Annotated in this window: 425 protein-coding genes, 7 tRNA genes, 3 rRNA genes, 5 pseudogenes, 1 CRISPR repeat array, 1 riboswitch and 2 other annotated features (2 of these 444 running past the window's edge); of the genes and pseudogenes, 369 read left to right on the forward strand and 71 right to left on the reverse strand. The window is 52.1% G+C overall.

The annotated features are described in order from the left end of the window. Positions 1-693 carry the 5' portion of a sodium:solute symporter family protein gene (locus ACRTGH_RS08550; RefSeq protein ID WP_368846311.1) on the reverse strand. 663 nt of this gene lie to the left of the window's left edge, so only the first 693 of its 1356 coding nucleotides appear in the window; it begins with the start codon at positions 691-693; its stop codon lies beyond the left edge, outside the window. Positions 694-889: 196 nt separating this feature from the next. Here ACRTGH_RS08550 and ACRTGH_RS08555 point away from each other — a divergent pair, with 196 nt between their 5' ends. From ACRTGH_RS08555 to ACRTGH_RS08570, 4 genes are read left to right on the forward strand one after another with little or no spacing between them, the layout of a single operon-like run. After that, positions 890-1537, forward strand: a complete 648-nt coding sequence (locus ACRTGH_RS08555) for an NfeD family protein (protein WP_368846310.1) — start codon at positions 890-892, stop codon at positions 1535-1537. Positions 1538-1583: 46 nt separating this feature from the next. Continuing rightward, entirely contained in the window at positions 1584-2579 is a 996-nt protein-coding gene (floA, locus tag ACRTGH_RS08560; RefSeq protein ID WP_368846309.1) for a flotillin-like protein FloA, read from the forward strand. A gap of 27 nt (positions 2580-2606) precedes the next feature. Beyond that, positions 2607-3152, forward strand: a complete 546-nt coding sequence (locus ACRTGH_RS08565) for a hypothetical protein (RefSeq protein ID WP_368846308.1) — start codon at positions 2607-2609, stop codon at positions 3150-3152. Positions 3153-3197: 45 nt separating this feature from the next. Then, positions 3198-4097, forward strand: a complete 900-nt coding sequence (locus ACRTGH_RS08570) for an NAD(P)-dependent oxidoreductase (protein WP_368846307.1) — start codon at positions 3198-3200, stop codon at positions 4095-4097. A 53-nt stretch (positions 4098-4150) separates the two neighbouring features. Here the strand turns inward: ACRTGH_RS08570 and ACRTGH_RS08575 are convergent, their stop codons facing one another. After that, positions 4151-4552 carry a GtrA family protein gene (locus ACRTGH_RS08575; protein WP_368846306.1) on the reverse strand — a complete coding sequence of 134 codons (402 nt, stop codon included), beginning with the start codon at positions 4550-4552 and terminating at the stop codon, positions 4151-4153. A 99-nt stretch (positions 4553-4651) separates the two neighbouring features. On the opposite strand from ACRTGH_RS08575, the pseudogene ACRTGH_RS08580 reads away from it, so the two are divergent. The 5 genes and pseudogenes from ACRTGH_RS08580 to ACRTGH_RS08600 form a co-directional block, all read left to right on the forward strand. Beyond that, positions 4652-5119: pseudogene (locus ACRTGH_RS08580) on the forward strand (heme NO-binding domain-containing protein); the annotation flags it as partial. A 711-nt stretch (positions 5120-5830) separates the two neighbouring features. Then, positions 5831-6448, forward strand: coding sequence for a methyl-accepting chemotaxis protein (locus tag ACRTGH_RS08585; RefSeq protein WP_438474863.1), 618 nt, complete (start codon positions 5831-5833; stop codon positions 6446-6448). A 246-nt stretch (positions 6449-6694) separates the two neighbouring features. Beyond that, positions 6695-6856 carry a rubredoxin gene (locus ACRTGH_RS08590; protein ID WP_368846304.1) on the forward strand — a complete coding sequence of 54 codons (162 nt, stop codon included), beginning with the start codon at positions 6695-6697 and terminating at the stop codon, positions 6854-6856. 195 nt (positions 6857-7051) lie between these two features. Continuing rightward, positions 7052-8020 (forward strand): malate dehydrogenase, encoded by a 969-nt coding sequence (locus ACRTGH_RS08595; protein WP_368846303.1) that lies wholly within the window; start codon positions 7052-7054, stop codon positions 8018-8020. Positions 8021-8395: 375 nt separating this feature from the next. After that, on the forward strand, positions 8396-9067 hold the full coding sequence (locus ACRTGH_RS08600) for a DUF4352 domain-containing protein (RefSeq protein ID WP_368846302.1): 672 nt from the start codon (positions 8396-8398) through the stop codon (positions 9065-9067). Between the two features lie 25 nt (positions 9068-9092). Here ACRTGH_RS08600 and ACRTGH_RS08605 read toward each other — a convergent pair whose 3' ends face one another. Further along, positions 9093-9785 carry a nuclease-related domain-containing protein gene (locus tag ACRTGH_RS08605; RefSeq protein WP_368846301.1) on the reverse strand — a complete coding sequence of 231 codons (693 nt, stop codon included), beginning with the start codon at positions 9783-9785 and terminating at the stop codon, positions 9093-9095. A 163-nt stretch (positions 9786-9948) separates the two neighbouring features. On the opposite strand from ACRTGH_RS08605, the gene ACRTGH_RS08610 reads away from it, so the two are divergent. After that, entirely contained in the window at positions 9949-10233 is a 285-nt protein-coding gene (locus ACRTGH_RS08610) for a rubrerythrin (RefSeq protein ID WP_368846300.1), read from the forward strand. Further along, positions 10226-10690, forward strand: a complete 465-nt coding sequence (tadA, locus tag ACRTGH_RS08615; protein WP_368846299.1) for a tRNA adenosine(34) deaminase TadA — start codon at positions 10226-10228, stop codon at positions 10688-10690. The genes ACRTGH_RS08610 and tadA overlap by 8 nt, the downstream gene beginning before the upstream one ends. Positions 10691-10717: 27 nt before the next feature. On the opposite strand, the gene ACRTGH_RS08620 is transcribed toward tadA, so the two are convergent. Continuing rightward, positions 10718-11422, reverse strand: a complete 705-nt coding sequence (locus ACRTGH_RS08620; RefSeq protein WP_368846298.1) for a tetratricopeptide repeat protein — start codon at positions 11420-11422, stop codon at positions 10718-10720. 185 nt (positions 11423-11607) lie between these two features. On the opposite strand from ACRTGH_RS08620, the gene ACRTGH_RS08625 reads away from it, so the two are divergent. After that, on the forward strand, positions 11608-12456 hold the full coding sequence (locus ACRTGH_RS08625; RefSeq protein ID WP_368846297.1) for a ChbG/HpnK family deacetylase: 849 nt from the start codon (positions 11608-11610) through the stop codon (positions 12454-12456). 131 nt (positions 12457-12587) lie between these two features. Here ACRTGH_RS08625 and sstT read toward each other — a convergent pair whose 3' ends face one another. The 5 genes from sstT to ACRTGH_RS08650 form a co-directional block, all read right to left on the reverse strand. Next, positions 12588-13880, reverse strand: a complete 1293-nt coding sequence (sstT, locus tag ACRTGH_RS08630; RefSeq protein WP_368846296.1) for a serine/threonine transporter SstT — start codon at positions 13878-13880, stop codon at positions 12588-12590. Positions 13881-14017: 137 nt separating this feature from the next. After that, the gene (locus ACRTGH_RS08635) at positions 14018-15781 is read right to left on the reverse strand and encodes an ATP-binding cassette domain-containing protein (RefSeq protein WP_368846295.1); all 1764 of its coding nucleotides are present in this window, start codon (positions 15779-15781) and stop codon (positions 14018-14020) included. Then, positions 15778-17430, reverse strand: coding sequence for a thiol reductant ABC exporter subunit CydD (cydD, locus tag ACRTGH_RS08640; RefSeq protein WP_368846294.1), 1653 nt, complete (start codon positions 17428-17430; stop codon positions 15778-15780). Before cydD ends, ACRTGH_RS08635 begins: the two co-directional genes overlap by 4 nt. Positions 17431-17432: 2 nt before the next feature. Beyond that, a complete protein-coding gene (gene cydB, locus ACRTGH_RS08645) occupies positions 17433-18443 on the reverse strand; it encodes a cytochrome d ubiquinol oxidase subunit II (RefSeq protein ID WP_368846293.1) in 1011 nt (336 codons plus the stop codon). Continuing rightward, on the reverse strand, positions 18443-19807 hold the full coding sequence (locus ACRTGH_RS08650; protein ID WP_368846292.1) for a cytochrome ubiquinol oxidase subunit I: 1365 nt from the start codon (positions 19805-19807) through the stop codon (positions 18443-18445). The genes cydB and ACRTGH_RS08650 overlap by 1 nt, the downstream gene beginning before the upstream one ends. A 547-nt stretch (positions 19808-20354) precedes the next feature. Here ACRTGH_RS08650 and ACRTGH_RS08655 point away from each other — a divergent pair. Together ACRTGH_RS08655 and ACRTGH_RS08660 are read left to right on the forward strand one after the other, a co-directional pair. After that, entirely contained in the window at positions 20355-20924 is a 570-nt protein-coding gene (locus tag ACRTGH_RS08655) for a hypothetical protein (RefSeq protein WP_368846291.1), read from the forward strand. Next, entirely contained in the window at positions 20911-21522 is a 612-nt protein-coding gene (locus ACRTGH_RS08660; RefSeq protein ID WP_368846290.1) for a hypothetical protein, read from the forward strand. The genes ACRTGH_RS08655 and ACRTGH_RS08660 overlap by 14 nt, the downstream gene beginning before the upstream one ends. A gap of 283 nt (positions 21523-21805) precedes the next feature. Here ACRTGH_RS08660 and ACRTGH_RS08665 read toward each other — a convergent pair whose 3' ends face one another. Further along, a complete protein-coding gene (locus ACRTGH_RS08665) occupies positions 21806-23782 on the reverse strand; it encodes an HAD-IC family P-type ATPase (protein WP_368846289.1) in 1977 nt (658 codons plus the stop codon). A gap of 208 nt (positions 23783-23990) precedes the next feature. Here ACRTGH_RS08665 and ispE point away from each other — a divergent pair, with 208 nt between their 5' ends. The 15 genes from ispE (at position 23991) to sdhB (ending at position 36939) form a co-directional block, all read left to right on the forward strand. Next, positions 23991-24869, forward strand: coding sequence for a 4-(cytidine 5'-diphospho)-2-C-methyl-D-erythritol kinase (gene ispE / locus ACRTGH_RS08670; protein ID WP_368846698.1), 879 nt, complete (start codon positions 23991-23993; stop codon positions 24867-24869). Positions 24870-24878: 9 nt separating this feature from the next. Next, on the forward strand, positions 24879-25643 hold the full coding sequence (locus tag ACRTGH_RS08675) for a GntR family transcriptional regulator (RefSeq protein ID WP_368846288.1): 765 nt from the start codon (positions 24879-24881) through the stop codon (positions 25641-25643). Positions 25644-25671: 28 nt separating this feature from the next. After that, positions 25672-27042 (forward strand): bifunctional UDP-N-acetylglucosamine diphosphorylase/glucosamine-1-phosphate N-acetyltransferase GlmU, encoded by a 1371-nt coding sequence (gene glmU, locus ACRTGH_RS08680; RefSeq protein ID WP_368846287.1) that lies wholly within the window; start codon positions 25672-25674, stop codon positions 27040-27042. 158 nt (positions 27043-27200) lie between these two features. Then, positions 27201-28142, forward strand: coding sequence for a ribose-phosphate diphosphokinase (locus tag ACRTGH_RS08685; protein ID WP_368846286.1), 942 nt, complete (start codon positions 27201-27203; stop codon positions 28140-28142). A gap of 14 nt (positions 28143-28156) precedes the next feature. Continuing rightward, complete coding sequence (locus ACRTGH_RS08690; RefSeq protein ID WP_368846285.1) at positions 28157-28564, forward strand: acyl-CoA thioesterase; 408 nt, start codon at positions 28157-28159, stop codon at positions 28562-28564. A 113-nt stretch (positions 28565-28677) separates the two neighbouring features. Beyond that, positions 28678-29217 carry a hypothetical protein gene (locus ACRTGH_RS08695; RefSeq protein WP_368846284.1) on the forward strand — a complete coding sequence of 180 codons (540 nt, stop codon included), beginning with the start codon at positions 28678-28680 and terminating at the stop codon, positions 29215-29217. A 13-nt stretch (positions 29218-29230) separates the two neighbouring features. After that, positions 29231-29890, forward strand: a complete 660-nt coding sequence (locus tag ACRTGH_RS08700) for a coenzyme F420-0:L-glutamate ligase (RefSeq protein ID WP_368846283.1) — start codon at positions 29231-29233, stop codon at positions 29888-29890. 77 nt (positions 29891-29967) lie between these two features. Further along, a complete protein-coding gene (gene rph / locus ACRTGH_RS08705; protein WP_368846282.1) occupies positions 29968-30714 on the forward strand; it encodes a ribonuclease PH in 747 nt (248 codons plus the stop codon). Further along, positions 30711-31301 (forward strand): RdgB/HAM1 family non-canonical purine NTP pyrophosphatase, encoded by a 591-nt coding sequence (gene rdgB / locus ACRTGH_RS08710; protein WP_368846281.1) that lies wholly within the window; start codon positions 30711-30713, stop codon positions 31299-31301. The genes rph and rdgB overlap by 4 nt, the downstream gene beginning before the upstream one ends. Next, positions 31298-31780, forward strand: a complete 483-nt coding sequence (locus ACRTGH_RS08715) for a metallophosphoesterase (protein WP_368846280.1) — start codon at positions 31298-31300, stop codon at positions 31778-31780. The genes rdgB and ACRTGH_RS08715 overlap by 4 nt, the downstream gene beginning before the upstream one ends. A 234-nt stretch (positions 31781-32014) precedes the next feature. Beyond that, positions 32015-32857, forward strand: a complete 843-nt coding sequence (locus ACRTGH_RS08720) for a fumarate hydratase (RefSeq protein WP_368846279.1) — start codon at positions 32015-32017, stop codon at positions 32855-32857. Positions 32858-32888: 31 nt separating this feature from the next. Continuing rightward, positions 32889-33446, forward strand: a complete 558-nt coding sequence (locus ACRTGH_RS08725; RefSeq protein ID WP_368846278.1) for a Fe-S-containing hydro-lyase — start codon at positions 32889-32891, stop codon at positions 33444-33446. Positions 33447-33690: 244 nt separating this feature from the next. Beyond that, entirely contained in the window at positions 33691-34323 is a 633-nt protein-coding gene (locus ACRTGH_RS08730) for a succinate dehydrogenase/fumarate reductase transmembrane subunit (RefSeq protein WP_368846277.1), read from the forward strand. A gap of 44 nt (positions 34324-34367) precedes the next feature. Continuing rightward, a complete protein-coding gene (gene sdhA / locus ACRTGH_RS08735; protein WP_368846276.1) occupies positions 34368-36170 on the forward strand; it encodes a succinate dehydrogenase flavoprotein subunit in 1803 nt (600 codons plus the stop codon). Positions 36171-36186: 16 nt separating this feature from the next. Next, positions 36187-36939 (forward strand): succinate dehydrogenase iron-sulfur subunit, encoded by a 753-nt coding sequence (sdhB, locus tag ACRTGH_RS08740; protein WP_368846275.1) that lies wholly within the window; start codon positions 36187-36189, stop codon positions 36937-36939. 114 nt (positions 36940-37053) lie between these two features. On the opposite strand, the gene ACRTGH_RS08745 is transcribed toward sdhB, so the two are convergent. Beyond that, positions 37054-38382 carry an MFS transporter gene (locus tag ACRTGH_RS08745; protein ID WP_368846274.1) on the reverse strand — a complete coding sequence of 443 codons (1329 nt, stop codon included), beginning with the start codon at positions 38380-38382 and terminating at the stop codon, positions 37054-37056. Positions 38383-38431: 49 nt separating this feature from the next. Further along, positions 38432-38679: a binding site (T-box leader), on the reverse strand. Between the two features lie 195 nt (positions 38680-38874). Here ACRTGH_RS08745 and ACRTGH_RS08750 point away from each other — a divergent pair. The 19 genes from ACRTGH_RS08750 to thiC all read left to right on the forward strand — a co-directional run bounded on the left by ACRTGH_RS08750 (position 38875) and on the right by thiC (position 55009). Then, complete coding sequence (locus tag ACRTGH_RS08750; RefSeq protein WP_368846273.1) at positions 38875-39087, forward strand: hypothetical protein; 213 nt, start codon at positions 38875-38877, stop codon at positions 39085-39087. 168 nt (positions 39088-39255) lie between these two features. Next, on the forward strand, positions 39256-39747 hold the full coding sequence (locus ACRTGH_RS08755) for a CarD family transcriptional regulator (RefSeq protein ID WP_368846272.1): 492 nt from the start codon (positions 39256-39258) through the stop codon (positions 39745-39747). Positions 39748-39901: 154 nt separating this feature from the next. Next, complete coding sequence (locus tag ACRTGH_RS08760; protein WP_368846271.1) at positions 39902-41071, forward strand: PIN/TRAM domain-containing protein; 1170 nt, start codon at positions 39902-39904, stop codon at positions 41069-41071. Positions 41072-41157: 86 nt separating this feature from the next. After that, positions 41158-41916: a 2-C-methyl-D-erythritol 4-phosphate cytidylyltransferase gene (gene ispD / locus ACRTGH_RS08765; RefSeq protein WP_368846270.1), complete on the forward strand. Its 759-nt coding sequence runs from the start codon at positions 41158-41160 to the stop codon at positions 41914-41916. 103 nt (positions 41917-42019) lie between these two features. Continuing rightward, the gene (ispF, locus tag ACRTGH_RS08770; protein ID WP_368846269.1) at positions 42020-42505 is read left to right on the forward strand and encodes a 2-C-methyl-D-erythritol 2,4-cyclodiphosphate synthase; all 486 of its coding nucleotides are present in this window, start codon (positions 42020-42022) and stop codon (positions 42503-42505) included. Between the two features lies 1 nt (position 42506). Continuing rightward, positions 42507-43937, forward strand: a complete 1431-nt coding sequence (gene cysS / locus ACRTGH_RS08775) for a cysteine--tRNA ligase (RefSeq protein WP_368846268.1) — start codon at positions 42507-42509, stop codon at positions 43935-43937. Next, positions 43934-44458: a Mini-ribonuclease 3 gene (locus ACRTGH_RS08780; RefSeq protein WP_368846267.1), complete on the forward strand. Its 525-nt coding sequence runs from the start codon at positions 43934-43936 to the stop codon at positions 44456-44458. Before cysS ends, ACRTGH_RS08780 begins: the two co-directional genes overlap by 4 nt. Positions 44459-44497: 39 nt before the next feature. Continuing rightward, complete coding sequence (gene thyX / locus ACRTGH_RS08785) at positions 44498-45142, forward strand: FAD-dependent thymidylate synthase (protein WP_368846266.1); 645 nt, start codon at positions 44498-44500, stop codon at positions 45140-45142. A gap of 56 nt (positions 45143-45198) precedes the next feature. Next, on the forward strand, positions 45199-46074 hold the full coding sequence (rlmB, locus tag ACRTGH_RS08790) for a 23S rRNA (guanosine(2251)-2'-O)-methyltransferase RlmB (protein WP_438474865.1): 876 nt from the start codon (positions 45199-45201) through the stop codon (positions 46072-46074). A gap of 4 nt (positions 46075-46078) precedes the next feature. Further along, the gene (locus ACRTGH_RS08795) at positions 46079-46609 is read left to right on the forward strand and encodes an NYN domain-containing protein (RefSeq protein ID WP_368846264.1); all 531 of its coding nucleotides are present in this window, start codon (positions 46079-46081) and stop codon (positions 46607-46609) included. A 186-nt stretch (positions 46610-46795) separates the two neighbouring features. Continuing rightward, positions 46796-47542, forward strand: coding sequence for an RNA polymerase sporulation sigma factor SigH (gene sigH, locus ACRTGH_RS08800; RefSeq protein ID WP_368846263.1), 747 nt, complete (start codon positions 46796-46798; stop codon positions 47540-47542). A gap of 234 nt (positions 47543-47776) precedes the next feature. Beyond that, complete coding sequence (locus ACRTGH_RS08805) at positions 47777-47983, forward strand: hypothetical protein (protein ID WP_368846262.1); 207 nt, start codon at positions 47777-47779, stop codon at positions 47981-47983. Beyond that, positions 47980-48768, forward strand: a complete 789-nt coding sequence (locus tag ACRTGH_RS08810) for an HAD family hydrolase (protein ID WP_368846261.1) — start codon at positions 47980-47982, stop codon at positions 48766-48768. Before ACRTGH_RS08805 ends, ACRTGH_RS08810 begins: the two co-directional genes overlap by 4 nt. 94 nt (positions 48769-48862) lie before the next feature. After that, a complete protein-coding gene (locus ACRTGH_RS08815) occupies positions 48863-49762 on the forward strand; it encodes a ComEC/Rec2 family competence protein (RefSeq protein WP_368846260.1) in 900 nt (299 codons plus the stop codon). Then, complete coding sequence (locus tag ACRTGH_RS08820) at positions 49763-49975, forward strand: DUF3006 domain-containing protein (protein WP_368846259.1); 213 nt, start codon at positions 49763-49765, stop codon at positions 49973-49975. A gap of 121 nt (positions 49976-50096) precedes the next feature. Further along, complete coding sequence (locus tag ACRTGH_RS08825; RefSeq protein WP_368846697.1) at positions 50097-51173, forward strand: N-acetylmuramoyl-L-alanine amidase family protein; 1077 nt, start codon at positions 50097-50099, stop codon at positions 51171-51173. A gap of 36 nt (positions 51174-51209) precedes the next feature. After that, a complete protein-coding gene (locus ACRTGH_RS08830; protein WP_368846258.1) occupies positions 51210-51785 on the forward strand; it encodes a GerMN domain-containing protein in 576 nt (191 codons plus the stop codon). A 245-nt stretch (positions 51786-52030) separates the two neighbouring features. Continuing rightward, positions 52031-53308 carry a tetratricopeptide repeat protein gene (locus ACRTGH_RS08835; protein WP_368846257.1) on the forward strand — a complete coding sequence of 426 codons (1278 nt, stop codon included), beginning with the start codon at positions 52031-52033 and terminating at the stop codon, positions 53306-53308. A gap of 161 nt (positions 53309-53469) precedes the next feature. After that, positions 53470-53570: riboswitch (TPP riboswitch) on the forward strand. Between the two features lie 128 nt (positions 53571-53698). After that, the gene (gene thiC, locus ACRTGH_RS08840; RefSeq protein WP_368846256.1) at positions 53699-55009 is read left to right on the forward strand and encodes a phosphomethylpyrimidine synthase ThiC; all 1311 of its coding nucleotides are present in this window, start codon (positions 53699-53701) and stop codon (positions 55007-55009) included. A 250-nt stretch (positions 55010-55259) separates the two neighbouring features. On the opposite strand, the gene ACRTGH_RS08845 is transcribed toward thiC, so the two are convergent. Continuing rightward, the gene (locus tag ACRTGH_RS08845) at positions 55260-56291 is read right to left on the reverse strand and encodes an AI-2E family transporter (RefSeq protein WP_368846255.1); all 1032 of its coding nucleotides are present in this window, start codon (positions 56289-56291) and stop codon (positions 55260-55262) included. Positions 56292-56471: 180 nt separating this feature from the next. Here ACRTGH_RS08845 and ACRTGH_RS08850 point away from each other — a divergent pair, with 180 nt between their 5' ends. From ACRTGH_RS08850 to ACRTGH_RS08885, 8 genes are all read left to right on the forward strand, one after another. Then, positions 56472-56621 carry a hypothetical protein gene (locus ACRTGH_RS08850; protein ID WP_368846254.1) on the forward strand — a complete coding sequence of 50 codons (150 nt, stop codon included), beginning with the start codon at positions 56472-56474 and terminating at the stop codon, positions 56619-56621. A gap of 16 nt (positions 56622-56637) precedes the next feature. Next, positions 56638-57081, forward strand: a complete 444-nt coding sequence (locus tag ACRTGH_RS08855) for a CBS domain-containing protein (RefSeq protein ID WP_368846253.1) — start codon at positions 56638-56640, stop codon at positions 57079-57081. 144 nt (positions 57082-57225) lie between these two features. Then, a complete protein-coding gene (rny, locus tag ACRTGH_RS08860) occupies positions 57226-58770 on the forward strand; it encodes a ribonuclease Y (protein WP_368846252.1) in 1545 nt (514 codons plus the stop codon). Positions 58771-59046: 276 nt separating this feature from the next. After that, on the forward strand, positions 59047-59568 hold the full coding sequence (locus ACRTGH_RS08865; RefSeq protein WP_368846251.1) for a hypothetical protein: 522 nt from the start codon (positions 59047-59049) through the stop codon (positions 59566-59568). A gap of 148 nt (positions 59569-59716) precedes the next feature. Beyond that, on the forward strand, positions 59717-60499 hold the full coding sequence (locus ACRTGH_RS08870; RefSeq protein WP_368846250.1) for a TIGR00282 family metallophosphoesterase: 783 nt from the start codon (positions 59717-59719) through the stop codon (positions 60497-60499). Positions 60500-60639: 140 nt separating this feature from the next. Beyond that, positions 60640-60900, forward strand: coding sequence for a stage V sporulation protein S (locus ACRTGH_RS08875; protein WP_368846249.1), 261 nt, complete (start codon positions 60640-60642; stop codon positions 60898-60900). 58 nt (positions 60901-60958) lie between these two features. Beyond that, a complete protein-coding gene (locus ACRTGH_RS08880) occupies positions 60959-61792 on the forward strand; it encodes a PHP domain-containing protein (protein WP_368846248.1) in 834 nt (277 codons plus the stop codon). Between the two features lie 124 nt (positions 61793-61916). Continuing rightward, the gene (locus ACRTGH_RS08885; RefSeq protein ID WP_368846247.1) at positions 61917-62750 is read left to right on the forward strand and encodes an Asp23/Gls24 family envelope stress response protein; all 834 of its coding nucleotides are present in this window, start codon (positions 61917-61919) and stop codon (positions 62748-62750) included. 95 nt (positions 62751-62845) lie between these two features. Here the strand turns inward: ACRTGH_RS08885 and ACRTGH_RS08890 are convergent, their stop codons facing one another. Next, on the reverse strand, positions 62846-63361 hold the full coding sequence (locus ACRTGH_RS08890; protein ID WP_368846246.1) for a DNA-deoxyinosine glycosylase: 516 nt from the start codon (positions 63359-63361) through the stop codon (positions 62846-62848). Positions 63362-63495: 134 nt separating this feature from the next. Beyond that, complete coding sequence (locus ACRTGH_RS08895; protein ID WP_368846245.1) at positions 63496-63888, reverse strand: hypothetical protein; 393 nt, start codon at positions 63886-63888, stop codon at positions 63496-63498. 486 nt (positions 63889-64374) lie between these two features. On the opposite strand from ACRTGH_RS08895, the gene clpB reads away from it, so the two are divergent. The 48 genes from clpB (at position 64375) to ACRTGH_RS09130 (ending at position 100287) form a co-directional block, all read left to right on the forward strand. Then, on the forward strand, positions 64375-66948 hold the full coding sequence (clpB, locus tag ACRTGH_RS08900) for an ATP-dependent chaperone ClpB (RefSeq protein WP_368846244.1): 2574 nt from the start codon (positions 64375-64377) through the stop codon (positions 66946-66948). Positions 66949-67208: 260 nt separating this feature from the next. Further along, positions 67209-67439 carry a transposase gene (locus ACRTGH_RS12255; protein ID WP_488657300.1) on the forward strand — a complete coding sequence of 77 codons (231 nt, stop codon included), beginning with the start codon at positions 67209-67211 and terminating at the stop codon, positions 67437-67439. Positions 67440-67442: 3 nt separating this feature from the next. Continuing rightward, positions 67443-68450, forward strand: a complete 1008-nt coding sequence (locus ACRTGH_RS08905; RefSeq protein ID WP_438474225.1) for a transposase — start codon at positions 67443-67445, stop codon at positions 68448-68450. 307 nt (positions 68451-68757) lie between these two features. After that, a complete protein-coding gene (locus tag ACRTGH_RS08910) occupies positions 68758-70488 on the forward strand; it encodes a hypothetical protein (protein ID WP_368847330.1) in 1731 nt (576 codons plus the stop codon). After that, positions 70481-71434, forward strand: a complete 954-nt coding sequence (locus tag ACRTGH_RS08915; RefSeq protein WP_368847331.1) for an RAMP superfamily CRISPR-associated protein — start codon at positions 70481-70483, stop codon at positions 71432-71434. Before ACRTGH_RS08910 ends, ACRTGH_RS08915 begins: the two co-directional genes overlap by 8 nt. A 1-nt stretch (position 71435) precedes the next feature. Further along, the gene (locus ACRTGH_RS08920) at positions 71436-73085 is read left to right on the forward strand and encodes a hypothetical protein (protein ID WP_368847332.1); all 1650 of its coding nucleotides are present in this window, start codon (positions 71436-71438) and stop codon (positions 73083-73085) included. Next, positions 73085-74509 (forward strand): RAMP superfamily CRISPR-associated protein, encoded by a 1425-nt coding sequence (locus tag ACRTGH_RS08925; protein ID WP_368847333.1) that lies wholly within the window; start codon positions 73085-73087, stop codon positions 74507-74509. The genes ACRTGH_RS08920 and ACRTGH_RS08925 overlap by 1 nt, the downstream gene beginning before the upstream one ends. Continuing rightward, complete coding sequence (csx19, locus tag ACRTGH_RS08930; RefSeq protein ID WP_368847334.1) at positions 74506-75102, forward strand: type III-D CRISPR-associated protein Csx19; 597 nt, start codon at positions 74506-74508, stop codon at positions 75100-75102. The genes ACRTGH_RS08925 and csx19 overlap by 4 nt, the downstream gene beginning before the upstream one ends. Then, a complete protein-coding gene (locus ACRTGH_RS08935; protein WP_368847335.1) occupies positions 75086-76849 on the forward strand; it encodes a TIGR03986 family type III CRISPR-associated RAMP protein in 1764 nt (587 codons plus the stop codon). Before csx19 ends, ACRTGH_RS08935 begins: the two co-directional genes overlap by 17 nt. 437 nt (positions 76850-77286) lie before the next feature. Continuing rightward, positions 77287-77900: direct repeats of the CRISPR family, unit length 37 nt; unit sequence CTTACATGTACATACATACCGCTTGCGGTATTGAAAC. Positions 77901-78049: 149 nt separating this feature from the next. After that, a complete protein-coding gene (locus ACRTGH_RS08940; RefSeq protein ID WP_368847336.1) occupies positions 78050-78313 on the forward strand; it encodes a CRISPR-associated endonuclease Cas1 in 264 nt (87 codons plus the stop codon). Positions 78314-78526: 213 nt separating this feature from the next. Further along, positions 78527-78775, forward strand: coding sequence for a L7Ae/L30e/S12e/Gadd45 family ribosomal protein (locus ACRTGH_RS08945; protein ID WP_368847337.1), 249 nt, complete (start codon positions 78527-78529; stop codon positions 78773-78775). A gap of 109 nt (positions 78776-78884) precedes the next feature. Then, a complete protein-coding gene (rpsL, locus tag ACRTGH_RS08950) occupies positions 78885-79262 on the forward strand; it encodes a 30S ribosomal protein S12 (RefSeq protein ID WP_368847338.1) in 378 nt (125 codons plus the stop codon). A gap of 41 nt (positions 79263-79303) precedes the next feature. Then, complete coding sequence (rpsG, locus tag ACRTGH_RS08955; protein ID WP_368847339.1) at positions 79304-79774, forward strand: 30S ribosomal protein S7; 471 nt, start codon at positions 79304-79306, stop codon at positions 79772-79774. Between the two features lie 39 nt (positions 79775-79813). After that, complete coding sequence (gene fusA, locus ACRTGH_RS08960) at positions 79814-81892, forward strand: elongation factor G (RefSeq protein WP_368847340.1); 2079 nt, start codon at positions 79814-79816, stop codon at positions 81890-81892. Positions 81893-81909: 17 nt separating this feature from the next. After that, positions 81910-83097: an elongation factor Tu gene (gene tuf / locus ACRTGH_RS08965; protein ID WP_368847341.1), complete on the forward strand. Its 1188-nt coding sequence runs from the start codon at positions 81910-81912 to the stop codon at positions 83095-83097. Positions 83098-83282: 185 nt separating this feature from the next. Then, on the forward strand, positions 83283-83594 hold the full coding sequence (gene rpsJ, locus ACRTGH_RS08970; RefSeq protein WP_438474231.1) for a 30S ribosomal protein S10: 312 nt from the start codon (positions 83283-83285) through the stop codon (positions 83592-83594). A 15-nt stretch (positions 83595-83609) separates the two neighbouring features. Next, complete coding sequence (rplC, locus tag ACRTGH_RS08975; protein WP_368847343.1) at positions 83610-84269, forward strand: 50S ribosomal protein L3; 660 nt, start codon at positions 83610-83612, stop codon at positions 84267-84269. Positions 84270-84292: 23 nt separating this feature from the next. Then, complete coding sequence (gene rplD / locus ACRTGH_RS08980) at positions 84293-84916, forward strand: 50S ribosomal protein L4 (RefSeq protein ID WP_368847344.1); 624 nt, start codon at positions 84293-84295, stop codon at positions 84914-84916. Continuing rightward, positions 84916-85197, forward strand: coding sequence for a 50S ribosomal protein L23 (rplW, locus tag ACRTGH_RS08985; RefSeq protein WP_368847345.1), 282 nt, complete (start codon positions 84916-84918; stop codon positions 85195-85197). The genes rplD and rplW overlap by 1 nt, the downstream gene beginning before the upstream one ends. 24 nt (positions 85198-85221) lie before the next feature. Beyond that, entirely contained in the window at positions 85222-86046 is an 825-nt protein-coding gene (rplB, locus tag ACRTGH_RS08990; protein ID WP_368847346.1) for a 50S ribosomal protein L2, read from the forward strand. 55 nt (positions 86047-86101) lie between these two features. Continuing rightward, entirely contained in the window at positions 86102-86383 is a 282-nt protein-coding gene (gene rpsS / locus ACRTGH_RS08995; RefSeq protein WP_009645084.1) for a 30S ribosomal protein S19, read from the forward strand. 23 nt (positions 86384-86406) lie between these two features. Then, a complete protein-coding gene (gene rplV / locus ACRTGH_RS09000) occupies positions 86407-86739 on the forward strand; it encodes a 50S ribosomal protein L22 (RefSeq protein WP_368847347.1) in 333 nt (110 codons plus the stop codon). A gap of 16 nt (positions 86740-86755) precedes the next feature. Next, positions 86756-87427: a 30S ribosomal protein S3 gene (gene rpsC, locus ACRTGH_RS09005; RefSeq protein ID WP_368847348.1), complete on the forward strand. Its 672-nt coding sequence runs from the start codon at positions 86756-86758 to the stop codon at positions 87425-87427. Beyond that, positions 87427-87876, forward strand: a complete 450-nt coding sequence (gene rplP, locus ACRTGH_RS09010) for a 50S ribosomal protein L16 (protein ID WP_368847349.1) — start codon at positions 87427-87429, stop codon at positions 87874-87876. The genes rpsC and rplP overlap by 1 nt, the downstream gene beginning before the upstream one ends. Continuing rightward, a complete protein-coding gene (gene rpmC / locus ACRTGH_RS09015; RefSeq protein ID WP_368847350.1) occupies positions 87866-88075 on the forward strand; it encodes a 50S ribosomal protein L29 in 210 nt (69 codons plus the stop codon). The genes rplP and rpmC overlap by 11 nt, the downstream gene beginning before the upstream one ends. 30 nt (positions 88076-88105) lie before the next feature. Beyond that, positions 88106-88363, forward strand: coding sequence for a 30S ribosomal protein S17 (rpsQ, locus tag ACRTGH_RS09020; protein WP_368847351.1), 258 nt, complete (start codon positions 88106-88108; stop codon positions 88361-88363). Between the two features lie 32 nt (positions 88364-88395). Continuing rightward, on the forward strand, positions 88396-88764 hold the full coding sequence (rplN, locus tag ACRTGH_RS09025; protein ID WP_368847352.1) for a 50S ribosomal protein L14: 369 nt from the start codon (positions 88396-88398) through the stop codon (positions 88762-88764). 14 nt (positions 88765-88778) lie between these two features. Beyond that, entirely contained in the window at positions 88779-89111 is a 333-nt protein-coding gene (gene rplX / locus ACRTGH_RS09030) for a 50S ribosomal protein L24 (RefSeq protein ID WP_368847353.1), read from the forward strand. Between the two features lie 21 nt (positions 89112-89132). After that, complete coding sequence (rplE, locus tag ACRTGH_RS09035) at positions 89133-89672, forward strand: 50S ribosomal protein L5 (RefSeq protein ID WP_368847354.1); 540 nt, start codon at positions 89133-89135, stop codon at positions 89670-89672. A gap of 17 nt (positions 89673-89689) precedes the next feature. After that, positions 89690-89875, forward strand: a complete 186-nt coding sequence (locus ACRTGH_RS09040; RefSeq protein ID WP_368847355.1) for a type Z 30S ribosomal protein S14 — start codon at positions 89690-89692, stop codon at positions 89873-89875. Between the two features lie 93 nt (positions 89876-89968). Further along, positions 89969-90367, forward strand: a complete 399-nt coding sequence (rpsH, locus tag ACRTGH_RS09045; RefSeq protein ID WP_368847356.1) for a 30S ribosomal protein S8 — start codon at positions 89969-89971, stop codon at positions 90365-90367. Positions 90368-90386: 19 nt separating this feature from the next. Then, positions 90387-90938: a 50S ribosomal protein L6 gene (rplF, locus tag ACRTGH_RS09050; protein WP_368847357.1), complete on the forward strand. Its 552-nt coding sequence runs from the start codon at positions 90387-90389 to the stop codon at positions 90936-90938. A 28-nt stretch (positions 90939-90966) separates the two neighbouring features. Then, complete coding sequence (rplR, locus tag ACRTGH_RS09055; protein ID WP_368847358.1) at positions 90967-91326, forward strand: 50S ribosomal protein L18; 360 nt, start codon at positions 90967-90969, stop codon at positions 91324-91326. Positions 91327-91345: 19 nt separating this feature from the next. Continuing rightward, positions 91346-91876, forward strand: a complete 531-nt coding sequence (gene rpsE, locus ACRTGH_RS09060; protein ID WP_438474238.1) for a 30S ribosomal protein S5 — start codon at positions 91346-91348, stop codon at positions 91874-91876. 12 nt (positions 91877-91888) lie between these two features. Then, positions 91889-92068 carry a 50S ribosomal protein L30 gene (gene rpmD / locus ACRTGH_RS09065; RefSeq protein WP_006191760.1) on the forward strand — a complete coding sequence of 60 codons (180 nt, stop codon included), beginning with the start codon at positions 91889-91891 and terminating at the stop codon, positions 92066-92068. A gap of 23 nt (positions 92069-92091) precedes the next feature. Then, positions 92092-92532 carry a 50S ribosomal protein L15 gene (gene rplO / locus ACRTGH_RS09070; RefSeq protein WP_368847359.1) on the forward strand — a complete coding sequence of 147 codons (441 nt, stop codon included), beginning with the start codon at positions 92092-92094 and terminating at the stop codon, positions 92530-92532. After that, positions 92533-93789: a preprotein translocase subunit SecY gene (gene secY, locus ACRTGH_RS09075; protein ID WP_368847360.1), complete on the forward strand. Its 1257-nt coding sequence runs from the start codon at positions 92533-92535 to the stop codon at positions 93787-93789. A 12-nt stretch (positions 93790-93801) separates the two neighbouring features. Next, on the forward strand, positions 93802-94446 hold the full coding sequence (locus ACRTGH_RS09080) for an adenylate kinase (RefSeq protein ID WP_368847361.1): 645 nt from the start codon (positions 93802-93804) through the stop codon (positions 94444-94446). A 180-nt stretch (positions 94447-94626) separates the two neighbouring features. Beyond that, positions 94627-94845, forward strand: coding sequence for a translation initiation factor IF-1 (infA, locus tag ACRTGH_RS09085; protein ID WP_009645081.1), 219 nt, complete (start codon positions 94627-94629; stop codon positions 94843-94845). Positions 94846-94890: 45 nt separating this feature from the next. Beyond that, positions 94891-95004: a 50S ribosomal protein L36 gene (gene rpmJ, locus ACRTGH_RS09090; RefSeq protein WP_005842139.1), complete on the forward strand. Its 114-nt coding sequence runs from the start codon at positions 94891-94893 to the stop codon at positions 95002-95004. Positions 95005-95018: 14 nt separating this feature from the next. Continuing rightward, positions 95019-95393: a 30S ribosomal protein S13 gene (gene rpsM / locus ACRTGH_RS09095; RefSeq protein ID WP_368847362.1), complete on the forward strand. Its 375-nt coding sequence runs from the start codon at positions 95019-95021 to the stop codon at positions 95391-95393. Positions 95394-95409: 16 nt separating this feature from the next. Then, positions 95410-95802: a 30S ribosomal protein S11 gene (rpsK, locus tag ACRTGH_RS09100; RefSeq protein ID WP_368847363.1), complete on the forward strand. Its 393-nt coding sequence runs from the start codon at positions 95410-95412 to the stop codon at positions 95800-95802. Between the two features lie 18 nt (positions 95803-95820). After that, the gene (gene rpsD, locus ACRTGH_RS09105) at positions 95821-96414 is read left to right on the forward strand and encodes a 30S ribosomal protein S4 (protein ID WP_368847364.1); all 594 of its coding nucleotides are present in this window, start codon (positions 95821-95823) and stop codon (positions 96412-96414) included. 53 nt (positions 96415-96467) lie between these two features. Continuing rightward, the gene (locus ACRTGH_RS09110) at positions 96468-97427 is read left to right on the forward strand and encodes a DNA-directed RNA polymerase subunit alpha (protein WP_368847365.1); all 960 of its coding nucleotides are present in this window, start codon (positions 96468-96470) and stop codon (positions 97425-97427) included. 14 nt (positions 97428-97441) lie between these two features. Beyond that, a complete protein-coding gene (gene rplQ, locus ACRTGH_RS09115; RefSeq protein WP_368847366.1) occupies positions 97442-97780 on the forward strand; it encodes a 50S ribosomal protein L17 in 339 nt (112 codons plus the stop codon). A gap of 208 nt (positions 97781-97988) precedes the next feature. Beyond that, positions 97989-98399 (forward strand): DUF4418 family protein, encoded by a 411-nt coding sequence (locus tag ACRTGH_RS09120; RefSeq protein WP_368847367.1) that lies wholly within the window; start codon positions 97989-97991, stop codon positions 98397-98399. A gap of 2 nt (positions 98400-98401) precedes the next feature. After that, positions 98402-99607, forward strand: coding sequence for an ABC transporter permease (locus ACRTGH_RS09125; RefSeq protein ID WP_368847368.1), 1206 nt, complete (start codon positions 98402-98404; stop codon positions 99605-99607). Further along, positions 99604-100287: an ABC transporter ATP-binding protein gene (locus tag ACRTGH_RS09130; RefSeq protein ID WP_368847369.1), complete on the forward strand. Its 684-nt coding sequence runs from the start codon at positions 99604-99606 to the stop codon at positions 100285-100287. Before ACRTGH_RS09125 ends, ACRTGH_RS09130 begins: the two co-directional genes overlap by 4 nt. Before the next feature lie 91 nt (positions 100288-100378). On the opposite strand, the gene purF is transcribed toward ACRTGH_RS09130, so the two are convergent. Further along, the gene (gene purF / locus ACRTGH_RS09135) at positions 100379-101848 is read right to left on the reverse strand and encodes an amidophosphoribosyltransferase (protein WP_368847370.1); all 1470 of its coding nucleotides are present in this window, start codon (positions 101846-101848) and stop codon (positions 100379-100381) included. A 233-nt stretch (positions 101849-102081) separates the two neighbouring features. On the opposite strand from purF, the gene ACRTGH_RS09140 reads away from it, so the two are divergent. Beyond that, a complete protein-coding gene (locus tag ACRTGH_RS09140) occupies positions 102082-103722 on the forward strand; it encodes a ShlB/FhaC/HecB family hemolysin secretion/activation protein (RefSeq protein ID WP_368847371.1) in 1641 nt (546 codons plus the stop codon). Positions 103723-103983: 261 nt separating this feature from the next. Here the strand turns inward: ACRTGH_RS09140 and ACRTGH_RS09145 are convergent, their stop codons facing one another. Further along, positions 103984-105615 (reverse strand): IS1182 family transposase, encoded by a 1632-nt coding sequence (locus ACRTGH_RS09145; RefSeq protein WP_368847372.1) that lies wholly within the window; start codon positions 105613-105615, stop codon positions 103984-103986. Between the two features lie 106 nt (positions 105616-105721). After that, positions 105722-107470 (reverse strand): malolactic enzyme, encoded by a 1749-nt coding sequence (locus tag ACRTGH_RS09150; protein WP_368847373.1) that lies wholly within the window; start codon positions 107468-107470, stop codon positions 105722-105724. A gap of 31 nt (positions 107471-107501) precedes the next feature. On the opposite strand from ACRTGH_RS09150, the gene ACRTGH_RS09155 reads away from it, so the two are divergent. Beyond that, positions 107502-107777, forward strand: a complete 276-nt coding sequence (locus ACRTGH_RS09155; protein WP_265071432.1) for a GNAT family N-acetyltransferase — start codon at positions 107502-107504, stop codon at positions 107775-107777. 100 nt (positions 107778-107877) lie between these two features. On the opposite strand, the gene ACRTGH_RS09160 is transcribed toward ACRTGH_RS09155, so the two are convergent. Next, a tRNA-Ser gene (locus ACRTGH_RS09160) sits at positions 107878-107966 on the reverse strand. 60 nt (positions 107967-108026) lie between these two features. Beyond that, positions 108027-108599 carry a TetR/AcrR family transcriptional regulator gene (locus tag ACRTGH_RS09165; RefSeq protein ID WP_368847374.1) on the reverse strand — a complete coding sequence of 191 codons (573 nt, stop codon included), beginning with the start codon at positions 108597-108599 and terminating at the stop codon, positions 108027-108029. Between the two features lie 220 nt (positions 108600-108819). Here ACRTGH_RS09165 and ACRTGH_RS09170 point away from each other — a divergent pair, with 220 nt between their 5' ends. Further along, positions 108820-110787: a heavy metal translocating P-type ATPase gene (locus tag ACRTGH_RS09170; protein WP_368847375.1), complete on the forward strand. Its 1968-nt coding sequence runs from the start codon at positions 108820-108822 to the stop codon at positions 110785-110787. An 86-nt stretch (positions 110788-110873) separates the two neighbouring features. On the opposite strand, the gene ACRTGH_RS09175 is transcribed toward ACRTGH_RS09170, so the two are convergent. From ACRTGH_RS09175 to ACRTGH_RS09190, 4 genes are all read right to left on the reverse strand, one after another. Next, complete coding sequence (locus ACRTGH_RS09175) at positions 110874-111446, reverse strand: chromate transporter (protein ID WP_368847376.1); 573 nt, start codon at positions 111444-111446, stop codon at positions 110874-110876. A 12-nt stretch (positions 111447-111458) separates the two neighbouring features. Next, complete coding sequence (locus tag ACRTGH_RS09180; RefSeq protein ID WP_368847377.1) at positions 111459-112049, reverse strand: chromate transporter; 591 nt, start codon at positions 112047-112049, stop codon at positions 111459-111461. Between the two features lie 241 nt (positions 112050-112290). Further along, positions 112291-112644, reverse strand: a complete 354-nt coding sequence (locus ACRTGH_RS09185) for a hypothetical protein (RefSeq protein WP_368847378.1) — start codon at positions 112642-112644, stop codon at positions 112291-112293. 21 nt (positions 112645-112665) lie between these two features. Continuing rightward, the gene (locus ACRTGH_RS09190; RefSeq protein ID WP_368847379.1) at positions 112666-113004 is read right to left on the reverse strand and encodes a hypothetical protein; all 339 of its coding nucleotides are present in this window, start codon (positions 113002-113004) and stop codon (positions 112666-112668) included. A gap of 246 nt (positions 113005-113250) precedes the next feature. Here ACRTGH_RS09190 and ACRTGH_RS09195 point away from each other — a divergent pair, with 246 nt between their 5' ends. After that, positions 113251-114408: an MFS transporter gene (locus ACRTGH_RS09195; RefSeq protein WP_368847380.1), complete on the forward strand. Its 1158-nt coding sequence runs from the start codon at positions 113251-113253 to the stop codon at positions 114406-114408. A 58-nt stretch (positions 114409-114466) separates the two neighbouring features. On the opposite strand, the gene recQ is transcribed toward ACRTGH_RS09195, so the two are convergent. Next, positions 114467-116248, reverse strand: coding sequence for a DNA helicase RecQ (gene recQ / locus ACRTGH_RS09200; protein WP_368847381.1), 1782 nt, complete (start codon positions 116246-116248; stop codon positions 114467-114469). A 446-nt stretch (positions 116249-116694) separates the two neighbouring features. On the opposite strand from recQ, the gene ACRTGH_RS09205 reads away from it, so the two are divergent. The 6 genes and pseudogenes from ACRTGH_RS09205 (at position 116695) to ACRTGH_RS09230 (ending at position 124517) form a co-directional block, all read left to right on the forward strand. Then, on the forward strand, positions 116695-118440 hold the full coding sequence (locus tag ACRTGH_RS09205) for a TolC family protein (RefSeq protein WP_368847382.1): 1746 nt from the start codon (positions 116695-116697) through the stop codon (positions 118438-118440). Then, on the forward strand, positions 118437-119591 hold the full coding sequence (locus ACRTGH_RS09210) for an efflux RND transporter periplasmic adaptor subunit (protein WP_368847383.1): 1155 nt from the start codon (positions 118437-118439) through the stop codon (positions 119589-119591). The genes ACRTGH_RS09205 and ACRTGH_RS09210 overlap by 4 nt, the downstream gene beginning before the upstream one ends. Before the next feature lie 62 nt (positions 119592-119653). Further along, positions 119654-120409, forward strand: coding sequence for an ABC transporter ATP-binding protein (locus ACRTGH_RS09215; RefSeq protein WP_368847491.1), 756 nt, complete (start codon positions 119654-119656; stop codon positions 120407-120409). Between the two features lie 12 nt (positions 120410-120421). Further along, on the forward strand, positions 120422-121639 hold the full coding sequence (locus ACRTGH_RS09220) for an ABC transporter permease (protein ID WP_438474249.1): 1218 nt from the start codon (positions 120422-120424) through the stop codon (positions 121637-121639). Between the two features lie 173 nt (positions 121640-121812). Then, positions 121813-123844: pseudogene (locus ACRTGH_RS09225) on the forward strand (OPT family oligopeptide transporter). 370 nt (positions 123845-124214) lie between these two features. Beyond that, positions 124215-124517 carry a cell division protein ZipA gene (locus tag ACRTGH_RS09230; RefSeq protein WP_368847384.1) on the forward strand — a complete coding sequence of 101 codons (303 nt, stop codon included), beginning with the start codon at positions 124215-124217 and terminating at the stop codon, positions 124515-124517. A 109-nt stretch (positions 124518-124626) separates the two neighbouring features. Here the strand turns inward: ACRTGH_RS09230 and ACRTGH_RS09235 are convergent, their stop codons facing one another. Next, the gene (locus ACRTGH_RS09235) at positions 124627-125802 is read right to left on the reverse strand and encodes an aminotransferase class I/II-fold pyridoxal phosphate-dependent enzyme (protein ID WP_368847385.1); all 1176 of its coding nucleotides are present in this window, start codon (positions 125800-125802) and stop codon (positions 124627-124629) included. Beyond that, a complete protein-coding gene (locus ACRTGH_RS09240; RefSeq protein ID WP_368847386.1) occupies positions 125799-126278 on the reverse strand; it encodes an Lrp/AsnC family transcriptional regulator in 480 nt (159 codons plus the stop codon). Before ACRTGH_RS09240 ends, ACRTGH_RS09235 begins: the two co-directional genes overlap by 4 nt. Before the next feature lie 160 nt (positions 126279-126438). Here ACRTGH_RS09240 and ACRTGH_RS09245 point away from each other — a divergent pair, with 160 nt between their 5' ends. The 13 genes from ACRTGH_RS09245 to ACRTGH_RS09305 all read left to right on the forward strand — a co-directional run bounded on the left by ACRTGH_RS09245 (position 126439) and on the right by ACRTGH_RS09305 (position 143959). Further along, complete coding sequence (locus ACRTGH_RS09245) at positions 126439-126921, forward strand: NanQ anomerase/TabA/YiaL family protein (protein ID WP_368847387.1); 483 nt, start codon at positions 126439-126441, stop codon at positions 126919-126921. 37 nt (positions 126922-126958) lie between these two features. Further along, positions 126959-130744, forward strand: coding sequence for a phosphoribosylformylglycinamidine synthase (locus ACRTGH_RS09250; protein WP_368847388.1), 3786 nt, complete (start codon positions 126959-126961; stop codon positions 130742-130744). Positions 130745-131165: 421 nt separating this feature from the next. Next, complete coding sequence (locus tag ACRTGH_RS09255) at positions 131166-132071, forward strand: DUF2156 domain-containing protein (protein WP_368847389.1); 906 nt, start codon at positions 131166-131168, stop codon at positions 132069-132071. A gap of 17 nt (positions 132072-132088) precedes the next feature. After that, a complete protein-coding gene (locus ACRTGH_RS09260) occupies positions 132089-132988 on the forward strand; it encodes a DMT family transporter (RefSeq protein WP_368847390.1) in 900 nt (299 codons plus the stop codon). A 141-nt stretch (positions 132989-133129) separates the two neighbouring features. Continuing rightward, positions 133130-134278 (forward strand): cell division protein FtsZ, encoded by a 1149-nt coding sequence (ftsZ, locus tag ACRTGH_RS09265; RefSeq protein WP_368847391.1) that lies wholly within the window; start codon positions 133130-133132, stop codon positions 134276-134278. 27 nt (positions 134279-134305) lie between these two features. Then, positions 134306-135031, forward strand: coding sequence for a tRNA threonylcarbamoyladenosine dehydratase (locus tag ACRTGH_RS09270; RefSeq protein ID WP_368847392.1), 726 nt, complete (start codon positions 134306-134308; stop codon positions 135029-135031). Positions 135032-135150: 119 nt separating this feature from the next. Then, positions 135151-136110 carry a TAXI family TRAP transporter solute-binding subunit gene (locus tag ACRTGH_RS09275; RefSeq protein ID WP_368847393.1) on the forward strand — a complete coding sequence of 320 codons (960 nt, stop codon included), beginning with the start codon at positions 135151-135153 and terminating at the stop codon, positions 136108-136110. 14 nt (positions 136111-136124) lie between these two features. Continuing rightward, positions 136125-136655, forward strand: coding sequence for a DUF1850 domain-containing protein (locus tag ACRTGH_RS09280; protein WP_438474868.1), 531 nt, complete (start codon positions 136125-136127; stop codon positions 136653-136655). Between the two features lie 9 nt (positions 136656-136664). After that, positions 136665-138599 carry a TRAP transporter permease gene (locus ACRTGH_RS09285; RefSeq protein ID WP_368847395.1) on the forward strand — a complete coding sequence of 645 codons (1935 nt, stop codon included), beginning with the start codon at positions 136665-136667 and terminating at the stop codon, positions 138597-138599. A 327-nt stretch (positions 138600-138926) separates the two neighbouring features. After that, the gene (locus tag ACRTGH_RS09290) at positions 138927-140657 is read left to right on the forward strand and encodes a bifunctional diguanylate cyclase/phosphodiesterase (protein WP_368847396.1); all 1731 of its coding nucleotides are present in this window, start codon (positions 138927-138929) and stop codon (positions 140655-140657) included. Next, positions 140593-141090, forward strand: a complete 498-nt coding sequence (gene queF, locus ACRTGH_RS09295; RefSeq protein ID WP_368847397.1) for a preQ(1) synthase — start codon at positions 140593-140595, stop codon at positions 141088-141090. Before ACRTGH_RS09290 ends, queF begins: the two co-directional genes overlap by 65 nt. Beyond that, on the forward strand, positions 141087-141659 hold the full coding sequence (locus ACRTGH_RS09300) for a cob(I)yrinic acid a,c-diamide adenosyltransferase (RefSeq protein WP_368847398.1): 573 nt from the start codon (positions 141087-141089) through the stop codon (positions 141657-141659). Before queF ends, ACRTGH_RS09300 begins: the two co-directional genes overlap by 4 nt. A gap of 389 nt (positions 141660-142048) precedes the next feature. Further along, entirely contained in the window at positions 142049-143959 is a 1911-nt protein-coding gene (locus tag ACRTGH_RS09305) for an RNA-binding domain-containing protein (RefSeq protein ID WP_368847399.1), read from the forward strand. 244 nt (positions 143960-144203) lie between these two features. Here the strand turns inward: ACRTGH_RS09305 and ACRTGH_RS09310 are convergent, their stop codons facing one another. Further along, entirely contained in the window at positions 144204-144527 is a 324-nt protein-coding gene (locus tag ACRTGH_RS09310; RefSeq protein ID WP_368847400.1) for a hypothetical protein, read from the reverse strand. A 268-nt stretch (positions 144528-144795) separates the two neighbouring features. Between ACRTGH_RS09310 and ACRTGH_RS09315 the strand changes: the two genes are divergently transcribed. The 8 genes and pseudogenes from ACRTGH_RS09315 (at position 144796) to ACRTGH_RS09350 (ending at position 153355) form a co-directional block, all read left to right on the forward strand. Further along, a complete protein-coding gene (locus tag ACRTGH_RS09315) occupies positions 144796-146709 on the forward strand; it encodes a sigma 54-interacting transcriptional regulator (protein WP_368847401.1) in 1914 nt (637 codons plus the stop codon). Positions 146710-146723: 14 nt separating this feature from the next. Beyond that, positions 146724-147374: a tRNA (guanosine(46)-N7)-methyltransferase TrmB gene (gene trmB, locus ACRTGH_RS09320; protein ID WP_368847402.1), complete on the forward strand. Its 651-nt coding sequence runs from the start codon at positions 146724-146726 to the stop codon at positions 147372-147374. Between the two features lie 11 nt (positions 147375-147385). Then, positions 147386-148597, forward strand: a complete 1212-nt coding sequence (locus tag ACRTGH_RS09325; protein ID WP_368847403.1) for an FtsW/RodA/SpoVE family cell cycle protein — start codon at positions 147386-147388, stop codon at positions 148595-148597. 143 nt (positions 148598-148740) lie between these two features. Continuing rightward, positions 148741-149367 carry a GTP pyrophosphokinase gene (locus ACRTGH_RS09330; protein WP_368847404.1) on the forward strand — a complete coding sequence of 209 codons (627 nt, stop codon included), beginning with the start codon at positions 148741-148743 and terminating at the stop codon, positions 149365-149367. A gap of 4 nt (positions 149368-149371) precedes the next feature. After that, complete coding sequence (locus ACRTGH_RS09335; RefSeq protein WP_368847405.1) at positions 149372-150040, forward strand: response regulator transcription factor; 669 nt, start codon at positions 149372-149374, stop codon at positions 150038-150040. Then, positions 150041-151282, forward strand: coding sequence for a sensor histidine kinase (locus tag ACRTGH_RS09340; protein WP_368847406.1), 1242 nt, complete (start codon positions 150041-150043; stop codon positions 151280-151282). A gap of 34 nt (positions 151283-151316) precedes the next feature. Beyond that, positions 151317-152267, forward strand: a pseudogene (locus tag ACRTGH_RS09345) (glycosyltransferase family 2 protein); the annotation flags it as partial. A 161-nt stretch (positions 152268-152428) separates the two neighbouring features. Then, positions 152429-153355, forward strand: coding sequence for a YitT family protein (locus tag ACRTGH_RS09350; protein ID WP_368847407.1), 927 nt, complete (start codon positions 152429-152431; stop codon positions 153353-153355). 177 nt (positions 153356-153532) lie between these two features. Here the strand turns inward: ACRTGH_RS09350 and ACRTGH_RS09355 are convergent. Further along, positions 153533-153609: transfer RNA gene (locus ACRTGH_RS09355), tRNA-Pro, on the reverse strand. A 263-nt stretch (positions 153610-153872) separates the two neighbouring features. Here ACRTGH_RS09355 and ACRTGH_RS09360 point away from each other — a divergent pair. The 12 genes from ACRTGH_RS09360 (at position 153873) to ACRTGH_RS09415 (ending at position 166248) form a co-directional block, all read left to right on the forward strand. After that, a complete protein-coding gene (locus ACRTGH_RS09360; RefSeq protein ID WP_368847408.1) occupies positions 153873-154880 on the forward strand; it encodes a 5-bromo-4-chloroindolyl phosphate hydrolysis family protein in 1008 nt (335 codons plus the stop codon). A gap of 21 nt (positions 154881-154901) precedes the next feature. Continuing rightward, a complete protein-coding gene (locus ACRTGH_RS09365) occupies positions 154902-156065 on the forward strand; it encodes a toxic anion resistance protein (RefSeq protein ID WP_368847409.1) in 1164 nt (387 codons plus the stop codon). Between the two features lie 95 nt (positions 156066-156160). Continuing rightward, complete coding sequence (purE, locus tag ACRTGH_RS09370; RefSeq protein ID WP_368847410.1) at positions 156161-156652, forward strand: 5-(carboxyamino)imidazole ribonucleotide mutase; 492 nt, start codon at positions 156161-156163, stop codon at positions 156650-156652. A 91-nt stretch (positions 156653-156743) separates the two neighbouring features. Further along, positions 156744-157457: a phosphoribosylaminoimidazolesuccinocarboxamide synthase gene (gene purC, locus ACRTGH_RS09375; protein ID WP_368847411.1), complete on the forward strand. Its 714-nt coding sequence runs from the start codon at positions 156744-156746 to the stop codon at positions 157455-157457. A 93-nt stretch (positions 157458-157550) separates the two neighbouring features. Continuing rightward, positions 157551-158603: a phosphoribosylformylglycinamidine cyclo-ligase gene (gene purM / locus ACRTGH_RS09380; RefSeq protein ID WP_368847412.1), complete on the forward strand. Its 1053-nt coding sequence runs from the start codon at positions 157551-157553 to the stop codon at positions 158601-158603. After that, complete coding sequence (gene purN / locus ACRTGH_RS09385; RefSeq protein WP_368847413.1) at positions 158596-159204, forward strand: phosphoribosylglycinamide formyltransferase; 609 nt, start codon at positions 158596-158598, stop codon at positions 159202-159204. The genes purM and purN overlap by 8 nt, the downstream gene beginning before the upstream one ends. 51 nt (positions 159205-159255) lie before the next feature. Further along, on the forward strand, positions 159256-159849 hold the full coding sequence (locus ACRTGH_RS09390; protein WP_368847414.1) for an IMP cyclohydrolase: 594 nt from the start codon (positions 159256-159258) through the stop codon (positions 159847-159849). Positions 159850-159859: 10 nt separating this feature from the next. After that, complete coding sequence (gene purD, locus ACRTGH_RS09395) at positions 159860-161137, forward strand: phosphoribosylamine--glycine ligase (RefSeq protein WP_368847415.1); 1278 nt, start codon at positions 159860-159862, stop codon at positions 161135-161137. Between the two features lie 6 nt (positions 161138-161143). After that, positions 161144-164086 carry an insulinase family protein gene (locus ACRTGH_RS09400; protein WP_368847416.1) on the forward strand — a complete coding sequence of 981 codons (2943 nt, stop codon included), beginning with the start codon at positions 161144-161146 and terminating at the stop codon, positions 164084-164086. A gap of 148 nt (positions 164087-164234) precedes the next feature. Next, complete coding sequence (gene dapA, locus ACRTGH_RS09405; protein ID WP_368847417.1) at positions 164235-165122, forward strand: 4-hydroxy-tetrahydrodipicolinate synthase; 888 nt, start codon at positions 164235-164237, stop codon at positions 165120-165122. Positions 165123-165168: 46 nt separating this feature from the next. After that, the gene (locus tag ACRTGH_RS09410; RefSeq protein WP_368847418.1) at positions 165169-165723 is read left to right on the forward strand and encodes a coenzyme F(420) biosynthesis enzyme; all 555 of its coding nucleotides are present in this window, start codon (positions 165169-165171) and stop codon (positions 165721-165723) included. 138 nt (positions 165724-165861) lie between these two features. Further along, positions 165862-166248 (forward strand): YbaN family protein, encoded by a 387-nt coding sequence (locus ACRTGH_RS09415; RefSeq protein WP_368847419.1) that lies wholly within the window; start codon positions 165862-165864, stop codon positions 166246-166248. 1 nt (position 166249) lies between these two features. Here the strand turns inward: ACRTGH_RS09415 and ACRTGH_RS09420 are convergent, their stop codons facing one another. Beyond that, on the reverse strand, positions 166250-166999 hold the full coding sequence (locus tag ACRTGH_RS09420; protein ID WP_368847420.1) for a transglycosylase domain-containing protein: 750 nt from the start codon (positions 166997-166999) through the stop codon (positions 166250-166252). Between the two features lie 252 nt (positions 167000-167251). On the opposite strand from ACRTGH_RS09420, the gene argC reads away from it, so the two are divergent. From argC to ACRTGH_RS09490, 14 genes are all read left to right on the forward strand, one after another. Then, on the forward strand, positions 167252-168286 hold the full coding sequence (gene argC / locus ACRTGH_RS09425; RefSeq protein WP_368847421.1) for an N-acetyl-gamma-glutamyl-phosphate reductase: 1035 nt from the start codon (positions 167252-167254) through the stop codon (positions 168284-168286). 18 nt (positions 168287-168304) lie between these two features. Further along, the gene (gene argJ, locus ACRTGH_RS09430; protein ID WP_368847422.1) at positions 168305-169516 is read left to right on the forward strand and encodes a bifunctional glutamate N-acetyltransferase/amino-acid acetyltransferase ArgJ; all 1212 of its coding nucleotides are present in this window, start codon (positions 168305-168307) and stop codon (positions 169514-169516) included. A 14-nt stretch (positions 169517-169530) separates the two neighbouring features. Further along, positions 169531-170415 carry an acetylglutamate kinase gene (argB, locus tag ACRTGH_RS09435; protein ID WP_368847423.1) on the forward strand — a complete coding sequence of 295 codons (885 nt, stop codon included), beginning with the start codon at positions 169531-169533 and terminating at the stop codon, positions 170413-170415. A 21-nt stretch (positions 170416-170436) separates the two neighbouring features. Next, positions 170437-171645: an acetylornithine transaminase gene (locus ACRTGH_RS09440; protein ID WP_368847424.1), complete on the forward strand. Its 1209-nt coding sequence runs from the start codon at positions 170437-170439 to the stop codon at positions 171643-171645. A gap of 21 nt (positions 171646-171666) precedes the next feature. After that, a complete protein-coding gene (argF, locus tag ACRTGH_RS09445) occupies positions 171667-172599 on the forward strand; it encodes an ornithine carbamoyltransferase (RefSeq protein WP_368847425.1) in 933 nt (310 codons plus the stop codon). Between the two features lie 86 nt (positions 172600-172685). Continuing rightward, entirely contained in the window at positions 172686-173906 is a 1221-nt protein-coding gene (locus tag ACRTGH_RS09450) for an argininosuccinate synthase (RefSeq protein ID WP_368847426.1), read from the forward strand. After that, positions 173903-175330, forward strand: coding sequence for an argininosuccinate lyase (argH, locus tag ACRTGH_RS09455; protein WP_368847427.1), 1428 nt, complete (start codon positions 173903-173905; stop codon positions 175328-175330). Before ACRTGH_RS09450 ends, argH begins: the two co-directional genes overlap by 4 nt. A gap of 615 nt (positions 175331-175945) precedes the next feature. Beyond that, positions 175946-177388 carry a hypothetical protein gene (locus ACRTGH_RS09460; protein WP_368847428.1) on the forward strand — a complete coding sequence of 481 codons (1443 nt, stop codon included), beginning with the start codon at positions 175946-175948 and terminating at the stop codon, positions 177386-177388. Between the two features lie 109 nt (positions 177389-177497). Continuing rightward, complete coding sequence (locus ACRTGH_RS09465) at positions 177498-179720, forward strand: phosphoadenosine phosphosulfate reductase domain-containing protein (protein WP_368847429.1); 2223 nt, start codon at positions 177498-177500, stop codon at positions 179718-179720. Between the two features lie 4 nt (positions 179721-179724). Further along, positions 179725-183864, forward strand: coding sequence for a hypothetical protein (locus ACRTGH_RS09470; protein ID WP_368847430.1), 4140 nt, complete (start codon positions 179725-179727; stop codon positions 183862-183864). Positions 183865-183879: 15 nt separating this feature from the next. Next, entirely contained in the window at positions 183880-186183 is a 2304-nt protein-coding gene (gene pglZ / locus ACRTGH_RS09475; RefSeq protein WP_368847431.1) for a BREX-4 system phosphatase PglZ, read from the forward strand. A 39-nt stretch (positions 186184-186222) separates the two neighbouring features. Further along, complete coding sequence (gene brxL, locus ACRTGH_RS09480) at positions 186223-187665, forward strand: BREX system Lon protease-like protein BrxL (protein ID WP_368847432.1); 1443 nt, start codon at positions 186223-186225, stop codon at positions 187663-187665. A 2-nt stretch (positions 187666-187667) separates the two neighbouring features. Continuing rightward, positions 187668-187865, forward strand: coding sequence for a hypothetical protein (locus tag ACRTGH_RS09485; RefSeq protein ID WP_368847433.1), 198 nt, complete (start codon positions 187668-187670; stop codon positions 187863-187865). Between the two features lie 120 nt (positions 187866-187985). Further along, positions 187986-189134, forward strand: a complete 1149-nt coding sequence (locus ACRTGH_RS09490; RefSeq protein ID WP_368847434.1) for a cysteine desulfurase family protein — start codon at positions 187986-187988, stop codon at positions 189132-189134. A gap of 252 nt (positions 189135-189386) precedes the next feature. Here the strand turns inward: ACRTGH_RS09490 and ACRTGH_RS09495 are convergent, their stop codons facing one another. Continuing rightward, the gene (locus ACRTGH_RS09495; RefSeq protein WP_368847435.1) at positions 189387-189770 is read right to left on the reverse strand and encodes a C-GCAxxG-C-C family protein; all 384 of its coding nucleotides are present in this window, start codon (positions 189768-189770) and stop codon (positions 189387-189389) included. A 15-nt stretch (positions 189771-189785) separates the two neighbouring features. Here ACRTGH_RS09495 and ACRTGH_RS09500 point away from each other — a divergent pair, with 15 nt between their 5' ends. The 8 genes from ACRTGH_RS09500 to addA all read left to right on the forward strand — a co-directional run bounded on the left by ACRTGH_RS09500 (position 189786) and on the right by addA (position 202048). Next, complete coding sequence (locus ACRTGH_RS09500) at positions 189786-190058, forward strand: hypothetical protein (RefSeq protein ID WP_368847436.1); 273 nt, start codon at positions 189786-189788, stop codon at positions 190056-190058. 211 nt (positions 190059-190269) lie between these two features. Next, positions 190270-190950 (forward strand): aminoacyl-tRNA hydrolase, encoded by a 681-nt coding sequence (pth, locus tag ACRTGH_RS09505; RefSeq protein WP_368847437.1) that lies wholly within the window; start codon positions 190270-190272, stop codon positions 190948-190950. After that, on the forward strand, positions 190940-192178 hold the full coding sequence (locus tag ACRTGH_RS09510) for a radical SAM family protein (protein WP_368847438.1): 1239 nt from the start codon (positions 190940-190942) through the stop codon (positions 192176-192178). The genes pth and ACRTGH_RS09510 overlap by 11 nt, the downstream gene beginning before the upstream one ends. 96 nt (positions 192179-192274) lie before the next feature. Beyond that, positions 192275-192718, forward strand: coding sequence for an Hsp20 family protein (locus ACRTGH_RS09515; protein ID WP_368847439.1), 444 nt, complete (start codon positions 192275-192277; stop codon positions 192716-192718). Between the two features lie 204 nt (positions 192719-192922). Further along, complete coding sequence (locus ACRTGH_RS09520; protein ID WP_368847440.1) at positions 192923-193711, forward strand: CheR family methyltransferase; 789 nt, start codon at positions 192923-192925, stop codon at positions 193709-193711. A gap of 39 nt (positions 193712-193750) precedes the next feature. Continuing rightward, positions 193751-194719, forward strand: a complete 969-nt coding sequence (locus tag ACRTGH_RS09525) for a phenylacetate--CoA ligase family protein (RefSeq protein WP_368847441.1) — start codon at positions 193751-193753, stop codon at positions 194717-194719. Positions 194720-194876: 157 nt separating this feature from the next. Continuing rightward, the gene (gene addB, locus ACRTGH_RS09530) at positions 194877-198350 is read left to right on the forward strand and encodes a helicase-exonuclease AddAB subunit AddB (protein WP_368847442.1); all 3474 of its coding nucleotides are present in this window, start codon (positions 194877-194879) and stop codon (positions 198348-198350) included. Then, the gene (addA, locus tag ACRTGH_RS09535; RefSeq protein ID WP_368847443.1) at positions 198305-202048 is read left to right on the forward strand and encodes a helicase-exonuclease AddAB subunit AddA; all 3744 of its coding nucleotides are present in this window, start codon (positions 198305-198307) and stop codon (positions 202046-202048) included. The genes addB and addA overlap by 46 nt, the downstream gene beginning before the upstream one ends. A 51-nt stretch (positions 202049-202099) precedes the next feature. On the opposite strand, the gene ACRTGH_RS09540 is transcribed toward addA, so the two are convergent. Then, positions 202100-203548, reverse strand: coding sequence for a ShlB/FhaC/HecB family hemolysin secretion/activation protein (locus tag ACRTGH_RS09540; protein ID WP_368847444.1), 1449 nt, complete (start codon positions 203546-203548; stop codon positions 202100-202102). 15 nt (positions 203549-203563) lie between these two features. Between ACRTGH_RS09540 and ACRTGH_RS09545 the strand changes: the two genes are divergently transcribed. Then, entirely contained in the window at positions 203564-203962 is a 399-nt protein-coding gene (locus ACRTGH_RS09545) for a hypothetical protein (RefSeq protein WP_368847445.1), read from the forward strand. A 159-nt stretch (positions 203963-204121) separates the two neighbouring features. Here the strand turns inward: ACRTGH_RS09545 and ACRTGH_RS09550 are convergent, their stop codons facing one another. The 7 genes and pseudogenes from ACRTGH_RS09550 to ACRTGH_RS09580 form a co-directional block, all read right to left on the reverse strand. Further along, positions 204122-204637 carry a hypothetical protein gene (locus ACRTGH_RS09550; protein ID WP_368847446.1) on the reverse strand — a complete coding sequence of 172 codons (516 nt, stop codon included), beginning with the start codon at positions 204635-204637 and terminating at the stop codon, positions 204122-204124. Next, the gene (locus tag ACRTGH_RS09555) at positions 204618-204890 is read right to left on the reverse strand and encodes a hypothetical protein (protein ID WP_368847447.1); all 273 of its coding nucleotides are present in this window, start codon (positions 204888-204890) and stop codon (positions 204618-204620) included. Before ACRTGH_RS09555 ends, ACRTGH_RS09550 begins: the two co-directional genes overlap by 20 nt. 54 nt (positions 204891-204944) lie before the next feature. Beyond that, on the reverse strand, positions 204945-205871 hold the full coding sequence (locus ACRTGH_RS09560; RefSeq protein ID WP_368847448.1) for a hypothetical protein: 927 nt from the start codon (positions 205869-205871) through the stop codon (positions 204945-204947). Then, positions 205861-206298, reverse strand: a complete 438-nt coding sequence (locus tag ACRTGH_RS09565) for a hypothetical protein (RefSeq protein ID WP_368847449.1) — start codon at positions 206296-206298, stop codon at positions 205861-205863. Before ACRTGH_RS09565 ends, ACRTGH_RS09560 begins: the two co-directional genes overlap by 11 nt. Then, positions 206279-207544, reverse strand: a pseudogene (locus tag ACRTGH_RS09570) (filamentous hemagglutinin N-terminal domain-containing protein). Before ACRTGH_RS09570 ends, ACRTGH_RS09565 begins: the two are co-directional and overlap by 20 nt. Positions 207545-207826: 282 nt before the next feature. Next, the gene (locus tag ACRTGH_RS09575) at positions 207827-208057 is read right to left on the reverse strand and encodes a hypothetical protein (protein ID WP_368847450.1); all 231 of its coding nucleotides are present in this window, start codon (positions 208055-208057) and stop codon (positions 207827-207829) included. 11 nt (positions 208058-208068) lie between these two features. Continuing rightward, positions 208069-209022, reverse strand: a complete 954-nt coding sequence (locus ACRTGH_RS09580; RefSeq protein ID WP_368847451.1) for a magnesium transporter CorA family protein — start codon at positions 209020-209022, stop codon at positions 208069-208071. 485 nt (positions 209023-209507) lie between these two features. Here ACRTGH_RS09580 and ACRTGH_RS09585 point away from each other — a divergent pair, with 485 nt between their 5' ends. From ACRTGH_RS09585 to ACRTGH_RS09600, 4 genes are all read left to right on the forward strand, one after another. Then, positions 209508-213767, forward strand: coding sequence for an acyl-CoA dehydratase activase-related protein (locus tag ACRTGH_RS09585; RefSeq protein ID WP_368847452.1), 4260 nt, complete (start codon positions 209508-209510; stop codon positions 213765-213767). 15 nt (positions 213768-213782) lie between these two features. After that, on the forward strand, positions 213783-215024 hold the full coding sequence (locus tag ACRTGH_RS09590; RefSeq protein WP_368847453.1) for a DUF445 family protein: 1242 nt from the start codon (positions 213783-213785) through the stop codon (positions 215022-215024). Continuing rightward, positions 215024-216319, forward strand: a complete 1296-nt coding sequence (locus ACRTGH_RS09595; RefSeq protein ID WP_368847454.1) for a DUF445 family protein — start codon at positions 215024-215026, stop codon at positions 216317-216319. The genes ACRTGH_RS09590 and ACRTGH_RS09595 overlap by 1 nt, the downstream gene beginning before the upstream one ends. A gap of 93 nt (positions 216320-216412) precedes the next feature. Beyond that, a complete protein-coding gene (locus tag ACRTGH_RS09600) occupies positions 216413-218131 on the forward strand; it encodes a tetratricopeptide repeat protein (RefSeq protein WP_368847455.1) in 1719 nt (572 codons plus the stop codon). A gap of 87 nt (positions 218132-218218) precedes the next feature. On the opposite strand, the gene speD is transcribed toward ACRTGH_RS09600, so the two are convergent. After that, complete coding sequence (speD, locus tag ACRTGH_RS09605) at positions 218219-218686, reverse strand: adenosylmethionine decarboxylase (RefSeq protein WP_368847456.1); 468 nt, start codon at positions 218684-218686, stop codon at positions 218219-218221. Positions 218687-219068: 382 nt separating this feature from the next. Between speD and ACRTGH_RS09610 the strand changes: the two genes are divergently transcribed. The 64 genes from ACRTGH_RS09610 (at position 219069) to gatB (ending at position 283363) form a co-directional block, all read left to right on the forward strand. Then, on the forward strand, positions 219069-219863 hold the full coding sequence (locus tag ACRTGH_RS09610; RefSeq protein WP_368847457.1) for a 5'-methylthioadenosine/S-adenosylhomocysteine nucleosidase: 795 nt from the start codon (positions 219069-219071) through the stop codon (positions 219861-219863). 125 nt (positions 219864-219988) lie between these two features. Beyond that, the gene (locus tag ACRTGH_RS09615) at positions 219989-223375 is read left to right on the forward strand and encodes a DNA polymerase III subunit alpha (RefSeq protein ID WP_368847493.1); all 3387 of its coding nucleotides are present in this window, start codon (positions 219989-219991) and stop codon (positions 223373-223375) included. 23 nt (positions 223376-223398) lie between these two features. Further along, complete coding sequence (locus tag ACRTGH_RS09620) at positions 223399-223590, forward strand: hypothetical protein (RefSeq protein WP_368847458.1); 192 nt, start codon at positions 223399-223401, stop codon at positions 223588-223590. Positions 223591-223621: 31 nt separating this feature from the next. After that, positions 223622-224350, forward strand: a complete 729-nt coding sequence (locus ACRTGH_RS09625) for a pseudouridine synthase (protein ID WP_368847459.1) — start codon at positions 223622-223624, stop codon at positions 224348-224350. Then, positions 224347-225594 (forward strand): BaiN/RdsA family NAD(P)/FAD-dependent oxidoreductase, encoded by a 1248-nt coding sequence (locus ACRTGH_RS09630; RefSeq protein ID WP_368847460.1) that lies wholly within the window; start codon positions 224347-224349, stop codon positions 225592-225594. The genes ACRTGH_RS09625 and ACRTGH_RS09630 overlap by 4 nt, the downstream gene beginning before the upstream one ends. Before the next feature lie 109 nt (positions 225595-225703). Then, entirely contained in the window at positions 225704-227008 is a 1305-nt protein-coding gene (gene aroA, locus ACRTGH_RS09635; protein ID WP_368847461.1) for a 3-phosphoshikimate 1-carboxyvinyltransferase, read from the forward strand. A gap of 36 nt (positions 227009-227044) precedes the next feature. Further along, positions 227045-227707, forward strand: coding sequence for a (d)CMP kinase (gene cmk, locus ACRTGH_RS09640; RefSeq protein ID WP_368847462.1), 663 nt, complete (start codon positions 227045-227047; stop codon positions 227705-227707). Beyond that, positions 227704-228309 carry a lysophospholipid acyltransferase family protein gene (locus ACRTGH_RS09645; RefSeq protein ID WP_368847463.1) on the forward strand — a complete coding sequence of 202 codons (606 nt, stop codon included), beginning with the start codon at positions 227704-227706 and terminating at the stop codon, positions 228307-228309. Before cmk ends, ACRTGH_RS09645 begins: the two co-directional genes overlap by 4 nt. Before the next feature lie 132 nt (positions 228310-228441). Next, positions 228442-230520 (forward strand): elongation factor G, encoded by a 2079-nt coding sequence (fusA, locus tag ACRTGH_RS09650; RefSeq protein ID WP_368847464.1) that lies wholly within the window; start codon positions 228442-228444, stop codon positions 230518-230520. A gap of 150 nt (positions 230521-230670) precedes the next feature. Further along, positions 230671-230928, forward strand: a binding site (T-box leader). A gap of 47 nt (positions 230929-230975) precedes the next feature. Next, on the forward strand, positions 230976-232646 hold the full coding sequence (locus tag ACRTGH_RS09655; RefSeq protein ID WP_368847465.1) for a 2-isopropylmalate synthase: 1671 nt from the start codon (positions 230976-230978) through the stop codon (positions 232644-232646). Continuing rightward, positions 232643-233599, forward strand: a complete 957-nt coding sequence (locus ACRTGH_RS09660; protein ID WP_368847466.1) for an alpha/beta hydrolase — start codon at positions 232643-232645, stop codon at positions 233597-233599. The genes ACRTGH_RS09655 and ACRTGH_RS09660 overlap by 4 nt, the downstream gene beginning before the upstream one ends. Positions 233600-233625: 26 nt before the next feature. After that, the gene (dtd, locus tag ACRTGH_RS09665; protein ID WP_368847494.1) at positions 233626-234063 is read left to right on the forward strand and encodes a D-aminoacyl-tRNA deacylase; all 438 of its coding nucleotides are present in this window, start codon (positions 233626-233628) and stop codon (positions 234061-234063) included. Positions 234064-234200: 137 nt separating this feature from the next. Continuing rightward, on the forward strand, positions 234201-234965 hold the full coding sequence (locus tag ACRTGH_RS09670) for a dihydroorotate dehydrogenase electron transfer subunit (RefSeq protein ID WP_368847467.1): 765 nt from the start codon (positions 234201-234203) through the stop codon (positions 234963-234965). After that, entirely contained in the window at positions 234962-235876 is a 915-nt protein-coding gene (locus ACRTGH_RS09675; protein ID WP_368847468.1) for a dihydroorotate dehydrogenase, read from the forward strand. Before ACRTGH_RS09670 ends, ACRTGH_RS09675 begins: the two co-directional genes overlap by 4 nt. A gap of 78 nt (positions 235877-235954) precedes the next feature. Beyond that, a complete protein-coding gene (locus ACRTGH_RS09680) occupies positions 235955-236800 on the forward strand; it encodes a hypothetical protein (RefSeq protein ID WP_368847469.1) in 846 nt (281 codons plus the stop codon). Between the two features lie 22 nt (positions 236801-236822). Then, positions 236823-238064 carry an aminopeptidase gene (locus ACRTGH_RS09685; RefSeq protein ID WP_368847470.1) on the forward strand — a complete coding sequence of 414 codons (1242 nt, stop codon included), beginning with the start codon at positions 236823-236825 and terminating at the stop codon, positions 238062-238064. 246 nt (positions 238065-238310) lie between these two features. Next, the gene (locus ACRTGH_RS09690) at positions 238311-239969 is read left to right on the forward strand and encodes a DUF4153 domain-containing protein (protein WP_368847471.1); all 1659 of its coding nucleotides are present in this window, start codon (positions 238311-238313) and stop codon (positions 239967-239969) included. 268 nt (positions 239970-240237) lie between these two features. Then, entirely contained in the window at positions 240238-241662 is a 1425-nt protein-coding gene (locus ACRTGH_RS09695; RefSeq protein WP_368847472.1) for a carbon starvation CstA family protein, read from the forward strand. 459 nt (positions 241663-242121) lie between these two features. Beyond that, complete coding sequence (locus tag ACRTGH_RS09700; RefSeq protein ID WP_368847473.1) at positions 242122-242784, forward strand: hypothetical protein; 663 nt, start codon at positions 242122-242124, stop codon at positions 242782-242784. Next, a complete protein-coding gene (locus tag ACRTGH_RS09705) occupies positions 242784-243692 on the forward strand; it encodes a YitT family protein (protein WP_368847474.1) in 909 nt (302 codons plus the stop codon). Before ACRTGH_RS09700 ends, ACRTGH_RS09705 begins: the two co-directional genes overlap by 1 nt. 214 nt (positions 243693-243906) lie before the next feature. Beyond that, positions 243907-244629 (forward strand): MBL fold metallo-hydrolase, encoded by a 723-nt coding sequence (locus tag ACRTGH_RS09710; RefSeq protein ID WP_368847475.1) that lies wholly within the window; start codon positions 243907-243909, stop codon positions 244627-244629. Next, on the forward strand, positions 244626-245213 hold the full coding sequence (locus ACRTGH_RS09715; RefSeq protein WP_368847476.1) for a peptidylprolyl isomerase: 588 nt from the start codon (positions 244626-244628) through the stop codon (positions 245211-245213). Before ACRTGH_RS09710 ends, ACRTGH_RS09715 begins: the two co-directional genes overlap by 4 nt. Before the next feature lies 1 nt (position 245214). Continuing rightward, on the forward strand, positions 245215-245496 hold the full coding sequence (locus ACRTGH_RS09720) for a GIY-YIG nuclease family protein (RefSeq protein WP_368847477.1): 282 nt from the start codon (positions 245215-245217) through the stop codon (positions 245494-245496). Positions 245497-245619: 123 nt separating this feature from the next. Next, positions 245620-246093 carry a transcription elongation factor GreA gene (gene greA / locus ACRTGH_RS09725; RefSeq protein WP_368847478.1) on the forward strand — a complete coding sequence of 158 codons (474 nt, stop codon included), beginning with the start codon at positions 245620-245622 and terminating at the stop codon, positions 246091-246093. 15 nt (positions 246094-246108) lie between these two features. Continuing rightward, complete coding sequence (lysS, locus tag ACRTGH_RS09730; RefSeq protein ID WP_368847479.1) at positions 246109-247653, forward strand: lysine--tRNA ligase; 1545 nt, start codon at positions 246109-246111, stop codon at positions 247651-247653. A 161-nt stretch (positions 247654-247814) separates the two neighbouring features. After that, positions 247815-248054: a hypothetical protein gene (locus tag ACRTGH_RS09735; RefSeq protein WP_368847480.1), complete on the forward strand. Its 240-nt coding sequence runs from the start codon at positions 247815-247817 to the stop codon at positions 248052-248054. Positions 248055-248266: 212 nt separating this feature from the next. After that, entirely contained in the window at positions 248267-249112 is an 846-nt protein-coding gene (locus ACRTGH_RS09740; RefSeq protein ID WP_368847481.1) for an undecaprenyl-diphosphate phosphatase, read from the forward strand. 12 nt (positions 249113-249124) lie between these two features. Then, positions 249125-249877 (forward strand): exodeoxyribonuclease III, encoded by a 753-nt coding sequence (locus ACRTGH_RS09745; RefSeq protein WP_368847482.1) that lies wholly within the window; start codon positions 249125-249127, stop codon positions 249875-249877. Positions 249878-250072: 195 nt separating this feature from the next. Beyond that, positions 250073-250354: a co-chaperone GroES gene (gene groES / locus ACRTGH_RS09750; protein WP_368847483.1), complete on the forward strand. Its 282-nt coding sequence runs from the start codon at positions 250073-250075 to the stop codon at positions 250352-250354. A gap of 60 nt (positions 250355-250414) precedes the next feature. Then, positions 250415-252046 (forward strand): chaperonin GroEL, encoded by a 1632-nt coding sequence (groL, locus tag ACRTGH_RS09755; protein WP_368847484.1) that lies wholly within the window; start codon positions 250415-250417, stop codon positions 252044-252046. Between the two features lie 195 nt (positions 252047-252241). Next, the gene (locus ACRTGH_RS09760) at positions 252242-252676 is read left to right on the forward strand and encodes a hypothetical protein (protein WP_368847485.1); all 435 of its coding nucleotides are present in this window, start codon (positions 252242-252244) and stop codon (positions 252674-252676) included. A gap of 62 nt (positions 252677-252738) precedes the next feature. Next, positions 252739-253611 (forward strand): glucose-1-phosphate thymidylyltransferase RfbA, encoded by an 873-nt coding sequence (gene rfbA, locus ACRTGH_RS09765; RefSeq protein ID WP_368847486.1) that lies wholly within the window; start codon positions 252739-252741, stop codon positions 253609-253611. Positions 253612-253621: 10 nt separating this feature from the next. Further along, the gene (gene rfbC, locus ACRTGH_RS09770) at positions 253622-254194 is read left to right on the forward strand and encodes a dTDP-4-dehydrorhamnose 3,5-epimerase (RefSeq protein ID WP_368847487.1); all 573 of its coding nucleotides are present in this window, start codon (positions 253622-253624) and stop codon (positions 254192-254194) included. Next, positions 254191-255198: a dTDP-glucose 4,6-dehydratase gene (gene rfbB, locus ACRTGH_RS09775; protein WP_368847488.1), complete on the forward strand. Its 1008-nt coding sequence runs from the start codon at positions 254191-254193 to the stop codon at positions 255196-255198. The genes rfbC and rfbB overlap by 4 nt, the downstream gene beginning before the upstream one ends. Positions 255199-255293: 95 nt before the next feature. Then, positions 255294-255369 (forward strand) — tRNA-Ala (locus tag ACRTGH_RS09780). A 128-nt stretch (positions 255370-255497) separates the two neighbouring features. Beyond that, positions 255498-256376 carry a LysR family transcriptional regulator gene (locus ACRTGH_RS09785; protein ID WP_368847495.1) on the forward strand — a complete coding sequence of 293 codons (879 nt, stop codon included), beginning with the start codon at positions 255498-255500 and terminating at the stop codon, positions 256374-256376. A gap of 185 nt (positions 256377-256561) precedes the next feature. After that, positions 256562-257770 (forward strand): MFS transporter, encoded by a 1209-nt coding sequence (locus ACRTGH_RS09790; protein ID WP_368847489.1) that lies wholly within the window; start codon positions 256562-256564, stop codon positions 257768-257770. Positions 257771-258564: 794 nt separating this feature from the next. Further along, positions 258565-260119 (forward strand): 16S ribosomal RNA (locus tag ACRTGH_RS09795). Positions 260120-260417: 298 nt separating this feature from the next. Further along, a 23S ribosomal RNA gene (locus ACRTGH_RS09800) occupies positions 260418-263335 on the forward strand. Positions 263336-263522: 187 nt separating this feature from the next. Further along, positions 263523-263639: ribosomal RNA gene (gene rrf, locus ACRTGH_RS09805) — 5S ribosomal RNA — on the forward strand. Together the 16S, 23S and 5S rRNA genes with 3 tRNA genes alongside form the textbook arrangement of a ribosomal RNA operon. A 38-nt stretch (positions 263640-263677) precedes the next feature. Continuing rightward, a tRNA-His gene (locus ACRTGH_RS09810) sits at positions 263678-263753 on the forward strand. Between the two features lie 2 nt (positions 263754-263755). Further along, positions 263756-263831 (forward strand) — tRNA-Trp (locus ACRTGH_RS09815). A gap of 29 nt (positions 263832-263860) precedes the next feature. Beyond that, positions 263861-263951: transfer RNA gene (locus tag ACRTGH_RS09820), tRNA-Ser, on the forward strand. A gap of 204 nt (positions 263952-264155) precedes the next feature. Next, the gene (rplU, locus tag ACRTGH_RS09825) at positions 264156-264467 is read left to right on the forward strand and encodes a 50S ribosomal protein L21 (RefSeq protein WP_368846209.1); all 312 of its coding nucleotides are present in this window, start codon (positions 264156-264158) and stop codon (positions 264465-264467) included. Further along, positions 264467-264784: a ribosomal-processing cysteine protease Prp gene (locus ACRTGH_RS09830; RefSeq protein ID WP_368846208.1), complete on the forward strand. Its 318-nt coding sequence runs from the start codon at positions 264467-264469 to the stop codon at positions 264782-264784. Before rplU ends, ACRTGH_RS09830 begins: the two co-directional genes overlap by 1 nt. Positions 264785-264789: 5 nt before the next feature. Next, complete coding sequence (gene rpmA / locus ACRTGH_RS09835; protein WP_368846243.1) at positions 264790-265071, forward strand: 50S ribosomal protein L27; 282 nt, start codon at positions 264790-264792, stop codon at positions 265069-265071. A 161-nt stretch (positions 265072-265232) separates the two neighbouring features. After that, complete coding sequence (obgE, locus tag ACRTGH_RS09840; RefSeq protein WP_368846207.1) at positions 265233-266525, forward strand: GTPase ObgE; 1293 nt, start codon at positions 265233-265235, stop codon at positions 266523-266525. A gap of 26 nt (positions 266526-266551) precedes the next feature. Further along, a complete protein-coding gene (proB, locus tag ACRTGH_RS09845; protein WP_368846206.1) occupies positions 266552-267679 on the forward strand; it encodes a glutamate 5-kinase in 1128 nt (375 codons plus the stop codon). Positions 267680-267734: 55 nt separating this feature from the next. Continuing rightward, the gene (locus ACRTGH_RS09850; RefSeq protein ID WP_438474872.1) at positions 267735-268979 is read left to right on the forward strand and encodes a glutamate-5-semialdehyde dehydrogenase; all 1245 of its coding nucleotides are present in this window, start codon (positions 267735-267737) and stop codon (positions 268977-268979) included. Next, on the forward strand, positions 268973-269128 hold the full coding sequence (locus tag ACRTGH_RS09855) for a hypothetical protein (RefSeq protein WP_368846204.1): 156 nt from the start codon (positions 268973-268975) through the stop codon (positions 269126-269128). Before ACRTGH_RS09850 ends, ACRTGH_RS09855 begins: the two co-directional genes overlap by 7 nt. A 74-nt stretch (positions 269129-269202) precedes the next feature. After that, on the forward strand, positions 269203-269817 hold the full coding sequence (gene nadD, locus ACRTGH_RS09860; protein ID WP_368846203.1) for a nicotinate-nucleotide adenylyltransferase: 615 nt from the start codon (positions 269203-269205) through the stop codon (positions 269815-269817). Continuing rightward, on the forward strand, positions 269814-270404 hold the full coding sequence (gene yqeK, locus ACRTGH_RS09865) for a bis(5'-nucleosyl)-tetraphosphatase (symmetrical) YqeK (protein WP_368846202.1): 591 nt from the start codon (positions 269814-269816) through the stop codon (positions 270402-270404). Before nadD ends, yqeK begins: the two co-directional genes overlap by 4 nt. Next, positions 270401-271396 (forward strand): LCP family protein, encoded by a 996-nt coding sequence (locus ACRTGH_RS09870; protein ID WP_368846201.1) that lies wholly within the window; start codon positions 270401-270403, stop codon positions 271394-271396. The genes yqeK and ACRTGH_RS09870 overlap by 4 nt, the downstream gene beginning before the upstream one ends. A 100-nt stretch (positions 271397-271496) precedes the next feature. Beyond that, positions 271497-271826 carry a ribosome silencing factor gene (rsfS, locus tag ACRTGH_RS09875; protein ID WP_368846242.1) on the forward strand — a complete coding sequence of 110 codons (330 nt, stop codon included), beginning with the start codon at positions 271497-271499 and terminating at the stop codon, positions 271824-271826. A gap of 3 nt (positions 271827-271829) precedes the next feature. Continuing rightward, positions 271830-272717, forward strand: a complete 888-nt coding sequence (locus ACRTGH_RS09880) for a CvfB family protein (RefSeq protein WP_368846200.1) — start codon at positions 271830-271832, stop codon at positions 272715-272717. Between the two features lie 183 nt (positions 272718-272900). Continuing rightward, positions 272901-273869, forward strand: a complete 969-nt coding sequence (locus tag ACRTGH_RS09885) for a chemotaxis protein (RefSeq protein ID WP_368846199.1) — start codon at positions 272901-272903, stop codon at positions 273867-273869. 212 nt (positions 273870-274081) lie between these two features. Next, complete coding sequence (locus tag ACRTGH_RS09890; RefSeq protein ID WP_368846198.1) at positions 274082-275119, forward strand: ABC transporter substrate-binding protein; 1038 nt, start codon at positions 274082-274084, stop codon at positions 275117-275119. A gap of 59 nt (positions 275120-275178) precedes the next feature. Beyond that, entirely contained in the window at positions 275179-276513 is a 1335-nt protein-coding gene (gene rimO, locus ACRTGH_RS09895; protein ID WP_368846197.1) for a 30S ribosomal protein S12 methylthiotransferase RimO, read from the forward strand. A gap of 83 nt (positions 276514-276596) precedes the next feature. Further along, positions 276597-277091: a CinA family protein gene (locus tag ACRTGH_RS09900; RefSeq protein ID WP_368846196.1), complete on the forward strand. Its 495-nt coding sequence runs from the start codon at positions 276597-276599 to the stop codon at positions 277089-277091. 196 nt (positions 277092-277287) lie between these two features. Further along, a complete protein-coding gene (locus ACRTGH_RS09905; protein WP_368846195.1) occupies positions 277288-277890 on the forward strand; it encodes a hypothetical protein in 603 nt (200 codons plus the stop codon). A gap of 122 nt (positions 277891-278012) precedes the next feature. Continuing rightward, a complete protein-coding gene (htpG, locus tag ACRTGH_RS09910) occupies positions 278013-279968 on the forward strand; it encodes a molecular chaperone HtpG (RefSeq protein WP_368846194.1) in 1956 nt (651 codons plus the stop codon). Positions 279969-280151: 183 nt separating this feature from the next. After that, positions 280152-280442, forward strand: a complete 291-nt coding sequence (gatC, locus tag ACRTGH_RS09915; RefSeq protein WP_368846193.1) for an Asp-tRNA(Asn)/Glu-tRNA(Gln) amidotransferase subunit GatC — start codon at positions 280152-280154, stop codon at positions 280440-280442. Positions 280443-280454: 12 nt separating this feature from the next. Next, positions 280455-281927, forward strand: coding sequence for an Asp-tRNA(Asn)/Glu-tRNA(Gln) amidotransferase subunit GatA (gene gatA / locus ACRTGH_RS09920; protein ID WP_368846192.1), 1473 nt, complete (start codon positions 280455-280457; stop codon positions 281925-281927). After that, positions 281924-283363 carry an Asp-tRNA(Asn)/Glu-tRNA(Gln) amidotransferase subunit GatB gene (gene gatB, locus ACRTGH_RS09925; RefSeq protein ID WP_368846191.1) on the forward strand — a complete coding sequence of 480 codons (1440 nt, stop codon included), beginning with the start codon at positions 281924-281926 and terminating at the stop codon, positions 283361-283363. Before gatA ends, gatB begins: the two co-directional genes overlap by 4 nt. An 80-nt stretch (positions 283364-283443) precedes the next feature. Here the strand turns inward: gatB and ACRTGH_RS09930 are convergent, their stop codons facing one another. The 3 genes from ACRTGH_RS09930 to ACRTGH_RS09940 form a co-directional block, all read right to left on the reverse strand. After that, the gene (locus ACRTGH_RS09930; RefSeq protein ID WP_368846190.1) at positions 283444-284319 is read right to left on the reverse strand and encodes a hypothetical protein; all 876 of its coding nucleotides are present in this window, start codon (positions 284317-284319) and stop codon (positions 283444-283446) included. Positions 284320-284544: 225 nt separating this feature from the next. Next, positions 284545-285783 (reverse strand): aspartate aminotransferase family protein, encoded by a 1239-nt coding sequence (locus tag ACRTGH_RS09935; RefSeq protein ID WP_368846241.1) that lies wholly within the window; start codon positions 285781-285783, stop codon positions 284545-284547. 75 nt (positions 285784-285858) lie between these two features. Next, positions 285859-287808 (reverse strand): peptidase U32 family protein, encoded by a 1950-nt coding sequence (locus ACRTGH_RS09940; RefSeq protein WP_368846189.1) that lies wholly within the window; start codon positions 287806-287808, stop codon positions 285859-285861. Positions 287809-288076: 268 nt separating this feature from the next. Between ACRTGH_RS09940 and pheS the strand changes: the two genes are divergently transcribed. The 3 genes from pheS to ACRTGH_RS09955 are packed head-to-tail and all read left to right on the forward strand — an operon-like array spanning position 288077 to position 291828. Further along, positions 288077-289105, forward strand: a complete 1029-nt coding sequence (gene pheS, locus ACRTGH_RS09945; RefSeq protein WP_368846188.1) for a phenylalanine--tRNA ligase subunit alpha — start codon at positions 288077-288079, stop codon at positions 289103-289105. Positions 289106-289116: 11 nt separating this feature from the next. After that, positions 289117-291549, forward strand: a complete 2433-nt coding sequence (gene pheT / locus ACRTGH_RS09950) for a phenylalanine--tRNA ligase subunit beta (RefSeq protein ID WP_368846187.1) — start codon at positions 289117-289119, stop codon at positions 291547-291549. Positions 291550-291576: 27 nt separating this feature from the next. Then, the gene (locus ACRTGH_RS09955; protein WP_368846186.1) at positions 291577-291828 is read left to right on the forward strand and encodes a cell division protein ZapA; all 252 of its coding nucleotides are present in this window, start codon (positions 291577-291579) and stop codon (positions 291826-291828) included. A gap of 115 nt (positions 291829-291943) precedes the next feature. Here ACRTGH_RS09955 and nadE read toward each other — a convergent pair whose 3' ends face one another. Next, a complete protein-coding gene (gene nadE, locus ACRTGH_RS09960) occupies positions 291944-293848 on the reverse strand; it encodes an NAD(+) synthase (protein ID WP_368846185.1) in 1905 nt (634 codons plus the stop codon). A gap of 81 nt (positions 293849-293929) precedes the next feature. Between nadE and ybaK the strand changes: the two genes are divergently transcribed. The 17 genes from ybaK (at position 293930) to ACRTGH_RS10045 (ending at position 311959) form a co-directional block, all read left to right on the forward strand. Continuing rightward, complete coding sequence (ybaK, locus tag ACRTGH_RS09965) at positions 293930-294460, forward strand: Cys-tRNA(Pro) deacylase (protein ID WP_438474291.1); 531 nt, start codon at positions 293930-293932, stop codon at positions 294458-294460. Positions 294461-294972: 512 nt separating this feature from the next. Beyond that, positions 294973-296460, forward strand: coding sequence for a threonine synthase (gene thrC, locus ACRTGH_RS09970; protein WP_438474875.1), 1488 nt, complete (start codon positions 294973-294975; stop codon positions 296458-296460). Between the two features lie 129 nt (positions 296461-296589). Then, positions 296590-298194, forward strand: a complete 1605-nt coding sequence (gene pckA, locus ACRTGH_RS09975; RefSeq protein ID WP_368846183.1) for a phosphoenolpyruvate carboxykinase (ATP) — start codon at positions 296590-296592, stop codon at positions 298192-298194. A gap of 86 nt (positions 298195-298280) precedes the next feature. Continuing rightward, positions 298281-300344, forward strand: a complete 2064-nt coding sequence (gene recG / locus ACRTGH_RS09980; RefSeq protein WP_368846182.1) for an ATP-dependent DNA helicase RecG — start codon at positions 298281-298283, stop codon at positions 300342-300344. Positions 300345-300729: 385 nt separating this feature from the next. Next, positions 300730-301521, forward strand: a complete 792-nt coding sequence (gene dapB / locus ACRTGH_RS09985; protein WP_368846181.1) for a 4-hydroxy-tetrahydrodipicolinate reductase — start codon at positions 300730-300732, stop codon at positions 301519-301521. A gap of 51 nt (positions 301522-301572) precedes the next feature. Next, positions 301573-302607: an aspartate-semialdehyde dehydrogenase gene (locus tag ACRTGH_RS09990; RefSeq protein WP_368846180.1), complete on the forward strand. Its 1035-nt coding sequence runs from the start codon at positions 301573-301575 to the stop codon at positions 302605-302607. 36 nt (positions 302608-302643) lie between these two features. Then, complete coding sequence (locus ACRTGH_RS09995) at positions 302644-302907, forward strand: IreB family regulatory phosphoprotein (protein ID WP_368846179.1); 264 nt, start codon at positions 302644-302646, stop codon at positions 302905-302907. Then, on the forward strand, positions 302904-303332 hold the full coding sequence (gene ruvX / locus ACRTGH_RS10000) for a Holliday junction resolvase RuvX (RefSeq protein WP_368846178.1): 429 nt from the start codon (positions 302904-302906) through the stop codon (positions 303330-303332). The genes ACRTGH_RS09995 and ruvX overlap by 4 nt, the downstream gene beginning before the upstream one ends. 40 nt (positions 303333-303372) lie before the next feature. Next, positions 303373-303699 carry a DUF1292 domain-containing protein gene (locus ACRTGH_RS10005; protein ID WP_368846177.1) on the forward strand — a complete coding sequence of 109 codons (327 nt, stop codon included), beginning with the start codon at positions 303373-303375 and terminating at the stop codon, positions 303697-303699. Positions 303700-303854: 155 nt separating this feature from the next. Then, positions 303855-303939, forward strand: a tRNA-Leu gene (locus ACRTGH_RS10010). 283 nt (positions 303940-304222) lie between these two features. Beyond that, a complete protein-coding gene (locus ACRTGH_RS10015; protein WP_368846176.1) occupies positions 304223-304822 on the forward strand; it encodes a helix-hairpin-helix domain-containing protein in 600 nt (199 codons plus the stop codon). Continuing rightward, positions 304812-305231 (forward strand): hypothetical protein, encoded by a 420-nt coding sequence (locus tag ACRTGH_RS10020; protein ID WP_368846175.1) that lies wholly within the window; start codon positions 304812-304814, stop codon positions 305229-305231. Before ACRTGH_RS10015 ends, ACRTGH_RS10020 begins: the two co-directional genes overlap by 11 nt. Before the next feature lie 91 nt (positions 305232-305322). Continuing rightward, positions 305323-305769, forward strand: a complete 447-nt coding sequence (locus tag ACRTGH_RS10025) for a hypothetical protein (RefSeq protein ID WP_368846174.1) — start codon at positions 305323-305325, stop codon at positions 305767-305769. Then, positions 305769-306338: a hypothetical protein gene (locus ACRTGH_RS10030; RefSeq protein ID WP_368846173.1), complete on the forward strand. Its 570-nt coding sequence runs from the start codon at positions 305769-305771 to the stop codon at positions 306336-306338. Before ACRTGH_RS10025 ends, ACRTGH_RS10030 begins: the two co-directional genes overlap by 1 nt. A 39-nt stretch (positions 306339-306377) precedes the next feature. After that, a complete protein-coding gene (locus ACRTGH_RS10035) occupies positions 306378-308780 on the forward strand; it encodes a DNA internalization-related competence protein ComEC/Rec2 (RefSeq protein ID WP_368846172.1) in 2403 nt (800 codons plus the stop codon). A gap of 113 nt (positions 308781-308893) precedes the next feature. After that, a complete protein-coding gene (locus ACRTGH_RS10040) occupies positions 308894-310567 on the forward strand; it encodes a DUF4153 domain-containing protein (protein WP_368846171.1) in 1674 nt (557 codons plus the stop codon). Positions 310568-310600: 33 nt separating this feature from the next. Then, positions 310601-311959 carry an MATE family efflux transporter gene (locus ACRTGH_RS10045; RefSeq protein ID WP_368846170.1) on the forward strand — a complete coding sequence of 453 codons (1359 nt, stop codon included), beginning with the start codon at positions 310601-310603 and terminating at the stop codon, positions 311957-311959. A 76-nt stretch (positions 311960-312035) separates the two neighbouring features. Here ACRTGH_RS10045 and ACRTGH_RS10050 read toward each other — a convergent pair whose 3' ends face one another. The 3 genes from ACRTGH_RS10050 to ACRTGH_RS10060 form a co-directional block, all read right to left on the reverse strand. After that, complete coding sequence (locus ACRTGH_RS10050; protein WP_438474877.1) at positions 312036-313988, reverse strand: methyl-accepting chemotaxis protein; 1953 nt, start codon at positions 313986-313988, stop codon at positions 312036-312038. A 332-nt stretch (positions 313989-314320) separates the two neighbouring features. Further along, positions 314321-315229, reverse strand: coding sequence for a metal ABC transporter substrate-binding protein (locus ACRTGH_RS10055; RefSeq protein WP_368846168.1), 909 nt, complete (start codon positions 315227-315229; stop codon positions 314321-314323). A gap of 83 nt (positions 315230-315312) precedes the next feature. Then, a complete protein-coding gene (locus ACRTGH_RS10060) occupies positions 315313-315759 on the reverse strand; it encodes a Fur family transcriptional regulator (RefSeq protein WP_368846167.1) in 447 nt (148 codons plus the stop codon). A gap of 160 nt (positions 315760-315919) precedes the next feature. Between ACRTGH_RS10060 and ACRTGH_RS10065 the strand changes: the two genes are divergently transcribed. From ACRTGH_RS10065 to ACRTGH_RS10080, 4 genes are all read left to right on the forward strand, one after another. Beyond that, complete coding sequence (locus ACRTGH_RS10065; RefSeq protein ID WP_368846166.1) at positions 315920-316432, forward strand: nitroreductase family protein; 513 nt, start codon at positions 315920-315922, stop codon at positions 316430-316432. Positions 316433-316520: 88 nt separating this feature from the next. Next, positions 316521-316991, forward strand: a complete 471-nt coding sequence (locus ACRTGH_RS10070; protein ID WP_368846165.1) for a MazG nucleotide pyrophosphohydrolase domain-containing protein — start codon at positions 316521-316523, stop codon at positions 316989-316991. Positions 316992-317075: 84 nt separating this feature from the next. Next, positions 317076-318524, forward strand: coding sequence for a hypothetical protein (locus ACRTGH_RS10075; protein ID WP_368846164.1), 1449 nt, complete (start codon positions 317076-317078; stop codon positions 318522-318524). A 64-nt stretch (positions 318525-318588) separates the two neighbouring features. Next, on the forward strand, positions 318589-319170 hold the full coding sequence (locus ACRTGH_RS10080) for a DUF2284 domain-containing protein (protein WP_438474879.1): 582 nt from the start codon (positions 318589-318591) through the stop codon (positions 319168-319170). On the opposite strand, the gene ACRTGH_RS10085 is transcribed toward ACRTGH_RS10080, so the two are convergent. Beyond that, a complete protein-coding gene (locus ACRTGH_RS10085) occupies positions 319104-319976 on the reverse strand; it encodes a deoxyribonuclease IV (RefSeq protein ID WP_368846162.1) in 873 nt (290 codons plus the stop codon). The genes ACRTGH_RS10080 and ACRTGH_RS10085 overlap by 67 nt on opposite strands. Before the next feature lie 13 nt (positions 319977-319989). Beyond that, positions 319990-320817: a prolipoprotein diacylglyceryl transferase gene (gene lgt / locus ACRTGH_RS10090; protein WP_368846161.1), complete on the reverse strand. Its 828-nt coding sequence runs from the start codon at positions 320815-320817 to the stop codon at positions 319990-319992. Between the two features lie 301 nt (positions 320818-321118). Here lgt and ileS point away from each other — a divergent pair, with 301 nt between their 5' ends. The 3 genes and pseudogenes from ileS (at position 321119) to ACRTGH_RS10105 (ending at position 325155) form a co-directional block, all read left to right on the forward strand. Further along, positions 321119-324235 (forward strand): isoleucine--tRNA ligase, encoded by a 3117-nt coding sequence (gene ileS / locus ACRTGH_RS10095; protein WP_368846239.1) that lies wholly within the window; start codon positions 321119-321121, stop codon positions 324233-324235. Positions 324236-324256: 21 nt separating this feature from the next. Beyond that, positions 324257-324678, forward strand: a pseudogene (gene tsaA, locus ACRTGH_RS10100) (tRNA (N6-threonylcarbamoyladenosine(37)-N6)-methyltransferase TrmO). A 78-nt stretch (positions 324679-324756) separates the two neighbouring features. Beyond that, positions 324757-325155, forward strand: coding sequence for an Hpt domain-containing protein (locus tag ACRTGH_RS10105; protein WP_368846160.1), 399 nt, complete (start codon positions 324757-324759; stop codon positions 325153-325155). Between the two features lie 94 nt (positions 325156-325249). Here the strand turns inward: ACRTGH_RS10105 and ACRTGH_RS10110 are convergent, their stop codons facing one another. Next, entirely contained in the window at positions 325250-325588 is a 339-nt protein-coding gene (locus ACRTGH_RS10110; RefSeq protein ID WP_368846159.1) for a YqfO family protein, read from the reverse strand. Between the two features lie 17 nt (positions 325589-325605). Beyond that, a complete protein-coding gene (locus ACRTGH_RS10115) occupies positions 325606-326427 on the reverse strand; it encodes a polysaccharide deacetylase family protein (protein WP_368846158.1) in 822 nt (273 codons plus the stop codon). Between the two features lie 344 nt (positions 326428-326771). Between ACRTGH_RS10115 and map the strand changes: the two genes are divergently transcribed. The 3 genes from map to pfp all read left to right on the forward strand — a co-directional run bounded on the left by map (position 326772) and on the right by pfp (position 330458). Then, a complete protein-coding gene (gene map / locus ACRTGH_RS10120) occupies positions 326772-327647 on the forward strand; it encodes a type I methionyl aminopeptidase (RefSeq protein WP_368846238.1) in 876 nt (291 codons plus the stop codon). Then, positions 327644-328996 (forward strand): DEAD/DEAH box helicase, encoded by a 1353-nt coding sequence (locus ACRTGH_RS10125; RefSeq protein ID WP_368846157.1) that lies wholly within the window; start codon positions 327644-327646, stop codon positions 328994-328996. Before map ends, ACRTGH_RS10125 begins: the two co-directional genes overlap by 4 nt. A 214-nt stretch (positions 328997-329210) precedes the next feature. After that, positions 329211-330458 (forward strand): diphosphate--fructose-6-phosphate 1-phosphotransferase, encoded by a 1248-nt coding sequence (pfp, locus tag ACRTGH_RS10130; RefSeq protein WP_368846156.1) that lies wholly within the window; start codon positions 329211-329213, stop codon positions 330456-330458. Between the two features lie 231 nt (positions 330459-330689). Here the strand turns inward: pfp and ACRTGH_RS10135 are convergent, their stop codons facing one another. Both ACRTGH_RS10135 and ACRTGH_RS10140 read right to left on the reverse strand, forming a co-directional pair. Further along, positions 330690-331010 carry a TfoX/Sxy family protein gene (locus ACRTGH_RS10135; RefSeq protein WP_368846155.1) on the reverse strand — a complete coding sequence of 107 codons (321 nt, stop codon included), beginning with the start codon at positions 331008-331010 and terminating at the stop codon, positions 330690-330692. Positions 331011-331065: 55 nt separating this feature from the next. Continuing rightward, positions 331066-332595 carry a YifB family Mg chelatase-like AAA ATPase gene (locus ACRTGH_RS10140; RefSeq protein WP_368846154.1) on the reverse strand — a complete coding sequence of 510 codons (1530 nt, stop codon included), beginning with the start codon at positions 332593-332595 and terminating at the stop codon, positions 331066-331068. A gap of 254 nt (positions 332596-332849) precedes the next feature. Between ACRTGH_RS10140 and ACRTGH_RS10145 the strand changes: the two genes are divergently transcribed. The 17 genes from ACRTGH_RS10145 (at position 332850) to pyrR (ending at position 353278) form a co-directional block, all read left to right on the forward strand. After that, positions 332850-334046: a L,D-transpeptidase gene (locus ACRTGH_RS10145; protein ID WP_368846153.1), complete on the forward strand. Its 1197-nt coding sequence runs from the start codon at positions 332850-332852 to the stop codon at positions 334044-334046. Positions 334047-334073: 27 nt separating this feature from the next. Beyond that, on the forward strand, positions 334074-336689 hold the full coding sequence (gene polA, locus ACRTGH_RS10150) for a DNA polymerase I (protein WP_368846237.1): 2616 nt from the start codon (positions 334074-334076) through the stop codon (positions 336687-336689). 13 nt (positions 336690-336702) lie between these two features. Continuing rightward, the gene (gene mutM, locus ACRTGH_RS10155; RefSeq protein ID WP_368846152.1) at positions 336703-338172 is read left to right on the forward strand and encodes a DNA-formamidopyrimidine glycosylase; all 1470 of its coding nucleotides are present in this window, start codon (positions 336703-336705) and stop codon (positions 338170-338172) included. Between the two features lie 38 nt (positions 338173-338210). Next, positions 338211-338837 carry a transglycosylase SLT domain-containing protein gene (locus tag ACRTGH_RS10160; RefSeq protein ID WP_368846151.1) on the forward strand — a complete coding sequence of 209 codons (627 nt, stop codon included), beginning with the start codon at positions 338211-338213 and terminating at the stop codon, positions 338835-338837. A 10-nt stretch (positions 338838-338847) separates the two neighbouring features. Then, entirely contained in the window at positions 338848-342609 is a 3762-nt protein-coding gene (locus tag ACRTGH_RS10165; RefSeq protein ID WP_368846150.1) for a PolC-type DNA polymerase III, read from the forward strand. A gap of 127 nt (positions 342610-342736) precedes the next feature. Next, positions 342737-343543 carry a helix-turn-helix domain-containing protein gene (locus tag ACRTGH_RS10170; RefSeq protein WP_368846149.1) on the forward strand — a complete coding sequence of 269 codons (807 nt, stop codon included), beginning with the start codon at positions 342737-342739 and terminating at the stop codon, positions 343541-343543. A gap of 11 nt (positions 343544-343554) precedes the next feature. Further along, the gene (locus ACRTGH_RS10175) at positions 343555-345399 is read left to right on the forward strand and encodes a YgiQ family radical SAM protein (protein WP_368846236.1); all 1845 of its coding nucleotides are present in this window, start codon (positions 343555-343557) and stop codon (positions 345397-345399) included. A gap of 6 nt (positions 345400-345405) precedes the next feature. After that, entirely contained in the window at positions 345406-345870 is a 465-nt protein-coding gene (gene nrdR / locus ACRTGH_RS10180; RefSeq protein ID WP_368846148.1) for a transcriptional regulator NrdR, read from the forward strand. Then, complete coding sequence (locus ACRTGH_RS10185) at positions 345867-347627, forward strand: radical SAM protein (protein ID WP_368846147.1); 1761 nt, start codon at positions 345867-345869, stop codon at positions 347625-347627. The genes nrdR and ACRTGH_RS10185 overlap by 4 nt, the downstream gene beginning before the upstream one ends. After that, positions 347608-348441, forward strand: a complete 834-nt coding sequence (pgeF, locus tag ACRTGH_RS10190; RefSeq protein ID WP_368846146.1) for a peptidoglycan editing factor PgeF — start codon at positions 347608-347610, stop codon at positions 348439-348441. Before ACRTGH_RS10185 ends, pgeF begins: the two co-directional genes overlap by 20 nt. A 24-nt stretch (positions 348442-348465) precedes the next feature. Then, a complete protein-coding gene (locus tag ACRTGH_RS10195; RefSeq protein ID WP_368846145.1) occupies positions 348466-349158 on the forward strand; it encodes a YggS family pyridoxal phosphate-dependent enzyme in 693 nt (230 codons plus the stop codon). A 15-nt stretch (positions 349159-349173) separates the two neighbouring features. Beyond that, positions 349174-349653: a cell division protein SepF gene (locus ACRTGH_RS10200; RefSeq protein ID WP_368846144.1), complete on the forward strand. Its 480-nt coding sequence runs from the start codon at positions 349174-349176 to the stop codon at positions 349651-349653. A gap of 12 nt (positions 349654-349665) precedes the next feature. After that, positions 349666-350460, forward strand: a complete 795-nt coding sequence (gene proC / locus ACRTGH_RS10205) for a pyrroline-5-carboxylate reductase (protein WP_368846143.1) — start codon at positions 349666-349668, stop codon at positions 350458-350460. Position 350461: 1 nt separating this feature from the next. After that, on the forward strand, positions 350462-351247 hold the full coding sequence (locus tag ACRTGH_RS10210) for a YlmH family RNA-binding protein (protein WP_368846142.1): 786 nt from the start codon (positions 350462-350464) through the stop codon (positions 351245-351247). Positions 351248-351288: 41 nt separating this feature from the next. Continuing rightward, positions 351289-351735, forward strand: a complete 447-nt coding sequence (lspA, locus tag ACRTGH_RS10215) for a signal peptidase II (protein ID WP_368846235.1) — start codon at positions 351289-351291, stop codon at positions 351733-351735. Positions 351736-351737: 2 nt separating this feature from the next. After that, complete coding sequence (locus ACRTGH_RS10220) at positions 351738-352664, forward strand: RluA family pseudouridine synthase (protein ID WP_368846141.1); 927 nt, start codon at positions 351738-351740, stop codon at positions 352662-352664. A 59-nt stretch (positions 352665-352723) separates the two neighbouring features. Then, a complete protein-coding gene (gene pyrR, locus ACRTGH_RS10225; protein ID WP_368846140.1) occupies positions 352724-353278 on the forward strand; it encodes a bifunctional pyr operon transcriptional regulator/uracil phosphoribosyltransferase PyrR in 555 nt (184 codons plus the stop codon). 110 nt (positions 353279-353388) lie between these two features. On the opposite strand, the gene ACRTGH_RS10230 is transcribed toward pyrR, so the two are convergent. Further along, positions 353389-354369: a site-specific integrase gene (locus ACRTGH_RS10230; protein ID WP_368846139.1), complete on the reverse strand. Its 981-nt coding sequence runs from the start codon at positions 354367-354369 to the stop codon at positions 353389-353391. Between the two features lie 205 nt (positions 354370-354574). Here ACRTGH_RS10230 and ACRTGH_RS10235 point away from each other — a divergent pair, with 205 nt between their 5' ends. The 43 genes from ACRTGH_RS10235 (at position 354575) to ACRTGH_RS10445 (ending at position 393800) form a co-directional block, all read left to right on the forward strand. Continuing rightward, entirely contained in the window at positions 354575-354916 is a 342-nt protein-coding gene (locus ACRTGH_RS10235) for a YerC/YecD family TrpR-related protein (RefSeq protein WP_368846138.1), read from the forward strand. Then, a complete protein-coding gene (gene hisZ / locus ACRTGH_RS10240; RefSeq protein ID WP_438474306.1) occupies positions 354897-356087 on the forward strand; it encodes an ATP phosphoribosyltransferase regulatory subunit in 1191 nt (396 codons plus the stop codon). Before ACRTGH_RS10235 ends, hisZ begins: the two co-directional genes overlap by 20 nt. A gap of 98 nt (positions 356088-356185) precedes the next feature. After that, entirely contained in the window at positions 356186-356608 is a 423-nt protein-coding gene (locus ACRTGH_RS10245; protein ID WP_368846136.1) for an HDIG domain-containing metalloprotein, read from the forward strand. Between the two features lie 139 nt (positions 356609-356747). After that, entirely contained in the window at positions 356748-357428 is a 681-nt protein-coding gene (gene hisG, locus ACRTGH_RS10250) for an ATP phosphoribosyltransferase (RefSeq protein WP_368846135.1), read from the forward strand. Then, positions 357425-358774: a histidinol dehydrogenase gene (gene hisD, locus ACRTGH_RS10255; RefSeq protein WP_368846134.1), complete on the forward strand. Its 1350-nt coding sequence runs from the start codon at positions 357425-357427 to the stop codon at positions 358772-358774. Before hisG ends, hisD begins: the two co-directional genes overlap by 4 nt. A 1-nt stretch (position 358775) precedes the next feature. Beyond that, positions 358776-359360 (forward strand): imidazoleglycerol-phosphate dehydratase HisB, encoded by a 585-nt coding sequence (gene hisB / locus ACRTGH_RS10260; RefSeq protein WP_368846133.1) that lies wholly within the window; start codon positions 358776-358778, stop codon positions 359358-359360. Between the two features lie 11 nt (positions 359361-359371). Continuing rightward, positions 359372-359983 carry an imidazole glycerol phosphate synthase subunit HisH gene (gene hisH, locus ACRTGH_RS10265; protein WP_368846132.1) on the forward strand — a complete coding sequence of 204 codons (612 nt, stop codon included), beginning with the start codon at positions 359372-359374 and terminating at the stop codon, positions 359981-359983. Positions 359984-359994: 11 nt separating this feature from the next. Continuing rightward, positions 359995-360726, forward strand: coding sequence for a 1-(5-phosphoribosyl)-5-[(5-phosphoribosylamino)methylideneamino]imidazole-4-carboxamide isomerase (hisA, locus tag ACRTGH_RS10270; protein ID WP_368846131.1), 732 nt, complete (start codon positions 359995-359997; stop codon positions 360724-360726). A gap of 1 nt (position 360727) precedes the next feature. Next, positions 360728-361486: an imidazole glycerol phosphate synthase subunit HisF gene (gene hisF / locus ACRTGH_RS10275; RefSeq protein ID WP_368846130.1), complete on the forward strand. Its 759-nt coding sequence runs from the start codon at positions 360728-360730 to the stop codon at positions 361484-361486. Further along, a complete protein-coding gene (gene hisIE, locus ACRTGH_RS10280; RefSeq protein ID WP_368846129.1) occupies positions 361483-362193 on the forward strand; it encodes a bifunctional phosphoribosyl-AMP cyclohydrolase/phosphoribosyl-ATP diphosphatase HisIE in 711 nt (236 codons plus the stop codon). Before hisF ends, hisIE begins: the two co-directional genes overlap by 4 nt. After that, positions 362186-362827: a SagB/ThcOx family dehydrogenase gene (locus ACRTGH_RS10285; protein ID WP_368846128.1), complete on the forward strand. Its 642-nt coding sequence runs from the start codon at positions 362186-362188 to the stop codon at positions 362825-362827. The genes hisIE and ACRTGH_RS10285 overlap by 8 nt, the downstream gene beginning before the upstream one ends. A gap of 38 nt (positions 362828-362865) precedes the next feature. Next, positions 362866-363081, forward strand: coding sequence for a hypothetical protein (locus ACRTGH_RS10290; protein WP_368846127.1), 216 nt, complete (start codon positions 362866-362868; stop codon positions 363079-363081). Positions 363082-363299: 218 nt separating this feature from the next. Then, positions 363300-364532 (forward strand): endolytic transglycosylase MltG, encoded by a 1233-nt coding sequence (mltG, locus tag ACRTGH_RS10295; protein ID WP_368846126.1) that lies wholly within the window; start codon positions 363300-363302, stop codon positions 364530-364532. 158 nt (positions 364533-364690) lie between these two features. Beyond that, a complete protein-coding gene (locus tag ACRTGH_RS10300; protein WP_368846125.1) occupies positions 364691-365911 on the forward strand; it encodes a peptidase U32 family protein in 1221 nt (406 codons plus the stop codon). Positions 365912-365925: 14 nt separating this feature from the next. After that, the gene (locus ACRTGH_RS10305) at positions 365926-366210 is read left to right on the forward strand and encodes an acylphosphatase (RefSeq protein WP_368846124.1); all 285 of its coding nucleotides are present in this window, start codon (positions 365926-365928) and stop codon (positions 366208-366210) included. A gap of 26 nt (positions 366211-366236) precedes the next feature. Then, complete coding sequence (gene aroQ, locus ACRTGH_RS10310) at positions 366237-366686, forward strand: type II 3-dehydroquinate dehydratase (RefSeq protein WP_368846123.1); 450 nt, start codon at positions 366237-366239, stop codon at positions 366684-366686. Then, the gene (locus ACRTGH_RS10315; protein WP_368846122.1) at positions 366683-367762 is read left to right on the forward strand and encodes a M24 family metallopeptidase; all 1080 of its coding nucleotides are present in this window, start codon (positions 366683-366685) and stop codon (positions 367760-367762) included. The genes aroQ and ACRTGH_RS10315 overlap by 4 nt, the downstream gene beginning before the upstream one ends. Positions 367763-367790: 28 nt before the next feature. After that, positions 367791-368348, forward strand: a complete 558-nt coding sequence (efp, locus tag ACRTGH_RS10320) for an elongation factor P (protein WP_368846121.1) — start codon at positions 367791-367793, stop codon at positions 368346-368348. Between the two features lie 182 nt (positions 368349-368530). Continuing rightward, on the forward strand, positions 368531-368926 hold the full coding sequence (locus ACRTGH_RS10325) for an Asp23/Gls24 family envelope stress response protein (protein WP_368846120.1): 396 nt from the start codon (positions 368531-368533) through the stop codon (positions 368924-368926). A 19-nt stretch (positions 368927-368945) separates the two neighbouring features. Next, positions 368946-369530 carry an alkaline shock response membrane anchor protein AmaP gene (amaP, locus tag ACRTGH_RS10330; RefSeq protein WP_368846119.1) on the forward strand — a complete coding sequence of 195 codons (585 nt, stop codon included), beginning with the start codon at positions 368946-368948 and terminating at the stop codon, positions 369528-369530. A gap of 18 nt (positions 369531-369548) precedes the next feature. Next, positions 369549-369821 (forward strand): DUF2273 domain-containing protein, encoded by a 273-nt coding sequence (locus ACRTGH_RS10335; RefSeq protein ID WP_368846118.1) that lies wholly within the window; start codon positions 369549-369551, stop codon positions 369819-369821. Between the two features lie 139 nt (positions 369822-369960). Beyond that, entirely contained in the window at positions 369961-370389 is a 429-nt protein-coding gene (nusB, locus tag ACRTGH_RS10340; protein ID WP_368846117.1) for a transcription antitermination factor NusB, read from the forward strand. 75 nt (positions 370390-370464) lie between these two features. After that, complete coding sequence (gene xseA / locus ACRTGH_RS10345) at positions 370465-371694, forward strand: exodeoxyribonuclease VII large subunit (protein ID WP_368846116.1); 1230 nt, start codon at positions 370465-370467, stop codon at positions 371692-371694. Further along, positions 371666-371917, forward strand: coding sequence for an exodeoxyribonuclease VII small subunit (gene xseB / locus ACRTGH_RS10350; protein ID WP_368846115.1), 252 nt, complete (start codon positions 371666-371668; stop codon positions 371915-371917). The genes xseA and xseB overlap by 29 nt, the downstream gene beginning before the upstream one ends. After that, positions 371907-372788, forward strand: a complete 882-nt coding sequence (locus tag ACRTGH_RS10355) for a polyprenyl synthetase family protein (RefSeq protein ID WP_368846114.1) — start codon at positions 371907-371909, stop codon at positions 372786-372788. Before xseB ends, ACRTGH_RS10355 begins: the two co-directional genes overlap by 11 nt. A gap of 11 nt (positions 372789-372799) precedes the next feature. Further along, on the forward strand, positions 372800-374680 hold the full coding sequence (gene dxs / locus ACRTGH_RS10360) for a 1-deoxy-D-xylulose-5-phosphate synthase (RefSeq protein ID WP_368846113.1): 1881 nt from the start codon (positions 372800-372802) through the stop codon (positions 374678-374680). Next, positions 374681-375526 carry a TlyA family RNA methyltransferase gene (locus ACRTGH_RS10365; RefSeq protein WP_368846112.1) on the forward strand — a complete coding sequence of 282 codons (846 nt, stop codon included), beginning with the start codon at positions 374681-374683 and terminating at the stop codon, positions 375524-375526. After that, a complete protein-coding gene (locus ACRTGH_RS10370) occupies positions 375514-376365 on the forward strand; it encodes an NAD(+)/NADH kinase (RefSeq protein WP_368846111.1) in 852 nt (283 codons plus the stop codon). The genes ACRTGH_RS10365 and ACRTGH_RS10370 overlap by 13 nt, the downstream gene beginning before the upstream one ends. A 44-nt stretch (positions 376366-376409) precedes the next feature. Continuing rightward, positions 376410-376865 carry an arginine repressor gene (gene argR, locus ACRTGH_RS10375; RefSeq protein ID WP_368846234.1) on the forward strand — a complete coding sequence of 152 codons (456 nt, stop codon included), beginning with the start codon at positions 376410-376412 and terminating at the stop codon, positions 376863-376865. 18 nt (positions 376866-376883) lie between these two features. After that, complete coding sequence (gene recN, locus ACRTGH_RS10380) at positions 376884-378602, forward strand: DNA repair protein RecN (protein ID WP_368846110.1); 1719 nt, start codon at positions 376884-376886, stop codon at positions 378600-378602. 10 nt (positions 378603-378612) lie between these two features. Then, a complete protein-coding gene (locus ACRTGH_RS10385) occupies positions 378613-379161 on the forward strand; it encodes an NUDIX domain-containing protein (protein WP_368846109.1) in 549 nt (182 codons plus the stop codon). A gap of 12 nt (positions 379162-379173) precedes the next feature. Next, complete coding sequence (locus tag ACRTGH_RS10390) at positions 379174-379800, forward strand: site-2 protease family protein (RefSeq protein WP_368846108.1); 627 nt, start codon at positions 379174-379176, stop codon at positions 379798-379800. 5 nt (positions 379801-379805) lie between these two features. Then, positions 379806-380525 (forward strand): segregation and condensation protein A, encoded by a 720-nt coding sequence (locus ACRTGH_RS10395; protein WP_368846233.1) that lies wholly within the window; start codon positions 379806-379808, stop codon positions 380523-380525. Positions 380526-380590: 65 nt separating this feature from the next. Then, complete coding sequence (gene scpB, locus ACRTGH_RS10400; RefSeq protein WP_438474883.1) at positions 380591-381244, forward strand: SMC-Scp complex subunit ScpB; 654 nt, start codon at positions 380591-380593, stop codon at positions 381242-381244. 179 nt (positions 381245-381423) lie between these two features. Continuing rightward, complete coding sequence (locus ACRTGH_RS10405) at positions 381424-383907, forward strand: U32 family peptidase (protein WP_368846107.1); 2484 nt, start codon at positions 381424-381426, stop codon at positions 383905-383907. Positions 383908-383949: 42 nt separating this feature from the next. After that, entirely contained in the window at positions 383950-386334 is a 2385-nt protein-coding gene (locus ACRTGH_RS10410) for an endonuclease MutS2 (protein ID WP_368846106.1), read from the forward strand. Between the two features lie 89 nt (positions 386335-386423). Continuing rightward, positions 386424-388589, forward strand: a complete 2166-nt coding sequence (locus ACRTGH_RS10415; protein ID WP_368846104.1) for a transglycosylase domain-containing protein — start codon at positions 386424-386426, stop codon at positions 388587-388589. Between the two features lie 45 nt (positions 388590-388634). After that, positions 388635-389858 carry a tyrosine--tRNA ligase gene (tyrS, locus tag ACRTGH_RS10420; RefSeq protein ID WP_368846103.1) on the forward strand — a complete coding sequence of 408 codons (1224 nt, stop codon included), beginning with the start codon at positions 388635-388637 and terminating at the stop codon, positions 389856-389858. Between the two features lie 69 nt (positions 389859-389927). Next, complete coding sequence (locus ACRTGH_RS10425) at positions 389928-390662, forward strand: YebC/PmpR family DNA-binding transcriptional regulator (RefSeq protein WP_368846102.1); 735 nt, start codon at positions 389928-389930, stop codon at positions 390660-390662. Positions 390663-390710: 48 nt separating this feature from the next. Then, positions 390711-391202, forward strand: a complete 492-nt coding sequence (gene ruvC, locus ACRTGH_RS10430; protein WP_368846101.1) for a crossover junction endodeoxyribonuclease RuvC — start codon at positions 390711-390713, stop codon at positions 391200-391202. 333 nt (positions 391203-391535) lie between these two features. Beyond that, a complete protein-coding gene (gene ruvA / locus ACRTGH_RS10435) occupies positions 391536-392141 on the forward strand; it encodes a Holliday junction branch migration protein RuvA (protein ID WP_368846100.1) in 606 nt (201 codons plus the stop codon). Positions 392142-392157: 16 nt separating this feature from the next. Then, positions 392158-393171: a Holliday junction branch migration DNA helicase RuvB gene (gene ruvB, locus ACRTGH_RS10440; protein ID WP_368846099.1), complete on the forward strand. Its 1014-nt coding sequence runs from the start codon at positions 392158-392160 to the stop codon at positions 393169-393171. Between the two features lie 2 nt (positions 393172-393173). After that, positions 393174-393800 (forward strand): epoxyqueuosine reductase QueH, encoded by a 627-nt coding sequence (locus tag ACRTGH_RS10445; protein WP_368846231.1) that lies wholly within the window; start codon positions 393174-393176, stop codon positions 393798-393800. Between the two features lie 86 nt (positions 393801-393886). Here ACRTGH_RS10445 and ACRTGH_RS10450 read toward each other — a convergent pair whose 3' ends face one another. Genes ACRTGH_RS10450 through murQ form a run of 3 tightly spaced genes read right to left on the reverse strand, consistent with a single transcriptional unit; the run spans position 393887 to position 397310 of the window. Further along, entirely contained in the window at positions 393887-394972 is a 1086-nt protein-coding gene (locus ACRTGH_RS10450) for a DUF871 domain-containing protein (RefSeq protein WP_368846098.1), read from the reverse strand. Positions 394973-394989: 17 nt separating this feature from the next. Continuing rightward, entirely contained in the window at positions 394990-396405 is a 1416-nt protein-coding gene (locus ACRTGH_RS10455) for a PTS transporter subunit EIIC (RefSeq protein ID WP_368846097.1), read from the reverse strand. Continuing rightward, positions 396402-397310, reverse strand: a complete 909-nt coding sequence (gene murQ, locus ACRTGH_RS10460) for an N-acetylmuramic acid 6-phosphate etherase (RefSeq protein ID WP_368846096.1) — start codon at positions 397308-397310, stop codon at positions 396402-396404. The genes ACRTGH_RS10455 and murQ overlap by 4 nt, the downstream gene beginning before the upstream one ends. 447 nt (positions 397311-397757) lie before the next feature. Here murQ and ACRTGH_RS10465 point away from each other — a divergent pair, with 447 nt between their 5' ends. The 18 genes from ACRTGH_RS10465 (at position 397758) to ACRTGH_RS10550 (ending at position 418930) form a co-directional block, all read left to right on the forward strand. After that, complete coding sequence (locus ACRTGH_RS10465) at positions 397758-400367, forward strand: heavy metal translocating P-type ATPase (RefSeq protein ID WP_368846095.1); 2610 nt, start codon at positions 397758-397760, stop codon at positions 400365-400367. Between the two features lie 95 nt (positions 400368-400462). After that, the gene (locus tag ACRTGH_RS10470; protein ID WP_368846094.1) at positions 400463-401740 is read left to right on the forward strand and encodes a SpoIID/LytB domain-containing protein; all 1278 of its coding nucleotides are present in this window, start codon (positions 400463-400465) and stop codon (positions 401738-401740) included. A 15-nt stretch (positions 401741-401755) separates the two neighbouring features. Continuing rightward, the gene (gene queA / locus ACRTGH_RS10475; RefSeq protein ID WP_368846093.1) at positions 401756-402796 is read left to right on the forward strand and encodes a tRNA preQ1(34) S-adenosylmethionine ribosyltransferase-isomerase QueA; all 1041 of its coding nucleotides are present in this window, start codon (positions 401756-401758) and stop codon (positions 402794-402796) included. Between the two features lie 21 nt (positions 402797-402817). After that, the gene (gene tgt, locus ACRTGH_RS10480; RefSeq protein ID WP_368846092.1) at positions 402818-403933 is read left to right on the forward strand and encodes a tRNA guanosine(34) transglycosylase Tgt; all 1116 of its coding nucleotides are present in this window, start codon (positions 402818-402820) and stop codon (positions 403931-403933) included. Positions 403934-404026: 93 nt separating this feature from the next. Then, entirely contained in the window at positions 404027-404323 is a 297-nt protein-coding gene (yajC, locus tag ACRTGH_RS10485; protein ID WP_368846090.1) for a preprotein translocase subunit YajC, read from the forward strand. Positions 404324-404326: 3 nt separating this feature from the next. Beyond that, the gene (locus ACRTGH_RS10490; protein ID WP_368846089.1) at positions 404327-404914 is read left to right on the forward strand and encodes a 5-formyltetrahydrofolate cyclo-ligase; all 588 of its coding nucleotides are present in this window, start codon (positions 404327-404329) and stop codon (positions 404912-404914) included. 9 nt (positions 404915-404923) lie between these two features. Continuing rightward, positions 404924-405634 carry a SpoIIE family protein phosphatase gene (locus ACRTGH_RS10495; protein ID WP_368846088.1) on the forward strand — a complete coding sequence of 237 codons (711 nt, stop codon included), beginning with the start codon at positions 404924-404926 and terminating at the stop codon, positions 405632-405634. A 10-nt stretch (positions 405635-405644) separates the two neighbouring features. After that, positions 405645-405986: a hypothetical protein gene (locus tag ACRTGH_RS10500; RefSeq protein WP_368846087.1), complete on the forward strand. Its 342-nt coding sequence runs from the start codon at positions 405645-405647 to the stop codon at positions 405984-405986. Positions 405987-406057: 71 nt separating this feature from the next. Continuing rightward, on the forward strand, positions 406058-407305 hold the full coding sequence (gene secD, locus ACRTGH_RS10505) for a protein translocase subunit SecD (RefSeq protein ID WP_368846086.1): 1248 nt from the start codon (positions 406058-406060) through the stop codon (positions 407303-407305). After that, positions 407295-408209 carry a protein translocase subunit SecF gene (gene secF, locus ACRTGH_RS10510; protein WP_368846085.1) on the forward strand — a complete coding sequence of 305 codons (915 nt, stop codon included), beginning with the start codon at positions 407295-407297 and terminating at the stop codon, positions 408207-408209. Before secD ends, secF begins: the two co-directional genes overlap by 11 nt. 142 nt (positions 408210-408351) lie before the next feature. After that, entirely contained in the window at positions 408352-410331 is a 1980-nt protein-coding gene (gene recJ / locus ACRTGH_RS10515) for a single-stranded-DNA-specific exonuclease RecJ (RefSeq protein WP_368846084.1), read from the forward strand. 126 nt (positions 410332-410457) lie between these two features. Beyond that, positions 410458-412680 carry a RelA/SpoT family protein gene (locus tag ACRTGH_RS10520; RefSeq protein WP_368846083.1) on the forward strand — a complete coding sequence of 741 codons (2223 nt, stop codon included), beginning with the start codon at positions 410458-410460 and terminating at the stop codon, positions 412678-412680. Then, positions 412677-413309 (forward strand): MBL fold metallo-hydrolase, encoded by a 633-nt coding sequence (locus ACRTGH_RS10525; protein WP_368846082.1) that lies wholly within the window; start codon positions 412677-412679, stop codon positions 413307-413309. The genes ACRTGH_RS10520 and ACRTGH_RS10525 overlap by 4 nt, the downstream gene beginning before the upstream one ends. Positions 413310-413531: 222 nt before the next feature. Then, positions 413532-413978, forward strand: coding sequence for a Fur family transcriptional regulator (locus tag ACRTGH_RS10530; RefSeq protein WP_368846081.1), 447 nt, complete (start codon positions 413532-413534; stop codon positions 413976-413978). Next, on the forward strand, positions 413975-415504 hold the full coding sequence (gene hemZ, locus ACRTGH_RS10535; protein ID WP_368846080.1) for a coproporphyrinogen dehydrogenase HemZ: 1530 nt from the start codon (positions 413975-413977) through the stop codon (positions 415502-415504). The genes ACRTGH_RS10530 and hemZ overlap by 4 nt, the downstream gene beginning before the upstream one ends. Further along, positions 415494-416759 (forward strand): histidine--tRNA ligase, encoded by a 1266-nt coding sequence (hisS, locus tag ACRTGH_RS10540; protein WP_368846079.1) that lies wholly within the window; start codon positions 415494-415496, stop codon positions 416757-416759. Before hemZ ends, hisS begins: the two co-directional genes overlap by 11 nt. Next, positions 416759-418564 (forward strand): aspartate--tRNA ligase, encoded by a 1806-nt coding sequence (gene aspS / locus ACRTGH_RS10545; protein WP_368846078.1) that lies wholly within the window; start codon positions 416759-416761, stop codon positions 418562-418564. The genes hisS and aspS overlap by 1 nt, the downstream gene beginning before the upstream one ends. 120 nt (positions 418565-418684) lie before the next feature. After that, positions 418685-418930, forward strand: coding sequence for a conotoxin LiCr95 (locus tag ACRTGH_RS10550; RefSeq protein ID WP_368846077.1), 246 nt, complete (start codon positions 418685-418687; stop codon positions 418928-418930). Between the two features lie 76 nt (positions 418931-419006). Here ACRTGH_RS10550 and ACRTGH_RS10555 read toward each other — a convergent pair whose 3' ends face one another. From ACRTGH_RS10555 to ACRTGH_RS10565, 3 genes are all read right to left on the reverse strand, one after another. Further along, the gene (locus tag ACRTGH_RS10555) at positions 419007-420263 is read right to left on the reverse strand and encodes an ATP-binding protein (RefSeq protein WP_368846076.1); all 1257 of its coding nucleotides are present in this window, start codon (positions 420261-420263) and stop codon (positions 419007-419009) included. An 11-nt stretch (positions 420264-420274) separates the two neighbouring features. Then, a complete protein-coding gene (locus tag ACRTGH_RS10560) occupies positions 420275-421504 on the reverse strand; it encodes an LL-diaminopimelate aminotransferase (protein ID WP_368846075.1) in 1230 nt (409 codons plus the stop codon). A gap of 168 nt (positions 421505-421672) precedes the next feature. Continuing rightward, a complete protein-coding gene (locus ACRTGH_RS10565; RefSeq protein ID WP_368846074.1) occupies positions 421673-422563 on the reverse strand; it encodes a LysR family transcriptional regulator in 891 nt (296 codons plus the stop codon). A gap of 523 nt (positions 422564-423086) precedes the next feature. On the opposite strand from ACRTGH_RS10565, the gene motA reads away from it, so the two are divergent. From motA to ACRTGH_RS10620, 11 genes are all read left to right on the forward strand, one after another. After that, positions 423087-423863, forward strand: a complete 777-nt coding sequence (motA, locus tag ACRTGH_RS10570) for a flagellar motor stator protein MotA (RefSeq protein WP_368846073.1) — start codon at positions 423087-423089, stop codon at positions 423861-423863. A 3-nt stretch (positions 423864-423866) separates the two neighbouring features. Continuing rightward, positions 423867-424775: a flagellar motor protein MotB gene (locus ACRTGH_RS10575; RefSeq protein WP_368846072.1), complete on the forward strand. Its 909-nt coding sequence runs from the start codon at positions 423867-423869 to the stop codon at positions 424773-424775. A gap of 185 nt (positions 424776-424960) precedes the next feature. Then, positions 424961-425341, forward strand: coding sequence for a holo-ACP synthase (acpS, locus tag ACRTGH_RS10580; protein WP_368846071.1), 381 nt, complete (start codon positions 424961-424963; stop codon positions 425339-425341). Further along, positions 425338-426879 carry an NAD(P)H-hydrate dehydratase gene (locus ACRTGH_RS10585; RefSeq protein WP_368846070.1) on the forward strand — a complete coding sequence of 514 codons (1542 nt, stop codon included), beginning with the start codon at positions 425338-425340 and terminating at the stop codon, positions 426877-426879. The genes acpS and ACRTGH_RS10585 overlap by 4 nt, the downstream gene beginning before the upstream one ends. 125 nt (positions 426880-427004) lie before the next feature. After that, a complete protein-coding gene (gene cdaA, locus ACRTGH_RS10590) occupies positions 427005-427838 on the forward strand; it encodes a diadenylate cyclase CdaA (protein WP_368846069.1) in 834 nt (277 codons plus the stop codon). Next, positions 427835-428791 (forward strand): CdaR family protein, encoded by a 957-nt coding sequence (locus tag ACRTGH_RS10595; RefSeq protein WP_368846068.1) that lies wholly within the window; start codon positions 427835-427837, stop codon positions 428789-428791. The genes cdaA and ACRTGH_RS10595 overlap by 4 nt, the downstream gene beginning before the upstream one ends. Continuing rightward, positions 428788-430413, forward strand: coding sequence for an NAD(P)/FAD-dependent oxidoreductase (locus ACRTGH_RS10600; protein WP_368846067.1), 1626 nt, complete (start codon positions 428788-428790; stop codon positions 430411-430413). Before ACRTGH_RS10595 ends, ACRTGH_RS10600 begins: the two co-directional genes overlap by 4 nt. Before the next feature lie 29 nt (positions 430414-430442). After that, positions 430443-431792, forward strand: coding sequence for a phosphoglucosamine mutase (glmM, locus tag ACRTGH_RS10605; RefSeq protein ID WP_368846066.1), 1350 nt, complete (start codon positions 430443-430445; stop codon positions 431790-431792). After that, complete coding sequence (locus tag ACRTGH_RS10610) at positions 431789-432592, forward strand: sirohydrochlorin cobaltochelatase (protein WP_368846065.1); 804 nt, start codon at positions 431789-431791, stop codon at positions 432590-432592. The genes glmM and ACRTGH_RS10610 overlap by 4 nt, the downstream gene beginning before the upstream one ends. A gap of 123 nt (positions 432593-432715) precedes the next feature. Continuing rightward, positions 432716-433057 (forward strand): OadG family protein, encoded by a 342-nt coding sequence (locus ACRTGH_RS10615; RefSeq protein ID WP_368846064.1) that lies wholly within the window; start codon positions 432716-432718, stop codon positions 433055-433057. 27 nt (positions 433058-433084) lie between these two features. Further along, positions 433085-434221 carry a sodium ion-translocating decarboxylase subunit beta gene (locus ACRTGH_RS10620; protein WP_368846063.1) on the forward strand — a complete coding sequence of 379 codons (1137 nt, stop codon included), beginning with the start codon at positions 433085-433087 and terminating at the stop codon, positions 434219-434221. A 107-nt stretch (positions 434222-434328) separates the two neighbouring features. On the opposite strand, the gene ACRTGH_RS10625 is transcribed toward ACRTGH_RS10620, so the two are convergent. Both ACRTGH_RS10625 and ACRTGH_RS10630 read right to left on the reverse strand, forming a co-directional pair. Then, positions 434329-435498 (reverse strand): FprA family A-type flavoprotein, encoded by a 1170-nt coding sequence (locus ACRTGH_RS10625; RefSeq protein WP_368846062.1) that lies wholly within the window; start codon positions 435496-435498, stop codon positions 434329-434331. Positions 435499-435611: 113 nt separating this feature from the next. Continuing rightward, positions 435612-436952, reverse strand: coding sequence for an SGNH/GDSL hydrolase family protein (locus ACRTGH_RS10630; protein ID WP_368846061.1), 1341 nt, complete (start codon positions 436950-436952; stop codon positions 435612-435614). Between the two features lie 237 nt (positions 436953-437189). On the opposite strand from ACRTGH_RS10630, the gene nifJ reads away from it, so the two are divergent. The 12 genes from nifJ to ACRTGH_RS10690 all read left to right on the forward strand — a co-directional run bounded on the left by nifJ (position 437190) and on the right by ACRTGH_RS10690 (position 451684). After that, positions 437190-440714 carry a pyruvate:ferredoxin (flavodoxin) oxidoreductase gene (gene nifJ, locus ACRTGH_RS10635; RefSeq protein ID WP_368846060.1) on the forward strand — a complete coding sequence of 1175 codons (3525 nt, stop codon included), beginning with the start codon at positions 437190-437192 and terminating at the stop codon, positions 440712-440714. 210 nt (positions 440715-440924) lie between these two features. Next, positions 440925-442214, forward strand: a complete 1290-nt coding sequence (gene tig, locus ACRTGH_RS10640) for a trigger factor (RefSeq protein WP_368846059.1) — start codon at positions 440925-440927, stop codon at positions 442212-442214. A 47-nt stretch (positions 442215-442261) separates the two neighbouring features. After that, positions 442262-442870, forward strand: coding sequence for an ATP-dependent Clp endopeptidase proteolytic subunit ClpP (gene clpP / locus ACRTGH_RS10645; protein WP_368846230.1), 609 nt, complete (start codon positions 442262-442264; stop codon positions 442868-442870). 11 nt (positions 442871-442881) lie between these two features. Beyond that, on the forward strand, positions 442882-444153 hold the full coding sequence (gene clpX, locus ACRTGH_RS10650) for an ATP-dependent Clp protease ATP-binding subunit ClpX (RefSeq protein ID WP_368846058.1): 1272 nt from the start codon (positions 442882-442884) through the stop codon (positions 444151-444153). 222 nt (positions 444154-444375) lie between these two features. Further along, the gene (gene lon / locus ACRTGH_RS10655; RefSeq protein ID WP_368846057.1) at positions 444376-446700 is read left to right on the forward strand and encodes an endopeptidase La; all 2325 of its coding nucleotides are present in this window, start codon (positions 444376-444378) and stop codon (positions 446698-446700) included. Beyond that, complete coding sequence (gene yihA / locus ACRTGH_RS10660) at positions 446654-447322, forward strand: ribosome biogenesis GTP-binding protein YihA/YsxC (protein WP_368846229.1); 669 nt, start codon at positions 446654-446656, stop codon at positions 447320-447322. Before lon ends, yihA begins: the two co-directional genes overlap by 47 nt. Before the next feature lie 33 nt (positions 447323-447355). Further along, positions 447356-447808, forward strand: coding sequence for a siroheme decarboxylase subunit alpha (gene ahbA, locus ACRTGH_RS10665; protein ID WP_368846056.1), 453 nt, complete (start codon positions 447356-447358; stop codon positions 447806-447808). A 12-nt stretch (positions 447809-447820) separates the two neighbouring features. Further along, positions 447821-448297: a siroheme decarboxylase subunit beta gene (gene ahbB, locus ACRTGH_RS10670; protein WP_368846055.1), complete on the forward strand. Its 477-nt coding sequence runs from the start codon at positions 447821-447823 to the stop codon at positions 448295-448297. 26 nt (positions 448298-448323) lie between these two features. After that, complete coding sequence (locus tag ACRTGH_RS10675) at positions 448324-449508, forward strand: pyridoxal phosphate-dependent aminotransferase (RefSeq protein ID WP_368846054.1); 1185 nt, start codon at positions 448324-448326, stop codon at positions 449506-449508. Between the two features lie 232 nt (positions 449509-449740). Continuing rightward, entirely contained in the window at positions 449741-450181 is a 441-nt protein-coding gene (gene rplM, locus ACRTGH_RS10680) for a 50S ribosomal protein L13 (RefSeq protein WP_368846053.1), read from the forward strand. Between the two features lie 25 nt (positions 450182-450206). After that, positions 450207-450599, forward strand: a complete 393-nt coding sequence (gene rpsI / locus ACRTGH_RS10685; protein WP_368846052.1) for a 30S ribosomal protein S9 — start codon at positions 450207-450209, stop codon at positions 450597-450599. 236 nt (positions 450600-450835) lie between these two features. Next, entirely contained in the window at positions 450836-451684 is an 849-nt protein-coding gene (locus tag ACRTGH_RS10690) for a hypothetical protein (RefSeq protein WP_368846051.1), read from the forward strand. A 66-nt stretch (positions 451685-451750) separates the two neighbouring features. Here ACRTGH_RS10690 and ACRTGH_RS10695 read toward each other — a convergent pair whose 3' ends face one another. From ACRTGH_RS10695 to ACRTGH_RS10740, 10 genes are all read right to left on the reverse strand, one after another. Further along, positions 451751-452701, reverse strand: coding sequence for a patatin-like phospholipase family protein (locus ACRTGH_RS10695; protein WP_368846050.1), 951 nt, complete (start codon positions 452699-452701; stop codon positions 451751-451753). An 18-nt stretch (positions 452702-452719) separates the two neighbouring features. Continuing rightward, entirely contained in the window at positions 452720-452938 is a 219-nt protein-coding gene (locus tag ACRTGH_RS10700) for a DUF5348 domain-containing protein (RefSeq protein WP_368846049.1), read from the reverse strand. A gap of 19 nt (positions 452939-452957) precedes the next feature. Next, positions 452958-453644: a hypothetical protein gene (locus ACRTGH_RS10705; protein WP_368846048.1), complete on the reverse strand. Its 687-nt coding sequence runs from the start codon at positions 453642-453644 to the stop codon at positions 452958-452960. 119 nt (positions 453645-453763) lie between these two features. Continuing rightward, a complete protein-coding gene (locus ACRTGH_RS10710; protein WP_368846047.1) occupies positions 453764-455470 on the reverse strand; it encodes a proline--tRNA ligase in 1707 nt (568 codons plus the stop codon). A 70-nt stretch (positions 455471-455540) separates the two neighbouring features. After that, positions 455541-456608: a flavodoxin-dependent (E)-4-hydroxy-3-methylbut-2-enyl-diphosphate synthase gene (gene ispG, locus ACRTGH_RS10715; RefSeq protein ID WP_368846046.1), complete on the reverse strand. Its 1068-nt coding sequence runs from the start codon at positions 456606-456608 to the stop codon at positions 455541-455543. Positions 456609-456668: 60 nt separating this feature from the next. Next, positions 456669-457706 carry an RIP metalloprotease RseP gene (gene rseP, locus ACRTGH_RS10720; RefSeq protein ID WP_368846045.1) on the reverse strand — a complete coding sequence of 346 codons (1038 nt, stop codon included), beginning with the start codon at positions 457704-457706 and terminating at the stop codon, positions 456669-456671. A 1-nt stretch (position 457707) separates the two neighbouring features. Further along, entirely contained in the window at positions 457708-458865 is a 1158-nt protein-coding gene (locus ACRTGH_RS10725) for a 1-deoxy-D-xylulose-5-phosphate reductoisomerase (protein ID WP_368846044.1), read from the reverse strand. Position 458866: 1 nt separating this feature from the next. Next, positions 458867-459697: a phosphatidate cytidylyltransferase gene (locus ACRTGH_RS10730; protein ID WP_368846043.1), complete on the reverse strand. Its 831-nt coding sequence runs from the start codon at positions 459695-459697 to the stop codon at positions 458867-458869. Positions 459698-459727: 30 nt separating this feature from the next. After that, positions 459728-460504 (reverse strand): undecaprenyl pyrophosphate synthase, encoded by a 777-nt coding sequence (gene uppS / locus ACRTGH_RS10735; protein WP_368846042.1) that lies wholly within the window; start codon positions 460502-460504, stop codon positions 459728-459730. Positions 460505-460955: 451 nt separating this feature from the next. Continuing rightward, on the reverse strand, positions 460956-461373 hold the 3' portion of the coding sequence (locus tag ACRTGH_RS10740) for a gamma carbonic anhydrase family protein (protein WP_368846041.1). Its footprint extends 140 nt past the window's final position; only the last 418 of its 558 coding nucleotides appear in the window; its start codon lies off the right edge, out of view — the gene reads right to left on this strand; it ends in the stop codon at positions 460956-460958.

The raw sequence follows: 461373 nt of genomic DNA on the forward strand, positions 1-461373 counted from the left end.
GATGAGAGAAACAAGGCCGACCATGATATTCTCTGTCCCTGCGCTCCAAAGATCCAGCATAGCCGGCGGCAGAGAGGCTGCTATGTCGGGAAGTCCCTGCCAGGCCTCGAAGCCGGCGAGGAAGAGGCTGAACCAGAGGATGAGCATTTTCAGTATGCCGCCGATGCCGGCGCTTTTCATGCCGCCGAAGAATACGTAGCAGGCAACGAGGGCGACGAGTACAAGGGCGGCCTCGCCGTAGCCGATGCCGAAGAGTGCGGCGATGAGGTGGAAGCCGGGCAGGCAGCTCGCAACGGCGCTGAAAAATATGCCGAGGGAAGATACGATGCTGGAAAAAATACCGGCGGGCCTGCCGTAGTTGAGCCCGAGGTACTGCGGCACCGTTTCAAGCGAGGTGCGTCTGAGCGGCCGCGCATAGAAAAAGCCCATGAGGACGAGTGAGAGGCCGATGCCGATGGTGAACCACCAGGCCGAGAGCCCGAGAGAATAGGCGAGCTGCGCCGTGCCGACCGTGGCGCCGCCGCCGACGCATGTGCCTGCGATCGTGCCGGCGACGAGGGGCACTCCGGCATGACGCCCGTTGAGGCTGAAGCCTTCCGCCGAATGGATGGAGCGCGCCGCATAAAGCCCGCTGGCGAGGACGACGCCGATCGTCAGGAGCAGGACGGCAAGCTGCAGGGATGAAATTTCCATGAAAGAGTCCTCCCGTCGATTTGAAGTTCCTCGCTTGCGGGGAGCCTTTCTGCAATTATACTGCCGCAGGGGCAGCAAGGCAAATGTTTCCTGCAAACAAAGCAAATGCTAATGCTATATTTTAGAGGGAACGGCAGGGTTTGGGGGATTTCCATGGAATAGATGTAAGAAGAGGAAGCGGAAAGGATGTGATTGCATGGATGTTATCGGTGGCTTGCCCGTCTTGCAGGTGCTCCTCGTAGCCGTAATCTTTCTTGCCCTACTCATGGAAATCAAGACGGGCGGCATGGGGCTCGGCGTGCTTCTCGGCCTCGCTGCTGCAGGCGTCTTTTTCGGCAGCCAGTATGTCAAGGGACTTGTGAGCCTCTATCACGTCGCCATCTTTCTCGTGGGCATACTCTGCATTGCAGCGGAGGCGCTGCTGCCCACGATGGGCCTTCTGGGCGGCCTCGGCGTTGCGGCGCTGCTCTACAGCGTCATCCTGGCGCTGGGCGGCGATTTCAACGCCGTCTATGCCCTTTTGGCCGCCGCTGTGCTGGCTCTCGCCGTCTTTGCGCTGATCGTCAAGCGGCTGCCTTCGAGCCGCCTCTGGAAAAAGGTCGTGCTGCAGGATGAGTCGACGAGTGCGCGCGGCTATGTGAGCGCCGAGGAAAGACTGGGGCTTTTGGGGCGTGAGGCTCGTGTGCTCACGGATGTGCGTCCTGCCGGCTCAATCCTCGTTGACGGCGTGCCCGTCGATGTCGTGTCGGAGGGCGCCTATATCGAGAAGGGCGAGCGCGTGCGCGTGGTAGCGGTGCATGGCAGCCGCGTCGTCGTGCGCAAGGCCGATGCGCCGGAAGAATAGCTGCGGCGCTTTCTTGTATGTTTGTCCGTGAATGGGAGGTATATTTATGAGTGGAATCATCAGTGCGGCGTTTCTTTTTGTCATCATCGTCGTGGCCGCCATGCTCTTTTTTCATTTCGTGCCCGTGGGTCTTTGGATCTCGGCCATCGCGGCCAATGTGCCCGTGAGCATTGTCACGCTGATCGGCATGAGGATGCGCCGCGTGCCGCCCGGCAAGATCGTCATGCCGCTCATCAAGGCGAATAAGGCAGGGCTTGATGTGCAGGTCAATCAGCTCGAAGCGCATTACCTTGCCGGCGGCAATGTGGACAAGGTCGTCGATGCCTTGATTGCGGCGCATCGGGCGCAGATTCCCTTGCCCTTCGAGCGCTCCGCTGCCATCGATCTCGCGGGACGCGACGTGCTCGACGCGGTGCAGATGAGCGTCAATCCGAAGGTCATAGAGACGCCGATTGTCTCGGCTGTGGCGATGAACGGCATTGAATTGAAGATCAAGGCGCGTGTGACCGTCCGAGCCAATATCGACAGGCTTGTCGGCGGTGCGGGCGAACCGACGATCATCGCGCGCGTCGGTGAGGGCATTGTCACGACGGTAGGCTCTTCGGCGAGCCACGGCGAAGTTCTCGCGAACCCGGACGTCATCTCCAAGACGGTGCTGGGCAAGGGGCTTGATGCGGGAACCGCCTTCGAGATCCTTTCCATAGATATCGCCGATGTCGATGTCGGGCGCAATATCGGCGCGGAGCTTCAGACCGACCAGGCGGAAGCCGACAAGCGAATTGCTCAGGCAAAGGCGGAGGAACGCCGCGCCATGGCGGTCGCAAAGGAGCAGGAGATGAAGGCCTACACGCAGGAGATGGAAGCGAAGGTCGTCGAAGCGCAGGCGGAGGTTCCCCATGCCATGGCGGAGGCTCTGAAGAGCGGCAATCTCGGCGTCATGGATTACTACAACCTGCGCAATGTGCAGGCGGATACTGATATGCGTACGGCCATCAGCGAGGCCGGCAGCAAGAAGACGACGCCGCCGGCGCCGGTGAAGTGAGGCGGCGGGCAGAACGGGGGAACGCATATGAGCGTCACGGGCATTATCGCGTTTATTGTCTTTCTTCTCATCGCGAATGTTTTGGATAAGAAAAAGAAAAAGGCGGGGCGCCAGAAGCTTCCGCCGCACAGGAGGCAGATGCCGCCGGCGGGCGGCGCGGACTGCGAAATTCCCCTGCCGGTCCGGCAGGAGGGGCAGGGCGCGTACGGCGCCGACTGGCAGGGTGAGACGGCCTGGCGGCTTGCTATTCCTCTGCCGGATGATACGTCGCCCGGAGCAGAGGACCGCATCTATCGCGAGCTGCAGGCGCAGCTGCAGGAAGATGCGGCGTTTCGGCGTGGGATGCCGGAAGCGTTTGGCTTAGAGGAAATGCGCCAGGAGGCCGGACGGGGGCGGCGGGAAAGCGTTCGCGCAAGATCCGGCAGTGCGGCGCAGGAACAGGAGGCGGCAGAGCCGTCTGTTCTTGAGGCTTTTGGGCTTGCCCTGAAAGATTTGCCCCATGCTGTCGTGCTGGCCGAAATCATCGGCCGCCCCAAGTCTCAGCGGAGGAGGAATCCTTATTTCCGGCCATGAAGCTTAGGGTGGGAGACGTGCTCTTGCCGCGGCGGCAGGCGGTTTTTGCAGGCGGACAATGCAAAGGAGGCAAAGGAATTGGCAAAGGAAAGAATTGGTTTCATCGGTACAGGGGTCATGGGGAGCAGCATGGTGCGAAACCTCATGAAAGCCGGCTATCCCGTCACTGTTTACACGCGCACGAAGGAGAAGGCGAAAGCGCTCTGCGCCGAGGGGGCGGCCTGGGCGGCTTCGCCTGCGGCGCTTGCGAAGGATGCGGCGGTCGTCATCTCCATGGTAGGCTATCCGAAGGATGTCGAGGAGATTTATCTCGGCCCGGACGGCGTCCTCAGCGCCAAGCAAGGCGGTATGGTCATCGACATGACTACGTCGAGCCCTGCACTCGCGAAAAAGATCTTTGCTGCAGCCAAGGAGCGGGGCATTGCCTCTCTCGACGCGCCCGTGTCGGGCGGCGATATCGGTGCGAAGGAAGCGCGTCTCGCCATCATGGCAGGCGGCGAGAGTGAAGCCTTTGCTGAGGCGCTGCCTGTTTTTGAGGCCATGGGCAAGACCATCCGGTATTTCGGTCCGGCGGGAAGCGGCCAGTATGCGAAGATGTGCAACCAGATCGCTATTGCCTCCAATATGATGGGCGTTGCCGAAGCCATGGCCTATGCGAAAAAGAGCGGTCTTGATGCAAAAGCCGTACAGGAGACGATCGCGACGGGGGCGGCGGGATCGTGGTCGCTGTCGAATCTCGCACCGAAGATGCTGTCGGACGATCGCGCTCCGGGCTTTTTTATCAAGCATTTTCTCAAGGACATGCGCATAGCTTTGTCTTCTGCCGAGGAAATGGGACTCGACCTGCCGGGGCTGAAGCTAGCCAAAAAACTTTACGAGGAGCTTTCAGCGCGCGGCTTTGAGGACTGCGGCACGCAGGCGCTGTTCCTATGGTATGACGTCTGAAGGAAAGACGCCGCCCGGTCGGCCGCCTTTTCCGCTGTTCGTCCCGGGCGGCTCTATTTTCTGCCGAAAGCGAAGAGCTTCACGGCGAGGAAGGTGATGGGCACGCCGAGGACGGCGGCGATGATGAAGGCGGCGAGGCTTGGGAAGCCGAGCTGATTGTAGAAGAGGAAGACGATGACATTCTGGATCAGGTAGTTCGGAATGTAGGAAATCGCGAACTTCGCGCATTTTTCAAGCGAGAGCGGCTCGTGGAAGATCAAGCGGCTGTTGAGTGCGTAGGCGATGACGTTCGCGAGGATGTAGCCGATGTTGAACGCCAGATTCGTGTCGAAAAAAAGCTCGAAAATACTGGCGAGCAGACTGCCGTTGAATGTGTTGAAGCAGCCGATGGCGAGAAACAGCAAAAATTCGCGCGTGAAGAAGTGACGGCGCAGAGTTTTAGAAAGTGCGGGCATGGAGAGCCTCCCCCTTCCGGTGTTTGTTGTCAGTATAGCATAAGAGGGGGCGAAGAGGAAAGAAATGTGCTGCAGGAGATGATGGAAGAGGAGCAAATCATGAAGGGAACTGTTGTGGCGACGTGGATGGACACGGCGCAGAAGCTTTGGGGCGGATCGGCTGTCGGCGAGGCATGCAGGGCGGCAGGATGGACGGAAGGCCGCATGTTCACCCCGTTGGAAGATGTGGCGGATGGTGAGGTTCAAGCCTTTGTCGATGCGCTGGCGAAGTATATGGGACAGACGTCGGAAACCCTTTGGTACGAGATAGGGCGCGACAACATCCTGACCTTCGCCTCTGTCTATCCGTCTTTTTTTGAAGGCAAGAACATCTACACGTTCCTTGCCTCCATCTACAATGTGCATGTGGAAATCGTCAAGAAGATTCCGGGCGCGAATCCGCCGCTCCTGAAGATGACGCCGCTTTCCGAACACGAGGCGGAGCTTCTTTACAAGTCGAAGCGCAGCCTCATTCCGTATTTCCGCGGACTGTTGAAGGGGGCGATCGACTACTTCAAGGAGCCGGTCGAGGTGAAGGTCGTCGAGGAAGGAAACGGCGTGGCGAGGCTGCGGCTGCATTTCAAGGAGCGCATCTTGGAAAAGCGGAGCTTTGCGCTCAACTGTATGATGGGCGTGCTCTCGCGCTCGCTGCCCGTCAAATTCGCTCTTGCGTCTTTCGCTGCGTCGCTTGTCCTCAGCGCACTCTTTTGGGCTTTCGGCGTTTCCGCTGTGGTGTTTGCCTTCCCCGTCCTCATGGGCATTGTGAGCGGCGGTGCCGCCTTTTTGCTGCTCGCTCCGCTTCGCCTGCTGCGCCGCGAACTTACCGATATAGCCGAGCATCGTTTCTCCGCGGATCTCGTGCTCACTTCGCGCGATGAATTCGAGGAGATGGGCGCTTTGATCGACGCCTACAAGAAATCGATGCGAGCCGACTTCACGGGCTTCCGCGGCATGGGGGATGAGCTCATCTCCTACGGCGGCAAGTTCAACGAGCTCGCGAGCAATATGAGTCATGCGTCCGCTCATATCGCTGAGGTCGTCGACAGCGTGGCGGAAGCGACGACGGAGAGTGCCTCTTCGACGGGGCAGGTGGCCGAGGTGCTGCGCCGGAACGTCGAGGCTTTGCAGCAGGTCGTTTCTTCGCAGGAGAAGAACAACCGAAGCCTCGCGGAAGCCGTGGACAATGTGGCGCGCGGCTTCGACGGTGTGCGCTCCTCAAGCGATGCTCTCGGCAAGAGCATGGAAAATTTCGCCGCCGTGCGCGATGCCGCCGATTCCTTGAAGCAGGAGACGGAGAAGATCATCTCCATTGCCAACATGGTGACGGAAATCGCTTCGCAGACGAACCTCCTCGCCTTGAACGCCTCGGTCGAGGCGGCGCGTGCGGGCGAGCAGGGCAGAGGCTTTGCCGTCGTCGCGCAGGAAATCGGCAAGCTCGCCGCCGAATCGCGCGAGCAGGCGGAAACGATCACTTCTGACGTGCGCAACATCACGCGCATCATCAACGATGTCGTCGCGAGCATCGATGCGGAATACAAAGCGCTCGGCAAGGAGAGCGGTGAACTCGTGGAGGTCGTCGAGAGCAACAACGCTTTCGTTGCAAATATCCGCGAGGTGTCGACGAGCATCGGCAGCATCATCGCGCGGCTCAACGATGAGATGGGACGCATGAACGACGCTATCGGACAGGTGCGGAACGTCGCGGGCCTTTCGGAAGAGAATTCCGCCTCGGCAAAAGCCGTCAACGAAACGGTGGCCGACCATCACGGAAAGCTGCAGGATATGATGGAAAAAATTCAAGACTTCCAGAAGATTGCCGTATCGTTCTCGGATGACCTCAAGAATTTCAAAATATGATTTTCCAAACGCTTGCTTTGTCCCAAAAGTCATAGTATCATAAGAGCGTACGCCGAGAGAGGAGAATGCCGCAGGATGCGGACGGCTCCTGCTTTCGGCAGGGGCGGCGCCCCGAGTGTTTTGCTGTGAAATCCCAAAAAGTCAAGCCGAAGGCGCAGACCGATTGGTTGGTTTCATTAAGGACGGCGCACAATGTCTGCAAAGTGAATATTGTGCGTTTATTTTTACAATAAGGAGGAATTTTTTATGAAGATTTGGACTTGCACGGTTTGCGGTTGGATTTACGATGAGGCGAAGGGCGATCCCGACTACGATCTCGCACCGGGTGTCCCGTTTGCGGATTTGCCGGAGGATTTCGTGTGTCCTCTCTGCGGCGTCGGCAAGGATATGTTTGAGGAACAGGGATAACCGTTGGGCATTTTTGATAAATGGGGTTAATGATTTCATCAAAATTTACCTGAAACAAATTGATTCTTCCTGTAATTTTTGGTATAATCAGACTGTAATCAGCTTGGATTCCCATTTGTCATTCAAGCAATAGAAGATGCGTCCCAGCTAGTCCAGGGGGATGTCTCGTCGAATTTCAAAGGAGGCAGATTTTACATGAAAGTAACAGTTGTTGGTGCAGGTAATGTCGGAGCTACCGTTGCGAACGTCCTTGCGACGAAGGCGTTCTGCAGCGAGGTCGTCCTCGTTGACATCAAGGAAGGCGTACCTGAAGGCAAGGCCATCGACATCATGCAGACGGCTCACATGCTGAACTTTGACACGACGGTGAAGGGCGTCACGGCTCTGCCGGACGATCCGAACGGTTATGCCCCGACGGCAGGCTCCGAGGTCGTCGTCATCACGTCCGGCATGCCGCGCAAGCCGGGCATGAGCCGCGAGGATCTGATCGGCGTCAATGCGAAAATCGTTAAGAGCGTCGTCGATCAGGCTTTGAAGTTCTCTCCCGATGCGTACTTCATCATCATTTCCAACCCGATGGACGCTATGACGTATTTGGCCCTGAAGGATTCCGGCCTGCCGCGCAACCGCATCCTCGGGCAGGGCGGCATGCTTGACAGCAGCCGTTTCCGCTACTATCTGTCCGTTGCCCTGACGGAAGCAGGCTATCCTGCGACGCCGACGGACATCGACGGCATGGTCTTGGGTGGCCACAGCGACAAGACGATGGTTCCGCTCGTCAGCCACGCTACGCTGCGCGGCGTTCCCGTGACGCAGCTCCTCTCGAAGGAAGCTCTGACGGACGTCGTTGAGAAGACGAAGGTCGGCGGCGCGACGCTCACGAAGCTCCTCGGCACGTCCGCCTGGATGGCTCCGGGCGCTGCGGCGGCCATGATGGTCGAGGCGATCGCTCTCGATGCGAAGAAGCTCATCCCGTGCTGCGTCGGCTTGGACGGCGAGTACGGCGAGAAGGATCTCGCGATCGGCGTTCCCGTCATTCTCGGCAAGGGCGGCTGCGAGAAGATCATCGAGGTTCAGTTCTCCGACGAGGAGAAGGCGAAGTTCGAGGAGAGCGTCGCTGCTGCACGCAACACGAACTCGAAGCTCGGCGATGCGCTGAAGTAAGAGATGAGGCAAGGGCGTCAGACCATGCGGTCGGCTCTTTGTCCGATAGTAAAACCCCCGCTCGGTCATATCCGGTCGGGGGTTTTCTCTGTCCGTTCAGCGCATTCTTGTCACTTCGTTCACCGATGTATCTTCTTTAAATGGTGCAGAATAAAAGAAAGGTGTGGTTTTTCCCATCCCATGTGTTCCGGCATTTGCCAAGCAATGCCGGAACGCATGGGAGAAATGCTCTTATGCCAGGAACCCGTTGATGATCTCTCTTTGCTTAGTTCGTTCATTTCCCGTGCTTTCGCAGGTTTTTCTTTTGGAAAAAGACGTTTTTGACGATAAAGATAAAGAATATGAGAAAATTGCTGGGATAAAGGAAGTGGCTTTATGAAAACACAGGCGGGAAAATGTTTGTTGATTGCGCTCGCTGCAGTATTCTTCTGCGTGGGTGGCTATTGGTTCTTCTTTGCCGGCGGCAGTTCCGGATGGGGAACGGGAGGCTCCGGGCAGGGGGCGCAGCAGGCGGCGAGCCAGAGCGCAGAGCAGGAAGCCAAGGAGAGCAAGGCGAAGGAAGACAAGGCTGCGGAGGGCAGTGAGGCCGCTGCTGCCGATGCGAAAGAGGCGCAGGAGGCGAAGCCCGAGGATGAGGCGAAGAAAAAGGACGGCAAGAGCGTTTATCCGCTGCAGGTCATGATTATGGAAGCGAAGCGTGCCGAGGAAATCGAAGGCGCAGCGAAAGGAGCGCAGGGCCCGTTCCTCATTGTCAAGGCTACGCTCGCGAATGTCGGCCAAAAAAGCGTGAGCATCATCCCGCAGGGCATGTCCCTTGTCGATACGGACGAATCGCGCCACAGCGTATCGAAGGAGGGCATGGAGGCGCTTGCTCGGAAGAATGAGCCTGTATTCACGTCGTTTGACATCAAGCCGGGTACGGCGGCTACGGCAAGCGTCGTCTTCTCCTTGGCGGAGGATGACAAGCCTGCTGTTTTCGTAATCCAGCCGGCAGGAGGCGGCGATGCGATGCGCTTCCATCTGCCGGAGAGCGTGAAGAAGCTCTGATGCGGCCGCGCGCTGCTTTTACGAATCAAAGCTTTGCGGTCAAGGCCTCGATGGCTTTTTCCTGCGTTTCGGGGGGCAGCGGTTCGTCTTTCGTGAAGTTTTGGATATGATGCAGCACGTCGTCGCCTGATGTATAGCAGCCTTCAACCTGCTCTTCGAATTCAGCGCGTGTGAAGTAGACGCAGCCTTCGATCCAGGGGCGTATGCCGTAGGAAGCCAGATAGGACTGCAGTTCGCGAATGCTGCGGTTCATTTGCTGCACGGGATTTTTCATCGGTACGCGGTAGGGCGTGCCCTTGCTGCCGACTTTATGGCGAATCCAGTCGCTGCCGCCCATCGGCTCGATTTTGCCCGTGCGCGTCTTTACATCGACGACAAAGAGGCCGTTGGGGCCGACGATGACGGCGTCAAGAGTGCTGCGCACACTGATGTTTACATTCATGAAAATCTGGAAGGATTCGGGCAGAGCGCTGAGGAAATCGACATCTTCCGTGCTTCCCTTCACCGCCGCTTTGGGGCCTCGGGCGCTGTTTCCCGCGCCGAGCGCGGTGATGGCGACGGCGATGCCCACGAAGATGTAGAGGGAATAGGGATTCGGCTCGAGGAAGATGAGGCCGGCGAGCCAGAGCAGGAAGACGATGAGGCAGACGACGGCCAGGAAGAGCTGCGTTGTCTTGTTCTCGGCAGCCACAGCTTTTGTGTAATGGAGGTTTGCCATAGAGAGGATCCTTTCTTGGGAAAAATTAATAAAAAATAAGGACGAAAAACCTAATCGGAATAGGATTTTCTATTAAGGAAAGCGCGAATTTATACGATATAAGAAAAACAAAGGAGAAATGGAAAATAATTATTTGTTAGAAAGATATTAGGAGGTGGCGGACATGATTGACAAGGTTGAAAAAGTCACTCGTATAAAGGGCGCTGTATATGATGTGCGTCGCCGTGACGCAAAGGACGGAGAAGGCAAGGGCAAGAAGGAAACGTTCAAGCGCATGCTCGAATCCGCTATGGACAAGAAGAAGGGAAGCCGTGAGGCTGAGGAGGAAGACGCTGCGCAGAAAGCCTACGCGCTTGATTTGAGCCTGAACCGCGCCACGCAGTCGCTTTTTTACGCGGACAGGCAGCCGTTGGATCTGGGCGGTCTGGTGGAGAGAATCCATGCTTGATGATATTGCCTGTATGAGGGAAGCGCTGCGCGAGGCGGAAGCGGCCTTTGCGGCAGGGGAGGTTCCGATCGGCGCCGTGCTTGTCGATGCGGCGGGCAGGATCGTTTCCCGCGGCCATAATATGCGGGAAGTCTGGCGCGATGGTACGGCGCATGCTGAGATCATTGCTTTGCAGAAGGCTTCTCGGGAGCTGGGGCGCTGGCGCCTTGGCGGGCTTACGCTCTACGTTACGGTGGAGCCGTGTCCGATGTGCGCCGGCGCTCTTGTCATGTGCCGCGTCGACCGTGTTGTCTACGGTGCGCCTGACGCGAAGGCGGGAGCCTGTGAATCGCTTTTCAATATCGTGCAGCATCCCGCACTCAATCATCGACTGGAGGTTACCGCCGGAATTCTTGAGGACGATTGCCGTGCCATTATGCAGCGTTTTTTTCGCGAGCGGCGGCGCAGGAAGGACTGAAACGTTTCGGCACGCCGGCGTTCTTTCCTAGATATCCCAAGAGAGGAGAGCAGGCGCCGGGGTGGCATGGTCGATTTCATTCAGGATCCAGGAGGCGTTCTCGTGCTGGGCAGAGAACGCCTTTTCCAATGCGGCCTCGTATTCCTTGGGAACGGCCATTGCATGAAGCGCCATATGCATGTAATCCTTGGCGACGAGGACGGAATCGCGTTCGGCCGCGAGCTGGGCTTTGAAGCGATAGCCGTAGTAGAGGTAGCTGTTATGCTCGATGGGGACGTCCTGATAGGCTTCGATGCGTTCATCGCATTCGGCCTCGGCCGCCTGTCCCTGCCCCATGGCATGCAGGATGTTCCAGCGTGCGGCCCAGAGTTCGCCGCGAAGGATGAACTTGTAGAGATAATCGGTGTTCTCGGCAAGCTCGATTGCGGCATTGATATGCTCCAGCGCTTCTTCGTATCTTTTTTCCGCCCGCTCGATCTCGCTGAGGCGCTGCAGGGCAAAGATCTTTTCCTCCACGTCCTCGCGGTTTTCCTCGTCGGTTTCCGCGTCAATGACGGAATGAAAGAGTTCGCTCGCTTCTTCCGGCCTGCCGATTTCCGGCATCGCGAGAAAATGGGCGAGCCGGGCGCGCGCGTGCCAGTCATCAAAGCCTTGGGCAAAAAGCGCCTCCGGCGGCTTTCTTCTGCTTTCCAGCACGAGCTGTACGAGATTTCGAAAATCCTCGTTTGTCACAAAAAATCCTCCCTTTGCTATTATCGGGTAAATCATCGAATCGGATAAATATCAATCATATAGATATAGGTATTCGCCCCGATTGTCCATTCCCCTGCAAGCGGATGTCTTCCGGCTTCTGTTTGCCATCGCTTCGCCCCTGCGCTATAATGGGGACAGGTTTACTGCGTTTGGAATGGATGTGAATGTTTTTGAAGCGGCTTATTGTAAACGCCGATGATTTCGGACGCCATGTGCATATTAACGAAGCGGTGGAAAAAGGCGCCGCAGAGGGGATTTTGCGCTCCGCGACGCTGATGGCGGGCGGCAGAGCCTTTGAGGATGCAGTTTCAAGGGTGCGCCGTCTGCTGCAGCTCGGTCTTGGCGTCCACTTCACGCTGGTCGACGGTTTTCCCATCCTGCCGCCGGAAGAGATTCCGTCTCTGATCGATCAAAACGGCGTGTTTTTTCCGGACTACCATACGTTTTCCAAGCATTATGCGAGGGGCGGCGTGCGTCTGGAGGAAGTCCGTGCGGAGCTTGCGGCACAGCTCGGGAAGCTCAAGGCGGCAGGACTTGCCGTCGACCATGCGGACAGCCACCAGCACATGCATGTTCTGCCGGGCATCGTGGAGGTCGTCATAGGGCTTTGCCGTGAGGCCGGTATTCCTGCGCTGCGCGCGCCTTTTGCGCCGCTTTTTGCAGGCTCCTTTGGCGGCGTCAGGCAGTTCGTGGGGCGCGTCGGGCTCTCGCTCCTCGCCCGCAATGCCGCGCGACTGGCACGCCAGGCGGGACTCTTTGTGCCCGGGCATTTTGCAGGCATCGTTGCCGGGGAAGCCGTCGGCGAAGCGGAGCTTGCTGCGGTTCTCGAGAATCTGCGCGAGGGCACGACGGAAATCATGATGCATCCGGGAACGATGAACGAAGCGATTGCACGCGACTGCGGCTGGCAGCACGATTTCGAGGCGGAGCTTGCCGCCATCGTGTCACCGCGCGTCGCCGCAGCAATGGAGCACGGAAGAATCGAAGCTGTAAATTTCGGCTCCGTATCCTAAAAAACGTGGTCACCAGCCGATACAAGGCCAGTGACCACGTTTTTTGTGTTGGAGGAAACGTCGCTTTGCGTTCTCGTGGCTTTGAAGGGCGTGCCCTTTTAAGCCTTCAATCTGACGTCCGACATCCGGGGTCAACGAGAAACAGGAGGCATTTGCTTTTCTGCAGTTTCTACAACTTCAGCCGGAGCAAGAACCAGGGAATCGGACAGCGTGCCTTCCCTGGCGCGCTCGGCGAATTCGGCGGTTGCCGTGAAGAGGACGTCGCTCGAGCTGTTCAGCGCCGTCTCGCAGGAATCCTGCAATACGCCGATGATGAAGCCGACGCCGACAACCTGCATGGCGATATCGTTGTTGATGCCGAAGCTGGCGCAGGCCACGGGAATGAGCAGGAGCGAGCCGCCGGCAACGCCCGAGGCGCCGCAGGCGCCGACCGTTGAGATGATGCAGAGGAGAAGCGCCGTCGGCATATCGACCTCGATGCCGAGCGTATGGGCTGCGGCAAGCGAGAGGACGGCAATCGTGATGGCCGCACCCGACATGTTGATGGTAGCGCCGAGCGGAATCGAGATGGAATAGGTATCCGCCGAGAGACCGAGACGCTTGCAGAGAGAGAGGTTCACGGGGATGTTGGCAGCGGAACTGCGCGTGAAGAAGGCATAGATGCCGCTTTCCCGGAGCGTCGTCCAGACGAGCGGGTACGGATTGCGGCGGATGTGCAGGAAGACGATGAGCGGGTTCATGATGAGCGCGACGGAGAAGAAGGCGGCCAGGAGTACGGCGAGGAGCTGGGCATAGCCGATGAGCGCCTCGATGCCGCTTTCTCCGATAGCGTTGGCGACGAGGCCGAAGATGCCGAAGGGAGCAAAGCGGATGACCCACTGCACGATCTTTGTCACGGCTTTCGCGAGATCGGCAAGCATTTCCTTTGTGGCATCGTTGGCCGAGTGAAGCGCGACGCCGGCGAGCACCGCCCAGGCCAGGATGCCGATGTAGTTTGCCGTTACGATGGCGTGCAGCGGATTGTCGACGACGCTCAAAATCAGATTGTGCAGCACTTCGACGATGCCGCTCGGCGGCGATACCTCAGACGACGCGACGGCGAGATGAAGCTGCGTCGGAAAGAGGAAGGAGTAGCTGACGGCGACCATGGACGCGAAGAATGTACTGATGACATAAAGGCGTACAATCGGCCGCATGGAGGTGCTGGCGTCGGCGTTCTTCTGCGCCATGGCGTTCATGACGAGCACGAAGACAAGAATCGGTGCGACGCCCTTCAGAGCCTTGACGAAGAGATCGCCGAGGATGGAAATGGCCGGGACGACCTGCGGCATGGTGACAGCGACGATGATGCCGAGCACGAGGCCGATGGCGATGAGCTTGATGAGGGCAGTTTCCTGATATTTTCTGCCAATGGAACCAAACAAGGAAATTCCTCCTTAATAAATGATTGAAAAATAAGCACTTTTGTAAGTATAGTATAAAGAAAAGAAATCTGCAAGTCTTTTCTGTCTAGATGTACGCGAGGGATGGACAAGATGGGATTGCCTGCGGGTTTCCTCGCTTATGTCGGGCATTCTTGCGGGGAAAGTCCTTCACAAGAAAGCTCTGTTGGGACTGTACCGAGACGCAGCTCGCGCATGCCCCGGCAGATGCGCCTGTCATGCGTGATGAGGAGCAGGCTTCGGCCGCGGAGCGCACGGCGGACGGCCTGCATGACTTTATCTGCCGTGTGCACATCGAGGCCGGCTGTAGGCTCGTCGAGGAGCACGAGGGGGGCGGGAGCAGCCAGCGCCAGGGCGAGGAGCAGTCGCTGGCGCTGGCCGCCCGAGAGGTTTGCACCGTCTGCACCAATCGATGTGTCGAGCCCCCATTCGCGGATCTCGGCAGCAAGACAGGCCGTTTCGAGCGCCTGCCAGATGGAAGCCTCGTCGGCTTCGGGGAGAAAATGTGCGAAGTTTTCGCGAACCGAGGCGGCAAAGAGGCGGATTCCCTGTGTCGAGGCGGCAAAATGAGCACGCGTTTCCTCGGGCGAGAGGGAGGCGTAGGGGCGTCCCCGGAGGAAAAAGCTGCCGCTGTCCGTTTCCCAGAGGCGCAGCAGCAGATGGAAAAGCGTGGTCTTGCCGCAGCCGCTTTCGCCGATGATGGCAAGGTGCTCGCCTTCTTCAAGAGTGAAGGAAAGATGCGAAAAAAGAGGCGGCTGTCCCTCGTAGGAAAAGGCGATGTCCTTGGCTGCAAGCAGAGAGACATTTTCTCGCCGCAAAGCAGCTGCATCCGGGGCGCTTGGCAAAGAACGCTTTTTTTCCTGTCTTGCTTTGGCATTCAGGTCCGTTTTTTCTGCTGCCATGGACCCTTTTCCGACGATGGCGCCGACTTCGGCGGGAGAGGCGAGCAGGAATCGCGCAGCTTTTCGTGTACGCGCGAGGGTGCGCATGGCTTCGGGCAGGACGTAGAATTCGGCGAAGACCGTTTGCAGTGCGAGAAGGCAGACAGCAAGGCCTATGCCTGTAAGCAGGTTTTTTTGCACGAGAGGGATGAGGAGGGCGAATAGGAGAACGAAAAGTACGGCGAGAGCGGCGCGCACGATGAGATCCTCGATCTGGCCGAGACGGGCGCGTCGTTTCCACTCCTGCATCAGGTGTGAGCCGCAGGCGGAGAGCCGCAGGCGGAAGGAACGACAACTGAGATCCGGTGCGTCCTTTTTCGCTGCGCCCTGCAAGTCTTGAAGCCCTGCAAGGCCGTCGAGCATCGTGCTGCGGCACTCGGCGGCAGCGGCTCCTTCGTCCGCATTGCCCCGGATGGTGCGGACGGAGAGCGGCAGGAGCAGGGCGAGCAGCCAGGCGAGGAGAACGAGTCCGGCTGCTGCCGGTGAAAGCGGCCAAAGAATGAGGCAGGCGAGCGCAGCGAGTGAAAGTGTGAGAAGAGGCGGAGCCAGGACGCGCAGATAGAAGTCGCGCAGGATGGAAACGCCTTCGGTGAGGTGCGCGAGGAGAGCGCCCTCGCTTGTGCCGGGCGCTTTTAGGGGCAGGAGGGTTTCAGCGAGGCGGTAGACGACGAGGCGGAGACGCGTCAGGAGACGGAATGTCGCGCGGTGCGAGAGCCAGCGGTCGAGGTAACGGAAGGCCGCGCGGAAGAGCCCCGCCGCGCGCACGAGTGTGATGGCGAGCGCGAGCGAGGACAAAGGCGGCAGAAGAGCGGCCGAGGAGATGATGTAGGCAGACGCCCCCATGAGTACGATGGCGCAGAGCGAGGAAATGAGGCTCATGGCTGCCGCCGACAGAAACGACGCCAAGGGAGCGAGGCGCAGCAAGGGGATCAGGGATTTCATTCGGCATCAGCTCCTTCCAGATCGATGATTTTATCGGCGACAGCAAATACAGCGGGACGGTGTGCCGCCATCAGGATGGTGCGGCGTCGGCGCAGCGGTTCGAGTGCAGCGAGGATTTCCTGCTCGTTTTCCTCGTCAAGTCCTGCCGTAATTTCGTCGAGAAGGAAGACGGGCGCATCCTGCCATATGGCACGGGCGAGACCGAGGCGGCGCAGCTGACCGAAGGAGAGGGAGCGACAGCCTTCCCCGAGCATGGTGTCAAGTCCTTCGGGCAGGGAGGCGGCCAGCCCTGTCAAGGCGGCGGCAGCAAGGGCGGCGCGGACGGAAGCATCGTCCGTGTCGGCGGCATCGAAATGCAGGGTGACGTTTTCCCGCAGCGTTGCACGGAAGAGATGCGGCTGCTGCGGCACATAGGAAATGCGCGTGCGCCAGGCGACCGGCTCGATGCCGTGCAGAGGCAGGCCGCCGACTTCGATCCGGCCTGCACTCGGTTCGCCGTGGCGGGCGATGAGGGCGAGCGCTGTTGATTTGCCGCAGCCGCTCGTGCCTTTGAGCACGGTCAGTTTCCCCGCCGGTGCAGAGAAAGAAATTCCCTTGAGGGCGAGAGCCTTGCGCCCGGGATAGGAAAACGAGACGTTGTCAAACCGAATGGCAGGTGGTACCTGCAGCTTTTCGAGGCGTTTGCCGCGGGAGGGGGGAGGCTCTGCCTCGAGGAAAGCGGCGATGTTTTCCGCAGCCGCCGAGGCGCTGACGCCTGCATGGAAGGCAAGGCCGCTTTCGCGAAGCGGCTGATAGAATTCCGGCGCCAGGAGCAGCACGAAAAAGGCCGTGAAAAAATCAAGCTCGCCGTGGAGGAGGCGCAGGCCGACGGAGACCGCAACGATAGCGATGGAAAGCGTCGTGATGAGCTCCAGCATGAAAGCCGAGACGAAGGCCAGGCGCAGCACGGACAGGGAGGCCGCGGAAAAGCGCTCGCTGAGTTCTGCAAGGCGTGCGTACTGTGCGGCGCTCTGGCGGAAAATCTTCAGGCCTGCTATGGTGTGCAGCAGTTCGGCGAAGGCTGCGGAAAGGTGCGAGAGTTCCTGCCATTCCCTTTCGCTCGCGCTTTTTGTGGCACGCCCGATCAAGGAGAGCAGGAAGGGGGCGATGGGGAGCGTGAGGAGGAAAAGCAGCGCCGTCCATGCATCGAAACCGAGAGCGACGGCGATGAGAAGGGGGAAGGTGACAGCGCCCTCGATGACCAGGGGCAAAAGCTTGCGGCAGAAGTCGTCGATGCCGTCGACGGTCTCGAAGGCGAGTGTCAGAAGATCACCGGAGGAAGAAAGGCTGGGTGAAAGCGGTGAACGCGAGAGCATCGTTTCCCAAATGCGCTCGCGCATCTTTTGGCGCAGGGCGGCAGAAATCCCGTCGGCTTCGAGCCCCGCGAGAAAAGAGGAACCATGGCGTGCGAGCAGAAGAAAAAGCAGCGCCGCAAGAGGCGGCACTGCTTTTTCCACTTTCATGCCATGGAGAAAGACCTGATCGACAACAACGGCCATCTGCCAGGCAGCTCCGCAGGCGGCGAGTGCGCCGAGCAGCTTGCAGCCTGTAAGTCGGAGGAGCGGCCTTTTAAAAAAGCGCAGCTCTTTCAGAAAATCTTTTTTTTCCATGCTCAATAATGCCCCAAATCATCCGTTGTTACGCGCTTGCGGAAGATGTAGTAGCTCCAGATCTGATAGCCCAGGATGATGGGCACGAGGCAGCCGGCTGCAATCGTCATGATGGAGAGCGTGTAGGGGGTAGAAGAGGCATTGTAGATGGTCAGGCTGTACTCGGGCGAAAGGCTCGAGACCATGAGACGCGGGAAAAGGCCGAGGAAAAAGGCGACGACCGTCAGGGCGACGGCGAGTCCGCTGCAGACGAAACCTGCAGTCGTGGCCTTCTTGACGACGTTCGCATAGCTCGCGAGAAAAACGACGGCAGCGAGCACAAGTGCGCCGGCAGCGAAAGGATTCGCATAGAGATCCGTGTAGACATAGGTCAGAGCCATGCAGAGGACGAAGAAGATGACGGCAAGTGCGCCGGCCTTCTTGGCCACGTCCTGTACGCGCAGGATGAGGCTCTTGTCCGCAAGGCGCATCGTCAAAAAGGCTGCGCCGTGGAAGGCGAAAACAAAAACGAAAGCGAGACCGCCGACGATGGAGTAGGGAGAGAGCAGGCCGAAGAAGCCGTTCGTGTACGTCATATTCGCGTCGATGGGAAGACCGGCGATGAGGTCGGTCACGGCCACACCCCAGAGGAAGGCCGGCACGACGCTGCCGAAGGTGATACATTTATCCCAGCCGCTGCGCCATACCGCTGAATCCCTGCGTCCGCGCAGTTCGAAGGCCACGCCGCGCAGAATCAGGGCGACGAGCATCAAAAAGAGCGCGAGATAAAAGGTGCTGAACATCGTTGCGTAGAGGTGCGGGAAAGCGGCAAAGCTTGCGCCGCCCGCCGTGATCATCCAGACCTCATTGCCGTCCCAGACGGGCAGGATCGTGCGCAGAACCAACTGGCGCTCCTTGTCCGTCTTGCCGACGAAGTGGAGCAGCATACCGACGCCGTAGTCGAAGCCCTCGAGGAAGAAAAAGCCCGTGAAGAGGACAACGATCAGCGCGAACCATAAGATGTTCAAATCCATTATGCCTTACTCCTTTCCGGTGCAGGATTGTCCTTGATGTAGCGGATTGCAACCTTCAAGGCGAGAACGATGAGGATGAGATAAATCAGCGTGAACCCGAGAATCGTGAGCCAGATATCGGTCTGTGTGAGGTTAGGGGAAACAGCGTCCACCGTCTTCTGCAGGCCGACGACAATCCAGGGCTGACGTCCGGATTCCGTGACGAACCAGCCGACGGAATTCGCGATAAAGGGAAGCGGCAGGCTGAAGAGCAGCGTCCGAAGCATCCAACGGTTATCGGCAATCTTGCCCCTCAAGGCGAGCAGCCCTGCGACGGCGACGATGAGAATCATCAGGCCGCCTGCGCCGACCATGATGCGGAATGCCCAGAAAAGAGCCGTGACATTCGGCACATAGTTATCGGAGCCGTACAGCTGCACGGCTTCTTCCTGCAGCTCGCGGATGCCCTTGATCTCGCCCTCGGGCGCGTTGTAGACCATGAAGGAGAACATGGCGGGAATCGTGATCTCGAAGTCGTTCTTCATCGCGTTCTCGTTGATGACGGCAAAGACGGCAAAAGGTGCGGGATCTTCCGTTTCCCAAAGAGCCTCCATAGAAGAAAGCTTCATGGGCTGTGCATCCTTCAGGTACTGTGCGTGCATATGGCCTGCTATAGCTACGCCGAGCAGGCCGACGAGCGTATAGGCGAGGATATCCTTCATGACCCTCGAGAAGAGCGTCGCCGCAGCGCCGCCCTGGAGAATCTTGTAGGCGGAGATGGCGGCGAGCAGGATGCCTGCAGTCGACATGCCGGCGAAGAACGTATGCGTGATTTCGCCGATGACATAGTGGTTCGTGACGAGAGCGCCGAAGTCCGTCATGACAGCGCGGCCGTTCTCGATGGAGTAGCCGACCGGGTGCTGCATGAAGGAATTGGCCACGATGATCCAAAGCGCGGAGAGGTTGCCGCCGATGGCGACGAGCCACATCGTCAGACAGTGCGCCTTTTCGGAAAGCTTGTCCCAACCAAAAATCCAGATGCCGAGGAATGTGGACTCTAAGAAAAACGCCGACAGAGCCTCAAGGGCGAGCGGTGCGCCGAAGATGTCGCCCATAAAGCGCGCGTATTCCGACCAGTTCATGCCGAAGTGGAACTCCTGCACGATGCCGGTGACAACGCCCATGGCGAAGTTGATGAGGAAGACCGTGCCGAAGAAATGCAGCAGCTTGCGGCTGTCGCGCTTCCACTCCTCGTTTTTCGTCCGGACATGACAGGTTTCGAGGAGAGCCAGGAAAAATGTCAGGCCGAGTGTCAGCGGCACGAAGAGAAAATGATACGTCGAGGTAATGGCGAACTGCAACTGGGATAAGACGGCAGTGCTCATGGAATAATACCCCTTCCTTTCAAATAAGTATTTTATGTGGCCATTATAGCTTGTCGGATCTATGTCCAGCAAGCCTATATGAAATTAGCCAATCAGCCTGCGCCTTCGGCTTGGCTTCTTGGAATTTCATTATAAGCTACACGCACAAACGTCTACTTCGTAGACATTGTGCGCCGCCCTTATATGAAATTGGCCAATCAGCCTGCGCCTTTGGCTTGGCTTCTTGGAATTTCATTATAGAACATGAGAAAGCAAAAGACAAGACACATACTGTCTATCGGCAAAACGAGGCCTTTGTATAAGGGAATCCAAATTTCGCAGGATCAAGAATCCTCTGCAAACCATGAAAAATCATCTTTGACAAAATAAAACGGCAGGAGCGACGTCCATTTGGTATAATTTTAAGAAATCATACAAAAAAGCCAAGGGAGGCTTATCCTAGAGCAGCATAACGCGAAAAACTTGTAAGGGGAACGGCTTTTCAAAACGGCTGCAAAAACTTCCTGCACGGTTGTCGCCAAAACTTATGAAGGAAGGGTTGAAAGGATTGCGAAAAGACGTAGCACAATGTATAGAAGAATTCTATGGAAAACTAAATCATGGGCGGTTTATGCAGCTATGCAGAAAGAATTTGAGATTCAAAAAAGAATTTTATGATCTCTTGAACAGCAGTACTGCATATTCGGACTTGCTGGAAGACGGGACGCCTTCTGTCGTAAGAGCTTTTTGTGTAACCTTTCATGAAAAAAAGAGGGGAGATTTTCATATCCAATATGATGCGCAATTATTCATATGTAAACTCATTCCTGTTGTTGCCATTCGATATGGTTTTAATGTTATGGTACCCAAGGAAGGAAAAAAATATGCTTGTTATGAGTTGAGCGGCGTTTCATTTAAGCCATATTGCAGGGAACAACAAAATTTCCATGAAAGGGCAATAAAATATTTTTCCAAGGAAGGCTACCGTATGATTTATGATGCAGAGGCAGGGGAATATGCCGTTGGCGTCGGATGGTTCAACAGCATCGTATCAAATAAGAAATACGGTTGCGTGGGGGAGTTCCTATTTACAGATTTTCTCTATGATTGGGAGGCGCATGAAGATGCCGATGAGTGAGCCGCACCTTATGGACAACTTTGAGCGTGCGGAATTCCTGGAAAAATTGTCTGCGCACCTCATGAGGGTCTATACTGAAAGGGATGATATGCTGTATAGGCAGTTATGCAGCAGGGACTTAAATGTTGACGATACATTGCTGGCCATATTCTCGAAATGGGGCAGTTGGCAGGAAGATGTTCACGAAAGCGACTACCCATCTAAAAGTTGGCAGATCCGTTATCCTGCTGTTGAAACGAGCAGCTTCTACGCTTCGTTCCAATCCAGTCTCAGTATTTCAAAAATTTGTCCGGTATTTCGCATAGCGCATAAGTTTTCCATAAAAAATTATGATGAGAATGGTTTCGAGGATGTGATAGAGGGGCGCTGCGGCTTGGATTATGACACTGCCGAGCATATACACGCGATTTCTCTGCATATAGACGCAGAATTGTATTTGAATCAAAGAGGCTATACCAAAATACCGTCCGGGCAGGAATATATAGCTGCCTATACAGCGGAGAGCAATGAAGTCCAGTTTACAATCAAAGATCTTTTATTTACAGACAAATATCACCTTTGGAAAAAACATGTTCTACAGCACAATAAAAGCACTTAATACAGGTTTTGCACTAAACCGCTCCGTGCTCGCCGGGGTGGGGGAAACAGCACGACGAAAGCTGCCGCCGCGCAAGGTGCAAAACAGTATAAGCCGGACGCACAGCAAAATGCTGTGCGTCCGGCTTATTTTTCCTGTCGGGCTGAAAATCTGTGCCAATCTGGGGCAGGCTTCACGGAAAAGGCGCTTCTTCCTCTCTTTTGGCGAGACGGTTATTTGCCCGGCGGCAGCCGCCTGGCGATGAGGGGCAGGGAGGGCGTCGGCTTCCGTATGGCAGATCGCCTCAATAATCGAGCGTATGCGGCGTGAAGGAAAAGCTTTTGATACGCCACGGTGTGAGCCCCATGGCGATAGCGCCGAGGAGCATGGGCAGGATGGAGAGCAGGGGCAGGAAGCGCAGGTCGCCGAGATAGAAAAGCGAGGCATGCGAGAGCGCTATGGCGAGAAGGGAGCAGACGAAGGCGAGAGCCAGGCCGAGGCGTGCGCTCTTTGCCGTGCGTCTGGCGAGTGTGAGGAGCTGGGGAATGTATGCCGAATCGCCCGAGGTGATGATGATGTCGCTGTCCGAAGCTTCCTCGGTCATGGAAATCACGACATCGGCCTTGGAAAAGACTTCTTTGTCCTGGGGATCGGAGACGAGCAGAGCCACGGTATGTCCGTGCGCCTGCAGGAGCTGTACTTCCTTTGCTTTATCGGCGGGCGTCAGGTCGGAGCGCCAGACGGATACGCCAGCTTCCTTTGCGATGCGCTTCGCCGTGCTGCGGCTGTCGCCTGTCAGCATTACGACCTGCACGTTGAGCGCTTCCAGGAGGCGTATGGTGCGGCGCACATCGCGGCGGATTTCGTCGGAAAAGACGAGGATGCCCTTGCCGCTGTTTCCGGTGGCAAGGTAGACTGTGATCTTGCCTTTTGTTGCGAATTGGTCGCCTTTCGTGATGAGGGAATTGCTCACCTCGACGCCTTCCTCCTGCAGCCATTCGCGTTTGCCGATGCGCACGGGGCGGCCGTAGCTCAGGGCTTCGACCCCTTGCCCGGGAATGCTGTTTGCGGCGGAAACGCGCGCAAAACGCGCGCCGCGGCTCATCGCCGTGGAGACGAGAACGCGTGCCAGCGGGTGCGGGAGCCCGTTTTCTATGCTCGCCGCCAGTCCCAGCAGTGCGCCGTCCGAAAGCCCTTCGCCGACGATGGTCGCGAGGAAGGGACGTCCCTCGGTTATGCCGCCGCTCTTGGTGATGGCGATGGCGCTGACATGGGTGAGCGTGTCGAAAATGCCGGCGTCGGAAATGATGATTTTTTGTGCACGGCATTTGCGAAGAGCCGAGGGCAGTGTGAGAGGCGCCGCGAAAAAGAGTGCGGCGGGGCAGGCGAGAAAGAGCGTGGCAAAGAAGAGGGCAGCCAGGCTGAGGATATCAAGTTCCATGGACTGCCAGAAGGCAGCTCCGGCGATGGCGAGCAAAAAGCCGAACACGAGAAAGCGCAGGGCGGCGTTGTTCGTGACAGCGAGGAGAGGGGCGCTTGCCGCAGGTGCGGCTTTTTTTTCAGACGCGTCGATTTTCTGCGTCGGTTCGTCGTTTTCTTCATCGAGAGGGGGTTCGCCGCGCTCCTTCCGTGCCTCGGCGTCTGCCCGTCGGCGTTCTTCGGCGCGCAGCGCTTCAAGCTCCTGGTAGCGGGCTTCCGATTCCTTTTGCCTCTGTGCCTCCTCCTCGCGTTTTTGCCGTGCGGCTTCCTGCTCGAGGCGCATTTCTTCTGTTCCCTGCGGCTCTGCGCCCTCTTTTTCCAAGGGGCGCGGCTCCCGTGTGGCGAGACGCGCTTCAAGGTATTTTCCGCCGAGCGTGAACGTCAGGAGTATGCCGAGCGGTGTGAAAAGGAGCTGGTGAAAGAGGTTTACGTCTTCAAGATACATTTTTGCCATCAGGAGCAGGCTGGCTGCGACAGCCGAAAGCGCGCTGACGAGCACGAGCGAGTCGGCTGAGGGTGCGCGCAGCAGACGCCTGAGTCCGTTTTCGAGGACATTCTTGCTGGCCAGGAGCATGGCGAGCGCGAGTGCAAGCTCTGCTCCGGCGAAGGGCAGGGGCATGGAGCGCGGCGTGAGCGGCCCGAGTTCGATATTGAAGTATCCGGCGATGAGAAGGCCCGGTGAAAATGCGAATTCCAAAAGCGTGAGCAAGAGGACGATCTGCAGCGAGGCGCCCAGCGCCTTTTTTTCCTGCAGCCGCTTCTCCCTGGCGGCTGCCCGTGCTTCCCCTGTTTTTTCTTCCATAGATAAGCTCCTTCTTTCCGCAATGATTTGGGACGGTCTTTTGCTACTCTTTTGATTCGCCCCGAATGTGGTTAATTCCTACCAAATTTTGCAGAAGGCTTGCTGTAAGGTGCAAAAATTGATAGAATTTGGTGTACGAATGCTGTTTTGCAGCAGCGTGTATGCGGAATTGTTTGCGTTGGAAATGGGAAAGGACAGTGTATTTCACTTGCTGAAGCTTTTGGCGCGGGCGAAGATCAATCTGACATTGGATATCCTGGGCAAGCGTCCCGACGGCTACCATGAAGTGGAGATGGTCATGCAGTCCATCGGCCTTGCGGATGAAATCTTTTTGGAAAAAAGGGCGGCGGGCATCGCCCTGGAAACGGATCATGCGGCTCTTGCATCTGACAGGAGCAACCTCGCGTGGCGTGCAGCCGATCTCATCCTGCGTCGGACGGGATGCGCGGGCGGCGCTGCGATCCGTCTTCTGAAGCATATCCCTTTGGCTGCCGGCTTGGCGGGCGGCTCGGCCGACGCTGCCGCGGTGCTTCACGGCATCAACGAGCTTTACTCGCTGCGGCTTTCCCTGGAGGAGCTTTCTTCCCTTGCGGCCGAGATTGGCTCGGATGTGCCGTTCTGCCTTACGGGGGGCACGATGCTCGCGCGCGGCAGGGGAGAGATCCTGCAGCGGCTTGCGCCTTTGCCGGATTTCCCCGTCGTTCTGGCAAAGCCGCCGCTTTCCGTTTCAACGGCTTGGGCTTATGGCCGCTATGATGAAAAGGACGAGCCGGAGCGCCCGCGGACGCAGGAGATGCTCGCGGCTATTGCCGCAGGAAATCGCCCGGAAATTTGCCGGGAGTTGTGCAACGTGCTTGAAAGTGTTACCATAGAGGAGTACAAAGAGATTCGATGCTTGAAGGAGAGGATGCTGGCGGGCGGGGCGCTTGCGGCCATGATGTCCGGCTCGGGTCCTACGGTCTTTGCTCTCATGGGGAGCGAAGCGGCGGCACGGAATCTGGCGGCGGCCTTGCAGGAGGAAACCACGGCCGAGATTTTCTGCACGGGAACGCAGGATGCTTTCGACATCCGTGCAGGCGGAAAATAGGGAGAAGTCATGGGACAAGAAATGAAGCTGGCGCCGATTCGGCTCGACAGCTACCAGCCCTTGCGCGAGGTTGTGGCGGAGGCCTTGCGCGAAGCGATCAAGGAGGGGCTTTTGGCGCCGGGGCAGCGCCTCATGGAAATCCAGCTGGCCGAAGAACTCGGCGTGAGCCGCACGCCTGTGCGCGAGGCGATCCGAAAGCTGGAGCTCGAGGGATACGTCGTCATGATGCCGCGCCGCGGCACGTATGTCGCCAATCTTTCCATTCGCGACGTCAATGATGTGTTTGAGATCCGCACGGCACTCGATTCGCTCGCCTGCGGGCTGGCGGCGGAGCGCATCACGGAGGATGAGCTGGAGCGACTGCAGCGCCTGCTCGTCACGATTGGCGAACATATTGAAAAGGGCGATATGGAAAAAATCGTGGAAACGGACACGCGCTTTCACGATCTTTTATATCAGGCAAGCCGCAATACGCGCCTTGTCGGCATCATATCGAATCTGCGCGAGCAGCTCACGCGCTTTCGCGCGGCTTCGATGTCCTTCCCCGGAAGGCTCAAGGAAACGCTCGAGGAGCATAAGGAGCTTGTCGACGCCATTGCACAGGGAGATGTGCAGGCCGCGAAACATGCGGCCGAGGCGCATATGGAGAAGGCGGAGCAGACGCTCCTGGAGAGCATGGAAGCTGCCGGGAACGCCCGAGAAAAAGGAGAGAGGAAGGCATCTGACCCGATGAGGAGGGAGAGTGCAGGAAGGAAGCGGGATGGAAGGATTTAAAAAAGAAAGAGCAGCGGAGGAAAAGAGAATGTCGGATTTGGTAGCGGTCGTATTGGCCGCAGGCAAGGGAACGCGCATGAAGTCCGCCTTGCCGAAGGTGCTGCACAAGGTCGCCGGGAAATCCATGCTCGGACATGTGCTTGATGCGGCAAGGGAAGCCGGAGCGAAGCGCAGCATTGTCGTCGTGGGATTTGGCAGCGAGGCCGTGGAAGAGGCGATCGGCCCGGCGGCGGAATTCGTCGTACAGGAGAAGCAGCTTGGCACGGGACATGCCGTGCTGCAGACGGCGGACCTCCTGCAGGCGGAAAAGGGGACGGTTCTCGTTCTCTGCGGCGATACGCCGCTTTTGACGGGGAAGCTTCTGGAAAAGCTTGTGGATGGGCACAGGAAAGCGGCGGCAAAGGCGACGGTCCTGACGGCGGTGATGCCGGATGCGACGGGATATGGCCGCGTGATCCGCACGCCGGAGGGCGCGGTCGAGAAGATCGTCGAGCACAAGGATGCGACGGAAGAGGAACGCGCCGTAAAGGAAGTGAATTCCGGTATTTACTGCTTCGAGGCGCCCGATCTTTTTGCCGCGCTCAGGGACGTGGGCAACGATAACGCGCAAGGCGAGTATTATCTGCCCGACGTCCTCGAGATCCTGCGCGGCAAGGGCGAGAAAGTCTGGGCTGTGGCAGCGGATGATTACGAGGAGACGCTGGGCGTCAATTCGCGCACGCAGATGGCCGGGGCGGAGAAAATTCTGCGCCGCCGCAAGAACGAGGCCTTGATGGAAGCGGGCGTCACGCTGATGGATCCCGCCAGCACCTTTGTTGACGCCGATGTCGTCGTGGGACGCGACACGGTCATCTATCCTTTTACCTGGCTGGAAGGAAAGACCTCTGTCGGGGAAGGCTCCGAGATAGGCCCTTCCTCGCGGTTTCAGGATGTAAAGATCGGGGCGGGCGTCACGGCGCATTTCTGCTATGCGCATGAATGTGAGATCGCGGACGGCGTGGTCTTGGGGCCGTATGTCCACATTCGCCCTGGGACGAAGCTTTCTGCGGGCGTCAAGATCGGCAATTTCGTTGAGGTCAAGAACTCTGAAATCGGCGAAGGAACGAAGCTGCCGCACCTCTCCTATATCGGTGATGCGGACATCGGGGCGCGCGTCAACATGGGCTGCGGTACGATTACGGTCAATTACGACGGTAAGAAGAAGTTTCGCACGAAGGTGGGCGACGACGCCTTTGTCGGCTGCAACTCCAACCTCGTTGCGCCCGTGTCTGTCGGCGACGGCGTCTATATCGGCGCAGGATCGACCATCACGAAGGATGTTCCGAAGGGCGACCTGGCTATTGCACGTGCACACCAAAAGAATATTTCGGGCTGGGCCGACAAGCGCAGGCAGGACTGACGGGAGCAGCACGGATTGAAAGACGTCCTGCGCGAAGCATTTTCGGCAGTGCCGGAAATGCTTCGCGCTGGGCACCGGAGAAACAAGAATAATGGGCAATGAGCAGAAGGCCGCCGGGAAAAGGCGGTGCACTGCATGACAATGGAGGAAACCGAAAAATGACGAATCTCGATAACTTATGCATCATGACGGGCAACGCCAATCCGGAACTTGCAAAGAAGATCGCCGCCCATATCGGGGTGCCGCTTTGCGATGCATATGTTGGCCATTTCAACAACGGGGAAACGCAGGTGATGATCAGTGAGAGCATTCGCGGCAAGGATATCTTCATTATCCAGCCGACCTCTCAGCCGGTCAACGACAACCTCATGGAACTGCTCATTATGACGGATGCCTGCAAGCGGGCTTCCGCGAACAGCATTACGGCGGTTGTGCCGTACTATGCCTATGCGCGTCAGGACCGCAAGACACGCGGACGTGAGCCGATTTCCGCAAAGCTGGTGGCAAACCTTATGGAAACGGCGGGCGTCACGCGTGTCGTGACCGTTGATCTCCATGCAGGCCAGATTCAAGGTTTTTTTGATATTCCTGTCGATCATCTCGGAGCCGTTCCTGTGCTCGGAGCCTATTTGACGAAGTGCGAGCTTGAGAATGTCGTCGTCGTATCGCCTGACCTCGGCGGCGTCACGCGTGCACGCGCCCTAGCCGACCGCATGCACGCGCCGATCGCCATCATCGAGAAGCGCCGTCCGCAGCCCGGTGTGGCGGAGGTCATGAATCTCATCGGCGATGTCAAGGACAGGACGGCGGTTCTTATCGATGATATTGTCGATTCGGCAGGTTCCCTTTGCGAAGGGGCGAAGGCACTGAAATCGTTTGGTGCAAAGGATGTTTACGCCGCCTGTTCTCACGCTGTCCTGAGCGATCCGGCGATCGAGCGCATTGACGCTTCCGCCATCAAGCAGCTGATCGTGACGGATACGATCCCTCTGGGTGACAAGAAGTCGGACAAGATTGTCGTGCTCACGATGGCGGACGCCATCGGCGACGTGCTCATGACCATTCAGGAACGTCGCTCGGTCAGCCATCTGTTCTGCTGAAACGGGGTGAGGGTATGGAAGTGAGGGCGCAGCATCGCGTGAATTTCTATGATACGGACGCGATGGAGGTCGTGCACCATGCCAATTACATCCGTTGGTTCGAGATCGGCCGCGTCGAGTTCCTGCGCGCGGTCGGCATTACGCTGAACGATTTGATGGAAGCGGGCTATGTCTTTCCCATCACCGACGTCAGCGCGAAATTTGTCGCGCCCGGCCGCTTCGATGATGAGCTCGTCATCGTCACGCGCCCCACGGCGCTGACGCAGGTAAAAATGGCATTTGACTATGAGGTGCGCCGGGTGGCGGACGATGTGCTGCTCGTCCTCGGACATACGCAGAATGTCTTTACGAATCGAGAGACGGGGCGCATTGCGAAGCTGCCTGCGAAATTTTACGAGAAGCTTCAGGGAGCGCTCGCTTAGGATATGCCACAGAAAGTGTATCTCTTGAAAACTGCGCGGGGCGCAGGAAAGGCCTGTGGATAGCTGCAGGCTTTGGGGGATGCCGCAGGGGAAGCTTGGGGAGGTTCTGGAATTTGAATATAGCAGTTGGCGTTGTTTTGGCCGCACTTGTTTTTTGCGCGGCGGTAAGGCTCTATTTGTCTCATCTGGGCACGGAAGAGATCGTCGTAAAGCTCAGCGAGAGAGCGCCGTTTCAGGTAGTTCACCAGGATGAGCAGTCCTTGACGCTCGTCACGAAGCTTGAGTTTGCCAATGTCGGCAAGCAGGTCGGCACGATCATGGATTGTTTCGTGCGGCCGCTGCTGCCTTACGAGCAGTACGACGGGATCGAGGCGAAAGGACGGGCCGAACTTGAAGGGGCGCCGCGTGAGGACGATTACTTCGAGGCGGTTCTCATCGAGCATGGCGAGAGCAAGTTCATCAAGGCTTTTGTGACGCTCAGGGCGCGTAAGGGCCTGGATTTGAAGACAGCGCTTTCCCATATGGTTGATTTCCCGGCAGAGCTTATCTACCAGGAGACGGGACGTCGTCCGTGGAGCTATTCGAAGGTGACGATTCCCGTGCGTGCCGATGAAGTTGCGAAGCTTGCCGGAACGACGCTGGCGGATGATTGAGGGGGGCGGGATCATGAAGGAGAATACACCGCAGATCGTGCCTGTCCCGACACGTATCCTGACGGACAAGGACGACATCATCGACAGTGTGGAGAAGTATACGCGCGGCAAGATCGGTGAAAACGATGTGATTTCGGTTGCGGAAAGTGTCGTCGCCATTACGCAGGGGCGTATCGTGCGTCCTGAGGATTTGCAGATTTCGCGTGTCGCGCAGTTCTGCTGCCGCTTCATTCCCGACTACGGCAGTCTGGCAAGTCCGCACGGCATGCAGTCGCTGATGAACGTCGAGGGCAAGTGGCGTGTCGCCGCCGCGCTTTTCGCCGGTTTCCTCGGCAAGCTCGTGGGGCAGGGCGGTCTTTTTTACAAGTGGGGCGGCGAGCAGACGGCTTTGATTGACGACGTGACGGGAACGATGCCGCCCTTTGACAAGCATATCGTCTATGGCCCGCGCGATCCGCAGGATGTCGTCGCACGGCTCAAGGAGCGCCTCGGCTGCTTCGGAGCCGTTATCGCAGATGTCAACGATCTCAAGCGTTCGCGTATCGTTGGTGTGACGGACGGCACGAAGGGAGAGCTCGTTGCAAAGCTTCTCATTGACAATCCGTTCGGCAACGCCTCGCAAAAGACGCCGATCTGCATTATCAAGAATTTCCGGCAGTACCAGGAAGGCTGAGGGAAAAGCTGCCACGGCAAGTCCGTGGCAGCTTTTTGATGATAGATGACAATATCTTATGGAAGGGAAGGAACGGTATGCAGAGGTTTCGGGGACGCGCTGCCGATGCGCTGCGCCCGTTGAAGATCACGCGCCGTTTCCAGCGCGGCCCGGCAGGCTCCGTTCTCATCGAGATGGGGCGCACGCGCGTGATATGCGCTGCATCTGTGGAAGATCGGGTGCCGTTTTTTTTGCGCGGCTCGGGAACGGGATGGGTCAAGGCTGAGTATGCGCTTCTGCCGAGTGCGACATCGACGCGCACGCAGCGCGAGGCATGTCAGGGACGCCAATCGGGACGCACGCAGGAAATACAGCGGCTCATCGGACGCTCCCTGCGCTCTGTTATGGACCTCAGTGCGCTCGGTGAACGCACGATTTCCATCGACTGCGATGTTATTGAGGCGGACGGCGGCACGCGCACGGCATCCATTACGGGAGCCTTCGTGGCGCTTGTCGAGGCCTGCGCGAGCTTCTACGAACGCGGCAAGGTCTTTCCTGTGACGGATTTTCTCGCTGCTGTGAGCGTGGGGATTGCCCAGGATGGGGAACCGCTGCTCGACCTTTGCTATGAAGAGGACAGCCAGGCTCTCGTCGATATGAATGTCGTGATGACGGGAAGCTATGATTTCGTCGAGCTGCAGGGCACGGGGGAGGGACGCCCTTTTGCCAGAAGGGAGCTTGACACGTTGCTGGCATTGGCGGAAAAAGGCGTCGATGAATTGATTTCGCGGCAAAAGGACGTGCTCGGGGGCGAGCTTGTCTGGAAAGTGGGGCGCATAGGATGAAAAAAATCGTGGTTGCCACAAAAAACGAGGGCAAGGTGCGGGAAATTCTCGCGGCATTTCAAAAACTTCCCGTCGAGCTTCTGACGCTCAAGGATTTCGGCGATTTGCCCGAGGCGGCGGAAGATGCCGATACGTTCGAGGGAAATGCGCGCAGCAAGGCCGCTTTTTATGCGGCAAAGACAGGCATGGCCTGCTTGGCGGACGACTCGGGACTTGAGGTCGAAGTCTTGGATGGTGCGCCGGGCGTTCGGTCGGCTCGGTTTTCCGGTCGGCACGACGATGCGGCGAACAATGAAAAACTCGCGGCGGAACTGCAGGCGAAGGGGGCGGCCGAATCGGCAGCGTCTTTCCGCTGTGTGCTCGTCTTTCGTGATGCGGACGGCGAGGAACTCGTTGCGGAGGGCGCCTGCATCGGCTGTGTGCGCACGAAGCCGCGCGGTACAGGCGGCTTTGGCTACGATCCGTATTTTTATCTGGCAAGCGGCAAGACGATGGCAGAATTGACACTGGCGGAAAAGCAGGCTGTGAGCCATCGCGGTGCGGCGCTTCGCCTTATGGCGAAGGAACTTCGGGGGTATCTCACATGAAAATCGGCATAATGAGCGACAGCCATGGCGACCGGCGCGCGATTGACCGCGCCCTGGAGCGTGCAGGCAAGGTTGATTTCTGGCTCCATGCGGGCGACTGTGTGCCGGATGCGGCCTACCTCGGCCTTGTGTCGGCTAAACGCGTCGAGAATGTCGCGGGCAATACCGATTGGCCGGACGGCACGCCCGATGAAGTCGTCGTCGAGGCGGGCGGGCATCGGATCTTTTTGACGCATGGACATATCTATGGCGTGCGCTCCACCTTGGAAATGCTCGTCAAGGCGGCGAAAGAAGCGGGCGCTGATCTCGCCGTTTACGGCCACACGCATGTGGCGCAGCATGTGCCGGGCGAGGTGACCGTTCTGAACCCCGGCAGCGTCGCGCGGCCGCGCGATGAGGCACGGCCGTCTTTCATGCTCGTGGAACTCGCGGAGGGGGAAGCGGCAAAAGTGGAAATCATCCGCATGGGGAAATCCTGAAGGGTCATTTGCAGGGGAAAAGAGGCAGAGATGAATCGATGGAGGATTGTCCGCACGGAAAGGAGGATAAGCGGGAATTTTCCTAGGCCTTTTCGCTCAATTTATAAGTGAAAAAAACGAATAAGATTCATCTTTTCCCTTGAAATACAAGGGGTTTCAGGTGTTGAATGTGTGATGAAAATATGATATTATGAAGCTATGTGAGCATTACAATTTCTTATGGGAGGGTTTACGTTGCGTACAATCGAAGCGAAGCAAATAACGGAAACGATTGCCGAGATGTGCAAGGAAGCGGCCTACTATCTGCCGGACGATGTTTATGAGGCATTGAAGCGCGGCCGCGAGGCGGAAGAGTCCCCGGTCGGGCGCGATGTGCTGGATCAGATCATCCGCAATGCGGAGATCGCCAAGGCGGAGGATCGTCCGATCTGTCAGGACACGGGCATGACGATCGTTTTCCTCGAGGTGGGACAGGATCTGCGCATCGAGGGCGGCTATCTTGAGGATGCCGTAAATGACGGCGTCGCCAAGGGGTATACGGAAGGATATCTGAGGAAATCCGTTGTCGCCGAGCCGCTTTTCAACCGCAAGAACACCCAGAACAATACGCCTGCAGTCATCTACACGCGCATCGTACCGGGCGACAAGCTGAAGATTACGGTCGGCCCCAAGGGTTTCGGCAGTGAGAACAAGTCGGGCATCAAGATGCTCGTTCCGGCGGACGGCGTCGAGGGCGTGAAGAAGGCCGTCCTGGATATCATCCTTCATGCGAGCTGCAATCCCTGTCCTCCGATGGTCGTCGGTGTCGGCATCGGCGGCACGATGGACCGTGCGGCCTACTACTCGAAGAAGGCTCTCGTCCGTTCCGTCAACGAACGCAATCCCATGCCCGAGTATGCAAAGCTTGAAGGCGAGCTCCTCGAGATGATTAACAAGACGGGCATCGGACCGCAGCTCGGCGGCTCCGTTTCGGCTTTGGCCGTCAATGTCGAGTGGGGGCCGACGCATATTGCAGGGCTTCCCGTCGCCGTCACGATCTGCTGTCATGCAATGCGTCATAAAGAGCGCGTCCTTTAATTGCACGGGATAGATGGGAGGAAAATGCAAAATGGCTGAAAAAATTCGCATAGAGACACCGTTCACGGTGGAGATGTCCAAAAAACTCAAGGCGGGCGACAGCGTTCTCATTTCGGGAACGATCATCAGCGCGCGCGATGCGGCGCACAAGGTCATGTGCGAGGCTCTGGCGCGCGGCGAGAAGCTCCCCGTGGACTGGAAGAATGAAATCGTCTACTACCTCGGCCCGACGCCTGCGAAACCGGGCGACCCCATCGGCTCGTGCGGCCCGACGACGTCCGGCCGTATGGACGCCTATACGCCGACAATGCTTGAGCAGGGGATCACAGGCATGATCGGCAAGGGTTCGCGCGACCCGAAGGTCATCGAGTCCATGAAGAAGAACGGCGTCACCTACTTTGTCGCCGTCGGCGGTGCGGCTGCCCTCATCGCGAAGTCCGTAAAGAAGTACGAGGTGCTGGCTTATCCGGAGCTTGGTCCGGAAGCGGTGGCGCGTCTTACCGTGGTCGACTTTCCGGCAATCGTTGGCATAGACTGCGAAGGAAATAACTTCTACGAAATCGGCCAGGCGCCGTATCGTAAGTTATAGGAAGCACTGCTGGAATGAAGCCTTTCGTATTGCTGCGGATTTTGGCACCGCCAGGGAGAATAAGCCGTACGCGCGGCAGCGCCGTGCAAAGGCTGTTCGTCATGGGGCGTGCGAAAGGATCTGCCGTACGCAGGCTGCATCAGCAGGATGCTTCCATAAATAAGCCCCGGCTCAGAAAAGCGCGGAATATTTCATGTTCTTCGCGCTTTCCGGCGGGGCGGAAAGAATTCATAGGAGGTATAGAATGATTAACACAACTTTTTACGCCCGCCGCCTGCACTCATTGGTCGGCCTTCTGGCGCTCGGGGGATTCCTGGCCGAGCACATCCTTACGAACGCTTCGGCTCTGGGCGGCCCTGAGGCATTGAACAGCAAGCTGGCGATGATGGAGCTGATCCCGAAGCCGATCTTCCTCGGACTTGAAGTCGGCGCCGTTGCCATCCCGTTCCTCTTCCACGCCATCTACGGCATTTACATCTGCCTGCAGGCGAAGAACAACCCGACGAACTACGGCTATCTCAATAACTGGAACTTTGCTTTCCAGCGCTGGACGGCATGGTTCCTCATTCCGTTCCTGATCTGGCATGTTGGCTACCTGCGCTTCTATCTGAAAGGGATTCAGGGCGTACATATCAATTACCAACTCATCCAGAGCTATATCACGAGCAACCCGATCGTCTTTGTTCTTTATCTCATCGGTATGCTTGCAGCTATTTTCCATTTTACGAACGGCATCACGACCTTCCTCATGACTTGGGGCGTTCTCAAGGGACCCCGTGCGCAGAAGGTTTCAGGGCTTCTCTCGCTGCTGCTCTGCATCGGTCTGAGCCTTGTGACGATCGCGTTCATGGTGAGCTACTACATCCCTATGAATTGATTTGATTGGTTGTTGATGAAGTATAGATAAGGAGAGAAACCTACATGGCTGAAAAGAAAAAAATTATTATTGTAGGCGGCGGTCTCTCGGGTCTCATGGCGGCCATCAAGGTCTGTGAGCTCGGCGGCGAAGTCGACCTGTTTTCCTACTGCCCCGTTAAGCGCTCCCATTCGCTGTGTGCGCAGGGCGGCATCAACGCCTGTATGGACACGAAGGGCGAGCATGACAGCGTATACGAGCATTTCGATGATACGGTCTACGGCGGCGACTTCCTCGCCGACCAGGTCGCAGTCAAGGGCATGGTCGAGGCGGCGCCGAAGCTGATCAAGATGTTCGACCGCATGGGCGTTCCCTTTACGCGCACGCCGGAAGGAAACCTCGACCTCCGCAACTTCGGCGGACAGAAGAACAAGCGTACCTGTTTCGCAGGCTCGACGACGGGCCAGCAGCTTCTCTACGCGCTTGATGAGCAGGTTCGCCGCTGGGAAGTCAAGGGCGGCGTGAAGAAGTATGAGTTCTGGGAATTCATCCGCATCATCAAGAACAAGGACGGTATCTGCCGCGGCATCGTTGCGCAGAACATGAACTCGATGGAGATCAAGTCCTTCCCGGCGGACGTCGTCATCCTTGCGACGGGCGGCCCTGGCCAGGTGTTCGGACGCTGCACGGCTTCGACGATCTGCAACGGCTCGGCTGTTTCCGCTGTCTATCAGCAGGGCGCGCACATTGGCAATCCTGAGTTCATCCAGATTCATCCGACGGCGATTCCGGGTTCCGACAAGAACCGCCTGATGAGTGAGGCTTGCCGCGGTGAAGGCGGACGCGTCTGGGTCTATCGTGACGGAAAGCCCTGGTACTTCCTGGAGGATATGTACCCGGCATACGGCAACCTCGTGCCGCGTGACGTCGCTTCGCGCGCCATCTTCAAGGTCTGCGTGCACATGGGTCTCGGCATCGACGGCGAGAACCGCGTCTACCTCGACCTTTCCCATATTGATCCGCATTACTTGGAGCGCAAGCTCGGCGGCATCCTCGAAATCTACATGGACTTCGTCGGCAAGGATCCGCGCAAGGTGCCGATGGAGATCTTCCCCTCCGTCCACTACTCGATGGGCGGCATCTGGGTCGATCGCCTGCACCATACGAACATCAAGGGGCTCATGGCCTCGGGCGAGTGCGACTACCAGTACCATGGCGCGAACCGCCTCGGTGCGAACTCGCTCCTTTCCGCCGCTTACTCCGGTACGGTTTCGGGTCCGGAGGCCATGCGCATGGCGAAGGCCGGCGAGCTCGGCGATGCCCTCACGCAGGCAGAGCTTGACAAGGCTCGTCAGGAAGTCGTCGACCAGTTCGAGGGCATCCTCAAGATGGACGGCCCCGAGAATGCGCACAAACTCCACCACGAGCTTGGCGACATCATGTACAAGTACGTTTCCATCGAGCGCGACAACAACGGCCTTGATCAGTGCCTCGTGGAACTCAAGGACATCCTCAAGCGTTGGGACAACATCGGTCTGACGGACCGCAGCCATTGGGCGAACCAGGAAGCCATGTTCGTGCGCCAGCTGCGCAACATGATCCTCTACGCGATGTGCATCACGAAAGCGGCGCGCTGCCGCGATGAGAGCCGCGGAGCTCATGCCAAGATCGCTCTTGATGCGAACGGCAAGCGCATGATGGACGGCGACGAGCTCGTGTTCATGCCGCGTGATGACAAGAACTTCATGCGCATCTCCATCGTCGATTACGATCCGAAGACGGAAGAGCCGATCGTCAGCTACGACGAGTTCGACCATTCGCTGATCAAGCCGCGTGCCCGTAACTATGCGGTAGCGAAGAAAGAGTAAGAGGAGGAGATAGCAAATGGCAGAACAGAAAAAAGTAAGATTCATTATAGAGCGTCAGGACGGCCCTGATGCCAGCCCTTACAAGCAGGAGTTTGACGTCGACTATCGCCCCGGACTCAACGTCGTTGCGGCATTGATGGAAATTCAGAAGAATCCCGTGACGGTTGACGGCAAGACGGTTGCCCCGGTCACTTGGGAGTGCAACTGCCTGGAGAAGGTCTGCGGCGCCTGCATGATGGTCATCAACGGCAAGGCACGTCAGGCTTGCTGCTCGCTCATCGACGAGCTTGAGCAGCCGATCCGTCTCGCTCCGGCGCGCACCTTCCCGGTCATCCGCGATCTCCTCATCGACCGTTCCGTCATGTTTGAGAGCCTCAAGCGCATCCATGGCTGGATCGAGATCGACGGCTCGTGGGACAACCCCGACGCCCCGATTCAGAATCCGTATACGGCGGAGACGACGTACGAGATCTCGCACTGCATGACCTGCGGCTGCTGCCTCGAGGCATGCCCAAACGTTGGCCCGCAGTCCGACTTCATCGGTCCTGCGCCGACGGTGCAGACACTGCTCTTCAACCTCCATCCGCTCGGAAAGTTCGACGAGCCGAATCGCCTCGAAGCCCTCATGGGCAAGGGCGGTATCACGAGCTGCGGCAACAGCCAGAACTGCGAGCAGGCATGCCCGAAGGACATCAAGCTCACGAAGCACATCGCGCAGCTCAACCGCGACGTCAACAAGCAGGCGTTGAGGAATATCTTCAACAACTAAATCGAAACCGGACAAGAGTTCCGCAAAAAGGAGCCGCCCGCCATTTTGGCGGGCGGCTCCTTTTTGCGGTAAGACAGGGAGCATTCTCCTTGCCTTGCAGTTTATGGATACCGTTTACCCCTCTTGCTGGGGGATGGCCGCTTCTTCCAGCGGACGATCTTTTCTTGCGCCGTTCCAGTTGTATTGGATTGTCAGCACTGTGAGGGCGGCGATGAGCATGAAGAGCGCCATGAGGAAGTAGCCCGTGCTGAAGGATCCTGTTTCCGTCTTGAGCCAGCCCATCATGTAAGGGCCAACCCAGCCGCCGAGATTGCCGCAGGAATTGATGAGGGCGACGCTGCCGGCTGCTGCGGCGCCGGAGAGGAAACTCGTCGGTATCGTCCACCAGACGCCCATGGCGGCGTAGATGCCGATGGCCGAGAGGCAGACGAGGAAAAGAGCGGCGTACATATTGTCGGCAAAGGGGCTGAGGCCAAGGCCGATGGCGCCGACGAAGAGTGCGCCCGATACATGCCAGACCTTGTCACCTGTCCTGGTCGAGCTTTTGCCGATGATGACCTGCACGATGAGCGCGGCAATCATGGGGATGGCGATGGCGCCGCCGAGGAATTGCGTTGACCAGCCGGACAGTCCTTTGAGGACGGTCGGCATCCAGAAATTGAAGCCCCAGAAACCGATGACCCACATGAAGTAGATGAAGCATAGCTTCAGGACTTTGGGGTCGGAGAAAGCCTGCAGGATGGTATACTTCTTCGTCTGCTGCATGAGCGCCTGCTCTTCTTCGTACTGCTTGTTGAGGCAGGCTTTTTCGGCGTCCGTCAGCCAGGAAACCTCATCGGGCGTGTCCTTGACGAAGTAAAAGAAGAAGACGGCAAAGGCGAGCGCCGGAATGGCCTCGATGATGAAGAGTTCCTGCCAGCCGTGCATGCCGAAAAACGAAGTTTGCAGGAGGAAGCCTGCGAGCGGTGCGCCGATGATGGTCGAGAGGAGCAGCGAGGTCAGCATCAGGGAATTGGCGCGTGCGCGTTCCCTGCCCGAGAACCAGCGCGCGAAGAGGACGGAGTAGATGACGGGGTAAAGGCTCGCTTCCGAGGCGCCGAGAAGAAAACGGCAGAGGTAGAATTCGAACTGTGTCTGCATGAACGCCATAAAGATGCAGACGAGCCCCCAGGAGAACATGATGCGTGCAATCCATTTAGCGGCGGAGAAACGCGCGGCGATCAATGCGCCGGGAATCTCGAAGAGAAGATAACCCATGAAGAAAATGCCTGCCCCGGCGCCGAAAATTTCGGGCGTGATCCAGTTGAGATCCTGCGTCATGGTCAAGGCTGCATAGGCGATGTTCACGCGGTCGATACAGGCAATGATGGAGACGAGAAAGACGGGCAGGATGATGTGAAGATCCCGCTTGCGCTTGAGGCGGGAAAGGTCGATGGCTTCCATGATGATTCCTCCTACATAAACTTTGATGAATATAAAAACTCCGCCCCTGAAAAGGGACGGAGAATTATCCGTGGTACCACCCAGATTCCCGGCGGAGCCGGGCACTTGCCGCGTACAGGCATACGCGCTTCCTTTAACGCGGAAGGGGCGGCTTGGCTTACTCGTTTCCACAGCGTTGTTTCAGCCTTGCTTCTCGGGGAGGATTTTCCTTGCAGGACAGGCTGCCGCTTTTCAGCACAGGAGCGGCTCTCTGGAAGTCTGTATCCGGCAATTACTTGTTCCCGTCATAGAATTTTGAGATTTTATGCGGTTTTGCAAAGAAATCAACGGACGATTCGTACCATGATTTCCCAACGGACAACAATATACTCCTTGAAAAAGAAACTGTCAAGAGAAAGGCTGCAAAAAATTTTTACCCGACATTTATCTTGCTTTGTTATAATATTGAAGAGCAGGAAAGAACTGCAGCTTTTTCAGGAGAGGGGAATTTTTATGTACTTTCGCGCCCAGCAGTATTATCGCATCAACCGACATTTGAAGAAGGCGTACCACAGGCTTAGGCGAAACGGCGGCAGCGAGGAGGAGGCCCGGCCGATTCGTGAGACGAATACCCATATTGTCGAGCTTTTTGCTCACGGCGGCCTCATCAGCAGCGAATGGGCGGCAGCCTTGGGGCATAGGCATGAAGGGGAAGGGCAGGCATAGGAACTTCCGGAAGCCTTCCCGTGGGTCTCCGGAATCTTTCGTTTGACACAAGATAACGGATATGATAGACTAGTACTTTTTCAAAATGGAAAACTGTGCTATAATGTATAAGGGATGGTTTTTGATATCCATGTGCACAGCATGGAGAAAGGAGCAGGAGGTGCAAAATTGCTTCAAGTTGGTGATACGGTTGTCTACCCGATGCATGGCGCGGGCGTGATTTCCGGCATAGAGGATTGCGAGGTTCTCGGCGAGGGCAAATCCTACTATGTACTCAAGATGCCGTTGGGAAATATGAAGGTCATGATACCGACGGACAATGTTGACAATATGGGGCTTCGGGACGTGATTCCGGAAGCGCAGGTCGAAGATGTCAAGGATGTGCTGCAGATGGCGCCGGAGCGTGCGACAGGAAGCTGGAACAAACGGTTCCATGCGAATCTCGCGCGTATGAAGTCCGGCGATATATGCGATGTGGCAGCCGTCACGCGGAATCTCGTTCTGCAAGACCGCTTGCGCAAGATCTCGAGCGGCGAACGCCGTCTTCTTGATTTAGCGAAGCAAATTCTCGTCAGCGAGCTTGTTTATGCCTGCAGCAAATCCCCCGAGGAAGTCAAGTCGTGGATGGATGACATTCTCGCGGAAAACGGTTTTGCCTGATGTGACGGGAGAAATCTTTTTGACAAAGCCAAGGAGATTTAGTATGATGAATCTGTTTGGCTTTGTCATTTCTATTTTTAGGAAATGAGGGTTTATAAGGCTGCGACATGCTGGGCGACAGCCTTGGGGCGTCTATTTTGGGGAGGGATGTTTATTGCTCGAAAAAGTTTTGCGCTTCTTCATTACGCTGCTCTTCGCCATTGCCGGAGGGGCGCTCATGCAGCTTGCGAGCCCGCTTTTGACGCTTTTTATCAGCACGGAGATTCTAAAGATGGATCTCGGCGTATTTCGTCTGACGCTTGCTTCGCTCGTCTGTATTCTCATCGGTGCTGTTTTGGGCGGTGGGATTGGCTTCGTTACGACTCCTTTTTTTGCGGCCACGCTCAAGCGCTTTACCTTTTGGGTGGAAACCCAGTTGAACAAGATGCCGATCCACGACGTTGTCGCTGGGGCTTCGGGTCTTGCGATCGGACTTATTATCGCGAATCTATTGGGAGCGGCTTTTTCTAAAATCCCTCTTGTCGGCGCTTATTTTCCTGTTGTTTTCAGCATCGTGTTCGGTTATTTGGGCATTCATATCACGATCAAGAAGCGCAAGGAGATCGGGGGGCTTTTCGACTTCATCCCGAATTTCATGCGGGAGCTCAACAAGAGCCGCGAGGCTAGGGCGCAGGCCAAGGCCAAAGAGGCCTCGGGGCCCTTGCAGGAACCGGGAAAGAACCCGCCGGCGAAGCTCTACAAGCTGCTCGATACGAGCGTCATCATCGACGGACGCATTGCGGATATCTGTGAAACGGGCTTTATCGACGGCGTGATTCTGATTCCGGAGTTTGTGCTCGAGGAGCTGCAGCATATCGCTGATTCTTCGGATGCACTGAAGCGTGTGCGCGGCCGTCGTGGACTCGATATCCTGCAGCGCATCCGTACGGGGTCGAAGATGGAAGTTGAGATCACCGGACAGGATTTCGAGGACATTGCCGAGGTGGATTCCAAACTCGTGCGTTTGGCTCAGGTCGTGGACGGCAAGCTCATCACGAATGATTTCAATCTGAACAAGGTTGCGGAGCTTCGCGGCGTGCCTGTGCTGAATATCAACGAGCTGTCGAATGCCGTGAAGCCTGTCGTGATTCCCGGCGAATCGATGCGCGTTTCGGTTGTGAAGGAAGGCAAGGAAGCCGGGCAGGGGGTCGCTTATCTCGACGACGGCACGATGATTGTCATCGAGAATGGCCGCCGCCATATCAACAACACGATTGAGGTGGAGGTCACGTCGGCTTTGCAGACGGCTGCAGGACGCATGATTTTCGCAAAGCCGAGGCATTAAAACACGCCGCCGACAGGGAGACTTGTCGGCGGCGTGTTTATAGGCGGATATAGAGGCTTTCCGGGCCGGAATGGAGATGAAGGTCAATGGTTTCTGTGATTTTTCCGGCGGCGGGCGCAGGGCGGCGCATGAAGGCGGGGAAGAACAAGGTGTTTCTCGAACTTGCCGGTGCGCCCATCCTGCTGCACAGCTTGCTGAAATTTTCTTCGCTGCCTGCTGTGGGGGAGCTTATCGTCGTCGTGGCAGAAGCGGAGGTCGACTATATCGGGCGCCTGCTCGCTGAGGTGCGCGGGTTGAAGCCGTATCAGGTCACTGCAGGCGGAGCGGAGCGGCAGGATTCGATAACGAACGGCCTGAAGCTCCTGAACCCGGAGGCGGATGTCGTGCTCGTGCATGATGCGGCTCGTCCTCTCGTGAGCTTGGAGACGATCGAGGCGGTTGTTCGTGCAGCTGAGGAAAAAGGCGCGGCAATCGCTGCCGTGCGTGAGAAGAATACGATCAAGGCCGTCGATGCAGCGGGGTTCGTGCGGGAAACGCCGCCGCGTGAAAATCTCTGGGAAGTGCAGACGCCCCAGGGGTTTCGCCGCGAGCTTTTGCTTCGCGCCTATGAAAAGGCAGCGGAGGATGGTTTTCTCGGCACGGATGATGCGAGCCTTGTCGAACGGCTGGGCGAGCATGTCTTTGTCGTCGAGAGCGAGTACCGCAATGTGAAAATCACGACGCCGGAGGATCTGTTGATCGCCGAAGCGCTTCTGGCCTGTCCGGGAGAACGTCTCAAGCGGACGGCGAGTACAGCGCTGAAAGCGGCTGTTGCCGGGCTCAAGGCGCATTGGAAGAAACACTGAAGCATAACTTGCTCCTTGTGCCTTGGTGAGCGGCATGGAAGGACAAGGGACGGCCGAAAGGCCGCAAAAGTGGAAGAAAGCTGCATCCATCGAGGTGAAAGATATGACAAGATTTGGTATGGGATATGACGTACATCGCTTGGTTGCAGGCCGCAGACTTATCGTGGGCGGCGTCGATATCCCGCATGAATATGGGCTTTTAGGCCATTCGGATGCCGACGTTCTGCTGCATGCTGTCGAGGACGCTCTCTTGGGCGCAGCGGCGCTTGGCGATCTCGGCAGGCATTTCCCCGACAGCGATGAGCGCTGGAAGGGCGTGTCGAGCATGAAGCTCCTGGAACACGTCGCAGAAATGATTCGGGAGAAAGGGTACCGCGTCGGCAATATTGACGCAACGATTGTGGCGCAGCGTCCGAAGTTCGCTCCCTACATCGAAGAAATGCGCTGCAATATCGCCGAAAAACTCGGCCTGGAACTCGATCGAGTGAACGTGAAGGCGACGACGGAGGAAAAACTTGGCTTCACCGGCGAGGAGAAGGGGATATCCGCTTATGCTGTCGCCGGTCTGGAGCGAATGGAGGAAAAATAATATGCTGAGGGTTTACAATACACTGACGCGCGAGAAAGAGGAGTTCAAGCCGCTTGTACCGGGCAAAGTGAGCATTTACTGCTGCGGTGTGACGCCGTACAACGACCCGCATATCGGCAACGCGCGTCCTTTTGTTACATGGGACGTCGTGCGCCGCTATCTGGAGAAAAAAGGCTATGCTGTGCGCTATGTGCAGAATTTCACGGACATTGATGACAAGATCATCCGCCGTGCCAAGGAAGCGGGCGAGACGTGGAAGGAGCTTGCCGATCACTGCATCGAGGCATATTTCAAAGTGATGGACGCGCTCAACGTGCGCCGCGCCGACATCTATCCGCGCGTTTCGGAGCACATCGCGGACGTGATCGCCGTGGTTGAGAAGCTGATCGAGAAGGGATACGCCTATGCGCTTGAGGGCGACGTCTACTACAGCGTAGAGCGTTTCGCGGGCTACGGCAAGCTCAGCGGCCGCTCCTTGGACGACATGCAGGCGGGCGCGCGCGTCGGCGTCGACGAGCGCAAGCATCATCCGATGGACTTCGCTTTGTGGAAGGCGGCGAAGCCCGGCGAACCTTTCTGGGAAAGCCCGTGGGGCAAGGGGCGTCCGGGCTGGCACATCGAGTGCTCGACGATGTCGATGAAGTATCTCGGCGAGACGTTCGATTTTCACGGCGGCGGCAGCGATCTCATCTTCCCGCATCATGAGAACGAAATCGCGCAGGCGCAGGCATGTACGGGAGACGACAGCAGCTTTGCTCGCTACTGGCTGCACAACGGCTTCATCACGATTCATGACGAGAAGATGTCGAAGTCGAAGAACAATTTCTTCACGGTCAAGGATATTCTGGAAAAATACGCGGGCGAGGTCGTGCGCTTCTTCATTGTGCAGACACATTACCGCAGCCCGCTCGATTTTACTGACGAGCGCTTGGCGGAGGCAAAGACGAGCCTCGCGCGTCTGAAGAACTCTTGGGACAATGCCGCGGAGCTTTTGGGGCGCAAAGATGAGGGTTCGGACAGCGCGAAAGCGCTTCTGGCGGCGGCGTTGGAAGCCAAGGCGGCGTTTGATGAGGCGATGGACGATGATTTCAACACGGCGCTTGCCGTCAGCCACCTCTTCTCGCTGTCGAAGGAAATCAACAGCTACTACAATGACGTCACAACAGGCAGCGTTGCCTTCGATGCGGCGAATTTCGCCAAGGCGCGCGCTGTCTACGCCGAAATGGCGGAAATCATCGGCATCTTCGAGGCGAAGGAAGAGAAGGCGGACGACGGGCTCGTGGAAAGCCTCATGGAGCTTCTGCTCGCCCTGCGCCAAAAGGCGCGTGAGGAAAAGAACTGGGCGCTCGCCGATCACTTGCGCGATGAGCTCAAGGCGCGCGGCGTCATCATCGAGGATACGCCGCAGGGCGCGAGGTGGAAGCGCGCATGAGGTTCGATCGGTTTCGTGCCATCGTCGGTTCGATGTTTACGCCGGATGGAGAGGGCGGCATCGCCGAGCACTATGATGGCCTCGACGTGCGCCTTGCCGGTCCGCTCGTGCTCGCCTACATCGGCGACGCCTACTTCCACCTCTTCGTGCGCACGCGGCTCCTCTCTTTTGAGCAGTCGCAGGTGCATGTCCTCAGTGATTTCGCCGCGCAGATCGTTTCAGCCGTCTGGCAGGCGAAGGCGTACCATGCGATTGAAGACCGCCTGACGGAGCGCGAGCGCGCCATATTCCGCCGCGGCAGGAATGCGAAGAGCCATGCGCCGCGCCGTGCGAGCGTCGCGGAGTACCATGCGAGCACGGGCTTTGAAGCGCTCTTGGGCACGCTGTTCCTGGAAAAGGATATGGAGCGCCTGGACGAAATCGCCGAATGGGCTTTTCAAGCTATCGCGCACGGCATGATGCAGGAAATCGCCGGAAAGCGCGAGCGGCGCCAAAGAGGACGCCGGCAGGAAAAATTGTGAAAATGCAGGGTACGAAAACACGCGAAAGGAATAGATTCCATGGAAATACAGCTGATTGCAAAGACGCCGAATTACCTCAAGACCTGCTGGACAGCGGCGCGGACATGCTACAGCGCGGATTCGCCCATAGAACTTCTGGCGGAGGAAAAGAGCGAGGTGGAGATGCTTCGTCTATTGGATCGCATCATGACGAGCAAACATCTTTCGGTTGTAGAACACTGCTCGATGACCTTTGCCGTCAAGGACGTTTCCCGTACGCTCTTGGCGCAGTATTCGCGCCATAGGATCGGGGTTTCGCTGAGCGTCCAGAGCCAACGCTATGTTTCAGAGCAGTCCGCCAAGCAGCAGAACGGGCTCTTTGCCCATGTAATTCCCAAGACGATCGAAGAGAATGAAGAGGCGCGCAAGTGCTACCGGGAGGCGATGCAGGGCATCCAAGAGGCATACGACAAGCTTCTTTCCCTTGGCGTGGCCAAGCAGGATGCCCGTTTTGTCCTGCCCGGCGGCGCGTGCACGAACTTTGTCACGACGCTCAACCTGCGCTCTTTCATGGATGTCTATGAAAAGCGAGTGACAACGCCGGGCGCTCAGTGGGAGATCCGTGATATGATGCTCAGGATGCGCGATCTTCTTGTCGATGCCGAGCCGTGGATCGCGAAATATATCGTAAAACCGGAAAAGTAAGAAGGGTCTGGCCGCAAGGCGGGGCGCTGCGACTGCAGGGAGGAAGGATGAAAGCGATGGAAAAGGGGCAGAGGGGCGAGAAAACCCAAAGAACCGCCAAAAGGGAAAAGAAACCTGCTGCCGCAAAGCAGGAAAAACACGTTCCGCGCCCTTCCGTAAGAGATATGGGGCGGTCTCCCGCGCCGGAGCGGGAGGATGTACTCGGCGGGCGCAACGCTGTCCTGGAGGCGCTGAAAGCAGGACGCGGCATAAACCGCATCCTGACGGTTCCGGGCGGGCGGGAAAAGGATATGGCGCCGCTTCTTTCGCTGGCGGCGGAACGCGGGGTTCCGGTACGGCCCGCCTCGCGGCAAAAGCTCGACGAGATTGCGCCCGGACTGCGGCATCAGGGCGTGCTCGCTTACGTTGCTCCGGTCGCCTATGCCTCGCTTGAGGATATTCTTGCGCGTGCCGAAGCGCAGGGAGAGCCGCCGCTCCTCCTGCTGCTCGATGGAATCGAGGACCCGCACAATGTCGGGGCGCTCCTTCGGACAGCGGATGCCGCCGGCGTGCACGGCGTGCTGCTGCCGGAAAGGCGCAGCTGTGCGCTCACGGCGACGGTCGCCAAGACTTCGGCCGGCGCTGTCGAATATGTGCCTGTTGCCCGCATCGGCAATACCGTGCAGGAGATGAAGCGATTGAAGGAGCGGGGGCTCTGGCTCGTCGGCGCTGATATGGCCGGTGAGATGGAGTCCTTTGCTGCCGACATGACCGGCCCTTTGGTCATCGTCATCGGCAGCGAAGGCCGCGGACTTGGCCGCCTTGTCAAAGAAACCTGCGATTTCCTCGTGCGCATACCGATGCAGGGGCGGATCAATTCTCTCAATGCTTCCGTGGCGGGGGCGCTGCTGATGTATGAAGCGCGCCGCCAGCGATGTATGGGGAAAGGCTGAGGCAATGGCGAAGAAAAGGGAACATTACATCATCGACGGCTATAATTTTCTCCATGCCGCGCGTGAAACGGATGTGCGCCGGGGCGATTTCTCTGAGGCGCGCGACAGCCTCGTCCATATCCTCCAGGAATACGGCGCTTATGAGAAGTACGATATGACGGTTGTTTTTGATGCGCCCTTCACGAGTGACGAGGGACACAGGGAGCAGTTGACGCCTCATTTTGATATCGTCTATACAGGCGAAGGGGAAACAGCGGACAGCTACATCGAGCGGCTGGCCTATGCCTCCGTGCGGGAGTCCCGCGAAGTGCATGTCGTGACATCGGACGGCGCGGAGCAGTCCACGATCCTTGGCGCAGGCGCCTACCGCATTTCCTCGGCAGAGCTGTGGCGGCGCGTGAGACGCACGAAAAAGAAAATTGCCGACGAGTATCTGGGAGAAGTCACACTGCCGCTTCTGCGCAACGAGGTCGGTTCGCGCCTGGACAGCCGGACGGCTGCAAAGCTCGACGAATTGCGCCGAAAAGACCGCTGAAACAGCGTGAAATGGGTATTCGCCGGCTTTCGAAAAACAAGAAAAAGAGGCGCAAAAGCGCGGCTGAGGCGGAAAAAGCCGCGCCGTGCTTGACGTTTCAGGCTTGACTGGGGTATAATCAGGGGTGTTGGGAAACAAATATCGTTTCCAGGGGATGATGAGAACAATACGAATGGGGTCGGCGCTATGGAAGCAGAAATGAAGGACAGCAGCAACGATACACTGTTTGAAGGCTTTGAGGGATTGACGGACGAGGAAGTCATTTCCAGAATCAAGGAGAACTGCAGCAGCATCGCTCTGGACTATCTGATCAATAAGTATCGCAACTTCGTTCGAGCGAAGGCGCGCTCCTATTTTCTCATTGGTGCGGACAGGGAAGATATTGTACAGGAAGGCATGATCGGTCTCTACAAGGCGATTCGTGACTTCCGCAACGACAGGCTCTCCTCTTTTCGCGCGTTTGCCGAACTCTGTGTGACGCGTCAGATCATCACCGCCATCAAGACGGCGACGCGTCAGAAGCACATCCCCCTCAACTCCTACATCTCGCTGAACAAGCCCATCTATGACGAGGATTCCGACAGAACGCTGCTCGACATTTTGCCGGGCGCGCGCGTATCGAATCCCGAGGAGCTTGTCATCAGCCAGGAGGAATTTATCGATATTGAGGAAAAAATGGAGGAAATCCTCAGCGACTTGGAGTGGCGGGTTCTCATGAGCTACCTCGACGGCAAGTCGTACCAGGAAATCGCCCTTGACCTCGACCGCCATGTGAAATCCATCGACAACGCATTGCAGCGTGTGAAGCGCAAACTCGAGCGCTATATGGAAAACCGAGGCGATGAAGTGGACATAACGACAGTCTACCGCGGACTGAGCACAATAAACCATCGTATGCACGATGCCCTCGACGCCCCGGTGCAGCGGAAATAAGGCGGAATACAAGAAGCGACCGCTTCCTGCCAAGGCGATTGGCGTGGAAGCGGCTTTTTTAGGAAGCGCTGATAAAATGAAGTCCGTCAGATGGCGGTGCTGAATTTATCAGTGCTTCCTTTATCGAAAAAGTTTACAAGGACGGTGCACGATGCCCGCGAAGCGGACGTTTGTGCCTGCCGCTTCCGCCCGAAAAAAGACAGGATTCTCACGGTACAGGAAAGGGGTGGATCAATGGAAAAACTCAAACGCATCAAGAAGCTCGACTGGTTCATCATCGTCGTGGCGATCTGGCTGCTTTCTACCTTGGATTATGCCAACCTCCAAACCATCGATATCGTTTATCTCGTATCCATGGCCATTTGGAGTGTGCTCCTCCTCGTGCGCGTCATCTTTGACTTGCCGCATGAGAGAGGAAGGGGGAGTAGTGAGAGAAAATGAAAAAGGCTGTTTTCTTCGATCTCGACGGCACGATCATCGATGTGGTGAATGACAGGCCGCAGCCGTCTGCAGCCGTGCGGGAAGCCATCCGTCGCCTGCAGGCGGCAGGACATTATGCGTTCATCGCTACGGGCCGTCCCTACGGCTTCATCGACAGGCGGATCCTGGCCCTTGGCTTTGACGGGCTCGTGCTCATGAACGGCGCTCTCGTCATCGTGGGGGACAGGATCGTTTACCAGAAACCGCTGGACGCCTCTGTCGTCACCCGGATTGTGCGCGTCGCCGTGGAAAATGGCATCGATTTCTGCCAGGAAGGCGTCGATTTCATTTACATGGGGCAGGAATGCAGGGCGCTTGAGGCATTTTTTAAAAAACTCCATATCCCGTTTGAATTCTTTCGGCGTGAGTTTTCGCCGCGTGATGTGGCGACATACAAGATGGAGTTTCTTGCACCGCAGGGGCAGGAATGTTTCCGGGAACTCCTGCGGCTGCCCGGCATTACGGGCATCGAGGATCGGGCGCACGGCAAGAATTTCGAACTCTACTCTTCCGAGGAGTCGAAAGGAACCGGCATCCTGCACGCCTTGGAGCATCTCGGCGTTCCTTTGGAGGAAAGCTATGCTCTTGGCGACGGCGAAAACGATATCGAGATGATGCAGACAGTCGCTCATGCGCTCGTCATGGGAAATGCGAACAAAAAGCTCCTGCCCTATGCCGAGACGGTCCTGCCCGGGGTACAGGAGGACGGCGCGGCCTGGGGCATAGAACATTGCATACTGGGCTGAGCGGAAGGATCGGCAGGGGAAAGACTGCGGGCAGATCGGGGGATGGCGCTGTCTTGAGCCCGCCATGCCAACGCCATATAAAAGGAGGCATTCCATGAAGAAGATTCTTCCCGTGTTCCTTGTGCTCTTGTTTGCCGCGCTTCTGGCAGCGGGATGCACAGCGTCGCCGGGCGGCGCACCGAAGCAAAATATGGCGCAGGCGGGAGCGCTTACCGTCAAGGTGCTCGATGTCGGGCAGGGCGATGCAATCCTCATCCGCACGCCGGAACAGACCATTTTCATTGACACAGGCGACCTCGACGAGCATCCGAAGCTCGAGGCGGCTTTGAAAAAGGAAAACATTAAAACGGTCGACAAACTCATCATCACGCATCCCCATGCCGATCATCTGGGTGGTGCGTCCGTCATCTTCAAGAATTGCGAGGTCAAGGCCGTCTACGACAACGGCGAGCCGGCGACGGCAAAGTTCTACCGCGAATACCTCAAGACCATCAAGGCAAAGAACATTCCCTACAAGGCGCTTGTCGACGGCGACGTTCTCGACTTTGGCGGCGGCGTTTCCTTCCGCGTCCTGAGTCCGACGGCACAGATGGTCAAAGATGGCGGCAAGAAAAACGGCAAGCCGAACCTGAACATCAATTCCATCGTCGGCCGTCTCGTTTTCGGTGATTTTTCCATGCTCTTTACGGGCGATGCGGAAAAAGAAACGGAAAACGGTATTCTCTCCCGCCACAGTGCGCCGGATCTGAAGAGCCTCGTGCTGAAGTCGCCGCATCACGGCAGCAAGACATCCTCGACGGCGGCGTTCATCAAGGCCGTTGCTCCGGAAGCCGCTGCGATCTCTTGCGGTGCAGGCAACGACTATGGGCATCCGCATAAGGAAATTCTCGACCGTTATGGGAAATTCAACATCAAGGTCTATCGCACCGATGAAATGGGGACGATTGCATTGACATCGGACGGGAAGACATATTCCATCAAGGGGGAAAAATAAATGGCCTTTGCTGTAATCGACCGCTTCGAAGAAGGGAAAGCCGTCCTTCTCGTAGGGGAAGAGGAAAAGAAAGCGATCTTTCCGGCGGATGAATTGCCGGAAGGTCTTGCAGAAGGCGATTACATACGCCTCGAGATTGCATTGGACGAGGCGCGGACGAAGGAGGCGCGCGAGGAGGCGGCGGCGCTCCTGCGAGATTTGCAGGGAAGCTGAACCTCTGCCGGAAGCGGTTCGCGCTTTGCCGGGGATCGGGGCGGTTTTCCTGCCCCGCGGCATTCCTTTTGCCGCAATGCCGCGATGGGAGCTTGACGCTCTTATGTGTTTTACGATAGGAGTGAGTTTTTTGTTCAAAAAGTTTTTCCTGTTCACCGGTTTCCTGCTGCTGGCAGCCATGCTTTTTGCACCGGCAGCTTTTGCCGCAGACGGCAGGATGCACGAGCTCAACTATTTTCATACCGATGTGCTGGAAGAGAACGGGCGGGATGTCCTGCGCATTGAGATCGGCATGAATCGTACGGATCTCGCCTATACCGTGCAGAAGAATGAGGCGAAGCCCAAACAGCTTATCATCGATATGCAGAATTCCCTGCTCGGCTCCGTGCGCCCCGACGCCACGCTCGACGGCAGCCTCGGCCGTTACCTGACAATCCGCGAAACGGGGCGTCATCAGCTGCGCGTCATGGTCGCCTTTGCCTCCGAGGTGGAGGAGCAGAACTACAAGGTCTATACGCTTCCTGCCGACCGTCAGGCAAATAAGCCGTACCGGCTCGTCATCGATGTCATGACGCCCGTTGAGGCGCCCATGCCGAAGATTCCCTCCGGCGGGGCAGAAGGCGTCGCCGGGCAAGTCATCGTACTCGACCCCGGCCATGGCGGCAGCGACTCCGGCGCAGTAGGGCCGAATGGTGTGCGGGAGAAGGATATAGCGCTGCAGGTCGCACAAAAGGTTCGCGCCATACTGGAAGGCGCGGGCGCCCGCGTCGTCATGACGCGCACAACGGACCGCGACGTCTATGGCCCGAACGCCTCGGCAGGTGAGGAGCTGCAGGCGCGCTCCGATGTTGCCAACCGCCTGCCGGATGCGTCTGTGTTCCTGAGCATCCACTGCAACGCTTTCGGCAGCCCCACGGCAAACGGCACGGAAACGTATTCCGCCCCGGGCTCCTACCAGGGCAGGCGTTTGGCCGGCCTCCTGCAGGAAGAGCTTGTCAGTGCGGGCGGTCTTGTGAACCGGGGAGCGAAAGAGGCGAACCTCTATGTGCTCACGCATACGAATATGCCGGCGGCTCTCGTCGAGCTCGCCTTCATCTCGAACTATCGGGAAGAAGAACTCCTGACATCGGACGATTTCCAGAACAAGATGGCCCATGCCATCGCGAAGGGGCTTTCCCGCTTCTTCGGGAGCAAATAAGCGCAGGATTATCGAAAAGAAAGGCGGTTTTTTAGAATGAAGATCACAAAGTCCCTGCTCGCCCTCTTTATGCTCCTCGCGCTGCTCCTTGCGGCAGGCTGCGACGGCAACACGAATACATCCAAGGGCGAATCGCCCGCTGCCGACAAGCCGGCAGCTACGGATAAGGCGAACAATTCCGGTGCGAAGGACAGCGCGGAAAAGACCATATCCCTCAAAGTCTACTATCCGGACGACAACGGCATGAAACTTCTCGCCGAAAAGCGCAGCATCGAAACGAAAGGCGACAAGTATAAGGCCGCCATGGAATCCCTGCTCGAAGGACCGAAAGTGAAGGGCGAGGTGCGCGTCATCCCCGCTAAGACGAAGCTTAAAAGCATCAAGGTCAAAGACGGCGTCGCAACCGTCGACTTTTCCGAAGATCTGTCAAAACGCTTCACCGGCGGCTCAACCGGAGAGGAAATGCTCGTTGGTTCCATCGTCAACACCCTGACTGAGTTCTCCGAAGTCAAATCGGTGCAGCTCCTCGTCGAAGGCAAAAAAGTCGATTCCCTTTCCGGCCACATGGACCTCTCGAAGCCCGTGGGAAGAATGAAGGAATTGCTGAAATAACAACCGTATAATGAGTTCCAAAAGCCTGTTTGTGCCATGAAGATTGGCATAAGCAGGCTTTTTGTGTAAAGAAAGCATGTTTCCTTTGCCGCTGCAGCGTTGTATAATAAGCTGTACGCACAAACATCCATTTTGTGGACATTGTGCGCCGCCTTTACAGAAACCGGGCCAATCGGTCTGCGCCTTTGGCGTAGCCTCTTTGGGGGATGGAAAAATAGGATTTTGAAGGGGAGGTGCTCCGAACGATGCCGCAAGAGAAACTGCAGGAAGCGGAGCGCCTGTATATCGCTTATCAACTGGATGAAGCCGAGGCGCTTTTTGAAGAATTGGCGAAAGCAGGCAATGCCCGTGCAATGTATGTTCTTGCCCGATATTATGATGCGTCGGATTGGGGCAGGAAAGGCGCAGATGCCGGGGATGTACTGGCAAAGCTGTATGTCGCAGAATCCCAAGAGGATGATGAGCAAAAGACGGCAACGTTGGAAGAGCTGTTTCCTCGCGTATATGCGCTTGCAGAGCAAGGAGATGTATTTGCATGTCATGAAGTGGCGGGCATGTTTTTGCATGGCCGCGGGACAAGGTGTGATGAGCAAAAAGCGATAAATTATTGGAGAACGGCTGCAGAAGCGGGCTTTTGGGATTCGATGCGCGAGTTGGGCGATCGGTTCGAGGAGCAAGGCAATTATAAAAAAGCCGCTGAATGGTTTAAAAACCTTGCTGAAGCGGGAAGCGATGAGGGGTGGTTTGGGTTAGGCTGGATTTATAAAGAGGGTGAAGGCGGCATCGTGTGTGAGAAAGAGGCGATACATTGTTGCCAAAAAGCATACGAAATGCAGGGGATTTGGGCAGGCGAAGCTGCAAATATGATAGGATGCATCTTGGCTGAGCGCGAGAACTATAAAGAGGCAAACGCGTGGTTCAGAAAATCCGGTGAAGTCGGTAGCGATCGGGGATGGTATAATTTAGCTGTTAGTTATAATCAGGGAAAAGGCATTAGGAGTGATAAAGAAAGGGCAAAAGAATATTTCTTGAAAGCATACGAAATGCAGGGAATTTGTGCAGGGGATGCGGCAGATCATATAGGACGTATTTGGGCTGGGCGTGAGAACTACAAAGAGGCAAATATATGGTTCAGAAAATCCGGTGAGGCTGGCAGCGATTGGGGCTGGTACCATCTGGCAGTCAGTTATGATCATGGAAATGGCCTTAGGAGTGATAAAGAAAAGGCAAAGGAATATTACTTGAAAGCATACGAGATGCAGGGTGATTGTGCAGGGGATGCAGCTTTGGCTATAGGGATGGTTTTTGATGAGAATGAGGAATATACGAAAGCTTATGAATGGTTCCAAAAAGCGGCAGAAGCAGGCAGTGATTGGGGATACTATGATTTAGGCATTTATTATCTGGAAGGCAAAGGGATTACTCAAAATGCAGCAAAAGCGGTGGAATGTTTTACAAAAGCATACGAGATGCAAGGCGATGCTGCTGATCGTGCAAAAGAAATGTTGGATGAGTTGAGCTGAAGCTTTTTAAGGCAATAGCTGCGCTTAACGGGACAGCGTTTTGCTCGCAGGTGTTTGAGTACATCGTAAAACGACATGCGAGCAAAGGTTTGCTGAATTTTCGTTGAAAATGGCGGCGACTTCTGCTAAAATAAGCGTGTAGCTTACATGAAAAGTGAATATGAATCCACTGGGGGAGCGTTTGCTGAGAGGCTCATGGAATGGGCCGACCCTTGGAACCTGTTTGGTTAATACCTGCGTAGGGAAGTGGTGGTTTTCTGAGGTTTTGAGGAGCCGCCGGCTATGCTGGACGGCTCTTTTTGATTTGTGGAACGCCGGACGGGGATTTGTATTCTCTTGTGTGCTTTTGCACGGCGGCAGGATTGCGCCGGCTGTATGGAGGGATATAAAATGGCGACACAGATGCAGTATGCAAGGGATGGAAAAATCACCGATGCCATGAGGTCGGTGGCGGAGGCGGAAGGGGTGGATGCCGAGACGATTCGCGAGCGTGTGGCGCGGGGAACGATTGCCGTCTGTGCGAATGTGAACCATGCGGGGCTTCGCCCGGCGGGCGTCGGCGAGGGGCTGCGCACGAAGGTCAATGCGAATATCGGTACGTCGAGCACGTTTCCCGAGATCGAGCCGGAGCTTGGGAAGCTCGATGAGGCAGTGCGCTCGGGCGCGGATTCGGTGATGGATCTTTCGACGGGCAACAACATCGACGAGTCGAGGCGGCGCATCATCGAACACTCGCCCGTCATGGTGGGGACGGTGCCGCTCTATGAGGCGACGGTGCGTGCCATACGGGAGCATGGCGCTGTCGTCGATATGACGGCGGAGGATATCCTGCAGACGATCGAGCAGCAGGCAAGGGACGGGGCGGACTTCATGACGCTCCACTGCGGCCTGACCTTGGCGGCTGTGCGCAATCTGCGCGAAGAGGGGCGCGTCATGGATATCGTGAGCCGCGGCGGCTCTTTCATCACGGGCTGGATGCTTCATAATGAGAAGGAAAATCCGCTCTATACGCATTTTGACGATATTCTCGATATCTGCGAGAAGTACGATTCGACGATCAGTTTGGGCGACGGCCTGCGGCCTGGCTGCCTTGCCGATGCGACGGACCGCGCCCAGATCACGGAGCTTGTCAACCTCGGCGCTCTCGTCGATCGTGCCTGGAAGCGCGGCGTGCAGGTCATGGTGGAAGGCCCGGGGCATATGCCGTTTGATCAGATTGCAGCGAATATGAAACTGCAGAAGCGGCTTTGCCACAATGCGCCGTTCTATGTTCTGGGGCCTTTGGTGACGGATGTCGCGCCGGGCTATGACCATATCACCTCGGCTATCGGCGGTACGCTTGCGGCTGTGAACGGCGCGGATTTCCTCTGCTATGTGACGCCCGCCGAGCATCTTTGCCTGCCGACTTTGGAAGATGTGCATGAAGGCGTCGTTGCGAGCCGTATTGCCGCTCATGCCGCCGATATCGTAAAGGGGGTGCCGGGCGCAGCTGAGTGGGACAGGAAGATGGCGGAAGCGAGGAAGATTCTCGACTGGGAGGCGCAGCTTTCGCTCGCCATCGATCCGGAACGGGCCAGGTCACGCCGCAAGGCCAGAAACGACAAGGGCGAGGGCGCCTGCTCCATGTGCGGCGATTACTGCGCTGTGGAGATTATCCAAAAGTATTTTGATAGGCCGGTCGCGTCTCTTTGCGACGAATGACGAGGGAAGCACAGATAAATCCAGTGCCGCCGTCTTGACGCATCTTTTTTGCTGACGCAGGATAAAAACTCTGCGCTCATCGGCCGGCTTCATTTTGTCATCATGCCCGAAAAAAACTGCCTGCCGCAGGAAATGCGGCAGGCAGTTTTTTGGCATGATTTATGGGGCTTCCGCTCGATCTTGGCGGTCACGGCACATTACATGCACAAACGTTCGGGATGTGGACATTGTGCGCCGCCCTTACAGGAACCTAGTCGATCGGTCGGCATCTTTCGGCTTGCTCCCTTGAGGTTTCGTGGTAGATGTCGATGATCACAAGCTTCACGATGACGATGAAGGGGACGGCGAGGAACATGCCGGCGGGGCCGAGAATTTCGCCGCCGAAGATGACGCCGAGGATGATGGCGACGGGATGGAGGTTCAGCGATTTGCCGACGAGCGTCGGATAAACGAAATTGTGGTTGATCTGTGTGAGTGCGATGTAGAAGACAAGCGTCTGCAGCATGAGTTCGCGCGACTGGGTCGCGGTCAGGATGGTGCCGAAAGCCGAAGCGGCGGTCGGTCCCAGGACGGGGATGAATTCGCTGATGCCGGAGAGAAAGGCAAAGACGGAGGAATAGGGCAGGCCTCGAAGCTCAAAGTAGCAGAAGACGATGACGCCCGTGATGAGGCACATGACCAGCTGGCTGCAGATATAGGCGCGGAGCCCTTTCAGAAGTTCGTCGAAGAGATGGAGCACACGTCCGCGTGAGGTGTGCGGAAACAGATTCGCGAGCCATAGTTTTATATCTTCGCCGTCTTTCAGCAGGTAGAAGGTCACGAAGATGATGATGACGAGATCCATGAACTTGCTGAAGGCTTCCAGCAGGAAGGTCAGCGAGGTCTTGAGAATGTCGGCGCTGATGCTGCGCAGATAGGCGAGCAGCTCCGCAAATTCCGTTCGAAGAAACTCGGAGTTTGAAATGAAGGGGATGTTCTGCAGACTCAGCGTGATGTTGGGCAAATCGGCGACAAAGCGCGAGAACGTAGGAAGGAAGGAGCGCGAAAGGAGGCCGAGAAGCCCGATCAAAATGGTGATAAAGACAAGGATGGCAAGCCCGGCGGAAAGAACACGGGGCAGACCCTTTTTGTGCAGAAAATCGACGATGGGCTGCAGAAGAAGCTGCAGGAGAAGCGAAAGAAAAATGATGAAGGCGAGGTCGGGAAAAAACCAAAAGGCCGAAAGCAGCAGGGTGCAGGCGACGGCGAGGATGATGGATGTGCGGTAGTTCGTTAGGTTCATGGGAACCTCCTTTGTCCTTGGCGTAAACTGTACGCACAAACGTCCGGGAAGCGGATGCTTGTACGCCGCCCTTGCAGAAAACGACCGATCGATCTGCGCCCGTTGGGCTTGTTTCCCGGGATTTCATGCTAAACGTGCCGGGTATGCTCCGAAAGAATCTATTTTATGAAAATATTATGCATGAAGAAGGAAAATCCTGCCGGCGAAGGCGATCTTGCCGGATTTTTTCTCAGACAATCGGATGGGCTGCTTTGTGGGGCGGCAGGATTTGGGATGAGAAAACGCGAAATAAAGAAAGAAATAGGAAGATATTTGAAGAAGGGCAGATAAAAAGGAGGGAAACATCATGCAGGCAAGAGATATCATGACGAAGGATCCCATCACGGCAAAGCCCGGGGCAACGATTCGGGAAGTGGCGGAGATCCTCGTGGAGAATAAGATTTCGGGTTTGCCCGTCGTGGATGAAAACGGTGTGATGCTCGGCATTGTCAGCGAGGGGGATCTGATGCGCAAGAAAATTGCGCCGAAAGCGCCGGAGATTTTGAGCGTCCTCGGCGCCATCATTTATTACGATGGGCTGAAAGAGTATCGCGAGGCATTTCGCAAGCTTTCGGCAGTGACGGCGCAGGAGATTATGACGAAGGATGTGATTTCCGTGCAGCCGGAGGAGGATGTGAGCAAGGTGGGCCAGCTCATGCTCGACCATCATGTAAAAAGGGTGCCGGTGCTCAATGGCCGCCGTCTTGTCGGCATTATCAGCCGTTCGGATATGGTGAAGATGCTCCTTTGAGCGATAAAAAGAAAAGGCTCCCTTAGGACTTTAAGGGAGGTTTGTTGTGATGATTCTTGACATGGCATGAGAAACATCATACAATAGTTAGGTATAGTTTTCAGCCACTTGCTATCACATACGATAAAAATCAAAAATCAGGAGGTGTTAACCATCGTTGAAATAATATTGGCGGTCATTCTTTCGGTGATCGCCGGCGCCGGCGGCGGATATCTGCTGCGCAAAAGGGCTGCGGAGGCGCAGATCGGCTCGGCTGAGGAAGAGGCGAGGCGGATTGTGTCCGAGGCAGAGGCCAAGGGGGAAAGCCGCAAAAAGGAGGCTTTGCTCGAGGCAAAGGAAGACATCCATCGGCTCCGGCAGGAGCTCGATCGCGATACAAAGGATCGCCGCAATGAACTGCAGCGGCAGGAACGCCGTATTGTACAAAAAGAGGAAAATCTTGACCGCAAGCTTGATTCCCTTGAAAAGAAGGAAGAAGCTTTGCTGGGCAAGGAAGCCAAGATTGACCGCGTAAGGGCTTCCGTCAACGAGTTAAGGGACAAGCAGAAGGAAGAACTTGAGCGCATATCAGGCCTGACGGCTGAGGAAGCGCGCACGATGCTCATGGCGGAAGCGGAAGATGCCTTGAAGCATGAAAAGGCGATGCTTATCAAGGATTATGAGCAGCAGGCGAAGGATGAGGCCGACAAGAGGGCGCGCGACATCGTTTCGCTCGCCATCCAGCGCTGCGCTGCCGATCAGGTGGCGGAAACGACGGTGTCCGTCGTTTCCTTGCCGAACGATGAGATGAAGGGGCGGATCATTGGCCGTGAAGGGCGCAATATCCGTGCACTCGAAACCTTGACGGGCATTGACTTCATCATCGATGATACGCCGGAAGCTGTCATTCTTTCGGGGTTTGACCCAGTGCGGCGCGAAGTGGCTCGCATAGCGCTGGAAAAACTCATTGTTGATGGCCGGATCCATCCCGCCCGCATCGAGGAAATGGTCGAGAAGGCGAAGCGTGAGGTTGAGCAACGCATCAAGGAAGCGGGCGAACAGGCGACGTTTGAGACGGGCGTGCATGGGCTTCATCCCGAGTTTGTGCGGCTCCTCGGCCGCCTGCGCTATCGTACGAGCTATGGGCAGAATGTCCTTAATCATTCCATCGAGGTCTCCCATCTCGCCGGCGTCATGGCGTCGGAGCTTGGCGCTGACGTAATGCTTGCGAAGCGCAGCGGACTTCTGCACGATGTCGGCAAGGCCGTCGATCATGAGGTCGAGGGCTCGCATGTGACGATCGGTGCGGATCTGGCGAAAAAGTACCGTGAGTCCAAAGAGGTTATCAACGCCATCAGCGCCCATCATGGCGATGTGGAGCCGATGACCGTCGAGGCCGTGCTTGTCGCAGCGGCGGATGCCGTTTCAGCGGCAAGGCCGGGGGCGCGCCGCGAGAGCCTCGAGGCATATCTGAAGCGTTTGACGCGCCTTGAGGAGATTGCCGAGTCGTTCGATGGCGTCGACAGCTGTTTTGCCATACAGGCAGGACGCGAGGTGCGCGTGATGGTGAAGCCGGAACGCGTCGACGATGTGGCTTCGGTGACGCTCGCGCATGATATTGTCAAGAAGATCGAAACGGAGCTTGAATACCCGGGACAGATCAAGGCGACAATCATTCGTGAGACGCGCGTTGTTGATTACGCGAAATAGTTGTATAATGGGGGTGTTGGGAGGATGCTTTCCAGCACCCTTGATTTTTAAGGACGGAATCACGGATAAAGTGAAGTCTGTCAGCTTGGTGCAAATTTTCGTCTTGTTAAGGAAAGGGGCGGCAGAGAGGACGCATAGCGGGGCTGTGCGGAGGATCTGCCGGCGCAGAGAAGGGCGGAGAAGATGCGCTGAGATGGCGGCGCTGAATTTTATCCGTGCTTGCGAAAGCACAGCGGTGCATATTTTGGCTGGCAGCAGGGAAACGAGGTGTTTGCTGTGGGTAAATTCGCGAGGAGCGCGAAAAAACCGAACAAGGATGGCATCAATCTTCTGGTCTCCATTCTTGTCTGTTATCCGGAGATCGGCATGGTCAGCTATGAACCGGAAAAAGAGGCCTTGGATTTTTCTTTCACCTTGCAGAAAATCCCTCCGCGGAAGGAATTCGAGGAAATTGCGGCTTTTTTGGAAGAGAGCATTCTCACGTACCATGACCTTGAGGGGCTTGTCCCGGGAGAGATTGATTTCTCCTTGGAGGGGCAGGGGAATACGGCGTTTTTCCGGGTGCTGCGCGATGTGCGCACGCTTTCGCGCGGCGAGATTGCCCTTCTGGCAGACCTCATGCGCGACCGCTTCGGCAAGTCGCTCGTTTCCGATCAGATGCGCGACGTCTATGAAGAGGATAATTTTTTGCGTGAGGAGGCCATCGACCATATGATCGGCAGCCTCAAGGCGAGCCGTATGTCCGACCGTATGATCGGCATACGCGAAGAAGGCCGTGTCATGGTGTTCAACAAGTAAAGGGTTCGCCGGAATAGAAAAATAATCGGCTGCAAGTCGCGGGGCGGGATGCCCGGCGGCTTGCTCTTTTTGCAGAAGGAGGCGCGGGCAGGAGAGCGTCCGTAGGGCAGGCGTCGGAAGATGTTCTGCCGGAGAGGTGGTTTATGTTTTGCGGGTCATGCTTGTGGGAGATGTTTGCGGCAGAGTGGGGCGGGAGGCTTTTCGTCACTTTACGCCCATCCTGCGCCGGGAGAAGTCCGTGGATGTTGTTGTCGTCAATGGGGAGAATTCCGCAGGCGGCAAGGGATTTACGCGCAAGTCGCTCGATGAGCTTTATCATGGGGGCGCGGACATCGTGACCTCGGGCAACCATGTCTGGGATAAGAAGGACGTCCTGGAATTTATCGACGAAGAGCCGTTTCTTGTGCGGCCGGCGAATTATCCCGAGGGCGCGCCGGGGCGCGGCTATTGCATTTTTCCCTATCGGGCGAAAAATATCGCTGTCATCAATATGTCTGGACGCGTCTTCATGCCGGAAATGGATTGCCCCTTCCAGAAGATCGAGGGAATCCTGCGGGAAATCCGAGATGAGGCCGATGTCATATTTCTTGATTTCCATGCGGAGGCGACGTCGGAAAAGGCGGCCATGGGCTGGTATCTCGACGGGCGAGTAAACGCTGTCGTCGGCACGCATACGCACATACAGACGGCGGATGAACGCATCTTGCCGCAGGGGACGGCCTATATCACGGATCTGGGTATGACGGGGCCGTGGGATTCCGTCCTTGGCGTCCGCGTGGATCGCGTGCTCGAGAAATTCACGACGTGCCGCCCCGTGCGCTTTGAAGTAGCCGAGGGAGCGGCCGTATATTGCGCTGTCATTGTCGAGGTGGACGATGCGACGAACCGCACGGTATCCGTCGAACGCGTGATGAAAAAGACGGAAGAATGAAACAAGCAGGATTTTTCCCTTTTGTATAGAATAAGCAAAAATTAGGGTAGGAATTTTTATTGGTCTTTTGGATGCTGCATGAAAAATCTGAATCGACAGATAGAAGCGGAAAATCCGATATCCATGGGAGGGAAGGCAGAATGGAAGTCTTGAAAGTTTCGGCGCGGTCCAATCCTAACGCAGTGGCGGGGGCTTTGGCAGGCGTCCTGCGCGAATCCGGCGCGGCTGAGATGCAGGCTGTCGGAGCCGGTGCGCTGAATCAGGCGGTCAAGGCGATAGCCATAGCCCGCGGCTTTGTCGCACCGCATGGCATTGATCTTGTCTGCGTCCCGGCCTTTACGGATATTGAAATCGATGGCGAGGAACGCACGGCCATCAAGCTCATCGTTGAGCCGCGCTGAAAGAGCAGGGCGGCGGATCCCTACGCACAGATGGGCTTATTGAGGGAGTGAGGTTCTAGTGGCTAGCGATTTGCATACGCATACGTCGTATTCCGATGGGAGATTGACGCCGGAAGAATTGGTGGCGGCCGCCAAGGAGGCGGGGCTTCATTATATTGCCATTACCGACCACGATACGGTTGAAGGCATTACGCATCTTTATGAGCAGGGTCTTTTACCGAAAAAAGGCATCGGCATTATTCCCGGCATTGAATTCAGTGCACATCACGAAACACACGAAGTGCATATACTCGGCTACAATGTCGATATTTACCAAAGCGAGCTGATCAATCGCCTGACCGATGTAGGAGAGGCGCGTTGGGCGCGTTTTTCCGAGATGGTGGGAAAGCTGCGCGAACTTGGCTATGCTGTCACGGAAACAGAAGTGCTCAAGATTGCAGGAGCGAGCAAGTCCATCAGCCGCTCGCATATCGGGCGGGCGCTTGTGAACAAGGGGTTCTTTCCGACGGTTCGCGAGGCCTTTGATGCGGTGCTGTCGAAGGGCCGCCCCGCCTATGTCTCGCATTACCGCCTGGAGCCGGAGGAGATTGTCGCGCTCATCAAAGGGGCGGGCGGTACGCCGATTCTCGCACATCCCAAGCTTGTCGGCGATGACGATCTCGTGGAGCGTTTGCTCAATCTGGGCATGGAGGGCATAGAGGCTTTTTATCCGCAGCATGATCCTGTGGATACGCAGCGCTATATTGATATGGCGGAACGCCGCGGCCTCCTCGTGACGGGCGGTTCGGATTTCCACGGTTTTGCGACGCGCCATCCGCAGGAGCTGGGACTTTTCACCATTGATGACGGTTACGCCGAGAAGCTTTACAAGCCGAGGCGCAGCCTTTCATGAGAAAATAGAAGCGAGAATTCGCTGCGGGCAGAGGAGACTTGGCGCTTCTGTTTGACAGGGAGTGTGGAAAAGATGGGACAAGCACCTCTTTCGTGCCCGGCAAGGAAGAAGCAGGAGAGAAGAAATGGACGTCATAGCATTCGTTGGCCCGAGCGGTACGGGAAAAAGTCATCGCGCCTTGCTCGTGGCACATCAACATCAGGCGGATGCCATCATTGACGATGGTATATTGATCAAGGACGGCAAGATTGTCGCCGGCAGTTCCGCGAAAATGGAGAAGAGCAAGATCATGGCGGTGCGCCGTGCGATCTTTGTCCTGCCCGGCCACGCGGAAGAGGTGAAAGCAGCCATTGCAGAATGCAGGCCGCATCGCATCCTGATCCTTGGCACATCGGAAAACATGGCGTACAAGATTGCGCGCATACTCGGGCTGCCGTCGATCGAACAAATCATTCATATCGAGGATATCGCGACGCAGCGCGAGATGAAGAAGGCGCGCGACAGTCGGCTGAAGCAGGGGAAACACATCATTCCCGTGCCGACGATCGAGCTCAAGCCTCATGCTTCCGGTTTCCTCATCGACCCGATTCAGTCGTTTTTCCGCCGCAACCGCACGCATCGCCGCAAGTTGGGGGAGAAATCGATCGTGCGCCCCATTTTCAGTTACTACGGCAAACTCATTATCGACGATCTGGCAATTCGGGAGATTGTCAAGCGAGTTGTCACGGAGAAGGAGTATGTTTCGAAGGTCAGTGGGATCCGCGTGCGCCACCTGTGGAAAGGGGACGAGGATCGCGGCCTTGAGATTTCCTGTTCCGTCGTGCTCACCTACGGCAGCCATATCCCGACGCTGATTAAGGAGACGCAGCAGCGCGTGCAGAGCAATGTCGAGTATATGACGGGGCTTTTTGTGCGCGAAGTCGATATCACGGTGCAGACGCTCTATGTCGAGGCGTAAGAGCAGCGGCGCGGATTCTCTTCACGGCGAACATGAACGCCGGGAAAGCGGCGCGCTTTCTGCGCCTTGTTCTTGCACTGAAAAGGCGCTTCCTCTCATTTTTCGAGGGGAAGCGCCTTTTTCCATGCTTCGGCGAGCTTTGTAAAATTCCAACGCGCATTGGCTGCACTCGTCGAGGGCAGCGCGTGAAAGGTCAGATCCCTGCGTGCCATGAGCTCCCGGTTGGCACGGCGGAAGATCGCGGCGGATTTGCCGCCGTTGAGGCAGAAGGTATGGAGGCGCGGATATCGTTCGAGCAGGTCGGAGAAATCGTTGGCGCGGACGTTGCGTATGGCGGAATCGAGGCTGCCTTCGCGCTCGCAGGAATCAATGGAATCCCAAAGTGCGATGCGATGCCGAAGTAGCATGGAAAGGCGAGCCGCATACTCGTCCGGGGGAGGAGTTCCTTCCAGAAGATGCGCCATGAGCCGCCAGAAACGGTTTTGCGGGTGGGCGTAGTATTGCTGCTCGCGCAGGGAAACAACGCCGGGCATCGAGCCGAGGATGATGTGCGTGCAGTTTTCGTCAATGCTTGGCTCCAGACCGAGGCAGAGGGGGGATTCGTTGGACAAGGTTGTTGCTCCTTTCCTTAAATTCGTCAGAGCTGCCGGCGCAGAGGAAGACGGGCGGTGCGATTCCTGCGGGCGGCGGAAAAGATGAGGAAACGCCCCTCTTTCGCTTTTTGAGGGCACGGCATTTCCTTCCACTATATGTGGAAGATGTTCATCATGCGCATGGCAAGTTTCTTGGCGTCCTCGTCCTTGTGGCGCAGAAGGTAGGAGAGCGAGCCGACGAAGAAGAAGGAGGAAATGGGAACGAAGCGCCGTCCCTTTTTGAAATTGGCCCAGACGAGAAGCTTCCGGTAAAGCATCTCGATATCCTCGCGCGTCGCGCCGTGCTTTTCAAGCAGGCGGGCCAGCCGCCGGTCGGCGAGACAGTGGGCGTAAATGACGTCGATCAGTGCCGGATCCTCCGGACGATCAATGTATTCGTTGATCAGGTTGTTGACAAGCGTGGAACGCTTGAGCGAACGGCGCATCTGCAGGACGAAGAGGAGGCAGAGTGCGGCGAATAGAAAGAAAAGAAGCGTTTTCAGCATGGAAACCTCCAGACGATTTTGCAGGATACATCTTTGCCGGCGGTGCGCGATTCGGCGCTTCCCCGTGCGGGCGTTCCTGCACGGCGGCGGGGAGAATACGGCTTGCCTGCAATTTTGCGGTTTGCTGCAACTACTATACCATAGAATACGCGCGATAGAAAACCGTCTTTTGCAGGAAGTGGAAGGGCTGCGCCAAAACTACACGCACAAGCGTCCACATTTTGAACATTGTGCGCCGCCCGTGCCTGAAATTCAGTCAATCGGTCTTCGCCTACGGCTTGCCCCATGGGGAAGTCATGGTGAAAAAATAATTGGTCAAAAGGTCAAAAATATATTTGACTTTTTGACTTTTTGCGTTATAATAGAAAACGTAAAGGGCGGGAGGAAAGGAATCCTAGGGTGCGATGGCGCCGCAAGCTCTTTGCCTGGAAGATTTCGAAAAGTATATGGAGAGGAACGTCTTTTTGATATATGGGAGGGAGCATTATGGGAGAAGAAAAATATACGGAGAAGGCTCTGTCGGCGATGCAGGCGGCGCAGCAGGCGGCGGCGATGCGATATCATCAGGAGATCACGTCGGCGCATCTGCTTTATGCGTTGGTGCAGGAGCCGGAAGGGCTGCTGGAAACAATTTTTGAGGACTGCGGCACGGATCAGGCAATGATTCGGGCACGGCTGGAGCAGGAGCTCAACAAACTGCCGAGCGTCAAGGGACAGGATCGCCTCTCGATGGGCATGGATATGGTGCGCGTCATCGGCCGGGCGCAGGAATATGCGAAGAGCATGAAGGATGACTATATCAGCACGGAGCATCTTCTGCTTGGCATTGCGGCGGACGGCAGCAGTGAAGTGCAGGAAATCTGCCGCCAATTCGGTTTGACAAAGAGCAGCGTCATGGGAGCCATCAAGAAGAACCGCAAGCAGAACGTGCGCAGCGGCAATCCCGAGGAGGGCTACAAGTCCCTGGAAAAATACGGGCGCGATCTCACGGATGCGGCGCGAAAGGGAAAGATCGACCCTGTGATCGGGCGCGATGAGGAGATTCGCCGTACGATTGAGATTCTGACGCGCCGCACGAAGAACAACCCGGTGCTCATCGGCGAACCGGGCGTCGGCAAAACGGCGATCGTCGAGGGACTTGCCCGCCGCATCGTGGCGGGCGATGTGCCGGAGTCGCTGAAGAACAAGACGCTCTACTCGCTCGACATGGGCTCGCTCGTGGCGGGCGCGAAGTTCCGCGGCGAGTTCGAGGAACGGCTGAAGGCTGTTCTGAATGAGATTGCGAAGTCGGATGGGCAGATCCTGCTCTTCATCGACGAGGTGCATACGGTCGTCGGTGCAGGTGCAGCCGAGGGCGCGATGGATGCGGGCAATCTCCTGAAGCCGATGCTTGCACGCGGCGAGCTGCGCTGCATTGGTGCGACGACCCTGAACGAGTATCGGAAGTATATCGAGAAGGATGCGGCTTTGGAGCGCCGCTTCCAGCCCGTCATGGTCAGCGAGCCGACGGTGGAGGACACGATTTCCATCCTGCGCGGCATCAAGGAGCGCTACGAGGTGCATCACGGCGTGCGCATCCGCGACAATGCGCTCTTGGCGGCAGCGACGCTCTCCGACCGCTATATTTCCGACAGGTTCCTGCCGGACAAGGCGATCGACCTTGTGGATGAGGCTGCCGCAAAGCTGCGCACGGAGATTGAGTCCATGCCGCAGCCCCTGGATGAGGCGCGCCGCAAGATCATGCAGCTGGAGATTGCCGAGCAGGCGCTGAAAAAGGAAACGGACGAGGCCTCGAAGGAAAAACTCGTGCATGTGACGGAGGAAAAGGAAGAACTCCAGAAGAAGGAGAAGGAGCTCAAGGACAAGTGGGAGGGCGAGAAACAGGCCATCCTGCGCGTGCGCGCCGTCAAGAAGGAGATCGACCAGGTCAAGAACGAGATGGAGATTGCCGAGCGCGATTACGATCTCAATCGCCTTTCCGAGCTGCGTTACGGCAAGCTGCCGTCTTTGCAGAAGCAGCTGGCGGATGAGGAAGCCGCTTTGGCGGAGAAGGCTAAGGACGACCATCTCTTGAAGGAAGAGGTCAGCGAAGAGGATATCGCCGAGGTCGTGAGCCGCTGGACGGGCATTCCCGTATCGAAGATGCTCACGGGTGAACGCGAGAAGCTGCTGCGCCTTGAAGATGTGCTGCACGAGCGTGTCGTGGGGCAGGATGAGGCTGTGCGTGTCGTGAGCGAGGCGATCCTTCGCGCCCGCGCCGGCATCAAGGATCCGAACAGGCCGATTGGCTCCTTTATCTTCCTCGGGCCGACGGGCGTCGGCAAGACGGAGCTTGCCAAGACACTGGCGGAATCCCTCTTTGATGATGAGCGAAGCATGATCCGCATCGATATGTCGGAGTATATGGAAAAGCATTCCGTCGCTCGGCTCATCGGCGCGCCTCCGGGCTATGTCGGCTACGACGAGGGCGGACAACTCACCGAGGCGGTGCGCCGCCGCCCCTACAGCGTCATTCTGCTCGATGAGATTGAAAAAGCGCACCGCGATGTTTTCAACGTGCTCCTGCAGATTTTGGACGACGGGCGGCTCACGGACGGCAAGGGACGTGTCGTGAACTTCAAGAACACGGTCATCATCATGACGAGCAACCTTGGCTCGCATGAAATCCTGAACAAGGATTTTGACGAAGCGCAGGCGGCCGTCAAGGATTTGCTCAAGGAGTACTTCCGGCCCGAGTTCCTGAACCGCGTCGATGATATCGTCGTGTTCAAGGGTCTCAAAAGGGAGCAGGTCAAGCGGATTGCCGTACTCCTGCTCGAAAGCCTCAGCAAGCGTCTGGAGCACCAGGTGGGCATCACGCTCACATGGACGGAGGAAGCGCTTGAGCTTCTGGCGAACCAGGGCTTTGACCCGAATTTTGGCGCAAGGCCGCTGCGCCGCCTGATTTCTCATAAGGTGGAGACGGCTTTGTCGAAAGAGATCATCAAGGGCGAGGCAAAGGATGGCGACTCTGTGGAAATCGGCGCGGCAAACGGCGACTTTACATTCAAGACGCTGTGATTTGCGCACGGGGACTTGCATAAACGTGCCCCTGCATGAGAGCGCATGTCGTTCTGCACCGTTCGGCTTGACCGTTTGGGCGTTTAAAAAAATATAAAACAAGGGGCTGTCGCACATAAATCATGTGCGACAGCTTTTTCGTGCACAAAAAGTGCCTCCGCCCTAGCAAAAGGGCGGAGGCGGGTGTAAAATAGACTTATGCAAAAAACCTAATTTTACAACCAGATTATACCGCATGGGGCGAAACTTATCAACCCTGCTTGCCCCTGAATTTTGAAATACAGATTCCCAAGAATGACCCGGTTCGCCTGCTCCGCCAATGTATCGGAGGGATGGATCTAACCGCGCTCTATCGCACCTATGGACGTATCGACAAAAATCTGGCGTCCCCCAGGCAACTGCTCGCCATTCTCATCTATTCTGGCATGAACCATCTCTTCAGCTCTCGAAGAATTGAGACGGCTTGCCGACGCGATGTGAACTTTCTTTAGAAGATGCGCAAGCAACTGAAACGTCTGCAGAAGGAGCAAGGCCTCGTCTTCGTTCATGGGAGCGGACGGCGCAAAAGCATGCTGCAAAAGACGCTGGAGAAACTGGACGAGTTCATCGCACGCTGGAAAGATTACCAGAAAAAGCTCCGCATCATGGGAACGCGCAACAGCTTCGCCAAGACGGATCCCGATGCGACCTTTATGCGGATGAAAGAAGATGCGATGCGAAACGGACAACTGAAGCCGGCCTACAATATCCACTGCGGCGTCGATGCAGAATTCATCACATGGGCAACGGTTGGACCGCAACCGACAGATACGACGACGCTCATCCCGTTCCTAGAAGATTTTCATGCGCATACGAAGGAGCGCTATGCCAAGGTCATCGCCGACGCTGGTTATGAAAGCGAAGAGAACTACGTCTATCTCAAAGCGAATGGGCAGGCGGCCTACATCAAGCCGAACAACTACGAACGAGCAAAGACCCGGGCTTGGAAGAATGACATCGGGCGTTTCGAGAACATGACATATCTCAGCGACGAAGACGCCTATCTCTGTGCCGACGGCAGGAAACTTACGGTTACGGGCACGAAGACGGTAAAGAGCAAGACCGGCTATGCGAGCGTCAAGACCTGCTACAAGGCAGAAGATTGCAGCGGTTGCAAAAGGAAGGCCGAGTGCATACGCGGCAGATCGAAACTGCCCTTGGAAGAGCGGACGAAATGCTTGGAAGTGGCAAAAACATTCCATGAGGAACGAGCCGCGTCGAAGGCGCGACTGACATCGGAGGAAGGCATACAGTTAAGGGTCAATCGAAGCATCCAAGCGGAAGGAGTTTTCGCCAACATCAAGGCGGACATGGGATTCCGGCGTTTCCTTAGTCGAGGCAATGCCAATGTACTTGTGGAAACGATGCTTTTGGCAATGGCGCACAACTTCGGGAAGCTGCATCAGAAGATTCAGCGGGGGTATGGAAAGCAATATCTCTTCCCTATAGAAGTTGCAGCATAAAAATACGCAGGAAAAAGCTGGCATGGTACAGCGTTCTTTCCTGCGCATTTTTTCGAGAGATTTCTTATAGAAATGAATATTTGATTCACGCGATAAAAATGAGGGGCTGTTGCATAAGTCGAATTCGACTCATGCAACAGCCCCTTTTCCGTATCGGAGGCATTGTGATTCAGGCCTTTTCCTCTTGCCGGAACGCAGCCGGGCTTCTTAAAATAATTTTGTCGAGAGAAGAATGGACAGAAGGAAGTCTTCTCCCTAAAGTCGAATTATTAAAATATCATGACAAAAGGGCAGGGAGGAATGACGGATGGAAAGTACGATGAAGGCGATTTTGTTTGATACGCGCTCCATACAGAAGTACATATTTTCAAGCAACCAGCTGAAAACAAACATCGGGGCGTCTTTTCTCGTGGAGAAAGCATTTGCCCACGAGCTTGTGGATGTCCTGCGCGGACTTTTCGGCGAGGAGGAGGTCGATGCGGCGACATGGCGGAACGTGGATTCGCCCAACTGGACGGAGATGAAGGGGAAATGCCGCATTGGCTATATCGGCGGCGGCAACGCCTTGGTGCTTTTTCGTGAGGGAACGTCGGATGAGGAACTGGTCCGGGTGGTTCAAGACTTTACCCGGCGGCTGCTCTGGAAATGCCCCGGACTTCGCATCGGGGCGGCGCGCGGTGAGCTCGTGCTGGACGAAAGCGGCGCGTATCGCGTGAGCCGTGTGGCTCGTGAGGACGGGAAAACGGAAGAGGTCGACGACCTGACGCATCTCGTGCACAAGCTCAAAGCGCAGCAGAATCTCTTCTTCCCCGCAGTATCGCTGCCCTATACCGGCCTGACGCTCTCCTGCGAGGCGAGTGCGGAGACGGCGAACGCCTACGACGTGGACGATGTGAAGAAGGAAAGCCGTTTCCTCTCGTGGGAAGTGAAGATGAAGCTGCAGGCGGCGAGAAAGAAAGGCCGGCTGATTGCTCCCGCGGAGGAAGAGCTTTTGGACAAGCTGCGCAGCGTTCTGACGCCGGAAGTCATAGCGGGCCGTCCGCTTCCCCCGCTGCGCCCGTACGCCATCGGGATGGAGCAGCTGGCAGGGGAGCTGCAAAAGTATGCGTTCCCTGTTGATTTTGACAAACTGGGGCAGCGGGAGACCGAGGATTACATGGCCATCGTCCATATCGACGGCAACAATATGGGGGAAAAGTTCCGCGACTGCAGCACGCTGACGAAGCGCAAGAATCTGTCGTTTGCGGTGCGGCAGAAGTCGATTCAAGCGTTCTGTGCGCTTCTGACCTGCATCGTCGGCAATTATGAAACGCTGCAAAAAAATCTTCTGCTGGGGAAAGCTGACGACGGCAAAAACTATCTGCCGGTTCGCCCCATCGTGCTCGGCGGCGATGATATGACGTTCGTCTGCCCGGCAAAATACGCGGTCGCTTTTACAAACATCGTTCTCGAAGCGCTGAACCGTCTTGGCCTCGACAGCTGCGGCGGCGTCAGCATCCTGCCGACGGCGTATCCCTTCTTTCGCGGCTATGAGATTGCCGAGCAGCTCTGCGGTGCGGCAAAAGGAAAAATGCGCCAGCTGCAAAGAGCGGGGAACGCTGAAGGCTCCTGCTGGCTCGACTTCGCCATCCTGCACGGGGAGCAGCCGCCGACGTTGGAGCAGATTCGCGCCCAGCAATACAAGGGAAAATGCGGTGCGATGCACTTCGGCCCCTATCGCGTTGACGGTGCGGCGGCGGAACCGGAATACATTGGGAACCTTCTGGAGGCTGCAGCGCAGCTCGTACAGGGCAAAAGCCGCATGCCGATGAACAAGATCAAAGAGCTGCGCGCGGTATTGGCGGCAGGTGAGCATGAGCAGCAGCAATTCATGGCGCAGTACCGCCGCTTGGCTGCAAGCGGCGCAGCGATGCGGCTGCCGGACATCGCTGCGTGGGAGCCGTACCGTGAAACCTTGTGGCAGGCGGGCAGAACCCCCTATGTTGACGCCATCGAGATGATCGACTTCTACGTGCCGGAGGAGGTGCAGCATGGCTAAGAAGATGAATGCGAAAATGATGTGCGAAAGCCAGAAAAAACAGCAGCAGCTAAAACATGCCGAAAGCCGCCGCCGTCAGGTGCAGATCAATCAGCAGAAGCAGCAGGAGAAGCAGAAGCCGCAAGAGTCGATGAAAGCGCCTGCTGCGGGCGGATGGACAGCGGCGGGCGAATGCCGGAGCGTGGAAGAGCAGCTGAAACGTCTGAATCACAAGCCGAGGGACTTTTCTTCGCTGCAGCCTCCTGACCCGGAGCTGGCAAAAGAGGGGGAAATCCGCTTCGATGAATTTGCGCTGGAAATCAGGGCGGAATCGCCGCTGCATCTCGGCTCGGGGCGTGCCGACGTCAATGTCGACGCCGAGATCGTGCATGACAGGGCAGGCCTGCCTTATTTTCCCGGCAAGAGGCTCAAGGGGCTCATCTACGAGAGTGCGCTGGAAGTCCTTGAGATGTCCGAGGCTTCCGGGCTGCAGCTCTTCACGGAAGAAGAGCTCAGGGAACTCTTCCAGCATGGGATGGAAACAGCGACCCAGATCATCCTGCCCAACCTCTACATCGAGCAGGGGAGCGCCTATCGAAAGATGGAAAAAGACTGGCTTTATCTGGAAGACCGCTACCCCGATCTCGTTTCCGCAGAGGACGTGCTCTCCCTCTACACCTCGCTTCGCTACCAGACGAAGATCGATTCGGAGACGGGAACCGCAGCTGAGACCTCCCTGCGCAACATTCGCGTCGCCGATGAAGGCCTTGTCTTTCGCGGCACGGTGCGACTGAAGGAAGGGACGAAGAAGAAGCTCACGATCCTTGCCCTGGCGCTGCGCAACCTCTCACATGCAGGGATGAAGCGCAATCGAGGTTTCGGCCGCATATCCTGCATGATGCTGCAGGAAGGGAAAAATATCCGGGACGTTTTGATCGCTGAGGCATGGAAAGGGGGCAGGGCTTGAGATGAAAAAGATCCGCGTAAAAATAGAAGCCCTTTCGCCGCTCGTATTGTCCACGCGCGGCAATACGACGGTGATGACGGCGTCGCACGATTTTCTCAGCGGCACGCTCGTGCGCGGCATTCTCGCCGAGCGCTATATTGAGAAGAAGCAGCTGGGCGCGAAGGCGCATGAAGATGAAGGCTTCCTTGCCTGCTTCTTTGGCAAACTGCGCTTTGCTGCAGCCTATCCCGTGCGTGCCGCCGACAAGCGGCGTGCGATGCCGACGCCTCTCTCGATCCAGAAGCTCAAGGACGGCGATGAGATCCGGGATCTGCTCGTGGACGATCCCGACGCCGGTTTCAAGACGTTCCGGGGCTTTGCGGCGATCGAGGGAGATGGGATTGAAAAAGTGGAGGCGGCGAGGAACATATCGCTGCACATGAGCCGCAGCAACATCAAGGAGCAGCAGGGAAAGGAAGCGGGCGAATCCTCCTTGGAGCGCCTGGCAGGCCGCTCACGCGACGGCGCGATCTACAACTATGAGGCGGTTGAAGCCGGCGTGAGGTTTGAAGGGGAAGTCTTCGGCGAGGAGGCGGCACTGGAAGGCTTTCTGGACGCGCTGGGTGAGAAGGCTTGGACGGCGCAGGCAGGGCGTTCGCGCTATGCACAGTACGGCGCTTGCCGTGTGGAGCTTGAAATGGCGGAGCTCCTGCCGGAGACGGTCGAGCCGGATGAGAAAAATCGGCTCTATATCCGCCTGGAGACGCCGCTGCTCGCAGCGGACGATCTCACATCGAATGCCGAGGCGGCGCTGCATCAGCTTGTGGATTGGCTCGATGAGGACGGCGCGGGAGAATTCTTCCTGCCCGAGTATGACCCGGCGCAGACCGTGCAGAAAGGGGACGTGAAGAACGCCGTCTTCGCCGACTTTACGCAAGTGGACAACTTCGTCGGCATCTGGGGCATGAAGCGCCCGCGTGCGGTCGCCGTCGCAGCCGGCAGCGTCTTTGTCCTGGGAAAGAAAAGCGCCTGGACGGAAAGCGACAAGGAGCGCCTGCAAAAAGCGCTGTACGAAGGCGTCGGCGCACGGACAGAAGAAGGCTTCGGCCAGCTGCGCCTCTGGCGGCCGCATGCGCTCTCCCTGGTGAAGAAAGCGCGGCAGAGCGAGCGGCGCACGATCCAGTCGGGCACGGTGTGCGAAAAGGCGAAAGAGCTTCTCCTGCGTGCGGCGCAGCAGAAAATGATCGTCTATGCAGCGGAAGATGCCCACTCGAAGCTTAGCGGAGGAAAAGGCGCATCGCACTTCTTCGCGCGCCTTGACTCCCTGTGGAGCCTTGGATGGAGCAATATGAGGGGAGCCTTGGGTGAGGCGATCAAGGAGCAGAAAAGCAATGCAGCGACGCCGTTTGTCCAAAACCTCAGAGAGATCAAAGTCGATGGAAAATCGTTGGAGAAGCTTCTGCTGGAAGCAAATATCGCTGATATGCCGTACAACAAAGAGCGCCGTTGGGAGAAAGAGCTGGGGGAAAAGATCGCCGAATTTCTGGAAGATATCGGGGCGACGGACATCTGGAAAGACGCGAAAGTGCAGGACGCGCTCTTCTACGCATACTGGCATAATCTCTTCCGCTTCGCGAGGAAAGCTGCGGCAGGAAAAGGAGGCGAGAGCTGATGGCGATGAATGAGGAAAGCGTAAGGAAAAGGGTGATCCTGAGCGGCACGCTCGTCCTCGATGCGCCGCTTCTCATCGGTGCAGGCGGCAGCGGCGCCGGAGGCGATATCGACATCGAGGTGCTGAAGACGAAGGAAGGGCAGCCGTTCATTCCCGGCACATCCCTTGCCGGCGTGCTGCGCGCCTTCATGACGGAAGAGGACGCGCTTGGCGCGCGGCTGCTCTTCGGCACGGATCCCGCTTACGAAAGAAATCATGCGGCGGCATGGCAAAGCTCCCTGAGCCTTGACGACATCAAGCTGACTGCCGTGACAATCATCGTGCGCGACGGTGTGAGCCTCGACGAGGTCACGGGAACGGCGATCGAGCATCATAAATTTGACTATGAAGCGGTGGGCAGCGGGGCGCATGGCAGATTTTATGCGGAAATCACAGAGCGCGGCATCCATGACACATACAGCGAAGAAACACGAAATGCCATCCAACTTCTGGCAGGCAGGCTTGCGACAGGCTTCTCCCTGGGGGCGCATACGGCGAAAGGCTTCGGGGAAGTGCATGTGAAGGACTTGCAGCTTCGTCGCTATGACTTCAGCAAGGCGGAGCATGTCAAGGCATGGCTCGGCCCGGAGAAAGAGCGGGAAAGCGCTGTGGAAGCGGAAACCTATGCAGCGCAGGAAAAAACCTATGCCAAGGACGACTGCGTGCTCGAAGCGCAGTTTGCCTTGAAAGGCCCGCTTCTGGTGCGCGATTACGAACGCGCCATGAAGGTGAAGGCTGCGGAGCAGGCAGACGAGGAAACGTCTGTGCATGCGCTCATGATGCGTGAGAACGACCATTGGATCGTACCCGGCGCGAGCATCAAAGGCGCCCTGCGCCATCGGGCGGCGGAAATCCTGCGCAAGCTCGGCATCGCGGGAGAGCTGCTCGATACGATGATGGGACCTTCGCTCGAGCGCATCAAGGCCGCGCCGCAGGAGAAGTGGAAGAGCCGCCTCGTCGTTTCGGAAGCGCGGCTGAAAGACGGCGTCGACATCAAGCTGCAGACGCGCGTGCGCATCGACCGCTTTACGGGCGGCAAGATCGAGACAGGCCTTTTCACCACGGCGCCCATCTGGCAGACCGATGGAAAACGCGCGGCGCTTTTCCTGCGCCTCGTCCTGCATGAGCCGCGGGAAGAAGAGCGCGGTTGGGAGATCGGCCTGCTCCTGCTGCTGCTCAAGGACCTGTGGCTCGGCAGGCTGCCGCTCGGCGGGGAGAAGGGCATCGGGCGCGGCGTGCTTGAAGGCAGAGGGGCTGCCCTGCACTATCGCGGCGAGACGATTGCCTGGGGCGAAACGCCCGACAGCCTGATGGAGGAGGAACGGCAGAAATTGCAGGGATTCGTTCAGGCCCTGCTGGAAAAAAGGGAGGGAAAAGCGCTATGAGCATCGAACTGGCTCTTGCGGACTGCTTGTGCCTGCAAACGGGAAAGACAGCGAAGTTCCCTGCCATAAAACTTGCAAGAACGGAGGCCGCTCTGGGCGAGAAACTGCACGAGCTTGGCATTGCCGAGGCGACCGTTGTGCTTTGGCAGGTGCAGGGCGTCGTCTGGGGGCGCTGGAAGAACGGCGCATTGGAACTGGCGGGCGGGGCGGAGAAGAAGCCTCTCCTGTGGCTGGAAATGCGCGTTTTCAACGAAGAAGCGGAACTTCATCTGAAAAAGCAGGGCGACATGTGGCTTGGGCGCTGCCTCAAGGACGGCGAAGGCGAGCCGGTCGAATACGTCGACAGCATCGCGCGCTTCTGGGGCAGGAAGACGAAGGACGAGCCCGGCGGCTGCATGCGGCTCGAGGATACGGCGCGCAAGCTCCAGCTGGTGTTGCCGCAGGTCGAGGAAAGCGCGGCGTATTACGGACTGGTGACGCGCAGCTATATCGGCTATGAAACGACGGGACAGGCCGGGTACAAGGACTGCCGCTATATGCGCATAGCGGCGGCGGATGTGGAGGGAGGCATGGAAGATGGCACTGCGAGATAGGAAAGCCACGGCATCGTACAACTTTGTGCCGCTGCCTGCGGCCGTCATCAAATCCCCGATCGACAGAAAAGGCGCGAGCGATGAGGAGCTGCAGGAATCCTACCGGAAGTATGTGACAGAGCAGGGCGCCCTCAGCGGCTATATCGAGCTTCGCTGCCGCACGATGACGCCCGTCTTCATCGGCACAGGCGACAAGGAAGGCACCTTCTTCGCGCCTGCCGGCAAGCCCGTCCTGCCGGGCAGCACGCTTCGCGGCATGGTCAAGAACATCTTCAAGATCGTCACCTGCGGCGCGATGCGCACGGACAAGGACGGCGCCGATGTGGCAGATCGTGCGCTTTACTATCGCTCCTTTACGAACAAGTCATACAAAGCGGAATTGGTGGACAGCAAGAAGATTAACGGAAAGCACCAGAGCTTTACGAAAGCAGAACCGGGTTTTCTCATCCGCGACAGGTTGGAAAATCAGTACTATATCTGCCCCGCCGAATTTGAGCGCAAAAAAGACACTTGGCTTGTTGGGAAGCATAAAAAAGTCATTCTTTGGGATGAGTATGAAAAAAGGGGCGGCGAACTGGCGTGCTTCACAGGGCCGATGACGGGCGGCAAGACGGCGAAGACGCATTATACGGTTCACTATGATCCCGATTGGTCTCGGAACAGCCGCATTCCCGTGCCGGACGAAATCATTGCGCGCTACAAGGGCGATCTGACGCGCGATGAAGATCTCGATCTCTTCAAGTTGGCGAAGCGGAACGAGGCGGCGGCACGCTTTGTCGGTGATGATGGCTGCGATTTCGTTGTGCCGTGCTTCTATAAGGAAAAGAAGGGGGAAGTCGCTCATTTCGGCTTCGGACAGTACTACCGCATTCCCTATCCGCATACGATTGGGGAGCATCTGCCGGAGGCCATAAAAAAAGACGCTGCTGTCGTCGACTATGCAGATGCGATTTTCGGGCGCAAGGAGCTTTGGGGCAGCCGCCTGGCTTTTGAGGACGCCGTACTCAAGGAGAGCACAGGCTTTGAAGGAGCGCATTACTCGAAAACCCTGGGGGAGCCGAAACCCACATCATACCAGCTCTATATGGAGCAAAAAGACGAGGAGAACCTCAAGCATTGGGGAACGGAAAACGTTCCCATACGCGGCTACAAGCTCTATTGGCATCAGGCGCCGAACTTTCCGTGGCGCAAAGAGGGCGACATGAAGGACAATGTCGACCGCAAGCTGCGCCCGCTGAAAGCAGGCAGCGTATTCGAGGGCAGGATTCGCTTCAAGAACCTCAGCGAAGTGGAACTGGGTGCGCTCCTCAAGGTCTTTTCGCTGCCGGCGGAGGATCGGGAGCTCTGCTTCAAGATCGGGCAGGGCAAGGGCATCGGCCTTGGCAGCATCCGCGTCGACGCAAAGCTCGTCCTCGTGGACGAGGTGCGTGGCTGCGAGCAGCTTTTCACGGCGGACGGCGGCTGGAACAAAGCGGAAAAGGAAGCCTCCATGGAAGCGTATCTGAAAGCCTTTGACGCTGTTATCGCGCAGCTCGGCGAACGGGAGCGGGCGCGCTATGAGACGTCCCAGATGGCGCTGCTCGATCTTCTCGACTGGAAGGTTACGGAGCAGAAGAATTGGGCGGCAAGGACACGGCAAATGACCCTGGGCGATAAGAATGGAGATCCCTTTGATGAGAAAAGGAAGCAATTCCGCAATCGCTGGGTCTTGCCTACGGCGAAGGAAGTGTATGAAGAAAGAACATAAAGAAGGAGCCTGCTGTATGCCATAAGCAGAACGGCCGGGGCAGGGAAAGACGCGGCGGCTGAAGCTGCAAAAGATACGGCTGCAGTCAGAAAACGACAAATGAAACGACGGGGACGCCTCTCTCGGGAAGCATTCCCGTCGTTTCATTTGGGGCGGCAGGGCTTGAAACTGCTGAAAAAATTGTCCGAGGTTATTGACAGCGTGCCGCCGGCATGATATACTTTGTCCCGTGAGGTTGAGGAATTTGTGAAAAACAGCGTCACCGTCAGGTTTTTGACGTGGACAAATGTTTCCTTGCTATCACTGGGGTGAGAGGCCTTTTCGAGCTGTTTTTGGGACAAAAAAATCCCCGTCACTTGACGTAAAACGCCGAAAAGTGCCGAGGCTGCAGAAATCCCGTTTTGAGCCCACTGTTTTCAAGGGCTGCGGGACACAGTCTTACATGTACATACATACCGCTTGCGGTATTGAAACCATTTTTGAGGAGGGCGGGTCTTTATAAGTTTGACCTCTTACATGTACATACATACCGCTTGCGGTATTGAAACTCACGAAGAGAAGCCGTTGAATTATGACTCTTCAACTTACATGTACATACATACCGCTTGCGGTATTGAAACCACATATATGAGCCTATGTGGCTCCCGATACCTACTTACATGTACATACATACCGCTTGCGGTATTGAAACCTCGGAAGCGAAGACCTCAAGTTGGGTGGTTGGCCAGACTTACATGTACATACATACCGCTTGCGGTATTGAAACCCGGAGAGGACATCCTTTGCCAAAGCATTGAACGTCTTACATGTACATACATACCGCTTGCGGTATTGAAACTGAATAGCGGCGGGGATGACTATGAGGATGATCTTACATGTACATACATACCGCTTGCGGTATTGAAACAAACCTCTTTCTTTCCACCCGTCTACCCCTCGAACTTCTTACATGTACATACATACCGCTTGCGGTATTGAAACTTCATCCGAAACTCCGGCAAAGAAATCGCCGTCCTTACATGTACATACATACCGCTTGCGGTATTGAAAAAACTGAATATGAGCCTTGCTCTTGCATACATCCTTATAAATGCATACATTTGCCTGCAGTGTGCTTTTGAACCCTCCTGCAATTTTGATTGCGTATCTTTTTCCAATGTATGATGGAATTGCCGTGAAGGCGTTTTGGGAGGGATTGAAATGTGTGTTATTTATATGATGTCGGCGGAGACAAGGGCGACGAGGGACCATGGCAGGCTTTTGCTCTACTGCAAGGGGGAGAAGATTGCGAGTGAACCGATTCGCTGCCTTTCGGGCGTCGTGGTGACGAAGCAGGCGCATCTGACGATGCCGCTTCTTTATGCCTTGCTGGAAGCCGGCGTTCCTGTTTCGTATATGGATTTTCGCGGCCGCGTCCTGGATGTTTTGGATGGGAAGCGGGCTTTTTATGGCGCCTTTGTGTGAGGCGTGCGCGGCTCGGATTTGGCAGGTGGGTCGCATGAGGGAAGAGGAGCGGCCCTGCATCGTGGCGTGATTCGCACCGCAGAAGGACACACGGGGCTGCGTGTATTTGAAAACGTTGATGAAATAAAGTGTTGACTTTGTTTTTGTGTTTTGTTAATATATATAGGTGCCTGAGCACTGAGCAGAAATTAGCGCGTGGGGAGTGAGAGCTGCATGACACTTGATACGCTGAAGGGCGAGGCCAAGGTCATTGGAATCAAGCAGGTCACGAAGGCTGTGAGCAAGGGTCGGGCAGCGTACGTCTTTACGGCGGACGATGCCGATGACCGCGTGATGGAGCCTCTTCTTCGTCTTTGCGAGGAAAAAGAGGTGGCCGTTGTTCGCGCTTCCACGATGCAGGAGCTCGGCAAGGCTTGCTCTATCGAGGTCGGCGCCGCTGCGGCGGCCGTTCTGAGACAGTGAGCGCGTCAGGTCGGTAAAAGCCTCGTCAAGCCGCAAGGCGGTGGTCGAAAGACTGCGGCGGGGTGATTATAAATAATAAATTCTCAATATGAAGGAAGGAGGTGCATCAATGCCTACAATCAATCAGTTGGTTCGCAAGAGCCGCAAGAGCATGGAGGAGAAATCGAATGCACCGGCACTGAAGAATTGCCCGCAGAAGCGCGGCGTTTGCACGAGGGTTTACACGACGACCCCGAAGAAGCCGAATTCGGCTCTCCGCAAAGTCGCCCGTGTTCGTTTGACGAACAGCATCGAGGTGACGGCATACATTCCCGGTATTGGCCATAATCTGCAGGAGCATAGCGTTGTCTTGATCCGCGGCGGCCGTGTCAAGGATCTGCCTGGTGTCCGCTACCACATCATCCGTGGTTCGCTGGATACGGCAGGCGTCCAGGATCGCGGTCAGGCGAGGTCCAAGTACGGCGCGAAGCGCGCGAAGAAAAAGTAAGTTTTCTTCATTAAATAAGGTTATGACTAGGAGGGGTAACAATGCCAAGAAAAGGTTCCGTACCCAGACGTGACGTGTTGCCGGATCCGGTATACAAGTCCAAGACGGTGACGAAGTTTATCAACAAGGTGATGCTCTCGGGAAAGAAGAGCGTTGCTGAACGTGTCGTTTACGATGCTTTCGAGACGATCCGCGCCAAGACGGGCAAGGATCCCCTGGAGGTTTTCGAGACGGCGCTGAAGAATGTCATGCCGGTCCTCGAGGTGCGTGCCCGCCGTGTCGGCGGCGCGAATTACCAGGTGCCGGTCGAGGTTCGTCCGGAGCGTCGCATGACGCTCGGTATTCGCTGGCTTGTGAATTACGCAAGGCTTCGCGGTGAGAAGACCATGGACGAAAGGCTTTCGGGCGAGCTCATGGATGCTGCGAACAATACGGGCGCGGCAATCAAGAAAAAAGAAGATACGCATAAGATGGCTGAGGCTAATAAGGCATTCGCTCATTATCGTTGGTAATCCCAAGCAGTATCTCATCTAGTTAAGGAGCGATAGTAAGTGGCAAGAGAGTTTTCTCTAGAAAAAACTCGCAATATCGGCATCATGGCCCACATCGATGCCGGAAAAACAACGACAACAGAGCGCATCCTTTTTTACACGGGTATTACCCATAAGATCGGCGAGGTTCATGACGGCGCTGCCACGATGGACTGGATGGCCCAGGAGCAGGAACGCGGCATTACGATTACGTCGGCTGCGACGACCTGCCATTGGAAGAATCATCGTATCAATATCATTGATACGCCCGGTCACGTTGACTTCACAGTCGAGGTGGAGCGTTCGCTGCGCGTGCTTGACGGCGCTGTCGCTGTCCTGACGGCGAGAGGCGGCGTCGAGCCTCAGACGGAGACGGTCTGGCGGCAGGCGGAGAAGTACAATGTCCCGCGCATGGCCTATGTCAATAAGATGGACATCACGGGTGCGGATTTCTTCAATGTCATGGATATGATGCGTGAACGCCTGCACGCGAATCCGGTGGCAATCCAGCTGCCGATTGGTTCGGAGGATACGTTTGAGGGCATCGTGGATCTGATCAAGATGGAAGCTATCATCTATGAGGATGATCTCGGAAAGGTCGCCGACGAGGTGGCGATTCCCGATGATATGAAGGATCTCGCCGACGAGTACCGTGAAAAGCTTCTGGAGGCGGTCGCCGAAGAGGACGACGACCTCATGGAGAAGTACCTCGGCGGCGAGGAGATCTCGGAGGATGAGATCCGGAAGGCCATCCGCAAGGCGACGATCGCCTGCAAGATGACGCCGGTGACGTGCGGTTCTTCGTACCGCAACCGCGGCGTGCAGCCGATGCTCGATGCGATTGTCGATTTCATGCCCGCGCCGATCGACATCCCGGCGATCAAGGGCGTCGATCCCGATACGGGTGAAGAGGATCATCGCGATTCGACGGACGACGGCCCTTTTGCGGCGCTTGCGTTCAAGATCATGGCGGATCCGTATGTCGGCAAGCTCGCGTTCTTCCGTGTCTACTCGGGCACGCTTTCTTCCGGCTCCTATGTATTCAATTCGACAAAGGGCAAAAAGGAACGCATTGGCCGCATCCTGCAGATGCATGCGAATCACCGTGCGGAGCTTGACACGGTTTACAGCGGCGATATCGCTGCTGCGGTCGGCCTCAAGGATACGACGACGGGCGATACGCTCTGCGACGAGTCGAAGCCGATCGTTCTGGAGTCGATGGAGTTCCCCGATCCGGTTATCTCGGTCGCGGTGGAGCCCAAGACGAAGAACGATCAGGAGAAGATGGGCATCGCCCTGCAGAAGCTGGCGGAAGAGGATCCGACGTTCCGTGTGCGCACGGATCAGGAGACGGGCCAGACGATCATCTCGGGCATGGGCGAGCTTCATCTGGAGATCATTGTTGACCGTATGCTGCGCGAGTTCAAGGTCGACTGCAATGTCGGCAACCCGCAGGTCGCATACCGCGAGACGATTAGAAAGTCCGCGAAGGCGGAGGGCAAGTTCGTGCGTCAGTCGGGCGGCCATGGCCAGTACGGCCATTGCTGGCTGGAGCTTACGCCGCAGGAGCCGGGCGAGGGATTCACGTTCGAGAACAAGATTGTCGGCGGCGTGATTCCGAAGGAGTTCATCAATCCGATCGAGAACGGCGTGCGCGAGGCTATGGACAATGGCGTTATCGCGGGCTATCCGATGGTCGACGTCAAGGTCACGGTCTACGACGGATCGTTCCATGAGGTCGATTCCTCGGAAATGGCGTTCAAGATTGCCGGCTCGATGGCGTTCAGGAATGGCGCCGAGAAGGCGAATCCGGTGCTTCTCGAACCTTATGTGAAGGTCGAGGTCATCGTGCCGGAGGAATATATGGGCGATGTCATGGGCGACATCAACTCGCGCCGCGGCCGCATCGACGGCATGGAAGCGAGAAATGGCGCGCAGGTCATCAATGCGTTTGTCCCGCTGTCCGAGATGTTCGGATATTCGACGGATTTGCGCTCTAAGACACAGGGTCGAGGGAACTACTCCATGGAAGTTTCTTACTATGATGAAGTTCCTAAGAATATAGCCGAGGCTATCATCGCCAAGAACAAGGGCGAGTAAAGGGAGGAAAAAACAATATGGCAAAGCAGAAGTTTGAGAGGAACAAGCCGCACGTCAACATCGGTACGATCGGTCACGTCGACCACGGCAAGACGACACTGACGGCAGCCATCACGAAGGTCCTGTCCAAGAAGGGCATGGCGCAGTTCGAGGACTACGCGGACATCGATAAGGCTCCGGAAGAGAGGGAGCGCGGCATCACGATCAACACGGCGCACGTTGAGTACGAGACGGAGAAGCGTCATTATGCGCACGTTGATTGCCCGGGCCACGCCGACTATGTCAAGAACATGATCACGGGCGCTGCCCAGATGGACGGTGCGATCCTCGTCGTCAGCGCTGCCGACGGCCCGATGCCGCAGACGCGTGAGCACATCCTGCTCGCCCGCCAGGTCGGCGTTCCCGCGATCGTTGTTTTCCTCAACAAGGTCGACCAGGTCGACGATCCCGAGCTTCTCGAGCTCGTCGAGATGGAAGTCCGCGACCTCCTCACGCAGTACGAGTTCCCCGGCGATGACATCCCGGTGATTGCAGGTTCGGCTCTGAAGGCTCTCGAGGACGATGCAGAGATGGAGAAGAAGATTCTCGAGCTCATGGATGCTGTCGATGAGTACATCCCGACGCCGACGCGCGACACGGAGAAGCCTTTCCTCATGCCGGTCGAGGACGTCTTCACGATCACGGGCCGCGGTACGGTCGCGACGGGTCGTGTGGAGCGCGGTGAGCTCAAGCTCAACGACACGGTTGAGATCGTCGGTCTCGAAGACAAGACGAAGTCGACGGTTGTCACGGGCATCGAGATGTTCCGCAAGATGCTCGACACGGCGGTTGCCGGCGACAACATCGGCGCTCTCTTGCGCGGCGTGGACCGCAAGGACATCGTCCGCGGCCAGGTTCTCGCGAAGCCCGGTTCGATCAACCCGCACACGAAGTTCAAGGCTCAGGTCTACGTTCTCAAGAAGGAAGAGGGCGGCCGCCATACGCCGTTCTTCACGAACTATCGTCCGCAGTTCTACTTCCGTACGACGGACGTCACGGGTGTTGTCCGCCTGCCTGAGGGCACGGAGATGGTCATGCCCGGCGACAACGTCGAGATGCAGGTCGAGCTCATCACGCCGATCGCCATTGAGAAGGGTCTGCGCTTCGCTATCCGCGAGGGCGGCCATACGGTTGGCGCCGGCCGCGTGACGGAAATCGAAGGCTGATTCCAATTCTATAAAGTCTTTTCTAAGGGCTGCGGTCTCGCAGCCCTTTATAAAGGCTTTTCATGGTTTTCATATTTTACAGCTCCCATGCGATGACGCGGCAGATGGCTCGGCGAAGAGGCCGAGGGAACTGTTGCGGAGAAATGTTTGGGCCATGGAGCCCGGACGACAAGGAGGAAAAAACATTGTCGAAACAGCAGAAAATCCGAATTCGTTTGAAGGCCTATGATCACAAGGCTCTCGATCAGAGCGCGGTCAGGATTGTTGATACCGCGAAGAAGACGGGCGCCATGGTGTCGGGTCCGATTCCGCTCCCCACGGAGAAGAATATTTACACGATCCTGCGCTCCCCACATGTCAACAAGGATTCGCGCGAGCAGTTCGAGATGCGCACGCACAAGCGCCTCATCGACATCCTCGAGCCTTCCAACAAGACGGTGGACGCACTGATGCGCCTCGACCTGCCGGCTGGGGTGGACATCGAGATCAAGCTGTAAGGGGAGGTGGAATTTATGGCTAAAGCTATTTTGGGAAGAAAACTTGGCATGACGCAGATCTTCACGGAAGAGGGCAAGGTCGTTCCTGTCACGGTCGTCGAGTCGGGCAACAATGTTGTCATCATGAACAAAACCGTGGAGAATGACGGCTACAATGCGGTTCAGATCGGCTTCGGTGATATCAAGGAGAAGAAGGTCACGAAACCTTTGAAGGGCCACTTCGCGAAAGCAGGAGTTGCTCCGGTCCGCTTCATCCGCGAAATGCGTCTGACTGATGCTTCGGAATATAATGTCGGTGATACCATCGGCGTTGACATATTTGCTGCCGGCGATCTCGTCGATGTGACGGGCACCTCGAAGGGCAAGGGGTTTGCCGGTACGATCAAGCGCCACAATTTCGCGCGCGGTCCTATGGGACACGGTTCGAAGTCGCATCGTGAACCCGGTTCGACGGGCGCGATGATCAGCGGCCACGGCGGCCGCGTTTTGAAGGGCAAGAAGCTTCCTGGCCAGATGGGTCATGAGAGGGTTACGGTGCAGCGGCTGAGCATCGTCCGTGTTGATGCGGAGCGCAATCTGCTTCTCATCAAGGGCGCCATCCCGGGCCCGAAGAAGGGGCTTGTCGTGGTTCGTGCCACGGTCAAGCCGAACAAGCCGAAAAAGGCGGAAAAATAATCTGGAAGGAGGATTGCTGACTTATGCCAAAAGTAGCAGTTTATAATAGCGCGAACCAGCAGGTTGGCGATATCGAATTGAGTGACAGCGTCTTTGGCGTGGAGATGAATGCAGGTCTTCTGCATCAGGCTGTCGTAATGCAGCTTGCCTCGCGCCGTCTCGGTACGCATTCCACGAAGACGCGCGGCCTTGTCCGCGGCGGTGGCAGGAAGCCTTGGAGACAGAAGGGCACGGGCCGTGCGAGAAGCGGCTCGACGCGTTCCCCGCTGTGGGTCGGCGGCGGCACGGTTTTCGGACCGCATCCGCGCTCGTATGCTTTCCGCATGCCGAAGAAGCAGCGTCGCCTTGCCATCAAGTGCGCGCTTTCGGACAAGGTGGCGAGCGGCGATTTCATCGTCCTGGACGATCTGGGCTTTGACGTGCCGAAGACGAAGAGCGTCGTCAAGATGCTCGGTGATTTCGGCGTCGATGCGAAGAGCCTCATCATCACGCTCGACGAGAACGAGAATGTGGAGCGCTCGGCGCGCAACATCCCGGGGGTCAAGGCGATCAATACGACGGGTCTCAACGTCTATGATATCCTGAACCACACGAAGCTTTTCATCACGAAGGCTGCCATAGAACGTATCGAGGAGGTGCTCGCATAATGGATGCACGTGATATCCTTATTCGTCCGCTGATTACGGAGAAGAGCACGCAGCTCATGGAGGAAGGCAAGTATGTCTTCGTCGTCGCCAAGAAGGCGAACAAGATCGAGATTGCCAAGGCCGTCGCCGCTATTTTCAAGGTGAAGGTTGCGGATGTCAATACGGTCAATGTTTCTGGCAAGGTAAAGCGCATGGGCCGTTTCGTCGGCAAGCGCTCGGATTATAAAAAGGCCATCGTGAAGCTCGCTCCGGGCGAGACGATCGAGTTCTTCCAGGCCTGAAACTGAGCAAAGGAGGTATAAAGAGTGGCAATCAAAAGTTTTAAACCATATTCTGCCGGCCGCAGGTTCATGACGGTTTCCTCGTTCGAGGAGATCACGACGGACAAGCCGGAGAAGTCCCTTGTCGAGAGCCTCAAGAATCATGGCGGCCGCAATCAGCAGGGACGTCTGACGGTGCGCCATCAGGGCGGCGGACATAAGCGCCGTTACCGCATCATCGACTTCAAGCGCACGAAGGACGGCATTCCGGCCCGCGTCGCGACGATCGAGTACGATCCGAACCGCAGCGCGCGCATCGCGCTTTTGAACTATGCGGACGGCGAGAAGCGCTATATCCTTGCGCCGAACGGCCTCAAGGTCGGGGACAAGGTGGAGTCGGGTCCCGAGGCGGACATCAAGACGGGCAACGCGCTTCCGCTCAAGAATATCCCGGTCGGTACGATGATCCACAATATCGAGATGAAGATCGGTAAGGGCGCACAGCTTGCGAGAAGTGCGGGCAGCGCTGTCCAGCTGATGGCTAAGGAAGGCGACTATGCGCTGCTGCGCCTGCCTTCGGGAGAAATCCGCAAGGTCCACGTGAACTGCCGTGCCACGATCGGCCAGGTCGGCAATCTTGAGCACGAAAACCTCACGATTGGCAAGGCGGGCCGCAATCGCTGGCTCGGCAAGCGTCCGGAGAACCGCGGCGTAGCGATGAACCCGAACGATCATCCGCATGGCGGCGGCGAGGGAAGAAGCCCGGTCGGCCGCAAGCATCCTGTTACGAAGTGGGGCAAGTGCGCGATGGGCGCAAAGACGCGCCGCAAGAAGGCGTCGGACAAGTTCATCGTGCGTGGCCGCAAGTAATTCGTGGATTGCAGGGCAGCCATTACAGGCTGCCTGAGCGGAAGGAGGATATATTTTGTCGAGATCAGTCAAGAAGGGACCTTTTGTACAAGAAAGTCTCGTGAAGAAAATTGACGCGCTCAATGCGGCGAACGACAAGAAGGTCGTGAAGACGTGGTCGAGGAGCTCTACGATCCTGCCGGATTTCGTAGGCCATACGATCGCCGTGCACGACGGCCGCAAGCACGTTCCTGTATATGTGACGGAAGATATGGTTGGCCATAAGCTCGGGGAATTCGCTCCGACGCGTACGTTCAAGGGCCATGCCGGCGAGGAGAGGAAGACTTCGCTGAGATAAGAGCGAAAGGAGGCATTTTCCCTTTGGAAGCAAAAGCTACAGCCAAGTATGTACGGATTGCGCCGCGCAAGGTGCGTGTCGTCATGGATCTCATCCGTGGCAAGAACATCGCCGACGCTTTCGCAATTCTGAAGTTCACGCCGAAGGTCGGCGCGGACGTAATAGAGAAGGTATTGAAATCCGCTGTTTCCAATGCCGAGAACAATTTCGACATGAACGTCGACAATCTCTATGTCAAGACGGCGTTCGTCGACCAGGGCCCGACGCTCAAGCGCATCCACCCGCGCTCCCGTGGGCAGGCGTTCAAGATCTTGAAGCGCACGTCCCATGTAACTGTCGCCGTGGAAGAAAGATGAGGAGGAGGGAAACGGTTTGGGCCAGAAAGTAAATCCGAACGGCATCCGCATCGGCATTGTCAAGACCTGGGATGCAAAATGGTATGCAGACAAGGATTTTTCAGACAACCTGCATGAAGATATCAAGATTCGTAAGTATTTGAAGGACAGCCTCGGCGCTGCGGGCGTCTCGAAGATTGAGACGGAGCGCTCGAAGAACCGCCTGAAGCTCACGATCCATACGGCGAAGCCGGGCATGGTCATCGGCCGCGGCGGCTCGGGCATCGAGCAGATCAAGGAAGGTCTCAAGGGCAAGACGGACAAGACGATCGACATCAATATTTCTGAGATCGGCAAGCCGGATCTCGATGCGACGCTTGTGGCAGAGAACATCGCCCAGCAGCTTGAGCGCCGCATTGCTTTCCGCCGCGCGATGAAGCAGGCGGTCGGCCGCACGATGCGTCTCGGGGCAAAGGGAATCAAGGTCAAGGTTTCCGGTCGTCTTGGCGGCGCGGAAATCGCCAGGAGCGAGGCATATCGCGAGGGCAGCATTCCGCTGCACACGCTGCGTGCCGATATCGACTACGGTACGGCGGAGGCCCGCACGACGTACGGGCGCATCGGCGTCAAGGTCTGGATATTCAAGGGCGAAATCCTTCCAGATAAGAAGCAGTCGCAGAGGGCTGCCGCTGAAGGGAGCGAAGCTTAATGTTATTACCGAAGAGAGTCAAATACCGCAAGCAGTTTCGCGGCCGTATGAAGGGCAAGGCGCATCGCGGCAACACGGTCAGCCATGGCGAGTTCGGCCTGGTGGCGCTGGAGCCGGCTTGGATCACGAACCGCCAGATCGAGGCTGCACGTATTGCAATGACGCGCTACATCAAGCGCGGCGGCAAGGTCTGGATCAAGATTTTTCCGGACAAGCCGGTTACGGCCAAGCCGGCCGAGACCCGCATGGGCAGCGGCAAGGGTTCGCCGGAGTACTGGGTCTGCGTCGTGAAGCCCGGCCGCGTCCTCTTCGAGATGAACGGCGTTTCTAAGGAAGTGGCGATGGAGGCCATGCGCCTTGCAGGCCATAAGCTGCCGATTCGTACGAAGTTCGTCACGCGCGAGGAGTCACTGAAAGCAGCAGAGGGCGGTGAAGCAAATGAAGGTTAATGAGATACGCGGCTTGAATGCCGGGGAACTCGGCGAGAAGCTCGCTTCCTTAAAGGAGGAACTGTTTAACCTCCGTTTCCAGCACGCTACTGGCCAGTTGGAGAATCCGATGCGTATCAAGGAAGTCAAGAAGTCGATCGCCCGCATCAAGACGGTGCAGCGCGAGATGGAAGGCCAGGCCGTGTATTCGGCGAAGTAATGTTGATATGCAGAGGAAGGAGGCTCCGCAATGAGCGATAGAAATGAACGCAAGACGAGAGTCGGCAAGGTCGTGAGCGACAAGATGGACAAGACGGTCGTCGTTGCCGTTGTCGACATTGAGCAGCATAAGCTCTATAAGAAGGCCGTCAAGAAGACGGTGAAGTTCCAGGCGCACGACGAGAACAACGAGGCGCATGTCGGCGACACGGTGGCCCTGATGGAAACCCGCCCGCTCTCGAAGCATAAGCACTGGAGAGTCGTGAAGATCGTCGAGAGGGCGAAGTAAGCTTCGGCTGTCTCGAAAAGGAGGTCCATACATTGATTCAACAGCAGACCATGCTGAATGTTGGCGACAATACGGGCGCGAAAGAGATCATGTGCATCCGCGTGCTCGGCGGCTCGTACCGCAAGTATGCCAACATCGGTGATGTTATCGTGGCTGCCGTGAAGGCAGCAGCCCCGGGCGGCACGGTCAAGAAGGGCGATGTCGTGAAGGCTGTCGTTGTTCGCAGCGTCAAGGGCATTCGCCGTCAGGACGGCTCGTACATCCGCTTTGACGAGAACGCCGCCGTGCTCATCAAGGAAGACAAGACGCCGAGAGGCACCCGTATTTTTGGCCCTGTGGCCAGGGAGCTGCGCGAGAAGGATTTCATGAAGATTGTTTCCTTGGCTCCTGAAGTTCTTTGATAGGAGGCGCTATTTTGTCACAGGTGAAACTGCATGTAAAGAAAGGCGACACGGTCGTCGTCCTCGCAGGCAAGGATAAAGGCAAGCAGGGCAAGATCGTCGAGGCTCTGCCGAAAAAGGGCAAGGTCATCGTCGAGGGCGTGAACAAGGTGAAGCGTCATACGAAGCCGAGCCAAAAGTATCCGCAGGGCGGCATCATCCAGAAGGAAAGCCCGCTGAACTCCTGCAAGGTTATGCTCGTCTGCCCGGCTTGCCAGAAGGCTACGCGCACGGGCAAGAAGGAAGTCAACGGCAAGATGGTTCGCGCCTGCAAGAAGTGCGGCGAAGTCATCGACCAGACGAAATAAGCGAGGAAGGAGGAGCACGGTTTGGAAAGATTAAAGGAAAAGTACCAGAAGGAAGTTGTGCCTGAGCTTACGAAGAAGTTCGGCTACAAGAACATCATGCAGCTTCCGAAGATCGAGAAGGTCATCATCAACATGGGTGTCGGCGAGGCTGTCGCGAACCCCAAGGCGCTCGACGCTGCTGTCAACGATCTGACGATCATCGCAGGCCAGAAGCCCATCCTGACGCGCGCGAAGAAGTCGCTTGCGGCATGGAAGCTCAGGGAAGGCATGCCGATCGGCACGAAGGTCACGCTGCGCGGCACGCGCATGTACCAGTTCCTCGATAAGTTCATGAACGTCGCACTGCCGCGCGTCCGCGACTTCCGCGGCGTGAGCAGCAAGGCTTTTGACGGCCGCGGCAATTATGCAGTCGGTCTCAAGGAGCAGCTCATCTTCCCGGAGATTGAGTATGATAAGATCGATAAGCTGCGCGGCATGAACATCGTCATTGTCACGACAGCGGAAAAGGACGAAGAGGCGCGCGAGCTCCTGAGGCTCATGGGCATGCCTTTCAACGCTTGAAGAAGGAGGTATGAGCTATGGCGAAGAAATCGATGATCGAGAAGTGGAGCAAACAGCCGAAGTTCAAGGTACGCCAGCACAACCGCTGCAAGATCTGCGGCCGTCCGCATGGCTACATGAGGAAGTTCGACATGTGCCGTATCTGCTTCCGTGAGCAGAGCTACAACGGCGCGATTCCCGGCGTGACGAAAGCCAGCTGGTGATGAGGCTGCCCCCGAGAGGGCAGGACATAGGGAAGGCGTTTTCCTGAAAAAGCGCATTTCCCCTGAAAGTATGAAAGGGAGGATATCGGTTCCATGGTAATGACTGATCCTATTGCAGATATGCTGACACGTTTGCGCAATGCAAACTCTGTTTACCACTCCAAGGTGAACATCCCGGCTTCCAAGATCAAGAAGGCGATTGCCGAGGTCTTGAAGGAAGAGGGCTTCATCAAGGATTACACCTTCAGCGAGGACCAGAAGCAGGGCGTTTTGACGCTTTTCCTCAAGTACGGTCCCGAGCGTGAGAAGGTCATCACGGGCATCAAGCGCATCTCGAAGCCTGGTCTTCGCGCCTACGCGAAGCGCGACGAGCTGCCGCGGGTTCTCGGCGGCCTCGGCATCGCCATCATCTCCACCTCGAAGGGGATCATGAGCGACAAGGAAGCACGCAAGGCAGGCCTTGGCGGCGAAGTTGTCGCCTACGTCTGGTAAATCGTCTGGAGGTGAAAAGATGTCAAGAATTGGCAGAGCACCGATTGATATCCCGTCCGGCGTAACCGTCAAGATCGAGGATGTCAACAAGGTGACAGTAAAGGGTCCGAAAGGCGAGCTTTTCCGCGAGCTTCATCCGGACATGAAGATCAAGGTCGAGGGCAATGTTCTCACTGTGGAACGCCCGTCGGATGATAAGGAGCACCGCTCTCTGCACGGCCTCACGCGCACGCTCATCCATAACATGGTCGTCGGTGTGACGGACGGTTTCAAGAAGACGCTCGAGATCAACGGCGTCGGCTACCGTGCCGCGAAGCAGGGCAAGAACCTCAATCTTTCGCTTGGTTTCTCCCATCCCGTCATTGTCGAGCCGCCCGAGGGCATCACGCTCGAGGCGCCGAGTGCGACGAGCATCATTGTTTCGGGAATTGACAAGGAAGCTGTCGGCGCAGTCGCCGCGAAGATTCGCAGCTATCGTCTGCCTGAACCGTACAAGGGCAAGGGCATCAAGTACGAGGGCGAGCACATCCGCCGCAAGGTCGGTAAGGCTGGCGCCAAGGCCAAGAAATAAGGCAGCTTGAAGGAAAGGAGTGACCATAGTGCTGATCAAGGCAGATAAGAACAAGGCCAGGCAGAAGCGCCACCTGAGGGTCAGGAACCACGTTTCCGGCACGGCAGAGCGTCCGCGCCTGAACGTATACAGAAGCCTCGCGAACATCTATGCACAGGTGATCGATGATGAAAAGGGCGTAACGCTCGTTGCGGCAAGTTCCAAGGACAAGGATTTTTCGGGCTATGGCGGAAACGTCGAGGCAGCGAAGGCCGTCGGCGCCGCTGTTGCAAAGCGTGCCATCGAGAAGGGCATCACCGAGGTTGTCTTTGACCGCGGAGGCTACATCTACCATGGCCGCGTCGCGGCGCTCGCAGAGGCAGCGCGCGAAGCAGGCCTTAAATTCTGACTTGCAAGGAGGTAAATGAATGGCTAGAATGGACAGGGACCGTGACAGGGACCGGGACAGGAACAATGAGACTCCCGAGTTCGAGGAGAAGGTCGTCTATATCAACCGCGTCGCCAAGGTCGTCAAGGGCGGACGCCGTTTCTCCTTCAGTGCCCTCGTAGTCGTGGGCAACAAGAAGGGCAAGGTCGGCGCAGGCCTCGGCAAGGCAAGCGAGGTGCCGGAGGCAATCCGTAAGGGCATCGAGGACGCGAAGAAGAATCTCATCGAGGTTTCCCTGAAGGATACGACAATCCCGCATGAGATGATCGGTATTTTCGGTGCAGGCCGCGTGCTCTTGAAGCCCGCTGCGAAAGGTACCGGCGTCATCGCCGGAGGTCCTGCGCGCGCCGTCTTGGAGCTTGCAGGCATCCGTGACATCCTCACGAAATCCTTGGGATCGTCGAACCCGAACAACATGGTTCGTGCAACGGTCAAGGGGCTCGAACAGCTCAAACGTGCCGAGGCTGTGGCTGAACTGCGCGGCAAGACGGTGCAGGAACTTTTGGGTTAAGGAGGAACTTCCATGGCAAAGGTTAAGATTACCCTTACGAGAAGCCTCATCGGCCGTCCCGAGACACAGAGAGCTACGGTTCGTTCGCTCGGGCTCAGGAAGCTCAATTCGTCGGTGGAGCGTGAGATGAACGATGCGCTCAAGGGACAGATCCATAAGGTGGAACATCTCGTAAAGGTCGAGAATATCTGAGAAGAACAAGGAGGTGCAAGCACATGAAGTTACATGAATTGTCCCCCGCGGAGGGCTCGAAGAAGACGCGCAACCGCGTGGGCCGCGGCATCGGCAGCGGCAACGGCAAGACCGCAGGACGCGGCCACAAGGGCCAGAAGTCGAGGAGCGGCGGCGGCGTCCGCACGGGTTTTGAAGGCGGGCAGATGCCTCTTTACCGCAGGCTTCCGAAACGCGGCTTCAAGAACGTGTTCCGCAAGATTTACGCAGAGGTCAATGTCGAGACGCTGAACCGTTTCGATGACGGCGCTGTCGTCGATCCCGTCGCGCTCGTCGAACTGGGCATCCTGAAGAATGTCCGCGACGGCATTCGCATCCTCGGCAAGGGCGAGCTTACGAAGAAACTCACGGTTCGCGCCAACGGCTTCACGAAGTCGGCAGAGGAGAAGATTGCGGCAGCAGGCGGAAAAATCGAGGTGATCTGATTGTTTGCAGCTCTTGCGAACATCTACAAGATTCCGGAACTGAGGCAGAAGATCATCTTCACGCTCGTCATGTTCGCCGTGTTCCGCCTCGGAACGCATATCCCTGTTCCGGGCGTCGATCCTTCGGCCATCGAGCAGCTTTTTGCTACGGGCAACTTGTTCGGCCTGCTGGATCTCTTTTCCGGCGGTGCATTCAGCAAGTTTTCCATCTTTGCGATGAGCATCACGCCTTACATCAACGCATCGATCATCATGCAGCTTCTCACGGTTGTCATCCCGACTTTGGAGCAATGGTCCAAAGAGGGGCAGGAAGGGCATAAGAAAACGACGAAGGTCACCCGCTACCTGACAGTGGCACTCGCATTTTTTCAGGCGATCGGCATGTCGATCGGTCTGAAACAAGCTATTCTCAACCCCAATCCCGTCTCAATCCTGATCGTTGCGATCACCTTGACGGCGGGCACCATTTTCCTGATGTGGCTCGGTGAACAGATTACGACGAACGGCGTCGGCAACGGCATATCGCTCATTATCTTCGCCGGTATCGTGGCGGCTTTGCCGAAGAACCTCGGGACGATCTACAGTTATTTGCAGGCAGGGACGATCAGCTATTTTAATGCGCTCGTCTTTGGCGTCATCGCCCTGGCGATGATTGTGTTTGTCATCTATATCCAAGAAGGCAATCGCAGAATCCCTATTTCCTATGCGAAAAGGGTTGTCGGAAAGAAAACCTATGGCGGAAGTTCCAGCCATATCCCGCTGAAGGTCAACCATGCGGGAGTTATTCCAATTATCTTTGCGTCATCCGTGCTGATGTTTCCAGTAACCGTTGCCCAGTTTATAGAAGTTCCCTGGGTGACCACACTTGCCGGTTATTTTGCGTGGGGCACACCGCTGCAGACGACGATCTACGCGCTGCTCATTCTTTTCTTCACGTATTTTTATACCGCGGTTACTGTAAAGATATCGGATATGGCAGAGAATCTGAAAAAATACGGTGGCTTCATCCCCGGCATACGCCCGGGCAAGCCAACGGAAGAATATCTCGATAATGTCATGACGCGCATCACGCTGGCCGGTGCTTTCTTCCTGGCCTTTATCGCTATACTGCCGAACCTCGTTGCGGGGGCGACCCACATCGAGGGTGTGTACTTCGGCGGTACGGCATTGCTCATCGTCGTCGGAGTTGCGCTGAACACGATGAAGCAGATTGAGTCCATGGTGGTTATGCGCCATTACCAAGGTTTCATGAAATAGGAGGATCCGTCGATGCATATCCTGTTAATGGGGCCGCCGGGTGCCGGCAAAGGCACGCAGGCAGCCAACCTCGTGAAAGAGTTCGATATTCCCCATATCTCGACGGGCGACATGTTCCGCGCCGCCGTGAAGGAGGGAACGGAGCTGGGCAAGCAGGCAAAGGCCTGCATGGATGCCGGAAAGCTCGTTCCGGACGAGGTCACGATCGGTATTGTGAAGGAACGTCTCGCGAAGCCCGACTGCAAAAAGGGCTTCATCCTCGACGGCTTTCCGCGCACGGTGGAGCAGGCCGACGCCCTCACGGGCATCCTGAAGGATCTCGGTCTATCCCTCTCTTGTGTTCTCAACATCAACGTGCCGGCAGCTGACCTCATCGAGCGCGCCGTGGGGCGCCGCATCTGCAAGACCTGCGGCGCGACCTACCATGTGAAGTTCAATCCGCCCCGCAGGGAAGCGGTTTGCGACACATGCAGCGGCGACCTTTTCCAGCGCGCGGACGACAGCGAGGAGACGATGAAGAACCGTCTCTCCGTTTACGAGGCACAGACGAAACCCTTGATCGACTACTACGAGAAGGCCGGTGTTTACCGGGAAATCGACGGCCGCCAGGCCATCGACAAGGTGAAGGCCGACATGATCAAAGTCCTTAAGGGCTGAGGCTTCGTCAACAGCCACCGAACGATAAAGACGCCGGGCTCGTCTGCGGCGTCAAAGAGGGAGCCGCGGGCTCCCCGAAGACAATACGATGTTGGGCATGGGCAATTTCACCAGCGGAACGCTCCTTTGATGGATCATGGATAGCTTTCGCCCAACCCAATTTCAGAGAGGGAGAAGCTCATGTCAAAACAAGATGTAATCGAAGTGGAAGGCAAGGTGCTGGAAGCGCTGCCTAACGCGATGTTTCAAGTCGAGCTGGAAAACGGTCACGTCGTCCTGGCGCATGTCTCGGGAAAGATTCGCATGAATTTCATCCGCATCCTCCCCGGGGACAAAGTCACGATCGAGCTTACGCCTTACGATTTGACGCGCGGCCGCATCACCTATCGTTTTAAGTAGACGCAGCCGCTTTTCGGCAGGCAGCGCAGAAGGAGGCAAAGTGCAATGAAAGTCAAGCCGTCCGTCAAACGGATTTGCGAGAAATGCAAGATCATCAAGCGCAAGGGCCGTGTCATGGTCATTTGCGAAAACCCGAAGCATAAGCAGAGACAAGGTTAAGGAGGTGCTTTTCTATGGCACGTATCGCCGGTGTGGATTTACCGCGTGACAAAAGAATCGAGATTGCTTTGACATATATTTATGGGATCGGTCTGACGACGTCCCAGAAACTCTTGAAGGTGGCGGGCGTCAACCCCGACACGCGCACGCGCGACCTGACGGAGGACGAGGTCGTGAAGCTGCGCGACGTCATCGACAAGGAAGCGATCGTCGAGGGCGACCTGCGCCGTGAGCGCCAGATGGCAATCAAGCGTCTCGTCGATATCGGCTGCTACCGCGGCCGCCGTCACCGCTTGGGACTTCCCGTGCGCGGACAGAACACGAAGAACAACGCCCGCACGCGCAAAGGCCCCCGCAAGGCCATCGCAGGCAAGAAGAAGGATAAATAAAAGGGAGGGTCATTGAGTGGCAGTAAAGAAAACGACGCGGACGAAGAAAAGAGACCGCAAGAACATCGAATATGGCGTTGCACATATCAGCTCCACTTTCAACAACACGATCGTCACGCTGACGGACAAGAGCGGCAATGCCCTCTCTTGGGCGAGCGCGGGCGGCCTCGGCTTCCGCGGCTCCCGTAAGAGCACGCCTTTTGCAGCGCAGATGGCGGCAGAGGTTGCGGCGAAGGCCGCGATGGAACACGGCCTGAAGCAGGTCGAGGTCTATGTCAAGGGTCCGGGCGCCGGCCGCGAGGCTGCGATTCGTTCCTTGCAGGCAACGGGCCTCGAGGTCAACATGATCAAGGACGTTACCCCGATTCCGCACAACGGCTGCCGTCCGCCGAAGCGCAGAAGAGTTTAATGGAGGTGCAGAAGAAATATGGCAATTGATAGAGTCGCTTCCCTCAAAAGGTGCCGCGCTCTCGGCATCGAGCCGGGCATGGTCGGCATCAGCCGCCAGTCCAAGCGTCAGCCGCGCCGCCAGGCTCGCAAGGTCAGCGAGTACGGCATGCAGCTCAAGGAAAAGCAAAAGGCGAAGTTCATCTACGGTGTTCTTGAGAAGCAGTTCCGCAAGTATTATGAGAAGGCGAAGACGATGCCCGGTGTTACGGGTGAAAACCTTCTCGGCCTTTTGGAGCGCCGCATCGACAACGTCGTGTATCGCCTCGGCCTTGCCCAGACGCGCAAGCAGGCGCGCCAGCTCGTGACGCATGGACATATTCTCGTGAACGGCAAGCGCCTCGACATCCCATCCGCGCTGATCAAGGCGGAGGACGAGATCACGATTGACGAGAAGAGCCGTTCCAATGCTTTCTTCAAGTCCTTGGCGGAGAATTACAACTCCCTGAGCGTCCCCGCATGGCTTTCGGCCGACGGCGCAAAGCTCAGCGGCACGGTCACGCGCTTCCCGAACCGCGATGAGATCGACGTTCCCGTGAATGAGCAGGCTATCGTCGAGCTGTACTCCAGATAATCTCTTGATGAATATTGTCATTGCATGAGAATTATGGAGGAGGGTTATCCCAGATGATCGAGATCGAGAAGCCAAAGATCGAGATAGTAGAAATCAGCGAAGATAATCGTTATGGGAAGTTCGTCTGCGAGCCTTTGGAGCGTGGCTACGGCACGACCCTCGGCAACAGCCTGCGGCGCATCCTCTTGTCGTCCTTGCCGGGCGCCGCGATCACTTCAATCCGTATCGACGGCGTTCTGCATGAGTTTTCCACGATTCCGGGCGTCCGGGACGATGTGACGAACATCGTGCTGAACCTCAAGTCGCTCTGCCTCAAGATGCACAGTGAGGAGCCGCATGCTCTGCGCCTTGACATCACAGGCGAGAAAGAGGTCACAGCGGCGGACATCGTCACTGACCCCGATGTGGAGATCTTGAATCCCGAGCTTCATATCGCGACGCTCAACGAGGACGGCGAACTGCATATGGAGATGATGGTCGAGCGCGGCAAGGGCTATGTGGCCGCTGAGAAGAACAAAAAAGCCGATCATGTCATCGGTGTCATTCCCATCGATTCCATTTTTTCACCGATTCAGCGTGTGAACTACACGGTGCAGGACACCCGCGTGGGAAATGTCACGGACTATGACAAGCTGATCCTCGAGGTCTGGACGGATGGCTCCATCCGCCCGGAGGAGGGTGTAAGCCGTGCGGCGGGCATCCTCATCTCCCATTTCAAGCTTTTCCAGAACATGGCAGGCATTCCTGAAATCGAGGAGGAGGAGGAGATTTCTTCCCCTGAGCCTGAAGAGCCGGACGCCTCGAAGGTGTTGGAGATGACGATCGAGGATCTCGACCTTTCCGTCCGTTCCTTCAACTGCTTGAAGCGCGCGAACATCAATACGGTAGAGGATCTCGTCTCCAAGACGGAAGAGGATATGATGAAGGTCAGGAACCTTGGCAGGAAATCCCTGGAAGAGGTCAAGAAGAAGCTTGAGGAACTTGACTTGTCATTGAAGAAAGAAGAAGAATAAGTGAGGGAAAAACCATGAGCTACAGAAAATTAGGGCGTAACTCGAGTGCCCGCAAGGCACTCTTCCGCAGCATCCTGGCCTCCTTCTTCAAGCATGAGCGCATCGAGACGACGGAAGCGAAGGCGAAGGAAATTCGCGGCCTCGCTGAAAAGCTCATCACGCTGGCAAAGCGTGGTGACCTTTCCGCTCGACGTCAGGCGATTGCCGATCTTGGCGATGAAGAAGCAGTAAGGAAGCTCTTTAGCGATATTGCAGGCAAGTATACGGACCGTCAGGGTGGCTACACGCGCATCCTGAAGCTCGGCCCCCGTCGCGGCGATGCCGCGCCGATGGCGCTTTTGGAGCTGGTCTGAGACTGGACTGAAAAAGAATAGGAAAAGAGGCCGCAGCGCGGGAAGACAAACGTCTTTTGCGCGGCGGCCTCTTTTTTTTGCACGTATTGCTTTTTTCTGTAAAAAAACATAAAATAAAGAGAATGAATATCAAATACGGAAAGAGCAAAAAAGCACTTTCTGTCGCGATGAGAATTAAGGAAGCGCGATGGGAAAAGGAGGCGCCCATATGAAACTGGGGAAATTGAGGGTTGGCGTTACGGATATTTTGCTGCTGGCGCTGAATGCGTCATTTTTCATTGGAATCCAGACCGTGTTTTCGCCGTGCGAACCGCGTCCGGACGGCACGTGGATGACGTGCCACTGGGCAGGTGAAGCGCTTGCGGGGATTGCTGCGGTGCTCGTGGGGATCGCTGTGCTGCATCTGCTGATTCCGTCTGCGAAAATCAAACAGGGGCTGGCATTGGCTTCTATTCCCGTTTCCCTGCTGGCGATGTATTTGCCGGGGCATCTCGTCGATCTTTGCATGAAGGAGACGATGCGCTGCCATACCCTGATGCAGCCGGCTGTCATGGCGATTTCTGCTTTGACCGTTCTGCTGGCTGTCGTGGATATCTATGTATATGGAAGGAGGGACTGACCATGCGGTTTCCCCGCTTTCTGGCTGTAAGGAACTGCCGAAAGCGTTCTTCACGCTCTTTTGCTCTGGGGCTTGTGGCGGGCGTCCTCTCCTTGGTTCTTTTTGGCGGTTCGCTTATGATCATCAGCCTGCAGAACGGTCTGGCCCAATTCAAGGAAAGACTGGGGGCGGATGTCATTGTCCTTCCCCGGGAAGCGCAGCAGCAGGGAAGACTGGAAGGGGTGCTCGTACAGGGAATCCCTGCCAATTTCTATATGGAGGATTCCTGCCTGGCCGTACTGCGCCGGATGCCGGGCGTGGAGCGTGCCACGCCGCAGTTTTTTCTGGCTTCGGCCAATTCGGAATGCTGCTCCGTGCCCGTCCAGATCATCGGTTTTGATCCTGCAACGGACTTCACGATCCAGCCATGGATTCATGAGAGCTTCAGCGGGTCTGTCGGACAGGGAGATATCCTCGTCGGCAGCGGCATTTCCGTACACCATGACCGGATGATAAAATTCTACAATATTCCCTGCCGGGTCGTGGGACGTCTGAATCCCACAGGTACGGGTATGGATACTGCCGTCTACACCGATATGGATACGATTCGCACGATGATGAAGAACGCGACGGATCTGAACTTTGATTATTTCAAGGATGTGCCGGCGGAACGGGCGATTTCCGCCGTGCTGCTCAAAACGGCGGAAGGATTCAGTCCGGAAGCTATGGCGGAGGCGATCAACCAGGAGTATCCGCAGCTTACGGCAAAACCGGCGCATGGCATGATCAGCAGCGTTGGCCAGGGACTCGGCGCTATAACGGGAACCATCGGCGTCCTTCTTTTCATGGTCTGGCTCTTGTCTGCCATCATTCTTGTCGTCGCATTTCGCATGGTTGTGAACGAGAGGCGCAGGGAATTTGCTATTCTTCTGGTGGCAGGTGCAACTCGGGGGATGCTCGTTCGGATTGTCCTGCTGGAATCGCTCTTGGTATGCGCCATCGGCGCTGCCATTGGAATTTTTGCAGGCAGTGCTGTCATTTTGCCGTTTGCCGGGATGATCAAGACAAGCCTGGCGCGTCCGTACCTTTTGCCGGATGCCGTGAGCATTCTGCTGCTGGCCGCCGGCGCCTTTTTCGTCACAGTCGTTTCAGGTGCGCTTTCAGCGGCGTGGACAGTACGGCTCGTCGCCGATTCCGATGTGGGCATGATTTTGCGGGAGGATGGATGATGGAGCTTCGGGCAGAAAAAATCAGCCGCGATTTTTTGCGGCAAAGTGCGGCTGAAGGTTTTTTCATGGCGCTGCAGGAAACGGATTTCCGCCTGTCCGCAGGCTCCCTGGTCGAGGTCACAGGACGCTCGGGCAGCGGCAAGAGCACGCTGCTCAGTATTCTCTCCGGCCTTATGAAGCCGGGGACAGGGCAGGTGTTCCTTGATGATAGGGAACTGTACCAACTCGATGAGGCCGAGCTTGCGCGTTTGCGAAACCGCCACATCGGTTTGGCGCCGCAGCGGCTTATGGCGCTTTCCAGCCTGACAGTATGGGAAAATATCCTGCTCCCTCGGCTTCTCTACGAAGAAGAGGAAAGCGTCCTTCCCTATGCGGCAGAACTTATGGAGCGGTTGGGAATCAAAGGGCTGAAGGGGGCGTATCCGCAGGAGTTGTCCGGCGGGGAGCTCAGGCGTGTGACGATTGCCCGCGCGATGGCATGCCGTCCGGAAATCCTTCTGATGGATGAGCCGACCGGCGATTTGGATGACGAGAGCACGCATCATGTTCTGTCCCTTCTGCGCGAGGCAGCGGACAACGGGCACGCCGTTCTCCTGGTGACGCATGAGCAGGAAGCGGCAAGGTATGCGGATCGGCTTTACAAAATGACGGCAGGGAAATTGACACTGCAGGAAGGATGAAATCTTCGTTTTGCTTTTGGACGGAAGATGCTTTTGAATTATGGGATACAAAAAAGAGGGCTGCAGGGGAGCAGTCCTCTTTTTGCGAGAGTCAGGCTTCGCGCACCTTGGATTCTTCCGGTTCGGCGTCGCCCTCGGCTTCGCTTTCGCTTTCCGAGAGTTTGCGCTCGAAACGATCCTTGTGCGTGTTTTGAGGGATGTTCGTCGGGTATTCGCCGCTGAAGCAGGCGTGGCAGCATGGTATGCCGCCTGCGAGGGCGGGGAGCGATTCAAGCGGCAGATAGCCGAGGGTATCCGCGCCGACGATTTTCGTGATCTCCGCAAGCGTGTGGTGCGAGGCGACGAGGTTTTCGGAGGAATCGATGTCCGTGCCGTAGTAGCAGGGGTAGAGGAAGGGCGGCGCAGAGATGCGCAGGTGGACTTCCTTTGCACCGGCCTTGCGGACGAGATCCGTGATGCGTTTACTCGTTGTGCCGCGCACGATGGAATCGTCGATGAGCACGACCCTCTTTCCGTGGATGGTTTCGGCGATGGGACTGAGCTTTATGCGCACCTTGTCCATGCGGTTTTCCTGCCCGGGGGCGATGAAGGTGCGGCCGATGTATTTGTTCTTGATCAGACCGATGCCGTAGGGGATGCCCGAGGCACGGCTGTAGCCAAGCGCCGCGTCAAGTCCGGAATCCGGCACGCCGATGACGACGTCGGCTTCGACCGGGTGCTTGGCTGCAAGGATTTCACCGGCACGCGTCCTGGCGGCATGAATGGAAACGCCGTCGAGGATGGAATCGGGGCGCGCGAAGTAGATGTATTCGAATACACAGGATTTTCTGGGCTTCGTATGACAGTGTTCAAGACGGCTCTCCATGCCGCGCTGTGTAAAGACGAGGATTTCGCCGGGCAGCAAATCGCGCTCGAAGGTCGCGCCGACAGCGCCGAGGGCGCAGCTTTCCGAGGCGATCACCCATGCGCCATCGGGCATTTTGCCGTAACACAGGGGGCGGAAGCCCTGCGGGTCGCGCACGGCGATGAGCTTCTTGCTCGACATCAGACACAGCGAATAAGCGCCCTCAAGAAGGCGCATGGCCTGGCTTACGGCCTCCTCGATCGAGGGGCTTTTGAGACGTGCCTGGGTGATGAGATAGGCGATGATTTCTGTGTCGATCGTTGTATGAAAGATGGCGCCGGAGAGCTCGAGCCTGTCGCGCAGGATATCGGCATTGCTGAGATTGCCGTTGTGCGCGAGCGCCATTTTGCCTTTCTGGTGGTTGATCGCGAGCGGCTGGCAGTTGCGGCGGCTCGTTGCGCCCGTTGTGCCGTAGCGCACATGGCCGATTGCCATCTGCCCCTCGGGAAAACGTCCGAGGATTTCCTGCGAGAAGACGTCGCTGACAAGTCCGAGATCTTTGTGCGAGGAAAAGATGCCGTCGTCGTTCACCGTGATGCCGCAGCTCTCCTGGCCGCGGTGCTGCAGCGCGTAAAGGCCGTAATACGTCATCGCGGCGACGTTCGTGGCATGGGGCGAAAACACGCCGAAGACGCCACATTCTTCATGTATGCTCATTCCAAAAATCCTCCTGCTTGAGGGATGCGCAAATGGCGCGGTAATTCTTCTCTTACATCCTACACCACGAGAAAAATCATGTCAATCATTCTGTATACAAAAAACTTGGCAGGAATTTCGATGGGTGGTGTCGAAAAGGAATTGTGTTGGACTATGTATGGGCTCTTTTTATATTTGCCCGGCCCAGTGAAATCGAATTTTGCATATTTTTAATTAAAAGGGAGATTTTTTGTATGAAAAACAGGCTATATCATACGTTGACGAGGGCGGTGCTCATGGGTGTTGTCGCGAGCACGGCAGCCGTGCCGGCTTATGCTGCATCCTCGCTCTCGAAGCCTGGCCAGGACATCGAGACAACACGGCCTGAGGCCCAGGCGGATGTGGAAAACAAGACGAAGCAGCCGAAGGTATCGGGCGAGGCGAAGTTCATGGTCAAGAATATCCAGCTCGATGCGGAGGAACTGGAGCTTGACAAGAATGATTTGAAGGAAATCCTGATCGGCTATGTCGGCAAGGAGGCTTCGCTCAACGACCTAGAAGGTCTGCAGAGGAAGCTTACCTCGTACTGTCGTTCGCACGGGTATCCCGCTGCGGCGGCATATCTCCCGGAACAGGAATCCAAAGACGGCAATGTTCTGCTCAAGATCATTCCCGGGCGCTATGGAGAAGTGCATCTTGACAACAAGGGCAAGATGAAGAATGAGACGGCGGAGAGCTTCCTGCATGGGCTGAAACAAGGCGAAATCATCACGAGCAAGAGTCTTGAGACGGCGCTTTATTCCATCAGTGATGTCAGCGGCGCGAGAGCCGTCGGTACGCTGAGCGCGGGCAAGGGCTTCGGCACGAGCGATGTGACGGTGCACATCGAGCCGGGCAAGCCGTCCACGACGGTTCTCTATGTCGAGAATTACGGCAGTGAGAATACGGGACGCTACCGCTACGGCCTGCAGCATACGGCGTATGATATCGACGGCTCCGGTGCGAAGGCGAATGTCGGTGTTTTGATTTCCAACCAGAGTTTGCACAACTATTACGCAAACTATGAAATGCTCGTCGGCCATGGCGGCACGACGCTCGGCATTGGCTACAGCCGTATGGACTACACGGTTGGCGGCAGCCTGCGCGCCCTTGGATCGCATGGTACGGCGGATACGATCAGCGTATTCGGCAGCAGCCCGATTTATCATACATCAAATGAACAGCTCAAGTTCACCTATGGCTATGACTACCGCAAGCTCAAGGATGATCTCGATGCTTTCGCGGGCTTGGCGGACAGCGAGAAGCACTCGCACAGCGTCCACGTCGGGCTGGAGGGATCGTGGCTCAACCGCGATTCAGGGACAAATCTGAATTACTCCTTGACGCTCACGGGCGGCACGCTCGGCGCAGATTCGGAATATGCGGAGCGACTGACCGAGCTTTCGGGCACGGACGGCAGCTATGCCAAGGCAGAGGCGAAGCTTACGATGGTACAGACGCTCGGGCATCAGGCCGATGTGATGGTAAAGCTTTCCGGACAGAAGGCCTCGAAGCACCTCGACAGCTCCGAGCAGATGTATCTTGGCGGCGCGAATGCTGTACGCGCCTATGGGCAAGGTGCGGGAACCGGCGATGACGGTGTGCTCGGTACGGTCGAGTTCCGCCTCTATACGGATGTTCCGGGACTTGTTGTGAGCACGTATTTCGATATAGGGCATGTTTCCTCGAGCGCTTATAGCGACACGCTCAAGGGCTGGGGCATCGGGCTTGCCTACAATGCCCCCGGCGATTGGTTTGCACGAATCGATTACGCGCGCCGCATCGGCCTGGGCGATTACGAGAGCCTCCTGACCGACCGTGCGCGCCTCTGGTTCCTCGTAGGAAAGATCTGGTAATTTTATACGTTCCGTTCTGTACTGTTCCCCTCTCTTGCCGGCAAGCGTCGTGTAGGGGCCGGGAGCAGGGCATAAAAAAGGGACTGTTGCACGAAGGTAAATTTATCTTTGTACAACAGTCCTTCTTTTCGTATAGGGGCAGATCGGCGAAACAACGGTAACGAAAACTTGCACCTCTACAGAAATAGGGCACACGAATAAGGACGATTGCAATGCTCGCCCTTATTCGTGTGCCCTTATTTGTTTCTTTCCGACGTCTTCTTATGCCGCTTCTCTCAATGATACCAGATGCCGCGCCAACGTGCCGCTTTGTATCTTTTGGTGCAGTTTGAAGACGTTGTGTGCCAGTGCCAGCAGAATGGTCTCACCCAAGACATTCGCCCGCCCCCTCGTAAGAAAGCGGCGAAAGCCAAAGGCTCCCTTGATCTGTGTAAAGACACCCTCTGCCTGGATGCTGCGGTTCATCCGCAGGACGATGCCTTCCGTACTCTTGATCCGTGCAAGGTTCTTTGCACGCTCTCGTTGAAAGACCTTGGCAACCTCCAATCTCTTAGTTCGTTCCTCCATTGGTATCTTGCTGTGGTTGCCATGGATGCACTGCTTCTTTCTTTCGCAGCCGTTGCAGTCTGTACACGTGTAGATGGTCTTTTCGCTCACATACCCGCTCGCACTCTTTGTTCTGCGCGTCCCCGTCACAACGAGTCGCCGCCCCTCGGCGCACTGGTAGACATCCTCCGCTGCAAGGTAGGTCATGTTCTCCCGCCGCCCGATCTCCTGCTTCCATTTGCGCTTCTTGCTCACTTCGTAGTTGTTCGGCTTGATGTAGGAGGCCTGTCCCTTTTCCCTCAAATACAGGTAGTTCTCCTCACTCTCATATCCTGCATCGGCGACAAGCTTCCGGCTCCTTTTTCCGATGTGTGCATGAAAATCCTCCAAAAACGGGATGAGTGTCCGTGTATCTGTCGGGTTCGGGTAAACACCCGCCCATACGATAAAGGATGCCTCCACGCCATATTGCAGATTATATGCCGGCTTTAACTGACCGTTCTTCATTGCATCTTCTTTCATTCGCATGAAGGTTGCCTCATAATCTGTCTTGGAAAAGCTGTTGCGATCCCCACAGATCTGCAGCTTCTTTGTGTAGTCCTTCAGACGACTGATGTAAGAGTCCAGTATCTCCATGGTACGATGAAGCACGGTCTTTCGTTTTCCGCTCCCGTAAACGAAGATGATGTTTTGCTCTCTTTGGATGCGTTTCAAACGTCGGCGCAGACGTTTCAGATGGTGCAGGCGAATCTCAGAGCCACGGCGCAGGTGGATACCGAACTCTTTTTCTACGCCGGCAAGAAAGGCGTAGAGTTTCTCCATGAGTTTGGTACGGTTCTTTGCAACACCTTTTTTCCAAACGAAGGTGTACTTGCCCGCAACTGCTTCGATCTTTGTGCCGTCGACAAAGAGGTTCTCAAACGAGATGGCTCCAACGGATGCAAGAAATTGTGCCATTTGTGCCAGAATCTCCTTGGCGCAGGGGGCAAAGTGATCCCTGCGAAAACGGGCAATAGTTGTGTGATCCAGTGCGGGTCGCCCTTCGAGCAGATACATGAAGTGGATGTTCCTTAGGCATACCTCCTCAATGCGGCGGGAACTGTAGATTTGATTCATGTATGCGTAGATGAGGATGGCAAGCAGCTGATGCGGTGATACGAGATTCCGCTCGGCACGCCGAAAGTTCCTGTAAAGAGGCGTAAGATCCATTTGATGGATGCAGTGGAGCAGGAGACGAACGGGATCGTCCTTCTTGATTTGAAATTCAAAGTTGAGGGGGAGACTGGGTTGAAATGTGCCTCCGTAGGATGTATAATCCTTATGTAAAATTTGGTTTTGTATACTCATATTTTACACCAGAAGCCGGTGTTTGAAAACACCGGCTTCTGTGTTTTTTCCACAAAATTGAGGCTGCTACACGTTGGTTTCGTGCAACAGCCCCTTTCTCAATGCGTCAGTATTCCGCCTTCCAGACCATTTCCTCGACAGCGGCCTTTACATCCGCGACCGCGCGTCGGTTCAGTCCCTGCTTCACGGCACACTCCGCAACGGCAACAGCGACGGCGGCAGAGAACTCAATGAGGCGCGTAACGGGCGGAATGACGGCAGCGCCCTTTGCCTCGGGCGTAAGGAATGCGCCGAGTGAATGCGCCGCGGCCGAGATCATCTCATCGGTCACGAGTTTCGCATCGACCGCCATGCTGCCGAGGCCGAGTCCCGGATAGATAAGTGCGTTGTTCGCTTGTCCGATCTCGTAGGTCGTTCCTCGGTAGGAGACCGGATCACGCGGAACGCCGGTCGCAACCAACGCACGCCCGTCCGACCAGCGAATGAGGTCCTCCGCTGTCGCCTCGGCAAGCTCCGTCGGATTGCTCAGCGGAAAAATGATCGGACGATCACACCACGATGCCATCGCTCGCACGATCGTCTCCGTGAACGCGCCCGGCATTGTCGACGTGCCGACAAGGATGGTCGGCTTTACCGCCATCACGGCGGCCGTAAGCGTCGTGAGCGAATCCGCATGGTCGAACTCGCTGCGTTTTCGCGCGAATGGCTTTTGCTCCGGCGTCAGGTCGCCCATGTCGTCAAAGAGGAGGCCCTGCTTGTCCACGAGGTAGAAATGCCCGCGCGCCTCCTCCTCGCTGAGCCCCTGCTCGACCATCTCGCGGCAAATACGGCTCGTGATGCCCGCGCCCGCCGTCCCCGCGCCGAAGCACATGTATCTCTGCTCCGTGAGCTTCTGCCCCGTGATCTTCATCGCGCCAAGGAGTCCTGCGAGCGTGATGATGCCCGTCCCCTGACAGTCGTCGTTGAAGACGGGATAGGTCTTCTGGTACCGGCGCAGAATCGGCGCGGCGTTCGGCCGTCCAAAGTCCTCGAAGTGGAGATAGAGGCGTGGGAAAAGCCGCTCCGCCGTCTGCACAAAGGCATCGATGAAGTCGTCGTATGCCTTGCCCCGCACGCGTTCGTGACGATTGCCGAGGTAGAGCGGATCCTGCAGGAGGCTCTCGCGGTTCGTCCCGCAGTCGAGCATGACCGGCAGCACCGACGTGGGGTCAATTCCCGCTGCTGCGGTATAGACCATCAGCTTCCCGACGGCGATATCGGCACCGTCCGTCCCCCAGTCGCCGATGCCGAGAATGCCCTCTGCGTCCGTTGCAACGATGAGACGGATCTCCCGGTCGCCCGCCGCCTGCCGCAGCGTCGTCTCGACCGCCTCCGGGTGATCGATCGAGAGATATGCCGTCTCCTGCGGGTTGATAAACTGCTCGCTGTACTGTTCAATGCTCTCGGCGATCACGGGATCGTAGACAATCGGCATGAGCTCTGCGATATGCTGACGAAACACATAGTAGAACAGGCGGCGGTTGCGGTTGAACACGTCCATCAGGAAGCGGCGCTTCTCGAGCCCCGAGCTCTTGCGCTCCATCTGCTGATAGATGCGCTGCGCCTGCTCCGCAATCGTGTCAACATGCGGCGGCAGGAGGCCCGTAAGTCCAAACTGTGCGCGCTCGTCAGCACTGAACGCCGTCCCCTTGTTTTGAAACGGATCGCTCAACAGAGCATACCCTTTCTTGTCCATAATTTCTTCCTTTTCGTCAGTGAAACACTCTTGCACTCGGTATTCGAGAAAAGCCCTCCGATTTCCTGCTGTGCACAATTTATAATCTGCTGCCGCATACTGGACAGGCACATTCCTCATGCGTTACAATACGGGCAAAGGAGGAATCACCATGCAGATCGTATTTGAACCCGAACATTTCCGCAGCGCGGCCTATGACGGCGAAACACGCGTCGGCGTCGCAGAGCTTGAGGAGGCGCGCGGATGCTGGGTCATCACACATACCGAGGTTGACCCCGCCTACGGAGGGCAGGGCATCGCCCGCCGCCTCATCGAGGAGATCATCGCCGAGGCGCGCCATACAGGGAAGAAGATCGTCCCCGTCTGCTCCTATGCAGAGAAGATGATGCGCGGCAGGGAAGAATACACCGACGTGCTTGCAGACTGAGTGGAATCCGTTCGACAAAAAGGGACTGTTGCACGAAGTTTTCTAACTTCGTGCAACAGTCCCTTTTTATGGTACGGCACTTTTGGCCGCAGGTTTCATCTGGCGGAGAGGGTGGGATTCGAACCCACGGTGCATTGCTGCATCACCGGTTTTCAAGACCGGCTCCTTAAACCGCTCGGACACCTCTCCGGGAAATGCTTCAGCACTTCGCGATTGCTGTATCATTTTAGCAAATGCAGGCGCTTGCTGTCAATAGGAAGGCTTGAGAATGGGTTCAATCACGCGGCAGAAGCAGCGGTCCAGTTCTGCGGGCGACATCCTGCGACCGCCCTTGATCCACCAGAGGACCATTTCCACGAAGCTGCCGGAGATGTGGTTGACAAGGAAGTCCTGCGGCACGTCCGGATGGGGAAGTTTCTGTGCAGCGACGTGCAGGCGCACAAGGTCGTTCAGGCTGTCTTTAAAAAAGCGCAGAAAAATATCGCTGCTCTCGGAGGAGAGGAGTCCCAAGATGTTGCTGTCGTTTTCCTCGAGGTGCTGCAGAAGATGGAGAAAGACGGACTCGGGAACACTGCCGTCTGAATAGAGGCCGTGCGTATGGCTGCTGTTCATAGCGCTGCCGACGATGTGGCCGAAGAGTTTTTCGCAGAGTGCTCTCAGCAGCTCGTCTTTCGTTTCAAAATGCCTGTAGAACGTCGTACGGCCTACATTCGCGGCGTCGATAATTTCTTGTACCGTTATTTTATTGTAGCTTTTTCGTGCAGCGAGGACGCTGAAGGCGGAAAAAACAGCGTCTCTCGTTTTCTTTTGTCGTCTGTCCATCGGTATGCCCCCTAAACCGTACAAATTATGAAAAATATTCCGTAGGAAACAGGCAGTGGGAATCGTCCATTGTTTTTCCGGTTGGGTTTCCATAAAATAAAAAGAACAAAGTGTTCGCTAACAAACTCATTCTATGGAGGAAACAGCCTGTTTGTCAAGCGGATTCTTATGCCTGTCCCGTGAGGGACGGCTTGCGGAAAGTTGAAATGGGGGAATCTTTATGGCAGATGCAGCAAATACGGTACAGACGCAGAAACCTTTGCAGACGGGAGGTTTGTCTTGGGCAGGTTCCCTGCTCAAGCGGCTCAATGATTTTCTTTCCGGGCTGCCCATGACGCTTGTTGCGGCACTTTTTTTGCTTATGGATCTCGTTCCGCATGTCATGGAGGAGTTTGGCGCAGAGCCGGTGCGCTTGGATTTTCTCTTTTTTGATCCTTCCTGGGCAGCGGTCATTATTTGTGGCATTCCTTTGCTTTATCTGGCGATCTGGCGCATCCTGTACAATCCCGGCATCAGCAAGATTTCCTCAGCACTGCTGATTTCGCTGGCCATGCTGGCAGCCATCGCTATCGGCGATTTGTTCGCGGCGGGTGAAGTTGCCTTTATCATGGCGCTTGGCGCACTTTTGGAAGAAGCGATAACGAAGAGGGCGAAAAAAGGACTGAGGAAACTGATTTCCCTTGCGCCGACACAGGGACGCAGACTGGCAGGCGGCAGGGAAGAAATGATTGCAGCGGAGGAAATCGCACGGGGCGATATTCTCCGCATCCTGCCCGGTGAGACGATTCCCGTGGACGGCAGGATCGTCGTCGGCGAAACTTCCGTCGACCAGTCTGTGATGACCGGGGAATCGCTGCCGGTCGACAAGGGACAGGGGGATGAGGTGTTCTGCGGTACGCTTAACTGCTTTGGTTCGATTGACATAGAAGCGACGAAGGTCGGTGAGGACAGTTCCCTGCAGAGGCTGATCCGTATGGTGCAGGAAGCGGAAGAGAAGCAGGCCCCCATGCAGCGCATTGCAGACCGCTGGGCGAGCTGGCTTGTGCCCATCGTACTCATTCTTGCTGTCGGTGCTTATATTGGTACGGGAAATATTGTCATCGCCGTCACGTTGATGGTTGTTTTTTGCCCCTGTGCGCTCGTGCTGGCAACGCCGACCGCCATCATGGCGGCTATCGGGCAGGCCACGAAGCGCGGCGTGATCATCAAGTCGGGCGAGGCTCTGGAGAAGATGGGAAAGGTCGATGCGATTGCCTTTGACAAGACGGGCACTTTGACGTATGGCCGTCTGGCTGTCAGCGATATCATTCCCTTTGCCGGCGCCATAAGCGAGAAAGAGCTGCTTCGCCTTGCAGCCTCTGCCGAGATGAAAAGCGAGCATCCACTGGGAAAAGCCATCGTCGCCCAAGCAAAGAAGGAAGGGCTTTCCCTCGATGTGCCGGATGTTTTTCGCATGACGGCAGGTCGGGGGATCTATGCCGAGTCGGGCGGGCAGAAGATGCTCTGCGGCAGCAAGCGTTTCCTGGCGGACAATGGGGTGCATTTGGAGAAGGAAGCGACGCAGGCTTTGGAAAGGTTTCGCGGAGAGGGCAAGGCTTCCGTGCTTGTGGCAAGGGAAGGAACGTGCCTCGGAATCGTCGCGTTGGCCGACGTTCTGCGTCCTGAGGCAAAGGCGACGGCAGACCGTCTGGCCGCCATGGCGATGCAGACCGTTCTTTTGACGGGCGACAGTGAAAAGGCAGCGGGCTACTTTGCTCATCAGGCCGGCATAGCTGCGGTGAAGGCGGAGCTGCTGCCGGAAGAAAAGGTGCGGGGCATACGGGAGATTCAGAAAGAAGACCGTACGGTCTGCATGATCGGTGACGGTGTAAACGATGCGCCTGCCCTGAAAACGGCCGATGTCAGCGTGGCCATGGGGAACATGGGCAGCGATATCGCCGTCGAGGCCGCCGATATCGCCCTGATGCGCGATGATATTTCCCAAATCCCTTATTTGAAGAGGCTGGCGAACGCTACGGTCATGACAATCAAGATCAGCATCACGCTTTCCATGTGCATCAATTTCGCCGCGATCGTGTTGTCCCTGCTGGGCAAGCTGAATCCTACGACGGGGGCGCTTGTGCATAATGCAGGTTCCTGCTTTGTGGTGCTCATAGCGGCGCTGCTTTACGACAGGAAGTTTGAGTAGCAGAGCTGTCCGGCGGAAAACAAAAGGGCTGCACCAATTTTGAGCGGTGCAGCCCTTTTGTTTGCGTAATATCAGCAGGCATATTTTTAGAAGCCGCTTCCCTTCATCATGCCGAAGAAAACCCCGAGTACACCGGAAGAGACGAGGATGGTGATGACGCCGTACTTGTAGTGGAGCGCTAAAAGCGCGAGCAGCATGATGACGATGCTGCTCCACTCCGTTGCGGACAAGTCGACAGGGAAGGATTCTGTGTTCCAGACGGCGAGCAGGATGAAGTCGATGGCCGCGCCGCAGATGAGGGCGATGACTGCGGGGCGCAGCCCGTTCAGCGCACCGCGGATGGGTCCGATATCGCCGTACTTGAGGAAAAGCTTGGCGAGCACGATGCCGAAGATCAAGGAGGGAAAGGCAAAGCCCGCCGTTGCGGAGACGGAGCCGGGAACCCCGGCGACCTTCATGCCCGCAAAGGTTGCCGCATTGATGCCGATGGGGCCCGGCGTCATCTGTGAGATGGTGAAGATATCGATGAACTGCGCCAGCGTGAGCCAGCCGTAGCCGTCGACGACAGCCGCCTGTATGAGCGGCATGGACGCATAGCCGCCGCCGACGCAGAAGATGCTGACCTTGGCGAATTCCCAGAAGAGAGTCAAAAGAAGCATGATGCACACCCCTTAATTGTATTTCTTGTCCTGCATGAGGACGAGACCGATGAGGCCGTCAATGATGACGAGAAGCATGATATTGACATCAAAGACGATGTTGGCGATAAATGTTGCGAGGACGATCACTATGGGCAGGAGATGACGCGTTTTCATCTGCTTGAGGAAGAGGTCAAGGGCAACCTTGACGATGAGAGCCGTCGCACCGCACTGCATGCCTTTCAAGGCGAACTGCACGATGGGATTGCTGGCGAAGATCTCGTAGCAGCGTGCGATGACGGACAACGTGATCAAGGGGGGCAGAACCGTGGCGAGAAGTGCTGTGAGAGAGCCGCTGAGCCCTGCCATGCGGTAGCCGAGGATGATGCACGCGTTGACGGCGACGATGCCGGGCATGGACTGTGCGATGGCCACCATGTCGAGCGCTTCCTTGTCGTCAATCCAGCCGTACTCGTCGACGTATTTCGCTTTCAGAAGCGGGATGATGACGAAGCCGCCGCCGACAGTGAAGGCACTGATGAGGAAGGTGGAATAGAAGAGCTTCCAGTAAAAGTGCTTTGTCTCGCGCGGCGAGAGCGCTGCAGTGGATTGCTTCTTGGGCATTTCGTTTGCTCCTTTTATTTGAGACTATTTATGGAAGTGAAAAATATTGCATGCCTTTGATTATAACACGATGTGCAAGACGGGAAAAGGTATTCAGAGCATTGCTCGGAGCGCGGCTGAGGGAAGCGATGTCCTGCATGGGCTTGCCGCAAATTCCGCAGGCTGCCGGGACAATGGCGGCTTCTGTCGTGCGATTTTTCTCGCTCCCGGAAGCCGCCCCTATGATGCTTGGAAAAACGGCTTAGTTGGGAAACTTGAAGGTTAGCTGGAAATATAAACCTGTATGATCTTCATCGAATGTCAGGAATTCACCGTAATAATCTTCCGGTCTAGCCATAAAAAAATATCTTCCCCCGGCCTTGTAAGACATGAGGGAAACGAGGCCGGAAAGAACATTTCCTGCATGTCCATATTGAAATATGGTATCCGTCATTTCAATCGTTATTTTATAGATTTTTTCCTCAACGGCACATACATACCGCTTAATTTCGTTATTTGATGAGAGAAAGGCACGCAGTTTTTCTTCTACGCCGTCCGCTGTATCATAGACGATGGTTATTTCATCGAAAAGTTTATGGTCAGTCATAAGAATCATCGCTCCAATCTTCCTGTAAAATCATTTGAAAGTCACTTGAAAATAAAACCCTTCACGTTCCTCACGATAAGTCAAATACTCACAAAAAACTTCCTTTTCCTTTTCCGTGATGGAGTATCTCGCTCCTGCAAGATATCCTATAGTGGAAATCAGATAAAAAAAGAGTTCCCGCGCCAAGTCGCATTTCGGCTGCTCGCTTTCTTTCATTTCGATCGTTATTTTATAAATCTTATCCTCAATGCACCATGTATGATTTTTTATCCTCGAATCACAAAAGAACAAATCTCTTAGTTCCAAATCCACACCGTCCACGACGTCATAAGAAATCGGCGGGGTATCAAAAATCATATGTTTATCCATAATGAATGGCTCCTCTCTGTTATCTCTGTGTGTTTCAAAGGGCATGTTGTGGGTAAGGCGGAAGGGGGCAAGGGAGTTTCTTTGACAGGCAGGTTTGTGCTATACTGTCGATGGTATGGATGCTCATGGATCTTTTGGCTGTTGTCAAGGAAGCTCGGATAAATTCCGCATCGTCGTCTTGGCGCATCGCTTTATTTATGCAATTTGCGCGGCTTTGCAAAATGAAATTGGGATTGGATGGTAGGAATGGAAAACAATGATCTGCCGGTGGAACGTTCGCGCAGTTTGCTGCACCGTGCCAATCAGGCTTTTTTCTTTGTCGGGGGCTTCGGTACGGCTTCTTGGGCGCCGCTGGTGCCGCTCTTGAAAGAGCGGTTGGCGGTGGAGGAGGATATGCTCGGGCTTTTGCTTCTCTGTATCGGTGTAGGTTCTTTGCTGACCATGCCGCTTGCCGGTTCTCTGGCGGGACGCTTTGGCTGCCGGCGGGTGATCGCGGTCGATTCCCTTGTCTTTGCAGGGCTGCTTCTCCTGCTCGCCTGGGTGGACCGTATTTATCTTGCTGTGCCGGCGCTTCTGGCCTTTGGCGCTTCGATGGGCATCATTGACGTCACGGTCAATATCCATGCCGTGCGCGTGGAACTGCTTTTGAAAAAACGCGTGATGAGCGGTATGCACGCGCTTTGGAGCGTGGGCGGCTTCTTGGGAGCAGGTCTTTTCGGCGTTTGGATGATGCTGGGGTTCACGCCGTTGGGCGCGACGGCATGCTCGTCCGCTTTCATCGCGCTGCTGGTTCTCGCCTTTGCGCGCTTTTTGCTCGCGGGCAGAAGCGATTCCAGCGGCTCCGTGCTGGCCGTGCCGAGCGGCGTCGTGGTCTTTGTCGCAGCTGTAGCGTTCGTTTCTTTTTTGGTCGAGGGAGCCGTCATGGATTGGTCCGGCGTGTTCCTCACGATGGTGCGCGGCATGGATCTTTCGCTTGCGGGTACGGGCTTCGCCGTCTTTTCTGCAGCGATGCTCCTCATGCGTCTTTTGGGGGACAGGCTTGTAAATTTCCTCGGGGCGCGCCGTGTTGTTTTTTTCGGTTCCATCATCGCCATCGCAGGCTTTTTGCTCGTGATTTTCACGCCTTTTGCACCGCTTGTTTTTCTTGGCTTTTTTGCTGTCGGTTTCGGCTGCTCCAACATTGTGCCGATTTTCTTTTCGCTCATGGGCAGGCAGAAAGATATGCCGCTCCATACGGCTGTCGCTGCCGTATCGACCTGTGGTTACATCGGCATACTCATGGGGCCGGCCATCATCGGTTTTATTGCCCACAGCACGAGCCTTATGGCTTCTTTCGGACTGCTTGCTTTTTTGCTCTTTTGGCAGCTTATGGTCGGTCTTCATGTGTTTCGCAGGGTGGCATAAAATTTCCTGCCGGGTGTTTGTCGGCATCTGCGCTTAGGCTGAGGGCAGATGCCGGCTTTTATTTTCCATGCGCCCGGATGCAGGCGAGAAATTCCTGGCCGTATCGTTCGCGCTTCCTTTCGCCAACGCCTTTGATATGCAGGAGATCGTCCAGGGTTTGGGGAAGCTGACGGCACATGTCGCGCAGCGTCGCGTCGGAAAAAATGACGTAGGGCGGCACCTGGTCGCGTATGGCAAGCTCTTTTCGGAGCGCCCGGAGGTAATCGAAAAGCGACAGGTCGACCGGCTGCTCCTTCTGCTTTTTGGGGAATTTCTGCAGAACTTGTTTTTTGCCGCGCAGAACGTCGTAGGCGGGCGGTAGGAGACGCAGCACGGGATAGCCGCTTTCCGTCAGCATGAGGTAGCCTGTGGCGATGAAGCGTTGGATCAGCAGCCTGATTTCGGCGAGGCTTTTATCTTTCATGATGCCGTAGGTCGATAATTCGTCGAGATGCAAGGCGAGGATGCGCTGCTCGGAAGAGCCTTTGAGCACCTGCGCTGTCAGCGTCATGCCGTAGCGCTCCCTCATGCGGTAGACGCAGGAAAAGACTTTCTGCGCGTCGATGGTCACATCGCGCTGCTCGAAATCCCCCCTGCAATTGCTGCAGGCGCTGCAGGTCTCGGGGACATCCGTTTCCCCGAAGTAGCGCAGGATGAAGGCGCGCAGGCATTCGGGGGTATGGCAGAAGTCCGACATCTTTTGCAGGCAGCCGAGTTCATGCGCCTTGCGCCCGTCATCCTCGGTGGAGATGTCGATCAGATATTTCTGAGTCATCACGTCCTGCGGCGCATAGAGCAGGATGCATTCGCCTGCTTCGCCGTCGCGTCCGGCGCGTCCTGCTTCCTGATAGTAAGATTCGATGTTCTTCGGCATGTTGTAATGGAGGACGAAGCGCACGTTTGATTTGTCGATGCCCATGCCGAAAGCGTTTGTGGCGATGATGGCCTGCACGTTGTCGTAGAGAAAGTCGTCCTGCGCCTTTATGCGCGCTTCATCGGAAAGTCCTGCATGGTAATGGCCGACGGAAAATTTTTTCTTTTGCAGGAACTGGAAAAGCGCGTCGGTTTCCTTGCGTGTCGCGCAGTAGATGATGCCGGCATCCTTGGGGTGCGCGTGCAGATAGGAAGCGACGAAGTCACGGCGGTCGACGCCTGTGAGCACGGAAAAAAAGAGGTTCGGGCGATCGAAGCCCGCTACGTGTACGGCGGGGCGGCGCAGTCCGAGCAAGGCGACGATGTCTTCCTGCACGCGGGGCGTTGCTGTTGCCGTAAAAGCGCCGATGAGCGGACGCCGGGGCAGGCGGTCGATCAGGGGCGCTATGCTCCGGTAGCTGGGGCGGAAGTCGTGTCCCCATTGGGACAGGCAGTGCGCTTCGTCGACGGCGAGGAAGGATATTTCCTGCTGCTCCGTAAGAGACTGGAAAAAGTCTGTTTCGAGCCTTTCCGGCGCGGCATAGATGATCTTGTATCGGCCGCGGGCTATGGCGGAGAAACGATCCCGCGCTTCTGCGGCCGTGAGCGAACTGTTGATGAATGTCGCGGGGACGCCTTGCTCCCTCAGGGCGTCGACCTGGTCCTTCATCAGAGAAATCAGGGGAGAAATCACGAGGGTGAGGCCGGGCAGCAGCAGTGCCGGCACTTGGAAGCAAATGGATTTGCCTGCGCCGGTCGGCATGATGGCGACGGTTTCCTTTCCGGCGAGCAGGCTTTTGACAATCAGCTCCTGTGCGGGACGGAAGGACTTGTAGCCGAAATATTGCTGCAGCGCCTCGAGGGCGCGGGAAAAGACGGGATCGGTCATGGGAATTCTCCTTATGTCCTGAAAGTTTATTATGAAACCCCAAGAGGTCAAGCCGAAGGCGCAGAGCGATTGGTGAGGTTTCATTAAGGGCGGCGCACAATGTCCACGAAGTGGGCGTTTGTGCGTGTAGTTTATTATGAAAGCCCAAGAGGTCAAGCGGAAGGCGCAGGGCGATTGGCAGCTTTCATGTAAGGGCGGGGCACAATGTCCACGAAGTGGACGTTTGTGCGTGTAGTTTACAATGAAAGCCCAAGAGGTCAAGCGGAAGGCGCAGAGCGATTGGCAGCTTTCTTTGTACTTGTAGTTTACTCTGATCCAATTAAGCTTTCGCGGCGATTCGTTAAATCCCTCTAAAAGTAAGATTTTTCATATTGTGACGAAAAAGCAAGGGGGGTATAATAAACAACAATGGGCGGGATGTCCGCTTGGGAAGGAGAGGACAGATGATGAAGAGATGGCGGAAAGAGCCGTTGGCGATTCTCCTGGCGGGAGCGTTTTTCTGCAGCTCAGCGTCCGTGGGCGCGGCGGCAGACCTTTCGTTGGCAAAGGCGATCGAGCTTGCATTGGCGCAGAATACGGAGCTCAAGCTCACGAGAAAAGCGGAGGAAACCGCAGAAGCGGCCCTGAGACAGGCCAGAGGCGCAAGAGGTGTTTCCGTCGATGCTTCCGGCGGCTATTCCTACGGGCGTACTTGGGGCGACAGGGGCGACGCCACGAACTCGGGGGTCAACGCCGCCTTGAAGGGCGGTTTGAGCCTTTGGGACGGCGGCAAGGCGAGCGGTAATATCGATATGTCGAAAATCGATATCTTGAAAGCCCACCTCAGAACGGCGCGTCAGCAGGAGGAGCTGCGCCTCTCCGTCGTGCAGGCGTATTACAACGCTCTGCAGGCGAGAAAGACCGTCGGGGTCAACCAGGAATCCGTCAACAACTATCAGGCGCATCTGACGAATGTCGAGCAGCTTTTTTCTGCCGGCAGCAAGGCGCGCATGGATGTGCTGCGCGCCTCGGTTGAGCTTTCGAATGCACGGCAAACCCTGATCAAGTCTGAAAATGAATATGAAGTGATGCTTGCCAAGCTGCGCAATATCATAAATATGGACCGCACGGAGCCGCTGAACCTTACGGACGACGCCGTTTATGCACCTTTTGGGCGCGATCTGGCGGGCTGTCTGCTCTTCGGTGCGGGGAACCGCAAGGATATCCTTGCCGATATCTACGATATCGCAAAGAAGGAAATCGATATCGATGTTGTCAAGGCGGATTACGAGCCGCAGCTCGATCTCAATATCAGCGCTTCGGCGAGCAAGGATTTTGAACCGTCGTCTTCGGACAGCCGGGGTGTGACGGCCGGGCTGAATTTGAACTGGAATATTTTTGACAGCGGACGCAAGGATGCGCGCATCGAGGCGGCGCAGACGGCGCTCGACACGGCGCGGCTGCAGCTGGAAAAGGACAAGGATGATGTGGACTATGCCATCCGCGAAGCATATTTCAGCATGAAGGAAGCGGAAAAGCGTCTGGACTCCACGCAGGATGCCGTCAACAAGGCGAAGGAGGACTATTATATTGCGCGTGAGAAGTATCGTGCGGGCGAGGGCATCATGCTCGACATCATCGACGCGCAGCTCGCGCTTTCGACGGCGGAACTGAACCATATCAGCGCCCAATACGACTATGCGCGCTATCAGGCGCAGCTGGAAAACGCCATGGGCGTCGAACTGACGGAGAGCGAGCAGCGTGCGGCGGACGATATGGATGTGACGCCGCTCACTATTGCGGGAGTGGGGCGCAAGGCTGCTGTGCGCGCCTATGAGGCGGAAATGGCCGCTGTGAAGAGGAAGGAAGCGGAACGTGCCGACGAGGTGATCCCCTACGCAGGCAATCAGGAGGAGCGCGGCAAGAAAGCGGAACGCATGAATGAGGAAAACCGCGTGGCGGTCGAGAAGCAGGAAGCGTCGCAGACCGGCGCGAAACCGCATCAGGCTGCCGACACGGCAGGAACGGCTTCTGCAAAGACAGAAGCCGTTTCCGGGACAGGGAGTGCATCTGCCAAAAACGGCAGCGCCTCTTCGAGGAAAGGTTCAGATGAGGCGAGCCGCGCTGCCGCTGAAGCTGGGAAGGCCTCCGGCAAGACTGCAGGAGGTGCGGCAGGCTCTGCCGGATCCGGTGTGGAAGGAGGAGCGGAATGAAGATTTTCGGGAAAGATATTCCTTTCGGCGCAAAAGCGAAAGCAGCTCTCGCCGTTCTCGTTTTTGCAGGCTGCGCTTTTTTCGCCTACCAGTATTACGAGGAAGGCCAGGAGGAGCAGGCAAAGCAGGCGGCGGCTACGGAGACGGCTGTCGCGACGCGCATGAATCTCAAGTCCAAGGTTTCGGCGACGGGCACGATCATACCAATCGATTCCGTCGAGGTCAGTTCCAAGATTACTGCACGCATCAAGAGCGTGCTCGTTAAGGAAAACGATGTTGTGACGGCGGGGGAGACGGTTGCGACGCTCGATGCCAAGACCCTTGCGACGAAGCGCGACCAGGCGCAGTACAAGGTGACGAATGCGAAGGCGAAGTACAATCGCGAGTCATATCTCTTCGGCATCGGCGCCAATCCGCAGACCACCTACGAGGATGCGCAGTACAACTACGAGGCGGCGCAGAGCGAGCTTGAGGAAACGGAGTCCGATCTGGCGGAGACGATCATACAGGCGCCGATTAGCGGCGTCGTCGTCGGCAAGCCCAAGACGGCGGGAACGATGGCGACTGCAGGCACGGACTATCCGACGGTCATCATGCGCATTGCCGATCTTTCCAAAAAGCAGATCATGGCAAAAGTGGACGAGACGGATATCGGCAATATCAAGGTCGGGCAGGAGGCGACATTCACCGTCGACTCTTATTCGGGCAAGACGTTCACGGCACGCGTCACGAAAATCAGCCAGACGGACACGGCGAATACATGGCAGACCGTCGCCGCATCGTCGAGCTCGTCGTCCGCCTCCTCTACGGCCAGCGTCATCTACTACTATGTGACGCTCGATGTGGACGATCCGGAAAATCTTCTTCTGCCTGCGATGACGGCACGCGTCGAGATTGAAACGGCAGATAAGCTCAGTGCGCTTGCCGTGCCGATCGCCGCCTTGAAAACGGAAGCTGCAGGCTCTTATGTCATCGTCAAGATGCCGGATGGGACGGAGGAAAAGCGTACCGTTACAACGGGCATCTACAGCGATGAGTATGTGGAAATCCTCGACGGTCTTGTGGAAGGTGAAAATGTCTCGATTTCCTATACGACGTCGCAAAATGCCAAGAAGGGAAATCATGGGCCTGGCGGAGGACCGCCGTTCTGATGACCGCTGAAAAGGATGCGGCGGTTGGGATTATGGCGGAAAAAGGCGCGAAAGGAGCGGAAATGGAGCAGAAGGCAAAGGAAAACGGCAGTGTGCCGCAGCGGCAGGATGCAATTCCTGCGACCATTGAGCTCAAGGGCATAAAGAAGCTCTATCCGATGGGCGATCAGATTGTTGCGGCTCTCGCAGGCATCGATCTGACCATCCGAAAAGGCGAATTTGCTGCGCTGATGGGGCCATCCGGCTCGGGCAAGTCGACGCTGATGAATATTCTTGGCTGTCTCGATCGCCCGACGGAAGGCTCTTACAAGCTTGACGGCGAAGAGGTCGCACATCTGTCCGACGATGCGCTTGCCCTTACGCGCAACAAGAAAATCGGCTTTGTTTTCCAGAATTTCAACTTGCTCGCCAAGAGCAGCGCGGCGGACAATGTAGCTTTGCCGCTGATTTATGCGGGGGTGGGACGGCATGAGCGCCGTGAGCGCGCCATGCACTTCCTGGAAGCCGTCGGGCTTGCCGACCGCGCCGATCATCAGCCCAACGAGCTTTCCGGCGGACAGCGTCAGCGCGTCGCGATTGCGCGGGCGCTCGTAAACGATCCGCATATCGTCATGGCAGACGAACCGACGGGAAATCTTGATACGAAGTCGACCCATGAGATCATGGAGATTTTCGAGAAGCTTCACGCGGCGGACAGAACCATCATCCTTGTCACGCATGAGCCGGAAATCGCGGCCTGCGCGAGCCGCCAACTGCTTGTGCGCGATGGGCTGATTACGCGCGATGAGGGCAAGGGCGTCAAAATGGACATCGTATAAGGAGGGAGAATTGTGCTGATTTGGGAAAGCATAAGGATCGCCCTGCATGAACTCTTTGCCAATAAGATGCGCTCCGTCCTGACGATGCTAGGCATCATCATCGGCGTTGCAGCGGTCATCGCCATGGTCTCCATCGGCATGGGCGTCAAGAGCAATGTGCAGGACTCCATGGCGAGCCTTGGCAGCAATATGCTCATCATCACGCCGGGGGCGGAAAACTCGGGCGGCGTTCGCGGCGCGAAGGGATCGCGAACCTCGCTGAAGTATGATGACGCCGAAGAAATCAAGAAGAAGATCAAGAACATCGACTATGTGTCGCCGACCGTGATGAGTTCCTATCAGGTCGTCAATGGGAACCTGAACTGGAATACATCCGTCATCGGCGTGACGCCGGAATACATGGCGATCCGTTCGCTGACCGTCACGGCGGGAACCTTCATCACACAGAGCGATATCGAAAAACGCCAGCGCGTTGCCGTCATCGGCTCGACGGTGGCGGAAAATCTCTTCGGCGTACAGAATCCCATCGGACAGAATATCCGCATCAACAACCAACCGTTCAAGGTGGTCGGCATTCTTGCAAGCAAGGGGCAGTCCTCCATGGGGCAGGACCAGGACGATATGGTCGTCATACCGCTGACGACAGGGCAGGAACGCCTCATGGGCATCACCCATGTGCAGTCCGTCAACCTCCAGGTCAGCGACCCCGCGAAGATGGAACAGGTGCAGAGCGAAGTTGAGACGCTCCTGCGCCAGCGTCATCATATCGTGGGCGACAAGGAGGATGATTTCACAGTCAGCAACCTTACGAGCATCATGGAGACAATGAACCAGACGACGACGATGCTCACGTTGTTTCTCAGCAGCATTGCAGGCATATCGCTTCTCGTCGGCGGCATCGGAATCATGAACATCATGATGGTTTCCGTCACGGAACGGACGCGTGAGATCGGCATAAGAAAGGCGTTGGGTGCGACATTCAGCAATATCATGCTGCAGTTCTTGATTGAATCTGTCGTCATGGGCGTTGTCGGAGGCCTCATAGGCATCGCGATCGGTTGTGCGATTTCCATCGCGATTGCACAGATCGGGGATTTCAAGACTGTCATTACGGCGGCGCCGATCCTTCTGTCGTTTTCTTTCGCCGTCGGCGTGGGGCTTTTCTTCGGCATTTATCCTGCGAGGAAAGCTGCCAAACTCGACCCGATTGACGCGCTGCGGTATGAGTGAACGCAAAGCGTCGGTTGTCGGGGTGAGAGAATGGATGAATATGTAGGTTTTGAGGGGCGGAAGCCCCTCTTTTTTTGAATTTTATATGAAACTTGAACTATGTGGTATAATAACAATGGATTGTGTCCGAATACTTAGAAGGAGTGAGTTGTTATGGGGAGAGATTTCGTATCATGAAAAATGAACACAACGAATTTATGCAGCATGAGCTGCGCCTGCCGGAGCTTACTGTCCGCGGCATGCTTCTGGGGGCTGTGCTGACGGTGATCTTCACGGCGTCCAATGTGTATCTGGGGCTCAAGGTCGGCCTGACGTTTTCCTCGGCTATTCCGGCAGCGGTCATTTCCATGGCGGTGCTCAAGATGGCGAAGGATGCGAATATCCTGGAAAACAATATGGTGCAGACGCAGGCCTCGGCGGCCGGTACGTTGTCCGCCATCATCTTCATCATCCCGGGTATGCTTATGATTGGCTACTGGAACGGTTTCGAGTTTTCCCAGACGCTTCTGGTCGCTGCCTGCGGCGGCTGCCTGGGCGTTCTTTTCACGATTCCTTTGCGCCGCGCCATGGTCGTGCACAGTGACCTCGCCTATCCCGAGGGTGTGGCAGCGGCGGAAATCCTCAAGGTCAACAGCCATGCCGAGGATGGCAAGGGCGAGGGAACCGGCCTCAAGGAAATCCTTTCGGGCAGCTTTGTCGCAGGGATCATCGCTCTTTGCACGAGCGGTTTTCAGGTGCTGTCGAGCGCACTTTCTGTCTGGTTTCCTGTCGGACGAGGCATGACGCAGTTTCCCATCGGGTATTCTTCTGCACTTGTCGGAGCGGGATATCTTATCGGCATAGCGAGCGGTCTTTCCATGCTCGTCGGCATCTTGATTGCCTGGGCCGGCTTCGTGCCCTTTTATACGATGACGGGGACGCCGCCGGAAGGCATGGCCATGCAGAAATTTGCCGCAGCCGTTTATCAGGAACGCGTTCGTCTCATCGGTGCAGGCGCCATGGGCGTCGCTGCTATTTGGACGCTGCTCACCTTGGTGCGTCCCGTCATCGACGGCATGAAGGAGTCCTTGTCCAGTATGCGTATGCCGGAAGCCGTGAAGGACAGGCACCGTATGGATATCGACATGTCGGCGAAGAGCATCGGTCTGGTTTTTCTCGTTACAGTCATCGGGCTTCTGGCCGTTTTTTATGCTTTCGTGAGCCCTGAGGGGCTGCCGGCGGGCCAGACCATGGTTTTTGTGCTTGTCGGCGTCGGCGTTGCCGTGTTCATGGGCTTCTTTGTCGCAGCGGCTTGTGCCTATATGGCAGGGCTTGTCGGCACATCTTCGAGTCCGATTTCCGGGATCGGCATTCTCGGCATCATCGTCGCGTCGCTCGTCATGTACGCGCTTTGCTCTTCTTTCGGGATTTTCGCTTTGCCGGGCGGTGAGAAATTCGCGACGGCGACGGCCATCTTCACGACATCCATCATTCTCGCCATTGCCTGCATTTCGAATGACAACATGCAGGATCTCAAGACGGGATGGCTCGTCGGTGCAACGCCGTGGCGCCAGCAGGTGGCGCTCCTCCTCGGCTGCATCGTCGGCGCTCTCGTCATCGCACCGGTCTTGAACCTCCTCTATGAGGCCTATGGCTTTGTGGGAGCAATGCCGCGCGAAGGCATGGATCCTTCCCAAGCGCTTGCCGCACCGCAGGCAGTGCTCATGAAGACGATCGCAGAGGGAATTTTTTCTAATAATCTTGCCTGGGAATACATCTACATTGGCTTGGGACTCGGCGTTGTCATCGTGCTCATCGACGTAGTGCTGCGGCGCAGGACGAGCCGCTTCTCCCTGCCCCCCCCTTGCCGTCGGGATGGGCATCTACCTGCCGCCGAGCATTCAGACGCCGCTTGTCATAGGCGCGGTTCTTGGCTACTTCCTCGACAAACGGCTTCATGCGAGCCGCAGCAAGGAGGAAGGCAAGGCGGCAAGACGGCGCGGCACACTTTTTGCTTCGGGGCTCATCGTCGGGGAATCCATCGTCGGCGTCGCTCTGGCCGGTCTTATTGCCATTTCCGTTTCGAGCGGCGGCAGTGAAAGCCCGCTTGCGCTCGTCGACAGCAGCTTTGCCGGAACAGCGGAGCAACTGGGCTTCGTCGTCTTCTGCGTCGTCGTCTTCCTGCTGGCGCGCGTGGTTCTGACCGATAGAAAGGATACGATCTAAACGTAAACGGAAAGGGACAGGAAAAAATCTTTTCTGTCTGTCTGCTGCTCCCTGTCGGGCAATTTGTGATATGGGGCTGCAAATAAGAAAAAATTTGTCTTTCGCTTATGTACCGCTCCCAAAAGTCAGACTTATGGAAGCGCTAATAAATCCAGCCGCTCATCTTCGTACATCCGCGCTCTTTTCCCGTCGCCGAGGATTTCTCGACGAGGGGAGAAAAGCGCAGATGCGCAAATCCGGGCGATTTCATTTTAGCAGCGCTTTCATATAAAATCCGGCTTTTGGGAGTTTTTAATTTCCCTTCTGCCCTGCGTGTGCTATAATAAGAATAGAAAGAGTATTCAAAATGATCGGGAAGGAGGTTTTCCAGATGGAGGTTCAGGTTGATCGTCTGCATCGCATAAGGCCTCTTCCGCCTGTTTCGATTTTTGAGGATTCGGCGAAGCGCGCGGCGCAGAAGGACGTACGGGAGGAAAGAAAACCGCTCAGGGGCACGGAGTCTGCACCTTACAGCGTGGAGATTTCTGCTGCGGGCAGGAGCGCGGCGAATGCCGCTGCAGATGGTGCAAATCCGACGGAGGGCAGGATGGAGGCGCTGAGAGCCGCCATGCGGGAAAACCAGCCGTATATGCTCTACTCTGCAGGAGATGCAAGGCAAGGCTTCTCGCTTTGAGATGGGAAACACAGGGATTCTGAAGCCTTGCAGCAAGACAGAAAATACAAAAAGAAATCGCCGTGCGGAAACCCATCTTCCGTGCGGCGATTCCTTTTTGTGCCTTGCTTTATTTCCGATGATTTTTGAGGAAGTTTCCTATGCGTGCCAGGGCTTCTGATATCTTATCGATGGAAGTTGCATAGGAACAGCGGATATGGCCGCGCCCGCTTTCGCCGAAGGCACTGCCCGGCACGAGAGCTACATGTTCCTTGAGGAGGAGGTTTTCGGCGAATTCCTCGTCCGAATAGCCCGAGGACTCGATGTTCGGGAAGATGTAGAAGGCGCCTTTGGGCTCGAAGCTCGGCAGGCCGAGCTTCAGGAAGCCGTCGTAGATCAGACGGCGGCGACGGTCGTATTCGGCAACCATTTTCTGCATGTACTTTCTGCCGTGGCGCAGCGCTTCGACGGCGGCAATTTGCGCCGTGATGGGGGCGCAGAGCATGGTGTACTGGTGGATCTTCGTCATGGCGGCGATGAAGTCAGGGTTGCCGAGCGCGTAACCGATGCGCCAGCCCGTCATGGCGTAGGCCTTGGAAAAACCGTTGAGGAGAATGGTGCGCTCCTTCATGCCGGGCAGGGAGGAGAAAGCGGTGTGGGAAAGGCCGCCATAGGTCAAATCCCCGTAAATTTCATCCGAAATGACGATGAGATCGTGCTTCTCGGCGAAAGCGGCAATTTTTACGAGATCTTCTTTCGTCATCACAGCGCCTGTCGGATTGTTCGGGTAGCCGATGAGAAGCGCCTTCGTGCGCGCGGTGATGTGGGGCTCGAGCTCCTCGGGCGTGATGCGGAAATCGTTTTCGAGCTTCGCCGCAACGGGTACGGCTTTGCCGCCTGCGAATGTGACGCAGGCCTGGTAGGAAACATAGCAGGGCTCGGGGATCAGCACTTCATCACCGGGAGAGAGAATGGCGCGCATGGCGATATCGAGGGCTTCGCTGACGCCTACCGTGATGAGCACATCCTTTGCGGGATCATAGGAAACACCGTAATCCCTTTGGTAGTGTGCGGCAATTTCCTCGCGCAGCTCCAGCATGCCGCGGTTTGCCGTGTAGGAGGTGTAGCCTTGTTCCAGGCCGTGGACGCAGCTTTCGCGGATGGACCAAGGGGTGATGAAATCGGGTTCTCCGACGCCGAGGGAGACGACGTCTTCCATTTCGGCGGCGATATCGAAGTATTTGCGTATGCCTGAAGGCGGTACTGCATGAACCGCGGGTGAAACGCGTTCTTTCCAGTTTGTCATGGCGACACCACCAGCCTGCGGTCCTTTTCCTTGTCGTCGATGATCGTGCCGTCCTTCTTGTAGGCTTTGAGCATGAAGTGGCTTCTCGTCTGCGTGACGCCGTCGATGGTGGAGAGGCGTGTGGCGACAAAGTTCGCTACGTCCTGCAGGGACTTGCCCTCGATGATGACCATGAGGTCGAAGCTGCCGCTCATGAGGTAGACCGTGCGGACCTCCTCGAAGCGGTAGATGCGTTCGGCAATGGCGTCGAAGCCGACTTCGCGCTCGGGGGTCAGGTTGACCTCGATGATGGCTGTGACGGTGTCGTCGCCGAACTTCTGCCAGTTGATCAAGGTGTTGTAGCTCAGGATGATCTTGTCCTGCTCCAGCCCCTTGATTTCTTTTTCGACTTCGTACTCGCTTTTTTTGAGGACGGCGGCGATTTCGCCGACAGGCCGTCTCGCATCGTGCTCCAGGAGCTCCAAAAGTTCACGCATTGCTGTTTTTCCCTTCTTTTCCAATTCCAACAAATTGTCCGGACCTTAGTATACTTGCCGTTCATTGAATTTCATCATATAATGTAATGGATATATAGAGATAATAGCATAGAATAAATAGGGAAAGCAATCGCTTTTTCGGGCGAAGGGAGATTGGCTTATGATGACGGGCATCATCGGTTTATCAAAGGACGAGCAGCAAGGCTACTCGTCGGCGCTGACGAAGGCTCTGGCGTTTTTGCGCACACAGGACTTTAGAAATATGCCGGAGGGGAAGCATCCGATCGAGGGGGAACGGATTTTTGCCCTGCTTTCGCGTTATACGACGCGTCCGCAGGCGGAATGCAGCCCGGAGGCGCATCGCAGGTTTGTGGACATACAATATGTTGTCGAGGGAGAGGAGTTCCTTGGTTGGTGCCCGATGAGTCCCGATCTCCTGGAAGCGGCTCCCTACGATGAAGAGGCGGATGTTATCTTTTACCGCGCCTTGATTCCGGAGAGCAGCATTCTTCTGAAAGCCGGAAGTTATGCCGTCCTTTACCCGGAGGATGTTCATCGCCCCGGGGTTTCCGTGCTGGATGAATATCCGGCGGAGGTGACGAAGGTCGTCGTGAAGATCGATCTCGAGTTGATGAAACAGTAGGGAAGACGGCAGCAAGCAGAGAGGATGAGCTATTGGTATGAGTGTAAGAAGATTATTTGTGGAAAAAAGACAGGGATATTTTGATATTCCTGCCCAGCAGCTTTGCGCCGATCTTGTAGAGACGTTTCGTCTGGCGACGGAGCTCAAGGCGGTGCGCATCTTCATTCGCTACGACATCGAGGGCCTTTCGGATGAGGAGTACAAGGCGACGCGCGATATCGTATTCGCTGAGCCTCCGGTCGATACGGTCTACGAGGAGCGTTTGCCGGAATTTCCCGACTCGAAGCTCTTTGCCGTTGAATATTTGCCCGGCCAGTATGACCAGCGGGCGGATTCTGCAGCACAGTGTGTCCAGCTTGTGACGCAGAAGGAGCGGCCGAAGATTCGCACGGCGCTCGTCTATGTGCTTGTCGGTACGATTTCACCGGCGCTGCTGGCCAAGGTCAAGGAGTATTGCATCAATAAGGTCGAGAGCCGCGAGGCTTCGATGACGAAGCCGACGACACTTGAAGAAAAGATCGCGGAGCCGGCCGATGTCGAGGTCATCCAGGGTTTCCGCCTCATGGACGAGGCGGCCGTGCAGCGCTTTATGACGGAGCGGGGCTTTGCCATGAGCTTTGAGGACATGCGCTTCTGCCAGAAGTATTTCGTGACGGCGGAGCGCCGCGATCCGACGATTACGGAGCTTCGCGTCATCGATACGTATTGGTCCGACCACTGCCGCCACACGACGTTCACGACGGTTGTGGACAAGGTGGATTTCAGCAACGGCAAGTACGTGCCGATGCTGGCGCAGGCCGTGAAGCTCTATATGCTCGACCGCGAGAAGGTCTATGGGGACAAGAAGCCCGATGTGTCTCTGATGGATCTCGCCTGCATCGGCATGAAGTCGCTGCGCCAGCAGGGGCTTCTCGAGGATCTCGATGTTTCGGATGAAATCAATGCGTGCAGCATTGTGGTCAATGCGGAGGTTGATGGCAAGGAAGAAAAATGGCTCGTGATGTTCAAAAACGAGACGCACAACCATCCGACGGAAATAGAGCCCTTCGGCGGTGCGGCGACGTGCCTCGGCGGCGCGATCCGCGACCCGCTTTCGGGACGGTCCTACGTCTACCAGGCAATGCGTGTGACGGGCTCCGGCGATCCGCGCACGAAGATCGAGGCAACCCTGCAGGGCAAACTGCCGCAGAAGAAAATCACGCAGGGAGCCGCCGCAGGCTTCAGCTCCTATGGAAACCAGATCGGCCTTGCAACGGGCGAGGTGCATGAAGTCTACCACGAGGGATATGTGGCGAAGCGGCTGGAGATCGGCGCTGTCGTCGGGGCTGTGCCGCAGGCGGATGTCGTGCGGCAGGCGCCGGAGCCGGGCGATGTCGTCGTGCTCGTAGGCGGACGCACGGGGCGTGACGGCTGCGGCGGTGCGACGGGATCGTCGAAGGTGCATACGGAGGAATCGCTGAAGACGGCGGGCGCCGAGGTGCAGAAGGGAAATCCGCCGACAGAGCGCAAGATCCAGCGCCTTTTCCGCCACTCCGAGGTCAGCCGCTTCATCAAGCGCTGCAATGATTTCGGTGCGGGCGGCGTGGCTGTCGCCATCGGCGAGCTTGCCCCTGCCCTTGCCATCGATCTCGATGCGGTGAAAAAGAAGTATGAGGGGCTTGACGGCACGGAGCTTGCGATTTCCGAGTCGCAGGAGCGCATGGCCGTCGTCATGCGTCCGGAGGCGGTGCCGATCCTTCTCTCTTTTGCAGACAAGGAGAATGTGGAGGCTACGCCGGTCGCGACGGTGACGGATTCGGGGCGTCTGGAGATGACGTGGCGCGGCCAGAAGATCGTGAGCCTCGCACGTGTTTTCCTCGATACGAACGGCGTCAAGCAGCACGCGAAGGTTGTCTTGAAATCCCCCGCTGTGGAAGCGAATTATCTGCGCCGCCTGCCGCCCGCTGTCGAGAAGAATCAGCGTGATCTCACGGCGGCATGGCTCGCAAACCTTGCGGATCTCAATGTGGCAAGCCAGAAGGGGCTTGCCGAACGCTTCGATTCTACGGTCGGCGCGGGCACAGTTCTGATGCCTTTCGGCGGCAGCCGCCAGTTGACGCCGCAGCAGGGTATGGTTGCGAAGCTGCCAGTAAAGAAGGGCGAGACGGACACGGCCACGGCGATGACGTTCGGCTTCAACCCCTATATGGCGGAGTGGAGCCCGTTCCACGGCGCACTCTATGCGATTATCGAAGCCGTGACGAAGATGGTTGCGCTGGGCGGCGATGCCAAGACAATTCGCCTCTCCCTGCAGGAATACTTTGAAAGCCTCGGCAAGGATCCCGAGAAATGGGGCAAGCCTTTCGCGGCTCTCTTGGGTGCGCTTTGGGCACAACATGAGCTTCGCATTCCCGCCATCGGCGGCAAGGACTCCATGTCGGGCACGTTCGAGAAGCTTCATGTGCCGCCGACGGTCGTGGCCTTTGCTCTCAACACGATGAAGGCGGGCGAGGCCATTTCCTCGGAGTTCAAGTATGCGAACAGCAAGGTTTACGCCATCGAAGCGCTTTACGATGCAAACGATTTGCCGCATTTCTCCAACCTGAACCGCAATTATGAGCGCGTTCATGCCCTGATGCAGAGCAGGCGCGTGTTCTCCGCTTCAAGCGTCGGCATGGGCGGCATTGCGGCGGCTCTGACGAAGATGTGCTTCGGCAACGATATCGGCTTCAAGTTTGCTCCGGGCGCCATCAAGTTCGAGGATCTCTTCCGCCCCGCTTACGGCACGATGCTCATCGAAATGAGCGAGGCCGTGAACGTGACGGAGGCTCTTTCCGGCGTCAAGTGGACGCTGCTCGGCCGTACGACAGCCGTGGCGAGCGTCGTTTGCAACGGCATGGTGCAGACGCTTGACGAGCTCAGGGAGCCGTATGTCAACTCCTTGGAGGGCATATTCCCGACGACGACGAAGGTCAGCGCCAAGGCGCGTGTGACGGCGGCTCCGTTCCGCAGGGGCGTGCGCCAGCGCGCGAGCGACCACTACGCCAAGCCGCGCATCTTCATGCCGGTGTTCCCGGGCATCAACTGCGAGTATGAAACGCAGCGTGCTTTCGAGAAGGCGGGCGGCGAAGTCGATACGCTCGTCATCCGCAACCTCACGCCGCAGTCGGTAGAGGAAACCGTGGGAGCCATCGCATCCGGCATAAATCATGCGCAGATCCTGATGCTGCCCGGCGGCTTCTCGGGCGGCGATGAGCCGGACGGCTCGGGCAAGTTCATCGCGGCGACCTTGCGCAATCCGCGCATTGCCGAAGCCATCATGGACCTTACGCAGAAGCGCGAGGGCCTGATCCTCGGTATCTGCAACGGCTTCCAGGCGCTCATCAAGCTCGGCCTTCTGCCCTATGGGAAGATCATGCCGCTTGACTGGGAAGCGCCGACGCTTACGCATAACACGATTGCCCGCCATGTTTCCTGCATGGTGCAGACGCGCATCATGTCGAACCTCTCGCCGTGGTTCAACAATGTCTCGGTCGGCGATATTCATACGATTGCCGTATCGCATGGCGAAGGGCGCTTTGTTGCCGACAAGGAGGTCATTGCGAAGATGCGCATACGCGGCCAGATTGCGGCGCAGTATGTCGATGCTTCGGGCGAGCCGACGATGGAGCCGCCGTTCAACCCGAACGGCTCGGTGGAGGCCATCGAGGCCATCACAAGCCCCGGCGGACGCATCCTTGGCAAGATGGGGCATTCTGAGCGCATGGGCGACAATATATCGAAGAACGTGCCGGGCAACAAAGATCAAGGCCTCTTCGACGCGGGGGTTCGGTTCTTCCGCTGAACGGCGCAAGAAATACGAATCAACAAAAGGAAGGGCAAGCCGAGAGGCTCGCCCTTCCTTTTTGGGATAGAGAAAGAATTAGATTTTCAAGCAGCGTCGTGGCACAGAAGTGTGGAAAGCCCGCCGCTGCCGCTGGCATCAGGCAAGGCTGCTGGTTTCCCGCCCGATACGCATAGTATAGCAGGGGAAGATTAAAGGTCAAGCGAAGGAAGATTAAAGGAGAAGTGCATGGCAAGTTAAAAAATAATTAATATTCCCGACTGAATTAGGAGGAAATCTATTCTTTTCTTGACAAAATTGATATAATGATTTTGCGAGATGTGCCCCGGATGCTGGAAGTGCAGGGATAAAGCACCTGCGCCGGCATCCGGTGAACTTTGGCCATTTTGCTTGCTATACAGCGAATGAGAACCGGAGAGGAATGAGTGTCATAGATTTCAAGGAACTGCAAAAAGAGGACAAGCCGCTGCTCGATTGTTTCTTTCGGGCGCGCTATTATGAGAATTCGCATTTCAATTTCACGAATCTCTATATGTGGCATGAGCCATACAAGATCATGTGGGCAAAGGAGGACGATGTGCTCCACCTCAAAGCGGAGTGGGGAGGACGCGAGTTTGCCTTGCAGCCCCTTGGGTCGGAGGAGAAGCTGGCGGGAGCCGTGGAGCGCTTTCGCAAGTATTTCGAGGCGCAGGGAAAACCGCTTTCTTTTTCAGGGATCGAGCGTTCTTTTGCCGAGGTGCTGAAAAACTGTTCCGGGATGGATTTCGTCATCGAGCCTGACCGGAACAATTTTGATTATGTCTATCTTGCCGAGGATCTGATCAAGCTTGCGGGGCGCAAGTTCCACTCGAAGAAGAACCATTTGAACAGTTTCCGCAAGAATTATCCTGAAGCCGAATACCAGCCGATTACGGATGAGATCGTTACGCAGTGTAAGCTGACGATCAATGGTTGGTACAAGCAGCGCGCGCATGATTTGCCGGACGATCCCTTCATCGCGCTCGAACGGCAGGCCATCATCGAGGTGCTGAACAACTTCAAGGATTTTCGCCTGAAGGGCGGCGCCATCCTTATCGGGCAGCGCGTTGTCGCCTTTACCTTCGGCGAACAGCTCAACGATGACACGGCGGTCATCCATGTGGAAAAGGCCGATCCCGATGTGCGCGGCGCTTATCCGGCCATCAACCAGGCTTTTGTCGAGAATGCCTGGGCGGATATGACGTATATCAACCGTGAGGAGGATATGGGCATCGAAGGTCTCCGGAAGGCGAAGGAATCCTATAAGCCCGTGAAGCTCATCGAAAAATTCAACGCTTTTTCGGCGTGAGGGGGGAGGAAAATATTTTGCGGCTAGGCGGCAGTTTTTTACTTCTGCTCGCGGCTTTTTTCTGGGGAACGACGTTTGTGGCGCAGTCCGTCGGCATGGAGGATATCGGCCCCTATACATACGGTGCAGCGCGTTATGTTGTCGCTGTGCCCGTCATACTGCTCATCTGGCTTTTGTTTCGCGGACGGCGTGAGGCAGCGAAAGCTGCGGGGTCGTATCGGGCCGGCTGGAAGAGCGGCCTTGGGGCGGGGGCGATCATGCTCGCTGCGACGACGCTGCAGCAGGTGGGGATGCAGTATACGACGGTGGGCAAGGCGGCGTTCATCACTTGTCTCTACCTCGTATTTGTGCCGCTGGTCACGCTTCTCATCCAAAAGCGCGGCGAACTTTTGACATGGGGCGGGGCTTTCCTGGCGCTTGCGGGGCTGTATTTCCTCTGCGTCAGCGGAGAAGGCGGATTTTCGCTTGCTGCGGGCGATTCCCTCATGCTCGTGAGTTCTTTTTTTTGGACGATGCACATCCTCTATATCGACCGCTTTGCTGCGCTTATCGATGCCATCGAGCTTTCGGCGGCGCAGCTCTTTGTCTGCGCCTGCGGCAGCCTTGTGCTGACGTTTTTTCTGGAAGAGCCGCAGGCGGCGGGGATTTTGGGGGCTTGGGCGCCGATTCTCTATGCCGGGGTCATGAGTTCCGGTGTGGCCTTCACGCTGCAGATTGTCGGGCAGCAGTATACAGATGCGGCGCTTGCGGCCGTCATCATGAGCCTGGAGGCCGTTATCGGTGCGCTGGCGGGCGTTCTGCTCCTCGGCGAGCGCATGGACGCCGCCGAGCTTTTTGGCTGCGCCTTGATGCTTTCAGGCATGCTGTTTGCCCAGCTCGCAGCTTTGAGGAAAGGCCGCAGGGCGGACATTTCCTGAAATGATTTCCTTTTTTGCAGGAATACCGGGGAAAACGGCGAATAAAAGCAAATGGATAATTAGGATGATTCGAAGCGGGCAGTTTTGCAAGACGAAGGACAATGGATGGAGCCGCAAGGCAAGAGAGGGGGAGCCGCTTCCATGATGGGAAATGATGCGAAAATCAAGAGAGCGGTAGTTACGATAAAAATTGTCGGTGTGGGCGGAGGCGGCAACAGCGTCCTCGAGCGTCTCTCCGAAGGAAATGACCTCGATGTGGAGCTCATCGCGATCAATACGGATGCGAAGCATCTGGCGCATATGGAACAATGCAATATTCGTACATTGCAGATTGGCAGTGAGCTGACGAAAGGCCTTGGCACGGGAGGTGTGACCGATCTTGGCGAGGCGGCGGCCAAGGGCGATGCGGAAAAGCTGCGGGAGGCGATGCGCGGCGCCGATCTCGTGTTCGTCACGGCCACCATGGGCGGCGGCGCGGGAACGGGAGCGGCGCCCATAGTGGCAAAGCTTGCGAAGGATATGGGGATCCTGACGATCGGCGTCGTCACCGTGCCGTTTTCCTTCGAGGGGCCGCGCAAAAAGCGCATTGCGAACGAGGGAATCGCGAAGCTCCAGGGAAATCTTGACGCCTTGATCGCCATACAGAATGACAACCTCATGAAGCTGCCGGAGAACAAGCATATGTCGCTGGTCGATGCTTTCAAGGCGGCGGATGATGTCCTGCGCCAGGCGATTCGCTGCATCACGGAGCTCATCCTGACGACAGGCGTCATCAATGTTGATTTTGCCGATGTCACGTCGATTTTCCGTCAGAGTGAAAGCGGCGATGCGCTGCTCGGCATCGGCAGAAGCCAAATAAGTGCGGTCGATGCGGTGCAGAAGGCTGTGGAAAGCCCGCTCGTCGAGAAATCCTTGAAGGGATCGCGCGGCCTGATCCTGAACCTCAGCGGCAGCGCGTCGCTGACGCTTCGTGATGTGGATGCAGCCATGCAGCATGTCTACAACAACACGCATCCCGATGTGAACGTCATTCTCGGCCTAGTCATAGACCCGTCATGGGGGCAGACGATTCGTGCGACGATCATTGCGACGGATTTTGTCGATGGCACGGTACTCAAGGCGCGTCGCATGGAAGTGCCGGAGAGCAAGCTCAAGGCTGAAAGCATCAGCGGTCTTGAACCACCGGCGTTCATGAACCGTCAGCCGGAGAAGATGCCGTCCTTTACGCCGCACGCGGATTTTGCCGTGCCGAAATTCTCGCCTGTGCCGCCGCGCCGGGACAAGAAATAAGGTTTTGGCGCGAGGAGATAAGAAGAGATGGAAGAGAGATTTTGCCGGACGGCAATGCTTCTGGGGGAAGAGGGGATCGCACGGCTTCAGGCGGCTCGTGTCGCCGTCTTCGGCCTCGGCGGCGTCGGTTCTTTTGCGGCGGAGGCTCTGGCTCGTGCAGGTGTGGGGCATTTCGTGCTCGTCGATCATGACCGGATCTCCCCGTCGAACCTGAACCGCCAGCTCTTGGCTCTGATGAGCACGGTCGGACGAAGCAAGGCGACCGTCATGCAGGAACGGATAGCGGATATCAATCCCTTAGCCGAGGTTGAGACGATGGAAGAGTTTTTCCTGCCCGAAAGGGCGGGTATTTTTTTCTCCAAACCTTACGACTATATTGTCGACGCTATCGATACTGTGTCGGGCAAGATTGGCCTTGTCATGGAAGCCGTGCGAAGGAAGATTCCGATTGTGAGCAGCATGGGAGCGGGGAATAAGCTCGACCCGACGCGCTTCGAAGTTGCCGATATCTATGAAACGAGCGTCTGCCCCTTGGCGCGTGTCATGCGGCGTGAGCTTAAGGCGCGCGGCGTAAAGGCGCTCCGGGTCGTCTATTCGAAGGAAGTGCCGCGTGCGCCCCGTTTCGCTGCGTCCGACGGGGCGGGCACAGCCGCCGGCAGGCAGTCCCCCGGAAGCGTCTCTTTTGTGCCGTCTGTTGCCGGACTTATTCTGGCAAGTGTCGTTGTGCGCGGGATAGCGGCGGAGGAAATTTGATCACGAGGAAGCGCACGCCCCTTGCCGAGGGCGTTTTCTTTTTGCATCGATGCAAAAGATATGCTATAATAGCATACATAATATATAATTCATTTATATTCATTAGGGAGGTTTTCGTTATGAAAATAGGCAGGATGGGAAGGCTTTTTGCTGTGGGGGCTTTCCTGATTTTCGCTGTGACAGCCCTGGCGGGCTGTGAGAATTCGGGCGGCAATAAGTTCATCAATATCGCTACGGGCGGCACGGCCGGCACATATTATCCCATCGGAGGCGCCATGGCGGAGATTTTGAACAAGAACATCCCGGGCATGAATGCGAGCGCGCAGTCCACGGGCGCCACGGTCGCCAATATCAACATGCTGAAGGAAGGCTCGGTCGATCTTGCGATCGTGCAGAACGATATCACTTATTATGCCGTGAACGGCACGGAGATGTTCAAGGACAAGAAGATTGATAACCTGCGCGGCATAGCGGCGCTTTATCCGGAGACGTGCCAGATCGTCACGCTTGATTCGACAGGCATCCGCAGCATTGCCGATCTCAAGGGAAAGCGTGTGGCCGTCGGTGCGGCGGGCAGCGGCGCGGAAGCCAATGCACGCCAGATTCTTGAGGCCTATGGGATTACGTATGACGACATTGATGAGCAGTACCTTTCCTTTGGCGAGGCGGCGAGCGCCCTGAAGGACGGCAATGTCGATGCGGCTTTTGTCACGGCAGGGTTCCCGACGGCAGCCGTGCAGGACATCACCTCGCAAAACAAGGTGCGTCTCCTGCCGATTGATCCGGATAAGGCTGACGCCTTGATTGCAAAGTACCCGTTCTATACGAAGTCTGTCATTCCGGCCGGTACGTACGGCGGTTTTGATGAAGAGGTTCCGGCTGTTTCGGTCATGGCGATCCTCATCGCGACGGACAAGGTGGACGAGAAGCTCGGCTACGATATCACAAAAGCGCTCTTTAATAATATCGACAAGCTGCAGGCGGCACATTCCGCGGCCAAGCAGATCACGAAGGACACGGCGAAGAACGGTATGTCGATTGAGCTCAACGCCGGCGCCGATCGCTATTACAAGGAATAAAGGTGCCGAAGAAAATGCGGACGGGAGGCTGCTTCTTCTTTGCAGTCCTTCTCGTCGCGGTGCTCGGCTATTTCCTGGCACGTCCCCTGCTCGTCGTGGAAAGTGGGCAGGGGATGATTTATGTTGGAGAGGCGCGCATGGGGCAGCCGATTCGGATACGCTTCATCCATTCAGTACAGAAGACTCCTGTGGAAGAGGATCTTCGCGTAGATGAGAGGGTGGAAGGCTTCGTGCTGGAGGCGACGCGCTATCAGTCCTTCGGCGTAGGGCTGCCGTTTCTGGAGAACGAGGGGAGGTTCCATGCCGAGGGCGACTATTTTGTGCTCGAGGATATGGGACGTCGTTTTCCGCGCCTGTCGCTGCGCACGGGGGTCGGCACGGAACTTGTGCTGACGGTGGACGGTGAAGAAAAAAGGCTCTACGAAAGCCTTGCGCCGGGAAGCCGCATCGATATCTATATTGCGCCTGTATGGCGCTGGGGAATGAAAAAACTTTTGGGGGAAACCGTGCAGGAAAATCTGCCCGGGCCTATTGGAAAGGAATGATGTTCCGATATGTCAGATAAGAAACACGAGGAGCTCGCAAAGGAGGTCCTGAAAAAATACGATAAAGAGTCCGATGTCATTGAGCATACGGGTTTTATGGCGAAGCTCGTGATGGCCATTGCCATTTCGTTCTCAATATTCCAGCTTTATACGGCCGTCTTCGGCGTGCTCGATGCGCAGCTGCAGCGTGCTGTCCATCTGGGCTTCGGCCTGACGCTCGTCTATCTGCTCTTTCCGATGCGGCAGAATTGGTCGCGCGAAAAAGTGCATGTCATCGATATTGTCTTCGCCATTCTGGGTGCAGGGGCGCCGGCTTACATCGTCTTATCCTATCGCAGCCTCGTGCTGCGTGCGGGCACGGTGACGCCGCTGGATCTTGCCGTCGGGCTGATCGGTCTCGTGCTCGTCATTGAGGCGACGCGCCGTGTCGTCGGCATGCCGATGGTCTGCGTCGTCCTGTTCTTTCTCGCTTATGCGTTTGCCGGGCCGTACATGCCGGGGGTGCTCGCGCATCGCGGCTTGAACCTCGACCAGCTTGTCTCGCATCTCTTTTTCACAACGGAAGGAATCTTCGGGATCCCCCTCGGCGTGTCTTCGACGTTTATTTTCCTGTTTATCCTCTTTGGCGCCTACTTGGAATCGACAGGCCTTGGCCGCTTCTTCATTGATTTGGCCAATGCTGTGGCGGGATGGGCGCGCGGCGGCCCGGCGAAGGTCGCCGTGCTCTCGAGCGGCTTGATGGGGACGGTTTCGGGAAGCTCTGTCGCCAATGTTGCCGGCACGGGTTCTTTCACGATTCCCATGATGAGGAAACTCGGCTATGAGCGTGATTTTGCCGGTGCCGTCGAGGCAGCGGCTTCGACGGGCGGGCAGCTTATGCCGCCAGTCATGGGGGCGGCGGCGTTCCTTATGGCGGAATTCGTCGGGGTGCCGTACCTCGATGTCGTCAAGGCGGCGACGATTCCGGCACTTCTCTATTTCCTCGGCATCTGGCTCGGCGTCCATTTCGAGGCGCGCCGCAGCAACCTCAAGGGCGTGCCTCGGAGCGAACTGCCCGGAGCATGGGATATCCTGAGAAAACGCGGTCATCTCGCGATTCCGCTCGTCGTCATCATTTATTTGCTCGTTTCCGGCTTCACACCGATGCGTGCGGCGCTCTGGGCCATTGTGCTTGCCATCGTCGCCTCGTCGCTCAGAAAATCGACGCGCATGAAGCCGATGGAGATTGTGCGCGGCCTGGAAAACGGTGCGAGGAACGTCCTCGGCGTGCTTGTGGCATGCGCTTCGGCAGGCATCATCATCGGTGTTGTGACGAAAACCGGTATCGGATTGAAGCTCGCGTCGGCGCTTCTCGATCTTTCCGGCGGCCTTCTTCTGCCGACGATGTTCTTCACGATGGTGACGTCCATCATTCTCGGCATGGGCGTGCCGACAACGGCGAACTATGTCATCACTTCGACGATTGCCGCGCCTGCGCTCGTGCAGATGGGCGTGCCCGTGCTGGCGGCGCACATGTTTGTCTTTTACTTCGGCATTATCGCTGATGTGACGCCGCCTGTAGCGCTTGCGGCTTTTGCGGGTTCGGCCATCAGCGGAGGGCGGCCGCTGCAGACGGGCATAAATGCCTCGAAACTGGCGATTGCGGCGTTCATCATTCCCTATATCTTCGTGCTCTCGCCTGTTGTGCTGATGATTGACGCGACACCCGTCGGGCTTGTCACGGTGCTTGTTACTTCCGTCATCGGCATGATTGGCCTGAGCGCGGCGATGATCGGCTGCCTTGTCCATCCGCTGAATTGGTTTGAGCGCCTTTTGATGTTCGTCGGCGGCCTTCTGATGATTCAGCCCGGTCTCGTCACGGATCTCGTGGGTTTTGTAATTCTCGTGGGCATCTTCCTCGTACAGCATAGGAAGAGCAAGGCGGAAGCCTGCGGGATCGAATAGGCGGTGCATAATAACAGGCGGCAGGCAGTCAGACGATGCTCTGCTGGATGGATTAAGTGGGAGAAGAAATCCATAGAAGTTTCCTGATCAGAACGAAAGCCTGTTGCGCCGCAGGGGGAACACGGCTTTCGTTTTTTATTTTTCCTTAAGCAAAAAGGTTAAATTTGTCAAGTCTTGAATTTAGGAAAATTGTCGGCTATTATATATGCATAAAACGAGCTGGGGGAAATTTTCCTGCAAGAGGAGGTTATTATGCGTCGCGCGGCGAGAATATCATCGAGCCCATTGTTGAAAAGGCTGAGAATTTATTTTGATTTGCTCAAGAGGATGACGAACGGCTATCTTTATCTGGTCGATCTTGACCAGAAGGTCGCGCTTCTTTCACCCAATGTGGTGCAGGATTTTGGCTTGCCGGCAGAGGTTATGGAATTCGAGGAGTTCCGCCAGGCTTGGCGCATGATCATCCATCCTGCGGAGTGCAGGCGTGTGGGTGAAGCTTTTGATGAGCTTCTGCAGCAGAGCAGGCCCAAGGAGCATGTCGTGGAATTTCGCGCGCGGACGCGCAAGGGGGATTATGTATGGCTGGAATGCCAGCGGGGCGTTGCCCTGAATCCCTCGGGGAAACCGCTGCTCTATGCGGGAATCTTTCGGCTTATGGGACAGCGCAACCGGGCGGATGACGTCACGGGTCTTTTGAACAAGCATCAGCTCGAGCGGGCGATGAAAGAGGCTTTGGCCGAGGCGCGTGCGACTGGGCAGGGCGGGGCACTTTTGATCCTGGGCATAGATAATTTCAAGCTGATCAATGAGACGTACAATCGCTTTTTCGGCGACCAGGTGCTCAAGGCGGTCAGCCGGCAAATCAAGCAGATTCTCGCGCAGGATTTCAAGCTTTACAAGCTCGACGGCGATGAGTTTGCCATCCTTTACCCCGGCGCTTCCGAAGCGGACGTCGATGCGCTCTATACGAGCATACAGACGGCGCTTCTGCAGCCGCAGCACATCAACGACAAACCGTATTTCTGCACGGTTTCGGGCGGTACGGTTTTCTACCCGCAGTCGGGCAAGGACTATCTCGTGCTGCATAAACATGCAGAAGCTGCGCTTGATCTTGCGAAGCGCAGCGGCAAGAACAAGAACTGCATCTTCTCGAAGGAAACGTACAATCGTTGGGTGCGTTCGCTTTCCATGCGCGATGATATCCGTCAGAGCGTGGAGCAGGGGTGCAGGGGCTTCAGCCTTTGCTTCCAGCCGCAGGTCAGCGCGAACGAGAAACGCCTGATCGGTGCGGAGGCTCTTCTGCGCTGGCAGAATTCTAAGGGGCGCATGGTGGCGCCGATGGAGTTCATTCCGATTCTTGAGGATACGCAGCTGATGATTCCCGTCGGCAAATGGATCGTGGAAACGGCTGTCGGCATCTGCAAGAAATGGCAGAAGGTCGTCCCCGGGTTCCATATGAGCATCAATCTTTCCTACGTGCAGCTGCGCGACCCTTCTTTCAAGGATGCCGTCAAGGAATGCATCGAACGCCATGGCATAAAGCCTGAGTCCATCGTGTTTGAGCTTACGGAGCACACGGTTGTTTCCGACTGGGCGTTCATCAACCGTCAGTTTGATTTCTTTCACGAGCGCGGGCTCAAGATCGCCATGGATGATTTTGGTACGGGATGTTCTTCGCTCGCGACGCTCAAGAATCTTTCGTGCGACATCATCAAGGTTGACCGCGAGTTCGTAAAGAAGATTCTCTTGTGCGATTTCGACAGAAGGCTTGTCGAATATACGGTGAAGCTTTGCCACAGCGTGGGTATGAGCGTCTGCATCGAGGGGGTCGAAACGGATGAGGAGTATGATCTCCTGTCTAAGGTCTGCAAGGTCGATTCCATCCAGGGATATCTCTTTGGCCGCCCTGAGACGCAGGAAGGGTTCGAGGAAAAGTTTCTGAAGCCTGTTTTGACAATGCTGACGGATTCGGCTTCGGGAAAGGAGGGGAACTATGGCGCGGACAAGCGAGGAGATGAAGGGCGTCACGCATCTCGGCAGGAAGGGCACGCAGTATAGGATGGATTACGATCCGGCAGCTCTGGAGACTTTTGAGAACAAGCATCCGGAAAACGACTACTGGGTGAAGTTCAACTGCCCAGAATTTACGAGCCTCTGTCCCATCACGGGGCAGCCGGATTTCGCGACGATCTACATTTCCTATGTGCCTGACAGGCTCATGGTTGAGAGCAAGTCGCTGAAACTCTATCTTTTCAGTTTTCGCAACCATGGGGATTTTCATGAGGATGTCGTGAACATCATCATGAAGGACTTGATTCGCCTGATGGAGCCGCGCTACATCGAGGTCTGGGGCAAGTTCCTGCCGCGCGGCGGCATTTCGATCGATCCTTATGCGAATTATGGCCGCGCGGGCACGAAGTATGAGGAACTGGCATGGAAGCGATTCGCCGAGCACGATCTCTATCATTTGGAAAAGGTGGACAATCGATGATCGAGGTTTATACGGGCGCAGGAAAGGGCAAGACGACGGCGGCTGTAGGCCTTGCCGTGCGTGCCTTGGGAGCGGGGCTTCGCGTTTATTTCATGCAGTTCATGAAGAGTCTTGCCTACAGCGAGCAGAAAATCTTGCAGGGGTTTGCGCCTGTGCTGGAGCTTCATACGACGGGGAAGCCGTTTTTTATCGCGCAGGAAGGTATGCTGACGGAAGAGGAGCGCGCCGCCTGGGGCGATGATGTCGTCGTCTTTCCTGAAGGGAAGCCACCTGCTGATTATCTTCGCCTGATGCGTGAGGGATTTTCTCTGGCCGCTGCGGCGGCGCGGTCGGGCAAGTGGGATATCGTCATTCTTGACGAACTCAATGTGGCGCTTTTCTTCGGGCTTATTTCCCGCGAGGAAGTGGAGGCATTGCTCGATGCGATGCCGCCGGAGCGTGAGCTTGTCCTCACGGGGCGGAATGCGCCCGATTGGCTGTTGGCGCGCGCTGATCTCGTCACCGAGATGAAGGAAGTGCGCCATTACTACGCGAAGGGCGTTGCGGCAAGAAAAGGGATCGAAAATTAAGGAAACGCTGATAAAATGAAGTTGCCCAGATTTGCACAGATACGCTGTTCCTGTCTAGGAGACAAACCGTAGGCGTAGCAGTGGCTACGTCGAGGATTTGTCGACGACGAGAGGACAGTGTAGATGTGTGAAGATGGGTAGCTGAATTTATCAGTGGTTCCTTAAGGAAACGCTGATAAAATGAAGTCACCCAGACTCGCATAGATGCGCTGTATCTATAGCGGATTTGTCGACGACGAGAGGACAACGCAGATGTGTGAAGATGGGTGGTTGAATTTATCAGCGATTTTTTAAGGGGAGCCGGCATCCGACGGCTCCCTTTCTTGGACTTTCATTGGAAAAACTGTTATACTATAGCATAGAAAATGGATGGCAGAGAGGTGCTGAATGTGCAGGAAGATGTGACGGGCAGGGATGATTTTGTTGAGCAGATCGTGGCGGAGAGCGGCCCTTTTTTGAATACGGCTGTGGCTTTTGCCAATGGGCGGGGCGGCCGCATCGTTTTTTTTGGTGAAAGCGGCAGGGGCTTTTCCGCAGAGGATGAAATCATTCTTTATATTGATAAGGTGACGCAGGAGATTTTTGATGAGTGCGAGCCGCGTATTTTTCCGCGCGTCGGCGTGGAGGAGCAGGATGGGCGGCAAGTCATTGTCATCGAGATTCTGCCGGGAATGGAAAAGCCGTATTTTCTCAAGAAAGCGGGCATGATTGACGGTACTTATGTGCGCACCGGAGGGGCGACAAGGCTGGCTGAGCCGTATCAGGTGCAGGAGCTTCTGCTTTCCGGAACGAACAGCAGCATGGATCAGCTGGCAGGCAGCGATACGGTTGATGAGGTGGAAATCGAGGAGTTCTGCCGCAGGATTTATGGCGAGGCGTGCAAAAGGCGCGGGGAGGATGCAGAGATAGCACGTCTTATGCGCGAGAATCTGCTCGGCTGGAAACTTTTGTGCGAGGAGGGGGACGTCTGCCGTCCGGCGAACGGCTGGCATTTGCTCACCGGCACCGCGGAAAAATTTTTCCCCGAAGCCTTTATTCAATGCGCCGAGTATCTCGGCACGACGCGTCTCGACTTCGTTGACGGCGCGGAATTTACGGGATCTTTGATGGAGCAGATCGACGGTGCTGCCGCGTATATCAGCGCCCGCCTTGCAGCGCGCGGCGAACGCGCACGGGGGCTTGAAGAAATCGCGGCAAAGCTTTTGCACCGCTTGGTCGCGCGCGCTGTCTGCCAGCGCAACTATCTGGCTCCGGGATGCATTTCGTTCGTGCTTTATGAGGATCGCCTGGAAATCAACGTGCCCGGCCTCCTTGAGGAAGATATGACGGTGTGGAAGCTCAAGACAGGGTTTGCCAAAATCCGTAATCGCGGCATTGCGGCGGCGTTCTTCTACATGGGATTGATGACGGGCTTCCACAGCATCCTGCCCGAACTTTATCGCGCGGCGAAGGCTGCGCGTTTGCCTGAACCGGCTGTCATCGCTTTGGGCGATTCCGTGCGCATCAATATTTATTGCCGCGAAGAAATGGAGCAGGCGGCGCCGGAAGGAGCAGAGACGCAGCAGGAAGAGGCTCTGTGCGAGACGGCAGAGGAAACGGATGTGGCTTCGGCGGAGGCGGCATCAAAGGAAGCAGCGAAAGGGTTCGCAGCAGAGGAGGAAGAGGAGCCTGCCTCGGAAGCAGCGGAAGCCGCGTTTCTGACGGGAGCGGAGGAAGCGTTTTCACCGGAGGCTGCTGAAGAGCCTGAACCGGAGACAGCATCCTTGCCCGATATGGAGGAGCCTGAACCGGAGACAGCATCCTTGCCCGATATGGAGGAGCCTGAACCGGAGGCGATTCTTTCGCCTGAGCTGGAGGAGGAGCCCGAAGATGGGGGCGGGATGCCGGATGAACCGGCCGAAGCGCCGGAGCCGGACGAGGTTCCTTTGCCTGATTCAGCAGAGCCTGAAGCGGAGGAGACGCTTCTGTCGGAGCCGGATGAGGCGCCTGTGCCTGAGATGGACGAAGAGCCGGCAGCTGCAGCGGAAGAGGTGCGGACGACGGAGGATGGAGCAGGGACGGAAGCGGAGTCCTATGCGCAGCAGGAGATGGAATTTGATACAGAGGAACCGATGGAGGAAAAACTCCTGCGCCTGCTTCGTGAAGATCCCAAAATTACACAGAAAGCCCTGAAAGAATCTTTGGGGGTTTCGATTGCCACGGTAAAACGCATGACGACGGCGCTGAACAAGAAGGGCATCATCGAGCGCGTCGGCACGAACCGCAGCGGCGCTTGGCGCATACTGAAAGACAACGCATAAGATGCCGGGCATGGCCTGACCGACGCACAGCAGTTTGAAGCGCGGCGGGCTGCGAGGCCCGAAACCGGAGTGCTTAAGGAAGATGTCAAAAAGCCCGCCCGTTCCCCTTCGGCAAGGATGTCGCTTCCGTGAAGCGTGCGTGAATCCTGTCGGGGAACGGGCGGGCTTTGGCTTGCTGCATCTCCCGTGTCTGCGGGGCGTTGCGGTGCAGCGGGAAGACTGCCTCACGGGGAGGCGTTTTTCATCAGGAAAGGTACTGGAAGTAACAAATGGCAGCAAAGAGCGCGAAGGAGATGACGATGAAGACCATGCTGGCCCTTGTCATCCAGAGCTTTTTCTGTTCATCGAAGCTGCCCTGCTTATAGCCATAGATCAGAAGCAAGGAAAGGAAAAGCGAGCCGTACATCGAGCGATTCAGCCAATCCATCTGCTGCCAGCCGATCAAGGCAATGCAGAGCGTCAGCACCATCATGATCAGGAGGAACCTGTCTTTGCCTTTTTTTACGGGCTTTTTTTCCGGCATCCGCGGCTTTAGGTTTTTTCGTATTTTTTTTGTCTGTGTCGCCATGGGCGGTATCACCTGCTTTCCGATATAAAAAGGATCAAGTCTTTCATATTATACCGCAAAAACAGCGGCAAAGCCAGTCGTTGACGACGATGGCGGAGCAGCATCCGTCAGGTGCGGCAAGAGGAATTGCCGGGAATGGCGGAAAGACTTGTCCACGGCTTGTCGCTCCCGCGATTTCGTAGTACAATGATACGGTATGTAAACAGGACAAGATATGGGTTGTTTGTCTAAAATGCACATCTTGGCACGGGAGGGGGAATGACAGAGCATGATACGGGAGCAGCGAAGCAGGGCGAAACTCGAATCTTATTATCGAAAGTTTCGGGATGAGGCTGAAATGGATGCCAATGTTCATCCGTGGGTTGCGGCTGCCTGGCGAGAGAGCCGGAAAGCCGCTGTGCCGCAGGTGGGCACTGCGCCGAAACATACTTTTTTGCCCGAGGAGTTCCAGGCATTGCAGCAAAAACATGCCTATGCCATTGATTGTCTATCCGGACTGACGGAAGGCGTGCAGGAATTTTTTGAGAAGTATGGCCTGAGTCTTTTGCTTCTTGATGCAAAAGCACTTGTGCTCAAGAGTTATTCGCGGCCTTTTATGCATCTGCCGCATGGTCAGGTGGAAGGATCGTACCTGGGGCTTTCCGAGATCGGCGCTTCCAGCATCAGTATTGTGCAGGAACGGAAGGCGCCGTTCTTTGTTTTTGGACCGGAGATGTGGCGGGAAGCAAGCCATACAAGTGACGCCTGCACGGCGCCCGTAATGGTCAACGGCAGTCTGCGTTACCTTGTGAACATTGTCCTTGCCGATCCTGCGGCCATTTCACAGGATACTGTCGTAGCGCATCTGCTGATCCTTTCAAGAGCTTTGGAGACGGCGCTTGCACAGGCTTTGCGCATACAGGCGCAGGAAGCCATTCTCGATGCCGCGCCCTTTGCTGTCTATCATGTTCTGCCGCACGGCGATGTCGCTTATGCGAACCGGCTCGGGCTCGAACGTCTTTCGCGCATCGGAGCCAGGGATGAGAAGACGAGCCGCTTCCTGAACCTCAACGATATCGTGCTCAATTATCGCCATACACCGATCTTCCAGGGATTTGCAGGAATCCCCTCCTACAACAAGGAGGTCACATGGATTACGGCGGCCAAGACGTATGAGGATATCACTACCGTCGTGCCGCTTGAAGCTCCCGGGACGCAGAAGGTCTCGAGCGTCGTCACGGTTTCCATGCCCATCGAGGATCTTCGGACGCTTGTCGCGCATACGGCGGGCTATACGGCGAAGTACAGCCTCAACTCGATGGTGGGCAGGGGACAGGCTTTTCGTATGTTGAAGGAAAAGGCCTTGCGTGTCGCGCGCAACAAGAATCATATTCTGCTGCAGGGCGAGGCCGGTACGGGGAAACAGCGTCTTGCGCACGGCATCCATCAGGCGTCTTCGCGGGCGGGCGGCCCCTTGATTTCTTTCCGCTGCGGTGATATACAGCCCGAGATCATTGCAGGGGAATTGTTCGGCGCCACAGTTGCTCCCTATGTGAGCCGTCCGGGAAAGCTCGAACTCGCTTCGGAAGGATCGCTTTTTCTCGATGAGATTGAAAAACTGCCGAAGAAAACGGCGGCCTCCCTGGCCCGCGTCTTGCGGAAGGGTGCGGTCGAGCGCATGGGAGAAACCGTCGCTCGTCCCATTGATGTGCGCATCATCGCAGCCTGCGACAGCGATCTCAAGCGTCTTACGGAGCGTGGGCTTTTTGAAAAAGAGCTTTATGAAATCGTTTCGCGCAGTGTCGTCCGCGTGCCTTCCCTGAGAAACCGGCGCGAGGATATCCCGCTTTTGGCGGAACATATTCTCGCGGAACTTGCCGAACAGCATCAGCTGGGGAAGAAGACCCTCCAGCCGGAGACACAGGAGATTCTCGAGCGCTACGATTGGCCGGGCAATACGAAGCAGCTCCAGAGCGTTCTGGAACAGGCATTTTTCCATACGGCGGGGGAAAGCATAGCGCCCGAGGATATCAGCCTCATGGGTGATGTGAAGCCTGACGACCAATGGAAGACGGACAAGGAGATCTTTCTCAAGGCATGGAAGGCGGCGGGCGGCAATGTCAGCCGTTTGGCAAACCTTCTTGACGTGAGCCGCGTTACGCTTTATCGTTATCTGAAGAAATTTGGCTTGGAAAAATCGTAAGGGAGGAACAGGCTTTGCGATTGCGCAGAAAACCATGGGTGGATGAAGCCATTCACGAATATGATGACTTTGTATACCCGAAAGATTGTCCGGTGGGGGAGAGCGAGAAAGGGCGCTGGCAGGAAATCTTCGGGCGTAAGGCGCCTCTTTTCGTTGAGCTTGGCACGGGCAAAGGGGATTTCATCAGCCGGATGGCAGAGCTTCATCCCGAGGCGAATTTCATCGGCATCGAGGTGCAGCAGGATGTCTTGATTGCTGCAGCCCGAAAGGTTCGCGAAAAGGGACTGGAGAATGTGCGTCTGCTCGTCTTTGATATTGCCGGGCTTCGGACGATTTTTTCTCCCGGTGAGATTTCACGTTTTTATGTGAATTTCTGCGACCCTTGGCCGAAGAAGCGCCACGCGAAGCGCCGCCTTACGCACCGGAATTTTCTTGCGTGCTATGGGGAGCTTCTCTGCGCAGGCGGCAAGCTCCTCTTCAAGACGGACAATCGGCCGCTCTTCGACTTTTCGCTTGAGGAGTTCGAGGCCGCAGGCCTCTTTGTCACGGATATTTCTTATGATCTGCATGCCGAGGAGCGGGCGGATAACGTGATGACAGAATATGAAAGGAAGTTCAGCGGACAGGGCGAGAAGATCAACCGCTGCGAGGTCACGTTCCCGTGAAGGAGGAAAGTATGGAAAAGCAAGGCGAAAGCGAGAAGGGGAAGAAGGCCTTCTGGGTCAGCGATATGGAGGCTGTGTTTGCCATCTTTATCGTTCTGCTTGTATTCGGCAGCATCAATGTCTTCAGCTCGAGCTTTGTTCTGGCGGAAACGAATTTTGGTACGCCGTACTTTTTTTTGCAGCGCCAACTGATCAACCTGGCGGCGGGTTTCTTTTGTTTTGTTTTGGGCTGCCGCGTGAATTACCATCGCTGGCGTTCATGGATGGGGCTCGTCGTATCCATTACGATTCTCGCGCTCATCGCTGTTCTTCTCGTCGGCACGGAAGTCAACGGTTCGAAGCGCTGGCTGGGCACGGCGGGTCTGCAGATACAGCCGGCTGAGGTCGCAAAGCTTGTTTCGCTGATGCTGATTTCGGCTTATGCAGCATATCGCGTGCGCAACGACAAGCCCATCGACATCCTCTTCTTCAACCCGCAGTACATGATCGTTCTCTTCATGGGACTGCTGATCGAGCTTGAGCCGGACGGCGGCACGATGTTCATCGTCGTTTTTGTGCCGTTTGTGCTCATGTGTATTGCAGGGTTGCAGCATACGAAGGTCTTGGGGATGGGAGCTGTTTTTCTGACGGCCGTTGCCGCTCTTTCCTTCTTGCAGCCGTACCGTCTGGCGCGACTGAAGATCCTGCTGGATCCATGGGCGGACGCACAGGGCATCGGCTATCAGACGGTGCAGTCGCTTTCGGCCATCGGGTCGGGAGGGCTTACAGGCATGGGGCTCGGCATGGGCGTAAGCAAGTACAGCTATTTGCCCGAGGCGCACACGGATTTTGCCTTTGCCATTTTCAGTCAGGAAACGGGGTTTTTCGGTGTTCTCCTGATGCTCGTGCTCTATGCAGCCTTTACCGTCTATGGTGCGCGCATCGCCAATGCTGCCGCTGACGCTTACGGGCAGTTTCTGGCAACGGGGATCCTGCTCCTGATCAGCGGGCAGGCGATGGTCAATCTCCTGATGGTCGGAGGGCTCCTGCCTGTCATCGGCGTGCCGCTTCCCTTTATCAGTTATGGCGGCACGTCTCTTATGATCAGCATGGCGAGCGTCGGCATACTTCTAAACATTGGTCAGCACGGTACGGGCGCATCGAGAAGTGACAGGATGAGGGCGGAGCTCGAGCGAGATGTGGCGCGAAAGAAGGCGGCGCGTCTGCACCTTGTGAAAAAATAAACAGGTTTTTATTGTCGCCTAAGGAATCACTGATAAAATGAAGTCCGTCAGATTGGTGAATCCGGCGATGGGAGGTGCAGGAAGGGGAGTTCCTGCCGCTTTGCTGCAAACGTACAACGCACGCTGGGGAAAGGAGATGCGCCGTGAGCATCTACGGACAATATGAAAAGACGCTGGAAGAGATTCTCGCCGATCTGTACAGGAAAATCGAGGCCATAGGAGAGGCGGAACGCGAGCGTACAGGCTCGCGCCCCTATGAACATTTGCACAAACGCATTAAAGAGGATAAAAGTATGCGGGAGAAGTGCCGCAGGAAGGGGCTGCCTGAAACGGAATTTTCTGCCTTGCATGAGGTGCATGATGCCATCGGCATCCGCGTCGTCTGCCGCTTCGTTGACGATGTGTATCTTGTCGTCGAGGCGTTGAAGGCGCTGCCCGGCATCGAGGTGTTCGAGGAGAAGGATTATATCCGTGATGTGAAGCCGAATGGGTATCGCAGCTACCATCTGATCTTGTCCGTCGAAGCCCCTTTTATGGATGTGGAGGGCAAGACGCCGGGGCACTTTTTCGTCGAGCTGCAGCTTCGCACTTTAGCGATGGATTCATGGGCGAGCCTCGAGCATGAGATGATGTACAAGCATCGTGTGAAAAATCGCGAACTGCTGGCAGCGGAACTCAAACGCTGCGCTGATGAGCTGGCGTCCTGCGACTTGTCGATGCAGACGATTCGCGATCAGATTCGAGCCTCCGATGTGGAGCCGACGAGGTGATATGATGAAAATCCTTTTGGCGGAAGATGAAAAAGATATGGCGGCGGCGCTTGTTGCCGTTCTTGAACATTCAGGCTATGAGGTCGATGCCGTACACGACGGCGAGACTGCGCTGGCTTTGTCCCGGAAGGGCGCTTATGCCTGTGCCGTGTTCGATGTGATGATGCCTTTGATGGATGGCGTGACGGCTCTGAAGGAGATGCGCGCGTCAGGCGACAGGACGCCCGTGCTGCTTTTGACAGCGAAAGCGGAAGTTGACGACCGCATCGAAGGACTTGATGCGGGAGCGGACGACTATCTGCCCAAGCCCTTTGCTATGGGAGAATTATTGGCCCGTCTGCGCTCCTTGACGCGCCGCGCTGAGATCTATATGCCTGCGACCTTGAGCATGGGCTCTGTGACGCTTGATGTCGAAAATCTGGAGCTTTCGAGCAAGAGCGCGGTCCGTCTTGGCAGCAAGGAGGCGCAGCTCATGCAGTATCTGATGACGAACGCGGGGAAAAGCGTCACGACGGATGAGATTCATGAACGCATCTGGCCGGACGGTGAGCAGGATGCGAGCATCGTATGGATGTATATTTCCTATCTGCGGCAAAAGCTCAGGGCCGTGCATGGTGATCTGGAAATCATGGGAACGCAGGGGGGCAGTTATACAATCGCTGAGGTGAATTAGATGGAAATGATATCGCGGCTGCGGCGCAAGTTTATAGCCCTTGGCACTGCGGCTGTCGTGCTCATCATTGTCGTCGTGCTCGGCACTTTGAATTTGGTCAGCTTTTACGACGAGGGCAGCAACATGGATGCGGTGCTCCGCTATATCACGCGACATGGCGGCGTCTTGCCCGAACGCGGCAGCATCCATGACGAAGGCTTCGAGTATACGCCTGAGTTCCTCTATCAGACGCGCTACTATTGGGGAGTATTTTCGGCCGAAGGTACATTGGATACGGTGAATACAAGCCATATCGCCGCTGTCAGCATGGAGGAGGCGGCGGACCGCATGACGAAAATCCTGGCAAGCCGCCGGATGCGCGGTAATTACGAAGCCGAAGGCGCCTACTATGCCTATCTCGTCACGCCTCTTGAGGATGGGAACTCCTTTGTTGTCGTCATGGATTGCACGAAGGAGATGCAGATGGTCTGGAACGGTCTGCGCTTTTCCGGGTTCATCGGTGTTTTTTGCATTCTGCTCTACGTCGCGCTTGTCGCTTATTTTTCGCGTCGTTTGATTGAGCCGTTTGTGCGAAATTTGCGAAGCCAGCGCCAGTTTATCACGAACGCCGGGCATGAGCTCAGGACGCCCATCGCCATTATTTCGGCCAATACGGAAGTCCTTGAGATAACGACGGGCAGGAACCAATGGACAGAAACCATACTGAAACAGGTCAAGCGTCTCTCCGGCCTCGTCAATGATATGGTGTCGTTGGCGAAGCTCGAAGAACGCGTGTCGGAAAATTTCCATCCCATCGATGTCAACTGTTCGGAGACAGCACGCGAGGTGGTGGAATCCTTCAGCCAGCCGACAAAGGAACAGGGCAAGTCGCTGACTGCGGATATTGCGGAAGATGTTCATGTGCTCGCTGACCAGCGCATCGTCTATACGCTCTTCAACGTCTTTGTGGACAATGCGGTGAAGTACTGCGATGACGGCGGCACGGTGCGCGTCGTTCTGCGCCCCGGGAAAAAAGGCCGCGGCCTGATTTTTGCCGTGACGAATCCTTATGAGGCAGGAGCCGGCGTTGATTATTCGCGTTTTTTCGAGCGTTTCTACCGTGCGGATGCGTCGCACAGCAGCGAGAAGGCCGGCTATGGCATCGGCCTGACGATTGCGGCTGAGATTGTGCGCTATCTCAGCGGCAAGATCGGCGTCAGCTACAAGGACGGCGCAATCACCTTCCGGGCCATGCTGAAGTAACCTCGTTATATCCCTTGCAGAAAGGACAGGAAAAGTGAAGCTGATTTCTATTGTTGTTCCCGTATTCAATGAGGAGGACAATATCGAGCATTTTCATAAAAAGATCGTTGAGGTCATGCGCCATACGGCATACGACTTCGAGCTGATCTTTGTCGATGACGGCTCAAGGGATCGGAGCCGTGAAATCTTGCGCCGCCTTGAAGAGCAGGATGCACATGTGCAGCCGATCTTTCTCTCGCGCAATTTTGGTCATCAGCTTGCTCTGACCTGTGGGCTCGATCATGCGGAAGGCGAGGCCGTCATCATGATGGACGGCGATATGCAGCATCCGCCCGAACTGATTCCGACGCTGATTCGCAAGTGGGAGCAGGGAAGCGAGGTTGTGCAGACCATTCGGAAAAGCACGGAAGGCGTCGATTTCCTGAAAAAATATACGTCTTATTATTACTATAAATTATTGAACAGCATATCGCGTGTCCATATCCAGGAAGGCGGTTCCGATTTCCGCCTGATGGATCGGAAAGTCGTGCGTGAGTTCCGCCGTTACCGCGAGAGGGCGCGCTTCATTCGCGGTATGATCGGCGCCATGGGCTACCGGCAGACGCAGATCGAGTTTGTGGCGCCCAAGCGTTTCGCGGGCGTTTCGAAATTTTCCCCGCGCAAGATGCTGCATTTCGCGTTGGATGGCATACTCGCCTACTCAACGGTGCCTTTGCGTCTTGGTCTTTACGGCGGACTTTTTTGTGGCCTTCTGAGCGTTCTTTTGATGCTGCATGTCCTCTATACGAAATTTGTCGAGGACAGTGCTGTGCCCGGCTGGGCAACGATTACAGCATGCGTCCTGATCTTCGGCGGCCTGCAGCTCGTGGCGCTCGGCATTCTCGGCGAATATATCGGACGCATTTTCGAGGAAGTGAAGCGGCGTCCGCTTTACCTCATTGCACGCGGCAAACCGCGCGATGAGGCTCGTGCGGCGGCGAGGGAAGCGCGTGAGGCGAGGGAAGCGGAACGGGACGAGGTGCGTGCCGCAGACGACGGCTCGGAGGCTGCGCCGGTGGCCGAAGGAGCGCGGGAAGAAACGCGCGGCAGCCGTGCTGCCGATGAAGCGGCGGAGCAAGGCAAATGTTTTTCCGAGGAGGAACGGGCATGACTTTGACGAAACAAGACATCCTCCACGAAGTACGCCGCTACCTTTTTATCCTCTTTGGCTGTGCCGTTTGCGGGGTGGGCATCAACCTTTTTATTCTGCCGGCGAATCTTTTGACGAATGGCATCGGAGGAATCGCCATTCTGCTTCATTACTTGGCAGGATGGCCCGTGGGCCTGCAGATTCTCGCCTACAACCTGCCGATCCTCTTTCTTGCGTATCGCTTTGTGGGGCGGCGCTATGCTGTAGACACGATTTTGGGCACGGTGCTCTTTTCCTTTGGCATCGATTGCTCCAGCTCCTTGGCGCTCCTGCATCCCGTGCAGGATGTCATGCTCAGTGCCATTTTTGGCGGCGTCGTTTCGGGCATCGGTTACGGACTTATTTTTCGATACGGCTCGAATACGGGCGGTCTCGATGTCCTCGGGGCGATTTTGAAGAAATATTGGTCCATTGATGTCGGAACCGGCGTTTTTTTGCTCAACCTATTTGTGATCGCCGCTTCTGCTGCGCTCTTCGGCCTTGAGACGGCGCTCTTCACGATGGTCTGCATCTATGCGACGGCGGAACTTACAAATCGCTGGGCAGCGGGCTTCAATCGCGAGAAAGCCATTTTCATTATTTCGGAAGAAAGCCAGAGGATCGGCGAACGCATCATGGAAACGCTGCATCGCGGCGTTACCTATCTGGAAGGGCGCGGCGGCTTTTTGCAGGAAAAAAAGGCGGTTGCTTTTGTCGTCGTTTCCCTGACCCAGCTCGCACGCGTCAAGGCGATTTGCGAAACATGCGATCCCAATGCGTTCCTCATCGTTTCCAACGCTTCGGAAGTGCGAGGACGCGGCTTCTCCAAAGAACGCATCCTCTATCAGTTTGCGAAACGAAATGAAATGATTGAAGAGAGGGAACGGGAAAAAAACGGGGAATAAAGAAACGATGAAAAACGGCTCTACGATAAATGCGGCAATTCTCTCTCCACGGTGATGGGAGAACCGCGGCATTTATCATAGAGCCGGATGTGTTTGGCATTTTGGAGATAAAAAAGAAGGGGCTGTCACATAAGCCGAATTCGACTCTTGTGACAGTCCCTTTTATGTACGGAATAATGGTCGGGATGACAGGATTCGAACCTGCGGCCTCATCGTCCCGAACGATGCGCTCTACCAAGCTGAGCCACATCCCGACAACAATAAATATTATACTATGGGACTTGCGGAAATGCAAGAGGGGAAAAAGATTTTTATCGCGGGCGGCAGCAGACAGCCGCTTTATGCTATGGAAGCAAGGGCACTTTCGGCAGCGTAGGAGATGTACTATCGGAGGAGAAGGGGATACCGGCAAAGATGAGGCGGAGGGAAGAATTCTTTCCGGCGGAAGGATTTTTCCGGCTCCTTGGGGAATAGAAGAGAAAATAGGAAGGAAGCATTTTGGAGGGGGTACGGCTCGATGTTCCATCTCTATTTGTTTTTGCTGCTGCTGTCTTTGGGAGCCAGTGTATGGCTCGGCTATGGGCAGAACTTCTGGGGTGCGGCGGCAGCTTTTTTGGTGAGTGGGTTCTGCGGTTGGAGCGCCGCGAAAGTGCGCGGCAAGGGACGTGCCCCGGGACTGCTTTTCTCAGGACGTCGGCTTAAAGGACTGGAAGGGCCTAAGGCTCCCGTGTTGGAGGCGAGTTTTGCCAAGGCTGTTGACGACTATAATTATCTTCAGTCGCTGAGGAGCGAGATCAAGGATACGGAAATGGTGCAGGATCTCGTTTCACTGCAGAACATTTCGGCCAATATGCTGCGCTACATGGAACATCATCCGGAACGTACGGCGCAGGCGGAAGAATTTATCAATATCTATCAGGACAAGACGGTTTCCGTGCTGCGCCAATATATGGAGCTGGAAGAGACGCAGCTTGCCTCGGCTGAGGTTGCGGCGATGAAAGTACGCGTCAAGGATATGCTCCGCTCCTTTCATGCAGTTTATGAGGAGCAGTTCGGGCGCCTTTTGAATTACCAGCTGATGGATCTCGATGCGGAGCTTCAGGTTCTGCAGCGTTCGCTGCAGAAGGACGGCAGAGGGGGAAAGAACGGCGCAGCGCCGGATGATCCGGCCAAAGACCGTGTCGGAATCGCTGCTGGGAACGTGCCCGAGAGTTTTCTGCGCAGGCAGCCGGCGGGCGGCCATTCTTTTTTCTTGGAAAGGCTTGCAGGTCTTGCGCGCGGGACAAGCGTCATCCCGCAGGAGATGTATTGGCATGTCGTGCGCCGCAAGCTGACGGCGTCCCTGCTCGGCATTTTTTTTGGCGGCTTTGGGGCGCATAAGTTTTTCCTTGGCAAGAATTTTCAGGGGATTGGTTATATCGTCTTTCTATGGACGGGCATCCCGATCTTTGTCGGCTTCATCGAGGGGGTGCGGTGGCTCTTCATGCCCGTGGACGATTTTTACTTTTCGTATTGTGACGGCTAGTGCCGAAAAGGGGAATGTCAAATGGCAGAAGTCAATCTTGAGGATTTGTTGAAGAAGAAGGCCGTGCAGGCGGAGGAAATGGCGCAGGAACTTATGCCTGTGCAGGAAGCCGAGCAGATTGCGCAGGCGGTTGGGCAGCTTACGCCCGAGGAGCGTGCCGAGGTGGAACGAATCAAGGAAAGTCTCGATCTCACGGATTCGGCGGCAATCATCGACTTCGGCACAGCGGCGCAGAAGGACATTGCGGATTTCTCAGACAGCATTTTGAGCAATGTGCGGGCGAAGGACAGCGGCTATGTCGGCGAACTTCTAAGCGAACTCCTGACGAATGTCAAGGGATTTGAGCCGGGAAATACGGACGGCGGTTTTTTGAAAAAGCTGCCGTTCGTCAGCTCGCTTGTCGGCAAGGCGGAGACTCTGATGCAGGGGTATGAGAGAGTGTCCGTTCAGGTCGAGAAGGTCAAGACGGCGCTGCAGAAGTCGCGTATGCTCATGATGAAGGATGTCGTCATGCTGGACGGTCTCTATGCGAAGAACCTTGCGTATTTCAAGTCGCTCGAGCTTTACATCCAGGCAGGCGAGGAGAAGATGCAGGAGATGCGCGAGACGACGCTGCCAAAGCTGCGCGCCCAGGCGGCCGCGTCGAGCGATCCGATGGCAGCGCAGGTCGTCAGCGATTTCGAGAACGCCGTCGAGAGATTCGAGAAGAAGGTGCACGATCTCAAGATCAGCAAGACGATTTCCATTCAGACGGCGCCGCAGATCCGTCTCATACAAAACAATGACAAGGTTCTGATCGACCGTGTGCAGAGTGCGATTTTCAACGCGATTCCCCTTTGGAAGAACCAGATGGTCATCGCGCTCGGCCTTGCGAACCAGCGAAAGGTCCTCGAGATGCAGCACTCCGTCAATGAGATGACGAACGATCTCCTGAAGAAGAATGCGGAGATGCTCAAGGCCGGCACGATTGCGACAGCGCGGGAAAACGAGCGCAGCATTGTGGACATAGAAACGGTGCGCAAGGTGAACGATGACCTCGTGACGACGATCGAGGAAACCTTGAGGATACAGCAGGAAGGCCGCGCCAGAAGGCAGGCAGCGGAGCAGGAGCTCGTGCAGCTTGAGGGAAGGCTCAAGGAGGCGCTGCAGAGTACGATGACGAGGCCGCCGCAGGGCGGAGCGTGACCGTCGTCGCGGTTGACAGCGTTTCCTTTCATCTGCTATCATAAATATTGACAGAGGAGAAAAGAAAGTTTATCTGGCTAAGGAGATGGATTTTCATGAAAGCAGCTGTTTTTATGGGCAGTGATTCGGATTGGCCGATCATGAAGCCGGCTGTCGAGCTTTTGAAAGAATTCGGCGTCGAGACGGAAGTCGTCGTGGCTTCGGCGCATCGTACACCGGGAAGAGTGCATGAATATGCTGAGAACGCGCGCAGGGACGGCGTGGGCGTCATCATTGCTGCGGCGGGGGCGGCGGCACATCTGGCTGGCGTCATCGCGAGCTACACGACGCTGCCCGTCATCGGCGTGCCCATTAACGCGACGCCTCTGAACGGCTTGGATGCGCTCTTGAGTACGGTGCAGATGCCGTCGGGGATTCCTGTCGCGACGATGGCGGTCAACGGTGCGAAGAACGCGGCGATTTTTGCGCTGGAGATTTTCGGCGCGAGCGATGTGGCCGTGGCGAGCCAACTTGAAGAATACCGCGAAAAGCTGCGCGAAGGCGTGGCCAAAAAAGCGGCGCGCGTGGCGGCTCAGGTCGATCGGTAGGCCGCTCGGGGATCAGGCTGCAGGGACAGCTTTGGGAAAGGGCTGCATGCAGCCGTGTTTTGCAGGAAAAATAATGGGAGGACATAGTAAGATGGGCAAAAAGGTTCTGTATGAAGGCAAGGCAAAGATCATGTATGAAACGGACAATCCCGATGAATTGCTCGTTTATTACAAGGATGACGCGACGGCCGGCAACGGTGCGAAGAAGGGAACAATCGTCGACAAGGGCGTCATGAACAACAAGATTACGGCTTTTTTCTTTGACCTCCTGAAGAAGAACGGCATTGACCATCACTGCCTCAGTATGCCGAGCGACCGTGAAATGGTCGTAAAGAAACTCGAGATCATCCCGCTTGAGGTTGTCGTGCGCAATATTGCCGCCGGCAGTCTCGCGGAACGCCTGGGGCTTGAGGAAGGCACGAAGATGTCCATCCCCATCGTGGAACTTTACTATAAGAGCGATGAGCTTGGCGACCCTATGATCAACCACTTCCATGTCAAGGCCATGAACATGGCGACGGATGAGGAGATTCATGAAATCGAACGCCAGGCATTGAAAGTCAATGAGATCATGCGGGATTATCTCAAGACAAAGAAGATCACGCTCGTTGATTTCAAGCTGGAATTCGGCCGTGACAAGAACGGCGCAGTCGTGCTTGCGGATGAGATTTCGCCGGACAACTGCCGCTTCTGGGACAGCGATACGAATGAGAAGCTCGACAAGGATCGGTTCCGCCGTGACCTTGGCAATGTGGAGGATGCTTACAAGGAGATTCTGCGCCGCCTGACAGGCGAGGCGAGATAAATCGTCATGACCCGCCGCCATTCTTCGGATGGCGGTGGGTTTGTGTATTTTATTTGTGCTGTGGCAGTGTTTCATGGATTTTGGAGGGGCAGAATGGAAAAAGAACTGACCTACCGCGATGCCGGCGTCGATATTGATGCGGGCAATTATTCCGTCAAGCTCATCAAGGACAGTGTACGGGCGACCTATCGTCCCGAGGTTCTCGGCGATCTCGGCGGCTTTGGCGGTCTTTTTGCGCTCCAGGGCGATAAGTACAAGGAGCCTGTTCTCGTTTCAGGCACGGACGGCGTGGGTACGAAACTCAGAATTGCTTTCATGCTCGACAAGCATGATACCGTCGGACAGGATGCTGTCGCCATGTGCGTGAACGACATACTCGTGCAGGGAGCGGAGCCGCTTTTCTTTCTCGACTATCTCGCTGTCGGCAAGCTCATACCCGAGCAGGTCGCCTCGGTTGTCAAGGGTGTGGCGGCGGCCTGCAAGGAGTCGGGCTGTGCACTCATCGGCGGCGAGACGGCGGAAATGGCAGGCTTCTATGCCGACGGGGAGTACGACATCGCAGGGTTTGCCGTGGGTGTTGTGGAGCGGGCGAAAATCATTACGAGCGAACGCGTTAAAGAGGGGGATGTGCTCCTCGGCCTGCCGTCCTCGGGCGTCCATTCGAACGGCTTTTCCCTCGTGCGCAAGATCTGCTTTGAGCGCAGGGGCTTCACGGGCGGGGAAAATTTCCCTGAGCTCGGGAAGACGCTCGGCGAGGAACTTTTGACGCCGACGCGCCTCTATCCTCGCGTGTGCTTGCCGCTGATTCAAGCCTTTGACATTCACGGCATGGTGCATATCACAGGCGGCGGTTTTTACGAAAACATTCCGCGTGCTCTGCCCGAGCATCTCGCTGCGGAGGTTGGCGCTGCGGCTTGGCCTATGCCGCCGATTTTCCGCCTCCTGCAGGAATGGGGCAATGTGGCATGGCCGGAGATGTACCGCACGTTCAATATGGGCATTGGCATGGTCATCATTGCGGCTCCCGACGAAGCGGAAAAGATGCGTGCATATTTGCGGGGAAAGGGCGAGATGTTTTACGATATCGGCCGCGTTGTAAAAGGCGCACATGATGTAACGATCAAAGGCGGCGTTTTCAATGAGTAAGGAAGTGCTCGGCATCCTCTGTTCGGGACGGGGCACGAATCTTGCGTCCATCATAGCGGCGCAGAAGAAGGGTGAGATTCGCGCACGTGTAGCCGTCGTCCTGACGGACAAGCCTGAGGCAAAGGCGTTGGAGCGCGCGGCAAAGGCGGGGATTGCACATCTCTGTATCGACAGAAAGGCGTGCGCCTCGCGTGAAGAATTTGAGAAAAAGCTTGTCGCAGCGCTGGAAGAAGCAGGCGTGACGCTCGTGGTGCTCGCGGGGTTCATGCGTATTCTGAGCCCGTATTTCGTGCGAAAGTTTCAAGGGCGCATTTTGAACATCCATCCGTCGCTCCTGCCGTCCTTCGGCGGGGCGCATGCCCATCGTGACGTGCTCGCTTACGGCGTGAAAGTTTCGGGCTGCACGATTCACTTTGTCGATGAGGGCATGGACTCGGGACCGATCATCCTGCAGGCGGCGGTGCCTGTCCTCGACGATGATACGGAAGATACGCTCGCCGCGCGCGTGTTGGAGCAGGAACACCTTCTCTATCCGCGTGCTATCGCGCTCTATGTCGACGGGCGGCTCAAGGTGGAAGGCCGGCATGTGACGATTGTGTAAGAAGCGGGACGAAGTACGTCCTTTGGATGAATAGAAAGGTGGAGATTGGCAATGAAAATCAAGCGTGCTCTCATCAGTGTATCGGATAAGACGGGCGTCGTCGAGTTCGCGCGCAAGCTGCATGATGCCGGCGTCGAGATTGTTTCGACGGGCGGCACGATGAAGGCGATTCGCGACGCCGGCATCCCGGTGCTCTATGTCAGCGACGTCACGGGTTTCCCCGAGATCATGGATGGACGGGTCAAGACGCTCAATCCCTACATCCATGGGGGGATTCTCGCCGTGCGCGACGATCCCAAGCACGCACAGCAGATGAAGGAGCATAAGATTACGCCAATCGATCTCGTCGTCGTCAATCTCTATCCGTTTGATGAAACGATTGCAAAGCCGAATGTGACGCTTGCCGAGGCGATTGAGAACATCGACATCGGCGGTCCGGCCATGATTCGTGCGGCGGCGAAAAACTTCAAGTTCGTGGCTGTTGTGACGAATCCGGCGCATTATGACGAGGTGGCCGACATGATAAAGAAGGACGGCTGCGTGCGCGGCATGAAACGCATGGAACTCGCACGCGAGGCATTTCGCCACACGTCGGTTTACGACGAGCATATCGCCGCGTATCTTTCGGAACAGATTGAGAAATAGGAGCATGGGGATGAATATTCTAGTCATCGGCAGCGGCGGGAGAGAGCATGCGCTTGCCTGGAAACTGCAGCAGAGCCCGCAGGCGGGGAAGCTTTATGCCTTGCCGGGAAATCCGGGCATGGCGGAAATTGCCGAATGTGTGCCGGATATTGCTGCTTCGGATCATGGGGCTGTCGTTGCTTTCGCCAAGGAGAAAGGCGTCGGGCTTGTTGTCGTCGGCCCTGAGGCGCCGCTCGCGGACGGGCTTGTCGATGCGCTTGCAGACGCGGGAATCAAGGCGTTTGGCCCGTCGCGCCTTGCAGCGGAGATCGAGGGCTCGAAGGCCTTTTCCAAGGACTTGATGAAGAAGTACGACATTCCAACGGCGAAGTACGGGGTTTTCTCCGATGCGGCCTCGGCACGTGCCTATGTCAGGGCGGAAGGAGCGCCGATCGTCGTCAAGGCGGACGGTCTCGCGGCGGGCAAGGGCGTCATCGTCACCATGACCGAAGAGGAAGCGCTTGCCGCGATCGATGAGATCATGGAGGACAAGGCTTTCGGACAGGCGGGCAGCCGCGTCGTCATAGAGGAATTTATGGCAGGCGAGGAGGTTTCCATCCTCGCGTTCACCGATGGCAGGACGATCCGGGCGATGGTTCCTTCGCAGGATCACAAGCGCGCCTACGACGGCGATGAGGGGCCGAATACCGGCGGCATGGGGGCGTATGCGCCCGCGCCTGTCGCACCGCCTGCGCTCGTCGAGGAGGTGCAGCGGACGATACTGGAGCCGACAATCCGGGCGATGGAGAAAGAGGGGCGCCTCTACAAAGGCTGCCTCTATGCCGGTCTCATGGTGACGCCTGCAGGGGTGAAGGTCGTCGAGTTCAACTGCCGTTTCGGCGATCCTGAGACGGAGGTCGTGCTGCCGCTGCTTCGCGGCGATCTCGTCGAAATCATGCTGGCATGCGTCGATGGAACGCTTGACGGAGTCGAGATTCCTTGGAGCAAGGGTGCGGCTGTCACTGTTGTTCTGGCGGCGGGCGGCTATCCTAAGGCTTACGCGAAGGGCGCCCCTATCGAGGGTCTGGACGAGGCGGCGAAAGAGGGCTGCCTCGTATTCCATGCGGGTACGGCGGAAAAAGACGGTGCTGTTGTTTCCGCTGGAGGACGCGTTCTCAACGTCGTTGCGGAAGCGCCGGACATTCGGTCAGCCATCGAGAAGGCTTACCGCGGCGTAGGCTGCATCCATTTCAAGGATGCGTTCTGCCGCAGGGATATCGGGCATAGGGCTCTGGAAAGGATGAAATAAATCTATATGAAGTTGAACCTGAAGGAAAACGAGATCCTCCATGGCTTCCGCCTGCTCAAGCAGCAGGCGGTGCCTGAGATCGATGCGAAAGCCTATGAGTTCGTGCACGAAAAAAGCGGCGCACGGCTTTTCTTTTTGGAAAATGACGACGACAACAAGGTCTTTTCCATCACGTTCCGCACACCGCCTGCCGACGACACGGGCGTGGCGCATATCGTTGAACATTCCGTGCTCTGCGGTTCCAGGAAATACCCGCTCAAGGAACCGTTCGTCGAGTTGGTCAAGGGTTCTTTGAACACGTTCCTCAATGCCATGACGTTTCCGGATAAGACGATGTATCCCGTGGCGAGCCGCAACGACAAGGATTTCCAGAATCTCATGGATGTCTATCTGGACGCTGTCTTTTATCCGGCAATGCGCGAGACGCCGGAAATCTTCCAGCAGGAGGGCTGGCACTACGAGATCGAGAGCCCCGAAAAGCCGCTCGTTTACAGCGGCGTCGTCTACAACGAGATGAAGGGGGCGCTGTCCGCGCCGGACGATGTGCTTGAGAACAAGATCATGGCCGCGCTCTATCCCGATACGACATACGGCTTTGAGTCGGGCGGCAATCCTGAGGCGATTCCGACGTTGACGCAGGAAGATTTCGTCGCCTTCCACAGCCGTTACTATCACCCCTCAAACAGCTATATTTATCTTTACGGTGCGATGGATCTCGCGGAAAAACTCGCCTATCTCGATGCGGAATATCTTTCGGCGTTTGAACGCATCGAACCGAATTCCGCCATCGAAAGGCAGAACCCCCTGGCAGGAATGGCGAAAATCGAAGAAGCGTATTCCATAGGCGCGGGGGAGAGCGCCGAGGAAAAGACGCTGCTCGCCCTGAGCTGGCTTATGGGAGAGGCCGTTGCAGCCGAAGAGCTTTTGGCGCTGTCCGTCTTGCAGCACGCGCTTTTGCAGACGGAGGCGGCTCCTTTGAAGAAGGCGCTGATGGATGCAAAAATCGGCAAGGATGTGGGCGCTTCCTTCGAGGATGCCGTACTGCAGCCTTATATGAGCATCGTCGTCAACGGTTCCGAGCCTGAGCGCGCCGAGACGCTGCTTGCGGTGACAGAGGATACGCTGCGCCGTCTTGTGGAGGAAGGCATTGACAAAACCTTGCTCGAAGCCTCGATCAACCTGATTGAATTCAAGATGCGCGAGGCGGATTTCGGCACATACCCCAAAGGGCTTGTCTATAATATCAAGATTATGAACAGCTGGCTTTATGATGAAGATCCTGCGCTGTACCTTTATTATGAGAATCTCTTCAAAAAGATGCGCGAGGGGCTTGAAAGCCGCTATTTTGAGGAAACGCTTGAAAAGCGCCTGCTCGACAACACGCATCGCGCACTCGTGATCCTGAAGCCGAGCAAGACGCTGGCAGGGGAGCGGGACAAGGCGCTTGCCGAGGAGCTGGCGGCGAAAAAAGAGCGGCTCAGCCCTGAGGAAATCGAGCGCATCATTGCGCTGAACAAACGCCTCAAGGAGCGTCAGGAAAGCCCCGAGACGCCTGAGGCATTGGCGAAGATTCCGCTTCTTTCGCTTTCGGACATCCGTACGGAAGCGGAGAGGATTCCTCTTGAGGAACGCAGCCTTGCAGGCTGCAAGGTGCTCTTCAGCGATATTTTCACGAACAAGATTGCCTATCTCAATCTCTATTTTGATACGCAGTGCGTGCCGCAGGAAAAGATTCCGCAGCTCTTCCTGCTCTCCGAGCTCATGGGCGCCATGGACACGAAGAGCCATACATACGCTGAAATTGCGAATCGCATGAATCTCCATACGGGCGGCATTTCCTATGAGGCGTTTGCTGCGGCGAGAAAAGGGGAGCCGGATTCCAGTATGCCCCTTTTTCGGATTCGTGCCCGGGCGTTTCAAAGAAATCTTCCTGAACTTTTCTCTCTGTTGGGAGAAATTCTGACGGAGACGAGATTTGACGACAAGAAACGACTGGAGGAACTGTGCGGCCAATGCCGTGCCGTCATGGAGATGCGTGTCATGAGCGCATCGCAGCAAGCCATGGCCGTACGCCTTGCTTCGTATCTTTCGCCGGCCGGCGCTTACAATGAACAGGCGGGGCTGTCCTTCCACCGTTTTATCGTCGATATCACCGATCACTTCGAGGAACGCTTCGCTTCGCTTTCCGCGACGCTGGCGGAGCTTTTGCCGCTTGTTTTCCGCAAGGATGGCCTGACTTTCGGTTTGACGCTCCACGCGAAGGCTTATGCTCTCTTTGAAGGAGAGGTTGAGGCATTTTGCCGTCGCCTGCCGCAGGAAAGCGCCGTACCCCGGACGTATCATTGGAAAGTCGAGGCGAAGAACGAGGGGCTTCTTTCCTCGAGCCGCGTGCAGTATGTGGGAAAGGCTGCAAATTTCCTGCGTCTCGGCTTTTCCTATACGGGTTCCTTGAGCGTTCTCGAGACAATTTTGCGCTATGATTACTTCTGGACGAAGATCCGTGTGCAGGGCGGTGCTTACGGCGCTTTTACGCAGTTCAGCCGCATCGGCTTCATGCTCTTCGGTTCGTACCGCGATCCGAATCTGGTCGAAACACTGGATATTTTCGATCATACGGCGGATTATCTGCGCGATTTTGACGTTTCGGACCGCGAGATGGTAAAATTCATCATCGGCACAATCAGCAGCCTCGATACGCCGCGCACCCCGCAGCTCAAGGGGCTGGGGGCGCAGGACAATTTCCTGCGCGGCATTACGCATGAGGATCGCCAGAGGACACGTGATGAGATCCTGGCGACGCGGCAGCAGGGAATCCGCGACCTTGCGCCCATGATTGAGGCCTGCATGAAGCAAAACATCCTCTGCGTTTTCGGCAATGAGGACAAGCTCAAGGAAAATGCTGCGCTTTTTGGCAGCCTTGTCCATGCCTTGGGCGGCTCGAACGATTGACTTTATCCCCTTGTCATGCAATAATGGAGAGAAACGTTGAATGCGGCGTTGTTTTCTGTGCGGCGATTTTCGTTTGTGCGGGCGCCGCAGGAAAGGGAGCTCCGGTTCAGCGCTTCCCTAAAGGAAAATCACCAAGGAGGATGCAGGAATGAAAGAACCAATCTTTACTGGTGCAGGCGTTGCCATTATCACTCCTTTTACAGAAGACGGGGTGAACTTTGACGAGTTTGGCCGTGTCATCGAGGATCAGATCAAGGGAGGCACGGACGCCATCATCGTCACGGGGACGACGGGCGAGGCTGCAGCCATGAGCGACGCGGAGCATAAGGCTGCGATCAAGTTCGTGGTGCAGGAGGTAAAAGGGCGCATTCCCGTCATCGCGGGTACAGGCTCGAACGATACGAAGTATGCCGTCCAGCTCTCGCAGTATGCCGAAGAGGCCGGCGCCGACGGGCTGCTGCTCGTGACGCCGTACTACAACAAGTGTACGCAGGGCGGTCTTGTCAAGCATTTTTGGAAGATTGCCGACAGTGTAAGCATTCCCTCGATTGTCTACAATGTACCGTCGCGTACGGGCGTCAACATTCTGCCGGAGACATATGCGGAGCTTTCCAAGCATCCGCGCATCAATGCGACGAAAGAGGCGAGCGGAAATCTCGCTGCTGTTGCGCGCATACGCAAGGCCTGCGGAGATGAACTCAATGTTTACTCCGGCAACGACGATGAGATCGTGCCGATCCTTTCCGTCGGAGGCAAGGGCGTAATCTCGGTTCTCGCCAATGTTGCGCCGCGGGCGACGCACGATATGTGCCGCCTCTATTTCGAGGGGAAGGTCAAGGAAGCCGCGGCCATTCAGGTCGACTATATGGATTTGATTGCAGCTCTCTTTTCGGAGGTCAATCCGATTCCCGTCAAGACGGCGATGCGTCTCATGGGGTACGAAACGGGGCCTCTGCGCATGCCGCTTTCCGAAATCGAACCTGGGCATTTGGAACCCTTGAAAGAAGCCATGCGCCGTCATGGACTCATCGAATGAGCTCATGGTTTTGCAATGCATCATTTCGTCCAAGGAGGAAAAGAAAATGAGAAAATTTGTCCAAATCATGCTTTTGGCCTGCCTCGTCATCTTCAGCACGCAGGTCGCGTTTGCCAATGCCGACAAGGCAACGGTGCAGGAGGGCGCGGATCTTACGGATGTCCACCGTCTGGCCATCGCCTCGCCGCTTTACATGCCGAGAAAGGATGCCCCTTCGAAGGATGAGCTTCTGGCAATCATGAACAAGGCCAGCTCCTTTGCGCGCTGCTATGTGCTTTCTTATGATATGGTTGCCGAGGAAATCCAGAAGGATAACGGCATTGACATTCGGGCGCTCGACCGCCGTCAGGCCTCTAAGGTTTACAAGGAAGGCGTGGCCAAGACAGCCGATGCCTATGTCGTCCTGACCGTCGCCAACAATGGCCGGACAAACTTCTTCTTCGATGTCTATAAGAGCGGCACGAACGATCTTCTTTACACCTACCAGATTGTGGCGAACAAGAGCGAGCCTGACAACGAGGTCACGTTCAATCTTCTCTGTGAGCAGTTCTTCAAGAACTTTGAGCGCTCCGTCGGGGAACAGGCGAAAGGGAAAAAATAAAACATCCGCATGAAAAAGGCGTCCCCGCAGTCTGTGGGACGCTTTTTTCTTCCATTCATGAGGTGGCGGCAGGAGAGGCGTTTGCATATTATGCGGCGGGAAGCCGGTATGACGAATAGGAAAGGAATATAGGAGCATATGATTTCAAATAACCGTGTCATGCGTTATTTTTGGCTGGGCTTCGGCATGATTGCCCTGTCCCTGGGAACAGCGGGAATCGTCCTGCCCTTGATTCCTACCGTCCCTTTTTATCTTCTGGCGGCGTTCTGCTTTGCCAAAAGCTCGGAACGCATACATGCTTGGTTCAGGTCGACGAAGGGATACGAGAAGTACGTTGCTCCCTTTCAGGACGAGGACGGTATACCCCTGCGCCTGAAGGTTCGGATCATCGTCATGGTGACCGCTGTCATGTCTTTCAGCGCATATTTTATGGCAGGCAGCCTGACGGCTCTGGGCCTGCTGGCATTTGCCTGGTTTGCGCAATGCGTCGTTTTAGTGTTTTTTGTAAAAACGAGAACAAGCTGAATCAGCGTGCGAAGTAAAGAGGTTTTATCTTGGCTGATTCAGCTATGGTTTCCGTGATGCAGCCATTTCGTTTCATGGCATCGAGGACGACGATCTGCCGTTTCTTCGCGAGAATGAAATCGACGTAAGGGGAGTAGACGGAAGGCGCGTTCGGAATGCCGGCAAGCATGGAGGTTTCAGGCAGTTCGAGCTCCTCCGGCTCCTTGCCGAAGTAGCCGATGGAAGCCTCGTGCACGCCGTAGAAGCCTGAACCGAAGTAGATGGTGTTGAGATAGAGCTCGAGGATTTCATCCTTCGAGTAATGCGCTTCCAAGTCGAGCGCCAGCAAGGCTTCCTCAAACTTGCGCCCGAGGGATTGCTCGTCTGAAAGAAAGAGGTTTTTTGCGAGCTGTTGGGTGATGGTGCTCGCCCCTTCCTCGATGCGGCCGTATTGCAGATTGACAAGCGTGGCGCGGGCAATGGCTCCGGGATCAAAGCCGCAGTGCGAGTAGAAGCGGCTGTCCTCGACTGCGACGACGGCTTCCTGCAGGGATTGCGGAATCGCATCGATGGTCACATAGCGTTCGCGTTGGCGCACGCGTTCATTCACCGCATCGCGCAGGAAGACGAGACGCCGCATTTCCTGCATATTCGGCATGGCGTCAAAAAGCGATGGGCGAAAAATAGCTGTGCCGCCTGCGATGAAGAAGGCGAGAAAAAAGACAGTGAGCAAAAAGAGGGAAAAGCGCAGGAATCGTTTCAGTTTTTTCATTTTGCCGCCCTCCTTTCGTCTTTTTATCCGCGAGTTTTTATGCGGTTTCATTATAGCATTGAAGAGAAAAGGTTTGCAAATGGTATGGAACTGTATTAGGATAAGTTTGACTGAGCACGGTTGACAAAATTGAAAAATATAAGCGGAAGAAAAAATATATTGTATAATTATGCAATAAAATGTATAATTATAAATGCGGCTGAAAAAGACGCAGAATCCTGTTAGAGTACATGGAGAAAGAGGGGCGGACGGATGAGGGTAAGCATTATCGGCGCGACAGGCTATGCAGGGGCGGAAATTCTGCGCCTCCTGCACGGGCATCCGAAGGCCGAGGTGGTGCATATCACTTCGGAGAGCCATACGGGTGAAAGCATTTCGGAGATATATCCGCATTTTCGCGGCATTTACGATATGAAGCTTGAAAGCATGAAAGATGTTGTACGCATCGGGCAGGAAAGCGACTTCGTATTCATTGGGCTGCCGCATGGTCATGCGATGGGTGTGGGAAAGGCGTTGGCGGCAGAAAAAACACGCCTCATCGATCTTGGAGCGGACTACCGCTTCACGGATCCCGCGATTTATGAGAAGTGGTACAAGGTCAAGCACACACATAAAGAAGCGCGTTCCGTCTATGGATTGGCGGAGCTCTGCCGTGAAAAAATCCGCGATGCGAAGATCATCGGCAATGCGGGGTGCTATACGACGGCGAGCATCCTGGCTCTTGCACCGTTGGCTAAAAATCATCTGATCGATATTGCAGGCATCGTCGTCGACGCGAAGTCCGGCGTATCGGGAGCGGGGCGTGCGGCGAAGCAGGCGAATCTCCTGCCCGAGCTTTACGACAGTTTCAAGGCATACGGCGTCGCTTCGCACCGTCATACGCCCGAAATCGAGCAGGCCGTAACGGAGCTTTCGGGCGAGCCGTGCGTCCTGTCCTTTACACCGCACCTCGTGCCGATGTCGCGCGGCATACTCGCGACATGCTATGCGCACTTGAAGGACGGTGTGGAACCGGAGACGGTCGACGCGGCATACGAGAAGATGTATGGCAGGGAATACTTCGTGCGGCTTCTCGGCCGAGGCGGCTATCCGGAGACAAAAAACGTGCGTGCCTCAAACTTCTGTGATATCGGCTGGCACATTGACGAGAGGACGCAGCGCGTCATCGTTTTATCTGCCATCGACAATCTTGTCAAGGGAGCGGCGGGACAGGCCATACAGAATTTCAACATCGCCTGCGGCTTCGACGAGAAGCTCGGGCTTGACCATATCGCAGTTTATCCGTGATGCAGGAGGTAATGCAAGATGTTTTCCGATACAGCAGTAAAAGCAGGCGTGACATTTCCCAAAGGCTTCAAGGCGGCGGGCGTCAAGGCCGGCATAAAAAAGAGCGGCAATCTCGATGTCGCTGTGATTTATTCTGAGATGGAGGCGGCTGTTGCGGGCGTCTTCACGCAGAATGCCGTGGCGGCGGCGCCTGTCTACGTTGCCAAGGCGGCGGTCGAGGACGGCAAGGCGCGTGCCATCGTTGCCAATGCGGGCTGTGCGAACGCCTGCACGGGCGAGCAGGGCATGGAGGACGCGAAGCGTACGGCGGATATTGCAGCCGAAGCGCTCGGCTGTGCGGCAGGCGACGTCATCGTTGCCTCGACAGGCGTCATCGGCGTGAACCTGCCGATGGAAAAACTCGAAAAAGGCATCAAGGATGCAGCAGCGAGCCTGTCCGATACAGGAAGCGTCGATGCAGGAAACGCCATCATTACGACGGACACCCATTCCAAGGCTTGCGCGGCCGAGGTGGAAATCGGCGGCAAGAAGGTGCGTTTTGGTGCGATTGCCAAGGGTTCGGGCATGATTCAGCCCAATATGGCGACGATGCTTTGCTTTATTACGACGGATGCGGCCATTGACAGCGGCCTTTTGCAGCAGGCTCTTTCGGAAATCACGGAAGTCACGTTCAATATGATTTCCGTCGACGGCGATATGAGCACGAACGACATGGTGACGGTGCTGGCAAACGGTGCGGCGGGCAACGCGAAGATCACGCAGAAGAATGCGGACTACGACGTTTTTTATCATACGCTCAAGAAAATCTGCACGGGGCTTTCGCAGCGCATCGCGGCGGACGGCGAGGGTGCGACGAAGTTCCTGACCGTGCATGTGACGGGCGCAGAGACCTTTGAGGCGGCGAAGACGGTGGCGATGAGCGTCGCGAAATCACCGCTCGTCAAGACGGCCTTCTTTGGGGAAGATCCGAATTGGGGGCGCGTCATCTGCGCTGTCGGTTATGCGGGCGTGCCCATGACGCCTGAAAAGACCGTCGTGAAGTTTGGCGGCATCCCTGTATATGCGCATGGCACGGGTGCTGCCAGCGATGCGGAAGCCCTGCGCGAGGTCATGGGGCAGCATGACATCGTCATCGATATCGACATGGGCATGGGAAGCGCCGAGGCGACGGTATGGACTTGTGACTTCTCTTATGAGTATGTAAAGATCAACGGGGAGTACCACACCTGAGCGGGGGTGAAATGATGTTTGCGGCAAACGACAAGGCGGCAATCCTCGTCGAGGCACTGCCTTACATACAGGAATTTTACGGCAAGACCGTCGTCGTTAAGTACGGCGGCAATGCCATGATCAATGAAGAGCTCAAGGACAAGGTCATGCAGGATGTGGCGCTGATGAAGTACGTCGGCATACATCCTGTCATTGTGCATGGCGGCGGCCCTGAGATTACGGGCTTTCTCGGCAAGGTGGGCAAGGAAACGGAATTCATCAGCGGCCTGCGCGTGACGGATGAAGAAACGGTGGAAATCGCCGAGATGGTGCTCGACGGAAAAATCAACTCCGACATCGTGACTCTCCTCAACCGTCGCGGCGTGTGCGCCGTCGGGCTCTCAGGCAAGGATGCGAACCTCATTCGCGCACAAAAGAAGCTCGCGACGGTTTATGAAGGTGAAGCGAGGAAAAAGGTTGACATCGGCTATGTCGGTCAGGTCGAAAGAATCGACACGCGCCTTCTGCGCGACCTCATCGCGCATGATTACATCCCCGTTATCGCGCCGATCGGCGTCGGCGCGGACGGCGAGAGCTACAATATCAATGCCGATTATGTGGCGGCGGAGATTGCGGGCGCGCTCGGGGCGGAGAAACTCCTGCTCCTGACGGACGTCGAGGGCGTCTATAAGGACTATGAGGACAAATCATCCTTCATCTCGACGCTCACGGCAGCCGAGGCGCGCCGCTATATCGAGGACGGCACTCTGACGGGCGGCATGATTCCGAAGGTGGAAGCGTGCCTCAGGGCGCTCGAGGCGGGTGCGGCAAAGACGCATATCATCGACGGCAGGCTCGGTCATTCCATCATCTTGGAGCTCTTCACATCGAGCGGCATCGGCACGCAGGTTGAGAAGTGACGTCGGGAAAGCGGGGAAAATATGAAAGAAACGGATGAAGCAATTTACGCGAAGGATGCGGCGGGTTACATTCCCGTGTTCAACCGCTATAAGATCGTACTCGATCACGGCGAGGGCGTCTATGTTTTTGACAACAACGGCAGGAAATACATCGATTTTCTCGCGGGTATCGCGGTGAATGTTCTGGGACATGCCTATCCGCCGCTTGTCAAGACGGTCGCCGAGCAGGCGGGGCGCATGATTCACTGCTCGAATCTCTATTACACGCAGGCGCAGGCGGATGCAGCCGAGAAGTTGGTTCGCCTCTCCGGACTTGGCAAGGCCTTTTTCGGTAATTCGGGTGCGGAAGCGAACGAGGGAGCGATCAAGATCGCGCATAAGTATGCGCACGCGAAAGATCCTGAAAAGTCACAGATCATCACGGCATGGGACAGCTTTCACGGACGCACGCTCGCGACATTGACGGCGACAGGGCAGCCTAAGTATCACGAGGGCTTCGGCCCGCTGCCGGAAGGGTTTGACTATGTGCATTACGGTGATGTCGAGGAACTTGAGGCGCTGATGAGCGCGAAGACGTGCGCCGTCATGCTGGAAACGATCCAGGGAGAGGGCGGCGTGCATGTGCCGTCCGCCGGCTACCTCAAGCGCGTGCGCGAACTCTGCGACAAGCATGGGGCGCTTTTGATCTTCGACGAGATCCAATGCGGCATGGGGCGCACCGGCAAACTCTTCGCCTACGAGCATTTCGGCGTGAAGCCTGATATCGTGACGCTCGCCAAAGGGCTTGCCGGCGGCGTGCCCATCGGCGCTTTCATCACAACGGACGAGGTGGCGGGCGCTTTCCATGCGGGCGACCACGGTACGACTTTCGGCGGCAACCCGCTTGCCTGTGCGGCAGCCAATGTTGTGCTCGATACGGTACAGAAGGAAGGCATTCTTGGGCATGTGGAAAAGGTCAGTGCGTATTTCCGCGAAAAGCTTGAGGACTTCAAACGGCAGTATCCGAAACTTGTCAAAGAGGTTCGCGGCATGGGGCTTTTGCTCGGCATGGAGCTGACCTGTCCGGGACGCGATATCGTTGATGCGTGCCTGGCAGAGGGCGCCATCATCAACTGCACGGCCGGAAACGTCCTGCGCTTTGTGCCGCCCCTGATTGTCAAGGAAACTCACATCGATGAACTCTGCCGTATTATGGAGCCTGTGCTGGCAAGGCATGCGGATGGACAATAAAGCGTTGGGAGGCATAGGATGATGTTAAAAGGCAAGGATTTGCTCTCTATCCATGAGCTTTCCGTCGGTGAGGTCGAAACGATACTCGACCTCGCGCAGGAGCTCAAGGCGATGCAGAAAGCGGGCATTGAGCACCGCGTACTCGCGGGCAAGACGCTCGGCATGATTTTTGAAAAATCCTCGACGAGGACGCGCGTCTCTTTTGAGACGGGCATGTTCCAGCTCGGCGGGCAGGCGCTCTTCCTCTCGAACCGCGACCTGCAGATCGGGCGCGGCGAGCCGATCAAGGATACGGCTCGCGTCTTGTCGCGCTATCTTGACGGTGTGATGATCCGCACCTTTGAGCACTCGAAAGTGGAGGAATTTGCGAAATATGCGGATATTCCCGTCATCAACGCTTTGACCGATCTGCTTCATCCGTGCCAGGCGCTGACCGATCTGCTGACGATCCGCGAGCACAAGGGCAAGAATCTCGAAGGCTTGAAGATGGCGTACGTCGGCGATGGCAACAATATGACGCATTCTTTGATGTATGCGGCGGCAAAGACGGGCATGCACTTCGTTGCCGCGACGCCGGCGGATTACGCGCCCGATGCGGAAGTGAGGCGCAGGGCAGAGGAGGACGCGAAGGAAACGGGTGCGAGTATCGCGCTCGTGACCGATCCTTTTGCAGCGGCGAAGGACGCCGACATCCTCGTGACGGATACCTGGGCGAGCATGGGGCAGGAGGCGGAGCATGAGGCGCGCAAAAAGATCTTTGCGCCGTATCAGATCAATAAGAACCTGCTCGCTGTCGCCGACAAGCGCGCCATCGTCATGCATTGCCTGCCTGCTTATCGCGGCGAGGAGATCACGGACGACGTCATGGAATCATTCGCCGACGTCATCTTCGACGAGGCGGAGAACCGCCTGCATACGCAGAAGGCGATCCTGGCGCTTTTGATGGCGGACTAACTTCGCTTTATTCGTGATTTCTCGGCAGGAAAATCTTATGAAATCACGTATTCTTTCCTATACATCATTTTAAGGAGCTGTTTTTCATGGCAAAGGCAAAAGTAAAAAAAGTCGTGCTGGCATATTCGGGCGGTCTGGACACCTCCGTCATCATTCCGTGGCTCAAAGAAAACTACGACGGTTGCGAGGTCATCGCGGCGTGCGTCGACATCGGGCAGGGCGATGAGGTCGCGCCTGTGCATGACAAGGCGCTGAAGTCCGGCGCATCGAAGGCATACGTCGAGGATCTCACGCAGGAGTTCCTTGAGGAGTATGTTTGGCCGACGCTCAAGGCGCAGGCGGTCTACGAAGGCAAGTATCTTCTGGGCACATCGTTCGCGCGTCCTCTGATCGCCAAGCGCCTTGTGGAAATCGCGAAGGAAGAGGGAGCCGACGCCATCGCGCACGGCGCGACGGGCAAGGGCAACGATCAGGTGCGTTTCGAGCTCACGATCAAGGCGCTCGCGCCGAATCTCACGATCATCGCCCCGTGGCGCGAGTGGGAGCTCGGTGCGCGCACGGAAGAAATCGAGTACGCGAAGAAGCACGGCATTCCTGTTGCCGAGGAAAACAAGACGTACAGCATGGACCGCAATATCTGGCACCTGTCGCACGAAGGTTCCGATCTTGAAGATCCGTGGAACGAACCGAAGAACGAGATGTTCCTGATCTCGAAAGCACCTGAGGATGCACCGGATAAGCCCGAGTACGTCACGGTTGATTTCGAGAAAGGCGTTCCCGTCGCCGTCAACGGCGAAAAGCTCGGTGCGGTCGAGCTTTTGACGAAACTCAACGAGATCGGTGCGAGAAACGGCGTCGGCATTACGGATATATGCGAGAACCGCCTCGTCGGCATGAAGTCGCGCGGCGTCTACGAGAATCCCGGCGGAGCGATCCTTTACTATGCGCACCGCGAGCTTGAGTATCTGTGCCTCGACCGTGCGACGTATCACTACAAGGAAGGTGTCGCCATCCGCTTCGGCGAGCTCGTCTACGACGGCATGTGGTTCTGCCAGCTCAGGGAAGCGCTGCAGGCGTTCGTCGATAGCACGCAAGAGAGCGTCACGGGCACGGTGCGCCTGAAGCTCTACAAGGGCAATATCATCAGCGCCGGTTCGAAGTCGCCGTACTCGCTCTACAGCCAGGAGTTCGTGACATTTGAGCGCGACGAGGTCTACGACCAGTCCGACGCGACGGGCTTCATCAACCTCTTCGGCTTGCCCTTGAAGGTGCGCGCCCTCATGCAGGAAAAGGCGGGGAAGAAATGAGCGAGCAGCTTTGGGGCGGTCGTTTCTCCAAGAGCACGGATGAGATGATCAACGATTTCCAGGCGTCGATTTCCTTCGACAAGCGCATGTACCGCGAGGACGTCGCGGGCAGCATTGCGCATGCGAAGATGCTCGCCAAGTGCGGCATCATCGCGGAAACGGATAAAGACGCCATCATCTCCGGGCTTCGTGATATCCTGCAAAAAATCGAGCACGGCGACTTCGACTTTTCCGTCGCGCTCGAAGATATCCACATGAACATTGAGAAGCGCCTGACCGACACCATCGGCGAGGCGGGCGGCAGACTGCACACGGCGCGCAGCCGCAACGACCAAGTCGCGCTCGACACGCACCTTTATGTGCGGTCTCAGACGCTCGCCGTGCTCGGCTGCATCGCCGACCTGCAGCGCGCGCTCGTCGAAACGGCGGAGCGCTATCCCGACGTGATCATGCCGGGATATACGCACCTGCAGCGCGCGCAGCCCATCCTCTTCGCGCATCACATGCTCGCCTACTTCTCCATGCTCGCACGCGACTTCTCGCGCTTCTTAGGCGTCTACGAGCGCGCGGACATCATGCCGCTCGGTGCTGGTGCGCTTGCGGGCACGACATTCCCCATCGACCGCGAGTTCGTGGCGGAGAAGCTTCACTTCGACGCCATCTATACGAACAGCCTCGATGCCGTCAGCGACCGCGACTACATCATGGAATTCCTCTCCGCTGCCTCCATTCTTATGGTGCACTTGTCGCGGCTTTCGGAAGAGATCATCCTTTGGTGCTCGCGCGAGTTTTCCTTCATCGAGCTTGACGACGCGCACTGCACAGGCTCCTCCATGATGCCGCAGAAGAAGAATCCCGATGTCTCCGAGCTTGTGCGCGGCAAGACGGGACGCGTCATTGGTCACCTCATGGCGATGCTCACGATCGTCAAGGGTCTGCCGCTCGCCTACAACAAGGATCTACAGGAAGATAAGGAAGGCGTGTTCGACGCCATTGACACGGTGAAATTCAGCCTCGCCGTTTATACCGCGCTCCTGCGCGGCATGACGGTCAAAGGCGATGTCATGAAACGCGCTGTCACAGAGGACTTCTCCAACGCCACCGACCTTGCCGACTACCTCGTAAAGAAAGGCATGCCGTTCAGAAAAGCGCACGCCGTCGCAGGACGTGCCGTGCATCTTTGCATCGAACAGGGCAAGTGGCTCGAAGACATGACCATGGAAGAATTCCACGCCTTGTCCGACCTCTTCACGGACGACATAAAAGAAGCCATCCGTCCCGAAACCTGCGTGAAGAACCGCAATTCTTTGGGCGGCACCTCGTACAGCCAGACCGCATGGCAGCTTGAAAAGGCGAAAGCGCTGCTTGATGAGGAAGGGAAGAAGCAGGAAGTTTTGAAGAAGAAAGAAATTCGGCTCGATTGATGAGAGATCCCCTTGCCGGGCACATTATGCCGAATTGTGCATGAGATTTAGCAGAAAACGGAGTGTCACTGCCGACACTCCGTTTTTCTATTGGACTTTTCTATAGGAATCACTGATAAATTCATCTACCCATCTTCACACATCTACACTGTCCTGTCGTCGTCGACAAATCCTCGACGTAGCCACTGCTACGCCTGCGGTTTGTCTCCTAGACAGGAACAGCGCATCTGTGCAAATCTGGGCAACTTCGTTTTATCAGCGTTTCCTATAGGAAGTACGGATAAATTCAGTCTCGCCATTTTAGAGCATCTTTTCTGTTCGGCAAATCCTTCGCATGGCTCTGCCATGTGTTCGCTTTGTCTTTTGACGGAACGAAGAATCTTACCTGAAATCGTAAGAGGGTAGGCCGAAGGAGCAGACTGATTGGGTGGTTTCAGGTGAGGATGGTTATGGGAATCGAATATAATGCTACATCTCCCAAGAGAAAAGTACAAAAGTTTTGCGGGGGGGGGACACTCTGTGTTATACTATAAAGAATTATATATAAAAATAGGGAAAGTATTAGTTTTTGATGATAGAATTGAAAATTGTTGATAAAAACAAGGAGCGGAGCGCATGGAGAATTTTGCTGGGAATGACTTTTTACGGGATGCTTTGCTGCAGCTGCTCAGACGGCATTATGAGAAGGGGTATCGTCTGGATTCGCTTGAGATGAAAAGATTGCGCGCCAAGTGGAAGGATGAGCATGGCGGCGAAGAATTGCGGGCGTCGGATGAAGCGGTACAAAAAGCGATCGCGTCGCTCACGGTTTCTACGGGGGGGATGGCGTATCTCATCGCGCAGGACGTCAAGGATTGGCTGCAGTTCATCGTCACGCTGTATCTGGGAAAATTCAAGGTGATATTTTACGAGGCGTTCTTTGCTCGGCATCAGAAGAAGCTCTTCCAGGCGCATATCTTCAACGAGCAGATTCTTCAGGCGGTGCTTGAGGAGATCTTTCCGCGGCTTCACTATGGGAAAGCGTACTTTGGGAAGGCACAGGGGGCTGTTCCAGATGTTGTGAGGCATGAGATCTTGGATATCTGGGGTGAGAAAACACTTTGGATGTACGAGCAGCTGGAACAGTGTCTCTACATCCCGCTTGATGCGATCAAGCAAGTCATGGGACAGCAGCGGGAGTTCCTCTGGGTGTCGGAAGGGACATATACGCATATTTCGCACGTGAATATCGACGATGAGGTGAAGAAGAAGCTGCGGCAGGAAGCGCAGAATCTCGCCCAAGGGAAAGATTTCTGGAGCATCAAGGAACTGCCTGTCGATGATGTTCTTGCCGCAAACTACGAGTTGGAGACGAAGACGAACTCTGCGATCTATGATGCAGTCTATGCGCTCTGCTTGGAAGCGGACTTTGACCGAAAGGGCGATACGCTGACAAGGAAGCAGCAAGAGCAGCAAGAGCAGCACGATCATGAACAGGGCAAGATGGCGCAGAAAATGTCAGCGATTGAGCGGATGCGTGCATATTGTCGTTCGCGTGATGTCTGCACGTTGTCGGAAATGCGGGCACTAGCCAATCAATTTACAAAAAATAGTGTGACATTTTTACGGGCAGCGATGGAAGTGATGATACGTCTTGATGAAGAATATTTTGTTTCAGACACGCGTGTAAATTTTGATATAGCGAGAACGGATGAAGCGATTTCCGAAATTGTGACGGGAGAATATCTCGTATTGAGAGATTTTGTGACATTTGCTTACTTTCCTGCCTGTGATGCAGAGTGGAATCTGTTTTTGTTGGAAAGCTATTGCAGGCGATTCAGCAGAAAGTTTCGTTTTGAAGCGCCGCAGTTCAACCATAGTAATGTAGGAATAGTGATACGAAGGGCATCGTCGTTTAGGAACTACAATGACTTATTGGCAGATGCCGTTGCTCATGCGAATATGGAACTGAAGCGTCAGACAGTTGGGCAGTTCCTTTATGATTCCGGCTATATCGGAAAAATACCGATCGACAGGCAGTTGGATCATATTATCAAGTTGGCGAAAGCGAGGGTTTGATATTTATTCTTATACATACGATGCCGAGACGGGCGGCATCCTCTTGAACTCTTCGCCGACGCGGATGTCAAAGGAGCCGCGTCCCGTCTATGCGGCGGAGCTTGATGTCTTGGGATTCGATGCGTATTGGCAGTATGAGCGGCAGGATGAAGCGCCGTATCTGTGGGCGGAAGCCAATGCGTACTACTATCGCGGCATGTTGGTCGCGAAGCTCAAGGGCGGGGACGTGTATACGGCGCCGCAGATTCAGCTGATGGAGGATGAGCAGGGGCAGAGACTTCTGCCACAGGGTGCGGTGCTGCAGCGCATCGATCTTGCAGGCATGGTCGAGAAGAATCGTGAGATGATGGACTTGATCGAGCAGACGACGGTGAAGAAGATCGTTGCCGTCTACGAGAAGTATCATGCAAAGCTTGATTGCTTCCACGTTGCCTTTTCGGGCGGCAAGGACAGCTGTGTTCTCCTCGATCTCGTGAAGAAGGCGCTGCCCAAGGGCAGTTTCGTCGTTGTTTTCGGCGATACGGGCATGGAGTTTCCCGATACATACGAGCTTGTCGATGCTGTGGAAGCGGAGTGCAAGGCGGAGGGCATCGCCTTCTATCGCGCCGCATCGCATTTCAGCCCCGAAGATTCTTGGCGGCTTTTTGGTCCGCCGTCGCGAACGTTGCGTTGGTGCTGCTCGGTGCATAAGAGCACGCCGCAAACTTTGAAGATACGTGAGATACTGGGGAAAAAGAATTATATTGGTATGGATTTTGTTGGAGTTCGAGCAGCGGAAAGCATTCGGCGAAGCACTTATCAGTATGAAAATTTTGGGAAGAAACAAAGGGGGCAATTCAGTCATAATTCAATTTTAGAATGGACATCAGCAGAAATCTGGCTCTATATCTATATGCATGGATTATTGATTAACAGAACTTATAAAACTGGAAATGCCAGGGCTGGGTGTCTGTTTTGCCCAATGTCAGGTGGGGTGAGCGGCTTTTTTCGACGAGCAAATTATCCTGAGGCGATACAGCGCTATGCGGATGCAATCAAGGACAGCTACAGCGGATCGCAAAAGAAAGCGGAAACGTACCTTGTTAATGGAGGATGGAATGTCCGCAAGAATGGCAGAGATTTGCGGAATAATCCATTTCGCTGTATTGAAACGGTAGAAAAAGATGCCGTTCGTATAATAGTCACAAATCCTGATTCTGATTGGCAAGAATGGATGAAAACGCTTGGACATCTGCGTGTGGATGGAAATGCATATTGTTTAGAGTATAAGCAAGAAATGGTTAGATTCGTAGTGAAGGAAATAAAGGATGGTTATGAAGTAAGAATACCAGAGAGAATATTGAAAGAGCATCCTGTTTTGAGTAAACTGTTTCGGCAGGTGTTCAGGAAGGGATCATATTGTAGTGCATGTCGCGTATGCGAAACGAATTGTCCACACGGCTGTATAAGCTTTGTAGGCGGGAAAGTAAAAATCGAAGGTTGTATTCAGTGTCATCAATGTCATGATATTGATAGTGGATGCTTGATGTTTCATTCATTAAGGCATCCGCAAGGAGGAGGCAGAACAATGAAGAGTTTGAATGCGTTTGCAGATCATGCACCGAAACCTGAATGGCTGAAAATGTTTTTTGAATTGAAAGAGGATTTTTTTACTCAGCATAGTTTGGGGCCCAATATGTATGATGTGTTTCGGAGATTTTTGCGTGATGCGGGTTTGAATGAAAAGAATCATTTCACACCACTAGCTGAGCTAATTTATCAATTAGGATGGGAAACGGCTGCGGCAGAAGGGATTATTTTGCTCAATTTAGCTATGGATAATCGTCAAATAGCTTGGTATATCGAAAATCTTGAATTAGATCAGATTTATGACAGAAAGACTGTTGAAGATATGCTTGTCTTGCACGATGTAAAACCAAGAGATGCGAGGTCGATTGTGACGGCATTTAAGCGTCTCGTCACAACGCCTCTTGGCACAGTTCTAAACTTTGGCTACGTTTCGGACGATGGCAGTCTCTGCCGTACGAAATGCGTTGTTTCCGATGCGCGCGTGTTTCTCTACGGTCTTTTCAAGTTTGCCGAGAAGTGCGGCGACTACAAGGCGTTCACGCTTTCGACGCTGCTCAATGATTCGATCGAGCGCGACGGCATCAGTCCGACGAGGATTTTCGGCGTGACGCGCGAGGAGGCGGAGCCGATGCTGCGCGGGCTTTCGGCGAAGTATCCGGATTTCATCGATGCTTCCTTTACGCATGATTTGGAGAAGATCACGTTGGCGGAGGACAAGAGTTCGGCGGATGTATTGGAGTTGTTCCGTACAGAGGGGGCTTGAGGATATGGTGGAGGAAACGTATCGTTCGTATTTCGATATTGATGAGAATTATTTCCCGCAGGTGACGGAGTCGGCGATTGAAAAGTCGGAAGATCTTTGGAAGCGCACGTATCCGCATGGGAAGTTTCTGGAATTACTCAAGACAATGGAGCGCGTCATGGCGCGGCAGGAGAAGCGCTCTGTATGGATTTCGGGCGCATACGGTACGGGAAAGTCGCAGTGCGCCTATACGCTCAAGAAGATGCTCGACGTGCCCGAGGAGGAGTTGCGGGCATATTGGCAGGAGTACAAGGTCTTGCAGCAGGAGGGGGATTTGCTGCGAAAGCTGTTGGGGCACAAGAAGGAAGGCGTCGTGACGGTGTACCGCTATGCGGGCACGCCACAGTCGACGCGCGATCTTCTGGTCGCCGTGCAGGAGAGCGTGCAGGCGGCTTTGCATGTACGAGGTCTTTACGAGGGCGAGAACACGCTGAAGGACAGTGTCATCCGTTGGCTGGAGAAGGACGAAGCGAATCGGATCTTCGTGGACAGCAAGCTGCAGCAGCCAGAGTGGGCGGCGCTGTTCGGCGGTATGACAACGGCGGATATTTTGGCGCGTCTGCACGAGGGCGGCGAGGTACGCGATCTCATGGAGCGCATCGCGAAGTTTGGCAACGATGAGGGATTTGCCTACATGCGGCTTGATGTCGATGGCGTTCTCGCCTGGCTGACCGATGTTCTTGTGAAAAATGAAATCAAGATTGTATTCATCTGGGATGAGTTCTCAGACTTCTTCCGCGTCAATCGGGAGAGCTTGGCAGATTTTCAGAAGCTGGCGGAGCTTGTCAATGCAAGGTCATTTTTCTTCCTTCCTGTCACGCATGAGACGGATCATTTGTTTGCGCAGGCGGATGAGACGTGGAAAAAGATTCGCGATCGTTTCGTCGATGTTGCCATCACTTTGCCGGACAATATCGCCTTTGAATTGATCGGCGCTTCGTTCAAGCCGAAGCCTGCGGCAAAGGCGGATTGGGCACTGTGCGAGGGGGATCTGAACAGCCGTCTGCACGATTCGCGCCAGCAGGTGATGAAAGAGGCGGGCATCGCTTCGGAGGACGTCATCAAGAGCATCATGCCGCTCCATCCGATGACGGCGCTCGTCCTCAAGCACATCGCCTCTTCCTTCCAGTCGAACCAGCGCAGTATGTTTGACTTCATTCTGTCGGTCGGCGATGAGAAGGTCAAGGCGTTCCAGCATTTCATTGACCACACGGGGCCGCTTTCCGATCATCCGCTGCTGACGGTCGATCAGCTGTGGGATTTCTTTTATGTGCGCGGCAAAGCGGACTTGGCGACGCATGTCCGCATGATTCTCGATACGTACGAGCAGCAGAAGGACTTGCGCGCGGAGGAGCAGGCGGTACTCAAGGCGGTCCTGATCTTGCTCGCTGTAGAGAAGCAGCTTGGCGGCGATATCGAGCTTTTGCAGACGACGGAGCGCAACCTTTCCTATGTGTTCGAGGGGGACGATTCCCTCGTGAACAGTGTGCGCACGGCTGTACATTCCTTGAAGGAGCGCGGCGTACTGATCGTGACGCCGCGCCAGAAGGGCGAGCCGACGTATGATTTGGCGATGCTCAGCGGCGATCAGGGGAAGATCGAGCAGGAAAAGGAGAATCTGCGGAAGACGAAGACGGACAAGCTCGTGCAGGACGGCGGCTTGGGCAAGCTGCTGACGCTGCAGCCGGAGGGGCTGAAGCCGCGCTTCCTGGACGCTTTGGGTGCGGTGCAGACGGCGACAGTCGATTCTTTCGCGCGTACCATCCGCGATATGACACCGAAGAAGCCGTGGCAGTTCCAGGCTCTGCTCGCCTTCGCCAAGGATGATAGGGAAGCGGCGGCTTTTCGCACCAAGATCAAGGAGGCGGCGCGGGACGAGCGCTATCGTCATATCGTTTTCATCGACGCTCTGGCTACGCCTCTGGGAGACGACGCTTTCCAGCGATATGTGGATTTTGCCGCGATGGCGACCTACTATCAGGGGAACAATCGAACGGCGGCGGAGCAGCAGATGCGGCAGGCGAAGCAGATCCTTGAACAGGAGTGGAAGAATCGCATCTACAACGGACGCGTCATCGTCTATACGGCGGAGGAGCCCGAGGGTGTCCAGCTGGCACGAGCAAGCGATGTGTCCGACGTCCTGAAGACGATCGTGCTGCGCCGACAGCCGCATGCGTTCGATCTGGAGAAGGGGGCGACGGAAGGCTACTATAAGACGAACGCCTTGAAGCAATCGGCGCTTGCCGCGCTCACGGGCGATGTGAAGGGCACGATCAAGGATGCGGAGAAGCGCGTGCTGTTGGAGGTTTGGGATGTCGAGGAGTATTGGCGCAGGGAGGATATGCGCGGGCTTTCCGTCTCTGTCATGAAGGCGGATCTGGAAGAGCGCATTGCCAAGAGTTTTTCTGCGGGAGGGCAGATCGGTACAGCTGAACTGTGCGATTGCCTGTTGGAAAACTACGGCATTCCGCCTTGTAATCTGGCAGCGTTTTTGCTGGGCTTCTTGCTGCGCCCTTATGCGGGAGAGCCCTACCGCTACGGCGATGCGGCGGGAAGTTCGGGCGAGATGACGGCGGAAAAGCTCGCGGAGATGCTTGGCGACTATCTGGGGTATGTGGCGAGGGGCGGCAGGACGCCGCGTGAGACATTTATCGTGCAGATGACGGCTGAGGAGCGTAGCTTTTACGCTCTGACGCGCGAGGCATGGGGAATCGCTTCGACGGCCTGCGGCTCCGTGGCGCAGGCCGCAGCTGCCATCAAGACTCGTATGCAGGAATGGAGATTACCGCTCTGGTGCCTGCAGGATGTGGCGGATGAGAAGGACTTTCTCGCCGTGCAGCAGTACAGCGAACTGGGGCGCAAGGAGGGCAAGGAGGCGCACGCCATCGCGCTCGGACTTGGCCGGATGGCGCAGGAAGATCCTGCGCTGGCCGACGGGCTGAAAGCTCTTCTGAGAATTGAGCGTCTGCAGGAGGGCATGGAGAAGTTTCTCACGACTTTCTTGCAAGGCGAGATCTTGCAGCTTTCAGAGGAGCTTTCCCATCACGGTCAACTGATGCAGGATGTGCGCCGCAAGTTCGAGCAGGATTATGCCTGCCTTTGGAGTCGGGAGACGGGAGAGGGACGTCTTCTGGAGATTCGGACGGAGTATCGGGCGACGCTGGCGACGAACGAGGTGCTCCGTGAAATGGCGACAGGATGGGACAGGGCGCGCGCTGCATGGCGGGAGCGGTTGAATTTCCTGCGCGTTTCGGTGGACAGTCTCACGGAGCAGTCTGACGCTTTTGCACAGATGAAGGATTTTTTCCTCACGTTGGCAAAGGGCAGCGATTTTCTGCCCGATCGTTTGCAGGAGTTCGTTCGTCTGTTGGAGGACAGCAAAGAGGAGATTACAAAGCTTCTTGGCGAGGAGGAAGCGGTCTTTGCCAAGGCCTATGCGCCGTATCTGGAAGGGCTTTCGGAGTCGGACAGGAACAAGATTCGCAGCAAGGTGGAGAAGGGGCTGATCCTCAAGGCGAAGTCGTATGCGAACGAGAAGGTCAAGCAAGGGGCGGAGGAATATCGACGCGGTCAGTTGAAAGAGCAGCTGAAGGATCTCTGGAAGGAGAAGACGGGGACGCGCGATCCGCGCGATTGGTCTCTGCGGTATCAGACGCCCGTACTTGTCTGTGTGGGCATGGATGAGTACGATGAGGCGGCGCGTGTCTTTTCTCTTCTTGAGCACCGCGACGGCAAGGATGCAGATCTCAAGAAGGCGATCGCCTTTTTGCAGAGGGCGTCGTTCTTTGCGGTTCTTTCGGATGAGGGGCGTCGCGATGCGGCATTTCGCAGGATTGTCGTGGGGAAGTATGCGAGCCTGTTGCCGGATCTCTTGATGGTGCGCGAGAAACTGTCGGCGCTTGGGATCGCACCATACGATTGGGCGGGGAATCCGCGCGTCGAGGAGAAGCTCAAGGGCATGGCGAGGGCGAGTTACGAGGCGGGTGGCTCTGCCAAGGTGCTTTCCAAGATCGACAGCATGGACGATGCGACGCTCAAAGCGTATTTGAAGCGACTTGTCGTGGACAATATGACGGTCGGCATGGAGATTTTGGGCGATGAATGAGCAGGGAGGCGCACCATGGAGCTGAATCTGACAGCCGTCGAGCGATATTTGCAGGACGGGGCGCGGACGCCGTTCTTCCTCTTTGCCGAGCGCACCGATCTTTCTGAGGTGCGCCGAGGGCTTCAGGCGATGGGGCTGCACTTGCTCTCTTTGAGTACGCTTTGTCCGTCGGATGATCGACTGCCGCTCCTGGACGATGTTTTGCAGACGCTCAAGGAGAGGATGCGCTCGGGTGAGAAGATTCTTCTCGTCGGCTTGGGCGAGTATCTTGCGCTGCGCGGGGCGGCAGAAGCGCAGAAGATGCTGCTGCGCCTCAAGGATCTGCCATGTGCGGAGGGGGCGCTCGTCGTGCTCATCGGCGGACTTTTGGCTTTGGCGGAGGTTCTCCGCGCGGATGTACGCATCGCGCAGGGGGAGCGGCGCATGGCTTTTTTCCGCTCGGAAGCGGTTTCGGAGGACGGTGCGGGGCAGGGCGTGTCCTTGACGGTGCTGCCGCCGGAGCCGCACTTGGAGAGTGCCGTTCAAGGCGTTCGCTCCTTGCTCGCGCTCTTGGAGGAAGGCGATGCAGGTTCGTATCTCGTGCAAAGTCGCCAGCGCTTTTTGCAGCCGCTCTTCACGATGCGGCAGGCGGACGATGCTTTCGGCGCACTTGCGCTTTTTTGCGCGGGATTTTCTGCGCTGCGCTCTTGCGGCACGCCGGATGAGTGGCAGATGCTCTTGCGGGAGTTTTTTGCAGCGGATTTGGATATGTCTGTTGTGCTCGCGCGTCATGGGTTGGACGGCGATCTGGCGCAGGAGTTTTCGGCTCGCGCGGAGCGGACGGATTTCGAGGGGTGGCTGTATTTCATCGCGCTTCGTTTGGCGGGAGAGGAATTGTCGCGCAGGCATCCGTACCTCGCCTTTGCGGCAGGTCAGACAACAGCTGCACGCGATCTGCGATCTGCCGTCGTCTCTGCTATCGCGGATGTTTCTTTGCAGGATGAGCGCTTCAGCGCGTTCTATCGTGAGCGCAAGATGCTCCTGCGGGGCTTCTCAGAGGCGGAGCTGGCAGGGTTCGTGACGAAGAACCGCAGGATTCGTGCGGAGCGTTTGTATCGCTTGACGGATGGGACGGAGGTGGAGCGTGAGGATGTCCTCGCGGCTCTTTCCCGCGACGATGCCGGCGGGTATGACGATTGGAAGAACTGCGCGATCTTGCAGGAGATTTATCCGGCTCTCGCGGCGTATGCGGCGGATTATGTGTTCAAGGGATGCGCACGGGCGGATGAGCTGACGAAGTATTTCATCGCCTACAAGCGGCAGAAGCTCAGCAACTGCATCGAGGAGGATTTTCTGCGCTGGGTGGAGGAGCTTGCCGTCCGGCGCATTTACAATGATCTGCCCGCGCGGGAGGCTCTTTTGGAAGCCGTTCCGCAGGAGGGGGCGCATCTCTTCTGGCTCGATGCGCTCGGCGTGGAGTATTTGGGCTTGATTACCGCGTGCGCCAAGCGGCTCGGATTGAGGATTCGCGTGCAGGTGGGGCGTGCCATGCTGCCGACGATCACTTGCGTGAATCGTGCGTTTTTCGATCAATGGCGGGGGACGAAAGAGAAGGATGCGCGGCTGGATGATCTCAAGCACGGTGAGAAGAGCCGCTACAATTATACGGAGGAGAAGCATCCGATTCATCTGGCGAAGGAGATCGCCGTGATTGAGGAGATGATGCAGCACGCGGCGACGCAGCTGGCGGCGGGGAACTGCCGCAGGTTTGTCATCGCGAGCGACCATGGCGCGTCGCGCCTGGCTGTGCGCCGCGAGCAGGAGGAGAAGTATCCGACGGATACGGGCGGTGAGCATTCGGGGCGCTGCTGCCGCATGTTTGCAGGCTATGCGCACGATCTGCCTTTTGCGACGGAGGAGGGCGGCTATCTTGTGCTTGCCGACTACGGCAGGTTCAGGGGCAGCCGCAAGGCGAGCGTGGAGGTGCATGGCGGGGCTTCATTGGAAGAGGTGCTCGTGCCGCTCATCACGCTTGAAAAGCAAGGCGGGGCGGTTGTTCATGTGAGCTTGGCGGATGAGAAGGTGACGGCTGACCGCAAGGCGGGCGTGCGCTTCGTCCTCTTCGCCGATGCGCCGCTCAAGTCTCTGGGCGTCGTCTGGCAGGGACGGTTCTATGCGGCTGAGCGGCAGGATGCGCAGCATTTCATGGTGCAGATTGCAGAGATGCGTCATGCTGGTACCTATCGCATGGATGTTTATGCGGAGGATGCGCTTTTGGATGAGATCGAGCTTCATGTGGAGAGCAAGGGAATCCGGATGAACGATGATTTTGATTTCTGATGCTCTGATTCATGAGGAGCAGATGAGGAGGCAGGATTGGTGATTGAAAAACTCAGGAACGCTTTTGATGAGATGATCGTTTACAAGGATTTGAAGAAGAGCAGCTTCCTTTCTGCGCTCGGCTTGCCCTCGTTTTTGCGCGATTGGCTGCTGAAGCGATTTGCGAACGAGGCGGGCGTGTTCGATGCGGAGGAGTTGACCGCGTTTGTTCATCGCTTCCTGCCGAGCAAGGAGGAATGGACGGGGATCAAGAGCCGCATCGTCATCGAGCGTGAGCAGGTGAAGCTCTTGGCGAAGATTTCCGTCGATGTCGACATCAAGACGGGAGAGGCGTCGTTTTCTTTGCCGGATTTCGGTCTTGTAAGCAAGGAAACGCTCATCGAGGATTGTGTCTGGCAGTCGTGCAAGGACGAGTTGATTGCCGCGCGTGAGACGTGGGGCATGGTGGAACTCGGCTATCGTCCGCCCCTTGGCAAGTCGCCGCAGGACAAGGGGAAGATCAAGCTTTTGGCGTTCAAGAATTTCTGCCCTTATACGATTGATCTGGAATATTACAAGGAGACGCGGCGGGATTTCACGACGGAGGAATGGCTGGACGTCATTCTGGGCGCGGTTGACTACAATCCTGCAGGGTATCGAAATGAGGAAGAGAAGCTGACGATGCTCACGCGCCTGCTGCCGTTTGCGGAGAAGAATCTGAACCTCATCGAGCTTGCGCCCAAGGGAACGGGAAAATCCTACTTGTTCGGGCGTGTGAGCCGCTTCGGTTGGCTGGCGAGCGGCGGCGTGATGAGCCGCGCGAAGATGTTCTACGATGTGGCAAGGCGACAGGACGGACTCGTTGCGGGCAACGACTTCGTGACACTGGACGAGGTGCAGACGATCACGTTCCCCGATGAGAATGAGATGCGCGGCGCTCTCAAGTCGTTTTGCGAGAATGGCTGGTGCAACATCGGCACGCATCGTGTCGATGGCGACGCTGGTGTGATCCTCTGCGGCAATATCAAGAAGGAGGTCATGGATCAGGACGGCTACGGCAATATGTTTGAGGAACTGCCGCCTGTGTTCCATGAGTCCGCCTTGATCGAGCGCTTCCACGGCTTCATCAAGGGGTGGAATATCCCGCGCATGACGGATGATCTGAAGGTCGCGGGCTGGGCGCTGAACTCGGAGTACTTCTCTACAATCCTTCATCAGCTGCGCAGCGATCTGTCGTATCGGGCCATCGTCGATGAGATCGTAGAGGTGCCGGAGGGTGCCGATACGCGCGATACGGAGGCGATCAAGCGCATAGCGACGGCGTATCTGAAGCTTTTGTTCCCGCATGTGCGCACGGCGGATGATTTGGATCGGCGGGATTTCGAGCGGTACTGCCTGCGCCGTGCGAGCAAGATGCGCGATACGATACTCGTACAGCTCGGCATCCTCGATATCGAGTACAGGGGAAAGAATGTGCCCGACCTCCAGCTGAGGGAGATGTGAGGATGGCGCGCAGAAAGTATTGCCGCGAGTGTGGCGAGGTCTTGACGAAGGATGAGATCGGCTTGACGAAGAAGCTTCTGGATATGGAGGCGAAGGAGTTTTTCTGTTTCCGCTGCATGGCGGAGTATCTGGAAGTGGAAGAAGAGTTTCTGCGGGCGAAGGTGGAAGAGTTCAAGGATGAGGGCTGCACGTTGTTCTAGCAGCTTTTTGGAAAACGCAGATAATGAATCCCGCCGTTTTGGCGCTGCATTTATCGACGCTTCTTTGGAAGGGGTGTTTCCCGTTGGGGAAGCATCCCTGCAGTTTTTGGAGGGAAAACGATGGTTTACGCAGATCATGCGGCAACGACGGCCTTGTCGAAGCGGGCGCTTGTCGCCGCGCTGCCTTTTTTGCAGGGGGAGTACGGCAACGCGTCGAGCGCCTATGTGTTCGGCAAGCGGGCGCGGAAGGCAATCGAGCGGGCGCGTCGTCAGGTCGCCGAAGCGGTGGGGGCGGCGACCTCTGAGATCGTATTTACGGCGGGCGGCTCGGAAGGCAACAACATGGTCTTGCGCGGCGCGGCAGATCGCGCATGGTGTGCAGGGAAATGTGCACATATCGTCGTCAGCGTGATCGAGCATCCGTCGGTGCTGGCTTCGTGCAGGGCTTTGGAGAGGCTGGGCGCAAGGATCGACTATGTGCCTGTTTCGCAAGAGGGGCGAGTGGCGGTGGAGAGTGTGGCGACGGCTCTCTCTGAGGAAACGTGTCTTGTATCGGTGATGCTTGCCAATAATGAGGTCGGCACGGTGCAGGACATCGCCACTATTGCAGAATTGCTCAAAGAGCGCGGCGTGCCGCTTCATGCGGATGCGGTGCAGGCGGTCGGGCATATCCCGGTCGATGTGAAGACCCTGGGCGTGACGTATCTTACTGCATCGGGGCATAAGTTCGGCGGCATGAAGGGGACGGGCTTCCTCTGGCAAAAGAAGGGGGCGGAACTGCCGCCGCTGATTTCAGGCGGCGGGCAGGAGAGCGGACGACGTGCGGGAACGGAGAACACGGCAGGTATTGTCGCCTTGGGCGAGGCTTTGACGGAGAGTGTGGAACGGATGCAGGAGGACGCGGTGCGTTTGCGAGGGCTTGTGGCATATACGCTGCAAATGATTCAGCGAGAAATGCCTGAGGTACGCGTGCATGGCGCGGGAAAAGAGCATTTGCCGGGGCTTTTGAACATCGGTGTTCCAGGTGTGCGCGGCGAGTCGCTCGTGCATCTTTTGGACCTCAAGGGAATCTGCGTTTCTGCGGCATCCGCGTGCAGTGCGGGCACAGATGCGCCGTCACATGTGCTGCTTGCCATGGGATATAGCGAAAGGGAAGCGATGGAAGCTTTGCGTATTTCTTATGGCAGGGAGAACACACAGGAGGATGCTGAGAGAATCACCGAAGAGATTGTGCGTGCCGTGCAGAAACTTCGTGCGCTTGGCAGGTGAGATGTGTATAAAGGGAGCGTTTTCATTGGTATAAAACCAATGTTTTCAGGATTTGTGGAATGTTTTTTGTGTGCTGAGTTTGAATACATCATAGACAAAGAACAGCTTTTTTCTGTGCGAAGTGAAGCGGTAAGATGTCTCTTGCGGCAAGTCGCGTTGTCAAGCGTCTCGACTTGCCGGTTCTCTGTATACAGGCAAATGGATTGCCGGCTTTTTCCATGACGTTTGGCCATGCCTTGTGCTTCCGGATTTTCAGCCGAGGAGCTTGTCCAGTTTTTGGCACATGTCATAGACAAGTCCGTCACAGTTTTCCTTGCGGGAAATGCCCTTTGTGGCAGCCAGGGAGAGCAGCGCCTTACAGTCTGTTGTTCCATGGGCATTGAGGAACTCCTGCAGCAGATTTTCAGCGGTGTCTTTTTCCATGCCGGCCTTGCCGAGAATTATCAGGGCGGCGGAAAGCGTGCCGCAGGCGGAGCCGTGCATCATGCCGCCGCCGAGGAAGGAGCCGATATCGTTTGCGGCGTCTTTTTCTATGCCGATTTCGGGTGCGAAGGGAACGAGCAGCGATTGGGCGCAGTTGTAGTGCCTGCCTCCCGGTTCGTTCCTGAGCGTGCGGGTTTCTTCCATGTGATCCATCGTGGTTCCTCCTTTGTGCGTGTCGGTTTTTCTGTTGCCTGCTCTTTTTACTGCAGGCGAAAGGCATCCGCTTGTTTCTATTTCATCGCGGTGTTCATCAAAGATTCGGTCGATCCATTCGATGAACACGTTTTGCAGATCGGTTTCTTGCGGAGTTGGAAGCCTTCCTTTTGCCGTGTGATGGGGGGAGCAGCCGATGGTAAAGATGATGAGCGGCATGGCGGCGAACAGCAAGCGGCGCATGATTTTTTGCCGGGAAGTTTCATCGTGACAGCCTCCTTATTTTGAATTTCTTTTATTATACCATGGAAAGCACGGTTTGTGCCCGGTACGGCATCTGGGACGGGGCATGCATGACGATTTGGGACGTATGGCTACAGGCAGGGCGATTGTTTTGACAAGGCGGTTTTCCTGCGGTAGAATCGTGATAGCGAAGCGCCGCTTTGATATTTTTACGGCGGCATGTTTTATGGCGCGGTCTGTGCCGGGAGGAAATGCGATGAAGATGATTGCCGGCCTTGGGAATCCCGGGGCAGAGTATGCGCATACGAAGCACAACGTGGGGTTTATGCTCGTCGATGCATTGGCCGAGCGGCTGGGGATTGACAACTGGCGCGAGAGGTTCAATGCCTTGGTGGGCGAGGGGCGTATCGGTGCGGAGAAGGTGCTGCTCGTCAAGCCTTTGACGTATATGAATGAGAGCGGACGCGCGATTGTGCCGCTTCTTTCGTGGTACAAGCTTGCGGCCGAGGATCTCATCGTGGCGCATGACGATATGGATATTCCGGCGGGAATGATCCGCCTGAGGCGCAAGGGCAGTGCGGGAGGGCATAACGGCATCAAGTCGATTCTCGCCCATCTGGGGGAGGAGGATTTTGCTCGGGTGCGCCTCGGCATCGGACGGCCTTTGTCGGGATGGACTGTCGTGCATCATGTGCTCGCGCCTTTTTCGGAAGAGGATGTGCCGAAGATTCGTGAGGCCATAGAATATCTCCTGCCCGCCGTGGAATGCATTGTATCGGATGGAATCGATTTGGCGATGAACCGTTACAATCCTCGCAAGAAAAAGGCGAAAAAGGACGAGGGCGAAAAAGCGGAGGAAAATGCAGAAAGGCGGCAAACGAAAGGCCTGCAGGAGCCAAGGGAAACAAGCGAGGGGGAAGAGGGGAATGAAGCCTGAGGTCTGTGCTCTTTATGCCGATGAGACGGGGGCGATTTTTGATGTGCCGGGACTTGCCGGCCTGGGGCGTTCGGGCAGCGCTGTCGTGCCGCTTACGCCGCGGGATATCATTCCTTTGCCGGAATCGGCCGATTTGATGTTTTTGCCGGGGCGCGCCGCCATGGGACAGACGGCGGCGGGCGAGATGCTGCCGCTGGCGGGGCGCGCGGTCGCGGCCATCTTGCCCGCCGGCTATACGCGGCTCTTCCTGCCTGCCTTTGAGCGCGAGGCGGCTGCGGAGCCGCTGGCTCTCTATGGTTATACCGCCGTGGTGCTCTACAAGGATGAGCTTTATGCGGCGGCACTCTATACGGATGATAATGCAAAATGGGATCCCGTGCATTACAATACGCGTGAGCTGAAGAAGCTTGTGCGCCGTGTGGAAAAGGATCTGCCGGGCAACCGCATCGTCAAGCAGGTCGCAGGATGTTCCCTGAAATGGCATTGCTGCACGGCGCAGAACCTTTTCTATCGCCGTTGGGAAGCAGGCATCCCGACATCTCCCGTTTGTAATGCGAACTGCTTTGGCTGTATCTCTTTGCAGCCGGCCGAGTGCTGTCCTTCGCCGCAGAGCCGCATCACGTTCCGCCCGACGCCCGAAGAGATCGCGGCGGTCGGTGTCTACCATCTCTCTGTTGCGCCGGAGGGGATTGTAAGCTTCGGGCAGGGGTGCGAGGGTGAACCGTCTCTGGCAGCCGATGCAATTGCGGCAGCGGAGCGGCTGATCCGGGCGCAGACGCAGAAGGGACAGATCAACATCAATACGAATGCGGGCTATACGGAAGGCATAAAAAAGATTGTCGATGCTGGGCTCGATTCCATGCGTGTAAGCATCATCAGTGCGATTGACGAGAACTATGCGGCATACTATCGCTGCAGTTACGCGCTGGAGGATGTCAAGGCTTCGATTCGTTATGCGCTGGAGCGCGGCGTTTATGTTTCGCTGAACATGCTGTTTTTCCCGGGCTTCAATGACCGAGAGGAGGAGCTTGCGGCATGGTGCGAGTTCTTTCGTGAGATTCCCGTGCAAATGGCGCAGATCCGGAACCTCAACGTGGATCCCGATGCGTTTCTCGCAATCATGCCCGAGGCGAAGGGGAAGTCTGTCGGCGCACGGCTTTTCCTCGAAATATTGCAGAGGGAATTCCCCGCTCTTGCGATCGGCAGTTTCAGTCATTATGTGGAATGAAGGAAACAAAGCCGTTTCCGAAAAGGTTGAATTTTTCAAAAAAAAACCGTATAATAGAGGCATGGTACAAGCAATGACTCGAGGGAGGGAAGCGATATGATTCACAGCATACCGTTTAATTTTCGGAATAATGCAGATAAAACGCGTGATACCGTGGAACGTGTGGTGGAGTTTCTCATGGAGCAGCCGCTGAACCCGATTGGCAAGGTGACAGGGGCGCTTGCTTCTTTCCGCTGCGATATCCTTGATGAGGAAAATTATTACGAGATCGAGGCCGAGCTGCCGGGGATTCCCAAGGAGGATATTTCGCTGACCTATGAGGACGGCAAGTATTTGACGATTGCCGCCGAGGCGCCCGAGAGGGAAAGCCATCTCAAATATGTTTGCCGCGAGCGGCGCACGGGCAGATATGAACGCTCCTTTTCGGTTGACGGCATCAAATGGGAAGAGAGCACAGCTACCATGGAGAATGGCGTTTTAAGGGTTGTATTGCCGAAACTCGGTGCTGACGTGAAGAAGAACAGTATAGAAATCAGCTAGTTTCTCATGGGCTGCTGCTCATTGCAGCAGCTTTTTTTCTGCCAGGCGTGCCGTTTGTTTCTGCGCCTGCATTTTATGGGAAGGGAAATTCCGGGAAAAATGGTTGGATATGAAACATATTTTTTCTGAAAACAGGATTCTTTCCGCGCATGTAGAATATTAAGCGTAAGTGAAAATCAACAATTGTCGGGAGGCAGGATAGATATGCTGGATGACCAGGACTGGGGCTCATTCAAACGGAAGCTCAAGGCGAAGACGGAAATAGATCTCGATCTTTACAAGGAGCCGCAGATGAAGCGGCGTATCGGCAGTCTTGTGACGCGCAAGGGCTACGATTCGTATACGAAGTATTTCGATATGGCGACGCAGGACAAGACGGAGTTTGACGCCTTCATCGAATATCTGACGATCAACGTCTCGGAGTTCTTCCGCACGCCGGAGAAGTTCTCGAAGCTTGAGACGGACGTCATTCCCGATTTGTTGACGCGCTCGCCCAAGCTCAATATCTGGAGCGCGGGCTGCTCCATTGGCGCTGAGCCGTATTCTCTGGCGATGATCTTGAAAGAGATGACGCCGGGCAAACAACATCGCATCCTCGCGACGGATCTCGACGTCGAGATCATTGCCAAGGCGAAGAGGGGCGTCTACACGGACAACGAGCTCAAGTGTGTCGAGAGTCCGCGCCTCAATAAATATTTCACGAAGGGAAGCGACGGTACGTTTGCCGTGCATGAGGACATCAAGAAGCTCATCGAGTTCAAGCGTCACAACCTTTTGAAGGATCCCTTTGAGACGGGCTTCGATCTGATTCTCTGCCGCAACGTTGTCATTTATTTTACGGAAGAGGCGAAATTCCAGCTGTACACGAATTTCTTCCGCGCCTTGAAACCCGGCGGCATTCTCTTTGTTGGGGCGACAGAGGCTATCCTGAACTTCCGCAAGATTGGCTACACGAGCTATCAGCCTTTCTTTTATCAGAGGCCGCTGGCTTGAGCGTGAAGAACGGTTTTGCTTTTTGGAAGGGGTGGCTGGATGTTCGCGAATGAAAGAATCGAATGTATGAAACGCGAGGATTTAGCGACTTTGCAGCTCGTGCGTCTAAAGAAGACGATCGCCTGGGCAAGGGAGAAGAGCACTTTTTATCAAAAGAAATTTGCCAGTGCGCCTGAAATAAGGATAGAAAGCCTCTCCGATCTGGAGAAGCTGCCGTTCACGACCTTGCCGGATATTCTCAATACATCCCCCTTTGACTTCTTGACACTTCCCATGAGCAGCATCCTGCGCATCAGCTGCCGCCGCTATACAGGGACGGTTGTCAAGATGTATACGAACGGCGATATCGCGCATAATGTCGATATGTTGACACGCATGCTTGTGGCTTCGGGGATTCATCGTGCGTCCGTCGTCGGCATCTTAGGGGATATGTCGGATGGCCGTTTGCTTGATTTGCAGATGGCGGCGGAGGTCATAGGCGCGACGACGGTATTGCTCGGCGAGGATATGCAGGGGGCGGTGGAGCTCGTGCGCCTTACGGGCATGGATACGCTTCTGGCAAGTCAGCCGCTCGTCATGCAGCTCATCGTTCATGCGCAGATGAAGAACATCGAGCCCTCGGAACTTCCGCTGCAGGTCATCATCTGTCTTAACGAGGCGATATCAAACCCCATGAAGCGCCATATGTGCGAACGCCTGCAGACGGAGGTGCACGATCTCTTTGCTTCGGCAGAGCTCGGCACGGCAGGCATGTTCTTTCCGTGCGGCAAGGGGCAGGGGCATCATGTGCAGGAGGACTACTGCTATCCTGAGATCATCGAATTCAGCGGGGCGCGTGTTATCGAGGAAGCCGGACGCATGGGCGAGCTTGTCGTGACGACGCTCGGTGCGGAAGCCATGCCGCTGATCCGTTACCGCACGGGACAGGCGGTGATGCGTCTGGATGAACCGTGCACATGCGGCCGTGCTTTTTTGCGCCTTGCGACGCCGTTTGCTCTTGCGCACTGAACAGAAGCGCGCGGGAGTGCTGCCCGGCCCGTACGTCCCGACGGCGGGTTTTTGGGATGCATTTTACAGGAGAAGATAATGCCGTGCGCATTGTCCGGCAGGACATGCTTGCACGGCATTTTTGCTTAAATATTTCGGATATACAGGGGGCGGGATGATGATCGAGTTCGTTGTGGGGCGTGCAGGCACGGGGAAGACGCAGGAATGTCTTGCCGCCATGAAAGACCGTATGGCTGCTGATCCTGTGGGCAATGCGCTTGTGCTGCTTTTGCCGGAACATGCGACGTATGGAGCGGAGCGCCGTCTTGCCGCCATGATGGAGGGAAAGGGCGAGGGTTTTGTGCGCAGCCTCGTGTTCGGTTTCAAGCGTTTCGCGCGCCATGTGCTCCAGGAGACAGGTGGTGCAGCGCGTCCGCGCATTACAGGTTTAGGCCGCCGGTTGCTTCTGAAGCGGATTCTGGGCGAGGAGAGGGAGCAGCTGCAGGCCTTCCAGCGTGCGGCAGGCCAAAGGGGATTTACGGAATCCCTCGAAGGCGCACTGGAGGAATTCCGCATCTATGGTGTTGACGGAGCGGCATTGGGGAGGGTACAGGATTCTCTCCAAGATGAATATTTGTGCAGCAAGCTCAGCGACCTTGCGCTTCTCTACACGCGTTACCGCGAAAAGATGGCGGGACGTTACAACGATACGGGCGATATGATGGAAACGCTTGCAGCGAAGATTCCGGAATCGACACTTCTGGAAGGGGCGGAAGTCTGGGTCGACGGCTTCGACTTTTTCACGCCGCAGGAATTGAAAATCCTTGCGGCTCTTTTTCAAAAGGCGGAGAATGTGCATATTACGCTGACTTTCGATACGGCGGAGGGAAGTCGGCAGGAAGGCAGTCTTTTTTATCGGCAGGCGGAGACGCTGGAACGGTTGCGGCAGTTGGCCGAGAGCCTCGGACTTCTCGTGAAGATGCGTACTCTTGAGGCGGCGCGGCGCTTTCAGAACCCGGCGCTCTTATCGATAGAGAGGCATGTTTTTCATTTCCCGCTCAAGGCGCAGAAGGGCGGAGAGGGTGTACAGATCGTGGAAGCTGCGACGCGCCGCCTCGAGGCGGAGGCGGCTGCTGCCGACATCTTGCGTCTGGCGCGCGAGCAGGGGATGCGCTGGCGCGATATCGCTGTTTTGGTGCGTGAGGAGGACGCTTATGGCGATATGTTCGCGCTGACGCTTGAGGATTACGGCATACCGTTTTTCCGCGACAGCAAGCGCCCGGGCGTGCACCATCCTCTGGCGGAACTGGTGCGATCCTCTTTTGAGGCCGTGCGCGGCTGGCGTTACGATGCGATGTTTCGCGCCTTGAAAACAGGTTTTTTTTCACCGGTGCGCGATGCGATCGATTTGCTGGAAAATTATGTTCTTGAATTCGGCGTGCGCGGTCAGAAGAAATGGACGATGGAGGAGGATTGGTCTTGGCGGCGCCGCCGCAGTCTCGATGAGCTGCAGGAGGAGACGACGGATGCGGAGCGCAGGCGATTGGACGGGATCAATCTGTGTCGGCGTGATGTGGCGGAACCTCTGCAGAAATTTGCGGCAGAGCTTCGGGAAGCCGCCGATGTGCGCGGCTATGCCCTAGCGCTTTATCATTTCCTGCTCCTTCTCGATGCGCCGGGAAAGCTCGAAAAATGGGCAGATACGGCTGAGGCGGCCGGAAGCTTGGCCGAAGCGCGCGAGCATCGCCGGATTTTCGATGCAATTATCGGTCTGCTCGAGCAGATGGTGGAGACAAGCGGCGAGGATAAAATTCAGGTGAAGGAATTTGAGGATATTTTGTGCGAGGGTCTTGACGCCTTGCAGCTTTCCCTGATTCCGCCGGGACTTGATTATGTGACCGTCGCCGATTTCGATCGAAACAGTGTGGAAAACGCGCGGGCTGTCTATATCCTCGGCGCGAACGAGAGCGTGATGCCGAGGCACAGCAGTGAGAAGGGGCTGCTCTCCGATGCTGACCGCCTGCATTTGGGCGAGGCGGGCATCGAGCTGCCGCGAGGCTCCGCCGAGAGCAGCTTTGGGGAAAAATTCCTGCTCTACAAGGGCTTTACGGAAGCGCGCGAGTATCTTTGGGTTTCTTATGCGCTCGCCGATACGGAAGGCAAGGCGTTGTCGTCGTCGCCGATTATCGGACAGATTCGTGCGGTTCTGCCCGAGGTCAAATTTCGTTCGATTCCGCTGGAGGTGCTGGGGCAGGAACGGCGGCTTCTGTTGGCGAACGGGCGGCAGGCTGTTTCCGGGCTTGCGGCAGCCTTGCGCGTCTATCGTGAGAAGAAGAAGCTGGAGCCTTTTTGGTACGATGTCTACAACTGGGCCTTGCAGGAGGAAAGCCTGCAGTTTGTGCTGCAGAAAGTTCTCCAGGGGATTTTTTTTACGGCAAGGGAAGAGACGCTGCCGCCTGAACTCGCGCAGAAGCTTTACACGAAAAACAATCGTCTGCGCGGCAGCGTTACGCGTTTCGAAAGCTTCAGAGCATGCCCCTTCCGTCATTTTGCATGTTATGGACTGCGTCTCGGGGAACGCATTGAGAGAAACTTTGGCGCACCGGATCTCGGCACATTGCTGCATGGGGTTCTGCAGGATTTTGGCGAGCAGCTGCGAGAAGAGGGGCGGCACTGGCGCGATGTTAAGGAAGAGGAATGCCGGAAGCTCGTAGAAGAGATTTTGGCGCGCCTTGCGCCCAAGGTGCAGAACGAGATTCTTCTAAGCTCCGCGCAGTATAAGAATTATCTGCAGCGCATCGAGAAAACAGCGAGAAATTCGCTGCTGCATCTCATAGAGTTCGATGCAGCCAGCGATTTCCGACCGGTCGCTCTTGAACGATCCTTCGGCTCCGGTTCCGGCGGTATGCCGCCGCTCGCTTATCCGTTGGGAAATGGCTTTGTGCTTGAAATCACGGGACAGATCGACCGTATCGACAGGGACGGGGAAAACCGCTATTTTCTCATCATCGACTATAAGACGGGTGAGGCGCATCTCGATCTCTTGGAGGTTTATTATGGCCTCAAACTTCAGCTGCTGACCTATCTGCTCGTTGCGCGGGATTTGCTTTTGCGTGCGGCGGACGGCGAGGCGCTTCCCGCCGCCATGCTCTATTGCTTCCTGAACAATCCTCTCGTCAATGTGAAACCGCATTCCGGAGAGGAAAAGGAAGCGCTGAATAAGGCGCGTCTCATGCCGGGCTGGCTATTGGAGGACGAGGATGTGGTTCGTGCCATCAACGGCGCGGGCCGGTTCACCAAGGTTTCCTTGACAAAGGCCGGCAGACTTAGCCGACAGCAGAAGGGAAGCCTGCGAACGGCGGAGGAATTCGACGTTCTGCTCGATTACATCGCTTTCATGCTCAAGGATACGGGGAAAAGCATCCTCGCCGGCACGGTAAAGACATCTCCCTATCGTATCGGCGGCAGGGAGGCCTGCCAATATTGTCTATATCGGGCTTTCTGCGGTTTTGATGTGCGGGCGGGCTTTTCTTACAGCATACTGAAAAAACTTGAAACGGCGGAAATCCTCGATCATATGGAAATCAGAGGAAAGGAGGCAGTGTCATGGCAGAAGGACGAATTTGGTCAAAACGGCAAGAAGAAGCCATAACGGAAAGCGGCAAAAACCTGCTTGTTGCTGCAGCTGCGGGTTCAGGAAAGACATCGGTGCTCGTCGAGCGCATTATCCGCAGGATTCTCTCCGGCAAAGCAGATGTCGATAAGCTGCTCGTCGTAACTTTTACGAACGCCGCGGCTGCTGAAATGCGCGAACGCATTGGAGCGGCGTTGGAGGAGAAGATTAAGGACGGGGTGGATATCGGGCGCTTGGAGCGCCAGATGGCCCTGCTTTCAAACGCCTCTATATCAACGCTTCATTCCTTTTGCCAGACGATTATTCGCCGCAACTTCGCCGCCATCGATCTCGATCCGAAGTTCCGGCTTGCCAACGAACAGGAAATGAAGATCCTGCAGCGGGAAACACTGGAAACTCTTTTTGAGGAAAAATACGAGGCGCAGCAGAAGGACTTCCTTTCCTTTGTGGAAACATACGGCTCAGAACGCGGCGATGAGGCCGCCTATCATATGGTGCTGTCCCTCTATACGTTTTCCTGCAGCCAGCCCTTTCCGGAGCTTTGGCTGGATGGTGTCGCTGCACGATTTGATCTGCCTGAAGGGACGCGTCTGCTTGATACGCCATGGGGAGAGGCGGCGCTTGAGGATTGCCGGCTCACATTTTTAAGCTGCCTCGACGCCATAAAGCCGCTTGTGGGAGAGGCATCGTCACTCGGTTGGGAGTCTTGTGTGCCGACGCTCGAAGCCGATGAAGAAATGCTGCAGAACGCCCTTGACTGCCTTGCGCGTAAAGATTGGGAGGGGATGCGCCAGCTGCTTCCTCCGCAGACGAAATTCAAAATGCTGAGATTTCCCAGAGGACTGGATGATTCAGAGAAGGACGCAATCAAAAAAACGCGTGAGGCCGTCAAAAACAAGATCAACCAAATGACCGCCATGTATTTCCATTCGTCTGAGGCTGTCCTGCTCGAGGATCTTCGCGCACTTTCTCCCGTGGCTTCTGCATTGGTTGCACTTGTCAGGGAATTTTCTGCTGCATTCCAGGCGGCGAAGAAAGAGAAGCGACTGGTGGATTTCAATGATCTCGAGCATTTCGCTCTCGCCGTCTTATGCAGGGAAGATGCCCCGAAAGGAGAGCTGCGTCCTTCCGCTGCGGCGCTTGCCCTGCAGGAGAAGTATGAGGAAGTCATGGTCGATGAGTACCAGGACACGAACGGCGTGCAGGAGGCAATCCTTTCGCTGATCCGCCGCGAGGACAATTTCTTCGTCGTCGGCGATGTGAAGCAGAGCATCTATCGTTTCCGCATGACCGACCCGACGCTGTTTCTGAAGAAGTATACGGAATATCCCACGCTGGGAGAAAAATATCATCGTGTCGTCCTGGCGGAAAATTACCGCAGCAGGGCGGGGATTCTCGCTGCTGTGAACTGGATCTTCTCTCAGGTCATGGTGCCGGAATCGATGGAACTTGCTTACGATAAGAACGCGGCTCTCTATCCCGCAGCAAAATTCCCTGAAACGAAAGGGGAGAATTTGTCGGGCGCCACGGAACTCTACCTTATCGAGCGGGATTCGGAGGATGAGAACAGGGAAGAAGCGCAGGAAACGAAGGAAACGAAGGAATCTGCGGATGCAGCAAGAGATGGGGAGGAAGAAGGCGAAGAGGCGGAAGAAATGGAGGGTTTTGCGCTTGAAGCTGCCTTTATTGCCCAATATGTGCGTTCCTTGGTGGAAAGCGGAAAGCTCGTGGCAGACAAGGAAGGATATCGTCCTCTGCACTGGCGTGACATCGTCATTTTGCTGCGCGCCGTGAGCGGCAAGGCGGACGTGCTCATGGAAAAACTGCGCGATGCGGATGTTCCGGCCTATGCTGTCCTGAGCGAAGGCTACTTTGAAGCGATGGAGGTGCGCGTGATGCTTGCTGCGCTCGCCGTCATCGACAATGAGCGACAGGACATTCCTCTGGCGGCGGTGCTCCATTCGCCGCTGGTCGGTCTTTCCGCCAGCGAACTTGCAGAGCTTCGCCTTATTGCGCCCGAAGAGGATCTTTTCGGGGCGCTTTTGATCGCAAACCGAGCCGAAGTGAAGCTGCCGGAAGAGCTGCGTGCGAAGGCTGCAGCTTTCCGGCATCGCCTGAGCGAGTGGCGCCGATTGGCTTGGCGCGTCAGCGTGTCGGAACTCATCTGGCAGATCTATCGCGATACCGGCTACTACGATTATGTGGGCGGCATGAATGGGGGACTTCTGCGTCAAGCGAATCTGCGCATGCTTTGCGATCGTGCACGCGACTATGAGCAGACGAGTTTTCGAGGGCTCTTTCGTTTCCTGCGCTATATCGAGGAGTTGAAAAAAAGGGAAACCGATCTTTCAACTGCGCGAACGCTTGGCGAAAGCGAGGATGTCGTGCGCATCATGACGATACACAAGAGCAAAGGCCTGGAATTCCCCGTTGTCATCGTTGCCGATCTGGGCAAGGGATTCAATGTGAAGGATGCAGAGGGTGACTTGCTCATGCACAGGGAACTCGGCATCGGTCTTTATCGTGTGGAAAAGGAGCGCTCCCTGCGCTATTCGACGCTCTCACACGAGGCAGTATCGGCCTGTCTTCGCAAGGAAAGCAAAGCGGAGGAACTGCGCGTGCTTTATGTGGCCATGACGCGCGCGAAGGAAAAGCTCATCCTCGTGGGTTCGGTAAAAAAGCTTGCAGCACGAGCCGAAAAGTGGTGCGCTCATACAGCCCTCGCGGAACGGCAGCTGCCGGCATACGTTCCGCTCGAGGCGAAAAACTTGCTCGATTGGGTCGCGACGGCAGTCGCGCGCCATGCAGATGGGGCGCCGATCCGAGAGCTGACGGAAATCAACGGCATAGAAGCCGTTTCGTTGGGGGAAGACGATTCGCATTGGGATGTCCGCATCGTGCCGGCTTCTTCCATCCGTAAGGTGCAGCCTGCCTTTGAAGAAGATGATGAAATCTTTGCCAGCCTGCGTACAGGCGCTCCTTTGCCTGCTTCGGAAGAAAAGGAGCATGTGGAAAAAATTCTTTCATGGCGCTATGCAGAGCGGGGCGTTGCCGATGTGCCTGCGAAGCTTTCTGTCACGGAATTGAAGCGCCGTTTTGCCGCTGAGGAGGCAGCGGAGGATTCCTATAGGGAGCCTCATGGGGCGATTCGTGAAACAGAAACATTTGCTTTTAAAAGGCCGAATTTCGTGCAGAAAAAGGAAAAACTTTCCCCGAGCGAATACGGTACCCTCATGCATACAGTCCTGCAGCACGTTGATCTTGCAGGCGATCTGAGTGAAAAAGGCATTGAGGCGCAGCTGGAAACAATGGCGCAAAAGGAGATCTTGCTGCCTGAGCAGATAAAATCCGTCGACAGCAGAGCCATAGAGGATTTTTTTGCCCAGTCGTTGGGGGCGGAAATGAAAAAGGCGAACCGCCTCTGGCGGGAACTGCCCTTCAGCCGCATGGTTGAAGCCAGGCGCTTTTATCCCGATGCCGAGCCGGAGGCGCGCATTTTCCTTCAGGGCATCATCGACGTGCTTTTCGAGCGGGCAGACGGAAAACTGACGCTTCTCGACTATAAGACCGACAGAAATACTCGTCCGGATGTGGTACGCAAAAAATATCAGCAACAGATTGATCTCTACGCCGAAGCTGTTGCAGCGATTTTTGGCCGCGCACCGGAGGAGCGGTATCTCTATCTCCTGCACAACGGGGCAGTCGTATCTCTTTGACGCATTAGCGCCCATGCCTTGCATGACGGGGGATTGCCTCGTGACATATCCTCATATTTTCAGCTCCAGAGAAAACCCGCTGTGCCAACGCGGGATGCGCATCCCGGCAGGATACGAAAGCGCTCGCCCGATGTACCAATCATAGTGCAGGCAGCCGGCGATCTCACCGCGAAGCCCCAAGGCTGCGCCGATCAGGCTGTGCCCCAGAAGATCCTCCGTATTCAGCCCGTAAACTGCGCCGGCATCCAGTGCCAGATAGATTTCACTGTGCCAGCGAGGTATGGCGCCGGACAATTCATTGCGAAGATACCAGCCGCTTTCCCCCAGCAAGGAATCTTCCCCGTCGAAACCGCGGACGGTGTAACGGTTCCCGATATTCAGCATATCCGCGCCATAGAGATGCGTTTCCCCCGGCGTCCACTGCCCATGCAGGGACATGGTGTATACCGCCGGACGATGCGCCAGCGAAAACGTTTTTCGATAATCGATATCGAGAAGCAGCATGTGATATTTTGCTGTCGGGGATCCCTCCCAGGGAGAATCCGCCTTGGCGCCGAACAGGACAGGCAGACCCCGTCGGCAGGCCAAGCGTGTGTAAAGCACGGCCTCCGGCAAGTAGTTCCGCTGATAAAAGGCCAGCTCCAACGCAGCCAGATGGATGTCCTGCGTACCGATTTCCACATCATTGATATAGCCGTGGGAATTGCGCTTTCGGACGGAGATTTCCATGCCGGTCTTCCTCGACTGCGTTCTTTCCAGCACATGATTCCAAGCGAGGCGCAGGAAGTTGGAATTCCCATGGTGCATGAAGCTGTTTCCCGTGTAGGCGGATTCAATCCATTGATGATATTTGCTCTGGCTATAAGAAAGCGTCAGTGTATTCATACCGGCCGGAATGGAATAATAGAGGCTCCAGCTCGGATTTCCCCGACGGTAGCCGTCAAATTCCGCATCCCGGTTCACGCTGACCTGCAAGATGTCGTTGGCATTTGCCGGCTGCTCGAAGGTCAGCGAGAGACCCAGCTGCAGCTTTCCTGTGCTCTTCAGCCCGGAATCGTCAAAAAAGAGGGAACCGTAAACGGGACGGTGCTGCAGGATCGTCAGTTCCACATCCGACATCCCCGCCTCATCGGAAGGGAGCAAGCGCATGGTGACATCCTGTGAGGCGAGGCGCTTCATCTTCTCCAATCCCTGCTCCAGAAGGCGGAGGTTCAAAATATCTCCCTGCCCGATGGGGAAGGCATTGTCGTAATTCACATGCGCACTTTCCTTGCCATAAACGAAGCCGCGCAGGCGTCCCGCCTGCAGAACGAGGCGCAGCGTCCCCTGCGAGAGATTCTGCTCCGGGATGACGACGCGGCTCGTCACATAGCCGCGTTCCAGCAAATCCCGGTTAAGCTCACGCACCAGGCGGTTGATCGCGGCAAGATCCATATCCCGGTCTTCTCTTTGCCGGAGATGTTCCTGCAGCCAGGGAAATGCTTCTGCCTCGCCTTCCATCTCGATTCTTTGGATATGGAAAACGGCTCCCTTGCCTTCGGCAGCGGTCTCCGGCTCCTGCACCGGCGTCTCGATTTCCAGCCGCGGCGGATGCAGTCGCCTTTACCTTTCCAGTTCAGCCTCCCGGGCTTCATCGATCTGGCTCTGCCGCATGCCTGCATCGGGCGCTGTGGCCTGAACGGATGGAGCAAAAAGACCCGTGAGGAGCAGGAGCATTATCCCTACATATTGTTTTGTCTGCATGTTCTTCCTCACATTTCCCGGACAGCAGCCTTATTCATCGAAGTCGTCGTCATCATGAAAAAAGCTTGTGTCAAAACATACGAAAATGTACATAACGAATCTGTTTTTCCAGCTGCAAAGCCGTATTTTTCAAACCCTAACGAGTGTTTTTGCTGTGCGAAGGTTGCGTAATGATCTTCCAATCCAAATGAGCAGACCTATACAGCTTAAGGTGATAAAAACTTACACAATCGTCTATACTTTACCCAAAACGCGTACATTAACTTAGTACCTCCTGATAACATTTCCATACGACAAGACCTTCTCTATGAAAGTAGGTAAAGTCATCGTCTAAAATGGACTGTATTTTGGAAGGCTTGAATTTACCGAATATCTTTCCAGTCCTTTCTGCATAAGGAGAGGATTACCTTCCAGATCATCTTCATGAGTGAAGACGATTGTCCATTGCAATGTTTTATCTGTGATATAAATATCCTCCGGGAAAAATTCCAGATGATCCAATAACAGATTATAGTCGAGTTCTATCACATCTTTCTTGCCGAATTTCCAGTAATCTTTTATGAAGATTCTATCCCTGGAATTATTATCCCAGAAAACTACTACTTGCTTCAGGAATTTACGATATCCCTCGATCTGATCTTCATTAATAAAAGAAGGCGATTTTAGGACATCCCATAAATATCCCACATAGCACAGTCCATCCGAAAATTCCTCTACCGTTTCAATGTTGTTCTTATAGTATTCACTGCTGGTATTTATGTACTTTTCTATATAACGATTTCGGTATGCTTCTGCTTCTTCTTTGCTTAATATACGGATATGTTTTTTAAAATTTTCCAGTTCCAATTTCTCGGATAACCTCCTGTATTCTTATCGTTCCTTTTCTTCCATCTTGCGTAATGATAGCGTAGAAAGCAGCTTCGGCTCCCGTGCGCGCGTCGCCTCCCAGGAGTTTTCCCGCTGCGCCGCTGACCAGCATGCCTGCCAGCAGTTGGAGGTTGTCGTCAGGGATTTTAGAGATTTCCTTGGCGAAGATGTCTTGCGCGGCACTCCCGGCAGCTCCCGCCAGGAAGCGCCCGGGATGTGGCTTTTCCGGCATGACCCTCTATGGTTTTTTGGCCTGAACCAATGTCATGTATAGCTTATTTTCGGTTTACAGTATTTGCAGCAAGTCTGTCGGCCAACATATAGTCCAAAAAATCGGTGGTTCTGCCACAAAGAAGAACGCTTGCGCCAATGTCGATCTTTCTTGCTTCTCTTTTGGCTCTTTTTGGAGGATCGCTGGCACCCTTATCGAGGTGCTTGAATAATCATATTGGTTAAGAGCTCTAGCCGCCCCAGGCAAATCTATATGAAGGTATTCCTGCATATAGAGAACAATTTGCGTCAATGCAGCTTTCTCTGGCTCTTCCTCTATATGTGCCACTCGCATTTTCAGATACAGCAAAATTCTATCATACGGACCATAGTATTCAATATGCTTCAATTCCTTGGCCACCTCGGGAAATTTTCTATACGCCGCACGTTCCTCCGGAGTCAATTCTTCCTCATGGTTAATAATTTTTGCGCCCCTCCATTTCGCCTCTTGGGCATAGTTATATGTGCGCAACATTATATTCGCCTTTTCCCTTTGCGTGAGCGGTGCCATATTTTCCCTCTCAGGAAATTCTATGTTGTTCTCTATGTCTTGTACATCCCGATCTGTCAAATCCTCCTTATAAAAAATTTTTCTTTTGTGATACAAATCTATAATCCAGAAACCACGTTGATTCAATACACAAAGATGCTCTCCGATTCGTGCATAACTTTTTGCATAGTCGAGGGAATATCTTCGATGTGTTTTGTTGCTGAACTCATAAAGATGCCCCTCCAGTTTATAAGGCTCCGGTTCCCCAAATCCCTGAAACTGATATGCTTCCAATGAATAATCACTGGGAAATATTTCCTGTATTGTTTCTGTATCATGGAACATCCCCCACAGAAGCCATAGAAAAAGGCTCATGTAAAATAAAAGGAAACCCAACGCAACACATATTGCCAATATGTTATTTTTCAAACATAACGATATGTTATTTCCCAAGATTTTTCGCCTCTAACTTTTCCCGCAATTCTTTCAAATTTTTTTCATTATATTCCGTTTGAAACTCCATATCTATCTTATACGGGCGTAAATGTCCCACTTTTTCCTGTAAATATGCTGTATTATTTACGATGGTACGAGAAATATGACCTGCTGTACTCAGTATATCGCCTTTCCATTCAATCGATGTCCACAATTCAAAGTTATATATATCTTTTCCAGACCCAGCCACTGTGACACATCCATCCTTCCCAATAGTTATATCAAACGTGCTTGTATACCTGCCTAATGACAGGCACTCTTCCCGTGTTCCATTTCCATATGGAGAAACCCCGATCTGTACAGTAGCAGTGCTTCTTCCTGATTTGTACATTTCTTCAACCGTCCTTGCTATGGCATTTTGAAAATCAACTTCTTTCGTAATCATATGCGACACATCTGAATCTTTGCCGAAATATGGCGGCTTTTTGCTCGCCGAGCTTTTTGTCGATGGCATCGACTTCGGCTTTCTGTGCGTCGTAGGCGCGGGCGGCGGCTTCGATGCCTTGCTCGTAGGCCGCAATCTGGCTCTTCGTCTTGAAGGCGGTGACGTCCACGTCATGGGCGTCCTGCAGAGCTCTGGCTTTTTCGTCGAGGATGTCCTGCGCGGCCTTCCTCTCTTGTTCGAGTGCCGCATTCTTTTGGTTGCGAACCTTTTGGGCCTGGATGCTGACTCGCTCACCGTAGATGCGGCCGCCGTCGTGGTTTTCCAGAGTGCCTGCATGGATCGCGATGCCTTTCCCCGTGGTGATGAGGCCTTCGTTGTCGAGGGTTTCGGCTTCGATGGCTGCCGTGCCCTGGCTCTGGACGCTGCCGGCGACACGGAGCTGCCCGTCGCTCGAAAGGGAGACGGCTTCGGTGGCGGAGAGCTTGCCTTCGACGTTGACGCCGAGCCCCTTGCCGGTGCCGATGAGTTGGATGCGCCCGGCGTACATGCCGCCGACGGCAGCGACGTCGAGGGTGGGCAGGGCTTCGTCTCCGGCGAGGCGGGTGATGCTGCCGTCCGCGTAGCCGATCTCGTTGGCACCGGCCTTGATGCTTGCCTGCTTCGCCCAGATGCCGGCGTTGACGGCGACGGCACGGGCGAGGATGTCGACGCTTTCGGCGCCTCTTGCGTCGAGGCCTTTGCCTTCGATGGCGACAGCGCCTTGCTCCACGCGCAGGGCGTCAAGGCCGGCCGCGTCGTAGCGGGGGCGGCCGGTCGTCAGGACGGCGCGGGTGGTGTTGAGAAAGCCGCCGCCGTTGACGGTGATGCCGTTGGGATTGGCGATGACGACGTCGGCGCGGTGGCCGGCGACTTCGAGGAAGCCGTTGAGTGTGCTCGGGCGGCTGCCCACGACTTCGTTGACAATGACGGAGGCGGGACGGGAGGCGAGGTTCCGGTTGCCGGAGATGTAGCCGGCCAGCTCGGTCTTGGACTAGGCGAAGGAGTTGTTGAGGATGGCGCCTTTTTCTGTGACGCTGAAGCTGTCGTACTGGTTGCGCGAGACGCCTCCGGCGCTCGGCGCGGCGATCTGGATGAGCGGCGTATGGTTCGCCGTCTCCGTGACGGTCGGCTTCTCGCCCGCCGGTGCAGCCTGGGCCGCCTCGATCTCCGCCGCCTGGGCTGCGGGCTGCAGGGTAAGGAGTCCCAGCGTGAGTCAGGCTGTGATCTTCTGTGCCAGTTCTTTCTTCTTCATCAATCCCGTCGCTTCCTTTCCGACCAAGCTGTATATCCTAGCATTTGTTCATCTGTTTTTTCATCGAACGATATATCAAATATATTCGTAGGTTTTTATTGCTATTTCGATAGGGAAATATTTTCACCTGTTAGATAACGGAAGTGTTGGGCATATTTTACATTCCCGGGGAACAAAAAGAAGAACGAAGGAGCAGCGGGGCTTCTTCGTTCTTCTTTTTGTTCCATATTACGAGCCTCAGCAGGAGTTTTTTCCAAGCCTCGGATGTACGGCGGGGCGCAGGCTGCGCACGCGGATGAGGCGCAGCGCTTCGGCAAGATCTACATCGTCGCGCAGGCTGCCTGCTTCGTAGATGCATAGGGGCGAGGCGACGCCGATTTCGCTGGCGGGCATGTAGACGTATTCACCGTTTTCCGCATCGCCGAAGATGACGCCGGACTTCAATTCGGATTCAACGAGGGTTGGCATGATGTTCTCCTTCAAAACATATTTTTTCGCCATAATATATAGGAGGAAGCTGCTGCGATGACGGCAGCGAGTATGGCGATGTAGAGGAAGGCCGTTGTGTCGTCGGACAGGGGCACAGGCACGTTCATGCCGAAGAAGCTCGAGATCACCGTCGGTATGGCGAGGATGATCGTCATGGCGGCGAGGAATTTCATCACGAGGTTCTGATTGTTGGAGATGATGGACGAGAATGTATCGGCCATGCGTGCGAGAATCTTGCTGTAGAGCTCGACCATCTCGCGGGCCTGTTTGTTTTCGATGATGACATCTTCGAGCAGATCTTCATCTTCTTCATAAATCTTGATGATGGGATTGATTCCTTGGTTGGAGCGCAGACGCAGCAGCTTGTCGAGAACGGCTCCGTTGGAGCGCAGGGCTGCGCTGAAGTAGGTCAGGCCTTTTTGCAGCTCCAGGAGGCGCAGGATATCGCTGTTTTCCATCGAGCGGCGCAGATTCAGCTCGATTTCGTCCGAGTGCTTGCTGATTTGCCGCAGGTAGCGCAGATAAAAGGTCGCCGATTTGTAAAGAATCTGGAAGAGGAAGCGTGTCCTCTTGAAGGTGCGGAAGAGCTTTGCCGTGTTTTCATTGAATTCCGATAACACAGGCGTATCTTCCAGGCAAACGGTAATAAAGTAATCATCCGTGAGGATGATGGCGAGCGGAAGCGTATCGTAGCTGTCCTGGCCGCGCATGACGGGGACGTTCGTCAGAACCATGACGGAATTGTCCTCGACATCCGTGTGGGAACGCTCTTCATCGTCCAATGCGGAACGAAGGAAGTCGGGTTCGACTTCCGTGAGGTTGCTGACGACCTTGAGCTCGTAGGGCGTGGGGTCGATGATGTTGATCCAGGCGCCTTTTTCAAGCGTTTTCAGCGTAAGCGCCTGCAGGGGCCCGCTCTCCAGGGATTTGAATATCTTGAGCATGCTGCTGGAGTCTCCTTTCGCGGGAACTCCGATTCGCTATGCATCGATCAGCGGTCAGACACAGTGAGAAAAGGGGAGCGCCCGTCATTATTTTTTGTGCATGTTTTGCAACTGGGGTAATCGCCGTCCATTTCCTCACCAACCTTCCCATATATCTAAGGATGCAATAAAGCCCTTCCCAATCTTACTCCACGACAGCCCTTTCGTCAACTGTTTATCAGATGGAAAATGGCAGAAAGAGGAGTCCGTCAAAAAACAATTATCCTTGAATCCCATGACGAAAAGCGTTAGAATATGATAATAGGTTTGTATCCCTGCGGCAGGATATGTTTGACAACACTTTTCATAGTATTTTGCCATGAAAAAGCAGAGGTAAGCTGCAGCCATGAGATGTTTGCTGTTTTATATTATAAGGAAGCCGGAGCCGGTTTCCCCGACAGTTTTCCATAGTATGCCCTTATCCATAGATTTTAGGCGGTGAGTTCATGAATTCCATATTTGATGTGGGGATAGACATCGGTTCAACGACGATAAAACTCGTTGTCCTCGATCACGAGAAGAAGATCGTGTATAAAAATTATGCGCGTCATTTTTCTGAGATCGGCGCCTCTCTCTGCGAAAATTTGGCGAATCTCAAGAAGATCGTCGGCAGCAAGAAGTTTTCTTTCGCGCTGACCGGTTCGGCCGGCATGGGAATTGCCCAGCATATCGGCTTGCCGTTCGTGCAGGAGGTTGTTGCCTGCGCTTCTGCCGTGAAGTCCCTGATACCCGAGACCGATACCGTTGTCGAGCTTGGAGGCGAGGATGCCAAGGTGACGTATTTCGGCGATGCGCCGGAGCAGCGCATGAACGGCGTTTGTGCGGGAGGCACAGGCTCTTTTATCGATCATATGGCATCGCTTCTTTCGACCGACGCGCCGGGGCTTAACGCGCTGGCGGAAGAGGGTCGGCAGATTTACACGATTGCTTCTCGCTGCGGCGTTTTTGCCAAGACGGATATTCAAGCACTGATGAATGACGGTGCGGAAAAGGCGGATATTGCTCTTTCCGTCTTTCAGGCAGTCGTCAACCAGACGATCAGCAATCTTGCGCAGGGGAGGCCGATTGGCGGCAAGGTTGCCTTCCTGGGCGGACCGCTGCACTTTCTGCCCGTTTTGCGCCGGCGTTTCATCGAGACATTGGAGCTTGCGCCGGAGCAGGTGGTAGACGCGCCGGACGGCAATTATTTTGTTGCGCTCGGTGCAGCGCTTTCCGAGGAGACGGAAGTCGTCGATGTCGCACGCTTGGAGGAGAGTCTCGCACGCGCACGCGATGCTGCGAAAGCGGAGACGCGCCAGGCGGATTTCACGCTTTTTGCCGATGAGGCGGAGTATGCCGCGTTCAAGGAGCGCCATAACCGTGACAAGGTGAAGCGCGGCGAACTCGCTTCCTACGAGGGGCCGATCTATATCGGCATCGATGCCGGCTCTACGACGACGAAGCTCGCGGCCATCGGCAGGGATAAGGAACTGCTTTATACTTCGTACGGCAGCAATCATGGTTCGCCTCTGAAAACGGTCGTCGAGGAACTCAAAGGACTTTATGCCAATATGAATGCGGCGACATATATTGCAGGAGCCTTGACGACGGGCTATGGCGAGGCCATTGTCAAGGCTGCCGTCCATGCGGATGCAGGAGAGGTCGAGACCTTTGCGCATCTGCGGGCAGCACAGGAATTCTGCCCTAAGGTCACGTTTGTCATGGACATCGGCGGGCAGGATATGAAATGTTTTTTTGTCAAGGACGGCAATATCGGCAATATCACGTTGAATGAGGCGTGTTCCGCCGGCTGCGGCTCGTTCATCGAGAATTTTGCCCAGGGCCTGAAGATGACGGCGGGAGAGTTCGCAGCCAAAGCTATGGATTCCAAAGCCCCTGTGGATCTCGGCACGCGCTGTACGGTCTTCATGAACTCGAAGGTCAAACAGGCACAGAAGGATGGCGCTTCTGTCAGCGATATTTCGGCGGGCATTGCTTTTTCCGTCGTCAAGAATGCGCTCTTCAAAGTCATGCAGCTCAAGGATGTCCGGGATTTGGGCGACCATATCGTCGTGCAGGGAGGCACCTTCTACAATGACGCCGTTCTGCGCTCGATGGAGAAGCTCATCGAGCGGGATGTCGTGCGTCCTGATATCTCGGGGCTTATGGGTGCTTACGGTGCGGCGATCCTCGCGCAGGAGGAGGGGCTTGAGCGTTCGGCGATTCTTTCGGCGGAGGCACTGGCTGATTTTGCCGTTACGACGAGCTCGTACCGTTGCAGGCACTGCGGCAATCAATGTCTGATCACTATGCAGAAATTCGGCGACGGCGGCAAATTTTTCACGGGCAACCGCTGCGAGCGCGGCATTGGCAAGGTGAAGCCGCAGGAAATGGAAGTGCCGAACATCTACGATTACAAGTACAGGCGCCTTTTCGATTATTACAAGCCGCTGCAGGGAGCGGCGGCGCCTCGCGGCAGGATTGGTCTGCCGCGCAGTCTCAACATGTATGAGGATTATCCGTTTTGGTTCACATTTTTCACGCGGCTCGGCTACGAGGTTGTGCTTTCGGACAAGTCGTCTGCCGCTCTTTATTACAAAGGCATGGCGACGGTGCCGTCCGATTCGCTCTGTTATCCGGCGAAGCTCGTGCACGGACATATCATGGATCTTGTGGAGAGGGGCGTCGATAAGATCTTTTATCCGTGCATCCCATACAATATCATCGACAGCAACCATTTGGGCGATAATCATTACAATTGCCCGGTTGTTGCCTCCTATGCCGAGAATATCCGTGCGAATATGGATGTTCTGCGCGAGAGGAATATTCGATTCCTTCAGCCGTTTTTGCCGCTTGACAATAAGAAGCGGATGATAGAAAGGCTCACGGAAGAGCTCGGCGGGACGGAAGGCCTTGCAAAAAGCGAAATCAAGGCGGCAGTGCTTGCCGCCTACGAGGAAATCGAGCACTATAAGCAGGATGTACGCGACTATGGCGAAGGCATCCTGCAGGAGCTGGAAAAGACGCAGCAGCCTGCCATCATGCTTGTGGGCAGGCCATATCATATCGATCCCGAAATTCATCACGGCATAGCCGATATGATTGCGTCCTACGGACTGGCTATTCTTTCCGAGGATGCCGTATACCATTTGCCCGTCAAGGGGGCAGGGCTGAACATTGTCAACCAGTGGAGCTATCATGCACGGCTCTACCATGCGGCGCATTTCGTTGCCGAGCACGACAACCTGACGCTGATCCAGCTCAGCTCCTTTGGCTGCGGTCTTGATGCCGTGACGACGGGACAGGTCAAGGCCATTTTGGAAAACAATAACCGCATCTACACGATGATAAAGCTTGACGAGGTCAGCAATCTCGGTGCGGCACGCATCCGCCTGCGCTCTTTGATCGCCGCGCTCGCGCGCCGCAAAAAGACGGTGTTTCAGCCTGCTTCGGAAGCGGAACGCCCGCGGTTCACCGAAGAGTGCCGCCGTACGCATACGATTCTTGCGCCGCAGTTGGCGCCGATTCATTTCCGCTTCGTGCGTCCTGTGCTGGAAAAGCATGGCTACAAGGTCGTCGTGCCGCCGCTGCCGGATAAGGCAGCAATCGACCTCGGTCTGCGTTATGTCAACAACGATATGTGCTATCCGGCCATTGTCGTCATCGGACAGCTTCTTGCCGCTTTGAAATCGGGTGAGTACGATCCTGACCACACGTCAATCGCCCTGTTCCAGACATGCGGTCCCTGCCGTGCAACAAATTATCTGGCACTGATGCGTCAGGCGCTGAAGTATGCAGGCTATCCGCAGGTTCCCGTCTTTGCCTGCTGGGGTCTTGAGATGGATGCCTTCTCGCTCGATCGGGCGAGTTTTGTCGATATCATCAAGGCGATTCTCTATGGCGATCTTCTGCAAAAGGTCAGGAATGCGACGCTGCCGTATGAGAAGGAGCCGGGAGCCGCGGAACGCCTTTACGAGGCGTGGATGGAAAAATGCACGGAAGAACTCATGCACGGCAGTTACTTCAAATTCTCCTGCAATATTCGGCAGATCGTGCGTGATTTTGACAATTTGCCGCTTTTGGAAGGCCTTTGGAAGCCGAAGGTCGGCATTGTCGGGGAGATCCTTGTAAAGTACCACCCCGTCGCCAACAATCATATCGAGGAGGTTCTCATCGGAGAGGGGGCGGAGGTCGTCATGCCGGACTTTGCTGATTTCTTCCTTTATATGGCTTACGATTCCATTGTGGAGAGACAGCTTTTCTCGGGTAAGCTCAAGGATAAGATGTTTGGGCAGATGTTTATCAGTCTCGTCGAATTTTTCCGCCGCCCGATGCGCCAGGCTCTGAAGAAGAGCAGGCGTTTCGAGGCGCCCTATAAGATTGGCGATACGGCGCGCCTTGCCAAGAAGCATGTGTCGCTTGGCAATATGGCGGGCGAGGGATGGTTCCTCACCGGCGAGATGGTCAAACTCATCCATGAGGGCGTGCCCAACGTGGTTTGCCTGCAGCCGTTCGGCTGCCTGCCGAATCACATCACGGGCAAGGGGGTCATTCATAGTCTCCGGAACGATTACAAGGGGGCGAATATCGTGGCCATTGACTGCGATCCCGGCTCCTCGGAGGTCAATCAGCTCAACCGTATCAAGCTGATGCTGGCTGTTGCCAAGGAAAGGGATCCGAGGCGACGTACTGCGGCCGCATCTGCTGATAGTATCGAGCAGAATTGACGACTGGTGGCTGATATGGTTTTACAAAAGAAATATAAGGCGACGCTGGCGCTTTGCGTCAGCGTCGCTGGTACGCTGGCCGTTCTGCCTATGGTCGGTCAGGGCTTTCTCTGGGATTTGCTTGAAGCGGGATTTCTCGCCTCTACGGTCGGCGGGCTTGCGGATTGGTTTGCAGTCACGGCCATTTTCCGAAAACCCTTGGGCATATCGTATCGCACCGATATCTTGCGGAAAAACCGCGGACGCATCATGCAAGCTCTTGTCGATTATGCGGCGAACGATCTTTTAAGCGCCGATCATATCATGGCGGCGGCACGCAGGCTCGATATGGCACAGATGTTCGTTGCATACCTCGTGCAGCGCGGCGGGCGCGAGCGCATCAAGACACTCGCCGCCGCAGTAATCCTGCGCACGGCGGAAACGATGGATACCGAAAGCGTTTCCCGAAGCGTCTGGCCTGCCATTCGGGAAAGCCTCAAGAGTTTTCCGCTGGAAAAATTCCGTCTGAGGCTTTTCGATATGCTCGGTGAGAAAAGGCACAGCGACCGCATCCTGCATCTCGTTCTTCGTGCCGTACGCCGCACGCTTCTCGATCCTGCTCTGCAGGAAATCCTGCTGGAAAACATCCGGGAACTGCGCGAGCGTTACGAACGGCAGGCGAATCTCAGGACGACGGTCATTCAGGCCATGGATCTGACAGATGAACGACTGAAGGAAATCGCCCTTTCGCACCTTGACGCATATCTCGCTGAGATGCTCAAGGGCGAAGGGGATGGTTATGAAAAATTATCTGCAGGATTTCGCGAGATGCTGTATGCTTTCGGTGCGAACGATTCGCTGAAAAAAGCGATTGCAGGTTGGAAGGAAACGACTTTCCAGAAAATCGATCTTTCGGCGCAGTTCGCCGCCTGGCTTGAGAAAAATGTCAAGGGGGCGGAGCCTTTTTGGCGCGAACCGCTGTTTTCCCTTGTGGACCAAAAAATCGATGAATTCATCGCAAATAAGAGTTTGCAGCGGCGTGCCGATTTGGCGTTCAAGCGGGTGATGGAAAAGGAGCTCAAGGATCACCACGCCTTCATCACACAGATGGTGAAGGAGCGGCTGGAAGAATTCTCGGATGATGAACTCATCGCTTTTGTGGAAAGCCGCGTTGATGACGATTTGCAGATGATACGGATCAACGGTTCCGTCGTGGGATCGCTGGCCGGGATGATGCTCTATCTCATCGCGTATTTTGTGGAAAAGGCGGTGGGCTGATGTTTTGGCGTTCGTGGAACAAAGCGGACAAAACCCTTCTGGCCGCTGCCGTCATTTTTCTCCTGGCACTTGCCCTTGTGATCGAGTATCCTAGGAGCCTTCTGGCGCGCGGTTTCCTCGCCTGTGCAGATGCGGCTCTCGTCGGGGGAATTGCGGATTGGTTCGCCGTGACGGCGCTTTTTCGGAAACCGCTTGGTTTTCCGTGGCATACAGCGCTTTTGCCGAGGCGGCGCGAGGCGTTTATCAAAGCCTCGATCATGCTCGTGCAGCGCGAGTTTTTTTCGCGCCGCAAACTCTTCCAGGTGATTCGTCATATGGATTTTATCGGTATGCTGCTTGAGGCGATGCGCCGTGAGACGGTGCAGGAAAAGCTCGTGCAGCAGCTTCTGCATTATGTGCGGGGCTTTGCCATGCATATCGACCGCAGACAGCAGGCGGAAAGTTTTGCCTCTGAAATGCGCCAGGAGTTGTCGAAGACACGGCCGGGCGAGATGTTTTCTCTGATCGGGCGCTGGATGCGCGACGATGAACGCGATCATGTGCTCGTGGCTCGTGCAGCCGAATATCTTTCGGAAAGGGCGGCGGCTCCAGAGTTTCCTCAAAACGTTGAGCGCCTTCTTTATGCGTATGCCAAGGAACGTGCAACGAGCCGCTGGGAAATGTTTCTTCTGGGGCTCGGGCAGATGACGGATGTGCTGAACTTCGAGGATATTGCCCATCTTGTACAGCATCAGGCTTTGCGCGTATTGACGGAGCTGGCTGAGAAGGATTCGCCGCTGCAGGAGAAGTTCATCGGCATCTGCTATGAGAAAGCTGCCGAACTTTCAGAGGATGAGGATTTCATCCGGTTTTCTATGGAGCTTCGGGATACCTTGCTTGAAGGCTTGCCTCTGGAGGAAGCCATCGAGCGCAGCATTGAGTTTGTGCAAAAGCACTTTTTTCTTGCACGTCCGGCACGCGGCCTCGATCTCGTGCTCCCCTTGCTGCGCGAGAGTTTTTCCGCTGTGCTCGTCGCAGAACTTCGACGCACGCTCGTGCTTGTTCAGGAAGATGAGAAACTGCAGAAGACGATTGACAAGTTCCTTTATGATCTTGCAGCACGGTCGGCGCTTGCAGCTCAGGAACTCGTGGGCATCATAGTGCATGATGTGCTCGCGCGCCTGACGGATGAGCAGCTCAACCACCTTGTTTATGACAAGGTCGAGCCGGATCTCTTGTGGATTCGTATGAACGGCTCGATTGTGGGCGCCAGCATAGGTCTTTTGATATTTTTGTTGATGCAGCTTATTCATTGAGATGCGGAGACTGCTGTTTTGTGGATAATTCGCTTGCCGTATGATAATATAGAGGACAGAAGTTTTTTGCAAAAATGCGAATGGAGCGATTTCGTGAAAAAGACAATGATAAAAGCGGTTTTTGCAGCTGCCTTGGCAGGTCTGTCGGCATGGGGGGCGGCGAATCCCGCCGCAGTACAGGCTTCTGCTGTGGATGATGCACTGGCAAGAGCTGCCGGAAGTTTTGACGCATCCGGTGCGAAGCCGGAGCCTACGAAGCCACAGGAGCCTGTGAAGCAGAAACCTGCGAAGCCGGAGCCTGCGAAGCCGCAGGAGCCTGTGAAGCAGAAACCTGCAAAGCCGGAGCCTGCGAAGCCGCAGGAGCCGGTGAAGCAGAAGCCTGCAAAGCCGGAGCCTGCGAAGCCGCAGGAGCCTGTGAAGCAGAAACCGGTAAAACAGGAGGCGGCGAAGCCGCAGGAGCCTGTGAAGCAGAAGCCTGCAAAGCCGGAGCCTACGAAGCCACAGGAGCCTCTGAAGCAGAAACCGGTAAAACAGGAGGCGGCGAAGCCGCAGGAGCCTCTGAAGCAGAAGCCTGCAAAGCAGGAACCGACAAAGCTGCAGATTACGCCCCCTGTCGGCCAAAATCTGGCAGGGGAAGGTGAGATTGCTATCCAGTCGCCGGATTTCAAGGCCATTCGAGAAGGTAATGCGAGTTATCAAAAAAATGATCTTGAAGCTGCCTATCGGAGTTTCAACGAAGCGGTGAAGATCAACGGCACGAATTCGACGGCTTTGATTAATCGCGGCGTTGTTTTGCGTGATATGAAACGCTACGATGAGGCCTTGCGGGATTTTGAGGCTGCTCAAAAACTGGAACCAGGGCTTGCGCTTATCGAATTTGAGATGGCGCTCGTCCATATCGCACAAAACAACGCTGCGGAGGCCATGACTCATCTGAGCCGTTCCATCGACCTGCAGCCGGATAATTCTGCGACTTATATGTATCGTGCAGCCGTTGAGCGCAAACTGGGAAAACTTAAGGAAGCCGTTGAAGATTATACGCGCTCCATTGAAAAGGGCACGGAGGGGGACAATCACCTGCGCGCCTATATCGAACGAGGGATCACCAAGGAGCAGATGAAAGATTTCGCGGGTGCTGCCGCTGATTATACGACAGCCCTGCAGATCGATGAAAAGAGCCCTGCGGCTTTGAATGGGCGCGGCGTCGTCTATGATAAGCTGGGCAAATACGAGGAGGCCGTTGCGGATTTCTCAAAGCTTCTCACCATCCTGCCGCCTGAGAATACCGCTGTCGTTTATTTGAACCGCGCAGGCAGCTATCGCAATATGAAGAGATACGGGGAAGCTATTGATGATTTTACGCACGCCCTTGAAAAGGCGCCGGATAATCTGACGGTTTATGTGGAGCGCGCCTTGACGTATCGTATGATGGAGCGTCACGAGGAGGCTTTGGCCGATCTTGACAAGGCGGTCTCTCTCCAGCCGGGGAATGCGGATCTTCTGAACCTGCGCGCCATCGAGAAAATCAAGCTGCAGAAGGCTGAGGGAGCTCTCAAAGATCTTGACGAGGCTATCCGGATCAATGGAACCAATCCCGCCTTTTATGCGAATCGCGCAGGTCTTCTCGAAAACCAGGGTGAGCGGGAAAGAGCCATAGCCGATTATTCGGCGGCGCTTCGCCTTGATCCGTCCAATGTCGGCTGCTATTACCGCCGCGGCTATCTTTACAAGAGGCAGGGCATGACGAAGGAATCCGAGGCCGACTATAAGGCTGCGCTTGCCCTTCAGCCTGATTTGCCGGCATACGAGTGAACTTGCCGAAAATGAGAGGCCGTTTGCGAAAAGAAAAGAGGCTGACCCGTCAGGCAGCCTCTTTCCTTTTCGTATGATGTTATGGTTTTAATAGTTCGATTTGCGGTTGCGCCGCGCAAGCAGGCGGATGACTTTGGCGCCTGTGTTGTGGATGCGCCGCAGGGGAGCGACGCGGGATTTGATCTTGGGCTTCATGTCCTTGACCGTGCCGAAGTCGCCGCGCTTGAGGACGGTTGTGCGGAACTTGTCGGGTTTGAAGAAATTCCTGAGTCCTTTGAAGAGAGCCTCCGGGTCGGCTTCGGCGACACAGAGAAAAACATCGGCTGCCGCATATTTGAGCTCGGTGTAGGTATGGATGGCGAGGTGGCCTTCCTTGAGCGCTGCGAGGATGACGAAATGACCGCGCTCGATTACCTGCGTGTCGACCTGCAGGATATGGAATCCTGTATTATCCGTCAGTCGGCGGAGCGTAGCAACGGTCATCTCCATGTCCGACAGCTTGTTTTCTTTGCAGTTGTATAAGTCAGCAGTAAGATGCCGTGCGATAATCTTCAAGAGGGAATCGCTCCTTTTCAATAAACTTGCTGTGTCATTTGCGTTCGCTTGCCATACGCGTATGTTCACGCTTAAACTTTCAGGACATATGGTCAGCCGTGACGCAGAGCGGCAGGAGTTGCTTTCATCGCCGCTTCTGGCGATGGCATCCTCAACGAGTCATGCTGTACATATGTCCTCACGCCTTACCCGAAAAGCCAATCGGCCTGCGCCCTTTGGGTTTGGCCTCTTGGATTTTCACGCTAAAAAACAAGATTTTCGCCTTATACATCATTATAGGTTATTCGGTTGACAATGTAAAGGAGGAGGGGTATAATATCTCGCATTTATCCGATTGGTTTGCAGGAACAGGCAAAGGGATTTTCATCTGGGGGGATTTGGGATGGGCAGAGGACTTTTGGATAGGGACGGAAAGGCGTATACCGGGGCTCGCCCCTTGCTGATCCAAGGCGCGATGAAGGTAGAAACAAGCCATATGGTGGAACAGCTCGAAGGGGTGGAGGAATATCGTCTTGGGCAATGGTATTTCGCTTCGGGCACTTACAAGGGGCTGCCGTTGGCTATTGCACGCACGCAGTGGGGGTTGGCCAATGCGGCGGCCGTGACGGCGCTCGCCATGGAATTCTTTCAGCCTGTAGCCGTCATCAACCAAGGGACGGCGGGGGCGCATGATCCCGCTTTGAAGAATTTTGATATTGTCGTGGGCAAGGAAACGGTCAATGAATCGGCATGGAAATCCCTTTACCGCGCTGAGGGCGAGGGTATTGACGGACGCGCCCTGGAAAAGCTTGGCGTCTTTGCCTACGATAAGGAAGCCGCGCGCTTCACGCAGGAGGTATATCACAAGGCGGATGAAGCCCTTCTGGCTGCGGCGCGCTCCGTTCGGGATGTCTATACGAAGGGACGTGTGACGGAGGGCATTATCGGTACAGCGGACAGCTGGAACTGCCAAGTCGATCAGGTTCTTTTCCTGCATGATTTCTATGGATCTGCTGTCGAGGAGATGGAAGGAGACGCCGTGGCTCAGATTTGCCAGACCTACGATATCCCGTTCCTTACGATTCGCGTCGTCTCGAATACGGTCTTTGCCGGTGATGTGGATTGGGATCTTGCCGTTGGCGCAGCTTTGCAGGAATATGTGCTTGCCGTCGCCGAGGCATATATGCGGAGTCGTTGAAGGATTTCGTCCAAATGTGAAGAAGTTTCCAAGAAGACACCGGTACGTTCTGATTCCAGAGGACGGACGGGGAATTTGCCTGGCGCGAAGCCGGGAAGATCTAGGGAGGGTTTGCCGTGAAGAAGATTCCTTTCGCCCATCTGCATGTTCATACCTGCTACAGTCTTCTTGACGGCGCTTCCCGCATCCCCGATCTTATTGCGCGGACAAAGGAATTGGGGATGGATTCCATCGCGATCACGGATCATGGCGCGATGTACGGGGTCATTGATTTTTATAAAGAGGCGAAGAAACAGGGAATACACCCTATTATCGGCTGTGAGATGTATCTTGCGCCTGAATCGCGCTTTGATCGAACTGAAGTGCGCGGTACGCGTTATTACCATTTGATTTTGCTTGCCGAGAACAACGAGGGCTACCGAAGTTTGGTGAAACTCGTTTCGCTGGCCAATACCGAGGGCATGTACTATAAACCTCGCGTCGACAAGGAGCTTCTGCGCAAGTACCATAAGGGGTTGATTTGCCTCAGCGCCTGCGTTGCCGGAGAAATCCCGCAGGCCGTGCTGCGCGGGGAAACGGAACGCGCGGAAAAGTTGGTGGCAGAATACATCGATATTTTCGGCAGGGATAATTTCTTCCTCGAGATCCAGAACCACGGCCTCCCTGATGAAAAAAAGGCATTTGAAGGCGTTATCGAGCTTGCCGAGAAGTTTGGCGTCGGTCTCGCTGCAACGAATGATATCCACTATGTGCGGCAGGAGGATACAAAGGCGCATGACGTGCTTCTCGCCATACAGACCGGCAAGGGGATCGACGACCCGACGCGTATGCGTTATGCTGAGGGTGAGTTTTATATGCGTTCGCCCGAGGAGATGGCAGGGCTTTTTTCTGCACATCCCGAGGCGTTGGCCAATACGCAGAAAATCGCCGAGCGCTGCCAGGTTGACTTTGCGTTCGGTCACCTTCATCTGCCGCGCTTTCCTCTGCCCGATGGCATGACGGATGCGGCCTATCTGCAAAAGCTCTGCGAGGAAAATCTGCCGCGCCGCTATGGGGAGATTACGCCGACCATTCGGGAAAGGCTGGCCTATGAGCTGGAAATCATCCATCGCATGGGCTATGACAGCTATTTCCTCATCGTCTGGGATTTTATCAATTATGCGCGCAGCCAGGGAATCGCCGTAGGGCCGGGGCGCGGTTCGGCGGCGGGGAGCATCGTTGCCTATCTGCTCGGCATTACGAATCTGGATCCTTTGAAGTATGAGCTGCTCTTCGAGCGCTTCCTGAACCCGGAGCGCGTGACCATGCCGGATATCGATATCGACTTTTGCTACATCCGGCGCGAGGAGGTCATCGATTATGTGAAGCGCCGCTATGGTGACGATCATGTGGCGCAGATCATCACTTTTGGCACGATGGCGGCGAAGGGAGCGATTCGCGATGTGGGACGCGCCTTGGAAATGACGTATGCGAGCGTCGACCGTGTGGCGAAGGCCGTGCCTTCGGAGCTGGGCATTACGCTCGACAAGGCGCTCGCCGATTCGCAGGATTTTCGCCGTATTTACGAGGAGAGCGAGGAGACGAAGCGGCTTATCGATTTTGCACGCGACCTCGAAGGCTTGCCGCGTCACTCATCAACCCATGCGGCAGGCGTCGTGATTGCGCGCAACCCCCTGACAGATTATGTGCCTGTGCAGGTTTCGGACGGTACGCTTGTGACGGAGTTCGATAAGGATCATGTGGAAGAGCTCGGCCTTCTGAAGATGGATTTCCTCGGTCTGCGCACCCTGACTGTTATCGCCGATGCGATTGCGAATATCCGCAGGAGCAGGGGAGTCGAGGTGGATATCGACAGGATTCCCCTGGAGGATGAAAAGACGGCGGAAATGCTTTGTGAGGGTCATACGGGTGCAGTATTCCAGATGGAATCGGCAGGCATGACAAATCTCGTAAAGGATCTGCAGCCGAAAAACTTCCAGGATCTCATTCCGACGGTGGCGCTTTATCGTCCGGGGCCCCTGGGCAGCGGCATGGTGACGGATTTCATCGCGGGACGTCACGGGAAAAAGGCAGTGACCTATCTGCATCCGCTGCTGGAGCCGATCCTGCGGGAAACATTCGGCGTCGTGCTCTATCAGGAGCAAGTCATGCAGGTGGTGCAGGTGCTTGCGAATTTCACTCTCGGACAGGCTGATATTTTGCGCCGCGCGATGGGCAAGAAGAAGCACGAGGTGCTGATGTCGCAGCGCGAGGCATATATGAAAGGCACGGAGGCGAACGGCATCGATCCGGCGCTGGCGGGGAAGATTTTTGATCTGCTGACGCATTTTGCGGATTATGGATTCAACAAGTCGCACAGCGCGGCCTATGCGCTTGTGGCTTGGCAGACGGCATATCTCAAGGCGCATTATCCGCAGGAATTCATGGCGGCAATGCTCACGAGCATCATGGATACAAATGACAAGGTAAGCGTTTATATCGATCTTTGCCGCCGCATGGGCATAGAGATTCTGCCGCCTGACGTCAATGCGAGCGAGGCCGCTTTCAGCGTCGACGGAACGGCGATACGCTTCGGGCTTGCCGCTGTACGAAACGTTGGCGAGGCGGCGATCAAAAGCCTTGCGGCAGTGAGGGAAAAAGACGGCCCCTTCACCTCCCTGCTTGATTTCTGCACACGCGTCGATACGCGTACGGCCAACAAACGCGTGCTCGAGAGTCTCATAAAATGCGGTGCTTTCGATTCGCTCGGTGCACGCCGCACACAGCTTCTCGCCGTTCTCGAGCGTGCTATGGATGTGGCGGCGCAGAAGCAGCGCGATGAGGCGAATGGGCAGATCGGTCTTTTCGGGGAGACGGAAATGCAGGAGTCCGATGAACTCGTTCTTCCCGATGTTCCCGAGGCCGAAATGGGGCAAAGGCTCGCGTGGGAAAAGGAGAACACAGGGTTTTTCATCACCGGGCATCCGCTTGACAGCCACGGGGACAAGATTAAGAATCTCGTTCCCATTGCCGATATCCTCGAAGGAAAGAAGCAAGAGCGGCAGCTCGTGCGCATCGGCGGTCTTGTTTCCTCGGCAAAACGCATCGCGACGAAGAAGGGCGACACGATGTGCTTTTTGGAGCTTGAGGATTACACACACTCGATCGAGGTTGTCGTATTTCCTTCGGTATTCTACCAAAATGTGAACTTGCTCCTGCCTGACAAGGCTCTCGTCGTGCAGGGGCGCGTGAACTTCACGGACGACGGCGTCAAGGTGCTTGCCGATACGTTCGTTTCTTTGGAAGAATATCGGCAGGATTACTATATCTCTCTGGCAGCCGACAAGGACGACGAAACGACGCTCCAAAAGCTCTATGACATCCTTGCCGCTCATCCGGGCGAGCACTGCGTTTTTCTGCAGCGGCAGGGGCGTTGGCAAAAAGTGGGGCAAACGCATCGGATTGACGATTCGCCCGAGGTTTCCCGTGAGATTGAGGCGCTGCTCGGCACAGGCTCGGTGCGGCAAAGATAGCGCACCGGAGGAGGAGAATTTTGATGTGGACATCCATTTTTGTGGCCAGCACGAAAGAGCAGGCGGACAAAATTTGTGAGAGGCTGGAGGCAGAGGGAATCCTGACGAACCGCAAGTCCGTCGGGGGTCCGAGAAAAGGGAATTTCGAGATACGCGTGCTCGAATCCGAGGTCGAGGAGGCACGTGATATTGTCTGCAATGCGCCAAACCGATAAGGATCATTTGTTTATGGGGCAGGGGTGACGTATGGAGGAAAGACTGCAAAAAATCATCAGCCGTGTGGGCGTGGCCTCGCGCCGCAAGGCGGAAGAGCTTATTGCGGCGGGACGCGTGACGGTGGACGGCGCGGTCGTGCGCGAGGCGGGAACGAAAGCCGATGCCGCTAAGTCCCGCATTTGTGTTGATGGCAAGCCTCTGCCCGAGGAAAAGCGCCGCGTATATTTTCTGTTGAACAAACCCAAGGGGTATGTTTCGACGGTTGCCGATGAGAGAGGCCGCCGCACGGTGCTCGATTTGCTGCCGGAAAACAGGGAACGGGTTTATCCTGTGGGGCGGCTTGATCAGAATACGGAGGGGCTCCTGCTTTTGACGAACGACGGAGCACTGACACATGCCTTGCTTCATCCGCGGTTTCTCGTGTATAAGACGTACCGGGCGAAGGTGGCAGGGGAGCTCACGCCCGAACGGCTCAAAAAACTGCGGGGCGGTCTTGCGCTGGAGGATGGCATAACGGCGCCGGCGGAAGTTCGCGTCTATGGCATGACGGAGAAGGGGCTGACGGATGTCGAGATCACGCTGCACGAGGGAAGGAATCGGCAGGTGAGACGCATGTTCGAGGCCGTGGGCTGCGATGTGCGCACCTTGAAGCGCACGCGTTTTGCCCAGCTGACGCTTGCGGGTCTGAAGCGCGGTTCTTACCGCATGCTGACGCAGGCGGAGGTTGCCGCGCTCTACCGCTTGGTGGACGGCCGATGAGCGGGCGGCATGTCATCGTCGTCGGCGGTGGCCCGGCAGGATTTATGGCGGCGGCGAAGGCGGCTGAGGAAGGCGCCTCTGTCCTGCTGCTTGAGAAGATGAAGAAGCTGGGCAGAAAGATGATGATTACGGGAAAGGGACGCTGCAATATCACGAATGCGGCCCCGATTCCTGAGCTTGTCCGAAATATACCGGGCAACGGTTCGTTTCTTTACAGTGCCCTTCATGCCTTTGACAATGAGGCTGTGCGTGATTTTTTTGCAGCGCGCGGCGTGGAAACGAAGGTTGAGCGCGGCGGACGCGTGTTTCCGCAAAGCGATCGCGCAGCCGATGCCGTCGATGCGCTCGTCACATACCTCCATGAGCTCGGCGTGAAGATCAAGACGGAAGCGCCTGCAGCAGACATCCTTGTGGAGGAGGGACGGGCGGCGGGCGTTGTGCTTGTGGGAGGGGCAAAGCTGCGAGCCGATGCTGTCGTGCTCGCTGTCGGCGGCGCGTCCTATCCGGCTACGGGATCTACGGGTGACGGCTATGGGATGGCGCGCCGTCTTGGGCACACGGTGACGCAGATTTTGCCGTCGCTCGTTCCGCTCGTCGTGGAGGAGGATTGGGTGAAGGAGGCGCAGGGGCTTTCTTTGCGCAATGTACGATGCACCCTGCTTGCTGACGGAAAGAAATGCGCGGATGCGTTCGGTGAGATGATGTTCACTCATTTCGGCGTGACGGGGCCCATCATACTTTCGTTGAGCCGCATGGCGGCGCAGGCGCTTGCAGAGGGAAGTTTCGTCGAGCTCGAATTGGATCTGAAGCCTGCGCTTGCGCCTGAGATTTTCGCGGCGCGCGTGCAGCGTGATTTTGAAAAATACCAACGCAAGGTTTTGAAAAATGCCATGCACGATCTTTTGCCGGGAAAGCTCATCGCGCCTGTGCTCGATGCAGCTTACCTTGAGGTGGAAAAACCGGTGCATCAGGTGACGCGCGAGGAGCGCCTCCGTCTCACAGAGACAATCCGGCATCTCATGCTCACCGTCACAAAAACGCGTCCGCTGGCCGAGGCCATTGTTACGGCAGGCGGCATCGCGACGCGCGAAATCGAGCCGAAAACGATGCAGTCAAAACTTTTGCCGGGGCTTTATTTCGCAGGGGAGGTCGTTGACGTCGACGGCTTTACGGGCGGCTACAACCTGCAGGCAGCCTTTTCCATGGGCGCTGCGGCAGGGCGCTGGAGCGCACGGAAGGCATAGGGAGGATCCTTGGACGGAAATGGCGGCCGAGGCTTTCTATGGACAGGAATCCCCGGTGTTCTTCCCGGAGCTAAAGGTATTCTATATTTAGAGAAGGGGGCGGCATATTTTGACGAAAGAGAAGAAGATTCGACCGGCAGCTAAAGGTCTGACAGGTGCGATACGGATACCGGGCGACAAGTCCATTTCACATCGCAGCGTGATGTTTTCTTCCATAGCGAAGGGAACCGTGCGCATAAAGAATTTTCTCAAGGCGGCCGACTGCCTTTCGACGGCTGTCTGTATGAGATCCCTCGGGGCGGAGAATATGTTTCAGGAGGACGGCGTGCTTTGCGTGAAAGGCGTTGGGTTGCGCGGGCTGAAGGAGCCTGCGTGCATCCTTGATGCAGGAAATTCGGGCACGACGTTGCGGCTCCTCATGGGGATTTTGGGGGCACAGCCGTTCTTTTCGGTCTTTACGGGCGATGCTTCGCTCTTGCGCCGTCCCATGGGACGCATTGTCGAACCGCTTTCGCGCATGGGGGCGAGGATCTGCGGCAGGGCGGGCGGCCGAAATCTTCCTCTGGCAGTTTTGCCGCATGAGGGGCATCTTGCCGCCATGCATTATGAGAGCCCTGTTGCAAGCGCTCAGGTAAAGTCGGCAATCCTTCTTGCGGGGCTTTATGCGGATGGGGAAACGACGGTATGGGAACCGGCGCTTTCACGCGACCATACGGAGAAGATGCTCGGTGCTTTCGGGGCGAAACTCAGGCGTTCGGGCACAACCGCTGCGATCGAGCCGGCAGAGGAGCTTTATGCGCCGGAAGAGATCGTTGTGCCCGGCGATATCAGCTCGGCGGCGTATTGGCTTGTTGCCGCTTCATTGATTGAAGGCAGTGACATTCTTCTGCAGGACGTCGGCCTCAATGCGACGCGTACGGGCATCATCGATGTTCTGCGCGACATGGGGGCGAGACTGGAGATTGGAAACGAGCGTGAGAGCGGCGGTGAGGCGCTGGCCGACATCCGCGTGCGCGCGGCGCATCTTCGAGGCGTTTCTTTCGGCGGTGCAATCATACCGCGCCTTATCGATGAAATACCGGTTCTTGCCGTGGCGGCGCTCTTTGCTGAAGGCGATACCGTCATCTCCGATGCTGCGGAGCTGCGCGTGAAGGAAACGGATCGCCTGCAGGCTGTGACCGATGAATTGAACCGTCTGGCGCCGGGCGCTGTCGAGGCGACGGAAGACGGCATGATCATCCACGGCGGCAGAGATGTTTCTCCTGCCGCCTGCCATACATACGACGATCATCGTATGGCGATGTCCCTCGCTGTTGCCGGGGCGGCAGGAGCGGGACTGACGCTCGATGCGCCGGAATGTGTCGATATATCGTATCCGTCTTTTTATAATACTTTGGAAGGGCTTATGCAATAAATTCCCGGGAATCCGTCAGGCAAGGAGAGGAAAACGATGGCAAAGAAACTCGTGGTGGCAATCGACGGGCCGGCAGGCGCCGGCAAAAGCACAGTTGCCCAACTTGCAGCGAAGAAGCTGGGCTACACCTATATCGACACGGGCGCTATGTACCGTGCTGTTGCGTGGAAAACGCTCAAGGCAGGAGAACCCGTCACCGATGAAAAGATTTTGGCGACTGTCAAGGATATCAAGGTTGCCCTGCGCTATGAGGCAGGAATGACAAAAGTTTTTGTCGACGGCGAGGAGGTCACGGATGAAATCCGGACGCCTGCCGTCAGTGCCGTTGTTTCCCAGGTGGCGCGTCTCGGACCCGTGCGGGAAAAAATGGTGGAACAGCAGCGTGAGATGGCCGCTGCAGGCGGCGTGCTCATGGACGGGAGGGATATTGCGACGCATGTCCTGCCCGCTGCCGACGTGAAGATTTTCCTCACGGCCTCCTTGGAAGAGCGCGCCGGAAGGCGGTGGAAGGAAATGAAGGAAAAGGGCTATGCTATGACGCTGGAAGAGCTCCGGGCAGATATCGCACGGCGCGACAAAGCGGACAGCGAGCGTGAGATATCGCCGCTGGTGCAGGCGGAGGATGCAGAACTGCTCGATACGACGGGCATGAGCATCGAAGAAGTTGTCGATGCCATTACAGGGCGGTGCAGGGTATGATTTACGGTATATTAAAAATGATGTTTGCGCTGATTTTCAAGATTTTCTTTCGCGCGCAAATCAAGGGGAAGGAAAACCTGCCCAAGGAAGGTGCCGTGATTCTTGCAGCCAACCATATGAGCAACTGGGATCCGCCCCTTCTCGCGACATTTCTGCCGCGTCCTGTCAGTTACATGGCAAAGCAGGAGCTTTTTGTCAACGCTGTTTTGCGCTTCATCCTCGTGCGCTGCCATTCTTTTCCCGTGAAGCGGGGCGCAGCAGACAGAGGGGCGATCAAGGCGGCTGTGGCCGAATTGAAAAACGGCAGCTGTCTGGGACTTTTCCCGCAAGGCACGCGCAGCCGACACGGGGAAAAACGAAAGGCGGAGCCGGGGGTTGCCTTGCTCGCCTCCATGGGCAAGGCGCCCGTAGTTCCTGCCGCCATCATCGGCACCGACAAGGTTTTTGCCAAGGGGGGATTTTTCCCCCAGCTGCGCGTCATTTATGGAAAACCGCTTCATTTCCAAGCGGAACGTCAGGACAAGCAGGCCTTGCAGGATTTCGCGCAAAAAATCATGGACGAGATCTACCGTATGATAGAGAAAGAAAAGGCTTCCGCGTAAGGGAGCCTTTTCTCATTTTCGGGAAAGATTTTGGGGGAAAGATCGGGGATAAGCGAAAATTTCCAACGACAGGCAGGATATAAGGAGTTTTCAGAGAATAAAGAAAACAGAATAAAACGAGGAGTTGATAGAATGAAAGAGTACGCAAGCACGAATATCCGTAATATTGCCCTGGTCGGACACGGCAAGTCGGGCAAGACGAGCATCGTGGAGGACTGCCTTTTCAATACGGGCGCTGTCAAGCGGCGCGGCAGCATTGAGGACGGGACGATGACTTCGGATTATGAACCGGAAGAAACGCGGCGCGAGCTCAGTATCCAGAGCTCCTTAATTGCCTGCGAATGGCTCGATCACAAGCTCAATATCCTTGATACGCCGGGTTACCCGGATTTTGTCGGTGAGGTGAAGGAGGCGCTGCAGGCGGCGGACAGCGCGCTAATCGTCATATCGGCTGTCTCAGGCATCGAGGTTGAGACGGAGAAGGTTTGGCGTTATGCGGAAGCTATGGATTTGCCGCGTGCTTTCTTTGTGAACAAGATTGACCGTGAACATGCAGATTATCAGAATGTCGTCAATGAACTGCGCCTGCGCTTCGGTACGGGGGTTGTGCCGATTCAGCTGCCGGTCGGCAAGGAAGCAGCTTTCCAGGGCGTTGTCGATCTTTTGGCTATGACCATCCGCATCAAGGAACGCGACAAGAACAACTGCGTTTCGCTCGAAGAGATTCCCGAATACATGAAGGACGATGTTGAGGAAGCGCGGCAGGCTCTGATTGAGGGTGTGGCTGAAATTAACAATTCCTTGTTGGAAAAATATATTGAAGGAGAGAAAATCGAGGAGAAAGAAGTGGCGGAGGCTCTGATCGAGGGAATCCAGACGGGGAAAATTTTTCCTGTGCTTTGTGGCTCGGCATCCCTCAATGTCGGGATGCACGCGCTTCTCAACGATATGGTGGAATATCTGCCAGCGCCGACCGATCGTACGGTCGTGGGAACGGCTCCGGGCGGCGAGGAGCTTGTGGAACGGAGACCCGAGGATGCCTTTTCGGCGCAGGTGTTCAAGACGATTGTCGATCCGTTCGTAGGACGTCTGAGCTTCATCCGCATTTTTTCGGGCGAGATGAAGGGCGACGCCTCCTACTGGAATATCACACAGAACGAGATGGAGCGCGTGAGCACGCTTTATACAATGCAGGGCAAGAAACAGATTGCCGTCGGAAAGGCGCAGGGCGGCGATATCGTGGTGGCAGCAAAACTGCAGAATACGCGCACGTCGGATACGCTCGTGGCGAAGGACGCGCCTCTCGTTTACGACGCAATCGAATTCCCTGAGCCGATGCTGGCGCAGGCCGTCTATGTGAAGAAAAAGGGCGAGGAAGACAAGGTCTTTGCAGCGCTCGCCAAGGAATGCGAGGAAGATCCGACGCTGCGGCTCGAAAAGGACAGCGAGACGAAGGAAACTCTGATCCGCGGCATTGGCGAAGTGCATATCGAGGTGCTGCAGGAGAAGATGAAGCGCAAATTCGGCATCGAGGCAATATTCCAGGAGCCGCGCATAGCCTACCGCGAGACGATAAGGAAGAGCGTGAAGGCCGAAGGAAAACACAAGAAGCAAAGCGGCGGACACGGGCAGTACGGCCATGTCATGCTTGAGATTTCACCGCGCGAAGCGGGTACGGGCAACGAGTTCACGGAAAATATCTTCGGCGGCAGCGTGCCGCGCCAGTATGTGCCTGCCGTTGAGAAGGGAACAGCGGAAACGCTGGCAGCCGGCATCCTCGCGGGATATCCCGTCGTCGACGTCAAGGTTAATCTCTACGATGGCTCGTACCATACGGTTGACTCGTCGGAAGTTGCGTTCAAGACAGCGACGGCAATCGCTCTGCGGAAGGGTGTGCTTGAAGCTGCGCCGGTGCTCCTCGAGCCGATTTATGAGATGACCGTCCATGCGCCTGAGTATTATATGGGCGATGTCATGGGGCAGCTCAACGCGAAGCGTGCGCGTATCCTCGGCATGGAGATGATCGGCAAAGATACGAGCGAGGTTCGCGCGCAGGTGCCGCTTGCTTCTTTGCATAAGTATGCCACAGAGCTTCGCTCCATGACGCAGGGGCGCGGCGAGTATTCGCTGAAGTTCTCCCATTACGAGGAGGTTCCTGCAAAAACAGCGGAAAAAATCATTGAGGAAACGAAGGCACGGAAAGACAAATAAAAGGGAAAGGAAGGAAGCCGCCGCACCTTATCCTGCGGCGGCTTCCTTTTGCTGCACGGGAAACCTGCGTCATATTTTCCGGATTTTTGCATGGAAATTTCTTGCGAAATGCCGGATGATATGTTATTCTATAAACCATAATTGCAAATTGCAAATGCGTTGCAGAGGAATAGTAAGCCGCATGGAATGAAAAGAGAGCCGCTGGTTGGTGAAAAGCGGAGAGGAAGTGCGGTTGAACTCGCCTTGAAGCAGCCCGCTGAAGAATGGGAGCCCGACACGATGTTCCCTGCAGTAGGCGGAGCCGGAGCCTGACCGTTAAAGCAGGAGGATATGATGGTATCCGTTAAAGTGCGTGCCTTTGGCGCGAAATTGAGTGGTAACACGTAAGCATTGCCTTTCGTCTCTTTGGGGATGAAAGGCTTTTTCTATGAATGGAGATGCAGGAGGCGTTATTTATGGAGAATTTTACAAAATACGAGAAACAGTATTTTCTGCCGCCCGAGATAGATTTAAGCTGGATGAAGCAGGAACACCCGAAGAAGGCTCCTACATGGTGCAGCGTTGATCTGCGCGACGGCAACCAGGCTTTGATCATACCGATGAGCCTGGAGGAGAAGCTGGAATTTTACAAGATGCTTGTGAAGATCGGCTTCAAGGAGATCGAGGTGGGATTCCCCGCGGCTTCCGATACGGAGTTTTCGTTCCTGCGCCGCTTGGTGGAGGACGATCTCATTCCTGAAGATGTGACGGTACAGGTCTTGACGCAGGCGCGCGAGCATATCATCAAGAGGACGTTTGAGGCGCTTGACGGGGTAAAGAACGCCATTGTCCATGTTTACAATTCGACATCGGTACCGCAGCGTGAGCAGGTTTTCCATAAGTCGAAGGAAGAGATCAAGAAGATCGCTGTCGAGGGTGCGGAGCTTCTTGCCGAGCTTACGGCAAAGGCGAGCGCGAACTATCGCTTCGAATATTCGCCCGAGAGTTTCACGGGCACGGAGCCGGAGTATGCGCTCGAGGTCTGCAACGCCGTGCTCGATGTTTGGCAGCCGAAAGCGGACAATCCTGCAATCATCAACATTCCTGTGACGGTGCAGCTTTCGATGCCGCATGTCTACGGCATGCAAGTGGCGTACATCTCGCAGAACCTCAAATATCGTGATGCCGTCAAGCTGTCTTTGCACCCGCACAACGACCGCGGCTGCGGCGTGGCGGATTCGGAGCTCGGTATCCTGGCGGGCGCGGAACGCATCGAAGGCACGCTCTTCGGCAACGGTGAGCGTACGGGCAACGCCGACATCGTGACACTTGCCATGAATCTTTTCGCGCTCGGCGTCGATCCTGAGCTGGACTTCTCCAATATGCCCGAGCTGGTGGAGCTTTACGAGCGGGTGACGCGCATGAACGTCCACGCGCGTCAGCCGTACGCGGGCGAGCTCGTCTTTGCCGCTTTCTCTGGATCGCATCAGGATGCGATCGCCAAGGGCATGAAATGGCGGGAGGAGAAGCAGCCGAAGTTCTGGAACGTGCCGTATCTCTACATCGATCCGAAGGATGTCGGGCGCGAATACGACGGCGACGTCATCCGCATCAACAGCCAGTCGGGCAAGGGCGGCGTCGGCTATCTGATGGAGCAGAAATATGGGCTGGAGCTGCCGAAAAAGATGCGCGAGGATCTCAGTTACTTCGTTAAGGGTGTTTCCGATCGCGGGCACAAGGAGCTTTTGCCTGAGGAAGTACACGATCTCTTCCAGAAGGAATACGTGAACGTCGAATCTCCGATCCGGCTCATCGATTTCTTGCTGAAAAAAGCGCCGGACGGCGTGCGGGCAGGCGAAGTGCATCTGGAAATCAACGGCAAGCCGGTGACGTATCAGGCGCGCGGCAACGGCCGCCTGGATGCCATCAGCAACGCCCTGCAGGAAAATCTCGGCATTTCGTATAGGGATCTGACCTACAGCGAGCATGCGCTGGAAATCGGCTCGACATCAAGAGCCATGGCATATATCGGCATCAAGGCGGAAAACGGCCAGGTGACATGGGGTGCGGGCATGGATACGGATATCATCACGGCTTCGGCGATGGCGCTCGTGAGTGCGATCAACCGCATGAAGCATAACCAATGAGGACGCTGGCAACTGTTCTGCTGAGCAGCCTTGTGACCGCTCTTTTGCTTACGGTATTTTCCATGGGGGCACTCTTCTATACGGTCGGCGGCTACTTCGTCGATCTTGCCCTGAAACGGGGCAGCATGAGCGATCCGATGGCGCCGCCCGTCATCAGTACAAGCCTTTCCGATCCGAATGTGACTTTGCCGAAAAAACCGGAAGCACGGAGCGAGGATTGGTCGATTCGCTCCTTCGACGGCCTGCATCTCGTAGGAACACATTTTTCTCCGTCGGTGCGCAGCCATCGCTGGGTCGTGCTGCTGCATGGCTATGGGCGCAGCCAGGAGGATACTTGGGATTATGCTGAAGCCTATATCGAGCATGGCTACCATGTCCTGACGCCGGATCTGCGCGCTTCCGGGAGGAGCGAGGGGCAATATATCACGATGGGAGCGCTGGAGAGCCGCGATGTTTCGGCTTGGGTTGCACGCATTGCCGAGGCGGATCCGGAGGCGCGTGTCGTGCTGCACGGCGTTTCCATGGGGGCGGCAACGGCGCTTCTCGCCGCAGGGCGCAGCGATATGCCGGGGAGCTTGGCGGCGGTCATCGAGGACTCAGGCTATACGAGTGCTGAAGATATGTTTACGCGCAAGATGGAAGGATTCAATCTGCCGGCGCATCTCATCATGCGCGGTGTAAACTATATGAGCCGGGAAAGGACGGGTGTGGCGCTTTCCGACGCTTCGGCCATCGAGGCGGTGCGGCACACGAAGGTGCCGACGCTCTTCATCCATGGCACATCCGATCTTTTGGTGCCTTACGGTATGATGCAGGAACTCAAGAATGCCTCGAATGCACCCGTCAAGGAAGAGTTGACTGTCGATGGCGCATGGCATGCCGCGACGAAGGCAAAGGAACCGCAGAAGTATTATCATCGTGTATTTGAGTTTGACGATCGCTGGACGAGCTGATTTTTGGCTTGGGAAAGGACAAGGCTATGCGGGCTGTTGTGACAAGGGTGAAAGAAGCTTCCGTTTCCATCGAGGGAGAGGTGCAGGGAGCGATTGGGAAAGGGTTTCTCGTGCTTCTAGGCATCGGTTCCGGGGATGGGGAGGAAGAAGCGAAATACCTGGCAGAGAAAATCTGCAATTTACGCGTTTTTTCCGATGCAGCGGGCAAGATGAATCTTTCTTTGGCACAGGTACGAGGAGAGCTTCTTGTCATTTCGCAGTTTACCCTCTATGCCGATCTTTCGAGCCGCAGGCCGGGTTTTTCGCGTGCGGCAAAGCCCGATATCGCGGAGCCCCTTTACGAGAGCTTTCTGGCTCATTGCCGCGCACTGGGCTTTTCCGTCGCGCATGGCAGCTTCGGTGCGGACATGCAGGTGGCATCCGTCAACGACGGGCCGGTGACGCTCCTCTTCGATACGGATTGAATGAACAAGCGGTATTTCCGCAGCAAAAAAGGGCAGCTTCGGCTGCTCTTTTTTGCTATAAGGGAGGGAATGCACAAATGGGATAATGGTGTTATAATACAACGAGAAGTGAGCGTTTAGGACAGGAGGACGATTCCTTGAAAAAAACTTTGGAGGATGCCATTGTCGTTTTGAACCAGGCGATTTTATCTGATGTCTGGCAGATGGAAATTCTTTCACCGAGAATTGCGGCGGGCGCGGAACCGGGGCAGTTTGTCATGGTGAAGAAAGCGGCGGGCGCACATTTTTTGCGCCGTCCTTTTGGTGTGGCCGATATAAACGAGGAGAAGGGAACCCTTACCATCTTTTATCGCATATTGGGAAAGGGGACAAGAGAGCTTGCTGCTATGCGCCCGGGAGAAAGCCTGAGTGCAGAAGGGCCGCTTGGCACAGGTTTTACGCTTACGGAAGAGCCTGCATTGCTCGTCGGCGGCGGCATGGGACTGGCGCCGCTTCTTTTGCTTGCACGCCGCCTGCCTGAGAAGCCGGCGGTCATCATCGGCGGGCGCTCTGAATCTGAGACATTCTGGACACGTTTTTTTGCGCCGTACTGCAAGGCTGTCTATATTGCGACGGACGATGGTTCGAGCGGGTTCCACGGATATCCCCTGCATCTCATGCCGCTTGTTCTTTGTGAAAACGAAGTGCGTGCTGTCAAAACGTGCGGTCCCGACCCTTTGATGGAAGGCATAGCGCGTCTTTCGCGGAGCGCGGGGCTTTCCTGCGAGGTTTCGCTTGAAAGGCGTATGGCATGCGGCTTCGGTGTCTGTCTGGGCTGTACCTTCGAGGGGAAAAAGACGGGAAGAAGGCGCAAGGTCTGCACGGATGGACCTGTCTTTGACGCAGAGGAGGTGTTCGAATGAACAAGGAAAGGCTCTCCGTCGAGGTGGCGGGCATCCGCATGGCGACACCCGTCATGGGCGCTTCCGGCACCTTTGGCTTTGGTATGGAGTATGAGGATTTTATCGATCTTGCCGACGTCGGTGCTGTCGTTTCAAAAGGCATTACGCCGAAACCGCGGGCGGGCAACGGCGGTGTGCGCATTGCCGAAACCCCTTCCGGCATGCTCAACTCCATCGGCTTGGAAAATCCCGGCATTGAAGCGTTTTGCCGTGATATTCTTCCCGAGGCGGCGAAGCTCCCGACAGCGTTCCTTGTCAATATCAGCGCGGGGACGGCGGAGGAATACGGCGAGATGGCGCAGATGCTTGACGTCGCGGGCATTGACGGCATCGAGGTCAATATCTCCTGCCCGAACGTCAAAGAAGGCGGCATCGTTTTTGGTACGGATCCCAAGCAAGCGGCTCTTGTGACAGAACAGGTGAAAAAGAATACAAAAAAGCCTGTTTTCGTCAAATTATCGCCGAATGTCACAGATATTTGCCGGATGGCAAAGGCTGTGGAGGCGGCGGGAGCCGATGCTGTTTCACTGATCAATACGCTGACGGGCATGGTCATCGATGTTGAGAAAAGAAAGCCTCTGCTTGGAAACATTACGGGCGGTCTTTCGGGACCGGCGGTGAAGCCCATTGCCCTGCGCATGGTTTATCAGGTGGCCCATGCCGTATCGATTCCCGTCATCGGTATGGGCGGCATCCAGACTGGCGAGGATGTGGCCGCCTTTATGCTGGCTGGGGCGAGCGCCGTTGAAATCGGCGCGGAAAACTTTGTAAACCCGCGCGCTGTCGTTGAGGCTGCTGAAAGGCTGGAGGCGTATCTTGACCGTCAGGGCATCGATACGGCAAAGGAGCTGACGGGGGCAATGGAACTCTAACCTTGGGAGAATCATCGGGGCGCAGACAGATCGTGTCTCGCAGGGAAAGATAGGGAAAGATAGGGAAGGATGGCGTCTATGGGGGATTTTGGACAGGAAGATCATGGGGCAGGGAGGAAATTTCATACGCTTTGGGCGGCAGCTTTCTGTCTCCTCGCGCTCATCGCCGTTCTTGCCGGCTGCGGCAGCCGTTCTGCTGTGGAAAGGGAACCCGTCCATCATGCCGATTTCGTCGAGGGCGCGAAACTCGTTGAGAATCCCCTGAAGCTGAAGGGCAAGGAAGTGCAGTTCGTCACGCGTGTCATACAGACAGAAGGGGATGTTATAGAAACGGAAATGCATACGAACGGCCCTAGAATCTTTGTGCACGGCAAAGGTGTTGCCGCGATGGAAAAGGATGCGGAACGGGGCGACTATGTACGCGTCTATGGGAAGGTGGCGGAAGAGGATCGCACGGGGTATATTGCTGTTCTGGATGCGTTCAAGGTCACGAAGCCGGCTTGGAGCGATTTGATGAAATCATCGCGGAGCCTCAGAAGTGAGGAAGGCAATATCGAGGTACAGATTTTGGGTGCGACGGCAGGACGGGACTCGCTGGTTGTGGGAGAAGGAAGCATTTCCCTGATGCCGGAGGGAGCAGCATCGCGTCTTCAGGACATAGCCTTTATCGGCATGACGATGAAGATTCGCGGGGAAATTTATGACGATGGTGATGGGGATTTTGACTATCTTGAGCGCAATGGGCAGCCGATGCGCTCAGGTTTTACGCTTGATTTTGCAGATGACGGAACGGCCGTGTTCAAAACGGAAGCACTTACAGTGCCTTTGGAGTATAAGGACGCGATGAAAGCTCTCGGTGTTTCCGGCAAGGAGAGCTCGGTTATGCTGCCGGCGGGGACGACGTATCGTCTGCATTATCGCTGATATGATACGAGGAGGCATAGGGATGAACGACATACGGGAGAAACTGCTCAATGAATACGCGAGGCTCATCGTCCGCATGGGGGTTAATCTGCAGCACGATCAGCAGCTCGTAGTCAACGCGCCGATCGAATGCGCCGGCTTTGCGCGGCGCGTGGCTAGTGCCGCCTATGATGCGGGGGCGCATGATGTGACGGTTGTCTGGAACGACGAGAAACTGGCGCGCCTGCGTTATGAAAAAGGAGAAAAGCGCATCTTTACGGAATTTCCCGAATGGCGGCGCCTGCTTTATAAGGACAACGCCGAGCAAGGTGCGGCCTTCGTGTCCATCCATGCTTCCGATCCCGAAATCTTCAGCGGCATTGACCCCGAGCGCCTGACACTTGCCCAGCAAGCGGCAGGGGCGGCGCTCCTCGAATATCGCCAACGCCTCATGAGCAATAAAAATGCCTGGTGTGTTGTTTCCATCCCGACGGAAAGCTGGGCTAGAAAAGTATTCCCGGAAGCTGCGCCTGCAGAAGCTGTAGAAAAACTCTGGCAGGCCATTTTTCATGCCGTGCGTCTCGTGCCGGGTGAAGATGCAGCGAACCGTTGGCAGGAGCATATCCGCTTTTTGGCGAAAGCGGCAGATTTCATGAATGGCCATGCTTTTGAACGGCTCGAATACAGAAACGGGCTTGGTACAAATCTCACGGTGGAATTGCCTGAAGGACATATCTGGGCGGGCGGTGCGGAAAAGACGCAGAGGAATGTGACATTCGTCGCCAATATGCCGACGGAGGAAATCTACACGATGCCTAAGCGCAACGGTGTCAACGGCGTCGTCGTTGCAACGCGCCCGTTGAACGTCAACGGCAATATCGTTTCCGGCTTTTCGTTGACATTCAAGAAAGGTCAGGTTGTGGATTACAAGGCGGAATGCGGCGAAGAGATTCTGAAGGAACTCTTTGCTACAGATGAAGGCGCACGCTATCTGGGAGAAGTCGCGCTCGTTCCTTATGATTCGCCGATATCCAGGAGCGGCATGCTCTTCTTCAATACGCTTTTTGATGAGAACGCTTCCTGCCATCTGGCTTTTGGCAAAGCCTATCCGACATGCATCAAGGGTGGTGAGGAAATGACTTCTGATGAACTTTTGCGCCGCGGTGTGAACGATTCGCTCGTGCATGAGGATTTCATGGTCGGATCGAGCGACCTTGAGATAGACGGCATCCAGAAGGACGGCACAGCTGTGCCTGTGTTCCGCAAGGGGAATTTTGCGTTTTAAAAGAATGACTGATAAATTCAGGCCCCCATCGTCACCTATCTGTGATGTCTTTTGGTCTTTTCGGTGTCGACAAAACCTCGGCGCAACACCGTTATACCTGCGATTTGCTCCCTGGATCGAGATAACGCATTTGTGTAAATCTGAGGGACTTCAATTTATCAACAGTTCTTTTTCGGTAGGAAAGTATGAAATCGAAAGCGAATAGGCAAAGAAGGGATAGGGCGTTGATGGCGGAGGTGCAATGAAATGAGCATAAAGGACATGGGACAACGGCTTTTTCGGATGGTGCAGGACGGCTATCAGCGCTTTCGCACAGCGATGATTTTTGATGCCGTACTGTTTGTTTGTGTGGGTGTGCTTACATACTGCCAGGTGTACGAGATACAAGATTGGTATACGGAGGAAATCGGCTGCGCGGCGGCAGCGGCGGCGATCGGCTGCATCTTTGCTGTCGCCCTGCGGGTATTCTGGGAGAGGCGCGGACAGGAGCGGCATGGCTTCGAGGCGCTGCTGACGATTGTCGTATTTGTGTTTTTCTTCATTCTTGTGCAGGGACATGATTGGACGGATCCCTATATTCTGCTCAAGACGGTAGGGCCGGCGCTTGTTTTTGCTTCTGTCGGTCTTTACTGCCTTGAACCGCAGAAGGAAGGCGAGGAGCCGGCACTTGCCGTGTTTTTCGCAATCTCTAAGGCATGGCTTGTCGGCACTCTTTTGATCGTGTCTCTCAGTACATGCTTGACGGCGTTCGATTCACTGCTTTTTTCTTTGGAAAGCAGATTGCATACGACGCTGTATTTTCTCATTGCAGAGTTTTCTTTTCTTTTTATTGGGATACAGGTCTTTCTCGCGAGCTTGCCTGAGCGGGGGAAAAACATGGAGACGCCCGCGCTCTTTCGCGCTCTCCTCATGCGCGTGCTTTGGCCCGTCTATCTGATCCTGCTCGTGATTCTCTATCTCTATGTGGCAAAGATCATCTATGTCTGGGCGATACCCGTCGGCATGATGAATTGGTTTGCCTCGTTGGCTCTTCTTGCCTTCAGCGTGTTTTTCTTCTGCTTTGCGAATGATGCGCGCTATTCGCTGCTGCAGCGCTTCCTGCGCTGGGGTCTTTTGCTCTTTCTGCCGATTCTTGCGGTGCAGGCTGTCGCTGTTTGGCAACGAGTCGAGCCGTACGGTCTGACGGTGCTGCGCTATACGTCGATCCACTGCACGATTTTCGGTATCTTTTTGCTCGTGCTTGCTTTCCTGCGCCGCTCGCCGCGTCCTGCGTTTCTCGTCTTGGCGCTCATGATTGCCGCATTCACACTGACGCCGCTCAATATCGTCGATGTGCCGTTTCGCACGCAGGAAGCCCGCCTTTGGAGCGTGCTTGAGGAAAATGACATGCTGAAGGGCGGCGAGGTCGTGGAAAATTCCGATCTCTTGCCGAGCGAGCGTGACAAGCTCTTGAGTGCAGCGGAGTATCTGACGGATCATAAGAAGACGGTGTTTCTCGAAACCCCAGGGATGAGCGAGGTGCTTGCGAAGCAGCGTGGGAAGCAGAAAGGTGCAAAATATACCGAGTGGTTTGAGTTCAAGACGAAAAATTCTAAACACATCCCTGTAGCCGGCTGGCAGAATGCGTATCTGATCGGCAAGCCCAATGTGGAAAACGGCATGCTTGTCGTGGACAAAGGCGACGGAACGCAGGAAAAATTCGAGCTCTCTTCCTATCTCAAGGAACTTCTGGAATATGCGCGCAAAGAGGATGTGACCGGAACGGGCAAATTCACGCGGGAGCTTAGAATAGATGTGGATGAAAACACCTGCCTATGGCTGCAGAAAGTTGATTTATCCGTCCGTAACCATAAAGGCGGGGAGGATATAACGGCGCATGTGACGGGCGTACTTTTGAAACGATAATAGATGAGATTTTAAGGGGAGAAGGAAGTTTTTTGCTGGGGATTGCTGCGGCTGCATAAGCTACCAAAGTTTGGCAGAACGATGCGACAATTAAACTTGCAATCTTCCCCCTTGTCCGTACTTTTCAAAATCTATTGACAAGTAGAAAAAATAGGTTTACATTGAGACTGCACAGTACATATATCAATAGTCCGAATATTGCCTATACGAAAGAAAGGAGGCCTGGAATTGCCGACGGTAGACTGACGGACGGAAGGAGTGATTTGCAATGGTAACATTTTTGGTGGCGTTGCTCGCCCTAGTTCTTGGCTACATCATTTACGGCAAATTGGTCGACACGATTTTTGCGCCGACGGACAAGCCGACCCCGGCCATGGTGCACAACGACGGTGTGGATTATATTCCGTTGCCGACGTGGAAGGTCTTTATGATCCAATTGCTGAATATCGCTGGTCTCGGCCCGATATTCGGAGCGTTGCAGGGGGCTCTTTGGGGACCCTGCGTCTACTTCTGGATTGTTTTGGGTACGATTTTTGCCGGCGGTGTGCACGACTATATGTCGGGCACGATTTCGCTTCGTGAGGACGGCAAGAGCATCTCTGAGGTTGTTGGCAACCACATGGGCAAGACGATGCTCTTCATTATGCGTGTTTTCTCTGTGGTGCTGCTCGTTCTCGTCGGAACGGTTTTTGCGACGGGACCTGCGCTCCTGATCGATGGCAAGCTCCTTGCGCTTGGCTCCATCGGGGCAATCAAAATTTGGCTGATCATCATCTTGCTTTACTACTTTCTCGCTACATTGCTGCCGATTGATACGCTGATTGCACGTTTTTATCCGCTTTTCGGCATCTGTTTGATCGTGATGGCGTTCGGCATTATGGGCGCTATGCTTGCAGGTGTCGGCGGACATGTGATGCCGGAAATGGTCTTCGCGAATTTGCACCCGAAAGAAATGCCCATCTGGCCGCTGATGTTCATTACGGTCGCCTGTGGTGCTGTTTCGGGCTTCCATGCTACGCAGTCGCCTTTGATGGCACGCTGCCTCAAGGATGAACGCTTGGCACGCCCGGTGTTTTACGGTGCGATGGTCGCTGAGGGCTTCATCGCTCTCGTCTGGGCAGCTGCCGGCGTGACATTCTATGAGAGTACGGGCGGTCTTGGTGCAGTGCTTGCTGCCGCTGGTCCTGGCGGTGCGGTTTACGATATCTGCGTTGGTTTCCTTGGCCCTGTCGGTGCGGCCTTGGCGCTTCTTGGTGTCGTTGCCTGTCCGATTACATCTGGGGATACGGCATTTCGGTCGGCTCGTTTGACGATTGCCGATTGGTTCGGAATCGAGCAGAAGGATACAGGAAAACGTCTCATGCTCGCGGTACCGATTCTTGGCATTGGCGCCATCCTCACGCAGATGGACTTCTCCATCATCTGGCGCTACTTCTCGTGGACGAACCAGACGCTCGCCATGATCGTACTCTGGACAGGTTCGGTCTATCTTTACCGCACGTTCCGTGGGAAGCTGTACTATATCATCGGCATGATTCCTGCTACCTTCATGTCGGCCGTCACGATGACGTATATTCTGCAGGCGAAGGAAGGCTTCGGCCTGCCGACGAATATCACATATCCCGTCGGTCTTGTCATAGCAGCTTTATTCCTGTTCTTATTCCTGCGCACGACTGTGATGAAAAAAGATTGACCAAATAAAGAGAAGGGGCGCTGCGAAATGCGGCGCCCTTCTCTTTATCGAGGGGGATGGATTTGGGATGTCGTTATTGTTTCAATGCCTAGGGAATGAAAGTTTTAAAAGCGGGAAGATGAAGTCAAGCAGCTGAGAGATTTTTTAGACGGTTTGAGAAGATATGTGTGAAGATGTCTGAAGGATTATTTCCGCCGCATATCACAATTCCTTTTCATAACGCATTTTGTTTACGAGTGCCTGGATATCGTTCTCATGCTGAATATGGTATATCGTATTTGGGTTTCAAAGTATATTTATTGTTGGGAAAATGCTGTTAATTTTTATATGCGGCGAGATAAGCAGGAAAGTTCGATTTACAAAGAGAATAGACAGAAGAATGGGAGGAAGGGGAAGGTTTGGTAAGATAGGGCATCTGTGGAAAATGTAAAGAGTTTTGGGAAAGTGGACGGTGGGACGATGCTGAAAAAACAATGGATGACGATTCTTGCGATGATGCTGCTTTTCGTTGCGGGGCTTTCTGAAGCGCAGGCTTCCGGAAAGCTGGAACCTGTGGATTTTTCAGTCAAGGGCGTGGCTTTAGGCGATTCGGAAGAAAAAATGCTTGAAGTCTTTGGAAAGCCGAACTTTGAAAAGGAGCGGACGGTCTGGGGGATTCACATGCGCTACTATACCTTTCCGCGCGGTTACGAGGTAGGCGTTGCCGTTGCTGCGGGAAAGGTTGCCGATATTCTTGTGTTCGATGAGGACTACAAAGGGCGTGCCGATGTGAGGTATGGTGCAACCTCACATAAGATTATGGCGACGTATGGCAAGAAGGAGCGAACTTTCCTGGAAGGAAGCACATGGTATATCTACGAAAATCCGCTGAATAAGAGGGAAAAACTCATGCTGAAGGCGGAGTCTGTCAATGGGAGTCTTCTTTCCTGGCGTTTGACACGCCTGCCGCTGACCGAGGAAGAGGCGGATGCTCTGACGGATGAGGAGCGGAGAGAGTGGGAGAACAACGACTTGCGTGCGGTTGATATCGGTGAGCGGGAAATCGACACGAGTGCATGGGATGAGCAGAAAAAGCAGGATCGGCCGAAGCTCCGTTGGGAAAGGAAGGAGGACAAGCCTTGATGTTCCACATCAAAAGCCTGCCCTTGAAAAGCCGGATTTTTCGGTATCTCGGCATTTTGCTCGGCTGTCTTATCAGCAGCTCGTCCATCAATCTCTTCGTTGTGCCGTCACACCTTTTATCCGGCGGCATTGCTGGCATTGCAATGATTTTTTACTATCTTTTTTCCTTGCCCATAGGTCTGCAGATGTTTGTTTACAATTTGCCGCTTCTCGCAGCGGCGTACAAGACGCTGGGGCGTGAATATACGCTGGACATCGCTTTCGGTACGATACTTTTCTCTTTCTGCGTTGATGCGACGCGGTTTTTGAACGCTTATGCGCCTGTGCCTGATACGATGCTCGCCGCGATTTTTGGCGGCGTCCTGAACGGCATTGGCTATGGCTTGATTTTCCGTATGAACGGAAGCTCGGGAGGCTTTGATATCATTGCCGCCATTGTGAAGCAATACTACTCCCTGAGCATGGGGGGCGTGATTTTTGCCTTCAACTGCGTCATTATGTGCCTTGCTGCCGCGCTTTTCGGTATCATGCCGGCGCTTTTTACCCTGATTTGCATGTATATGAATTCTCTCGTTACGGATAAGGTGGTCGCGGGCTTTAATCGCCGCAAGGTCGTTCTCATTATTTCCGATCATGTGCAGCCGATTTCCGAAGCCATCATCTGCGAGGTCGGCCGCGGCGTGACATTCCTGCATGGTCAGGGCGCTTTTACACGCAAGGAGCGCAACGTACTCTTCCTCGTCTGCTCGCTGACGCAAATCAGCAAGGTAAAGCTCATAGCGAACCTCATTGACAAGAATGCCTTCATGATCGTGCTGTCTGCCAATGAGGTTATGGGACGAGGTTTCACAATGCCCGGGATGCACTTCAAAGCCATGCTGAAAGAGAGGAATAAGAGGATTTTGTAAAGAGAAGGACAGAAAATAAGCCGGAAAAGGGCTTGTTATGCTTATGGCAGAAGGGGCCCGTGCTTTGACCGTAGAACGGAAAAGCGTTTCGTCGTTTGCTGCACGGCGTTTTTCCGTTCTTGGGGAAAAATAATGTTTGCAGCCTTTCGCTGATTTGTATCTCCTGCCGCTTTTCTGCTATAATGGGGATAATTCTTTCGCAGGGGGGACGTTCTTGGAGATTATCTATTTATTGAACAGTGGTTTTGCTGTACGATTCGGACGTACGCTGCTCGTTTTTGACGATTATCAGGATCCGGCCAATGCCGTGCTGCGCCTTTTGGGCGAAGTGGATGAGGTTTATTTTTTTGTGTCGCATGCGCATTTCGATCATTTTGATACGCATATCCTTGATTATGCGCCGGATGTAACGCAATATTTTATGGCGAGCGAGATTCGCCGTACGAAGCGCGGCAAGAGGTTTCCCGTGGAAAAGACGACGTATCTCACGACGTATGACAGCTATGAGGATGGGGCGATTCGTGTCGAATCGTTTGATTCAACGGACACGGGAACTTCGTTTCTTGTGGAAAAAGAGGGCAGACGCATTTTTCATGCCGGTGACTTCAACTGGTGGCATTGGAAGGGCGATACGGAGGAGAACAACAAGTTTGCACGCAATGGCTTTATGAAGCAAATGAAGCGGCTTGACGGTCTTGAGGCGGATGTGGCGTTTTTCCCTGTGGATGGACGCCTAGAGGAATTCAAGGACATTGGTGCTAAGGAGTTTTGTGCGCGGACGCGCGTCAAGGCTCTTGTCACTATGCACAGTGTCGGCTTTCCGGCATGGCAGCCGTCAGAGAATTTCTTTGCGCCGGGTTGTGAGATCCCGTATTGGGTGCCGACGGAGCCCGGGGAAAGGCGGTATCTGGAGGACGGAGGAGGTTTTTCCGAATGAAGAAGTATTTTGTGTTCCTGCTGGCGGGGCTCGTTCTTTTGACGACGGGGTGTTTTGCGGCAGGCCAGGGGATGGACAGCAATAAGGATAAAGGAGCAAAGAAAATGGCAAACCCGATAGCAGTATTTGAAACGAATATGGGCACCTTTGAGATTGAGCTTTTTGAGGACAAGGCGCCCATTACGGTGAAAAATTTTACGGATCTGGCCGAGAAAGGGTTTTATGACGGCTTGATTTTTCATCGAGTAATTGATGGCTTCATGATTCAGGGCGGTGATCCGGACGGCAGGGGAACAGGTGGTCCGGGCTACACAATTCCGGATGAGTTTCACAAGGATTTGAAGCATGACAGCGAGGGCATCCTCTCGATGGCGAATGCAGGACCGAATACAGGCGGCTCACAGTTTTTTATCACGCTTGCGGCAACGCCTTGGCTTGATGGGCATCATTCCGTTTTCGGCAAGGTCGTGAAGGGGATGGATGTCGTCCGCGCCATCGGCAAGAGCGAGACGGATTTTCAGGATAAGCCGCTGAAGAAGGTCGTGATGGAAAAGATCACGATTCGCCGTGAGGAAGCGAAATGATGTGAAGGCGTATACTTACATTCTCGTTTGTGCGGACGGCACGCTTTATACGGGCTGGACGAACAATCTTGAAAAACGCCTTGCCGCACACAATGCAGGCAGGGGTGCGAAGTACACAAGGAGCCGCTGTCCCGTGCGGCTCCTTTACTATGAGGAATTTGCCCAAAAGAGTGAGGCGCAGAGCCGTGAGTGTGCGATAAAACGTCTGCCGCGTGAGAAGAAAATGGCACTGGTACAGGGAGGCGTGAAGGATGAGGCGGCCGTCCCGGAAGGGAAAAAATAACGGAAAACAGGCGCAGGGCGGCGAATTTTCGGCGGGTAAAAGGCGGGGCTTTCGTTGACAAGGCGAGACGGTGCACCTATAATATGAAAGATATGAAGCATCCAGAAAAAGGGGAAGATGGCGATGGCAGAAAAGCGCGTAATGCTGACAGAAGAAGGATACAAGAAGCTGCAGGAGAAGCTGGACTATTTGAAGAGCGTGCGGCGTATCGAGGTGTCGGAGAGGCTCAAGGCGGCAATCGCGCTCGGCGATCTCTCGGAGAACTCGGAGTATGATGACGCAAAGAATGAGCAGGCTTTTCTTGAGGGTGAGATTCTCGACCTTGAGGCGAAGATCAGGAACAGCGATATCATCAAGAGCGATGCCGCTTCCGATACGGTGCAGATGGGCAGTACAGTCGTGATTCGTGATGTTGAGGCAGGGGAAGAGGATACTTATACGATTGTGGGAACGGCCGAGGCCGATCCCACAGAATTCAAGATTTCAAATGAATCACCTGTCGGCGCTGCCATTATCGGCACAAAAGTAGGAGATATCGTAGATGTTCATGCTCCGGCCGGCATCATCAAGTATGAGGTTCGCGAGATCAAGGCGTGATTTCTGCGGCCATAGATGGGAGAAGAAAAATTGGCAGATAAGAAGCAGGATGCAGTGCAGAAGGAAGATTTAAACGATCTCATGCGGGTGCGGCGTGAGAAGATGGAAAAGTTCCGTGAGATGGGCGTCGCTCCTTTCGGGCATCGCTATGAGGTGACGCATCATGCGCAGGAGGTTCTCGATGCGTTTGCCCGCTTGGGAGATGAAGAAGAGGCTGCGGAGGAGGTCAGACTTGCAGGACGCCTGATGGCGATTCGCGGTCATGGCAAGGCGAGCTTCGCTGTACTTATGGATTTGTCGGGCCGCATCCAAATATATTTCAAACTCGATGTTCTGGGCGAGGAGAAGTACAAGGAATTCAAGCTCCTTGATATCGGTGACATCATCGGTGTGGCAGGGCCTGTTTTCCGCACGCGGCGCGGGGAGCTTACGGTGCGTGTTGATGATTTCGACCTTCTTTCGAAATCACTTCGACCGCTGCCGGAGAAATTCCATGGCCTCAAGGATGTGGAGATGCGCTATCGGCAGCGTTACGTTGACCTCATCATGAATCCGGAGGTTAAGAATACTTTTGTCGCCCGTACGAAGATCATCCAGGCTATCCGCCGCTATCTTGATGAACGCGGTTTCCTTGAGGTGGAAACTCCGGTGATGTCGACGATTGCGGGCGGTGCGGCTGCAAAGCCCTTTGTAACGTACCACAATGCACTCAATATGGAGCTGTATTTGCGCATTGCGACGGAGTTGAATTTGAAGCGTCTCATCGTAGGCGGTCTCGAGCGTGTTTACGAGCTTGGCCGTGTTTTTCGCAATGAAGGCATCGATGTGCGCCACAACCCGGAGTTTACCTCCATTGAGATTTATCAGGCGTATGCGGATTACAACGACCTCATGGATGTGACAGAGGGCATCTGCTGCCAGGCGGCGATGGATGTGCTCGGAACAACGGTTATCCGTTACGAGGATACGGAAATCGATCTCGCGAAGATCAAGCGCATCAGCATGAACGATGCGGTGAAGGAAGCGACGGGGCAGGATTTTCTGAGTGCCAAGACGGTTGAGGAAGCACGTGCTATGGCGGATACGATCGGGGTCTCTTATGAGCCGCAGCACGGCATCGGCGGAATCCTCAATGAAGCTTTCGAGGCGAAGGTTGAGGATTCCCTGATACAGCCGACGTTTATTACGGGGCATCCGACAGAAATTTCGCCTTTGGCGAAGCGCAATCCCGAGAATCCGCTGATTACGGATCGTTTCGAGTTTTACGTCTATGGTCGTGAACTGGCAAATGGCTTCACCGAACTCAACGATCCGATTGACCAGGAACAGCGTTTCCTTGATCAAGTGAAGCAGAGGGAAGCGGGCGACGATGAGGCGCACCCGATGGATCGCGACTATATTACGGCGATGGAGTACGGCCTGCCGCCGACAGGAGGTCTGGGCATCGGCGTTGATCGCCTTGTGATGCTCTTGACGGACAGTCCTTCGATCCGCGACGTGCTTTTCTTCCCACATATGCGCCCGGAGGCGACGCGCGACGGAGCGGCAACGGAAGAGTAAAGGAGACGACTAAAACGCCCCGCAGTTTTGCGGGGCGTTGCTGTATTGCCTCTATAAAGGAAGGATTTTCGCTCTCTTTGACGAATTGCTAAAATAAATGGATATGCTCTTTGGGGTGTGGTCTTTCCCCGGGGATGAATAAAAGGAAAGAAGGATGTTCCATGGGTATGAACGATATGATGGAGGGCCAGGCGCGTCCGGCCAGGATGCGCTCCCAAGCAGAGGTGAAGGCACAGTATGAAGTGAAGATCAAAAAGTATAATGAATTGATGCAGGCGCAAGGCGACCATCGTGAGCAGCGCATGGAACTTTATGCTGAGATCAAATTGCTTGGCTGGGTGCTCGGCAAGAAGGAAAAAGCGGTTATCGATGAGATTGGTACGCATCATATCAATCGTTAAAAGTCTGTATTTCGAGTTTTTTAGGAGAGGCGGACGGGTTCCCGAAATGGGCGGGCCGTCCGCTTTTTTCTTTTTCGGCTGCGGTTTATCGTTGGACGCAATATTCCGGTGTGGCGAAGCGGAGCAGGTCGTTCTTTTTGTTTCGTCCATCTGACAACTGTGCTATAATGAGTTTATTCAATCATCGTAGGAAGATTTTAGGAGGATGTCTCGTGGATTTAAGTATTGTAGAGCTTTTGAAAACTGTTATTCTGGGTATTGTGGAAGGGCTGACAGAATGGCTGCCAATCAGCAGCACGGGGCATATGATTCTTGTCGATGAGTTTATCAAGCTGGATGTGTCGAAACAATTCATGGATATGTTCCTCGTCGTTATTCAGCTTGGTGCAATTCTTGCTGTTGTCGTACTGAATTTCGAGAAGCTTAACCCCTTTTCCAGCTGGAAAGCGCGTTGGGAAAAGAGGGATACTTGGCGCCTTTGGTACAAGGTCATTCTCGCTTGTATTCCGGCAGGCGTCATAGGGCTTCTGTTCAATAAATATATGGAAGAACATTTTATGACAGCGCCTGTTGTCGCGGCGACTTTGATTTTTTACGGCATGATGTTCATTCTTGTTGAAACTTACAACAAGCGGCGTTCGCCGCGCATCCGTGAGATCGAAGATCTTGATTACAAGACCGCATTCATTATCGGGCTCTTCCAAGTGCTGTCTCTTGTGCCGGGTACTTCGCGCTCAGGGGCGACGATCCTTGGCGGCATTCTTTTCGGTACGTCGCGTTATGTTGCGGCGGAGTTCACGTTCTTTCTGGCAATCCCGATCATGTTTGGTGCGAGTTTCCTGAAGCTCTTCAAGTTTGGCTGGCATTATACGGGAAGCGAGATTTTGATTCTTGTGGTGGGGATGGCGACAGCCTTTGTCGTTTCGATTCTCTCGATAAAATTTCTGCTGCGATATATCAAGAATAACGATTTCAAGGCTTTCGGCTGGTACCGCATTGCACTTGGTCTTCTCGTCGTGCTCTATCTCTTTTTCGTCGGTGATCCGGTGCAGGGCTAAGGGGGAACAATCATGCGTTTTGTATCCTGGAATGTCAACGGACTGCGCGCGTGCCTTGGAAAGGGATTCATGCAGTCCTTTAAGGAACTCGATGCCGACGTTTTCGGCGTGCAGGAGACGAAGATGCAGCCCGAGCAGGCGATTTTGGAGCTCACGGGCTATAAGCAGTATTGGAACAGCGCAGAGAAAAAAGGCTATTCAGGCACTGCTGTCTTCAGCCGCATTGAGCCGCTTTCTGTCAGCTGCGGCATCGGCATTGACGAACATGATCACGAGGGACGCGTCATTACGCTTGAGTTCGATGAGCTTTACTTCGTGACGGTCTACACGCCAAATTCACAGCGCGGTCTTGAGCGGCTTGCTTACCGCATGACGTGGGAAGAGGCGTTTCGCGCTTATCTCTTGGCTCTGGATGCCAAGAAACCCGTTGTCGTCTGCGGCGACCTCAACGTGGCGCATACGGAAATCGACCTCAAGAATCCCAAGACAAACCGCAAGAATGCGGGCTTCACCGACGAGGAGCGTGAAAAGATGACGGAGCTTCTCGAAGCAGGCTTTACGGACACTTTCCGTGCGCTTTATCCGGATAAGACGGGAATCTACACATGGTGGTCCTATCTGAGAAAAGCGCGAGAGACGAACGCAGGCTGGCGTATTGACTATTTTCTTGTATCTGACCGCCTCGCACCTAAGATCAAAGAGGCGACGATCCACAATGAGATTTTCGGCAGCGATCATTGTCCTGTGGGGCTTGAACTGAAATAAATGTGTGGGAAATCTTGCCCGCGCTGTATCCGGAGAGTGTATTTTTCCAGATGCAGCGCGATTTTTTATATAAAAGGTCAAAAAATCAAAAAAAGTTCTTGACTATTCTTTCGAAACTGAGTAATATAAGAACTGTGATTAGCACTCAAGCAATGCGAGTGCTAACAAGAGCTTTTTATTGGGAGGAAGATAAAAATGATTAAGCCATTGGGCGACAGAGTTGTCATCAAGGTTTCGGAAGGCGATATGAAGACGGCAAGCGGCATCGTGCTGCCGGATACGGCTAAAGAAAAGCCGCAGAAGGGTGAGGTTGTCGCAGTGGGGACGGGCAAGCTCCTCGACAATGGGCAGCGTGCTCCGATGGAAGTAAAGACCGGCGACAATGTCATCTTCTCGAAGTATTCGGGTTCTGAGGTCAAGGTGGATGAGCAGGATTATCTGATTGTCCGTGAGAGTGATATCCTCGCGATTCTCTAAGGATGCGCCGCGGGAAAAATACCGATTCGATGATATAGATGTGTTTGGAGGTTTTTTATAATGGCAAAGCAGGTTTTGTTCAATGAAGAAGCGCGCCGTGCTCTGGGCAAGGGCGTTGACGCTTTGGCGAATGCCGTAAAGGTTACGCTTGGCCCCAAGGGCCGCAATGTCGTTCTTGACAAGAAATTCGGTGCACCGACGATTACGAATGACGGCGTGACGATTGCAAAGGACATTGAACTCGAAGATCCGTTTGAGAATATGGGCGCACAGCTCGTGAAGGAAGTCGCGACGAAGACGAACGACATTGCGGGTGACGGTACGACGACGGCGACGCTTCTCGCACAGGCCATGATTCATGAAGGCATGCGCAATGTTGCTGCAGGCGCGAACCCGATGATTTTGAAGAAGGGCATCGAGCAGGCGGTCAAGAAGCTTGTCGAGGAGATCAAGAACAACTCGAAGAAGGTTGAGGGCAAGGAGGCGATTGCACAGGTCGCTGCGATTTCCTCCGGCGATGAAGAGGTTGGCGAGCTTATTGCCGAGGCCATGGAGAAGGTCGGCAAGGACGGCGTCATCACGGTTGAGGAATCGAAGTCCATGGACACGAACCTCTCCGTTGTTGAAGGCATGCAGTTTGACCGCGGTTATATCTCTCCTTACATGGTTACGGATACGGATAAGATGGAAGCCGTTCTGGAGAATCCGTACATCCTGATTACGGACCGCAAGATTTCGGCGATTGCCGATATCCTGCCGATTCTTGAAAAGGTCGTCAAGCAGGGCAAGGAGCTCATGATCATCTCTGAGGATCTTGACGGCGAGGCTCTTGCTACGCTCGTTGTCAATAAGCTGCGCGGCACGTTCAAGGCTCTTGCGGTCAAGGCTCCGGGCTTCGGCGATCGCCGTAAGGCCATGCTTGAGGATATCGCAATCCTGACGGGCGGCACGGTCATCTCGGAAGAAGTCGGCCGCAAGCTTGACAGCGTGGATATCGAAGATCTTGGTCAGGCTCGCCAGGTTCGTGCCTCGAAGGAGGAGACGACGATTGTCGACGGTTCCGGCGACAAGGCGGCGATCAATGCCCGTGTTGAGCAGATCAAGAAGCAGATTGCCGAGACGACTTCGGATTTCGACAAGGAGAAGCTGCAGGAACGTCTTGCAAAGCTTGCAGGCGGCGTTGCTGTCATTGAGATCGGCGCTGCGACTGAAGTCGAAATGAAGGATAAGAAGCTTCGCATCGAGGATGCTTTGAATGCTACTCGCGCTGCTGTGGAAGAAGGCATTGTTGCCGGCGGCGGTACGACGTTTGTCGACATCCTGTCTGCGCTTGACAGCATCAGCGCCGATGGCGATGTTCAGACGGGCATCAACATCGTGAAGCGTGCGATTGAAGAGCCTGTTCGCCAGATCGCAGACAACGCCGGTCTTGAAGGCGCTGTTGTCGTCGAGAATGTCAAGAAGGCGGCCAATGGCACGGGCTTCAACGCCTTGAACGGCGAGTATGTTGACATGATCAGCGCCGGTATCGTTGATCCGGCCAAGGTCACGCGTTCCGCCCTGCAGAATGCGGCAAGCATTGCGGCCATGGTACTCACGACGGAAACGCTTGTGGCTGACAAGCCGGAAAAAGAAGCCCCGATGCCGATGGGCGCTCCCGGCATGGGCGGCGGTATGCCGGGCATGATGTAAGCAAAAAGGGCAGGATCGGTTCGGATTTTGCGTAGGGAACTCCCCTGCAGCATCGTTGGATTGCTGCGGGGGAGTTTTTGCGCGTTCGGCATGGAGAAGAAAGCGAGGAGAAAAGGCGTAAAGTTGGCAGGAGTTTCCTGTATCTTTGGGGAATATTACAGCAATACGTATTTTCGGATTTACGGAGGAATCTTCATGGTAGAGGCAGCGGAGAAATTTAAGCGTTATTTGCAGCGCACAAAGAACGAAAGTTTTGAACGCGAAGAGCTTGGTGATGAGCATCGAAGTGTGATTTTTCGTTCGACGGTTGAAGTGCAGGGGCAGTATGTGCCGGTTGGCGTGATTTTTGATGATACGATCTATGTGGTTGTGCGCGCCAATATTGCACCGAAGGCCTTGACTGACGATAATGCTTATGAGGTTTCGAATCTTATCACACGCCTGAACAGCGGCAACAAGCTTTTTAAGTACTATCTTGCTCCGGATACGTCCGTTATCCTTGATGCGTGTATCCCCATGACGAAAGAGAATTATTCGGCGGAGCTCATCAATATGATTGTGGGTGTTGTGGCGAGAGAAATTCAGAAGCGTCATGGTGATTTTATGCGCTTGATCTGGCACAAGGATTGATCATGTGAGCCTGACGGCAAGCATTTTGCTTGTTCGAGGTTTCTTTCATGGGAGGTGTATGGATGCTGAAAAAAGGAATTGTTTTGGCGGGTGGCTCAGGCACGCGCCTTTATCCTTTGACGAAGGTTGTTTCCAAGCAGCTTATGCCAATATTTGACAAGCCGATGATTTATTATCCTTTGAGCACATTGATGCTCGCCGGCATTGAGAATATCCTTGTTATTACAACACCGCAGGACAGCTCTATGTTTGCCGCCATGCTTGGCAATGGCAGCCAATGGGGCATCCATATCTCGTATGCCGTGCAGCCTAGTCCGGATGGTCTTGCTCAGGCGTTTATTATTGGCGAGGATTTCATCGGCAAGGACGGCTGCGCTCTTGTTCTCGGAGATAATATTTTTTATGGAGCCGATCTTGTCCAACTTTTGCAGAGTGCCGCTTCCCGTGAGACGGGGGCGACGGTGTTTGCTTATTATGTCAGCAATCCGAAGCGCTACGGCGTTGTGGAGTTTGACAGGGCAGGCCGCGCCATAAGCCTTGAGGAGAAACCGCAGGAACCGCGCTCTAACTATGCAGTGACAGGGCTTTATTTTTACGACAATGATGTTGTGGATATCGCAAAGGCAGTCAAGCCTTCGGCACGCGGTGAGCTGGAAATCACTGACGTGAACAAGGCGTATCTGGAGCGAGGCGATCTCCATGTGGAAAAAATGCGGCGCGGTTTTGCTTGGCTCGATACGGGGACGCATGAGTCGCTTTTGCAGGCGGCGACTTTTGTTGAAACGATACAGGATCGCCAAGGGCTGAAGATTGCCTGTGTCGAGGAGATTGCCTACCGCATGGGATATATCGATGCAGAGCAGGTACTGCGCTTGGCTCAGCCATTGATGAAAAACGACTATGGTCGTTACTTGGAACAGCTGGTCAGGGGTTAGGGGATAAGGAATGGAAGCAATGGAAACAAGTCTCAAAGGTGTTTTTGTGCTTGAGCCGAAGGTGTTTGGCGATGCACGCGGCTGGTTCATGGAGAGCTGGTCAAAACGGAGGATGGAAGAAGCGGGGCTCTTCTATGATTTCGTGCAGGACAATCAGTCTTTTTCGGCGGAAAAGGGAACGCTACGCGGACTTCATTACCAGAAGAATCCCATGGCGCAGGCGAAGCTTTTGCGTTGTACGCGCGGCGAGATTCTCGATGTTGCCGTTGATATAAGAAAGGGTTCGCCGCAATATGCGAAGTGGGTTTCCGTACGTCTTTCTGCAGAGAATAAAAGACAGCTGATGATTCCGCGCGGTTTTGCGCACGGCTTCATCACATTGACGGATGATGTTGAAGTACAGTACAAGGCGGATAATTATTATGCGCCTGAGTGCGACGGCAATATTCTCTGGAGTGACCCGGCCATCGGCATTGACTGGGAGCTTGAACCGACCGTTCTTTCAGTGAAGGATGAGGCGGCGCCAACTCTCGCTGCAAGGGAAGCGGAGCTTAATTTCATCTATGGGGAGGAAGAGGCGTGAAGTACCTTGTGACTGGCGGCGCCGGCTTTATCGGCAGCAATTTTGTCCATTATATGCTAAGAGAACACCAGGAGGCGGAGATTTTTTGCGTCGACGCACTGACGTATGCGGGTGATTATGAATCGCTGCTCGATGTTGAGGGTGAGCCGCGCTTCCGCTTTTTTCACTGCGATATCTGTGAACGCAGGGAAATTTATAAAATTTTTCATGAGGAAAAACCTGATGTCGTTGTGAATTTTGCGGCAGAAAGTCATGTGGATCGCTCGATTGAAACGCCGGAGATATTTTTGCAGACCAATATTATCGGCACGAGCGTTCTTCTCGATGCCTGCCGTGAATATGGCATTTCCCGCTATCACCAAGTGTCGACTGATGAAGTTTATGGTGACTTGCCGCTTGATCGACCGGAGCTTTTCTTTACGGAAGAAACTCCCCTGCATGCGTCGAGCCCGTATTCGGCCTCAAAGGCGTCTGCGGATCTCCTAGTGCTTGCTTACAGCCGCACCTTTGGTCTTCCCGTGACGATCTCGCGCTGCTCCAACAATTATGGTCCGTACCATTTCCCGGAAAAGCTCATCCCTTTGATGATCGTCAAGGCGCTTGCCGATGAACGTCTGCCCGTCTATGGCGACGGTGCAAACGTGCGCGATTGGCTCTATGTTGAGGATCATTGCCGTGCCATCGATCTCGTGCTGGAAAAGGGGCGTACAGGCGAAATTTACAATATCGGCGGACATAATGAGCGTGCCAATATCGACGTCGTCAAGGTGATTTTGCTGGCTTTGGAGAAGCCGGAAAGCCTTATTTCTTACGTGGAGGATCGCAAGGGACACGATCGCCGCTATGCGATTGACCCGACGAAGATTCACCGGGAGCTTGGCTGGCTTCCTGAGACGAAATTCGAGACGGGCATCGAACAGACCATTCGTTGGTATCTTGAACATCGTACATGGTGGCAGCATATCCTTGACGGCAGCTATAGGAAGTTTTATTTGAAAAAATAAAGTGCTTTCTTCTACAGGTTTTGGGGATGAAAAAATACAAAAAGGGCTTGCGTATTTTTCTTTGGTGCTGTATACTATCAAAGTAACTTGTCAACGGGGGCGTAGCTCAGCTGGGAGAGCGCTTGCATGGCATGCAAGAGGTCAGGGGTTCGATCCCCCTCGTCTCCACCATTTTGCTATGATACGGCTTTCTGCTTTTCGCGGAAGGCCGCTTTTCTTTTTTGATTAGTCCAAAGGGAAAGAACGTGCGGTGGAACTGTATCCTTTCAGCACATGCGGGGTGAGATTGAGTGGGAGAGATGCCAAGTCTGCATCAACTGGAATGTTTTGTTATTTATGGAAGGGTAAAGAATTTTTTACAGGCTGCCAAAGAGGCGAATATCACGCAGTCCGCTTTTAGTGCGCAGATGAAAAAGCTGGAGGAGATTCTTGGCATTGCGTTGATTCATCGTTCCAACAGGGGGAGTTGCCTTACGGAAGCTGGTGAAAATTTTCTGGGCAAAGCGCAGGCCTATGTTGACGGGCTGCACGAAATCGTTTATGAGATTCAGGCACAGGCAGGCAAAGCGCCGATTGAACTCAATGTCGCTGTTTTGCGTTCTTTAGGCGATGTCCATATGAATCGGCATGTATCATATTTTCAGCAGCAAAATAAGAAAATATGCTTTAATGTTTTTGATATGGAAGAGGATGAGATCAGAAAAGGCCTTTTCGAAGGGCATATCGACGTCGCTTCGGTGTATCGTTTTGAGTCAGACGCTTATGCGGATTTCGTCTGTACGCATTTTTCCGATGATGAAATTATTTTTTTTGCTCCGCATGTTTCAGCGCCATTGGAAGGTGTTGGACAGGAATGGATGGAAAATCAGCCGTTGGTTTACTATCCGCCCAATTCTTCCATGAACAAAGTCTATCAAGAGTATTTCGCAAGAAAGCTGCCGCCGGCGGCAGCGCATCTTTCCACACCTTATGCAATGATGCATTTTTGTCAGGAAAACCCCGTGGGAGCACTTTTGCCGCGCCGCTTTATCGAGGCTCTTGGCATTACCAGGGGATTTTACACCCTGCGTCCGATGATAAAACTGGAGGCAGTGCTGGTTTATAAGAAGGATAATCCCCGATCCCGTTATATCCGCATGTATGTCGATTATATCCTGAAAATTTTTCGGGGAAAATGACGGTTTGCGTGAAAACAGGAAATTGAAGTTTGAAGATATGCGGGAAAGAATAATGAATAATAGAAAAAGACGAGTGTTATCGTTTTTTGCGATGACACTCATCTTCTTTATGCGCTATACAAATGCTTTGAGGACTTCTATAATCAAGGGCATCCTAATTCATTAAAGAAAGGTCGCTGTTATAAGTGAAGCACGAAAAATTATGGACGAAAGAGTTTATTCTCGATACGTTAATAAACTTTTTGATCTATATCATCTATTATATGCTCATGGTCATCATTGCATCGGAGGCGATACAGACGTTGAACGCCTCGATGAGTGAAGCGGGATTGGCCTCGGGTATTTTTATTCTCGGCACGCTGCTCGCGCGTATGGTGGCAGGGCATTCCATCGAACTTTATGGAAGAAAGTTCATGCTTTATGCAGGAATCGGTTTTTATCTGGGGACAACGCTTTTGTATTTCTTTGTTGATTCTCTCGCGCTTCTTTATGTAGTGCGCTGCCTGAACGGTATCGGCTACGGCATCGCTTCGACGGCGACGAGTACGATTGTTTCCAGCATTATTCCGATGGCACGCCGCGGTGAGGGAATCAATTACTATGCCTTGAGCATGAGCCTTGCCGCTGCTGTCGGACCGTTCCTTGGAATGCTCATGCAGCATACGCTGCCGTTCAATTATATCATCGATTTTTGTGTGGCAATGCTTGTTGTCTGCCTTGCTGCTGTTGTTGCGCTTAAAGTACCGGAGATGGAACTTTCAGAAGAGAAAAAAGCTGCACTTCGCGAGGTCAATATTGCCAACTTCCTTGAACCGAAAGTTACATCGATCTCTATTGTTGCGTTCATCATGGGTGTAAGCTATTCAAGTGTTTTGAGTTTCCTCGCAACGTACTCTCAGGAGCTAGGGCTTATCGGAGCGGGAACCATTTTTTTCCTCGTTTATGCTTTGACGATTACGTTGGCACGTCCTGTGGCAGGCGTTATGTTTGATCGCAAAGGCGAAGATTTCGTCATGTATCCTACATATGCCTGCCTCGCCATCGGTCTTTTGCTCCTGAGCATCACGACGGAAAGCTGGATGCTTCTCTTAGCCGGTGTGTTCGTGGGACTGGGCTATGGCACCTTTATGTCGAATGGGCAGGCGATTTGCGTCAAACTTGTCTCGGAGTACCGCATCGGCGTAGCTGTGTCTACATATTTTATCGCGCTTGACCTTGGACTTGGTGTCGGACCATATGCTCTCGGCGCATTCAAGGAAAGCATCGGATTTGGCGGAATCTATAGCGTTTGCGGCATTGCGGCATTCCTCTGCGCAGGGCTTTATTATCTGCTTTATGCGAGGAGGCGTGATGCTGCGCCTGCAGAAGAGATGAAGTTGGAAACAGCAGACTGAGAGATGCGCTGTGTGAAACGATGACGGATGTTGTCGTTTCACACAGCCGTTCTATAAAAACACGAGATCTTGTAAGCTGAAGGCCGCCCGTTCCTCTAAAATTGGAGGGGATGGGCGGCCTTTTAATGACTGTTCGAAATGGTTCATGGTGGAGGGTGCAGCACCTTGCCTTCTGTATCTGTATGACAACCATGGTCTCCGGTTAGTCCTCTTTGAATGGATAAAATAGAAGAAAAGAAAGATGTTGACAGACATTGGGGCTTCGTGTAAAATAAGGCACGTTGCGAAGAGAGCGGGCAGTAAGTGAAAGATTCGGAGAAGAACGGCAGAGGAAGTCCTGGCGGACGTAAAAACTGTGCTTGACAAAATTCACTGAAGCGAGTATACTAAAAAAGCTAGCTCAATCGAGCGGCAAACAGCCGGAGCAATTCGGCGGTGTTCCTTGAAAACTAAACAATGCAGAAATGAATCATCTATATGATTCAAGCCAGATGTCCATCAAGAGAGATCTTGATGAAACATCGATTGTGAACTACAAATTGTAAAAGCAATCGACAATTTCTTTATGCGGTTCGAGAGAATCGTATCCAAAGATAAAAAAGAGCCAATCAACGGCTCTCTGCTAAAAGCAATTTTCTCCACCACGACTGTCCTACAGTCCGGAGCGGAGAAAAAAACGCAGAGATTTTTGTGCTAGGCAAGGAATGGCGAAGCCGCGTCCCGCAGACGTACTCGTGTACGTCGAGGACACACGGCGAAGCCATGACGCAGCATAGCGCAAAAAGATCAAGTTTTTTTCGGAGAGTTTGATCCTGGCTCAGGACGAACGCTGGCGGCGTGCTTAACACATGCAAGTCGAACGGGAACCTTTGTTTCGGCAGAGGTGAGAGTGGCAAACGGGTGAGTAACACGTAGGCAACCTGCCGACAGGATGGGGACAACATTCCGAAAGGAATGCTAATACCGAATGAAGTCCGAGAGGGGCATCCCTCTTGGATGAAAGATGGCCTCTGAACATGCTATCACCTGTCGATGGGCCTGCGTCTGATTAGCCAGTTGGCGGGGTAACGGCCCACCAAAGCGACGATCAGTAGCCGGTCTGAGAGGATGAACGGCCACATTGGGACTGAGACACGGCCCAGACTCCTACGGGAGGCAGCAGTGGGGAATCTTCCACAATGGGCGAAAGCCTGATGGAGCAACGCCGCGTGAGTGAAGAAGGTCTTCGGATCGTAAAGCTCTGTTGCAGGGGACGAAAACCGGGTTTGAGAACATTGAGCCTGGGTGACGGTACCTTGCGAGGAAGCCACGGCTAACTACGTGCCAGCAGCCGCGGTAATACGTAGGTGGCGAGCGTTGTCCGGAATTATTGGGCGTAAAGGGAGCGCAGGCGGGCTGCCAAGTCCATCTTAAAAGTGCGGGGCTCAACCCCGTGAGGGGATGGAAACTGGCAGTCTTGAGTGCAGGAGAGGAAAGCGGAATTCCCAGTGTAGCGGTGAAATGCGTAGATATTGGGAGGAACACCAGTGGCGAAGGCGGCTTTCTGGACTGTAACTGACGCTGAGGCTCGAAAGCCAGGGGAGCGAACGGGATTAGATACCCCGGTAGTCCTGGCCGTAAACGATGAATGCTAGGTGTAGGAGGTATCGACCCCTCCTGTGCCGGAGTTAACGCAATAAGCATTCCGCCTGGGGAGTACGGTCGCAAGACTGAAACTCAAAGGAATTGACGGGGGCCCGCACAAGCGGTGGAGTATGTGGTTTAATTCGACGCAACGCGAAGAACCTTACCAGGGCTTGACATTGAGTGAAACGTGTAGAGATACACGCCTCCCTTCGGGGACACGAAAACAGGTGGTGCATGGCTGTCGTCAGCTCGTGTCGTGAGATGTTGGGTTAAGTCCCGCAACGAGCGCAACCCCTGTTCCTTGTTGCCAGCACGTAAAGGTGGGAACTCAAGGGAGACTGCCGTGGAGAACGCGGAGGAAGGCGGGGATGACGTCAAGTCATCATGCCCCTTATGTCCTGGGCTACACACGTACTACAATGGGATGGACAGAGGGAAGCGAGGGCGCGAGCCGGAGCGGATCCCAGAAACCGTCCCCCAGTTCGGATTGCAGGCTGCAACCCGCCTGCATGAAGTCGGAATCGCTAGTAATCGCAGGTCAGCATACTGCGGTGAATACGTTCCCGGGCCTTGTACACACCGCCCGTCACACCACGGAAGTCATTCACGCCCGAAGCCGGCGGGCCAACCGCAAGGAGGCAGCCGTCTAAGGCGGGGGCGATGACTGGGGTGAAGTCGTAACAAGGTAGCCGTATCGGAAGGTGCGGCTGGATCACCTCCTTTCTAAGGTTACAGAGCTGTCGAAGAAGCAAGCCCGAAGGGCGCAGCGGATTCGGAAGACAGCTTGATCTTAAGTCGAGGCATAGGGCTGGCATAAGCCTTTCTGCATTGTCTAGTTTTGAGGGAATACCTTCTCTCAAAGTCGTACCTTGAAAACTACACAGAAGACAAAATGAAAGAAAATCATCGAAGGCTGTAGAAATACAGCAAAGATTTTCCGAACATTTTAGGATCACAAACCAAGACAAGAACATCAGAAATGATGCCTTGAAGGCGAAACACACGATGAAAGTCGTGGAAAAGTCAAGCTACGAAAGGCATACGGTGGATGCCTTGGCGTCAGGAGTCGAAGAAGGACGCGATCAGCTGCGAAAAGCCGTGGGGAGCCGCAAATAGGCCTCGATTCACGGATATCCGAATGGGGCAACCCAGTGCGAGTCATGTCGCACTACCCGAAAGGGAGACAAACCCGGTGAACTGAAACATCTAAGTAGCCGGAGGAAAAGTAAACAATAGTGATTCTCTTAGTAGCGGCGAGCGAAAAGGGAAGAGCCCAAACCGAGAGCTTTCGGGCTTTCGGGGTTGAGGACCAGCAAAAAGGGAAAGCAGCCTAGTGGAACGGCATGGGAAGGCCGGGCAAAGAGAGTGAAACCCTCGTACACGAAAGGCTGAAGAACGGGCTGGGATCCAGAGTACCACGGGACACGAGGAACCCTGTGGGAAGCGGGGTGGACCACCATCCAAGGCAAAATACTACCTGACGACCGATAGAGGAAAGTACCGTGAGGGAAAGGCGAAAAGAACCGCGGGAGCGGAGTGAAATAGAACCTGAAACCGTATGTCCACAAGCAGTCGAAGCGCATTATTGGCGCGACGGCGTGCCTATTGAAGAATGAACCGGCGAGTTGTCCCGTCGAGCAAGGTTAAGCGGAAGACGCGGAGCCGAAGCGAAAGCGAGTCTTAAGAGGGCGAAGAGTTCGACGGGGCAGACCCGAAACCACAGTGATCTATGCATGGCCAGGCTGAAACCCAGGTAAAATTGGGCGGAGGGCCGAACCCGTGAGTGTTGAAAAACTTTGGGATGAGCTGTGCATAGGGGTGAAATGCCAATCGAACGTGGAGATAGCTGGTTCTCCCCGAAATAGCTTTAGGGCTAGCCTCGGGCGATGCATGCAGACGGTAGAGCACTGATCGGGCAAGGGGGCGTAAAGCCTACCGACCCCAGTCAAACTGCGAATGGCTGCATGGCAAGCCCGGGAGTCAGCGTGCGAGTGATAAGACCCGTACGCAAGAGGGAAACAGCCCAGACCGCCAGCTAAGGTCCCCAATGCTGTACTAAGTGGAAAAGGATGTAGGAATTCGAAAACAACCAGGATGTTGGCTCAGAAGCAGCCACCATTTAAAGAGTGCGTAATAGCTCACTGGTCGAGAGTCCCTGCGCCGAAGATGTCCGGGGCTCAAGTACAGAACCGAAGCTGCGGCTGCATAGGAAACTATGCGGGGTAGGGGAGCGTACCATGGGCGGAGAAGCCGTACCGGAAGGAGCGGTGGAGCGCATGGCAGTGAGAATGCCGGTATGAGTAGCGAAAAGGCCAGCAAGAATCTGGCCCACCGAAAGCCTGAGGTTTCCTGGGCAACGCTCGTCGTCCCAGGGTCAGTCGGGACCTAAGCCGAGGCAGCAAGCATAGGCGATGGACAACTGGCAAACATTCCAGTACCGCAGGGAGTCGTTTGAGTGATGGAGTGACGCAGGAGGGAGCTTGGGCGCGCGAATGGAAGAGCGCGTCGAAGCCGGTAGGCTGCAAGGGAGGCAAATCCCCCTTGTAAAAGCCGAGACGTGACAGGGAGGCAAACCTTTGGGTGAGCCGAAGCCAAGCGGACCACACTGCCGAGAAAAGCTTCTAGCGAGACGAACTGCGCCCGTACCGAAACCGACACAGGCAGGCAGGGAGAGGATCCTAAGGTGCGCGGGAAAACCCTCGTTAAGGAACTCTGCAAATTGCATCCGTAACTTCGGGAAAAGGATGGCCGTTCCTGGTGAAGACCCTAGCGGTTGGAGCTGGAGGCGGCGACAGAAGAGAAGCCCAAGCGACTGTTTACCACAAACACAGGTGCCTGCAAAAGAGAAATCTGACGTATAGGTGCTGACGCCTGCCCGGTGCTGGAAGGTTAAGGGGAGAGGTCAGGAGCAATCCGAAGCCTTGAGCTGAAGCCCCAGTAAACGGCGGCCGTAACTATAACGGTCCTAAGGTAGCGAAATTCCTTGTCGGGTAAGTTCCGACCCGCACGAAAGGCGTAACGATTTGGGCACTGTCTCGACGAGGGGCCCGGTGAAATTGAAATACCTGTGAAGATGCAGGTTACCCGCGACTGGACAGAAAGACCCCATGGAGCTTTACTGCAGCTTGGCATTGATGCCCGGCGGATGATGTACAGGATAGGTGGGAGGCTGAGAAAGGCGACCGCAAGGACGCCCGGAGCCGCTGTTGGGATACCACCCTTCCTCCGCTGGTCATCTAACCGGAGTGGTTACGACACTCGGGACAGTGCCAGGTGGGCAGTTTGACTGGGGCGGTCGCCTCCGAAAGAGCAACGGAGGCGTCCAAAGGTTCCCTCAGCGCGGACAGAAATCGCGCGAAGAGCATAAAGGCAGAAGGGAGCTTGACTGCGAGACCGACAAGTCGAGCAGGTACGAAAGTAGGGCTTAGTGATCCGGTGGAATGAGAGTGGAATTGCCATCGCTCAACGGATAAAAGCTACCCTGGGGATAACAGGCTAATCTCTCCCAAGAGTCCATATCGACGGGGAGGTTTGGCACCTCGATGTCGGCTCATCACATCCTGGGGCTGAAGCAGGTCCCAAGGGTTGGGCTGTTCGCCCATTAAAGTGGTACGTGAGCTGGGTTCAGAACGTCGTGAGACAGTTCGGTCCATATCCATCGCGGGCGGAAGAAACCTGAAGGGGGCTGCTCCTAGTACGAGAGGACCGGAGTGGACGGACCGACGGTGTACCAGTCATGGCGCCAGCCGTGCAGCTGGGTAGCTGCGTCCGGAAAGGATAAACGCTGAAAGCATCTAAGCGTGAAACCAGCCCTAAGATGAAGTTTCTCACGGAGTAGTCCGGTAAGGCACCTCAAAGACGATGAGGTTGATAGGCGGGGAGTGGAAGCGTCGCAAGGCGTGCAGCCGACCCGTACTAATATGCCGAGGGCTTGACCTAAGTTTCGCCAACACCCTAAAATGTTCTTGTCTTCTGTATAGTTTTGAGGGTGTGCTGAGCTGTCGAAGAGACAAACCCGCAAGGGTGCAGTCGATTCGGAAACAGCTCGTATGCGAAAACGTCCCAAGAGTGCAAGCTGAAAGCGCAGCGCGATTGGCTAACGTTGACCGCCTACCTTCAAACAATATCCAGTGGCGATAGCTGAGTGGTTCCACCTGTTCCCATCCCGAACACAGTCGTTAAGCACTCATACGTCGAAAGTACTTGGTTGGAGACGACCTGGGAGGATAGAAAGCTGCTGGTTCTGACAAATGCCACCGCTGATGCGGTGGCATACTTATGGCGGCTGTGGTGAAGTGGTTAACACACTGGATTGTGGCTCCAGCATTCGTGGGTTCGAGCCCCACCAGTCGCCCCATTAGGGGTATAGCTCAACTGGTAGAGCAACGGTCTCCAAAACCGTAGGTTGTGAGTTCAAGTCTTACTGCCCCTGCCATGTGTGAAAAACAATTTTATATAGAATACGGAGTGGTACTCAAGAGGCTGAAGAGGACGGTTTGCTAAATCGTTAGTGTGGGCAACTGCAGCGGAGGTTCGAATCCTCTCCACTCCGCCATTAGGAAACGGAAGCTTCCAAGCTGTGCTTGGGAGCTTTATTGTTGTGGAAAACAAGGTTTGACAATGTCCTTCTCTTATGATATTATTTTACGGTAAATGTGCGGATGTGCCTGATATGTCCGTCGTTTTCAACCGCTCGATGAGGTTTCAAAACAGTGAAGCTGTACCGTAGTCGGCGAGTAACACGTAAGGAGGTGTTTTTATGTACGCTATTATCAAGACAGGCGGCAAGCAGTATCGTGTTGCCGAGGGCGATGTCATTCGTGTTGAAAAGCTCGACGCTGCAGAAGGCGAGGGTGTGACGTTTGATGAGGTTCTTACGGTTGTTGACGGCGACACCGTCAAAGTCGGACGTCCGCTGCTCGAGGGAGCAAAGGTGACCGGCAAGGTTCAGGAGCAGGGTAAGGCCAAGAAGATTCTCGTTTTCAAATACAAGGCGAAATCAAATTACCGCCGTCGCCAGGGTCATCGCCAGCCTTTTACGAAGGTTGTTATCGAGAAGATTGAGGCCTGATGATCGAGATCCGAATAGAGCGACGGGACGGAAAAATATCGGGCTGCCAAGTGAAAGGTCATAGCGGTACGGCGGAGCGCGGTTTTGATATTGTTTGCGCAGGAGTTTCCAGCCTTGTACAAGCTGCTCTTCTTGGCATAGGGAAGCATCTGCATCGCGAGGTAAGATATAGGGTCGCGAGCGGAGACTTTTTTATGGAACTTAAGAGTTCGCCCGATGATTTGACAGAAGCCGTGCTTGAAACCATGCGGCTGGGGTTGGAGGAGATTGTGAAGATTGATTCCAATGCCGTAAGAATTGAGTATAGGGAGAGGTGAATATGATGTTTGCTTTTGATTTGCAGCTTTTTGCCCATAAAAAGGGTGTCAGCAGCACACGCAATGGTCGGGACAGCGAGTCCAAGCGCCTTGGTGTCAAGGAGCATGCCGGTACGGTGGTGACAGCCGGGAGCATTCTTGTGCGTCAGCGTGGAACACATTTCCATCCGGGACATAATGTGGGCATTGGCAAGGATGATACGCTTTTTGCCAAGGTGGCGGGCAAGGTCGCTTTCGAGCGCAAGGGTCGCTACAATCGCCAAGTCAGCGTTTATCCGACGGCTTGATTGCCCTATAGCAAGGCAATATAGAAAAGTACCTGCGCCTTCTGTGACGCAGGTATCTTTTTCTATCTGCGGTTTGTTTTTCAAACGCTTGGCGCCCATGCTTTATGCCCAGAAGAATCTGGGCACGAGGCATGTGCATCAGGATGGGAAAGGAGGAAAAAATGCAGTTCATTGACAGGACGAAGATCAGTGTGAAGGCGGGTGATGGAGGAAAGGGAAAATCAGCTTTTCGCCGTGAGAAGTTCATCCCGAAAGGCGGACCCTCCGGCGGCGACGGTGGTCGCGGTGCGGATATCGTTTTCCTTGTTGACCGCAATATGAATACTTTGTTGGATTTCCGTTATCATCGGAAGTTCAAGGGAGCAAATGGCGGCAATGGGGATATCAAGAATATGACCGGTGCAAACGCCGAACCTTGCATCGTAAAAGTACCGCCGGGAACACTGGTGAAGGATGCTCTGACGGGTGATGTGCTGGCTGACTTGATGGAAATCGGACAGCGTGTTGTTATTGCCAAGGGCGGTCGCGGCGGTCGCGGCAATGCACGCTTTTCTAATCCCGCAAATCGGGCGCCGACGCTTGCAGAGCTTGGCGAGCCGGGAGAGAACAAGGAACTGCTTCTGGAATTAAAATTGCTTGCGGATGTCGGTCTTGTGGGGTATCCAAGTGTGGGAAAATCGAGCCTTATTTCAGCTGTTTCGGCAGCACGCCCTGAGGTTGCGGCATACCACTTCACGACATTGGTTCCCGTGCTCGGCGTCGTGAAGACGGATTATGAGAAAAATTTTGTTATGGCCGATATTCCCGGCCTTATCGAAGGTGCGGCGGATGGTGCAGGGCTCGGACATGATTTCCTGCGCCATGTGGAGCGCACGCGGCTCATCCTCCACCTTGTTGATGCCTCGGGGTTGGAAGGTCGTGATCCCGTGGAGGATTACTACCGCATCAATGCCGAACTAAGAAAATACAGTGAAAAAATTGCTGCGCGTACGCAGATTCTTGTGGCGAATAAGATGGATCTGCCTGAGGCGGCGGAGAATTTGCCGCGTCTTGAAGCGCTGGCGAAAAAAGAAGGCATTCGTATCTTTGCGATTTCAGCGGCAGCGCACCAGGGGTTGGGGGAGCTTATTTCCTATGTGGGAGAAACTCTTGAAACCCTGAAGGCAGAGCCGTTGGAAGAAAAACAGAAGGTGCGTGTTTACGATGCTTCGCAAGATGGGGCGCTGGATGAGGAAATTGTAACAATCACAAGAAATGATCGCGGTGATTTCATCGTTGCGAACAAGGCGTTGGAGAAGCTTGTCGCCATGACGAATTTTGGAAACGATGAGGCGGTGCGGCGGTTTCAGTATATTTGGCGCATGAAAAAAATGGATGCAAAACTTCAGGAGCGCGGCATTAAAGAGGGCATGACGGTGCATATTGGCGATATGGAGTTTGAGTATCACGAGTAGCCAAAAAGAAAAGAGGAGGCTTTCGGATGGAAGCACGCGAGCGTCTGCGCGAGGCAAAGCGCGTTGTCGTTAAGGTTGGCACAAGTACGTTGGTACATGCATCGGGCAAACCGGATTTCCGACGCATGGATCGTCTCGTACGCGAGATTGCTGATCTCAAGAACGAGGGACGTGAAATGGTGCTTGTAAGCTCGGGCGCCATCGCCATAGGCATGGATCGTATGGGACTGCGTGAAAAGCCGGCAGAAATGCCTGCTCGACAGGCATTGGCTGCCATCGGCCAATTCAGTCTTATGACGCTTTACAAGAAGTTTTTCTCCGATTATGGACAGACGGCTGCGCAGGTGCTATTAACAAAGGAAAATGCGGCGCGTCACCACCAGTATGCCAATTCGCGCAATGCTCTTTTGGAGTTGCTTTCCATGGGAGCGGTACCGATTATCAACGAAAACGATGTTGTTGCCGTCGACGAAATCAAGATTGGCGACAACGATACGCTTTCTGCCACAGTCGCGACATTGATCGATGCGGATGCCTTGCTGATTCTTTCGGATATTGACGGTCTTTATACGGCGAATCCGCAAACGGATAAAACGGCACGGTTGATTCCTGTGGTTCGAGAAATTACACCGGAAATCGAACGTATGGCAGGCGGTGCAAGCTCATCCTTCGGCACGGGCGGCATGGCGACAAAGATCGAGGCGGCGAAGATTGCTGTAAATACAGGCGTGACATTTGTTATTGCTCCGAGTGAGAGAGAGGATGTGATTGCTGCTGTTCTTGCGGGCGATTCTGTGGGCACGGTATTCCCTGCGAAAGAATCACATCTCAATGTACGCAAGGGATGGCTTGCTTTTGGCAAGCGCATTGCGGGCGATATCATCGTGGACGAAGGCTGCGCGGAAGCCATGCGTCTCAAAGGTTCCAGTCTCCTCGCGGCCGGCATTGTTTCTTTTGAAGGGGATTTTTCTGCCGGCGCCACGGTGCGCGTGCTTTCGGAAAATCACCAGGAGCTTGCGCGTGGTATTGTCAATTATGGCGCAGCGGAACTTTTGAAGATTGCAGGACGGCAGAGCCGTGATTTTACTAATCTGTTGGACGGCAAGATTCATGAGGAGGTTATTCATCGCGATAATATGGTGCTGATGGTCTGAGTGTGCCGAATGTGCGCAAATAACGTAGGAGGGGTTTGGCGTGAGTGTCGAAGAAATGGTTCGGAGAAAAGCTGAGGCGGCAAAACATGCGTCACGTCAGCTGGCCTTATTGTCGCCCGGCATGAAGAACAAGGCGCTTTATGCGATGGCTGAGGCATTGGAGAAACGGGCGAACCTTGTGCTTGAGGCGAATGCGCAGGATTTGGAAGAAGCTCGGACGAAAAAGGAAATCAAGCGCTCCTATCTTGACAGGCTCATGCTTGATGAGAACCGCATCCATGCGATGGCAGAGGGATTGCGTGAAACGGCGGCGCTTGCGGATCCTGTCGGACGCGGTGACTTTTCGACGGTGCGCCCGAATGGGCTCGAGATTCGACGCGTGCGTGTGCCCCTTGGCGTCATCGGCATTATCTACGAGGCACGCCCCAATGTGACAGCGGACGCAGCGGGACTTTGCCTGAAGTCGGGCAATGCCGTTATTTTACGTGGGGGTTCGGAAGCCATTCGCTCCAACACGGCAATTTCTTATTTGCTGGCAACGGCAGCCTATGAGGCGGGAATTCCCGAAGGAGCAATCCAATTCATTGATTCGCCCGATCGAAAAGCGGTAGAGGTGATGCTTCATCTTGAAGGCTTCCTCGACGCTGTCATTCCACGCGGCGGCGCCGGACTTATCCGCTTTGTGGTACGCAACAGCAGGGTGCCTGTCATCGAGACGGGCAGCGGTGTCTGCCATACCTTTGTGGATGAAAGCGCTGATTTTTCCATGGCAGAGGAAATTGCCCTCAATGCCAAGGTTTCACGACCTTCCGTCTGCAATGCAATGGAGACGCTGCTCGTGCATGAAAACATTGCGGGGAGTTTCCTGCCGCGTATTGTCAAGGCAATGGAAGAAGCGCATGTGGAGGTGCGCGGCTGTGATAAGACGCGCAGCATTTGCAGCTGGCTCAAGCCGGCGGAGGAAGAGGACTGGTCGACAGAATACGGCGATTTGATTCTTTCGGTCAAGGTGGTGTGCAGTCTGACAGAGGCTATTGAACATATCAACCGATATAACACGGGGCATTCGGAAACAATTGTCACGAACGATCTTAAGAACGCACATCGTTTCCAGGCGGAGGTCGATGCGGCGGCGGTCTATGTCAATGCCTCGACGCGTTTCACGGATGGGCAGGAATTTGGTTTCGGGGCGGAAATCGGCATCAGCACGCAGAAGCTTCACGCACGCGGCCCGATGGGGCTTGTTGAGCTCACGGCGATGAAGTATCTCATCTACGGAACGGGACAAGTACGATGCTGAAAGCATTCTTTGGCTATTGGCGCACAGTGTGCCAATATCTGGCGACAGAGAAAGGCAATCATGACTTTTGGGATCATCTGCGGGCACTCGTGCTTATTGTTTTGAGCATGGCGGCAGCCGTGGCCCTTGTGCATTTTGTCTTTGGCTGATTCCAGCCGAATTGCCTGCCGTTCGTTTGCGGTTTCCTGCCGGATCGGTGTTTTAGGGGAATGGAGGTAGGTGCATGGAAGAGAGGAAACGACGTGTCGGTATTATGGGCGGTACATTTGATCCGATACATGTCGGGCATTTGATCATTGCGGAGACAGTACGCGAGGCATTGTCCCTTTCGGAAGTCCTGTTCATTCCTGCATCGATACCGCCGCATAAGCCGGATCAGCCGGTCATGGCGGCAGAGCACCGCCTGGTGCTTGTGAAGCTTGCGACGAACAGCAACCCGTTTTTTCGGGTTCTTGATATTGAGTTCAGACGAAAGGGACCGTCGTATTCTTACGATACACTTAAAGCGCTTATACAGGAGTATGGCAGGCAACAGGAATTCTGTTTCATTATTGGCGGTGATGAGGTGAACAGCATCCTTTCCTGGTATCGTGCGGAGGAATTGTTTTCACTCTGCCATTTTGCTGCGGCGAAACGTCAGGGTTCTCCTATCTCTTTGTCGGAGATACGCAAAAAGTTTGGGGATGCGGCACTTTCGCGCATTCATCTTGTGACGACTCCGGAATTGGAAATTTCTTCGACGGATATTCGCCGTCGTCTGCAAGAGGGACGTTCCATACGTTATCTTGTGCCAGAAGAAGTTGAGGCGTATATCTACAAGGAAGGTCTGTATCAATGAATTACGAGGCAATGAAAGAGGAACTGCAAAAGCGTCTGAAACACAGCCGTTATGTGCATTCCTTAGGCGTGGCGGACACAGCTGTGCAGCTGGCAGGACGTTTCGGGGTGGACAAGGAACAGGCCCGCATCGCCGGTCTGCTGCACGACTGTGCGCGTGAATATCCGACGGCACGCCTGCCTGAGGAAGCAGCGCGGCATGGAATCTCTTACGGGGAAGTGGAACGGACGATGCCCCTTCTTTTGCATGCCTATGTAGGAGCAAAACGAGCGGCAGAGCTTTATGGAGTCCATGACGCGGAAATTGCACAGGCTATATGGCGCCATACGGTAGGCGGGGAACATATGACAAAGCTCGATAAAATCATTTATTTTGCGGATATGATCGAGCCGGGCCGCGATTACCCGGAGGCGGAGGAACTGCGTAGCCTGTCCCGTACGGCGGATCTTGATGATCTGATGTTCGAGGGACTTTCCCAGTCCATCCTCTTTGTTCTCAAAACGAGACGACTTATTCATCCGGCAACCATCGCCGCACGCAATGAGATTCTTCTCGCACGCAAGGAAAAAGAAGGGCTGCGTCCATGAGAAGCCGAACACAGGAAAACATTCGTGAAAAACGTCGCCGCCTTGCCCGTCGTCGCCGTCTTGCACGGGCGCGGCTCATCGTATTTCTCTTTTTTCTCAGCATATTTCTTGCTGTTCTTGCTGTGGCAGGGTATTTTCTCTACGGCATCGGACATCGCATCTACCAGGATATTGATACGGTATACCAGGGCTACGAGGAGCGGCGTCAGATACGCGATCAGCATATCGATGCGAGGTTTGACGGGTATACGAATGTGCTCGTTCTTGGTATTGACGACGGCGCAGATGAGAATGGCACGGAAGGCCAGCATGCGGATACGATCCTGCTCCTCAGCATGGAAAATGCGACGGGAAGCCTGCGTGCCATTACCGTGCCGCCTGCCATGCTCGTTTCATCGCCACAGGGTGGGGAGATGCGGGCGACCGATCTTTATTCTCATGGCGGGGCGCCCGTGATGGTACAGACGTTCTCAAATCTCTTGGGAGTATCCATTCATCAATACGTGACGATGGATACGAAAGCATTGGCTGAACTTGTTGATGTCCTGGGAGGCATCGATCTCTATGTCGAGGACGAGATGAATTACGATGATCCGGAGGCAGGGCTTTCCATTCATATTCCCAAGGGGTTCCAACATATGGATGGCGATACGGCGCAGAAATATCTGCGCTATCGCAGCTCCGAGCTTGGGGAGGTCGGACGCCTGCACCGCCAACAACGCTTTGCCAAGGCGCTTTACGAAAAGTTTTTACAGGTTGACACGATTCCCAAATTGCCTGATGTCGCTGATATCTTTAAATATCGCATGACGACGAGCGCCGAGATTTTTGATTCGGCACGTCTCGCGAAGGTGCTGAAAAATTTGAGCGGTGAACCGCCTAAGACCGTGTTGCTGCCCATTGTACAGCACGATGGCTATTGGCTGCCTGATCGGGCGAATATTCAGCAAAAAATTGGAGAATTGTTTCCCGAACTGGTAAAGCAGGAGTAAGAAAATGTCGATAACAAATAGGAGCATTGATTTTTTCAGTGGTTCCGGTGGATATGACCCACAGCAGGAGGCATGAGTTTTGAGCAATACACCTGAGGAAATGAGCCAGGCAATCGCCAAGGCAGCAAGCGACAAGAAGGCGCAAGATATCGTTGTCATGCGCATGGCTGAACTTACGACGGCCACGGACTATTTCATCGTCTGCTCTGCCAATACGGCGACGCAGGTGCGCGCCATTGCGGACAACATTGAAGAAGAACTCGCGAAGGCGGGGATGCCATATCTGCATAAGGAAGGCTATCGTGAAGGCGAATGGGTTCTTCTCGATTACGGCGACTGCGTCGCGCATGTCTTTATGACAGAGAGCCGTGCTTTTTATGCGCTCGAGCGTCTTTGGAGCGATGCCGAAATGACGCGGTATGAGGATTAGTGGATGACGGAAAAGCAACGCGGGAAATACGGTCCGAGTACGGTTGCAACACTTCGCGTGGCGCGTATCGGCGAGTTTGGCGCTTTCCTTGACGCAGGGACAGGAAATACCTCGGACGATATTTTGCTACATCACACGCAGCAGACGCATGAGGTGCAGATTGGCGAGGATGTCGAAGTGTTTCTTTATCTCGATCCCAAACGCCGTCTGACAGCGAGCATGAAGGTGCCGCAGATGAAAGAAGGGCAAATTGCACGGCTTAAAGTCATTAACGTGAGCCGTGACGGTGCTTTTCTTGATGTCGGCGCCGAGCGCGGCATCTTTTTGCCCTATGCGGGCATGCGGGGGCGGCCGCAGATTGGTGAAGTCGTTTGGGCGAAACTCTACACGGATAAATCCGGTCGTCTTGCCGTGACAATGGAAGTGGAGGATGAGATTCGCCGTGCCTCGCGGCCTGCCACGAATGTGCGTGTGGGAACGATGCTTCATGGCTCCATTTACAATATCACGGAGAGCGGGGCATTTCTTTTTACCGATGAGCGGTATATCGTTTTTATCGCGAACAAGGAGATGGAAGAAAGGCCGCGCGTCGGTGAGGAAATGATGGTGCGCGTGACATATTTGCGCCCGGACGGCAGACTCAACGGTTCGTTTCGTGAGCGGAAAGAACGGGCTCTTCTGACGGATGCGGAGAAAATCCTGCAGCTTATGAAAAGTCATAAGGGAAAGATGCCATACAGTGACAAGACTTCGCCCGAGATCATTAAAAGCAAGTTCCGAATCAGCAAGGCGGCGTTTAAACGGGCTCTTGGACATTTGATGAAAGAAGGCCGAGTTGAGGAAAAGGATGGCTGGACGATTTTTAAGGACAAGACGGAAAATCGCGGATGAGCGAAAGCGTGTTTGTCTGTGAGGACAGAGAAAAGGAAATGCTCTGAATGGGTAAGAGGATTGAGCCATGCTGCCCGAGGTGCAGCTGCAGAATTTTTTATAGAGATATGACATAATAAAAGAAGGATTTTATGTCTTTTTAACGAATTGTTTTTAAAGTATGAAATAGGGGGCGGATTTTTCATGGCAGACGCAAAAGACGAGAAAAAAGGCATCTTGCTGGAGACAGGAACGAACGAGTTTGAAATCATTGAGTTCAATATCGGCGCGGTCGATTATGGCATCAATGTCGCTAAAGTGCGCGAGGTTATCAAGGCCACGGACTTTCCTGTGACGACAATGCCGCAGGCACATCCTTATATCAATGGGCTTTTTACCCTGCGCGGCAGGGCCGTACCGCTTGTTGATCTTCCGCGTTGCCTCGGTGTGACCAGCGGACAGACTTCCGGGCGTTCGCAGAATATCATTGTGACGGAAATCAATGGTTACGATATGGGATTCCTTGTGGACAATGTATCGAGAATCCATCGCATTTCATGGAAGAATATGGAGCCTGCACCGGAAGTGGGAGACCAGTCGCGTGTTGTCGGTCTTGTGAAGATGGAAGGCAAAATTGTTCTTTTGCTTGACTTTGAAACCATCATGGCTGAGATCAATCCTGAGATCAATCAGAAACTGACGACGGTTGACGAAACCTCGGAAGACATTCGTCAACGACGTGCCCAGCAGCACATCGTTGTGGCTGAGGATTCGGTTTTGCTGCGTGATTTGCTTGTGGACACGCTGCATGGTGCGGGATATACTTTTGTGCGTGACTTTGGCAACGGCGAGGATGCATGGAATTACCTCAGGGGCATTGCTGAAAAAACAGAGCCGGACAAGATTTTCGAAAAGGTGCGTATTGTCATTTCGGATGTTGAAATGCCGAAGATGGATGGGCACCGTCTGTTGAAGCTGGTTCGCGGTGATGATCGCCTTCGCGCGCTTCCTTTGATTCTGTTCTCCTCCTTGATTTCTGAGGAGATGCGCCGCAAAGGTGACGATCTCGGTGCGAGTGCCCAGATTTCCAAACCTGAAATCAACCAGCTTATCCATACGCTCGACAAGTTGATTTTTGGCATCGATACATCGGATATGGACGAAGATTTATAAATTTGCATCACGAATTTTCAGGCCGCAGCGCTATGATGGCGCTGCGGCCTTTGTTTGTCAGGAGTTCTTGCGTCAAAAGCTTGTACAAAAACGGTGTTTTGGGTATAATGGGGACATGGTACAGTTCCTTATGCTTTGGCAGATTGTTTTTGAAGAATGTCGGACTGCGCGACAGTGTACAGTGTTCGTTTAAGAATCATGGAGGAGAAACGATGCGACGTTATACATCTCTGCTTCTCGTAGCGTTTATGCTGGTTCTTTTGATTGCGACGATTTCGGATAATTTGGCAGGACATGCGGATCGGACGCGTCGGGAAAAGCCGCTGCAGGCGATTACCGTTTATACGACGCTGCCGGCGGAACATGTGGGAATCCTTGCCGGGAGCTATGAGAAAGCGAAGGGTGTACGGGTGAATTTTGTTCCTGTCACACCGGAAGAGGTTCTGCAGAAGGCGCGTATGGGAAATAGCGGCGGACAAACAAAGGCAGACCTTATGCTTGCCGATCAAGCAACTTTGGAGAAGGCGGTGATGGAAGGAAATCTGGAATCGTATCTTTCAGAAAGTACAGATTCTGTGGGGGAATCCTTCAAGGATGCAGAGGGAAAATGGACGGGAGTCTGGTACGATCCTGTTGTTTTCTGCGCTAACCGCGATTATGTCCGTGCTGTGCCGCGCGTTCCCAATACTTGGACAGAGCTTTCTTCCATGCAGGAAATGCGTGTCGGGATTACGGATTTTCTCGCAGCTGATGCGGCCTCAAACCTCTTTTTTTCTATGATGTCACAGTTTGGCGATACGGCCACTTATGGTATATTGCGCGGTATTCAGCCGAAGGTCGTGCAGTACTCGAAATACCTTTCAACGCCGGTTCGCATGGCGGGCATGGGCGAAGTTGATCTTTCCATTGCAGTACAAAGCGAAGCTTTGCGCTACATCCATCAGGGATATCCCCTTCAGATCATCTACCCTGAAGATGGCACAGCCTATACTTTGACAGGCATAGGCCTTCTGAAGGGCGCGGAAAACGAAGCGAATGCGAAGGACTTTGTGGAATGGCTCTTGGGGGATGAGGCGCAGTTGGCACTTCAGACGAAGGAATTTTTCTTCGTGCCTGTCAACCCGGCGACGATTGCCTATAAGTCGTTTCCGGGCAAAGATCTCGTGCTTTTCGCACCGCCGCAGCCGTTCACTCCGCAAGAGCGCCATGAGTTGCTGGATCGCTGGGTGAAAGAAGTGAGATTGCAGTGAGCCGAGGGGAGCCGAAAGGCTCCTTTCTTTCGCTTGAACCCTTTGAAGGAGGAATATTCTTGAAAGCAGGATTCATCAGCCTTGGCTGTTCCAAAAATCTCGTAGATACGGAAGTCATGCTCGGTATCTTGCAGGAAAACGGTATTGAAATCACATCGGATCCCGTCGAAGCAGAGATCATTATTGTAAATACCTGCGCCTTTATCCAGTCGGCCAAGGAAGAATCCATCACGACAATACTTAATATGGCGGAATACAAGGAAACAGGCTGCTGTCGTTCGCTCATCATTGCGGGATGTCTGGGGCAACGATACCGTCAGGAACTTCTTGATGATATGCCGGAAGCGGATGCCATCATTGGTACAGGCGCGTGGAATCGTATCATGGAAGCCGTGAGGGAAACCCTGGCGGGCAATCGTGTCGTGCTTGCGGGAGAAAATGAGATTGTTTACGATGAGAAAACGCCCCGCATCCTGACAACACCTGCATATTCCGCTTACGTGAAAATTGCCGAGGGATGCGACCATCGCTGCGCTTTTTGCGCGATTCCATTGATTCGAGGGCGTTTTCGCAGCCGCCCGATGGATGATATTGAGCGGGAAGTTGTACGCCTTGTCGCTGCAGGAGCGAAAGAAATTGTTCTCGTGGCGCAGGATTCGACGTATTACGGCAAGGACATTTACGGGGAGCCTTCCTTGGCGCGGCTTCTGCAGGAACTCGTGAAGATTGAAAAGCTTGAATGGCTGCGTGTGCTTTACTGTTACCCGAAGAATTTCACGGACGAACTCATCACGACGATTGCGAAGGAGCCGAAGATCTGCAAATACGTCGATTTGCCTCTGCAGCATGCGCACAATTCCATATTGAAATCGATGCGACGACCCGATACGCAGGAGGAGGTCGTGACGCTCATCGAGAAGATTCGCGCACGTATTCCGGGTGTCGCAATCCGCTCGACATTCATCGTGGGATTTCCGGGCGAAACAGACGCGCAGTACCAGACGCTGCGCAGGTTCCTTATCGAACAGCGATTTGAGAAAGTGGGTATCTTCACCTATTCGCAGGAGGAGGACACACCGGCAGCTTCCATGCCGCGCCAAGTGCCGGAGGATGTGATGCAGGAGCGCTACCATGATCTCATGAGTGTGCAGTGTAAGATTTCGGAGGAGCTGAATCAAGGACTCGAGGGCAAGGAACTCGCCGTCCTTGTTGAAGGCAGGGACGAGGAGCAGTCGAATCTAGCCTTCGGCCGCTCCTATCGCGAGGCGCCGGGGGTTGACGGACAAATCTTTATCGAGGGCGATGCAGAAAGCCGACCTGGCGATATCGTGCGCGTGCGTATTGTGCAAGGCTTCACCTATGATGCTGTTGGCGAGCCTGCAGTGAAAGGTTGAGGCGAGGAAGGCTTAAGCGACATCCCGGCGTAGCGTACAGTCTATGTGAAGAATCAATGGATGGAAAAGAAAGAGGCGGGGATATGAAGAGCATGGATGGGGCTGTCGTGGAGCCGTTGGAACAGGCGGTTGGACGTTTGCTTGCCGAAAAAAAATTGACGATTGCTTGTGCCGAATCATGTACCGGCGGGCTTTTGACGAGCCGTCTGACCGATGTCGCGGGCAGTTCCGCCTATGTGATGGGAGCGGTCGTTTCCTATACGAACGAAGTCAAGGCTTCGCTCGTCGGCGTGCAGGAGGCGACGCTCAGGGCTTTTGGGGCTGTTTCAGAGGAAACGGCACGCGAAATGGCAGCAGGCATCCAACGCGCCATCCCCGCCGATTTAGGCGTCGGCATTACAGGCATCGCGGGACCGGGCGGTGCGACGGCAGAGAAACCTGTCGGGCTTGTTTATATTGCTGTTTCCTATGCGGGACATATCCTTGTGCGGCGCAATCTTTTTACGGGCACACGGACAGAGGTCAAGCGTCAATCCGTGGAGAAGGCGCTTGCCATGGTTCAGGAAATGCTTTTGTAAAAGCGGGAAGAATGTCCACAAGCAAGTTTTAGTTTCGGAAGGATTTCTTTAGCTGTCTCTAATGAAGGATCCTTGCTTTCGCTGTATGATAAAACTATCGGCGTTATTCGCGCCTCTTTGCGAGGGATGGGGAAAGCGCTTGCACCTTCGGCTTTTTTCGAAAGCTGGAGGAGATGAACGGAAAGGTGGAGTTTCTATGAAGTTGAAGAAAATTTTTGGTCTGGCATTTGCTTTTTGTGCCATTGCGGCAGGAGCGGCTCTGACATCCTCGACGGCAAGTGCAGCGGTCTACACCTATACAAACAAAGAAGACGGTTACAGCATTATGTGTCCGATGAAGCCGCTTGGTGTTCTTCCGGCCAGCGTCCTGCATGAAAATTCCAAAGGCAGCGTGCTGGTCTTTGCCAACGACGGTTATAAGATTAATAAAGCATGGATTATTATTCCAGATGGTTTTAACAACAATGATTTGCCGGATCTTACAAAGCTTTCGGACAAGGATGCGGAGGCGCTTGCCGAGAAGCTTGACGAAAACGGTGCCTATGCTTATATTGACGTTTTGCCCGTCACAGCTAAGAGTAAGGGTGTGTTTGCCGTGACGGCCAAGGAAATCATGATTGATACGGATGGGGACGGCACGCCGGATACCGAGGCCAAGGCCGATACGCAGATGGTCGTCATGTTTTTCCGCTCTCCCAAGGGCAGGCCTTTCAAGGTTGAACTGATCGATAATCCGGAGATTGTGCCGCAGCATGTTTCAGAATTCCGTGCCGGTGTGTCTACGCTCAAGGATATTTGAGAAAATCTTTCGGCATGGGAAGATGATTGACTTTTTGACCTTTTTGTAGTAATATAATGCACGGGATTTGACGGCGTCTTTGCTGTCTCCCGTGCATTTTTTGTTAAAGGAGAGTTTTGACAATGGCAAAAGAAAGACATGAATTTCAGGCGGAGACAAAGCAGCTTCTTGACTTGATGATTCATTCCATCTATACGAATCATGAGATTTTTTTGCGGGAGCTCATTTCGAATGCGTCGGATGCGCTCGATAAGCTGCATTTTGCATCGCTGACGGACAGCGCAATCCGTGAGAGCGATGACGAGGAGGAAATCTTTCTCGTACCGGATGAGGCTTCACATACGCTTTCCATTTCAGATAATGGCATCGGCATGACGGCGGCGGAAGTCGTCGAGAACATCGGCACGATCGCAAAATCCGGCACAAAGGCTTTTCTTGAGCAGCTTCAGCGCACGAAAGATGAGAACAAGGCAGTCGATGAAAAGGAATTGATCGGGCAGTTTGGCGTTGGTTTCTATTCTGCCTTTATGGTTGCCGAGAAGGTTACGATCATTACACGCAAGGCAGGCGAGAAGCAGGGGATTCGCTGGGAATCGACAGGCGACGGTACTTACAGTATCGAAGAGTGCGAGAAGGAAAAGCATGGCACGACAATCGCGATTACCCTTTCCAAAGAGTATTATGGAGCGGAGTCGGAAGAGAATTTCCTCGATCGTTACAAGCTCGAAGGTCTTGTGAAAAAGTATTCCGACTATGTGCGTTATCCCATCAAGATGAATTTCGAGGTCGAGGAAACGCCCAAGGATGAGGAAGGCAAAGATATTGAAGGCGCGGAGAAAATCAAGCGCACGGAAGTCCGCACGCTGAACTCCATGACTCCTCTTTGGACGAAGAGCAAGAGCGAGATCAAGCCCGAGGAGTATAACGAATTCCTCAAGAACCAGTTCCATGAGTGGGAAGATCCGATGGAAATCTTCCATACGAAAGCCGAAGGGGCTGTAGAGTATACAGCGTTGCTCTTTATTCCGGCTCATGCGCCGTTCAATCTTTATCATACGGATTTTGAGCCTGGCCTGCAGCTTTATTCGCGTCATGTCTTCATCATGGACAAGTGCAAGGATCTTCTGCCTGACTATCTGCGTTTTATGAAGGGGCTTGTGGATTCGCCGGATCTTTCGCTCAATATCTCGCGTGAACTTTTGCAGCAGAGCCGCGAACTCAAGACCATCGGCAGGAATTTGGAAAAAAATATCCTAAAGACTTTGGAGCGCACGCTGAAAAATGAGCGTGAGAAGTATGAAAAATTCTGGGCAGAGTTTGGGAAATCCCTGAAAATCGGCATCTACAACAGCATCTACAGCGGCGAGAACACCGTGGAGAAGCTTCGCGATCTCTTGCTTTTCCTGAGCTCGAAGGATGGCAAGCTTGTCACGCTCAAGGAGTATGCCGCTCGTATGCCGGAGAGCCAGAAGGAAATCTATTATGCTACGGGCACGGACAAGGCGACGATTGAAAAGCTGCCGCAGATGGAGCTCCTGCGCGACAAGGGGCTGGAAGTTCTTTACCTGACGGATCCTGTCGATGAGTTTACGATTGAGACGATTCGTGAGTACGAGGGAAAGAAGTTCCATTCCATCAGCCGCGGCGATCTCGATCTTGGCGATGCCGAATCACAGGAAGCAAAAAAGGAAACAGAGGACATCCAGAAGCAGAACGACGATTTGCTGAAAGATGTCAAGGAAGCCTTGGGCGAGAAGGTGGCAGAGGTCAAGTTGACTTCGCGTCTCAAGTCGAGTGCCGTTTGCCTTGTGGCGGATGCGATGGGGCCGAGCCTTTCTATGGAGCATACCTTCTCCGATATGGATAATCCGATGTTCAAGGCACGCCGCATCCTCGAGCTCAATCCGCATCATGATATCTTCGCACGATTGAAAGTCCTCCATGAAGCGGGAAAGGATACGGAGGATTTCAAGGACTACTGCGATCTTCTTTATACGCAGGCGCTGATTATCGAAGGTTTGCTGCCGGAAAACCCCGTGGATTTCGCCAATAAGCTGGCAAAGCTGATGGCGAAGTAAAAGCTGTCGGGGAAGCGGTTTGCGAGTATCGGATCAATGCAACAGTGAGCACTTCGGCAGATGAGGGCTTTGTCCTCTTTGCATAAAAAATCCCCGGGAAGATCCCGGGGATTTTCTATACGCAGGTGAATGTGCTATAATAAACAACGTGTAAAGTACAGTTCTTATAGGGATGGTGAGAAGATGAAAGTCACGAAGAAGGATTTGGCGGATGTTGCTGTACTGTCCCGCCTTTCGATTGCAGAGGGGGAAACGGAAAAATACCTCGGCCAGATCGATGCATTTTTGCAGTACGTTGAGAATCTTGAAGGTGTGGATACCGAAAATGTCCAGCCGACGACATATGCCTTGCCGATGCAGAATGTCTTTCGTGAGGATGAGATCAAGCCTTCGCTTGAGCGCGAGGAGGCGCTTTCTAATGCGCCGTTGGCGGACGATGGCTATTTCAAGGTACCGAAGATTCTTGAGGGCTGAGGGGGGACATTGGTGAAACTTTATGATAAAACGGCGCACGAGCTCCATGATTTACTGAAGAAAAAGGAAATTTCCTCGCTGGAACTCACGAAAAATGTGCTCGCACGCATGGATGAAGTTGAGGGTGAGATTGGGGCCTATCTGACTGAAATGCGTGAGACGGCTTTGGATCAGGCGGCGCGTGTAGATGAAAAGATTGCGCGTGGTGAAGGAATTGCTTTTTTTGAGGGCATTCCCGGCGCAGTCAAGGACAATATATGCACGAAGGGCGTTAAGACGACGTGTGCCTCGAAGATTTTGGAGCATTTTGTGCCGCCCTACGATGCGACCGTTATGACGAAAATTCAGGCGGAAAATCCGGTCGTTCTGGGGAAACTCAATATGGATGAGTTTGCTATGGGCGGTTCGACGGAGAATTCCGCTTATAAGAAGACACGCAATCCGTGGAATCCTGACTGTGTACCGGGGGGGAGCTCGGGCGGCAGTGCGGCGGCAGTTGCCGCAGGAACTGCCGTTTGGGCGCTCGGTTCCGATACGGGCGGCTCTATTCGCCAGCCGGCGTCGTTTTGCGGTGTTGTCGGCATGAAGCCGACATACGGACGTGTTTCGCGCTACGGCCTTGTTGCTTATGCGTCATCGCTCGACCAGATTGGTCCTGTGACCCGTGATGTGACGGATTGCGCCCATCTCCTGAACGTTATTGCCGGCCATGATGCAATGGATTCCACTTCCAGTACTGCCTCTGTGCCTGATTACACGAAGTCTCTGACGAATGATGTAAAGGGACTCAAGATCGGTTTGCCTAAAGAATATTTTGTCAAGGGAATGGATGCCGATGTCGAGAAGGCTGTCCATAAGGCCATTGATGATTTTCGGGCTATGGGAGCGGAGGTCACGGAAATTTCCCTGCCGCATACGGAGTATGCAATCTCGACGTATTATCTCATCGCACCGGCAGAGGCTGCAACGAACCTCGAGCGTTATGACGGCGTGAGCTACGGAGAACGCGTTGAAGGCGCGGATATCGTCGAGATGATGACGAATACGAGAAGCGGGAAATTTGGCGAGGAAGTCAAGCGCCGTATCATGATTGGCAACTATGCGCTTTCAGCAGGTTATTATGATGCGTATTATCTAAAAGCATTGAAAGTACGCACCTTGATCCAGCAAGACTTCACGGAAGTCTTCGGAAAGGTTGACGTCATCGTTGCACCGACGGCTCCGACGCCGGCGTTCAAAATTGGCGAGATGATTTCCGATCCGCTCAAGATGTACCTGCAGGATGTTTGCACCGTACCTTTGAATCTTGCGGGACTGCCGGGGATTTCTGTGCCTTGCGGCTATTCGATGAAGGGCATGCCCATCGGTCTGCAGATCATCGGCAAGGCGTTGGCGGAGGAAACGATTCTGCGCGCGGCCTATGCCTATGAACAGGCACATTCTTTCCACAATGACATGGCGAAGATCGGGGGGAAAGAAGCATGAGTTATGAAGCAGTCATCGGACTTGAAATTCATAGTGAGCTGAAAACGAATACGAAAATTTTCTGCGGCTGTGCCACGAAATTCGGTGCGGCACAGAACACGCACGTTTGCCCGGTCTGCTTGGGGCTCCCGGGCGTATTGCCTGTCCTCAACAAGCGTGTTGTCGAATTTGCCGTAAAGGCAGGGCTTGCGCTCAATTGCACGATCAACAAGTACAGCAAGTTTGACCGCAAGAATTACTACTACCCTGATTTGCCGAAGAATTTTCAGACCTCGCAGTACGATCTGCCGATTGCCGAACACGGTTATGTCGATATCGAGACGGAAAATGGAGCGAAGCGCATCCGCATTTTGCGCATCCACATGGAAGAAGACGCAGGCAAGCTCGTGCACTCGGGCACGAATATCACGGATTCACTGACCTCGAATGTCGATTACAATCGCACGGGTGTGCCGCTCATCGAGATCGTTTCTGAGCCGGATATGTCGACGCCGCAGGAAGCACGCGCCTACATGGAAAAAATCAAGTCCATCCTTGAGTACATCGATGTTTCGAACTGCCGCATGGAGGAAGGGAATTTGCGCGCCGACCTCAATATCTCGCTTCGTCCGGTAGGGCAGAAAACGCTTGGTACGAAGGCGGAGATGAAGAACATCAATTCCTTCAAGGCGCTTGAGGACGCCCTGTCCTATGAGATTGAACGGCAGGAGGAGATTCTTGACGACGGCGGCCATATCGTGCAGGAAACGCGCACATGGGATCCTGAACGAGGCGTTACGAAATCCATGCGTTCAAAGGAAGAGGCGCACGATTATCGTTATATGCCGGAGCCGGATCTCGTTCCTATTGTGACGACGGAGGAAGAGATCGAGGAATACCGCAGGCATCTTCCCGAGCTGCCTGATGCACGCCGTGTACGCTATATGAAGGAGTATGGTCTGTCCGAGTATGATGCCGGTATTATAACGGCTTCGCGCGCGATGGCGGAATACTTCGAGGCTTGCCTTGCAAACGGGGCGGATGCAAAGAGCGCGGCAAACTGGATGATGGGAGATCTTGCGAAAAATCTCAATGCTGAAGGGAAATCCATCGAGGAATCACCTGTCGAGGCCGTGCGTCTTGCAAAGATGATTGCGCTTATCGAGAAGGGAACGATCTCTTCTAAAATTGCCAAGAAGGTTTTTGCCGAGATGTGGACGACAGAGGATGATCCTGAAAAGATTGTCGAGGCTAAAGGTCTTGTACAGATTACGGATACAAAGGAAATTGAAGCCATCGTCGATGCTGTCATCGCGGCAAATCCGAAGCCTGTTGCCGATTACAAGAGCGGCAACAAAAAAGCTGTTGGAGCCCTTGTTGGGCAGGTCATGAAGCAGTCGAAGGGCAAAGCAAATCCGCAGGTGGTCAACAAATTGCTTGCAGAGAAGTTGGGTTGATCATAAAGAGACGAGAAAGAAGGGGCTGTTGTATGAGGGCAGAAATGCCTTCGTACGACAGCCCCTTTGAGTATCCGGGCTCAATGCTGGGCAGGTGCATGATTGCCCGTCTCCCGCTGCGCAGCTTCCTGTGCTTTTCGCAGACAGATATCGAAATAGTGTGAGAGATTCTTCTCCATGACGGCAGGATCTTTTTCGTTCGATGAGGATCCCTGATTGACGGAGAGCGTGGAAGCCCAGTCCGTGCTTCCTTTCAGTGAAAGAAAAAAGGAGGCAATGAAGGTTGCCTTCGTCAGATCTTCTTCGGTAGGCGTCAGATAGTAGAATGTAATACTGCGCCCGTACAGAGCGGACAGCAGCGTGCCGTCGCCCTTCGGGCGATAGAGCTCATAAAGGCGTTTGCAGGCGGCTGTCATGTCCGCCCCCTGCGCACCGTCCGTGACGAAGATAAAATCGCCTTCTTCAAAGAGAGGAACTTGCCGATTGAGGTGTTTGCGTGTTGCGTTCGAGTGAATCAGCATCTCCGCCTCCTCGGTGGTGGCGGTGCGAAAATTGTACTCTGCCGTTATCGAGCGGATATGTTCATTGAGGTGCGCGGCATATCCCGTGGCATAGTGAAAGAACGCATTCGTATCCCGCTGGGCGCAGGGGAGCGGAAGTGTGGGGCGGCGAACAACGGCATTACAGGAAAAGGTGAAATCGTTCGCTTCGTCGCGCAGGACGTATATCGCTCGCTGGAAGGGCTTCTCCTTTTCGAGTTGTGTTTCTTCCAGGACAAGGTGCGGATTACAGGCGGCAAATTTTTCCTCCACCATCGCAATCACATCGTCTGCCGTATAAGGATCGCTGTTTTCCGTGGCATACATAAACGAGCAGCCCGAGAGAATGAAGGTGGAGAGAAGCGAGAGTGCGCCAAATAAATCCCACAAGTGTATCCGTTTGAATCCTGTAGTCATGGCGATGTCCTTTCTTATATATGGTTCGCTTAAGCATATTATAGGCAATCTTGTGCGTGTAGTTTACGATGAGAATGAAAGGGCTGCTGCACGACCCCATTTCTCTGCAACATGTAGTTTCTCATTCAAAACGGAGAGACTTATATGTGGTTAGAGAAAGGGAATGTGCAGCAGCCCCTTTAGGATGATTTTTATGGGAGGCGAATGAGCAGAAGACTGGTAAACCTATAGTTCGAATTTCGTCAGCACACACTCAAGCTCATCCAGGAGATTGGCGATGTTTTCCCTTGTGATGACAAGTGGGGGCTGAAAGGCCAGGACATTTCTGGCTATGCCGTTTTTGCCGACGATGAAGCCGCGCTGCAGCATTTCTTCCAGAACCATGTCAAGCTCTTCCGGTGCGGGGCTCTTGTCAGCATGGACGAATTCTGCGCCGACCATGAGGCCAAGGCCTCGGATATCGCCGATGATCGGGTGTCTTTGCTGCAATTCGGCGAGACCGGCGCGAAGCTCCTGTCCACGCTCTGCGGCATTTTCGCAAAGGCGATGTTCCTCGATATAGTTTAGGACGGCAAGACCGGCCGTGCTGGAGACAGGGTTTCCCCCGAGCGTCGAAGCCCCTGGTTTTGTGTAGGTGTCGGCGACCTTGGCAGTTGCGATAAAAGCGGAAATCGGCTGCCCGTTGCCGAGCGCTTTGGCGACGCACATGATGTCCGGGGTAATGCCGGCATGTTCGATGGCAAACATCTTGCCCGTGCGGGCAAAGCCTGTCTGTACCTCATCGGCGATGAAGAGACCGCCGTAGGAAGCGATGATTTCCTTCACACGCTTGAAGTAGCCCGGAGGCGGTACGATGATTCCTGCATTTCCTTGGATGCTTTCGGCGATGAAGGCGGCAGGTCGGCCGCTTGTAGCTGTCTTGATGATGGTTTCGACCTCATCGGCACAGGCAAGGCCGCATTCAGGGCGGCGCTTGCCCAGAGGACAGCGGTAGCAATAGGGGTTTGGCGTGAAATGGATGCCGCCGACGGGGTTCGGGTCGGTGCGCCACATGCCGATGCCCGTAAGGCTCATCGTGAGTTTTGTGCGTCCGTGCAGACCGTTTCGGAGCGCGATGAACTCGCTGCTTCCCGTACATATGGTTGCGAGCAACGCCGCACCTTCTGTGGCCTCTGTACCTGTCGAGCAGAAGAAGCTTTTTTGCAGGTCGCCGGGCGTAACTTCAGCAAGTTTTTCTGCGAGCTGTACGAAATTTTCCGTGAGGTAAATATTGCATACATGCTGCAGGGTCTGGACTTGCTCGACGACCTTTGCCGTGATCTCGGGATTGCAGTGTCCGCAGTTGATGACGGAAACACCTGCGAAACAGTCGAGATACTTTTTTCCTTCGCTGTCGTAGAGGTATTGCATGGCGCCGCGTACCATCTGGGGCGGTTCTTTATAGAAATGGGCGAGACAGGGCATGACGTATTTCTTTTTCTTTTCTATGATGGCCTTTGGACCGATAAATTCTTTCAAATGGAGCCCCCCTTGTATGAATTATATAGAATCCTTCGATTCGCGAAAACGATAGATGCCGATGCCGAATTCACGGGGACTTTTTACTGCAAGTTCCGCCAAGGCGGCTTTGTCAAATGCTTTCTGTCCGTTTGCGAGTGCGTCAAGCGCTTCGCGATATGTCCTCGTGGTGAGACGGACCAGCTCGGGTTCGTAATCTTGGGCTTCAATCCGATAGGAGGCAATGCCGTTGAATTTTTCGAGGTATGGGTAAAGACACAGATCCTTTGCGAAGTAGAGATGGTTGCGCCCAAACTGATCGATGCGGATGCTGTGGACTTCGCCTGCCCTGTCGCGCAGGGCGTAGCGGCGGTCGAGAAATTCCGGGTTCTTCAGCGGATCGTAGCTGCCGAGGGACATCTCAGGCAGGTTATGGTCAAGAATCATGGACTCGTAAGAGCCGTGCACAACTACTTCGATCGGCAGTTCCGAGGCTTCAACGAGAGCGCGCAGCTGCTCGAAGGAGAGCTCGAAGGAGGCGGTTCCCATGATGAGGCCGTTTTTCTTGAGAAAGCGTGCCGCATAGTGATTGAAGAGATTGAAGGAGACATCTGCCTGCACGGGAAGTTCAGTGAGTGTCTGCGCGAGGCGCAAGGATCCGAGGTTGCTCACGAGAATGCCGGCAGGTCCGATATGACGCAGGGCAGTGAAAAACTGCTCGAGTTCGCCGCATTCACGGCGCATGGTGGTACGCGGCGTGTTCACAAAGATTTTTGTGCCGTTCGATTGCGCGGCACCGATGATGGTTTCGATATCCGAAAGACGCCAAGGCCTTTTGGGGCGGAAAGCTTCGCCGCCGATATAGACGGCATCAGCTCCGCCTTCGATAGCGGCATGGGCGCTCGCCATATCGCCGACGCGCACGGAGAGACGGCGATGCTCGGTGTTTTTCTTTTCGATGGGGCGTTCCGACTTGAGGATTTCATCCCGGAAGCCTGCTTCTTTTACAGCTTCGCTGAAGAAGCGTGGCTCACGTTTGCCGTCAAAACCGATATCCCGAGCCGAGGTTGGGCCGAGGGCGAAGGTTGTCGTGAAATCGCGCGCCCGGTTTTCGAAAAGGTCGCGCCAGCCGTCTTCATCCACTTGGTAACCTACAGGATCGGAGATATAGGCGTCAATAGCTTTTCGATAGGTGCGGACAATGCGGCGAATGAAATCCGCCGGCCGCATGCGTCCCTCGATTTTGAAAGAATGGACGCCTGCCTGTATGAGTTCGGGGATATTGCGGTACATGCACATATCCTTGAGCGCTAATTTATAGGCTCCCTGGCTGTCTGCATCGAGAATCTCGCCTGTATTTTCGTCTATGAGCTCATAAGCCCAGCGACAGGGTTTCAGGCAGCGGCCGCGGTTGCCGCTTTGGCCGAAGAGAACGCCTGAGTGGATGCATTGGCCGCTTTCGGACATGCACATGTCGCCATGCATGAAATATTCGACTTCGATTCCGGTGCGTTCCTTAAAAAGGCTGAGTTCGGAGAGTGTCATTTCACGTCCAACGACGATGCGCGTAATGCCGTATTCTTTGAGTTTTTTTATTGCCGCCTCATTATGCGTGTTCATCATGACAGATGTGTGAAGGTCGATATCGATGCCGAGTTCACGCACGAGTTCCAGTACGGCGAAGTCCTGTACTAAAATGGCGTCAGGACGAATCTCCTGCAGGTATTTCAGGTATTCGCGCAGGGCGGGAAGCTCCTCTTCGCTGATGAGATTGTTCAGGGTGATATAGAGCTTGACGTTTCTTTCATGTGAAAAATCGATGGCTTTTTTCAGCATCGCGTTGTCAAAATTCGTATCACCGTGGTGCATTCGCATATTGAAATGCTTGCCGCCAAGATAGACAGCATCCGCCCCGGACTCCACAGCGGCAACAAGGGCATCCCATGTGCCGGCCGGTGCGAGGAGCTCCACGGAATTACGGGTCAATAGCATATTTCTTTTTGCTCCTTTGCTCACAAAATTTCCGATTAGAGTATAGTATATCATATTTCATTCATTTGGGGCGAATTTGGGTAAAAGATTTGCCTTTTCTTCCATAGTGTAATATACTTGTTAGGTATTACGGTGACAGGGAAGTGTCAGCCGGGCGCAGCGCCGCCGACCGTTATCTTTCGGCGAACGCGCGGAAAGCCTTCGCCCCTTGGCGGGGGTGGGGGCGTTCTTTTTTTAGCGTCCGTTTTCGGATCTTTGGGAGGTAAGCATGGAAGAGCAGATAGCGAAAATTCGGGAAAAGGCCATAACGGACATCGAGTCATCCCTTGTGGGATTGGCAGAACTTCAGGATATACGTGTGAAGACTTTGGGCAAGAAGGGAGAACTCACATCGATATTGCGCGGGATGGGCAAGCTTTCCCCGGAAGAACGCCCGCGCATCGGCCAGATTGTCAATGAAGCGCGCGAAGCAATTGAGGCATGTCTGGAGAAGAAGCGTGCGGAACTCGAGCAGGCGGAATTGACGCGAAAGATTGCAGAAGAGAAGCTTGATGTTACCCTGCCGGGACGCTGCGAGCCGTTGGGCTCCCTTCATCCGCTGACGATTACGCTTGACCGCATCAAGAATATCTTCATGGATATGGGATACAGCGTGGAAGAAGGGCCGGAAATCGAACGCGATCATTATAATTTCGAAGCCCTGAATTTGCCGAAGGATCATCCGGCACGCGATATGCAGGATTCCTTCTACATCACGGAAGATATCTTAATGCGCACGCATACTTCCCCGGTGCAGGCGCGCACGATGCAGGCGCACGAACCGAATTCCCCGATTCGTATGATTGCTCCGGGTCGCGTTTATCGCCGCGATGATTATGATGCGACACATTCGCCGATGTTTACGCAAGTCGAGGGGCTTGTTGTCGATAAGGGCATCCGCTTTTCCGATCTCAAGGGGACGCTCGAGGACTTCTTGCGCCAGATGTTTGACGAGAAGGCTCGCGTACGCTTCCGCCCGAGTTTTTTCCCCTTCACGGAACCGAGCACGGAAGTTGATATCTCGTGCGTCATGTGTCATGGGGAAGGCTGCCGTGTTTGCAAGGGAACGGGCTGGCTCGAGATTCTCGGTGCCGGCATGGTACATCCGAATGTATTGACGATGAGCGGCTATGACCCGAAGCGGGTCAGCGGCTTTGCATTCGGCATGGGGGTCGAGCGCATCGCGATGCTTTCCTATGGCATTGACGATCTGCGGCTCTTCTATGACAACGATGTGCGCTTCCTGCGTCAGTTCTGAGGAGGGAAATTATGCAGGTATCCATAAAATGGCTTCATGACTATATTGATTTTCACGAGACAGCGGAAGAACTGGCGGATGCGTATACAATGGCGGGAGTGCCCGTGGAAAATGTCGTGCGTGCGGATGCGGGACTGGCGAAAGTCGTTACGGGGCGAATCGAGGAGCTCAGGCCAAACCCTGACTCCGACCATCTTCTTGTTTGCCGGATGAATGTGGGTGAAAAGGAGCAAATCACAGTTCAGACAGGGGCCGACAATGTACATGAAGGCGATATCGTTCCCGTTGCGTTGGTAGGGGCACATTTGCCGAATGGCTTGAAAATTTCCAAGGGTAAGATGCGAGGTATTGTTTCCAACGGTATGCTTTGCTCCGCCGGTGAATTGAAGCTTGATGAAACGATGCTGACGCAGGGACAAGCGGACGGCATTTATATCTTGCCGCCGGATACGCCGGTAGGCATTCCCGTCAGCCAGGTTTTTGGTCTGGACGACGTCGTTTTGGAATTTGAGCTCACGGCAAACCGCGGCGATTGTTTCAGCGTATTCGGCCTTGTACGGGAAGCTGCCGTCCTCACCGGAAATAAGCCGAGATGGCCGCGAATCAACGTCAAAGAGGATGCGGGGGAGAAAGCTGCCGATCTCATCGAAATCGAGATCGAGGATGAAGAGCTTTGCAGCCGCTTTTCCGCACGTGTTCTGCGGAATGTCAAAATAGCTCCTTCGCCGCGTTGGATGAAGGAACGCCTGGAAGCGGCGGGCATTCGCTCCATAAATAATGTGGTCGATGTGACGAACTTCGTCATGGTCGAGCTCGGTCAACCGATGCACGCCTATGATTACGATCAGATTGCGGGACATAAACTCACAGCACGCCGCGCCAAAGAGGGAGAGATGCTTCATACGCTTGACGATTCCTCGCGCCGCGCGAAAGGGACGGAACTCGTAATTGCAGATGCAGAAAAGGCGGCCGGATTGGCAGGCGTTATGGGCGGCCTTGAAACGGAGGTTACCGAATCGACGACGACGGTTGTTCTTGAGGCGGCCTCTTTCGATGGGGTGAGCATTCGTCGTACAAGCCGTGCGCTTGGGCTCCATTCTGAGTCTTCCGGGCGTTTTGAGCGCGGTGTTGATGTTGAGCACACTGTGCGGGCTCTTGACCGTGCCGCGCAGCTTCTGCAGGATATGGGAGCCTGCACGGTAACAGAGGGGATTGTCGATGTTTATCCCGTACGCAGGAATGAGGTAGAAGTGCGCTTTACGGCAGATGAAATCAATAGCCGTCTTGGTACGAATATTTCCGGTGCAAGGATGACGAGCATCCTCGAAAGTCTGGGGTTTGGCATCTGGGAGGAAGAGGAAAGGTATATCGCTTCCGTACCCTCCTGGCGCGGTGATGTGACTTCGATGGAGGATATTTCGGAAGAAGTGGCGCGTATCCATGGCTATGACAAGATTCCGGCGACGCGTCCCTATGGTGAAACGGTGCAGGGACGCCAAAGCGAACAACAAGATTTTATTGATGATATCAAGAGAATCCTTGTGGGACTTGGCATGACGGAAACGCTTTCTCTCAGTTTCATGAACTCGTCTATGTTTGATAAACTGCAAGTGCCAGAGGAGAGTTCCCTGCGCTGTGCCGTCCCCATCATGAATCCACTGACAGACGAGTACCCGCTTGTGCGTACGACGCTTCTGGCGAGTGTGCTTGAAAATGCTCAGCGTAATTTTTCACGCAAGAATACAGATTTACGCTTTTTTGAGGCGGCGCCCGTTTTCCTGCCCAAAGGACTTCCGGTGACAGAGCAGCCGGATGAAGAAATGATGCTGGCAGGACTGATCACGGGACGTCGTTATCCCGTCGGTTGGAACCAAAACAATGATGCGATTGACTTTTATGATATGAAAGGCATCGTTGAGGAGCTTTTGAAGCAGCTTTCTATCACGAAATATGCGGTGGAGCCCGGTGAACATTTTGCGCTTCATCCGGGAAAAACGGCTTTTTTGAAAAAGGGCAGAGAAATCATTGCCGTTCTTGGAGAAGTGCATCCTGTTGTCTTGGCGGCGCTTGGCATTCCCCAGAAAATATATGTCTTTGAAATGAATATCGGAACCTTGATGAAGTATAGGGCGAAGAATTTCCATTATGAACCGCTGCCGCGCTTCCCGGCAATTACGCGCGATCTTGCGCTTCTCGTCGATGAAGGTGTGGCTGCAGAGTCTGTGACGTGCGTGATTAAGCGCAGTGCAGGCAAGTATTTCAAGGAACTGCGGCTTTTTGACGTCTATACGGGGGCACAGGTTGCGGCAGGCAAGAAAAGCATGGCCTTCAGTGTCGATTTCCAGTCACTGGATAAGACGCTGAAAGATGAGGAAGCGGATGCCGCCGTGGAGAAGATTCTTGCGGATCTTCAAAAAGAATGCGGCGCAGAGCTTCGCGCTTAGGACAGAAAAGGAAAAGCGGGTGAGACGATGGAAAAGAAGAAAGTAGTTGTCGAGATTTTCGGCGAAACGTATCCGCTCCGAAGCGATGCGGGTGCTGATTATGTGCGAACGCTCGCCAAAATGGTTGACGACAAGATGCGCGATGTCGCGACGAAAACCCGCAGCTTTTCCGGCAACAAAATCGGTGTGCTTGCAGCACTCCAGATTGCCGATGAATACTTCAAGCTGAAAAAGGATTACGATGAATTGCTCGCCTTGCTGGAAGAACCGAATGGCTGAGCGAAATACAGCACGCAAACAAAAAAGCCTTCCGATTGAGGTAGGCTTTTTTGTTTGCGTGCTGTATTGGAAAAAGAAGGCGGTTGTTTTGGGGAGAAGGCAGACGCCGGAGGCGTCATAGGTGAGCTGCTCCTTCCAGAAGTTTCTCTTTGAGATTCTCATAGGCTCTCGTATAGTAGGCTCCGTTTTGTGATTCGCGATGGTCAAATCCGTAGGCGCGGCGGCTGACGGCGAGGATGGGGGGCGCTTGTATGCGCTTGGCGACGGCCATGCCGCAAAAGAGGTTCCACCAACGCTCAAGGTCGGCGATAAAAGCTTTGGCAGTCTTGAAGTGCAGGCGCACAAGGCCTTTTTCACATCCGATTCGCTGCTCAAGCGTGCCTTCGACATACCATTGCAGGATATCTTCCGGCGTGGCCTTTTCCCAACGTTCGATAAAGGCGCGGAAGAGGAAATCGTGGTAGGGATAGATAAGAGGATCGCCTTTGCCTTCGTCTACATTTTGTGCACTGGAAAGCTCGGCACTGGGCACGAGATTGATTGTCGCCTGCGGCACGACTTCGCGTCCAAAAACTGTTTCGTTCATATAGCGGGCGAGATTGTAGACCTGATATTTCCACAGATCGGCTAAGGCGGCGAGGAAGCCTGCCTGATCCCCGTAGAGTGTCGAGTAGCCGACGCTCGTTTCGGCTTTGTTCGCGTTGCAGGAGAACCCTCCGCCGAAGGCTGCGGCAATCGCTGCCAGGATGCGTGAGCTGCGGTCGCGTGCCTGAATGTTTTCCGCTGTAAAGGAAGAAACGGCAAGCTGTATTTTTTTGCCGGTCTTCAGAAGCTCGATGGGCGTGTCTTTGATTTGTGCCATCGTATGCTCTACGGATTCCTGGATAGGAAACGTGGCGTAATAGCAGCCAAGATTTTGGGCGAGCTCGTGTGCGAGCCCCTTCGTTGTTTCGGAGTTGAAGCGGCTCGGCATATTGACAAGAAGAACATTCTCGGCTCCAAGGACGCTTGTGTAGAGCGCGGCGGCAACGGCGGAATCAATGCCGCCTGAAGCACCGATTACGACTTTTTCCATACGGATTTTCGAGAGAAATTTCCTGATGCCATAGGAAAGCGCCTCATAGATTTGGGAGATTTCCGAAGAACTTTCGTGTATAACGGGAGGCAAGGCGGAGATTTCGCTGAAGTCAAGCATCGTCAGCTTCTCCTCATAAGGTTTTGCCGCAGCGACACAGACGCCTGCCGAATTATAGACAGCGCTTGAGCCGTCGAAGGTATAGACCGTTTTTCCATTGTCCTGCAGGCCGACATTGTTCACATAGAAAACCGGAGCCTGGGCAGCTTTTGCTTCTGCGCCAAAAACACGGTGCCGTTTTTCGTTTTTGCCCAAGGTATAAGGGGAGGATGAGATGTTGACATAAAAATCAATATTGCCTGCTTCACGCAGGAGCTTCATTGGATTCATTTCATAATTGTCGCTCCAGCCATCTTCGCAGAGCAGGCAGCCGATGTTCCAACGGCGGCCGTTGATTTTCAAGGACACGGGAGAGATCAGGCTGGCGGGGGTTGTGCCGAGTTCCCGCGCAAGCTTCTGCAGGCTGAAGAAATGGCGTGTATCGTCGAATTCACGGTAGTTGGGCATGAGTGTCTTGATGACGAATGGATAGGGCATGGCTTCGGGATGCAGCAGCTTCCCCTTATTTGCAAGAAAGCAGGCGTTGTATTTCCTGGGGCGGCCGTCGTTGTTTTTTTTACGCCAATCCACGGCGACGTTGCCGAAGATAATAGCAATGTCATCTGAAGCGGCTATGATGTCGGCGGCGCAGGCCTCGCAATCCCGTAAAAAAGCGTCCTGTTCCCAAGTATCGCCGAGCAGATAGCCGGGAATCGCCATTTCGGGGAAAAGGATGATGTCAGCATGGGCGTTTTTCGCTTCTTTAATGAAATGGAGCATTGTATTGGTATTCGTTGAGGGATGGCCGGGATGGATTTCCATTTGCGCGGATGCGATTTTCAGCAATTTGAGCACCTCTTTCCGGTAAAGGAATAGGCTTCCAAGAAAACCTATGGTATAATGGAGCTGTCCCGAGGGGCTGTGGATATGCTGCTATGTTATGATACTGAAAACCTCGGGCAAGGGGCGATGGAACGAATGAAAGGGACGAAAAAAACAAATGCGGCCCGGATTCTGGATGGGCTTGCGATTGCTTATGAACTGCGGGAGTTTCCTGTGGATCTGGACGATCTCAGTGCTGTCCATGCGGCGGAGCAGCTGAATATGCCGGTGCGGCAGGTCTTTAAGACGCTCGTTTGCCGCGGCGATAAGAAAGGGGTCGTCATGGCGTGCATTCCCGGCGAGGCAACGCTTGATCTGAAAGCTTTGGCAGCCGCTTCGGGAAACAAAAGGATCGAAATGGTGCCGTTGAAGGAAGTCCTGGGGTTGACCGGGTATATGCGCGGCGGCTGTTCGCCTTTGGGTGCAAAGAAGGAGTACCCTGTATTTCTTGATGCGTCCGCCATGGAATGGGACAGGATTGCCATCAGCGCAGGAAAACGCGGCGAACAGATTTTGCTCGCACCCTCTGATTTGGTGCGTGCCGTCCACGCGGTATCCGTTGCTTTGACACGTTAAGGCAGCCGAGCCACATATTTATTTTATTTTACCATGAAACCCCAAGAGGTCAAGCCGAAGGCGCAGACCGATTGGCGGGGGAAGTGCTGATAAAATGAAGTCCGTCAGGTGGGGGTAGATTTTTCGTTCGATCAAGAAGACAAACCGGACGCATAGCGGGGCTATGCGGAGGATTTGTCGACGCAGAGCGAGCGGAAAAGATGCGCTGAGATGGCGGGCTGAATTTATCAGCGCTTCCCCGGGTTTCTGTAAGGCGGGTGGACATATGTACAGCAGATCGCTAAGATTCAGTTTTTTAATAAAAGAGCGACAGGAATCTCGGACTTGTGCAGCATCAGAGCTGCTCGGCTGAACATATGTCCACCAAGTTTACCATGAAACCCCAAGAGGTCAAGCCGAAGGCGCAGACCGATTGGCGGGGGCGGCGCACAATGTCTACGAAGTGGACGTTTGTGCGTGTAGTATAAGAAGGCTCGGAAAGCAAGAAACGAGATGCGAATGGAGTGAAGGACTTGAAATACAGCAGCACAAGAGGCGATGGAACGAAAGTGGAATCGGCGCAGGCCATTATTCAGGGCTTGGCGGCAGACGGCGGACTCTTCGTCCCCGAGGCGATTCCCCGGGTCGATATGGATTTTATATCTTCTTTTAGGGAGCTTCCCTATGAAGAGCGGGCGAAGCGCATCTTACAGCTTTTCTTGACGGATTATACAGAGGAGGAACTTTCTGGCTGCATTTCCCGTGCTTATGGCAATGATCGCTTTGACAGTGTATGCATTGTGCCGATGGAATTCCTCGCGGATTTTCCTGTTCTTGAACTTTGGCATGGACCGACGAGTGCTTTCAAGGATATGGCTTTGCAGCTTCTGCCGCAGCTTTTGCAGACAGCTCTAAAAAAGACGGGGGAGAAAGCGGAAATTCTCATACTTGTTGCGACTTCTGGCGATACCGGAAAGGCCGCTCTTGAGGGCTTTGCTGATGTCGGGCAAATCCGGATTCTTGTATTTTATCCGTCCGGCGGGGTTTCAAAGATCCAATGGCTTCAGATGTGCACACAGAAGGGGAAGAATGTTGCCGTTGCTGCAGTCGAGGGGAATTTCGACGATGCGCAGAATGGTGTGAAGGAAATTTTCAACGATAAAACCTTCAATGAAAAGCTTCTGGCGCAAAATGTCAAGCTTTCCTCCGCAAATTCCATTAACTGGGGGCGTCTTGTACCTCAGATTGTTTATTATTTCAGCGCTTATGCCGATCTTTTGGAAAAAGGTGCGGTCAAGGCGGGCGACGAAATCAATTTCTGTGTACCGACAGGGAACTTTGGCGATATTCTTGCAGGTTATTATGCCAAACGTATGGGCCTGCCCGTACATAAACTCATCTGTGCCTCGAACAGCAACAACGTCCTGACAGATTTCTTGCAGACGGGCATTTATGACAGGAAACGTGATTTTCACAAGACGATATCGCCGTCAATGGATATCCTGATCTCAAGCAATCTTGAACGTCTGCTTTATCATGAGACGGGGGATGCCGAACAGGTCAAGGCATGGATGACACGTCTCGTGCAAGAGGGCAGATACGATATCGGTGCGTCTGTATGCAAGATGATCGGACAGACGTTTTGGGCGGATTGGGCAAATGATGCGGAGACAAAAGAAACGATCCGTGAAGTCTATGAAAAGGAGCATTATATACTCGATCCCCATTCTGCCGTAGCCTATCGTGCAGCCGAATCTTATCGCAGAGAAACGGGGGATATGAGACCGCTTGTTGTCGTGTCTACAGCAAGCCCGTATAAGTTCAGCGAAAGCGTGCTGGAGGCTTTGGGCATGGAGTGCGAAGAAGCCGATAAGTTTGCTTTGCTCGAGCAGCTGGCGTCGTTGAATGAAAGCTCCATTCCCAAGGGGTTGGCAAACTTGCGCAAGGCAGAGATTTTGCATAAGGACTCGTGCAGGAAAGATGAGATGCGTGAGGTTGTTCAAAAATTTGCGGTGAGATAAGAAAAGATGAAATCTTATAAAAAAAAATTGAAAATCAGCAGGATTTCCCTATAAGAGCGAGAAGAAATAAAGTATGGAGCACGTTCAAAACAATATCTCAGTGAATATTTATGAAAGAGGTAGAGCAACATGGCAAAACTCGATTTGACCAAGTACGGCATTACCGATGTGAAGGAGATTGTTCACAATCCATCCTACGCGCAGCTTTTTGAAGAGGAAATGAAATCTGATTTGACGGGCTATGAGAAGGGAAAGCTGACAGAACTTGATGCAGTAAATGTCATGACCGGTATATTTACAGGCCGCTCCCCCAAGGATAAGTATATCGTTATGGACGATAATTCCAAGGATACGGTCTGGTGGACTTCCGAAGCCTACCCGAACGATAATCATCCGCTCAGCCAGGATGGGTGGGAAGAACTCAAAAAAATAGCGAAGAAGGAACTTTCCGGCAAGCGCCTTTTTGTTGTCGATGCTTTCTGCGGGGCGAACAAGAATACGCGCATGGCCGTGCGCTTCATTGTCGAGGTCGCCTGGCAGGCGCATTTTGTCAGCAACATGTTCATTCTGCCGACGCCGGAAGAGCTTGAGAATTTTGAGCCTGATTTTGTTGTCTACAATGCCTCGAAGGCAAAGGTGGAAAACTACAAGGAACTTGACCTCCATTCCGAAACGGCGGTCGCCTTCAATATCACGAGCCGTGAACAGGTCATCATCAACACATGGTACGGCGGCGAGATGAAGAAGGGCATATTCTCGATGATGAACTACTATTTGCCGTTGAAGGGCATTGCTGCGATGCACTGCTCGGCCAATACCGATCTTAAAGGCGAGAACACGGCGATCTTCTTCGGCCTGTCCGGTACGGGCAAGACGACGCTCTCGACAGATCCGAAACGGCTTCTGATTGGTGATGACGAGCATGGCTGGGATGACAACGGCGTGTTCAACTTTGAGGGTGGCTGCTATGCGAAGGTCATCAACCTGGACAAGGATTCCGAGCCGGATATTTACAATGCCATTCGACGGGATGCACTCCTCGAAAATGTCACAGTAGATGAGAACGGCAAGATTGATTTTGCTGACAAGTCTGTGACGGAGAATACGCGTGTTTCCTATCCGATCGATCACATCAAGAATATTGTCCGTCCGATTTCATCCGCTCCGCCAGCGAAAGCGGTTATTTTCCTCTCGGCAGATGCCTTTGGCGTGCTGCCTCCGGTTGCTATTCTGACACCGGAGCAGATGGAGTACTATTTCCTCTCGGGCTTTACGGCGAAGCTTGCCGGTACGGAGCGAGGAATTACGGAACCGACGCCGACTTTCTCGGCTTGTTTCGGACAGGCTTTCCTTGAACTGCCGCCGACGAAGTATGCGCAGGAGCTTGTGAAAAGAGTGAACGAAAGCGGCGCCAAGGCATATCTTGTGAATACGGGCTGGAATGGAACGGGCAAACGGATTTCCATCAAGGATACACGCGGCATCATCGATGCGATTCTCAACGGTTCGATCAACAAGGCGCCGACGAAGAAGCGCAAATACTTTGGGTTCGATATTCCGACAGAACTCGAAGGCGTTGAAACGAAGATTCTTGACCCGCGTGACACTTACGCAGATGCGGCTGAATGGGAGAAGAAAGCGCAGGATCTCGCCGGACGCTTCATCAAGAACTTCAAGAAGTACGAGAGCGATGCCGAAGGCAAGGCTCTTGTTGCGGCCGGACCACAACTTTAAGATTGTTTTTCAGGGCTTCGCTGCTTCAGGTTTCAAGCGGCGAAGCCTTTTTTATTTGGGTCATGTCTTTGAACGGGGGATGGCTTATGGAGCTGAAGGAACGTCTTTCCGAGCTGCGGGGGATCGGGCCAAAGCGATACGAAGCATTGAAACAGATCGGGCTTCTTACGGTATATGATCTTCTGACCTATTATCCGCGCTCTTATGAGGATAGACGGCTTTTGACCCCGATTGCAGAGCTGGTTGTGGGTGAGCAGCAGGCCGTTTCGGGTATTCTCCGCCGCACGGCTGAAAAGGGGACGGGACGTGGGCTTCATATCCTGCGTGCTGATATCGACGACGGCACCGGTATGCTTGAGATCGTATGGTTCAATCAAAAATTTCTTAAGCCTAAGCTAAAGGCGGGGATGAGGCTATTTGCTGTTGGTAAGATCGAATATGCCTATGGCGGATGGGGAAAGCTTCAGATGAGCCAAGTGAAGGATTTTTCTTTGCTGGACAAAGGGGCAAAGGAAACAGATCTCTTGGGGATATTGCCTGTGTATGCGGCAACGGGGCAGCTCAGCCAAAAATTTTTCCGCAGTATTTTCCAGACACTTTTCCAAGGGCAGCCACAGATAAAAGAGATTTTGCCCGAAACCATTTGCCAGCGCTATCGTCTTTTGGAGCGAGGAGAAGCTTATCGTCAGGTGCATTTTCCGGAATCGCCCGAGGCTCTGCAGTCCGCACGGGAAAGATTGATTTTTGAAGAACTCTACCTGATCCAATGCGGCCTTCTTTTGCTTCGACGTGAAAGCCGCGAAAAGGAAAAAGGTGTGCGCCATCTTGGCTTCAGCCGATTGCTGAAGGAAACCTTTGCTGCTCTGCCTTTTGAATTGACATCGGATCAAAAGAGCGTATGGAGAGACGTGTCGCAGGATATGGAAACGGAAGTGCCGATGCGCCGTCTCGTACAGGGGGATGTCGGGTCGGGAAAGACGGTCATCGCCTTGCTGGCTCTTGTGAAGACCGTAGAGAATGGCTTTCAGGGAGCATTCTTGGCGCCGACAGAAATCCTTGCACGACAACATTTCGAGAAGTTCAGCAAGCTGCTCAATGTGTTGGGAGTTCGGCTCCTGCTCCTGACAGGGAGGCTCACGAAAAAAGAACGCGAGGCAGCTTATGAAACAATCAAGTCGCATGAAACAGATATTGTTATCGGTACGCATGCCTTGCTGCAGGAATCTGTAGTTTTTGCCGCGCTGGGGCTTGTGGTGACGGACGAACAACACCGCTTCGGGGTTGAGCAGCGTGCGGTGCTGGAAAAGCGGGCGGATCGTGTCCCCGATATGCTTGTGATGACAGCGACGCCGATTCCTCGCACGATGACGCTGACCGTATATGGCGATCTCGATGTTTCGCGCATAGAGCATTTGCCCCCGGGACGTATTCCGGTGCAGACTTTCGTGCGCACACCCGATAGGCGCATGTTGATTTATCGGTTTGTTTTGGGAGAAATTGCCAAAGGTCGGCAAGCCTATGTGGTTTGCCCGCTTATCGAGCACAATGATGAAATCGATTTGCCGTCTGCGGAAGAGGTCTATGAGGAGCTTCGCAGCGGTATATTTCAAGACAAGCGCTGCGGGCTTCTTCATGGCAGACTTACAAGCAAAGAGAAAGAAACGGTTATGGAAGCATTTCAGGCAGGCGAGCTGGATCTTCTTGTCACAACGACGGTTATAGAAGTCGGCGTCGATGTGCCGAATGCCAGCATCATGGTCATCGAGAATGCTGAACGTTTTGGGCTTGCCCAGCTGCATCAGCTGCGCGGCCGCATCGGCAGGGGGACATATCGCTCCTATTGCATTCTCGTTTCAGCGGCGCGTACGGAGATTGCCCGCCAGAGGCTTGCTCTCATGCAGTCCGTTGCCGATGGATTCGTGCTTGCGGAGGAGGATTTGAAACTGCGCGGTCCCGGCCAATTCTTCGGGTCGATGCAGCACGGCTTGCCCGATCTCAAGATGGCCGATGCACTTCGGGATGTGGATATCCTGCTCCAAGCGCGGCGGGCGGCGCTTGAGACGATGGAGGACAAGAAGTCCCGTGAAGATGTCGCAGCTATTTTGCAGCTTGAGTACAAAGAGGTTTTTCAAAAAATCACCGAAGTTTGAGTGTATATATGGATGGGGTTTTGTGAAAAGCTTCGTTGGTGTAAAAACACTGCTTATCAAAGTCAGGCAGGAGTCTTGGGGATCCGTGTGGCGGACTCTGGGGAAGCGTTCGGCGCAAGAAGATGTAGGGTGTGGGCGGATTTCGGGAAGTGTACCGGTGAACTGGGGTAGTAAATCGTTATCCAAAATGCTTTATTTAAAGACGAAATATGGACATACATTGAAGGCAGATACTTTAAGGATGACAGTATGTATCAGAGAATATCTTGATACATACTGTCAGGGGAGTTTCTATTGACTTTTTCTGTCTGCTTCATATACAATATACTCACGTCAGAGCCTGTGGGCATTTGCCTGCAAGTCTCTCTTGAAGGGGGCGCATATCTTGATAAGGGTATTGGTCAGTGGTGCCTGCGGTCGTATGGGGCAGGCTGTCGTCAAGGCGGTATTGGAGGACGGTGAGCTTGAGCTTGTCGGTGCGGTCGATATCCATGGCGGCATGGATGCGGGTGAGATGGCTGGCTGCGGCAAAAGCGGCGTGCTGGTGGGCACGGATCTTTTGGCGGAGCTGAAAGAAAAGAAACCCGAGGTCATGGTGGATTTCACACGCCCCGATACGGTATACAGAAATGCGGTGATGGCTGTAGAACATGGGGTTTCCCCTGTCATTGGCACGACGGGCATGTCTGCGGATGATAAAGAAAAACTCCATCAAATGGCATTGGAAAAAACGACACCGGTTTTTCTTGCGCCGAATTTCGCCATTGGCGCCGTTCTCATGATGCTTATGAGCCGTCAGGCCGCGAAATACATGCCGCAGGTTGAAATCATTGAACTGCATCATGACAAGAAGCTTGATGCGCCGTCCGGCACAGCGCTTCAAACAGCCGAGATGATTCGTGAGGTACGCGGGGCTGTTCGACAGGGGCATCCTGAGGAAACGGAAAAACTTCCTGGTGCACGCGGTGCGGAAATTGACGGTATGCGTATCCATAGCGTAAGACTTCCCGGCTATGTCGCGCATCAGGAAGTTATTTTCGGCGGTTTGGGACAGACTTTGACCATACGCCATGATTCCATCAACCGCGAGTCGTTCATGCCGGGAGTTGTTCTGGCCTGCAAAAAGGTACGTGCGCTTTCGGGGCTTGTCATCGGACTTGAGAAGTTGCTGGACTGACATCAGGTTTGCTCTATGGGGCAAGAAAGAATCACGACAGGAGTTGTTAGCGTGAAAAAATATAATGTAGCGATCATGGGCGCGACGGGTGCTGTAGGTCAGGAGTTTTTGAACCTGATCGAAGAGCGCAGTTTCCCGTTTGCCGAGCTTCGGCTGTTGGCATCCTCGCGTTCGGCAGGCAAGAAAATCGAATTTATGGGCAAGAGCTATACGGTTCAGGAAACACGGGCGGATTCTTTTGAAGGTATAGATATCGCCCTTTTTGCAGGCGGCAGTGCGAGCAAGACGTTTGCCCCGGCAGCAGTGAAGGCCGGAGCTGTCGTTATTGATAATTCGAGCACGTTTCGCATGGATCCCGAGGTGCCGCTTGTAGTACCCGAGGTCAACCCGGAGGCATTGAAGGGACACAAGGGAATTATTGCAAATCCGAACTGTTCGACGATCATCATGGTTATGGCATTGAAGCCTTTGCGCGATCTTGCGCCTATCAAGCGTGTGGTTGTTTCAACGTACCAGGCGGTTTCAGGAGGCGGCAAGGAAGCTATGGCGGAACTTGAGCAGCAGGTGGCCGATATTGTGGCGGACAAGCCCGTGACAGCGAATATTCTGCCGGGAGCATCACTCAAGAAGCACTACCAGATTGCTTTCAATTTGATTCCGCAAATTGATGTATTCAAGGACAATCTCTATACAAAAGAGGAAATGAAGATGATCGACGAAACGCGCAAGATTCTTTCTGAGCCTGATCTGCGTGTGACGGCAACGACGATTCGCGTTCCGGTTTACCGCAGCCATGCGGAGTCGGTCAATATCGAGTTTGCGCAAGAGGTCACGGTCGAAGCGGCGCGCAGTGCGATTGACGCTTTCCCCGGCGCAAGGCTTAACGACAATCCGGATGAGCAGGCGTATCCCATGCCGCTCTTCACCTCGGGCAAGGACGATGTGGAAGTCGGGCGCATCCGCCGCGATGAGTCGGTGGAGCATGGCTTGAATCTTTGGGTTTGCGGTGACCAGATTCGCAAAGGAGCGGCGCTGAATGCACTGCAGATTGCAGAATACATGATGAAACATGATATGCTTCGATAAGGACAGGCAGCTTGATGCGAGGAGGGAAAGCAAAAGATGGTCAGCGATGAAACGATGATGTTCCGCTTCGGTACAGAGGAAAACAAGGCTGAAACCATTATCCGCGATGTTTGTGGAGCGATGGAAGAGAAGGGATACAATCCCATTAACCAACTCGTTGGATACCTTCTTTCCGGCGATCCGGCCTATGTGACGAGCTACAAGGAGGCGCGCAGCAAGGTGCGCTCCTTGGAACGCGATGAGCTTCTTGAAGAGCTTGTGCATTTCTATGTAGAGGCGCACAGGGGGCAGAAGGCGTGACGAAACGTGTTCTCGCACTGGATGTCGGCGACCGCACGATCGGCGTTGCTGTGAGTGATGCGCTTGGAATTACAGCGCAGGGAGTTGAGACGATACGACGCAAGTCATGGGATAAGGATTTTGCTAGGCTCGCGGAGCTTATGAGGCTCTATGAGACTGATGCTTTTGTCATCGGTTTCCCAAAAAACATGAATGGTACACAGGGAGAGCGCTGCGATATTGTGCGCGATTTTGCTGCGAGACTGCAGGAAAAAATCACTGGCAGCAAGGTTGTTTTTTGGGACGAGAGACTGTCGACAGTAGCTGCGGAGCGCTCCTTGATTGCGGCTGATGTGAGCCGTGCCAAGAGACGCAAGGTCATAGATAAGATGGCTGCTGTTTTCATCCTGCAGGGTTATTTGGACAATATGGGAATGCGCGGTTGATAAAGATTCGGCGCGAGCGTAAAGAAATGAGGCGGAAGTTATGAAAGATAAGGAAAAGGATTGGCTGGAAGAGGATGTTGTTGTTGAGATGACAGATGAAGAGGGAAACAGCTATTATTACCGGCAGGAAATGATCATCCCGGTCGGTGATGACAAGTTCGCGCTTCTTGTTGGAATCCATGATGAGGAGGAAGAGCATACGCATAGCTGCGGCTGTGGCTGCGGCGAGCATGACGAGGATGTGCTCATTGCCAAGATCGTTGTGGATGAGGACGGTGAGGAAGAGTACGTCGAGCCTACGGATGAGGAATTTGATGCTGTGCAGCAAGCCTACGATGAGCTTATGGACGAGGAAGAAGAAGACTGAAAAAATAGAGGAGTCGGCAACGGATATGCCGGCTCCTTTGCTTTGTCATGAAGCTTGGCTGCGGTAGGAGGACGGCGCAGGCGGTTTCTTTGACTGGCAGTGTTTGACAGCATTGGCTCATCATGCTAGAATAAAGGAATCGCTGAGGCGGAGATGCGGACGTGGCGGAACTGGCAGACGCGCTGGACTTAGGATCCAGTGCCGCAAGGCATGGAGGTTCGATTCCTCTCGTCCGCACCAAGTGAATAACGTGAAGTCCGGTATATCTGGGCTTTTTCTTTTAGGAGAGAAATCGCTGATAAATTCAGCATCGTTATCTTGGCGCATTTTTTCGCACACTCTGCGTCGGAAAATCCTTCGCATAGCTTGCTGCGCATCCGGTTCGCCTCCCTGATCGGACGAAAAACTTGCATCAATCTGACGGACTTCATTTTATCCGTGTTTCTCTAAAGGCAGGAAAAATCCAAAATTTGTAGAATATTCAATATAAAGGTTTTGGGTGATGCACGGGGAGGCGAGCGCTATGCCGATGTTCAAGAAATCCATGCTTGTTCTTTTGGCGCTTGTCGCATTGGCGGCGGGCGGCGCTGTTTTTTATGGCTACCATACCCAGGAAGAGGCTGTGTCGCTCGATGCGGGCGATGTCGTGGGCATGGAGACGCAGGAAATCGTCGTCTATGTTTCGGGCGCGGTCAATCGGCCGGGCATCGTGCGGCTCGCAGAGGGAGCGCGCGCGAAGGACGCCGTCGATGCCTGCGGCGGCTTTTTGCCCACGGCGGATGCGAACGGCGTGAATCTCGCGCAGAAGCTCAAGGATGGTATGCAGGTAAAAGTACCGGAAAAAATTCTGCCTCCTGCCGGAGTGCCACAGGGAGAAACGGCGCTGCAGGCCGGCGGGACAAGAGGCGGAGCGAGCGCGGTCATGCCGGATGGCAGAATCAACATCAATATAGCTGATGAAAAGGATCTCGATAAGCTGCCCGGAATCGGCCCCGCCATGGCGAAACGGATTATCGAGTACCGCACGGAAAACGGCGCTTTCCAGGCGCCCGAGGAAATCAAGCGCGTCAAGGGGATTGGCGATGCGAAGTATGAGAAGATGAAGGATAAGATTGCATTGTAGGCTGGGAAAAGTCATTTCCGTCTTGGGGCAGACAAAGTATCGTACGAACGGTTTGCTGCTCATCTATATGTATGACGGAGTTGATGTGAGTTTAATCGACTGGGGTAGCGACGGAAGATATACGGTGTACATGATCGAGACGAATCAGAAGGGGACGGCGAGCACCGTGGACGGTGTGAGTGTCGGTATGCCGGAATCGATTCTGTCCGAGGTTTACGGCACAGCAGATGAAGTGAAGATAGAAAAGCGCATGGCGCCGAAACTTCCTGAGAAGGAAATGCAAGTCTACAGACACAAGGTAGACGAGATGGTAACGGTGTATACCTATAATGTAAACGCGGCGAACAGCATGTCGTTCACGGTGAAAAGGGGAATTATCACTAGGATTGTGATCAATGTGTATGATTAGGTGCGATTGAATCATATAGGGAAGCGCTGATGTGTGAAGATACCACATAAAATCATGAGAGGGATGACATTTAAGATGGGACGAGGCAGATATGGATAGGCAGAAGAAATATGCGATACTGCTTGCTGTTTTTGTTGGCGTTCTTATAGGGGCAGGAGTGGCTTATTTGGCATCGCATGTGGGAAGAGATGCGGTGTCGTCTGATGTCCGTGAAGAACCCGTTAAGGTCAAAACGCATGAAGAAAAAACGGAAAAGAAAGTTGAGAATATTTACAATATCGGGATCACTGAAGAGGAATTTCGCCAAAGATTTAATAAAATTGCGGACGAATATGAATTGGATTTACGGTTAACCAAAAGACATATTTATGAAGGGACTCATGCGAACGTTTATGAAGCTCCTTTAAATATAAATTCTTCATTAACTGTATCTTATGAACCGGACACGGGACTCGTACGAGGCGTTCTCTTATCAGGAACGACGGCAACTGAGATTGAGTCAGTTCGTTTCCTTTCTGCGATGGAGAGGACAAGGTGATGTTCTTTGCTGTTGCAAAAGATATCAGCACCGAAGCCAATGCATCACTTGGAAGAGATGCGCCGCATAATATCATCACCGATATTGTGAATTATATGGCTTGGGATTATGCTAACCAGAACTCGCATAATGCAACGACGGATACTATGCCGAACAAGAAAAATAGCCCACAAAGTTCATCTGTAGAAATGTCTCTGGGCGGAATCGCTATTGGCGATACAAAAAACAGGGTTTATTCTATGTTGGGAAGAGAATCAAGGATTTCTTACGAAGGCAGCTATAGCGATCCTCGTTACCAGTATCCGAATATGGAAGTGGTCATGTCTGGAAATATTGTCACAGCATTCGTTTCTAAAAATGCAATGGTCAAAACGGGACGCGGGATTGGCGAGGGAAATAGTGTTCAAGACGTATTGGCGGCCTATGGTAAGGCAGATATGATTATGGAGTATGATGGCTATCTTCTCTATGAATACAAATTCGTCTCTGCGAATGGAAGAAACTGTCTATTGCGCTTTGCGATGAAAAATGGTACAGTCTCGTACATTAGCGGGAGAGTTGCAGAGTAATAGGACGACAACAAGGAAGCTGAGAGGCGTGGTTTTGCCATGAAGACAGGACAGCAGCAGCTCGTTTTTCTCAACGGGCTTTTCCTTGTGCTTTTGCTCGGCATCTATGGCGAGGATTTGCTGCATGTCTCGCTTGGCGCTCTCGCCCTCAGCATGGCGGGGTTCTTTTTCTTGTCGCTTTTTCTTCTCGTGCGTGAGAGCAGCAGGACGTGGCTGGCGTTCTTGCTGCTCTTTCTTTTTTTCGGCGCGTGGCGTTTCGCTTGGGGCGAGGCTCTGCCCGTTGATGATGTTTCGCATTTCATTGGGCGTGAGGCTTCAGTCGAGGGCGTGCTCGTCGAAGCGCCGCATGTGCGGCGGACGGCGCAAGGTGTGTTTGTGCGCTATACGGTGGCGGCGAAGCGCGTGCGCCTGCGTGGTGAGGAGCAGACGGCGTCGGGCACGCTCTACGTCTCGGAGATGCGCGAGGGTGTCGGCGATTTGCCTGAGATTGGCGCGGAAATCACGGCTTTTGGGAAGGTTAAGGGCATCTACGGCTACGGCAATCCTGGGCGCATTGATGTGGAGCGTGCGGCGGCGGTCAAGGGCGTGCGCGCGCGTCTCTCGGCGAAGAAGCCCGGGATTCGTTGGGAAGCGGGGGAGGCATATCCCGTGCTGCGATGGAGCGAGCGAGTGCGCTCGGCATATCGCGCTTCGATGGAGAGCGTGATGCCGAAGGAAGATGCGGCGGCGATCTTTGCCATGCTCTTTGGCGGCTACGAGGGTATAAAGCCCGAGCTTGTCGAGGCGTTCACGGCGACGGGCATCGTGCACATCCTTTCGGTGTCGGGTTCGCACATCACGCTCTTGGCGGCGGTTATGGCCTGGCTCGGTGCGATCCTTCGCCTGCGCCCCACTGTGACGGCGGTATTCGTCGCTGTTGTCATTTCCCTGTACTGTGTGCTTGCGGGTTGTGTGCCGCCGGCACTGCGCGCGGGCGCGATGGGGCTTCTCGCTTTCTTTGCGCTTGCCTGGGAGCGCGAGAGCGACGCGCGTCGGCTTCTGGTGCTCGTCGGCATGGCGCTGCTCTTCTTCGAACCGCTCTTAGCATTTGATGTCAGTTTCCAGTTGTCGTTTGCCGCGACGGCAGGGCTTCTTTACCTCGCGCCGCCTTTTGATTCATGGCTTTCGCGCCTGCGCTTTTTGCCGCGTTTTGCGGCGATGAGCCTTGCCGTCACGCTTGGGGCGCAGCTTGCGACTGTGCCGTTCCTCGCATGGTATTTCCATCGTCTGTCGCTTTCGTCTCTTGCGGCCAACATCGTCGTCGTGCCCGTTGTGGAGCTCGTTATTGTTGCAGGGCTTTTTGCGGGGCTCGTGTCCTTTGTGTTGCCGTTTTTGGCGAAGATTGTCTTTCTGGCGGACAGTTTGCTCTTGGGCCTTGTTTACGAGTGTACGCGGCTCCTGGCGCATGTGCCGGGCGGCGAGGTGTATCTGCCGACGCTTTCTGCACCGCTCGCGCTCGCCTACTTCGCTGTCCTAGCCGTATTCGTGCAGCCCGAAGAGCGGCGCGCCGTCGTATTCTCTTGGTGCAGCAAACAGCGCAAGCCGCTTCTTGCTTCTGCTCTCCTCATCGTTTTTGCAATGGCTCTATGGCAGATTTTACGTCCGCAGGAGATGGCGGTTCATTTCATCGACGTGGGACAAGGCGATGCGGCTCTTGTTGTGACGCCGCATGGAAGGGCGCTGATGATCGATACGGGCGGCACGCGCGATGCTTCTTTTGATTTTGGTACGCGCGTGGATGTACCATATCTCTGGCATTACGGTGTGCGGCAGCTTGACTATATTATCCTGACGCATGCGCATGAGGACCATGCGGGCGGTACAGGCGGCATCCTGCGCCATATACCCGTGGGAATGGTGCTCACGGCCCACGAGGGACGGATGGAATATGCGCGTGTCCTGGGGTTTTCCCCGACTGCGCCTGAAATGAGGAAGATTGTTCCTGCTGAGGCAGGGGAGCATATCGAACTTGACGGCGTTGCTGTCGATATTCTTTATGCGCCGGAAAAAGCGGCGAATGGGGAAGTCGGGGCAGGAATAACGGGCAACGAGTTGTCGAATGTCATCCGCGTGCGTTATGGTGCGGCAACCTTCCTTTTTACGGGGGATTTGGAGGCTGCTCAGGAACAGCATATGCTTGAAGAAGGAAAAAATCCTAAGTGTACGGTACTCAAGGTGGCGCATCATGGTTCAAAAACCTCGACAACGGAAGTTTTTCTTGCGGCAGCCCAGCCGCATTATGCTGTTATCAGTGTAGGCAGAGAAAATAATTTCGGGCATCCTGCGCCGGAGGTCGTCAAACGGCTGGAAAAAGAAGGCGCAAAACTTTACCGTACGGATAAAGATGGAGCGATTGTTTTTCGCACGGATGGGAAAAAAATGCGTGTGGAAAAATTTCGTTAAGAACAATGGCGAAATGTCGGATAGCGTTGATTTTTCTGAAGAAGGAAAGTTTGTGTAAGAGGAAGAATAAAAAAACAGGAAATGATGTGAGCATGGTTTTATGGGGGATGCAAATGAATTTCAAGGAGATACGTCGGAAATTTTTCCAAATGATGCAGGAAAGTTACCAGCGCTTTCGCGTGGCGATAGTTCTCGACGCGGTGCTTTTTCTTTGTGTGGCGCTGCTCACCTATTGGCAGAATTATCATATCCATAATTGGTACACGGAGCAGATTGGCTGTGCTGCTGCAGCTTCTGCCGTAAGTTTGGTTTTTGCCGTCTCCCTGCGCCTTTTTCGCGAACGGTATGGGCAGGCGGAAGGGATCTTCCGGTGTGAGGTTTTGCCGTCGGCTGCCGTGTTCTTGCTTTTCTTCGTTCTCGTTCAGGGCCATGAATTTACGGATGAACGCATTTGGCTTCAAACGGTGGGAGCGGCGTTGTTCTTTGCTTCTGTGGGCTTTTACTGCCTTGAAAGCAGCAAGGATGGGGAGCGGGCTTTTCTTACGGCGCTTTTCGCGGCATTTGAAGCGGGTATTGTGGGAAGCCTTTTTTCCGTGTCGCTTAGTATATGTCTTCTGGCCTTTAGTTCTCTGATTGTTTCGTTAGATGCTGCGCTGGAGGGGACTCTTCATTCTGTTATTTTGGAATTTGCCTTTTTTTTCGCCGGACTGCAGGTTTTTCTTGCGAGTTTGCCTGCAGGAGGAAGGGGCGCGGAGGCGCCGTCTCTTTTCCGCTCCTTGCTCGTGCGCCTCTTATGGCCGGTTTACCTTATTTTGCTTCTGATCCTCTATCTTTATGTGGCAAAAATTATTTATATATGGGAAATGCCGGTCGGTATGATGAATTGGTTTGCTTCTCTTGCCATTCTTGTCTTTGCTTTTTATTTCTTTTCTTTTGCAGGCGATGGACGTCATTCGCTGCTACAGCGCTTTTTGCGTTGGGGATTTTTGCTCTTTTTGCCCATTCTCATCGTGCAGGCCATTGGCATGTGGCAGCGGATTGAGCCTTATGGTCTCACCAGCCCACGCTATGCCTCGATTCTTTGTACGCTTTTTGGTATAGGGCTTCTTTTGCTTGCTTCTTTGCGCCGCTTGCCGCATGCTGCCTTTCTTGTTTTTGGTGCGATGGCGCTTATTTTTTCTCTGACGCCGCTGAATATCCTAGATTTTCCTCTGCGCACGCAGGAGGCACGTTTTTGGTCGATTATTGAAGCGAACCACATGGTGCAGGATGGCGTCGCTGCAGAAAATGTTTCCTTGTCGGAAATGGAACGGGTCAAACTCTTGAGCGCCATGGAATATATGATGGAACGCGGTCAAACGGAGTTTCTGGAACAACCGGGGATGCGAGATATGTTGGCAGCGTTGGTGAAAGAGGCGAGAAAGCCCGAAAAGGTTGAATATAAAGGCTGGGCTCGTTTCGAATCGCCGAACCCCTCGTATATTCCTGTTGCCGGTTGGTCCAAGGCTTATACATTCGACTATCGCCTTGTTGAAAACGGCGCTATTGTCATTGAGCTTGGCAATGGGACGGAGGAAACATATTCGGTTGCCGCTTTTTTGGAAGAACTTAAAGAATATAATCGTTTGCAGCGAGGGAAAGGGGAAAGTGTGTTTGTTCGCGAACTCAGGCTCGATGTGGACGAAAATACATGCCTTTACTTTAGTGTTGTCGAGTTGTTTATTCAAAGGAAACTGAGTAGAGAAGAAATAACTGTGCATATGAGCGGTGTGCTCCTGAAGCGTTAAAGCGGCGGGGTGCACCGGAAAGAAGGAAGTTTTTTGGCAAAAAATCATCGTAGGGAAATCAATATGCTGGAAGGGTCGCTTTGGGACAAGATTGTTCTCTTTGCGCTGCCGATTGCACTGACAGGAATACTGGAGCAGCTTTTTAATGCGGCGGATGTCGCTGTCCTTGGGCGCTTTGTGGGAACCGAGGCGATGGCGGCAGTCGGCAATAATGTGCCGATTGTCGGTCTGATCGTAAGTCTTTTTCTTGGTCTTTCGCTTGGTGCAAATGTCATTATCGCTCAGCGCATCGGTGGGCAAAAGCTTCGCGAAGCGAGCCGTGCTGTCCATACAGCGTTGCTGCTTTCCCTGCTTGCAGGCATCGGCGTCACTGTGGTAGGCGAGATTTTTGCTGCACCGCTTCTTTCTCTCCTCGATGTGCCGGGGAATGTCATGCCGATGTCGGAGCTTTATCTGCGGATTTTTCTGCTCGGGATGCCCTTCATGAGCGTCTATAATTTTGCATCGGCCATTCTACGCAGCCATGGTGATACACAGACGCCCTTGCTTGTTCTTATCGTTGCCAGCGGACTCAATATCCTGCTGGATCTTGTCTTTGTGCTTCACTTTGGCATGGATGTGGACGGTGTGGCATGGGGGACCGTGTTGTCGTATTTTGTTTCGGCGGTCATGCTTTTTCGAGCATTGCGTGCCGAAGAGGGTATCCTGCATATCGATATGCGCCTTTTGCGCCTGCGGCAGGAACATATGAAGCGGATCTTTGCCATCGGTATGCCTGCGGCTGTGCAGGGCATGGTCTTTTGTATCGCAAATCTTTGCATCCAAGCAGCACTCAACAGCCTAGGGGCTGAAGTCATGGCGGCTTCGGCTGCAGCTTTTACCATAGAAATCAATATCTACTGCGTCATAGCGGCTTTCCAACAAGCCTGTACGACCTTTGTGAGCCAGAATTACGGCGCAGGAAATCTGCCGCGCTGTCGTTCAGTTACTCGTTGGAGTCTTTTGCTGAATATTCTTGCCATGCTCGTGCTGGGAGCGTTTATTCTCGTTTTCATGCGTCCGCTTCTGCGTTTCTTCAACGATGATCCCGTTGTTGTCGAGATTGGTATTACCCGCATCGTTTATGTCGTCGTGCCCGAGATTTTCGCTGTCTTTATCGACATCTTTTCCGGCTCGATGCGAGGCTATGGCTATTCGCTGATGCCTGCCGTTATCACGCTTGTCTGCATTTGCGGTGTGCGTCTTTCCTGGGTTTGGCTCGTATTTCCGCGCTGTCCTTCTTTTGAAGTTCTAATGGTAATTTATCCCATTAGTTGGATGGTGACCTCGATATGCCTCTATGTGCTGTACCGCTTCTATCTGTGCCATTTGAAAGTGCTGCGTCCGGTGTAACGTGCGGCAGGGAAAAAATGAAGGCTCGGCCGAAAGTCAATTCAGCCGAGCCTTCATTTTGTTGATTTTCGCGTTGTCAGACGCGGAAGCGTCCAACGGTTTTTTGCAGATCCTGTGCAAGATTTGCAAGGGTCTGGCTGGCCGCGGCAATTTCTTCCGTAGAAGCCGCCTGTTCTTCGGATACGGCGGAAACATTTTCCGCTTCCCGGCGCACATCGTTCGACACTTCTTTGATCTCTTGCACCGCGGTGACTGTTTGGTTGCTGCCCTGGCGGACGCTTTGCGTGAGGGATTCGATGCTTTCAATCTTCTGGGAAAGTTCCTGCACGAGTTCCGCGATGCGGTCAAATTTTTGCCCTGCATGGTTGACCTGAGTTACTCCTGCGCCAACGCGTTCCTTCTGTTCCTGCATGATTGAGAAAGTTTTCTCTATTTGCGAGGCATTTTCTGTGATCAGATCCGTGATTTCCTGTGCTGCTGTTTCCGATTGCTCAGCCAGCTTGCGCACCTCTTCGGCTACGACGGCAAATCCTTTGCCGGATTCCCCGGCACGCGCGGCTTCAATGGCGGCATTTAGTGCCAGGAGGTTTGTTTGGCTGGCAATCTGTGTAATCATCTCGACGATTTCTGAAATGCGCTTGGAGCCTTCATAGAGCGCATTGACGGCATCCGCTACCTGTTTTGTGCTGCCGTTGATGGTTTCCATACCTTCTACGGCTATGTGGAGTTCGCTTTGCCCTTCTGTCGTTGCTTTATGGGTCTGTGCGGCAGAAGCTGCCACATCGTGAATCACGGAGGAAACCTTTTCCATTTCCTTGGACATATTGTTGACGGAGTCAATCGAACGGTCGATGACATCGCTTTGTTGCTGTGCGCTTTGTGCGATATGCGTCACGGCTTCTGCCGCATTCTGAGAGGCATGTGCCGACTGGTCTGCCGAAGCGGTCAATTCTTCGGAGGAAGCGGCAAGTTGTTCGGCTGCTGTCAGCGAACGGCGCACGAGATCGTGCAGGTTCGTCGTCATTTTTATGAAGCTTTGATGCAGGATGCCGATTTCGTCCTGCCGTCCGTCATTCGTGAAGTTTTGAGCCAGATCTCCATCTGCCACTTGTTCGGCAGCGCGTCCTAATTCTGCAATCGGCGTTGCAATCGAGCGAGTGATATAGAGTATGATCGCGACCAGGAGCAGGAGGGAGAAAATGATGACAGCGCCAACGAGAGCTCCCATTTTCATAATCGGGGCAAGAATTTCAGATTTCGGTACTTCCAAGACGAGAACCCAGCCGGTATCACCGACGGGAGCCGAAACAAACAAGGTGGTCGTGCCGTTTTCATTCCAAGATGAAAAGGTCGGCTTGCCCTCAAAGAAGTGCTTGATATTGTCGGCGCCTTCTTGTTGGTTCATGATGGTGTCTTCCAACGTTTTGGTTTTATGGTAGATGAAATTTCCATCTTCGTTTAGGAGGAAGGCGCCGCCGGTTTCTCCAACCTTGATTTTGGAAACTTCATCCTTTACACTGTCGAGTGCGAGATCAAATCCGGCAACGCCTGCGATTTGTCCGTTCTGCCGGAAGGCCGAGCTGAAGCTGACGACAGGCTTATGATCCGTTGATGTGAGGTAGATTTTAGAAATTTTGACAGATTGGGATCCGGCAGCATCTTTATACCAAGCACGTCCTGTCGCATCGAAGGTGGGATCCGATGTCCGGTCTGCTCCGTCGATAAAGGGCTGGTTCGGAAAGCCGATAAAGAAATCGCCAATGCCGTTTTTGTTGGCGAAGGAGTTGGCCATAGTCTGCATGTCTTCGTGCAGAGGCATTTTCGCTTCCCAAGAACGGGTGATGGAAGCAAGCATTTCCTTTTTGCCTGTGATAAGACCGTTGATTTCGCTGGCCTGATGCGTTGCCATTTCCGTCATTTCCTGTTCCATGGCATCCATCAGGATTTCATAAACGATACCGGCCATGACGATGAACACCAATAAAACCGGTGTTCCTATCAAAGCGATCATCCTTGTTTTCAAACTCATCTTTTTCGCTCCCTTCATTTGGGGAATAATGCCCCCCCTGATGTGAGGTATTTGGTCAGGCGAGATTATTTCCCTTGCAACTATTCCATTAGTATAAATTCGTGTTGTAATTTTTTTCTCCTGCTTTTTTGTAAGGAAATTGTAATTATTTCTAGTTTCAGGCAAAAAGTATGTATTCATCCAAATCTTGGGAGTTTAGCCTCTCATTTGATGCATAAGGATTTCATTCTCAGCTTGCATAAAGCACGTGCCAAAAAATCCGATTTGCGGACATTGCGTACTGTTCTTGCATGAAAATCGGCAGCCCACGTTATATGCGGGCTGCCGATATATCACTGCAATGCTGTTTTCAGGGTCTCCATATTTTTTTTCATGGTATCGATATAAGCATTGATGGCCTGGTCATTGGCTTCGCCGGTAACAATGGGATCCAAGGTGTAGATTTTTGCGCCGGTTTCGCGTGCAATGGTTTCGGCTGCACTAGGGGAGTATTGAGGTTCGGTGAAAAGAACCTTTACGGGAAGCTTGTTTACCTGTTCAATGGTAGCTTGCAGCTCGGCAGGAGTTGGTTCTGTACCGGGTTCGCGCTCTACCACGCTGATGATGTCGAGACCGAATTCTTTGGCGAAATAAGGGAAGGCCTCATGAAAGGTCACGATTTTTTTATTCGGCACATTGTCAAGGGCAGCGTGCATTTCCGTTTTAAGAGCTTCGAGCTTTGCGACGTAGGCATCGGCATTTTTCTGATAGGCATCGGCATGTTTCGGGTCCGCGGTTTTCAGCTGTTCAGTGATGTTCTTCGCCTGTATGATAGCGTCTGTGATGCTGAGCCAGACATGGGGATTTTCCTCACCATCTTCTTTCAGAAGTTCGATATCTTTGGAAGCGTCGATAACTTTAAGATTCTTTTGGCGTTCGATGACTTTGTCAAGAAAGCTTTCCATACCAGCGCCGTTAATGACGAAGGCGTCGGCATTTTCCAGGGTTTTCATATCCTCGGTCATGAGCTGGTAGTCGTGCAGGCATCCCGTCTGTGGCTTTGTCATATTGGTGACTGTAACGCCGTCGATGCCTTGTGTGATATTGAGTGTAGCGACATACATCGGGTAGAAGGATGTGACAATGCGGAATGTGCCGTCCTTTCCGTCGGTTTTACCGCCTGTCGTGTTTGCAGCTCCACAGCCTGTTAGGATTAAGCAGAGCGCGATGAAAAGGCAGAAGAGAGTGTGCGTTTTTCTCAAAGGAATTACCTCCTGTGCGTTGGGAAATTATCGAAGCATGATTCCCAAATAGTAATTTTACTATTTGATAGGATAGCACAGGATTATTTTTTTTGCAAGAATTTATTTTCCAGTTTTTGACGGCAATTTTGGCAAAGCCCGTAGAATTCAAAGATATGGTTGGTAATAAGAAAGCCTTTTTTTTCGGCTTCTTTTGCATAACTATCCTGCATGGGACAAATATCTATGCATTCCGTTTTGCCGCATTCTGTACAGACGATATGATGGTGATGATGTCCTGGCTGAATGATTTCATAGACATTGCCGGCCGTGCGGTGGATTTCATGAACGATGCCGATTTTTGCAAGCAGGGCGAGATTGCGATAGATGGTGTCGAAGGATACGCTGGGGTGTGTTTTGCGTACGATTGTGAAGATTTGTTGAGCTGTGGGAAAGTCGCTGCATTCGGAGAAGGCTTGAAGTACAGCCTGTCGCTGCGGTGTGAGTTTGTAGCCTTTGGCGCGCAGCAGCGCTAAATTGGTTTTTATCATAAAGGCCTCCTTGAATAAAAGTCGGTTAATCTATCGAAATCATATCACAGGCAAGAAGGGAAGGCAAAAGCGGGAGGAATACGGATGGATTGGAATGGGCTTGTGCAGATGGCATAAAATGTGTAGAATGAAAGTGAGATTTCCGGGAGGAGGAATACATATGTCATTTCTTGATTTGGCGAGAAAACGTTATTCGTGCCGCAAGCTTTCGAATCAAGCGGTAGAAGATGAAAAGCTGAGAAAGATTCTTGAGGCGGGAGATATTGCGCCGACGGCCTGCAATAAACAGCCGCTTCATATCTGGGTATTGAAGAGTGCTGAATCTATGGAAAAGGTTCGACAAGTGACTTCGTATGTTTTTGGCGCTCCCGTTGCGTTCGTGGTGGGCAGCAAGGCGGAAGCAGCTTGGGTTCGTCCCTATGACAAAAAGAATTTTGCTGATGTGGATGCGACAATTGCGGCGACACAAATGATGTTGGAAATCGAGGAGCTTGGACTCGGCACAACCTGGGTCGGGCATTTCGATGCGCCGAAGCTCAAGGAGCTTTTTCCTGAGATGGCCGCATATGAACTCGTGGCAATTTTTCCTGTTGGCTATCCAGCTGCGGAAGCGGCGCCTTCGGCACGTCATACGGAGCGAGTGGGCATAGATACGCTTGCCACCTGGCTTTGAACCGTCATTTCTGCCCCGTCGTCTGCAAGAGGGTGACGACGGGGTCTTTTCTGTTTGTTTGTGTGAATGCGGATCTTTCGGAGGCTATATGCAATACGTTGAACAGTTACGAGAAGTTGTGCGCACCCTGCGTTCGGAGCATGGCTGCCCTTGGGACAGAAAGCAGACACATGAGAGCATCAAGCCGGGCTGTATTGAAGAGGCCGTCGAGGTGCTTGGAGGCATCAATATCTTGCGGGAAACAGGCAAGGCTGATAATTTGCGTGAGGAATTGGGCGATCTTTTGCTTCAGGTTATTTTTCACTGCCAACTTGCAGAGGAAGAGGGGCTATTCAATCTGGAGGATGTGGCGAGAACATCGGTAGAAAAGATGGTGCGCCGCCATCCGCATGTGTTTGGTAAGCCCATCAAGGATGAAGAAGGTACCCCCCTGACGGATTGGGGGGATATCAAAGCGTGGGAGAAGCGCGGGCGTGCTTGGGAAGAGGCCTATTTGCCCGGAGCTTTTCAAGAGGCAGAGGTGCTTTTGAAAAAGGCGAAAAAGCGTAAGAGTTTGTAGGAGGATCGTATAGAAGGCGAATCGGAGCTGTGGCTGCTGTTTGCCGCTAAAGATTTGCATTTGGGGGAGAAAGGGGAGAGTCGCATGCTGCTGTTTTCGACAATCTTGGATATTGATGAATCTTTGACAAGAGATAAATTTATTGAGCTTGTCATTGAATGGAACCAAAAAAGCCCGCATGAGGAAAATGTTATACCGAACCTTTCCTGGAGCGGAGAGCGGAATGTTCGTTTCGGCACGGATTCGCTCTGGCTCGATATTGAAGAATATGGCAATGGGGAAATCATTGCAGTACGATACGAGAAGGTGGAACCTGATGGAATCATTTGGGATTCAGATTACGTCGTAAATTTCAAGGAGATGCGACTTGCGATTCAGCTTGACCGCAGCTACAGGGAAGATGCATTGGCGGTACGGGCAGATTTTTCGACGCCGCATTTCATTACGATGCTTATCGCTAATGGCTATCTAAAGAAGGATGGTGGTCTTGCGATCCAGCGTGTGCCTTTGTTGTTGACGGAAAACGATATTCCGCTTCTCGCTGATGTCATAGAGGGGAAAAGTCGCTATCGGCTGCCGGTGGTATATGTGTCAAAGACAATGGCAGGGAAGGATCCTGTCAATGTGAATTGGCTGGCCAGTCGGCTGAAGGGAGTGGCGCATGTTCTTGTGGAAGAAAGCCGGGATTTGGATGACAAGATTCGTTTTGCCTGTGCCGATAAAAATGAATATGATGGCGGCATTGGAATTTATTACCCGAATCCGGCTGTTCCGCCCAGACGATTCTTCCGGCCGGAGGCCGAGGAGGATGCGGCCCTGCTGAATCAAGTGGTGCGTACCGTTATTCTTTATGGAAATTCACAGAATATATCTCCCGCCTATACATGGAACGGCGTTTGGAATATGCTGCTGCATGATAAGCTGGAAAGCAAGAGGGAAGAGCTTCTTGCTGCCGAGACTGCAAAACAGCGGGCAGAAGCAGAGGTCAATGAGGTTTACAATGCTTTTGATGAGGAGCTTGGCACACTGGAAACGTGCAGAGAAGAGGTGGAACGTCTCAGATGGGAAAACGAACGGCTGCGTGAGGAAAACAAGGCGCTCTTGCTGCGTTTTAACGGGACCGAGGGGGAACCGATTTTAACGCGTGGCATGGAACGGGATCTGTTCCCCGGAGAAATCAAGGACTTTCTGCTCTCTGCACTGGAACAAGCCATACAGAACAGCCAGGGCGATAAGAAGGCGCGCAGACGTCGTGTGGATGTACTGCGGGATATTTTTGATAATAATGAGTACGAGCGGCAGTGCGAGGAAAAGGGGAGGCGGGTAAAAAACCTCCTGAAAAGCTACGACGGGATGTCGCGCCCTGTGCGGCATAAACTCGAAGAGCTTGGTTTTGGCATCACAGGAGACGGCAAGCATTACAAGCTCGTTTACTGTGAAGACAATCGCTACTGCATCGTGCTGTCCAAAACGCCGAGCGATGTTCGCGGGGGCAGAAACGAAGCGGCGGATATCGTGAAGCTGGTTTTCTGATTTTGGGAAAAGAAGGCGGAAGGCAATGGGGTACAGGGTGAATCTTTTTCAAAATTCAATGCCAATGCATGCGTTTCGGCAAAAATACCAAAACCAGGAGAAATTTATCGGTTTTTGCCGAGAGTGCCCTAATTATGGTACAGTCTGGTCTTGCCCGCCGTTGCCTTTTTCCGTGGAGCAGTATCTATATCCATACCGTCATGTTTATGTTGTATGCGCCCGCCTGGATCTCGATGAAGAAACGCGCAGGGCTGCGGATACGGCGGAGAAAGTGAAAACAATCGGTTGGGAAATCATTGTTGAGGCGAAACGAAATCTTGAGGATGCGCTGCGCACATGGGAGGAGCTTGTGCCGGGCAGCGTGAGTTTATCTTCGGGCGGCTGCAATCGTTGCAGTCGATGTTCGCGCGGTGAGGGACATCCGTGTCGCGACGAGATGGCGATGCGGTATTCTCTCGATGCGTTCGGCTTTGATTTATCGGCTATTACGAGAGACATGTTTCAAATTGAAATCCAATGGTGCCATGGGGCGCTGCCGGAATATTTTACCTTGATTCACGCCCTTTTGGCACAGGAGCCTTATGCAGATGATTTACCGCTCCTCGATACGGCTTTTTGGCGCAAAAGTGCAATTTCTTCGGCATAGCCTGCTGCGTCGTTTGGCGTCTCGAGGATAAAGGGGAGATGACAAAGACGTGGATGATTGATGATGCGTACGAGGGCCTCAAGGCCAATTTCGCCTTCGCCGATGCGGGCATGACGGTCTTTATGGCTGGCACAGGTGTTTTGGCTGTCGTTGAGATGAACGGCGCGGAGGCGATCAAAACCAATAATGTTGTCGAATTCAGCAAGTACGTCGTCCAGATGATTGCGGATATCGTAGCCGGCATCCCATATATGGCAAGTGTCAAGACAGATGCCGATATGTTCGTTTAACTTTACTTTGTCAATAATGGAACGCAGTTCCTGGAAGCTTCGGCCGACCTCCGTCCCCTTGCCCGCCATGGTTTCGAGCAGAACCGTTGTTTTTTGTTCTGGTCGGAGAACGTCGTTCAGGAGTTCTGCAATCAATGCAATTCCTGTTTCTGAACCTTGCTGCACATGACTGCCGGGATGGAAATTGTAAAAATTGCCGGGGATGTGCTCCAAGCGCGCAAGATCATCGATCATGGCGTCCCGTGCAAAGGTGCGTAGATTTTCTTTGGCTGCACAAGCATTCATGGTATAGGGGGCATGGGCGACGAGCAGACCGATGCCATGAGTTTCTTTATAGGAAACGAAGGAACGGATATCTTCCAGATCAAGGGGCTTTGCCCTGCCGCCGCGCGGGTTGCGCGTAAAGAAGGCAAAGACATCGGCATTGAGTCTCGTTGCTTCTTTGCCCATAGCGAGGAAGCCGCCGGCTGATGAAAGATGACAACCGATATGAAGGGTACGCGTTGTTTTTTCCATGAATGTGTTCTCCTCATTGATGGTGGACAGTCCTTTTCTTTCGTCCTTTTTCTGTGCTTCTGGGTGTATCGCTTGTTTTTTTGTGCAGACCGAGCCAGATGAAGAAGATTAGAGCTATGCTGAAGGAAATGAGGCTTGTCATTTGGGCGGATTTGAAGAGCCCGAATATCAGTCCGTTATAGTCTCCGCGCAGGTATTCGAGGAAGAAGCGTGCAGCAGAGTAGAGCATGATGTAGAGTGCGAAGGCTTGTCCTTTGGCGTGGTTTGTGGCACGGAAGATCAGGAGCAGGGCGAAGATGACAAAATCCAGTTGTCCTTCCCAAACTTCCGCTGGCCACAGGGGCTGGTTGCCATACGTGAGGAACGCGAGAGTGCTTTCCGGATAGAGTATTCCAAAGGCAGAGCCTGTAGGAGCACCGAAAGCGTCCCCGTTCATGAGATTGGCGCAACGACCAATAGCTTGCCCAAGAATAATAGCAGGGGCGACGATATCGGCAAGTGCCCAGGTGTCGATTTTGTGATGATATGTATAGATGATTCCGATGGCAGCACCGAGAAATATGCCGCCTTGTATGGCCATGCCGCCTTGCCATACGTTGAGGATTTCAGAAAGGTGGTTTTGGTAGTAGTTCCAGTCAAAGAAAAAGACATCCCATAAACGTGCACCCAAAAGACCTGCAATACCGCAGTATATCCCCATATCAATTATATGCCCATGATAGCGTCCATCTTGTTTTGCCAGAAAGTAAGCTACGCCTGTGGCGAGAATGATGCTGAGGCTGAGGATGAGTCCGTAGGCGCGTATGGGGAAGTCCCCGATAAAGAAAAGATATTGATGCATGGTATGCCTCCGTAAACGGTTTTTGGGGGAACTATGCCTAAATCTCGTAGTTTCCCGACGATAAAGATTTCGGTTAATTCATTTGAATTTTCTTCGCTCCTATGTTAGTATACTATAAGTGTGTAGAAAGAAAAATGCAATCTTGAAGAAAGCTGGCAGGAAAGATTGCCTTCATCCTGTTTGGGATGGAGGCTTTTTTGCACGGAAAGCAAGTTTGTGGAATGCCTTCGAGTGCATGAATTGTGATACTTCCGGATAGCTGCTTTCTGAAGAATCGCTTTTTATAGGAGGGAAAATCTTGTTGTATAAGAAGGTAGACACTACCCTGAATTTCGTCGAGAGAGAGAAGGAAGTCGAAGACTTTTGGAAAGATCAGAATATCGCCCAGAAAGCGATTGATCAACGGGCAGGCAATGAGAACTTCACATTTTATGACGGCCCTCCGACGGCGAATGGCAAGCCGCATATCGGCCATGTTTTGACGCGTGTCATCAAGGATATGCTGCCACGCTATCAATCCATGAAGGGCAAGCGTGTCCTTCGGAAAGCGGGCTGGGATACGCATGGTTTGCCCGTTGAGCTTGAGGTGGAAAAAGCGCTTGGGCTCGACGGCAAGGAACAGATTGAAAAATATGGCATGGAACCGTTTATCAAAAAATGCCGCGAATCTGTCTGGAAGTATAAAGGTATGTGGGAAGAATTTTCCAATGTTGTCGGTTTTTGGGCAGATATGGAGCATCCTTACATAACCTATGAGAATGATTTTATTGAATCGGAGTGGTGGGCTCTCAAGGAGATCTGGAAGCGTGGATTGCTTTATAAGGGCTATAAGGTTGTTCCTTATTGCCCACGTTGCGGTACGCCGCTTTCTTCTCATGAAGTTGCACAAGGATATAAGGATGTAAAAGAGCGTTCTGCCTTGGTCAAGTTTAAGGCGAAGGGAGAGAATGCATATTTTCTGGCTTGGACGACGACTCCGTGGACGTTGCCTTCAAATCTAGGTCTTTGCGTGAATCCTGAAGTAATCTATGTGAAGATTCGTGTCGGGGAAACGGTTTACTATCTGGCGGAAGCTTTGGTTGATTCGGTTTTTGCCGATGTGGAAGGCGACCGTGAAATCCTGGAACGGATGACGGGTAAGGAGCTCGAGTATCGCGACTATGAGCCTCTTTATCCTTATGCCGAGGGGAAAATTAAGAAAAAAGCCTTTTTCGTCATCTGTGATGATTATGTCACGACCTCGGATGGTACCGGTATCGTTCATACGGCTCCGGCTTTTGGTGAGGATGACAACCGCGTTTGCCGCAAGTATGACATGCCCTTCGTTCAGTTTGTCGACAACAAGGGCGATATGACAGCGGATACGGATTGGCCCGGTGTTTTTGTCAAGGATGCCGACCCGCTTATTTTGAAAGACTTAAAAGAGAAAGGGCTGCTTTTCAAAGCCCCAGTTTTCGAGCACAGTTATCCGCATTGCTGGCGTTGTGATACACCGCTTATTTATTATGCGCGTGAATCATGGTTCATCAAGATGACAGCGGTTCGCGATGAGCTTATTGCAAACAACAATACAGTCAATTGGATTCCGGAAAGCATTGGCAAGGGACGTTTTGGTGATTGGCTTGAGCATGTGCAGGATTGGGGCATCAGCCGCAATCGCTATTGGGGCACGCCGCTCAATATTTGGGAATGCAGCTGCGGGCATCAGCATTCCATTGGCTCAATCGAGGAGCTCAAATCCCTGTCGGACAACTGCCCGGATACGCTTGAGCTACACCGTCCCTATGTCGACGCTGTGACAATCCGCTGTTCTGAATGCGGCGAAGAGATGCATCGCGTGCCTGAAGTCATCGACTGCTGGTTCGATTCCGGCTCAATGCCGTTTGCGCAATGGCATTATCCGTTTGAAAACAAAGATATTTTTGAGCGGCGTTTCCCGGCAGATTTTATTTCCGAAGCGGTTGACCAGACGCGTGGATGGTTCTATTCGTTGATTGCAATCTCGACGCTGCTCTTTCATAAGGCGCCTTATAAGAATGTCATTGTCTTGGGACATGTGCAGGATGAAAACGGGCGCAAGATGTCGAAATCCAAGGGCAATGCTGTCGATCCGATGGAAGCTTTGAAAAAGCATGGCGCGGACGCTATTCGCTGGTACTTCTATGAAAACAGCGCACCTTGGCTGCCAAATCGCTACCATGATGGAGCGGTGCAGGAAGGCCAGAGAAAATTCATGGGTACGCTTTGGAATACGTATGCTTTTTATGTGCTTTATGCAAATATCGACAACTTCAACCCGCTTGAACATAAGCTTGAATATGCAAGACTTTCCGTCATGGATCGGTGGATTCTCTCGCGGCTTAATACGATGGTAAAGACGGTAGATGAAAGTCTTGCAGGCTACAAGGTCACGGAAGCGGCAAAATCCTTGCAGGGGTTTGTCGATGAACTGAGTAACTGGTATGTGCGCCGCAACCGCGAACGCTTCTGGGCAAAGGGGGAAGAAGAAGATAAGGTAAATGCCTATATGACGCTTTATACGGCGCTTATAACGACGATAAAAGCGGCAGCCCCGATGATTCCTTTTATGACGGAAGCCATTTATCAGAATATCGTGCGCAGCATCGACAAAAATGCTCCTGAGAGCATCCATCTTTGCGATTTTCCGGCAGTACACGAAGACTGCATTGATGCGGCACTTGAGGATAATATGGAAATCGTCCTGGAAATCGTTGTCCTCGGACGTGCGGCGCGCAATGCTGCGAACATCAAGAATCGGCAGCCGATTGGCAGGATGTTCGTCAAGGCGGTGCATGAAGTTGACGGGTTTTTCCGTGAGATTGTGGAAAGTGAGCTCAATATCAAAAAAGTGATTTTCAAAGAGGACATGGAAGAGTATTTGAGCTACAGCTTTAAGCCGCAATTCAAGGTGTTGGGTCCGAAAGTTGGTCGTCGTATCGGCGAGGTCAAGGCGGCGCTTCTGAAGATAAACGGACATGCTGCGAAAGAGGAGCTCGACCGGACCGGCAAGCTTATCTTGCCTCTTGCCGGAGGCGATATCACACTTTTGCCTGAGGATATCGAGGTATCGATGGCGCAGACGGAAGGGTTCGTTTCACAGCGTTATGGTACAGTCACGGTTGCGCTTGAGACGACACTTGCTCCTGAGCTGATTGAGGAAGGTTTTGTGCGTGAAATCATCAGCAAGGTGCAGACGATGCGCAAAGAGAATGGGTTTGAGGTTACGGATCATATTAGGATCACAGCTGGGGGCAATGAAAAAATAACAGCCTTGATGGCAAAGAATGAAGATTATATCAAGAGCATTACGCTTGCCAATGAAATTTCTTACGAGAAAGAAGTGCTTGGCAAGGAATGGAATATCAACGGCGAGAAGCTGACTCTTAAAATTGAGTGATAGGCGGCGGAGGTGCTTTGAATGGAACTGAAGACCATTGGCGCGGTATGTAGTCCGTATAAGTCCTTGGCGGATAATATTCCACGGCAAGGTTTTTTTAGCGAGGCGGAGTCTTGCATTGAGATTGCTGAGGCATTTGCGCCCGCTTTGGAGCATATAGAGGAACATGAATGGCTCACCGTGCTCTATTGGGCGCATCTTGCTGAACGTGACAAATTGGTGGCAACACCGCCGAGCGGTACGCGTATGTGCGGCGTTTTCGCCTGCCGTTCGCCTGGCCGTCCCAATCCGATTTCTCTTTGTGTTGTACGCCTTTTACGCCGAGATGGCAGACGACTTTTGTGCGCCATCTCGATGCTTTGGACGGCAGTGCCGTGCTCGATTTGAAACCATATGTCGATGCTGTGGCGTTGGCAGAAAAAACGAAAAAGCAAAGACTGTAATATGGCAGAGGAAAATACAGATGCTGTGTTTTTTCGGAAAACAAGAAGGGAAACGCGTCGTAAAAAGAGGCGCCCATAATGGATAGAGCGTGGAAAGAAAATCCTGAGGAAGAAAGGGGATTCGCCATGAAGGAAGAGGCTTATAGAGCGGCTGGAATTGATTATGCGCAGGGTTTGGAACGCTTCATGGGAAATGCTGAGCTCTATCAACAATTTTTGTCGCAGTTCCTCTACGATGGTTCATTTGAAGAGTTTTGGGCAGGTATGGAGATGGGAGATCTCCAAATGGCGGAGAAAGCCATACACACTTTGAAAGGGACGGCAGGAAATTTGAGTATGATCCGTCTTTTCGAGCTATCAGATGAAATTGTGGAGGCGCTTCGTGAGGGAAAAACAGCAGAAGAAATTCGCACGTTGATTTATGAGACGCGGGAAGTTTATGAAAAAATCTGCGATGCAATCCGACAAAATGCATGAGAAGGTTCGGCATGGATTGCATGTGCTTTTACAAAAAGAAGCAGCTGCTCTTTGCAAATGAATGGCAAGGAGCGGCTGCTCTTTTTTGTATGTCCTAAACGGTGGGGATTGTGTAGTTGTAGAGAGGAAGTACGTTGATCAACGGTTCTTCATAGGGATGAGCCGTGCGGATGGCGGACAGAGTTGCTGGAAGCTTTTGGGTTTCGATGATGACCTCGATTTTTATTTCAGGAGCCTCGCTGATTTCGCCTTCGTGTCCAATGTATGGCCGTGCTCCCGTGAGCGGGCGCCAAGTGCCTATGACGTGACTGTAGGCAATACAGCTGTCATAGTTGCCGATGTGTCCGGCATCAACACTTTGCAATGCTTTTTGCATGGCAGGCAGATGTGATTCAGGCAAATAGATTTCTAGCTTAAGCCTTGTAAATATCATGGACGACCTCTCTGCTATTAGGGAACAAGGACGCAGCGGGCAGCAGTATCATGCTCGTTTTTCAAAAGAAAAAGTCTCAGATTGTTTAGGTGTGAAAAGAGGGGGGTAAAGATAATGCGCAGCTTGAACCGCAGAAAGGAATGAGAGATACAGCCGAAGATGGGAATGCGATTGAGCGTATAGGGATTGTCGCCGGGGGTGTCAAGACCATAGTTGACGGTAAAGGCAGTGCGGTATCCTCCTTCACGCACAACGGCTAACACAGTGTCATCATAGGAGCCACAGGGATAGGCGATGGAATGAACGTCTTTTTCCAGATGCGCCTCAATGGCTTTTTTTGAATCAAGAGCCTCGTGGCGTACTTCTTCGTAGGAGTCAAGCTTGCTGAGTTCGACATGGGTCATGGTATGGCATTGGATATCAATGATGCCCGAGTCCTGCATTTCCTGGGAAATTTCCCATGTAAGATAATTGGGGTATACATTGAGATAATCGGTGATGATAAAGATTGTACCTTTGAGATTATACTTTTTTAGAATGGGATACGCATTTTTATAATTATCAATATAACCGTCGTCAAAAGTGATGAGAATCGGTTTTTCTGGCAGGGAAGCTCCCTTTTCCAGGTAATCGGCGAGTTCTTCTGTAGTGATTGGATGATAGCCGTTTTCCGCAAGGTATTTCATTTGTGCCTCAAATTCAGGCGTGCTCACGGTCAGGGCATTGTGTGCCTCGTCATTGATTTGGTGATAATTTAGTACGGGAATGCCGCCTTGCCAATTCGTGGACGACAGAAGCATTGTGAGAAAAAGAAATAAGACGATGACGATGGCACTCATGATTTTTTTGGGGGTAATACGCAAAGGGAACACGTCCTTATTTTATATAGTCATCAAGCACAAGAGGCAAAAGGATTGAAAACCTTGTAATCCTGCAATTCCCCATGATATAGCAGGATTTTTCATATGTCAAGGATGTGTGCAAGATTTAGCGTGATTCAAAAGGAATCTGGTATGCGAAAATGCTTGAGGAAAAGGCTAGGTAGAATTGTTCGCAAGAAGAGGAAAAGATGTGCTATAATAAAGGGAGTTTTGCGGGGGCAGAAGATAACAGCGGATGGCTCCCGTACATGACTCACATTTGCGTGGCGCGTATTGGCGTTGTGTTTGCAAGGAGCAGTGAAATGACAAGAAATGATTTGTGCTGGTGCGGCAGTGGCAAGAAGTACAAAAAATGCCATATGGATTTTGACGATCGTATCAATTCGATAAAGTTTGATATTTATCGCGGGCAGGTACGCCCACCACATAGTATCATAAAAAATGCAAAGGATATTGAAGGCATAAAAAAAAGCGGTGTTGTAAATGATGGGGCTCTTGATCTTATGACTGAGATGGTAAGGCCTGGTATTGACACGGCGACACTTGATAAGGCGGCGCATGACTATATTGTTGGTCATGGCGGGATTCCGGCTTGTTTGAATTTTGAAGGCTTTCCAAAGAGTGTTTGCATATCCATCAACGATGTTGTCTGCCATGGCATACCGTCGAAAAAAACGATTCTCAAGGAAGGGGATATCGTAAATATCGATATTACGACGATCTTGGATGGTTATTATGCGGATGCATCACGTATGTATATCGTGGGCGGCAAGACCTCACCGGAAGCCGAAAAGCTTGTACAGGTGGCGAAGGAGTGCATGAATCGCGGCATTGAGGCGGCGAAGCCATGGCATTTTCTTGGCGATATTGGTGCGGCTTGTGATGAGCATGCAAGAGCAAATGGATGCTCTGTCGTGACACAACTCGGAGGCCATGGTGTGGGCAAGGATTTCCATGAAGAACCCTTTGTGCCGCATGTGGGTGAGATTGATACGGGTATGTTGCTTGTGCCTGGTATGGTATTGACTGTGGAGCCGATGATCAATGCCGGAAAATATAAGGTAACGGTTGATAAAAAGGATGGATGGACTGTGCGCACAAAGGATGGATCTCTTTCAGCGCAGTGGGAAAAGACAATCCTCATTACTGATACAGGAACGGAGGTACTTTCGAGTTGACATCTTTTGAGGAAATTCGCTGCCTGCCAACACTCATCGGAGTATTGTCCCGCCAAGGCATAAAGAAAGCAACTCCCGTGCAGGAGCAGGCGATTCCCGTTGTGCGCAGCGGACGTGATGCCATTGTGCAGGCACAGACAGGGACGGGCAAGACACTGGCCTTCCTCGTGCCTCTCCTGGAACGCATCAAGGGGAATATACCGGTGGTGCAGGCTCTGGTTGTCAGCCCGACGCGCGAGCTTGCAATGCAGACAGCGCGTGTGGTGAAACCGCTTGCCGAAGCAGTGGGGATCCATACTGCTCTCGTTTATGGCGGACAGGATATTGAACGGCAGAAGGATAAACTCAGACAGAAGCCGCAGCTTATTATCGCAACTCCGGGCAGGCTGCTCGATCATTTGCGCCGTCGTTCAGTTGATCTTTCTCAGGTAAACAAGATCGTGCTTGATGAGGCTGATGAACTCTTACGTCTCGGTTTTGTTGAGGATGTGGAGCAAATGCTTGAAGCTTTGGCAGGCGATCATCAACTGCTGCTTTTTTCAGCGACAATGCCTGATCGTATACGAGGTTTGACGCGCCGCTACATGAGTGATCCGGCAGAAATAAAGATACAGCCTGAAATCGTGACACTTGAAAATATTGAGCAGGTCATTGTCGGAACCCGGGAAGATACGAAGCTGGACAAACTTTGTGAGCTTTTGAACAAATATCAGCCATATCTTGCTATGGTTTTTTGCCATACGAAGCAGAAGGTTTCTCATGTTACAATAGAACTTTCGCGTCGAGGCTATCTCGTGGATGAACTGCATGGTGATTTGACGCAGACACAGAGAAATCTCGTGATGCGCCGTTTTCGCGAGGCAAAATTACAAATTCTTGTCGTGACGGATATCGCAGCACGTGGGCTTGATATCGAAGGCGTCACGCATGTTTTCAATTATGATTTGCCGCAGGATACGGAATGGTATATTCATCGTATAGGTCGTACAGGGCGTGCGGGTACAGCTGGTATGGCGATTACTTTTGTCAATGCACATCAGTACGATCAACTGCGTCGTATCGAGGCGGGAATAAAGCTGCGTATTGCTCGGCAGAAGTCCGAACGTATAGGAAAGAGAAGGATGGCTGTCAAGGACACAGCCGCTGCAGCGAAAAAGCAGCCGAGTGGTTTGGTTGAAAAAAGCAAAGAAACGATGCAGGCAAGCAATGTGCCGCCGCCTAGGCGGAGCAAAGCGGCGAAGCGGGCACGGCGGATTGCCAAGAAGCGTGAAGGAAGGCCGGCAGTCAGATCAGGGACAGGCCGTGCCAAGATAAATGTTGGGAAACGTGCGCACCTTAGCAGGCGATGAGCAGAAACTATATAAGGGCGGGAAGGCGGCAAAGGAGATGCCGTCTTTTTGCGTAATTTTTATTGATTTGAATATGGATTTCACCTGATTGTATCATTTGCGCGTTTTGTCTGGCAGGAAAATCGTTTTTTTGCCAGAATAAAAGAAATAGTCAATACAAAGCAATAAAAATATGGTGAGCAGTGCACTCAAAGGTTGAAGAGGGGGATATTTGATGATTGGTATCAAGAATGTTATTGCGATTATCTGCGGCGGTGGTCCTGCACCAGGCATCAACAGCGTCATTTCTGCTGTAACAATTGAAGCGGATCGTCATGGATGGGATGTCTTGGGAATTTATGATGGTTTTTCGCGATTGGCGCGCGGTGAAAAAAAGTATGTGCGCCTTGATATGGAACGTGTAAGCCGTATCCATTTGACGGGAGGATGTATTCTCCAAATGTCACGCTATAACCCTACGAAAAAAGAATCCGATTTGCGTACAGTTGTCGATACACTGACGGAACTTGGCGTCACACACGTTGTGACCATTGGCGGCGATGATACAGCCTACAGTGCGATGGCCGTATCGAATTACGCACGACAGATCGGCCGCACAATCAATGTCGTGCATGTTCCTAAAACCATCGACAACGATTTGCCGCTTCCTGAAGGAATTCCTACTTTCGGATTTGAAACGGCGCGTGCTTTTGGTACAGAGGAGATTGAAAACCTCATGGAAGATGCGCGTACGAGCAACAATCGTTGGTATTTTACGATTGCGATGGGGCGTACAGCCGGTCATTTGGCGCTTGGCATGGGGCGCTCTGCGGGTGCGGCTTTGACGATTATACCCGAGGAATTCCATGCAGAGTCGATTCCTTTGCAGCAGGTTGTCGATATTATTACGGGTTCTATAGTCAAACGATATCTTACCGGTCATAATTATGGCGTGGCTGTCATTGCTGAAGGTGTTATCGAAAAGATTGCGCCGGAGGACTTTGAGCAACTTGGCGATGTTGTATTGGACGAACATGGGCATATCCGTTATGCGGAGCTTGACTTTGGCGAAATTCTAAAGCAGGCAGTGCTTGCCGAGGTTGAAAAAATTGGCATAAAGATTGCTGTTGTAGATAAAGAAATCGGCTATGAGCTGCGTTGTGCCGCGCCGATTGCCTACGATATCGATTATGCGCGTTCTCTGGGATATGAAGCGGTTCAATTTCTTATGCGCGGGGAGACGGGGGCTTTGATTACGCTGCAAGATAATCAGGCAAAGCCGCTCTTTTTCGATGAAATTAAAGATCCGGAAACAGGAAAGACACGGGTGCGCAAGGTCAATATTGAGTCCGTGCATTATAAGATTGCACGAGGCTTCATGATGCGTATGGAAAAGGCAGATCTTGATGATCCAGGACTTGCCAATGCCTATCACATGGAAAAGGATGAGTTCAAGGAAAGATATGCTTATCTCTTTGAGTGAGCGATAGGCGGGGTAAACATGCCCCCATATCAGGAACTATCGTATATAAATTTGATATGCTATTTGCCTATTGCCCAAAAAGTATAGAGATGCTGCAGCCCATCCATCCGGATGGGCTGTTTTGATGTCAAGCAGGCAAAATGATTCAGATATGGAATACATCAACGAATCTTGCATTTAAAAAACAGTTGCACATCTGTTATAAATTGATGTATGCGGCAATTCTTTTCTCTATTTTTTTCTGTTCGTTTTGGGAGCGGGAAGCTCCTCATACATTGCACGAACCAATTCACTTAAGCAGTCCTTATCATCCAAACAGTCTACCAGTAACATCTTCTTGGCACCTTCATACGGCAATTCATATACCGCATTCGGCATGCGAATAATTGCCGCTTTGACTGGTTTTACAAGGAAGCGATCGTCATAAACTCCTCCGAAAATTTTTTGCTTATGGTAAAGAATATATTCTCCCATCATAGTTTTATAGGAAATATCGTCCAAGCCAGATAACTGCCCCAATACAAAAGCTAGATATTCTTTCGTCGATGCCATGGAAGTTCCTCCCCAAATGCCCAATGTTTAATATTCATGTATATGAAGATTTATTTTATTCCACATTCAAGCCCACATCGTCCCTCAGCTGTATGGCCTCTCCCACATGCTTTGCCTCAATCGTTGCCGCATCATCGAGGTCGGCAATCGTTCGTGCGACCTTGATGATGCGGTCGTATGAGCGCGCTGATAAATTCATGACATGAAACGCCTGCGCCAAGAGATTTTGTGCCTCAGGCGCAAGCTCACATGTCTTTTTCAAAATCGCATGGCTCATCTGTGCATTGCAGAAGATTCCCCATTCCTTTAAACGCTCCATCTGTATCGAGCGCGCCGTCAAGACGCGTGCTCGAATTGCCGCTGACGGTTCTGCTTTTGCCGCAGATGTCATATCTTCGTATTTGACGCGCGGCACATGGACGTGAATATCGATGCGATCGAGCAGAGGCCCTGAAATCTTTCGAGTATAACGCTTGATTTCATTCGGTGTGCAGTCGCAGTTTTTTTCCTTGTCGCCAAAATAACCGCAGGGACAGGGATTCATCGCGCATACAAGAATCATACGAGAAGGAAATGTCAGTGTGGCGTTGACGCGTGCCACGGTCACAGCGCCATCTTCCAGAGGTTGGCGCAGGACCTCCAATGTTGATTTGTTGAATTCCGGCAGTTCATCGAGGAAAAGTACGCCATTGTTGCTCAACGTCACTTCGCCCGGACGTGGGATGCTTCCGCCGCCAATCATCGCCACTGTCGATGTCGTATGGTGTGGGCTGCGGAACGGACGTGATTCGACAAGACCGCTGCCGTCGCGCAGGAGACCGGCTATGCTGTAAATCTTTGTTACCTCAAGTGCTTCCTGCCTTGTCATTGGCGGCAAAATGGACGGAAGGCGGCGCGCAAGCATTGTTTTTCCCGAGCCGGGAACTCCTACCATTAGAAGATTATGGCCACCTGCTGCGGCAATTTCCAGCGCACGTTTGGCGAGGAATTGCCCTTGTACATCTGCGAAGTCATCCAAAGGTGCTTCTGTGGAATTTGGTATGTTCGGGGTGGCTGCTGAAGGCGCCAGATTCGCTTTGTTTGAGAAAAAGTCACAAAGCTCACGCAGATTTTTCGGCGCATAGACGGTGATTCCGTCGACAAGTAGGGCTTCGCTGGCATTGCCAGGTGCGACGAATATTTCCCGAAAGCCGTGTTCCTTCGCACCGACCGTCATAGGCAGTACGCCGCGTACACTTCTGAGCTCGCCTTCCAGAGAAAGTTCTGCCGCAAATAAAGAATCTTTGATGCACTCTGGGGGCAGGAGACCATATGCTGCTAAAAGCCCGATGGCGATGGGCAAATCAAGTCCCGAACTGTCCTTTCGGATATCGGCGGGGGCAAGGTTTATCGTGACTCTTGCCGGTTTAAGCTTCATGCCAGTATTTTTGATTGCCGTGCGCACGCGTTCGCGCGATTCCTTTACCGCTGTATCAAGAAGCCCAACGATATCAAAAGCGGGAAATCCATAAGAAACATCGACCTCGACATCAATGATTTTTCCGTCAACGCCAAACGTCACTGCACCGTATGATTTCGCAAACACATTGCACACCTCTTTTATTTCGTAATTTGTTCACGGTATCATTTTCTCCATTCATGAAGTGCAATCCTTCTTTTTGGCAGACCTGCCATCTTTTTCAATATATGTTTTTTCCGTGCACGATATTTGTAACAGATCATGGGTGTTCTATAGAGGATCCTTTGCTCAAATCATATAATTTGCCTGAAAAACAAGAGACGATATGGTATAATAAAACCCATGCTTAATAAAAATTTCAAGAAAAGAGCGATGCAGTAATGTTTAGAAAAATGACGGCATTTTTTGTCTGTCTTTCTTTGTTTGGCTCTGTGGTTGGATTAGGTGAGGCCGCAGGCGAGAACGGAAAGAAATCTTATGGCACATGGATTAAAGATGTTTCCCCTGTAAAGTCGATGCCTGTTGCCGAAGAAAAAGAAGCAAAAGGGACGCTGCCGGCGCCGTTGAAAGAGGAGGCGGTGTCATACAAAATCGTTATCAATATTCCCGCACGATCGTTGGGACTTTATAAAAACAACGAAAGATTTCGACTCTATCCCGTTGGCTTGGGGAAAATTTCCACACCAACACCTGTCGGATATTTTTCTGTCCTGACCAAAGAGGAAAATCCAACATGGGTTGATCCTGGGGATTCGAGGAATACGATTCCTTCTGGTGCGAGCAATCCCTTGGGCTATCGTTGGATGCAGGTCTGGGGAAATTATGGAATCCATGGTACCAATCGTCCAGAGTCCATTGGCAACTTTGTTTCCAATGGTTGTATCCGTATGAGGGAGACGGATGTGGAAGAGGTTTATGATTATGTGAGCGTTGGAACGCCGGTTGAGATCATGTACCAACGCGTTGTCATTGACAAGATCAAGGATAATATGATTGTTTATTATATTTATCCGGATGGTTACGGTTACCAGCCCCTCGATGTAGAAGTCGTAACAAAGTGGCTTGCAGGTTATGGTGTGGAAAAATTTGAGGCGGATGAGGACATCGAGAAAAAAATTCGGCTTGCAGATGGACAGCCGACATATGTGGCGAGAGCGTACAGCCTCTCCATCAATGGAAAAAATTTAAACGACAAGGCGATTATCAAGGACGATATCGTTTATCTTCCTGTGGAAAAGATTGCGGAACAAACAAAGGTAGCTTTGACTTGGGATTCTGATTCCGCCACACTGACGAGCCCCTATGGCAAAGCGATTGGCTATGATAAGAAAAATACGTTGTTCTTTAATGCCGAGGATGCGAGTGTTTTGTTCCATCTGGAGGGTGGTTTCAGCAAAAAGGGCATCTATGAACTTTCTACGATAAAGAGCAAGACGGAAGAACCGTCGGAAAAAATATCTGGAAAAACAGAGGCTGTTGACATGCAGGACCGTCATACCGTAAATAATGGAAGTACCATAGTGAACCGTGAGGGAAGAACAGCGAAAACAAACAGCTCGCTGCAAGATAGATCGTAACTTGTTGGGGTATTTGCAATGGGGTGGATGTCGTTGAACAAGCGCTTTATCCTTGTGGATGGGAGCAGCCTTTTGTATCGTGCTTTTTATGCCTTGCCGCTGTTGACTGCGGCAAATGGTGAATATACGAACGCAGTGTATGGTTTTGCTACGATGCTGCAAAAACTTATGGAAGAACATAAGTCAGAATACCTTGTCGTTGCGTTCGATAAAGGAAAACATACATTTCGCAATGAAATATTTCCTGAATATAAGGGAACGCGCAAAGCGACACCGCCAGAACTTTCCGGACAGATTCCCATTCTTCATGAGTTTCTTGCTGCCATGGGAATATCTTTGGTTGAAGAACAAGGGTATGAAGCGGATGATATTTTGGGCGCCCTCGCTGTAAAAGCAGCAGACAAAGGCTTTGATGTTTTGGTCGTGACGGGAGACCGGGACGCTTTGCAGCTCGTACGTCCCAATATTCGCGTTATGTTCACACGAAAAGGTATATCGGATCTTCTTATTTATGATGAAACGACATTTCTTAAGGATTATGGTTTCCCGCCAAAAGCCCTTATCGATATGAAGGGGTTGATGGGGGACGCATCGGATAATATTCCGGGGGTTCCGGGTATTGGAGCGAAAACGGCAACAAAGCTGCTTCTTGAGTATGGATCCTTGGAAGGAGTTTACGAACATATTGAGGAAATTTCCAGACCGAAACTGCAGATGAGCTTAAGGGAAAACAAAGAGAAGGCGTTTCTGTCCAAGGATCTGGCGACGATTCGTTGTGACATGCCCGTGGTTTTTGATGAAGCCTCTTACATCATGCGTCCGGATGCGAAAAAGCTGCAGGAGTTCTTTAAAAAGTACGGAATGAAATCCTTGCGCACTGCCTTTGCACCTCTGGTAGGAGAAGAGAAACAGGCGTGCCAAATGGAAGAAGAGATAAATTTTCCACTTGTGGTATCGCCGAATGCTGCGGAAAGAAAATTTTTTCTGGAGAAAGCGGAGGAGAAAGGCTTTTTCTCCATGGCTGCTTGTTTTCAGGGGAAAGTGCCTGAGTTGAAAATGCAAGGTCTTGTTCTTTGTACAGGGGAAAATTTCCTGTTTTTCGAACCAAAGGATTTTTCGACATTGGAGGAGTTTTTCAAAAAGAAAAGTATATGGAAAATCCTGCACGGATTGAAATCTTTTTGCCATTGCGGTATAGAGTTTCAGTTAACTTATTTTGATACGTCTCTTGCGGCCTATTTGCTCGAGCCTGGGGCAACGGAATATGATATTCAGAAGCTGGCAAGCATGTATTTGCCAGATGAGCCTATCCCTGAAAAATTTCCTGATGCTGTAGCTGAGGCGGCGTGGTGTGCCTTGGTTCTGGGAAAACTTTATTTTGTGCTTAAAACACGCTTGGATGAGTTGGCGTTGTTTTCGCTTTATAAGGATGAGGAACTGCCGCTGGTGGAGACTCTTGCGGCGATGGAGCAGGCGGGGATTTATGTAAACAGGCAGTCCTTGCAGGAAAAGTCCGTTGAAATTTCCCGGCATATTGATGTTTTGCGCAGTGAAATCTATGATTTGGCGGAATGTGAGTTCAATATAAATTCCCCAAAGCAGCTTGGCATGATACTTTTTGACAAACTTTCGCTGACGCCGCCGCAGGGAACAAAGAAGACGAAAACCGGATATTCTACGAATGCTGAAGTTCTTGAATCCATGCGCTTTGCTCATCCGATTTTGGAAAAAATTCTCTCTTATCGCTTCTGGATGAAATTGCAGTCTACGTATCTTGATAGCTTGGAAGGGCTTATTTCGCCGCGGACACAGCGGATTCATACGAGCTTCAATCAGACCGTAACAGCCACGGGGCGTTTGAGCAGTTCTGAACCCAATTTACAAAATATTCCTGTGCGTACGGAGGAAGGGCGGCAGATTCGTGCTTTGTTTGAGCCGGGCGAAGGATACGACGCTTTATTGTCAGCAGACTATTCCCAGATTGAATTGCGTATCCTAGCGCATTTATCGCAGGATCGAAATTTTCTTGAAGCTTTTTTGCATGGACAAGATATCCATGCACGGACAGCTGCTGAAGTTTTCGGGATTCCACTCGAGACTGTAACGTCAGAACTGCGGCGTAAAGCCAAAGCTGTAAATTTTGGCATCGTTTATGGCATCAGTGATTATGGCCTTTCAAAGGATCTCCATATTACTCGAAAGGAAGCCGCTGGTTATATTGCAAGTTACTTTGAAAAATGCAAGGGGATAAAATCTTTTATCGATCAGACCGTAGCGCAGGCGCATAAAGATGGTTTTGTCACGACGATTTTTGGACGCAGGCGAGAGTTGCCCGCACTGAAAAGTTCCAATTACAATCAACGTACATTGGCAGAACGCATGGCGATGAATACCCCGATACAAGGTTCTGCAGCCGATATCATCAAATTGGCCATGAACAGAACTTTTTGCGAGTTGAGGAGGCAAAACCTCAAGAGTCGTATTTTGCTCCAGGTACACGATGAATTGGTACTTGAGGTTACGAATGAAGAGACAGAGAAGGTTTCTGCCATTGTACGCAATGCTATGGAAAATGTGGTGCAGCTTTCTGTGCCTCTTCTCGTTGATGTGCATGTTGGAAAAAATTGGGCGGCTGCGAAATAAGGGGATGAATTGAATGCCGGAACTTCCTGAAGTCGAGACGATACGGCGTTCTTTGGTCAAATATCTGGTGGGGCGCAGGGTTGAGCGTGTGGAGGTTTTTCTGCCGAAGACGATCAAATTTCCTTCGGTAGAAGAATTCATTGACCGAATCCGCAGACAGAAAATTTTTCGCTTGGAACGACGGGGGAAATACATGGTTGTCCTGTTAGAAAACGGGGATGCTCTTGTGTTTCATTTACGTATGACCGGGCGCCTTTATTTTCGGGAAGAAGCTGTATGGAACAAGCATATGCGGGTGCGTTTTCTCCTTGAAGGGGGCGGTGCGCTTTGCTTTGAGGATGTTCGAACTTTTGGGGAGATTCACCTTCTGCGTCCGCAGGAGAAGCAAAAGTTTGCGCCTTTCCAGGCTCTTGGCCCAGAACCATTGACGAAAGAGTTTGATGTCTATTATTTGGGGCAGACGCTGGCAAAGAGCAAACAAAGGATTAAGAGTTTTTTGCTCGATCAGGAAAGAATTTCCGGCCTGGGCAATATCTATGTCGATGAAGCGCTTTTTTTCGCTGGGATTCATCCTTTGCGCCAGGCTTGCACTTTGAATCGCGATGAAATTGCTCGTCTTCATAAAGCGGTGAATGAGGTTATCGAAGAAGGAATCCATGATGGTGGAACGACTTTTCGCGACTATGTGAACGGAGAGGGACAGGAAGGCCTTCATCAGCAGAAATTACGCGTTTATCATAGGGAAGGTGAGCCGTGTTCTGTTTGCGGCGTCCCGGTTGAGAAAACCCGTGTGGGTGGACGCGGTACTCGCTTTTGCCCTAAGTGCCAACTTTTACGGGATAACAACATGAAACTTATCGGTCTCACGGGCAGCATTGCCAGCGGTAAAAGCACGGTAAGCCGTTATTTGGCAAAATTGGGGGCACATGTCATCGATATTGACAAGATTGCACATGAACTGGCCAAGCCGCAAAAAGTGCTCTGGAAGATCTATCTGGAACATTTTGGTGAAAGCATATTGGATAATGCCGGACTTTTGCGTCGAGAGAAGATTGCAGCGCAAGTTTTTTCGCATCCGGAGGAAAAAAACTGGATTGACAGCGTCGCGCATCCACTGATTGCAGAAAGCGTAGAAAAAAAAGTGGCAGCACTTGCGAAAAAAGGCGTGCGAGTTGTTTTTCTGGATGTGCCATTGCTTTTTGAGGCTGGATGGAATCGTATGGTGGATTTGATTTGGGTTGTTTATGTATCCAAGGAAAACCAACTCAACCGATTGATGAAACGAAATGGTTATACGGAAGAAGCTGCTATGGCGCGAATTTGTTCCCAGATGGATGTAGATGAAAAAAAAGAACGAGCGGATTGTGTCATTGATAATAATGGGCACAAGAAGGAAACATTGTGTCAGGTGAAACAGGCATGGGATGAGTTGTGCGGAAAGACGAAAACGGCAAAGTCTATGTCAGGAGCTGGGAAGGTTTGAATCAAGGGGAAATGCAGCGCACTGGGAGGCAGAAAGAAATGGAAACCAGTGATTTTCATAATCGCATAAGGAAAAGACGGCAGGAAACGAACCGTCGTTTTGCTGCGCTTTTCCTGGGGGTTGCCGTTCTTGTCTTGGCGTTTTCCTTTTTTTTCGCGATGCAGTTTGAGGCTATACAGCGTCAATATCTGTATCCGTATCCGTATCGTTCAGATGTGGAACATTATGCCGCAAAGTATGAGATTGATAGTTCCCTGGTGGCTGGTGTTATCTTGTCCGAAAGCAAATTTAAAAACGATGCGAAATCCCATCGCGGGGCAGTGGGATTAATGCAGCTGATGCCGGAGACTGCCGTATGGATTTCCGAGCAGATGGATGATACGTCGTACTCTTTGGGAAAATTGCATGAGCCAAAGAAGAATATTGAATATGGCACGTGGTATTTGGCCTCCTTGGAAAGAGAGTTTGACGGCAATGATATCCTGGCTTTGGCGGCGTATAATGCCGGGCGGGGCAACGTACACGACTGGATGGAAGAAATGCATTGGGGCATGGACTTTCACGAGGTTTCTGCCATACCTTATGAGGAAACGAGAGCCTATGTTGTCAGTGTCCTGAAGAATCGCCGAAAATATCTGGAGCTCTATGGCAATGGGTCAGATTGAGGGTTGCATCATGCAGAAAAAGTTATGTATTGTTCCCCAGCGGAGCAACATTTTGCGAGAGCTTACGCGTGGCATTATCCTTACGGAAGAAGAGCAGGAACTTTTTTATGCTGCGGTTGTCAAACATGTGGAAATCTCGCTCAAGGGCAATCGTTGGGAAATCTTGCTTCAGACGCAGGAAGTTATTGGTACGGCTCTTTTGAACCGCGTGGGAGCGTATATCAAGAGACGGGAACATATTGAAAACCTTATTTTTTATCAGGATATATTGAATATCGAGACTTCGATTAATCGTGTATGGAAAACGCTTTCTGCCGTTGCGGCGAACGGAAATCCGTCTGTACATCATTTATTGAAAAATGCGAAACGTATTTTTGATGGCAGCCATCTTCTGCTTGAAGTGCCGGGAGAACTCGCAGGCGAGATTCTTCAGGCACATGATGTGTTGCGAGTATTGCAGAAGGCGATTGAGAAGATGTTGTCCATTCGCTGTCTCATTTCTTATAAGGCAGTGGATGAGGAATATGCGATTCCGGAAGAAGAGCGCGAGCTTGTCCAGGATCGTGAATATCAAAATCGTATGACTCAGCGGGTGAAGGCTGTCGCCGACGTGACGGAGCCTTCGCCTAAAACCTTTGCCCAGACGGAGAAGGAATCTCTTTCAAAGGTCACTAAAGATCCGGGGGGGAGGAGTGGCCTGCTTCTTGGTAAAAACTTCACGGGAACGGCTATTTCCCTTGACCAGACAGAGGGAGAAATGAAGAATGTCATCCTGATGGGTACAATTGCAAGAGTGAGTTCACGGGAGTTTAAAACGAATACAAAATTGCTGCTTTTTGATTTGGCAGACAGTACAAATGGTATCAGCTGCAAAAAGTTTTTTAAGGAGAAAGAGAAAGAGGCGTATGAGCGTGCGGTGGCATCTGTCAGGGATGGGATGCTTGTCCGTGTCAAGGGATCGATTCGTTTTGATACATTTCAAAATGATTTCATGCTTTTTGTCGATTCAATGCAAAAAGTTGAAAAGGAGGTGCGGGAAGACAAAGCGCCTGTGAAACGTATTGAGCTTCATGCACATACGCGCATGAGCAGTATGGATGCGGTGGTTTCACCGGAAACCTTGATAAAAACAGCGGCGAATTGGGGCTGGCCCGCCATAGCCATTACGGATCACGGTGTGGTGCAGGCTTTTCCGGATGCGGCAAAGGCAGCAAACAAACTCGACATCAAGATTATTTATGGAATGGAGGGGTATCTGGTCCAGGAGGATTTTGAGCAGAAGCATGCGAACCATATTATTTTTCTTGCGAAAAATTCCAATGGTTTGAGGAATCTTTATCAAATGGTATCATTGTCACATCTCAAATATCTCCATCGACAACCGAGACTGCCCAAGCGCATTATCGAAGAATATCGTGAAGATATCATCGTGGGTTCTGCCTGTGAGGCGGGTGAATTGATACGGGCGATTGTGGCACAAAAAACGGATGAGGAATTGTTGGAAATTGCAAGTTTTTATGATTACCTTGAGATACAGCCGATTGGCAATAACGAGTTTTTGGTACGCAGTGATAAATTCCCGCATATCAAGAATGACGATGATTTGCGGCGAATCAATATCAAAGTTGCAGAATTGGCAAAGAAGCTTGGAAAAATGCTGATTGCCACTTGTGATGTGCATTTTTTGAATCCGGAGGATTCCATTTATCGGGCCATACTTATGAAAGGCAAGGGATTTGAGGATGCGGAGCTTCAGCCGCCTCTTTTTTTGCGCACGACGGAAGAAATGCTGGCTGAGTTCGACTATTTGGGCGAGGAGGCCGCTTACGAAGCTGTTGTGACAAACCCGCGCAAAATCAATGAGATGATTGAAAAATTTAAACCGATACCGGATGATCTCTATTCACCGATGATTCGCGGGGCGGATGAAGAAATTCGTGAGATGTCTTACCATAAGGCGCGAGCCCTGTACGGCGAGAATTTGCCGGAAATCGTCGAAGCCCGTTTGAAGCAGGAGCTCACACCGATTATAGGGCATGGTTTCTCCGTGCTCTATCTTATCGCACAACGTCTTGTAAAAAAATCAAATGATGATGGCTATCTTGTTGGTTCTCGTGGTTCTGTTGGCTCCTCTTTTGTAGCGACGATGACCGATATCACGGAAGTCAATCCGCTGCCTCCGCATTGGCGCTGCCCGTACTGCCAGTTCAGTGAGTTTGTTACGGATGGTTCTGTTGGCTGCGGCTATGACTTGCCGAGCCGCAAATGTCCTGTTTGTGGAACAAATCTCCTAAAGGATGGGCATGATATTCCATTTGCGGTATTTCTTGGCTTCGACGGCGATAAGGTACCGGATATAGATTTGAATTTTTCGGGTGAATATCAACCTGTAGCACATAAGTATACGGAAGAACTTTTTGGCAAGGATAATGTTTATCGCGCGGGAACGATAGCGACGGTTGCAGATAAAACGGCTTTTGGCTATGTGAAGAAGTTTTTTGAGGAAAAAGGCGTCAAGAAACATAATGCCTATATTGCGAATCTTGCTGCAGGGTGCATGGGGGTAAAGCGTACGACGGGACAACACCCTGCCGGCATCATGGTCGTACCGCGCAATATGGATGTGCATTTTTTCACGCCGATTCAGAGGCCTGCCGATGATAAGAACACAACGACCATAACGACACATTTCGATTATCACTCTATCAGCAGCCGCCTTGTCAAACTTGATATTCTTGGTCATGACGATCCGACAGTCATTAAAATGTTGGAAGATCTGACGCATCGCGACCCAAAGACGATACCGTTTGACGATCCGGCAACGCTGAGTATTTTTTCCTCGACGAAGGCACTGGGGCTCGATCCAAAAGAATTGGGGGCAACATCAGGAACCTTTGGTATCCCGGAGTTCCGTACGGGATTCACGCGTCAGATGATTGATGATACGCACCCTTCTTGTTTCAGTGATCTTGTGCGGATTTCTGGTTTCTCACATGGCACGGATGTCTGGCTTGGCAACGCACAAGATCTTATAAGAAGCGGACAATGTACGCTGCGCGATGCCATATCGGCGCGCGATGACATCATGATGTATTTGATCCATAGGGGAATTGATCCGTTGCTTTCCTTCCAGACGATGGAATCCGTGCGAAAGGGCAAAGGTATTAAGCCGGAAATTGTGGAGGTGCTGCGAAAAGGCGGAATCCCCGAGTGGTATATCGGCGCTTGCCAAAAGATCAAGTATATGTTTCCGCGTGCCCATGCGACGGCCTATGTCATGATGGCCTGGCGCATTGCTTATTGCAAGGTACATTATCCGTTGGCTTTTTATGCGGCTTATTTTTCTATTCGTGCCGCTGAATTTGATGCTGATGTTGTGGCAAGGGGAAAGGAGTACGTCAAAAGGCAATTGGATGATCTTGAAGCGCGTGATTCACAAGACATAAAAGACAAGGCAACAATCATTGTCTTACAGTTGGCTTGGGAGATGTATCTGCGAGGTTTTACGATGGAACGCGTGGATATTTATCGTTCCAATGCGGAAAAATTTATTTTGCATGAAAAGTCTTTATTGCCGCCGCTGGCTTCGTTGGGAGGGGTGGGCGCTTCTGCAGCGCGAAGCATTGTCGAAGCGCGCAAGGATGGGGTGTTCACTTCGATTGAGGATATCAAAAAACGCACAGGCATATCGAAAACTTGTATAGATGCTTTGCAGGCGCATGGCTGCCTTAGCGGCTTTGATGAAAGCGATCAAATGGAGCTTTTCATGTAGACTTTATTTTGGACAGAGAAGGCGGGAAGAGATGGCGCTAGACTTCCCGCTTATTGTTTTTTCGCGTCTATGAATGTATAATGTACTAAGAAGTTTTGTCAGCAGGCTTCAGAAAGGATGAATCTTGATGATAGGCGATCTTTTGCGTAAAGAACGTGAGAGGCAGAATTTATCGATTAAAGATATCGAAAAGGGCACGAGCATACGCGCTCTGTATATAGATGCGATTGAAAAAGGTGCATATAAAACCTTGCCTGGTGAGGCGTATGCAAAAGGGTTTGTCCGCAATTATGCAAATTATCTTGGCCTTGATGCCGATATGATTATAAATGGATTCAACGAGGAGTTGCATCCGCAGGAAACGCTCCCAGATTCTATGGAAGCTTCTGCGCCGGAAGAGGAGCGGCCGTTGCGAAAGGCAGTGGTTATAGACGAGAGAGATTCTGCGGAATATAGAGGCCCGAAAATCACTTCCTTGGAAAGCTATCCGATGAAGACGCCCTCTCATGGAATACGTAATGTGGTTATCCTTGTTGCTGCGGTTTTTTTTCTTGCTTTTGGCGCCTTGCTCATCTTTGGAGAGGAAGAAAATGATCCGTCTGCTACTTCACGTCCTGTAGCACAGCCTGCACAGGACAAATCGAAACACACGGAAGCGGCGCCGAAAGCTTTGGCTGATAGTGTGGAAATGAAACTGAGTTTCACGGATCGTTGCTGGACAAAAATCGTTGTTGATGGTAAGACGGAGTTTGAGGGGACGGCAGAGCGCGGGAAAGTTTTGACGGCGAAAGGCAAGGAAAAAGTTCATATAGTTGCTGGGAACGCAGGTGCGCTCGATGTATCGCTCAATGGCAAAAATATGGGGAAGATTGGTGAACGAGGGGAAGTCGTTGAAAAAACATTTACAAAAGAAGATGCAGCTTCCAATCCGTGAGCAAGAAGGCAATGTGTGATTTTTTACCCTTGAACAAAGAAGATATGGCTCAAAGGGGTTGGGATGAGCTGGATTTCATCTTTGTTTCTGGGGATGCCTATGTCGATCATCCGGGTTTTGGTGCAGCCATTATTTGTCGTATCTTGGAAAAAAGGGGTTATCGTGTCGGTATTATTGCCCAACCCGATTGGCGTACAACAAAGGATTTTTGTCGTTTAGGCAAGCCTCGGCTTGCCTTTCTTGTCTCAAGCGGAAACCTTGATTCTGCACTCAATAAATTTACAGCAGCAAAAAAACTGCGCCATCGGGATGTTTATTCTCCGGGTGGACGTATGAATTGCAGGCCGGAAAGAGCCGTTGTAGTCTATACAAAGAAATTGCGTGAGATTTGGCCCGGGGTTCCCGTTGTGATTGGCGGCATTGAGGCGAGCCTGCGACGCTTAGCGCACTATGACTACTGGCTTGATGGGGTGCGTCCTTCCATTTTGCAGGAAAGTGGTGCAGATCTTCTCATCTACGGTATGGGAGAGCGGCAAATATTGGAAATTGCTGCTGAACTTCATAGGGGCGTGTCGATAGGAAATATCCAGGATATACGCGGTACTTGCTATAGCGTACCCAATAAGGATTATGTCTGGGATTATATAGAACTTCCCTCTTATGAGAAAATCACCAGGAATAAGCCGCTTTTTGCAAAAGCGTTTCGTATGGAATACTTGGAACAAGATTCTTTTCGAGGGCGCAGACTTATCCAACAAAATGGTGCTGTTTGTATTGTGCAGAATCCACCGGCAGCTCCTTTGTCTGTCGAGGAGATGGATGAGGTCTATGAGCTGCCCTATTGTTATGCGCCGCATCCTTCTTATGAGAAGCAAGGCGGAGTGCCTGCCATTGAGGAGGTGAAGTTTAGCCTCGTCAGTCAGCGAGGATGCTTTGGCGGCTGTCATTTTTGTGCCATTGTTTCGCATCAGGGAAGAGTTATTCAGCATAGAAGCAAAAACTCTCTCGTGTGCGAAGCAAAACGTTTGAGCGCCTTGCCGGATTTCAAAGGCTACATCCATGATGTTGGTGGTCCGACGGCTAATTTCTACGAGCCGTCCTGCAAATTGCAACTGGAGCATGGAACATGCCGAAACAAAGCATGTCTTTCGCCTTCGCCATGTAAAAATTTAGAAGCAGATCATACGACATATCTCGCTATTCTCAAGAGTTTGCGTGCGTTGCCCAAGGTGAAGAAAGTTTTTATACGCTCAGGCGTGCGCTTTGATTATTTACAGCAGACAGATGATGGATTTCTTGAAGAATTGTGTCGTTATCATATCAGCGGACAATTGAGAATTGCGCCGGAACATATATCGGATCGCGTTACGCGCCTGATGGGAAAGTCAAACAAGGAAGTATATCTGCGTTTTGTCGAAGCATTTGAGAAAATGAACAAGAAGATTGGAAAAAAGCAATACCTCGTACCGTATTTCATGTCAAGCCATCCGGGAGCACATTTAGAAGATGCTGTCGAGCTTGCGGAATTTATCCGTGATATGGGATATCATCCAGAGCAAGTGCAAGATTTTATCCCGACACCGGGCACGCTTTCTACTTGTATGTACTATACAGGATTAAACCCATTGACAGGTGAAAAAGTCTATACGGCGAAAAGTACTGAGGAAAAAGCTATGCAACGTGCGCTTTTGCAATATTGGCTGCCGAAGAATGAGCCTCTTGTTCGAAAAGCTTTGCGTTTGGCAGGCAGAGAAGATCTTATTGGTTATGGCGCAAAATGTTTGCTGCGTCCTCGGAACAAAGCAAAGATTCGAGATAGAAAAAACAAAAGAAACGTGAAAAATAGGAGGTTCTGATGCTAAATGCGCTGCCCATTTTGCAAAGAGATTGACAGCCGTGTCATTGATTCGCGCGCGGCAGATGACGGAAATACGATTCGCCGTCGGAGGGAATGCACATCCTGTGGGAAAAGATTTACGACGTATGAAACAGTGGAAAAGATTCCTTTGATGGTTATTAAGAACGATGGACGTCGGGTCGTATTTGACCGCAATAAACTTTTGAACGGATTGATTCGTTCCTGCGATAAGCGTGATATTCCTACGGAGCGCATCGTGGCGCTGGCGGATGAAATCGAAAAGGAACTGCGCAATACGATGGATCGCGAGGTGCGAACCAGAGATATCGGGGAACTTGTGATGGAAAAACTGAGGACTTTTGATGAGGTGGCTTATATCCGTTTTGCTTCAGTCTATCGCAAATTTGCGGATATCAGTGGATTTCGCGAAGAGATGGAAGCGCTTCTCAAGGAGAAAAATAAGTCTTGAGCTGGAAAATCAAACGGCGGCTGCGCGACCAGCTGAAAAAGGAGCAGGGGTATTTTTCTTTTCCGCTGGGAACCCGTCGCCTCTTTGCTTTGGTCTATCCTAATTCTTATTTTGTCGGGATGTCAAACCTTGGCTTTCATATCATCTATGAGCTTTTGAATCGCAGGGAGGATGTTGCCTGCGAACGTTTTTTTCTGCCTACTGCGGAGGAGCGGGCAGAATATGAACATACGGACACACCGCTTTTAAGTGTTGAAAACCAACTGCCGCTTTATCGCTTTCCTTTGATTGGTTTTGCCGTTTCTTTTGAGATGGATTATTTCAATCTTCTGCGCATTTTGGACATGGGTAAGGTTCGTCTTCTGGCAGAGGAACGGGGAGAAAAGGATCCGATTGTCTTGGCGGGTGGCCCCTGTGCGACATTCAACCCCGAGCCGTTGAGTCTCTTTGTCGATGCCTTTATTATTGGTGAAGGCGAAGTCATCATGCCAAAACTGATGGATGTCTATGCTGAAGCTTTGAAGAATCAACTTTCCCGCATAGAAATACTGCAATTGTTTTCGCGCATCGAGGGAGTTTACATTCCCTCGCTTTATCATCATGCATACGATGAAACAGGCAATCTGCGCAGAATTCAACCTCTGCAAGGTGCGCCTGCCAAGGTTTCGCGGCAGTGGGTCAAAAATCTTGATGCTTTTCCAGCCCATACGGTCATTGTCACAGAGGATACGGAATTCAACCTCTATCTGATAGAGACGGCGCGCGGCTGCGGCAGGCATTGCCGTTTTTGCATGGCTGGCTATTGTTTTCGTCAACCGCGAAACCGTTCACTTGCCGTGTTGGAAAAAGAAGTAAACGAGGCCAAAAAGTACCGGAAAAGAATAGGTCTGATGGGGGCGGCGATTTCTGATTATCCGGAAATCGACACTCTTTGTAAGCTTATTCTGAATGAAGGGATGGGAATGTCGGTAGCCTCTTTTCGAGCGGATTCTGTTACGCTTGAGCTTGTGCAGTCCCTGAAAAAGAGCGGGCTGCGTACAATTACTCTTGCCCCTGAAGCTGGCAGTATCCGCATGAGGAAGATTATTAACAAGGGAATTGAAGAAGAGCATCTCTTTCATACCATTGAATTGTCTCTTGAAGCGGGTATTCGTCAATTTCGTCTTTACATCATGATTGGCTTGCCGTATGAGGAAATATCCGATATAGATGACATTATCGCAATGACCTTGCGTTTGCAGGATTATATTCAAGGAAAAAATGAACATGCCAATATCACTTTGAGTATCAATCCGTTTATTCCTAAACCGTTTACTCCATTTCAGTGGCTACCAATGGCTTCGCAGAAATGGGTAAAGGATTCACTCAAGCGTATACGTAAGGGGCTGCATGCTCATAAAAACATTCGAATCATCGCTGAATCGCCGAGGAGCGCTTATATCCAAGGCGTTCTTGCCCGAGGCGGCAGAAGGGTATCCCGTGCTCTGTATGACGCTTTTTTGACAGGCGGCGAAAAGTCTTTTAAGCATGCACTGCGGCAGGAGAATCTTGATATGGATGAATTTTTGGGGCGCACATACCAGGCAGATGCACTTTTCCCCTGGGATCGGCTTGATATGGGATATCCACGTCAATATCTCTACGATGAACTCAAACGTGCAAAAGCTTTAAAAGTTACAAAACCTTGTTTTCCAGGGTGCACACGCTGCGGTGTTTGTGATAAAATGGAGGGCAGATATGTTTCAGTTGAGACATAATGGCAAGGGAATCTGGTTTGGTCAGTTTTCACTTTTTCCCCAGGAAGGACTTGTACACGGCATTTCCACGCGTCTAGGCGGTGTATCAAAGCTGCCGTTTGCTTCTTTGAATATGGCGCTTCATACAGGGGATGAAGCGGATGCTGTATGCGCGAATCGTCGTCTTTTTTGTGAGACGCTTTGCGTAAAACCGGAAAGGCTTGTCACATTGCGCCAGGTACATGGTGAAAGAGTACATCGTGTGCGGAGTGATGAGGCGGGGCGCGGTTCGAAGGTTTATGATGATTCTGTTTTACAGGCGGATGCACTGATTACGAATGAATTGGACGTTCCTCTTATGTTATGCTTTGCGGACTGTGTCCCCGTACTCTTTTACGATCCTGTGCAGCGTGTAGTTGCAGCAGCGCATGCTGGTTGGAAAGGAACGGTTTCTAGAATTACCCAGAAAACTGTGCAACAGATGCGGCAGGAATGTAATTCGCGCCCGGAGGACGTTCTTGCAGGTATTGCTCCGGCGATTGGGCCGTGTTGCTTTGAGGTAAGCGAGGCGGTTTCTGAAAAGTTCTGTAAGGCATTTCCACAGTATCCTGAAATTATTTCATATTCATCAGAGGGGCGGATCTTTATTGATTTATGGGCGGCGAATCGTCTTCAGCTTGAAGAGGAAGGGCTTTTGCCTAGGCATATAGATAGTGCTGATGTCTGTACAAAATGCAGTGCAGAGCTTTTTTATTCTTATCGGAAGGCGCAGGGAACAACTGGCAGATTCGCTGCCTTGATTTCATTAACGGATGTTGTCGAACAATCTGATTGATATGGGTTGCTGGAGGGGAACAGGTTGATTGAGGAAAATTTGCGCAAGGTTTTGCAAACCATCGAAGCTGGCAAGGCAAAGCGGATTTTTGCTGATAAAAATGAATCGGTCAAACTTGTGGCTGTAACCAAAAATCATGATGTACAAGCCATGCGTGAGGCTATTGATGCAGGGGTATCCGATATAGGCGAGAATCGCATACAGGAAGCCCGTGATAAGTTTAACATATTAGAGCGCAGGCCTGTATGGCACCTTATTGGTCATTTGCAGAAAAATAAGGCGAAGTATGCTGTGCGTATGTTTGATTTGATTCATTCTGTAGACACAATGGAACTGGCTTTGACATTGGAAAAGGAAGCGGCGAATATTGGAAAAGTGCAGGATGTCTTGGTACAAGTCAATTTGGCTAAAGAAGCAGCGAAATTTGGCATATATACGGAAAAGCTTCAACCGATGCTTGAGGAATTGGATGATTTGCCGCATTTGAGACTTAGAGGCTTGATGTGCATTGCACCAAACTATGAAGATGTTGAAAAAACACGACCGCTTTTTCGGGAAATGTATGAAATTTTTCAAAGAACAAAGGAATTACCTTGGAAAACGGCGAATATAGTATACTTGTCAATGGGTATGACACATGATTATCGGATTGCTGTTGAGGAAGGCGCCAATATCGTTCGTGTCGGTACGGCCATTTTCGGGCCGCGTCAATATTGAAGGAGGGGAAACCGGATGGGCTTCATCGATAAAGTTTGTGGAAAAATCGGCTTGATTGATCCGGAAGACATTAACGATAAAAGGGAATCGCGTGAGGAATACGAGGATTTTGAAGACACAGAGGATATAGAAACAGAAGCGTCTTCCGCCACCAATGTCGTTAATTTTCAGAGTGCAGCTGCGAATGCGGCGATCAATAATGTTGCTTCTTATAAGATGAAGGTTATTGTCATTGAGCCCAAGTCTTTTGATGACGCTCAGCAGGTTGCAAATTGTTTGCGGGAAAAACGACCTGTTGTTATTAATGTTGAAAATACTATGGGCGAAGAGGCGAGACGGATTATGGATTTTATTAGTGGCACGATTTATGCGTTGAATGGCGAAATAAAAAAGGTCGGACATGATGTGTTTTTTTGTGCGCCGAGCAATGTCAATATCTCTTATTCGGAGGATAAGAAATCCGTTTCGGCAGAGATGCCTTGGCTGAAGAAATAAGGCGGTAAGAGCATGAAACTTGGGTTTGTTGGCGGAGGCATGATGGCGGAGGCCTTCATTGCGGGGATTCTGGATAAGCATGTTTTGGAACCTGAAGAGATTTTGGTGTCCGAACATAATGCTGCACGGATGAAGGATCTGCACGAAAAATATCATGTGCAGACATTTGCCAATGCGTCCTTTATCGAGGATGTGGATATGGTATTCCTTGCCGTCAAACCGAATTCCGCTATTGCTGCACTCGAGGAAATCAAAGTTCGGCTGCGTAAAGATACGGTTCTTGTTTCTATCGTGGCGGGTTTTCCTTTGGCAAAGCTGGAGAAAATTGTTCCAGGACAGCCTGTTGTTCGTGTTATGCCTAATACACCGGTTGCGGTAGGGGCGGGTATGTCAGCTTATGCTCTGGGGGCCTATGCGGATGCCATAGCGGAAGCGCGTTTGACGGAGCTTTTGCATGCCTCGGGAAAAACGATTTGTCTTCAAGAATCTTTGATGGATGCTGTTACCGGGCTTTCCGGCAGTGGGCCGGCGTTTATGTTTCTCGTTATAGATGCCCTTTCGGATGGCGGCGTGGCTGCCGGTCTGCCGCGTAAGGCAGCAGTGCTTCTTGCAGCACAGACCGTATTTGGAGCGGCAAAAATGGTATTGGAAACGGAAAGACATCCCGATGAACTGCGTGATCAGGTTACGTCGCCAAACGGTACGACGATTGCAGGACTTCGTGTCCTTGAGGAGCGTGCCGTGAGGGGAGCCTTTCTTGATGCAGTAGTAGCGGCAGCAGAAAAATCCAGAAATTTGGGGAATTGATATGTCGGATCGAGAAAAGATATTGCGTTTTTATCGTGGTTCGGAGGGTGAAGAACTCGCGATAAAATTAGTGGAAGCAGCGGAAAAGGCAATGAGGAATCAAAAGTTTCGTTTGACAGATTTTCTTGACCCTTTTGGACAGGAAATTGCTGAAGTTGTGGCTGCAAATTTTGAAGAGTTGAATGTTTCGTTTAATGGCGGTTATATGGGGGCGGAACGTAAACGAGCCGTTTTTCAACACAAGGATTTTCAAGGAACACCATCTTGGGAAATCGCTGTTGTCCAGATGACTTGGAAGAGTGATTTTGCGCGACTTTCACATCGTGATATACTTGGGGCTCTTATGGGGTTGGGAATCGAACGCGATGTTCTTGGAGACTTTCAGATCCAACAGGGAGCTGCCAAAATTGTTGTGAAAGAAAATATGGCGAATGTTCTTTTGCAGAACTGTATGCAAATTGGTCCAATTCATATCAGTTGTGCGATGGGGTTCTTGCACGAGCTTGCTCCGAGAGAGGAACGCTGCAAGGAGATACGCGCTACCGTGGCTTCCTTGCGTGTGGATTCTATCGCGGCGGCAGGTTTTGGCATATCCCGCAGTCGTGCAGCTGCAGATATTGCAGCAGATAAACTCAAACTTAATTGGCAGGCAGCGAAAGGCTCTTCTCAGTCAGTCAAGGAAGGCGATATGCTTTCCATGCGCGGCAGAGGAAGACTTGAGGTGACAGAGATACGTGGAAAAACAAAAAAGGGACGTATCAGCGTAGTTCTTAATCGTTACATCTAGGAGAACCTTTATAAAGCAAGGGAAGGACTGAGATGCTTACAGTGCCGATTTTACTAAGTGTGTGTACGGTTTTTTTGGATCAGCTTATCAAGATGATTGTTCAAGTTGAGATGTCCCCCGGGATGTCGATTCCAGTTATCCAGGATGTCTTTCATATTACGTTTGTATTGAATCCTGGTGCTGCATTTGGCATTCTTGCACATCAGCGTCTTTTTTTTATTGTCATGGGCATCGCTATTTTGCTTTTGGGAGGCGTTCTTTATCCTTATATCTGTCGTCAATGCCTGTTATTTCGGTATGGTGCGGCCTTACTCTTAGGAGGGGCATTTGGCAATCTCATCGATCGCATACGTTTTGGTCATGTTATCGATTTTTTTGATTTTCGTGTATGGCCCGTCTTTAATATTGCCGATATTGCTATTGTAATCGGTGTTTGTTCCATTATATATGCTATTCTTTTCAAAATGCATCATGTGGAGAATTCATGAGGATGAAGGATGCAGTTTCTATAAGTGTTGCACAGGCGGGGATACGTCTTGATGTCTTTTTGGCGCGTCAATATCCTGAATTTTCTCGTTCACATATGCAAAAGCTGATTGTGGAGGGGGCAGTCCTTGTCAATGGGAGGATTCACAAACCGAATTATAAATTGGGTGTAATGGATACGATAGAATTTCAGCCTCCTGAACCGCAAGAACTTTCAATTTTACCGGAGAATATCCCTTTGGACATTCTTTATGAAGATGGGGACATCGTCGTCCTTAATAAAATTCGGGGGATGGTCGTCCATCCGGCTGCCGGAGTTTATACTGGAACGCTTGTTAATGCGTTGCTTTATCACTGTAAAGACTTGTCCGGAATTAACGGCATTATCCGACCGGGTATAGTTCATCGCTTGGATAAGGACACTTCCGGCGTTATGATTGTGGCAAAAAATGATGAGGCACATGTGAATTTGGCTGAACAGATTCGCTTGAAAGTGGCAAACCGCATATATTGGGCTATTGTTTGCGGCAATGTTGAGGAAGATCATGGTATTATTCGTGCTGCTATCGGCCGCCATCCGACAGAGCGAAAAAAAATGGCTGTCGTGCGGGACGGCGGGAAGGAATCCACAACACTTTTTCGGGTGCTGGAGCGTTTTGGTTCGTATACATTGGTAGAGTGCAGACTTAAGACGGGACGTACGCACCAGATTCGCGTTCATATGGCTTATATTGGACATCCCCTTCTAGGTGATCCGAAATATGGGAAAAAGGATTCTTGTGACATAGGGGGACAGGCGCTTCATTCCTATGAATTGGAGTTTGTACACCCGCGCATAGGGGAAAAAATGCACTTTAAGGCCGAACTTCCTGAGGATATGCAGAAAATTTTATTCAAGCTCCGCAAAAAGGCTGATAGAAGGAATAAATAGAAATGAGGCTCTTGGAAGAAGGCTGTTTTCTGTGCTGAATTTGAGAGGAGAAGGGTGATATGGCAATCCTTGTTGATAAGACTGTTTTGATGGACATAGATGGGATTCGTAGAGCGCTTACGCGAATTTCACATGAAATTGTAGAGAAAAATAAAGGGACAAAAAATGTTATCCTTGTTGGCATACGTACGCGTGGTATTCCTTTGGCAGAACGGATCGCCTCAGAGATTGAAAAAATTGAGGGAACAAAACCGGCGATGGGGATCCTTGATATCACGCTTTACCGAGATGATCTTTCTACGTTGTCTTATCAGCCTGTGGTTCGTGAAACAGAGATTCCCTACGATATTACCGGCAAAACAATCGTTCTTGTCGATGATGTTCTTTATACGGGACGAACGATTCGTGCTGCACTTGATGCCTTGATTGATATGGGGCGGCCCAAAAGCATACAACTTGCCGTATTGATTGACCGTGGGCACCGGGAATTGCCGATTCGTGCTGATTTTGTAGGAAAGAACGTACCTACATCTTCTAAAGAGGAGATTCGTGTCGTATTGAAAGAAAATGATGGAGACGAAAAAGTGGTTCTTTCCGAGCAGAAAGAACCGTAGATCTTTTGGGAAAAAGGACGCCTCATGCATTTCTGTGAGGCGTCCTTTTTCTGTGATGAAAATGTTCCCAATTATTTGTAGTGAGGGAGATGCCGCTATGGTTGTTTGACTTATTTGCCAAACATACGCGCCAAAGGATTATCTTTAAAAATATTTCCCTGTTCGATGTAGCGATGCACCATTTTTTCTGATTTATGGCGTGTTTGCCGCATGATTGTCAGGGCATCGACATCATGCTGAGCAGCACTTGTGGCAAATCCTCGCCTGAGGCTGTGCCCTGCGAAGTCAGCTTCGTTGAGACCGGCTCGTTTGATATATTTCTTGACGATTAGTGCAACCGATTTATCCGATAGTTGCGCATCACGAAGCTCGTGGTTACGCTTGAAAGGCCGAAAAATGGGTCCTCTTTTTAAGCCGCTGAGGGAAAGCCAAGCTTTGAGAGCCCGAACGGCACAGATTTCAGAATCGGGTGCATAGGGGATGCCGATATAATTACCTTTGCCCAATTGATCACTTTTGGATTTTCCAATAAAGACAACCATGCCTTCTGAAGAAAACGTGATGTCCTCCACAAGCAGGGAGACGAGTTCGGAACGACGAAATGCTCCTGCAAAGCCTAGCAGCAGAAGTGCTTTGTCGCGGATGGAAGTCTCGTCATCGCCAAAGCTGTCGGACAGTAAGTAGAGCGTTTCCAAAAGAATCGGCGCTTTTCCGTGCTGAAAGGTTCCTTTTTCCCGGCGAATGGCAGCTATGGCGTTCCGTACAAGTCCGGAATGGGCAGGGTTGTCGCGCTTGTAACCTGCTGCTATGTAATTTTCTGAAATGGCTGTAACACGGCGTGAAACGGTATTTGCCTTGGCATTATCTGCAAGATCGTTTATGTAGTTGACAATGGTTTCTGGTTCTGCCGGCAGGGATTCGAGACCATGATGATCACACCAATCGGCAAAGTCATTCCAATCGCTTGCATATGATTTTATCGTATTGAATGCCTTGCTTTTTTTGAGCCTGCGTTTGCTTTTAGCTGAAAGTCTGTTGTTTTGTTCGATTTCCTGATTTCCGACCAGCATGAAATCTTTTCGTATCTCCATTTTTCAACACTCCATGATAGAAGGGACAGCAGGATGACAGAAATATATACCGATCCCTTGTCCAATAAGTTTGTATCATTATTATTATACAGGATTTTTGAGGATTTTCTAGATAAACTTGCAGCTTGAAGAGCGAGGTGTTATAATAAAGGCGTATTTTCGTAGTGTAAAGTATTAAAGACATAAAACTGAACGGGGATGAGACATGATGCTGAATCAGAAGTTGCAGAATGAGTTGAGTGATCAACTCATGACAGCTATTTTGCTCTTGCGCAACACAGAGGAATGCTATGCCTTTTTTGAGGATATTTGCACAGTCGGAGAGCTCAAGGCGATGGCTCAGAGGCTTGAGGTGGCGTATATGCTGCGACAAAGACATACATACGATGAAATCGTGGATCGTACGGGCGCCAGCACGGCGACAATCAGTCGTGTAAAACGCTGCCTGAATTACGGTGCGGATGGTTATGAAATCATATTGGAGAGGCTGCGGCGCAAAAAGACATCGAAGACAAGGCAAGAGGTGGATGAAGATGCCGGGAAATGACTTTGTTTTTGGCATACCTTACGGGACAAGAGATTTTTTGCCACAGGAGGCAACGGAAAAGCGAAATGTGGAAAATTCCTTGATGCGGATTTTTCGGCAATGGGGCTATGACGAGGTCGTAACGCCTGTCATTGAATATCTTACGACAATGACGGTTGGCAATGGTCGTTATCTTGAGCCGCATATGTTCAAATTCTTTGATAAGAATAACGAGACATTGGCTTTGCGATATGAAATGACAACACCGATTGCACGGCTTGTTTCCAGCCGCATGAGGGATGAAACGTTTCCATTGAAGCTCGCTTATATCAGCAATGTTTTTCGGTACGAGCAGGCGCAGGCCGGCCGCCAGTGTGAATTTAACCAAGGTGGTGTTGAGCTCATCGGCAGCAGCTCTGTTGCCGCTGATGCGGAAGTGATTGCCCTAGCGATAGAAAGTATAAAAGCTGCGGGGTTAAAGGATTTTCAAGTCTGCCTTGGGCAGGTTGATTTTATCAGCGGAATGATGCGGCAGCTTCAACTTGATGAACAACGACAGGCGCGTGTGACGTTGGCTTTGGAGCAGCACGATCTCGTTGCGCTTGCCCGTATTGTGGATGACATGGAGCTTTCTCCTGCAGCAAAAGATGCCATGAAAAAAGTGCCGACTTTGCATGGAAAAGATGATGTTCTGCAAGAAGCTTATGCTATCGTTTTAAACGAGCAGGGAAGACGTGCCCTCGATAATTTATCGGAAATTTACCGTCTTTTGCAAAAATATGGTGTTGCCGAATACGTTTGCTTTGATCTAGGTGTGATTCGCAGTTTGAATTACTACACAGGCATGGTTTTCGAAGCTTATGCGCCTGGCCTTGGCTATCCGGTGTGCGGCGGTGGACGCTATGATCGACTGCTTTCAGACTTTGGAAACGCCAGTCCCGCTACTGGTTTTGCACTTGGTATTGAACGTTTGCTGTTGGCAAGGGCGCGGCAAAGCGGACAGGATGAAGTGTCGGAAAAAGCTTATTATATTGCTTATGCGCATGATAAACTGCACGATGCTTTGGTTAAGGCGCAAGAACTTCGTCAGATGGGAAATGTATGTGAAACGGCATTTTTGCCTCAAACGAAACAAAGGGCAGAAGAGTATAGGGCAGCGAAAGGCTATAAAGAGCTGATTTATATCTCATGAAACAAAGAATCATGCAATTTTTTTATGGGCTCACGGCGAAATTATGTGCGCACGATCATGTCTTTATCCGCCGATTTCTTGATGAGGAGGAACAGGTATTGTTCTATGGCATGGATGTCGTGGATCAACGACATGCACTGTATACGGCATATACGGCGATGGAATTGGCTCGTGGAAAAGATGGTGTGGATGGGATGTTTCTTGTGCGCATTGCCTTGCTCCATGATATTGGTCGCATGAAGGGGGATCTTGGCCTATGGGGAAAGGTTTTTGCTGTTCTTATGCATGATTTTTCTCCACGGTTGGCGCAGCGTTGTGCGCATCCTGCGAAGGAAGGTTGTCTGGCTTTTTTTCGCCGGGCGCTTTATGTTTATTATCATCATGCCGAGATTGGCAGTGAAAAACTACTGCGTCTTGGCCATGCAAAAGAGGCTGCTGCTGTGCGGCTGCACCATAAGCCCGCCTCTTCTTCCGATAGCGTAGAACTTTGCCTTCTGCGCAAGGCAGACAGCATGAATTGATGGCAGGATGGATTTGGAAAATATGGTTTTTCCATGCAAGGAGCTGCAAGTGAAATTACAAGTATAATATAGCTAGGAGCGTTTTCTTTCGAGGTGGACTGCGGTTCAGCGAGGCAGCTTTTGATTCGAGGTGCAACGGATGGATGTAGATGTAAATGTAAATGAGCAGGAATATTTAACGATCGCTTTTCCGAAAGGAAAACTCTTTGGTTTGGCCAAAGAACTTTTTTCTCGCGTCGGCTATACGGCGGAGGGTCTGACGGAAAAATCGCGTAAACTTATTATTTCCAACGATAATAAAAAAATTCGTTTTATTGTCGCAAAGACGGCAGATGTGCCGACCTATGTCGAACACGGTGCGGCTGATATCGGCATCATTGGAAAAGATGTCTTGGCCGAAACTGAAAAAGATGTTTATGAAGTGCTGGATTTAGGTTTTGGGAAGTGCCATCTAATGATGGCCGTGGACAAGACGAAACGTCGCCCCAAGCTTGCAGATTACGCGCATACTCGTGTTGCTACGAAATTTCCGCATATAGCTGAAAAATTTTTTACCCATAAGGGAATGCAGATGGAGTATATCAAACTCAATGGCTCAATTGAGCTTGGTCCGCTTGTTGGTCTTTCTGACAGTATCGTGGATATTGTTGAGACGGGTACAACATTGAAAGAAAACAACCTTGAGGAAATCGCTCATATCATGGATGCGACGGCGCGTCTTATTGTGAATCGTGTGAGTTATAAACTAAAATTCAAACGTATCCATAGTTTGGTTGAGAATCTGGAAAGTATTTTGAAAAGAGGGGATCTGCTGTTATGAAAATCGTGAAGGCAAACGAGCTTGGCGAAGCACAAATTAGGAGCCTGTTGACGAAAGTTCCTTTTGACCAAGTGGAATTAACCCCCCAAATACGTGAAGCGAACAGGCGGCTTTTTGGCGCTGAACTCACTGCGGCAGAAGTGGTCGACCGTATTGTGAAAGATGTGCGTTGTCATGGCGATGCGGCTGTTGTTAAATATACAAAATTGATTGATAAGGCGGATTTTGCACCACCGGATTTTCTTGTGTCGGAAGCTGAGTTTTTAGAAGCGGAGGCGAGTGCGGATGAGGAAGTGTTGTCTTCCCTGAAAAAGGCTGCAGACAATGTGCGCCGCTACCATGAGGAACAGAAAGCAAATTCGTGGCTGACCTATCGCGATCAGGGCTCTATCCTGGGGCAAGCCCTGATTCCATTGGATTGTGCAGGTATTTATGTACCGGGAGGAACAGCGGCATATCCGTCATCTGTTATCATGAATGCGATACCGGCTGCTGTTGCTGGTGTACGGGAAATTATTATGATGGTGCCGCCTAAAAATGGCAAAATCAATCCTTATGTCCTGCTTGCAGCAAAAATTGCGGGTGTTTCAAAGATTTATAAAATCGGCGGGGCGCAGGCAATTGCTGCTATGGCTTATGGCACGGAAACAATTCCACGTGTTGATAAGATTACGGGGCCTGGAAATATCTTCGTTACGCTGGCCAAAAAGGCCGTATATGGCCATTGTGATATTGATATGTTGGCGGGTCCGAGCGAAATCCTTATCGTTGCCGATGAAACGGCAAATGCAGCTTATACGGCGGCTGATATGCTGAGTCAGGCAGAACACGATACGTTGGCATCAAGCATCCTTATCACGACGAGTGAGGCATTGGCGCAACAAGTGGCTTCTTTGATGGAAGAACAGCTCACGGGTTTACCGCGGGAAGATATTGCACGGGCTTCCATTGAAAACAATGGTCTTGTTGTGATTGCGGAAGATATTATGAAAGCGATGGAGTATGCAAATATTTCTGCACCTGAGCATATGGAACTGTTGGTACGAAATCCCTTCGAACTCCTTCCCTATGTGCGTCATGCTGGCGCTGTATTTCTTGGGGCGTATTCTCCCGAACCGCTGGGCGATTATTTTGCAGGTCCGAACCACGTCCTTCCTACGGGGGGGACGGCACGTTTTTATTCCGTTCTTAATGTTGAAACCTTTATGAAACGCACGAGTATTATCTCCTATAGCCAATCCGCGCTGCAGAATGTCCAGGCAGACATTATACGCCTTGCGGAAGCGGAAGGCTTGCAAGCTCATGCGAATGCTGTTCGTCTGAGAAGCAAGGAAGGAATGGTTTGATATGCGTCGGGCAGAAATCAAGAGAAAGACGAATGAAACGGAAATAGAGCTCAGTATTGAGCTCGACGGCAGGGGTAGCTGCCAAAGCGAGACCGGCATTGGTTTTTTCGATCATATGATGACGCTTCTTGCTGTGCATGGCCTTTTTGATATGAAAATTACCTGCAGCGGGGATCTTGATGTGGACGGGCACCATTCGGTGGAAGATATCGGTATAGCTTTGGGGCAGGCATTCCAGAATGCTGTGGGAGATAAAGCGGGCATTGCACGCTATGGTTCCTTTTATTTGCCGATGGATGAAGCTCTTGCCTTTGTAGCTATTGATCTCAGCGGTCGGGCATATCTTGTTTTTGATGGCGGAGAAATGGCGCCGATGGTTGGGAGTTACGATACGGAACTTACGGAAGAGTTCTTGCGGGCATTTGCTTTCAATGCAGGCATTACACTTCACGTCAAAGTGTTGTATGGCAGGAATACGCACCATAAAATTGAAGCAATTTTCAAGGCTTTGGGTCATGCCTTGCGTATAGCTGTCGCAAAAGATTCGCGTATGGATGGAATACCATCAAGCAAGGGTGTGCTCTAGGAGGATCAGGTATGATTGCAGTCATTGATTATGGTGTGGGGAATCTCTTCAGTGTGGGTAAGGCCTTGGCTTCTGTTGGGGCAGAAGTTGAAATCACACACGATATAAAGACAATATCCAGAGCTGAAAAAATTCTCTTACCGGGTGTCGGAGCTTTTGGGGACTGCATGAAAAGTCTTGGGCAAACGGGATTGATTCCTGAAATTTTGCACGAGGTGAAGGCAGGTAAACCCCTTTTGGGGATCTGTGTAGGCTTGCAAATCCTCTTTGAGGGCAGTGATGAATCTCCTGGTGTACCGGGGCTTTCCTTGTTGCCGGGAATGGTGCGTCGGATTGAGGCACCGAAGCTTAAAATTCCGCATATGGGTTGGAATTCTTTGCTTGTTAATGAACCACGGCAGGAAAAGGATATATTTCGCGATCTTCCAAATGCCCCGTATGTTTATTTTGTTCATAGCTATCAGGCTCGGCCAAGAACCGAACAATTTGTTACAGCATGGACTACGTACGGCAGTCTTGTTACAGCAGCAGTGGCAAAAGATAATATACAGGCAGTTCAATTTCATCCTGAGAAATCCGGTGAGGTTGGATTGGCTGTGTTGAGAAATTTTGTTGAATCCTAGGAGGATGGAAGATGCTCGTTATTCCAGCAATTGATATAAGAAATGGAAAATGTGTGCGCTTGTTCAAGGGTGACTTTGCGCAGGAGACTGTTTTTTCTGATAAACCCGAAGAGGTGGCTGTGAAATGGCAGGAGGCCGGAGCAAGGATGATTCACCTCGTTGATTTGGATGGTGCGGTTGAAAAGAAACCGATGAATCTCGAGACAATAGAACGAATTCTGCATGCTGTTAATATTTCTGTGGAGCTCGGTGGCGGTATCCGTTCCATGGAGAATATCGAAGACGTATTAAAAATGGGTGTGGATCGTGTGATTCTTGGTTCTGTTGCAGTGAAAAACCCTGCTCTCGTAGAGGAAGCCTGTAAAAGATATAAGGAGCGTATCGTTGTTGGAATCGATGCCAAAAAGGGTGTTGTGGCTGTGGATGGTTGGGGTGTCTCAGGGGATGTGACGGCAGGTGCGCTGGCGAAGAAAATGGTCAAGGTTGGAGTTCAGACGTTTATTTATACAGATATTTCACGAGACGGAACTCTATCTGGCGTAAATGTAGAGGAAACGGCGGCGCTTGCTAAATCCAGCGGTGCTAATGTCATAGCTTCGGGTGGCGTTCATTCAATCGAGGACATTCGTCGATTAAAAGCATTTGGAAAGATGGGAATTTGTGGTGTGATTGTCGGAAAGTCGATTTATACCGAGATGCTTGATTTGCGTGAAGCCATTGAATTTGCTGCGAAGGAGGGGTAGAATGTATACGAAGCGCATTATTCCCTGCCTCGATGTAAGAGACGGCCGTGTAGTCAAAGGGACAAACTTCGTTGGTTTGCGGGATGCAGGCGATCCTGTGGAGCTTGCTGCACGATATGACAAGGAAGGTGCAGATGAACTTGTTTTTCTTGATATTGCAGCATCCCATGAGAATCGCTCTACAATTGTGCAGGTAGCAAGAAATTGTGCTTCTGAGGTCTTTATCCCTTTTACTGTTGGCGGAGGTATACGTACTCCGGAGGATATCCGCACATTGCTGAAATCAGGTGCAGATAAAATTTCTTTCAATACGGCTGCAGTCAAAGATCCAGAAATCTTGCAGCGAAGTGCAGAAAAATTCGGTAGGCAGTGTATTGTTTTGGCTATTGATGCAAGAAAAAATAGTCAGGACAAATGGGAAGTTTATATCAATGGTGGACGGACTCCGACAGGAATAGACTGCCTGGATTGGGCCAGGAGAGGCGTAGCGCTTGGTGCAGGCGAAATCCTCCTGACAAGCATGGATGCGGACGGTACGAAAGCTGGCTATGATATCCCTTTGACGAAGACTGTTTCTGAAGCGGTTGGGGTTCCTGTCATAGCTTCGGGCGGTGCGGGAAAGTTGGAACATTTCTATGATGTACTGACAGCGGGGAAGGCAGATGCCGTTCTTGCAGCTTCTGTTTTTCACTATGGTGAATTCACCATAAAAGAAGTAAAGGATTATCTGAAGAATCGAGGCGTGGAGGTAAGATTATGAATTCTTCGTTTGATATTTCTATGATAAAATTTGATGAAAAAGGGCTTGTTCCAGCCGTTGTACAGGAGGACAATGGGCAGGTATTGATGCTTGCTTATATGAACGAAGAAGCTCTGGAAAAGACATTGGAAACAGGGTTTACCTGGTTTTACAGTCGTTCGCGTAAGAGATTGTGGCGTAAAGGTGAAACCTCCGGCAATGTACAGAAAGTCAAAGCGATTTTCTATGATTGCGACGGAGATACGCTCCTCGTACGCGTGCATCAGACAGGTGTGGCTTGCCATACGGGTACGTATTCTTGTTTTAATGGTCGTAGGCTTGATGCCAAAAATGAGAACGGGGTTGCGCTTATTTCTGAGGAACCGCAGGCACCTCTTGCAGAAGTTCTCAATGCAGTCTATCATGTCATCCAGGAACGTCGTATTCATCCAGTGGAAGGCTCCTATACGAACTACCTGTTTGATAAGGGACAAGATAAAATCTTAAAGAAACTGGGAGAGGAAGCTGCCGAGACGATTATTGCTTCCAAGAATATGGAAAAGGCAGATATTCTCTATGAAATGGGCGATCTTTGGTATCATTGTCTTGTACTTCTGGCGTTCCATGGCATTGTTCCCGATGAGCTTTTTGTTGAATTGATGAAACGCAGAAGCGGAGGCAGCTATCATCAATTTACAGGCAAGGATGGTATAAGACCGGATGTTTAAAGAAGATACGACCATTCTTTTGCCGAATCCTAATCTCTTGCCTGAAAAAGAAATGGGCTTTCTCGAACTCATCGAACTCCGTTCCAGTTGCAGGAAATATACAGATGAACCATTGGACATAAGGGAGCTTTCATATCTGCTTTGGTGTACGCAAGGCGTAAAATTGGTATGTGAAACTGGACGTACGCTGCGTAATGTTCCCTCAGCGGCTTCGCTTCATCCGTTGACAAGCTTGCTTTTTATTCGGAACGTGAAAGAAATTTTACCAGGACTCTATGAGTTTTTACCACTTGACCATGCATTGAAATGTGTAAGTCTTGGGAAAAAACTTGAAGAAACTGTATTCAGGGCATTTGATGAGCAGGAAATGCTGCAACAAAGTGCCGTGCTTTTTCTTTGGGTAGCCGATATCTTGCGTGGCATACAGACATATGGCCGCAAGGTTTATCGATATGTTTATCTTGATGCAGGGCATGTAGGGCAAAACCTTTACTTAACAGCACAAGCTCTTGCATTGGGGGCCTGCGCTGTCAGCAGTTACGATGAGGAAGTTCTTCATAAGGCACTCTCCCTTGATGGCGAAGAGAAGAAGATTGTGCATACTGCTTGTGTGGGGAAAGTGGAGAGGTGCTGAACGAGTCGGAGGGCAATGATACAGGAAGGCTGATGCTTATGCGTACCTTGGAAGAAGTATGGAAAGAACTTTCCTTGGAAGAGCAGCAATATTATAAAAGACTGCTTGCTTCGGAGGAAAAGTTTCGACGAGCAGCCTATGAGAGCAGGAATGAACCTGTAATATGCGAGGATAATAAAAAACGGCATAAGGAAATAGTACGTGCATTGAAAGAGTTTTACCTGACAAATGGAATTTTGGGTTCACTGGAATAGAAGCGGATTTCATACGCTGTATTCGAGGTTGATATCGTTTTTCATAAAACAAGGCACTGCCCAGATCTACGGACGAAGCAGTGCCTTTTTGTGTGCTAAAGATTCCCGGAAACAAAAACAGCGCAAATGTATTTCGCAAGCCGATTTTTCATGTAGTTGTAATTTTAACAGGTATTGCGTATAATGGAATGGAAATATAATGAAAGGGGATGTTTTCTTTGCAATTGCCGGATTTTCTCGCATCATTTCTCGAAAGCCGCAAGAATATGGATTCTAAGGCGTCAGGGATGGGGCGGGATGGTGAAAGTGTTCTCCGTAAGTGTCAGGATTTATTGGGAGCAGGCATGGAAAGCCTGTTTAAGCATCTGAGCATAGCAAAGAGGACGATTTTTGACTGGAAGGACAGCCTTGATTTTGAAGAAATGCGTCGGTTTCCACCAGATCATTGGCCGAGTTATGTAAAGAAATATATATTGCCAATCGGTTTATTGCTCTTCATGCTCATAGGGGGATTCCTGTACGCGTTTTCTTCGTCTGCATCGTATTCTGTATCGGAGCAGCAGGATGTCTATATCAAGGTTCGATCTGGTATGACGGCAAGCGATGTGGCCAGTATTCTTGAGGAACGCGGCGTTGTTCAGAGTCGTTTGAAGTTCTGGTTGACAGCGAAACTTAATGGTTCTGACGGTGATTTCAAAGTTGGGACATATGCGCTTCATACCAATATGGAACCGCGTGAGGTGCTGCAGGCTTTGGTGGAAGGGCATACTGTTCAGATACGTTTTACAATCCCTGAGGGGTTTACTGTTGAAGATATTGCTAAGCGTTTGGATGCGAAGGGCATCGTAAAAAAAGATGACTTTCTTAAGGCGGCCAAGCATTATGCCCCATATGACTATATCAAAAAAAATGAGAAAACACGCTATTATGCAGAAGGATTTCTTTTTCCGGATACGTATGAAGTTGATGGTGATATAACAGTTGACGGTATTTTAGCGATGATGTCAAGTGACTTTGACCAGCGGTTAACGCGCAAGATGCGCGCACGTGCCAAAGAAGAAGAATTGAGTATTTATGAACTCGTAATTCTCGCATCTCTTGTGGAAAAAGAAGCACGTTATGATGAAGATCGTCCGATTATCGCACAGGTTTTTTTAAAGCGCCTTGCGATTGGCATGCCGCTTCAATCGGATGCAACACTTCAATATTTGATGGATGCGCCCAAGGAAGATGTGAGTCTCAAGGATACGCAAATGGACTCACCCTATAATACGTATCAGCACAGGGGGCTACCGCCTGGTCCTGTAGCTAATCCCGGTATTGCTTCCATTGAGGCTGTTCTTTGGCCTGCGGATACAAATTATCTTTATTTTGTGGCTGATCGAGAGGGACATAATTATTATTCGAGGACCTATGAGGAACATGATGCCATTGTGCAGAAGGTACGTTGAATATTTTATGATAAACTAAACGCACAAATGTCTACTTTGTGTACATTGTGCGCTCCCTTACATGAAAACTGCCAATTATTCTGCGCCCTGAGGGTTCGATTTCTTGAGTTTTCATGGTAAATTTGTATCTGACTGTTTATGGAACAGAGGGAAGCGGCATGAACAGAAAGCCTGAACTTTTGGCACCCGCTGGAAATCTTGAAAAATTAAAAATAGCGCTCCTTTATGGGGCGGATGCTGTCTATCTTGGCGGCAAATCTTTTGGGCTGCGAGCTCTGGGAGGAAATTTTACATGGGAGGAAATGGCGGAAGGCGTCCATTTTGCTCATGGTCTTAGTCGCAAGGTTTATGTTACGTTGAATATTTTCCCGCATAATACGGATTTGGAAAAATTACCGGAATATCTTGCATTTCTTGTCGATATCCATGTGGATGGGATTCTTGTATCCGACATTGGGGTTTTTTCAATCGCGCATGAGAAGGCGCCGACACTTCCTTTGCATATCAGTACGCAGGCCAATAATACGAATTGGGCTTCTGTGAATGCATGGCAAAAACTTGGCGCGAGTCGTGTTGTACTGGCACGTGAACTTTCACGTTCTGAAATTTCTGTCATTCGCGAACGGACAACGGTTGAACTTGAAATGTTTGTGCATGGTGCGATGTGCATATCGTATTCCGGGCGCTGCTTTTTGAGCAATTACCTTGCGGGACGCGATGCTAATCGTGGTGCTTGTGCGCAACCTTGTCGTTGGCGGTACGGAATCATGGAAGAACGTCGTCCGGGCGAATTTTTTCCAGTTGAAGAAGATGCTCATGGCGCTTATGTTATGAATTCTAAAGATTTGTGTTTATTGCCATTTTTGTCGGAAATTGTGGACATGGGGATAGATAGCCTGAAAATTGAGGGTCGTATGAAGAGTGTCCACTATGTGGCCAGTGTCGTCAAAGTTTATCGTGAGGCTATTGATGCTTGTGTACAAGAGGGAAAAGATTTTCATTTGCGCAGTTCTTGGATTGAAGAAATGGAAAAGATTTCACACCGCATTTATACAAGTGCTTTTTATGACCATAAACCAAATGAGGATGATCAGATTTACACGAGTACTTCCTATGAACAAACGATGGATTTTGTAGGGCTTGTGCTTCATTATGAGCCAACGAACCGTCTGGCAAGGGTTGAACAGAGGAATAACTTGAGGATTGGACAAGACATCGAGGTCTTTCAACCACAGGGAGAGACTTTTTCGCAGAAAATCGTGGAAATGTTTGATGCGGATGGCAGTCCCCTTTCAGTAGCTGCCCATGCGCAGCAAATATTTTATGTGCGGATGGAACGCCCTGTAGAGAATCATGCTGTTTTGCGTCGAAGAAGATGAAGGGAGTGTGGATGATGGCGAAAGATCTGGTTCGATATTTTGCTAGGGCTGAGGGTCGTGTGCAAGGGGTAGGGTTTCGTTTCTTTGTTCAGCAAACTGCCTTGCAGCTTGGTCTTTGTGGTTGGGTTCGTAATATGGACGACGGTTCTGTTACGATGGAAGTGCAAGGGACACATGAGGCGGTCGATGTACTTTGGCAGGAGATTTGGAAAGGAAATGGCTTCATCCGGGTGGGGAGCCTTGAAACCGAGAAGCGGGAAAGCATTTTTGATGCGCAGGGATTTGATATTCGTTACTAGTGGATGGTTTCTGGGAGGGAGAAAATTTGCCGAAAATCTTGGTATTGCATGGCCCAAACCTCAATCTTCTTGGCAGGCGTGAGCCGGAAATCTATGGGGCGTTGACGCTTGAGGACATCAATGAAACCCTGCGGAAACGTGCAGAGGAAATGGGGGCTGCAATTGATTTCCGTCAGTCCAATCATGAGGGGACGCTTGTTGATGTTATCCAGGGTGCCGAAGGAGAGTATGATTTCATTATTCTAAATGCTGCAGCCTTTACACATTACAGCGTTGCCTTGCGCGATGCGATTTCTGCTATTTCTGTGCCCGTTATTGAGGTGCACCTCTCCAATATTCATAAAAGGGAAGAATTTCGGCATAAGTCTGTGATTGCTCCTGTAGTCATGGGGCAGGTCGTTGGGTTTGGTGCGGAAAGTTATTTAGGTGCGTTGGAAATCATATTTCTCAAGATGAAGGTGGAGGCGCGGCGATGAACATAGCAAAGCGGGTGAAAAAGCTGCGCAATTTTATGAAGGAAAGGGGTGTTGAAGCAGTAATCGTCAGTAAACTTGTTAATTTACGTTATTTTAGCGGTTTTACAGGGGACGACAGCTTGCTTTTTGTCACTGCGGAGCGGGAATTTTTACTTACAGATTTTCGTTATGTGGAACAAGCAAAGCAAGAAACTGTATTTGAAATTGTGGAACAAAAAAACGGGCTTTGGCAGCAGGCAGCAGAACTAATGGGAAAAGTTGGTTGTTGTTCGCTTGGCTTCGAAGGAAGAGATATTTCCTTCGATATTTTTAATACATTCAGAAAGCTTCTGCCGCAGATGGGGGATAATGCATTTTGCAGCATTTCCCTGGAATCGCTGCGAGAAATTAAAGATGAGGACGAAATATACTGTTTGAAAAAAGCTGCTGCAATCAGCGATCAAGCCTTCAGGGATGTGCTGCAGTTTTTGCGGCCGGGGATATCAGAGATTGCTGTTGCTGCACATATGGAGACATTCATGCGGAAACATGGATCAGAAAGGCCTGCTTTTACGACGATTGTTGCTTCAGGCAAACGCGGCAGTTTGCCGCATGGAATCGCTTCAGAAAAGTTGCTTATTGAAGGTGAATTTGTTACAATGGATTATGGTGCCGTTTATCGGGGATACCATTCCGATATCACACGAACGGTAGTGCTGGGGCGTGCTTCGGAAAAGCAGCGTGAACTGTATGACACTGTACTCGAAGCTCAGCTTCTCGGTGTGAAGCATTTAAGGGTTGGAGTTTCCGGGCAAGCGGTTGATAGAGTCGTTCGTGACTTTCTAACAGAAAAGGGTTATGGTGATAATTTCGGTCATGGGCTTGGGCATAGTGTAGGGCTTGAAATTCACGAGGAGCCGCGTCTTTCTCCAAAGAGCAAGACTGAGCGTTTGGAGGAAGGGATGGTCATCACGGTTGAGCCGGGAGTTTATCTGCCTGGTTGGGGTGGCTTGCGCATCGAAGATACGGTGTTGTTGGAGACACAGGGGGGAGTTCCGCTCACACAGGCTGATAAAAACCTGATTGAAATAGGATGAATGAAAGGCTAGATATGGAGGACTGCAAATGATTTCAAGCACAGATTTTCGTACAGGGCTTACAATTGAGATCGATGGAGGCGTTTGGCAAGTTGTTGAATTTCAACATGTGAAACCAGGAAAAGGCGCGGCCTTTGTGCGGACAAAGATTAAGAATGTCGAAACTGGCGCAGTGATTGAACGAACGTTCAATCCAAATGAAAAAATGCCTGCAGCACGTCTTGACACGCGAAAGATGCAATTCCTTTATGAAGCTGACGGGATGTATACGTTTATGGATACGGAAAATTATGAGCAGACGGAACTCAGTAAAGAACAGCTCGGTGATGCACTGAACTATCTGCAAGAAAACATGGAAGTTAATTTGCAGACATTCAAGGAACGCATTATAGGGATTGCTCTCCCTAATTCTGTTAATCTCAAGGTAACGGAGTGTGAGCCGAGCGTCAAGGGAAATACGGCGACAGGGGCAACAAAGATGGCTACTGTTGAAACGGGGTACGTTGTGCGAGTGCCGCTCTTTATCAATGAAGGCGATGTTTTGCGTATCGATACGCGTACGGGAAACTATATTGAACGCGCTTAAGGGCTCTTTTCTGTAAGGTGTGAGGTTATATGTACAGCGTGGAGCTGTGATAATGCGATGCTGCTATGTTAGGATCGGGTTGAAGCGCATATCATACTTCGTCGCGTGACAGCTGAACATATGTCTTGAAAGTTTACATTAGGAATGCAGTTGAACACTCTTTTTAGAAAGGGGTATTTCTCATGGCAGAAGAAAACATTGTAAGCAAGAAGGGAATGATTGGTGCTATTCGCATCGCTGATGAGGTTGTCAGTGTTATTGCCGGTCTTGCTGCAACGGAAATTGATGGCGTTGCGGGAATGAGCGGAGGAATTGCCGGCGGTATTGCCGAAATGCTGGGGAAAAAGAGTTTCACGAAGGGCGTCAAGGTTGAGGTGGGGGAAAAGGAAACAGCTGTCGACCTCTATATGATTGTCAAATATGGTGCACGTATTCCTGATGTCGCTATTGCGGTTCAAGAAAACGTCAAAAAGGCTATTGAGAATATGACAGGCCTTTCTGTCGTTGAAGTCAATGTACATGTTCAGGGTGTTGGTTTTGCGGAAGAACCGGATGAAGAGGAAGTCCGCGTTCATTAAGAAATAGAGGGGATGGCTTATGGGGTTTATCAATCGCTTTTTGCTGCTCCTGTATTCTCTTTTTATTGCGTGCTTTTCGTTGGGCGTGGTGGCTATTGCGCTGCAAATTGTACCGGAATCCATACTCATGAATGAGTACCATTATCTCATGCAATCTGAACAATGGTCTACGATTGCAGGAGGGGTGGCCGTTTTTCTCGTGAGCATACATCTTTTTGGCTGCAGCTTTTCCGGCAGTGGTAAAACGGAGAACGAGAATGGTGAGATTCTTGTAATTCATGGCAAGACGGGAGATGTGAGCATTTCTCTTCAGGCTATTCAAAATCTTGTGGAGCAAGTGGCAGGTGCTGTTCATGGTGTGCGCAGCATTCGAACGCGGGTATTGCTGACGAAAGCATCTGCAAAAGGAAAACAGCCGCTTCTTTCAATACGTCTCCGTCTCGTCATTGGCCGTGAGGTGAATGCACCTTCGATTTCTGATAATGTACGGGCAGAGATTCATCGCTATATGCAGGATACAGTGGGAATCGAGGATTTTGTCACTGATATTGCTGTCGAGGATATTTCCAACACGCCGTTGCTTAAAAAGAAACGCGTAGTCTGACAGAAGGTGGCGGTAAAGATGAATGAGGAAAGCAGGCATACTTTTGAGGCGCTTTTACAGGAATATGCTCCGGACTTGAAACGTCACAGAGGCAAGGTTGTTGGTCTTGCTGTTGGTGTTATCCTTGGCGCAGCTATTCTGCTTTTTGGTTTTTGGCAAACTTTTTTTGTATTGCTTTGTGGTCTCGTTGGTCTTTTCGTCGGCACTCGTTTTGACCAGGATCTTCACTTGAGGGATGTGCGGGAGTTCTTCCGAGAGCTGTTCCCTTATGGTTTTCAACGCTTTAAGTAAAGCAGAAACTTTTAAGGGCCGTGTGCAATGTTCGCAAAGAGGATGTTGGTGCATGTGGCTTATGCAAAAAAGATGGGTCAGAAAATACCAATGCGTTTTTTGTTGACTTTGCGTGGACAGAAAGAAAGGTTTTTGCTCTATGACTCGTAGACAGGCGCGGGAGGCTGCGCTACAGACGTTGTTTCAGCTGGAACTCAATCCACCGCCGGATGCCCTTTCGGAAGAGGCTTGGCAGGGGAGGGCTCTTGAGGCAGCGATAAAGGAGTTGCCAACTAACGCGAGAAAAAACAGAGATTATGCCGCATATCTTGTACATGGTACGCGTCAGAATCTCGCTGTCATTGATGATGAGATTGCGGCATCATCGCGCGAATGGAAACTTGGGCGTATGATGGGTGTGGATCGAAATATTGTACGTATGGCACTTTATGAAATGAAATATGGGAAGGAAAAGATGGATGTCGGCATTGTAATCAATGAAGCCGTTGAATTGGCAAAAAAATTTGGTACGGATGATTCCAGTCGTTATGTCAATGGGCTTTTGGGCAAGCTGGCAAGATGTGACTAACGACTTTTGCCGGGACTCTCGGGCTGTTGCCGTTTGAGCGACAGCTCTTTCCTTATATTGGATGGAGGTGGCAGTTTGGCGGTTCATAGCGTACGAGATCTCACATTGTATATCAAGGGAATGTTTCAGGCGGAAGGAATGTTGCAGAACATCTCTGTTGAAGGTGAGCTGTCCAATTATAAGATGTATGCTTCAGGCCATTGCTATTTCACGCTTAAGGACGATATGGCTTCGTTGAAATGTGTGATGTTTAAGAGCCGTGCCCGTACGATGCGCTTTCAGCCGGAAAACGGTCTGAAAATTATTGCTACGGGAGATGTCTCGGTTTATGAGCGGGATGGCGCTTATCAGCTTTATGTCGATCGTATGACGCCGACTGGAGCAGGCGAGTTCAGTGTTGCCTTTGAGCAATTGAAAAAAAGATTAGCGAACGAAGGCTTGTTTTGCGCAGAGCACAAGAAATCTTTGCCGATGTTTCCTCAAACCATAGGTGTGGTGACTTCTATTTCGGGCGCTGTTTTGCGTGATATCTATCGCGTTTCGAAACGACGTAATCCAAGGATTCGTATCGTTCTTTATCCAGTACAGGTGCAGGGCGATGGAGCGGCAGCGGAGATAGCTTCGGCCATACGCTTCTTCAACGAGAAATATCCTGTCGATGTGCTCATTGCAGGAAGAGGCGGCGGCTCTATGGAAGATCTCTGGGCATTTAATGAAGAAATGGTAGTCCGCGCCTTTTATAAATCAAAGATTCCCATTATTTCGGCTGTAGGCCATGAAACGGACACGACACTTTCCGATTATGCGAGTGATAGACGGGCCGCTACTCCATCACAGGCAGCAGAGCTTGCTGTGCCGGATACGGATGAACTTATTCGTCGAGTCATTACACTCGAGGAACGTCTAAATCAAATAGTACGCAATCGATTGTCCTATGAAAATAAGAGGTTGGAGCATGCGCGAAGCTTTTTTTTGCGTCGTTCCCCGCGATTTCTTTTGGCAGAGAGAAAGCAACAGGTTGATATGATGATGGAAACGATGCGGCAGACTGCGCGTAAGCGCCTGTTTGATAAGGCACATGTGTTTGATTTGGCCGTGGGAAAGCTCGATTTATTGAATCCGTTGCATGTCCTCGGGCGTGGCTATGGCATCGTGGAAAAAAAAGGACGTTCTATAAAAAGTATTCGAGAAGTTGCACCGGGGGATGACGTGCGTGTGTGTTTGGTTGACGGCGCTTTCCGTGGTGTTGTTCGAGATTTGCAAGAGGGGGGTTATGATGCCAAAGAAGAAGGCACTATCTTTTGAGCAGGCGTTGGAAGAACTGGAATCACTTGTTCAAGTAATGGAGAACGGTGACTTAAGTCTCGAAAAGCTCATGGAATCTTATGGGAAAGGCATAGAACTTTCTCGAATTTGCATGGCATCGCTTGATCGTGCAGAAAAAGCGATGGATGTTGTGCTGAAGGAACAGGATGGTACAATTGAAGAGTTGCGGCTCGAGATTGAAGGTGATACGCATGACATTTAAAGAAGAATGGAATCGTAGAGCCGCTTTAGTAGAAAAAGGGCTTGTAACGGAACTCAAGGCACGAAAAGCTTATAACGAAACCTTGGCTAGGGCAATGGAATATAGTCTGATGGCCGGAGGAAAAAGATTGCGCCCGATTCTTTTAATGGCGGCAGCAGATGCTGTCGGAAAAAATGGTGATGATTTTCTCGTAACGGGTTGCGCCATAGAGATGATTCATACATATTCCTTGGTTCATGATGATTTACCCGCCATGGATAATGATGACTATAGACGCGGTAAGCCAACAAACCATACGGTGTTTGGCGACGGTATGGCGATTCTTGCGGGAGATGCTCTTCTGACATTGGCTTTTGAAGTGATGCTGCGCCAACCGGCGGCTGCACCTGAAACTTTACTCGCTGTCGTTCAAGAGATGAGCCAGGCTGCTGGACCTTATGGCATGGTTGGTGGTCAGGCTCTTGATTTGGAGAGCGAAGAAAAATGCATCGATATGGGGACTCTTCAAAAGATGCATATGGGAAAAACCGGGGCACTTTTCCGTGCCGCTGTTCGCTCGGGAGCAATTCTGGCTGGCGCGCAGAATGAAGAACTTGCGGCGTTGACTCTGTATGCAGAAAAATTTGGTCTTGCATTCCAGATTACAGATGATATTCTTGATGTCACAGGGGATGAGACGACGATTGGCAAGCCTGTCGGCAGTGATGAGCGCAATGAGAAAGCAACCTATGTGACATTGACTTCCCTCGATGAGGCAAGATGGCTTGCTCAGAGGACAGTAGATGAAGCAACGGCGGCGCTTTCCATTTTGGGAGAAAGCGCAGCTTTCTTGCGTGAGCTGGGGCTGTTTTTATTGGGACGGAAAAAATGAGGGCGGATGATATGGAGCATTTATTGGGGCGCATTGATAATCCGGCAGAATTGAAAAATTGTACGCTTGAGGAACTTTCTGTGTTGGCCGGTGAACTTCGTCATAGTATCATCCATACGGTTTCTCAGACGGGAGGGCATCTTGCCCCCAGCCTTGGTACGGTTGAACTGACGCTTGCTCTACATCGTGCATTTGATTGTCCCGAGGATAAAATCATTTGGGATGTCGGTCATCAGGCCTATGCACATAAAATCTTGACGGGGCGCCGTGATGCTTTTATTAAGCTTAGGCAAAAAGGTGGAATCACGGGATTTCCCAAGCGAGAGGAGTCCATTTATGATGCTTTCGGCACCGGGCATTCGAGCACGTCCATTTCCGCGGCATTGGGAATGGCCGCAGCCAGGGATATGGCCGGTGCTCATTATCGTGTGGCAGCTGTCATTGGCGATGGTGCATTGACAGGTGGTGAAGCTTTTGAGGGGCTGAACAATGCGGGTGAACTCGGACGAGACATCATTGTGATTCTTAACGATAATGGTATGTCCATAGCCCCTAATGTCGGAGCTGTATCAGAATATCTCGCGCGTTTTCGTATGGCTCCAGGCTATCGTCGTGCAAAACGAGACATCAAAAATTTCCTTAAGAAGATTCCTCATATTGGTGAACGGGTTTATCGTACAGCAGAATATGTCAAAGATGGCGTGCGTTCTGCGCTTGTGCCAGGCGGACTTTTTACCGATTTGGGATTTCATTATATCGGCCCCTTGGATGGGCACAATATCACTTTGTTGCTTGATGTATTTGAACAAGCTAAACAACTAAAGGGACCGTTGCTCATACATGTTGAAACGTGCAAGGGCAAGGGATATCCGCCAGCAGAGAAAGAACCGGATAAATTCCATGGCATCGGGAAATTTGATATTGTTGAAGGAACCGCTTTGAAAAAAACGGGGGCTTGTCCGACGTATACAAGTGTATTCGGTGAGGCAATGTTGGAGATGGCGGAAAAAGACGAGGATGTCGTCGCCATTACAGCAGCTATGCCGGATGGAACAGGTTTGCGTGCCTTTGGGAAAAAGTATCCGGAGCGGTTTTTTGATGTAGGAATTGCAGAGCAGCACGCTGTAACTTTTGCAGCAGGTCTTGCCGCATCAGGGAAAAAACCTGTTGTTGCGCTTTACTCGACGTTTGCGCAGCGTGCCTATGATCAAATTTTACATGATGTCTGTCTGCAGAATCTTCACGTTGTTTTTGCGCTTGACCGTGCTGGCTTTGTGGGGGAAGATGGAGCTACGCATCATGGCGTATTTGATTATTCGTATCTGCGTCATTTGCCGAATATGACTTTAATGGCACCGAAGGATGAGAATGAGCTGGGGCAGATGCTTGCTATGGCTCTTGCAATGGAAGGTCCTGTAGCGATTCGTTACCCACGGGGAGAAGGTCTTGGTGTGGAATTGCAACGACCTTTTTTACCGCTTCGGCATATGAAGGCTGAAGTTCTCAAGCCGGATGGACAAATTGCCTTACTCGCGGTTGGCAGTATGGTTCATATGGCCGAGCGTACTGCGACACTCCTTACAGAAGAAGATCTCTCGGCTGCCGTTGTCAATATGCGCTTCATCAAACCTTTGGACAAAGAGGTAATTGTCCGTTTAACGCAAGAAAAACGATTGCTGGTTACGATGGAGGAGAATGTATTGGTGGGAGGTTTTGGAACTGCCATTTTGGAAAGCCTTTCCGATGAGGGGATACTTGTACCTGTTTTACGGCTGGGTATACCTGATGCATTTATCGAGCAGGGAAAACCACAGGAACTTTTGGAAATTTGTAATCTTCTGCCTGAGCAAATGGCCAGGAAAATTCTTGCTGTTTGGAAGGAGATATCATAGATGGCGAAGGAACGTCTGGATATGCTTCTCGTCGAACGTGGCCTGGCGAAGAGCCGCGAACGTGCCAGAACGATGATTATGGAAGGAAAGGTACTCGTCGATGGGCAGAAGATTGAAAAAGCAGGGACTCCTGTCAAACTCGATGCGAGCATTTCTCTTCTGGGTAAAGATTTGCCCTATGTGAGCCGTGGAGGATTAAAGCTTGAAAAAGCACTTGCGGCATTTCGGCTTTCTCTTGCAGGAAAAACGATGGCTGATATCGGCGCTTCAACGGGCGGTTTTACAGATTGTGCTCTGCAAAATGGCGTACGAAAAGTTTACGCCATTGATGTGGGATATGGCCAGCTTGCTTGGAAGCTTCGTACAGATAGTCGCGTGAAGAATATGGAGCGTACGAATATCCGTCATGTGACCCCGGATATGTTGGAAGAAGCTCTTGATTTTGCATCCATCGATGTGGCATTTATTTCATTGTCAAAAGTGTTGCCTGCGGTCAGAGGGCTTCTTACGGAACAGGGAGAAGTTGCAGCGTTGATAAAACCGCAGTTTGAAGCTGGGCGGGAAAACATCGGCAAGAAAGGGGTTGTGCGGGATGCTGGAGTACATGAATCCGTTATCCGTGAGGTCTTTGACGCCGCTATGACAGCTGGATTTTGCGTACTCGCGCTGACGTATTCACCAATCAAAGGCCCGGAGGGGAATATTGAATATCTCATGCATCTCGCTTGTGCACACGACAAAAAAACGATTACTTGTGATGTGTCAACGGAGAATATACGCGAAATTGTAATGGCGGCGCATGCTCGATTAGATAAGGATAGAACAGAGGCAAAATGTTTACTATAGCAGTTTTTCCTAATATGACAAAAACAAATATCCGTACCGTTTTTGAACGGGTACGTTCTTTCTTTGCGGATAAGGAGGTGCGTATCTTGCTTCCCGCGAAGGAAGCGGATCTTTTGGGGTATGGCGGGATGGGGGTCGAAAATATCGGCCAATATCCAATGGACATGGCTTTGAGTATTGGCGGTGATGGTACACTCTTGAATGTTTGCCGAAGGATATATGACCGATCGATTCCTGTTTGCGGCATCAACCTCGGAACGATTGGCTTTCTCGTTGATATCGAACTCACGGAAATAGAGAGCAAGCTGCAAAAGATTCTTAGAAAAGAATATCGTATCGAGAAACGCTCGATGCTTTCGGGATATGTTGTTCATCGCGGCAGAAAAAAATATAAAGGAAATGCGATTAACGATATTGTTGTGACGAAAGGCGGCATGGCACGTATGTTGCGCTTTGGTCTTGATATCAACAATACAAGGGTGGCTGATTATAAGGCGGACGGCCTCATTGTCTCGACAGCGACGGGCTCTACTGCGTATTCGCTTTCAGCTGGTGGTCCGATTGTCAATCCTCAGGTTAAAGCGCTCGTTTTGACACCGATTTGCCCACATACTTTTAATATTCGGCCGATGGTGATTTCCGAGGAAGATGCGGTACATATTCATATCGAAGCAGGGCATCCGGATATTTTTGTTACATTTGATGGACAAAAATCGTATCAGATTGCGGATGAAGATGAGGTAATTGTGCAGAAGGGTAAGGAGCCGGCACGTATCGTGAAATTTGGGGATAAAGATTATTATCAGACAATGAAGGAAAAACTCTGGGGAAATGAATAGTTCTGGGGAAATGAACAGTGCAGCAGAAAGTGGGTGAGGTCGGCATGAAGCCAAAACGGCATGCTGTCATTCGTGAAATTATAGAAAATGCTGTAATCGAAACGCAAGAAGAACTGGCAGATGCCCTTCGGACCCGTCATATCGATGTAACGCAGGCAACGGTTTCACGTGATATCAAAAACTTGATGCTTGTCAAAGTCCCTGTTGGAAACGGTCGTTATCGCTATGCTTTTCCGCAGGGAGAAAAGCCTTTTTTTTCTGAAACGCGCCTAGCACGCATTTTTCAGGATTCGGTTGTAGCAATTGATCATAGTGAAAACATTATTGTTGTAAAGACACTTCCGGGCACTGCAAATGCTGTTGCTTCTGTTTTGGACAGTGTACCATGGCGAGAGATCATCGGTACTGTGGCAGGCGATGACACCATCCTTGCTGTTGTGAAACCTAAAAAGGCCGCTTCGATTGTTGCAAAACGTATGGAGCAATTGTTTGATGAATGAGTTGACGAGAGGAGAAACATGTTAAGGACGCTGACTGTCTGGAATTTTGCTTTGCTGGAGCATGTTAAAGTTGATTTTGGTTCAGGTCTTAATATTTTGACAGGTGAGACAGGGGCAGGGAAGTCGATCCTCATCGATGCCTTGGGCTCAGTGCTGGGATGCCGTCTTTCCGCCGGCTCGATTCGTAGTGGTTGCGAATGGCTGCGTGTTGAAGCAGTCTTCGGCTTGGAAAATCAAAAAGCACTCAGGGAAATTCTGGAAGAGCAAGCCATACCGGTGGAAGAGGAAGAACTGATTGTTACTCGTCAGATTTCACATAAGGGCAAGAATTCCGTACTGTTGAACGGTTGTCGAGTCACGCTTTCATTTTTGCGTGATCTCGGTGCACATCTTGTTGACATTCATGGACAGAATGAGAATCTTGCTTTGCTGCGTCCCGAAAATCAGCTTCGACTTCTTGACCAATCGGATGCCCGTATCGAAACACAGCTTACGGTTTATCAAAAAAGCTTTTCTGTATGGAACATGTGCAAGAAAAAGCTTCGCCAAAAAAAGGAGGAAGCAAGGAATAATGCAGAACGGCTTGATTTGTTGCACTGGCAGGAAAAAGAGATTGAGGAAGCGCATTTGAAGGAAGGCGAAGATGAGGCGATCGAGGCGGAAATCCGCAAGCTGTCCAATGCCGAAAAAATATCAAGTTTTGTTGAGGAATCGTATGCGCTTCTCAATGGGGATCCGGGCGGCAAAGCACTCAACATACTTACTGCTTTGAGTAAAGTAAAGAAGAATATGGAAGCACTTTCCCGCTTTGACGATGGGTTAGAAAATGCATATAAAATGATTGAAAATTCTTATTGTGAGCTGCAGGAATCATCTTACGAGATTCGTGATTATGCATCGGATATGGAATTTGATTCGCAGCGACTGGATATGTTGGAAAATCGCTTGGATGCCATCGATAAACTGCGCAAGAAATATGGTGCAACGGTGGCTGATGTTCTTGCGTATCTTGCGAATGTCAAAGATGAGCTTGACCGTATTGAAAATTATGATATTGATGTTCGGGATCTTGAGATGGAGCTTGAGCAATCAACAACAGATATGAAAAAAGAAGCAGAGAAGCTTACGACGTTGCGTGAAGGCGCTGCCAGGCATCTTTCCGCGCGTATCTGTGATCAGATAAAAGAACTCGGTATGGCGAAAGCGCAGTTTTCTATTGTGCTCAAAACTTCGATGGAATATAGCATAAATGGAGCAGATGCAATCGTTATGCTCTTTTCAGCTAATGCCGGAGAAAAGGAACAGCCGCTGCAGGATGTTGCCTCAGGCGGCGAGTTGTCGCGTGTAGCGCTTGCGATCAAGGCGGTTTCAGCGGCTGGTGATGATTCGCCGCCGAGCATGGTATTTGATGAAATTGATACGGGAATCGGCGGCAAAACGGCACGTATGGTTGCTGAACGCATTGCCATGGTCGCTCTTCATAGACAAGTGCTTTGTATTACACATTTGCCGCAGATTGCCTGTATGGCAAATACTCATTTGTATATTCGTAAAGAGACTGCAGGGGAACGTACAACGACAGAAGTGCAGATTCTTTCAGAAAACGAGCGTATCAATGAAATTGCACGTATGGCTTCGGGCAGTGATATCACGATGGCTGCGCTTGACAACGCCCGAGAAATGGTGGATAATGCTAGAATCAAACAAGCTGAAATTAGCCGTAAATTCATGAAATAGAGGGGTTGTCATGGACTCAGATTTAATGGAAAAGACTCTGGGCAGTGAGGACGTTTACAGCGGTGTGCTGCTCCATGTAAAACGAGATACTGTCCTCTTGCCAAACGGACATAAATCCGTACGTGAGTGGGTGCGCCATCCAGGGGCTTCGGCTGTATTGCCTGTATTGGCCAACGGAGATGTCTTGCTCGTAAAGCAATATCGCTATCCTGTGGGGAAGGTCACTTTGGAAATTCCTGCGGGAAAACTTGATTCGCCTGATGAAGATCCCCTTGCCTGTGCTGTGCGTGAGTTGTCGGAGGAGACCGGCTATACGGCGGGTTCGTATGAAAAGCTCACAACCATTGCTACAACAGTGGGCTTCTCTAATGAATATATCCATATTTATGCTGCATATAATATGCAGCCGGGCGAGCAGCATCCGGATGATGACGAGTTTATTCATGTCGTAAAAATGCCTCTTTCGGAAGCAGTGCGTCGTGTTCAAAACGGTGAAATTTTTGATGCGAAGTCTGTGACTGCTATACTCATGACGGCATTGAAAAACGTACGGGAGTGACGGGGGTAAGATATGGCTGCTTCTGAGCTGATGGTGTTGATTGCGGGTATTCCAGGCATTTTGATTGCTATGGTTGTGCATGAATATGCCCATGCGCGTGTGGCTGTTGCCATGGGGGATATGACACCCAAACTTATGGGACGGTTGTCGCTGAATCCAAAGGTACATATTGATCCCATTGGTTTTTTAATGCTTTTCATTGTACATTTTGGCTGGGCAAAACCTGTGATGATCAATCCTCGTAATTTCCGCAATATGCGGCAAGGTGAGATTCTTGTTGCTTTGGCAGGACCGGCCTCCAATCTTGTTGTGGCATTTTTCGTCGTGCTTTTTACAATCCTTTATAATTATTTTGGTTTGCCTACGTCTGAAGGATTCTTTATGGTCATGAAGCTCATGGGCATCATCAATGTCAATTTTGCGCTTTTCAACATTATGCCGCTGCCACCTTTAGATGGTTCGCGCATACTTATGGCACTGTTGCCTGGACGTTGGGTATATGAACTTTTGCGCTTGGAACGCTATATGTTCATCCTTATTATTCTTCTCTTTGTCATTGGTCCATTGGGAAGTGTCTTAGGGGGCGTTTCCCAGAGGATTCTTTATGGTATGCAGTATTTTATTGTACTGTTCCTTTGATTTTTATGGACAAGTATACAATAAAGCTTGAAGCCTTTGAAGGACCGATGGATCTTCTTATGCATCTCATAGAGAAAAATAAGATTGATATTTATGATATTCCAATGGCCGTTTTAACAGAACAGTACATGGAATATCTTGCCCGTATGAAAGAATTCGATATTGAAGTGGCTAGCGAATTCGTTGTAATGGCAGCTACACTTCTGCAAATAAAATCTCGTATGATGCTGCCTAAACTTCCAAAAGCGGAGGATACAGAAGAGCGGGATCCGAGGCAGGAGCTTGTGGAGCGCATTCTTGAATATAGGCGCTTTCGTATGGTCAGCATGGAACTCGATGATATGGCTGCCTTGCAAGGGCGGATCTTTGCAAGAACGCCTTTGCCATTGGCGGTGCGTCAGCGTCCTCCGGAAAATCTTTCCCTCGCCCTTTTGGTCGAGGCTTTTCGTATAGCAATGGAGGTTCGCGAGGAGATCTCTATTCCCCAAGTGCTCGTGGCGCCAGATACTTACAGTATACAGGGAAAGATGGAAGATATTCTGTTGCTGCTCGACAAAGAAGGTGGTCAGGTGTCTTTTGCTGATACGTTCCGTTCAGGGACTCGGACGGAATTGATTGTTTCCTTTCTAGCGCTTTTGGAACTTATAAAGCTCCATACAGTTGTTATTCGCCAAGGCGGTCTTTTTGGAGAGATTTTTGTTTGTATGAGGACGAGTGGTGGTTGATGTTTATGGAAGATTTGCAAGCGCCTCTGGAGGCATTGCTTTTTGCACGCGGCGAGCCTGTGACAATGACGCAGCTCCAGGCGATTTTGCAAGTCGATGCGGAGAGTCTCGAAGAAGTATTGGAACTTTTAAAAAAAAGTCTTGAAGCGCGTAAGAGCGGTTTGATGCTGCATTGCGTGGCTGGAGGATACCAACTTGTCACACGTCCGGAGTATCATTCTTATGTGGAAAAACTTGCAGAGGTAAGGGACAGAAAACTTTCGATGCCAACCTTAGAAACTCTTTCGATCATTGCCTTTAAACAGCCAATCACAAAACAGGAAATTGAACACATTCGTGGTGTGCGCGTGGAACGCGCCTTGCAAAAGCTTTTGGAGATGGAGTTTATCGAAGAAGTGGGGCGCAGGAAAGTCGTCGGACGCCCGATTCTTTATGGCACGACAGATGTGTTCCTCAAAAGCTTTGGTCTCAATGCTTTGAGCGATTTGCCTGCGTTGCCGTCCTTGGAAGATGTTGTGCAGGAAAACGATGCGCAATTTGAACTTCTTGCAGTGGACGAGACTTCATCACAAGAAACTGCGGAAGATGGTCTTAGGGAAGTTGTACCTGCCAAGGAGGCAGGTAGAGAAATTGAGCCTGCAGGACAGGAAATGCTTGTGAGACGAGAGAATACGGAAGATCGTGAGGATATTAACGGACAGGGAAATTCGGATAATTAAAGGGACCACTGTTAAGATGAAGGAGCCCAGATTTGCAAAGATGCACTGTATCTACCTAGGAGATAAACCGCAAGCATAGCGGTGCTGTGTCGAGGCTTTGTTGACGATGAGAGGACATGGCAGATGTGTGAAGATGAGGACTGAATCTATCCGTGATTCTAAAGTTGGGGGAAGATAATTTGGTCGAGTTGCTGGCTCCAGCGGGAAGCAAGGAGGCTCTGATTGCCGCTGTCGAAAGCGGCGCGAATGCTGTGTATTTGGCAGGTAGTATGTTCGGTGCGCGTGCCTATGCAGATAATTTTGATGCGAATGCTTTGAAGGAAGCCATCCTCTTTGCGCATGGTCGTGACGTCAAGGTTCATGTAACAGTCAATACCATTGTGCGTGAGGAAGAATTAAAGGAGCTTTCTGTTTATTTGCGTTTTCTCTATGAAGCGGGAGCTGATGCTGTTCTTGTGCAAGATCTTGGCACGTATCATCTTGCACGGCAAGCGGTTCCCGATTTGCCTCTTCATGCAAGTACGCAAATGACCGTACATAATTTAGAGGGTGTGTTTGCCCTTGAAAAAATGGGCTTTCAACGCGTTGTGCTTTCACGTGAACTTTCCCTTGAGGATATTCGCTATATCACTGCAAATAGTCATGCAGAGATTGAAATATTTGCGCATGGCGCTCTTTGCGTTTGTTATTCAGGGCAATGTTTGATGAGCAGCATGATAGGCGGACGAAGCGGCAACCGTGGACGTTGTGCTCAGCCATGCCGTTTGCCCTATACACTTGTGGATGAAACGGGGATGGAAGTCACTGGGAAGGGGACAGGAAGATTTCTTTTGTCACCAAAAGATTTGAAGACAATCGAACTCTTGCCTGAACTCATGAAAAGCGGTATTACTTCGTTGAAAATTGAAGGGCGTATGAAGCGCCCGGAATATGTCGCTGTGGTTGTGGATGCTTATCGACGTGCAATGGATGCCATTGCTGCGGGAAAGATGAATCCAACAGCTGAAGAAGAGGAAACGGCTTTGGCGCAGGTTTTTAATCGTGATTTTACTACTGCCTATTTAACAAAACGACCGGGGCGCACAATGATCAGTGATTTGCGACCGAATAATCGCGGCCTGCTCGTTGGACGCGTGCTTTCACAAAGGGAAGGGCGTGTGAGTCTCAAACTTTCGGGTAACCTGGCAGAGGGAGACCAAGTTGATTTTTGGGTCAAGGTTGGCGGACGTGTGACGGCAACAGTGACTGATATGAAAAACAATAAAGGGTGCCCTGTTGCCTTGGGCAGACATGGAGATGAAGTTTCCTTCTTGTTGGACGGATTCGTGAAACCTCATGATCGTGTGTTCAAAATTTTTGATGCAAAACTCATGGAGAAGGCACGAGCATTTTATCGCGCAGGCGCTCCCGTACGGCGCATTCCTGTTATGGTGCGAGTCAGCGCCCATATTGGTAAGCCTTTGCACATATTTCTCAAAGATCGTGAGGGGTTTGAGGCGGAAGCTGCTACGAATTTTCTTGCAGAAAAGGCTGAAAAACGACCACTTTCAAAAGAAACCATAGAGAAACAAATGGGGCGCATCGGCACGACGATTTTTGCCATGGAAAAATTGTTGTTGGATATTGACGAGGGGTTGATGGTTCCCCTCAGTGAAATCAATGAAGCCCGCCGCAAAGCATTTGCCTTGCTGTTGGATCAGCGGATGCAAAAGTATCAGCGCTCGCCGCTTCCTTTTTTTTCGTACAGGGAAGACCGCGCCCTAAAGCGAGAGAAAGTACGTGATACCAGCATCGTTGCTATAGTGGATACTATTGCTTCCGTACGTGCAGCTCTGGCTGCGGGGGCAGATGAAATTGTTTTCGGTGGGGATTCTTATCATCATTATGCGATTCCTCTGCGCGATTATGAAGAAGCGCTTTTTCTTGTGCGAGAAAGAGGAAGACGCATCGTATTTAATACTCCGCGCATTGTACTGCACCGTGATATGGCAGTGTGGAGGAAGTTTATCAAAGGGTTTTCGAGCCTTGAACCGGATGCAATCAGTGTACATAATTGGGGGACGTTTTTTCTCGCGCGAGAAGCGGGATTGCCTTTTCTTACGGATGCTTCTGTGCCTGTTTTTAATCACTTGGCGTTGGAAGAATTGCGGAGGCTTGGTGCAGCGCGTGCGGTTCTTTCACCGGAACTTACGCTTGAACAAGCGGGAGCATTGGCGATGCATTCACCTCTTCCCGTTGAATGTATCGTTGAAGGAAATCTTGAACTCATGGTTTCCGAATACTGCGCATTGGGGAGCTTCCTTGGTAATGCGGCTTCTGGGAAGTGTTCTATGCCATGCTGCCAAAGAAACCAAAACTATGCTCTTAAGGACAGAAAGGGCATATTGTTTCCTCTTGTCTTTGATCAGTCATGTCACATGCATGTCCTGAACGGCAAACGTCTCAGTATGCTGATGCATGCCATGGATTTTGCATCATACGGTATATTTTTTCTGCGCCTTGAGGGACGGTATATGAAATCTTCTGTGCTTGCCGATAAGGTTCGTCTTTATAAGGAATGGAGCGCGTTTTCTGGTACTCTGGACCAGCCCCGGGAAGCATATTTGAAAGAACTTGAAGGTGAAAATATTACGCGTGGACACTATTTTCGAGGTGTCTTATAAGGAAAGATGAGATCGTTGCTGTTTTCATCAGAAAGGTTGCTTATGGAACAGGAAACACTCGATATATTGGAGTACAAAAAAATACGTGTGATGCTCGAAACGAGAGCCGGCTCGATCTTAGGCAAGGAGAGAGCTCTAGCTGTTATGCCTTCAGGGGATTTTGACGAGGTTTCCAGGCGGTTGTCTGAAACAGAAGAGGCTGTGCGTATTTCTGCGGTCGCAGCACCTCCTTTTGGCGGTGTTTTTGATATACGTGTTTCTTTGGATAAGGCAGAACATGGAGCCGTGCTTGAGCTTGAGGATTTCGTCGATATCATGAGTACCTTGCAAGCCATGAGGGCAGTCAAGCAGTTTTTTAAAGCATTGGAGCTGGATACGCCGATTCTCAAGGAGCAAGCGAAAAATATTGAGATTCTGGGGCAGGTCGAAAGGCGGTTAGAGAACAGTATTGATGAACATGGCAATCTGCTTGATGATGCGAGCATGGAACTTCTGCGCATACGTCGGGAACTTCGCTCTGGAAGACGCCGGGTAAAGGAGCAGATGGAAGCGATTCTGCATCGCACGGAGTATCAAAAGTTTTTTCAGGATACCATTGTTACACAGCGCGGGGGACGCAATGTCGTTCCAATCAAGCAGGAATATCGCCAGAATTTCCCCGGCATTGTTCACGATCAATCGGCAAGTGGTGCGACACTTTTTATTGAGCCCATGGCGCTTGTCGATTTGAACAACGAGCTCAAACAATTGGCTCTTTCAGAAAGAAATGAGATGCAGCGAATTCAGCGCTTGCTTTCCGAGGAGATCGGCAAAAATGGTGCTGTGCTGAGAGAGAATTGTATGATTCTTGCTTCGTTGGATTTTATATTTTCTCGTGCGAAGCTTGCATCAGATATGAAAGCCACAAAACCGGAAATCAATAGGGAAGGGCGGACAAAACTTATGGGTGCGCGCCATCCTTTGCTCGATGCCGAAAAAGTTGTGCCCATTGATATTATACTCGGTGAGAAATACCGTATGCTTCTCGTCACAGGACCCAATACGGGTGGCAAAACGGTTGGAATCAAGACGCTGGGGCTGCTTGCCTTGATGGCTCAGTCTGGTTGTTATCTACCTACGGCAGCTAATTCCGAAATATCCATCTATCAAAATGTATATACTGTGATTGGCGACGAGCAAAGCATTGAACAGAGTCTCAGCACGTTTTCTGCTCATATGTCGCATATTGTCAGACTTTTGGATCGAGTGGAGCGCGAAGATTTGTTGCTTATGGATGAGATTGGGGCGGGAACTGACCCAGAAGAAGGTGCTGCTCTTGCTATGGCTGTACTTGAACAGTTCCTTGAGAGAGGTACATCAACTATTGTCACTACGCATTATTCTGAACTCAAAACATTTGCCTTTACGCGCGAAGGAATAGAAAATGCCTGTGTGGAGTTTGATGTTGAGACACTGCAACCGACATATCGCTTGCTGATTGGTATACCTGGAGCAAGTAATGCTTTTGCTATCAGCCGGCGCTTGGGCTTGCCGGAGACGGCCATCTTGCGTGCTCGGCAATTTATCAATGCTGATCATGCACAGTTCGAGAGAGTTGTGAATCAGCTTGAACGCGAAAGGCTTATGTATGAAGAAAAAAATGCTGATATTTTTGAACGGCAGCAGCGTGTAGCGAGGCTTGAGGAGAAAAATAAAATATTAAGAGAAGAATTGACGCGCCAAAAGGAACAGATATTAAAAAATGCGCGGCGAGAAAGTGCGGCACTCGTGCGGCGCACGCGCCGTGAAACGGAAGACATCATCAAGAAGCTCAAGGAGCAATTTCATGAACAAGGAATACAAAAACGCCAACGCGCTATACAGGACGCTCGGGACGTATTGCAAGAGGCCGCTGCTCGATTGCGTTTGGGATTGACATCTGGCAGAGCTTATCAGGAGAAAATTGATGCAGAAAAACTCAAGATTGGTGATGTTGTCTATGTGCGAAAGCTTGACCAGAAGGGGACGGTGCTTTCGATCCAAGGTGCCAATATAGGAATACAGCTTGGTAGTTTGAAGATGAATGTAAAGATTTCGGATTGTCGTTTCGTAGAGAAAGCGGAAAAGGCAAAAGATGCAGGAAAAGGGACGGGAAGTCGCAAACAGGGCAGAGGTGCGGTTGACTTGCTGCAAAAAACGGTTGGTTTGCATAGAGAAATCGACGTACGCGGCCTTATGGTGGATGAAGCGGAGAAAGTACTTGACAAATTCCTTGATGATGCCGTAATCGGAGGCATGGAACAGGTTCTGATAATCCATGGGAAAGGGACAGGAGCTTTGAGGATGGGACTGCACGCTTATTTGAAAAATCATAAAAATGTGCTTCGTTTTAATTTTGCCGATATGGATGAAGGGGGCACGGGCGCTACGCTTGTCGACTTGCAGTAGGGAAGACACTGGGTATTAGGTTTGGCTTGCCCTGTCACTTCCGTTGCAGTATAATGAGAGGCGTATAATTGAGTAGGAGGAGCTTCTTCATGGAAAAACGTACCGATATGGGACGGGCGGCGCGCCAGCAGCAACGACAGCGGTTGATGCCAAAACCCAAACCGGCTCCAAAGCCGAAGAAAAAGCAAGGCAGTACCATTGCGCGTGTTATTGCGGGATTCTTCATTATTGCTTTGGTCATGCTCATCGGTATTGGCTGTGGCTTTTTGACTGCCAGTATAAATGCGAGGGACAATATCGTAGAGGATATTCGTCCGCCGGCATCTTCACATATTTATGATATCAATGGCAATGAAATAGCGAATGTTCATGCCACAGAAAACCGTGAACCTGTCAAGCTCGCGCAGATTCCGCAGAATCTCCAGAACGCTTTTGTTGCGGTGGAGGATAACAGGTTCTATGAGCATATGGGAATCGATCCACGTGGTATTCTGCGTGCGGTTTATTCCAATGTTACAGGACGTACGATTTCTGAAGGTGGTTCAACCATTACACAGCAGCTTGCGAAGAATGCTTATTTGACGCAAGATCGAACACTTAAACGGAAAGTGCAAGAGATTTTTCTTGCTTTGCAGATCGAACGGCAATACACCAAGCAAGAAATATTGGAACTCTACTTAAATCAAATTTATTTTGGACAAGGTGCTTATGGTGTGCAGGCAGCAGCACAGACCTACTTTGGTAAAAATGTTGAGGATCTGGATCTTAATGAATGTGCGCTGTTGGCAGGTATTCCCAAAAGCCCAAATTACTATTCACCGTTCAATAATGTAAATGCTGCCCAAGAGCGCAAGGGAGTCGTGCTCGACCAGATGGAGAAGTACGGCTATGTCAGTCATTCATCCGCAATGAAAGCGCGCGAGGAAAAACCGAAACTTGTGAGCAATACGCAGGCGAAAGATACGACGGCGGCGTATTTTATCGATTATATCACGCAGAAAGTTATTGACAAATATGGGGCAGATGCCATTTACAAGGAAGGTTTGAAAATTTATACGACCATCGATATGTCGATGCAAAAAGCTGCTGAATCGGTCGTACAGGAATTGCCGGTACGCCGTACAGATGGCAATGGCGTGCAGCAGCCGCAGATGGCGCTCGTTGCTATTGATCCACATACTGGCTATATAAAAGCGATGGTGGGGGGGCGCGGTACCGATCAGTTCAATCGCGCGACGATGGCGGAGCGGCAGCCGGGATCTTCTTTCAAACCCTTTGTTTTTGTGGCGGCACTTGAAGCGAATTATTCGCCCGATACCGTTATTGATGACAGCCCTATAAAGATCGGCGGTTGGTCACCCAAGAATTATAGCGGCAATTTTAGCGGGAAGGTTACTTTGCGTACGGTTGCGCGTCATTCGCTTAATGTGCCGACAGTCAAGATTGCGCAAAAGCTTGGTATTGATAAGCCGATTTATTATGCGCAGGAAATGGGCATCACAACATTCGTGCTTGACGGTGAACGCAACGATCGCAATTTCTCGACGGCTCTTGGAGGCCTCACAAAAGGAGTTACCCCTTTAGAGATGACAAGTGCTTACGGAACCTTTGCAAACAAAGGTATACATGTAGAGCCTGTTGCCATTGTCAAGATTCTTGACCGGAATGGCAAGGTGCTGGAGCAAGCAGAACTCAAGCAGAAGAGCGTAATCAAGGAGAGTAGTGCTGCCGCATTGACTAGCATGCTGCAGGATGTCGTACAGCACGGTACAGGTACGCATGCCAATATTGGACGACCTGCTGCAGGCAAAACCGGAACGACAGATAATTACCATGATGCGTGGTTTGTTGGTTATACACCGGATCTTGTGGCTGGTGTATGGGTTGGAAATGATGACAATACTTCCATGGGGATGATGACGGGCGGCATGGCTCCAGCAGAACTCTGGAGATCATTTATGCAAAAAGTTCTCGTGGGTGTTCCATCCAAAAGCTTCGATGGTTCGGCCTATACAGGAGGCGGCGGTGGTGAAATCCGTGACGAAAAATCCTCCAAAAGCGATAAGGTATCGGGTAAGACAGCCAAAGATACAGAAGCATCAGATGCGAAAAAGGCACAAAAAGCTACGGAGAAAAAAACGTCCGAATCGACAGATGTTCCGTCAAAACCATCGGGTTCTTCTGAACAATCGCCGACACAGCCTGTTGCACCTGGGCCGGAACCCGGTGGTGGAGTTTCAAAAGGGCGGGATTGATTCGCGGAAAATTTGCCTGATTGGGTAAGAGAAGGGAAGAGTTCATTGGCAAACGTTTTTGATGTTTTGAAAGAGCGTGGCTTTATTGCCCAATGCACAGATGAAGAAAGTGTACGCGATTTACTGGGAAAAGAAAGCGTTACTTTTTATGTTGGTTTTGATCCGACGGCAGATAGTTTGCATGTGGGTCACTTTCTTGGCCTTATGGCTATGTCGCATATGCAGCATGCTGGACATCGTCCCGTTTGTCTTGTAGGCGGCGGGACTGGGACCGTTGGGGATCCTTCCGGCCGTACGGATTTGAGAAAAATGCTTACGGATGAAGATATTGAACATAACTGTGATTGTTTCAAAAAGCAGATTTCTCGCTTTATTGATTTTTCCGAAGAAAAGGCTCTGATGGTCAATAATGGAGATTGGCTTAGAAAACTTAACTACATTGAGCTTTTGCGGGAGGTTGGTGCGCATTTTTCTGTAAATCGTATGTTGACGGCTGAAGCTTATAAAGCGCGCTGGGAAAAGGGTTTGACTTTCCTGGAATTTAATTATATGGTTATGCAAGCTTACGATTTTAGAGAGCTCAATCATCGTTATGGATGTAAATTGCAAATGGGCGGGGATGACCAATGGTCAAATATCATCGCGGGTGTTGAGCTTATTCGACGAAAAGATGCAAAAACGGCGTATGGACTTACCTTTACTTTGCTCACTAAAAACGATGGACAAAAAATGGGCAAGACGGCAGGAGGAGCCCTTTGGCTGGACGCGGAAAAGACATCGCCGTATGATTTCTACCAATATTGGCGCAATATTGATGATTTGGATGTTGAAAAATGTTTGGCGCTCTTGACCTTTTTGCCTATGGATGAGGTGCGTCGTCTTGGCAGTCTTAAAGATGCAGCAATCAATGAAGCGAAGAAAGTTCTTGCTTATGAAGTCACAAAGCTTGTGCATGGTGAAAACGAAGCTAAAAAGGCACAGACTAGTGCTGAAGCGGTATTTGGCGGCAATGGACAGGGTGCAGATATTCCTGCATTTGTACTTGCGAATGAGGAGCGAGAGGCAAAACTTATTGATATCCTTGCAAAATATGGTGTTGTTGCATCCAAAAGCGAAGGGCGACGCCTTATTGCCCAAGGTGGCATAGCATTGAATGATGTAAGGATAATGGATGAGCATTATTGTCTGTCCGATGAAGACTTTAGGAATGATAATATGGTGCTTGTGAAGAAGGGTAAAAAAAAGCATTATCGTTTAGTCAGGGCATGAAGCTTTGATTGGCCTGAAAGCGTTGTTGTATGAAAGATTTCAAATCGGAATAAGGAGTTGCAAGAGGTTATGTCGGGACATTCCAAATGGGCAAATATTAAGAGGAAAAAAGGTGCAAATGATGCGATTCGAGGCAAAATAACTACGAAGATTGGGCGAGAGATTACGATTGCTGTACGCATGGGCGGTAGCGACCCAACGGGGAATATGCGTCTGAAATTGGCTCTTTCCAAAGCCAAAGCGAACAATATTCCAAAGGACAATATTCAGCGTGCTATACAAAAAGGACTTGGAGCAGCAGAAGGCAGCAACTATGAGGAATTCACATATGAAGGCTACGGGCCGGGTGGATCTGCCGTTATGCTCGATATTTTGACGGATAATCGTAACCGCAGTGCGGCAGATGTGCGTCATCTTTTTTCAAAGTTTGGCGGCAATCTTGGCGAAACTGGCTGTGTGGGTTGGATGTTCAAACAAAAGGCCGTGTTCATCGTGGAAAAAGAAATATTTGATGATGAAGATGGACTCATGAGTATTGTGCTTGAGGCAGGAGCAGAAGATTTCAAAGCAGAGGATGATGTTTTTGAGATTACAGCTGAACCTGCCGATTATGATGCAATTGAGGCAGCGCTTGGAGAAAGAGGGATAGAAACAGCCTCTGCAGAAATCACGATGGTACCTGATACCATGGTAAAGCTTGAAGGCAAGGATGCTGAAAAGATGCAGAATCTCATCGATGCGCTTGAAGAAAATGATGATGTGCAGAATGTCTACAGCAACCAAGAAATCAATGAAGAAATTTGATTCTTGCAGGCGGCCATTTTTGGCCGCTTCTGTTTTGGAGTTGGTTTTATGCTGGTATTAGGAATCGATCCCGGGACAGCAATCTGTGGTTTTGGTTTGATTGAAAGTGAGGGAAGTCATCTAAAACCCCGTGTTTATGGTGCATTGACTACAAGCCCTAAAGCGCATATGGAAGATCGATTGATGAAACTCTATGATGGGCTTGATGATTTGATCAAGACGTATCACCCTGATGTCATGGGAGTTGAGCAGCTTTTTTTCAATCGCAATGTCACGACGGCAATTCCTGTAGGGCAGGCTCGTGGCGTTGTACTTCTTGCAGCGGCCAAAAATAAGCTTAAAGTTGTAGAGCATACGCCGCTTCAAGTCAAGCAGGCGGTGACAGGATATGGTAAAGCTACAAAGGAACAAGTCATCTATATGGTGACGAAACTTCTGCATCTTGGAACACCGCCGAAACCTGATGATGTGGCGGATGCGCTTGCTATTGCCATTTGTACGACACATTGCATGGGAAGTGTCGCTTGGCGCAACAGATGATAAACTTTCAGGACAATGTTCAGCCGTTATGCGAAGCGGCATAGTTTGCTTTCGGTTCCGTCTCCTGCGATGCCTTTATCACAGAATCGTGCTGCAAATATGTCCTCTCGCCTTACAGAAACCCAGCCAATCGGTCTGTGCCCGTTGGGCTTGACATCTTGGGGTTTCATGGTACGTTAGATGCGCAAACGGTCCGCTTTTTGGACATCGTGCGCTGCCCTTACATGAACCGCCGAATCAGTCTGCGCCTTCGGATTGATTTCTTGGGGAGCTTCATGGTAACGGTGGCTATATTGTTCATGAAATGGCGCGATATACTATGAGGGGAATGCTATGATTGGTTTTTTGCGGGGGAAGGTAGAGCGCCTTTCCCTTGATTTTTGTTTTCTTGATGTTGCGGGTGTTGGCTATCGTGTGTTTATATCCGGTACCACACATGGGTATCTTCGTGTAGGGGAAGAAACCATGCTTTTTACGCATCTTGTTGTGCGCGAAGATGCGATGCTTCTCTATGGCTTTTTTTCTGAGCAAGAGTATGAGATGTTTCAAATGCTTATATCTGTTTCAGGTATTGGTCCCAAAGCAGCACTTGGAATACTTTCTAACATTACGCTTGAAAATCTTTGCCTTGCTGTAAAAAATAAGAAAGCAGATTTCTTGACAAAAGCACCAGGGATTGGAAAAAAATCAGCGGAACGAATCATTCTTGAACTCAAGGATAAAATAGCTGGATTTATGACGAATCACGAAGAGGCAATGGACATTGATTTACTCGAACCACTGCAGGAAGATACGATGTTGGCCGAGGCGGGAGATGCTTTGGCGTCCTTGGGTTATGCACAGGCAGAATTTATGCCTGTGCTGAAGCGTGGCAGTGGCTGCAAAAATGTGGAGGAACTCATTCGGTTTGCATTGAAGGAATTTGCCCGGAAAAGCTGAGGAATGGGGTTGAACTATGGAAGAAATCGATGGGCGCATTATTGCGCTTGATGAACAAGCAGCAGATACATGGCAGTACAGCTTGCGGCCTAGAAAACTTGCAGAATATATCGGGCAGAGAAAAGCAAAAGAAAACTTGCAGGTGTTTGTCCAGGCGGCATTGAGTCGCAAAGAGGCTCTTGACCATGTGCTTCTTTATGGTCCCCCAGGCCTTGGAAAGACAACACTCGCTGGTATTATTGCCAATGAATTAGGCGTGAATTTCCGCATTACTTCAGGGCCTGCGATTGAGCGTTCGGGAGATTTAGCGGCGCTTTTAACGAATCTCAATGAACGCGATGTGCTTTTTATTGATGAGATTCATCGCCTTTCTCGTACGGTGGAAGAAGTTCTTTACTCCGCAATGGAAGACTTTGCACTTGATATCATCATAGGCAAGGGGCCGAGTGCTCGTTCCATTCGTCTTGATATTGCACCGTTCACGCTTGTGGGAGCGACAACGAAGGCAGGTGCTCTTGCTGCCCCCTTACGCGATCGTTTCGGTGTGATTTCAAGGCTTGAGTATTATGAGCCAAAGGAGCTTATGTTGATCGTTGAACGTGCAGCGGAAATCTTGCAAATATCTATTGAACCGGGAGGTGCGCAAAAGATCGCATCTCGTTCTCGTGGGACACCTCGTGTTGCCAATAGACTCCTGAAGCGTGTGCGTGATTTTGCACAGGTGGCGGGGACGGGCATAATTACCGCCGCTATTGCGGACAACGCTCTCGATAAGCTTGAAGTGGATAAAATAGGGCTTGATCATACAGATCGTCATATGCTTATGACGATGATCCAAAAGTTTTCAGGCGGACCTGTTGGTTTGGAAACTCTGGCCGCTTCCATTAGCGAAGAAAGTGATACGATTGAGGATGTTTACGAACCGTATCTTTTGCAGCTCGGTTTTATCAATCGCACACCGCGTGGTCGTGTCGTAACACGCGCTGCCTATGAACACTTGGGTGTGCCTTATATAGAAGGGAATCAGTGAATATGAAATTCCTGCTTCACATGTGTTGTGGACCATGTTCCTGCTATCCGGTAAAAAAGCTTCGGGAAGATGGTATTGAGCCAGTTGGGTACTTCTTCAATCCCAATATTCATCCCTATAGGGAATGGGATATGCGTTTAAAAACAGCAAAAGAGTTTGCCGAGAAGGTAGGTTTAAATATTCGGACGAATGAAAATTATATGTTGCGTGATTTTTTGCAAAAAGCTCTGCATGCAGAAAGCATGACAAATGGGCGTTGTCGCATGTGTTATACATGGCGTCTGGAGGAAATTGCCCGATATGCGAAAGAAAACGGCTTTGAGGTTTTCACGAGTACGTTGTTCTACAGCATATATCAACAGCATGAATTGATGCGAGAAACAGCAGAAGTTTTTGCACGAAAATACGGTGTTAGATTCTATTACGAAGATTTCCGGGTAGGTTGGCAGGAAGGAATCGATATAAGCCATGAACTTGAACTATATCGTCAATCATATTGCGGTTGTATTTTTAGTGAAGAGGAACGGTACAGCAAGGCCATACGCAAAGAGCGGAAGAAACAAGCAAAGCAGCGGAAATTGATGGCTCAAGCCCAGAAACCGGCAGTTGAAACCCCAAAAAGAGCATGAGAGATCGTGCAGACAATATAAAGAGAAGCCTCCGGCAGCGATGCAGGAGGCTTCTTTTTGGTATGATTTTTTCTAATTTTGCATGCCTAATCAAACTGGAAGGCAAATTTTTTGCCTGGGATGATATAGTTAATGAGAAATTGTTCTTCTTCGGGAAGCATTGCTGCGACATTGACGCGCATATCGGCAGGCTGCGGGTGTTTCATGATTTGAAGTTCTCCCATATAGCGGCCATACTTCTTATTGTCGAGTGTGATTGCACCATAAGCTCGCATTTTCTGATTTTCAGGTTTGATCTCCTGTCCGAGTTCCTTGAGTATCGTACGGCTTTCTTGGGCTCTTACAGCATCACGTGCCTCATCGAGGCGTGCCGTAAATATATGCGTGAGCAGTTCTCTCTGCACGGGATCGTTTGTCATGAGCTCGGCGCGCATGGTCACTTGGTTTGGGGGGGTCTGGGTGAGTGTCCTGAGTTCTTGTTCCGAAGGAAGGGAATCGCCGATAAATATCGAGTCCATGCCGATAGCAGAGAGGTGGCGTGCAGCAAGAGAAGGTGTAAAATCACGATGCATTTCGAGTGTTGGCAGTCCGCGTCTGAGCGGTGAGCGGCGGCGGTATTGACAGGGAATGAAGGAACCGACCGATATGCCGGCCTTATGCAGCATGGCTGTTTTGCGCACGAGTGTTGCTTCAGAAAGGCCAGTACCTTCGCGTGGGTAGAAGTTGTGCAAGGCATCGATCCATTCGAAAGCTGCTTTTTCCTGAAGCAGGTCTGTGAGGAACTTTCCAGTGATTGTGGAGGCGTTGAGCTGGATCTTCATGTTTTGCTTTTGGGCATTGCGGCTGAGCTCGGCGATATATGACGCGCCGTAGCCGTAATCTATGCGTATGGTATGGATTCCCATGAATTGGAAGGCTGAAAGTGAAAAGCGATGCATTCCAAGAAAGTTTAACGTTGCTGGAGAAACATCGGCAATAATTTCCATATTATGATGGCGTGCCGTTTGCACGATGTCATTAAATTCTTCTTTCAGGATTGCAGTATTTGATTCAGGAATGTGTAAGGAGGTGAATATGCGCGTGACGCCAAGTTTGGCGGCAGACTCTATCAGGTGAAGATTTTCCTTCCGGTTGTTGTCAAGACCGGGATAAACAGAGATTCCTGTCTGCATGGCAAGTCCTCCTTTCGCTAAGTTGAATTTTCTTGAGGGTCTTGAAAACCGATGCTCCATGTTGCAAGAAAACCGACGATGTAAGCAGTGAAAAGACCGGATAAATAAATAGTGATGTTATTCGTAACAGCTGCGAGTGGAATTCCCGATATGCCCATCGCTGATGCACCGACCATAAATGCCGCTTGAACCGCTCCGCCGCAGCCGCCTCCAATACAGGCACCGATAAAGGGGCGGCCAAGCGGCAGCGTGACCCCATAAATCAATGGTTCGCCGACACCGAGAGCACCTATAGGTAAAGCTGAGACGATAGTTTTTTTGAGGAAAGCATTTTTTGATTTGCAATAGACTGCAATAGCTGCGCCGACTTGACCTGCGCCTGCCATGGCGAGAACTGGCAAAAGAATTGTTACGCCATAGCGAGAGAGAAGCTCTGCATGAATTGGCGTCATTGCTTGATGCACACCTAGCATAACCATAGGAAGCCATAATGATCCAAGGATGAAGCCGGTGATGATGCCGCCTTTCTCGATGGAAACGGAAGCGGCATCTCCTATGGCTGCAGAGAGAATTCCACCAAAAGGCTGCAATAAAAAGATTGCGACAAATCCCGCTGTAAGAAGTACAAGAAGCGGCGTGAGGAATAGGTCAAGTATTTCTGGAATGACTTGATGAAGCTTTTTTTCCAACCACGCAGCAAAGATAGCAACAAGCAATACAGCGATAATGCCGCCGCGTCCTGGTGCAAGTTCGAATCCTTCGAATGAAATGGCGGCAAGTCCTGGATGGGAGATTATGGCGGCCAGTGTACCGCCGAGCATCGGAGAACCGCCAAATTCTTTTGCGGCATTGACACCAACGAGAATATTCATAGCAAAAAACACAGAACCGCCCATCAATGCAAGTAAACTGGCAAGAGGCGAAACAGCAAGTTCAGGGAAAGTCTTCAGAACGATATTCAAGATGCCTGTGACTAAGCCACAGGCAATAAAGGCTGGAATAAGGGAAATGAAGATATTGGCTACGCGCTTGAGTAAAAGTTTTGTAGGCGTTGAATTTCTCTTTTTTATGTTTTCCTGCAATGCTTTTCCGTCACCAATAGGCATGTGAGCGGTCAGGCACCCCCAAGAAGCGCGGCTGGGATTATCTAGGGAAGATTCACCGGATTCTTCGTTTTTTTCTTGTTCTTGGAGCAGTGCCTTGAAATATGTTGTCACTGTCGTGGCGCGCCCAGGTCCTAAGATGATTTGTAACTCTATGCCATTTTCGTGTATGCCGAGAATTCCATCAAGTGATTTTAATTTCTGCAACATGCTTGTAGTTTGATCTTTTAGTTCAAGCCGCAGACGTGTCATGCAATTTTCAGCTTTTATGATGTTTGTAGCAGGTCCGACAATTTGAAAGATTTCTTTTGCCAGAGCTTCCAGCGTCATGCTAAACCTTCTTTCTTAAGTGCACGCTTGATGTAGCCATCTGCTGCAGCAAGGCGCTTCCTTGCTTCTTTCGGACTGAGACCGCTAAATAAAAGAAAAATGGCCAATTTGGCATTTCCGTCTGCTAATTCCAGCGCATGGACAGCTTCTTTCAGACTTCTTCCTGTGGCTTTCATGACAATGTGTCGAGCCCGTTCTGTGAGTTTTGCATTTGAGCTTTTTACATCAACCATGAGATTGCCATAAACCTTGCCTAGGCAAATCATGGAACCGGTAGAGAGCATGTTCAGGATGATTTTTTGTGCTGACCCAGCTTTCAAGCGTGTTGACCCAGTGATGATTTCAGGCCCCGTGATGGCCGTAATAGCTATATCGGCGAGAGCCTCAATCGGAGAGTTGGGAGTACAAGAGATGGCGATGGTTTCTGCACCGATTTTGCTTGCATACTTAAGTCCGCCGATGACATAGGGAGTACGTCCAGATGCGGCAATACCGCAAAGTATATCTTTGTGACAAAAACGTCGTTTTTTGAGGTCGTTTTCTGCGAGGGTGTATGAATCCTCAGCACCTTCTTGAGCTTTGAAAATGGCTGGAATATCACCCGCAATAATTCCTTGTATGAGTTCTGGTTCTACACCGAATGTCGGAGGACATTCGACAGCGTCGAGAATGCCAAGCCGCCCTGATGTGCCGGCACCTAGATAAAAAAGACGGCCGCCTTCCTTTAGACGAACCGTGATAATTTCTACTGCCGCAGCGATGGCCGGTAGGGCGCTTTCGACGGCCTGCAAGACTTTCCTGTTTTCCGTATGAATGGTTTGGAGCATGACAGGTATGGGCATCTCATCTATATGAAACGTGGAAGGATTGCATTGTTCCGTTGTCAGCTCATGGAGATTGATCATAAAGGGAAAGCACCTCAAATCGTGATTTTTACTGGGGATTATTTCAAGTATACCTTGTTCCCGTATTTGACAGTGAGAAGAAGCACGAGTGTTTTGCTGGTATAGCTGCTCCTTTTTCGCAATGTTTATGGTGTATTATCCAACATTCCCTTAAATCCTTACTTTGACATTGAGTGCAGAAATCCTCTTTAATCGTTGAAGAATTCTCAAAAATTTTGAATAAAGTTACCTAGAGATATTATTAACCTTTTGAGATCTATTCTTGACAAATATCTTTCCCAGGTATATCTTTATTCAAGATGCTTTGCAGGGGTATTCGAGAGAACCTTTTATAGAAAAAGGGGAAACTTGACTGATAGATGATATTCGAGCAAAAGATGAAAAATTTATTGCGGAAACCGTGAGCTCTATAAAGAAGTTCAAAGGAGAAGGGGCAGGCGATTCTAGATGAAAGAAAATGAAAAATATAATGTCATCGGTATGTCATGTGCGGCTTGCAGTGCACGTGTGGAAAAAGCAGTTTCGCGTTTACCGGGTGTAAAACAGGTGGCAGTAAATCTTTTGACAAATTCCATGCTTGTGAGCTATGAAGTTCCTGCTACTTCGGAAATAATATGCAATGCTGTAAATCAGGCTGGGTATAGTGCCAGTCTTGCTGCAGAGCCAGGAAAAAAAACGGGGAGGAGTTTTGCAAAAGAACGTGAGGCGCTCGAAGATCGTGAAACGCCAAAGATTTTCCGCCGTTTTGTCGTTTCACTTGTTTTGCTGTTGCCGCTTCTTTATGTTTCTATGGGGCATACGATGTTGGCATGGCCTCTTCCTGAGGCCATGGAAGGTAATGCACTTGTTATAGGACTGTATGAATTGCTTCTTGCGGCCGCTGTTATGATTGTCAATCAAAAATTTTTTATCAATGGTTTTCGCAATGTGCTTTCCGGAGGGGTGAACATGGATACCCTCGTTGCTCTCGGAAGTGCTGCAGGTTTTGCTTATAGCACAACGAACCTGTTCTCCATGCTCGTTGCAGTTCGTATGGGAGATTGGCAGAATGTTGCAGCGTTGGGCAATGATTTTTATTTTGAGACAGCGGCTATGATTGTTACACTCATTACGGTTGGCAAACTTTTGGAAAGCCGCAGTAAGGGAAAGACAACCAATGCGATCAAAAGACTGATGGATTTGGCACCTAAGACGGCACGGCTTATGAAAAATGGCAATGAGGTTGTGGTTGATGTCTCAGAGGTGGTTGTTGGAGATATATTCCGAGTTTTACCGGGAGAAAGCTTTCCTGTCGATGGTACGGTGATTGAAGGAGAAAGTGCCGTCAATGAGGCAGCTCTTACGGGGGAAAGTTTGCCTGTTGATAAAGTGCCGGGGAGCCTTGTGAGCGCAGCAACAATCAACCAGAATGGTGCTTTGACCTGCGAAGCGAGGCGTGTTGGCGAAAATACCACCTTGCAGCAGATCATCGAGATGGTGCAGAATGCTGCTGCATCCAAGGCGGAGATTTCAAAGCTTGCCGACACCGTGTCGGGAATCTTTGTTCCTATTGTCATTGTAGTGGCGATTGCCACAGGGATGGTATGGTTTCTCCTTGGCGAGACGATAAGCTTTGCATTGGCTCGTGCCGTCAGTGTGCTTGTTATCAGTTGCCCATGTGCTTTGGGATTAGCGACACCCGTTGCTATTATGGTGGGCAGCGGCAAGGGGGCAAAGAACGGTATTCTTTTCAAAACAGCTTCGGCTTTAGAGGCGACAGGCAAGGCGGACTTTGTTGTGCTCGATAAGACTGGAACGATTACAGAAGGAAAGCCTCGTGTGATGAATATTATCCCTGACGAAGGCTGCACGGAGGATATATTGCTTGTTGCGGCGGCTGCGCTTGAAGCGAAGAGCGAGCATCCGCTTGCTTTGGCCATCAAAGAGGAAGTGGTAAAAAGGAATCTGCAGTTTGAGGAAGCGCAGAATTTTGAAGCACTTCCGGGGCATGGAGTTAGAGGCAGGGTCAATGTTGCCGGTTCAGTACAAGAAGCTGTTGGTGGCAGTATGAAATTTATGGAAGAAAAAAAGATGCTTTCTCCTATTGTGCGGCAAGAGGCGGAAAAACTTGCCGAAGAAGGAAAGACACCGCTTTTCTTTGCGACAAGGGAGCGTTTTCTTGGTATCATTGCGGTTGCTGATACGATAAAACCAGATAGCAGTGAGGCGATTCGTGAATTGCTGCATATGGGAGTTCAACCCGTTATGCTTACGGGGGATAATAAACGAACAGCAAAAGCTGTTGGATTGCAGCTCGGTCTTGCTGCAATTATTGCAGATGTTTTGCCCGGTGATAAGGAAGAGGTTATACGACGCCTAAAGGAAAGCGGCAGGACGGTCATGGTAGGAGACGGCATCAATGACGCGCCTGCCTTGACGCGTGCCGATATTGGCATTGCTATTGGGGCTGGATCTGATGTTGCTATTGATGCAGCAGATATCGTACTAATGAAATCGTCTCTTTTGGATGTTGCTGCATCGATTCGTTTATCACGTCAGGTCGTTCGCAATATCAAAGAAAATCTTTTTTGGGCATTTTTTTATAATATCATTGGCATACCATTGGCAGCAGGTCTTTGGATTCCTGTTTTTGGCATTGTATTGAATCCGATGTTTGGTGCGGCGGCAATGAGTTTGTCAAGTTTCTGTGTTGTGATGAATGCGTTGCGGTTGAACTTTTTTGATGTTCATTACGATAAAAACGATGAGAGTAGGAAGCTTAAGACATTACCTGTATTCCTCACGGAAGATGCCAAGGAATGCGGTGTTTTGGATGAAATGATGAATGAAAAAATGGAGGATGATACAATGACAAAGACCATTTTTATCAACGGGATGATGTGCGGACACTGTGTCGCGCATGTGACGAAAGCACTTGAAGGGCTTAATGGCGTGGATAAGGTCGAGGTGAGCCTGGAGAATAATAACGCTGTTGTGACATTCAATGCGGATGTTTCTGACCAGGCTCTTATAGCGGCTATTGTCGATGCTGGTTATGAGGTCACTGGGATTCAGTGAGAACAGGGGCTGCCATACGGCAGCCCCTGTTGCATGTGACACCCCCATAGTTCTATGTTATACTATATCCTATCTGAATGAAGGAGGACGGGGGCTTGGCTTGTTTATGGAGAAGTAAAAGGATAGGGGTGCGTGCAACTATCGCGTTTTTATGCCTGTTTTTTACAGTTGTTTCCAAAACGGGAGCAACGGGGCGTACCATTGATTTTCATCCGGCAAATGTTCCGGCAGCTGCGACGAGTAAAAAAACGGTGGAACAAACGGAGCAGATGTCATGGGACAATACTGGCAAACAGGAGGTTCGCGTAGGTCTATTCCTTAAGCAGCGCACAATGCTTGTTTCTTCGGATAAGGGATTTTCACTTATAGATGAAAAGAGCGGCAAAGTACTGTCGAACATAGCTCCGAATTCGGCTATAAAATTAGAAGAAAAACAAGGGGGAATATTGCTAGACGGAAAGCTTCTTTTGACCGAATCCTTCCGTCTTGTACCTAAAACAAAGGAAGGAATCTTTATGCTGGGAACGAAACATTACCATGGCATGATGATGGTTCGTCTTCATGGGACAAATTTCGATATTATCAATATTGTTGAATTGGAAGATTATGTTAATGGTGTATTGCCAGAGGAAATGCCTTCTTCATGGCCTGCCGAAGCCTTGAAGGCGCAGGCTGTTGCCGCCCGTACCTACGGTTTGCGCAATAGGCTTCGTCACAAAACGGAGGACTACAGTGTATGCGCAACGACGCATTGCCAGATTTATGGCGGAATCGATGTCGAGACTGCTGCGACTAGAGAAGCAGTGGCTGCAACTTCGGGAGAGGTTCTGTTTTATGCCAATAAACCTGCAGAAGCACTTTTTCACAGCGATTCAGGCGGTATGACAGAAAGCAGTGAAGCCGTTTGGGGCAATGCGGTACCATATCTTTTGCCGGTAAAAGAAGATGTATTGGGGACAGGTGCTTGGCAGCAAACATTTTCTGAAGAACGTATTGCAGAAAAGCTTGCTGGAAAAGGGGTGTCCATCGGTCGATTGAAAAAAATAGAGTTATCACCGCTTGTTATCGGGAAAGGAAGGGGAGACCGCTCTGTTTCGGGACGGGTTTTACGCGTAGTTTTTTATGGTGCGCAGGGGAGTATAACTTTGACGGGGAGTGAAGTGCGATCGCTTTTCGGTCTTAAGAGTACGCTTTTTGATATACGTTGGGAGAAGAAGTTTGACGGGAAGGGGCAAGTCATAATTTCTGGTTTTGGCAATGGACATGGTATTGGACTGTCACAGTATGGTGCTAAAAATCTTGCTAAACGAATGAAATATACGGATATCCTTGCACATTATTACCCCGGAACGACATTGCGCAGACTGAAATGAGGGAATCAAAGATCGATGTTGTTAGAGGATTTTTCTTATGGATTGCCGGAGGAACTTATTGCCCAAAAACCCGTGGAACCAAGGAACGCATCTCGCCTTATGGTACTCGACCCTAAGGTACAGAGGATAGAGCATCATCATTTTTTTGATTTGAAAAAATTTCTTGTGCCTGGAGATACTTTGATTCTTAACGATACGCGTGTAATGCCGGCTCGGCTGCATGGACGACGCGAATATACAGGCGGGCATATCGAGCTGTTTCTTTTGCGCCGTCTTGAAAAGGATTTGTGGGAAACGTTAGTGCGTCCAGGGAAAAAAGCAAAGATCGGGCAAGTTATAAGCTTTGGTGCGGAATTGTCTGCTGAAGTTGTCGGGGGCACGGATTTTGGCGGACGTCTTGTGATTTTTCGTTATAAAGGAGTTTTTGAGGAGATCTTGGAGCGTTTAGGCGAAACCCCATTGCCCCCCTATATCCATGAAAAGCTTATGGATAAGGAACGATATCAAACCGTCTATTGTCGTGAAGAAGGTTCAGCTGCAGCACCGACGGCAGGACTTCATTTTACAAAGGAACAGCTTGCTGGCCTGAAGAAAAGTGGTATTAACATTGGATTTGTTACACTTCATGTTGGCCTGGGGACGTTTCGTCCCGTGAGTGCAGAGAAGATTGAAGATCATAGGATGCATAGTGAATATTATTGCCTCCCGAAAGAGACTGCAGAGTTGATTTGTCGAACAAAGGCAGCAAATCGCCGTGTCATTGCGGTTGGCACAACTTCTGTTCGCACCCTGGAGTCGGCGGCAGAGAGGAAAAATTTTATTCGGGAAACAAGTGGTTGGACGGATATTTTTATTTATCCTGGATACGAGTTCAAAATAGTGGATGCACTTGTCACAAATTTCCATCTGCCAAAATCCACACTCATCATGCTTGTCAGTGCTTTTGCAGGCCGTGAGTTCGTTTTGCGTGCTTATCAAGAGGCTGTACGGGAAAAGTATCGGTTCTTCTCTTTTGGAGATGCGATGTTTGTTGCAGGAGCTGCAGGCAAGGGATAACGATGGGGAGGTATGGTACGTTTGGCAGCCATTACATACGAATTGATAAAAAAAGACAAGACAACAGGGGCGCGAGCCGGTATTTTGCATACGCCTCACGGGAGCTTTCCCACGCCGATTTTTATGCCTGTAGGAACGCAGGCATCGGTTAAAGGGGTATCGCCTGATGAACTCAAAGAGCTAGGCGCTGGCGTTATTTTATCCAATACATATCATCTTTTTTTGCGCCCGGGAATGGAGCTTGTTCGCGAGGCCGGTGGATTGCATCGTTTTATGCATTGGGACAGAGCAATCTTGACAGACAGCGGAGGATTTCAAGTATTTAGTCTTGGCGAGTTACGAAAGATAACAGAGGAAGGTGTTATTTTTCGTTCCCATATTGATGGTGCGAAAAAATTTCTTTCACCTGAAATTTCCATGGAAGTGCAAATGGCTCTTGGCTCAGATATTGTTATGGCCTTTGATGAATGTGTGCCTTATCCTGCTGATTATGATTATGCAAAAAGGTCTACAGACAGAACGACACGCTGGGCGAAACGCTGCAAAGAAACAATGACCAGCGAGAACCAAGGGCTTTTTGCTATTGTACAGGGCGGTATGTATGAGGATTTACGCAGAAAAAGCGTAGAGGAACTGACAACGCTTGATTTTCCGGGTTATGCTGTCGGAGGATTGAGTGTCGGCGAACCAAAAGAAATCATGTACGAGATGCTGGCAATCACAGTACCACTCCTCCCTGAAAATAAGCCGCGCTACTTGATGGGTGTTGGTACGCCGGATTATCTCATGGAAGGCGTCCTGCATGGAATTGATATGTTCGATTGTGTATTTCCGACACGCGTAGCTCGTAATGGCATGGCAATGACATGGCAGGGCCGGATCGTGATAAAAAACGCTGTTCATACACAAGAGTTCTCAGTGCTTGATTCAGGGTGCGGCTGTTATGCTTGTCGCAATGGTTTTACGCGCGCTTATATTCGCCATCTTGTGCGTGCAGGTGAAATTTTCGGTTTGAGACTTTTGACGCTGCATAATCTTTATTTTTTGCAAGATTTCATGAAAAAAATGCGTGCGGCTATTTTAGAAGATCGCTTTGGTGAGTTTCGAGAAAAATTTTATCGCAGCTATAGAAGGTGATGAAATTTCCGGTTACAATGAAAGGGAAAACGACAGAAGTGTCGAATGAAAAACTGTATGAATATGGGATGGTTTTCTGTTTAGGGGGATATTATGGATGCTAATATGATGAATGTATTTTATACATACGGTCCGCTTGTTTTTATGGTGTTGGTTATTTATTTTTTGATTATCAAACCACAGCGCAAGGAACAAAAGCGACGTAAGGAAATGCTTGATGGATTGAAACGCGGCAATCGTGTCGTTACCATCGGCGGTATTTTTGGGGTTTTGACTGAAGTACGGGATACGACAGTTAAGTTGAAAATTGCCGAGCATGTAGAAATCGAAGTTTCGCGTGCCTCTATAAATGCAAATGTTTCCGCGGAAGAGCGTTCCGAAAAGGAATAAATCATGATTGAAGGGGAAACAGCTCAGAAGAAAAAAGTTTTGCGTGTCCAAGTATTGGACAAATGTAGAGAGCTTTTGCCTTCCGTGCAACAAACTTTTAGCGAAATGATATGGGAACAGGTAAAAAGATTTATCTGTTATGAACAGGCGAAACAAATTTTTTGTTTTGTGTCGATGGAAAATGAGGTACAAACGCTTGCTTTCATCCAGGAGGCATTAAACGAAGGAAAAGAAGTTTCGGTGCCTCTTATTACAAATCGGGGAGTGATGGATGCGGTACGGGTGAGGAATTTATCCGATCTTGTGCCGGATGCCTTTGGCATTTTGACTGCAAGAGTAGGGACACGTATCCTCATGCCTCCGGAAACAATTGACTGTGTTATCGTTCCAGGGGTGGCATTTTCCCGCAAAGGTGCAAGACTTGGACATGGTGGTGGTTATTATGATCGTTTTTTTTATGAAAAGGCACCGCAGGCATACCGTGTTGCCGTGGCCTTTTCCTGTCAGATTATGGACGACATACCGATGGAAGACCATGACGTGCTGATGCACCGGATTGTTACGGAAAAAGAATCAATAATTTGTGGGTGAGATATCTTGATGAAAATACGAGTGGGTATGGCAAAAATTAATAAATATGCAATGCAGCATTGTGGCGATAGTTTTGATATTGTGGAGAGGCCCTATGGCGGCCTGTCTGCCGTTATTGCTGATGGTCAGGGAAATGGCTTAGCAGCGCATCATACGAGCAGTTGGGTAGTGAACAAGGCAGCTTCTCTTATTGCGGATGGTGCGAGGGATGGTGCTGTAGCGCGAGCCGTGCATGATTATCTTTATGCAATGAAGGACAAGAAGGTTTCTTGTACCTTGACGGTACTAAGTGCCGATCTTGAGTCAGAGACCGTCGTCATTAGCCGTAATTCCAACTGTCCCGTCATTGTCAAAACGGAAGAATATCTGACGGTTTACGATGATAGTGTTTCACCGATCGGTGTCAATCGTCATATGAAACCGCTTGTGTATGAACTGCCGTTTTCTGCGGGCATGGTTCTTGTTTCGTATACGGATGGGATTGCCCATGCCGGAAAAAAATATACGGGTTCAGTCATGGACATGAAGAAGATTATATCTATAATTGAGAGTAGTTCCCCAGAAGATTGTGATTTCATTGCGAAAAGTATTTTGGAATATGCACTTTTACTTGATAAAGAGAAGGCTGGGGATGATATGACCGTTGTTGCGATGGGGCTTGCGGAGAGCTCATCGGAACTGCCGAAAATTGAGCAGCTTTCTGCTTCGTATCCTTTTTGAGGAAGAGATTATGCGAATTGCTGTTGTTGGTGTTTGTGCATCGGGTAAGACTACCTTGGTGAACGGTTTAAAAAAAGCAGGGTTTGATGCTTACAATGTAGCGCAGGAACATTCCTGTATTCATGATTTCTGGAATAAGCATCATCCAGATGTTCTCGTGATGATTGATGCGACACTTCCGGCAATAAAGAAACGCCGCCGTGTTTTTTGGACGGAAGAACGACTTGTTGTGCAGCATGGGAGACTGGCAGACGCGAAAATCCATGCAGATTTATATCTGCAGACGGATAATTTCACGGCGGAAGAAGTTTTGGATAAGGTCGTTCAATTCCTTCATACCAAAAGCCATTAAAGGCTGCACGAAGAAAAAGATTTGTCTGGGCAGAGTGAGAGCAACATATTTGTCAGAGGAGATGGAAAGAGTTGAGACAAGACGTTTTACTGAAATTGCTTGCGGTCATCACGGTGATCGTGGGCGTGTTCTTTGCTTTTGTTTCGCCGTTGGCGAATTCTATACGGCAAGGTCTTGATTTACAAGGGGGTACGCATGTTGTGCTCGAAGCAGTCGACACGCCGGAAGCGCAGGTCAATGAAGATGCGATGCAGCGCGTTGTCAAGATTATGGAGAAACGTGTCAATGAACTCGGGCTCACAGAACCGTTGATTCAGCGTCAAGGCGAAAGGCGTGTTATCATTGAGTTGCCGGGAATCAAGGATCCGGATGCAGCTATTAAAGTTATCGGCAAAACGGCTATGCTTGAATTCAAAGATGAGGCCGGCAATACGGTCATGACAGGGACGGATCTCAAAAATGCCCAAGATGCAAGGAATCAGCAGAATCAGTATGTTGTCAATCTTGAATTTTCGGATGAGGGAGCTAAAAAGTTTGCCGATTTAACAACAAAAAATGTAGGAAAACGTATTGCTATTCTACTTGACGGCGAAGTTTTGACGGCTCCGAATGTACGCGAACCTATTACAGGCGGCAAAGCCGAGATTACAGGACAGGATACACAGGAAGAAGCACATAGAATTGCAGTTCTTCTCAGAAGCGGAGCTTTACCGGTTAAGGTGAATATTATCGAAACGCGTACTGTTGGGCCGACGTTGGGACAGGATTCAAAGGATAAGAGCCAATTTGCTTTTGTTATTGGCATATCAGCAGTTCTTCTTTTTATGGTTGTCTTTTATCGTCTTTCTGGACTTGTCGCAGATTTAAGTCTCATGGCTTATGTCATCGCATTGTTGTTCATCTTGAAAATGTTGGATGCGACATTGACTTTACCGGGTGTGGCAGGTATTATTCTTTCCATAGGTATGGCTGTTGATGCCAATGTGTTGATTTTTGAACATTTCAAGGAAGAATATCGTCAGGGAAAAACGTTGCGTCTTTCGATGGATGCTGGTTTTAAACGTGCTTTTACAACCATTTTTGACTCAAACATCACGACGATTATTGCGGCGCTTGTTCTCTTCTTTTTTGGTACGGGAACAATCAAAGGCTTTGCCATTACCCTTGGCTTAGGAGTTGTTCTTAGTATGTTGACGGCAATTACGCTTACGCAGTATATGCTGAAGCTCCTCATTGCCTCGAACATCTGCAAGAGTCCTGGCGTTTATGGCGCAACGGGATTTGGGTTGAACAGCGGGGTGAAAAAAGATGAGGCTTGATATCGTAAAACATACGAAAATATGGTTTGCTATTTCGCTTTGTGTGATTATTCCTGGCATTGTCAGTATGTTTACACAAGGGTTCAATCTTGGCATAGACTTCACCGGTGGTACGATTATTGAACTGCGTTTCCAGCATGATGTAACATTGGCAGATGTTCGCAATGTTCTGCGCGAGTATTCTCTTGATAATAGTACGATACAGTTCTCGGGTGATACGGCAAATGCGGAAGCAGCACCCACTGTAATGATTCGTACGGTTGACCTCGAGGAAACAGAACGCAAGGCAGTGATGGCTTCTTTGCAAGAAGTGCTTGGAAGTTATGATGTTTTGCGCGAGGAAAAAGTCGGAGCAACGATGGGATCGGAGCTTATTATGAATGCCATATGGGCTCTTGTGTTGTCCTGGGTCATGATTGTGCTCTACGTTTCGTATCGATTTGAATTTAAATTCGGGATTTCTTCTATATTGGCGCTTGTTCATGATATCCTTATTGTGCTCAGTGTTTTTTCACTTACACAACGTTCCGTAGATTCCTCTTTTGTTGCAGCACTTTTGACAATTGTCGGCTATTCCATCAATGATACCATTGTTATTTTTGACCGTATTCGTGAAAACTTGAAATTGCACTTCAGACGGGGCGGCGATATCAATGCCTTGGTAAATACCAGTGTTTATCAGACATTGACTCGTTCTATTTATACGGTTTGCACGGTGCTTTTCACGACATTCGCGCTTTATTGGTTTGGCGGTGATACAACAAAGGATTTTTCCTTTGCGCTTCTTGTCGGTTTCTTTGCAGGTTGCTATTCGTCTATTTTTGTTGCAAGTCCCATTTGGGTCATTCTGCGAAACTTTTCAGAAAAGCAGCGTGCAGCAAGAAGAACTGCTGCGGCAAAATAAGACAAACAAATGGGATGTTGCGTAAATACATAATAGTGGAAGCCTCCCCTTTGGGAGGTTTTTTACTCCGTGGAATATTTTTCTAAAACAGATTATGACTCTGATAGGATACATACAATAAATGAAAGGAAGGAGGATGGGTATGCAGTATGCAAAAAAATGGAAACTCTTGCCGGATGAGTCGACAAGATCCGTTGAACTTTCACAACGCATCGGTATTACCCCGTTTACGGCAACATTGCTCCTGCATCGTGGAATTGAAGAGGAAAAAGCCGTCAAAGCTTTCTTGCATCCAGAGAAACAACCTTTTTACGACCCCTTCTTATTGAAAGATATGGACAAGGCTGTTGCACGTGTTGAGGAAGCTATTAAGCAAAAAGAAAAAATTTTTATATATGGAGATTATGATGTTGATGGTATAACGGCCACATCGCTTCTTTGCTGCAATTTGCGAAAATTGGGTGCATTGGCGGAATATTTCATTCCGCACCGTCAAAAAGACGGCTATGGGCTGCACACGGAAACCTTGGATGAAATTATTGAAAAAGGTGCAGATCTAATCATTACTGTGGATTGTGGCATTTCTGCAATTAAGGAAGCTGCTGCTATACAAGACGAGGTCGATCTCATTATCACCGACCATCACTTGCCGGGAGAAAAGCTTCCAGAAGCTATTGCTGTCATTGATCCGCATCGTGTAGATTGTAATTATCCCGATAAGAATATTGCAGGTGTAGGCGTGGCGTTCAAACTATGCCAGGCACTATGGAAAAAATGCAAAGGTGTGTCCTTTGAGGGCGATCTTGAAATAGTGGCTTTGGGAACAGTTGCTGATATCGTGCCTCTTCTTGGTGAGAATCGAAAAATTGTACAGTTGGGGCTGAAGAGGTTGGCGCAAACAAGCAGGCCGGGACTTCAAGCCTTGTTAGCTGTAACAGAACTTCAAAATAAGGAAATTACGGCAGGTCATATTGGTTTCGTTCTTGCGCCGCGACTAAATGCGGCAGGACGTCTTTCCACCGCTTGTCGCGGAGTCGAATTGTTTTTGGAAGAAGATTGGGATAAGGCGCAAGTGATAGCAAGGGAACTGGATGAGGCAAATAAGGAACGTCAGGTCATTGAACAAGAAATTCTTAAAGCAGCAGAGAAGCAGGTTGAAGAAATCGATATAAAAAAGGCCCATGTGCTCGTGCTGCACGGTGAAAATTGGCATCCCGGCGTTATTGGCATCGTGGCGTCGCGTATTGTAGAAAGATATTATCGTCCAACGATTATTATTTCGGAGAGTTCCGGCCTCGGCAAGGGGTCTTGTCGCAGTATCCGTGGATTTCATATGTTTGAGGCACTTACCGCCTGTAAAAAACTTTTGCAGGGATTTGGCGGGCATGCACAGGCGGCGGGACTGACAATCCGGTCTGAAGATATTGCTGCGTTTCGTGAAGAATTGGAAATATATGCGCAAGCTGTGCTGCAGGAAGAAGACTATATTCCAATCTTGGACATAGAATTAGAGCTTCCGCCAGATAAAATTTCTGATCGGTTGATGTCTGAAATTAAACTGCTTGAACCCTATGGCATGGGAAATCCAAAACCGCTTTTTTCTTGTCACGGTGCTCGTGGCAATTACGCACGTCAGATTGGTAAAGAAGGCCAACATTTAAAGTTCACGATTGATGGGCTCACATCGAGCATTGATGTTTTGGCATGGGGACAGGGAGATAAGGCATCGCTCATAAATAGAGAGCGTATAGATATTGCTTATTTTCCGGAATATCATGTATGGAAAGAAAAACGCAGTTTGCAGCTCATGATGGAGGATTTTTCTCTTGCAAAGGCTGAGAAAAGGTACCCTGATCGAGAAATTCTTGCCTCTGTCTATCGATTTTTACTGGGGGAAGAGAGGCAGGGAAAAGAGTTGACGCTAGATATGGAACGGCTTTTTGAGAGATATATACAGTTTTTCCCTAAGATCAATCTTTTTACATTTCAGAAATCATTGGCAATTTTTGAAGAGCTCGGACTTTTGCGTCATCGTGATACGTGCTACATCATGCTGCCGCCGCCCAAGGAAAAAATGGATTTGCAGAAGTCGAGAATTTTCCGCGAGGGAAATTCGTTATGATGCTTTTCATTGATAATGAAAATATGTTTTGGGGTCAAAAATTTTGTGTAATAGTGTATAATGTATGTCACAGAATAAAATCGCGGAGTCTAATGAGTGACTCTGAGGAAAGCAGGGTTGAGTGGAATGAACGAAGTGAATCCGGTAACGATAGGGAGTATACTGGAAACAGTGAAGAGCTATCAACCGAATGCAGATACAGCCCTGATTCAAAAAGCGTACGATCTTGCGGATGCCGCACACAAGGGGCAAAAACGCGTTTCGGGTGAAGATTATATCGTCCATCCTTTGGCTGTAGCGAAAATTCTTACGGAACTGCAAATTGATGATATTACAATCAGTGCATCCATTCTGCACGATGTGGTGGAAGATACGACATACACACTCAAACAGATGCGTGAACGCTTCGGCGATGAAGTTGCCATGCTGATTGACGGTGTGACGAAACTTGGCCGTATTCAATATAAATCTAAGGAAGAACAGCAGCTTGAGAGTTATCGCAAAATGTTCTTAGCGATGGCGAAAGATATTCGTGTCATTATGATCAAGCTGGCAGATCGTTTGCACAATATGCGTACACTCAAGTACATGCGCGAAGAAAAACAACAGCGTATTGCGCGTGAAACAATTGAAATATACGCACCTCTGGCCAATCGGCTGGGAATTTCACATATCAAATGGGAACTTGAAGATCTTTGCTTACGATATCTTGATCCCAAAGCCTATTATGATCTTGTGGAAAGTGTGAAACAAAAACGGCAGGAACGACAAGCTTTTATTGATGAAGCACATGCATTGCTTGTGGAAAAATTGGAAGAAGCACATATGATTGCTGATATTCAAGGGCGTGCAAAGCATTTTTATAGTATTTATAAAAAAATGAAGCGTGACAATAAAGATATTAGTGAGATATATGATCTTTCAGCGCTGCGAGTGCTTGTTGATTCTGTCAAGGATTGCTACGGTGTGCTTGGTATCATTCATGCGATGTGGAAACCGCTGCCGGGGCGTTTTAAGGACTATATTGCCATGCCGAAATCCAATGGTTACCAGTCTTTGCATACAACAGTTATTTGCCGTGGATATCCGCTTGAAATACAGATTCGTACGTTTGCAATGCATAAGGTATCGGAATATGGTGTTGCAGCACACTGGAAATATAAAGAAGCAGGGAAGAGTGTTGGCGCTACACGGGAATATGATCAGAAAATGTCCTGGCTGCGCCAGATGGTGAACCTGCAGCATGAATTGGACGATCCGAGGGAATATTTTGAGGCTCTGAAAGTCGATGTTTTTTCGGACGAAGTTTTTGTATTTACTCCTAAAGGTGACGTAATAGATTTGCCTAAGGGTTCGATTCCTATAGATTTTGCATATCGGATCCATACAGAAGTGGGACACCATTGCGTGGGGGCGAAGGTCAACGGCAAGATTGTACCGTTGGAATATAAATTGCAAAATGGCGATATTGTTTCCGTTATAACGAATAAATCCAATAATGGTCCTAGTCGCGACTGGCTTAATATGGTGGCTTCTTCAGAAACGCGAACAAAAATACGTTCATGGTTCAAGAAGCAACGTAAGGAAGAAAATATTACGCGCGGCATGGATTTGATGGAAAAAGAGGCAAAACACTTCGGATATGAACCAAAAGAAATATTAAAACCGGAGCGTCTTTCCCTTGTGGCGCAAAAACTTAATATCCCGCAAGTAAATGATCTGCTTGCATCGATTGGTTATGGCGGGATAGCGCTTAACGGTATTATGTCGAAACTTATCGATATGCACAAACAAGAGGTGCAAAAGGCAACACCGCCGGATATTTCCCAAATGCTCCATGCACTTAAGCAGCCTTTGAAAAAACATAAGAAAAAAACGAGCCATGGTGTTCTTGTGGAAGGAGAAGATGGTTTTCTCGTACGTCTCGCGCGTTGCTGTAATCCGATACCTGGCGATCCCATTACAGGCTATATCACGCGAGGACGCGGTGTTTCCGTGCATCGCTCAGATTGCCCCAATCTTATAAACGATATGGATTTTTCTCGCGTTATTGAGGTGAATTGGGATGTTGGTCTTGACAAGGTGTATACGGTGCAGATTGATATTGTTTGTAACGACAAGACAGGTATGTTGGCAGCACTTTTTGCACTGACAGCAGAAATGCGCATCAATATAACATCCTTGACGGCGAAACCTAACAAATCGAACAAAACATCTGTTGTCAATTTGGGATTGGATGTACGGAATTCCCAACAAGTGGCTCAAATCATGACAAAGATTCGTCGTATGAAAGATGTCTATAGTGTTTCGCGTTCTTTGGGCGCGACGGCAAAGGATGATGAAATATGAACCTGGAAATGGAAATGTTTGTCGTTGGCTCTCTGGGTGTCAACTGTTATATTCTCTATAATGAAAAAGATCATCTGGGTGTTGCAATCGATCCTGGTGGTGATGGTGAAATATTACTGCGATATCTTGAAGATAAAAAGATAGAATTGATTGCTATTCTCAACACACATGCTCACGTTGATCATATTGGCGCCGTTGATTTCTTGCGTGATAAGACGGGTGCAAGGTTTTATGTTCACGAAGCGGATGCACCCATGCTTTCTGATTCTAAACTTAATTTATCTGCTTTTATGGGAATGCCTATTGTGACACGTCCTGCTGATGTGTTATTGCATGACGGTGAGGTCTTGAATTTTGGTGATATAAAACTTACGGTTCTTCACACACCGGGGCATTCTCCCGGCAGTGTTTGTTATTTATTGGAGGACAGACTTTTTAGCGGAGATACCCTTTTTGCCGGTTCTGTTGGCCGGACCGATTTTCCGGGTGCGTCTATGGAAGAGCTTTTGCACTCTTTGCACGAGAAAATTATGGGGCTGCCTGAAGCGCTTCCTGTTTACTGTGGCCATGGGCCGTCAACTTCCGTAGGCTATGAAAAACAATGTAATCCTTATCTAAATTTTTGCTAGGTCAAATGGTCGTTAATGAAAGATTTTGATGGAAACCAGGTTCTTTACAAGACAAAAGGCATTTGTATTCTTGTGTGCTTTTTGTTACAATAGACTGTAAAATGATTGCAGAGGTTATGTTTGCTTTGAGTACGTTTTGTTTGAAAGTCGATAGATTGTCTATACTTTTGACAAATTTTTCGGGCTTTCTGCGTAAGTGCATGATGGTAAAGGAGTATGGTCATGGCTAAAATAACAATGGAGGTCTTAAGAAAAAGACTGCAGGAACGTCAACACAAAATGACACCACAGCGTCAAATTGTGCTGCAGGTATTCATGGATCGTCCAGGTGAGCATATCAGCGCAGAAGATGTGCATGGAATTTTACGTGCCAATCATTCAGAGATTGGTTTGGCCACAGTATATCGCAGTTTGGAATTGCTCGTTGAACTTGGTCTCCTTCAGAAGATGGAATTTGGAGATGGATGCAGCCGTTATGAGATTTCGGATTTGAATCCCGGAGAACATCAGCACCACCATTTGATTTGCTTAAATTGCGGCAAGGTCATAGAATTCTCGGAAGATTTGTTGGAAAATCTTGAGAAAAAGGTTGCTGATGAGTGCGATTTTCAGATTGAGGACCATCAGGTCAAGTTGTTTGGTTACTGCAAGGAGTGCCGCAGGCATTGATTGTTCGACGATTTGTGCTAGATCGCAAGGAAGAAGTTATTGTTAAACTTGTGAAGGAGCTTAGGGATCTATTCAAAATCCATGTGCTGGAAGAGGAAGGGGAGACGGGACAGGAAACGGTTGATTATGAACGGATTTCCGTGCGGCATAAAATTGATTTTGGGGCGGCGCCTTCAGTGTATACAGAACTTATTGCCGAAGATGAGACGGGGGAGGAACGGTGTTTTTCCGAAACAGGCATAGCGAGGCAGGATGAAAAGCGAATGGCTGCCATCCACCGCCTTGTTAAGCGTAATCTCTACCGTCTCTTTTGTACGCATTTTTCTATGCCTGCAGCCTCATGGGGCATCTTGCATGGTGTTCGTCCTACAAAAATTGTACATCGCTACATTGAGGCAGGTCTTAATCGACAGGCCATTATTGGGCGTTTGCTGGAGGATTATGAAGTATCAATAGAAAAAGCGTCTTATATGACGGATATGGCATTTCGGCAGCGTTCTTTCTTACAGACCTCCGATGAAAAGACGGTTAGTGTGTATGTTGGTATTCCCTTTTGTCGTTCACGTTGCCTTTACTGTTCTTTTCCTGCTTATATCTTACCGGAATCTCAAAAGCTTTCTGTATTTTTTGAGGCATGGGTAAAAGATCTCCTCGCTGCTAAGGCGGCAATTAAACAATATGGTTTAAAGGTTCAGAACATTTATGTCGGAGGGGGAACGCCCACGAGCCTTAGCAATCTGGATTTTGAACGAATGCTTACGCTTGTTGAAGAGGCTTTTTACGGGAGCTGTACAAGAGAATTTACCGTAGAAGCGGGGCGACCGGATACAATAACTCCTGAAAAGGTTTTGTCTATGCGGCAGCATCGTGTCAGTCGCGTTAGTGTAAATCCGCAGACAATGCAGGAGCGTACGCTGCAGCGTATTGGGCGTGCTCATACGCCACAGGATATTGTGCATATGGTTCACTTGCTCCGTGAAAATGGAGATTTTTCTATCAACATGGATATTATTCTCGGCTTGCCGGGTGAAACACGCTGGGATGCAAGTGATACAATACATCAAGTCATTGCACTCAATCCGGATAGTCTGACACTTCATTCGCTTGCCTTGAAACGAGGTTCGAAACTTAAGATGAATCTGAAAGATTATGAGCTTCCTGCGGATGATGAAGTACAAGTGATGTTTCATGTGACGATGAACCAAGTCTTGACGGCAGGGTATTTTCCATATTATCTTTATCGACAGGGCTATATGAGTGGTCAGCTCGAAAATGTTGGTTGTGCTCGTCCTGGAGCTGAAAGTATGTATAATATGCAAATCATGGATGAGCACCAAACTATTCTTGGCATAGGTTGTGCTGCGACGAGCAAAATTATGAATTTCCGTACGAAACGACTAAAGGCGTCATTTAATGCCAAGGATCTCGATACCTATTTGCGTGATGTTGAACTTTATACGATAAAAAGAGCCAATCTTTTGGCGGAAGCCTATGGGAAACAGGGGGATGGGAAACGTGTTGATTAATGGACCGCGCGGCACAAAGGATATTTTGCCCGACACGGTTGCTCAGTGGCTTTATTTGGAGGAGAGGATTCGTGATATCTGTAGATGTTACGGATATCGCGAAATTCGTACACCGATTTTCGAACATACGGAACTTTTTTTGCGTGGCATAGGAGAAACCACGGATGTTGTGGAAAAGGAAATGTACACGTTTCCTGATCGGGGGGGCCGTAGTCTTACGTTACGACCGGAAAATACGGCATCAGCAGTGCGCTCTTATCTGCAAAATAAGCTTTATGCTGCAGAATCTATTGTAAAACTTTTCTATATGGGCTCTATGTTTCGTTATGACAGACCGCAAGCAGGACGCTATCGTGAGTTTCATCAATTTGGTGTTGAGGCGCTGGGCGAAATAAATCCCTCTGTTGATGTGGAAATCATTTTGTTGGCAATTGAATTCCTTCGCTCATTGGGTCTCGAGGCGCTGGTCTTGCATTTGAATTCTGTTGGTTGTCCCAAGTGCCGTCCTGCTTATCGCGAAAAACTGCAAGCTTTTTTCCGTCCTGAAATGGCGGAGCTTTGTACGGATTGTCAGTCCCGTTTTGCACGGAACCCATTGCGTATTCTGGACTGTAAAAACGAGCATTGCCACGCGCTTTCACAAGGAGCACCGCGGATCACAGATTGTCTTTGTGACGAATGTAAAGCGCATTTCGATAAGGTGCAGTCTTATCTCAAGGAACTTGATGTTCCTTTTGAACTGGATTCCAATCTTGTCAGGGGGCTTGATTATTATACAAAAACTGCGTTTGAGGTACAATATACACCGCTTGGTGCACAAAGCGCGGTGGCGGGCGGAGGACGTTACGATGGACTTGTTGAAGAAATTGGTGGAGATGCTACACCCGGTATTGGCTTTGCCATCGGTTTGGAACGAGTGCTTCTGGCATTGGAAAAACAGGAGCTTCTGCCAGAGATAGAGGAGTATGTTGATGTCTTTTTTGTTGCTTTGGGTGAAGCAGCGGAAAAGACTTCTTTCAAACTCATGCAGAAAGTTCGTGCAGCAGGTCTTGCGGCGGCAATGGATTTTGCCGGGCGCAGCCTGAAGGCGCAGATGAAACAGGCAAACAAGAAAAAATCCCGTTTTGTGGCCATCCTTGGTGAGGATGAGGTGAAGGACACCTCGATCACTTTAAAGAATATGAAAACCAGTGAGCAAAAAAAGATTGTTTTTGAAGAGTTGATTCCTATGCTAAGTGTTGGGGTGAAGAATTGATGGAAACGTTGGAAGGTATGAAAAGGACACACCATTGCGGCGAAATGCGCGAAGAGAATGTGGGTCAGGAGGTTGTTCTTTCGGGCTGGGTATCGAGGCGAAGAGATCATGGCGGGTTGATCTTTGTCGATATGCGCGACCGTTCTGGACTTGTGCAAATTGTTTATGATGAAGCTGCCATGGGGACAGAGGCATTCCACAAGGCAGAAACCTTGCGCAATGAATTTGTTATTGGCGTACGAGGTAAAGTGCGTGCACGCTCAAAAGATACGGTCAACCCACATATGGAGACGGGAACCGTCGAGATTGTTTGCGAGGAGCTTCGTATTTTGAATGCGGCCAAAACACCGCCATTTTATATTCAAGATAACATTGATGTAGATGAAACATTGCGCCTTAAATACCGATATCTTGATTTGCGTCGTCCGGAAATGCAAGCGAATATTTTATTGCGCCATCGTGTGACAAAAATTATGCGTGATTTTCTTGATGAACACGGATTTCTTGAGATTGAAACGCCAATGTTGTGCAAAAGCACACCGGAAGGCGCACGTGACTTTCTTGTCCCGAGCCGCTTGAACCCAGGAAAATTCTATGCCCTTCCGCAGTCACCGCAGATTTTCAAGCAAATCCTTATGGTTTCCGGATTTGAAAAATATTTTCAAATTGTGCGTTGTTTCCGTGATGAGGATTTACGCGCTGATCGGCAACCGGAGTTCACGCAACTTGATATTGAGACCTCTTTCATGGATGAAAACGATATTCTTACGCTTATGGAAGGGCTTATTTCAGAGCTTTTTGAAAAGACTCTTGCTGTCAAAGTCGAAACACCTTTCCTTCGCATGAATTGGGATGAAGCGATAGCGCGTTTTGGTTCGGACAAGCCTGATTTACGCTTTGGTATGGAACTTATGGACATTTCGGAATATGTCAAGGGATCGGATTTTAAAGTTTTTACATCTGTTCTCGAAAATGGCGGTCAGGTAAAAGTCATTAATGTCGAGGATTATGCGAATATTCCACGTCGTGAGCTTGATGGACTTGTACAGTATGTGCAAGGTTATGGTGCAAAAGGTCTTGCTTGGATTCAGTATACGGAAGAAGGTGTAAAATCACCTTTCAAGAAGTTCTATCAAGATGAAACGTTTGAAGCAATAAAGAATGCCTGCCATGCGAAAACAGGGGATTTGTTGTTGGTTATTGCAGACAAACCATTGGTTGTTGCACAAGCTTTGGGTGAATTGCGTCTTGAAATGGCGCGGCGCAGGAATCTCATTGATGCCAATGCATTGAAGTTTCTTTGGGTTACGGATTTCCCGATGTTTGAGTACAACGAGGAAGAAAAACGTTGGAAGGCTATGCACCATCCGTTTACTGCACCGCGTAACGAAGATCTTGCATGTCTTCAGTCTGATCCGGGGCGTGTAAAAGCCAATGCTTATGATATGGTGTTGAATGGTGTTGAGATTGGTGGTGGAAGCTTACGTATTTACCGTGGTGACCTGCAGGAAAAGGTTTTCGAGGTAATTGGACTCACTCAAGAAGAGGCACGTCAAAAATTTGGTTTTATGATGGATGCATTCGAATATGGTACGCCGCCGCATGGCGGAATAGCTTTCGGTTTGGATCGACTCGTCATGATCATGGCGAAACGTAAGTCCATTCGTGATGTCATCGCTTTTCCTAAAACACAGAGTGCTTCTGATGTCATGTCGCAGGCGCCTTCTGAAGTTGACATTAAGCAGCTCAAAGAACTCTTTGTTCGTTCGACAGCTGTCAAAAAAGAAAAGGATGAAAAAAAGTAAGCTGCTGTATCACGTACTTGAAACGTCTATGACCCAACTCTGTTTTTAGGCACATTAAATAGACAAACTTTTTGTTTTGAATTATAATAAAAGAAATGGATATGGAAGGAGATGCTTTCTATGAAAAAGATGTTTTGTGCGTCGCTTTTTGCTATGTTGATTGTTGCGGCGTCTTCAGTTTTTGCGGCCGGAAACCATTTGCATATGAGTGGTACAGACAGCGTGCAGCAATATTACCATTGCGGCAGTGACTGCAACGGTTATTATGGCAGGGGCAGAGGTGGATGCGGCAGATCTTATAGCGACCATGAGGATGCTTATTGTGACGATGATGGCTACTGTTATTATCGCCGTGGTCGTCAGTGAGTGAAGAAGTGTATTTGTGGGCAAAAGAAAATCTCCCGCCAAAGTCGCTTTTGCGATGTGGCGGGAGGTTTTTCTTTTACTGCAAAGCTTTTTGTTTCCGTATTTGTCCGAGATAATGTGTTACGAACTGGCGTGCGGTACGACCGCTGCGTCCAGAATGCTCCAATTCCCAACGATGTCCCAAAATACGAAGTTCTTGTGGTTCTAAAAAAATATTCTCCTTCTGAAGATAGTGGTCAATGATTGCAAGATATTGTTGTTGATCAGGCGAAAGGAAAGTGATGACAAGACCAAAACGATCGGAGAGAGATACCGTTTCGTTCATGCTGTCTTGTCGGTAAAGCTCGTCTTGTTCTTGTGTTCTATCGCGCCATGTTTCTTTGATAAGATGGTGGCGATTAGAGGTTGCATAAATCAGGACATTGGCAGGGCAAGATTCAACGCCTCCTTCGATAGCTGATTTTAAGTATTTGTATTCTGTTTCAAACTCATCAAAAGAGAGATCATCGAGAAAGATGATGAATCGTTTGCTGCAAAATTTTCTGAGTGCAGTGAGAATGTGCGGCAGCTCTGTAAGTTGTGCTTTTGTGATTTGCAATAACCTAAGACCCTGCCCGAAATACTCATTGGCGAGGGCTTTGACAGAAGATGATTTACCGGTTCCTCGGGCACCAATGAGCAGGACATTGTTGGCGGGGCGCCCAGCAAGAAATGCTTTTGTATTGTTGATCAGCTGTTTTTTTTGATGCTCATAACCGATGATGTCCGAAAGGGAGAAGTCCTCGAAAGATTCTATGCCTTTAAGCTCGTGTCGCTTATCTACCCAGCGAAAAGCCTTGCAGCTGGAGATATCCCCATAACCGTAACGATGATAAAAGGTCAGGAAAGCATGTGTCATTTTTTCTGTTGTATCAGCTTTTTCCATGACTTTGTAGAGAAAATCAAGCGATTCATGGATGCGTTTTTCTGTAGGCTCATAATTGTCCAGAAGTTCCGTCTGCAATATGGCACTTGCCTGCCCCTGGAAAAAAGGAGAGAGGGTGCCCATGTCCTTTATGAAAGCCTGGCGCAGGCTTTTACCTATGTTGCCATTTGTACGTTCTGTCATACGGGAGAAAATCGTTTCCGTATAGGCAAGAATATAGATGAAATAAGCACGTATAAGATTGCCTGACAGACCGAGTTCTTCTGCCTTTTCGATAATTCTCGCCGTGAATTCGTAAGGGAGGGAAGGCTCATCGGGGTTTTCCAAAGAGTGCTGAAGAAGTGTGATGAGATCATCGTTTAGTATGGGACGACAAACTGTAAGTTTTTGAAGTTGAGGTTTGAGCATGATAAATCCCCTTAAAGACAAAGATTCTCTTTGAGGCGTGTAATTGCACGTTCGGTATCTTCGCGTTGACCAAATGCCGTAAGGCGGAAGTATCCTTCACCACAGGGACCGAATCCAGCTCCTGGAGTACCGACTATATTTGTTTCAATGAGAAGCTTATCGAAAAATTCCCAAGAGGAAAAACCGTCCGGCACCTTGAGCCAGATGTAAGGGGCGTTGATTCCGCCATAGGCCGTGAGACCAATGGAAGAAATTCCTTCCCGGATAATATGCGCGTTCTCCAGATAGTAGGCGATTGTATCTGCCGTTTGCTTTTTGCCTTCGGGGGTGAAGATGGCTTCGGCACCTCGTTGTACAATATAAGAGGTGCCGTTGTATTTCGTTGTATGACGCCGGTTCCAAAGCGGGTTGAAACTTTTTTTCTCTCCGTTGGAGGTAAATCCCTTCACGCTTTTGGGTAGAACGATATAGCCGCAACGTGTGCCTGTAAATCCTGCAGTTTTGGAAAAAGAACGAAATTCAATAGCGACATCCTTTGCACCTTCGATTTCGAAGATGGAATGTGGGATGTCGTTTTCCGTGATAAAAGCTTGGTAAGCAGCATCAAAAAGAATGATGGATTCATTTTCGCGCGCATAAGCAACCCATTTTTTTAACGCTTCGCGTGTCATAGCTGTGCCTGTTGGGTTGTTTGGTGAACAGAGATATATGATGTCTACATGCTCTTGGGGCAATCGGGGAATAAAATTGTTTTCTGCAGTACAAGGCAGATAAACAACGCCGGAAAAATAGCCATCTTCCTGCAATGTGCCGGTGCGCCCTGCCATAACGTTTGTGTCAAGATAGACGGGATAAACCGGATCGGCAATGGCTATTTTTGCATTTTCACTGAAGATTTCTTGGATATTGCCGCAATCACTCTTGGCACCATCTGAGATAAAAATCTCGTCGGGTTCGATGCCGAGTCCTGCAAAATTACTATCTATGATTTTTTCAATGAGGAAATCATATCCTTGCTCGGGCCCGTAGCCATGAAAGGTTTTCATGGCCGCCATTTCATCAACCGCCTTATGCATTGCCTCAATGCAAGCGGAAGGAAGGGGTTGTGTTACATCACCGATGCCGAGCGAGATGATATTGGCTGTTGGATGTTTTTCCTTGTAAACAGCGATGCGATGAGCAATTTCACGAAACAGATAACTGCCAGGCAATTTTAAATAATTTTCATTGATATAGGCCATATGTAAAACCTCCTGTTATATTGTCTTCGTTTTAGACGGTAATATTTTAGCATACTTTTACATATTCTCCTTAGAAATTTTTGCAGATGGATAATATTTTTTGGCGCTCAGTGACTTTTCAAGTACCTAAAAAGAGGGCAGCTCCGTAGAAGATGCTGCCCTCTCTTTTTAGGTTTTTTTATTCTCTTTTTTCAGCGTGTTTTGACAAAAGTCGATAAAGGCTTGAGCTGCTTTTGAAACATAACGATCCTTTTTCCAAGCAAGTCCGACATCCACAAATACAGGGGAGACAAAAGGCAACGTAATGATGCCCGGGGTATCCTCAACAATAAAATCAAGCAGGCAAGCGATGCCGGCACCGCTTGCAATGAGCCCTTTGATTGTTTCAATCTGATTTGATTCAAGTACAATATTCGGAGTGATGCCCTCTTGTTTAAAGTTTTCCAACATAAGATTTCGCAGGAAAGAACCCTCTTTCAGCATTATGAGATTCACGTCTTCGATATCGTGCAGGGAAATCGTTTTTTTTGCTGCCAGTGGATGCTTTTTGGGAAGGCAAGCAACGATTTGGCTTTTTGCCATTGGTAAAGTTTGTAGACTGGATGAGGCATTGGCAAGAATCACAATACCAAAATCAAGTTCGTCGCGTTCGAGTTGTTCACGGATGCGCATGGAACCTTCCTCGTAAAGATAGACATCGAGGTGCGAGTATTGGCGTTGGAAACTGGAAAAAATTTTTGGAAAAAGATAAGCGCCGATCATGGATGGTATACCAATTTTTATTGTGCCTTTTTGTAACTGCTTATAGTCGTTGACTTCGAGAACAGCGTCCTGTATGTTGCGCAAAGCGAGCTCTATGCGAGTTAAAAATACAGCACCTTCCGGTGTGAGGGAAAGCTGTTTTTGGCTGCGGTCAAAGAGTTGGATGCCTAGTTCGGCTTCGAGTTTTTTGATTGCTACCGTGATATTTGGTTGCGATACGCGAAGTCTTTCAGCCGCACGTGTGATGTTTTTTAGGCGGCTGGCCATCTGAAAGTATTCAAGTTGTCTGAGTTCCATATTATCGCCATCCATTCCTATAATCCCAAAATAAACTAACTATATACATCATACTTCAAAAACATCTATGATACAATAAGAAAAATTTATTTTAAAATTATCTAATGCAATATTTTGTCCTAATAAAAATGTTTCTTTACAGCTCTTCCCATCTGGTGTAAACTTAAACGTATAGCGTGACTGCAGATATTTTCCGGTCACGTGGATGCTTTAATGTTTGGAGATTCATGAGAGAATGGAAGGGAGGAATTTATTGGAAAGATTAAAAAGAGAAAATGCCAGGACTAGAGCTTTTCAAAAATAGAAGCAAAGTCCTTATAAAATACATAAATCTTTTTTGTATTTCTTTCGATATACGAGATAAGTAGTAGGCTAAATTATGCAATTTGGCGTAATTGCCTGCAAACAAGGATGAAAACACCAGACTTCTCTATCTGTACCGTTTGTGGATGATGGAGACAGATAGTGTTTGGTGTTGCAGGGGGCTACTGCACTTCTGCTATTAGGGAAGAGGGGGATTTTTTTGGAGAAATCAACATTAATAGGTCTTATCGCGGGGCTTATAGCGATTTTCGGTGGTATGGTCTTAAAAGGTGCACCTATCACGGCTTTGAACAACCCCGCAGCGTTCCTGATCATTATTGTCGGTACATTCGCTTGTCTTCTCACAGCTTTCCGCATGGAAGAGATGAAGACCCTGCCAAGATTGATCAAAATGACGTTTCAGGCACCGCCTTCGCATCAGAAAGGCGAATTGCTGCAGCTTTTTATTGAGCTTTCTCAGATTGCCCGCCGTGAGGGTATTCTTGCATTGGAAAGTCGTGTGGAAGATATTTCTGATCCGTTTTTCAAAACAGGCCTCAGTATGGTCATTGATGGTATGGATCCGGATTTTGTCAGCGATGTACTTGATGCCGAAATTTCTGTGATGCAGGAACGTCATTCCTTGGGGCGTTTGATGCTGACACAAGCTGGCACCTATGCACCTACACTGGGGGTTCTTGGAGCCGTTGTTGGTTTGATTGCGGCTTTAAGTAATTTGTCTGACGTTAATGTTGTCGGACATGCTATTGCGGCAGCCTTTGTTGCAACGATCCTTGGTATCTATACGGCGTATGTTCTTTGGCTTCCGTGGGCAAATAAACTCAAGATTATGTCGGATTCTGAAATTAGCCAAAAGCGCATGATTGTGGAAGGTATTCTTTCTTTGCAAGCTGGCGATTCGCCTACGGCTATTGAGGCAAAGCTCATGGTATTCATCCCGCAGTCGGAACGCGAAGGCTTGAAGAAGGAGGCATAAGGCATGGCACGAAAGAAGAGACATGCACCGCACGAAGAAGAAGCGGGCGAGGCTTGGCTTCTGCCTTATTCCGATCTCATGACGCTGCTTCTTGCGACGTTTATTGCCTTATATGCTATTTCCGCTACGGATGCCAATAAAATGGCGCAGATGGCACAAGCCTTCAGTGCTGCCTTCAATACTGGCGGGCCATCTTTTTTCAGCCAACTGGGTCCGAGTGCGAGCAGGCAGGCCGAAAATTTAGCTACGGATGACAAGGGAAACAGCGCATATATACAAGAGGCGAAATCCTTGCAAAATGTTCAGAAAGAGCTTGAAGAGTATATTAAGCAGAATGGTCTTGAAGGAGAATTGAATACGACGATGTCCGATGATGGACTAATGATTCGTATCAAAGAAAAGGCGCTTTTCCCTTCTGGGTCTGCTGAACTTGTAGGAGAATCACAAAAAATTGGGCCTGTCGTTGCAGGATTGCTGGCTAAAATACCTGAGAGAGTTGTGATTTCTGGACATACGGATAATATGCCGATTGCGACAGCTCAGTATCCTTCGAACTGGGAGCTCAGTTCACAAAGAGCCTTGAATTTTATGAAGTTCTTGCTCGCGAATAATTCTACATTGAATCCAGCACGGTTTAGCGCTATTGGTTATAGTGAATATCGACCAATCGCTGACAACAAAACGGATGAAGGTCGGGCACAGAACCGCCGTGTTGAGGTGCTTATTGCGCGCAGCTATCAGTTCAATCCGGACAGCTCCTCCGATGAGACACTGGTTGCGAGGCCTGAGTTGCCGGATGCAGCACCGAATCTTTCTGCTGGTGCGCAGCCGGTAATCACACCGATACGTCCGACGGCTCCGGGAAACATACCCCAACCGCAAGAACCTCTACCTGCTCAGTCGGCACAATAAGGATAGGTGCTTCCCTGATCCTTACGGTGATGCTGGAAAGACCCTATGTTTCAGTCAAAGAGCAGATTGTATGGTTTCCCTAGCAAAATATTGATGTGAAGGCTGGCTTTATGTGTTCCTAAAATAAAGCCGGCCTTTTGAATATGCACAACATTTTTAGCTGGGAGTTGGAGAGTGAGTGATATATGTTGCTTGGCTTAGGAATAGATATTGTAGAGATTTCACGTATGGAGAAAGCTGTTTCACGTGAATCTTTTAGGAAGCGTGTATTTACAAAGGCTGAACAAGCCTACTGCGATGGACGGCGAACCCAATCTGCAGCAGCCTATGCTGTTCGTTGGGCGGGTAAGGAGTCTGTACTTAAAGCATTTGGGACGGGGTTGCGCAGGGGAAGATTACTTGACATCGAAATTCTTCCTGATGCCATGGGAGCGCCTCAGGTACATCTTTCAGGATACTATGCTTCATTGGCTGAAATGCGAGGTGTCCAGAAAGTGTTCATTTCTCTTAGTCATGAACGGGAATATGCAATTGCACAATGTGTTTTGGAAGGAGGTACCGCATGAAAATCGCTTTGTCCGAAGAGATGCGCAATATTGATAAGAACGCTGTGGAAGAATACGGCATCCCGGAGATTCTTCTTATGGAGAATGCAGGCCGTGAAGTTGCTGCTTCTTTTGAAGAATATTTGGGAGGATTTTCTGGCAAAAAAATTTGTGTGCTTGCAGGTAATGGCAATAACGGTGGTGATGCTTTTGCGGCTGCTCGTCATATAGTGAATCGTGGGGCAAATGTCAGTATTTTTTTGGTGGGAAATCCTGCTCATTTGACAAAAAGTGCAGCTTTGAATCGTGATATTGATATTAAGATGGGAATTCCTGTCCATGTGATAGAAGCGGAACGTGATTGGGATAAGTTGCAAGTATCCTTACGTTTTGTGGACGGTGTTGTGGATGGTATTCTTGGCACGGGTTTTAGAGGGGATTTACAAGAAAAAATTACACGTGTGATCCGAATGGTGAATAGTCAAAGAAAACCCGTGATCTCTATTGATATAGCTACGGGGATAGAGGCGGATACAGGCTGTGTTCCAACAGAAGCTATTAAGGCCGATTTGACCGTTACTTTCGGTTTGCCTAAGTTCGGGCATATGCTTTCTCCTGGGGGGACGGCTACGGGAAAACTTCTTGTCGATGATATTGGCATACCAAAACTTTTACTTGAAGATGAAAATATTCGTCAAGCCTATCTCGATGAAGAAACTGTTTCATCTGTACTTTTGCCGCGGCCTCTTGATGTTCATAAGGGCTCTTGTGGGCGAATCTTAGTCGTCGCTGGATCTCGAGGTATGTCTGGAGCCGCGGCTCTTGCAGCGCTTTCTGTACTTAAAAGCGGCGCCGGCGTATCTGTTCTTGCTGTTCCTGAAACGCTGCAGGAAATGATGGAAGCGAAGTTAACCGAGGTCATGACAGTTCCGTTGCCGGGAACGCCGGAAGACGCTATAGATGTCGCGGCTACGGGAACCTTGTTGACTTTGGCTGAAAAATTTGATGCCGTCTTGCTTGGTCCTGGTCTGGGACGTTCACCAGAAACGCAAAAGATGGTTCAAGAATTTTGTTCCGCTGTTAAGAAGCCATTGATTCTTGATGCCGATGCAATTCATGCATTTCATGGAAAAACAGAAATTTTCAAGAATTTTGCGTTTGTTCCTATACTCACTCCGCACCTTGGAGAAATGGCTGCCCTCCTCGACACTACGGTGGAAGGATTGCGGACATCTCTTTTGGACACGGCACGAAAGGCATCTCAGAAATATCATGCTGTTTTTGTTGTTAAAAGTGAATGCACAATGATCTTTTATCCCGATGGTCAGGTTTTTGTCACATCCAAGGGGAATTCCGGCATGGCAACGGCAGGATCCGGCGATGTCCTTGCTGGCACAATTGCAGGACTTTTAAAGCAAACCGCCGCAGGTTTAGCCCCTCTTGCAGGAGTGTATATTCATGGTCTTGCAGGTGACATGGCAGCAAAGGAAAAAGGATACGGTATTATTGCCTCAGATATTTTGGAACATATTCCACAGGCAATGCGAACGCTTTATTGATATAATTCAAATCTGATTGGGCCTTTTGGGCAATTCTTCTTTTATGAAAGGATTTCCATAGCTAAGAGAAGAATAGGAACTATTGTATATGATTTATGAAGTGCGCTTTCCTAGGGGTTTTGCATATGCTATTCCATATTCCAATTCAGATTCAAGGCATTTTGTCTACGATCAGTTTCCTTGATGTTGTTGATATTCTCATTGTGGCTTTGATTTTGTATAAGCTTTATGCGATGCTGCAGGGAACACGTGCTATTACTCTTGTTAAGGGATTGCTTGTAATTTTGGCGTTGACGCTCGTTTGCAACTGGCTTTCCCTGCATGTCATTTATTGGCTTCTGCAGCAGACTCTTACCTTGCTTTTTGTCGCCTTGCCGATTGTTTTTCAGCCAGAACTTAGACGGACGTTGGAACATTTAGGTCAGGGGAGATTCTTGGGGAAATCGCTTTTTCTCGATGATGATGATGCGCGTAATTTGGTGAATGCAATTGATCGGGCTGTAATGAAACTTTCTTCAGAAAAAACGGGAGCCTTGCTTGTCTTTGAGCGTGATATGGGACTTAAGGAGTTCACGATGAAGGGAATTCAGATGGATGCTTTGATATCGGCTGAACTTCTCGGGAATGTATTTGTTCCCAATACACCTTTGCATGATGGAGCCGCGATTTTTCGCGGTAGTCGTTTAGTTGCAGCAGGCTGCATGCTGCCTCTTACAGATAATTCCTCGTTAAGCATGGAATTGGGTTCGCGACACCGAGCAGCTCTTGGTTTATCCGAACAAACCGATGCTTTGATTGTTGTTGTCAGTGAGGAAACTGGTACGGTATCTATCGCAGAAAATGGTCGTCTTGCTCGCCGCTTGAGTTCAGAGCATCTCAAAACTTACTTGCGACCACTCTTTATTCCAAAGACAACAGGCCTCAAGGACATGTTTTCGAATTGGAGGAAGGGAAAATGATAACACGCCTAAAGGCTCTCTTTCGACGGAACCTTCCTGCTAAAATCATTGCTTTCATTGTTGCCATCATACTTTGGCTTTTTGTGATGAATGAACAGAATCCACAAATTGAAGGAACATTTACAGTTCCTGTGGATATGGTAAATGCGCTTGAAGGATATAAGATTACACAGAATGTAAAGAATGTAAAAATAAAGGTTCGCGGGGCACGTTCACTTTTTGTTTCAGCAGAGGCCAGCGATTTCAAGGCATATATCGATCTTACGGGATATAATTCGGGTGACTATGAAACCAAGATTCAAGCCGTTCTGCCTCAGGGCTTTGAATTGGTTGATATTCAACCTGCTTCTACAGCTGTAAATCTCGATAAGATTATCCAGAGGGAAGTGCATATAGACCTTATTGTAACTGGAACCGCATCTCCTGGACTTACCGTGGATAAAATATCCCAATCAATGAATACCGTGCTCATCGAAGGTCCGGAATCTCGTGTGAATGAAATTGATCGTGCAGTAGGTTATGTGGGCTTGGCTGGGAATCATGAAGATTTCAGTTTACAGGTACCACTTACAGCAATTACTTCTGACGGAAAGGCTCTCGATGACATCACGATTCTTCCGCGAACTGTACGGGTTTCAGTACAGCTTGCACGTGGGCTGGCACGCAAAATTGTGAGCGTGCATCCTGTTGTGGGAGGAGTTCCGCCAGAAGGGTTTGTGCTTGTCCAGGTGCAAGCTGATCCTGCCAAAATCGAGGCTGCCGGAGATGCTACTGTTCTCGCAAAACTTACTGCCATTGACACGGAGCCGCTGTCGTTGACTGATTTGAAGCAAAGCGATAAAAGGACAGTCCAACTTGTATTGCCCGATGGGGTCACCGTTTCCAATCGAGAGGTTGTAGTTACATTTGAACTGAAGCCCAAGGAAGCAGTAAAGGAAAAGGGTTCCTCATGATAAGAATAAGCAATTTGTTTGTTCCATTGTCCGACGAACGTTCATTGGAACAATTGACGGCCGAACGTTTGGGGTTATTGGAACAGGCTATCCACAAGGTGGTAATTGTTCGTAAGGCTCTTGACGCTCGTCGCTATCGTGGAGCTGCCCTTGCTTTTATCTATACGCTTGATGTGAAGGTCAAGGGGTCGGAGAAAAAAGTGTTGTCAAGTTTGAAACACGATTACAATGTTACCGTCGCTCCAGTGAAAAAGAAGCTTGTATTTAAACATTGCATGCCTCTTCTTAAAGGAGAGTGTCCACCCGTTGTTGTGGGATTTGGTCCTTCCGGTATGTTTGCTGCACTTACGCTTGCGCGGGCAGGATATGCACCGCTTGTTTTGGAGCGTGGGTATGATGTTGACGCGCGTCATGCTGCTATCGCGCGCTTTTGGCATACAGGTGTCCTCGATGTACGATCTAACGTTCAATTTGGCGAAGGGGGAGCAGGAACCTTTTCTGATGGTAAGTTGATGACGCGCAGTGGAGATCCTTTAGTGCAAGAGGTACTCGATGCGTTTATTGCGGCGGGGGCGCCCGAGGAAATTAAATACCTCCATAAGCCCCATATCGGTACTGATCTCTTGTGCGGGATTGTCAAACGTATGCGCGAAGAAATCTTGCGCCTGGGCGGTAGGGTTCGCTTTTCCGCTCAAGTGACGGATGTTGAACTGAAAAAAGAAGCCGTATGTGCGCTTATTGTTAATGGTGAGGAACGCGTGGAGACATCGGCGGCGTTCTTTGCTATCGGACATTCGGCGAGAGATACCTACGAAATGCTTTTAAGGAAGGGCCTTTTCATGCAGGCAAAAGCATTTGCAGTAGGTGTGCGGGTCGAACATCCGCAAAGCCTCATTGATCAAGCTCAGTATAAAGAAGCTGCAGGAAACGCACGACTGCCTGCAGCAGACTACAGCTTGACTTACCAGGACAAGATACGCGGCAGGGGGGCGTACTCCTTTTGCATGTGTCCTGGAGGGCAGGTGATAGCGGCCGCTTCTGAATCTTCACGTGTTGTAACGAACGGTATGAGTTCGTATTGTCGGGATTCCGGTACGGCAAATGCTGCCTTGTTGGTACAGGTTAGCCCGAAAGATTTTGGCGGCGAAGTACTCTCGGGCATGGAGTTCCAGAGAACGTGCGAAAGCATGGCCTTTCGTTTGGCAGGCAGTAATTACTGTGCGCCTGTACAGTCTGTCGGCGACTTTTTGACGCATCGAAAGGGGTCACATGATTTTCTTGTGTCGCCAACGTATCTGCCCGGCACACATCCTTGCGACCTGCATGAGTGTCTGCCGCGTTTTGTCACAGATACGCTCGAGGATGCCTTGCACGCTTTTGATCGCCGTATTCCAGGTTTTGCTGCGCCCGATGCACCGCTTACCGGTGTGGAAACACGCTCTTCCGCACCATGCCGCATCGTAAGGGAAAAAGCGAGTTTCTTGGCACTCGGAATTTCTGGGTTGTACCCTATAGGTGAAGGAGCCGGCTATGCCGGCGGCATCATGAGCGCCGCTGTTGATGGTATGAAAGCGGCACTTGCGTTTTTGGTTCAAATGCATTCGCTCAAAAAACAGTGTTGAAACAGCGGGAAGGAATAGGAGAGAAATTTATGGCAAGACTTTTTGGCACAGATGGTGTTCGCGGTGAGGCAAATACAGTGCTTTGTCCCGAACTCGCTTATCGTTTGGGATGGGCTGCGGCACTTTATTTTGGTGACAAGGTGCAGAAAAAGCCTTTGATCATTATTGGGCGGGACACGCGCATTTCGGGCAATCTCTTCGAGTCTGCCTTGGCGACGGGCATCTGCTCTGCCGGCGGACGTGTCGAGATTGTCGGTGTCTGCCCAACGCCTGCCATTGCCTATCTGGCAAGGACGCATAAGGCTGCTGCGGGTATTGTCATCTCGGCGTCTCACAACCCGTTTTATGATAACGGAATCAAGTTTTTTGGCGGCGATGGTTACAAATTGCCCGATTCTGTAGAGGATGAGATTGAAAGTCTCGTGCGTCGCATGGAGGCGGGTGAGAAGCTGCCGCGCGCGACGCGTGAGAACATTGGTCGAATCAAACGCCGAAAGGAGTATGTGCGCGAGTACATTGACTTCGTGCAGAGCACGGCGGGGATGCAGCTCGATGGTTTGAAAATTGTGCTCGACTGTGCGAATGGCGCGGCGTACGACTGCATGCCGCGTGTTCTGCGCCGCTTGGGCGCCGATGTACATGTGATTCATGCCGAGCCCGACGGCATCAACATCAACAAGAATTGCGGCTCGACACATCTCGCCGTACTGCAGAGGGCGGTGCTCGCCGAAGGCGCCGATATCGGCATAGCGCATGACGGCGACGCTGACCGTTGCCTGTGTGTGGATGAAAAGGGTGCGGTCATCGATGGTGACCACATTCTCGTTATGTGCGCCAAAGGTATGATGGAGAAGGGAACGCTCGCGGGCAATACAGTCGTGACGACAGTCATGGCGAATATCGGATTCCATAAAGCGATCGAGGAAGCGGGCGGACGTGTGGAAATTACGCAGGTTGGCGATCGTTATGTGCTCGAAAATATGCGCGAGCATGGTTATCGTCTCGGCGGTGAGCAGTCGGGACACATCATCTTCTCCGATTTCAGCACGACGGGCGATGGGCTCATTACCGCGCTGCAAGTGCTCGCAGCTCTGAAGCACACGGGTCGTAAGGCATCGGAGCTTTCCTCGCTGATGACGAGTTATCCTCAGATTTTGCTGAACGTCGTCGTCGCAACGAAGGAAGGTTGGGAAAAGAACGAGGCAATTGCTGCCGCCATTGAAGCAGGGACAAAGGAACTTGGCAGGGACGGCAGAATTCTTGTGCGTCCTTCGGGTACGGAGCCGCTGATCCGTGTGATGGCGGAAGGCCCTGACCAAGCGCAGCTTGAGATGATTTGTCAGCGCATCGCCGATGTTGTCAAGGAGGAACAAGGATGATACGCCCCGTCATAGTGTTCGCAAGTTTTGGTGCGAGCACACAAGAGATGCATGAGAAGAGCATAGCCCCGATTATTCGTGAAATAGGGAAAGCGTTTCCAAACTTTGTGATTGTTGAAGCCTATACGTCTGCATTTATTCGCCGTCGCTTGAAAAACGAGGGCATAGAAATGCTGTCTTTAGAAGAGCAGTTAGAAGAGCTTTGCCAAAAAGGCGTGCGGGAAGTTTATGTGCAGCCTGCTCATTTAACACCGGGTGAGGAATACGAAAAAAAGATTCTTGAAGCGGCAAAGTTGTTTTATGCGCGCTTTGCAGTACTCAAGGTTGGTGAGCCCGTCTTTTTCCGACAGAATGACACGAAAAATGATGATATCGCGTGCGGTCTCTCAGCAATTTTTCCAGATTTTGCATCGGATGAAGAAGAAGCTGTAGTTCTTCTCGGTCATGGTTCGCCGCATAGACATAATCCTATTTATATGTTTATGCAGGAATGGGCAGACAAGCAAGGGCTGCCCATACATATCGGCGTGATCGAGGAAACGGATACGCCGAATTTTGCGATGGTTCTGGAACGCTTGAGGAAAAGCGGAAAAAAGCATGTCTTGCTCGCACCGCTCCTTTTGACAAGCGGAATCCATATCATTGAAGATATGGCGGGGGATACACCAGAATCCTGGAAAAATCGATTGAGGCAGGCAGGTTTTTTTGTCCGCCTTGATATGCATTCTCTTGGTGAACGGACTGCATTCCGTCATCTTTATATAAAAAAATTGAAGAGACTTATAGGAGAGAATAGCTGAAAGTTATATATGCTATTCCTAAAAAGTATTTTAATTTTTTGAAAATTCATCTATAATAGAAACAAGAAAATACACTTTCTTGCAAGACGCAGCAGTTCTATCTATTTAAAATGAGGTGAGTGTATGTCACAGCCAGTAACAACGAATCCTTTGGTTATCATGTTAATCAACATGACCGTCGTATTCCTCGTCTTGGTTTCACTGAGTTTCTTGATTCGTCTGATCCATATTCTTGATCCGACGAAGAAAAAAGAAGAATCGTCCGTCGTAACTGCCCCGATTCCAGCAGCACCGATTGTCGTTCCGGAACCAGAACCGGAGCCTGCCACCGAAGGCCTTTCATCAGAAATTGTTGCAGCAATCACAGCGGCTGTTACACTCTGTGGCTTTTCTGGCGGGGCAATCCGCACAATCCGTCCGTTGGCGCGCGACGGCTGGAAAAATTCAGGTCGTGCTTTGCGATAGCATACCGGATGCAAAGGAGGCAGAACAATGGAATTCCTCAATGCTTTTACCGTATCACTACAAGCCGTGTGGGCAGGATCTGGCTTTTCCCACTTTACTATGGGCAACGGTATCATGATCTTCGTCGGTCTCGTTCTTCTTTACTTGGCATTTGCCAAAGAGTTTGAGCCTTTGCTCTTGGGACCCATCGCTTTTGGCTGTATTTTGGCGAACTTCCCGGAAACAGGTTTTTTCGGTGAAGAGATGAATGTCATGAAAGCAATCAATTTTGGTATCACGTACGAAATCTTTCCTCCGCTCATTTTTCTTGGCATCGGCGCCATGACAGATTTTGGTCCCTTGATTGCCAATCCTAATACGCTTCTTCTGGGAGCGGCGGCGCAGGTTGGTGTATTTGTTGCCCTTGGGCTTGCGATGGTCTTTAACTTCTCTGTCGAAGAGGCCGCTGCTATCGGTATCATTGGTGGTGCCGATGGGCCGACGTCTATCTATTTGGCTTCGAAGCTCGCACCCAATCTTTTGGGCGCAATAGCTGTGGCGGCGTACTCCTACATGTCGCTTGTGCCGCTTATCCAACCGCCAATCATGAAGCTCTTTACAACAAAGAAAGAACGTGAAGTCGTCATGGAACAGCTGCGTGATGTTTCGAAGTTTGAGAAGGTAATCTTCCCGCTTGTTGCGACGATCTTCATCAGCCTGCTCTTGCCATCCATCGCAGCGCTTCTCGGTATGCTCATGCTCGGCAATCTTTTCCGTGAATCAGGTGTTACTGACCGCCTTTCGGATACGGCACAAAATTCTCTTTGCAACATCATCACGATTTTCCTTGCCACTGGCACGGGTATGACGATGTCGGCAGAACATTTTCTCACGAGAGATACCCTGCTCATCATCATGCTGGGTCTCATCGCATTCATCGGAGGTACTGCGGGTGGTGTCATTTTTGGCAAGCTCATGTACGTCGTTTCGGGCGGTAAGGTTAACCCGCTCATCGGTTCCGCGGGTGTTTCCGCTGTGCCGATGGCGGCGCGCGTCAGCCAGGTTGTCGGAGCTAAAGCGAAGCCTGGTAACTTCCTCTTGATGCACGCCATGGGTCCGAATGTTGCCGGCGTCATCGGTACAGCCGTTGCTGCAGGTACGATGCTTGCAATGCTCGGAAGGTAAGTAAAGTTTTATATGCTTTGCAGCGGCAGGAGTAATGCTCCTGCCGCTTTTTTGCACGAAGGCAAAGAAAAACGCTGTTGAAAGTGAATTCAGCAGCGTTTTGTGTGTTATTTCGATTCGATATTTTTGACCTTCTCGCGAATCTCTTCGAGCTGCTCCTTGCTCGGCACGTTCGCGATACGAATCATGTCGAGGCAGATGTTGCAACCGGCGTCCTTGAGTTCATTCTCGACGAGTTTGATGCTCTGTCCGCCCCAGCCGTAGGAGCCGAAAGCGAAGGCTTCGCGTCCCTTCGGCGCGAGTCCCTTGAGATAGCAGAGGAAGCCTGCGATGGTCGGCATCATCTGATTGTTGATGGTTGGCGAGCCGACGGCAAGGTAGCGGCTCGTGAGGACGTCGACGACGATGTCGGACATATGCGTCTTCTTGATGTCATAGAACTGCGTAGGCAGACCCTTTTCGGCGAAGGCCTCAGCGATGGCGCGCGCCATCTTTTCTGTCGAATGCCACATGGAGTCGAAGACGACGACGGCCTTATCTTCCAACTCGCCCGTGCTCCATTTCTGATAGGCGGCAAGGATGTCAGGGATATGGGAGCGCCAGAGGCGGCCGTGTCCCGTAGCGATCATCTCGATGTCGATGCCCGCGAGTGCTTTTAAGGCTGTCTGCGCTTGGCGTCCATAAAGCATGAGGATGTTCGCGTAATACTTCTTTGCCTCTTCCATGAGGACGGCGAAGTCCACCTCATCATCGAAGAGCTTGGAGGCGGCAAGATGCTGTCCGAAGGCGTCGTTTGAGAAGAGGATCTTTTCCTCGGGGCAGTAAGTGACCATGCTGTCGGGCCAATGGAGCATAGGTGTCGGCACAAATTGCAGCGTACGCTTGCCAAGGTTAAGTGTGTCGCCTGCTTTGACACCGTGGTAGGGAAGATCGCCGTAGTGGGCGGTCAATCCCTTGAAACCGTTGGGGTCGCTCGTGTAGATTTCCGCCTTGGGGCAAAGCTTCATCATCGCTGGGATGGAACCTGAGTGATCGGGCTCGACATGGTTCGAAACGATGATGTCAATCTTGGCGGGGTCGATGACGGAGGAGATACGAGCGATGAGCTCATCGCGGAAGGGCTCCTTCACCGTATCGATCAGCGTAATCTTTTCATCGAGGATGAGGTAAGCGTTGTAGCTTGAACCGCGGCCTGTTTCATAACCGTGGAAGCTGCGCATTGACCAGTCAATAGCGCCAACCCAATAGATTCCCTTCTTAATTTCAATTGCCTGCATAATATTCCGCCTTTCTGTGCGAACGGATTACATCCGTTTATTTTAATGTCTGCAAGTCATATTGTATATCGTAACTGAAATAAAGACAATATATAATCATGGTGTCGGAGAAGTTATTTTTCCAGCATTTGGTCTGCTTTTGTCTTCACTTGCGGCCAGGCTTCGTTTACCGCTTTTGCAATCCTTTGTTTGCCCTGCACGTCCTCATGGAGGCCGTCGAGACCCATCATTGTCGGCAAAAGTGCGTTATCAGCGAAGTAGGCTGCCACGTCGATATGGACTTGTGTGCGCAGAAAATCATTGACTAGTGTGAATTGTTCTTGCCAGTCGTCTGCCGTTGGTTCATTGAAGGTACGGGCAATATTGTCCGGGTTGATCGGTGGCAAGGTGAGAAATATGGGACGTATGTCGTTTGCGAGACACAGTTCCTTGATTTCCTTGAAATTTTCAATGACTTCGGAAGCGCGTACACCGGCGCGCAAACTGTTCGTTCCATTCATGATAAGGAGATAACGAGGACGGAAGGGCAAGACATCATCATCAAAGCGTTCAAGCATTGTTTCGCTCGTATCGCCGCTCATTGAAAGGTTGATAGCAGGAAAATCAAGATAGGAAAGCCAGCTGAATTCGTAATCAGCAGGTCCGTAGGAGATATGACCACCGCCGTGGCTTATGCTGTCCCCAAAAATAGCGATTTCCCATTTTTCACGCGGATCGTTGCAAAACTTTATTGCAGGGGACCAGTCACTCATAGGAGTCCCTGTTTCGTCGAGTGAACGCACGCGCCAGTAAAAGAAGCCTTCGGTAATGCGGGGGCTTGGGTCGTAAAGTTCGCTGGAATTCGTCGTCATCTGGTCAAGGGGTTCGGCAGAGGGATTTTCTATAGGATTTTCACGGTAGAGGGCAACTTCAAAAGCATGTGCACTATAAGGTCTCACCCAGTGGTAGACAGGGTAAAGGAGCGGTGCTGTAAGCTCGGAAGAAACAATAGGAAGCGGCACGGTCATCACGCTCGGCACGATGGCAGGACTTGTATAAAGTGGTATGAGTGTGCTGAAAAGAGAAACGGGAGTGTCGTCGAAATCTAGGGCACGCACGCGCCAGTAGAGAGGAGCACGTCCTAAAAGATCGGCAGCAAAGAGAAAAAGTGGCGGATTGTAGTTGTTGGCATAAATCTCATCGGAGCGCCAAACAGCTTCTTTGGAGGGGATATCTGGGTAGCAGGCTGCAGGCACTTGTCGAAAAAATTCAATCTCGTAATGAGTGGCATCGACCTTCTTTTCCCATGTTAGAATCGGAGAAAAAGAAAGGGGGTGTGCAGCGGATGATTCAGTTGCTGTAAGAAGCGGTATGTTATCGTAAAGTGCTTGGTCGCTTTCTGAAACAGTTGCACAAAGGATAAAAGGAATGCTAAGGAAGGGGAGGATATAGATTGGGCGCCAAAAATGAGGCAAATCGTTCAACTCCTAGTTGTTTTGGCAACGGTGCCAAGTTTGCCATAATAGGTTTTTATTATATAAGGATTCGGAAGTAAGGTCAACTAAGTAAGGATTTCTCCTATAAATTTTCCGAATTGTTCCTCATGCTGTTTATTTACAACAGGAATGGTTCGGTGTATAATAGGACGTAGCGGGTATTACCCACATTTATGTGTTTTCTGTCTTTCTATAAAGAGGGGAGCAATTCAAAACATGAGCAAAAAAATGAAGACCATGGACGGCAACACGGCTGCAGGATATATTTCCTACGCATTTACCGATGTTGCCGCCATCTACCCGATCACGCCGTCCTCGCCGATGGCGGAGCATGTCGATGCTCTGGCGGCGAAAGGTACGAAGAACATCTTCGGTCAGAAGGTGCGCGTCATCGAGATGCAGTCCGAGGCAGGCGCGGCGGGTGCTGTGCACGGCTCTCTGCAGGCTGGCGCTCTGACGACGACGTACACGGCTTCGCAGGGCTTCCTGCTGATGATCCCGAACCTCTACAAGATTGCCGGTGAGCTCCTTCCTGGCGTCTTCCATGTGAGCGCCCGTGCTCTGGCGACTTCCTCCCTCAATATTTTCGGCGATCAGCGCGATGTCATGGCAGCGCGTCAAACGGGCTGTGCGATGCTGTGTGAGGCGAGCGTGCAGGAGGTCATGGATCTCGCCGCTGTCGCGCATCTCGTCGCCATCAAGGGGCGCGTGCCGTTCATCAACTTCTTCGACGGTTTCCGCACGTCGCATGAGATTCAGAAGATCGAAGTCATCGACTTTGACGATCTTGCGAAACTCCTCGACTGGGATGCGGTCAAGGAGTTCCGGGCACGCGCACTGAACCCGAATCATCCGGTCATCCGCGGTACGGCGCAGAATCCGGATATCTACTTCCAGTCGCAGGAAGCCGCCAACAAGTACTATGAAGCGCTGCCTGAGCTTGTTGAGGAAGCCATGGCGGATCTCGCGAAGATCACGGGTCGCGAGCATCATCTCTTCGACTATCATGGTGCAAAGGATGCCGAGCGTATCATCATCGCCATGGGCTCCATCTGTCAGACGGCCGGCGAAGCCGTGGATTATCTCAATTCTAAGGGTGAAAAGGTCGGCCTTCTTTCCGTCCATCTCTATCGTCCGTTCTCGCTCGAGCATTTCTTCAAGGTTTTGCCGAAGACGGTCAAGAAGATCGCCGTTCTCGACCGCACGAAGGAGCCAGGCGCGATCGGCGAGCCGCTCTACCTCGACGTCAAGGCGGCGTTCTACAACTCCGACATGAACCCTGTCATCGTCGGCGGCCGCTACGGTCTCGGCGGCAAGGACACGACGCCCGATCATGTCCTCTCGGTCTACGAGGAACTCAAGAAGGACGATCCGAAGCACGGCTTTACGATCGCCATTGACGACGATGTCACGCATACGTCGCTCGCTGAGTACCCCGAGGATGTTGATCTCACGCCGGAGGGCACGACGGCCTGCAAGTTCTGGGGTCTTGGCTCGGACGGTACGGTCGGTGCGAACAAGAGCGCCATCAAGATCATCGGCGACAAGACCGACATGTATGCACAAGCGTATTTCGCCTACGACTCGAAGAAGTCGGGCGGCATCACGATGTCGCATCTGCGCTTCGGCAAGTCCCCAATCAATTCGCCGTACCTCATTCACAACGCGAACTTCATTTCGTGTTCGCAGCAGTCGTATGTGACGAAGTACGATCTCCTCGCAGGCCTCAAGCGCGGCGGCAAGTTCCTGCTCAACACGGTTTGGAGCGAGGAGGATCTCTCGAAGCACCTGCCCGCCTACATGAAGCGCTACATCGCGAAGAACGACATCGAGTTCTACACGGTCAACGCTGTGGAAATCGCCAAGAAGCTCGGTCTCGGTGGTCGCTTCAACATGGTCATGCAGTCCGCGTTCTTCAAGCTCGCGAACATCATTCCGATTGAGACGGCTGTCAAATACCTCAAGGATGCTGTCGTCACATCGTACGGTAAGAAGGGTCAAAAGATCGTCGACATGAACAACGGCGCCATCGACAAGGGTATCGAGGCTCTGCATCGCGTCAATGTTCCTGCGGACTGGGCGAATGCCGAGGACGAGAAGGAAGAAGCGCATGATATTCCGGCGTTCATCACGGGCGTTCAGAACGTCATGAACCGCCAGGAAGGCGATCGTCTCAAGGTTTCGCAGTTTGCTGAGGAAATGGTTGACGGCACGTTCCCCGTCGGCGGCGCGGCTTACGAGAAGCGCGGCACGGCGATCAATGTTCCCGTGTGGAACGCCGAAAAGTGCATCGGCTGCAACCAGTGCTCCTACGTCTGCCCGCATGCGACCATTCGTCCTGTGCTCACGACGGACGCCGAGAAGGATGCGGCGCCGGAGGGCTTCCCGTGGAAGAAGGTCAAGACGGTCAAGGACTACAACTTCACGATTGCCGTCTCCACGATGGACTGCCTCGGCTGCGGCAACTGCGCACAGGTCTGCCCGGCGAAGGCGCTCGACATGAAGCCGCTTGACGACGATCTCAAGGCGAAGCAGGCATATTTCGATTATGCGGTTGACACGACGAAGGTCGCGACGAAGAAGAACCCGATGAAGAAGGACACGGTCATCGGCTCGCAGTTTGAGAAGCCGCTGCTCGAATTCTCGGGCGCTTGCGCAGGCTGCGGCGAGACGCCGTACGCGAAACTCCTCACGCAGCTCTTCGGCGATCGCATGATGATCTCGAATGCTACGGGCTGCTCGTCGATCTGGGGTGGCAGCGCACCGGCGATGCCGTACACGAAGAACGAAAAGGGCTATGGCCCGGCTTGGGCGAACTCCCTCTTCGAGGACAACGCAGAGTTCGGTCTCGGCATGTTCCTCGGCGTTCGTGCGATTCGCGACCGCATTGCGGCCGATGTCGATGCGGCGCTTGCGGATGGTAAGGGAAGTGCAGATCTCCAGGCTGCTTTGAAGGACTGGAAGGACAACATGGCCGAAGGCGAAGGCACGCGCGAGCGCGCTGACAAGCTGACGGAACTTCTCGAAAAGGAGAAGGGCACGGACGAGCTTCTGAACAAGATTTACGATGAGCGCGACTACTTCGTGAAGCGTTCGCAGTGGATCTTCGGCGGCGACGGCTGGGCTTACGATATCGGCTACGGCGGCGTCGACCATGTGCTTGCTTCGGGCGAGGATGTCAACATCTTCGTGTTCGATACGGAGGTCTACTCCAATACGGGCGGTCAGGCTTCGAAGTCCACGCCGGCAGCTGCGATTGCAGAGTTCGCTGCGACGGGCAAGAAGACGAAGAAGAAGGATCTCGGCATGATGGCGATGTCCTATGGCTACGTCTATGTCGCGCAGGTCAACATGGGCGCCGACCACAACCAGGTCTTGAAGGCGATTAAGGAAGCTGAGGCTTATAAAGGACCTTCGCTCATCATCGCTTATGCGCCGTGCATCAACCACGGCATCCGCATCGGCATGGGCTGCAGCCAGGAAGAGGGCAAGCGCGCCAACGCCTGCGGTTACTGGGCGAACTACCGCTTCAATCCGACCCTCGTCGGCACGGACAAGAATCCGTTCACGCTCGACTCGAAGGAGCCAGATTTCAGCAAGTTCCAGGAATTCCTGCAGGGCGAGGTTCGCTACGCTTCCCTGAAGCGCAGCTTCCCCGAGGCTGCCGACGCACTCTTCGAGAAGACGGAGAGCGACGCAAGGATGAGAATCGAAGGCTACAAGAAGCTTGCCGGAAAGTAAATAACAGTTCTGGAAAAACGGTGGAGGGGCGCATTTTTGTGCGCCTCTTTTTCTGTTTGATTTTATCCGGCTCTTTCCCAAAGAACCTTGTATTTCCCCCTTGATTATGGTATCATGCTTAATATGGCATAATGGGTTTTAAACGACATTTGATATTGCAATTGACCAGAAATGTCACAGGAAAGTATATGTAGGAGGGTATTTCAGACCATGAAAGTTACTGCAGAAAAGATGGATAACCACGAAGTAGTGTTGACAATAGAGGTAGAGGCAGATGCATTAAAAAAAGCCGAAACAAAAGCCTGCAAAGATCTTGCGAGCCGTGTGAGCATACCAGGTTTTCGTAAAGGAAAAGCACCGCGTCATATTATTGAACAGCGTGTGGGCAAGAAGGCAATTCTTGATGCGGCATTTGATCTTGTGGCGGACAAGGCCTTTCTGGATGCCATTAAGGAGCAGGATGTTGTACCTGTATCGCGCCCTGACATCGAAACGTTAACATTGGAAGAGGGACAAGATGTTGTCTTTAAAGCTCGTTTTACAGCAAAACCGGAAGTTAAATTAGGCGAATACAAGGGTCTTAAAATTGAGAAAAAGGTTGATGCAGTTACTGATACAGATGTTGATAATGAGCTTGAAAACATGCGCCGCCGTCGTAGTCAGATGGTTGACGCGCCAGAGGGAGCTAGTGTCAAAACTGGTGATCTTGTGACACTTGATTTCAAAGGATTTGTCAACAATGAACCCTTTGAGGGCGGCGAAGGAAAGGATTACCCACTGGAGATTGGCTCCAATCGTTTTATTCCCGGTTTTGAGGAGCAACTTATCGGAATCAAGATTGGTGAACAACGGGATGTTAATGTAACATTCCCTGAGGAGTATCATTCGCAAGAGCTTGCTGGAAAAGCAGCAAAATTTGAATGTGTGATTCATAGCATCAAAGAACGCCAACTTCCTGAACTCAATGATGAATTTGCCCGGAAAGTCAGCAAGTTTCAGACGCTAGCAGAACTCAAAGTGGATATCCGTAAGAATCTTGAGCAAAATGCCGAAAAGAAGGCAGAAAATGATCAACATGCGGCTGCTATTGAACAGGCAACAGAGAATATCATCGTTGATATTCCAACAATTATGGTGGACAACCGTGTTACACTTATGATCCAGGAAATGGCTATGCGCCTTGAGCAACAGGGAATGAAACTTGAGCAATATCTGCAATATGCAGGGACAGATCTCGCGCAAATTCGTGAGAAGTACCGCAAAACGGCAGAAGAAAATGTAAAAACAGACTTGATGCTGGAAGCCGTTGCCAAAGCAGAAAATATCGAGGTTAACGATAAAGATCTTGAGGCAGAAATTTCAGCTATGGCAATGGCTTATGGAGCTACACCTGCACAAGTTCGTAAGATTGTCAAGGAACAAGGCCGCATTGCCGATCTTGTTACGACAGTATTGCGCAAAAAAACGACGCAATTCATTCTTGACAACATCGTGGAGTAATCTCGACAACACAGCACTATAAACGGAGTGATTACATGAGCAGCTATATGAGCAGCTATGTTCCTATGGTAGTAGAACGATCAAATCGCGGAGAACGCGCTTATGACATCTATTCACGCCTCTTGAAAGATCGAATCGTATTTGTTGGTGGCCCGATTGACGACAACGTAGCAAATGTTGTCGTTGCCCAACTTCTTTTTCTTGAATCTGAGGATCCTGATAAAGATATCCACCTCTATATTAATAGTCCTGGCGGTGTTGTGACGGCGGGTCTTGCGATTTATGATACGATGCAATATATCCGACCAGATGTATCAACGATTTGTATTGGTCAGGCGGCAAGTATGGGATCGCTTCTCCTCACGGCAGGAGCGCCGGGTAAACGTTATGCGCTTCCTTTGGCGCGTATCATGATACATCAGCCTTTGGGCGGCGCGCAGGGGCAGTCGACGGATATCCAAATTCAGGCAAAAGAAATTTTGCGTTTGCGTGAAGTCGGCAACGATATCCTTGTCAAACATACGGGACAGCCGCGTGAAAAACTCATGGCGGATACGGAACGCGATAACTTTATGACTGCGGAAGAGGCCAAAGCGTATGGGCTTATTGACAAAGTCATCACACGTCCAGTCAAAGAGTCTAAGCCCAAAGAGTAAGAGGTGGTACCATGTTGAAGTTTGGGGATGAAAAAGGTCAACTCAAATGCTCTTTTTGTGGCAAATCACAGGAGCAGGTCAGAAAACTAGTTGCTGGCCCTGGTGTCTACATCTGTGATGAATGTATTGAGCTTTGCAATGAAATTATCGAAGAAGAGTTTAATGAAGATGTTGAAGTGGAGCTCAAGGATGTACCGAAACCAAAGGAGATTCGCCAAATCCTCGATCAATATGTGATTGGGCAGGAGGAAGCGAAAAAAACGCTTTCTGTAGCTGTCTACAACCACTATAAACGCATTAATCGTGCAGTTGGAAAAACTGATGATGTGGAGTTGCAAAAATCCAATATTCTCATGATTGGCCCGACGGGAAGCGGTAAGACCTTGCTTGCCCAAACACTTGCAAAAATTCTCAATGTACCATTTGCCATAGCCGATGCCACATCTTTAACAGAGGCAGGTTATGTTGGAGAGGATGTTGAGAATATCCTTCTGAAACTCATACAGGCTGCTGATTACGATGTTGAGAAAGCCGAAAAGGGCATCATCTATATCGATGAAATCGATAAGATTGCACGGAAATCAGAAAATCCTTCCATTACACGTGATGTGTCGGGCGAAGGTGTTCAACAGGCACTTTTGAAGATTCTTGAGGGAACAGTGGCTTCAGTGCCGCCGCAAGGCGGACGCAAACACCCACATCAAGAACTCATCCAGATTGACACGACAAATATTCTGTTTCTTTGTGGCGGTGCGTTCGATGGCATTGAAAAAATTATCGAAAATCGCCTTGGTAAAAAGAATATGGGATTTGGTGCTGAAATCGAGTCTAAGGTTGAACGCAATATTGGTGAGACACTTCGCCATATTTTGCCGGAAGACTTGCTGAAAAACGGATTGATTCCTGAATTCATCGGGCGTCTTCCAATCGTTGTGACACTTGAGGCACTTGGTGAGGATACACTTGTGCGCATCCTCACGGAGCCAAAGAATGCCTTGATAAAACAGTACCAGAAACTACTGGAGATGGATGGAGTAAAGCTCGATTTTGATGATGAAGCGCTCCATCTTATTGCCAAGGAAGCATTAAAGCGAAAGACTGGGGCTCGTGGTTTGCGCTCTATCATTGAGAGTATTATGCGTAATGTCATGTATGAAGTACCTTCAGTAGAAGGTGTTTCACTTTGTCGGGTCACGAAAGAAGTCATTACTGAAAAGAAGGATCCTGACTTGACCATCGATAAAGTTAAAATGAAGAGTGCAGACAAAGAAGTATCAGCTTGAGCATCGAAAGAAGGGCGCTGCGGCAAGCAGCGTCCTCTTTTTCATGAAAACCTAATGAATCAAGCCTGGATCGTGCAAATTGATTGGTAGTTTTTATGTAAGGGCGCTGCACAATGTCACATACGGCCCTGCAGCAAATTACTGGTGTGTATCTTTTGTTTGTACGGCAATCACCCCCCAGCTGAATATATGCCCGGCAAGTTCACATAAGGAGGATTGTTTATGTCGGAAATACGTAAGCTGCCGCTTCTGCCACTTCGAGGCATGATCGTGTTCCCTTTCATGATCATCCATCTCGATGTTGGCAGGGAGCGATCAGTGGCAGCGTTGGAAGAGGCGATGGTGCGTGACCGTCAAATTCTGCTTGTGGCTCAAAAAGTTGCTGAAGTCGATGAACCCAAAAGTGTGGATCTTTTTGGTGTTGGTACTGTTGCCGAAGTACGGCAGCTTTTAAAACTGCCGGGAGGAGCTTTGCGCGTGCTTGTCGAAGGACAAAAACGTGCCTCCATTAGGAGCTATGAAGAACTTGAAAATTTTGCTGAAGTAACGATTGAAGAATTCACAGATGTGATGGAAGAGTCCATGGAAATGGAAGCTTTGACACGTGCTGTTGTGCATGAATTCGAGCAATGGGTAAAGCTTAGTAAAAAAATTCCTGCAGAGACACTTGTTTCTGTGGCGATTATTGATGATGCGGGACGCCTTGGGGATCTCATTGCAAGTCATTTGAGCCTCAAGATAGAAGATAGACAAGCTTTGCTTGAGCAAATTGATGTCAAGAGTCGTATGGAACTTCTCTATAAAATTTTAGCGCGTGAACTTGAAGTTCTTGAAATGGAGCGTAAAATTGGCGTACGTGTCAGAAAGCAAATGGAGAAGATTCAAAAAGATTATTATTTGCGTGAACAGATTAAAGCCATTCAAAAAGAACTTGGTGATCAGGATGATAAGACTGAAGATATTGAAAATTATCGAAGTCGAATAGAAAATGGTGTCTATCCAGAAGAGGTTCAAAAAGTCATTGAAAAGGAAATACATCGCATGGAAGGAATGGCAAGTATGTCAGCGGAAATGGGGGTCATACGTACCTATATAGAGACCTTGCTTGAACTTCCTTGGGAAGAGTTATCGGAAGATAACATCGATATTAAAATGGCAGAAGGAATCCTTGATCATGATCATTATGGGTTAAAAAAAGTAAAAGAGCGTATACTGGAATATCTTGCCGTTCATAAACTTGCTGAAAAACAACATGCTCCGATACTCTGTCTTGTAGGACCGCCAGGTGTCGGAAAAACATCGCTTGCGAGTTCTGTTGCGCGTGCTACAGGAAGAAAATTTGTACGCGCCTCGCTTGGTGGGATTCGTGATGAAGCAGAAATTCGCGGACATCGTCGCACTTATGTTGGTGCAATGCCAGGACGCGTCATAGAAGGCCTGCGCAAAGCGGGTACAAAGAATCCTGTTTTTCTCCTCGATGAAGTAGACAAACTTGACATGGATTATAAGGGGGATCCTTCTGCCGCTCTTTTGGAAGTGCTTGACCCAGCCCAAAATGCAACTTTCAGTGATCACTATGTCGAATTACCCTTTGATTTATCGCATGTGCTCTGGATTGTAACGGCCAATAATATTAGTAATATTCCCCGTGCTTTACGTGATCGTATGGAGCTTATTACACTTTCCAGTTATACTGAAATGGAAAAATTAGAGATTGCAAAGCGATATCTTGTGATGCGTCAGCGTACAGCAAATGGTCTCAAAGCACGTGAGCTTCAATTTACGCCTGGTGTTATAGAAAAAATCATTGTTGAGTATACACGTGAATCCGGCGTACGTGAACTTGAACGCAATATTGGTCATGTTTGCCGCAAAGCAGCACGAATGATTGTCGAAGGCAAGAAAAAAACAGTGCGTGTAACGAAAAAAATTTTAGGAGATTTCTTAGGTCGGCCTAAGTTTCTAAGGACAAAGGCTGAGAAAAAATCAGAGATTGGTGTCGCGACCGGGATGGCATGGACAGAAGTGGGAGGAGATATTCTGCCGACAGAGGTCACGGTACTCCCCGGGAAAGGGAAATTGATTCTTACGGGTCAACTTGGAGATGTGATGCAAGAATCTGCACAAGCTGGACTTTCCTATATTCGAAGTCGTCAAAGCAGGTTTGGTTTATCGGATGATTTCTATGAAAAGCGCGATATTCATATCCATTTACCGGAAGGTGCCATACCTAAGGATGGACCATCTGCGGGGATCACGATGGCGACAGCCATGATTTCTGCCTTGACAGGCCAAAAAGTTAGAAGCGATGTAGCAATGACCGGAGAAATTACACTTAGGGGACGTGTGCTTCCTATCGGAGGAGTGAAAGAAAAAGTTCTCGCGGCCTACCGTGAAGGAATGAAACTCATCCTCCTCCCTAAGGAAAATGAGATGGATATTGAGGATATCCCTATGGAGGTACGAGAAAAACTGTCTTTTGTGTCTGTTGAAACGATGGATGAAGTGCTCGCCGAGGCTCTCATGCCCAAAGAGGGAGGGGCTTAAACTGGATAGCATCCTCATTACGCAAGGTAAATATATTGCGTCTGCTGTCAAAAAAGAACAGTACCCTGAAATAAAGCGCAAGGAAATTGTATTTATCGGACGTTCCAATGTTGGAAAATCCTCTTTGATAAATTCACTTTCCCGTACCAAAAATCTTGCTCGTGTTTCCGGACGCCCGGGAAAGACACAGACCATCAACTTTTACGAGCTTGGTGCAAAAATTCTGAACCAGGAGAAACGAATTGATTTTTATCTTGTCGATTTGCCTGGGTATGGCTATGCGCATACTGGAAAACGTCAACGTAAGATATGGGCACGTTTTATTGAGGAATATTTATTGACGAGCGAGGAACTTCAGTTTGTTTGCCATCTGATGGATATCCGACATAAACCGATGGTTTCGGACATTGAAATGTTCCGCTGGCTCCTCAAACATGGTTTGCCTGTTCTTGTTATTGCAACAAAGGCTGACAAATTAAGTCGCAGTATACGGGATAAAAATATTGCGATTATGCGACAGATCCTGGGTGTGGAAGATTTAGATATTTTACCATATTCATCTACAAAAAATGAAGGACGTTCAGAATTGCTTGACGTGATAGCCAATGTTTTGATAGAATGAGATAGTGGAGAATATTAAAAAGAAGGGATAAATATGCTGACAGCTTTCGATAAAAAGCTTCTCAATGTCCTGCAGGCCGGCTTGCCCATCAGCAGCCGGCCTTTTGCCGATTTAGCGCAAGAGGTTGATTCTGATGAAATTACCGTTCTTGAACGTGTGCGTTTTCTAAAAAAAGAAGGTTATCTTCGAAGAATCGGGCCATTTTTTGATTCAGAAAAGATGGGATATAAGGGGACATTGGTCGCATTACGCGTTATACCGGAGTTCATGAAGAGCGTAGTGGAGGTTGTGAATCGATATCCGGGGACAACGCATAATTATGAACGCAATGGAAAATATAATCTCTGGTTTACGCTGCTCACACCGAATGAAAATTTGCGTCAGAATATCTTAGGGGAAATTGCCTCCTTGCCAGGTGTTGAGGCCATACTTAATTTAGCTTCACACAAAAAATATAAGGTCAATGTACAATTCAATCTTAAATAGATGGTGATATATATGGAAATGATTGATGAACTGGATAAAAAGATTGTTAGAGCTATGCAAGGAGACTTCCCTCTTGTAGCAGAACCTTATAAAAAAATTGCTTTGAAACTTGGCATTGAAGAAGAAGAACTTTTGCGACGACTTCACCATTTGAAAAAAAATGGTCAAATACGCAAGATGGGAGCCGTGCTCCAACATCGGGCTGCGGGATTTACTTCAAATGTTCTTTGCGCCTGGGTCGTTCCTCAAGAGCGTATGGATGAGATTGCTCGGATTATATGTCTCCATCCGGCAGTCTCTCATTGTTATGATCGTGATACGGCAGAAGATTGGCCTTATAATATGTATGCGATGATTCACGCTCATAGCAGGGAGGAGTGTGAAAAGATTGCAGTTTCTCTTGAAGAGAAATGCTGTCTTAAAGAACGTGTGATGCTCTACTCGATCAAGGAATGGAAAAAAACAAGTATGCAATATTTTTGCGAATAGAAAATAAATAACAAAGGGGTGATAATATGGTATCATCAAAAATGAAAGAATTAGGCACTAAGAAATCTACAATTCGGATGATTTTTGAATATGGTCAAATGAGGATCCAAGAAGTGGGGGAAGAGAATGTTTATGACTTCAGTTTAGGCAATCCGCATGTTCCGGCACCATCTTTTATTAAACAAGCTGTTTTGGATATTTTAGAGGACATGGAGCCCCAAGCAGTACACAGCTATACTATTGCACCGGGAGTTCCTGCTGTGCGTGGAATTTTGGCAAAAAACATCAACCAACGCTTTGGCACACACTTTGCTGCGAAAAATTTTTTTATGACGGCGGGAGCGGCAGCTGCAGTGACAATATGTTTCAAGGCACTTGCTGAGGAAGGCGATGAGTTCATTGTTTTTGCTCCGTACTTTCCCGAATATCGTTGCTTCGTTGAATCTGTTGGTGCCGCACTTTGCGTTGTCCCAACTCAGGCGGAAGATTTCCAAATTGATTTTGAAGAGTTATCTCGTCATATCACCCCCAAAACAAAAGGAATTGTTGTCAATTCTCCCAATAATCCAAGTGGTGTTGTTTATCCTGATGCGGCAATCCGAAAGCTTTGTAACCTTCTCTATAATAAAGAAAAGGAGTATGGACATCCAATTTTTCTTATTTCTGATGAACCTTATCGTGAAATCGCTTATGGCTGTGAAGTTCCTTATATTACAAACTACTACAAAAATACGTTGGTTTGTTATTCCTATAGTAAATCTTTTTCACTTGCAGGCGAACGTATCGGCTATATCGTCGTACCAGATGAGGTGTCTGACTTCCCTAGTGTTTATGGTGCTATTGCTGGTGCGGCACGCACCCTAACACATGTAAATGCGCCATCACTCTGGCAATTTGTCGTCGCTCGTTGTGTAGGAAAACCTTCAGATATAACAACTTATGAAAAAAATAGAAATCTGTTTTACGAAGGGCTTTTAAAAGCAGGTTTTTCTTGTGTCAAACCACAGGGGGCTTTCTATCTTTTTCCCAAATCCCTTGAGGCAGACGATTATGCTTTTTGTGAACGCGCTAAAAAATATGACATTTTACTTGTTCCGGGTACTGATTTTGGTTGTCCGGGGCATTTTCGTGCTTCATATTGTATTGATACTTCCAAAATCGAACGTGCTTTACCACTCTTTGAAAAATTGGCAGAAGAATATAAGTGTTGATTTTAGGGACTTAACAGGATTTATCCCCGGGAAATTACTAAAATTTACCAATTAAACTTGCAATCTTTCCCACCATTTGACAGTCTGGAAATAATGCTTGACAAGATACTGTGTTTCCGATAGAATTATTTCGTATGAGCCATAGCATGCGTATCCATTAGCCCCGGAGCGCCAATGGGTCATCATCTATCGTTTAACAAGATGCATCGCAATAAGCTTAGGGAGGATTCGCATGAAAACGACATTTATGGCGAATGCAGCAAACATCGAACGCAAGTGGTATGTTGTAGACGCTGCTGGCCAGACTGTAGGTAGATTGGCCGCTGAAGTCGCCAAGATACTCCGCGGAAAAAATAAACCAACTTTTACACCGCACGTTGATACGGGGGACTTTGTCATTGTTATCAATGCAGAAAAAGCGGTATTTACTGGAAAAAAACTTACGGATAAGATGTATTTTCGTCATTCAGGCTATCCCGGCGGTACAACATTTACAGCAGCCGGAAAGCTTATGGAAAAAGCGCCAGAAAAAGTTATAGAAAAAGCAGTGCGCGGTATGTTGCCCAAAAATCGCCTCGGCGCGCAGATGTATCGCAAACTTAATGTATATGCTGGTTCGGAGCACCCTCATGCAGCACAACAGCCGGAAGCGCTTTCGTTTGATATCCGTTGATTTCTGAAAGGAGGAAATCAAACCCATGGCATTAGTCAGCTATTATGGTACAGGTCGAAGAAAGACCTCGATTGCCCGAGTTCGTTTGATTCCCGGGGATGGAAAAGTCACGATCAATGGTCGTGATATGGAAGAGTATTTTGGTCTTAAGACATTGGAACTTATCGTTCGCCAACCTCTGAATCTTACGGATACTGTGGATAAATACGATGTCGTTGCCAACGTAAAAGGCGGTGGGGCCTCTGGACAGGCTGGCGCTATTCGTCACGGCATCACTCGTGCTTTGATGGAACTTGACGCAGAGTTTCGTCCGGCTTTGAAAAAGGCAGGTTTTGTCACTCGTGATCCGCGTGAAAAAGAGCGTCGTAAGTACGGTCTTAAAAAGGCTCGTAAAGCTTCTCAGTTCTCGAAACGTTAAGCAGCAAGAATTCCTACATACGTCACACAAAAAAACTCGTCATCTATGTGATGGCGAGTTTTTTTGTGTAATGTATCTCAACCTATAAAAGGGAAGCTTAACTTCCGATAAGTATAAATTATCGGAAGTTAAGCTTCCCTTTTATAGACGGTGCGCCAGATTCAAATTTTACATTTGTCTTTTCCGATGATATAATAAATCTATATTTGATTAAACTCTGCAGGAGGTTTTTGGGGATGTTTGATGAAAGCGATAAGGTCGGCGCATATGTGAAACAAAAGAATATCGGCATGAAAATCGATTATAACGGTAAGGCACGCCAGGTGCTTAAAACAAGTGCGCCTCCTCAAGAAAGTGACAAGACTGATGCTAAGGAAACACTTGAAGAAAAAAATGGTGCTAATCGCGCCATGCGACGCATTATTCAACAAAAACTGTTACATGGCGATGAACTTATGGCTGATGAAATGCGCTTTCTTAAACGCTTCGATACAGGACTTTACACAAAAGCACGTGCAGCGCAGGATGCGCGTGAAGCTCTTGCACAGAAACTGGAAAAGGCGACTTCAAAGGAAGAAGCAAGTGAAGCATTTCTTATTGCCAGTGGTATGGTAAACAAAAAGGCTGCTGCCGCTCCTCAAAATAATGTTTCGCCGACAAAGAGAAATGCAGTTGCCTCCCCTGCTAAATCATCGGGTGCATCTTCAAATGGATCTAAATTGCGCACGCGTTGGAAACTTGATTTGTCTAATACATCTGAAAAAGGTGCGGTTTCTAAACCAACAACGATGCAGCAACCTATGGATGCGAAAGATCAGAAAAAAGGTATTGCCACTCCCCCGTCGTCTGAGGATACAACGGGTATTGAGTTTATTATGGGGCGTGCTTTACAATCCGCTTGGGCAAAATTCATTCAAACACCAAAATATCGCGAACTTATTAGTACAACAGAACATTCAATTGAAAATCTGGATCCTTCGAATATGACTGTAGCCACTCGTTTTGTTAGCGCCTCCCGTGCTTACCGTAATTTGCCTAAAGTTCGTAAAGGTGTACCGCAGCAATCGTTTGACAGTGAAACATAAAGAAACAGCAAAGCTGCTTTTTCTAGAGCGGCTTTGCTGTTTCTTTATGTCTTAGTTGTATAATGCTTACTTCTCCGTTAAAAGATTCACTATTTCACTGCGCTTGCGCTCACTTTCCCCATCTTCACCGCGTTTAGCTTGCTTGAGAAAGTCATCCTCTTTACTGGATACTTCCTTTAGAGCGTCTCCGATAGGATAATTGATCAGACCATCTTTATGAAGCGTCTTAATCAATTTGATCATATCGCCATATCCTTCCTGCATGCGTTTTTCAACAGCAAGACGCGTAAAATCTACGCAACCGGGTCGATCAGAAAAATCTGGACGTGGAAATAGTTCAAAGATTTTTGCATCAGGATAAAGACTTTTCTGCACAGAACTTTTTTGCGTAAGGTGCAAGACAATGATCAAACGTGTACCTGCCTCATAAACAGGTAAAAGTGGTGATAAATCGGTAAAACTCCCATCCCAAAGCACTGCACCGGTTGAAAAACGCAATTGTGAGTAGAGCATGGGAAGTGCATTAGAGGCTGTTAATATGAGTTTTTGCATCTTAGCAGGATAGCGAAGAAGATCATAGTAAGCCGGTTCGACTGCAGGGAATTTCGTTGCACAGATGAAAATGTGTTCTATGTGTTTTGCTTTTTGGGACAAATCTATATGGGTGTTAATAAACTCATTGAAAGTTTTTTCTTCAAAAAGGCCATGACCAAAAAGCGAAAGAAATTGTTCAAATGATATGGCCGAAAGTCCGCTGGTCAGCAGAATATCATAAATTTCTTTGAGTTTTGTAATCGGTACATTCGCAATTTTTAGTTTTGCAGCGTCTTGCCAAATAGCTTCTGCTTTCTTATAAGCGTTATTTGCAAAAAGCACGGCATTTAAAGCGCCAAATGACGTGCCAGCAACAGCTGTCACAGAAGATTCTAGTTCATAACCGCGTAAAGCCTTCCAAGCTCCTAATTGGTAAGCGCTGTTGCCATTGCCTCCAGCAAAGACAAGGCCGATCTTTTTCATAGCAATCGCCTCCAACTGTTACTTTTCCATACGTGCTTGACAACCTACACCGTCACCATAGCCAACACCGGCAAGAATTTGTTCATTGTTTTTGTTTTCTACAATTACTTTTTTCCAAGTATCATTGACTAGGATTTCAAGTTTATCTCCGTAGGCAAGTGGTTGAAGGTGTTCTTGCCCCTCTGAAAAATATTGTATAGCGTAGCAATTTTTTTTCCAAACAATTTTCCCCTCCACAAAGGTGTCCCCCTCTTTTTCAGTTTTGCCAACCTTGCATTGTCCAGTAGGCTTCAGCTGCATCTGTAACTGGCCAAAGCAATTGTTCTGGATTGGCGATACGTATGATTTTCCATGTACCATTGTTTTGGCGTACAAATTCGAAAACGAACGGCATATTATTTACAAGTCGGCCATAAGGCGTATCGCTACCATGTAAAACAATAGAAATCCATGCTTTGTCACCATGGTTTTCTATTGATATAATCTCCGGTTCTGTTTCGGTTTGAAAAACTTCTAATTCATGTGCTAGACTTCCTGTTGGATCTTGTTCGAAATTCATTATCACAGTGCTACGCGCCAAATAACGATCAATGATATCATGGATGAAAGCGAGACTTTTTAGGCGATGCTCGCTTATATAGTGCTGCATAAAGATAGTATCATGCCAGAAAAACGGATCATGTGGATATTGTGCGTTAAGATCTTTGATGTTTTTTGCCAATACAGCTGCTCCTTCATCGTAGCCGTGAGAAACAACAGCATCAATATCCACATATCGTTCCAAAAGATCTTTGTCCCTGTCGCGTATAGCTTTTGTTGCTTGTTCAAGTGCATATTCCGGAGTATGCTTCATTCGATAACAATAGCCAGCAGTACAAGCCATTGCAGGTGTAATAAATACAAGAAAAACAATGAGAAGTATGCAGTTTTCCTTGTAAAACATAGGAAATCACCCTCTCTATATATTTAGATTTGTTTCGAGTATCTTCTCTCCCATATCTGCTGGCTTATTTGAATGTGCGGTGTCGTAAATGCCTTCTTTGGTAGAAAATTTCTTTAAGTTTAGAGATCCTGTAAAAGGCTTTGGATTTTCGTGAGATATTCTTCCTTCATACAGTCAAAGGTTTCCCCAGAACGTCGCACTTTTATTTCAACGCTCCCTTTTTCCAAGGATTTGGAACCAATTGTAATACGGAGCGGATAACCAATAAGGTCACAATCTTTAAATTTTACGCCAGCACGTTCTGTTCGATCATCAAGCAAAACATCAACACCAGCCTCATGAAGTGATATATATATTTCTTCGGCAAGTGCAAGTTGTGCAGGATCTTTTGCATTGACAGGAACAACAACAACTTCAAATGGAGCAATAGCACGCGGCCAAATAATACCATGTTCGTCATTATGTTGTTCGATAGCTGCTGCCATAGTTCTGCCCACACCAATACCGTAACAGCCCATGACGATTAATTTTTCTTTACCATTTTCATCAAGGTAGGTTGCTCCAAGTGCTTCACTATACTTCGTGCCTAGTTTAAATACTTGCCCTGCTTCGATACCACGTGTGACATCCACCGGTGCCTTGCAATGCGGGCATGGATCACCAGACTGTATGAGTCGGATATCTGTAACAATAGCATCCTTGAAATCGCGTACAGGGTTCACTCCTGTATAATGAACATCAACTTCATTCGCGCCTGCAATAGCATTTTTCATATTCATGACGGTAGTATCAACAACTATTTTGGCTCCCTTCTTGAGACCAATAGGGCTCATGAAACCCGCCACACCGCCTGCTGCTGTAATTGCTTCATCAGCGGCCATGCGCAAACTAACGCTACCAATAGCATTTTGCAACTTCACTTCATTGACTTCGTGATCACCTCTGACAAAGGCAAAAGCAATATCATCATTTTCATCCTGAAAAGCGATGGCCTTAATTGTTTTTTTAATAGACGCATTCAGGTATTTTGCTACAAGTGCAATAGTTTTGCAGCCGGGAGTCTCAACTTTTGCAAGCGGCACCGCTTCCTCCTCTAGCGCTTCGATAGGCAACAGTTCTGCCTTCTCGACATTTGCAGCATATTCGCATGCGCTGCAACAAGCTATTTCAGATTCACCGGCTGCAGCAAGAACTGTAAATTCATGTGTATGATTACCGCCAATTGCACCAGAATCCGCCTCAACCGGACGGAATTTTAAGCCGCAGCGTGTAAAAATTCTGCTATAAGCGTCATACATTTTTTGATAAGAAATATCTGCTCCAGCATCATCTTTATCAAATGAATAGAGATCTTTCATGATAAATTCACGGCTGCGCATGAGTCCGAATCGTGGACGAATTTCATCGCGATATTTATTTTGTATCTGATAAAGCATAAGCGGCAACTGTTTGTAAGAGCGTACTTCATCGCGCACAAGGGTCGTGATCATCTCTTCATGTGTGGGACCAAGGCAAAAGTCGCGATTATGACAGTCTTTTAATCGAAACATTTCAGAGCCAAAAACACTCCAGCGACCAGATTCTTGCCAAATTTCTGCCGGTTGCATAATCGGCATACAAATTTCTTGCCCGCCTGCAAAATCCATTTCCTCGCGGATAATGCGTTCAATTTTTCTTATTGTTCGCCAAGCAAGCGGCAAATATGTATAGATTCCGCTGGTAGCTTTGCGGATAAGACCGGCACGCAACATGAGTTTATGGCTCATGATTTCTGCATCCGATGGTATTTGGCGTAACGTTGGCGCGTATAGCTTCGTTGTACGCAATGGGGATATCCTCCTTTGAAAAATATCTAGGTATTAAAAGCAAACCGTTTTTATCCAAGAAAAGACGAATTCAATTTTCTGTTTCTTGTAGAATGTTGTCTATTTCTTGAAAAAGCTCTTCGACGAGATTTTCTTCCTTGACTTGTCGAATAACTTCGCCTTTACGGAACACAAGACCAACGCCCTTACCTCCCGCAATGCCCACATCAGCACTACGAGCTTCACCGGGACCGTTAACAACGCAGCCCATGACTGCAACATGAATAGGACGTGCAATGCCCTTAAGACGTTCTTCTACGCGCTCTGCAATTGTTGGCAAGTCGATAGCTGTGCGGCCGCAGGTTGGACAGGAAATCAGTGTCGGTCCGTAATCACGCAGTGCCAGAGATTTTAGTATTTCTCGTGCAACGCGGACTTCAATAACAGGATCTCCCGTCAAAGAAACACGAATGGTATCCCCTATCCCTTCTGCAAGCAAAGCGCCAATGCCGACCGCAGATTTGATGATCCCTGAACGTACTGTGCCGGCCTCAGTAATGCCTAAATGCAGCGGATACTTGCATTTATCCCGCATGAGACGGTAGGCTGCAAGTGTCAGCGGCACATCATGTGCTTTGAGTGAAATTTTTATATCATAAAATTTTTGTTCTTCCAAAAGACGAACATGTTCCAACGCCGATTCTACTAACGCATTGGCGGTAACATCCCCATACTTTGACAAAATACGCTTATCCAAAGAACCGGCGTTTACTCCAATACGAATAGGTATTCCCTTTGCTTTTGCCGCTTCTGCTACGCGACGCACGTTCTCAGCGCCGCCAATATTTCCCGGATTGAGCCGTAAGGCATCAATTCCCTGCTCGATTGCCTCCAACGCGAGGCGATAGTCAAAATGAATGTCAGCAACAAGCGGGACGGTTGTATGTGCTTTAATTGTGCCAATATTTTTTGCAGCCGCTTTATCTGGAACAGCAAGTCGCACAATGTCACATCCAGCAGAAGCAAGTGCTTCAATCTGCCGCACTGTAGCAACTGTATCCTGTGTCTTTGTATTCGTCATTGACTGAACGGATATGGGGGCTTCTCCTCCAATGGCAATAGGGCCAATGTGAATCTGGCGTACAGTTTTTCTGTTCATAAGGTATATCTTTCCTCTTTGCGTTGGTTTTCTAGGCATTAGACTTGTTTGTATAGCAAGCTATCCTCCCATAAAAATGCGCATAATATCGTTTTTTGTTGCATAAAGCATAAGAAGTACAAGCAACGATATACCAAATAATTGCGCATAATGTAATGCTTGTGGAGAAAGCGGCTTGCCGCGTACTGCTTCGACGACAAGAGTCAAGAAGTGACCACCGTCTAAAGCAGGAATGGGAAATAGATTAATAATGGCAAGATTCAGGCTCAAAAATGCCGTCAGACTCAAAAGAGGTACAATACCGATTTGAGCTGCCTCCCCTGCAATTTGTGCTACTCCAAGAGGTCCTGCGAGGTCGGCCTGCTGGGCGCCTGTAAAAATTTGCCCCAGCATAGAAAGCATCATCGTCAAGGTGTTCCAGGTATGTGTAAAGGCAAGCTGTAGTGCTTCCCAAAAGTTGGGCATTCGCGTTATAACTGAGGAACTTACACCAATTAAAGAGCGTTTTTCCTGACTGTTGTAGGCAGGAATGACACTCGTTGTTCCTATTTCTTGATTGCGTTCATATTCAATTTTTAAGACCCTGCCGTTGCTATCTTTGATAAGCTCCGTAAAATCTTGCCATGTGGCAACAACTTTTCCGTCGATGGAAAGAATTCGATCTCCGTCCTTGAGCCCTGCAGAAGCTGCAGGATGTCCATTCATAACACGACCAAGCACAGGTTCAGGGGACGGCGTTGAAACTCCTGCAAAAAAAAATATACCCCAAAACAAAAAAATTGGTAATAGGAGATTCATAAAAGAACCGGCAAGAATTACAATCATGCGTGCACTGATTGATTTGGCACAGTACCCCCTGTCTCCAGCGGTATTATTCGAGGGATCCATTCCCGCAATATCGTTGAATCCTCCAAGAGGTAAAGCTCGGATAGAATATTCTGTTTCACCATGACTATATTTAAATATTCTTGGTCCAAAACCAATAGCGAAGCGATCCACGCGCATATCGGTGAGTTTTGCTGCGGTGAAATGGCCAAGTTCATGTACAAGAACGAGAATGCCAAAAACAAAAACCGCAGAAAAAATTGTCAAAACCATCTCAACCACCTATATTCCGCAAAAATTCCGAAGCTATGATACGTGCTTCGGCATCGGCTGTTAAAAAAGTTTCTAAGGATAGCGTATCTTGTATTAAACATTTTTCCAGTGTATATTCAATAGTAGCATAGATATCAAGGAAACGAATTTTTCTTTCAAGAAACGAAGCAACAGCAACCTCATTAGCTGCATTGAGAATACATGGCATTGTTCCGCCTCTGCGTCCCGCTTCGTAAGCAAGTGCAAGGCCGCGAAACGTCTCCGTATCCGGTATCGCAAAAGAAAGAGATTTTAGTTTTCCGAAATCAAGTCGTCCCCAATTGGATGAATGGCGCTCTGGATAACCTAGTGCATATTGTATGGGAAGACGCATGTCAGCAGGTCCAAGTTCAGCCATTATTGTGCCATCTGTAAAACCTACCATAGAATGCACAATGCTTTCGGGGTGGATAACAACTTCAATTGCATCGTAAGGCATATCATAAAGCCAATGAGCTTCAATAACTTCAAGTCCTTTATTGATAAGCGTAGCTGAATCAACCGTAATTTTAGGTCCCATTTTCCATGTTGGATGAGTCAGGCATTCTTTTACCGTTACATGGGTGAGCTCCTCGGCCGTTTTGCCCCGAAACGGTCCACCGGAAGCTGTGAGGATAATGCGTTCAACGGATTTTTTTTGTTCCCCCTGCAAGCATTGGAAAATTGCCGAATGCTCACTGTCCACCGGCAAGATTGTTGAACCCTGTGCATGAGCCCTTTTCATTATGAGCTCACCAGCTACGACAAGTGTTTCTTTATTTGCCAAGGCAATATTTTTTTTTGCATCAAGTGCTTTTAGTGTCGGTTCAAGACCCGCAAATCCTGTCATAGCCGTAACAATGATATCAGCCTCAGAATATGCTGCAGCGTCCACAAAAGCATTGCGCCCAGCTTCAATCCGAGTATTGCCTCGATACCGTGATTTAAGACGAGATGCTGCTCCCTCATCTGACAAGACTGCAAGATCAGGAGAGAGAACTTCTATCTGCTTCTCAAGAATTTCGTCACTTGCATTTGCCGCTAGGACCGAAACAGTGAAAAGCTCAGGATGTGCAAGTACTACATCTACCGTTTGTTGACCAATAGAGCCTGTCGACCCCATAATAGCAATCCTCTTCATATCAAACTCCTACCAAGCCAAAAAATTTGATGAAATAATAAACAAGAGGGGCTGTAAACATCACGCTGTCAAAGCGATCTAACACACCCCCATGCCCGGGAATAATGCGACCGGAATCCTTAACCCCAGTATAACGCTTAATAACGGATTCCGCCAAGTCGCCAATTGTTGCAACAATTGCGATGGAAGCCCCCAAGGCAACCATCAGGAATATTGGGAAGGAAAGGAACCAGCCAAGTGAAGTGACAACAACTATTGTACCGATAAGTCCTCCGATGAAGCCCTCAATAGTTTTTTTCGGGCTGATTGTTGGGCAAAGTTTATGCTTGCCGAGAAAAGAACCGATAAAGTAGGCAAATGTATCGCTTGACCATGTACCAAGAAACATAATCCATAGAAAAGCACACCCCAATGTCATATTGCCTACAGGTGTTGTGAGAACAACTGCATCTGCTATAAAGCGCAACAGAATCAAATGGGCAAAGCAAAAGCCGACATAGAAAATTCCTGCAATCGATATGCAAGCTTGGTCGACTGCAAAACGGTCATGTAAAAATATAGCTTCAGCAAATACCAACAACACAGAAATAGTTGCTCCGGCTATCAGTCCCTCACTATTGCCAAACCATGCACAGCAGCCAAAGAGTGTAACGGCAAGAAAACCGAGTATATAGGAAGTCGATTGGCCTGCATGGGAAAAAGCAGCAGCATATTCATGCCAAGCCAATAATGATAAGATTATGGCAAAGGCTGCATAAATCCACCCGCCTTGCATAATAATGAAAGCGGCGAGAGCAATTCCCGACACTCCTGTAATAATTCTTGTAAGCAAAATCTGCACCTCTTTATAGAGCAAGCCACACTATTTTTCCTTGATTCCACCAAAACGACGCTCGCGTTTCGTATAATCTCGAAGTGCTGCAAGGAAATGCTGCGGTGTGAATTCAGGCCAATTTGTGTCCGTGAACCAAAATTCTGCATACGCTGTTTGCCAGAGAAGAAAATTACTCACACGCATATCACCGCTTGTTCGTATCACGAGATCAACCGGAGGCAACCCGTGTGTATCAAGCGCATCGGAGACAAGATCCGGCGTAATATCTGCCGGAAGTAGTTTTGAATCTTTTATTTTTTCTGCCAGTACTTGAAAAGCACGACAAATTTCATCTTGGCCTCCGTAATTTACAGCAACACAAAAACGCACTCCTGTATTATTTTGCATTAGCTTTTCGGCGTAATGCACTTTTTGAACAAGAACAGACGGGAGTTCCCCAACACGCCCCAAAAAACGGATACGTACATTATCATCGTGCATGTTTTGCGTTTCTTTGTCAAGATATTCCGAGAAGAGCTGCATGAGAAAATCGACCTCTTCATGCGGACGTTTCCAATTTTCTGTCGAAAAGGCATAAACAGTTAATACATCTATGCCTATTCTTCCGGCTGTTCGTAATATTTCACGTAAAGCATCAACCCCTGCGCGATGTCCCACGGTGCGCAAAAGGCCCTTTCTTTTTGCCCAGCGACCATTTCCATCCATTATAATAGCTACATGACGCGGCAGTCGCGCATGATTGATGCCAAAGGGTTCTGCCACTTGTTCATGGCGAATAAACCTGCCAAATATCTTCTTCCACATAATTCTTCCTTTGCCAGCCTATATTCGTGTTTTTTATCTTAGGCACGATACGCCAAAGGCTTTATGCAGTCATTATAGCATGGAAGCAAAATCATATCCATAGCATATTTTAGAAACTTATATCAGATTGTGTCGGGTTACAATAACTGTGTCTATAGAATCGAGGATGAGTGTACTTTTGATATTGGCTTTCATCAACATCCTCCAAGAGATCCATCTTTTTCAAGCTCGGAATGTGTTTCTCTAAAGCGATACAATGTTTGCTGAACCACTCCGGTGCAAAATAGTTGCAAATTGTATACAAGCACCTATGCCCTTTACGCATTGCAATCACTCCAATCCAAACTGTTTAAAATGGGATGATCATTGATGCCGAATAGTAAAAATGCCGTCACTTTTTGTGACAGCATTTTTACTAACGTGAAAACTTTGTAATTTTATAAATATGGCCTTAAATAATATGTTCCCCGTGATACTTTTCACCGCCAATCTCAGGGTAAACACCATATTCGATTGCCCATTCACACTTGTATTTAATTGCCTGCGCATGAATTGTTTTAATTCGGTCAATCGTGCGCACGACTTTACTGGGAACGCCAACAACAAGGGAATTGGGAGGAATAACCTCATTCTCGCGCACCAAAGAGCCCGCAGCAATAATAGAGCCTTCACCAATCTTGGCTCCCGTGAGTACGGTTGCATTCATGCCAATGAGAACATGATTGCCGATTTCTGCACCGTGTACGACCGCGCTATGTCCTACCGTAACATAATCGCCAATGATGCAGGGGTTCTCATCGGCGACATGCAGGCAAACGAGATCTTGCACGTTCGAGCATTCACCAACAGAGATATAATTTACATCACCG

Origin of the sequence: Selenomonas oralis, assembly GCF_051603425.1 — a bacterium.
Classification (GTDB): Bacteria; Bacillota; Negativicutes; order Selenomonadales; family Selenomonadaceae; genus Selenomonas; species Selenomonas sputigena_A.

Coding starts and splice junctions, on each gene's coding strand:
- ACRTGH_RS08555 (WP_368846310.1), top strand. CDS start 890: ATGGATGTTATCGGTGGCTTGCCCGTCTTGCAGGTGCTCCTCGTAGCC.
- floA (WP_368846309.1), top strand. CDS start 1,584: ATGAGTGGAATCATCAGTGCGGCGTTTCTTTTTGTCATCATCGTCGTG.
- ACRTGH_RS08565 (WP_368846308.1), top strand. CDS start 2,607: ATGAGCGTCACGGGCATTATCGCGTTTATTGTCTTTCTTCTCATCGCG.
- ACRTGH_RS08575 (WP_368846306.1), bottom strand. CDS start 4,552: ATGCCCGCACTTTCTAAAACTCTGCGCCGTCACTTCTTCACGCGCGAA.
- ACRTGH_RS08585 (WP_438474863.1), top strand. CDS start 5,831: ATGGAAAATTTCGCCGCCGTGCGCGATGCCGCCGATTCCTTGAAGCAG.
- ACRTGH_RS08590 (WP_368846304.1), top strand. CDS start 6,695: ATGAAGATTTGGACTTGCACGGTTTGCGGTTGGATTTACGATGAGGCG.
- ACRTGH_RS08595 (WP_368846303.1), top strand. CDS start 7,052: ATGAAAGTAACAGTTGTTGGTGCAGGTAATGTCGGAGCTACCGTTGCG.
- ACRTGH_RS08600 (WP_368846302.1), top strand. CDS start 8,396: ATGAAAACACAGGCGGGAAAATGTTTGTTGATTGCGCTCGCTGCAGTA.
- ACRTGH_RS08605 (WP_368846301.1), bottom strand. CDS start 9,785: ATGGCAAACCTCCATTACACAAAAGCTGTGGCTGCCGAGAACAAGACA.
- ACRTGH_RS08610 (WP_368846300.1), top strand. CDS start 9,949: ATGATTGACAAGGTTGAAAAAGTCACTCGTATAAAGGGCGCTGTATAT.
- tadA (WP_368846299.1), top strand. CDS start 10,226: ATGCTTGATGATATTGCCTGTATGAGGGAAGCGCTGCGCGAGGCGGAA.
- ACRTGH_RS08625 (WP_368846297.1), top strand. CDS start 11,608: ATGTTTTTGAAGCGGCTTATTGTAAACGCCGATGATTTCGGACGCCAT.
- ACRTGH_RS08635 (WP_368846295.1), bottom strand. CDS start 15,781: ATGAAATCCCTGATCCCCTTGCTGCGCCTCGCTCCCTTGGCGTCGTTT.
- cydD (WP_368846294.1), bottom strand. CDS start 17,430: ATGGAAAAAAAAGATTTTCTGAAAGAGCTGCGCTTTTTTAAAAGGCCG.
- cydB (WP_368846293.1), bottom strand. CDS start 18,443: ATGGATTTGAACATCTTATGGTTCGCGCTGATCGTTGTCCTCTTCACG.
- ACRTGH_RS08650 (WP_368846292.1), bottom strand. CDS start 19,807: ATGAGCACTGCCGTCTTATCCCAGTTGCAGTTCGCCATTACCTCGACG.
- ACRTGH_RS08660 (WP_368846290.1), top strand. CDS start 20,911: ATGCCGATGAGTGAGCCGCACCTTATGGACAACTTTGAGCGTGCGGAA.
- ACRTGH_RS08665 (WP_368846289.1), bottom strand. CDS start 23,782: ATGGAAGAAAAAACAGGGGAAGCACGGGCAGCCGCCAGGGAGAAGCGG.
- ACRTGH_RS08675 (WP_368846288.1), top strand. CDS start 24,879: ATGGGACAAGAAATGAAGCTGGCGCCGATTCGGCTCGACAGCTACCAG.
- glmU (WP_368846287.1), top strand. CDS start 25,672: ATGTCGGATTTGGTAGCGGTCGTATTGGCCGCAGGCAAGGGAACGCGC.
- ACRTGH_RS08685 (WP_368846286.1), top strand. CDS start 27,201: ATGACGAATCTCGATAACTTATGCATCATGACGGGCAACGCCAATCCG.
- ACRTGH_RS08690 (WP_368846285.1), top strand. CDS start 28,157: ATGGAAGTGAGGGCGCAGCATCGCGTGAATTTCTATGATACGGACGCG.
- ACRTGH_RS08700 (WP_368846283.1), top strand. CDS start 29,231: ATGAAGGAGAATACACCGCAGATCGTGCCTGTCCCGACACGTATCCTG.
- rph (WP_368846282.1), top strand. CDS start 29,968: ATGCAGAGGTTTCGGGGACGCGCTGCCGATGCGCTGCGCCCGTTGAAG.
- rdgB (WP_368846281.1), top strand. CDS start 30,711: ATGAAAAAAATCGTGGTTGCCACAAAAAACGAGGGCAAGGTGCGGGAA.
- ACRTGH_RS08715 (WP_368846280.1), top strand. CDS start 31,298: ATGAAAATCGGCATAATGAGCGACAGCCATGGCGACCGGCGCGCGATT.
- ACRTGH_RS08725 (WP_368846278.1), top strand. CDS start 32,889: ATGGCTGAAAAAATTCGCATAGAGACACCGTTCACGGTGGAGATGTCC.
- ACRTGH_RS08730 (WP_368846277.1), top strand. CDS start 33,691: ATGATTAACACAACTTTTTACGCCCGCCGCCTGCACTCATTGGTCGGC.
- sdhA (WP_368846276.1), top strand. CDS start 34,368: ATGGCTGAAAAGAAAAAAATTATTATTGTAGGCGGCGGTCTCTCGGGT.
- sdhB (WP_368846275.1), top strand. CDS start 36,187: ATGGCAGAACAGAAAAAAGTAAGATTCATTATAGAGCGTCAGGACGGC.
- ACRTGH_RS08745 (WP_368846274.1), bottom strand. CDS start 38,382: ATGGAAGCCATCGACCTTTCCCGCCTCAAGCGCAAGCGGGATCTTCAC.
- ACRTGH_RS08750 (WP_368846273.1), top strand. CDS start 38,875: ATGTACTTTCGCGCCCAGCAGTATTATCGCATCAACCGACATTTGAAG.
- ispD (WP_368846270.1), top strand. CDS start 41,158: ATGGTTTCTGTGATTTTTCCGGCGGCGGGCGCAGGGCGGCGCATGAAG.
- ispF (WP_368846269.1), top strand. CDS start 42,020: ATGACAAGATTTGGTATGGGATATGACGTACATCGCTTGGTTGCAGGC.
- cysS (WP_368846268.1), top strand. CDS start 42,507: ATGCTGAGGGTTTACAATACACTGACGCGCGAGAAAGAGGAGTTCAAG.
- ACRTGH_RS08780 (WP_368846267.1), top strand. CDS start 43,934: ATGAGGTTCGATCGGTTTCGTGCCATCGTCGGTTCGATGTTTACGCCG.
- thyX (WP_368846266.1), top strand. CDS start 44,498: ATGGAAATACAGCTGATTGCAAAGACGCCGAATTACCTCAAGACCTGC.
- rlmB (WP_438474865.1), top strand. CDS start 45,199: ATGGAAAAGGGGCAGAGGGGCGAGAAAACCCAAAGAACCGCCAAAAGG.
- ACRTGH_RS08795 (WP_368846264.1), top strand. CDS start 46,079: ATGGCGAAGAAAAGGGAACATTACATCATCGACGGCTATAATTTTCTC.
- sigH (WP_368846263.1), top strand. CDS start 46,796: ATGGAAGCAGAAATGAAGGACAGCAGCAACGATACACTGTTTGAAGGC.
- ACRTGH_RS08805 (WP_368846262.1), top strand. CDS start 47,777: ATGGAAAAACTCAAACGCATCAAGAAGCTCGACTGGTTCATCATCGTC.
- ACRTGH_RS08810 (WP_368846261.1), top strand. CDS start 47,980: ATGAAAAAGGCTGTTTTCTTCGATCTCGACGGCACGATCATCGATGTG.
- ACRTGH_RS08815 (WP_368846260.1), top strand. CDS start 48,863: ATGAAGAAGATTCTTCCCGTGTTCCTTGTGCTCTTGTTTGCCGCGCTT.
- ACRTGH_RS08820 (WP_368846259.1), top strand. CDS start 49,763: ATGGCCTTTGCTGTAATCGACCGCTTCGAAGAAGGGAAAGCCGTCCTT.
- ACRTGH_RS08830 (WP_368846258.1), top strand. CDS start 51,210: ATGAAGATCACAAAGTCCCTGCTCGCCCTCTTTATGCTCCTCGCGCTG.
- ACRTGH_RS08835 (WP_368846257.1), top strand. CDS start 52,031: ATGCCGCAAGAGAAACTGCAGGAAGCGGAGCGCCTGTATATCGCTTAT.
- thiC (WP_368846256.1), top strand. CDS start 53,699: ATGGCGACACAGATGCAGTATGCAAGGGATGGAAAAATCACCGATGCC.
- ACRTGH_RS08845 (WP_368846255.1), bottom strand. CDS start 56,291: ATGAACCTAACGAACTACCGCACATCCATCATCCTCGCCGTCGCCTGC.
- ACRTGH_RS08850 (WP_368846254.1), top strand. CDS start 56,472: ATGAAGAAGGAAAATCCTGCCGGCGAAGGCGATCTTGCCGGATTTTTT.
- ACRTGH_RS08855 (WP_368846253.1), top strand. CDS start 56,638: ATGCAGGCAAGAGATATCATGACGAAGGATCCCATCACGGCAAAGCCC.
- ACRTGH_RS08875 (WP_368846249.1), top strand. CDS start 60,640: ATGGAAGTCTTGAAAGTTTCGGCGCGGTCCAATCCTAACGCAGTGGCG.
- ACRTGH_RS08885 (WP_368846247.1), top strand. CDS start 61,917: ATGGACGTCATAGCATTCGTTGGCCCGAGCGGTACGGGAAAAAGTCAT.
- ACRTGH_RS08895 (WP_368846245.1), bottom strand. CDS start 63,888: ATGCTGAAAACGCTTCTTTTCTTTCTATTCGCCGCACTCTGCCTCCTC.
- clpB (WP_368846244.1), top strand. CDS start 64,375: ATGGGAGAAGAAAAATATACGGAGAAGGCTCTGTCGGCGATGCAGGCG.
- ACRTGH_RS08905 (WP_438474225.1), top strand. CDS start 67,443: ATGCGCAAGCAACTGAAACGTCTGCAGAAGGAGCAAGGCCTCGTCTTC.
- ACRTGH_RS08910 (WP_368847330.1), top strand. CDS start 68,758: ATGGAAAGTACGATGAAGGCGATTTTGTTTGATACGCGCTCCATACAG.
- ACRTGH_RS08915 (WP_368847331.1), top strand. CDS start 70,481: ATGGCTAAGAAGATGAATGCGAAAATGATGTGCGAAAGCCAGAAAAAA.
- ACRTGH_RS08920 (WP_368847332.1), top strand. CDS start 71,436: ATGAAAAAGATCCGCGTAAAAATAGAAGCCCTTTCGCCGCTCGTATTG.
- ACRTGH_RS08925 (WP_368847333.1), top strand. CDS start 73,085: ATGGCGATGAATGAGGAAAGCGTAAGGAAAAGGGTGATCCTGAGCGGC.
- csx19 (WP_368847334.1), top strand. CDS start 74,506: ATGAGCATCGAACTGGCTCTTGCGGACTGCTTGTGCCTGCAAACGGGA.
- ACRTGH_RS08935 (WP_368847335.1), top strand. CDS start 75,086: ATGGCACTGCGAGATAGGAAAGCCACGGCATCGTACAACTTTGTGCCG.
- ACRTGH_RS08940 (WP_368847336.1), top strand. CDS start 78,050: ATGTGTGTTATTTATATGATGTCGGCGGAGACAAGGGCGACGAGGGAC.
- ACRTGH_RS08945 (WP_368847337.1), top strand. CDS start 78,527: ATGACACTTGATACGCTGAAGGGCGAGGCCAAGGTCATTGGAATCAAG.
- rpsL (WP_368847338.1), top strand. CDS start 78,885: ATGCCTACAATCAATCAGTTGGTTCGCAAGAGCCGCAAGAGCATGGAG.
- rpsG (WP_368847339.1), top strand. CDS start 79,304: ATGCCAAGAAAAGGTTCCGTACCCAGACGTGACGTGTTGCCGGATCCG.
- tuf (WP_368847341.1), top strand. CDS start 81,910: ATGGCAAAGCAGAAGTTTGAGAGGAACAAGCCGCACGTCAACATCGGT.
- rplC (WP_368847343.1), top strand. CDS start 83,610: ATGGCTAAAGCTATTTTGGGAAGAAAACTTGGCATGACGCAGATCTTC.
- rplD (WP_368847344.1), top strand. CDS start 84,293: ATGCCAAAAGTAGCAGTTTATAATAGCGCGAACCAGCAGGTTGGCGAT.
- rplW (WP_368847345.1), top strand. CDS start 84,916: ATGGATGCACGTGATATCCTTATTCGTCCGCTGATTACGGAGAAGAGC.
- rplP (WP_368847349.1), top strand. CDS start 87,427: ATGTTATTACCGAAGAGAGTCAAATACCGCAAGCAGTTTCGCGGCCGT.
- rpmC (WP_368847350.1), top strand. CDS start 87,866: ATGAAGGTTAATGAGATACGCGGCTTGAATGCCGGGGAACTCGGCGAG.
- rpsQ (WP_368847351.1), top strand. CDS start 88,106: ATGAGCGATAGAAATGAACGCAAGACGAGAGTCGGCAAGGTCGTGAGC.
- ACRTGH_RS09040 (WP_368847355.1), top strand. CDS start 89,690: ATGGCGAAGAAATCGATGATCGAGAAGTGGAGCAAACAGCCGAAGTTC.
- rpsH (WP_368847356.1), top strand. CDS start 89,969: ATGGTAATGACTGATCCTATTGCAGATATGCTGACACGTTTGCGCAAT.
- rplF (WP_368847357.1), top strand. CDS start 90,387: ATGTCAAGAATTGGCAGAGCACCGATTGATATCCCGTCCGGCGTAACC.
- rpsE (WP_438474238.1), top strand. CDS start 91,346: ATGGCTAGAATGGACAGGGACCGTGACAGGGACCGGGACAGGAACAAT.
- rpmD (WP_006191760.1), top strand. CDS start 91,889: ATGGCAAAGGTTAAGATTACCCTTACGAGAAGCCTCATCGGCCGTCCC.
- rplO (WP_368847359.1), top strand. CDS start 92,092: ATGAAGTTACATGAATTGTCCCCCGCGGAGGGCTCGAAGAAGACGCGC.
- ACRTGH_RS09080 (WP_368847361.1), top strand. CDS start 93,802: ATGCATATCCTGTTAATGGGGCCGCCGGGTGCCGGCAAAGGCACGCAG.
- infA (WP_009645081.1), top strand. CDS start 94,627: ATGTCAAAACAAGATGTAATCGAAGTGGAAGGCAAGGTGCTGGAAGCG.
- rpmJ (WP_005842139.1), top strand. CDS start 94,891: ATGAAAGTCAAGCCGTCCGTCAAACGGATTTGCGAGAAATGCAAGATC.
- rpsM (WP_368847362.1), top strand. CDS start 95,019: ATGGCACGTATCGCCGGTGTGGATTTACCGCGTGACAAAAGAATCGAG.
- rpsD (WP_368847364.1), top strand. CDS start 95,821: ATGGCAATTGATAGAGTCGCTTCCCTCAAAAGGTGCCGCGCTCTCGGC.
- ACRTGH_RS09110 (WP_368847365.1), top strand. CDS start 96,468: ATGATCGAGATCGAGAAGCCAAAGATCGAGATAGTAGAAATCAGCGAA.
- rplQ (WP_368847366.1), top strand. CDS start 97,442: ATGAGCTACAGAAAATTAGGGCGTAACTCGAGTGCCCGCAAGGCACTC.
- ACRTGH_RS09120 (WP_368847367.1), top strand. CDS start 97,989: ATGAAACTGGGGAAATTGAGGGTTGGCGTTACGGATATTTTGCTGCTG.
- ACRTGH_RS09125 (WP_368847368.1), top strand. CDS start 98,402: ATGCGGTTTCCCCGCTTTCTGGCTGTAAGGAACTGCCGAAAGCGTTCT.
- ACRTGH_RS09130 (WP_368847369.1), top strand. CDS start 99,604: ATGATGGAGCTTCGGGCAGAAAAAATCAGCCGCGATTTTTTGCGGCAA.
- purF (WP_368847370.1), bottom strand. CDS start 101,848: ATGAGCATACATGAAGAATGTGGCGTCTTCGGCGTGTTTTCGCCCCAT.
- ACRTGH_RS09140 (WP_368847371.1), top strand. CDS start 102,082: ATGAAAAACAGGCTATATCATACGTTGACGAGGGCGGTGCTCATGGGT.
- ACRTGH_RS09145 (WP_368847372.1), bottom strand. CDS start 105,615: ATGAGTATACAAAACCAAATTTTACATAAGGATTATACATCCTACGGA.
- ACRTGH_RS09150 (WP_368847373.1), bottom strand. CDS start 107,470: ATGAGGAATGTGCCTGTCCAGTATGCGGCAGCAGATTATAAATTGTGC.
- ACRTGH_RS09155 (WP_265071432.1), top strand. CDS start 107,502: ATGCAGATCGTATTTGAACCCGAACATTTCCGCAGCGCGGCCTATGAC.
- ACRTGH_RS09165 (WP_368847374.1), bottom strand. CDS start 108,599: ATGGACAGACGACAAAAGAAAACGAGAGACGCTGTTTTTTCCGCCTTC.
- ACRTGH_RS09170 (WP_368847375.1), top strand. CDS start 108,820: ATGGCAGATGCAGCAAATACGGTACAGACGCAGAAACCTTTGCAGACG.
- ACRTGH_RS09175 (WP_368847376.1), bottom strand. CDS start 111,446: ATGCTTCTTTTGACTCTCTTCTGGGAATTCGCCAAGGTCAGCATCTTC.
- ACRTGH_RS09180 (WP_368847377.1), bottom strand. CDS start 112,049: ATGCCCAAGAAGCAATCCACTGCAGCGCTCTCGCCGCGCGAGACAAAG.
- ACRTGH_RS09185 (WP_368847378.1), bottom strand. CDS start 112,644: ATGATTCTTATGACTGACCATAAACTTTTCGATGAAATAACCATCGTC.
- ACRTGH_RS09190 (WP_368847379.1), bottom strand. CDS start 113,004: ATGGATAAACATATGATTTTTGATACCCCGCCGATTTCTTATGACGTC.
- ACRTGH_RS09195 (WP_368847380.1), top strand. CDS start 113,251: ATGGAAAACAATGATCTGCCGGTGGAACGTTCGCGCAGTTTGCTGCAC.
- recQ (WP_368847381.1), bottom strand. CDS start 116,248: ATGACCGATCCCGTCTTTTCCCGCGCCCTCGAGGCGCTGCAGCAATAT.
- ACRTGH_RS09205 (WP_368847382.1), top strand. CDS start 116,695: ATGAAGAGATGGCGGAAAGAGCCGTTGGCGATTCTCCTGGCGGGAGCG.
- ACRTGH_RS09210 (WP_368847383.1), top strand. CDS start 118,437: ATGAAGATTTTCGGGAAAGATATTCCTTTCGGCGCAAAAGCGAAAGCA.
- ACRTGH_RS09215 (WP_368847491.1), top strand. CDS start 119,654: ATGGAGCAGAAGGCAAAGGAAAACGGCAGTGTGCCGCAGCGGCAGGAT.
- ACRTGH_RS09230 (WP_368847384.1), top strand. CDS start 124,215: ATGGAGGTTCAGGTTGATCGTCTGCATCGCATAAGGCCTCTTCCGCCT.
- ACRTGH_RS09235 (WP_368847385.1), bottom strand. CDS start 125,802: ATGACAAACTGGAAAGAACGCGTTTCACCCGCGGTTCATGCAGTACCG.
- ACRTGH_RS09240 (WP_368847386.1), bottom strand. CDS start 126,278: ATGCGTGAACTTTTGGAGCTCCTGGAGCACGATGCGAGACGGCCTGTC.
- ACRTGH_RS09245 (WP_368847387.1), top strand. CDS start 126,439: ATGATGACGGGCATCATCGGTTTATCAAAGGACGAGCAGCAAGGCTAC.
- ACRTGH_RS09250 (WP_368847388.1), top strand. CDS start 126,959: ATGAGTGTAAGAAGATTATTTGTGGAAAAAAGACAGGGATATTTTGAT.
- ACRTGH_RS09255 (WP_368847389.1), top strand. CDS start 131,166: ATGAGTGTCATAGATTTCAAGGAACTGCAAAAAGAGGACAAGCCGCTG.
- ftsZ (WP_368847391.1), top strand. CDS start 133,130: ATGATGGGAAATGATGCGAAAATCAAGAGAGCGGTAGTTACGATAAAA.
- ACRTGH_RS09270 (WP_368847392.1), top strand. CDS start 134,306: ATGGAAGAGAGATTTTGCCGGACGGCAATGCTTCTGGGGGAAGAGGGG.
- ACRTGH_RS09275 (WP_368847393.1), top strand. CDS start 135,151: ATGAAAATAGGCAGGATGGGAAGGCTTTTTGCTGTGGGGGCTTTCCTG.
- ACRTGH_RS09280 (WP_438474868.1), top strand. CDS start 136,125: ATGCGGACGGGAGGCTGCTTCTTCTTTGCAGTCCTTCTCGTCGCGGTG.
- ACRTGH_RS09285 (WP_368847395.1), top strand. CDS start 136,665: ATGTCAGATAAGAAACACGAGGAGCTCGCAAAGGAGGTCCTGAAAAAA.
- ACRTGH_RS09290 (WP_368847396.1), top strand. CDS start 138,927: ATGACGAACGGCTATCTTTATCTGGTCGATCTTGACCAGAAGGTCGCG.
- queF (WP_368847397.1), top strand. CDS start 140,593: ATGGCGCGGACAAGCGAGGAGATGAAGGGCGTCACGCATCTCGGCAGG.
- ACRTGH_RS09300 (WP_368847398.1), top strand. CDS start 141,087: ATGATCGAGGTTTATACGGGCGCAGGAAAGGGCAAGACGACGGCGGCT.
- ACRTGH_RS09310 (WP_368847400.1), bottom strand. CDS start 144,527: ATGGCGACACAGACAAAAAAAATACGAAAAAACCTAAAGCCGCGGATG.
- ACRTGH_RS09315 (WP_368847401.1), top strand. CDS start 144,796: ATGATACGGGAGCAGCGAAGCAGGGCGAAACTCGAATCTTATTATCGA.
- ACRTGH_RS09325 (WP_368847403.1), top strand. CDS start 147,386: ATGGAAAAGCAAGGCGAAAGCGAGAAGGGGAAGAAGGCCTTCTGGGTC.
- ACRTGH_RS09335 (WP_368847405.1), top strand. CDS start 149,372: ATGAAAATCCTTTTGGCGGAAGATGAAAAAGATATGGCGGCGGCGCTT.
- ACRTGH_RS09340 (WP_368847406.1), top strand. CDS start 150,041: ATGGAAATGATATCGCGGCTGCGGCGCAAGTTTATAGCCCTTGGCACT.
- ACRTGH_RS09350 (WP_368847407.1), top strand. CDS start 152,429: ATGACTTTGACGAAACAAGACATCCTCCACGAAGTACGCCGCTACCTT.
- ACRTGH_RS09360 (WP_368847408.1), top strand. CDS start 153,873: ATGTTCCATCTCTATTTGTTTTTGCTGCTGCTGTCTTTGGGAGCCAGT.
- ACRTGH_RS09365 (WP_368847409.1), top strand. CDS start 154,902: ATGGCAGAAGTCAATCTTGAGGATTTGTTGAAGAAGAAGGCCGTGCAG.
- purE (WP_368847410.1), top strand. CDS start 156,161: ATGAAAGCAGCTGTTTTTATGGGCAGTGATTCGGATTGGCCGATCATG.
- purC (WP_368847411.1), top strand. CDS start 156,744: ATGGGCAAAAAGGTTCTGTATGAAGGCAAGGCAAAGATCATGTATGAA.
- purM (WP_368847412.1), top strand. CDS start 157,551: ATGGAAAAAGAACTGACCTACCGCGATGCCGGCGTCGATATTGATGCG.
- purN (WP_368847413.1), top strand. CDS start 158,596: ATGAGTAAGGAAGTGCTCGGCATCCTCTGTTCGGGACGGGGCACGAAT.
- ACRTGH_RS09390 (WP_368847414.1), top strand. CDS start 159,256: ATGAAAATCAAGCGTGCTCTCATCAGTGTATCGGATAAGACGGGCGTC.
- purD (WP_368847415.1), top strand. CDS start 159,860: ATGAATATTCTAGTCATCGGCAGCGGCGGGAGAGAGCATGCGCTTGCC.
- ACRTGH_RS09400 (WP_368847416.1), top strand. CDS start 161,144: ATGAAGTTGAACCTGAAGGAAAACGAGATCCTCCATGGCTTCCGCCTG.
- dapA (WP_368847417.1), top strand. CDS start 164,235: ATGAAAGAACCAATCTTTACTGGTGCAGGCGTTGCCATTATCACTCCT.
- ACRTGH_RS09410 (WP_368847418.1), top strand. CDS start 165,169: ATGAGAAAATTTGTCCAAATCATGCTTTTGGCCTGCCTCGTCATCTTC.
- ACRTGH_RS09415 (WP_368847419.1), top strand. CDS start 165,862: ATGATTTCAAATAACCGTGTCATGCGTTATTTTTGGCTGGGCTTCGGC.
- ACRTGH_RS09420 (WP_368847420.1), bottom strand. CDS start 166,999: ATGAAAAAACTGAAACGATTCCTGCGCTTTTCCCTCTTTTTGCTCACT.
- argC (WP_368847421.1), top strand. CDS start 167,252: ATGAGGGTAAGCATTATCGGCGCGACAGGCTATGCAGGGGCGGAAATT.
- argJ (WP_368847422.1), top strand. CDS start 168,305: ATGTTTTCCGATACAGCAGTAAAAGCAGGCGTGACATTTCCCAAAGGC.
- argB (WP_368847423.1), top strand. CDS start 169,531: ATGTTTGCGGCAAACGACAAGGCGGCAATCCTCGTCGAGGCACTGCCT.
- ACRTGH_RS09440 (WP_368847424.1), top strand. CDS start 170,437: ATGAAAGAAACGGATGAAGCAATTTACGCGAAGGATGCGGCGGGTTAC.
- argF (WP_368847425.1), top strand. CDS start 171,667: ATGTTAAAAGGCAAGGATTTGCTCTCTATCCATGAGCTTTCCGTCGGT.
- ACRTGH_RS09450 (WP_368847426.1), top strand. CDS start 172,686: ATGGCAAAGGCAAAAGTAAAAAAAGTCGTGCTGGCATATTCGGGCGGT.
- argH (WP_368847427.1), top strand. CDS start 173,903: ATGAGCGAGCAGCTTTGGGGCGGTCGTTTCTCCAAGAGCACGGATGAG.
- ACRTGH_RS09460 (WP_368847428.1), top strand. CDS start 175,946: ATGGAGAATTTTGCTGGGAATGACTTTTTACGGGATGCTTTGCTGCAG.
- ACRTGH_RS09470 (WP_368847430.1), top strand. CDS start 179,725: ATGGTGGAGGAAACGTATCGTTCGTATTTCGATATTGATGAGAATTAT.
- pglZ (WP_368847431.1), top strand. CDS start 183,880: ATGGAGCTGAATCTGACAGCCGTCGAGCGATATTTGCAGGACGGGGCG.
- ACRTGH_RS09485 (WP_368847433.1), top strand. CDS start 187,668: ATGGCGCGCAGAAAGTATTGCCGCGAGTGTGGCGAGGTCTTGACGAAG.
- ACRTGH_RS09490 (WP_368847434.1), top strand. CDS start 187,986: ATGGTTTACGCAGATCATGCGGCAACGACGGCCTTGTCGAAGCGGGCG.
- ACRTGH_RS09495 (WP_368847435.1), bottom strand. CDS start 189,770: ATGGATCACATGGAAGAAACCCGCACGCTCAGGAACGAACCGGGAGGC.
- pth (WP_368847437.1), top strand. CDS start 190,270: ATGAAGATGATTGCCGGCCTTGGGAATCCCGGGGCAGAGTATGCGCAT.
- ACRTGH_RS09510 (WP_368847438.1), top strand. CDS start 190,940: ATGAAGCCTGAGGTCTGTGCTCTTTATGCCGATGAGACGGGGGCGATT.
- ACRTGH_RS09515 (WP_368847439.1), top strand. CDS start 192,275: ATGATTCACAGCATACCGTTTAATTTTCGGAATAATGCAGATAAAACG.
- ACRTGH_RS09520 (WP_368847440.1), top strand. CDS start 192,923: ATGCTGGATGACCAGGACTGGGGCTCATTCAAACGGAAGCTCAAGGCG.
- ACRTGH_RS09525 (WP_368847441.1), top strand. CDS start 193,751: ATGTTCGCGAATGAAAGAATCGAATGTATGAAACGCGAGGATTTAGCG.
- addB (WP_368847442.1), top strand. CDS start 194,877: ATGATCGAGTTCGTTGTGGGGCGTGCAGGCACGGGGAAGACGCAGGAA.
- addA (WP_368847443.1), top strand. CDS start 198,305: ATGGCAGAAGGACGAATTTGGTCAAAACGGCAAGAAGAAGCCATAACG.
- ACRTGH_RS09540 (WP_368847444.1), bottom strand. CDS start 203,548: ATGGAAGGCGAGGCAGAAGCATTTCCCTGGCTGCAGGAACATCTCCGG.
- ACRTGH_RS09545 (WP_368847445.1), top strand. CDS start 203,564: ATGGAAAACGGCTCCCTTGCCTTCGGCAGCGGTCTCCGGCTCCTGCAC.
- ACRTGH_RS09555 (WP_368847447.1), bottom strand. CDS start 204,890: ATGCCGGAAAAGCCACATCCCGGGCGCTTCCTGGCGGGAGCTGCCGGG.
- ACRTGH_RS09565 (WP_368847449.1), bottom strand. CDS start 206,298: ATGATTACGAAAGAAGTTGATTTTCAAAATGCCATAGCAAGGACGGTT.
- ACRTGH_RS09575 (WP_368847450.1), bottom strand. CDS start 208,057: ATGCCAACCCTCGTTGAATCCGAATTGAAGTCCGGCGTCATCTTCGGC.
- ACRTGH_RS09580 (WP_368847451.1), bottom strand. CDS start 209,022: ATGCTCAAGATATTCAAATCCCTGGAGAGCGGGCCCCTGCAGGCGCTT.
- ACRTGH_RS09585 (WP_368847452.1), top strand. CDS start 209,508: ATGAATTCCATATTTGATGTGGGGATAGACATCGGTTCAACGACGATA.
- ACRTGH_RS09590 (WP_368847453.1), top strand. CDS start 213,783: ATGGTTTTACAAAAGAAATATAAGGCGACGCTGGCGCTTTGCGTCAGC.
- ACRTGH_RS09595 (WP_368847454.1), top strand. CDS start 215,024: ATGTTTTGGCGTTCGTGGAACAAAGCGGACAAAACCCTTCTGGCCGCT.
- ACRTGH_RS09610 (WP_368847457.1), top strand. CDS start 219,069: ATGGGCAGAGGACTTTTGGATAGGGACGGAAAGGCGTATACCGGGGCT.
- ACRTGH_RS09620 (WP_368847458.1), top strand. CDS start 223,399: ATGTGGACATCCATTTTTGTGGCCAGCACGAAAGAGCAGGCGGACAAA.
- ACRTGH_RS09625 (WP_368847459.1), top strand. CDS start 223,622: ATGGAGGAAAGACTGCAAAAAATCATCAGCCGTGTGGGCGTGGCCTCG.
- ACRTGH_RS09630 (WP_368847460.1), top strand. CDS start 224,347: ATGAGCGGGCGGCATGTCATCGTCGTCGGCGGTGGCCCGGCAGGATTT.
- cmk (WP_368847462.1), top strand. CDS start 227,045: ATGGCAAAGAAACTCGTGGTGGCAATCGACGGGCCGGCAGGCGCCGGC.
- ACRTGH_RS09645 (WP_368847463.1), top strand. CDS start 227,704: ATGATTTACGGTATATTAAAAATGATGTTTGCGCTGATTTTCAAGATT.
- fusA (WP_368847464.1), top strand. CDS start 228,442: ATGAAAGAGTACGCAAGCACGAATATCCGTAATATTGCCCTGGTCGGA.
- ACRTGH_RS09655 (WP_368847465.1), top strand. CDS start 230,976: ATGGAGAATTTTACAAAATACGAGAAACAGTATTTTCTGCCGCCCGAG.
- ACRTGH_RS09660 (WP_368847466.1), top strand. CDS start 232,643: ATGAGGACGCTGGCAACTGTTCTGCTGAGCAGCCTTGTGACCGCTCTT.
- dtd (WP_368847494.1), top strand. CDS start 233,626: ATGCGGGCTGTTGTGACAAGGGTGAAAGAAGCTTCCGTTTCCATCGAG.
- ACRTGH_RS09675 (WP_368847468.1), top strand. CDS start 234,962: ATGAACAAGGAAAGGCTCTCCGTCGAGGTGGCGGGCATCCGCATGGCG.
- ACRTGH_RS09680 (WP_368847469.1), top strand. CDS start 235,955: ATGGGGGATTTTGGACAGGAAGATCATGGGGCAGGGAGGAAATTTCAT.
- ACRTGH_RS09685 (WP_368847470.1), top strand. CDS start 236,823: ATGAACGACATACGGGAGAAACTGCTCAATGAATACGCGAGGCTCATC.
- ACRTGH_RS09690 (WP_368847471.1), top strand. CDS start 238,311: ATGAGCATAAAGGACATGGGACAACGGCTTTTTCGGATGGTGCAGGAC.
- ACRTGH_RS09695 (WP_368847472.1), top strand. CDS start 240,238: ATGGTAACATTTTTGGTGGCGTTGCTCGCCCTAGTTCTTGGCTACATC.
- ACRTGH_RS09700 (WP_368847473.1), top strand. CDS start 242,122: ATGCTGAAAAAACAATGGATGACGATTCTTGCGATGATGCTGCTTTTC.
- ACRTGH_RS09705 (WP_368847474.1), top strand. CDS start 242,784: ATGTTCCACATCAAAAGCCTGCCCTTGAAAAGCCGGATTTTTCGGTAT.
- ACRTGH_RS09715 (WP_368847476.1), top strand. CDS start 244,626: ATGAAGAAGTATTTTGTGTTCCTGCTGGCGGGGCTCGTTCTTTTGACG.
- greA (WP_368847478.1), top strand. CDS start 245,620: ATGGCAGAAAAGCGCGTAATGCTGACAGAAGAAGGATACAAGAAGCTG.
- lysS (WP_368847479.1), top strand. CDS start 246,109: ATGGGAGAAGAAAAATTGGCAGATAAGAAGCAGGATGCAGTGCAGAAG.
- ACRTGH_RS09735 (WP_368847480.1), top strand. CDS start 247,815: ATGGGTATGAACGATATGATGGAGGGCCAGGCGCGTCCGGCCAGGATG.
- ACRTGH_RS09745 (WP_368847482.1), top strand. CDS start 249,125: ATGCGTTTTGTATCCTGGAATGTCAACGGACTGCGCGCGTGCCTTGGA.
- groES (WP_368847483.1), top strand. CDS start 250,073: ATGATTAAGCCATTGGGCGACAGAGTTGTCATCAAGGTTTCGGAAGGC.
- groL (WP_368847484.1), top strand. CDS start 250,415: ATGGCAAAGCAGGTTTTGTTCAATGAAGAAGCGCGCCGTGCTCTGGGC.
- ACRTGH_RS09760 (WP_368847485.1), top strand. CDS start 252,242: ATGGTAGAGGCAGCGGAGAAATTTAAGCGTTATTTGCAGCGCACAAAG.
- rfbA (WP_368847486.1), top strand. CDS start 252,739: ATGCTGAAAAAAGGAATTGTTTTGGCGGGTGGCTCAGGCACGCGCCTT.
- rfbC (WP_368847487.1), top strand. CDS start 253,622: ATGGAAGCAATGGAAACAAGTCTCAAAGGTGTTTTTGTGCTTGAGCCG.
- ACRTGH_RS09785 (WP_368847495.1), top strand. CDS start 255,498: ATGCCAAGTCTGCATCAACTGGAATGTTTTGTTATTTATGGAAGGGTA.
- rplU (WP_368846209.1), top strand. CDS start 264,156: ATGTACGCTATTATCAAGACAGGCGGCAAGCAGTATCGTGTTGCCGAG.
- ACRTGH_RS09830 (WP_368846208.1), top strand. CDS start 264,467: ATGATCGAGATCCGAATAGAGCGACGGGACGGAAAAATATCGGGCTGC.
- rpmA (WP_368846243.1), top strand. CDS start 264,790: ATGTTTGCTTTTGATTTGCAGCTTTTTGCCCATAAAAAGGGTGTCAGC.
- obgE (WP_368846207.1), top strand. CDS start 265,233: ATGCAGTTCATTGACAGGACGAAGATCAGTGTGAAGGCGGGTGATGGA.
- proB (WP_368846206.1), top strand. CDS start 266,552: ATGGAAGCACGCGAGCGTCTGCGCGAGGCAAAGCGCGTTGTCGTTAAG.
- ACRTGH_RS09850 (WP_438474872.1), top strand. CDS start 267,735: ATGGTTCGGAGAAAAGCTGAGGCGGCAAAACATGCGTCACGTCAGCTG.
- ACRTGH_RS09855 (WP_368846204.1), top strand. CDS start 268,973: ATGCTGAAAGCATTCTTTGGCTATTGGCGCACAGTGTGCCAATATCTG.
- nadD (WP_368846203.1), top strand. CDS start 269,203: ATGGAAGAGAGGAAACGACGTGTCGGTATTATGGGCGGTACATTTGAT.
- yqeK (WP_368846202.1), top strand. CDS start 269,814: ATGAATTACGAGGCAATGAAAGAGGAACTGCAAAAGCGTCTGAAACAC.
- ACRTGH_RS09870 (WP_368846201.1), top strand. CDS start 270,401: ATGAGAAGCCGAACACAGGAAAACATTCGTGAAAAACGTCGCCGCCTT.
- rsfS (WP_368846242.1), top strand. CDS start 271,497: ATGAGCCAGGCAATCGCCAAGGCAGCAAGCGACAAGAAGGCGCAAGAT.
- ACRTGH_RS09880 (WP_368846200.1), top strand. CDS start 271,830: ATGACGGAAAAGCAACGCGGGAAATACGGTCCGAGTACGGTTGCAACA.
- ACRTGH_RS09885 (WP_368846199.1), top strand. CDS start 272,901: ATGGCAGACGCAAAAGACGAGAAAAAAGGCATCTTGCTGGAGACAGGA.
- ACRTGH_RS09890 (WP_368846198.1), top strand. CDS start 274,082: ATGCGACGTTATACATCTCTGCTTCTCGTAGCGTTTATGCTGGTTCTT.
- ACRTGH_RS09900 (WP_368846196.1), top strand. CDS start 276,597: ATGAAGAGCATGGATGGGGCTGTCGTGGAGCCGTTGGAACAGGCGGTT.
- ACRTGH_RS09905 (WP_368846195.1), top strand. CDS start 277,288: ATGAAGTTGAAGAAAATTTTTGGTCTGGCATTTGCTTTTTGTGCCATT.
- htpG (WP_368846194.1), top strand. CDS start 278,013: ATGGCAAAAGAAAGACATGAATTTCAGGCGGAGACAAAGCAGCTTCTT.
- gatC (WP_368846193.1), top strand. CDS start 280,152: ATGAAAGTCACGAAGAAGGATTTGGCGGATGTTGCTGTACTGTCCCGC.
- gatB (WP_368846191.1), top strand. CDS start 281,924: ATGAGTTATGAAGCAGTCATCGGACTTGAAATTCATAGTGAGCTGAAA.
- ACRTGH_RS09930 (WP_368846190.1), bottom strand. CDS start 284,319: ATGACTACAGGATTCAAACGGATACACTTGTGGGATTTATTTGGCGCA.
- ACRTGH_RS09935 (WP_368846241.1), bottom strand. CDS start 285,783: ATGCCCTGTCTCGCCCATTTCTATAAAGAACCGCCCCAGATGGTACGC.
- ACRTGH_RS09940 (WP_368846189.1), bottom strand. CDS start 287,808: ATGCTATTGACCCGTAATTCCGTGGAGCTCCTCGCACCGGCCGGCACA.
- pheS (WP_368846188.1), top strand. CDS start 288,077: ATGGAAGAGCAGATAGCGAAAATTCGGGAAAAGGCCATAACGGACATC.
- pheT (WP_368846187.1), top strand. CDS start 289,117: ATGCAGGTATCCATAAAATGGCTTCATGACTATATTGATTTTCACGAG.
- ACRTGH_RS09955 (WP_368846186.1), top strand. CDS start 291,577: ATGGAAAAGAAGAAAGTAGTTGTCGAGATTTTCGGCGAAACGTATCCG.
- ybaK (WP_438474291.1), top strand. CDS start 293,930: ATGCTGCTATGTTATGATACTGAAAACCTCGGGCAAGGGGCGATGGAA.
- pckA (WP_368846183.1), top strand. CDS start 296,590: ATGGCAAAACTCGATTTGACCAAGTACGGCATTACCGATGTGAAGGAG.
- recG (WP_368846182.1), top strand. CDS start 298,281: ATGGAGCTGAAGGAACGTCTTTCCGAGCTGCGGGGGATCGGGCCAAAG.
- ACRTGH_RS09995 (WP_368846179.1), top strand. CDS start 302,644: ATGGTCAGCGATGAAACGATGATGTTCCGCTTCGGTACAGAGGAAAAC.
- ACRTGH_RS10005 (WP_368846177.1), top strand. CDS start 303,373: ATGAAAGATAAGGAAAAGGATTGGCTGGAAGAGGATGTTGTTGTTGAG.
- ACRTGH_RS10015 (WP_368846176.1), top strand. CDS start 304,223: ATGCCGATGTTCAAGAAATCCATGCTTGTTCTTTTGGCGCTTGTCGCA.
- ACRTGH_RS10025 (WP_368846174.1), top strand. CDS start 305,323: ATGGATAGGCAGAAGAAATATGCGATACTGCTTGCTGTTTTTGTTGGC.
- ACRTGH_RS10030 (WP_368846173.1), top strand. CDS start 305,769: ATGTTCTTTGCTGTTGCAAAAGATATCAGCACCGAAGCCAATGCATCA.
- ACRTGH_RS10035 (WP_368846172.1), top strand. CDS start 306,378: ATGAAGACAGGACAGCAGCAGCTCGTTTTTCTCAACGGGCTTTTCCTT.
- ACRTGH_RS10040 (WP_368846171.1), top strand. CDS start 308,894: ATGAATTTCAAGGAGATACGTCGGAAATTTTTCCAAATGATGCAGGAA.
- ACRTGH_RS10050 (WP_438474877.1), bottom strand. CDS start 313,988: ATGAGTTTGAAAACAAGGATGATCGCTTTGATAGGAACACCGGTTTTA.
- ACRTGH_RS10060 (WP_368846167.1), bottom strand. CDS start 315,759: ATGATAAAAACCAATTTAGCGCTGCTGCGCGCCAAAGGCTACAAACTC.
- ACRTGH_RS10065 (WP_368846166.1), top strand. CDS start 315,920: ATGTCATTTCTTGATTTGGCGAGAAAACGTTATTCGTGCCGCAAGCTT.
- ACRTGH_RS10070 (WP_368846165.1), top strand. CDS start 316,521: ATGCAATACGTTGAACAGTTACGAGAAGTTGTGCGCACCCTGCGTTCG.
- ACRTGH_RS10075 (WP_368846164.1), top strand. CDS start 317,076: ATGCTGCTGTTTTCGACAATCTTGGATATTGATGAATCTTTGACAAGA.
- ACRTGH_RS10080 (WP_438474879.1), top strand. CDS start 318,589: ATGCATGCGTTTCGGCAAAAATACCAAAACCAGGAGAAATTTATCGGT.
- ACRTGH_RS10085 (WP_368846162.1), bottom strand. CDS start 319,976: ATGGAAAAAACAACGCGTACCCTTCATATCGGTTGTCATCTTTCATCA.
- lgt (WP_368846161.1), bottom strand. CDS start 320,817: ATGCATCAATATCTTTTCTTTATCGGGGACTTCCCCATACGCGCCTAC.
- ACRTGH_RS10105 (WP_368846160.1), top strand. CDS start 324,757: ATGGATAGAGCGTGGAAAGAAAATCCTGAGGAAGAAAGGGGATTCGCC.
- ACRTGH_RS10110 (WP_368846159.1), bottom strand. CDS start 325,588: ATGATATTTACAAGGCTTAAGCTAGAAATCTATTTGCCTGAATCACAT.
- ACRTGH_RS10115 (WP_368846158.1), bottom strand. CDS start 326,427: ATGAGTGCCATCGTCATCGTCTTATTTCTTTTTCTCACAATGCTTCTG.
- map (WP_368846238.1), top strand. CDS start 326,772: ATGACAAGAAATGATTTGTGCTGGTGCGGCAGTGGCAAGAAGTACAAA.
- pfp (WP_368846156.1), top strand. CDS start 329,211: ATGATTGGTATCAAGAATGTTATTGCGATTATCTGCGGCGGTGGTCCT.
- ACRTGH_RS10135 (WP_368846155.1), bottom strand. CDS start 331,010: ATGGCATCGACGAAAGAATATCTAGCTTTTGTATTGGGGCAGTTATCT.
- ACRTGH_RS10145 (WP_368846153.1), top strand. CDS start 332,850: ATGTTTAGAAAAATGACGGCATTTTTTGTCTGTCTTTCTTTGTTTGGC.
- polA (WP_368846237.1), top strand. CDS start 334,074: ATGTCGTTGAACAAGCGCTTTATCCTTGTGGATGGGAGCAGCCTTTTG.
- mutM (WP_368846152.1), top strand. CDS start 336,703: ATGCCGGAACTTCCTGAAGTCGAGACGATACGGCGTTCTTTGGTCAAA.
- ACRTGH_RS10160 (WP_368846151.1), top strand. CDS start 338,211: ATGGAAACCAGTGATTTTCATAATCGCATAAGGAAAAGACGGCAGGAA.
- ACRTGH_RS10165 (WP_368846150.1), top strand. CDS start 338,848: ATGCAGAAAAAGTTATGTATTGTTCCCCAGCGGAGCAACATTTTGCGA.
- ACRTGH_RS10170 (WP_368846149.1), top strand. CDS start 342,737: ATGATAGGCGATCTTTTGCGTAAAGAACGTGAGAGGCAGAATTTATCG.
- ACRTGH_RS10175 (WP_368846236.1), top strand. CDS start 343,555: ATGTGTGATTTTTTACCCTTGAACAAAGAAGATATGGCTCAAAGGGGT.
- nrdR (WP_368846148.1), top strand. CDS start 345,406: ATGCGCTGCCCATTTTGCAAAGAGATTGACAGCCGTGTCATTGATTCG.
- pgeF (WP_368846146.1), top strand. CDS start 347,608: ATGTTTCAGTTGAGACATAATGGCAAGGGAATCTGGTTTGGTCAGTTT.
- ACRTGH_RS10200 (WP_368846144.1), top strand. CDS start 349,174: ATGGGCTTCATCGATAAAGTTTGTGGAAAAATCGGCTTGATTGATCCG.
- proC (WP_368846143.1), top strand. CDS start 349,666: ATGAAACTTGGGTTTGTTGGCGGAGGCATGATGGCGGAGGCCTTCATT.
- ACRTGH_RS10210 (WP_368846142.1), top strand. CDS start 350,462: ATGTCGGATCGAGAAAAGATATTGCGTTTTTATCGTGGTTCGGAGGGT.
- ACRTGH_RS10220 (WP_368846141.1), top strand. CDS start 351,738: ATGAAGGATGCAGTTTCTATAAGTGTTGCACAGGCGGGGATACGTCTT.
- pyrR (WP_368846140.1), top strand. CDS start 352,724: ATGGCAATCCTTGTTGATAAGACTGTTTTGATGGACATAGATGGGATT.
- ACRTGH_RS10230 (WP_368846139.1), bottom strand. CDS start 354,369: ATGGAGATACGAAAAGATTTCATGCTGGTCGGAAATCAGGAAATCGAA.
- ACRTGH_RS10235 (WP_368846138.1), top strand. CDS start 354,575: ATGATGCTGAATCAGAAGTTGCAGAATGAGTTGAGTGATCAACTCATG.
- hisZ (WP_438474306.1), top strand. CDS start 354,897: ATGAAGATGCCGGGAAATGACTTTGTTTTTGGCATACCTTACGGGACA.
- hisG (WP_368846135.1), top strand. CDS start 356,748: ATGGATGTAGATGTAAATGTAAATGAGCAGGAATATTTAACGATCGCT.
- hisD (WP_368846134.1), top strand. CDS start 357,425: ATGAAAATCGTGAAGGCAAACGAGCTTGGCGAAGCACAAATTAGGAGC.
- hisB (WP_368846133.1), top strand. CDS start 358,776: ATGCGTCGGGCAGAAATCAAGAGAAAGACGAATGAAACGGAAATAGAG.
- hisH (WP_368846132.1), top strand. CDS start 359,372: ATGATTGCAGTCATTGATTATGGTGTGGGGAATCTCTTCAGTGTGGGT.
- hisA (WP_368846131.1), top strand. CDS start 359,995: ATGCTCGTTATTCCAGCAATTGATATAAGAAATGGAAAATGTGTGCGC.
- hisF (WP_368846130.1), top strand. CDS start 360,728: ATGTATACGAAGCGCATTATTCCCTGCCTCGATGTAAGAGACGGCCGT.
- hisIE (WP_368846129.1), top strand. CDS start 361,483: ATGAATTCTTCGTTTGATATTTCTATGATAAAATTTGATGAAAAAGGG.
- ACRTGH_RS10285 (WP_368846128.1), top strand. CDS start 362,186: ATGTTTAAAGAAGATACGACCATTCTTTTGCCGAATCCTAATCTCTTG.
- ACRTGH_RS10290 (WP_368846127.1), top strand. CDS start 362,866: ATGCGTACCTTGGAAGAAGTATGGAAAGAACTTTCCTTGGAAGAGCAG.
- ACRTGH_RS10300 (WP_368846125.1), top strand. CDS start 364,691: ATGAACAGAAAGCCTGAACTTTTGGCACCCGCTGGAAATCTTGAAAAA.
- ACRTGH_RS10305 (WP_368846124.1), top strand. CDS start 365,926: ATGGCGAAAGATCTGGTTCGATATTTTGCTAGGGCTGAGGGTCGTGTG.
- ACRTGH_RS10315 (WP_368846122.1), top strand. CDS start 366,683: ATGAACATAGCAAAGCGGGTGAAAAAGCTGCGCAATTTTATGAAGGAA.
- efp (WP_368846121.1), top strand. CDS start 367,791: ATGATTTCAAGCACAGATTTTCGTACAGGGCTTACAATTGAGATCGAT.
- ACRTGH_RS10325 (WP_368846120.1), top strand. CDS start 368,531: ATGGCAGAAGAAAACATTGTAAGCAAGAAGGGAATGATTGGTGCTATT.
- amaP (WP_368846119.1), top strand. CDS start 368,946: ATGGGGTTTATCAATCGCTTTTTGCTGCTCCTGTATTCTCTTTTTATT.
- ACRTGH_RS10335 (WP_368846118.1), top strand. CDS start 369,549: ATGAATGAGGAAAGCAGGCATACTTTTGAGGCGCTTTTACAGGAATAT.
- nusB (WP_368846117.1), top strand. CDS start 369,961: ATGACTCGTAGACAGGCGCGGGAGGCTGCGCTACAGACGTTGTTTCAG.
- xseB (WP_368846115.1), top strand. CDS start 371,666: ATGCCAAAGAAGAAGGCACTATCTTTTGAGCAGGCGTTGGAAGAACTG.
- ACRTGH_RS10355 (WP_368846114.1), top strand. CDS start 371,907: ATGACATTTAAAGAAGAATGGAATCGTAGAGCCGCTTTAGTAGAAAAA.
- dxs (WP_368846113.1), top strand. CDS start 372,800: ATGGAGCATTTATTGGGGCGCATTGATAATCCGGCAGAATTGAAAAAT.
- ACRTGH_RS10365 (WP_368846112.1), top strand. CDS start 374,681: ATGGCGAAGGAACGTCTGGATATGCTTCTCGTCGAACGTGGCCTGGCG.
- ACRTGH_RS10370 (WP_368846111.1), top strand. CDS start 375,514: ATGTTTACTATAGCAGTTTTTCCTAATATGACAAAAACAAATATCCGT.
- argR (WP_368846234.1), top strand. CDS start 376,410: ATGAAGCCAAAACGGCATGCTGTCATTCGTGAAATTATAGAAAATGCT.
- recN (WP_368846110.1), top strand. CDS start 376,884: ATGTTAAGGACGCTGACTGTCTGGAATTTTGCTTTGCTGGAGCATGTT.
- ACRTGH_RS10385 (WP_368846109.1), top strand. CDS start 378,613: ATGGACTCAGATTTAATGGAAAAGACTCTGGGCAGTGAGGACGTTTAC.
- ACRTGH_RS10390 (WP_368846108.1), top strand. CDS start 379,174: ATGGCTGCTTCTGAGCTGATGGTGTTGATTGCGGGTATTCCAGGCATT.
- ACRTGH_RS10395 (WP_368846233.1), top strand. CDS start 379,806: ATGGACAAGTATACAATAAAGCTTGAAGCCTTTGAAGGACCGATGGAT.
- scpB (WP_438474883.1), top strand. CDS start 380,591: ATGACGCAGCTCCAGGCGATTTTGCAAGTCGATGCGGAGAGTCTCGAA.
- ACRTGH_RS10410 (WP_368846106.1), top strand. CDS start 383,950: ATGGAACAGGAAACACTCGATATATTGGAGTACAAAAAAATACGTGTG.
- ACRTGH_RS10415 (WP_368846104.1), top strand. CDS start 386,424: ATGGAAAAACGTACCGATATGGGACGGGCGGCGCGCCAGCAGCAACGA.
- ACRTGH_RS10425 (WP_368846102.1), top strand. CDS start 389,928: ATGTCGGGACATTCCAAATGGGCAAATATTAAGAGGAAAAAAGGTGCA.
- ruvC (WP_368846101.1), top strand. CDS start 390,711: ATGCTGGTATTAGGAATCGATCCCGGGACAGCAATCTGTGGTTTTGGT.
- ruvA (WP_368846100.1), top strand. CDS start 391,536: ATGATTGGTTTTTTGCGGGGGAAGGTAGAGCGCCTTTCCCTTGATTTT.
- ruvB (WP_368846099.1), top strand. CDS start 392,158: ATGGAAGAAATCGATGGGCGCATTATTGCGCTTGATGAACAAGCAGCA.
- ACRTGH_RS10445 (WP_368846231.1), top strand. CDS start 393,174: ATGAAATTCCTGCTTCACATGTGTTGTGGACCATGTTCCTGCTATCCG.
- ACRTGH_RS10450 (WP_368846098.1), bottom strand. CDS start 394,972: ATGCAGACAGGAATCTCTGTTTATCCCGGTCTTGACAACAACCGGAAG.
- ACRTGH_RS10455 (WP_368846097.1), bottom strand. CDS start 396,405: ATGACGCTGGAAGCTCTGGCAAAAGAAATCTTTCAAATTGTCGGACCT.
- murQ (WP_368846096.1), bottom strand. CDS start 397,310: ATGATCAATCTCCATGAGCTGACAACGGAACAATGCAATCCTTCCACG.
- ACRTGH_RS10465 (WP_368846095.1), top strand. CDS start 397,758: ATGAAAGAAAATGAAAAATATAATGTCATCGGTATGTCATGTGCGGCT.
- queA (WP_368846093.1), top strand. CDS start 401,756: ATGTTGTTAGAGGATTTTTCTTATGGATTGCCGGAGGAACTTATTGCC.
- yajC (WP_368846090.1), top strand. CDS start 404,027: ATGGATGCTAATATGATGAATGTATTTTATACATACGGTCCGCTTGTT.
- ACRTGH_RS10490 (WP_368846089.1), top strand. CDS start 404,327: ATGATTGAAGGGGAAACAGCTCAGAAGAAAAAAGTTTTGCGTGTCCAA.
- ACRTGH_RS10495 (WP_368846088.1), top strand. CDS start 404,924: ATGAAAATACGAGTGGGTATGGCAAAAATTAATAAATATGCAATGCAG.
- ACRTGH_RS10500 (WP_368846087.1), top strand. CDS start 405,645: ATGCGAATTGCTGTTGTTGGTGTTTGTGCATCGGGTAAGACTACCTTG.
- secF (WP_368846085.1), top strand. CDS start 407,295: ATGAGGCTTGATATCGTAAAACATACGAAAATATGGTTTGCTATTTCG.
- recJ (WP_368846084.1), top strand. CDS start 408,352: ATGCAGTATGCAAAAAAATGGAAACTCTTGCCGGATGAGTCGACAAGA.
- ACRTGH_RS10520 (WP_368846083.1), top strand. CDS start 410,458: ATGAACGAAGTGAATCCGGTAACGATAGGGAGTATACTGGAAACAGTG.
- ACRTGH_RS10525 (WP_368846082.1), top strand. CDS start 412,677: ATGAACCTGGAAATGGAAATGTTTGTCGTTGGCTCTCTGGGTGTCAAC.
- ACRTGH_RS10530 (WP_368846081.1), top strand. CDS start 413,532: ATGGCTAAAATAACAATGGAGGTCTTAAGAAAAAGACTGCAGGAACGT.
- aspS (WP_368846078.1), top strand. CDS start 416,759: ATGGAAACGTTGGAAGGTATGAAAAGGACACACCATTGCGGCGAAATG.
- ACRTGH_RS10550 (WP_368846077.1), top strand. CDS start 418,685: ATGAAAAAGATGTTTTGTGCGTCGCTTTTTGCTATGTTGATTGTTGCG.
- ACRTGH_RS10555 (WP_368846076.1), bottom strand. CDS start 420,263: ATGCTCAAACCTCAACTTCAAAAACTTACAGTTTGTCGTCCCATACTA.
- ACRTGH_RS10560 (WP_368846075.1), bottom strand. CDS start 421,504: ATGGCCTATATCAATGAAAATTATTTAAAATTGCCTGGCAGTTATCTG.
- ACRTGH_RS10565 (WP_368846074.1), bottom strand. CDS start 422,563: ATGGAACTCAGACAACTTGAATACTTTCAGATGGCCAGCCGCCTAAAA.
- ACRTGH_RS10575 (WP_368846072.1), top strand. CDS start 423,867: ATGGCACGAAAGAAGAGACATGCACCGCACGAAGAAGAAGCGGGCGAG.
- acpS (WP_368846071.1), top strand. CDS start 424,961: ATGTTGCTTGGCTTAGGAATAGATATTGTAGAGATTTCACGTATGGAG.
- ACRTGH_RS10585 (WP_368846070.1), top strand. CDS start 425,338: ATGAAAATCGCTTTGTCCGAAGAGATGCGCAATATTGATAAGAACGCT.
- cdaA (WP_368846069.1), top strand. CDS start 427,005: ATGCTATTCCATATTCCAATTCAGATTCAAGGCATTTTGTCTACGATC.
- ACRTGH_RS10595 (WP_368846068.1), top strand. CDS start 427,835: ATGATAACACGCCTAAAGGCTCTCTTTCGACGGAACCTTCCTGCTAAA.
- ACRTGH_RS10600 (WP_368846067.1), top strand. CDS start 428,788: ATGATAAGAATAAGCAATTTGTTTGTTCCATTGTCCGACGAACGTTCA.
- glmM (WP_368846066.1), top strand. CDS start 430,443: ATGGCAAGACTTTTTGGCACAGATGGTGTTCGCGGTGAGGCAAATACA.
- ACRTGH_RS10610 (WP_368846065.1), top strand. CDS start 431,789: ATGATACGCCCCGTCATAGTGTTCGCAAGTTTTGGTGCGAGCACACAA.
- ACRTGH_RS10615 (WP_368846064.1), top strand. CDS start 432,716: ATGTCACAGCCAGTAACAACGAATCCTTTGGTTATCATGTTAATCAAC.
- ACRTGH_RS10620 (WP_368846063.1), top strand. CDS start 433,085: ATGGAATTCCTCAATGCTTTTACCGTATCACTACAAGCCGTGTGGGCA.
- ACRTGH_RS10625 (WP_368846062.1), bottom strand. CDS start 435,498: ATGCAGGCAATTGAAATTAAGAAGGGAATCTATTGGGTTGGCGCTATT.
- nifJ (WP_368846060.1), top strand. CDS start 437,190: ATGAGCAAAAAAATGAAGACCATGGACGGCAACACGGCTGCAGGATAT.
- tig (WP_368846059.1), top strand. CDS start 440,925: ATGAAAGTTACTGCAGAAAAGATGGATAACCACGAAGTAGTGTTGACA.
- clpP (WP_368846230.1), top strand. CDS start 442,262: ATGAGCAGCTATGTTCCTATGGTAGTAGAACGATCAAATCGCGGAGAA.
- clpX (WP_368846058.1), top strand. CDS start 442,882: ATGTTGAAGTTTGGGGATGAAAAAGGTCAACTCAAATGCTCTTTTTGT.
- lon (WP_368846057.1), top strand. CDS start 444,376: ATGTCGGAAATACGTAAGCTGCCGCTTCTGCCACTTCGAGGCATGATC.
- yihA (WP_368846229.1), top strand. CDS start 446,654: ATGAAGTGCTCGCCGAGGCTCTCATGCCCAAAGAGGGAGGGGCTTAAA.
- ahbA (WP_368846056.1), top strand. CDS start 447,356: ATGCTGACAGCTTTCGATAAAAAGCTTCTCAATGTCCTGCAGGCCGGC.
- ahbB (WP_368846055.1), top strand. CDS start 447,821: ATGGAAATGATTGATGAACTGGATAAAAAGATTGTTAGAGCTATGCAA.
- ACRTGH_RS10675 (WP_368846054.1), top strand. CDS start 448,324: ATGGTATCATCAAAAATGAAAGAATTAGGCACTAAGAAATCTACAATT.
- rplM (WP_368846053.1), top strand. CDS start 449,741: ATGAAAACGACATTTATGGCGAATGCAGCAAACATCGAACGCAAGTGG.
- rpsI (WP_368846052.1), top strand. CDS start 450,207: ATGGCATTAGTCAGCTATTATGGTACAGGTCGAAGAAAGACCTCGATT.
- ACRTGH_RS10690 (WP_368846051.1), top strand. CDS start 450,836: ATGTTTGATGAAAGCGATAAGGTCGGCGCATATGTGAAACAAAAGAAT.
- ACRTGH_RS10695 (WP_368846050.1), bottom strand. CDS start 452,701: ATGAAAAAGATCGGCCTTGTCTTTGCTGGAGGCAATGGCAACAGCGCT.
- ACRTGH_RS10705 (WP_368846048.1), bottom strand. CDS start 453,644: ATGTTTTACAAGGAAAACTGCATACTTCTCATTGTTTTTCTTGTATTT.
- ispG (WP_368846046.1), bottom strand. CDS start 456,608: ATGAACAGAAAAACTGTACGCCAGATTCACATTGGCCCTATTGCCATT.
- rseP (WP_368846045.1), bottom strand. CDS start 457,706: ATGGTTTTGACAATTTTTTCTGCGGTTTTTGTTTTTGGCATTCTCGTT.
- ACRTGH_RS10725 (WP_368846044.1), bottom strand. CDS start 458,865: ATGAAGAGGATTGCTATTATGGGGTCGACAGGCTCTATTGGTCAACAA.
- uppS (WP_368846042.1), bottom strand. CDS start 460,504: ATGTGGAAGAAGATATTTGGCAGGTTTATTCGCCATGAACAAGTGGCA.